Annotated in this window: 421 protein-coding genes, 6 tRNA genes and 2 pseudogenes (1 of these 429 only partly in view); 187 read left to right on the top strand and 242 right to left on the bottom strand. The window is 37.3% G+C overall.

The window, feature by feature from the left end; genetic code table 11:
* The 3 genes from IX38_RS02135 to IX38_RS02125 all read right to left on the bottom strand — a co-directional run.
* A protein-coding gene (locus IX38_RS02135; protein WP_034701189.1) for a GNAT family N-acetyltransferase crosses the window boundary here: on the bottom strand, nucleotides 1–400 show its 5' portion. The gene continues 41 nt to the left of window position 1, outside the view; only the first 400 of its 441 coding nucleotides appear in the window; it begins with the start codon at nucleotides 398–400; its stop codon lies off the left edge, out of view.
* A complete protein-coding gene (yihA, locus tag IX38_RS02130) occupies nucleotides 400–1,023 on the bottom strand; it encodes a ribosome biogenesis GTP-binding protein YihA/YsxC (RefSeq protein WP_034701188.1) in 624 nt (207 codons plus the stop codon). Before yihA ends, IX38_RS02135 begins: the two co-directional genes overlap by 1 nt.
* A 65-nt stretch (nucleotides 1,024–1,088) precedes the next feature.
* Nucleotides 1,089–1,850 carry an alpha/beta fold hydrolase gene (locus tag IX38_RS02125; RefSeq protein WP_034701187.1) on the bottom strand — a complete coding sequence of 254 codons (762 nt, stop codon included), beginning with the start codon at nucleotides 1,848–1,850 and terminating at the stop codon, nucleotides 1,089–1,091.
* Between the two features lie 272 nt (nucleotides 1,851–2,122).
* Here IX38_RS02125 and mraZ point away from each other — a divergent pair, with 272 nt between their 5' ends.
* The 16 genes from mraZ (at nucleotide 2,123) to IX38_RS02045 (ending at nucleotide 21,630) form a co-directional block, all read left to right on the top strand.
* On the top strand, nucleotides 2,123–2,581 hold the full coding sequence (gene mraZ, locus IX38_RS02120; RefSeq protein ID WP_034701186.1) for a division/cell wall cluster transcriptional repressor MraZ: 459 nt from the start codon (nucleotides 2,123–2,125) through the stop codon (nucleotides 2,579–2,581).
* Between the two features lie 42 nt (nucleotides 2,582–2,623).
* The gene (gene rsmH / locus IX38_RS02115) at nucleotides 2,624–3,517 is read left to right on the top strand and encodes a 16S rRNA (cytosine(1402)-N(4))-methyltransferase RsmH (protein ID WP_034701185.1); all 894 of its coding nucleotides are present in this window, start codon (nucleotides 2,624–2,626) and stop codon (nucleotides 3,515–3,517) included.
* A 107-nt stretch (nucleotides 3,518–3,624) separates the two neighbouring features.
* Complete coding sequence (locus IX38_RS02110; RefSeq protein WP_034701184.1) at nucleotides 3,625–3,990, top strand: FtsL-like putative cell division protein; 366 nt, start codon at nucleotides 3,625–3,627, stop codon at nucleotides 3,988–3,990.
* Nucleotides 3,974–5,965 (top strand): penicillin-binding transpeptidase domain-containing protein, encoded by a 1,992-nt coding sequence (locus IX38_RS02105; protein WP_034701183.1) that lies wholly within the window; start codon nucleotides 3,974–3,976, stop codon nucleotides 5,963–5,965. Before IX38_RS02110 ends, IX38_RS02105 begins: the two co-directional genes overlap by 17 nt.
* A 66-nt stretch (nucleotides 5,966–6,031) precedes the next feature.
* A complete protein-coding gene (locus IX38_RS02100) occupies nucleotides 6,032–7,492 on the top strand; it encodes a UDP-N-acetylmuramoyl-L-alanyl-D-glutamate--2,6-diaminopimelate ligase (protein WP_034701182.1) in 1,461 nt (486 codons plus the stop codon).
* A 76-nt stretch (nucleotides 7,493–7,568) separates the two neighbouring features.
* On the top strand, nucleotides 7,569–8,810 hold the full coding sequence (gene mraY, locus IX38_RS02095) for a phospho-N-acetylmuramoyl-pentapeptide-transferase (RefSeq protein WP_034701181.1): 1,242 nt from the start codon (nucleotides 7,569–7,571) through the stop codon (nucleotides 8,808–8,810).
* A gap of 84 nt (nucleotides 8,811–8,894) precedes the next feature.
* Nucleotides 8,895–10,220 carry a UDP-N-acetylmuramoyl-L-alanine--D-glutamate ligase gene (gene murD / locus IX38_RS02090; protein WP_034701180.1) on the top strand — a complete coding sequence of 442 codons (1,326 nt, stop codon included), beginning with the start codon at nucleotides 8,895–8,897 and terminating at the stop codon, nucleotides 10,218–10,220.
* A gap of 69 nt (nucleotides 10,221–10,289) precedes the next feature.
* Entirely contained in the window at nucleotides 10,290–11,528 is a 1,239-nt protein-coding gene (locus tag IX38_RS02085; RefSeq protein WP_034701179.1) for an FtsW/RodA/SpoVE family cell cycle protein, read from the top strand.
* Between the two features lie 32 nt (nucleotides 11,529–11,560).
* Nucleotides 11,561–12,664, top strand: coding sequence for an undecaprenyldiphospho-muramoylpentapeptide beta-N-acetylglucosaminyltransferase (gene murG / locus IX38_RS02080; RefSeq protein ID WP_034701178.1), 1,104 nt, complete (start codon nucleotides 11,561–11,563; stop codon nucleotides 12,662–12,664).
* Between the two features lie 54 nt (nucleotides 12,665–12,718).
* On the top strand, nucleotides 12,719–14,092 hold the full coding sequence (gene murC / locus IX38_RS02075) for a UDP-N-acetylmuramate--L-alanine ligase (RefSeq protein ID WP_034701177.1): 1,374 nt from the start codon (nucleotides 12,719–12,721) through the stop codon (nucleotides 14,090–14,092).
* 86 nt (nucleotides 14,093–14,178) lie between these two features.
* Entirely contained in the window at nucleotides 14,179–15,138 is a 960-nt protein-coding gene (locus IX38_RS02070; protein ID WP_034701176.1) for a cell division protein FtsQ/DivIB, read from the top strand.
* 93 nt (nucleotides 15,139–15,231) lie between these two features.
* Complete coding sequence (gene ftsA, locus IX38_RS02065) at nucleotides 15,232–16,614, top strand: cell division protein FtsA (protein ID WP_034701175.1); 1,383 nt, start codon at nucleotides 15,232–15,234, stop codon at nucleotides 16,612–16,614.
* A 119-nt stretch (nucleotides 16,615–16,733) separates the two neighbouring features.
* Nucleotides 16,734–18,644 carry a cell division protein FtsZ gene (ftsZ, locus tag IX38_RS02060; RefSeq protein WP_034701174.1) on the top strand — a complete coding sequence of 637 codons (1,911 nt, stop codon included), beginning with the start codon at nucleotides 16,734–16,736 and terminating at the stop codon, nucleotides 18,642–18,644.
* A 104-nt stretch (nucleotides 18,645–18,748) separates the two neighbouring features.
* Nucleotides 18,749–19,195, top strand: a complete 447-nt coding sequence (locus IX38_RS02055) for a GatB/YqeY domain-containing protein (protein WP_034701173.1) — start codon at nucleotides 18,749–18,751, stop codon at nucleotides 19,193–19,195.
* Nucleotides 19,196–19,596: 401 nt separating this feature from the next.
* Nucleotides 19,597–20,007 carry a BrxA/BrxB family bacilliredoxin gene (locus tag IX38_RS02050; protein ID WP_034701172.1) on the top strand — a complete coding sequence of 137 codons (411 nt, stop codon included), beginning with the start codon at nucleotides 19,597–19,599 and terminating at the stop codon, nucleotides 20,005–20,007.
* A gap of 105 nt (nucleotides 20,008–20,112) precedes the next feature.
* Nucleotides 20,113–21,630, top strand: a complete 1,518-nt coding sequence (locus tag IX38_RS02045; protein ID WP_034701171.1) for a GH3 auxin-responsive promoter family protein — start codon at nucleotides 20,113–20,115, stop codon at nucleotides 21,628–21,630.
* Nucleotides 21,631–21,669: 39 nt separating this feature from the next.
* Here the strand turns inward: IX38_RS02045 and IX38_RS02040 are convergent, their stop codons facing one another.
* Nucleotides 21,670–22,395, bottom strand: a complete 726-nt coding sequence (locus IX38_RS02040) for a LytR/AlgR family response regulator transcription factor (protein ID WP_084680159.1) — start codon at nucleotides 22,393–22,395, stop codon at nucleotides 21,670–21,672.
* Nucleotides 22,396–22,399: 4 nt separating this feature from the next.
* A complete protein-coding gene (locus tag IX38_RS21815; RefSeq protein ID WP_051884390.1) occupies nucleotides 22,400–23,449 on the bottom strand; it encodes a sensor histidine kinase in 1,050 nt (349 codons plus the stop codon).
* A 197-nt stretch (nucleotides 23,450–23,646) separates the two neighbouring features.
* Here IX38_RS21815 and IX38_RS02030 point away from each other — a divergent pair, with 197 nt between their 5' ends.
* The gene (locus IX38_RS02030; RefSeq protein WP_051884388.1) at nucleotides 23,647–24,993 is read left to right on the top strand and encodes a serine hydrolase domain-containing protein; all 1,347 of its coding nucleotides are present in this window, start codon (nucleotides 23,647–23,649) and stop codon (nucleotides 24,991–24,993) included.
* Nucleotides 24,994–25,056: 63 nt separating this feature from the next.
* Here IX38_RS02030 and IX38_RS02025 read toward each other — a convergent pair whose 3' ends face one another.
* From IX38_RS02025 to IX38_RS01960, 14 genes are all read right to left on the bottom strand, one after another.
* Nucleotides 25,057–25,437 (bottom strand): hypothetical protein, encoded by a 381-nt coding sequence (locus IX38_RS02025; RefSeq protein ID WP_034701170.1) that lies wholly within the window; start codon nucleotides 25,435–25,437, stop codon nucleotides 25,057–25,059.
* A gap of 37 nt (nucleotides 25,438–25,474) precedes the next feature.
* Nucleotides 25,475–25,837 (bottom strand): hypothetical protein, encoded by a 363-nt coding sequence (locus IX38_RS02020; RefSeq protein ID WP_034701169.1) that lies wholly within the window; start codon nucleotides 25,835–25,837, stop codon nucleotides 25,475–25,477.
* Nucleotides 25,838–25,841: 4 nt separating this feature from the next.
* On the bottom strand, nucleotides 25,842–26,816 hold the full coding sequence (locus IX38_RS02015) for an endonuclease/exonuclease/phosphatase family protein (protein WP_034701168.1): 975 nt from the start codon (nucleotides 26,814–26,816) through the stop codon (nucleotides 25,842–25,844).
* Nucleotides 26,817–26,893: 77 nt separating this feature from the next.
* Nucleotides 26,894–27,883 carry an endonuclease/exonuclease/phosphatase family protein gene (locus tag IX38_RS02010; protein ID WP_034701167.1) on the bottom strand — a complete coding sequence of 330 codons (990 nt, stop codon included), beginning with the start codon at nucleotides 27,881–27,883 and terminating at the stop codon, nucleotides 26,894–26,896.
* 4 nt (nucleotides 27,884–27,887) lie between these two features.
* Nucleotides 27,888–28,616 (bottom strand): rhomboid family intramembrane serine protease, encoded by a 729-nt coding sequence (locus tag IX38_RS02005; RefSeq protein ID WP_034701166.1) that lies wholly within the window; start codon nucleotides 28,614–28,616, stop codon nucleotides 27,888–27,890.
* A 3-nt stretch (nucleotides 28,617–28,619) separates the two neighbouring features.
* Complete coding sequence (gene mutL / locus IX38_RS02000; protein WP_034701165.1) at nucleotides 28,620–30,416, bottom strand: DNA mismatch repair endonuclease MutL; 1,797 nt, start codon at nucleotides 30,414–30,416, stop codon at nucleotides 28,620–28,622.
* 406 nt (nucleotides 30,417–30,822) lie between these two features.
* Complete coding sequence (locus tag IX38_RS01995) at nucleotides 30,823–31,650, bottom strand: YoaK family protein (protein WP_034701164.1); 828 nt, start codon at nucleotides 31,648–31,650, stop codon at nucleotides 30,823–30,825.
* Nucleotides 31,651–31,686: 36 nt separating this feature from the next.
* Nucleotides 31,687–32,208, bottom strand: a complete 522-nt coding sequence (locus IX38_RS01990; protein WP_228377896.1) for a hypothetical protein — start codon at nucleotides 32,206–32,208, stop codon at nucleotides 31,687–31,689.
* A gap of 219 nt (nucleotides 32,209–32,427) precedes the next feature.
* Nucleotides 32,428–33,831, bottom strand: coding sequence for a sensor histidine kinase (locus tag IX38_RS01985; RefSeq protein WP_034701163.1), 1,404 nt, complete (start codon nucleotides 33,829–33,831; stop codon nucleotides 32,428–32,430).
* A 3-nt stretch (nucleotides 33,832–33,834) separates the two neighbouring features.
* Nucleotides 33,835–34,542 carry a response regulator transcription factor gene (locus IX38_RS01980; protein WP_034701162.1) on the bottom strand — a complete coding sequence of 236 codons (708 nt, stop codon included), beginning with the start codon at nucleotides 34,540–34,542 and terminating at the stop codon, nucleotides 33,835–33,837.
* A 267-nt stretch (nucleotides 34,543–34,809) separates the two neighbouring features.
* Nucleotides 34,810–34,894, bottom strand: a tRNA-Leu gene (locus IX38_RS01975).
* A gap of 178 nt (nucleotides 34,895–35,072) precedes the next feature.
* Nucleotides 35,073–35,156, bottom strand: a tRNA-Leu gene (locus IX38_RS01970).
* A gap of 5 nt (nucleotides 35,157–35,161) precedes the next feature.
* Nucleotides 35,162–35,237, bottom strand: a tRNA-Gly gene (locus IX38_RS01965).
* 1 nt (nucleotide 35,238) lies between these two features.
* Nucleotides 35,239–35,323 (bottom strand) — tRNA-Leu (locus IX38_RS01960).
* Nucleotides 35,324–35,493: 170 nt separating this feature from the next.
* Here IX38_RS01960 and IX38_RS01955 point away from each other — a divergent pair.
* From IX38_RS01955 to IX38_RS01945, 3 genes are all read left to right on the top strand, one after another.
* Nucleotides 35,494–35,871 carry a DUF3127 domain-containing protein gene (locus tag IX38_RS01955; protein WP_034701161.1) on the top strand — a complete coding sequence of 126 codons (378 nt, stop codon included), beginning with the start codon at nucleotides 35,494–35,496 and terminating at the stop codon, nucleotides 35,869–35,871.
* Nucleotides 35,872–35,932: 61 nt separating this feature from the next.
* Nucleotides 35,933–36,586 carry a leucyl/phenylalanyl-tRNA--protein transferase gene (aat, locus tag IX38_RS01950; RefSeq protein WP_034701160.1) on the top strand — a complete coding sequence of 218 codons (654 nt, stop codon included), beginning with the start codon at nucleotides 35,933–35,935 and terminating at the stop codon, nucleotides 36,584–36,586.
* Nucleotides 36,573–37,463 carry a DMT family transporter gene (locus tag IX38_RS01945; protein WP_034701159.1) on the top strand — a complete coding sequence of 297 codons (891 nt, stop codon included), beginning with the start codon at nucleotides 36,573–36,575 and terminating at the stop codon, nucleotides 37,461–37,463. Before aat ends, IX38_RS01945 begins: the two co-directional genes overlap by 14 nt.
* 416 nt (nucleotides 37,464–37,879) lie before the next feature.
* Here the strand turns inward: IX38_RS01945 and IX38_RS01940 are convergent, their stop codons facing one another.
* The 6 genes from IX38_RS01940 to IX38_RS01915 all read right to left on the bottom strand — a co-directional run bounded on the left by IX38_RS01940 (nucleotide 37,880) and on the right by IX38_RS01915 (nucleotide 45,631).
* A complete protein-coding gene (locus tag IX38_RS01940) occupies nucleotides 37,880–39,262 on the bottom strand; it encodes a tetratricopeptide repeat protein (protein WP_034701158.1) in 1,383 nt (460 codons plus the stop codon).
* A gap of 345 nt (nucleotides 39,263–39,607) precedes the next feature.
* Nucleotides 39,608–40,990 (bottom strand): phosphoglucosamine mutase, encoded by a 1,383-nt coding sequence (gene glmM, locus IX38_RS01935; protein ID WP_034701157.1) that lies wholly within the window; start codon nucleotides 40,988–40,990, stop codon nucleotides 39,608–39,610.
* 62 nt (nucleotides 40,991–41,052) lie between these two features.
* Nucleotides 41,053–42,078 (bottom strand): DUF4421 family protein, encoded by a 1,026-nt coding sequence (locus IX38_RS01930; protein WP_034701156.1) that lies wholly within the window; start codon nucleotides 42,076–42,078, stop codon nucleotides 41,053–41,055.
* Between the two features lie 221 nt (nucleotides 42,079–42,299).
* Complete coding sequence (gene feoB / locus IX38_RS01925) at nucleotides 42,300–44,333, bottom strand: ferrous iron transport protein B (RefSeq protein WP_034701155.1); 2,034 nt, start codon at nucleotides 44,331–44,333, stop codon at nucleotides 42,300–42,302.
* Nucleotides 44,333–44,587: a FeoA family protein gene (locus IX38_RS01920; RefSeq protein ID WP_084680157.1), complete on the bottom strand. Its 255-nt coding sequence runs from the start codon at nucleotides 44,585–44,587 to the stop codon at nucleotides 44,333–44,335. Before IX38_RS01920 ends, feoB begins: the two co-directional genes overlap by 1 nt.
* 135 nt (nucleotides 44,588–44,722) lie before the next feature.
* A complete protein-coding gene (locus IX38_RS01915) occupies nucleotides 44,723–45,631 on the bottom strand; it encodes a GLPGLI family protein (protein ID WP_034701154.1) in 909 nt (302 codons plus the stop codon).
* A gap of 251 nt (nucleotides 45,632–45,882) precedes the next feature.
* Between IX38_RS01915 and IX38_RS01910 the strand changes: the two genes are divergently transcribed.
* Nucleotides 45,883–46,380 (top strand): DinB family protein, encoded by a 498-nt coding sequence (locus IX38_RS01910; RefSeq protein WP_034701153.1) that lies wholly within the window; start codon nucleotides 45,883–45,885, stop codon nucleotides 46,378–46,380.
* A gap of 57 nt (nucleotides 46,381–46,437) precedes the next feature.
* On the opposite strand, the gene IX38_RS01905 is transcribed toward IX38_RS01910, so the two are convergent.
* Nucleotides 46,438–49,113 (bottom strand): carboxypeptidase-like regulatory domain-containing protein, encoded by a 2,676-nt coding sequence (locus IX38_RS01905; RefSeq protein WP_034701152.1) that lies wholly within the window; start codon nucleotides 49,111–49,113, stop codon nucleotides 46,438–46,440.
* A gap of 438 nt (nucleotides 49,114–49,551) precedes the next feature.
* Here IX38_RS01905 and IX38_RS01900 point away from each other — a divergent pair, with 438 nt between their 5' ends.
* A complete protein-coding gene (locus tag IX38_RS01900; protein WP_034701151.1) occupies nucleotides 49,552–50,433 on the top strand; it encodes a cupin-like domain-containing protein in 882 nt (293 codons plus the stop codon).
* A gap of 33 nt (nucleotides 50,434–50,466) precedes the next feature.
* Here IX38_RS01900 and IX38_RS01895 read toward each other — a convergent pair whose 3' ends face one another.
* The 17 genes from IX38_RS01895 to IX38_RS01815 all read right to left on the bottom strand — a co-directional run bounded on the left by IX38_RS01895 (nucleotide 50,467) and on the right by IX38_RS01815 (nucleotide 62,714).
* A complete protein-coding gene (locus tag IX38_RS01895; RefSeq protein ID WP_034701150.1) occupies nucleotides 50,467–50,877 on the bottom strand; it encodes a hypothetical protein in 411 nt (136 codons plus the stop codon).
* Nucleotides 50,867–51,148, bottom strand: coding sequence for a hypothetical protein (locus IX38_RS01890; RefSeq protein WP_034701149.1), 282 nt, complete (start codon nucleotides 51,146–51,148; stop codon nucleotides 50,867–50,869). The genes IX38_RS01895 and IX38_RS01890 overlap by 11 nt, the downstream gene beginning before the upstream one ends.
* 141 nt (nucleotides 51,149–51,289) lie before the next feature.
* Complete coding sequence (locus tag IX38_RS01885; RefSeq protein WP_034701148.1) at nucleotides 51,290–53,014, bottom strand: M14 family metallopeptidase; 1,725 nt, start codon at nucleotides 53,012–53,014, stop codon at nucleotides 51,290–51,292.
* Between the two features lie 203 nt (nucleotides 53,015–53,217).
* Nucleotides 53,218–53,973 carry a metallophosphoesterase family protein gene (locus IX38_RS01880; RefSeq protein WP_034701147.1) on the bottom strand — a complete coding sequence of 252 codons (756 nt, stop codon included), beginning with the start codon at nucleotides 53,971–53,973 and terminating at the stop codon, nucleotides 53,218–53,220.
* Nucleotides 53,974–54,519 (bottom strand): RNA 2'-phosphotransferase, encoded by a 546-nt coding sequence (locus tag IX38_RS01875; protein ID WP_034701146.1) that lies wholly within the window; start codon nucleotides 54,517–54,519, stop codon nucleotides 53,974–53,976.
* Nucleotides 54,520–54,529: 10 nt separating this feature from the next.
* Nucleotides 54,530–55,471: an ADP-ribosylglycohydrolase family protein gene (locus IX38_RS01870; protein WP_034701145.1), complete on the bottom strand. Its 942-nt coding sequence runs from the start codon at nucleotides 55,469–55,471 to the stop codon at nucleotides 54,530–54,532.
* Nucleotides 55,471–56,157 carry an SIR2 family NAD-dependent protein deacylase gene (locus IX38_RS01865; protein ID WP_034701144.1) on the bottom strand — a complete coding sequence of 229 codons (687 nt, stop codon included), beginning with the start codon at nucleotides 56,155–56,157 and terminating at the stop codon, nucleotides 55,471–55,473. Before IX38_RS01865 ends, IX38_RS01870 begins: the two co-directional genes overlap by 1 nt.
* Before the next feature lie 5 nt (nucleotides 56,158–56,162).
* On the bottom strand, nucleotides 56,163–56,669 hold the full coding sequence (locus tag IX38_RS01860; protein WP_034701143.1) for an O-acetyl-ADP-ribose deacetylase: 507 nt from the start codon (nucleotides 56,667–56,669) through the stop codon (nucleotides 56,163–56,165).
* A 5-nt stretch (nucleotides 56,670–56,674) separates the two neighbouring features.
* On the bottom strand, nucleotides 56,675–57,322 hold the full coding sequence (locus IX38_RS01855; RefSeq protein WP_034701142.1) for a DUF4291 domain-containing protein: 648 nt from the start codon (nucleotides 57,320–57,322) through the stop codon (nucleotides 56,675–56,677).
* Between the two features lie 62 nt (nucleotides 57,323–57,384).
* Nucleotides 57,385–57,858 (bottom strand): macro domain-containing protein, encoded by a 474-nt coding sequence (locus IX38_RS01850; protein ID WP_034701141.1) that lies wholly within the window; start codon nucleotides 57,856–57,858, stop codon nucleotides 57,385–57,387.
* The gene (locus IX38_RS01845; RefSeq protein WP_034701140.1) at nucleotides 57,858–58,271 is read right to left on the bottom strand and encodes a hypothetical protein; all 414 of its coding nucleotides are present in this window, start codon (nucleotides 58,269–58,271) and stop codon (nucleotides 57,858–57,860) included. Before IX38_RS01845 ends, IX38_RS01850 begins: the two co-directional genes overlap by 1 nt.
* A gap of 56 nt (nucleotides 58,272–58,327) precedes the next feature.
* Nucleotides 58,328–59,398, bottom strand: coding sequence for an adenylosuccinate synthetase (locus IX38_RS01840; RefSeq protein ID WP_034701139.1), 1,071 nt, complete (start codon nucleotides 59,396–59,398; stop codon nucleotides 58,328–58,330).
* Nucleotides 59,399–59,401: 3 nt separating this feature from the next.
* Complete coding sequence (locus tag IX38_RS01835) at nucleotides 59,402–60,256, bottom strand: hypothetical protein (RefSeq protein ID WP_034701138.1); 855 nt, start codon at nucleotides 60,254–60,256, stop codon at nucleotides 59,402–59,404.
* 2 nt (nucleotides 60,257–60,258) lie between these two features.
* Nucleotides 60,259–60,594, bottom strand: a complete 336-nt coding sequence (locus IX38_RS01830; RefSeq protein ID WP_034701137.1) for a hypothetical protein — start codon at nucleotides 60,592–60,594, stop codon at nucleotides 60,259–60,261.
* Nucleotides 60,595–60,666: 72 nt separating this feature from the next.
* The gene (locus tag IX38_RS01825) at nucleotides 60,667–61,215 is read right to left on the bottom strand and encodes a prolyl hydroxylase family protein (protein WP_034701136.1); all 549 of its coding nucleotides are present in this window, start codon (nucleotides 61,213–61,215) and stop codon (nucleotides 60,667–60,669) included.
* A gap of 28 nt (nucleotides 61,216–61,243) precedes the next feature.
* On the bottom strand, nucleotides 61,244–61,786 hold the full coding sequence (locus IX38_RS01820) for an NADAR family protein (protein ID WP_034701135.1): 543 nt from the start codon (nucleotides 61,784–61,786) through the stop codon (nucleotides 61,244–61,246).
* A gap of 250 nt (nucleotides 61,787–62,036) precedes the next feature.
* Complete coding sequence (locus IX38_RS01815) at nucleotides 62,037–62,714, bottom strand: NUDIX hydrolase (protein WP_034701665.1); 678 nt, start codon at nucleotides 62,712–62,714, stop codon at nucleotides 62,037–62,039.
* Between the two features lie 139 nt (nucleotides 62,715–62,853).
* Here IX38_RS01815 and IX38_RS01810 point away from each other — a divergent pair, with 139 nt between their 5' ends.
* Nucleotides 62,854–63,486 carry a DUF1579 domain-containing protein gene (locus IX38_RS01810; protein ID WP_034701662.1) on the top strand — a complete coding sequence of 211 codons (633 nt, stop codon included), beginning with the start codon at nucleotides 62,854–62,856 and terminating at the stop codon, nucleotides 63,484–63,486.
* A 97-nt stretch (nucleotides 63,487–63,583) separates the two neighbouring features.
* Nucleotides 63,584–63,793: a hypothetical protein gene (locus tag IX38_RS01805; protein ID WP_034701134.1), complete on the top strand. Its 210-nt coding sequence runs from the start codon at nucleotides 63,584–63,586 to the stop codon at nucleotides 63,791–63,793.
* 38 nt (nucleotides 63,794–63,831) lie between these two features.
* On the opposite strand, the gene lepA is transcribed toward IX38_RS01805, so the two are convergent.
* The 4 genes from lepA to IX38_RS01785 form a co-directional block, all read right to left on the bottom strand.
* Complete coding sequence (lepA, locus tag IX38_RS01800) at nucleotides 63,832–65,628, bottom strand: translation elongation factor 4 (RefSeq protein WP_034701133.1); 1,797 nt, start codon at nucleotides 65,626–65,628, stop codon at nucleotides 63,832–63,834.
* Between the two features lie 232 nt (nucleotides 65,629–65,860).
* On the bottom strand, nucleotides 65,861–66,376 hold the full coding sequence (locus IX38_RS01795; protein WP_034701132.1) for a hypothetical protein: 516 nt from the start codon (nucleotides 66,374–66,376) through the stop codon (nucleotides 65,861–65,863).
* Between the two features lie 5 nt (nucleotides 66,377–66,381).
* Complete coding sequence (locus tag IX38_RS01790; protein WP_034701131.1) at nucleotides 66,382–66,915, bottom strand: hypothetical protein; 534 nt, start codon at nucleotides 66,913–66,915, stop codon at nucleotides 66,382–66,384.
* Nucleotides 66,916–66,932: 17 nt separating this feature from the next.
* Nucleotides 66,933–67,484: an RNA polymerase sigma factor gene (locus IX38_RS01785; RefSeq protein ID WP_034701130.1), complete on the bottom strand. Its 552-nt coding sequence runs from the start codon at nucleotides 67,482–67,484 to the stop codon at nucleotides 66,933–66,935.
* Nucleotides 67,485–67,660: 176 nt separating this feature from the next.
* Here IX38_RS01785 and IX38_RS01780 point away from each other — a divergent pair, with 176 nt between their 5' ends.
* The 4 genes from IX38_RS01780 (at nucleotide 67,661) to porW (ending at nucleotide 72,138) form a co-directional block, all read left to right on the top strand.
* Nucleotides 67,661–68,410 carry a Rossmann-like and DUF2520 domain-containing protein gene (locus IX38_RS01780; protein ID WP_034701129.1) on the top strand — a complete coding sequence of 250 codons (750 nt, stop codon included), beginning with the start codon at nucleotides 67,661–67,663 and terminating at the stop codon, nucleotides 68,408–68,410.
* Nucleotides 68,400–68,918: a KdsC family phosphatase gene (locus IX38_RS01775; RefSeq protein ID WP_034701128.1), complete on the top strand. Its 519-nt coding sequence runs from the start codon at nucleotides 68,400–68,402 to the stop codon at nucleotides 68,916–68,918. Before IX38_RS01780 ends, IX38_RS01775 begins: the two co-directional genes overlap by 11 nt.
* A gap of 3 nt (nucleotides 68,919–68,921) precedes the next feature.
* Nucleotides 68,922–69,476: a Maf family protein gene (locus tag IX38_RS01770; RefSeq protein WP_034701127.1), complete on the top strand. Its 555-nt coding sequence runs from the start codon at nucleotides 68,922–68,924 to the stop codon at nucleotides 69,474–69,476.
* A gap of 85 nt (nucleotides 69,477–69,561) precedes the next feature.
* On the top strand, nucleotides 69,562–72,138 hold the full coding sequence (gene porW, locus IX38_RS01765) for a type IX secretion system periplasmic lipoprotein PorW/SprE (RefSeq protein WP_228377895.1): 2,577 nt from the start codon (nucleotides 69,562–69,564) through the stop codon (nucleotides 72,136–72,138).
* A gap of 59 nt (nucleotides 72,139–72,197) precedes the next feature.
* Here porW and tsaB read toward each other — a convergent pair whose 3' ends face one another.
* The 9 genes and pseudogenes from tsaB to rpiB all read right to left on the bottom strand — a co-directional run bounded on the left by tsaB (nucleotide 72,198) and on the right by rpiB (nucleotide 80,046).
* A complete protein-coding gene (tsaB, locus tag IX38_RS01760; RefSeq protein WP_034701126.1) occupies nucleotides 72,198–72,884 on the bottom strand; it encodes a tRNA (adenosine(37)-N6)-threonylcarbamoyltransferase complex dimerization subunit type 1 TsaB in 687 nt (228 codons plus the stop codon).
* A gap of 82 nt (nucleotides 72,885–72,966) precedes the next feature.
* The gene (locus IX38_RS01755; protein WP_034701125.1) at nucleotides 72,967–73,716 is read right to left on the bottom strand and encodes an SDR family NAD(P)-dependent oxidoreductase; all 750 of its coding nucleotides are present in this window, start codon (nucleotides 73,714–73,716) and stop codon (nucleotides 72,967–72,969) included.
* A gap of 56 nt (nucleotides 73,717–73,772) precedes the next feature.
* The gene (locus IX38_RS01750; protein ID WP_034701124.1) at nucleotides 73,773–74,144 is read right to left on the bottom strand and encodes a YraN family protein; all 372 of its coding nucleotides are present in this window, start codon (nucleotides 74,142–74,144) and stop codon (nucleotides 73,773–73,775) included.
* A gap of 48 nt (nucleotides 74,145–74,192) precedes the next feature.
* Entirely contained in the window at nucleotides 74,193–75,122 is a 930-nt protein-coding gene (locus IX38_RS01745) for a S66 peptidase family protein (RefSeq protein ID WP_034701123.1), read from the bottom strand.
* Entirely contained in the window at nucleotides 75,119–75,805 is a 687-nt protein-coding gene (locus tag IX38_RS01740) for a LysE family translocator (protein WP_034701122.1), read from the bottom strand. Before IX38_RS01740 ends, IX38_RS01745 begins: the two co-directional genes overlap by 4 nt.
* Nucleotide 75,806: 1 nt before the next feature.
* Nucleotides 75,807–76,070, bottom strand: coding sequence for a hypothetical protein (locus IX38_RS01735; protein ID WP_131368629.1), 264 nt, complete (start codon nucleotides 76,068–76,070; stop codon nucleotides 75,807–75,809).
* A 244-nt stretch (nucleotides 76,071–76,314) separates the two neighbouring features.
* Nucleotides 76,315–78,468: a ribonuclease R gene (gene rnr, locus IX38_RS01730; RefSeq protein ID WP_034701120.1), complete on the bottom strand. Its 2,154-nt coding sequence runs from the start codon at nucleotides 78,466–78,468 to the stop codon at nucleotides 76,315–76,317.
* Nucleotides 78,469–79,130: 662 nt separating this feature from the next.
* Nucleotides 79,131–79,307, bottom strand: a pseudogene (locus IX38_RS22265) (thrombospondin type 3 repeat-containing protein); the annotation flags it as partial.
* A 304-nt stretch (nucleotides 79,308–79,611) separates the two neighbouring features.
* A complete protein-coding gene (rpiB, locus tag IX38_RS01720) occupies nucleotides 79,612–80,046 on the bottom strand; it encodes a ribose 5-phosphate isomerase B (protein WP_034701118.1) in 435 nt (144 codons plus the stop codon).
* Between the two features lie 554 nt (nucleotides 80,047–80,600).
* On the opposite strand from rpiB, the gene IX38_RS01715 reads away from it, so the two are divergent.
* Nucleotides 80,601–81,791 carry a phosphoglycerate kinase gene (locus IX38_RS01715; RefSeq protein WP_034701117.1) on the top strand — a complete coding sequence of 397 codons (1,191 nt, stop codon included), beginning with the start codon at nucleotides 80,601–80,603 and terminating at the stop codon, nucleotides 81,789–81,791.
* Nucleotides 81,792–82,281: 490 nt separating this feature from the next.
* On the opposite strand, the gene IX38_RS01710 is transcribed toward IX38_RS01715, so the two are convergent.
* The 6 genes from IX38_RS01710 to IX38_RS01685 all read right to left on the bottom strand — a co-directional run bounded on the left by IX38_RS01710 (nucleotide 82,282) and on the right by IX38_RS01685 (nucleotide 91,050).
* Nucleotides 82,282–83,103, bottom strand: a complete 822-nt coding sequence (locus IX38_RS01710; RefSeq protein ID WP_034701116.1) for a class I SAM-dependent methyltransferase — start codon at nucleotides 83,101–83,103, stop codon at nucleotides 82,282–82,284.
* 116 nt (nucleotides 83,104–83,219) lie between these two features.
* Nucleotides 83,220–85,082: a tRNA uridine-5-carboxymethylaminomethyl(34) synthesis enzyme MnmG gene (gene mnmG, locus IX38_RS01705; RefSeq protein WP_034701115.1), complete on the bottom strand. Its 1,863-nt coding sequence runs from the start codon at nucleotides 85,080–85,082 to the stop codon at nucleotides 83,220–83,222.
* Between the two features lie 150 nt (nucleotides 85,083–85,232).
* Nucleotides 85,233–85,652, bottom strand: a complete 420-nt coding sequence (gene ybeY, locus IX38_RS01700; protein WP_034701114.1) for an rRNA maturation RNase YbeY — start codon at nucleotides 85,650–85,652, stop codon at nucleotides 85,233–85,235.
* A 4-nt stretch (nucleotides 85,653–85,656) separates the two neighbouring features.
* Nucleotides 85,657–87,813: a patatin-like phospholipase family protein gene (locus tag IX38_RS01695; RefSeq protein WP_034701113.1), complete on the bottom strand. Its 2,157-nt coding sequence runs from the start codon at nucleotides 87,811–87,813 to the stop codon at nucleotides 85,657–85,659.
* Between the two features lie 2 nt (nucleotides 87,814–87,815).
* Complete coding sequence (locus tag IX38_RS01690; protein ID WP_034701112.1) at nucleotides 87,816–90,263, bottom strand: bifunctional UDP-N-acetylmuramoyl-tripeptide:D-alanyl-D-alanine ligase/alanine racemase; 2,448 nt, start codon at nucleotides 90,261–90,263, stop codon at nucleotides 87,816–87,818.
* Between the two features lie 196 nt (nucleotides 90,264–90,459).
* On the bottom strand, nucleotides 90,460–91,050 hold the full coding sequence (locus IX38_RS01685) for a thymidine kinase (protein WP_034701111.1): 591 nt from the start codon (nucleotides 91,048–91,050) through the stop codon (nucleotides 90,460–90,462).
* 61 nt (nucleotides 91,051–91,111) lie between these two features.
* On the opposite strand from IX38_RS01685, the gene IX38_RS01680 reads away from it, so the two are divergent.
* The 3 genes from IX38_RS01680 (at nucleotide 91,112) to fabG (ending at nucleotide 94,440) form a co-directional block, all read left to right on the top strand.
* Nucleotides 91,112–92,611, top strand: a complete 1,500-nt coding sequence (locus tag IX38_RS01680; RefSeq protein ID WP_034701110.1) for a hypothetical protein — start codon at nucleotides 91,112–91,114, stop codon at nucleotides 92,609–92,611.
* Between the two features lie 2 nt (nucleotides 92,612–92,613).
* Complete coding sequence (gene rsmI, locus IX38_RS01675; protein ID WP_034701109.1) at nucleotides 92,614–93,288, top strand: 16S rRNA (cytidine(1402)-2'-O)-methyltransferase; 675 nt, start codon at nucleotides 92,614–92,616, stop codon at nucleotides 93,286–93,288.
* Between the two features lie 408 nt (nucleotides 93,289–93,696).
* Nucleotides 93,697–94,440 (top strand): 3-oxoacyl-[acyl-carrier-protein] reductase, encoded by a 744-nt coding sequence (gene fabG, locus IX38_RS01670; RefSeq protein WP_034701657.1) that lies wholly within the window; start codon nucleotides 93,697–93,699, stop codon nucleotides 94,438–94,440.
* 95 nt (nucleotides 94,441–94,535) lie between these two features.
* Here fabG and IX38_RS01665 read toward each other — a convergent pair whose 3' ends face one another.
* Complete coding sequence (locus IX38_RS01665; RefSeq protein WP_034701108.1) at nucleotides 94,536–95,576, bottom strand: GMP reductase; 1,041 nt, start codon at nucleotides 95,574–95,576, stop codon at nucleotides 94,536–94,538.
* A 71-nt stretch (nucleotides 95,577–95,647) separates the two neighbouring features.
* On the opposite strand from IX38_RS01665, the gene IX38_RS01660 reads away from it, so the two are divergent.
* The 3 genes from IX38_RS01660 to IX38_RS01650 are packed head-to-tail and all read left to right on the top strand — an operon-like array spanning nucleotide 95,648 to nucleotide 98,037.
* Nucleotides 95,648–96,391, top strand: coding sequence for a prolipoprotein diacylglyceryl transferase (locus IX38_RS01660; RefSeq protein WP_034701107.1), 744 nt, complete (start codon nucleotides 95,648–95,650; stop codon nucleotides 96,389–96,391).
* On the top strand, nucleotides 96,388–96,621 hold the full coding sequence (locus IX38_RS01655) for a hypothetical protein (protein ID WP_034701106.1): 234 nt from the start codon (nucleotides 96,388–96,390) through the stop codon (nucleotides 96,619–96,621). Before IX38_RS01660 ends, IX38_RS01655 begins: the two co-directional genes overlap by 4 nt.
* A gap of 12 nt (nucleotides 96,622–96,633) precedes the next feature.
* Nucleotides 96,634–98,037 (top strand): radical SAM protein, encoded by a 1,404-nt coding sequence (locus tag IX38_RS01650; protein ID WP_034701105.1) that lies wholly within the window; start codon nucleotides 96,634–96,636, stop codon nucleotides 98,035–98,037.
* 74 nt (nucleotides 98,038–98,111) lie between these two features.
* Here the strand turns inward: IX38_RS01650 and IX38_RS01645 are convergent, their stop codons facing one another.
* Entirely contained in the window at nucleotides 98,112–98,777 is a 666-nt protein-coding gene (locus tag IX38_RS01645) for a GNAT family N-acetyltransferase (RefSeq protein WP_034701104.1), read from the bottom strand.
* Entirely contained in the window at nucleotides 98,777–99,547 is a 771-nt protein-coding gene (gene surE, locus IX38_RS01640) for a 5'/3'-nucleotidase SurE (protein WP_034701103.1), read from the bottom strand. The genes IX38_RS01645 and surE overlap by 1 nt, the downstream gene beginning before the upstream one ends.
* A 146-nt stretch (nucleotides 99,548–99,693) precedes the next feature.
* Between surE and IX38_RS01635 the strand changes: the two genes are divergently transcribed.
* The 3 genes from IX38_RS01635 to IX38_RS01625 all read left to right on the top strand — a co-directional run bounded on the left by IX38_RS01635 (nucleotide 99,694) and on the right by IX38_RS01625 (nucleotide 102,597).
* Nucleotides 99,694–101,823 (top strand): carboxy terminal-processing peptidase, encoded by a 2,130-nt coding sequence (locus tag IX38_RS01635; RefSeq protein ID WP_034701102.1) that lies wholly within the window; start codon nucleotides 99,694–99,696, stop codon nucleotides 101,821–101,823.
* A 112-nt stretch (nucleotides 101,824–101,935) separates the two neighbouring features.
* Entirely contained in the window at nucleotides 101,936–102,262 is a 327-nt protein-coding gene (locus tag IX38_RS01630; protein WP_034701101.1) for a type II toxin-antitoxin system RelE/ParE family toxin, read from the top strand.
* A gap of 2 nt (nucleotides 102,263–102,264) precedes the next feature.
* On the top strand, nucleotides 102,265–102,597 hold the full coding sequence (locus IX38_RS01625; RefSeq protein WP_185097666.1) for a helix-turn-helix domain-containing protein: 333 nt from the start codon (nucleotides 102,265–102,267) through the stop codon (nucleotides 102,595–102,597).
* Nucleotides 102,598–102,658: 61 nt separating this feature from the next.
* Here the strand turns inward: IX38_RS01625 and IX38_RS01620 are convergent, their stop codons facing one another.
* A complete protein-coding gene (locus IX38_RS01620) occupies nucleotides 102,659–103,162 on the bottom strand; it encodes a superoxide dismutase family protein (protein ID WP_034701100.1) in 504 nt (167 codons plus the stop codon).
* A 149-nt stretch (nucleotides 103,163–103,311) separates the two neighbouring features.
* On the opposite strand from IX38_RS01620, the gene IX38_RS01615 reads away from it, so the two are divergent.
* The 9 genes from IX38_RS01615 to IX38_RS01575 all read left to right on the top strand — a co-directional run bounded on the left by IX38_RS01615 (nucleotide 103,312) and on the right by IX38_RS01575 (nucleotide 111,279).
* On the top strand, nucleotides 103,312–104,214 hold the full coding sequence (locus IX38_RS01615; protein WP_034701099.1) for an AraC family transcriptional regulator: 903 nt from the start codon (nucleotides 103,312–103,314) through the stop codon (nucleotides 104,212–104,214).
* A 92-nt stretch (nucleotides 104,215–104,306) separates the two neighbouring features.
* Nucleotides 104,307–106,550 carry a TonB-dependent receptor gene (locus IX38_RS01610; RefSeq protein ID WP_034701651.1) on the top strand — a complete coding sequence of 748 codons (2,244 nt, stop codon included), beginning with the start codon at nucleotides 104,307–104,309 and terminating at the stop codon, nucleotides 106,548–106,550.
* A gap of 80 nt (nucleotides 106,551–106,630) precedes the next feature.
* On the top strand, nucleotides 106,631–107,281 hold the full coding sequence (locus IX38_RS01605; protein WP_034701098.1) for a hypothetical protein: 651 nt from the start codon (nucleotides 106,631–106,633) through the stop codon (nucleotides 107,279–107,281).
* Nucleotides 107,282–107,409: 128 nt separating this feature from the next.
* Complete coding sequence (locus IX38_RS01600; protein WP_034701097.1) at nucleotides 107,410–108,744, top strand: 2TM domain-containing protein; 1,335 nt, start codon at nucleotides 107,410–107,412, stop codon at nucleotides 108,742–108,744.
* The gene (locus IX38_RS01595; RefSeq protein ID WP_034701096.1) at nucleotides 108,728–109,030 is read left to right on the top strand and encodes a 2TM domain-containing protein; all 303 of its coding nucleotides are present in this window, start codon (nucleotides 108,728–108,730) and stop codon (nucleotides 109,028–109,030) included. The genes IX38_RS01600 and IX38_RS01595 overlap by 17 nt, the downstream gene beginning before the upstream one ends.
* A 68-nt stretch (nucleotides 109,031–109,098) precedes the next feature.
* Complete coding sequence (locus IX38_RS01590; protein ID WP_034701095.1) at nucleotides 109,099–109,668, top strand: methyltransferase family protein; 570 nt, start codon at nucleotides 109,099–109,101, stop codon at nucleotides 109,666–109,668.
* Between the two features lie 218 nt (nucleotides 109,669–109,886).
* Nucleotides 109,887–110,183 (top strand): 2TM domain-containing protein, encoded by a 297-nt coding sequence (locus IX38_RS01585; RefSeq protein ID WP_034701094.1) that lies wholly within the window; start codon nucleotides 109,887–109,889, stop codon nucleotides 110,181–110,183.
* Entirely contained in the window at nucleotides 110,167–110,481 is a 315-nt protein-coding gene (locus IX38_RS01580; protein WP_034701093.1) for a 2TM domain-containing protein, read from the top strand. The genes IX38_RS01585 and IX38_RS01580 overlap by 17 nt, the downstream gene beginning before the upstream one ends.
* Before the next feature lie 54 nt (nucleotides 110,482–110,535).
* Nucleotides 110,536–111,279: a LytR/AlgR family response regulator transcription factor gene (locus IX38_RS01575; protein ID WP_084680155.1), complete on the top strand. Its 744-nt coding sequence runs from the start codon at nucleotides 110,536–110,538 to the stop codon at nucleotides 111,277–111,279.
* 53 nt (nucleotides 111,280–111,332) lie between these two features.
* Here the strand turns inward: IX38_RS01575 and IX38_RS01570 are convergent, their stop codons facing one another.
* Nucleotides 111,333–112,229 carry a hypothetical protein gene (locus tag IX38_RS01570; protein WP_034701092.1) on the bottom strand — a complete coding sequence of 299 codons (897 nt, stop codon included), beginning with the start codon at nucleotides 112,227–112,229 and terminating at the stop codon, nucleotides 111,333–111,335.
* Nucleotides 112,230–112,343: 114 nt separating this feature from the next.
* Between IX38_RS01570 and IX38_RS22550 the strand changes: the two genes are divergently transcribed.
* The gene (locus tag IX38_RS22550) at nucleotides 112,344–113,102 is read left to right on the top strand and encodes a glycine-rich domain-containing protein (RefSeq protein ID WP_034701091.1); all 759 of its coding nucleotides are present in this window, start codon (nucleotides 112,344–112,346) and stop codon (nucleotides 113,100–113,102) included.
* Between the two features lie 15 nt (nucleotides 113,103–113,117).
* Nucleotides 113,118–113,471 (top strand): hypothetical protein, encoded by a 354-nt coding sequence (locus IX38_RS01560; protein ID WP_034701090.1) that lies wholly within the window; start codon nucleotides 113,118–113,120, stop codon nucleotides 113,469–113,471.
* Between the two features lie 72 nt (nucleotides 113,472–113,543).
* Here IX38_RS01560 and IX38_RS01555 read toward each other — a convergent pair whose 3' ends face one another.
* Both IX38_RS01555 and mnmA read right to left on the bottom strand, forming a co-directional pair.
* Nucleotides 113,544–113,750 (bottom strand): hypothetical protein, encoded by a 207-nt coding sequence (locus tag IX38_RS01555; RefSeq protein ID WP_034701089.1) that lies wholly within the window; start codon nucleotides 113,748–113,750, stop codon nucleotides 113,544–113,546.
* Between the two features lie 78 nt (nucleotides 113,751–113,828).
* A complete protein-coding gene (mnmA, locus tag IX38_RS01550) occupies nucleotides 113,829–115,016 on the bottom strand; it encodes a tRNA 2-thiouridine(34) synthase MnmA (protein WP_034701088.1) in 1,188 nt (395 codons plus the stop codon).
* A gap of 117 nt (nucleotides 115,017–115,133) precedes the next feature.
* Here mnmA and IX38_RS01545 point away from each other — a divergent pair, with 117 nt between their 5' ends.
* Nucleotides 115,134–115,661: a hypothetical protein gene (locus IX38_RS01545; RefSeq protein WP_034701087.1), complete on the top strand. Its 528-nt coding sequence runs from the start codon at nucleotides 115,134–115,136 to the stop codon at nucleotides 115,659–115,661.
* A 258-nt stretch (nucleotides 115,662–115,919) separates the two neighbouring features.
* Here IX38_RS01545 and IX38_RS01540 read toward each other — a convergent pair whose 3' ends face one another.
* Nucleotides 115,920–118,454, bottom strand: coding sequence for an ATP-dependent Clp protease ATP-binding subunit (locus tag IX38_RS01540; protein ID WP_034701645.1), 2,535 nt, complete (start codon nucleotides 118,452–118,454; stop codon nucleotides 115,920–115,922).
* Between the two features lie 152 nt (nucleotides 118,455–118,606).
* Here IX38_RS01540 and IX38_RS22250 point away from each other — a divergent pair, with 152 nt between their 5' ends.
* From IX38_RS22250 to IX38_RS01525, 4 genes are read left to right on the top strand one after another with little or no spacing between them, the layout of a single operon-like run.
* Complete coding sequence (locus IX38_RS22250) at nucleotides 118,607–118,831, top strand: uroporphyrinogen decarboxylase (protein WP_084680149.1); 225 nt, start codon at nucleotides 118,607–118,609, stop codon at nucleotides 118,829–118,831.
* Nucleotides 118,831–119,925: a glycosyltransferase gene (locus IX38_RS01535; RefSeq protein WP_034701086.1), complete on the top strand. Its 1,095-nt coding sequence runs from the start codon at nucleotides 118,831–118,833 to the stop codon at nucleotides 119,923–119,925. The genes IX38_RS22250 and IX38_RS01535 overlap by 1 nt, the downstream gene beginning before the upstream one ends.
* 47 nt (nucleotides 119,926–119,972) lie before the next feature.
* Nucleotides 119,973–120,392 (top strand): SufE family protein, encoded by a 420-nt coding sequence (locus tag IX38_RS01530; RefSeq protein WP_034701085.1) that lies wholly within the window; start codon nucleotides 119,973–119,975, stop codon nucleotides 120,390–120,392.
* 2 nt (nucleotides 120,393–120,394) lie between these two features.
* Nucleotides 120,395–121,366 carry a glycosyltransferase family 9 protein gene (locus tag IX38_RS01525; protein ID WP_034701084.1) on the top strand — a complete coding sequence of 324 codons (972 nt, stop codon included), beginning with the start codon at nucleotides 120,395–120,397 and terminating at the stop codon, nucleotides 121,364–121,366.
* On the opposite strand, the gene IX38_RS01520 is transcribed toward IX38_RS01525, so the two are convergent.
* The 4 genes from IX38_RS01520 to IX38_RS01505 all read right to left on the bottom strand — a co-directional run bounded on the left by IX38_RS01520 (nucleotide 121,329) and on the right by IX38_RS01505 (nucleotide 124,041).
* Nucleotides 121,329–122,477: a hypothetical protein gene (locus IX38_RS01520; RefSeq protein WP_034701083.1), complete on the bottom strand. Its 1,149-nt coding sequence runs from the start codon at nucleotides 122,475–122,477 to the stop codon at nucleotides 121,329–121,331. The genes IX38_RS01525 and IX38_RS01520 overlap by 38 nt on opposite strands.
* A gap of 92 nt (nucleotides 122,478–122,569) precedes the next feature.
* A tRNA-Val gene (locus IX38_RS01515) sits at nucleotides 122,570–122,644 on the bottom strand.
* Nucleotides 122,645–122,679: 35 nt separating this feature from the next.
* A tRNA-Val gene (locus IX38_RS01510) sits at nucleotides 122,680–122,754 on the bottom strand.
* A 42-nt stretch (nucleotides 122,755–122,796) separates the two neighbouring features.
* The gene (locus IX38_RS01505) at nucleotides 122,797–124,041 is read right to left on the bottom strand and encodes a bifunctional folylpolyglutamate synthase/dihydrofolate synthase (RefSeq protein WP_034701082.1); all 1,245 of its coding nucleotides are present in this window, start codon (nucleotides 124,039–124,041) and stop codon (nucleotides 122,797–122,799) included.
* Between the two features lie 98 nt (nucleotides 124,042–124,139).
* On the opposite strand from IX38_RS01505, the gene IX38_RS01500 reads away from it, so the two are divergent.
* Genes IX38_RS01500 through IX38_RS01480 form a run of 5 tightly spaced genes read left to right on the top strand, consistent with a single transcriptional unit; the run spans nucleotide 124,140 to nucleotide 128,357 of the window.
* Nucleotides 124,140–125,477 carry a TolC family protein gene (locus IX38_RS01500; protein WP_034701081.1) on the top strand — a complete coding sequence of 446 codons (1,338 nt, stop codon included), beginning with the start codon at nucleotides 124,140–124,142 and terminating at the stop codon, nucleotides 125,475–125,477.
* A gap of 1 nt (nucleotide 125,478) precedes the next feature.
* Entirely contained in the window at nucleotides 125,479–126,078 is a 600-nt protein-coding gene (locus IX38_RS01495) for a SprT-like domain-containing protein (RefSeq protein WP_034701080.1), read from the top strand.
* Nucleotides 126,072–127,154, top strand: coding sequence for a mannose-1-phosphate guanylyltransferase (locus IX38_RS01490; protein WP_034701079.1), 1,083 nt, complete (start codon nucleotides 126,072–126,074; stop codon nucleotides 127,152–127,154). Before IX38_RS01495 ends, IX38_RS01490 begins: the two co-directional genes overlap by 7 nt.
* A gap of 32 nt (nucleotides 127,155–127,186) precedes the next feature.
* On the top strand, nucleotides 127,187–127,855 hold the full coding sequence (locus IX38_RS01485) for a hypothetical protein (RefSeq protein ID WP_034701078.1): 669 nt from the start codon (nucleotides 127,187–127,189) through the stop codon (nucleotides 127,853–127,855).
* The gene (locus tag IX38_RS01480) at nucleotides 127,815–128,357 is read left to right on the top strand and encodes a GNAT family N-acetyltransferase (RefSeq protein ID WP_051884385.1); all 543 of its coding nucleotides are present in this window, start codon (nucleotides 127,815–127,817) and stop codon (nucleotides 128,355–128,357) included. The genes IX38_RS01485 and IX38_RS01480 overlap by 41 nt, the downstream gene beginning before the upstream one ends.
* A gap of 87 nt (nucleotides 128,358–128,444) precedes the next feature.
* Here IX38_RS01480 and bcp read toward each other — a convergent pair whose 3' ends face one another.
* Nucleotides 128,445–128,894, bottom strand: a complete 450-nt coding sequence (bcp, locus tag IX38_RS01475) for a thioredoxin-dependent thiol peroxidase (protein WP_034701077.1) — start codon at nucleotides 128,892–128,894, stop codon at nucleotides 128,445–128,447.
* Nucleotides 128,895–128,927: 33 nt separating this feature from the next.
* Between bcp and IX38_RS01470 the strand changes: the two genes are divergently transcribed.
* Entirely contained in the window at nucleotides 128,928–129,548 is a 621-nt protein-coding gene (locus IX38_RS01470) for an endonuclease III domain-containing protein (protein ID WP_034701076.1), read from the top strand.
* An 87-nt stretch (nucleotides 129,549–129,635) separates the two neighbouring features.
* Here IX38_RS01470 and IX38_RS01465 read toward each other — a convergent pair whose 3' ends face one another.
* The gene (locus IX38_RS01465; protein WP_034701075.1) at nucleotides 129,636–130,085 is read right to left on the bottom strand and encodes a DinB family protein; all 450 of its coding nucleotides are present in this window, start codon (nucleotides 130,083–130,085) and stop codon (nucleotides 129,636–129,638) included.
* 103 nt (nucleotides 130,086–130,188) lie between these two features.
* The gene (locus tag IX38_RS01460) at nucleotides 130,189–131,985 is read right to left on the bottom strand and encodes a DUF885 domain-containing protein (RefSeq protein ID WP_034701074.1); all 1,797 of its coding nucleotides are present in this window, start codon (nucleotides 131,983–131,985) and stop codon (nucleotides 130,189–130,191) included.
* Nucleotides 131,986–132,151: 166 nt separating this feature from the next.
* Between IX38_RS01460 and IX38_RS01455 the strand changes: the two genes are divergently transcribed.
* The 4 genes from IX38_RS01455 (at nucleotide 132,152) to IX38_RS01440 (ending at nucleotide 134,816) form a co-directional block, all read left to right on the top strand.
* Nucleotides 132,152–132,613: a hypothetical protein gene (locus IX38_RS01455; protein WP_034701073.1), complete on the top strand. Its 462-nt coding sequence runs from the start codon at nucleotides 132,152–132,154 to the stop codon at nucleotides 132,611–132,613.
* 171 nt (nucleotides 132,614–132,784) lie between these two features.
* Nucleotides 132,785–133,489 carry a MotA/TolQ/ExbB proton channel family protein gene (locus IX38_RS01450; RefSeq protein ID WP_034701072.1) on the top strand — a complete coding sequence of 235 codons (705 nt, stop codon included), beginning with the start codon at nucleotides 132,785–132,787 and terminating at the stop codon, nucleotides 133,487–133,489.
* Between the two features lie 9 nt (nucleotides 133,490–133,498).
* A complete protein-coding gene (locus IX38_RS01445) occupies nucleotides 133,499–133,897 on the top strand; it encodes an ExbD/TolR family protein (protein ID WP_034701071.1) in 399 nt (132 codons plus the stop codon).
* Nucleotides 133,898–133,931: 34 nt separating this feature from the next.
* The gene (locus IX38_RS01440) at nucleotides 133,932–134,816 is read left to right on the top strand and encodes a hypothetical protein (RefSeq protein WP_034701070.1); all 885 of its coding nucleotides are present in this window, start codon (nucleotides 133,932–133,934) and stop codon (nucleotides 134,814–134,816) included.
* A 14-nt stretch (nucleotides 134,817–134,830) separates the two neighbouring features.
* Here the strand turns inward: IX38_RS01440 and IX38_RS01435 are convergent, their stop codons facing one another.
* The 7 genes from IX38_RS01435 to IX38_RS01405 all read right to left on the bottom strand — a co-directional run bounded on the left by IX38_RS01435 (nucleotide 134,831) and on the right by IX38_RS01405 (nucleotide 144,084).
* Nucleotides 134,831–135,223 (bottom strand): hypothetical protein, encoded by a 393-nt coding sequence (locus IX38_RS01435; protein ID WP_034701069.1) that lies wholly within the window; start codon nucleotides 135,221–135,223, stop codon nucleotides 134,831–134,833.
* Nucleotides 135,224–135,433: 210 nt separating this feature from the next.
* Nucleotides 135,434–136,837 carry a nucleoside recognition domain-containing protein gene (locus IX38_RS01430; protein ID WP_034701068.1) on the bottom strand — a complete coding sequence of 468 codons (1,404 nt, stop codon included), beginning with the start codon at nucleotides 136,835–136,837 and terminating at the stop codon, nucleotides 135,434–135,436.
* A 253-nt stretch (nucleotides 136,838–137,090) separates the two neighbouring features.
* Complete coding sequence (locus IX38_RS01425) at nucleotides 137,091–139,265, bottom strand: peptidase domain-containing ABC transporter (RefSeq protein ID WP_034701067.1); 2,175 nt, start codon at nucleotides 139,263–139,265, stop codon at nucleotides 137,091–137,093.
* Complete coding sequence (locus IX38_RS01420; RefSeq protein WP_084680147.1) at nucleotides 139,258–140,490, bottom strand: radical SAM protein; 1,233 nt, start codon at nucleotides 140,488–140,490, stop codon at nucleotides 139,258–139,260. The genes IX38_RS01425 and IX38_RS01420 overlap by 8 nt, the downstream gene beginning before the upstream one ends.
* Nucleotides 140,491–140,634: 144 nt before the next feature.
* On the bottom strand, nucleotides 140,635–140,859 hold the full coding sequence (locus IX38_RS01415; protein WP_034701065.1) for a hypothetical protein: 225 nt from the start codon (nucleotides 140,857–140,859) through the stop codon (nucleotides 140,635–140,637).
* A gap of 144 nt (nucleotides 140,860–141,003) precedes the next feature.
* On the bottom strand, nucleotides 141,004–143,382 hold the full coding sequence (locus IX38_RS01410; RefSeq protein WP_051884383.1) for a TonB-dependent receptor: 2,379 nt from the start codon (nucleotides 143,380–143,382) through the stop codon (nucleotides 141,004–141,006).
* Between the two features lie 36 nt (nucleotides 143,383–143,418).
* Nucleotides 143,419–144,084: an N-acyl amino acid synthase FeeM domain-containing protein gene (locus IX38_RS01405; RefSeq protein WP_034701064.1), complete on the bottom strand. Its 666-nt coding sequence runs from the start codon at nucleotides 144,082–144,084 to the stop codon at nucleotides 143,419–143,421.
* A 123-nt stretch (nucleotides 144,085–144,207) separates the two neighbouring features.
* Here IX38_RS01405 and IX38_RS01400 point away from each other — a divergent pair, with 123 nt between their 5' ends.
* On the top strand, nucleotides 144,208–144,966 hold the full coding sequence (locus tag IX38_RS01400) for a response regulator transcription factor (RefSeq protein WP_034701063.1): 759 nt from the start codon (nucleotides 144,208–144,210) through the stop codon (nucleotides 144,964–144,966).
* Nucleotide 144,967: 1 nt separating this feature from the next.
* On the opposite strand, the gene IX38_RS01395 is transcribed toward IX38_RS01400, so the two are convergent.
* The 8 genes from IX38_RS01395 to IX38_RS01360 form a co-directional block, all read right to left on the bottom strand.
* A complete protein-coding gene (locus IX38_RS01395) occupies nucleotides 144,968–145,717 on the bottom strand; it encodes a ThiF family adenylyltransferase (RefSeq protein ID WP_034701062.1) in 750 nt (249 codons plus the stop codon).
* 84 nt (nucleotides 145,718–145,801) lie between these two features.
* Nucleotides 145,802–146,308, bottom strand: a complete 507-nt coding sequence (locus IX38_RS01390; RefSeq protein WP_034701061.1) for a DUF6973 domain-containing protein — start codon at nucleotides 146,306–146,308, stop codon at nucleotides 145,802–145,804.
* Between the two features lie 54 nt (nucleotides 146,309–146,362).
* Entirely contained in the window at nucleotides 146,363–147,217 is an 855-nt protein-coding gene (accD, locus tag IX38_RS01385; protein WP_034701060.1) for an acetyl-CoA carboxylase, carboxyltransferase subunit beta, read from the bottom strand.
* A 91-nt stretch (nucleotides 147,218–147,308) separates the two neighbouring features.
* A complete protein-coding gene (fbaA, locus tag IX38_RS01380; protein ID WP_034701059.1) occupies nucleotides 147,309–148,379 on the bottom strand; it encodes a class II fructose-bisphosphate aldolase in 1,071 nt (356 codons plus the stop codon).
* A 71-nt stretch (nucleotides 148,380–148,450) separates the two neighbouring features.
* Nucleotides 148,451–149,317 (bottom strand): NAD kinase, encoded by an 867-nt coding sequence (locus IX38_RS01375; protein WP_034701058.1) that lies wholly within the window; start codon nucleotides 149,315–149,317, stop codon nucleotides 148,451–148,453.
* A 1-nt stretch (nucleotide 149,318) separates the two neighbouring features.
* Entirely contained in the window at nucleotides 149,319–149,969 is a 651-nt protein-coding gene (locus IX38_RS01370; RefSeq protein WP_034701057.1) for a CBS domain-containing protein, read from the bottom strand.
* A 187-nt stretch (nucleotides 149,970–150,156) separates the two neighbouring features.
* The gene (locus tag IX38_RS01365; RefSeq protein ID WP_034701056.1) at nucleotides 150,157–150,687 is read right to left on the bottom strand and encodes an RNA methyltransferase; all 531 of its coding nucleotides are present in this window, start codon (nucleotides 150,685–150,687) and stop codon (nucleotides 150,157–150,159) included.
* Between the two features lie 5 nt (nucleotides 150,688–150,692).
* Nucleotides 150,693–151,313, bottom strand: a complete 621-nt coding sequence (locus tag IX38_RS01360) for a toxin-antitoxin system YwqK family antitoxin (RefSeq protein WP_051884381.1) — start codon at nucleotides 151,311–151,313, stop codon at nucleotides 150,693–150,695.
* Nucleotides 151,314–151,368: 55 nt separating this feature from the next.
* On the opposite strand from IX38_RS01360, the gene IX38_RS01355 reads away from it, so the two are divergent.
* Nucleotides 151,369–151,968, top strand: coding sequence for a hypothetical protein (locus tag IX38_RS01355; RefSeq protein WP_034701055.1), 600 nt, complete (start codon nucleotides 151,369–151,371; stop codon nucleotides 151,966–151,968).
* Between the two features lie 8 nt (nucleotides 151,969–151,976).
* Here the strand turns inward: IX38_RS01355 and IX38_RS01350 are convergent, their stop codons facing one another.
* The gene (locus IX38_RS01350) at nucleotides 151,977–152,858 is read right to left on the bottom strand and encodes a bestrophin family protein (protein WP_034701054.1); all 882 of its coding nucleotides are present in this window, start codon (nucleotides 152,856–152,858) and stop codon (nucleotides 151,977–151,979) included.
* A gap of 107 nt (nucleotides 152,859–152,965) precedes the next feature.
* On the opposite strand from IX38_RS01350, the gene IX38_RS22820 reads away from it, so the two are divergent.
* From IX38_RS22820 to mutS, 3 genes are all read left to right on the top strand, one after another.
* Nucleotides 152,966–153,130, top strand: a complete 165-nt coding sequence (locus IX38_RS22820; protein ID WP_165570686.1) for a hypothetical protein — start codon at nucleotides 152,966–152,968, stop codon at nucleotides 153,128–153,130.
* A gap of 87 nt (nucleotides 153,131–153,217) precedes the next feature.
* The gene (locus tag IX38_RS01340) at nucleotides 153,218–154,096 is read left to right on the top strand and encodes a cupin-like domain-containing protein (protein WP_034701052.1); all 879 of its coding nucleotides are present in this window, start codon (nucleotides 153,218–153,220) and stop codon (nucleotides 154,094–154,096) included.
* A gap of 167 nt (nucleotides 154,097–154,263) precedes the next feature.
* The gene (gene mutS / locus IX38_RS01335; RefSeq protein ID WP_034701051.1) at nucleotides 154,264–156,852 is read left to right on the top strand and encodes a DNA mismatch repair protein MutS; all 2,589 of its coding nucleotides are present in this window, start codon (nucleotides 154,264–154,266) and stop codon (nucleotides 156,850–156,852) included.
* Between the two features lie 26 nt (nucleotides 156,853–156,878).
* Here mutS and IX38_RS22545 read toward each other — a convergent pair whose 3' ends face one another.
* Genes IX38_RS22545 through IX38_RS22535 form a run of 3 tightly spaced genes read right to left on the bottom strand, consistent with a single transcriptional unit; the run spans nucleotide 156,879 to nucleotide 157,437 of the window.
* Nucleotides 156,879–157,031, bottom strand: a complete 153-nt coding sequence (locus tag IX38_RS22545) for a bacteriocin (protein WP_117585872.1) — start codon at nucleotides 157,029–157,031, stop codon at nucleotides 156,879–156,881.
* Nucleotides 157,032–157,084: 53 nt separating this feature from the next.
* The gene (locus IX38_RS22540; RefSeq protein WP_117585871.1) at nucleotides 157,085–157,243 is read right to left on the bottom strand and encodes a bacteriocin; all 159 of its coding nucleotides are present in this window, start codon (nucleotides 157,241–157,243) and stop codon (nucleotides 157,085–157,087) included.
* Between the two features lie 29 nt (nucleotides 157,244–157,272).
* Nucleotides 157,273–157,437 carry a bacteriocin gene (locus tag IX38_RS22535; protein ID WP_117585870.1) on the bottom strand — a complete coding sequence of 55 codons (165 nt, stop codon included), beginning with the start codon at nucleotides 157,435–157,437 and terminating at the stop codon, nucleotides 157,273–157,275.
* A gap of 149 nt (nucleotides 157,438–157,586) precedes the next feature.
* Here IX38_RS22535 and IX38_RS01330 point away from each other — a divergent pair, with 149 nt between their 5' ends.
* The 3 genes from IX38_RS01330 (at nucleotide 157,587) to IX38_RS01320 (ending at nucleotide 159,296) form a co-directional block, all read left to right on the top strand.
* Nucleotides 157,587–158,075, top strand: a complete 489-nt coding sequence (locus tag IX38_RS01330) for a TlpA family protein disulfide reductase (RefSeq protein WP_034701050.1) — start codon at nucleotides 157,587–157,589, stop codon at nucleotides 158,073–158,075.
* A 9-nt stretch (nucleotides 158,076–158,084) separates the two neighbouring features.
* Nucleotides 158,085–158,744, top strand: a complete 660-nt coding sequence (locus IX38_RS01325; protein ID WP_034701049.1) for a thioredoxin family protein — start codon at nucleotides 158,085–158,087, stop codon at nucleotides 158,742–158,744.
* Between the two features lie 150 nt (nucleotides 158,745–158,894).
* Nucleotides 158,895–159,296, top strand: a complete 402-nt coding sequence (locus IX38_RS01320; RefSeq protein ID WP_084680145.1) for a ribosomal maturation YjgA family protein — start codon at nucleotides 158,895–158,897, stop codon at nucleotides 159,294–159,296.
* Here the strand turns inward: IX38_RS01320 and IX38_RS01315 are convergent.
* The 4 genes from IX38_RS01315 to IX38_RS01300 are packed head-to-tail and all read right to left on the bottom strand — an operon-like array spanning nucleotide 159,283 to nucleotide 162,495.
* On the bottom strand, nucleotides 159,283–159,696 hold the full coding sequence (locus IX38_RS01315; protein WP_034701047.1) for an energy transducer TonB: 414 nt from the start codon (nucleotides 159,694–159,696) through the stop codon (nucleotides 159,283–159,285). The two genes, IX38_RS01320 and IX38_RS01315, sit on opposite strands and share 14 nt — an antisense overlap.
* 10 nt (nucleotides 159,697–159,706) lie before the next feature.
* Nucleotides 159,707–160,624: a YARHG domain-containing protein gene (locus IX38_RS01310; RefSeq protein WP_034701046.1), complete on the bottom strand. Its 918-nt coding sequence runs from the start codon at nucleotides 160,622–160,624 to the stop codon at nucleotides 159,707–159,709.
* Nucleotides 160,621–161,259, bottom strand: coding sequence for a DUF2306 domain-containing protein (locus IX38_RS01305; RefSeq protein WP_034701045.1), 639 nt, complete (start codon nucleotides 161,257–161,259; stop codon nucleotides 160,621–160,623). Before IX38_RS01305 ends, IX38_RS01310 begins: the two co-directional genes overlap by 4 nt.
* A 30-nt stretch (nucleotides 161,260–161,289) precedes the next feature.
* Nucleotides 161,290–162,495 carry a BaiN/RdsA family NAD(P)/FAD-dependent oxidoreductase gene (locus tag IX38_RS01300; protein ID WP_034701044.1) on the bottom strand — a complete coding sequence of 402 codons (1,206 nt, stop codon included), beginning with the start codon at nucleotides 162,493–162,495 and terminating at the stop codon, nucleotides 161,290–161,292.
* Between the two features lie 113 nt (nucleotides 162,496–162,608).
* On the opposite strand from IX38_RS01300, the gene IX38_RS01295 reads away from it, so the two are divergent.
* From IX38_RS01295 to IX38_RS01260, 8 genes are all read left to right on the top strand, one after another.
* Nucleotides 162,609–163,103: an acyl-CoA thioesterase gene (locus IX38_RS01295; RefSeq protein ID WP_034701043.1), complete on the top strand. Its 495-nt coding sequence runs from the start codon at nucleotides 162,609–162,611 to the stop codon at nucleotides 163,101–163,103.
* A 76-nt stretch (nucleotides 163,104–163,179) separates the two neighbouring features.
* Nucleotides 163,180–164,244: a thiamine-phosphate kinase gene (gene thiL / locus IX38_RS01290; RefSeq protein ID WP_034701042.1), complete on the top strand. Its 1,065-nt coding sequence runs from the start codon at nucleotides 163,180–163,182 to the stop codon at nucleotides 164,242–164,244.
* A gap of 461 nt (nucleotides 164,245–164,705) precedes the next feature.
* Nucleotides 164,706–165,524 (top strand): hypothetical protein, encoded by an 819-nt coding sequence (locus tag IX38_RS21810; protein ID WP_051884380.1) that lies wholly within the window; start codon nucleotides 164,706–164,708, stop codon nucleotides 165,522–165,524.
* Nucleotides 165,525–165,543: 19 nt separating this feature from the next.
* Nucleotides 165,544–166,362 carry a hypothetical protein gene (locus IX38_RS23105; RefSeq protein ID WP_051884379.1) on the top strand — a complete coding sequence of 273 codons (819 nt, stop codon included), beginning with the start codon at nucleotides 165,544–165,546 and terminating at the stop codon, nucleotides 166,360–166,362.
* A 92-nt stretch (nucleotides 166,363–166,454) separates the two neighbouring features.
* On the top strand, nucleotides 166,455–168,698 hold the full coding sequence (locus tag IX38_RS01275) for a S8 family serine peptidase (RefSeq protein ID WP_034701041.1): 2,244 nt from the start codon (nucleotides 166,455–166,457) through the stop codon (nucleotides 168,696–168,698).
* Nucleotides 168,699–168,712: 14 nt separating this feature from the next.
* The gene (locus tag IX38_RS01270) at nucleotides 168,713–170,680 is read left to right on the top strand and encodes a T9SS type A sorting domain-containing protein (protein WP_034701040.1); all 1,968 of its coding nucleotides are present in this window, start codon (nucleotides 168,713–168,715) and stop codon (nucleotides 170,678–170,680) included.
* Between the two features lie 209 nt (nucleotides 170,681–170,889).
* Nucleotides 170,890–180,999 carry a SpvB/TcaC N-terminal domain-containing protein gene (locus IX38_RS23320; RefSeq protein WP_034701039.1) on the top strand — a complete coding sequence of 3,370 codons (10,110 nt, stop codon included), beginning with the start codon at nucleotides 170,890–170,892 and terminating at the stop codon, nucleotides 180,997–180,999.
* Nucleotides 180,993–181,487: a hypothetical protein gene (locus IX38_RS01260; RefSeq protein ID WP_034701038.1), complete on the top strand. Its 495-nt coding sequence runs from the start codon at nucleotides 180,993–180,995 to the stop codon at nucleotides 181,485–181,487. Before IX38_RS23320 ends, IX38_RS01260 begins: the two co-directional genes overlap by 7 nt.
* 446 nt (nucleotides 181,488–181,933) lie before the next feature.
* On the opposite strand, the gene IX38_RS01250 is transcribed toward IX38_RS01260, so the two are convergent.
* The 3 genes from IX38_RS01250 to pepT all read right to left on the bottom strand — a co-directional run bounded on the left by IX38_RS01250 (nucleotide 181,934) and on the right by pepT (nucleotide 184,259).
* Entirely contained in the window at nucleotides 181,934–182,179 is a 246-nt protein-coding gene (locus tag IX38_RS01250; RefSeq protein ID WP_034701036.1) for a hypothetical protein, read from the bottom strand.
* A 257-nt stretch (nucleotides 182,180–182,436) separates the two neighbouring features.
* The gene (locus tag IX38_RS01245) at nucleotides 182,437–183,006 is read right to left on the bottom strand and encodes an energy transducer TonB (protein ID WP_034701035.1); all 570 of its coding nucleotides are present in this window, start codon (nucleotides 183,004–183,006) and stop codon (nucleotides 182,437–182,439) included.
* Nucleotides 183,007–183,011: 5 nt separating this feature from the next.
* Entirely contained in the window at nucleotides 183,012–184,259 is a 1,248-nt protein-coding gene (gene pepT / locus IX38_RS01240; RefSeq protein ID WP_034701034.1) for a peptidase T, read from the bottom strand.
* Between the two features lie 156 nt (nucleotides 184,260–184,415).
* Between pepT and IX38_RS01235 the strand changes: the two genes are divergently transcribed.
* The 5 genes from IX38_RS01235 to IX38_RS01215 all read left to right on the top strand — a co-directional run bounded on the left by IX38_RS01235 (nucleotide 184,416) and on the right by IX38_RS01215 (nucleotide 189,040).
* Nucleotides 184,416–184,832, top strand: a complete 417-nt coding sequence (locus IX38_RS01235; protein WP_051884377.1) for an RrF2 family transcriptional regulator — start codon at nucleotides 184,416–184,418, stop codon at nucleotides 184,830–184,832.
* A gap of 84 nt (nucleotides 184,833–184,916) precedes the next feature.
* Nucleotides 184,917–185,630, top strand: coding sequence for a phosphoadenylyl-sulfate reductase (locus tag IX38_RS01230; RefSeq protein WP_034701033.1), 714 nt, complete (start codon nucleotides 184,917–184,919; stop codon nucleotides 185,628–185,630).
* Nucleotides 185,631–185,640: 10 nt separating this feature from the next.
* Complete coding sequence (gene cysD / locus IX38_RS01225) at nucleotides 185,641–186,549, top strand: sulfate adenylyltransferase subunit CysD (protein ID WP_034701032.1); 909 nt, start codon at nucleotides 185,641–185,643, stop codon at nucleotides 186,547–186,549.
* A 110-nt stretch (nucleotides 186,550–186,659) separates the two neighbouring features.
* Complete coding sequence (locus tag IX38_RS01220; RefSeq protein WP_034701031.1) at nucleotides 186,660–187,898, top strand: sulfate adenylyltransferase subunit 1; 1,239 nt, start codon at nucleotides 186,660–186,662, stop codon at nucleotides 187,896–187,898.
* 293 nt (nucleotides 187,899–188,191) lie between these two features.
* Nucleotides 188,192–189,040: a hydroxymethylglutaryl-CoA lyase gene (locus IX38_RS01215; RefSeq protein ID WP_034701030.1), complete on the top strand. Its 849-nt coding sequence runs from the start codon at nucleotides 188,192–188,194 to the stop codon at nucleotides 189,038–189,040.
* A gap of 21 nt (nucleotides 189,041–189,061) precedes the next feature.
* Here IX38_RS01215 and IX38_RS01210 read toward each other — a convergent pair whose 3' ends face one another.
* Entirely contained in the window at nucleotides 189,062–189,802 is a 741-nt protein-coding gene (locus tag IX38_RS01210; protein ID WP_051884375.1) for a hypothetical protein, read from the bottom strand.
* A gap of 82 nt (nucleotides 189,803–189,884) precedes the next feature.
* Here IX38_RS01210 and IX38_RS01205 point away from each other — a divergent pair, with 82 nt between their 5' ends.
* The gene (locus IX38_RS01205) at nucleotides 189,885–190,715 is read left to right on the top strand and encodes a sulfurtransferase (RefSeq protein ID WP_034701029.1); all 831 of its coding nucleotides are present in this window, start codon (nucleotides 189,885–189,887) and stop codon (nucleotides 190,713–190,715) included.
* Nucleotides 190,716–190,889: 174 nt separating this feature from the next.
* On the opposite strand, the gene IX38_RS01200 is transcribed toward IX38_RS01205, so the two are convergent.
* From IX38_RS01200 to IX38_RS01140, 11 genes are all read right to left on the bottom strand, one after another.
* Nucleotides 190,890–191,216, bottom strand: coding sequence for an SUF system Fe-S cluster assembly protein (locus tag IX38_RS01200; RefSeq protein ID WP_034701028.1), 327 nt, complete (start codon nucleotides 191,214–191,216; stop codon nucleotides 190,890–190,892).
* A 3-nt stretch (nucleotides 191,217–191,219) separates the two neighbouring features.
* Nucleotides 191,220–191,921 (bottom strand): 3'-5' exonuclease, encoded by a 702-nt coding sequence (locus IX38_RS01195; protein ID WP_034701027.1) that lies wholly within the window; start codon nucleotides 191,919–191,921, stop codon nucleotides 191,220–191,222.
* Between the two features lie 13 nt (nucleotides 191,922–191,934).
* Entirely contained in the window at nucleotides 191,935–192,282 is a 348-nt protein-coding gene (locus IX38_RS01190; RefSeq protein WP_034701026.1) for a tRNA-binding protein, read from the bottom strand.
* Nucleotides 192,279–192,788 carry a hypothetical protein gene (locus tag IX38_RS01185; protein ID WP_034701025.1) on the bottom strand — a complete coding sequence of 170 codons (510 nt, stop codon included), beginning with the start codon at nucleotides 192,786–192,788 and terminating at the stop codon, nucleotides 192,279–192,281. The genes IX38_RS01190 and IX38_RS01185 overlap by 4 nt, the downstream gene beginning before the upstream one ends.
* A gap of 403 nt (nucleotides 192,789–193,191) precedes the next feature.
* Entirely contained in the window at nucleotides 193,192–193,950 is a 759-nt protein-coding gene (locus tag IX38_RS01175; RefSeq protein ID WP_228377894.1) for a DUF2625 domain-containing protein, read from the bottom strand.
* Nucleotides 193,951–194,169: 219 nt separating this feature from the next.
* Nucleotides 194,170–195,180 (bottom strand): trypsin-like serine peptidase, encoded by a 1,011-nt coding sequence (locus tag IX38_RS01170; protein WP_051884373.1) that lies wholly within the window; start codon nucleotides 195,178–195,180, stop codon nucleotides 194,170–194,172.
* Nucleotides 195,181–195,253: 73 nt separating this feature from the next.
* Complete coding sequence (locus IX38_RS01165) at nucleotides 195,254–196,099, bottom strand: caspase family protein (RefSeq protein ID WP_034701022.1); 846 nt, start codon at nucleotides 196,097–196,099, stop codon at nucleotides 195,254–195,256.
* A gap of 591 nt (nucleotides 196,100–196,690) precedes the next feature.
* Nucleotides 196,691–197,335, bottom strand: a complete 645-nt coding sequence (locus tag IX38_RS01155) for a response regulator transcription factor (RefSeq protein ID WP_034701020.1) — start codon at nucleotides 197,333–197,335, stop codon at nucleotides 196,691–196,693.
* On the bottom strand, nucleotides 197,332–198,102 hold the full coding sequence (locus tag IX38_RS01150; protein ID WP_034701019.1) for a sensor histidine kinase: 771 nt from the start codon (nucleotides 198,100–198,102) through the stop codon (nucleotides 197,332–197,334). Before IX38_RS01150 ends, IX38_RS01155 begins: the two co-directional genes overlap by 4 nt.
* 14 nt (nucleotides 198,103–198,116) lie before the next feature.
* A complete protein-coding gene (locus tag IX38_RS01145; RefSeq protein WP_034701018.1) occupies nucleotides 198,117–198,761 on the bottom strand; it encodes a hypothetical protein in 645 nt (214 codons plus the stop codon).
* A 10-nt stretch (nucleotides 198,762–198,771) separates the two neighbouring features.
* Nucleotides 198,772–199,335, bottom strand: coding sequence for a hypothetical protein (locus IX38_RS01140; protein ID WP_034701017.1), 564 nt, complete (start codon nucleotides 199,333–199,335; stop codon nucleotides 198,772–198,774).
* A 912-nt stretch (nucleotides 199,336–200,247) separates the two neighbouring features.
* Between IX38_RS01140 and IX38_RS23145 the strand changes: the two genes are divergently transcribed.
* The 17 genes and pseudogenes from IX38_RS23145 to IX38_RS01055 form a co-directional block, all read left to right on the top strand.
* A complete protein-coding gene (locus tag IX38_RS23145) occupies nucleotides 200,248–203,895 on the top strand; it encodes a hypothetical protein (protein ID WP_228377893.1) in 3,648 nt (1,215 codons plus the stop codon).
* A 30-nt stretch (nucleotides 203,896–203,925) separates the two neighbouring features.
* Nucleotides 203,926–205,467: a hypothetical protein gene (locus IX38_RS01130; RefSeq protein ID WP_034701016.1), complete on the top strand. Its 1,542-nt coding sequence runs from the start codon at nucleotides 203,926–203,928 to the stop codon at nucleotides 205,465–205,467.
* A gap of 64 nt (nucleotides 205,468–205,531) precedes the next feature.
* Nucleotides 205,532–207,646 (top strand): CdiA C-terminal domain-containing protein, encoded by a 2,115-nt coding sequence (locus IX38_RS23140; protein ID WP_051884370.1) that lies wholly within the window; start codon nucleotides 205,532–205,534, stop codon nucleotides 207,644–207,646.
* 3 nt (nucleotides 207,647–207,649) lie between these two features.
* On the top strand, nucleotides 207,650–208,027 hold the full coding sequence (locus tag IX38_RS01120; protein WP_034701015.1) for a hypothetical protein: 378 nt from the start codon (nucleotides 207,650–207,652) through the stop codon (nucleotides 208,025–208,027).
* 20 nt (nucleotides 208,028–208,047) lie between these two features.
* The gene (locus IX38_RS01115) at nucleotides 208,048–208,254 is read left to right on the top strand and encodes a hypothetical protein (protein ID WP_034701014.1); all 207 of its coding nucleotides are present in this window, start codon (nucleotides 208,048–208,050) and stop codon (nucleotides 208,252–208,254) included.
* Nucleotides 208,255–208,792: 538 nt separating this feature from the next.
* Nucleotides 208,793–209,263 carry a hypothetical protein gene (locus IX38_RS01105; protein ID WP_131368628.1) on the top strand — a complete coding sequence of 157 codons (471 nt, stop codon included), beginning with the start codon at nucleotides 208,793–208,795 and terminating at the stop codon, nucleotides 209,261–209,263.
* A gap of 185 nt (nucleotides 209,264–209,448) precedes the next feature.
* Entirely contained in the window at nucleotides 209,449–209,880 is a 432-nt protein-coding gene (locus tag IX38_RS01100) for a hypothetical protein (protein ID WP_034701011.1), read from the top strand.
* 75 nt (nucleotides 209,881–209,955) lie between these two features.
* Nucleotides 209,956–210,141, top strand: a complete 186-nt coding sequence (locus IX38_RS23135) for a hypothetical protein (protein ID WP_228377892.1) — start codon at nucleotides 209,956–209,958, stop codon at nucleotides 210,139–210,141.
* Entirely contained in the window at nucleotides 210,104–210,421 is a 318-nt protein-coding gene (locus IX38_RS01095; RefSeq protein ID WP_228377891.1) for a hypothetical protein, read from the top strand. Before IX38_RS23135 ends, IX38_RS01095 begins: the two co-directional genes overlap by 38 nt.
* An 87-nt stretch (nucleotides 210,422–210,508) precedes the next feature.
* A complete protein-coding gene (locus IX38_RS01090) occupies nucleotides 210,509–210,799 on the top strand; it encodes a hypothetical protein (protein ID WP_034701009.1) in 291 nt (96 codons plus the stop codon).
* An 86-nt stretch (nucleotides 210,800–210,885) separates the two neighbouring features.
* Nucleotides 210,886–211,173 (top strand): hypothetical protein, encoded by a 288-nt coding sequence (locus IX38_RS01085; RefSeq protein ID WP_034701008.1) that lies wholly within the window; start codon nucleotides 210,886–210,888, stop codon nucleotides 211,171–211,173.
* 381 nt (nucleotides 211,174–211,554) lie between these two features.
* Nucleotides 211,555–211,761, top strand: coding sequence for a hypothetical protein (locus IX38_RS23130; protein WP_228377890.1), 207 nt, complete (start codon nucleotides 211,555–211,557; stop codon nucleotides 211,759–211,761).
* A 382-nt stretch (nucleotides 211,762–212,143) separates the two neighbouring features.
* Nucleotides 212,144–212,725 carry a DUF4840 domain-containing protein gene (locus IX38_RS01075; protein ID WP_034701614.1) on the top strand — a complete coding sequence of 194 codons (582 nt, stop codon included), beginning with the start codon at nucleotides 212,144–212,146 and terminating at the stop codon, nucleotides 212,723–212,725.
* A gap of 92 nt (nucleotides 212,726–212,817) precedes the next feature.
* A complete protein-coding gene (locus IX38_RS01070; RefSeq protein WP_034701006.1) occupies nucleotides 212,818–213,384 on the top strand; it encodes an RNA polymerase sigma factor in 567 nt (188 codons plus the stop codon).
* Complete coding sequence (locus tag IX38_RS01065; RefSeq protein WP_034701005.1) at nucleotides 213,377–214,768, top strand: outer membrane beta-barrel protein; 1,392 nt, start codon at nucleotides 213,377–213,379, stop codon at nucleotides 214,766–214,768. The genes IX38_RS01070 and IX38_RS01065 overlap by 8 nt, the downstream gene beginning before the upstream one ends.
* A 42-nt stretch (nucleotides 214,769–214,810) precedes the next feature.
* Entirely contained in the window at nucleotides 214,811–215,773 is a 963-nt protein-coding gene (locus IX38_RS01060; RefSeq protein WP_034701004.1) for a T9SS type A sorting domain-containing protein, read from the top strand.
* Nucleotides 215,774–215,956: 183 nt separating this feature from the next.
* Nucleotides 215,957–216,478, top strand: a pseudogene (locus IX38_RS01055) (magnesium chelatase domain-containing protein); the annotation flags it as partial.
* Nucleotides 216,479–216,594: 116 nt separating this feature from the next.
* Here IX38_RS01055 and IX38_RS01050 read toward each other — a convergent pair.
* The 11 genes from IX38_RS01050 to IX38_RS01005 all read right to left on the bottom strand — a co-directional run bounded on the left by IX38_RS01050 (nucleotide 216,595) and on the right by IX38_RS01005 (nucleotide 223,249).
* A complete protein-coding gene (locus tag IX38_RS01050) occupies nucleotides 216,595–217,113 on the bottom strand; it encodes a hypothetical protein (RefSeq protein ID WP_034701002.1) in 519 nt (172 codons plus the stop codon).
* A 46-nt stretch (nucleotides 217,114–217,159) separates the two neighbouring features.
* Nucleotides 217,160–217,696 (bottom strand): hypothetical protein, encoded by a 537-nt coding sequence (locus tag IX38_RS01045; RefSeq protein ID WP_034701001.1) that lies wholly within the window; start codon nucleotides 217,694–217,696, stop codon nucleotides 217,160–217,162.
* A 126-nt stretch (nucleotides 217,697–217,822) separates the two neighbouring features.
* Nucleotides 217,823–218,059, bottom strand: a complete 237-nt coding sequence (locus IX38_RS01040; protein ID WP_034701000.1) for a hypothetical protein — start codon at nucleotides 218,057–218,059, stop codon at nucleotides 217,823–217,825.
* A gap of 114 nt (nucleotides 218,060–218,173) precedes the next feature.
* Complete coding sequence (locus IX38_RS01035) at nucleotides 218,174–218,431, bottom strand: hypothetical protein (protein WP_034700999.1); 258 nt, start codon at nucleotides 218,429–218,431, stop codon at nucleotides 218,174–218,176.
* 106 nt (nucleotides 218,432–218,537) lie between these two features.
* Nucleotides 218,538–218,702 carry a hypothetical protein gene (locus IX38_RS22810; protein ID WP_165570684.1) on the bottom strand — a complete coding sequence of 55 codons (165 nt, stop codon included), beginning with the start codon at nucleotides 218,700–218,702 and terminating at the stop codon, nucleotides 218,538–218,540.
* A gap of 4 nt (nucleotides 218,703–218,706) precedes the next feature.
* Entirely contained in the window at nucleotides 218,707–219,393 is a 687-nt protein-coding gene (locus IX38_RS01030; protein ID WP_034700998.1) for a hypothetical protein, read from the bottom strand.
* 147 nt (nucleotides 219,394–219,540) lie between these two features.
* Complete coding sequence (locus IX38_RS01025; RefSeq protein ID WP_034700997.1) at nucleotides 219,541–220,734, bottom strand: putative phage abortive infection protein; 1,194 nt, start codon at nucleotides 220,732–220,734, stop codon at nucleotides 219,541–219,543.
* Nucleotides 220,735–220,786: 52 nt separating this feature from the next.
* Complete coding sequence (locus tag IX38_RS01020; protein ID WP_034700996.1) at nucleotides 220,787–221,122, bottom strand: hypothetical protein; 336 nt, start codon at nucleotides 221,120–221,122, stop codon at nucleotides 220,787–220,789.
* A gap of 54 nt (nucleotides 221,123–221,176) precedes the next feature.
* Entirely contained in the window at nucleotides 221,177–222,079 is a 903-nt protein-coding gene (locus IX38_RS01015; protein WP_131368627.1) for a hypothetical protein, read from the bottom strand.
* Nucleotides 222,076–222,636 (bottom strand): recombinase family protein, encoded by a 561-nt coding sequence (locus IX38_RS01010; protein ID WP_034700994.1) that lies wholly within the window; start codon nucleotides 222,634–222,636, stop codon nucleotides 222,076–222,078. The genes IX38_RS01015 and IX38_RS01010 overlap by 4 nt, the downstream gene beginning before the upstream one ends.
* Before the next feature lie 136 nt (nucleotides 222,637–222,772).
* Nucleotides 222,773–223,249, bottom strand: coding sequence for a thermonuclease family protein (locus tag IX38_RS01005; RefSeq protein ID WP_034700993.1), 477 nt, complete (start codon nucleotides 223,247–223,249; stop codon nucleotides 222,773–222,775).
* A gap of 31 nt (nucleotides 223,250–223,280) precedes the next feature.
* Here IX38_RS01005 and IX38_RS01000 point away from each other — a divergent pair, with 31 nt between their 5' ends.
* On the top strand, nucleotides 223,281–224,978 hold the full coding sequence (locus tag IX38_RS01000; RefSeq protein WP_034700992.1) for a hypothetical protein: 1,698 nt from the start codon (nucleotides 223,281–223,283) through the stop codon (nucleotides 224,976–224,978).
* On the opposite strand, the gene IX38_RS23425 is transcribed toward IX38_RS01000, so the two are convergent.
* From IX38_RS23425 to IX38_RS00980, 4 genes are read right to left on the bottom strand one after another with little or no spacing between them, the layout of a single operon-like run.
* Nucleotides 224,973–225,911 carry a TniQ family protein gene (locus tag IX38_RS23425; protein WP_394331174.1) on the bottom strand — a complete coding sequence of 313 codons (939 nt, stop codon included), beginning with the start codon at nucleotides 225,909–225,911 and terminating at the stop codon, nucleotides 224,973–224,975. The genes IX38_RS01000 and IX38_RS23425 overlap by 6 nt on opposite strands.
* A gap of 41 nt (nucleotides 225,912–225,952) precedes the next feature.
* A complete protein-coding gene (locus IX38_RS00990) occupies nucleotides 225,953–226,834 on the bottom strand; it encodes a TniB family NTP-binding protein (protein ID WP_034700990.1) in 882 nt (293 codons plus the stop codon).
* Nucleotides 226,815–228,650 (bottom strand): Mu transposase C-terminal domain-containing protein, encoded by a 1,836-nt coding sequence (locus tag IX38_RS00985; RefSeq protein ID WP_034700989.1) that lies wholly within the window; start codon nucleotides 228,648–228,650, stop codon nucleotides 226,815–226,817. Before IX38_RS00985 ends, IX38_RS00990 begins: the two co-directional genes overlap by 20 nt.
* A 2-nt stretch (nucleotides 228,651–228,652) precedes the next feature.
* Nucleotides 228,653–229,306, bottom strand: a complete 654-nt coding sequence (locus IX38_RS00980) for a heteromeric transposase endonuclease subunit TnsA (protein ID WP_034700988.1) — start codon at nucleotides 229,304–229,306, stop codon at nucleotides 228,653–228,655.
* A gap of 83 nt (nucleotides 229,307–229,389) precedes the next feature.
* On the opposite strand from IX38_RS00980, the gene IX38_RS00975 reads away from it, so the two are divergent.
* Nucleotides 229,390–230,094: an ATP-binding protein gene (locus IX38_RS00975; protein WP_117585869.1), complete on the top strand. Its 705-nt coding sequence runs from the start codon at nucleotides 229,390–229,392 to the stop codon at nucleotides 230,092–230,094.
* A 214-nt stretch (nucleotides 230,095–230,308) separates the two neighbouring features.
* Nucleotides 230,309–231,934 (top strand): hypothetical protein, encoded by a 1,626-nt coding sequence (locus IX38_RS00970; protein ID WP_131368626.1) that lies wholly within the window; start codon nucleotides 230,309–230,311, stop codon nucleotides 231,932–231,934.
* Between the two features lie 104 nt (nucleotides 231,935–232,038).
* Here IX38_RS00970 and IX38_RS00965 read toward each other — a convergent pair whose 3' ends face one another.
* Entirely contained in the window at nucleotides 232,039–234,249 is a 2,211-nt protein-coding gene (locus tag IX38_RS00965; RefSeq protein ID WP_051884368.1) for a S46 family peptidase, read from the bottom strand.
* Between the two features lie 86 nt (nucleotides 234,250–234,335).
* Between IX38_RS00965 and IX38_RS00960 the strand changes: the two genes are divergently transcribed.
* Nucleotides 234,336–234,770, top strand: a complete 435-nt coding sequence (locus tag IX38_RS00960; protein WP_034700986.1) for an META domain-containing protein — start codon at nucleotides 234,336–234,338, stop codon at nucleotides 234,768–234,770.
* Between the two features lie 107 nt (nucleotides 234,771–234,877).
* On the opposite strand, the gene IX38_RS00955 is transcribed toward IX38_RS00960, so the two are convergent.
* From IX38_RS00955 to IX38_RS00940, 4 genes are all read right to left on the bottom strand, one after another.
* Nucleotides 234,878–235,294, bottom strand: a complete 417-nt coding sequence (locus IX38_RS00955; RefSeq protein ID WP_034700985.1) for a hypothetical protein — start codon at nucleotides 235,292–235,294, stop codon at nucleotides 234,878–234,880.
* A gap of 6 nt (nucleotides 235,295–235,300) precedes the next feature.
* On the bottom strand, nucleotides 235,301–237,847 hold the full coding sequence (locus tag IX38_RS00950) for a beta strand repeat-containing protein (protein ID WP_034700984.1): 2,547 nt from the start codon (nucleotides 237,845–237,847) through the stop codon (nucleotides 235,301–235,303).
* Between the two features lie 4 nt (nucleotides 237,848–237,851).
* Complete coding sequence (locus tag IX38_RS00945; protein ID WP_034700983.1) at nucleotides 237,852–238,334, bottom strand: T9SS type A sorting domain-containing protein; 483 nt, start codon at nucleotides 238,332–238,334, stop codon at nucleotides 237,852–237,854.
* Between the two features lie 159 nt (nucleotides 238,335–238,493).
* Nucleotides 238,494–239,201 (bottom strand): LytR/AlgR family response regulator transcription factor, encoded by a 708-nt coding sequence (locus IX38_RS00940; RefSeq protein ID WP_034700982.1) that lies wholly within the window; start codon nucleotides 239,199–239,201, stop codon nucleotides 238,494–238,496.
* Nucleotides 239,202–239,382: 181 nt separating this feature from the next.
* On the opposite strand from IX38_RS00940, the gene hflX reads away from it, so the two are divergent.
* From hflX to IX38_RS00895, 9 genes are all read left to right on the top strand, one after another.
* A complete protein-coding gene (gene hflX / locus IX38_RS00935; protein ID WP_034700981.1) occupies nucleotides 239,383–240,609 on the top strand; it encodes a GTPase HflX in 1,227 nt (408 codons plus the stop codon).
* Nucleotides 240,609–241,238, top strand: a complete 630-nt coding sequence (locus IX38_RS00930) for a DUF4919 domain-containing protein (RefSeq protein ID WP_034700980.1) — start codon at nucleotides 240,609–240,611, stop codon at nucleotides 241,236–241,238. The genes hflX and IX38_RS00930 overlap by 1 nt, the downstream gene beginning before the upstream one ends.
* Before the next feature lie 20 nt (nucleotides 241,239–241,258).
* Nucleotides 241,259–242,542, top strand: coding sequence for a cation:proton antiporter (locus IX38_RS00925; protein WP_034700979.1), 1,284 nt, complete (start codon nucleotides 241,259–241,261; stop codon nucleotides 242,540–242,542).
* Nucleotides 242,543–242,584: 42 nt separating this feature from the next.
* Nucleotides 242,585–243,304, top strand: coding sequence for a DNA alkylation repair protein (locus tag IX38_RS00920; RefSeq protein ID WP_034700978.1), 720 nt, complete (start codon nucleotides 242,585–242,587; stop codon nucleotides 243,302–243,304).
* 83 nt (nucleotides 243,305–243,387) lie between these two features.
* Entirely contained in the window at nucleotides 243,388–244,056 is a 669-nt protein-coding gene (locus IX38_RS00915) for a hypothetical protein (RefSeq protein ID WP_034700977.1), read from the top strand.
* Between the two features lie 16 nt (nucleotides 244,057–244,072).
* Complete coding sequence (locus tag IX38_RS00910) at nucleotides 244,073–246,091, top strand: hypothetical protein (protein ID WP_034700976.1); 2,019 nt, start codon at nucleotides 244,073–244,075, stop codon at nucleotides 246,089–246,091.
* Nucleotides 246,092–247,330 carry a hypothetical protein gene (locus IX38_RS00905; protein ID WP_034700975.1) on the top strand — a complete coding sequence of 413 codons (1,239 nt, stop codon included), beginning with the start codon at nucleotides 246,092–246,094 and terminating at the stop codon, nucleotides 247,328–247,330.
* A gap of 13 nt (nucleotides 247,331–247,343) precedes the next feature.
* Complete coding sequence (locus IX38_RS00900; RefSeq protein ID WP_034700974.1) at nucleotides 247,344–247,682, top strand: DUF6122 family protein; 339 nt, start codon at nucleotides 247,344–247,346, stop codon at nucleotides 247,680–247,682.
* A gap of 252 nt (nucleotides 247,683–247,934) precedes the next feature.
* A complete protein-coding gene (locus tag IX38_RS00895; RefSeq protein WP_034700973.1) occupies nucleotides 247,935–249,005 on the top strand; it encodes a calcium:proton antiporter in 1,071 nt (356 codons plus the stop codon).
* A gap of 34 nt (nucleotides 249,006–249,039) precedes the next feature.
* On the opposite strand, the gene IX38_RS00890 is transcribed toward IX38_RS00895, so the two are convergent.
* The gene (locus tag IX38_RS00890; RefSeq protein WP_034700972.1) at nucleotides 249,040–249,420 is read right to left on the bottom strand and encodes a group III truncated hemoglobin; all 381 of its coding nucleotides are present in this window, start codon (nucleotides 249,418–249,420) and stop codon (nucleotides 249,040–249,042) included.
* Nucleotides 249,421–249,575: 155 nt separating this feature from the next.
* Here IX38_RS00890 and IX38_RS00885 point away from each other — a divergent pair, with 155 nt between their 5' ends.
* The 6 genes from IX38_RS00885 to IX38_RS00860 all read left to right on the top strand — a co-directional run bounded on the left by IX38_RS00885 (nucleotide 249,576) and on the right by IX38_RS00860 (nucleotide 254,432).
* Nucleotides 249,576–250,547 carry an ion channel gene (locus tag IX38_RS00885; RefSeq protein ID WP_034700971.1) on the top strand — a complete coding sequence of 324 codons (972 nt, stop codon included), beginning with the start codon at nucleotides 249,576–249,578 and terminating at the stop codon, nucleotides 250,545–250,547.
* Entirely contained in the window at nucleotides 250,548–251,036 is a 489-nt protein-coding gene (locus IX38_RS00880) for a YkgJ family cysteine cluster protein (protein WP_034700970.1), read from the top strand.
* 118 nt (nucleotides 251,037–251,154) lie between these two features.
* Entirely contained in the window at nucleotides 251,155–251,481 is a 327-nt protein-coding gene (locus IX38_RS00875; protein ID WP_034700969.1) for a hypothetical protein, read from the top strand.
* Between the two features lie 180 nt (nucleotides 251,482–251,661).
* Nucleotides 251,662–251,889 carry a hypothetical protein gene (locus IX38_RS00870; RefSeq protein WP_131368625.1) on the top strand — a complete coding sequence of 76 codons (228 nt, stop codon included), beginning with the start codon at nucleotides 251,662–251,664 and terminating at the stop codon, nucleotides 251,887–251,889.
* 178 nt (nucleotides 251,890–252,067) lie between these two features.
* Nucleotides 252,068–252,808 (top strand): LytTR family DNA-binding domain-containing protein, encoded by a 741-nt coding sequence (locus tag IX38_RS00865; RefSeq protein WP_034700967.1) that lies wholly within the window; start codon nucleotides 252,068–252,070, stop codon nucleotides 252,806–252,808.
* A gap of 103 nt (nucleotides 252,809–252,911) precedes the next feature.
* Nucleotides 252,912–254,432 carry an amidohydrolase family protein gene (locus IX38_RS00860; RefSeq protein ID WP_034700966.1) on the top strand — a complete coding sequence of 507 codons (1,521 nt, stop codon included), beginning with the start codon at nucleotides 252,912–252,914 and terminating at the stop codon, nucleotides 254,430–254,432.
* A gap of 150 nt (nucleotides 254,433–254,582) precedes the next feature.
* On the opposite strand, the gene gdhA is transcribed toward IX38_RS00860, so the two are convergent.
* The 3 genes from gdhA to IX38_RS00845 all read right to left on the bottom strand — a co-directional run bounded on the left by gdhA (nucleotide 254,583) and on the right by IX38_RS00845 (nucleotide 258,043).
* Nucleotides 254,583–255,941, bottom strand: a complete 1,359-nt coding sequence (gdhA, locus tag IX38_RS00855) for an NADP-specific glutamate dehydrogenase (RefSeq protein WP_034700965.1) — start codon at nucleotides 255,939–255,941, stop codon at nucleotides 254,583–254,585.
* Between the two features lie 190 nt (nucleotides 255,942–256,131).
* The gene (gene dprA / locus IX38_RS00850) at nucleotides 256,132–257,241 is read right to left on the bottom strand and encodes a DNA-processing protein DprA (RefSeq protein WP_034700964.1); all 1,110 of its coding nucleotides are present in this window, start codon (nucleotides 257,239–257,241) and stop codon (nucleotides 256,132–256,134) included.
* A gap of 34 nt (nucleotides 257,242–257,275) precedes the next feature.
* A complete protein-coding gene (locus IX38_RS00845) occupies nucleotides 257,276–258,043 on the bottom strand; it encodes a rhomboid family intramembrane serine protease (RefSeq protein ID WP_034700963.1) in 768 nt (255 codons plus the stop codon).
* Nucleotides 258,044–258,297: 254 nt separating this feature from the next.
* Between IX38_RS00845 and IX38_RS00840 the strand changes: the two genes are divergently transcribed.
* Nucleotides 258,298–259,224: a DUF3078 domain-containing protein gene (locus IX38_RS00840; protein WP_034700962.1), complete on the top strand. Its 927-nt coding sequence runs from the start codon at nucleotides 258,298–258,300 to the stop codon at nucleotides 259,222–259,224.
* A gap of 222 nt (nucleotides 259,225–259,446) precedes the next feature.
* The gene (locus tag IX38_RS00835; RefSeq protein ID WP_034700960.1) at nucleotides 259,447–260,367 is read left to right on the top strand and encodes a DUF3078 domain-containing protein; all 921 of its coding nucleotides are present in this window, start codon (nucleotides 259,447–259,449) and stop codon (nucleotides 260,365–260,367) included.
* 72 nt (nucleotides 260,368–260,439) lie between these two features.
* Here IX38_RS00835 and sufD read toward each other — a convergent pair whose 3' ends face one another.
* The 4 genes from sufD to IX38_RS00815 form a co-directional block, all read right to left on the bottom strand.
* Nucleotides 260,440–261,747: a Fe-S cluster assembly protein SufD gene (gene sufD / locus IX38_RS00830; protein ID WP_185097671.1), complete on the bottom strand. Its 1,308-nt coding sequence runs from the start codon at nucleotides 261,745–261,747 to the stop codon at nucleotides 260,440–260,442.
* A 119-nt stretch (nucleotides 261,748–261,866) separates the two neighbouring features.
* On the bottom strand, nucleotides 261,867–262,610 hold the full coding sequence (sufC, locus tag IX38_RS00825) for a Fe-S cluster assembly ATPase SufC (RefSeq protein ID WP_034700959.1): 744 nt from the start codon (nucleotides 262,608–262,610) through the stop codon (nucleotides 261,867–261,869).
* A gap of 228 nt (nucleotides 262,611–262,838) precedes the next feature.
* The gene (gene sufB, locus IX38_RS00820; RefSeq protein WP_034700958.1) at nucleotides 262,839–264,287 is read right to left on the bottom strand and encodes a Fe-S cluster assembly protein SufB; all 1,449 of its coding nucleotides are present in this window, start codon (nucleotides 264,285–264,287) and stop codon (nucleotides 262,839–262,841) included.
* Between the two features lie 72 nt (nucleotides 264,288–264,359).
* Nucleotides 264,360–264,689, bottom strand: coding sequence for a HesB/IscA family protein (locus tag IX38_RS00815; RefSeq protein WP_034700957.1), 330 nt, complete (start codon nucleotides 264,687–264,689; stop codon nucleotides 264,360–264,362).
* A 212-nt stretch (nucleotides 264,690–264,901) separates the two neighbouring features.
* Between IX38_RS00815 and IX38_RS21795 the strand changes: the two genes are divergently transcribed.
* Both IX38_RS21795 and IX38_RS00805 read left to right on the top strand, forming a co-directional pair.
* On the top strand, nucleotides 264,902–265,819 hold the full coding sequence (locus tag IX38_RS21795; protein ID WP_165570683.1) for a GLPGLI family protein: 918 nt from the start codon (nucleotides 264,902–264,904) through the stop codon (nucleotides 265,817–265,819).
* Between the two features lie 9 nt (nucleotides 265,820–265,828).
* On the top strand, nucleotides 265,829–266,659 hold the full coding sequence (locus tag IX38_RS00805; protein WP_034700955.1) for a GLPGLI family protein: 831 nt from the start codon (nucleotides 265,829–265,831) through the stop codon (nucleotides 266,657–266,659).
* Between the two features lie 57 nt (nucleotides 266,660–266,716).
* Here IX38_RS00805 and ypfJ read toward each other — a convergent pair whose 3' ends face one another.
* The 13 genes from ypfJ to IX38_RS00740 all read right to left on the bottom strand — a co-directional run bounded on the left by ypfJ (nucleotide 266,717) and on the right by IX38_RS00740 (nucleotide 283,122).
* A complete protein-coding gene (gene ypfJ / locus IX38_RS00800; RefSeq protein ID WP_034700953.1) occupies nucleotides 266,717–267,574 on the bottom strand; it encodes a KPN_02809 family neutral zinc metallopeptidase in 858 nt (285 codons plus the stop codon).
* Nucleotides 267,575–267,938: 364 nt separating this feature from the next.
* Nucleotides 267,939–270,017 (bottom strand): LTA synthase family protein, encoded by a 2,079-nt coding sequence (locus tag IX38_RS00795; RefSeq protein ID WP_034700951.1) that lies wholly within the window; start codon nucleotides 270,015–270,017, stop codon nucleotides 267,939–267,941.
* A 219-nt stretch (nucleotides 270,018–270,236) separates the two neighbouring features.
* Complete coding sequence (gene ribH, locus IX38_RS00790) at nucleotides 270,237–270,755, bottom strand: 6,7-dimethyl-8-ribityllumazine synthase (protein WP_034700949.1); 519 nt, start codon at nucleotides 270,753–270,755, stop codon at nucleotides 270,237–270,239.
* Between the two features lie 3 nt (nucleotides 270,756–270,758).
* The gene (locus IX38_RS00785) at nucleotides 270,759–271,466 is read right to left on the bottom strand and encodes a YfgM family protein (protein WP_034700947.1); all 708 of its coding nucleotides are present in this window, start codon (nucleotides 271,464–271,466) and stop codon (nucleotides 270,759–270,761) included.
* Between the two features lie 225 nt (nucleotides 271,467–271,691).
* Nucleotides 271,692–272,228 (bottom strand): adenine phosphoribosyltransferase, encoded by a 537-nt coding sequence (locus tag IX38_RS00780; protein ID WP_034700945.1) that lies wholly within the window; start codon nucleotides 272,226–272,228, stop codon nucleotides 271,692–271,694.
* Nucleotides 272,228–273,421, bottom strand: a complete 1,194-nt coding sequence (locus IX38_RS00775) for an NTF2-like transpeptidase (protein WP_034700943.1) — start codon at nucleotides 273,419–273,421, stop codon at nucleotides 272,228–272,230. The genes IX38_RS00780 and IX38_RS00775 overlap by 1 nt, the downstream gene beginning before the upstream one ends.
* Nucleotides 273,422–273,518: 97 nt before the next feature.
* Complete coding sequence (locus IX38_RS00770; protein WP_034700941.1) at nucleotides 273,519–274,538, bottom strand: hypothetical protein; 1,020 nt, start codon at nucleotides 274,536–274,538, stop codon at nucleotides 273,519–273,521.
* A gap of 159 nt (nucleotides 274,539–274,697) precedes the next feature.
* Nucleotides 274,698–276,029, bottom strand: coding sequence for a hypothetical protein (locus IX38_RS00765; RefSeq protein ID WP_034700939.1), 1,332 nt, complete (start codon nucleotides 276,027–276,029; stop codon nucleotides 274,698–274,700).
* Between the two features lie 8 nt (nucleotides 276,030–276,037).
* A complete protein-coding gene (locus IX38_RS00760; protein ID WP_034700937.1) occupies nucleotides 276,038–276,748 on the bottom strand; it encodes a c-type cytochrome in 711 nt (236 codons plus the stop codon).
* Complete coding sequence (locus IX38_RS00755) at nucleotides 276,741–277,262, bottom strand: DUF3341 domain-containing protein (protein WP_034700935.1); 522 nt, start codon at nucleotides 277,260–277,262, stop codon at nucleotides 276,741–276,743. The genes IX38_RS00760 and IX38_RS00755 overlap by 8 nt, the downstream gene beginning before the upstream one ends.
* Nucleotides 277,249–278,646: an NrfD/PsrC family molybdoenzyme membrane anchor subunit gene (nrfD, locus tag IX38_RS00750; protein WP_034700933.1), complete on the bottom strand. Its 1,398-nt coding sequence runs from the start codon at nucleotides 278,644–278,646 to the stop codon at nucleotides 277,249–277,251. The genes IX38_RS00755 and nrfD overlap by 14 nt, the downstream gene beginning before the upstream one ends.
* A gap of 25 nt (nucleotides 278,647–278,671) precedes the next feature.
* A complete protein-coding gene (locus IX38_RS00745; protein WP_034700931.1) occupies nucleotides 278,672–281,737 on the bottom strand; it encodes a TAT-variant-translocated molybdopterin oxidoreductase in 3,066 nt (1,021 codons plus the stop codon).
* A 23-nt stretch (nucleotides 281,738–281,760) separates the two neighbouring features.
* Nucleotides 281,761–283,122 (bottom strand): c-type cytochrome, encoded by a 1,362-nt coding sequence (locus tag IX38_RS00740; protein WP_034700930.1) that lies wholly within the window; start codon nucleotides 283,120–283,122, stop codon nucleotides 281,761–281,763.
* Between the two features lie 182 nt (nucleotides 283,123–283,304).
* On the opposite strand from IX38_RS00740, the gene IX38_RS00735 reads away from it, so the two are divergent.
* A complete protein-coding gene (locus tag IX38_RS00735) occupies nucleotides 283,305–283,853 on the top strand; it encodes an SPOR domain-containing protein (RefSeq protein ID WP_034700928.1) in 549 nt (182 codons plus the stop codon).
* A 45-nt stretch (nucleotides 283,854–283,898) separates the two neighbouring features.
* Here IX38_RS00735 and IX38_RS00730 read toward each other — a convergent pair whose 3' ends face one another.
* The 6 genes from IX38_RS00730 to IX38_RS00700 all read right to left on the bottom strand — a co-directional run bounded on the left by IX38_RS00730 (nucleotide 283,899) and on the right by IX38_RS00700 (nucleotide 292,063).
* The gene (locus tag IX38_RS00730) at nucleotides 283,899–285,176 is read right to left on the bottom strand and encodes a DUF6080 domain-containing protein (protein ID WP_228377889.1); all 1,278 of its coding nucleotides are present in this window, start codon (nucleotides 285,174–285,176) and stop codon (nucleotides 283,899–283,901) included.
* A gap of 76 nt (nucleotides 285,177–285,252) precedes the next feature.
* Nucleotides 285,253–286,098 carry a T9SS-dependent choice-of-anchor J family protein gene (locus IX38_RS22240; RefSeq protein ID WP_165570682.1) on the bottom strand — a complete coding sequence of 282 codons (846 nt, stop codon included), beginning with the start codon at nucleotides 286,096–286,098 and terminating at the stop codon, nucleotides 285,253–285,255.
* An 88-nt stretch (nucleotides 286,099–286,186) separates the two neighbouring features.
* Nucleotides 286,187–287,728, bottom strand: a complete 1,542-nt coding sequence (locus IX38_RS00715) for a protein adenylyltransferase SelO (RefSeq protein WP_034700922.1) — start codon at nucleotides 287,726–287,728, stop codon at nucleotides 286,187–286,189.
* 74 nt (nucleotides 287,729–287,802) lie between these two features.
* Nucleotides 287,803–290,181: a transglycosylase domain-containing protein gene (locus IX38_RS00710; RefSeq protein WP_034700920.1), complete on the bottom strand. Its 2,379-nt coding sequence runs from the start codon at nucleotides 290,179–290,181 to the stop codon at nucleotides 287,803–287,805.
* A 6-nt stretch (nucleotides 290,182–290,187) separates the two neighbouring features.
* On the bottom strand, nucleotides 290,188–290,652 hold the full coding sequence (locus IX38_RS00705) for a gliding motility lipoprotein GldH (protein ID WP_034700919.1): 465 nt from the start codon (nucleotides 290,650–290,652) through the stop codon (nucleotides 290,188–290,190).
* Complete coding sequence (locus IX38_RS00700; protein WP_034700918.1) at nucleotides 290,645–292,063, bottom strand: PSP1 domain-containing protein; 1,419 nt, start codon at nucleotides 292,061–292,063, stop codon at nucleotides 290,645–290,647. The genes IX38_RS00705 and IX38_RS00700 overlap by 8 nt, the downstream gene beginning before the upstream one ends.
* A 279-nt stretch (nucleotides 292,064–292,342) precedes the next feature.
* On the opposite strand from IX38_RS00700, the gene IX38_RS00695 reads away from it, so the two are divergent.
* The 5 genes from IX38_RS00695 to IX38_RS00675 all read left to right on the top strand — a co-directional run bounded on the left by IX38_RS00695 (nucleotide 292,343) and on the right by IX38_RS00675 (nucleotide 298,316).
* Nucleotides 292,343–293,587, top strand: a complete 1,245-nt coding sequence (locus IX38_RS00695) for an OmpP1/FadL family transporter (RefSeq protein ID WP_034700917.1) — start codon at nucleotides 292,343–292,345, stop codon at nucleotides 293,585–293,587.
* Nucleotides 293,588–293,597: 10 nt separating this feature from the next.
* Nucleotides 293,598–295,160 carry an SGNH/GDSL hydrolase family protein gene (locus IX38_RS00690; RefSeq protein ID WP_034700916.1) on the top strand — a complete coding sequence of 521 codons (1,563 nt, stop codon included), beginning with the start codon at nucleotides 293,598–293,600 and terminating at the stop codon, nucleotides 295,158–295,160.
* An 85-nt stretch (nucleotides 295,161–295,245) separates the two neighbouring features.
* Nucleotides 295,246–296,184 carry a ribose-phosphate pyrophosphokinase gene (locus tag IX38_RS00685; RefSeq protein ID WP_034700914.1) on the top strand — a complete coding sequence of 313 codons (939 nt, stop codon included), beginning with the start codon at nucleotides 295,246–295,248 and terminating at the stop codon, nucleotides 296,182–296,184.
* Between the two features lie 55 nt (nucleotides 296,185–296,239).
* A complete protein-coding gene (locus IX38_RS00680) occupies nucleotides 296,240–296,878 on the top strand; it encodes a 50S ribosomal protein L25/general stress protein Ctc (protein ID WP_034700912.1) in 639 nt (212 codons plus the stop codon).
* Between the two features lie 217 nt (nucleotides 296,879–297,095).
* Nucleotides 297,096–298,316, top strand: a complete 1,221-nt coding sequence (locus tag IX38_RS00675; protein ID WP_034700909.1) for a cysteine desulfurase — start codon at nucleotides 297,096–297,098, stop codon at nucleotides 298,314–298,316.
* A 327-nt stretch (nucleotides 298,317–298,643) separates the two neighbouring features.
* On the opposite strand, the gene hemE is transcribed toward IX38_RS00675, so the two are convergent.
* The 6 genes from hemE to hemA form a co-directional block, all read right to left on the bottom strand.
* Nucleotides 298,644–299,675, bottom strand: a complete 1,032-nt coding sequence (gene hemE, locus IX38_RS00670) for a uroporphyrinogen decarboxylase (protein ID WP_034700907.1) — start codon at nucleotides 299,673–299,675, stop codon at nucleotides 298,644–298,646.
* Nucleotides 299,676–299,741: 66 nt separating this feature from the next.
* Nucleotides 299,742–300,413: a uroporphyrinogen-III synthase gene (locus IX38_RS00665; protein ID WP_034700905.1), complete on the bottom strand. Its 672-nt coding sequence runs from the start codon at nucleotides 300,411–300,413 to the stop codon at nucleotides 299,742–299,744.
* Nucleotides 300,414–300,417: 4 nt separating this feature from the next.
* Nucleotides 300,418–301,074 (bottom strand): peptidoglycan recognition protein family protein, encoded by a 657-nt coding sequence (locus tag IX38_RS00660; protein WP_034700904.1) that lies wholly within the window; start codon nucleotides 301,072–301,074, stop codon nucleotides 300,418–300,420.
* A 9-nt stretch (nucleotides 301,075–301,083) separates the two neighbouring features.
* Nucleotides 301,084–301,665, bottom strand: a complete 582-nt coding sequence (locus IX38_RS00655; RefSeq protein ID WP_034700903.1) for a DUF1287 domain-containing protein — start codon at nucleotides 301,663–301,665, stop codon at nucleotides 301,084–301,086.
* Between the two features lie 47 nt (nucleotides 301,666–301,712).
* Nucleotides 301,713–302,621: a hydroxymethylbilane synthase gene (hemC, locus tag IX38_RS00650; RefSeq protein WP_034700902.1), complete on the bottom strand. Its 909-nt coding sequence runs from the start codon at nucleotides 302,619–302,621 to the stop codon at nucleotides 301,713–301,715.
* Nucleotides 302,608–303,882 (bottom strand): glutamyl-tRNA reductase, encoded by a 1,275-nt coding sequence (gene hemA / locus IX38_RS00645; RefSeq protein WP_034700901.1) that lies wholly within the window; start codon nucleotides 303,880–303,882, stop codon nucleotides 302,608–302,610. Before hemA ends, hemC begins: the two co-directional genes overlap by 14 nt.
* Nucleotides 303,883–304,257: 375 nt before the next feature.
* Here hemA and IX38_RS00640 point away from each other — a divergent pair, with 375 nt between their 5' ends.
* The 6 genes from IX38_RS00640 to IX38_RS00615 are packed head-to-tail and all read left to right on the top strand — an operon-like array spanning nucleotide 304,258 to nucleotide 310,525.
* Nucleotides 304,258–305,283 carry a rod shape-determining protein gene (locus tag IX38_RS00640; RefSeq protein WP_034700899.1) on the top strand — a complete coding sequence of 342 codons (1,026 nt, stop codon included), beginning with the start codon at nucleotides 304,258–304,260 and terminating at the stop codon, nucleotides 305,281–305,283.
* Nucleotides 305,284–305,311: 28 nt separating this feature from the next.
* Nucleotides 305,312–306,166: a rod shape-determining protein MreC gene (gene mreC / locus IX38_RS00635; protein WP_034700896.1), complete on the top strand. Its 855-nt coding sequence runs from the start codon at nucleotides 305,312–305,314 to the stop codon at nucleotides 306,164–306,166.
* Nucleotides 306,159–306,665: a hypothetical protein gene (locus IX38_RS00630; protein WP_034700894.1), complete on the top strand. Its 507-nt coding sequence runs from the start codon at nucleotides 306,159–306,161 to the stop codon at nucleotides 306,663–306,665. The genes mreC and IX38_RS00630 overlap by 8 nt, the downstream gene beginning before the upstream one ends.
* Nucleotides 306,662–308,665 carry a penicillin-binding transpeptidase domain-containing protein gene (locus IX38_RS00625; RefSeq protein WP_034700892.1) on the top strand — a complete coding sequence of 668 codons (2,004 nt, stop codon included), beginning with the start codon at nucleotides 306,662–306,664 and terminating at the stop codon, nucleotides 308,663–308,665. Before IX38_RS00630 ends, IX38_RS00625 begins: the two co-directional genes overlap by 4 nt.
* A complete protein-coding gene (gene rodA / locus IX38_RS00620; RefSeq protein ID WP_034700891.1) occupies nucleotides 308,662–309,891 on the top strand; it encodes a rod shape-determining protein RodA in 1,230 nt (409 codons plus the stop codon). The genes IX38_RS00625 and rodA overlap by 4 nt, the downstream gene beginning before the upstream one ends.
* Nucleotides 309,892–309,949: 58 nt before the next feature.
* Nucleotides 309,950–310,525: a pentapeptide repeat-containing protein gene (locus tag IX38_RS00615; RefSeq protein ID WP_034700890.1), complete on the top strand. Its 576-nt coding sequence runs from the start codon at nucleotides 309,950–309,952 to the stop codon at nucleotides 310,523–310,525.
* A 335-nt stretch (nucleotides 310,526–310,860) separates the two neighbouring features.
* Here the strand turns inward: IX38_RS00615 and IX38_RS00610 are convergent, their stop codons facing one another.
* The 5 genes from IX38_RS00610 to IX38_RS00590 form a co-directional block, all read right to left on the bottom strand.
* Nucleotides 310,861–311,571: a C40 family peptidase gene (locus IX38_RS00610; RefSeq protein WP_034700889.1), complete on the bottom strand. Its 711-nt coding sequence runs from the start codon at nucleotides 311,569–311,571 to the stop codon at nucleotides 310,861–310,863.
* 336 nt (nucleotides 311,572–311,907) lie between these two features.
* Nucleotides 311,908–314,103, bottom strand: coding sequence for a glutamine synthetase III family protein (locus IX38_RS00605; protein ID WP_034700888.1), 2,196 nt, complete (start codon nucleotides 314,101–314,103; stop codon nucleotides 311,908–311,910).
* Nucleotides 314,104–314,274: 171 nt separating this feature from the next.
* Nucleotides 314,275–314,853: a beta-propeller domain-containing protein gene (locus IX38_RS00600; RefSeq protein WP_034700886.1), complete on the bottom strand. Its 579-nt coding sequence runs from the start codon at nucleotides 314,851–314,853 to the stop codon at nucleotides 314,275–314,277.
* A gap of 47 nt (nucleotides 314,854–314,900) precedes the next feature.
* A complete protein-coding gene (locus IX38_RS00595; protein ID WP_034700884.1) occupies nucleotides 314,901–315,335 on the bottom strand; it encodes a hypothetical protein in 435 nt (144 codons plus the stop codon).
* A complete protein-coding gene (locus IX38_RS00590; RefSeq protein ID WP_034700882.1) occupies nucleotides 315,322–316,686 on the bottom strand; it encodes a hypothetical protein in 1,365 nt (454 codons plus the stop codon). Before IX38_RS00590 ends, IX38_RS00595 begins: the two co-directional genes overlap by 14 nt.
* Before the next feature lie 160 nt (nucleotides 316,687–316,846).
* On the opposite strand from IX38_RS00590, the gene IX38_RS00585 reads away from it, so the two are divergent.
* From IX38_RS00585 to IX38_RS00570, 4 genes are all read left to right on the top strand, one after another.
* The gene (locus IX38_RS00585; protein WP_034700880.1) at nucleotides 316,847–318,538 is read left to right on the top strand and encodes a DUF6909 family protein; all 1,692 of its coding nucleotides are present in this window, start codon (nucleotides 316,847–316,849) and stop codon (nucleotides 318,536–318,538) included.
* Nucleotides 318,539–318,749: 211 nt separating this feature from the next.
* Nucleotides 318,750–319,217, top strand: a complete 468-nt coding sequence (locus IX38_RS00580; RefSeq protein WP_034700878.1) for a DinB family protein — start codon at nucleotides 318,750–318,752, stop codon at nucleotides 319,215–319,217.
* A 13-nt stretch (nucleotides 319,218–319,230) separates the two neighbouring features.
* On the top strand, nucleotides 319,231–319,866 hold the full coding sequence (locus IX38_RS00575) for a hypothetical protein (protein WP_034700876.1): 636 nt from the start codon (nucleotides 319,231–319,233) through the stop codon (nucleotides 319,864–319,866).
* A 136-nt stretch (nucleotides 319,867–320,002) separates the two neighbouring features.
* Nucleotides 320,003–321,844, top strand: a complete 1,842-nt coding sequence (locus tag IX38_RS00570) for a M1 family metallopeptidase (RefSeq protein WP_034700874.1) — start codon at nucleotides 320,003–320,005, stop codon at nucleotides 321,842–321,844.
* 124 nt (nucleotides 321,845–321,968) lie between these two features.
* On the opposite strand, the gene IX38_RS00565 is transcribed toward IX38_RS00570, so the two are convergent.
* Nucleotides 321,969–322,571 carry a hypothetical protein gene (locus IX38_RS00565; RefSeq protein ID WP_034700872.1) on the bottom strand — a complete coding sequence of 201 codons (603 nt, stop codon included), beginning with the start codon at nucleotides 322,569–322,571 and terminating at the stop codon, nucleotides 321,969–321,971.
* Between the two features lie 256 nt (nucleotides 322,572–322,827).
* Here IX38_RS00565 and IX38_RS00560 point away from each other — a divergent pair, with 256 nt between their 5' ends.
* From IX38_RS00560 to IX38_RS00545, 4 genes are read left to right on the top strand one after another with little or no spacing between them, the layout of a single operon-like run.
* Nucleotides 322,828–323,586 carry a type III pantothenate kinase gene (locus IX38_RS00560; protein ID WP_034700870.1) on the top strand — a complete coding sequence of 253 codons (759 nt, stop codon included), beginning with the start codon at nucleotides 322,828–322,830 and terminating at the stop codon, nucleotides 323,584–323,586.
* A 28-nt stretch (nucleotides 323,587–323,614) separates the two neighbouring features.
* Nucleotides 323,615–324,154, top strand: coding sequence for a GNAT family N-acetyltransferase (locus tag IX38_RS00555; RefSeq protein WP_034700868.1), 540 nt, complete (start codon nucleotides 323,615–323,617; stop codon nucleotides 324,152–324,154).
* Between the two features lie 47 nt (nucleotides 324,155–324,201).
* On the top strand, nucleotides 324,202–324,774 hold the full coding sequence (locus IX38_RS00550; protein ID WP_131368624.1) for a hypothetical protein: 573 nt from the start codon (nucleotides 324,202–324,204) through the stop codon (nucleotides 324,772–324,774).
* Nucleotides 324,764–325,915, top strand: a complete 1,152-nt coding sequence (locus IX38_RS00545; protein WP_034700864.1) for a hypothetical protein — start codon at nucleotides 324,764–324,766, stop codon at nucleotides 325,913–325,915. Before IX38_RS00550 ends, IX38_RS00545 begins: the two co-directional genes overlap by 11 nt.
* 2 nt (nucleotides 325,916–325,917) lie before the next feature.
* Here IX38_RS00545 and IX38_RS00540 read toward each other — a convergent pair whose 3' ends face one another.
* The 17 genes from IX38_RS00540 to IX38_RS00465 form a co-directional block, all read right to left on the bottom strand.
* The gene (locus tag IX38_RS00540; protein WP_034700863.1) at nucleotides 325,918–326,349 is read right to left on the bottom strand and encodes a nucleoside deaminase; all 432 of its coding nucleotides are present in this window, start codon (nucleotides 326,347–326,349) and stop codon (nucleotides 325,918–325,920) included.
* A gap of 1 nt (nucleotide 326,350) precedes the next feature.
* Nucleotides 326,351–326,977: an energy transducer TonB gene (locus IX38_RS00535; RefSeq protein ID WP_228377888.1), complete on the bottom strand. Its 627-nt coding sequence runs from the start codon at nucleotides 326,975–326,977 to the stop codon at nucleotides 326,351–326,353.
* Nucleotides 326,978–327,032: 55 nt separating this feature from the next.
* Entirely contained in the window at nucleotides 327,033–327,953 is a 921-nt protein-coding gene (locus IX38_RS00530) for a helix-turn-helix transcriptional regulator (RefSeq protein WP_034700860.1), read from the bottom strand.
* Nucleotides 327,954–328,110: 157 nt separating this feature from the next.
* Entirely contained in the window at nucleotides 328,111–329,010 is a 900-nt protein-coding gene (locus tag IX38_RS00525) for a hypothetical protein (protein WP_034700858.1), read from the bottom strand.
* Between the two features lie 436 nt (nucleotides 329,011–329,446).
* Complete coding sequence (locus IX38_RS00520; RefSeq protein WP_034700856.1) at nucleotides 329,447–330,106, bottom strand: hypothetical protein; 660 nt, start codon at nucleotides 330,104–330,106, stop codon at nucleotides 329,447–329,449.
* Nucleotides 330,107–330,252: 146 nt separating this feature from the next.
* On the bottom strand, nucleotides 330,253–330,552 hold the full coding sequence (locus IX38_RS00515; protein ID WP_165570681.1) for a hypothetical protein: 300 nt from the start codon (nucleotides 330,550–330,552) through the stop codon (nucleotides 330,253–330,255).
* A complete protein-coding gene (locus IX38_RS00510) occupies nucleotides 330,542–331,423 on the bottom strand; it encodes a hypothetical protein (protein WP_034700853.1) in 882 nt (293 codons plus the stop codon). Before IX38_RS00510 ends, IX38_RS00515 begins: the two co-directional genes overlap by 11 nt.
* The gene (locus tag IX38_RS00505; protein WP_034700851.1) at nucleotides 331,420–333,384 is read right to left on the bottom strand and encodes a hypothetical protein; all 1,965 of its coding nucleotides are present in this window, start codon (nucleotides 333,382–333,384) and stop codon (nucleotides 331,420–331,422) included. The genes IX38_RS00510 and IX38_RS00505 overlap by 4 nt, the downstream gene beginning before the upstream one ends.
* Nucleotides 333,385–333,449: 65 nt before the next feature.
* Nucleotides 333,450–337,259: a hypothetical protein gene (locus tag IX38_RS23125; protein WP_228377887.1), complete on the bottom strand. Its 3,810-nt coding sequence runs from the start codon at nucleotides 337,257–337,259 to the stop codon at nucleotides 333,450–333,452.
* Between the two features lie 22 nt (nucleotides 337,260–337,281).
* Nucleotides 337,282–339,639, bottom strand: a complete 2,358-nt coding sequence (locus IX38_RS00495; RefSeq protein WP_034700850.1) for an autotransporter outer membrane beta-barrel domain-containing protein — start codon at nucleotides 339,637–339,639, stop codon at nucleotides 337,282–337,284.
* Between the two features lie 12 nt (nucleotides 339,640–339,651).
* Complete coding sequence (locus IX38_RS00490) at nucleotides 339,652–340,293, bottom strand: leucine-rich repeat domain-containing protein (protein WP_034700848.1); 642 nt, start codon at nucleotides 340,291–340,293, stop codon at nucleotides 339,652–339,654.
* A 161-nt stretch (nucleotides 340,294–340,454) separates the two neighbouring features.
* On the bottom strand, nucleotides 340,455–342,686 hold the full coding sequence (locus tag IX38_RS00485; protein ID WP_034700847.1) for a M14 family metallopeptidase: 2,232 nt from the start codon (nucleotides 342,684–342,686) through the stop codon (nucleotides 340,455–340,457).
* 296 nt (nucleotides 342,687–342,982) lie between these two features.
* The gene (locus IX38_RS22805) at nucleotides 342,983–343,153 is read right to left on the bottom strand and encodes a hypothetical protein (protein ID WP_165570680.1); all 171 of its coding nucleotides are present in this window, start codon (nucleotides 343,151–343,153) and stop codon (nucleotides 342,983–342,985) included.
* 232 nt (nucleotides 343,154–343,385) lie between these two features.
* A complete protein-coding gene (locus IX38_RS00480) occupies nucleotides 343,386–344,423 on the bottom strand; it encodes a patatin-like phospholipase family protein (protein WP_034700845.1) in 1,038 nt (345 codons plus the stop codon).
* A 201-nt stretch (nucleotides 344,424–344,624) separates the two neighbouring features.
* Nucleotides 344,625–345,089 carry a hypothetical protein gene (locus IX38_RS00475; protein WP_034700843.1) on the bottom strand — a complete coding sequence of 155 codons (465 nt, stop codon included), beginning with the start codon at nucleotides 345,087–345,089 and terminating at the stop codon, nucleotides 344,625–344,627.
* The gene (locus tag IX38_RS00470) at nucleotides 345,089–347,557 is read right to left on the bottom strand and encodes a hypothetical protein (protein WP_034700841.1); all 2,469 of its coding nucleotides are present in this window, start codon (nucleotides 347,555–347,557) and stop codon (nucleotides 345,089–345,091) included. Before IX38_RS00470 ends, IX38_RS00475 begins: the two co-directional genes overlap by 1 nt.
* A gap of 75 nt (nucleotides 347,558–347,632) precedes the next feature.
* Nucleotides 347,633–348,133, bottom strand: a complete 501-nt coding sequence (locus IX38_RS00465) for a M15 family metallopeptidase (RefSeq protein ID WP_034700839.1) — start codon at nucleotides 348,131–348,133, stop codon at nucleotides 347,633–347,635.
* A 347-nt stretch (nucleotides 348,134–348,480) separates the two neighbouring features.
* Here IX38_RS00465 and IX38_RS00460 point away from each other — a divergent pair, with 347 nt between their 5' ends.
* Entirely contained in the window at nucleotides 348,481–349,752 is a 1,272-nt protein-coding gene (locus IX38_RS00460) for a Y-family DNA polymerase (RefSeq protein WP_034700837.1), read from the top strand.
* A 245-nt stretch (nucleotides 349,753–349,997) separates the two neighbouring features.
* Here the strand turns inward: IX38_RS00460 and IX38_RS00455 are convergent, their stop codons facing one another.
* From IX38_RS00455 to IX38_RS00435, 5 genes are all read right to left on the bottom strand, one after another.
* On the bottom strand, nucleotides 349,998–350,801 hold the full coding sequence (locus IX38_RS00455) for a hypothetical protein (RefSeq protein WP_034700835.1): 804 nt from the start codon (nucleotides 350,799–350,801) through the stop codon (nucleotides 349,998–350,000).
* A complete protein-coding gene (locus tag IX38_RS00450; protein ID WP_034700833.1) occupies nucleotides 350,798–352,738 on the bottom strand; it encodes a hypothetical protein in 1,941 nt (646 codons plus the stop codon). The genes IX38_RS00455 and IX38_RS00450 overlap by 4 nt, the downstream gene beginning before the upstream one ends.
* A 97-nt stretch (nucleotides 352,739–352,835) precedes the next feature.
* Nucleotides 352,836–356,516 carry a hypothetical protein gene (locus IX38_RS21790; protein WP_051884364.1) on the bottom strand — a complete coding sequence of 1,227 codons (3,681 nt, stop codon included), beginning with the start codon at nucleotides 356,514–356,516 and terminating at the stop codon, nucleotides 352,836–352,838.
* A 530-nt stretch (nucleotides 356,517–357,046) separates the two neighbouring features.
* A complete protein-coding gene (locus IX38_RS00440) occupies nucleotides 357,047–357,688 on the bottom strand; it encodes a YdeI/OmpD-associated family protein (RefSeq protein WP_228377886.1) in 642 nt (213 codons plus the stop codon).
* Nucleotides 357,663–358,796 carry a serine hydrolase domain-containing protein gene (locus tag IX38_RS00435; protein ID WP_034700832.1) on the bottom strand — a complete coding sequence of 378 codons (1,134 nt, stop codon included), beginning with the start codon at nucleotides 358,794–358,796 and terminating at the stop codon, nucleotides 357,663–357,665. Before IX38_RS00435 ends, IX38_RS00440 begins: the two co-directional genes overlap by 26 nt.
* 101 nt (nucleotides 358,797–358,897) lie before the next feature.
* On the opposite strand from IX38_RS00435, the gene IX38_RS00430 reads away from it, so the two are divergent.
* Nucleotides 358,898–360,223 carry a M48 family metalloprotease gene (locus IX38_RS00430; protein ID WP_228377885.1) on the top strand — a complete coding sequence of 442 codons (1,326 nt, stop codon included), beginning with the start codon at nucleotides 358,898–358,900 and terminating at the stop codon, nucleotides 360,221–360,223.
* 24 nt (nucleotides 360,224–360,247) lie between these two features.
* Here IX38_RS00430 and IX38_RS00425 read toward each other — a convergent pair whose 3' ends face one another.
* The 3 genes from IX38_RS00425 to IX38_RS00415 all read right to left on the bottom strand — a co-directional run bounded on the left by IX38_RS00425 (nucleotide 360,248) and on the right by IX38_RS00415 (nucleotide 364,948).
* The gene (locus tag IX38_RS00425) at nucleotides 360,248–361,780 is read right to left on the bottom strand and encodes a hypothetical protein (protein WP_034700830.1); all 1,533 of its coding nucleotides are present in this window, start codon (nucleotides 361,778–361,780) and stop codon (nucleotides 360,248–360,250) included.
* A 46-nt stretch (nucleotides 361,781–361,826) separates the two neighbouring features.
* Nucleotides 361,827–363,323 carry a hypothetical protein gene (locus IX38_RS00420; protein ID WP_034700828.1) on the bottom strand — a complete coding sequence of 499 codons (1,497 nt, stop codon included), beginning with the start codon at nucleotides 363,321–363,323 and terminating at the stop codon, nucleotides 361,827–361,829.
* 83 nt (nucleotides 363,324–363,406) lie between these two features.
* The gene (locus IX38_RS00415) at nucleotides 363,407–364,948 is read right to left on the bottom strand and encodes a glycine--tRNA ligase (protein WP_034700826.1); all 1,542 of its coding nucleotides are present in this window, start codon (nucleotides 364,946–364,948) and stop codon (nucleotides 363,407–363,409) included.
* Between the two features lie 356 nt (nucleotides 364,949–365,304).
* Between IX38_RS00415 and IX38_RS00410 the strand changes: the two genes are divergently transcribed.
* Both IX38_RS00410 and IX38_RS00405 read left to right on the top strand, forming a co-directional pair.
* A complete protein-coding gene (locus tag IX38_RS00410; RefSeq protein ID WP_034700824.1) occupies nucleotides 365,305–367,872 on the top strand; it encodes a hypothetical protein in 2,568 nt (855 codons plus the stop codon).
* A gap of 6 nt (nucleotides 367,873–367,878) precedes the next feature.
* Entirely contained in the window at nucleotides 367,879–368,298 is a 420-nt protein-coding gene (locus IX38_RS00405) for a hypothetical protein (RefSeq protein WP_034700822.1), read from the top strand.
* 50 nt (nucleotides 368,299–368,348) lie between these two features.
* Here IX38_RS00405 and IX38_RS00400 read toward each other — a convergent pair whose 3' ends face one another.
* Nucleotides 368,349–368,789 (bottom strand): hypothetical protein, encoded by a 441-nt coding sequence (locus tag IX38_RS00400; RefSeq protein WP_034700820.1) that lies wholly within the window; start codon nucleotides 368,787–368,789, stop codon nucleotides 368,349–368,351.
* 121 nt (nucleotides 368,790–368,910) lie between these two features.
* On the opposite strand from IX38_RS00400, the gene IX38_RS00395 reads away from it, so the two are divergent.
* Both IX38_RS00395 and IX38_RS00390 read left to right on the top strand, forming a co-directional pair.
* Nucleotides 368,911–369,606, top strand: a complete 696-nt coding sequence (locus tag IX38_RS00395; RefSeq protein WP_034700818.1) for a pseudouridine synthase — start codon at nucleotides 368,911–368,913, stop codon at nucleotides 369,604–369,606.
* Nucleotides 369,607–369,909: 303 nt separating this feature from the next.
* Complete coding sequence (locus IX38_RS00390) at nucleotides 369,910–370,947, top strand: quinone-dependent dihydroorotate dehydrogenase (protein ID WP_034700816.1); 1,038 nt, start codon at nucleotides 369,910–369,912, stop codon at nucleotides 370,945–370,947.
* Between the two features lie 41 nt (nucleotides 370,948–370,988).
* Here the strand turns inward: IX38_RS00390 and IX38_RS00385 are convergent, their stop codons facing one another.
* Nucleotides 370,989–371,873, bottom strand: a complete 885-nt coding sequence (locus IX38_RS00385) for a hypothetical protein (RefSeq protein ID WP_034700814.1) — start codon at nucleotides 371,871–371,873, stop codon at nucleotides 370,989–370,991.
* A gap of 17 nt (nucleotides 371,874–371,890) precedes the next feature.
* A complete protein-coding gene (locus IX38_RS00380) occupies nucleotides 371,891–373,135 on the bottom strand; it encodes a DUF445 domain-containing protein (RefSeq protein ID WP_034700813.1) in 1,245 nt (414 codons plus the stop codon).
* Between the two features lie 250 nt (nucleotides 373,136–373,385).
* Here IX38_RS00380 and msrB point away from each other — a divergent pair, with 250 nt between their 5' ends.
* From msrB to IX38_RS00365, 3 genes are all read left to right on the top strand, one after another.
* Nucleotides 373,386–373,832: a peptide-methionine (R)-S-oxide reductase MsrB gene (gene msrB, locus IX38_RS00375; protein WP_034700811.1), complete on the top strand. Its 447-nt coding sequence runs from the start codon at nucleotides 373,386–373,388 to the stop codon at nucleotides 373,830–373,832.
* Nucleotides 373,833–373,959: 127 nt separating this feature from the next.
* The gene (locus tag IX38_RS00370) at nucleotides 373,960–374,715 is read left to right on the top strand and encodes a murein L,D-transpeptidase catalytic domain family protein (protein WP_034700809.1); all 756 of its coding nucleotides are present in this window, start codon (nucleotides 373,960–373,962) and stop codon (nucleotides 374,713–374,715) included.
* Between the two features lie 40 nt (nucleotides 374,716–374,755).
* Nucleotides 374,756–375,136, top strand: coding sequence for a cupin domain-containing protein (locus IX38_RS00365; protein WP_228377884.1), 381 nt, complete (start codon nucleotides 374,756–374,758; stop codon nucleotides 375,134–375,136).
* Nucleotides 375,137–375,245: 109 nt separating this feature from the next.
* On the opposite strand, the gene fabF is transcribed toward IX38_RS00365, so the two are convergent.
* The 5 genes from fabF to IX38_RS00340 all read right to left on the bottom strand — a co-directional run bounded on the left by fabF (nucleotide 375,246) and on the right by IX38_RS00340 (nucleotide 379,502).
* A complete protein-coding gene (gene fabF, locus IX38_RS00360) occupies nucleotides 375,246–376,490 on the bottom strand; it encodes a beta-ketoacyl-ACP synthase II (protein WP_034700805.1) in 1,245 nt (414 codons plus the stop codon).
* Between the two features lie 2 nt (nucleotides 376,491–376,492).
* Entirely contained in the window at nucleotides 376,493–376,918 is a 426-nt protein-coding gene (locus IX38_RS00355; protein WP_034700803.1) for a PaaI family thioesterase, read from the bottom strand.
* 10 nt (nucleotides 376,919–376,928) lie between these two features.
* Nucleotides 376,929–378,197 (bottom strand): acetyl-CoA C-acetyltransferase, encoded by a 1,269-nt coding sequence (locus tag IX38_RS00350; protein ID WP_034700801.1) that lies wholly within the window; start codon nucleotides 378,195–378,197, stop codon nucleotides 376,929–376,931.
* 10 nt (nucleotides 378,198–378,207) lie between these two features.
* Nucleotides 378,208–378,813 carry a TetR/AcrR family transcriptional regulator gene (locus IX38_RS00345; protein ID WP_034700799.1) on the bottom strand — a complete coding sequence of 202 codons (606 nt, stop codon included), beginning with the start codon at nucleotides 378,811–378,813 and terminating at the stop codon, nucleotides 378,208–378,210.
* Between the two features lie 272 nt (nucleotides 378,814–379,085).
* Entirely contained in the window at nucleotides 379,086–379,502 is a 417-nt protein-coding gene (locus IX38_RS00340; RefSeq protein ID WP_034700798.1) for an OsmC family protein, read from the bottom strand.
* Nucleotides 379,503–379,975: 473 nt separating this feature from the next.
* Here IX38_RS00340 and IX38_RS00335 point away from each other — a divergent pair, with 473 nt between their 5' ends.
* From IX38_RS00335 to IX38_RS00285, 11 genes are all read left to right on the top strand, one after another.
* A complete protein-coding gene (locus IX38_RS00335) occupies nucleotides 379,976–380,854 on the top strand; it encodes an AraC family transcriptional regulator (RefSeq protein ID WP_034700796.1) in 879 nt (292 codons plus the stop codon).
* Between the two features lie 408 nt (nucleotides 380,855–381,262).
* Nucleotides 381,263–384,205, top strand: coding sequence for a SusC/RagA family TonB-linked outer membrane protein (locus IX38_RS00330; protein ID WP_185097665.1), 2,943 nt, complete (start codon nucleotides 381,263–381,265; stop codon nucleotides 384,203–384,205).
* Between the two features lie 10 nt (nucleotides 384,206–384,215).
* Nucleotides 384,216–385,841 carry a SusD/RagB family nutrient-binding outer membrane lipoprotein gene (locus IX38_RS00325; protein ID WP_034700794.1) on the top strand — a complete coding sequence of 542 codons (1,626 nt, stop codon included), beginning with the start codon at nucleotides 384,216–384,218 and terminating at the stop codon, nucleotides 385,839–385,841.
* 189 nt (nucleotides 385,842–386,030) lie between these two features.
* Complete coding sequence (locus tag IX38_RS00320; RefSeq protein WP_034700792.1) at nucleotides 386,031–387,317, top strand: MFS transporter; 1,287 nt, start codon at nucleotides 386,031–386,033, stop codon at nucleotides 387,315–387,317.
* Nucleotides 387,318–387,357: 40 nt separating this feature from the next.
* Entirely contained in the window at nucleotides 387,358–388,329 is a 972-nt protein-coding gene (locus tag IX38_RS00315) for a glycoside hydrolase family 130 protein (RefSeq protein ID WP_034700790.1), read from the top strand.
* 128 nt (nucleotides 388,330–388,457) lie between these two features.
* Entirely contained in the window at nucleotides 388,458–390,692 is a 2,235-nt protein-coding gene (locus IX38_RS00310; protein WP_034700788.1) for a GH92 family glycosyl hydrolase, read from the top strand.
* A 33-nt stretch (nucleotides 390,693–390,725) separates the two neighbouring features.
* Nucleotides 390,726–392,153 carry a glycoside hydrolase family 125 protein gene (locus tag IX38_RS00305; RefSeq protein ID WP_034700786.1) on the top strand — a complete coding sequence of 476 codons (1,428 nt, stop codon included), beginning with the start codon at nucleotides 390,726–390,728 and terminating at the stop codon, nucleotides 392,151–392,153.
* A gap of 67 nt (nucleotides 392,154–392,220) precedes the next feature.
* Nucleotides 392,221–394,635 (top strand): endo-beta-N-acetylglucosaminidase H, encoded by a 2,415-nt coding sequence (locus tag IX38_RS22235; RefSeq protein ID WP_084680135.1) that lies wholly within the window; start codon nucleotides 392,221–392,223, stop codon nucleotides 394,633–394,635.
* 141 nt (nucleotides 394,636–394,776) lie between these two features.
* Nucleotides 394,777–395,640, top strand: a complete 864-nt coding sequence (locus IX38_RS00295; RefSeq protein WP_034700783.1) for an ROK family protein — start codon at nucleotides 394,777–394,779, stop codon at nucleotides 395,638–395,640.
* Nucleotides 395,641–395,657: 17 nt separating this feature from the next.
* Entirely contained in the window at nucleotides 395,658–397,928 is a 2,271-nt protein-coding gene (locus IX38_RS00290; protein WP_034700781.1) for a GH92 family glycosyl hydrolase, read from the top strand.
* Nucleotides 397,929–397,974: 46 nt separating this feature from the next.
* The gene (locus IX38_RS00285; RefSeq protein ID WP_034700779.1) at nucleotides 397,975–398,472 is read left to right on the top strand and encodes a cupin domain-containing protein; all 498 of its coding nucleotides are present in this window, start codon (nucleotides 397,975–397,977) and stop codon (nucleotides 398,470–398,472) included.
* A 463-nt stretch (nucleotides 398,473–398,935) separates the two neighbouring features.
* Here the strand turns inward: IX38_RS00285 and IX38_RS00280 are convergent, their stop codons facing one another.
* From IX38_RS00280 to IX38_RS00260, 5 genes are all read right to left on the bottom strand, one after another.
* Complete coding sequence (locus tag IX38_RS00280; RefSeq protein WP_034700777.1) at nucleotides 398,936–401,623, bottom strand: TonB-dependent receptor domain-containing protein; 2,688 nt, start codon at nucleotides 401,621–401,623, stop codon at nucleotides 398,936–398,938.
* A gap of 68 nt (nucleotides 401,624–401,691) precedes the next feature.
* Entirely contained in the window at nucleotides 401,692–402,051 is a 360-nt protein-coding gene (locus IX38_RS00275; RefSeq protein WP_051884362.1) for a hypothetical protein, read from the bottom strand.
* A 19-nt stretch (nucleotides 402,052–402,070) separates the two neighbouring features.
* A complete protein-coding gene (locus IX38_RS00270; protein WP_034700774.1) occupies nucleotides 402,071–402,691 on the bottom strand; it encodes a hypothetical protein in 621 nt (206 codons plus the stop codon).
* Between the two features lie 79 nt (nucleotides 402,692–402,770).
* Complete coding sequence (locus IX38_RS00265; RefSeq protein WP_034700772.1) at nucleotides 402,771–403,457, bottom strand: response regulator transcription factor; 687 nt, start codon at nucleotides 403,455–403,457, stop codon at nucleotides 402,771–402,773.
* 147 nt (nucleotides 403,458–403,604) lie between these two features.
* Nucleotides 403,605–405,152, bottom strand: coding sequence for a sensor histidine kinase (locus tag IX38_RS00260; protein ID WP_034700770.1), 1,548 nt, complete (start codon nucleotides 405,150–405,152; stop codon nucleotides 403,605–403,607).
* A gap of 199 nt (nucleotides 405,153–405,351) precedes the next feature.
* On the opposite strand from IX38_RS00260, the gene IX38_RS00255 reads away from it, so the two are divergent.
* A complete protein-coding gene (locus tag IX38_RS00255; protein ID WP_034700768.1) occupies nucleotides 405,352–405,837 on the top strand; it encodes an SRPBCC family protein in 486 nt (161 codons plus the stop codon).
* A 204-nt stretch (nucleotides 405,838–406,041) separates the two neighbouring features.
* Here IX38_RS00255 and IX38_RS00250 read toward each other — a convergent pair whose 3' ends face one another.
* From IX38_RS00250 to IX38_RS00230, 5 genes are all read right to left on the bottom strand, one after another.
* Nucleotides 406,042–406,383, bottom strand: coding sequence for a hypothetical protein (locus tag IX38_RS00250; protein WP_034700767.1), 342 nt, complete (start codon nucleotides 406,381–406,383; stop codon nucleotides 406,042–406,044).
* Nucleotides 406,384–406,423: 40 nt separating this feature from the next.
* A complete protein-coding gene (locus tag IX38_RS00245; RefSeq protein WP_034701584.1) occupies nucleotides 406,424–406,774 on the bottom strand; it encodes a four helix bundle protein in 351 nt (116 codons plus the stop codon).
* A 22-nt stretch (nucleotides 406,775–406,796) separates the two neighbouring features.
* Entirely contained in the window at nucleotides 406,797–408,839 is a 2,043-nt protein-coding gene (locus IX38_RS00240) for a S9 family peptidase (protein ID WP_034700765.1), read from the bottom strand.
* A gap of 171 nt (nucleotides 408,840–409,010) precedes the next feature.
* Entirely contained in the window at nucleotides 409,011–409,751 is a 741-nt protein-coding gene (locus IX38_RS00235; RefSeq protein WP_034701582.1) for a uroporphyrinogen-III synthase, read from the bottom strand.
* Between the two features lie 12 nt (nucleotides 409,752–409,763).
* Nucleotides 409,764–410,432 (bottom strand): DUF4271 domain-containing protein, encoded by a 669-nt coding sequence (locus IX38_RS00230; RefSeq protein ID WP_084680133.1) that lies wholly within the window; start codon nucleotides 410,430–410,432, stop codon nucleotides 409,764–409,766.
* A gap of 75 nt (nucleotides 410,433–410,507) precedes the next feature.
* Between IX38_RS00230 and IX38_RS00225 the strand changes: the two genes are divergently transcribed.
* From IX38_RS00225 to IX38_RS00210, 4 genes are all read left to right on the top strand, one after another.
* Nucleotides 410,508–411,224, top strand: coding sequence for a polyprenol monophosphomannose synthase (locus IX38_RS00225; RefSeq protein ID WP_034700764.1), 717 nt, complete (start codon nucleotides 410,508–410,510; stop codon nucleotides 411,222–411,224).
* Nucleotides 411,221–411,589 (top strand): DUF4296 domain-containing protein, encoded by a 369-nt coding sequence (locus IX38_RS00220; RefSeq protein ID WP_034701578.1) that lies wholly within the window; start codon nucleotides 411,221–411,223, stop codon nucleotides 411,587–411,589. Before IX38_RS00225 ends, IX38_RS00220 begins: the two co-directional genes overlap by 4 nt.
* Nucleotides 411,590–411,655: 66 nt before the next feature.
* Nucleotides 411,656–412,786 (top strand): tRNA guanosine(34) transglycosylase Tgt, encoded by a 1,131-nt coding sequence (tgt, locus tag IX38_RS00215; RefSeq protein ID WP_034701576.1) that lies wholly within the window; start codon nucleotides 411,656–411,658, stop codon nucleotides 412,784–412,786.
* Nucleotides 412,787–412,802: 16 nt separating this feature from the next.
* Nucleotides 412,803–413,912 (top strand): LptF/LptG family permease, encoded by a 1,110-nt coding sequence (locus IX38_RS00210; protein WP_034701574.1) that lies wholly within the window; start codon nucleotides 412,803–412,805, stop codon nucleotides 413,910–413,912.
* Here IX38_RS00210 and IX38_RS00205 read toward each other — a convergent pair.
* Nucleotides 413,906–414,622 (bottom strand): biotin--[acetyl-CoA-carboxylase] ligase, encoded by a 717-nt coding sequence (locus IX38_RS00205; RefSeq protein ID WP_034700762.1) that lies wholly within the window; start codon nucleotides 414,620–414,622, stop codon nucleotides 413,906–413,908. The two genes, IX38_RS00210 and IX38_RS00205, sit on opposite strands and share 7 nt — an antisense overlap.
* 85 nt (nucleotides 414,623–414,707) lie before the next feature.
* Here IX38_RS00205 and rsfS point away from each other — a divergent pair, with 85 nt between their 5' ends.
* From rsfS to IX38_RS00160, 9 genes are all read left to right on the top strand, one after another.
* Nucleotides 414,708–415,070: a ribosome silencing factor gene (gene rsfS, locus IX38_RS00200; RefSeq protein ID WP_034700760.1), complete on the top strand. Its 363-nt coding sequence runs from the start codon at nucleotides 414,708–414,710 to the stop codon at nucleotides 415,068–415,070.
* A gap of 21 nt (nucleotides 415,071–415,091) precedes the next feature.
* The gene (gene ftsH, locus IX38_RS00195) at nucleotides 415,092–417,107 is read left to right on the top strand and encodes an ATP-dependent zinc metalloprotease FtsH (protein WP_034700758.1); all 2,016 of its coding nucleotides are present in this window, start codon (nucleotides 415,092–415,094) and stop codon (nucleotides 417,105–417,107) included.
* A 134-nt stretch (nucleotides 417,108–417,241) separates the two neighbouring features.
* Nucleotides 417,242–417,823, top strand: coding sequence for an LUD domain-containing protein (locus tag IX38_RS00190; RefSeq protein WP_034700756.1), 582 nt, complete (start codon nucleotides 417,242–417,244; stop codon nucleotides 417,821–417,823).
* A gap of 24 nt (nucleotides 417,824–417,847) precedes the next feature.
* Nucleotides 417,848–418,720, top strand: coding sequence for a phosphatidate cytidylyltransferase (locus tag IX38_RS00185; protein ID WP_034700755.1), 873 nt, complete (start codon nucleotides 417,848–417,850; stop codon nucleotides 418,718–418,720).
* Nucleotides 418,721–418,724: 4 nt separating this feature from the next.
* Complete coding sequence (locus IX38_RS00180) at nucleotides 418,725–419,378, top strand: phosphatidylserine decarboxylase family protein (RefSeq protein WP_034700753.1); 654 nt, start codon at nucleotides 418,725–418,727, stop codon at nucleotides 419,376–419,378.
* 558 nt (nucleotides 419,379–419,936) lie between these two features.
* Nucleotides 419,937–420,929, top strand: a complete 993-nt coding sequence (locus IX38_RS00175; protein WP_034700750.1) for a helix-turn-helix transcriptional regulator — start codon at nucleotides 419,937–419,939, stop codon at nucleotides 420,927–420,929.
* A 70-nt stretch (nucleotides 420,930–420,999) separates the two neighbouring features.
* Nucleotides 421,000–421,413 carry a transposase gene (locus tag IX38_RS00170; protein WP_034700748.1) on the top strand — a complete coding sequence of 138 codons (414 nt, stop codon included), beginning with the start codon at nucleotides 421,000–421,002 and terminating at the stop codon, nucleotides 421,411–421,413.
* Between the two features lie 2 nt (nucleotides 421,414–421,415).
* On the top strand, nucleotides 421,416–421,736 hold the full coding sequence (locus tag IX38_RS00165; protein ID WP_034700743.1) for a hypothetical protein: 321 nt from the start codon (nucleotides 421,416–421,418) through the stop codon (nucleotides 421,734–421,736).
* Between the two features lie 170 nt (nucleotides 421,737–421,906).
* The gene (locus IX38_RS00160; protein WP_034700742.1) at nucleotides 421,907–423,694 is read left to right on the top strand and encodes a hypothetical protein; all 1,788 of its coding nucleotides are present in this window, start codon (nucleotides 421,907–421,909) and stop codon (nucleotides 423,692–423,694) included.
* Between the two features lie 53 nt (nucleotides 423,695–423,747).
* Here IX38_RS00160 and IX38_RS00155 read toward each other — a convergent pair whose 3' ends face one another.
* From IX38_RS00155 to IX38_RS00140, 4 genes are all read right to left on the bottom strand, one after another.
* Nucleotides 423,748–424,095: a DUF1801 domain-containing protein gene (locus IX38_RS00155; RefSeq protein ID WP_034700741.1), complete on the bottom strand. Its 348-nt coding sequence runs from the start codon at nucleotides 424,093–424,095 to the stop codon at nucleotides 423,748–423,750.
* 32 nt (nucleotides 424,096–424,127) lie between these two features.
* Nucleotides 424,128–425,960 carry an ABC transporter ATP-binding protein gene (locus tag IX38_RS00150; RefSeq protein ID WP_034700740.1) on the bottom strand — a complete coding sequence of 611 codons (1,833 nt, stop codon included), beginning with the start codon at nucleotides 425,958–425,960 and terminating at the stop codon, nucleotides 424,128–424,130.
* Between the two features lie 191 nt (nucleotides 425,961–426,151).
* Entirely contained in the window at nucleotides 426,152–427,072 is a 921-nt protein-coding gene (locus IX38_RS00145) for a M28 family peptidase (RefSeq protein WP_034700739.1), read from the bottom strand.
* A 408-nt stretch (nucleotides 427,073–427,480) separates the two neighbouring features.
* On the bottom strand, nucleotides 427,481–427,870 hold the full coding sequence (locus IX38_RS00140) for a DUF4293 domain-containing protein (RefSeq protein WP_034700736.1): 390 nt from the start codon (nucleotides 427,868–427,870) through the stop codon (nucleotides 427,481–427,483).
* 145 nt (nucleotides 427,871–428,015) lie between these two features.
* Here IX38_RS00140 and rho point away from each other — a divergent pair, with 145 nt between their 5' ends.
* Together rho and IX38_RS00130 are read left to right on the top strand one after the other, a co-directional pair.
* Complete coding sequence (gene rho, locus IX38_RS00135) at nucleotides 428,016–429,884, top strand: transcription termination factor Rho (protein WP_034700734.1); 1,869 nt, start codon at nucleotides 428,016–428,018, stop codon at nucleotides 429,882–429,884.
* A 299-nt stretch (nucleotides 429,885–430,183) separates the two neighbouring features.
* Nucleotides 430,184–430,780: a superoxide dismutase gene (locus tag IX38_RS00130; protein ID WP_034700732.1), complete on the top strand. Its 597-nt coding sequence runs from the start codon at nucleotides 430,184–430,186 to the stop codon at nucleotides 430,778–430,780.
* A gap of 268 nt (nucleotides 430,781–431,048) precedes the next feature.
* On the opposite strand, the gene IX38_RS00125 is transcribed toward IX38_RS00130, so the two are convergent.
* Together IX38_RS00125 and IX38_RS00120 are read right to left on the bottom strand one after the other, a co-directional pair.
* Entirely contained in the window at nucleotides 431,049–431,468 is a 420-nt protein-coding gene (locus IX38_RS00125) for a DUF6146 family protein (RefSeq protein ID WP_034701573.1), read from the bottom strand.
* 53 nt (nucleotides 431,469–431,521) lie between these two features.
* The gene (locus IX38_RS00120) at nucleotides 431,522–432,709 is read right to left on the bottom strand and encodes an endonuclease/exonuclease/phosphatase family protein (RefSeq protein ID WP_034700730.1); all 1,188 of its coding nucleotides are present in this window, start codon (nucleotides 432,707–432,709) and stop codon (nucleotides 431,522–431,524) included.
* 245 nt (nucleotides 432,710–432,954) lie between these two features.
* Between IX38_RS00120 and IX38_RS00115 the strand changes: the two genes are divergently transcribed.
* Nucleotides 432,955–435,837: a carboxypeptidase-like regulatory domain-containing protein gene (locus tag IX38_RS00115; protein ID WP_034700728.1), complete on the top strand. Its 2,883-nt coding sequence runs from the start codon at nucleotides 432,955–432,957 to the stop codon at nucleotides 435,835–435,837.
* A gap of 26 nt (nucleotides 435,838–435,863) precedes the next feature.
* Complete coding sequence (locus IX38_RS00110; protein ID WP_034700723.1) at nucleotides 435,864–437,291, top strand: DUF5689 domain-containing protein; 1,428 nt, start codon at nucleotides 435,864–435,866, stop codon at nucleotides 437,289–437,291.
* Nucleotides 437,292–437,633: 342 nt separating this feature from the next.
* Here the strand turns inward: IX38_RS00110 and IX38_RS00105 are convergent, their stop codons facing one another.
* From IX38_RS00105 to IX38_RS00080, 6 genes are all read right to left on the bottom strand, one after another.
* The gene (locus IX38_RS00105; protein ID WP_228377882.1) at nucleotides 437,634–438,104 is read right to left on the bottom strand and encodes a DUF6702 family protein; all 471 of its coding nucleotides are present in this window, start codon (nucleotides 438,102–438,104) and stop codon (nucleotides 437,634–437,636) included.
* Between the two features lie 59 nt (nucleotides 438,105–438,163).
* Nucleotides 438,164–438,916, bottom strand: coding sequence for an LOG family protein (locus IX38_RS00100; RefSeq protein ID WP_084680129.1), 753 nt, complete (start codon nucleotides 438,914–438,916; stop codon nucleotides 438,164–438,166).
* A gap of 6 nt (nucleotides 438,917–438,922) precedes the next feature.
* Nucleotides 438,923–439,636, bottom strand: coding sequence for a nucleotidyltransferase family protein (locus IX38_RS00095; RefSeq protein ID WP_034700720.1), 714 nt, complete (start codon nucleotides 439,634–439,636; stop codon nucleotides 438,923–438,925).
* Nucleotides 439,637–439,713: 77 nt separating this feature from the next.
* The gene (locus IX38_RS00090) at nucleotides 439,714–440,130 is read right to left on the bottom strand and encodes a RapZ C-terminal domain-containing protein (protein WP_034700719.1); all 417 of its coding nucleotides are present in this window, start codon (nucleotides 440,128–440,130) and stop codon (nucleotides 439,714–439,716) included.
* Between the two features lie 74 nt (nucleotides 440,131–440,204).
* Nucleotides 440,205–440,609 (bottom strand): GxxExxY protein, encoded by a 405-nt coding sequence (locus IX38_RS00085; protein WP_034700717.1) that lies wholly within the window; start codon nucleotides 440,607–440,609, stop codon nucleotides 440,205–440,207.
* A 32-nt stretch (nucleotides 440,610–440,641) separates the two neighbouring features.
* Nucleotides 440,642–441,661 (bottom strand): aminoglycoside phosphotransferase family protein, encoded by a 1,020-nt coding sequence (locus IX38_RS00080; protein ID WP_034700715.1) that lies wholly within the window; start codon nucleotides 441,659–441,661, stop codon nucleotides 440,642–440,644.
* Nucleotides 441,662–441,968: 307 nt separating this feature from the next.
* On the opposite strand from IX38_RS00080, the gene xrtF reads away from it, so the two are divergent.
* Both xrtF and IX38_RS00070 read left to right on the top strand, forming a co-directional pair.
* Complete coding sequence (gene xrtF, locus IX38_RS00075) at nucleotides 441,969–442,499, top strand: exosortase family protein XrtF (protein WP_034700713.1); 531 nt, start codon at nucleotides 441,969–441,971, stop codon at nucleotides 442,497–442,499.
* Nucleotides 442,486–442,917, top strand: a complete 432-nt coding sequence (locus IX38_RS00070) for an exosortase F system-associated membrane protein (protein ID WP_034700711.1) — start codon at nucleotides 442,486–442,488, stop codon at nucleotides 442,915–442,917. Before xrtF ends, IX38_RS00070 begins: the two co-directional genes overlap by 14 nt.
* A 24-nt stretch (nucleotides 442,918–442,941) precedes the next feature.
* Here IX38_RS00070 and IX38_RS00065 read toward each other — a convergent pair whose 3' ends face one another.
* The 6 genes from IX38_RS00065 to nadB form a co-directional block, all read right to left on the bottom strand.
* The gene (locus IX38_RS00065; RefSeq protein WP_034700707.1) at nucleotides 442,942–443,943 is read right to left on the bottom strand and encodes a cation diffusion facilitator family transporter; all 1,002 of its coding nucleotides are present in this window, start codon (nucleotides 443,941–443,943) and stop codon (nucleotides 442,942–442,944) included.
* Between the two features lie 52 nt (nucleotides 443,944–443,995).
* Nucleotides 443,996–444,988 (bottom strand): aspartate-semialdehyde dehydrogenase, encoded by a 993-nt coding sequence (locus IX38_RS00060; RefSeq protein ID WP_034700706.1) that lies wholly within the window; start codon nucleotides 444,986–444,988, stop codon nucleotides 443,996–443,998.
* A gap of 73 nt (nucleotides 444,989–445,061) precedes the next feature.
* Nucleotides 445,062–445,502, bottom strand: a complete 441-nt coding sequence (locus tag IX38_RS00055; RefSeq protein ID WP_034700705.1) for a hypothetical protein — start codon at nucleotides 445,500–445,502, stop codon at nucleotides 445,062–445,064.
* 85 nt (nucleotides 445,503–445,587) lie between these two features.
* Complete coding sequence (locus IX38_RS00050) at nucleotides 445,588–448,188, bottom strand: TonB-dependent receptor (protein ID WP_034700704.1); 2,601 nt, start codon at nucleotides 448,186–448,188, stop codon at nucleotides 445,588–445,590.
* Nucleotides 448,189–448,397: 209 nt separating this feature from the next.
* The gene (nadC, locus tag IX38_RS00045) at nucleotides 448,398–449,258 is read right to left on the bottom strand and encodes a carboxylating nicotinate-nucleotide diphosphorylase (RefSeq protein ID WP_034700703.1); all 861 of its coding nucleotides are present in this window, start codon (nucleotides 449,256–449,258) and stop codon (nucleotides 448,398–448,400) included.
* Between the two features lie 10 nt (nucleotides 449,259–449,268).
* Entirely contained in the window at nucleotides 449,269–450,840 is a 1,572-nt protein-coding gene (gene nadB / locus IX38_RS00040) for an L-aspartate oxidase (RefSeq protein WP_034701570.1), read from the bottom strand.
* A 166-nt stretch (nucleotides 450,841–451,006) separates the two neighbouring features.
* Between nadB and IX38_RS00035 the strand changes: the two genes are divergently transcribed.
* Complete coding sequence (locus IX38_RS00035; protein WP_034700702.1) at nucleotides 451,007–451,750, top strand: nucleotidyltransferase domain-containing protein; 744 nt, start codon at nucleotides 451,007–451,009, stop codon at nucleotides 451,748–451,750.
* Nucleotides 451,751–451,755: 5 nt separating this feature from the next.
* Here the strand turns inward: IX38_RS00035 and IX38_RS00030 are convergent, their stop codons facing one another.
* The 6 genes from IX38_RS00030 to IX38_RS00005 all read right to left on the bottom strand — a co-directional run.
* Nucleotides 451,756–454,839 (bottom strand): lantibiotic dehydratase, encoded by a 3,084-nt coding sequence (locus IX38_RS00030; protein ID WP_034700701.1) that lies wholly within the window; start codon nucleotides 454,837–454,839, stop codon nucleotides 451,756–451,758.
* Nucleotides 454,840–454,849: 10 nt separating this feature from the next.
* Complete coding sequence (locus IX38_RS00025) at nucleotides 454,850–456,037, bottom strand: lanthionine synthetase C family protein (protein WP_034700699.1); 1,188 nt, start codon at nucleotides 456,035–456,037, stop codon at nucleotides 454,850–454,852.
* 87 nt (nucleotides 456,038–456,124) lie between these two features.
* Nucleotides 456,125–456,403, bottom strand: coding sequence for a class I lanthipeptide (locus IX38_RS00020; RefSeq protein WP_034700697.1), 279 nt, complete (start codon nucleotides 456,401–456,403; stop codon nucleotides 456,125–456,127).
* Between the two features lie 69 nt (nucleotides 456,404–456,472).
* A complete protein-coding gene (locus IX38_RS00015) occupies nucleotides 456,473–457,099 on the bottom strand; it encodes an NAD(P)H-dependent oxidoreductase (RefSeq protein ID WP_034700695.1) in 627 nt (208 codons plus the stop codon).
* 128 nt (nucleotides 457,100–457,227) lie between these two features.
* A complete protein-coding gene (locus tag IX38_RS21785) occupies nucleotides 457,228–459,489 on the bottom strand; it encodes a T9SS type B sorting domain-containing protein (protein WP_051884359.1) in 2,262 nt (753 codons plus the stop codon).
* A 245-nt stretch (nucleotides 459,490–459,734) separates the two neighbouring features.
* A partial coding sequence (locus IX38_RS00005; protein WP_051884357.1) for a T9SS type B sorting domain-containing protein occupies nucleotides 459,735–461,373 on the bottom strand: 1,639 nt, incomplete at its 5' end.

Raw genomic sequence — 461,373 nt, 5'->3', positions numbered from 1 at the left:
GGTATTTTTTTCCCGTATCTGCAAATCCGAATTCAGAATAAAATCTTAATAAATAATCCTGTGCTGAAATCCTGATCTCCGAAGTATGAAAACGGTTTTCTATAGTTTCTACAGCATATCTGATCAGTTGTTTGCCCAGACTTTTTCCTCTCGCCTGTTCCGTGGTAAGAACCCTTCCGAGAGAAGCCTCTTCATATTTTATTCCTTTGTCAAAAACACGGCAATACGCAAGAATTTGTCCATTTTCTTCAGCCCAGATGTGAATTCCCTTCTGGTCGTAATTATCCAGGTCAGGATAAGGACAGTTCTGTTCAATCACAAAAACATCAATACGCGATTTTAATACCGAATACAGCTCAGGAACCGTAAACTCATCAAAGGTTTTAATTTTCCAGATCATTACTCCTCAAAACTTACACTGTTATTTTTCAAAAACTCATTCGTTTTCTGAATAAAATCCAGGATCTCATCCCCTCCCGTTTTCTTTTCCGCAGAAGTCACATATATTTCAGGCAGGTCTGCCCAAGTTTTATGCAGTTCATTTTTATAATTTTCTACATTCTGAATGGTAACATTCGGTTTCAGCTTATCCGCTTTTGTAAAAACAATCGAAAAAGGAATCCCGCTTTCCCCGCACCACTGGATAAATTCCAGATCAATCTTTTGTGGAGTATGTCTTGCATCTACCAAAACAAAAAGATTCACCAGGTTTCTTCTGTTCAGAATATAATTCGTGATCAGTTTCTCAAAGTCCTTTCGCAAAGATTTTGAGACCTTTGCATATCCATAACCCGGCAAATCCGTCAGATACCAGTTCTCATTCACCAAAAAATGATTGATCAGCTGGGTTTTCCCCGGAGTTCCGGAAGTTTTGGCCAGGTCCTTGTGATTCATCATTGCGTTGATCAATGAGGATTTTCCGACATTAGACCTTCCGATAAAAGCATATTCAGGCATAGTAGGTTCAGGGCATTCCTGCCATTTCCCGCTACTCTTTACAAATTCTGCTGTTTTAATAACCATCTTTCGAATATTTTTTAGAAAAACAAACCATTAAGAAAAGATCTTAATGGTTTATAATATTTTGTTTAAACTTTGTCTTTTAACCAGCTGTAGAGAATTTCATTGAATTCATCCGGCTTTTCCATCATGGCGGCATGCCCGCATTTCTCGATCCAGAAAAGATCTGAATTTGGAATAAACTTATGCATATCCTCAGCCACTTCAGGAGGTGTTACATTATCCTGTCTTCCCCAGATCAGACACGTTGGTGTTAAAATCTTGGGAAGATCGTTCAGCATATTATGTTTGATAGCACTTCTGGCCAGCATTACCGTTTTTATTCCTTTCATTCTGTCGTTGACTACAGAAAAAACCTCGTCCACAAGATCTTCTGTGGCAATTGCAGGATCATAAAAAACCTCTTCCGTTTTCTTTCTTATATAAGAACGGTCATTTTTTCTCGGGAAACTGTCCCCGAAAGTTCTTTCATACAATCCGGAGCTTCCTGTTAAAACAAGATTTTTTATCAGGTCCGGTCTTGCTAAAGTCATGATAAGCCCCACGTGGCCACCCATGGAATTTCCTACAATAGTAACAGGCCCGGAGATATGACTTTCTATAAACCTGATAATATATTTTGCAAGAGTGGTAAGATTAGTATTGAGTACCGGCAGATCGTAAATCGGCAGCTGAGGAACATATACCTTGAACCCTCTTTCCGAAAAAAAATCTACCATCTTATCGAAATTACTCAAACCACCCATTAAACCGTGCAACAGCACCAATGGATGTCCTTCTCCCGCCTCTACAAAAGTATATTTCTTTTCTTTTTTTGTACTAAATATCATAAAATGCCTTAATAAAGCTCTGCAAAAATACAAATTAAACCTCAAAAAAATTTTGATTACCCTAATTTAAAGTAAAAATAATATAATATCATCCTTTTTCTTTACTTTTTTCAGAACCTCTTTACTATGGCCTAAATAATACTTTTCACAATACACATCATATCAAATACTTACCCCCATGAAATTAAATCTTTAATAAAACTTATTAACATTAAGTCAAAAAGTGGGAAAAAGTGGGAAATTTTGGAAATTATTATATAAATTTGTCCCAAATGAAAAGTTTCATTGGAACATATGAGTGTAAAATTGACGACAAAGGCCGGTTAAAAGTTCCTTCGTCTTTAATTAAACAGATGGAAAACTTCGACGATAACGCGTTTGTAGTCAAGAGATCTGTGTTCCAACCATGCCTCGAAGTTTACCCCATGAATGCCTGGGACAAACTGATGGGCAAAATTAATAAGCTAAACCGATTCATTAAAAAGAATGCTGATTTCATTCGGATGTTTACGGCAGGGGTAAAAACAGTAGAACTGGACAACGCGGGAAGACTTCAGATCTCAAAAGATCTGGTTCATTTTGCAAACCTTCAGAAAGATATTGTAATTACCAGCGCAGGAGAGCTTTTTGAAATTTGGGATAAAGATGCCTATGAAAAGGTGATCTCTACCAACGAAGCTGATTTTGCAAGCCTGGCTGAAGATGTAATGGGATCTTTCGATGAAGAATAAACTACACTTGCCGTAAAAAGTAAGGTAAAAACACAATTAAGTATGTACCACAACCCCGTTTTATTGAAGCAGAGCGTTGATGATTTGGTGACGAATCCCGACGGAATATACGTGGACTGCACTTTTGGAGGAGGAGGCCACTCAAGAGAGATTTTGAGCAGGCTTTCTGAAAAAGGAAAACTTTTCAGTTTTGATCAGGATCTGGATGCCCTTAAAAATACGATTGATGATCCCCGATTTACGCTGGTGAATCAGAATTTCAGATTTTTAGAAAATTCCATGCTGATGTATGGCGCTTCCCATGTAGACGGCGTATTGGCAGACCTTGGCGTTTCATCCCATCAGTTTGATGAAGCAGAAAGAGGGTTTTCTACAAGAAATAATGCCCCTCTGGATATGAGAATGAATGTCATGCAGAGCCTTGATGCAAAAAGGGTGATCAATGAATATGAAGAGGCAGAGCTTGCCGATATCTTTTATCACTACGGTGAACTGAGAGAGGCAAGAAAGCTGGCAAGAGACATCGTTCATCACAGGAAAACAAAAACCATCAGAACCACCGAAGATCTGAAAAAGCTTTTCAGCTACCTTCCGCCCCATAAGGTTAATAAATTCTATGCACAGCTTTTTCAGGCAATAAGAATAGAAGTGAACCAGGAGCTTGAAGCCCTCAAAGAAATGCTTGTTCAGGCCCTGAATGTTTTAAGGCCGGGAGGAAGACTTGTTGTGATTTCTTACCATTCACTGGAAGACCGTCTGGTAAAAAGATTCCTGAAAAACGGAATGTTTGAAGGAGAGCAGCAGAGAGATATCTATGGAAACTATAAAAAGGTCTTTGAATTGCTTAAGAGTAAAGCGATCATCCCCGATGATAAGGAGATCGAGGAAAACTCCAGAGCAAGAAGCGCAAAAATGAGAACAGGAATTAAAGTTTAAACGTGAATGGTGAATGGTCAATTGTGAAATTGAATGGAGATTTCTAAAAAACTGACTATTAACAAGCAAAACGAATTCACTGCAAAGCAAATTGACATAAAGAAATTTTGGCAAAAAGAACAACAAACCGCCCTCAGAAGAAGCTCACTTTTATAGACATTATAAAAGGAAACTTTCTGAACCGTGATGAGATCAAAACTCATTACAAGTATTTTTTATTGTTGTTCATTCTGATGATGGCCATGATTTACAGCAATCACCTCGTCAACAAGAAGATCAAGATTGTCAATGCTTTAAAAGAAGAAACAGAAGAATATAAATCGAGAAACGCTTACGCCCAGAGTAAGCTGATCAAAGTAAAAATGGAATCACAACTGGGGAAGGAAGTAGCAAAGGACTCATTGATGACTTTGGAAAACCATCCTCATAAACTGTTAATAAAACTGGACAGTACAGATGCAAAAACAAAATGAATACGATAACAAACGTAAAAAAACGTTAAGGTGGGGCTACCTCTTCGCTGTAGGAGCTCTGTGCGTATTTGTGATGTTTCTTGCAAGGATTGTAGTCCTGCAAAACACTAACGTTCAGGAAATTAAAGACGATTACATTAATAAAAACTACCGCGAAGCCACCTTGAAGGCTGCCCGTGGAAACCTGTTCGCGTCAGACGGATCTATCCTGGCAACAACCGTGATGCGCTATGACATCTATCTTGATTTCAAAACCATGAAAGATACGATCTACAGCAACAATATTGGTGCACTGACGGATTCTTTAAGCAAAATGTTCGGAAAGCCAAGGGCAGAATTCAGAAAGAAGTTTGACGAACAGAAAAAGAAGAAAAACCAATACTATACATTAGTTAAAGGGCTTGATTTTGACGAATACGACAGAGTCAGAAACTTTCCGATCTTTAAAAAAGGAAAAAACAAAGGCGGTTTTATAGTAGACAGGAATTATAAAAGAGAACTGGCTACCTCAGAGATTGGAGCAGGAACCATCGGTATGGATAACGGCGAAATGAAAGCCGGCCTGGAAGGTGCTTTTTCAAAATATCTTACAGGAACCGACGGAAAAAGATTGGAGCAAAGAATCAATTCATCCCAATGGAAACCGATCGACTACTGGAAAGTAAAAGAACCTGTAGATGGCGAGGATGTTTACACTACCTTAGACCTTAGAATTCAGGACATTGCACACTCCGCTCTGGAAAAGCAGATGATCACTTATGAAGCTAAACACGGAACAGTGATCGTAATGGAAACAGAAACCGGAAAAGTACGGGCCCTGGTCAATCTGAGAAGAATGGAGTCTGGAGAATACGAAGATTCTTATAACTATGCCTTAAAAGATAACATCGAACCCGGTTCTACCTTTAAAACCATTTCACTTTTAGCAGCAATGGATGACGGGTTCATTGATGAAAATACAACCGTAGATGTAGGAGGCGGAGTCTGGACCTATGCCAAGCAGAGAATTTCAGACGGCCACGGCGGGGGAACTTACGATATAAGCGATGTTTTGGCCAAATCCAGTAATGTGGGGACGGCAAAACTGATTACAAAATATTATGCTGAAAAGCCACAGATTTTCCTTGACCACCTGAGAAGATGGAAATTATTCGATAAAATGGATATCGAGCTTCCGGGAATCACAAAACCGAAAATCGTAACGCCACAAAACAAGAGATGGAATGCCGCAACACTGGCCTCTATTTCTTACGGATATTCATCAAATATCAACTTATTACAGCTAACAACCTTCTATAACGGGGTTGCTAATGGCGGTAAAATGCTTAAACCCCTGTTCATCGACAAGATCATGAAAGAAGGGAAAGTAGTGTACAATGCAAAGCCCGAAATCATGGTCAACAAAATGGCATCGGAAAAGGCCATTAAAATGATGACCAGCGCACTGACGAAAGCCGTAGAAAAAGGAACCGGACGAAGCATCTTTACGCCTAACCTTAAAATGGCAGGAAAAACAGGGACTGCAAGATTTGAATACTGGTTACCCGGTCCTATGAAATACCGTGCATCATTTGCCGGATTCTATCCTGCAGATCACCCGAAATATACCTGCTATGTGATGATTAGTGAACCTAATACAGCAAAAGGCTTTTATGGAGCAACCGTTTCAGCACCGGTATTTAAGGAAATTGCAGGGAAAACATTCCTGAAAACACCGCAGAATATTGAAAAAGAAATGTTGGTAGACAGAAAGGTAAATCTTAATAAAATGGTAGAGCCTAATGTCAAGGTAGCGGTTAATAATAAACAGATGCCCAATGTAGTAGGACTCATTGGTAAAAATGTGATCCCTCAATTGGAAAACTTAGGGTACAGGATTGATTACAAGGGCGTTGGAAGGATCAAAGAGCAGTTCCCGCTGGAAGGCACCATAATCAGCAAAAACCAGAGAATTTATTTGTCTCTGCAGAATTAAAATAAAAAACAAGGTCCAAAAAAGGACAATTAATAAAGGACAGGAAAAATTCCTGCCAGATATAAAATGATAATAACAGAATTATTAAAAAGGATTCCAGTTTTAGAAATTCACGGCGATGATACCCGTGAGATCTCAGAATTGGTTTTCGACAGCAGAAAGATTACGGAAGGATCACTCTATGTAGCAGTGAGAGGAACCGTTGCAGACGGACATTCATACATTGCATCATCTGTTGAAAAAGGTGCAAAAGCAGTAGTGTGCGAAGAGCTTCCTGAAACACTGGATGAAAACGTGACCTATATCAAAGTGAAAGATTCATCTAAAGCTTTGGGACACCTGGCATCCAACTTTTACGGAAATCCATCACAAAAGCTTAAACTGATAGGAGTTACCGGGACCAACGGAAAAACATCGGTGTCTACCCTTCTTTTTGATGTATTCAAAAACTTAGGCTACGATTCGGCGCTGCTTTCTACGGTGGAAATCAGAATCGGCGAAAAAATTATTCCGGCAACGCATACCACTCCGGACGTGATTACCATCAATAAAATTTTAGCCCAGGCTGTTGAAGAAGGCTGTGAGTTTGCTTTCATGGAGGTAAGTTCCCACGGAATCGCCCAAAACAGAATCGAAGGCCTGCATTTTAAAGTGGCAGGCTTCACCAACCTTACCCACGATCATTTAGATTATCATAAAACGTTCGACGAATATCTGAAAACAAAGAAAAGATTTTTCGACGGACTTGAAGATACTGCCGTAGCCATCACGAATGCAGATGACAAAAACGGCATGGTGATGCTTCAGAACACAAAGGCAAAGAAAAAGTCTTACGCTCTGAAAACAATGGCAGATTACCATGGGAAGTCTTTAGAAATTGACTTCAACGGAATGCTGCTGAACTTCAACGGAAAAGAGTTCTGGACCACACTGACAGGAAGGTTCAATGTCTATAATTTACTGCTGGTTTTCGGAATTGCCTCAGAGCTTGGTTTTGAGCAGGATGAAATTTTGCAGGCAGTCAGTAAGCTGAAAAGAGTTTCCGGAAGATTTGAAACATTCAAATCAGATGGCGGAATTTTCTTTATCGTCGATTATGCACATACACCGGATGCTTTAGAAAACATTCTGGACAGCATCAACGATATCAGAACCAAAAACGAAAGACTGATCACCGTTTTCGGATGCGGGGGCGACAGAGATCACTCCAAAAGACCAGAAATGGGAAATATTGCCACCAGAAAATCAACGCTGGCCATCATCACTTCAGACAATCCGAGAACAGAAGATCCAGCACAGATCATCAAAGAAATTGAAGCAGGTGTTGAATCTCAAAACTTCAGCAAATACACTTCAATTCCGGACAGAAGAGAAGCGATTAAAATGGCGATCAAGTTTGCAGAGCCAAAAGATATTGTATTAGTAGCCGGAAAAGGCCACGAAAACTACCAGGAAATAAATGGTGTGAAACATCATTTTGACGATAAAGAAACGATTAACGAGCTTTGGAAGTTAATGAGTAAATAAATTTATAAACGATTATTGGAAGCCACTAATTTATCATTCATCAATAATCACTTATCATTTATTAATAATTGAAAATATGCTATACTATCTATACGAATATTTAACCAGTCAGGGAATCCACATACCGGGATTGGGAATGCTGAAATACATTTCCTTTCGTGCAGGTATCGCTGTCCTGTTTTCTCTCATCATTGCTCTGGTTTACGGAAAGAGGATCATCAACTATCTGAGATCAAAACAGATGGGCGAGTTGGTACGTGATCTTGGACTGGACGGACAAAAGCAGAAAGAAGGGACTCCTACCATGGGAGGACTTATCATTATTATTGCAACCATTATTCCGGTGCTGCTTTTTACCAGGATCACCAATGTATATATCGTTCTGCTTCTGGTTTCCATGCTATGGATGGGTGCTATAGGTTTTGTAGATGATTATTTAAAGAAAATAAAGAAAAATAAAGACGGCCTGAGCGGAAAATTCAAAATTGTAGGCCAGGTCGGATTAGGGCTAATTGTCGGAATTACAATGTATTTCCATCCGGATATCACCGTTAAAAGAAAATATGCGGATGCAAAGGTCGTGAACCGGAATAATGTAGAGCAGAATTTTATGCCTACAGAAAAGATCACCGTTTCCACCGTTCCGTTTGCTAAAAACAACGAGTTCGATTACAGCGGAATTCTGTTCTGGATGAATGATAAAGATGCCCATGAGTGGGCATGGATTGTCTTTATCCCGATCGTTATTTTCATCGTGACTGCCGTATCAAACGGAGCCAATATCACCGATGGAATAGACGGACTCGCAGCAGGAACTAGTGCCATCATACTGCTTACCCTCGCCTTGTTCGCCTATCTTTCCGGGAACATTATTTTTGCAGACTACCTCAATATCATGTTCCTCCCCAATATGGGCGAAACCACCATTTTTGCGGTAGCTATGGTAGGTGCCGTAATCGGTTTCTTCTGGTACAATACCTATCCTGCGCAGGTTTTTATGGGTGACACAGGAAGTCTTATGCTTGGAGGTGTAATTGCCGTTTTAGCCATCATTTTGAGAAAAGAACTTCTGATTCCGGTTTTATGCGGGATCTTCCTGATTGAAAACGTGTCTGTTATGCTACAGGTTGTTGTTTTCAAATACAGAAAAAGAAAATACGGGCTGGAATATGCCCAAAATAATAGATTTTTCAGAATGTCACCATTACACCACCATTATCAGAAAGGAGGGTTCCATGAAAGCAAGATCGTGAACAGAATGATCATCATCGGTGTAGTGCTGGCTATTGTATGCCTGATCACATTAAAAATGAGATAACCAAATCATTTAAAATATTGAAAAATTTAAATATTTAAAAATTTTTGAATCATTAAATCTTTCAATCATTAAATCAAAATAGATATGAAAATAGTTGTTTTAGGAGGTGGAGAGAGCGGATGCGGAGCTGCTTATTTAGCGAAAAAACAGGGTCTGGAGGTTTTTCTTTCAGACAAAGGAGCTATTAAAGATAACTATAAGCAGTTTTTAGCAGAAAATGAAATTGAATTTGAAGAAGGAAACCACAACGAAGAAAGGATTTTAAATGCCGACTGGATCGTGAAAAGCCCGGGGATTCCCAAAAAGGCAGAGATTGTTCACAAAATTCACGAAAAAGGAATAAGACTTTCCTCTGAAATTGAATTTGCTTCAGAATTTACCGATGCCAAGATCATCGCCATTACAGGAAGCAACGGAAAAACAACAACAACTTCCCTGATCTATTACATCCTGAAAAATGACGGACTGAATGTAGGACTCGGAGGAAACATAGGATACAGCTTTGCAAAACAGGTGGCCGATGAAAATCATGAGTATTATGTTCTGGAAGTAAGTTCTTTCCAATTGGATGATATTCAGAACTTCAGACCTTATATTTCCCTGTTGCTGAATCTGTCCCAGGATCACCTGGATCAGTACAACTACAATTATGAAGAATATGCTTTAGCTAAATTCAGAATTGCAGAAAACCAGGAAAATGATAACTTCTTCATCTACAACAAAGATGATGAAATGAGTAAAAATATCCTTGAAAAGCTGGAAATAAAGGCAAAAATGATTCCTTTCTCCACAAAAGAAAAATTGCCTGAAGGGGGATTCATTGATGACGGTCAGATCGTGATAAAAATGGAGGATGATTTCTCAATGAAAATTGATAAGCTGTCTCTTCTCGGAAACCACAATGTTGCCAACAGCCTAGCCGCTTCCATTGCCGGTAAAATATTGAAAATCAATAATGAAAGCATCAGAAATTCATTAATGACTTTCCAGGCAGTAGAGCACAGACTTGAATTCGTGACAGAGACCAATGGAGTAAAATACATCAACGACAGTAAGGCAACGAATGTAAACGCCACCTATTACGCCTTGGAAAGCATGAAAACGCCAACAGTCTGGATCGTTGGAGGATTAGATAAAGGAAATGATTACTCGGAAATTGAGGACCTCGTTAAAAGAAAAGTAAAAGCCATTGTCTGCTTAGGAATAGACAATACGAAGATCATAGACTTCTTTAAAGACAAAAAAGAATTCATTTATGATACTTCAAGCATGGAAGAAGCCGTGAAAATATCAAAATCACTGGCAAAAAGCGGAGATACCGTTCTGCTTTCCCCATGCTGCGCAAGTTTTGACCTGTTCAAAAGCTATGAAGACAGAGGAAAACAGTTTAAAGAGCAGGTATTAAAGTAAATGTAAAAAGTAAAATGTCGGATGTAAAAGTACATTGTACCATATACATTTTACATCAATACAAAAAATATGGACGAACAGAACACAGAAAGCAGAATCGAATTGCTAAAGGGCGATAAAGTACTTTGGATGGTCATCCTTGTGATCTCCATTTTCTCTATTTTCCCCGTATACTCTGCGAGTTCAAATCTGGAATATATCGTTAATAACGGAACCACTACAGGCCACGTCATCAAGCATATGTTCTTTGTGGTTCTGGGTCTGGTGATCATGAGAGTCGTTGGAATGGTGAAATACGAGTACATCGGAAAGCTCAGCAGTATCCTGCTCGGTCTAATGATTGTTCTTCTCGTTGTCACCATGTTTACCGGGCAAACCATCGACGGAGCAAGTGCTTCAAGATGGCTGAAAATTCCGGGAACGCCCATCTCATTTCAGCCGTCGTCATTTGCATTTTTAATGCTCATCATCTATCTCTGCAGATATCTGACCAAGAAAATAACACGGGAAAGGCTTCCGATTGAGAACATTATGTACATCTTCGGCCCCATCTTGCTGGTATTTGTGTTAGTAGCAAAAGACAACGGTTCCACGGCATTGATGATCCTTATGGTTTCCGTGATTGTTCTGATTATAGGGCAGCTTCACTGGAAATACATTGCAGGCTTCATCTCCTCCTCATTTGTAGCGATTGTCCTGTTTCTGATTATTGCATTAAATACCAACCTCATCGGTGGAAACCGGGTGCATACATGGATGAGCCGTATCGAAACATTTACCTCCAGCAAAGCAAAAACAGCTGATGTAGATGACGAAAGCGTAAAAGCGAAGAACTATCAGGTAATGCAGGCTAAAGCAGCTATCGTTCACGGTGGAATTACCGGAATGGGACCTGGAAAAAGTGCATTGAAGCAGATGCTCCCACAGTCTGCCTCCGACTTTATTTTTGCCGTGATTGTAGAAGAATATGGGCTTATTGGTGCCGCTTTCCTGATCTGTCTCTATCTTATTATGATGATCAGAATCGTGATGATTGCCAGCAAAATGCCCGCGTTTTTCGGGTCGCTGCTTGTGCTCAGTCTCGGGGTGATGATCTTCATACAGCTTTCTGTAAATATTGCAGTAGCCATCAATCTGATCCCGGTAACAGGTCAGCCATTGCCCCTGATAAGTTATGGAGGAACCTCCATGCTGGTTACCTACCTCCAGCTTGGAATTATCTTAAATATAAGCTCAAGAATCCAGATATACGATGAAGAAGGAATGGGCAAAAAACAGAGTGTAGCAGAAATTAATGATATTGCTTAGTTCAAACAACCGGTATCAATAAGAAAATAAAAATGAACAAAAAACTAAAAGTAGTATTATCCGGCGGCGGAACAGGAGGACACATCTTCCCGGCTATCGCTATTGCAGATGAAATCAGAAGAAGATTTCCTGATACGGAATTTTTGTTCATCGGTGCCAACGGAAAAATGGAAATGGAAAAAGTTCCGCAGGCAGGTTATAAAATTGAAGGAATTGATATCGCCGGAATCGACAGGGGAAATATATTATCGAATTTAGGGCTGCCTTTCAAAATTTTGAAAAGCTTATTTAAATCAAAAAGGATCATTAAAAGTTTTGCTCCCGATTTTGCGGTAGGAACAGGCGGTTTTGCAAGCGGGCCGGCTTTATACGAAGCTAGTAAAATGGGAATCCCAATCTTCATCCAGGAGCAGAATGCCCATGCCGGTGTAACGAATAAAATATTAAGCAAGAAAGCCAAAGCAGTTTTCACGGCTTATCCGAAAGTGGAAGGCTTCCCTGCTGAAAAAATAAAGTTCCTGGGGAATCCTATTCGTGAGAATATCATTACAGGAATGGCAGAGACAGCTCTGGCAAAAGAAAAAATGGGATTAAATAAAGATAAGCTTACCATTCTATCCGTAGGAGGTTCCTTAGGTTCCAGAACATTAAACAATGCCTGGAGATCTCATTTAAATGAACTGGTAAAAAAAGATTATCAGCTGATCTGGCAGACAGGAAAGCTTGATTATAAAGATATTGTAGAAGAAACAAAAGGCATCAACAGTAGAAACATCCAGATCCTGGAATTCATCAAAGATATGGAGCTGGCTTATTCCGCAGCCGACATTATTGTTTCAAGGGCCGGAGCCATTGCCATTTCAGAGCTGGCAGTAGCAAAAAAACCGGTTCTTCTGGTACCCTTCCCGTTCGCGGCAGAAGACCATCAGACCAAAAATGCCATGAACCTGGTTGAAAAAAATGCAGCAAGAATGGTAAAAGATTCTGAAATGCAGGACAAATTCTGGGATACGCTGAATGAGATCTGCAGCAGTGAAAGTATAAGAAATGAAATGTCTCACAATCTGGAATATTTTGCCAAGCCCAATGCCGCAAAAGAGATTGTAGATGAGATATTTAGTACGTTAATGAGATAATTTGATAATGAATTAATTCTTCAATCATTTAATCTTTAAATTTTTTAATAAATTATGAAAGTTCTTGAAACATATCAAAATTATTACTTCGTCGGAATCGGAGGTATCGGAATGAGTGCTTTGGCGCGTTATTTCAATGCTTCAGGTAAGAAAGTTTTGGGCTACGATAAAACCAACACCAAACTCACTCAGCAATTGATGAGCGAAGGAATTGATATTGTTTTTGAAGATGTCATAGATGATAAAATCACTTCTTTACAGGCAGAAAACACATTGGTCATTTATACTCCGGCAATAAAAAAGCTTGGGATTTTAGATTATTTAAATCAAAATCAGTTTGAAGTTTTAAAAAGAGCCAAAGTTTTAGGCCTGATTACAGAAAATACAGACTGTATTGCAGTCGCGGGAACGCACGGAAAAACAACAACCTCTACTTTGGTTGCTCATTTATGCAAGGAAGCAGATCTACCTTTTTCCTGTTTTTTAGGTGGAATTTCTGAAAATTTTAAATCAAATTTCCTTTACAACGGAGCACAATATTCCGTAGTGGAGGCAGATGAATATGACAGAAGCTTCCTGACCCTTTCCCCGGACTGGGCCGTGGTAACCTCCACCGATGCAGACCACCTGGATATTTATGGTGATAAAAACACGATTGAAGAAGGCTTCAAACAGTTTGCAGCGCTCGTTCCAAACGACAGACAGCTATTTGTAAGAAAAGGACTGGATATCGGCAGAGAACACCAAACGTATGCTGTAAATGAAAAAGCAGATTACTATTCGGACAACCTGCGTATGGATCATGATAAAATTTATTTTGATTTCCATACCCCTTCTGAAACCGTAAAAGATTTCGTGTGGGATATTCCGGGAATCCATAATGTGGAAAATGCAACCGCAGCATTGGCTATTCTTCACAATTTAGGCGTAAATTTTGAAACCCTGAAAAAGGCCATTGCCAATTTTAAAGGAATTAAAAGAAGATATACCAAACATATTTATCCGAACGGTAAAATATATATTGACGATTATGCCCACCACCCGACAGAAATCAATGCCGTCGTGAGCTCTGTCAAAACCTTTTATCCTGATAAAAAACTGTTAATCGTTTTCCAGCCCCATCTTTTCAGCAGAACAAGAGATTTTGCGGACGGATTTGCAGAAAGCCTGAGCAAAGCAGACGAACTGATCCTTCTCGACATCTATCCTGCAAGAGAACTTCAGGAAAATTTTGAAGGAATAACATCCGGCTGGCTACTGGAAAAAGTGAATTTAGATAAAAAAGAGAAATCGGACCTATCCGGTGCTTTTGAAAAAATAAAAGAAAAAGATTTTGACATCCTCCTCACCGTAGGCGCAGGAAATATTGATACCCTGTACGACCCCATTTGTGAGTGGATAAATTCTTCTGTACAAAGTAAAATGTAAAAAAGTATTAACGTACAGAGACCATTTAATAAAGTAACTAATTAGAATACGATAGTACACTGTACTTTTTACATTGTATAAAATATATGAAAAATAAATACAGAATATTAAAAATTGCTGTCACAGTGATCATCCTGGGATTACTGCTGAGTTTCTCATTGAAGAGATTCAGCGGCCAGAAAATCACGGACAATAAGATTTCTGTAAAAATGAATGAAAAAACACCCGTATACTTCATTGACGAAAAAGATATCCGGGAAATTGTAAAAAAAGAAAACCCTACCGGAAAAGTAGGAGATTTAAATATTCCCGCGCTTGAAAAGAAGATCAATTCACTTCCGGCTGTAGACAGCGCCAATGTCTACTTAAACCTGAACGGAAAACTCTATCTCGATATCAGGCAGAGAGTTCCTGTTTTCAGATTGAATAAAGACGGAAGAGACTTCTATGTAGATGAAAAAGGAACCGAATTTCCTATTTCCAAAACCTATTCGCACCCATGCATGCTGGTGACAGGAAATGTTAAACCGGATGAATATCAGAAGCTGGCAGAACTGGTAGAAAAGATTGATAAAGACGATTTCAGCAAAAAATTTTTTATCGGAATATCAAAAAGCAAAGACGATTATAACCTTCTGACCAGCGACGGAAATTATAAAGTGGAAATAGGAGATCTTGACAATATTGAATTTAAAGTAAAAGGCTTAAAAACCTTCGTGGAAAAATATCTTGTATTCCAGGATCCCGAGAAGTACAGCAGGGTTTCCGTAAAATACCAGAACCAGATTGTAACCACTTTAAATCCCTATTTCAAAGAAAACGACAGTATTCTGAAAGCAGGAAACCTTGAACTGGCAAAGACCCCGCTGCTTTCGGCAGCAAAAAAACCGGAAGCTATGCCTAAAGTTGCAGAAACTAAAAAAGCAAAAACACCTTCAGTAAAACCGAAGGAAAAAATAAAAACGGCAGCCAAAGCTAAGGAAACCAAAAAAACAGAGAAAAAGCCCGCGGCCACAAAGCCTAAAGCAAAAGTGAAAATAGAATAAAAAAAGAGTCCGAATGGACAATTCGGCGTACAATTGGAATAAAGCCCAGTTTAAAAATAAGGAAAAAGTAGAAAAAAATCAAATCGACATAAAATGGAAAATCAAGAGTATTCAGTAGGTCTGGACATCGGGACAACGAAGATTGTCGCGATTGTCGGAAGGAGGAATGCACACGGGAAGATAGAAGTTCTCGGGGTTGGAAAGGCCAAAAGTCTTGGAGTTCATAAAGGGATTGTGAATAATATCTCACAGACCATTAATTCAATCAAGGCCGCCGTTTCCGAAGCACAGTCCAGCGCAGGAGTTCCTATCCGCAAAGTCACGGTAGGTATCGCAGGAAAGCACATCCGTTCCCTGCAGCATTCCGACTATATCATGCGTGAGCATCCGGACAAATTTATTACAGACGACGACATCGAAGCCCTGAAAGATCAGGTAAAAAAGCTGGTGATGCTTCCCGGAGAAGAAATTATCCATGTCCTTCCACAGGAATATAAAGTGGATTCCGAAGGTGAAATTCAGGAACCGGTAGGAATGCACGGAAAGCGTTTGGAAGCTAACTTCCACGTGGTAGTAGGACAGATGGGCAGCATCAGAAACATCGCAAGATGTGTAAGAGAGGCCGGCCTGGAAATGGAAGCTCTTACCCTGGAACCTCTGGCATCTTCAGAAGCTGTATTAACTAAAGAAGAAAAAGAAGCCGGCGTTGCCATTGTTGACATCGGAGGCGGTACTACAGATATTGCGATCTTCAAAGACAATATCATCCGTCATACCTGCGTAATTCCTTACGGAGGCGGGATTATTACGGAAGATATCAAAGAAGGCTGCTCCATTATAGAAAAACATGCTGAACAATTGAAAGTAAAATTCGGTTCTGCAGTTCCCGAATTAGAAAAAGACAGTACATTTGTTACTATTCCCGGCCTTCACGGAAGACCGGATAAGGAAATCTCTCTTAAAACCCTGGCACAGATCATCAATGCCAGAGTAGAAGAAATCCTGGAAATGGTTAACACGGAATTAAAAGCGTACGGAGCATTTGAGCAAAAGAAAAAGCTGATCGCAGGGATTGTCCTTACAGGGGGCGGATCCAACTTAAAACACCTTCGTCAGCTTGCCAACTATACAACAGGTTTTGACAGCAGAATCGGTTTTGCCAACGAATATATTGCGAACGATAAAAATCAGTACCTGAAAGGCCCGGAATTTGCTACATCAATCGGCTTGCTGATGGAGAGTTTGAAGATCCGCGACAAAAAGCAGGGTGCCGAAACAGAAGAGCTCATGGAAGAAGAAATGGCTAAGGCGGAAACAGCTGCTGCACAGACAGAAACAGTTCAGCACGTTCAGCCCGCAGCTATCGTTCAGGAGCAATCCGTTGTTAATGAGCAGCAGGAAAACAGAAGAGCGAAACTTACCTTCGGGCAGTCGCTTATGGAAAAAGTTAAAAAATTCTTTGAAGAAGTAGAGTAAAATATAAATGATAGAAGATCATTGATAATTGATAAATAAAAGGCATACAGTTTATTGCCGGCGCCATTTATCACTCATCAGTTATCATTCGTCAATCATCAATTATAAAAAGCATAGTTATGGAAAATATAGGTACACAAGGATTTTCATTTGATTTGCCAAAAGGAAATTCATCCATCATAAAAGTAATCGGTGTAGGAGGTGGCGGAAACAATGCCCTGAAGCACATGTACGAGAAAGGTATTTACGGAGTAGATTTCGTAGTCTGTAATACCGATGCCCAGACTTTAGACAATAACCCGGTTGCCAACAAAGTACAGCTGGGCACCACCATCACAGAAGGTCTTGGTGCCGGAGCAGATCCTGAAGTTGGGGAAAAATCCGCTATTGAAAGCATTGAAGAGATCAAAGCATCCATGGGGCAGAATACCAAAATGGTGTTCATTACTGCCGGAATGGGTGGCGGTACAGGTACCGGAGCAGCTCCCGTTATTGCCAAAGTAGCCAAAGATATGGGAATTCTTACGGTAGGTATCGTTACCGTTCCCTTCAGCTTTGAAGGTAAAAGAAGACTTGAACAGGCCGAAATCGGTCTTGAAAAGCTAAGAAATAATGTTGACTCACTTATTGTGATCAATAATGATAAACTGAGACAGCAATTCGGAAACCTTGGCTTCAAGCAGGGATTCTCAAAAGCCGATGAAGTTTTAACCAATGCCGCAAAAGGAATGGCAGAAGTTATTACCGGTTACTTTGATGTAAACATTGACTTTAGAGATGCCAAATCTGTCCTTCAGAACTCCGGTACAGCATTGATGTCTACAGGAATTGCTTCAGGAGAGAACAAAGCCGAAGAAGCTGTTAAAAAAGCCCTGGACTCCCCGTTGTTGAACGACAACAAGATCACAGGTGCCAAAAATGTTCTTCTATTGATCAGAAGCGGTGCCGAAGAAGTTACCATGGATGAGATCGGGGTAATTATGGATCATATCCAGAAAGAAGCAGGAAACACAGCCGATATTATCTTCGGGGTGGGTGCTGACGAGGAATTGGGAGATTCTGTAAGCGTTCTCGTTATCGCTACAGGTTTTTCTAATGACAGCAAAAGATTTGCAGGCCCTACGGAAAAGATCAGAATCAGCCTTAACGACAGTCTTGAGACACCAAAAGCCTCTCCTTTTAAGACAAGAGAAGAAAGAGAAACAACTGCTGAAACAACACGTGATTTCGGAGGAAAACACACCTTCAGACTGGATGACGAAGACAATGACACTCCGCAGTTCCGTATGACTTCTTCGGAAAAAAAAATGGTCATTGAGGAAGAAGAAATTAAAACAGAAGTAAAATTCTTTGATAAAGAGGAAGATACACAGAACAACTGGAAAAATGAAAAAGAATCGGCGGAAGAAGAATCTTACAGCCTATTCTCTTACGATGATGAAGGAGAAGATCCTAATGATCTGGAAATTGAGTCTTTCAAATTTGATTTTGATGCCAGAAAAGATGAAACTCCGTCTACACCGGCAACCCATGCTTTCTCAGATGAAAAACCTGTTGAATTCAGTTTCTTTGTAAACAACCAGCCTTCATCCAATGAGCCTAAGACAGATTTCGGACAGCCAAAAGCAGAGTTTACGGCTCCTGTAAGCGCAGTTGAAATTCCGGTTCAGGCGGCTGAAGCCATCTTCCACACAAGACAGGAAGAGCCAAAAGCTGAAACCAAACCTTCTTTTGAAGAAAAAATAGAAATTGAAACTCCAAAACCTGCAGAATCAGAGTTCACTTTTGTGAATAAAGCAGTTGACCAGGAAAGAATTTTGGAGAGAAGAAATAAATTAAAAGAATTCAATTCCCGCTATCAGAGCTTTGACAGTACAAGTGAATTCGAATCTGTACCGGCTTTCAAAAGAAAGAATATCGTTATCGACGGGACCAATGCCTCAGATCAGAATATCAATACGTATCTGTCTGACAACAACGGATCCATGCAGGTAAGAGAGAACAGATTTTTAAATAAAGATGTTGATTAAATTAATATAAAAATGTAACAATGTAACAATACAATCGTCATGCTGAGTTTGCAAAGCTTCTAATTGGTAAACTGTTACATTGATACATTATTAAATTTAAAACCATGAGTTTAGAAAATACTATAAGTGAAGCTATTAAAACAGCTATGAGAGAGAAAGACAGAGTGGCTCTGGATTCTCTGAGAGCTGTAAAAGCTCAGATTTTAAATCTACAAACTGAAGCCAGAGGCGTTGAAGTTTCTGAAGAACAGGAAATTGCCATTCTTCAGAGAATGATCAAGCAGCGTAAAGATTCTTTCGAGCAGTTTTCGGCACAGGGAAGAAATGACCTTGCAGAAGTGGAAGAGGCACAGATGAAAGTGATTGAGAAGTTCCTGCCTAAACAGCTTAGCCCGGAAGAACTGGAGGCAGAAATCAAGAATATTATCTCACAAACCGGAGCTGAGTCTGCCAAAGACCTAGGGAAGGTAATGGGAGCCGCTTCAAAGGCATTAGCCGGAAAGTCTGACGGAAAAAGCATTTCCGAAATGGCCAAGAAGCTTCTTTCGTAAAAGAGGACCGCGTTTGGATTAAGATTTTTTTGCATGCTTAAAAACTTACATCCCGAACACACATCCCAAACCAAAACAGGATATCCAACCTTTGCATATCGATTTGATTAAAGAATCCCGGAACGCTTCGCGTTCCGGGATTCATTTTGGATAATGACAAATCTTTACTTAAAATTGGTTGCTTAAGAATAGGCATAAAAATTTTCATCCCTTTTTGTTTTCAGAATCATTTCAAATTTCACAGGCATTTAGCGTTATTCACATTTTTATGTCATGCATTTTATACAATAATTGAAATATAATATTAACTTTAATTTTATCTGCCTAAAGCATTGATAGTTTTTATATATTGAACAAAAGCGGAGAATTGTTTAACTTTGTAGTGATAAAAAACAAATTATATGTATCCAACAGATTTAGTAATGCCTATGAAGGCAGAACTTACAGATAAAGGTTTCGAAGATTTAACATCTCCGGCACAGGTAGAAGAGGCTTTAAAGCAGCCGGGAACTACTTTATTGGTTATTAATTCAGTATGTGGATGTGCAGCAGGGGCGGCAAGACCCGGCGTTGTATATTCTTTGACAGGAGACAAAAAGCCTGATCATTTAACAACTGTTTTTGCAGGATTCGATACAGAAGCTGTAGCAGAGGCAAGAAAGCACCTTGCTCCATTCCCTCCAAGCTCTCCGTGTGTAGCTCTTTTCAAAGATGGTGAACTTGTTCATATGCTGGAAAGACATCACATCGAAGGAAACCCTGCAGGGGCTATTGCAGCGAATCTCCAGGCTGCTTTCGATGAGTATTGCTAGAAATAATAAACCCAGATACAGAACCGTTACATAATTTGTAGCGGTTTTTTTTATTTAACACCATAAAAATTCTTTAAAAATCCAAATATTATTATATTTGTTGGAATGGCAACAAAGGCACTTTTCAACACTGTCGTCAACTGGTTTATCCGCCAAAGGATAGATCAGATTCAGAATTTCATGGATCATCCCATTGAAACACAGAAAGGCATACTCTTTTCACAGTTGTTTCATGCTGAAGACACGGAATACGGCAAAGCATACGGCTTCAATTCTATTTCTAGCTATCAGGACTTTAAAAACAAGGTTCCGGTCGTTACTTACGAAGATTTTGAGCCTTTTATTGAAAGAGCCAGACAGGGACACAAAGATGTAAGCTGGCCTGGCTACATCAAACATTTCGCAAAGTCATCGGGAACAACAAATGCAAAGAGCAAGTTCATTCCGATTTCTACGGAAAGTCTTGAATATTGCCACATGAAAGCGGGAAAAGATATGGTTTCCATCTATGCCAACAACCATCCGGAAAACCAGCTTTTCACCAATAAAAACCTGCGCCTGGGAGGAAGTTCCGAGCTCCATGCAGATTTCAACACCAAATTCGGGGATCTTTCCGCTATTTTAATTGATAATCTGCCTTTTTGGGTAGAGATCACCACAACACCAAGCAAAAAGGTTTCCCTGATGTCTGAATGGGAAAGCAAGCTAAAAGCCATTACTTCGGAAGTAAAAAATGAAGATGTGGGAAGTATTCTCGGGGTTCCTAGCTGGATGATGGTACTTCTTCAGAGGGTTTTAAAAGAAACCGGCAGCGGGAACATTTCCGAGCTATGGCCTAATTTAGAGGTCTTTTTTCATGGCGGAATCAGTTTCAAGCCCTATAAGGACCAGTACAGGCAGATCATCGGAAAAAAGATCAATTACTACGAAATTTACAATGCTTCTGAAGGCTTCTTCGGGATACAGGACAGGTCGGACAGCGACGAAATGCTTCTGATGCTGGATTATGGTATTTTTTATGAGTTCATTCCAATGGATCAGTTTCATTTTTCCAATCCGAAAGTGGTTAACCTGGAAGACGTTGAAGCAGGGAAAAACTACGCAATGGTGATCACGACCAACGGAGGGCTCTGGAGATACCTGATCGGGGATACGGTTATATTTACTTCAACCAACCCTTTCAGAATAAAAATTACGGGAAGAACCAAACATTATATCAATGCATTCGGGGAAGAGCTTATGATTACCAATGTGGAATCTGCCCTTTCCAAAGCCTGCGAAGTGACCGGGGCAAGCATCACAGATTTTACGGGAGCTCCCGTTTTCATGAAAGAGAACGAAAGCGGTGCCCATGAATGGATCTTTGAATTCAGCCATCATCCGGATGACCTTGACCGTTTTACAGATGCTTTTGATCATCATTTAAAAATGATCAATTCCGATTATGAAGCCAAAAGATACAACAATCTGACACTGAAAAGACCGATCGTGCACATCGCGAAACCTCATCTGTTCTACCATTGGCTGGAATCCAAGGGCAAACTCGGCGGCCAGAATAAGGTTCCGAGACTGAGCAACGACAGAGAGTATATAGATCCTTTGCTGGAATTGAATAAGGCATAAAGTTTATATTTTCCGCGATGTATTGCATGGAATATTCATTTATTTTGCCTGCATTATTTTCAATTTTTCATAAACCTGACTGCGGTAGCTTAATCCGACAGGAATACTTTTTTTATTGGTCAGTACAATTACATTTTGTTCCAAATAGTTGATTTTATTCAGATTAATAAAAAAAGATTTATGAACCCTGCAAATGTAGTCCAGATGTTTTAAGCTTTCTTCAACAGAAGCTAATGTCCCGAGAACCATTATTTTGTCGGTTTCGGTGTATAAACGGATGTAGTTGCGCATTCCTTCTATATAAACCAGTTCGGCAGGATTAATTTTCACCAGACGCTTGTCGCTTTTTACATAAAAACAGTCGTTGCTTTTTTCAGTTATTGAAGCTGGATGCTGTGCTGCTCTTAAAATTTGAGTTGCTTTTTGTATACTTTTAGAAAAACGGTCCAGGGATATGGGCTTTAACAAATAATCTACCGCACTTTGGTTAAAAGCATTTAAAGCATATTGATTGTAGGCGGTGGTATAGATAATTGCAGGAGGATTGTTAAACATATCAACAAAATCAGTCCCGTTTATTTCAGGCATTTTTATATCTAAAAAAATTAAATCAATATTTTTATTCTGGTTTAAAAATGTTATCAATTCAAAAACGTTATTGCAGATTCCTTCTAACTGCAGAATATCAAATTTTGAAATATGATGAATTAAAACATCCTGAGCCAGTTTTTCATCATCTACCACTAAACATCTTATTTTCATCATTTTTTTAGAATTTTATTTCAAGGGTAACATTAAAAACGTCTTTGCTTTTTTCAATTTCAAACAGGTGTTTTGAAGGGTACAGCAATTGCAGACGCTTACGTATATTTTCTATGCCGATTCCTCCAAAATCTTTCTTTGCCGATTCTTTAAAACTGTTTTTGCAGGCAAATATAAGGCTATTATCATTGCAGCTTAATGATGCGGTGATGTAAGAAACACCAATGGTAGAATCGGTACCGTGTTTAAAAGCATTTTCTATCAAAGGCAATAAAAGCATAGGCGCAATTTTAACCGAATCTTTTACCTGATGATGATGGAAAGAAATGCTTGCATTTTCGGGCAACCTTAATCGCTCAATATCAATGTATGTATTGAGAATATGTATTTCGTTGCCAACAGAAATTTCTTTTTCCTGCGATTCATATAAAGAATACCGTAAGATATCGGACAGCTTTAAAATAACATCGGGCGTTTCTTCCGACATTTTAAGGGATAAAGCATACAAACTATTCAATACGTTGAAGAGAAAATGAGGACTTATTTGCGATTTTAACAGGCTGAGCTCTGCAATAGTCTGTTGAGCATGGATATATTCTTCTTTTTTAATTTTTAATAAAAATTCCTGTACAGAATAGCCGATTACCATAGCAACCATTACAATAATAATTCCCGGATAAACATCAAAATAATATTGATAGTTTTCCAATATACCGGGAGCAGAAGATGTGGCTGCTAATGATGTAAAATGATCCAGTTCCCTGGTGTTAAATTGATCGTAGAGCCATTGTAAATATTGGCCCAATATAATTACCGAAACAAAGAAAAGCACCATTACTGAAATTAAATAATGCTTTATCTTCCTGTTACGCCGGAGGTTTGGAAAAAGCCAAAAATTATTGATCCACGCAGGAACAAAAAGCAGGATGTTATACAGTAAAATAAAACCTGAAGGCAAACTTTTATCATTACTATTGACCGCAGCAAATAGTATAACTCCCGTAAATACAATATTTAGCAGCAGCCTGATTAAAAGATATCCTTTAGGTATTTTCATTGTTTGTCTGAATAAAATCGTAAAGTTAAATATTTTCAATAGCGGTGTACTGCTTTTTTACATCAACAGGTGTTATTCACGGACAAATAATAATCAGGGAACACACAAACTGTATGTCCGGGTTTTAGCCCTGTTGGTCAAAAAAACAAAAATTCAGCATAGAGTATTTCTTTATTTGCATCAAATAAAAATTAACTATGAAAAAAATCTGGTTCATATTTGTCTTCACTATTTTTAGTTTGGTTTCTGCACAAAATGCGGATTACAAAAAACCGATTGACAGCCTGATGAATTACTTTCAGGAAAACAATGCATTTTCCGGCAGTGTTTTGCTTCAAAAAAATGGTGAAACCATTTATAAAGGTGAATTCAACAAATTTCCGGACAGCACAGATAAGTACAGGATTGGCTCCATTACTAAAATTTTTACATCAATTATTATTTTTCAGCTTATAGAAGAAGGCAAGCTTACACTCGACACAAAACTCAACCAGTTTTATCCGGCTATTAAATATGCGGATAAAATCACAATCGGAAATCTGCTCAACCACACAAGTGGTATTTATAATTATCTGGAATGGGAAGATTATTACATTTCAAAAAGAAAAAATTACTCAAAGGAAGAGATGCTGAAATTGATTCTGCAAGGCAAACCGGACTTCAAACCGGGTGACGATTGTGGTTACAGCAATTCAAATTATACGCTTCTCGGTTACATTATAGAAGACATTACGAAAAAATCCTACGCAGATCATGTGAAAATAAGAATCGCTGATAAAACCGGGCTAAAAAACACCTATTGTGAAACATCTGAAACCGAATACTCTAAAAGAAACACCTCCTATCTCTTTGACGGAGAAAAATGGTCTAAAGAACCTGAAACAAACCCGGGTTTCACTTTTGCCGCAGGAGCAATAGTATCTACAACCGAAGACTTATCAAAATTGATGAACGAATTGTTTAACGGGAAATTAGTCTCCAGAAATTCATTGATACAAATGCAGAAAACAAATGCCAAAGGTTACGGATATGGGCTTTTTAAAACTCCTTTTTATGAAAAATCTGGCTACGGACACTCTGGAAGAATAGATGAATTTCATTCATTCACAGGATATTTCCCGGATGAGAAAGTTAGCATTTCGGTTCTTTCCAACGGAACAAACATGAAACTAAATGAGATCGTATTGGGAGTAATTTCGAAGTATTATCAGAAAAGGTACACATATCCTGATTTTACAACCTATAAGAAAGAAACTGCACCACCAACAGAAATTTATCACGGTGTCTATAAAGCACAATTGGCGGGGATCATCACTCTCGGAAAAATTCAAATAACTCAGGCAGGGAAAAATCACTTGTTTCTCAGCATGTATGAGAACGGAAATGATGGTGAAAAAATGCTGTTAGAACGAAAATCAGATAATACTTTCTATGCCAGAAAAAATAATGCAGAACTTCAGTTTTTGCTCGATAAAAAAGGAAAAGTAACGGGAATACAAATGAAACAGGGCAAACAGTCTATAAAATGTAAAAAAATAGCATAAGAGACAATAAAAAAAACCGCAGTTTTTACTGCGGTTTTTAAATTCTGATTAATTTCAGATAAATTATTTTTTAAGATCTTCTTTTAATTTTTTCGCACCTTCTTCTACTTTGGCTGCTCCTTTTGCCGCCGCATCTTTTACGTCATGTCCTACCTCTTTTGCCCCGGCTTTGATATCTTTTCCGGCTTTATTAAGATCTTCTTTAGCTTTCTGAGCAGCGTCATCTATTTTGTTTCCGGCTGCATCAACTTTAGTTTTTACATTTTCTTTAGCCTTGTCTATTTTAGCGGTATCTATATTAACAGAAGGATTTTCTGAAACGGTAGTCGTAGTTGTGGTTACTGATCCGTCAGTATTTTCAACCTGCTCTGTTTTAGTTGATGACTTTGTACATGATACAGCAAGTACTGCTATTGCAGCGGCGGCTAAAATTTGTTTTTTCATATTGTATATTTTTTTAAATGTTTTCTAATTGTGAATCTTATTCTGTTTTCGCCCCGGCAGAAGATTGATTGTCAGAAATTTTCGGTTTCTTTTCCGTCTCGGTTTTTTTCTTTTCTTCTTCCAGCTTCTTTTTATTTTCTTTCTCAAGCTCTGCTTTCAGCTTCTGCTCTTCTTTCTGAAGTTTTTCAGCCTGTTTTATAGAGTCCTGATATTTCTGTGACGACATTCTGATCTGGCGGACAATATCTACCGATGTGGCGCCTGTTGAAAATGAGTCTACAGCAACTGTATCGTATTGCACCTTCACCGGCTGTTCAGTTGTAAAACCCGGGGTTTCCTTCTTTGAACAGGCCATTAATAACAGTGATACAATAAAAACGGCAGACAGTAAATTTTTCATGGAACTAATTTAGCAGAAATTCTGCAATTACAGGATAGTGATCCGATAATTTTACAGAGTGATCCACTTTATAGCTTAAGGGAATAATGGATTTTGAAGTGAAAATATAGTCAATCCTCAGCGGCACCTTGTAATCATGAAAACTCGTGGAAGCCCCATTTCCTACCGTAAGGAAAGCATCCTGAAGATCTTTTCCGAGGTTATAATATTCATATGAATTGGGTACGGAATTGAAATCTCCCGCCAGAATCACCGGGTAAGGTGAAAAATCAATTACTTTCCGGATCTTACGAATCTGGTCTTCATGTGCTTTGAAGGTAGGGGTCATATGAGATAGAAGAGTCGCAATTTTCCCTCCTTCTTTCGCCAAACCTTCAAACTTAAACATGGCTTTTTGCAGTCTGAAAGGCTCCAGATACACATTCACTACACGTATGATTTTTCCGTTGATATCTATATCTGCATAGAAAGAGTTTCCTCTTGCTTTTTCTTCGATCAGGGGTTCCTGTCTTAAAATCTTATGCTTTGTTTTTAAGATCACCGAAGGATATTTTATCATATCACGGCTTATCGCCCTGTTGGTATCTTTTTCCTGAACAAGGATAATATCAGCATCCTGATCTGCGATATATTTTTTTACTTTGTCCCAGCCAAAATCTCCATATTTTACGTTAAAGGTCAGGACCTTAATATCTCTGATCGACTTTAAACTTTCTGTTTTTGGGGAAAAATTCACCCACCGTCTTACCGGATTGTAAAAAAGAAGGGCTCCAAGTGCAAAAGCAATGGCCACTTTTTTTCTTTTAAAAACCCATATCAGCGTCAGCAGAACATATACTAAAATCAGATAAGGGAATCCAAGGGAAAGCAGGTTAAGGACACCTAAAAAATTAGGCGGGATCCACGCGTTCCCCAGTGTGCATAGCAGCAACACGGCAACAACGATATGTATAAACAGGAGTAATTGGCTCGGCTTCATGAAATAACATTCTGGGTACGGTTTCTTTTAATCAAAAACCCTACCAAGACTGTCAGCTTTAACTAATTTTATGATTATTAGTTATTTAGTGAAAATGTTGCGGTAACCGGATAATGGTCTGAAAACTTTACAGTCCGGTCAACTTTATAGGTAATTGGCCGTATGGTTTTTGATGTAAAAATATAGTCGATCCTGATTGGAAATTTGTAGTCGTGGAAGCTTGTTGCACTTCCTTTTCCCGCTTTTACAAAAGCATCCTGAAGCCCGTCAGACAAATGGTAATATTCATAAGAATTGGGAACAGAATTAAGGTCTCCCATAACAATCACAGGATAAGGTGAATTTTCAATTCCTTCTTTAATACTCTCTATCTGATCCTGGTGTTTTTTAAAAACCGGAATAAGTCTTTTTACAATATTTTTCAGCTTTCTCTCGTCTTCCTCTTTGAGCCCATCCACTTTGACCATGCTTTTTTCAAACTTAAACGGTTCCAGATAAATATTGATGAAACGGTATACTTTTCCCCGGATTTCAATATCAGCCTGAGAAGCATAGGCATTATTATTCTCATAATCACTCTTGATAAGCTCTTTGGAGTCTATAATTTTATGTTTTGAAAAGACTTTGAGGATTCCATTCTTATCAACTACATTCATATCTCTGACAGAAACTTTTTTGCCCGCCTCCTGCAACATAATGACATCAGCGTTGGCATTATTCAGATATTTCTCGATGTCAGAAGCTCCCATCAAGCCCGCTTTGATATTAAAAGTAATCACTTTCAGATCTGCTGTTTCTTTTTTACCGGAAGAAAAATTCACCCATCTTTGTACAGGACTGATAAAAATAAGTCCGGCCAGCATGAATACAAATGTTCTCTTTTTCCAGCTGAAAAGCCAGAAAAGCGTAAACACGGCATAGGTGACAATAAGAACAGGAAACCCTAAAGAAAGCAGATTAAACCACGGAAATATTTTCGGTGGTACATAGGCGTTCAAAAGAGTGCAAAGCAGCAGGAACAAAATGCCTACATGCAGAATCAATATGATAAGACGGAAGATTTTCACAGTTCTAATTGAATCTATACAGATGTTTTCTCCAGATCCTTGCAAGAATCCAGCCCACTAATGCTCCTCCAACGTGAGCGAGATGGGCAATGCCTCCTCCGTTTCCGGAAACTCCAAGATATATGGAAACTACAATGACGATCGGCATCAGGTATTTTACCTTGATTGGAATCGGAATAAACATCATCATAATCTTGGAATCGGGATACAGGGTAGCAAAAGCTGCCACAACTCCGAAAATAGCTCCGGAAGCACCGACCATAGGGGTTGCTACAATCCCTTTAAAGCTTTCCAATAACTCTTTTTGCTTAAGAACGGATGCCGCGTCTCCACTAAAACCTACGCTTGCTCCGGATAGATAGGCATTGACATTGAACCCAAGCTGCTGCAATTCATTTGTAAGCTGCTGGGCTTCAACAAAATTCCATAAATTGAAAAGGAAGAAAGCTCCCAATCCGCTCAGAAAATAAAGGATAAGATACTTTTTCTCACCCAAAGCCTGCTCCAGGATAGGCCCGAAACTGTACAGTGTCAGCATATTAAACAAAATATGCATAATGCTTCCATGCATAAACATGTGGGTAATGATCTGCCACGAATGGAAAAAAGGAGAAAACGGGTAAAAGCCGGCAAGATAACCGATTACCTGGTTTCCAAGAAAGTAAGTACCAATGAATACGATTATGTTGATAATAATAATATTCCTTGTGATAGGCGGTATATTGTTAAACATTTTTTAAAATTTGTTTTTAAAATCATTAAACGGAACTTCATAAAAGCATCTTTTGCCATCCGGTAAAAATTCCGGGAAGCCTAGCGCTGTAAAATCTTTGATCACCTGTTCCGCATCTTTTTTATAGATAAAGTCAAATCTTGATTTTGAATGCATTTTGCTCCACTGATTGAGATAAAACTGCATGAATTCTTCTTCTGTCTTATACTCCAGGATCTCAAAAAGATTCTCCAGGAACTTCATGGCCTGGGTTTCTTTCAGTCCTTCGGGAAGCGCATCTATCCTCAGCACGCTTTCATGTGCAATTTTCATGTCAAACCCGAGTTCAGGAAGAAATTTTTTGAAAGAATTATATTTATTCTTTTCTATTTCATTCATATGGTACTCCAGGGAAAACAGAAGTGAATGGCTGTTTGGGTTGATATTGAGATTGCTCTTCCTTGATGTTTTGTTGTTTTCAGCAACAACCAGCCTGTGCATTCTTCCCAAATCCAGCATCAGGGTTACATCTCCTTTATTGAAAAGCCAGTAGCCGTTCGGCAATCTCATCAGATCCTCATCAAAATCTTCGTCTTCAAATAAATTGATCTTTGAAGGTTCTGCTGTAATATTCTGGTGGTACATTTCCGTAAGATTCTGGATCTCTTCGGGACGTACATTCCTTTCTTCAATAAACGGATTATAGTCCTTGTCTACTGTGATTTCCGGCATTTTGAGCATCCCTCCACCGCTGTTCCCCTTACTTGGGAACGGTTTGTTCATCATCGCATCCATTTCAGGATCTTTATCAAAATCAAGGCTCGGAGAAACGTTATAAATCCCTAAAGATCTTTTAATAGTGGAACGGAGCAATGCAAAGATGAGATGTTCATCTTCAAATTTCACCTCGGTTTTCTGAGGATGGATATTCACATCTATTTTTTCCGGATCCATTTCCAGATAAAGAAAAAAAGTAGGAACATAGCTTGGTTGAAGCAGACCTTCAAAAGCTTCCTGAACCGCTTTATTAAAATATGGACTTCTGAAATATCTTCCGTTGACGAAAAGAAACTGCTCTCCTCTCGATTTTTTGGCACCTTCAGGTTTTGCAACAAATCCATGAAGTTTACACCAGATAATATCTTCTTTGATAGGAATCAGCTGTGGCTGCAGTTTGCGCCCGAAAACATCTACAATACGCTGCATCTGGCTTCCTTTTCTCAGCCTGAAAACAGCCTCATCATCATGAAAAAGGGAAAACTCCAGGTTTTCGTGAGCTAATGCAACACGCTGGAACTCGTCAATGACATGCCTGAACTCAACATTATTATTTTTCAGGAATTTTCTTCTGGCAGGAACATTGTAGAAGAGGTTTTTCACCAGAAAATTTGATCCGTCGGCAGTCTGTATCGGGTCCTGAAACTGAAACACGCCACCTTCAATATAGATATTTGTGCCTATTTTAGCGTCATTCTGCTTCGTTCTCAGTTCAACCTGTGAAACCGCAGCGATAGAAGCCAATGCTTCACCCCTGAATCCTTTCGTAGCAATTTTGAAAATATCTTCTGTTGCTCTGATCTTTGACGTAGCATGTCTTTCAAAAGCCATTCTGGCATCGGTTTCAGACATTCCCTTTCCGTCGTCCACCACCTGGATCAGGTTTTTTCCGGCATCCCTGATAATCAATTCTATCTTGGACGCACCTGCATCAATAGCATTTTCCAAAAGTTCCTTCACAATGGATGCGGGTCTCTGCACCACTTCTCCTGCTGCAATCTGGTTAGCTACATGATCCGGTAAAAGCTGAATAATATCTGACATAAAACGTATAATCAACTTACAAAAATAGACAATGGAAACGGGAATTAAAACAATAAAACCGGGAATTAAAATTTAATTATCAACATTTTAATCACAATTTGCTGTCCGGTTCTATTTTTATCTATGGCTGGAAAAAATATTGAAAAAATAAGCTTGTGTTTTTAACGCAAAGTTTAATGATGAATTGCTTTAGTTTTCAGTTGGGCAAAGAGATGTGCTTCGCCAATGGATAATACATCTGTCTGGATGATTCCATCCTTTCAGGCTTAAATATGAATAGGATTGGTCAACCTTTGTGTTAAATAATTTTGTGTTTTAGCAAACAAAAAACCACCCCTTTTCTACCATCGAAAAGGAGTGATTCACAGCTAGTTTACACAAAAAATAATACTGATATTTATTTTCCTTACTTATCAAAAACAAGTGTTCTTTTTTCTTTTCTTTTTGGAATTCCATGGACCTTATCGTACAGATAAGCTAACAGGGTGGGCTTTTTATAAATCCTGCTGTAACGGTACCTGGTATTGAAGTGTCTTATATGGATTTTATAAGCATCATACCCGATTACAGTCAAAAGACACAAACTGATCACATAAAACACCCTGAATTCAAGATAGTAATACGTAAGCCCGGAGAAAACAGCTCCTAAAACATAGGCGGCCATGATGCTCATAAGCAGCTTTGCTCTTCCGATCAGCTCCCCGTTTTTCCTGTATTTTTTCTGGGTAAACATGGAAAGCAGGATTCCAAGGTCGGTAGTGGTACCCGTAAGGTGGGTCGTTTTCACCGAGAAATTGGAGATACTTGCCGTAAGACCATTCTGAAGTCCGGTTGCAAAAAGCATCAGCGCAACCAGATATTCTGTTTCTTCCAGTGTTTTCTGATAATAAAACTGCCCGTATATTCCCACAAACAGCAGACATATGATTTCCAGAACAAGAGGCATGGAATGGGCAAAATATTTACTCTTTTTATTAAAGTTGATCACTATAAAGTTGGACAGAAAGCTTCCGAAGAAGAACAGGAAGATCCACACTCCTACCACAGCTACCTGCGTCCAGTTTCCTTTACTGATTTCCGCCGCCAATATGGCGTAGTGCCCTGTTACATTTGATGTAAAAGAGAGAAAAATCAACAGGGAGGCAATATTTATAGTCCCTGCAGTAAATGCAGTCAGCGTTCCCAATCTGATATTGTCTCCCAACGTTCGGCTGTTACTATAATTTCTTAACATTTTTTATTCTTTTAATAATTGTGCTTTATTCATTTTTCAAACCTCAACAAAGATTTCGGCCAGTCTTCCTCTTTCCGGAAGCCTTTCGGCGGTCTGCACCTTAATTTCATGAACCTGAAGTTCCCTGCATTTTTTGATATACGGAGCAATATCAAATTTTCCTTTGCCCTTACTTTTAATGGATGGAGAATAGTAAGCTTCCTGGATATTTTCCGCTTTCACATAATTGTTGAATGCCCTCTGAAAGCTTCCTGTGAAAATATCGCAGATGATTTTATTAACCAGGTGAGGATATTTATTCCTGATGATTCCGTATGCATCACAGAATTCCTGCGGCCTGATCTTGTTAAAAATGATGCTTTTTGTGTTAAACAGAAGGTCTCTTATGGAATCCCCGGGATCGTATCCTGAAACCAAAAGAATATTATACTGGTCCTGGTCTTCCGATGCTTCTTTCTCTTTCAGTACTTTTTTCAATATGTTCAGTGACTCAAGAGAGTAATCCGTGGCGATTAAGATGGTTTTGGTCATATCTTTTAGATTTAGGTTTGTTGTCATATTTTGATGATACAAAACTAAAGCGGCAAGATTAAAAGCCCTTTGGAACGGAATTAAAATGTGATTAAAGAGATTAAAATGAGATTAGAATATTGTTAACTGCCGTTAATACGAACGTTTTGAGAGATTAGTGATGAGAATAAAGTATATAGATTTCTCCCAGATTTAAGAGATTGGGCAGATTTTACATTCTGCTTACTTTGAATTTGATTTTTGCCACTAAACCCCTTCCGGCCTTGTGCTATAGAAATTAGGAAAACGCATTTGAACGGTAGTTCCCTGGTTTTCATGGGAGCTTACAATCAGTTCACCCTGGTGCATTCTTACGATATTTCTCGCCAGTGGAAGCCCGATTCCGTAGCCTTCGTAGTTTTTGGTGTTGGAAGCCCTGAAGAAAGGATCATAGATCTTGTTCATCTCAACTTCCGGAATTCCTATCCCGAAATCTTTTACAATGATATAAACATCCGTATCTGTGGCTCCCAGAGAAACCTTTACCTGCTGGAAATTAGAATATTTACAGCCGTTGCTGATGATATTAGCCACTGCGAGATGCAGCAGCTGCTCATTGCCCTGTACTTTTAATTTTTTAGGATTATCAGGAAGCATACTGATATCCAGATAGATATTATTTCTGGAATCAATTTTCCGGAGGGTTTCAATCACGTCCCAAAGCAGCTGATCAATCCTTACTTTATCCATTTTCTGGATCTTGCCGTCGAAACCGGTCTGAGCGATCATAAGTAAGGCTTTGATCTTTTTATCCAGTTTTTCCGCTTCATCAAGGATGATCTCCAATGTATCCTTATATTCGTCTGCTGTCCTGCTGATGGAAAGTGCTACGTCTGCCTCTCCCATGATGGAGGTGAGGGGGGTTCTCAGTTCGTGGGAAACATTTCCGATCAGGTGGTTTTGGGTTTCAAATGAAGTTTCTATACGGTTCAGCATTCCGTTGAAAGTGTCTACCAGCTCATTCAGCTCCTTGTTATCCGGTTGCGGCTCCAATCTGAGGTGAAGATTTTCAGAGCTGATCTCTTTTACTTTTCCGGTAATTTTAAGAATAGGCCTGAATAAAGTTTTAGACAGATAAAAAGAAAAAATCATGCTGAAAAACAGGGAAAGTACAATACAGGTGATCAGTGTCCTCTTTAAAAATCCGAGATAATAGATCACATAATGATTCTTGGCAGAAGCAATGGCGATATAGTCTTTATCATCATATTTAAAGGTCTGCCCGATGTAATAGAATTCTTTGTCATTATAATTGGCCTCTCCTTTTCTGACAATACTTTTGAAAAAATAATCGGGAATGTGGACTTCCTGTGAAATTTTCCTGAAATTGGAATCCGAAGGAACCGCAAAAACATAATCCCTCTCCATAGGAAGCTCTTCATCATTCAGGCTGCTAAGGATATGATTTTCGGGAAGATCTAAATGGTCTTTGCTTTTTTCGATCTGAACAATTGTTGCTGTACGGATCTTCAGCAGCTCATAAAATCTCTGGTGTGAAAAGTTGACAATCGAAAAGTAAACCAACCCACTGAACAGCAGAATGATGGCAGTGAACACCAGCATAAGGAGCACCATTGTTTTGGTCTGATTTGTAACCACTTTATTAAACATTCATTAAGATTTTTTCAGCACATACCCCATCCCTATCACCGTATGAATCAGCTTATTATCATCCTGACTGTCCAGCTTTTTTCTTAAATAATTCACATAGACATCTACCACATTCGTTCCCAGATCATAATTGACACCCCAAACTGCGTCCAGGATTTCAGCTCTTGAAATTACTTTTTCAGGATTATTGAGAAAGTATAGCAGCAGTTTATATTCTGTAGAGGTCAAAGAAATTTCTTCCCCGGCACGGGTCACTTTCTTCGTATAATCATTAACGACCAGGTCTGAAAACTGGAATACATGTTCATTGTCCGGTTCCGGTTCAGCAATTTCCTGCACACTGATACTGTGGCTTCTTCTTAATAGTGATTTCACGCGGGCAACTAATTCAATAAACTTGAAAGGCTTTACCAGGTAGTCATCTCCTCCGCTTTCAAGCCCCAGAACAATATTTTCGGAGGTTCCCAATGCTGTTAAAAACAGGATCGGAACATGCAGGTTGGTTTTCCTGATCTCTTTGCAGACATCCAGCCCGTTCATTTCCGGCAGCATAATATCCAAAACCACCAGATCGAAATCGTTGGCCTGCACCAGCTGTACACCTGTACGCCCGTCAAAAGCAACGGAAACTTCGTACCCGTTCTCCTGAAGTCCTTTTTTTATAAAAGATACAACGCTGGTTTCGTCTTCGATGAGGATAATCTTTTTCATTGAATAAGGAATTTCACAAAAATAGGGAAAAAGAGCGAATAGGAATGAAGACAGAGAAAGCAAAACTCTATGATCGTAAAAATCTTAGATAATGAAAAGCAAAGTTTTCTTATTTAAAAACTGAATTCGGTATAAGAAAATGCCTGAAAACAATTTTATTTTTACCGCAAAGGCAGAATTAATCAGGATAAGCAGTGCTTTCAATAACAGTTTATGCTAAGTCATAAAACAAAAAACTCTCTGTAAACAATACAGAGAGTTTTTGTGTGGTGCGGATGAAGGGACTCGAACCCCCACGCCTCACGGCACCAGATCCTAAGTCTGGCGTGGCTACCAATTACACCACATCCGCTGGTTTTTCTTTATTTAAAGAACTTAATTCCTTTTGAGACCACAAATATAAAACATTTGTCTTAAAATAAGAACTAAAAAAAACATAAATACTCACAAAAAGCGAATACAGAAGCATTATCTTTTACAAACCTTCTTAAAACAAAAAACTCTCTGTCGAAATTCTACAGAGAGTTTTGTACCCCGGGCGGGACTTGAACCCGCACGTTCTTACGAACACAGGATTTTAAGTCCTGCGTGTCTACCAGTTCCACCACCAGGGCAGGTGTGGAGCGAAAAACGGGACTCGAACCCGCGACCCCAACCTTGGCAAGGTTGTGCTCTACCAGCTGAGCTATTTTCGCATGGTGCGGATGAAGGGACTCGAACCCCCACGCCTCACGGCACCAGATCCTAAGTCTGGCGTGGCTACCAATTACACCACATCCGCTGGTTTGTTTATTTTAAAGAGCTTGCTTCGTTTTTGTGAGTGCAAATATAGGACATTTTCTTTTCCCTCCAAACTTTTCAGAAAAAAAAATTAAAATTCATAGATTTTTTTCCCACTCGTTCTATTATTACATTTCATTTTCTTACTTTTACAACGTTAATAATTACAATATGGAATTACAAGGAACGGTAAAGAAACTTTTTGATGCTCAGACATTTGCAAGTGGTTTTCAAAAAAGAGAAATGGTTATTTTAACCCAGGAACAGTACCCACAGCCGATAAACATAGAATTTTTGTCTGATAAGATCAGTTTATTAGATCATCTTAAGGAAGGTGAGAATGTAAAAGTGGGAATCAACATCAGAGGAAGAGAATGGGTTTCTCCTCAGGGTGAAACTAAATATTTCAATTCTATTACAGGATGGAAAATTGAAAAAGTGATGGACAGCGGATCTGAGCCTACTCAGGCCTCTCCTTCTCAGTCTGCATCTCCGGTTTCCAACGAAAACCCTTTCGCTGGCGACGATGACGATGATTTACCTTTTTAATTAAAAGAATAAGATCCAATATAAATCCTGCTTGCTCAAGTAGGATTTTTTTTCCCAAAAAATGGTCCGACTAGACGAAAACGAGATTTCTTTCCCCGACCCTGAACTTTATGACGGTCATAAAGGCCTGATTGCCTTCGGCGGTGATCTGTCCATTGAACGTATTTGGTTCGCCTACCAGCTGGGAATCTTTCCGTGGTACAATCCCGGTGAAGAAATCCTGTGGTGGAGCCCGGATCCCAGGTTTGTCCTGTATCCGGATGAGCTGAAAGTGTCTAAATCCATGAGAAAGATAATGAACAGGGGAACTTTTACATTTTCGGAGAACAAAAATTTCAGGGAAGTGATCCGAAACTGCCAGCAAACCAGCCGGAAAGAGCAGACGGGAACCTGGCTTTCGGACGAACTGATGGAGTCTTTCATCAAACTTCACGACTACGGCCTGGCCAAAAGTATTGAAGTATGGCTGGATGGAGAACTCGTCGGCGGATTTTATGGTCTTCAGATCGGCAATGTCTTCTGCGGGGAAAGTATGTTTGCGAAAGTAAGCAATGCCTCTAAAGCCGGCTTTATTCACTTTGTGGAAAGCAACAAAGACACCCTGGACCTAATTGACTGCCAGTCTCATACCGAGCACCTGGAAAGTTTGGGCGCAAAAATGATTCCCAAAAAAGAATTTTTAAAAATCTTACACAAAAACAATGAACGCGGATAAAGAAAAATGGATTCTTCTTATCATACTGACTCTTATCTGGGGATCTTCTTTTATCCTGATCAAAAAGTCTCTGGAGCATTTTAATCCGTACCAGGTGGGAGCACTCAGGGTTTTAATTGCAGGAATCATTTTAATGCCGGTTGCCATTTCGAAATACAGGCTTTTCCCTAAAAAGCATCTGAAATGGCTTATTCTGGCTGCATTTACAGGAAATTTTATTCCTATGTTCCTGTTTCCGATCGCAGAAACGGAAGTGAGCAGCAGCATTGCGGGAATTATCAATTCCATGATGCCGATATTCGTGATTATTGTGGGAGCACTGATCTGGAAATTTGAAACAACCAAAAGACAGATGGTAGGAACGCTGATCAGTTTTGCGGGAGTCTGTTTACTGGCATTCGGAGGGGATGGAGAAGGCGGAAAGTTTAAGCTTATTCCGATATTGCTGTTATTAGTGGCTACATTATGCTATGCCTTAAGCACTACCACCGTGAAATCTAAACTTATGGATGTTTCTTCCACCATTTTATCAGCTTTTGTTTTTTCATTTGTTTTATTTTTCCCTTCCCTTATTTCTTTAATGTTCACAGGATTCTTTTCTACCTTCAGCTTTAATGAAGATAATATGCTGGGACTGATGTTTGTAGGTCTTTTATCCGTCTTTGGGACCGGGCTGGCCATGACTTTGAATTACCGTTTACTGAAAGTATCTACCCCATTATTTGCCTCAACAGTAACGCTGCTGATGCCTATTGTTGCTATTATCTGGGGATTTCTAGATGGTGAAAAACTGAGTGTATTACAGTTTGTGGGAGCAGGAGTTATTATTGGGGGCCTGATCTTTTTAAGGGCTAAATCCGTTGCTGTAAAAAAGTAAGTTCCACTCTTTATATGGTGAGTGGCTGGAAAAAACATTTTTGCTTTTAATTCATGTTCACGCAAGGGTTTATGAAAAATGCTTTTTACTTGGAGGAAAGCAAAACCGCTGATTAAGTTCGTGGATAAACGTTCGCTTTAAATCAATGCAATTGAATCCTCTTTGTATCAATTTATAATATCAGAACTAGGTTTCGTGTTAAAAGCAGGTTAATTTTTCTTCAAGTTTTACATTTCACTCCTAATTGAGCTGTTGAACGTACTATATTATTTACTCAAAACTTGGATTAAAATAAAAATCCTGCATTGCTACAGGATTTATTATTATTGATTTTAATTTAAACCATTAAGAATTTTAAGCTGCTAAAGAGAATTAAGGCAGATCTTTCGATCTTAAATTCCCTCTCTTCCAACTTCCTAAGAATTTTTCTTTTTCACTTTGGCTTTGACTTTCTTCACCTCATCTTTAATAAAGGGATATTTCTTCTGCATATCCGTAGCCAGAGATGAATCTATGCTTAAAGCTTTCTGAAGGGATTCTGTCCCTTTTTCCGGATTTCTCAGATTGAAATAACAGTTGCTGAGCTGATAATAAAGTTCAGCTCTGTCATGTACCTTGATGGCGTTGTTCAGAATAGTTACTGCTTCTTCATATTCTCCAAGAAGCATCAGTACTTCTGAATAGGCATACCAGTTGTAAAATCTTGAAGGTTCGGCATCCACCAGCTTTTTCAGGCAGGAAAGGCTTTCTTCAAATTTTCCGGAATCAATTAACAGAAACGCCAGCCTTTTCTGATAGTCAAGGTTACTGTCATTGAGCTGGGTGGCTTCTATTGCAAAATGCAGCGCTTCTTTCATACCTCCCATTTCTTCATACAGATAAGACTGCTCCATCATCGCAAGATAAAACTGCGGGTCTTCTCTCAACGATCTCTGGAATGCATTAAGTGCCATTATGGACTGTTTCTGTGCTTTATAACACAATCCTATCTTGTAAAATGTAAATGCTTTGGTATATTCAAGCTCAAGCATTTCCTCATATACTTCTACTGCCTTCTGATATTGTCCTAAGGCTTCGTAGCATGCTGCTTTGTTAGCATATACTCCTACAGAACTTGAATTAATGGCCAGCAGATAATCATATCCTTTTATGGCTTCTTCATAATTCTTTCTGTTGAAGTAGAACTGTCCGTATTCGAACCATGCGGTTTCGGAATAGGCAAATTCATCTAAATATTCATTAAGAAAGGCAATAGCCTCCTCGCTCTTATTCAGGTCGCTGAAACAGATCATACAGTTTTCAAGTGAATATTCATCCGTAGGATCTTCTTTCAGAGCTTTTCTGTAATGTTTAAGAGCGTTAAAGGGGTCTCCCAAATTTACATATTCGTCTGCAATAAAGTTGTGAAGGAAGTTCTCTTCTTCCTGCAGTTCTAAAGCTTTTTTGCAGATGTCAATGGCTTTTCTGGGGTTTCCCAGGTTCGAATAATACTTCGCGTAGCAGACCATAAAGTCTGTATTTTCCATTGATGAGCCTTTTAGTTCGTCAATGAGTTCTTTTGCGGTATTATAATCTTCCCATTCCAAAAGAATCTCAAGTCTTTTGATCTTGATATCCAATGAATTGGGATGAAGCTTCAGGCCATAGTTAACGGCATTGTCTGCGTAGTTAAAATCACCCAGCTCCAAATAATAAACAATAATGTCTTCTAACTCTTCGGTATCGAAGTAGAATTCATCATTATTTTCCATCATTTCCTCGAACTTTTTTACAAGTTCATTTCCAAAATACTCTTCCAATAGTGTTGTCTTTGTCGGCCCGATGTCTGAATATACTTACAAACCTCGGCAAACTTTATTAATTAATAATAACCTCTGAAACTGAAATTCAAATGTTTATGCAAAGTTGCAACTTTTTTTTGAATTAATTTTTCATAAATTTCTATATTAAAGATAGTAAAAAAAGAAAAGAGATAAAAGGATTGTGGATAAAAAACGGAAATTGTGGTTAAATAATCACAGCGAGTCTTTTGCCACTCATAATTCCGACACTCCAGGCCTGTTTTTTATCAAATTTTCAGAGAATTTTTGAAAGTAAATTTCTGTAAAAAAAGAACGGAGCATTTCTGTTCCGTTCTGTTCTGTTTAAATTAAAGATTTGATTTTAGCAATAATATCATCTCCAAGCTTATCGGCTTCTTCCTGTGAGTGGGCCTCGGTGTAGATTCTGATGATGGGTTCCGTATTGGATTTTCTCAGATGCACCCAGTTCTTTTCAAAGTCGATCTTAACGCCATCTACCGTGGAAACTTCTTCATTCTGATATTCTTTTTCCATTTTGGCTAAAATATCATCTACATTAATCTCCGGGGTAAGCTCTATCTTCTTTTTACCCATGAAATATTCCGGATATCCGGCTCTCAGCTGGGAAACTGTTTTGTTTTCTTTTGCTAGATGGGTTAAGAACAATGCAGCACCTACCAAAGAATCTCTTCCATAATGAAGGTCAGGATAGATAATTCCTCCGTTTCCTTCTCCTCCGATCACAGCATTTTTCTCTTTCATAAGGTTTACTACGTTCACTTCTCCTACAGCACTGGCAAAGTATTCTGAATCGTGGCTTCTGGCAACATCTCTCAATGCACGGCTTGAAGAAAGGTTTGACACAGCAACGCCTTTTTTATGTTTCAGTAAATAATCTGCTACGGCAACCAGGGTATATTCTTCCCCGAACATTTCGCCTTTTTCATCAATTAAGGCCAATCTGTCTACATCCGGATCTACAACAATTCCTACATCTGCACTTTCTTTTTTTACAAGCTCACAGATATCTCCCAAATGCTCTTTCAAAGGTTCAGGGTTGTGTGGGAACTGTCCGTTCGGTTCGCAGTATAATTTTATAGTCTCGCAGCCCAATTTGTCCAGCAGCATTGGAATTGCAATTCCTCCTGTAGAATTTACGGCATCGAGAACGATTTTGAATTTTTTAGCTTTAATGGCTTCAACATCTACCATCGGTAATTCTAAAATCTGCTGAATATGAATATCAAAAGCATCATCTCTTGTTTCATATTTTCCAAGGTCATCCACTTCTGCGTAATTGAAATCTTCACTTTCAGCCAGAGCAAGGACTTTTGCCCCGTCATCTCCGCTGATGAATTCTCCTTTGCCGTTCAGCAGCTTAAGAGCATTCCACTGTTTTGGATTGTGGGAAGCGGTAAGAATGATTCCTCCGTCTGCTTTCAGTTCCGGAACCATTATTTCGACAGTCGGAGTGGTGGAAAGTCCTAAATCAACAACATTGATCCCAAGACCCTGTAAAGTTGCACTAACCAGAGAGGAAACCATTTCCCCGGAAATTCTGGCGTCTCTTCCTATGACCAGGGTTAAATTCTTTTTATTCTGTGTATTCTGAAGCCAGGTTCCGAACGCAGATGCAAATTTCACTACATCCAGAGGCGTCAAGTTATCATTTACTTTTCCGCCGATTGTCCCTCTGATCCCTGAAATAGATTTTATTAATGACATTCTGTTCTTATTTTATTTAATTGGTTTTTATTCTTGGCAAAGATACTTAAAAGACTTATAAGTTATAAAACAGGTATCTTTTCCCGGATCTTGTCGTAATTTCTTTGTACAGCCTTCGGTGGTGGAAAACGGTAACCTATATAAAGCAAGCCGTACACGTTATTGTTTTGTACATTCTGGTTATCCTCATTGTAAGCATATGCGTTTACATTAAATTTTCCTCCGAACAGAAACCGGTCTGTATTGTATCCTATATGAAGGCCTGCCGCAAATCTCAGGGTCAGGTATTGGGTATTTTCTTTATTGAATTTTGTCCCGTCATCACGAATATCCCAGCTGTTGGAAAACATTCCACCCAGTCCCAGTGAGATATTGGGCGCAATATTTACTCTTTTTCCGGCACCCAGTACCCAATTGTAAAAATAGCCCATATTGGCTCCGAAGCTGTACTGGGTCTCTTTACTTTTCTGCCTGTTTAAAATATCTCTGAATACAGAAAGGTCATAATCCACGAAAGGAACCCAGCTCCCGCGGCTTTCTTTCTGCCATTCGCCCTGTGTATAAATGCTTTTGAGGGAAAAATTATCTTTGAGTACATAGGCAGTAGATCCCCCGAAGCTCTGAACTCTAAGATCAGGAAACTGGAGGTACGGATCCGTTCCTTCTTTCCATTCCGGGAAAAAGTCACTCATGTTTTCCATGTAAAATCCTTTTACATTTTTGTAGTAAACGGTCTGAATAAACTTTTTGGGAAAAAACCTGAATCTCAGGTCTGTATAAGAGCTATTGCCCTTGAGTGCATCGTCATTATTTCCCGGAAGAAAACCGGGGGTAAATGAAATAGTTGCACTTATAATTCTGTAATCAACAGAAAAAGAAGCTCTTGTTTTGTTATTGATCGAAAAAATGGTTTCTAAGGGGTTATCCTCCGGGCCTTCCGTAAAAATGTAATTTTCAACATTGGTATCAAGATTTATGCGGACCATTATCTGATCTGCATAGGACTTGATTCTGGCAGTATCAACCTGGGCTTTTGCCAAAACGGCCAGAAGAGAGAGTAAAAAGACAGCTGCTGATTTCGGGCTCAAATCGAAATGGTTTTAGTATTAAAAAATGAAATTACTACAATTTTTTCAATTATAAGCTTAAAAACAGGATTATGAGCATCCGCAGTCTTTGTCGCACTTGGTCCTTTTGGAGCTGAATTTTTTCGGTGCAAAGTTCTTTCTGAGTACTTTAAACAGGGAGTAACAGGCAAATGCAACGACCAATATGATAATGATGTACTGAAAAATTAACGAGGTATCCATTATTTTAAAATCTGATAGGCTATTAACGACACAAAATAGGCCAAACCGGTCATCATCACAACCTGGAAGCCGGTCCATTTCCAGCTTTTGGTTTCTCTGTAGACTACTGCAAGTGTGGAAACACACTGCATTGCAAATGCATAAAATAAAAGTACGGAAATTCCTGTTGCAAAGCTGAAAACTTTTTCTCCATCAGGTTTTACGTCTCTTCTCATTTTATCGATCACTTTTACTTCGGGAGCATCGTCTTCAAGGCTGTACAGCGTGGACATGGTTCCCACGAAAACTTCTCTTGCAACAAAACTTGTCAGAATTCCCACTCCCATTTTCCAGTCGTAACCAAGAGGTGCGATAAGGGGTTCAATTCCCTTACCCATTTTGGCAAGATAGGAATGGTCTAGCTTTACATTTGTTGCTACAAATTGACCGGGGTTCTGTTTAGGTCCGAAATAGCTTAAAAACCACACAATGATGCTCACAATAAAAATAATCTTCCCTGCTCCTGTAACGAAATCCCAAACTTTACCCAGAACCATTTTAAGATCGTATCCAAAAAGCGGTTTTTTATAGGTAGGCAGATCCATTACAAGGTAGGTCTTGTCTTTATTTTTGATAAATCTTTTCAAAACTGCTGCTGAAAACAGTGCCACAAGGAAACCTAAAAGGTACATCCCCATCAGCACCAGTGCTTTATACTTGATTCCCAGGACGGATCCGTCTGAAATAATGAGCCCTATAATAATACTGTAGACCGGAAGTCTTGCAGAACAGGTCATAAACGGGGTAACAAGGATGGTGAGCAGCCTTTCTTTTACATTTTCGATATTTCTTGTAGAAATCACAGCGGGAATGGCGCAGGCCGTTCCCGACACAAGCGGTACAATACTTTTCCCATTCAGTCCAAAAGGTCGGAGCAGCCTGTCCATGAGGAATACCACCCTGGCCATATATCCTGAATCTTCCAGCAGGTAAAGGAAGTATAGTAAAATCCCGATCTGTGGTGCAAATACCACAATTCCTCCGATTCCGGGAATAATTCCGCTTGAAATCAATGAATTGACGGGGCCTTCCGGCAGGTGTTCTCTTGTAAAGGCAGCCAGCCATGAAAAGGAATCATCTATCCAGTTCATCGGATATTCTGCAAGGAAGAAAACGCTTTGGAAAATAATCAGCAGGATAAGCATGAAAACGACATAACCCCAGAATTTATGAACCAGGACTTTATCTAATTTTTCTGTTAAAAGCTCTTTGAACTGGGCTTTTTTAGAGATTACATCTGCTAATATTTTATCTACGGCCTGATACCTTCTTACGGTTTCCTGAACCTGAAGCCGTTTCGGAACCAGGCTTTTGGCATCCCGCTCATTCAGCAGGTCTTTTATTGATTCTATTCTTCCGGGATCAGAGCCCAGGGAAAGGCTCATCCAGGCTTTATATTCATTGTCCAGACCTTTGTGGGCCGCTATTTTCTGAATAAAATCTTTGTGTTCGTTCGGTGTTTCAAAGGAGATGCTGTCTGCTTTTTTAAATCCATTTTTCAGGACAGCTTCTTTGATCTCCTCTATTCCAATTTGTTCTTTGGCATTGGTCTGAATAATTTTAATGCCTAAAGCATCTGAAAATTTCTGAATATCAATGGTAATTCCTCTTCTTTCTGCCTGATCGATCTGGTTGACCACCAAGATCATGGGTATACCCAGGTCCTGTATCTGCTGGAAGAGAAGCAATCCTCTTTTTAAGCTTAGTGCTTCAAGGATATAGATAACGCCTTCATAGTTTTTCTGCTCGTCAATAAGAAATTTGGAAAAAATAGCTTCGTCTTCTGAGCTTGGATAGACGCTGTACGAGCCCGGCAGGTCGATCACCTCAACCTCTTCATTTTTATAGGTATAATTCCCGGAATGGCTCGCAACGGTAACCCCTGCGTAGTTTCCTGTCTTCTGCTTTTTGTTGCACAGTGCATTGAAAACCGTAGACTTCCCTACATTAGGATTCCCGACTAAAAGGACCTGTTTTTTCTTATTTTCCTGCATTAATTCAATTCTTCAACAATGATATAGTCTCCCTCTTCTTCACGAAGGGCGATACGGCTTTTTTCCTCTCCAAATTCTACATACATGGGGCCATTGAAAGGCGCCTGGTACAATATCCTGAAAACGGTTTCCGGCAGAAGTCCCATTTCTATGATCTTGTTGGGCATTCTCAGGTGATCGTTATCATAACCCAAAATCTTCCCCATTTTGTTTTTAGGGAAACCGCTTAATTTATGTAAGTTAATCTCTTTCAAAGCCGGATTTTTTGTAGGGGCAAATATACGCTATTTAAATTTAATCTAAATAACGACAGGGTATGAAAGAAATCAACCCAAATGCATTGCTGCATCCGGGTTGATTTTAAAAATATAATTTAGTTGATATGAAGCTTATTTTTTCTTTTTATCCTGCTGTACCGGTGATATTTCTATGGGATTGTCATTGGCGTTATAAAAATCTTTATACTGCTTCTCCTGTTTTTTCACCATATCGCCAACTGTGCCATCCATTCCCGGAACTGTTTTAGACAGCATTTCCTGTGTCATCATAGGTCTTATGGATGCAAAAGGGTCTTTTTTGAAATCGCTGAAGGTCTTTTCAAATTTTTCTCTTGTCAATTCATTCACTTTTCCTCCTTTTGCCTGCATGAGGTTTTCAATATAGGAGTATTCCGTATAATCTTTAATCTTCTTATTTCCCTGAAGCACCCAGGAGTAATTTTTCTGGTCATCTTCAATTTTAACGATCAAACCCGGAAGTCCAAAGAATTTGTAAGGTCCGTCCTGAAATGGTAAATCTGTACTGAACCAGGCAATCCATTTTCTTCCGCCAAATTCAGTGGTTGCTTTCTGAGCATTATACTCACCGATTTTTTGTTTGTCGTTAAGGATATTCCAGTTGAATTTGATGTCTTCGCTATAGCCTATATTGCTTGGTGTAAATCCATTGGCAATCTTGTCCACGTACTGAACTTTCATGCCCGGATATGACTTGTATATTCTGGCTGAAATTTTAGGAGTTTTAATGGTTTTTGACAGGTCTTTCATGACTCCCGCTTTCTGCATGGCTTCAATTTCAATTTTCATAATAGAATCCTGTGCAATCACTGTATAATCCTGATAAACTGATCTGTTTTTGTCTGTAATATCCAGAATGGTAATTACTTTATCCATCTTGGTAGAATCTTTCTTCGGCTTAAACGTCAGTTCGTAGAAGAAACGGTTGGCCGATTCTTTGGAATCCTGAGCCCACGTAAATGCGAAAAGAGCAATAAAGAATACAGAAAATAGCTTTTTCATTGTAATAACTGTTTACTAATTAGTTATCAATTGTTGAAATATGTTACAGTTTTTTTTCAAAATTTTATTCAGTCCGGTGTATACTTCTGATCATCAACGATGTACTGTACAGACTGTAGACCATTAAACACAGCCGGATTTTCTGAAAATTAAATTGATCATCCGGATCCGTTGGAGAATAAATTATAATTCCGTTAAAACATTTTCCGTTTCAAAAGTGTTATCTTTAAGTAATTTAAAAACAAAATGTTATGGATACTTTATCACAATTCAAAGATGAGCTTAAAACTGAGTACGACACGACCAGGAAATTTTTTGAAGTCTATCCTGAAGGAAAAAATGACTATGCCCCTCATGAGAAAAGCATGAAAATGATGCCTCTTGCCACTCATATTTCGGAAATTTTCGGATGGCCGGATGTGATGCTGAAAACTTCGGATCTGGATTTTGCCAAAGGTGATTTCCAGCCTAAGCATCTTTCCACAAAAGAAGATCTTATACAGACTCTTGATGAGAATTTTAAATCTGCACAGAAGGCCCTTGACCAAGCTAAAGAAGAGGACCTCAACGAAACATGGGCTTTGAAAAATAACGGTGAGGAAATGGCAAAATGGTCCAAGTACGGATCGATCCGTCACAGCCTGAACCAGATTACCCACCACAGGGCACAACTCGGGGTTTATTACAGGATGAACGGTATTCCGCTGCCGGGAAGCTATGGACCGTCTGCGGATAATCCTGGGTTTTAGATACGAATAGGTATTGTAAACAAAAAACCAACCTCAGTGAGATTGGTTTTTATTTTTCTATTTAAAGTTAAATTTTACTGTAAACATAACCTGGCTTGGACGGAGCTGATATCTTGTAAAAGTAATATTTGTGGTATTGATATCATATGTTTCGAATACTTTTTTGTTGGCAATGTTCATCCATTTAAGTTCAAAATCAATTTTCTTTTTTGCCCAGGTAAACTGATATGAAACGTCATAGAATCCGTTGTGGTATTTTTGGTTGGCTGCATTTGTATTTACCTGATCCCAGTTGAACCCGACAGTATGGTTTTCTACCGGATAGAAGAACGCTCCAAGATTATGAGTGAATCCAGTTCTGGTAGCACTGGTGTTTATCTTTCCGGTACTGGTTTGTTTTGTTCTGGACATATTTGCGTTATAATCTATGCTCATCCAGCTGAAATAAGTGTTATTGAATTTGATTCCGTATGACTGGCTGTTGTTGTTGTTGGTAAAGGCATTGTTATTCAGGAATGCATCAGATTTTGCGGTATTGTTGCTGTAGCTAAGAGAGGCATTTGTTTTAAACTTTGGAAAGTATTTTCCTACTTCTAAGCTGTAGGTATTATTTAATATATTATTATCCTGTTCTATATATTGCATTACGGTATAACCTGCTCCGTTAATCAACGGGTTTGAAATCAGGTTTCTTTTAGCATCAGAAAATCTGTAACTGATGTTGAAGAATAAATTGTTCAGAGGGTTTCTGTATTCCAGTCTTGTTCCTGCAGATTTATTATTATTCTGAGGGATAGGATTATTGATATCCATTGCATTGATTCCGCTTGGGGAGGTCATTAAGAATCCTGAATAAGCAGTATTTATTTCCCCAAAATTGTTATTGATATTGGCATTTACCGAAGCTTTCCAAAAAGAGGCAAAGGTATACTGTGCAAAAACGCTTGGCTCAAAAGTCACTTTATTTATATCTTTAGCCACATTTCTTAATGGATCTTCCGCTTTAATGTTATTAGAGTTTACAGGAAAATTGGCATACAACATCCATGAATCATTTTTATAGTTTACTCCCAGGCTTCCGTAAGGTGTTGCTGTAGTATAGGTAAGATCATTACTATATGCTGTGGGAAGTGCTCCCGGTGTTATAACATTTGATAAATCTGAAACCAGATCCGTTGTTTTAAAGTTAAATCCGACTTCCGGAGTGAATGTCCATCCTTTTTTAGAGAATCCGATATTGGCAGAATGGTTTGCTTCGATTGTTTTAAGTCTAAGGTTTTGTTTGGCAAAATTCATAGGTTCAGGAGTAAATCCTGGAATATCCAGATAAGAGGCCGGAAAAACTTTCAAGGTCTGCCTGTCTGTCTGATAACTTACAAAAGATAAAATATTCACCATTTTTTCTTTCCACGGAATAATGGTACTCAGGGAGTTCTGGAAAGATGTTGTCGGCGACTCTATTGCCTGATCGCCGTGTCTTTTCACTCCGTTTGCGGCATCCGTTCTGTCAACGATTCCCCTGTCTGCATTCCAGAACTGAGAAAAGCTTGTGGTGTTTTTGAAGAATCCTTTTTTCGCATTTTTTGTAAATATCAATTCTCCTTTTGCCTTATCCGTATAAAAATTATTCAGAATGTTTACAATATTAGAGCTTCCCCCGAAATAATCTGTCTGGCTGTAAGATTCTCTTTCAACGGCATTATTGGTATAGTTGGCATTGGCTTTAAGTTCCCATTCTTTCTTTTTGTCGATATTGGTAAGATAGTTGGCCGACAGATAATGCACATTGTTCATCAAATATCTTTTTACCGGAAGATTGGGTGTGCTTGCATTTTCTACATTCAGCCAGTCGTTCTGAGAAGTATTGGTTCTTCTTCCTTCAAACCTGTTCCCGAAAGCCAGGATGTTTCCTTCATTTTCCACCTGCTCACCCATATTGTTGGTTTTGTAGTTAACTACCCACTGACTTTTCTGCCCGAAAAACATGGGAGTCAGCTTCACGTTCCACAGCCACGGATCTCCAAAACCGGTTCCCACTTCTCCTCTTCCGGTCATGGTAACCGAGTTTTTTAACTTGATGTTGATCGCGGCCTGATCAGAAGGCACTTTATCCTGAAGAATCTTTACGGGCTGGTGGTTTTCAAGAACTTCCACTTTCTGCACGGCATCTTTGGGAAGCGAGTTGTTGATCGTTCCGTAACCGCCTTCCATAAGGTCTTTTCCGTTGACATAAAATTTATTGATGGCATTTCCCTGGTAAAGGATAGTTCCGTCTTTATTGACTTCAATTCCCGGAATTTTTCTCATTACATCAGCAAGTGTCCTGTCGCTTTTACTGTCAAACGCTTTAAGATCATAGGCAATGGTGTCTCCTCTTGCGGTGATCATCTTGGTTTTTAACTGGACTTCTTTTATTTCTGTCGCTTCAGACTGCATTTTGAACGTCAGTGTCTGATCGCTGTTACTGATTTGTTTAGTCAGAGGTTTTTGGTTGAATGCTTTCACTTTCAGATCCACATTGGGTTCTGCAGATGTAAACGTTACTTTGTATTCCCCTTTGGAATTGGTAATCCCGTATGCCAAAATAGCATCTTTGCCAGGCTCTTCTATGGTAACGCTGGCGCTGGGTACAGCAGATCCGTCTTCATCTGTAATTTTCCCTGACACTGTTTTCTGTGCAAAGGTGAGCACGGTAAAAAAGAGCATCAGAAATAAAGAAATCTTTCCTTTCATAGTTTATTATTTGCTTAATTAGTTTGCAGCTTCTGTTTTTTGTTACACTTTTATAAAGATGTATTTTAATGATAAAGGTTAAATGTTTTAAAACTATAAACTTAGTGATATTTTTTATATGTTCAATGTTTTAGCAGATTATTTGAGATAATAAATATGTAAATTTCATTTCGATAATTTATTTGGTATATAAAATCTTCAAAATCTGTTTATAAAATTTGGAAATAAATCAATAATTATTCTCTTAAAGTTTGACACTTTTGGTTAGAAAAATGCCTGATAATAAAGGAAAAGTCCGGCGAAATCTAAAAAAGAATAGCATTTCAATTTTTTATTTAGACTAAATAGTTAAAAATGATTTGAATCATAGATTAAAATCAACTTAAACACTGATTCATATATATTTATTTAATAATTTTGTAATATAAAATTTATAGAATGGGAATTATTTTAAAGCCTATAGATGTTGTAGATAATATTACTCGGGAAGAGTTTTTAGAAAAATATCTAAAGCCGAGAAGGCCCGTTGTCATGAAAAATATGGCAAGAAACTGGCCTGCCTACCAGAAGTGGACGATGGACTATGTGAAAGAAGTGGTGGGTGATGTAGAGGTTCCTCTTTATGATTCCAAAAAAGCTGATCCGGGTGCCCCCATCAATACGCCTACCACAAAAATGAAGTTTGGCGATTATATAGATCTCATCCAGAGAGAGCCTACGGATCTTAGAATTTTCTTTTTTGACCCGATAAAACACGCCAATAAATTAATGGATGATTTTATTGCACCCAAAGAACTCATGGGAGGATTTTTAGATAAATATCCATCTATGTTTTTTGGCGGAAAAAGCTCTGTCACATTTCTTCATTTCGATATTGATATGGCGCATATTTTCCATACCCACTTCAATGGAAGAAAGCATGTAAAGCTGTTTGAATACAAGTGGAAGGAAAGGCTGTATAAGCTTCCGTATGCAACCTATGCACTGGAAGATTATGATATCGATAATCCTGATTTCGAAAAATATCCCGCTCTTGACGGCGTAGAGGGAATTGAATGCTTCCTGGAGCACGGCGATACACTTTTTATGCCTACCGGATGGTGGCACTGGATGAAATACCTGGACGGAAGTTTCTCCATTTCTCTCAGAGCATGGGACAAATCCTGGGCAGTGAAGGCTCACTCCATATGGAATCTTACTGTACAGCGTAAGTTTGACGATATTATGAAGTCCAATTTTAAAAATACATATATGGACTGGAAAGAAAAAGCAGCCGTTAAAACCGCAGAAATGGCCTTAAAAAGATGCTTACCCAAATAAAACAAAAAGACGTTTCAAATTGAAGCGTCTTTTTTATTGTTGAGTACTGACCAGAAGTTCCTCCATATTTCTCGTGACCTCATTGCACGAAAAGCAGGCTTCTTTTCCATCCTGGGAAAACCATCTGCACTGGGTTCTGATTGGGCAAAAGAAAAGTTCGGTTTCTTTATTTATCTCTAAATTCTGTACTTTTTGGGAAAGAGAGCATTTAGATTCTTCTTTATCCCATTGTGCGCAGCCTTTTTCGACACATTTTCCGGTAAAACGGAATCTCTGCTCCAGGCTGTTTTTATCCTTATTCTGTTGAAGAAAGTCTTCTGTAACGGTGAGCGGTGTGATAAACTGCACCTTACCGTCTTTGCCTACTACACCAAAAAGCTGTGCCCCAACTTTTCCTAAATAACTGGGACACATCTTTTTTGAAGCATTGGAATTAGCCTCCATAGTTTTTTATTTGAGACTGGATATCTTTCATCTGGGTCTGAATATCAATTCCCGGCTTGAAAATAACGATTCCCCAGGGAAACCAGTCTTTAATTTTCAGGGGCCTTACCAATCCTTTGAAGTCCCTGTGAGCTCCGAATGCCTGGGTATTATCAATTTTGGAAAGCTCAGAAAGAACAACGTTCTGAATTCCTCTGTCAATGTTTTTCAACTGTTCGTCCGAGATGTCTACCCCATCCAGTGAAACGAAAAAATGCTTTTTAGTTGCCATAACTATAGTTTTTATTGGTTTTATAAAGCAAATTTCGCCTGAATACGGTGAAAAATAACAGGAAAAACACCCTAATTCCGTGCGTGTAAAACCTGTAAATTAAATACTGATTGTCAATATTTTAAGTTAAATTTAAAAAATCTATAATATTCTGTAAACAGGATATTGTCTGAATGTTTTTTCTTCAAAGTACGGAGAATTCCTGTAGATCCAGTCGAGTTGTGCTGTTCCGTCTTCTGCCAACTTTTTATCCGCTGATTTTTTTGTTTCAAACGCATCTTTCAGCTTTTTATCTGTCTTTAATAGTTCTGAGGCTGTGTCTTCAAAAATGTAGGCGGAATAATATTCTTTCTGTGCGAGGATTCCATCAAAGAAATTCCAGTTGAAAAATGAGTCTAAAGCTTCAGGTTCAAGTGTTTCAATGAGATATTTTACACCAGGCTGATCTGTTGGGATCAAATAATCTCCGGCTGTAAAATTCATGCTCCTATTCGCGGTTTCCACACTTGTGTCATAGTGAAGATAATGTCCTTCGTAAGGGTTTTTCACCGTTTTAAAGTCTTTAATCTTATAAGCTTCAACCATTGCAGTGCTGTCTTTTTTAAGAGCAGTCATAAGGATCTTATTCCTTTTCATCTCTTCTATGACACGGTATTGGGATTGCGGAACCACATAGTATTTCGGGATCCTGATATATCCGGTAGGAACTGCGGTGGTAAAAAGCTTGATTTTCTTTGTAAAAGGCTTGTTTCTGTCGTAATAGAGTCTTGGCTTTCCGGAAATGTCACTTGGCTTGTATTTTCCTTCATATCCTTTGAAATCCATTGTAGAAAACCGTGTGGAATCTATCTTCCAGCGGATCCCGTACTGCATTCCGGCTTTGTATTGTTTTAAATTTTCGAGGCGAAGCTGTTTTATTTTTTTGTAGTCTTTATCTAAATTCTGAAGATTCACCAGCATATATTTATACGTTGCATCCACTCTTTTGTCGTAAGGCTTTAGCATATGGGTTTCGGGAACGGTTCCCAGAGAGTTGAACAACGATGTATAACCCGTGGAATATCTTGGAGAGTCCTCAAAAGCAGCAAATCCTTCATCCGGAATATCCCCGTGAATATTGACATAAGGAGTACTTTCATAACCCAGTTTCTTCATATCCTCAAGGTTTTTAGCCTGATAATCATTGTAAAAATAATTACCCAAAGTATTTCCAAGGCGTTCCTTGAAGGTTGAAATATAGGTAAAAGTATACTGATAATCAGCCCCGTTGCTTACATGATTATCAATAAAAACATCGGGTTGAAACCACTGGTAAATTTCCTGGAAGCTTCTGGCATTTTTTGAATCTGCTTTAATGAAATCCCTGTTCAGATCATAATTCCTGGCATTTCCCCTGAATCCGTACTGCTCAGGACCATTCTGATTGGCCCTGGAATGGGAACCTCTGTTCAGCATTCCGCTGACATTATAGGCAGAAACAGCTGCGATGATAAAGTTGCGGGGTGTTTTTATTTTTCCGGTTGCGAGATCACGCATGAGCATCATGGTGGCATCTATTCCGTCCGGCTCGCCCGGGTGAATTCCGTTGTTGACGAAAAGAACAGCTTTATCTTTTCTCAGTTGTTCCAAATCTTTTCCGGGAAAAGGGTTGTAAATGACCACATAAATGGGTTTTCCGTTATCATCCTGTCCTTTTTTAAGGTATTGAATGGTATTAAAGTTTTTAGCAAGGTCCTGATAATACGTATTCATTTCGTCATAGGTAACCGTTTGGTTTCTGTTTCCTTTTTCAAAGGGCGTCTGAAATGAATTTTGGGCTAAAAACAAGGATGTGCTGAGGAAAATCAAGAAGTATTTCAGTTTCATTGAAGCAGTTTTGAGCTTCAAAATTACTTAATATGATTTGGGTGCGGAAGAGAAAAAGGGAAAATTGTTATTGTATATAATAAAGCCGGATCAACGCTAAGGCGCAATGATCCTGATGCTAATGCTGTTTTATTACACATAGAAACCTTATAGGTTTTAAAAACCTATAAGGTTTGGGTGTTTTAAAGATCCTGGATATATTCTCACAGGGTTTCTGTCTTTATGAAGTCAGTATTTCTTCCTTTTTCTTCGGGGTATAAGGACGGAAGCGGATCGCTCTGCCAGAATTCTTTGGTCTCAATATCCATTACTGACAAAGCACCCGCAAAAGCGGCTCCGGTATCCATATTCCAGACGTTGGCTTTATTGACCGGATGCTTTATTCCTATATCCAATGTCGGAGTATGTCCTATAAATATCTCATTATATAAAAGCAGTCTTTTCGGATAGAATGCCGAATTTTTCGACAATTTCTGGTCCATTGCAACAGCAGTTTCCCACAAGGTTCTGTCCCAACGGTAATTACTGGAATAAACTTCTTTTTCAGGACCGTGCATTGAGGAATAGCCAGCATGAATAAACAGCCTGTTCTTGTCATCTACGTGGTAATGCTTCATTCTCTGAAAGAATTCAAGGTGCAAAGCCAGATCTTCCAATGAGTAGTCATTATAACTTTCAACAGTGCTTTTTCCCCCGTTGAAGAGCCATACATCCGGAGCTTCTCCAAGAGACATCCAATCCTCACACCAGGCATCGTGATTTCCTTTGATGAAAATACATTCCTGTTTTCCGGAAAGTTCTATTAAAAATTGGATGATTTGGGAAGATTCACTCCAGCCATCAACATAATCTCCGAGGAAAATTAATTTGTCTCTTTCAGTAATATTAGCTCTTTCAAAAACCTGTTGCAAAGCTTTGAATCCGCCGTGAATGTCACCGATTACTAATATTCTTTTCATTTAATTTGAAATGTATTTTGCATCTACAAAATCTGTCAGCCAAACTTCATTATCTGAAAGATAAAATTCGATTCCATCTTCGAACATTTTTTGTGTTCTGACCGTTAGAATAACCGGCTTTCCGTGGCGCATCCCTACTTTGGTAGCGGTTTCTTTATCCTGACTCAAATGAACGTGTTGTCGGCCTCTTTTCTCAATTCCTTTTTCTAAAATGGATTCGATATTACTTTGGGCCGTTCCGTGATAGAGAAATTCCGGCGGTTGTTGTGGAATTAAAGCTAAATTGATCTCAATCGAATGTCCCTGACTGGCTCTGATCCTCGTTTTATCTTCATTAAAAGCAAAACGCTTTTTTTCGTTGGTTTGTACGATTTCATCCAATTCTTCAAAGGTAAGACCTTGATGAGATTCTCTTTTTGATTTTGTGATTAATTCATCAACATTTGCCCATCCGTTTTCATCCAGGTTCAAACCGATAAGTTCTGGATGATGCCTGAGAACGTAGCTCAGGAATTTGCTTATTTTTTTCTTTTGTTGTTCGTTCATGGTTGGTATTTTATTTCATTAATTTGTTTTCTAATTTACTACATAAGATTTCGATATCTTCTTTCCTCACTAACTCAGAAATCCATTCTTCAGGAATGTTTTCAAAACCGTAATAAATTCCTGCAATTCCTCCTGTGATAGCTCCGGTTGTATCGGTATCTTCTCCTAAATTTACAGCTTTCAATACAGCTTCGGCATAGGTTTCAGAGTTGAGAAAACACCAGAGGGAAGCTTCTAAACTGTGGAGGACGTAACCGCTGCTTTTAATCTGGTCTTCAGGATAAGCTGAAATATCATTTTTCAAAACCCTTTGGAAAAGTTCAATCTCTTTAGGATTAAAACCTTGATTTGATGAATATTCCAATGCAATCTTCTGCATATAAACATAAGCTTCTTTTTTGTTTTTCCTTTTTATTAACTCTATAGCAAAAACAACATAGATGAAGCATGCGAAAACAGAACGGAAATGGCCATGCGTAATTGCAGAAACTTCTTTAACAGTTTGGTATAGTTTCTCAATATTCTTTTCATCTTTAAGATAAAATGCCAAAGGAAGAATCCTCATTAAAGAACCATTCCCATTATCTTCCTCAAAAATATTTCCTGAAAACTTTGCACTTTCCCCTTTGATCAATCTTGCAATGGAATGTCTTGTGGTTCCACCAATATCAAAAAGTCTTCCATGAGCTGTCCAGTGTCCATATTTGTTCCATTTTACAAAGCTTTGTCCGATCTTTTCTAAATTATAACCCTTTGTGAGTTCTTCTGCAAGACAAAGAGTTAACGAACTGTCATCACTCCATGTTCCTTTGGGCTGGTTCCATGACATAAATTCCATATAACCTTTAACAGGAATTTTTTTTAAATCTTCTCTTTTCTTAAATTCAACCGGAACACCCAGAGCATCCCCAATGCACACTCCAAAAATTCCGGCTTTTACAATATGTTCCATTAAGCAAGATTTACCAGTTTATCAAACAGTAACTGCATTCCTCTTGTTGCAGATTCTTTCATCACTATGGCTCTTTGCCCGTATCCGAATCCTGTTTCGTTGGGATTGATGACAATGAGCAGACAGTCGCCTTTGATGTCATGAAGCAATCCCGCAGCCGGATACACCTGTAAAGACGTTCCGATTACTAAGAAAATATCTGCTTCTTTTGCTTTTTTAGTCGCTTCTTTCATCAAAGGAACATCTTCCCCGAACCAAACGATGAATGGCCTTAACTGAGCTCCATCTTCTGCTTTATCTCCAATGCGGATATCTCCTTTCTGTTCATAGATGAGTTTTTTATTGCTGCACGAGCAAGACTTGAACAATTCTCCATGAATGTGCAGAATATTTGTTGACCCGGCTCTTTCATGCAGATCGTCTATATTTTGGGTAATGATCTGAACGTCAAAATATTTTTCCAGTTCTGCCAGCAATTGATGGGCTTCATTGGGCTGTACTTCATGAAGCTGTCTTCTTCTCTGGTTGTAAAATTCCAGAACCAATTCCCTGTTTTTTCTCCATCCTTCTGGACTTGCCACATCTGTTATACTATGATTTTCCCAGAGACCATCTCCGTCTCTGAATGTTTTTATTCCGCTTTCGGCACTGATTCCCGCGCCGCTTAATATGGTTAGTTTTTTCATTTGTCTTAATCTAATAATTTTTTGTAAATCATTTCATTTTCTTCATCAAAGCATACAAAAATAACTTTCTCAATGTTATCTGACTGAAAATTCCGTACTGTTTCCACAGCGATTCTTCCGGCCAGCTCTTTAGGAAACTTATAAATTCCTGTGCTGATATTTGGAAAAGCAATCGTTTTAACACCCAGGCTTTCTGCCAATTGTAAAGAATTTTTATAACAGTCTTCCAAAAGTTTTGAGCTTTTATCTTCGTCTCCATTCCAAACAGGTCCAACGGTATGAATCACATACTTTGCCGGAAGATTTCCCGCTGCCGTTACCACAGCTTCTCCGGTATTACATTTTCCCTGACGGTTTCTGATCTGGATACATTCTTCCAGAATCTGTTTTCCTCCTGCACGATGGATGGCTCCATCCACTCCACCACCGCCAAGCAAAGAGGAATTGGCTGCATTGACGATAGCGTCTGCGGGGATTTTTGTGATGTCTGCTTTTATTACTTCAATGTTCATAGCAATTAGTTCTGATCTAACCTTAGCTTTTTATTTAAACTTTCATCATTGAACAACAAAGGTTTCTCTTCAGGAATAAGCAAATTACCCAAATCATCATTTAAAACAAACTTATACTGTTCTTTCACAAAATCTGAAATATTCTCAATTAAAAGAATGTCCTCCTGAGCAAAAGAACGGGTAAATTCATTTCTCAAGCCAATTTGTATTGCTCTTCTTTCCAACTTATTTCCGAAAGGATCATGATCTGGATCCCATTGTAACCTCACAGAAGATTCTTTCACCTGCTCTTGCCATTCTTCCTGAGAAAGCCCTAAACGGTCATTATAAGAAGAATATACTGCATTTTCCAGATATCTTTTAAAGGCAGACATTTTTAAATGAATCGCTAAAACACATTCCTGACCTTCTTTTGCACCCCATCCATTTCTATACATCATCCAAAGAAAATTGGGTTTTATCCAGGTCATTCTTTCCAGGCTGAATTCTCCTCCAAAATATTGATTTTTAAAAGCAAATTCACCAATTTCCTTTCGATAAGACTGATAAACAATGATTTTTTCATCATCGTATTGTGCCATGATCATGATATGATGCCCTTTTTGAGGCCAATCCTGTAGTTGTTCTTTATATTTTTTTAATTTGAGTTTCATGATATTCTTCAAATGGCTTTATTTTTTCTTCTTTCTTAAACTGTAACCCATTTATTTTTCTATTATTCAAAATCATAAACATACACCGATACATCATATCTGAGTAATGTTTTTTCAATAATCGGTTCAATCTCTTCCCACTTACCTCCTGCCAGACCACACCCTATTCTCGGCATATGCACTTCTGCATTAAGTTTTAATGCCTTATGAGTTAGTTTTTCCAGACATTCTTCTAAAGCATCATATCGTATTGGCGGAACTCCGTTTGAACTCGTCATAATTTTATGCTGCGCAATCATATTACAAACCCAGATATCTGTTTCAACCTGAACTATTTGGATTTCTCCAAGTTTAAAATTTTCATTGCTTTTAAACCATTCCCTATATTCTTTTTCAGGCTGCTTCCATTTTTTAGAAATTGCTACTACAAATCCTTTTCCCCAGCCTCCGATATCGTTGCAGATATGAGTGATGATCTTATTTCCTTTTGTCGGAGGGTTTGTTGCATCTCCTTTTAAATAATTTATCTTTTTCATCAGTTCTGCAGCTTTGTGATCAGGGTATTAATTTCTTCATTTTCAGATCTTTCAAAATCATTTCCTACAAAAACATTGATTACTTCAATATCTCCAATAATCGCATCATTAAAACTTTCCAGCTCTTCAGAAGGAATCCACAATTCATTATGGTTTCCGGCACCAACATTCTGTTCCGGATATTGATTAACAGCATCTTCCTGTGCTTCAAAACGGGTAACAAAACCCAGATAATTTCCAGCTTCATCCCTTGTATTCCATTTTTCAGCAATTTCCGAAGCATAGCTTTCATTCAGAACCGGATAAAAAACGGGCTGCCACTCCAGCCTTGGCGGAAATTTTTTATATCCGCTCTCTGCAATCAGGATCATTTCTTTTTCTCCGACCGGTCTGTATAATATTTTTGTTTTCATCAGTTTAAATTGTGTTTACCTTTATTCTGTCACTAAATATAAAACCATTATCTGGTTTAAAAAATTTGTTTAAAGTCTTTTGAAAATGGGGAATATGATCCGTAGACTGTATCAAATTTCACTTTTAAATTTTCTGTTTTAAATTGTTCATCTGTTTGATCAAGACACGTTACAATCAGGTTCTTTTTGGTTGCTGCAACATAAGCTCCATCCAGAAGAAGGGCATAATTCAATAAATCATAGTCTAAATCCCCAAACCGGAGTTCTTTCTGATAATCATTGAAGACACAGGTTTCCTCTTCATTATTTTTCAGCATCAATTCTTTTTCATTGCTCATCCAGCCGTTTCCATGACGTGTGGAATAAATCCTTGTCACGTAATACATTTCAATATCCTCAATTTTCAACAGCCTGCAGATCCCGTAAGCATTTTTTGAAGTGGTATTGGCATACGTTACATTGGGAAATACACCGTGATCCATATCCAGAAGAATTCCCTGGCTGCCCTCAAAAATGAGGTTTTCAAATGAATTCAGATAAGTATAATCATCTATTTTCCAGTCGATCTGATCTACCGCATTTAAAAAAATATGAAGCGTTTCCTCCAGCTGATCATCATCCATAAAACCATAGTAATAGGCAATTCCTTTTAATTTTTCAATCAGCATTTCTCTTGGAGCTATTAAATCGGCAGCAAATAGTTTATAAGGACTTTCGTGTCTTTTCATCGTTGCTCCAACACCTTTTCCGCAGGTTCCGTGTTCCAGGTTTTTCGCATTGGTTCTGTTTTGCCAGACATCAAACGGAGTGGTCACTTTTGCCAGTGGGTGGATATGCAGTTCAATGTTTCCATTTTTCTCTATCAATTCCTTTCTTTCATTCAGTAAAAATACCGGATGAATGGTACAGTGTTCTGTAAAATAGGAAGGCAGTCCCCGAAGTGCTCCGCTTGCAAAACTGGAATGGATATGCTTTTTATCCTCAATCATCACTGTATGAGCCGCCTGCTGGCCTCCGGAAAACCTGATGACAACAGACTCTGGGTTTTGCTGCGCCAGGAAATCCGTAGTGATTCCCTTTCCTTCATCACCAAAACCCAGGCCTATTACTATTTGTGCCTTTTTCATGATTTAAAACATTTGAATATGATCAAATTCTCCCCCGTCCGTTGATCCGGAGGTTTTATTTTTAAATGTATTGCAGATCACTCTTTTAATTACATCCGGAATTTCTCTGTGGTCAGTTATTGATAAACAGTTTTGACCTAATAATTCTTTCCAGCCCTTATCTGCCCTCATAGCCTGATCGGAATGCAGAACGTTGATATGATAGATTTCGTATCGCTTTTTCGCTTCTTCCAGTAACTCAAAGTGAGTATAGGTCTGTTGTCCGGATCCCATAATCTCCCTGATGGCCGATGCCGGGAGTTTTTTTAAGCAGGGCTCATCACCTACTGTAAACAAGATCCCTTTCTGGTTTCTTTTCTCAAAAGCATCCGTTCTCGTATGGAAAGCGGCAAAATACCATGCTAACAGGTAACTTTCTCCGGCATTTCCACCACCTCCGGATTCAATATAAGTGCGGGTAAGCCACATATCCAGTTCTTCGTCTCCGGATTCAAACTGCCCGACCTGTAAAGGATACGAATCACATTCATGATCCCCTATTCCCAGAAATAATAATGCAGGATCCGGAACTCCTCCCTGGATAATTCCGCCCATTAATTTTGGAAGTCCTTCTTTGATGAGCTCGTGGGGGATATGTCCCATACTGCCCGTTACATCCAGTCCCAGAATGATGGGAACAGAGTTCGGGTGTACTTCGGAATCTCTTGATTCCCTGAAAGAAATTCCTTTAGGATTCATAGATTCATGTGCCATTCTTTTTGCATTCTGAGTGAAAATTTCACCTGCGGATTTGGATCCGTAACCTGCTTTTCTTGCTCTGTCGAAACGAGCGTCCATGTCATATCTTGTACTTCCCATAATTAAAATGTTTTACCAAATAAATATTCAAATCTCTTCACTGCGATTTCTAACTGAATATTTAAATTTCTGATTGTTAATGAATATTCGATGTCTTTCTGAACAAATGCTTCCGGCTGGAAATCAGCAAATGTCAGGCTGTTTCTGTCTAAAGGACTGATATCGATAAGCCCTTCCTGCTCGCGCTCCAGTCTCTTTATTTTCAGTTCAATATCTTCAACCCTGCGTCTGTAGATCAATTCGGAATCTGCTCCGATGGTTCGTGCACGGTCTTCTCTGATCTGATCATTATTTCTCTGTAATGACTCGATGAATCTTGGCTTCAGTTCGTCTTCCATCTTTTTTATTTATTTTGTGTTGTTTTTACGCTAATCAAAATAGACATAGTAATGCATATCCTTTACAGATTATTACTTATTGGAATACATTACATCCGTTCTCAAAACATATTTCTGTCCACTGATGAGGGTTTTTCCTTCGTGTCTCAGCGGATGGTAAAAAACCAGTGCAGATCCCTTTTTTGGAGCAATTGTAAATAAGTTTTCAAATTCCGTTTCTCCTCCTTCAAAATCATCATTCAGATAGATCAGAAAAGTGTGGAAACTTTTTTCATATTCATTGCGGATATAGCTTCCGTCCCTATGCATTTTAAACCGCTGTCCAGGAGAATATTTATAAATTCTAAACATTTCATTGAAATTCTGAAGCTTATAATTTTCATGTTCCTGAGGTAGAAATTGTTCTGCTTTTCTGAAAAGATTTTCTGCTAAATCATGATCAAAAACCATCAGCCTGTCGTTATTCCTGATGCCTTTGCTCATCATCTGTCGTCCATTCATATTGATTTTCGCTTCTTCAAATACTTTTCCCTGTGCCATCGCAATATATTCATCACATTCATCGGAGGTCAGGAAATCTTCAATCAGAAATATCTGCGGATGAAGTTCTGTCTTTTCCATGATACTATTTTATGTTTGGTGATTGTGTTTATTTTCTTAACTCGTCTCTTACTTCCATCAAAGCAAAACCCAGCAGGTTTTCTCCATCCCAAAGAAGCGGATCCTTGGCTCTGGGATCAGTTTCCAGCATTCCTATTCCCCAGATCCTGTCATAAGGGCTGGCCTCTACCAGAATCTTATCATCGGTTGATAATAAGAAATCTTTAAATTTTGAATTTTGGGAGAATTTCAAAAGATTAGCTCTTTTTACTATTTCATATTTATGCTCATCCCAAAGTTTCGGATCAAAATTTTTGACTTTTCTTCCTAAGCTTTTGACCTGGTCAGGTGTTTCAGATCTTAAAATCTTTTCTAAAATCTCCCGATCATCAAATAATTTTGCTTTTCCGGACATCATATAATGTTCAGCTGTTTTATACACGGTTCCATTTTCCTCAAACTGTATTGGAAACCACTGACTGAAACAAGATTTAGTGATCTCATCTTTTACTGTATGACCCCAGAAGAACAGAATTTCAGGTCTTTCTTTTCTCTGATATCTTTCAATACTATTTTGTAAGGTGTATTTCATAATTGTGTTATTATTACACAAATGTAAAACAATATAATTTTATGAACAAAATTTATTTGTGTTATTTTAACGCTAAATATTTAATTAACTGATTATCAATGTTAAAAATTAAATATTTTAAAATACAAGTAACATTAATGTTTTCACCAATAGCACAAACACTTATTAAACTAAAGTTTTAGTTTGTTTGTTTTGAAATGTAAAATAAGAGGTTTTTGATATAAATGTGGACTGGATAATTTTGAATAAATTATTTGATTTCGAAATAAAAGCCTTCTTTTTCAAGTTCTTCGTACTTCTCTTTATTGAAAGTAAAAAGTTTTCCGGGTCTGCCGCTGCCTTCTTTTTTGACATTATTGGTTTCATTAAGCAGGCCATAGCTCATGATTTTTTTGCGGAAATTTCTGCGGTCTATTTCACGTCCTACAATGGTTCTGTAAAGATTTTCAAGGTCAGAAAAAGGAAACTCTTCATTCAGAAGATTAAAGCCGATGGGCTGGTACTGAAGCTTGGTACGAAGTCTGTTTAACGCAATATCAATAATAGATTTATGGTCGAAGGCAAGCGACGGAAGTTTATGTACGCTGAACCATTGAGCATCTTCTGCGTCAGAGTCTGCGAAGAGTTCATGATAGGATGGGTTTACAAGGCCTAAATAAGCCACAGAAACTACTCTGTTCCGGGGATCGCGCCCTACGTTACCAAAGGTATAGAGTTGTTCCAAAAAATCGGGTTTTATGCCGGCTTCTTCATACAGTTCTCTTTTCACCGCATCATCCAGGTTTTCATCATCCAGAACGAGACCTCCGGGAAGTGCCCAGCCTCCTTTGAAAGGATCAATCTTTCTTTTGATCAGGAGAAGCTGAAGGTCCTGTTTGTCAAAGTAACCAAAAATAACGGCATCGACAGCCACTTTAATATCCTGAATTTTTTTTGGAGACCCCATAATTTTAGTTTGCGTTATGAATACACAAAGGTAAGATTTATAAATGATATCAAAAAAAGAATTGCAGAATAATAGAATTAACTAACTTTATTTCCAATAACCTACTTAAAATTAAATGATTATGAAAAATCTATTATTCTTATTCTCAATTACTTTTCTTTTGACAGCTTGTGAAAAAGGAAAGTCTGTAACTGAAAAAAACTCAGCTAAAACGGATTCTGCAGAATGGAAACCCGTAGACTCTACTGTTGCGACGAAAGCCTGGATGGAATATGCCACACCCGGTGAGATGCACAAAACATTAGCATCATATGACGGAAACTGGACAGGAGTAACTTCCACATGGATGGAGAACGGTGCAAAACCGGAAATAAGCCAGTCCGAATGTACTAATAAAATGATTTTCGATGGCAGATATCAGCACAGCACTTATAAAGGCAGCTTTATGGGAATGCCGTTTGAAGGAATGAGTATCATGGGCTATGATAACGCTAAGAAAAAATTTGTAAGTACATGGATCGACAACATGGGAACCGGCATTATGCATGCGGAAGGAGACTGGAACCCTGCTCAGAAATCTATTGAACTGAAAGGTAAAATGACAGATCCCGCAAGACCCGGAAAAGACTGTGATTTCAGAGAGGTTTATACTTTTACCGATGCCAACAATCACGTGATGGAAATGTACGGACCTGATTCTAAAACAGGGAAGGAATATAAAACCATGGAAATAAAATTCACCAGAAAGAACTAAAAACCGGAAAAACCACTTCCATGAAACAGTGCTTTTCCTTATTATTTCATGACAGATATGCTCAACTTTGGTATAGAAAATAAAAATTTATACCATCATGAAAACATTATTAAGAGTCTTTATCGTGGTCATTATCATCTTAGGAGGAGTATTGATCATTGTTGTGGGGAAAAAGCCTTTCCCGAAACCTGAATGTATTGTATGCGGAGTTAACCTTATACGAACATTAGGCATCGCGGAAGTAATCCTTGGCCTCGGAGCTTTGGTAATACAGGCTAATCTGACTGAGAAACAGCGAAATTTGTGAAAAATAAAAGACCGGTAAAAATTACCGGTCTTTTTATATTAATCGTTTAGTTTTAATACTGCCATGAACGCTGACTGCGGTACTTCTACTCTACCAATCTGCTTCATTTTCTTTTTACCTTCTTTCTGTTTTTCAAGAAGTTTTCTCTTTCTGGAAATATCTCCTCCGTAACATTTTGCGGTAACGTCTTTTCTTAATGCCTTAATGGTTTCTCTGGCGATAACTTTCGCTCCCAACGCTGCCTGAACTGCAATATCAAACTGCTGTCTGGGGATCAGTTCACGAAGTTTTTCACACATCTTTTTACCGATATAATAAGCATTACTGTCGTGAATCAATGATGATAAAGCATCTACCATATCTCCGTTGATCAGAATATCCATTTTAACCAATTTGGAAGAACGCATTCCGATTGGTGAATAATCAAATGACGCATATCCCTTAGAAATGGATTTCAGACGGTCGTAAAAGTCGAAAACAACTTCTGCCAAAGGCATATTGAATGTCAATTCTACCCTGTCTGCCGTTAAATAACTTTGGTTGACAATCTCCCCTCTTTTTTCGATACAAAGGGTCATTACAGCACCTACGAAATCGGATTTAGTAATAATGGAAGCCTTTATATACGGTTCTTCAACCCTATCCAAAAGATTGGGATCAATCATTTCTGATGGGTTGTTGATTAAAATTGCGGTTTCAGGATCTTTCTTAGAAAATCCGTGATATGAAACGTTGGGAACCGTAGTAATTACGTTCATATCAAATTCTCTCTCAAGACGTTCCTGTACGATTTCCATGTGAAGCATTCCCAAGAATCCGCAACGGAAACCGAAACCAAGTGCTGCAGAACTCTCAGGTTCGAAAACCAGAGAAGCATCATTCAGTCTTAATTTTTCAAGTGAGAATCTTAATTCTTCAAAATCTTCAGATTCAATAGGATAAATTCCGGCAAAAACCATTGGCTTTACTTCTTCAAAACCGTCAATCGCAGCATCGGCAGGATTCACAAAAGAGGTAATGGTATCACCCACTTTCACTTCTCTTGCATCTTTAATCCCGGAAATAATGTAACCTACATCACCACATTCAATTATCTTTTTCGGAACCTGTTTCAGTTTTAAAGTTCCTACTTCATCTGCACCGTATTCTTTTCCTGTAGCGAAAAATTTGATTTTCTCGTTTTTAGAAATACTTCCGTTTACTACTTTGAAATACGCTTCAATCCCTCTGAACGGGTTGTAAACAGAATCAAATATCAATGCCTGAAGAGGCGCTTTCGGATCTCCAACGGGAGCAGGAATTCTGTTGACAATCTGCTCAAGCAGATCATGAACCCCTTCACCTGTTTTTCCGGAAACTCTAAGAACATCTTCATATTTACAGCCCAAAAGTCCCATAATTTCATCGGTAACTTCTTCGGGGTTTGCAGATGGAAGGTCTATCTTATTCAGAATCGGAATAATTTCCAAATCATTTTCTAATGCCAGGTAAAGATTACTGATGGTCTGTGCCTGGATACTCTGTGCAGCATCTACAATAAGAAGTGCGCCTTCACAGGCAGCAATAGAACGGGAAACCTCGTAAGAAAAGTCTACGTGTCCCGGTGTATCAATAAGATTTAAGATATATTTTTCTCCTTTATACTCATAATCCATCTGGATCGCGTGAGACTTGATGGTGATCCCGCGTTCTTTCTCCAAATCCATATCATCCAGGGTCTGAGACTGCAGCTCTCTCTGAGTAACTGTGTTGGTATACTCCAAAAGACGGTCTGCCAAAGTACTTTTACCGTGGTCAATATGAGCGATTATGCAAAAATTTCGTATGTTTTTCATTTAAGAACGTTGTAATTTGCAAAGATAAAAAAAAGCGAGAGATTATCCTGGTTTAATTTACAGTGTAAAATTTATTTTTCAAAGACATAAGCGCCTGTTAAAGAATCTATATAAACCTTTTATATCGGCGATATTTTTATCATCAATATTGTTATTGTTAAGTTTTTTAAAACCAAACGGCTCCCACAAACAATTGTCTGTAAGAGCCGTCCAACATTAAAAAAATAAACTATTATGGGTTTTGTTTGGGCTTTGCCATATTATTATTGTGCCCGGTATGAGGTTTTCTCTCATTCATTTTATCTCTCATCATCCCTTCGGACTGAAATAATTTTAATACTTTCTGGCAGGGAATCACCTGCTGCATCTTGTCAGCATATTTTTTTCTGTTATCCAGCAGCTTCTGTCCTACTTCGAAACTCTGCTGAAGTTTAGCCTTCGCCTCATCATCAGATAATGTTTCCGGATTAAAATTAGGATTAAACTGGCTTTTTATCTGCTTCTGATTATCCAGATACTCGTTATAAAGCTGAGTAAATTCTGTTTTATCACCTGCATCAATTTCAAGATTTTCCACCACCATATTATTCCTAAACTTCTTAAGGAGTTCTTTTCTCTCTTCAGGAGAAAGATTGTTTATTACCTCTTTTCGTTGTTTAGGGTCCATTTTTTTCCAGTCATAATCTGAATTCTGAGCATTCAGACCAAAACCATAAATAATAAAAAGTGTAAATAATATCTTTTTCATCTTTCTTAATTATATAAATCTAAATAAACGTCCTGAGTTGAATTGCTTGCCAGTTCTGATATTTCAGAGTTGGAAAACGAATCCAGATATTCATTCATTTTAATTTCTTCTTTTTTAGCCGGAGCTTTTACCGTTTTCGGGTCCGTAATACTTTCAGTTTCTTTTTTGGGAACATATGAAACAGAATTACCTCCCTGATTACTAATTGTTTGATTATTGTTTTCAACAGAAGTTAAATCTTCCTTAAGAGTTTCATAAGCACGTTCGCTTTCTGTTTTAGCCTTCTGATCATTGACAGCTAATGTTTTTGAATTCAACACATCTTTCGCAGGATCGTTGCCAGAATTAAAAACATACGTTACTCCGAATATCAAAGCCAGCGATGCAGCAGCAGCATACATCCAGTTCAGTTTGAAAACCGGTGCCTTTTTATTCGCTTTCACTTCGTTCATTACATTATTCTGGATATTTTCAAATAAATGATCCGGAACTTTGTAAATATTCTTGCGTTCTAGTTTTTCTATGTCGAACTCTTTCATCTTGTTGGGTCAAAAAATTATCTCTCGTAATTTTCTTTAATATATTCTTCTATTTTCTGTTTGGCATAATGATAATTGGTCTTTAAAGTCCCTACTGACATATCTACAATTTTTGATATCTCTTCATAGGGCAGATCATCATAATACCGCATCATAAATACCAGTTTCTGCTTTTCGGGCAGGCTTTGTATGGCATTCTGGAGCAGCAGCTGTATTTCTTCCGCATCTCCTTCCGTATTGTCGGCCACCAGGTTCTGCATATAATACTCAGGATCTTCATCCGTTTTCTGCATTTTCTTCAACTTATTCACCTGCTGTAATGCTTCGTTGGTAGCAATCCTGTAAAGCCAGGTATACAGCTGACTGTCATTTTTGAACTGGTGGAAATTCTGATAGGCTTTAATAAAAGTCTCCTGCAGCGTATCCTGGGCAAGATCTCCATCCACAATAATCCTTCTGATGTGCCAGTACAGTCTGCTTTGATAAGCATCCATCAAGGCACGGACACCTTTTTCCTGGGTCCGTGGATTCTGCATCAACGAAATAATTTCCGCGTCCTTAATCTTCATAAGATGCTTTCACTGTTTTGGATTACAAAAATAGCCGAAAGTTAAATTACTTATTCAATTTTCAGTCCAAATATTTAAAATAATAGGATAACGTTATGATCTGACCTTTAGGCAACGGGCAATAATAACTTCCGTTCTTCTGCTTTCATCTTCCTTTAAAATCTTATCTTTGTTAGATGCAAATTGTAATTATAGGTTCCGGAAATGTGGCCTACCACATGGCAAAAGCTTTTAGTCTGAAAAAAATTCCATTACTGCAGATATTTGGAAGAAACGGGGAAGAACTGAAGAAAATTTCTAACGAACTGGATATCCCTTATTCTACTGAAAATTTGGAGAATGCAAACCTCTACATCATTTGCGTAAGTGACAATTCGGTTGAAAGTGTTTCTCAGCTTATCACTAAAAAAGACTGTCTGGTTGCCCATACTTCAGGATCACTTCCCAAAGAGATTCTGAAAGGGGAGTACAGAAAATCAAGCTTTTATCCTTTGCAGACATTTTCAAAATCGAAAGAGCTAGATTACGAAAAGATTCCTTTCTTTGTTGAAACTGAAAATCAACAGGACAAGCATCTCCTTTTTGAAATTGCTTCCAAAATTTCGGAGAATGTAATGGAAAGCAGCTACGAAAAGAGAAAATACATCCACCTGACTGCAGTTTTTGCCTGCAATTTTGTGAATCATCTTTTCGCCAGGGCAAAAGAAATTTCAGATTCACAGGAAATTCCGTTTGATTATTTTCTTCCCCTTATTGACGAAACAGTTCAGAAAATTCACGAAATCGAGCCTAAAGCAGCACAAACGGGACCGGCCGTAAGAAATGATGTAAGGGTGCTGGAATTACATGAGCAGCTATTAAAAGACGAAAGTATTGAGATTTATAAAACAATGAATCATTCTATTCAAAAAATGTATGAGCTATAAAGAGAAATTAAAAGATATTAAGGCGTTTGTATTTGATGTAGACGGAGTTTTTACAGATGGAAGCGTTTACCTGATGCCCGGAGGAAATATGTGCAGGGTAATGAATGTCCTGGATGGATATGCAGTAGTTAAAGCATTAAAAAACAACTATTTAATAGGAGTAATTACCGGTGGAAACGATGAAATGGTAAAGCACAGGATCAATTATCTTGGAATAGAGGATTATTATCCAAAATCGCATGATAAAATGGCTGATTTTGAAGATTTTAAAAAGAAATACAATCTTAAAAACGAAGAAATCCTCACGATGGGAGATGACCTTCCCGATATCCACATCATGGAAAATTCCGCTATTTCAGCATGTCCCGAAAATGCCGTTCCTGAAGTAAAGGGAATATCGGACTATATTTCAGAAAAAAAAGGAGGGAGCGGGGCAGTACGTGATGTAATAGAGCAGGTAATGAAAGTTCAGGGGAACTGGCATGATGATAATACGCAATCTGTATAACTTATGAAATTACTTTTAGCATCCCAGTCACCGAGAAGAAAAGAACTGCTTTCAAGCTTAGGGTTCGATTTTGAGGTGGTAAAAATAGACTGTGAAGAAATTCTTCCCGAAGACATCCAAATAGGAGAGGCCGCAGCTTATCTGTCAGAATTAAAGGCAGAGGCATTCAGAGAGTTAGCCGGTGATGAAGTACTGCTCACTGCCGATACCGTAGTTGCAATAGATAATAAGATCCTTGGAAAACCGAAAGATGAGGATGAAGCCAGAAATATGCTGCGCCTGCTTTCAGGAAAAACGCATCAGGTTTATACGGGAATTACCATAAAATCCGTTAGTAAAACATGGACTGAAACCGATGTTGCGGATGTAGAATTTGATGAAATTACCGATGATGAAATAGAATATTACGTTCAAAATTACAAACCGTTCGATAAAGCAGGCAGCTATGGCATCCAGGAATGGCTGGGTATGGCAAAGATCAGCAGGATGAACGGAAGCTTTTATACGATCATGGGACTTCCTACCCATTTGGTTTATAAAATTTTGAAAGAAATATAAATATTATTCATTACAAAATTTTGTTATTTTTACAAAATCATCAGCTGCTTATAATAAAAAGCAGATAAGAGAGTTATATTGAATAATGAAAAAGAATATTTTATTCCTTTTAATCATGTGCATCGTTGCTTCCTGTGCGACCAAGACTAAAAAACCGGAACAGCGATCTAAATTCATGAAAGGATTCAACACCTATTATAATACCCTTTTTAATGCAAAAGATGCGTTAAACAGTGAATTTACGAGCAGAGACAAGGGACATAAGGACAATTTTTATGCTCCTTATATTCCTATTCTTACCATTGAAGATCAGCCTTTGGGAAGTGATCTGGGACAATCTGCCGCATTCGCTGAAAATTCCATGAAAATGGCTGAAGTGAACAGACCTTCTTCCGGAAGAGGAGCTCCGGGAGTACCACCCGGAATGCCCGGTGCTCAGGGATCTGCAACTCCGGGAATGCCGGATGAACTTCAGAATAAAGGAGCAACTACATTAGAAATTGCCGAGGCAAAGGCTCAAAAAGCCATCAACAAATATTCCGTTATCAGAAACGGTGAAGAAAAGAATAAGAAGATCTTTGATGCCTACATGATCCTTGTGCAGTCCAGAATTTACCAGAATAAAGCTGTGCAGGCTCTGGATGCCCTGAACTATGTTTTCACACACATGAAGGATGATAAAAGGCTCCCTTTGGCTAGAATTTATCAGGGGGTAGCATATGCGCAGATTAAAGATTATCATAAAGCCAACGAAACTTTTGCCAAACTGAAAGGGGAGGATATTAATAAAAGTTATGCTAAACTGCTGAGTATCTATCATTCTGAAGCTCTTCTGGACGCAGGAAAACTGGAGGAAGCCGGAGCTGAGCTGGACAGGGCTTTTGAGCTGAACTCTGACAGAAAACTGAAAAGCAGGATCTCTTATCTGAGAGGACAGGTTTCTGAAAATCTTGGTCAAAATGATAAAGCACGTGAAAGTTTTACCCAGGCTTATAAATATGCCAACGATTTTGAATTTGAAGTGAAATCCCAAATTGCAATTGCTAAAACATTCAATGGAAAAGGGGATTATAACGGCGCTAAAAACTATCTGGAAGGCATCAGCAAGAAGGGAACTTACGGTTCAAGAAAGAACGAATTTTATTATGCTTTAGGTTTAATGGCCAACAAAGCCGGAAAAAAGGATGAAGCTCAGGAATTCTTCAAAAAATCCCTGTTTGAGAAGGTATCCGATCCGCAGGTTAGAGGCCTTACCTATTACGAAATAGGGAAGAGCTATCTCGAAAAAAACGATTATATCGGTGCAGGGACGTATTATGATTCTGCTCTTACGGTGATGACCTACGAACCTTCAAAGATTCTTTTAAAAGACCAGTCTGAATACATTAAGAAGATCTCCAAAAATTATTATCTGATCAAGAAGAATGACAGCATTCTTTCTTTAGCGAAGATGAGCGATGCTCAGAAAACTGATTTTTTCTCAAAATATATCGCAAAACTGAAAGCGAAGGAAGAAAAAGAAGAGCAGGAGAGAAGACGTGCAGAAAGAAGCAAAGGTTTTGATTCCGGAGATTACAACGCGAATTCAATATTTGCCAATAATACCAATTCGTTTGAAGATTTCGGGGTAACTACCAAAGGATTTTATTTCAGCAATACAGGAACGATAAGCAAAGGTTCCTCTTCATTTAAGCAGATCTGGGGAGACCGGGCATTAGCCGATAACTGGCGTTATTCCAAAAAAATGGCGACCATTGAAGATATGAAGAATGAAGCACTTGGCGTTACTTCAGCACCTAATCCAAGACGTTTTGAACCCACCTTTTACATTGAACAGATTCCTACAGATCAGGAAAAACTGGGTCAGCTGAAGAAAGACAGGGACACTGCTTCTCTAGGTTTGGGAGTGATGTACCAGAATTATTTCACCAATACACCTTTGGCAACAAAGACTTTATATGATCTTGTTGATGTAAAGCCTGAGGAAAAAGTAATGCTCCAGGCACTTTATGAAATCTTTGCAATGAATTACCAAAAGAATCCCCAGGCTTCCGAAAGAGCAAAACAGATCCTTTTGGCCGATTATCCTTATACTTCTTATGCTGAATTCGCGAGAAATCCTAAGAATAATTCATTCGTAAAGTCATCAGAAGATGTTGAAAACGAATATAAAAAAGCATACGCTCTTTATGAATCTGAAAAGTTTGCAGAAAGCCGGGACATTATACAACAGACGATACAGAAATATCCCAAAGATGCCCTTATTCCTAAATTCCATCTGCTGAATGCTTTTAATACAGGAAAAAGCAGCGGGAAAGAGGTCATGATCCTGCAGCTTGAGCAGATTGCCCTGAATTATTCTAAAACTCCGGAAGGCATCAGGGCAAAGGAAATGCTGAATTATCTGAAAAGTGAGCTTTCTTTCCAGGCCACTGATAATAAAGGAAATTCCCTTTCACAGCAGCCACAAGTGCCGGCACAGCCTGTACAGGATATAAATAACGGTATCCCTCAGAATCCTGCCGGAAATGATAAAAACGGTCAGCTTCAGCAATTAATACAGCAGACAGATACCGAACCTAAAAAACCTAAGAAATTGAAAAAGGATAAAGACCAGGACAAAGAAAAAAATCCTGATGCGATTCCTGCAATGCCTAAATAAAATAAAAAAGCGAAGAGTTATTCTTCGCTTTTTGTATGTAATTGTTTATTTTTTTATGGTCATATAGAATCTGAAGATTTCTTTTTCTTTACTCCATGGAAATCTTTGAGATAAAAGGGTTCAAAGTAGGCGATGTCTTCAAACTCTTTCTGATCTATCTTTTCCATAGTCCTTTTGATCAGGTATTGTGCGGAAGGGTAGACGTCATCCTTAAAATCAGCATCCGGAAGATTCAGGATTTCCTTTGCTTTTTTTGCACCGTCTCCTACAAAAATTACTTTTTTATCTTTAAATTCTTCAAACGAAGTTTCGTCCAAAATTTTAGCTTCGGTTGGTGAAAGTTCTTTTCCTGTCCCGCCGTCATAAACGGCCGTATAAACCTCCATTCTCCTTGCGTCGATCAATGGCACTATATAATCGTAGTTTTTGCCTAAAAAAGGCTCTGTCATGCTTTCTAAAGAATTCACTGCGATTAACGGAACCTTAAGTCCATAGCAGAAGCCTTTTGCAGAAGCGGCCCCAATCCTTAATCCGGTATAGGAACCGGGCCCTTTACCTAATGAAACAGCCCCGATATCTTTCATGGTGAGTCCGGCTCCTTCCAACGCCCATTCTACATAAGTGTGAAGACTTTCGGACTGTTTATAGTTTTCAGAAACTTCTTCGCACAGGCATAGCAGCTTTTCATCGTCTGAAATAGCTACCGAACAGTTTTTGGAAGAGGTTTCCAGATATAGAATTTTCATCTCTTTTATTTTAAGCTGATGGCAAAATTACGAAAGGCAATACTGCTTCCGGATATTCTGCAAATTTATGTCTTTATTTTAACTATTTTCTGTAGATCGTTCTCGGCTCACTCTGCGCACTTGGATAAATGGTCATATCTGAAACCATAACGTGTTTGGGAGCATTGATACAGTAAGCGATAGCATCAGCAATATCTCCGGCCTTCAAAGCTTCATAACCTGCATATACTGTAGCCGCTCTCTCACTGTCTCCTTTGAATCTTACCATGGAGAAGTCTGTTTCCACAGCACCCGGCTGAATATTGGTCACTTTGATACCGAATTCAGTAAGTTCCAGACGCATTCCTTCAGAAATTACATCAACTGCTTTTTTAGTTGCACAATACACGGTTCCGTTGGCATAAGTCTGCCTTGCCGCCACTGAACTAATGTTTACAATATGCCCTGAATTACGCTCTTTCATAGAGGGTATGATCATTTTGGACACGTATAACAGTCCTTTTACATTACCATCGATCATAGAATCCCAATCATCTGTCTTTCCGGCAGAAAGAGGATCTAAACCGTGTGCATTTCCTGCATTATTAATCAGAACATCAATAGTTTTCCATTCTTCAGGCAGGGAATGTATTGCTTTTTCAACTTCTTCGAGATTCCTCACATCAAAGTTTAAACTAAATATTTCGGTAAATTGAGAAAGCTGGGTTTTTAATGATTCTAAAACTTCGTTTCTCCTTCCACAGATAATGATTTTGTTTCCCTGTCCTGCAAGAAGTTCTGTAGTGGATTTTCCTATTCCGGAAGTAGCTCCGGTGATGAGTATTGTTTTCATTTTATTGTAAAATGTATAATTGTACATCATAGAAAGTAACTAATACTTTCTACTTTTTAGTTGGCGTCAAATGCTTCAAAAGCATCGGTGATATGTTCAACAATCAATTTCTTTTTTTCGTCAGGAAGCACAGAAATAATATCAAACCTTACTTCACTGTTTTTGTCAAATTCTTCAAGATAATGATTGGCTGCGGTAACGATGGATTTGATTTTTGTCTTGGTAACCGCTTCCTGAGGCAGCATAAAAGCATCTGTAGAACGGGCTTTTACTTCTACAATAATGATCAAATTTTCTTTTTCAGCAATAATATCGATCTCAGCTTTCTGAAACCGGAAATTCCTGGTAACGATCTTGTAGCCGTTTTTCTGCAGATATTCTGCTGCAAGGTCTTCCGCTATTTTCCCGAAATCGTTGTGAGTTGCCATCTTTTGAGTTTGAGAGTTTGAGGATGGGAGTGTGTGACATTGATCAATTTAAAACTCAATCTTAACCTTAGTTTCAACCTTCATTTTAACCGTTCCGCCAATAATTAAAGGTCTGTTATCTTTAATATGGCCATTTGGAAATCCGAAAACAGCGGGGAATTTATATTTTGAAATTCTGTCCGAGATCAGTTTATAGGCAAATTCATCGAAGCTTTCTTCATAGCTTTTATTTTCTTTTTCATCCCCCATATTGGTCATTCCGCCAATGATCAATCCTTTTATTTTATTAAAAACTCCAGCTAATTCAAGGGTCATGATCATTCTGTCCAGGGCATAAAAGTTCTCCCCGATATCTTCAATGAATAAAATCTTATCCTTAAAATCGAAGGAATATTTAGTTCCCAAAAGAGCATAGATCAGGGCTAAATTACCCCCAACCAGTTCACCTTCAATATTCCCTGTTTTATTAAATTGATGTGGTTTTAAGGCATATTCAGGACTTTTCCCTTTTAAAATATCAAAAACCAGATCATAGCTTTCATCCGTCACTCCAAAACTCGAAGTCTTAATGGTTTGTCCATGAATAGAAGCAAAACCTTTTTTCAATAAATAACTTTGAATAACCGTATTATCTGAGTAACCAATGTACCATTTCGGGTTTTCTGTAAAGTTTTTAAGTTTTAAATGCTGCACCAGATGCTGACATCCGTAGCCTCCCCGTGAGGCCCAGATTGCTGAAATATCTTTATCATTTAAAGCCCAGTTGATGTCTTTAATTCTTTCTTCTTCCGTACCGGCGTAATTATACCCGTTTGAATATTTAGTATAAAGGTGTTCGCCCAGCACAGGCTCAAAACCTATGTTTTTAATCATTTCTATGCCTTTTTCCAGCTGGGTAATATCTACAGCTCCGGCAGGGGAAATAACAGCTATTTTGGAACCTTTTTTAAGGGGTTTTGGAAATATTATTTTTTTCATTCTGTTTTTTGATACTTGATTTCTTTTTTCTCAGCTTCTTCTAAACGCCTGTCGAACTGGTTGAATTTCTTAAAGCTCTGCAGAAAGATAAAGAAACTGAAAACAATAAGAATCCCGCCAACGATTCTTCTGATCTGGTTGGCAAGTTTCTGGGTAAGTTTATCGTGAAATTGTTTTGCAAGGAATATTTTGGCCAGATCAATGAAGAGATAGGTGCCAATAACAATACTTATGTAAAAAATAAAGCTGCTGGTATCCGGGTACTGGTTTCTTACGGAGATCACCGTAACGAGCCAGAAAAGAATAACCCCGACATTTAAAAGATTAAAGAAAAAACCATTGAAAAACGTTTTAAAATAGTTCTGGCCAATGATTTTTTCTTCACCGGGCAAATGCATTTTAGTCTTGGTGACCATCATAACAATCCCGTACACAAAAATAAGTATAGAGGTGATCCTGTAAAAACCGGGATGCTTATCTATTAAGGTAACAATATCTGCACTTGCATAATACGCAGCAACAATGCATAATAAATCTGCTGTAATAACTCCGAGATCCAATGCCAGAGCGTGTCTTGGGCCCCTGCTGAAGCTGGTTTCAATTAAAAGGAAAAAAATAGGTCCTATAAAAACCAGGCTCAGCATAAATCCTAAGACAACGGCAGAAAGTACAAGTTCAAACATTCTATTCTAAACAATTTTCATTATAAAAAAACTGGAAATCTTTCCTGATTTTTAGCCCAAAGATACCTCTTTCAAATGTATAAGTAATCTGGTTTTTATACATCATCCTTTTATAATCGATGAAAAAACTCCTTATCATATACTCGTATTCATAGGCATTTCCACTTAAATATATATAGGTAGTCTTTCCTACCTGACGGCTATGAACGCCTCCAACATAAGATGATTGTGCTTTATAACAATAGGTTTCTTTTGTGGGATTCATCCCTGTAATAAAATTGATCAGAAAAAACAAATTAATTACAAGCGGAAATTTAATCAAAAAAAAATATTTTTTCCCCTCATTTCCAATATTAATCCTGTTTTTATTGATTAAGAAATTACTTACTACAATAAGAAACAGGATAACCCCTATAAATACATAAAATTGAGGACAGTCTTAAAAATAACTGTCACAAGCAAAATCGTATTCAGAAGACTGAACACGATCGCTTTATCAATTTTTGTCATTAATCAACAATCTTAAAATCCAACTGTTTTTGAATAAGGTTGGCTTTTACTACTTTGATCTGGACCTGATCCCCTAACTGATGCCTTTTTCCGGTTTTATGACCATAAACTGCATGGGTCTTCGCATCATAAGAATAGGAATCATCCACAAGGTCTCTTAATTTGATCAAGCCTTCAGCACCGTTTTCAGGGATTTCAACCCAGAAACCGAATTCTGCAACCCCTGAAATAACTCCTGTGAATGTTTCTCCAAGATGTTTTTCCATAAATTTCACCTGCATAAACTTGATGGAATCTCTTTCTGCATCGGCAGCCAGTCTTTCCATAGAACTGCAGTGTTTGGCTTTATCTTCCAGCTCCTGCTTGCTTGGAGATTTTCCTCCATCAAGATAATGCTGTAAAAGACGGTGGGCAAGAAGGTCAGGATAACGACGGATAGGAGAGGTAAAGTGACTGTAATATTCGAATCCTAAACCGTAGTGGCCGATAGGTTCTGTAGAATACACGGCTTTGCTCATACTTCTCATGGCAAGCGTTTCGATCATATTTTCTTCTCCTTTTCCTTTGACATCAGAAAGAAGCTTGTTCAAAGATTCTGCAACTTTTTTGGTATTGTCAAGGTTCATTTTGTATCCGAAAGTGGAAACGAAGTCTCTTAATGCTTCCAGTTTAGCTGGATTCGGATCGTCATGGACCCTGTAAATAAAGGTATTGTTGCTCACTCCGCCTTTACCGTTCAGCGAAACAAATTCAGACACTTTTTTATTGGCTAAAAGCATGAATTCTTCGATCAGGTGATTGGAATCTTTACTTATTTTAAAGTACACCCCGATCGGCGAGTTATTTTCATCCAGATTGAATCTTACTTCACTTCTGTCAAATGTAATTGCTCCGTTTCTTACACGTTCGTCACGCATAATTTTGGCTAACCTGTCAAGGGTATTGATTTCCTCAGCAAGATCTCCCTGCCCTGTTTCTATACGTTCCTGAGCTTCTTCGTAAGTAAATCTTCTGTCTGAATGAATCACTGTCCTTCCGAACCATTGTTTCTGGATCTCCGCTTTATCATTTAGTTGGAAAACTGCAGAGAACGTATATTTATCTTCGTTAGGGCGAAGTGAGCACACATCGTTACTCAAAACTTCCGGAAGCATCGGAACCACACGGTCTACAAGGTATACCGAAGTTGCTCTTTTGTAAGCTTCATCATCCAGGATAGTTCCGGGAACTACATAATGAGAAACATCTGCGATGTGGACACCGATCTCCCAGTTTCCGTTTTCCAATTTTCTTATTGAAAGCGCATCATCAAAATCTTTTGCATCCTTGGGGTCAATGGTGAATGTACAGATATCACGCATATCCCAACGCCTGGCAGCTTCTTCATCGGTGATTCTTCTGTCAATTTTATCTGCATCCAGCTCAACTTCCTGCGGGAATTCGTAAGGAAGGCCGTATTCTGCAAGGATAGAGTGGATCTCGGTTTCATGCTCACCAGGAGCTCCCAATACCTTAGTGATTTCTCCCTGAGGATTTTTGTCTCCCGGTCTCCATTCTGTCATTTTTACCACGACTTTATCGCCGTTTTCGGCACCTCCGAATTTAGATCTTGGGATAAAGATATCCGTGTGAATGGATTTTTTATCGCAAACCACAAATCCAAAGTCTTTATGGGCAACTACCTGGAATGTTCCTACAAATTCAGTTCTGGTTCTTTCCAGAACTTCCAGTACAGAGCCTTCCAGTTTTTTCCCTTTGAAATGGTAGGTCACAATCAGGACTTTATCGCCCTGTAATGCATCTTTCACGTTTTTGGAATGAATAAAGACATCATCTTCCACACCTTCTACACTCACGTAGGCATTTCCGGACTGGTTAAAATCAATGACTCCCGTCAAAGTTCCTGCAATCTTCAGGTTAACGATAAATTTTCCTTTTTCTACTTCTTTGATCTTCTCAGAACCCTGAAGTTTGTGAAGAGCCTGGATCACCAGCTCTCTCTGGCGTGGATTTTTATATTCTATTCCGTCTGCAATCTGCTTATAATTGTAGATCTTGGACGAATTGGTATTCATGAAACGCAGGATCAGTCTTCCGATCTCTATGAGTTTCTGTTCGTTTTTATGGCTTATATATTTACCTTTTCTTGGCATTTTTAATGTTATTTAATTGTTGTTATCTGACTTTTATCTGATGTTAAAAGCCAATTTTTTTTATCAAAATCATACTTAAAAATATAAGCATGAAATTCTATTTTTGTGCTAATTGTTAATTCAATTTCTGTTTGAAATGATCCATTAACAATTGTTCTATCCTGACGAAAGATAATTTGATTAAAATCTTTAGACAGTCCTTCCAGCTTTTTATTTTTAACCCTAATATATCTGATTCTTCCGTGTTTCACATCAGAAAATAATGGTAAGTTATTGATATAATTTATCTGACTTTTGGATAAAAATCTAAACTCTTTACTATTTTCTGTGTAAAATCCTCCATTTCCCCACCACCAGGAATTATATGACACTGGAAAAATAGTTTTATCTAATGTTTTGGATAAAGCATTCAGCATACTTTCATTCCATACTAAATTGCTTGTAGAATATTCCTGATATTCTGGAAAATCTAAACCCGGACACTTTGAAGGACCTTCACCTTCCAACACATTTGAATTTAAAAATAATAGTATTTCTGAATTAAAATTTATCTTTTTTAAAATCTGTAAAAAATGTTTCTGCAACGCCTGATAATTGATTTCCTTTTGTTGTAAAACAAAATCTTCAACATTTCTTTTTTGAAGCTTAATATTGTCTGTGCAATCATCTTTTGGACATCCGTTCAACTCAGGTTTCCCTGCAACAGTTGGACATGCATCATCTTTATCCAAAATTCCATCACCATCTGTATCCGGCCAGGGGCAACCGTTATTTTCTAAAGGTCCTGCTATTTCAAAACACTGATCATCCTTGTCAGTAATTCCATCATTATCTGTATCCTTTATTTCCTGAGCATGGAAATAACTTATTATAAAAAATAATACGGCAGATACTTTGATCTTCATTCAGTTTTATATGACTCTTTTTAATTCAACAGCATCAATTTTCCTTCCAATTTATTTATAATGGAAACTTTAGTTGTATAAAAATACTACAAATATGGAGAAGAGGGGAGAAAAACCTTTGAATAAATATCCAGGTTCTGTACGGAAATAATAGTCTGGTAATTTCTATTAACTGCTGCAAAGATACAAAATAAATAATAAATAAGGCCTGTAATTTGATTTACAGGCCTTTATATGTTTAGCAAACAGCAATTTTGTCTACTCTGGTCTGGTGTCTTCCTCCTTCAAAGTCTGTGGAAAGAAATTTTTCAGCAATTTCTATGGCTAGTTCCTTAGAGATAAATCTTGCCGGTATTGATATCATGTTCGCATCATTATGCTGTCTTGCCAGTACAGCAATCTCAGGCATCCAGCAAAGGGCGCATCTGATCTTCTGATGTTTGTTTGCAGTGATCTGAACCCCGTTTCCACTTCCGCAAATTAATATTCCAAGTTCATTTTCACCGTTTTCCACGGATGTTGCAGCTGGGTGAACAAAGTCCGGATAATCCACACTGTCTGTGGAAAACGTTCCAAAATCCTGAACATCAAAACGTTCTGACAGATAGTTCTTAACAATCTCTTTGTACTCATAGCCTGCATGGTCTGCAGCAATAGCTATTTTTCTTTTCATAATACTTGTATTAAGTCTTTTTAGATTTTATTTCATGACAAAGGTAAGAATAATAACAAAGTCTGTTAGTTAATCCCTAGTAATTTGTGAAGAGGTATGTGAATAACTGTGGAAAACTTTTTCCAACTTTCTATTTTTAAAGATGAATTTATTTCGTAATGGGAAATGTATTTGAAAATTTTAACCACAACTTTCAAAATGTTCTCTCCACTTAATCCAAAGTTTTTCCATAATTAAATAACTAATAATCGCTTTATGGCAAAGTTACCCACATCTGTTGATAAGTCTGTGAAAAGGCAGATTTACAAGATATTACAATGTGAATTAAATATGAATTGAATAAAAATTATTTGTTACCAATTATTTTGATAAAACTTATCCCCGAAACTAACAATACTCAACAACAACTACATTATTCTTTTCTTATAAAGAGAAAAAATTGTTGATTAGTGGGTGATTGGGTTGGGGGAAAGTTTTCAAAAAGTTTTGTTTTATTGGTTCCTTTGAAAATGTTTAAAAGCTTACATTTGTGAAACGAAAATTCAAAGATATTTATGAAAACAATCAATGATTTCAATTTTAAAGACAAGAAAGCTCTGGTAAGAGTGGACTTCAATGTTCCGCAGGATGATCAGCTTAAAGTGACAGATAATACAAGAATATCGGCTGTAAAACCTACGGTTGAAAAAATTCTTAATGACGGAGGTTCTGTAATTTTAATGACCCATCTTGGGAGACCGAAAGGCGAGGTAAAAGATGAATTCTCTCTTAAGCATATTGTAAATGAAGTTTCCGCTGTTTTAGGAAAAGAAGTTAAGTTTGTAGATGAGTGTATCGGAGAAAAGGCTGAAAAAGCTGCTTCTGAACTTCAGCCTGGTGAAATCTTATTGTTGGAAAATCTTCGTTTTCACAATGAAGAGGAAAAGGGTGACGCAGGATTTGCTGAAAAGCTTTCAAAACTTGGAGATGCTTTTGTGAATGATGCATTCGGTACAGCTCACAGAGCACACGCTTCTACAGCAGTTATAGCTCAGTATTTTGAATCAACTAAATTTTTCGGTTTACTGATGGCTAAAGAACTTCAGGCGATTGATAGAGTTTTGAGGAAAGGAGAAAAGCCTGTGACTGCGATACTTGGGGGTTCTAAAGTTTCAACTAAAATTACCATTATAGAAAATATACTTCCGGCCATAGATAATCTGATCATTGGTGGAGGTATGGCATTTACTTTTATTAAAGCTTTAGGCGGAAAAATCGGGAACTCACTGGTAGAAGAGGATAAGCTTCCTTTGGCCCTTGAGATCTTAGGTAAGGCTAAAGAAAATAATGTTAAAGTATATCTTCCTTCAGATGTTATCATTGCGGAAGCTTTCAATAACGATGCTGAAAGAAAAGAGTCGGATATCTATTCTATCCCTGAAGGATGGATGGGACTTGATGCAGGTCATAAATCGAGAGACCAGTTCAATGATGTGCTTCTTAATTCAAGAACAATTCTTTGGAACGGACCGATCGGAGTTTTTGAAATGTCAAACTTTTCAGGCGGAACAGTTGCTTTGGGAGACAGCATTGCTGAAGCAACAAAACTAGGAGCTTTCTCTTTAGTAGGAGGTGGTGACAGTGTTGCTTTTGTAAAGCAGTTCGGTTATGATGAAAAAGTAAGTTATGTTTCTACAGGAGGAGGAGCGATGCTTGAAAGTCTGGAAGGTTTGGAACTTCCGGGAATTGCTGCTATCAATAAATAATATTTAAATCTTTTATATAAGAGACCGTCACTACTGACGGTCTTTTTTTATTTTAATTATCAAGAGACTTTTTATATTTTAAAATAACTCATGTTTTAAAAAATCATTATCAGTTTCTGGTTTTTTAAAGTTATGAATATTTGTAGTTTTTTGTGAATCTTAGTTTTATACTAAAATATCCAGATTAGATATTTTGAAATTTCTTGATAGGATTTTTCAAGTGACTTTTTTTAGATTAATATTTGAGTTTTGAAATTGTATGATCATACAATTTCAATTTTATAATTTGAGGTTCTTTTTAGGAAATGCTCAATTATGAAAATCATTTTGATTTATATGGAATGGAGCAGAGGAAGTCAATTCTTAACAGTTTCTAATTTTTATTTTGCATAAATGAAAACAAAAACCCGGGAAAATTTTCCCGGGTTTTTGTTTTTTATCTCGAAATTGATGAAAATTGACCTTCAGAAATAGCTTAAAAATCCATTTTCTATCTTTTTTCGATAATATATATCAAACTTGAAAATTCGTTCGAAAAAAGCGCCTTTATGTTCGAAATCGTTCCGTAGATCATTGCTTTTAGCCAAAAAATGGGTGATTTTTTGTATTTTTCGCTCAACATAGAGATATAGAAGGAATCAAGGACTAAAGGTTTTATTTTTCTCATTTTCCAATCCGGTTTCTTTGAAATTAAATTTTCCATACCATTTTTAGAGAAATGATAAATATGTCTCGGTACATCGTAAGCTGCCCAATATTCTTTGTAATGTTTTGCATCATAGGAAGTAGGATTGGGAACAGCAATTATAAGAAGTCCTTTATTTTTTAATTTTCTGTGAAAAATTTCCAGCATTTCATCCTGGTTTTCTACATGCTCAAAAACATGCCATAAAGTTATAGCATCCAGACTTTGGTCCTCAATAATCTGGATATTATCAATTACTGTTGCTTTGGATATTTTGTTAAGTGCTGCTTTTCTAGCATCGGCATCAGGCTCAAAACCGAAAGTTTCAAAATCGTTTTCTATATATTTTACAAATTCTCCGGCTCCGCAGCCATAGTCAAGAACCTTAGATCCTTTTTTAATTCTGTCTGCCAGGATATTTTTTTTGTATTGCAGATTAAATGACTGTAAGAATTTATAAAGTTTTTCTTTAAAACTTCCTGAATCCTGATGATGGGAAATATAATCTTCGCTTTCATAATATTTGGAAATATTGGATGGAATAGGGGAGGTCTTGAAAACTCCTTTGGTTTCCGTTTCCTTAATTTCAAATATTTCCTGCGAAAGAAAATGATCCTTTATTCTCATTGAATTAATAACTTGATATTTTAAAATTAAGGCATTTACTGTTTAAAATTCAACGCTTATAAATACCTTAATTTCTGCTTTTAATTTACAAATGTTTCACGTGAAACATTTTTGATTTAACGTCCTATATACACCAGTAAAACGTTTATATCGGCAGGAGAAACACCACTGATCCTGCCTGCCTGTGCAATAGTTTTCGGTCTTACATTGGACATTTTCTGTTTTGCCTCTGAAGAAAGACTGGAAAGACTTTTATAATCAAAATCTTCCGGAATTTTTATATTTTCCAGACGGTTAAGTTTTGCTACGTTTTCTTTTTCCTTTTCAATATAGCCTTTGTATTTGATATTGATTTCTGCCTGTTCTCTTACTTCATCATCATATTTTGAAGAAAATTCTCTGATGGCATCAATAGTATCAAGTTTTTCCAATGTAATATTCGGTCTGGTAAGGAACTGTGCCGCTCTGTAAGCCTGATCTACAGGGTTACTTTCAATGGTTTCCAATATCGGATTGATAATACCCGGTTTTAAAGAAGTTTCTCTTAAAAACTCTTCAAGTTCCTGACTCTTAGCTATTTTCGTTTCAACTTTCCTTAATCTGTCTTCTGTGGCAAGACCTAAATGGTACGCTTTCTCGGTTAGTCTGATATCTGCATTGTCCTGTCTTAATAAAAGCCTGTATTCTGCACGGGAAGTGAACATTCTATAAGGCTCTTCAGTTCCTTTTGTAATCAAATCGTCGATTAATACTCCGATATAAGCTTCATCTCTGTTCAGAATAAAATCTTCTTTTCCGTGTACTTTATTGTGGGCATTGATTCCGGCGATTAATCCTTGCCCTGCAGCTTCTTCATATCCTGTAGTTCCGTTGATCTGTCCTGCAAAATATAAATTACCGATCAGTTTTGTTTCAAGGGTATGCTTTAACTGGGTAGGAGGGAAGTAATCATACTCAATAGCGTAGCCTGGACGGAATACTTTTACATTTTCAAAACCGGGAATATGCTTCATGGCTTTGAGCTGTACGTCTTCCGGAAGAGAAGAGCTGAATCCGTTTACGTAGATCTCAACAGTTTTCCATCCTTCCGGTTCTACAAAAAGCTGGTGTCTTGTTCTTTCTGCAAAACGGTTGATCTTATCTTCAATACTTGGACAGTATCTTGGTCCTAAGCTCTGGATCGTACCATTGAACATTGGGCTTCTGTCGAAACCTTCACGTAAAATATCATGTACCGTTTCATTGGTATAAACGATATGACAACTTAGTTGTTTTACTAATTTCGGAGTATCCGTATAGCTGAACTTTTGAGGATTTTCATCTCCTTTCTGTTCTTCCATTTTAGAATAATCAAGACTTCTTCCGTCTACACGGGGAGGGGTTCCTGTTTTCATTCTTCCGGCTTCAAAACCTAAACCTACCAATTGTTCAGTAATTCCGAATGCTCTGGGTTCGCCCATTCTTCCACCGCCTAGTTGTTTATCTCCAACATGAATTAATCCATTAAGAAATGTTCCGTTGGTCAAAACAACCGATTTACTTTTAATCTCAATTCCTAAAGAAGTAATAACTCCGGTTACCTGATTATTTTCTACAATAAGCTGTTTCACCATATCCTGAAAGAAATCAAGATTGGGTGTATTTTCTAAAGCGAGTCTCCATTCTTCTGCAAAAAGCATTCTGTCGTTTTGGGTTCTTGGAGACCACATCGCGGGGCCTTTGGAAAGGTTCAGCATTTTGAACTGGATGGCGGATTTATCTGCTACAATTCCGGAGTATCCTCCCATAGCATCAATCTCTCTTACGATCTGTCCTTTTGCGATTCCTCCCATTGCCGGGTTGCAGCTCATCTGTCCGATGGTCTGCATATTCATTGTAAGAAGCAGGGTCTTTGAACCAAGGTTCGCAGCGGCAGCAGCGGCTTCACAACCTGCATGTCCGGCACCTACTACAATTACATCATATATATCTGAAATCATTTTTATATTGCTTATTTAAAGCCTTTAATTATACTGTTTTCTATAAATGTTTCACGTGAAACATTTATAGAGAATACGCTCCACATGAGCGTTTATTGTTGCTATAATTGAATACTTTACATATTATTCTTTAAGTGATTCTTCAATTTATTAAGGATTCAATTCCTTAAACTTAGCTAAATAAAGATCTTCCATTCTCCGCATCTCTTTCTCTTCCTCTTCCGTCTTGTCTTTGTACCCTGCAAGGTGAAGGATACCATGGGCAAGAACCCTTTTTAATTCTTCTTCATAATCCTTGGCCAGAGTAGAGGAGTTGTCCGAAATTCGTTGCAAAGATACGAAAATCTCCCCGCTTATTGTTTTCCCTTTTACATAATCGAAAGTGATGATATCGGTATAATAATCATGCTGCAGATAATCCTGGTTGATCTTCAGCAGATACTCGTCATCACAGAAAATATAATTGATTTCGCCTAGTTTTTTTTCTTCTGAAAGAATAATATCTTCCAGCCATTTCTGATAATCTGTACTCACAGATTCCTGTAAATTTTCGTAAAAGAATTGTATCATTGTATTAAAACCAGTGTCCTAAAATAACACTGAATATGCCTTTTTGATTGTTTTTAAGTGAGTGGCTAAAATTGATCTTAATCTGCCCGAACGGAGATTTGTATCCCGCAGTAAGTCCTACTGAACTATAATTTACTTTAACTGCATCTTCAAAATTAATATCATCCGAAAGATTGGCAAAGCTAAAATTCCCGCTTAGGAAATAGTTTTTATTGAATTTAAACTGAATATCATTGGAAATAAGAACGACGTTATTGGCATTAAGCTGGGCAAAATAGAATCCTCCAAAACCTTTGAAGTTGATTATATTCTGCTCAAAAACGCCACCCAGCCTATACTGGTAAAATTCCGGAAGGTCGTCACCAATTGTAACACCGCCATACAGATTAAGGCGATAGGAAAATTGTTTTGAAAGAGGAACATTAATCCTGATATCTGCTTTTACCTGTATGATTCTTTTTTCAATCTCAGATTTCAAAAGATCGATTACTTTACCTTCTGCATTGATATAAATACCACGGGAAGGGAAGTCTTTGTCATTTTGGGTATCACTTTTTAAGAATACATAAGGATTTAAAAAGCGCATATAGCGTTCATGCTGGCCATTTATTTCCGCTCCGAAATAATCATGACTTATTCCGCCGCCAACGGCAAATTTATCTTTCCAGACAGATTGTATAAAGGCTTCATTCCGGAACCATTCCCATTTATCCGCAATATTATTGTCTACATTTTTCAGATCGAAGCTCATTCCGGAAGAATAAATACCAAAGCCCGGAATATATCCGTTATCGATAAAATAATTCAGATAATATCTTGGTTTATCACCTATGACAACGTCCAGTGAAAGGTTTGAATTTTTAAATAAAAGACGTTTTCCGGAATAATTAAGAAGAAGACCTGTCTTGAATACTTCATCATAGTGCAGTCCGACTTTTAAGAAATGGCGTGCTTCATCTTCTGTAACGTAAAGTTTAAGGTAGCTGGCATCATTTTCCGGAATGATGTCATAATTAATGAAGCGGTAATTATTGGTTGCAACCAGCTTGTCAATTTTTTTGTTGATAGAGCCGTAGGTTTGCATAGAAGGGAGCCGTAGTCCCATTTTCCCTAAGACGTAGTTTTTACCGTAAATTCTGCCTCCGTCCAATGAAATGCTGTCTATTTTGTAAACATTGGAATATATTGGGTTTACACGCTCTCTGAGACGGTCAAACTGCCGTTTTGGAAGCTGATCGAGTATTCCTGTATATTTCATACCTTCTACATAACCGCTGTCGAGAATTTTTTTCTTGTCATCGTAGCTGGTGGCAGTCATCCCTTTAAGATTAGGCTTGATGTTGATATCCGTGTATTTGTACTGTTTCCTGGTGTCTCGCTTAATACCAAAATCGATGACCTGGTTAAGGATCGAAATAATATTGTTTAAATCCTCTCTTTTTGATAAATCCTGGTTAAGGTCCACGCCGATCACGATATCAATTCCTTTGTCCTTTAAAGGCTTTGAGGGGTAGTTTACCGTCATCGCTCCGTCTATATAAATACTATCGCCTATTTTTACAGGATCCATAAGGGAAGGAAATGCAGAGCTTGCCATAATTGACTGTACGAGGTCTCCCTTTTCAAAGATTTGCATGTTGCCGCTTTCCAGATTGGTGGCTACACACATAAAAGGGATCGGTAATTTGGAGAAATCATTAATATTGGAAACATTTTTAAAAAGTTCCTTCAGGAGATATACATTTCTCTGTCCTGAGCTTATAGAGGAGGGTAGGGATATTTTTCCGTTTTTCAGAGGAATGGATAAAAGATATTTATCCACGGATTTATTAAAGAAAGAAGATTCCTGTCTGGATTTGGGATCCATGATCAGGGAATAGAAATCGGTATCCATTACGATCTTCTCTATTTCTTTTCCGGAATATCCTGAGGCATACAGGCCGCCTACAATAGCTCCCATACTCGTTCCGGAAATATAATCAATTTTTACTCCCAATGAATCCAATACCTTCAGTACTCCAACGTGTGAAAAACCTTTGGCACCGCCCCCGGCAAGCGAAAGACCGATTCTTGGATTTTTTGGTATGACCAGATCCTTTTTCACTTGAGAATGGATCATCAGGAGTTGGAATGCGAAGAGAAGGATCAGGAGTTTTCTCATAACTAGTCTTTTATATAAATCCGTTTCACCCGGGGCGAAATGGAGGTTAACACTTCATAGGTTATCGTTTTGCAGTAGCCTGCGAATTCTTTTAAACTTGGTTTTGCATTAAAAACGGTGACCGTATCACCTTCCTTTACATAGGGAATCTGATCTACATTGATCATCATCATGTCCATACAGATATTTCCTACAATAGGAGCCAGTATTTTGTTGACTCCTACATTTCCAACCTGATTTCCTATCAGTCTGGGGATCCCGTCTGCATAACCTACGGGAATTGTAGCAATCCTTGCAGCATGATCAGGTTTATATTTTCTGCTGTAGCCTACAGACTCTCCGGTATCAACAGTTGATATCTGTGAAATTACGGTTTTAAAGCTTACCACAGACTGAAGCTGTTTTTGTATTTCACTGCATGGTGATTCACCGATCATTCCGATTCCTATTCTTACCATATCATACTGATGTTCAGTATAACTTGTTATTCCGGAAGAATTCAGAACATGCCGGATAGGGGTGTAGCCCAGCTTTTCGATAAGATAATTGGAATTCTTTTCAAAAACCTCCAGTTGCCTGAATGTAAATTCCCTTTCTTCAGGCATATCGGAAGAGGATAAGTGACTGAACAGGCTCTGAACCTTTACATTTTTATGATTTAAAGCTTCACTTAGCTCATCCAATTCAAAATCTTTAAAACCAAGACGGTGCATCCCTGTCTCAATTTTGATATGAATAGGGTATTTTTTATCATACCCGGATTTCTGAACGGCCTCATAAAATAAATCTAAAACCCTGAAACTGTAAATTTCAGGTTCCAGGTTATATTCAATGATGGCTTCATAGCTGTGCTGTTCAGGATTCATGACCACAATAGGAGTGGTAATTCCTTTTTTACGGAGTTCTATACCTTCATCTGCATAGGCAACACCCAGATAATCAATGTGATGATGCTGTAAAAATTCGGAAATTTCGTAGCTGCCCAATCCGTAAGCATTGGCTTTTACCATCGCCATCATTTTCGTTCCCGGCTTCAGCAGGGATTTGTGATAGTTGATGTTATGAAGGATCGCATTCAGATTAATCTCCAGAACGGTATCGTGCTTTCTGAGTTCAAGAATATCTTTAAGCTTTTCGATCTCGAATTTTCTTGCTCCTTTAAGCAGGATGATCTGGTTTTCAATTTCTGTAAGATGTTTACTTTCAATTAATTCCTGGGTATTGACGAAAGTGGAAGTTTTAGATTTAAATAAATCACTAAAATTTGATATTTCATCGCCGATAAGGAATACTGAATCGAAATTCTGGTCATTCACCAGTTCGGAAACTTCTTCGTAGAGTTCTTCAGAATTGGAATTAACGCCTACGATATCCGTTAAAACCAAAGATTTTTTAGATTTTTTATATTCATTCAGGAACTGAAGGGCTGTTTTCAGGGAATCCAGATCCAGATTAAAGGAATCGTTGATAACGATATTGTTTTTAATTCCTTCAATAGATTCCAGCCGCATTTCAACAGCTTTTAAGGAATTGATCTTTTCTACGATCTTCTGATTATCAATATTCAGCTCCTTTAAAACCGTTATCAAAGCCAAAGCATTCGTCAGAGTAGCTTCATCTCTCTGGTGAACAGGGAAGGAGATCTCTTCTTCAAAATAGATCACCGTGATATTTTCATCTTTAGAAACACCTTCTTTGATGCAAACCTGGTTATTGTTTTTAATGCCGTAGGAAATTAATTTTTTGCCTGAATATATTTCTTTTATCTTATTGTCAACCAGTACATTGTCGCCATTGTAAATAATGACCTCAGAATGTTTAAACAGCAGAATCTTTTCATCGATCAGCTCTTCCTCAGATTCAAAATTGGCTGCATGGGCAGTTCCGATGTGAGTAAGCAGGCCGATCCGGGGATGGAATATATTTTCCAGTTTTTCCATCTCATTCGGCTTTGAAATTCCTACTTCAAAAATCCCAAGCTCATAAGAAGTGTTGATCTGGAGGAGGGAAAGCGGAAGGCCGATCTGAGAATTAAAACTCTTCGGACTTTTTATCGTTGGGAATTCACTCCAAAGGCATTGATAAAGCCATTCTTTCAAAATAGTTTTACCATTACTTCCTGTGATTCCGATTGATTTCAGATGGGAGTTTTCAAAATGATATTTCGCCAGCTTCTGAAGAAATTCTACCGAATTTTCAACAATGATCCATGTTACATTTTCAAACTGCGGATACTGATGCTCAGAAATAATCACAACAATACCGCGATCTATGGCAGATTCAATGAATTTTTCACCGGAATTTTTATGCGTATTGATCGCAATAAATGCCGTATTCTTCGTTGAATAAATAATTCTGCTGTCGAACGCTATATTTCTGATCCATAAATCTTTATCTCCAATAACCTGTGCATTGGTGATTTCTGCAATTTGTTTTACTGTATAGTTCATTGGTGCCCCTTCTGCTTTATTTTGAGCTCAGTAATGGTAAATTGGAAAAAGCGGTTGTTGTTTTAAACCATATTCCTTTTTGCCCTTTACCTTTACAAGTTAACTTATTTTTTCGGACAATCTAAAAGTACAGAATTACTTTGTCCCTTTGTATCATCCACCGCTGTACGGTTTTATTTTTGCCTTTCCGGATATTTTATTTTTTCTTCTTTAAAAGGACTTCATCTATAAAAACACGCCGGCTTACTGCTTCGTAGCTTTCCGTTTCACCAAGCTCTACCAGATTATTTCCCTGGGAAATTCTCATGGAGTAATTGGCCAGATTTCCCGTTCTCTTGCAAATAGCATGCACTTTCGTTACGTATTCTGCGGTAGCCATTAAATTGGGCATCGGGCCGAACGGACGTCCAAGGAAATCCATATCAAGGCCTGCCACAACCACTCTTACGCCGCTGTTGGCAAGCTGGTTGGCAATATCAACAATGCTTTCATCAAAAAACTGCGCTTCATCTATTCCCACCACATCACAGTTAGAAGCCAGCAGAAGAATTTCATTGGGATTATCTACTGCTGTACTGCGGATTTTATTCTGATTATGAGAAACAACGTCCTCTTCAGAATATCGTGTATCCAGTCTCGGTTTAAAAATTTCCACGTTCTGACCCGCCATTTCTGCTCTTCGCAATCTTCGGATCAGCTCTTCGGTTTTTCCCGAAAACATAGAGCCACAAATAACTTCCATCCAACCACTTTGTTTGGAATGATTAATTGTATTTTCTAAAAACATTTGTTAAATTAGCCGTATATTTTTAAGATCAAAAGTAAGCAATTTTAATAAGATTCTTATTATGCAGAACATCCAAGATTTAAAGGAAAAAATTTTTTTTGAATCCAAGAATATCATTGATATTCTGGAGAAAATAAACAACGTAGACGAATTACTTTCCAAGCAGGATCTTGTAGATGAGCTTGCGAACAGGATCTCTTTTCTGAGGCTTCTGGAAAAAAATATGGAGTATTTTATTACAGATAACTCACAGCAGAATTCAGAGAATCAGTATGTTTCGTTAAATCCGGATGATGTGCATGAATCTCATCATGAGGTGACGGAAGAAGAGGCGATTTTCAATAATGAGTTCAATGAGATTGATGAAAATGAAGGCGGAGATTATACCGTAACATCAAAGGATGAAGAGGAAAAGTTTAACCATCAGCTTGATGATATTGTAGAAAATGAATTCCATGAAAGTATTGTAAATTTTTCTGAAGAAAATTACGGACAGGACCAGGCAGGAAACGTTCAGGAAAATACTTCTCAGAATGAAATTACAGAAGAAGAGGCGGTTTTCAATAACCAGCTGAACGAAATTGATGAAAATGAAGCGTTCAATGTTAACGAAAAAGTCTTCAGTTTTGTAGATGAAGAAAGAATCCTTGCTGGTGCTGAACCGGATAATGATGAAGGTCTCAACGAAGATTTATTCATCAGTGAAATTACAGAAGAGGAGGCGGTTTTTAACAATCAACTTAATGAAATTGATGAAGATGGAGAGAATGTTTCACATGAAACGGATGCTTCAGATGATCTTGAAAAAGCAGACACAGACAATAATACTGCAGATAAATTCAGGGAAAAGACAGAAATAATTCCAAGCATCTTTGATACTGAAATGCTGGAAGACGAAATACTGATCGAGGAAAATGAAGAGCAGTTCAGTACATCTCATATAAACATTGAGCAGGGAGAAATGCTGACAGAAACATCTAATGTAGAAGGTATCCTGAGCGAAATAAAAAATGATTTTCCTTTGGATGAAAAAGAAACCATCCTTGCTGAAGTGTATGACAGAAGAAAAATTGTTGAAATCGACAAGCCTCTCCCGGAAACAGGAAAAGAAAAGCCGGCTTCTGACGAAAGCTTCGAAGATCTGGATGCATATCAGCAGGAGAAAAAAATAAAACTGGCCAATATCAAAGGACTAAAGGCTGTACAGTCCCTTTTTGATGATGATCCTCTTGAAAGGGATATACCGAAAGAAAAACCGGTTTCTGAATCAAAAGAAAATCAGGGAAGCATTCTGAAAACAAACATTCCTACCAACTTTATGGAAGCCGATAAGGTAAAACCTGAATTCAGGCTGGATCTGAATGACCGAATTGCCTTTTCAAAAATGCTGTTCGGCGGAAGCCAGACGGATCTGAACGAAACGGTTGCCCAATTGAACAGTTTCAGAAACCTGGAAGAAGCAAAAGAATATCTAAGCGATCTTTATTACGAAAGAAAGTGGAGTAAAGTAGATGAATATGCCCAGAGACTCTGGATATTGGTAGAAAATAAATTCTTATAATTTTGAGCGGAATCTTATATTTTGTTCCCACACCCGTCGGGAACTTAGAAGATATGACCTTCAGGGCTGTAAAAGTCCTCAAGGAAGTTGACTATATTTTATGTGAAGACACAAGGACTTCAGGAATACTTTTAAAGCATTACGAGATCTCCAAACCTTTAAAATCGTATCACCTTCATAACGAACATCAGGCCACCGAAAAAGTGATCGCTGATCTTAAAAGCGGGCAGGATATTGCCATTATTACCGACGCGGGAACTCCAGGAATTTCAGATCCGGGTTACCTTTTAGCAAAAGCAGGTTCAGACAATGATATTGAAATGATATGCCTCCCGGGAGCTACAGCTTTAATTCCGGCACTTGTGGTGTCCGGGCTTCCGAATAATGAATTTTTGTTTGCAGGGTTTCTGCCTCAGAAAAAAGGCAGGCAGACGAAGCTTAAACAGCTTGCAGAAGAGAAAAAAACCATCGTTTTATACGAAAGTCCACATAAGATCAATACAACCCTGGAGCAGATCAAAGAATTCTTCGGTGAAGAAACCAAAGCAAGTCTGAGCAGGGAAATTTCTAAAAAGTTTGAAGAAACCAAACGCGGGACTATCAATGAATTAATTGAATTTTCCAAAAGCAAAACTTTAAAAGGAGAGATTGTTCTTATCGTAAATAATTCTATTTAATTTCAATAAAAACAGTGTTGTTTGTGGCCCAGTCCGAATCACTAATTCTTTATCAAAAAAACAGAGGAAATATACACCATCCTGCAGTGAAACAATCACCAGAGGTATTTCGGATATTTTTTAGAACAAGCTTTTGAGAATAGTATTGGCAGAAGAAAGTTTTAAAACGGGATAAGATATAAAAAACGTGTATTTTATTTTAAAAGCCTTTAAAATAAAGGTGGCTGTCTTTAAAATATGATAAAAAACAGAGAAAAAATTTAAGTAATTTAATGATTTGAAATGCATTGAATAACAATTTATAATATCTTTGCGGACTGTATAATTCGTATAAAATTAAATATGCTAAATTGCCGTTTTTTTGAAAGACGGAAGTATTTACCAAGAATATAATTATCAAGAGATATGATGAAACTATTAGAAGGAAAGGTAGCGCTAATTACCGGAGCTACAAGAGGAATCGGAAAGAAAATCGCTGAAATGTACGCTGAACAGGGTGCAAAAGTAGCATTTACCTATGCCGGTTCTGTAGACAAAGCTCAGGCATTAGAGGCAGCTTTAAGTTCTGTAACCCAGATCAAAGGATATCAGTCTGACGCATCAGATTACGATGCAGCTCAAAAATTAATCGACGATGTAATGGAAGAGTTCGGAAAGATCGATATTCTGATCAACAATGCAGGAATCACCAGAGATAACCTGCTGTTGAGAATGTCCAGAGAAGACTGGGATCAGGTAATGAGAATCAATTTGGATTCTGTATTTAACCTTACAAAAGCGGTGATTAAACCTATGATGAAAGCTAAATCAGGATCTATTATCAATATGACTTCAGTAGTTGGAATCAGCGGAAATCCGGGACAGTCCAATTATGCAGCTTCTAAAGCCGGAGTGATAGGGTTTACAAAATCTATTGCACTGGAACTGGGATCAAGAAATATAAGATGTAACGCAGTGGCTCCGGGATTCACAGAAACTGAAATGACGGCAGATCTGGATGAAAAGACGCTTCAGGCATGGAGAGACAGGATTCCGATGAAAAGGGCAGGGCAGACAAAAGATGTTGCCAATGCCTGCATATTCTTAGGAAGCGAAATGGCTTCTTACATCACAGGACAAACCCTGAACGTAGACGGCGGAATGCTGACTTAAAAATAATCAAAAACAGGCTGTACACAATATGTACAGCCTGTTTTATTAGAAGAATTAGAAATCTGCTCTATCTGCAAAATCTGCGAGAGCCTATTTTAATCTTTAAAAACCTGATTTTCCTGTTCCTGAACCCTTATAAAAGTAGTTCTCTTAGACAATTCTTTAAGTTTGGAAGCTCCTACATAAGTACACGTAGAACGAACACCTCCCAAAATATCCTTCACCGTTTCCGAAACAGGACCTTTGTAAGCCGCCTTCACGGTTTTCCCTTCCGAAGCACGGTATTCTGCCACACCTCCTGAATGCTTATCCATAGCAGTCTTGGAACTCATCCCGTAAAACAGGCGGAATTTTTTTCCGTTCTCTTCAATGATCTCACCGCCGCTTTCATCATGGCCGGCAAACATACCGCCCAGCATCACAAAATCTGCACCCCCTCCGAAAGCCTTAGCCACATCTCCCGGAACTTTACATCCTCCGTCGGCAATAATATGCCCTCCTAAACCGTGTGCAGCATCAGAACATTCGATAATCGCCGAAAGCTGAGGATAACCGACACCCGTTTTTACCCTTGTTGTACACACAGAACCGGGTCCGATACCTACTTTAATGATATCTGCACCCACAAGAAGAAGCTCTTCCACCATTTCTCCGGTTACTACGTTTCCTGCCATGATGATCTTATCAGGAAAATTAGCCCTTGCCTTCTTCACAAATTCAACGAAATGCTCAGAATAGCCATTGGCTACATCTATACACAGAAACTCGATTTTTGGGTGCTTTTCGAGGATCAGTCTTAGTTTTTCCTCATCAGCTTTTCCGGTACCGGTACTTAAGGCAATATATTGGTGGATGCTTTCAGGCTGGCTGTCCAGAAACCTGCTCCATTCCTCGGGAGTATAATGCTTGTGAACTGCTGTAATGATTTTATCTTTGGCCAGCTCTACCGCCATTTCAAAAGTTCCTACCGTATCCATATTGGCTGCGATAATCGGAACACCTCTCCATTTCTTTTTTGTATGCTTGAAGGTGAATTCCCTTTCGAGATCCACTTCTGAGCGGGATTTTAAGGTAGAACGTTTGGGTCTGAACATAACGTCTTTAAAACCTAGCTTTATATCATTTTCTATACGCATTTTGGTGAATTTATTTATTGTTTTAAAAATTAAAATTAGTAATTTACCTTAAATATACTACTTTTGACAGGATGGATTTTCCTGTTACTTTTCAGATTTTCGGCAAAACAGTTCTTGCACATCCTGTATTTGAAACACTGGGTATTTTTCTCGGGATGCGTTTTTATTTTTATTTAAAAAGAAAATCAACCGAAAAATTGTCTTTCAATACTTCCGCCGCGGTTCTTATCGGGGCAACGGCAGGCGCTTTAATGGGTTCAAAGCTCATCGGAAATCTTGAAAATCCCTATGTTTTATTTGAAAATTTTAACTTTAAAAGGTTTTGGACCAATAACACAATTGTTGGCGGTTTAGCTTTCGGATTGATCGGGGTTGAACTGGCAAAAAAGATAGCCGGCCACAAAGAAAGTACCGGTGATCTGATTGTTTACCCTTTGATTTTAGCAATAATAATCGGAAGAATAGGCTGTTTTCTAACAGGAATTCACGAAGAAACTTACGGTTTGCCCACCACCTCAATCTTCGGAATGCATCTTGGTGATGAATATTTAAGACATCCTGTTGCGCTGTATGAGATTGGTTTCATGATTGTTCTGTGGATTTGTTTAAAAATCGTTGAGAAAAAAAGAAAATATCCTTCAGGCTTTATTTTTCAGTTATTTATGCTCAGTTATTTTACCTTCAGATTCTTTTTAGATTTCATTAAACCTAAAATTGAAATCGCCGGAAATTTAGGAGCCATTCAACTGGTCTGTCTTTTGGTGATTATTTATTACATTTATAAGATTAAAAACACCAATAAAATAAAATTATGAAAACACTGACACTTCTTGAAGCCGGCGGATTAGGAGGCCTGGTTGCAATGATTATTCTGGTCATTGTCGTTATCGCTTCTGTCGTATCATTAGTCATTACAGTTTTTGTAAAGCTGATTTATGAAAGCAAAGACGGAAGAAAATTTTCCGGAAAGCAGTTTTGGCAGACCATGCTGATCTCCCTGTTAATTTGTGGACTGATCAGTGGTTTTGTTTGTGGAGGAATGTAAAAAATTGAAATTATGCCGGTAAGAAATTATACGTATTACGATTATACAATCAGTCTTTGCCCCGAATGCCTGAAAAGGGTAGGAGCCAAGATCATTATTGAAGATGAAGCGGTTTTTATGACCAAAAGATGCCCGGATCACGGTTTTTTCAAGACCATGATTGCTTCGGATGTTCAGTATTATAAAAATATCAGAAATTACAATAAAGCCTCTGAAATGCCCGTTCATTTCGGAACCGATGTGGAATATGGCTGTCCGTACGATTGCGGTTTGTGTGTAGATCATGAGCAGCACAGCTGTCTTTCCATTGTGGAAGTTACCGACCGGTGTAATCTGACGTGTCCCACCTGTTATGCGATGTCGTCACCACATTATGGCAGTCACAGGAGTTTGGAACAGATTGAAGCCATGTTTGATACCATTGTTAAAAACGAAGGAGAACCCGATGTCGTACAGATCAGTGGCGGCGAGCCGACCATTCATCCCGAGTTTTTTAAAATCATGGATATCGCCAAATCGAAACCGATTAAACATTTGATGCTCAACACCAACGGAATCCGCATTGCGAATGATCCCGGTTTTGCAGAAAAACTGGCAGCTTACGCTCCGGAATTTGAAATTTATCTGCAGTTTGATTCCTTTAAACCTGAAGTTTTGGAAGATTTCAGAGGAAAAGATTTGACGAATGTCCGCATGAAAGCTTTGGAAAAATTAAATGAATTAAATCTTTCCACCACCTTGGTTATCGTACTTCAGAAAGGGAAAAACATCGACGAGATCGGAAAATTGATTGATTTTGCTTTAAAACAGAAATGCGTCCGCGGGATTACCTTTCAGCCTGTAGAAGTGGCCGGAAGAAATCGCGAAGATTCTGCACACGAAAAAATTACTTTAACCGAAGTAAGACAGGAAATTTTAAATCAGTTTCCGCTTCTCAATGGCGATGATATTATTCCCGTTCCGTGTAACCCTGATGCTTTGGCGATGGGGTATATTCTTAAACTCGAAGGAGAAATCATTCCTCTTACACGGTATATCAATCCTGCCGATCTGCTGAATAATGAAACGAAAAACACCATCGTTTACGAACAGGATGCGGGATTGCAGATGCAGCTTTTGGATATTTTCAGCACCGGAATTTCTGTAGATAAAGTTCAGCCTAAAGTAAACCAGTTATTATGCTGTCTTCCGGAAGTTTCGGCTCCCAATTTAGACTATGACAATCTCTTCAGGATTATCATTATGAATTTTATGGATGCCCATGATTTTGATGTGCGCGCCATTAAAAAATCCTGTGTTCACATTGTCAATAAAGATTTGAAAATGATTCCTTTCGAGACGATGAATTTATTTTACAGAGATGATAAAATTAAATACCTTGAGGAATTGAGAAAAGAGGATAAGGTTTTATTTTAAAAATGATTTTCACAGATTTTTATACTCAAACGCCTGTGAAATTCGTAACCTGTGGGAAAGCAAAGGGCGGAAAACTATCTTTTCACGCCCCATAAGTTTATAGTTCCTCTATGCATAAAGCCGAGCTTTTCATACAGCATTTTGGCTCCTGTATTGCTTTCCGCAACATGCAGGAAGGGTGTTTTTCCATCTTCAAAGATCTTCCCGGAAACAAAAGCTACCAGTTGTTTGGCCAACCCTTTTCCCATATGATCTGTACCTGTGATCACAGCACTTACCTCCGTCATATCATTCATCTGCATTCTTTCACCCGTCACAGCCACTAATTTTCCTTCCTTAAAGATCCCGAAATAGCGGCCTAATTCAGGAGTTCTTGTTTTAAAGTAATAAGGATAGAACTTCATGACAAATGCCAGAAGCTCTTCCCGGTTTTCCTCTTTCAGTTCAATAACTTCTTCGGTCATATCAATCTGAACCGGGTTTTCCAGAACATATTGGTCACACACAAGTTTGGAAAATTTCGTCTTTAAATTTCCCGGATTAGGACGGGCTCCGAAAATCAGAAAATCATCACAGACCTTTGCATATTCAGTGATGTCTTTTTCTTTTGAAACCTTTGCTGCTCCACCAAAAGAAGCTACTTCAGGGTTATAGAATTTCGTATCCCCAAAATTGAAGCAGAACTTTTCATGGTATTCATTAAGTGAATGATAAACAGGATTGTCTAGCTTGCTGTACATTATTCAAAATTCATTACTTCTTCTAAAGTTTTCATGTATTCATAAGCTGTAAGATCGAACTTTACGGGAACGATTGAAATATATCCGTTAGCCAGTGCTGTTTCATCAGCATCTTCGGATTCGTCCATATTGTTGAAATATCCGGTCAGCCAGTAATATTTTTTTCCGTGAGGATTTACCCTTTCATCAAAGCTCTCTTCCCATTTGGCATTGGCCTGTTTGCAGACCTTTACCCCTTTTATTTCTCCTGCAGTGAGTTTCGGGATATTCACATTCAATACAATTCCTTTCGGCATTGGATTTTCAAGGGTTCTTCTTACAATATTCTGAATATATTCTTTTGCCTGCGTAAAATCGGCTTCCCAGCTGAAATCAAGAAGTGAAAATCCGATAGCGGGAATTCCCTCCACACCTGCTTCCACAGCGGCAGACATCGTTCCGGAATAGATCACATTGATGGAAGAATTGGCACCATGATTGATCCCTGAAACTACGATATCCGGTCTTCTTTTCAGGATTTTGTCAAGAGCCATTTTTACACAGTCCACAGGCGTTCCGCTGCATGAAAAATCGGTCTGCGGCCCATCCAGGGTTACCTCTTCGTAGCTTAAAGTGGAATTGATTGTAATGGCGTGGCCCTTTCCACTTTGGGGAGAGTTAGGCGCAACAACAATAACCTCTCCTATTTCGTTCATGAATTGTATAAGGTTTCTGATACCGGGTGCTGTGATTCCATCATCATTAGTTACCAGAATAAGCGGTCTTTCCATAAAAAAATTAAATTTTAACAAAAATACTTAAAACTATCCGATAATTATAAATAAGGTATTAAATTTGATAGTTTGTAACAACGAATTAATTAATGCTACAAATTGTAGTACATATTTTAAAAAAAATTAATAAATAAAGACAGTTTATGTGGAAAAATTTCAAACTGAATAAATTCTTACTCCTAATTCCATTGACAAGTCTAATGTTTTGTTTCAACTCGCCAAAGAATGACGATGAAAAGATGCAGACGATTATGGTGAGCGTAAAGAATACACTTTCTTATTTACATTACAGCCCAAAGCCAATCAATGATGCCTATTCTAAGGACGTTTATAAACATTATTTTGAACTGGTAGATCCTGCAAAAAGATATTTTCTGCAGTCTGATATGGACGAATTCGGCAAGCATGAAACAAAGCTTGACGACTACATCAGCCAGGGAGATCTGATATTCTACAAACTTACTATCGACAGACTTTACCAGAGAGTGGACGAAATAGACAAGATCACTCAGGATATCTTCAGCAAGCCGATCAATCTTCAGGAAGACGAAACGCTGACTCTTGAGCCGAAGCTTAAAAAAGTACCTGTCAATAAGCAGGAACAGTATAATGAGTGGAGAAAGTATATCAAATACAATATTCTCCAGGAGATTGAATCTATGAACAGCAAAGAAGAAGCTCAGAAAGAGAAGAAAGATTCTGTTCAGAAATATAAGTTGAAAGATACAATCAAGTATCAGCCGCTTAGCCCGGATCAGAAGATCAAAAAAGCAACGGATGAAGTGAAAGACCTTGTAAAAGATACCTTTACAAGATTCAAGAAAAGAAAGAAAATGGATTGGTTTACTGTGTATATGAATGCGTATACTGAAGTATTCGATCCGCATACCAATTACTATTCTCCAAAAGATAAAGAAGATTTTGACACCCAGTTCACCGGAAAAGTGATAGGAATCGGAGCAATTATTCAGGAGAAGAAAGGAAATCTCTTCCTGGGAGCTTTAACGATCGGAGCGCCTGCCTGGAAGTCCAAACAGCTTTCTGAAGGCGATAAGATCCTAAAAGTGAGATCCAAACCGAAAGAAGATGCTGTAAATGTTGTAGGAATGCTTTCTGATGAAGCCGTAAGACTGATCAGAGGTGAAAAAGGAACTCCGGTGACGTTAACGGTTCAGAAAAAGGACGGAACCATTAAGGATGTAACAATGATCCGTGAGGAAGTTGCTATCGAAGATACATTCGCAAGAAGTATTGTAGTGAATTCTCCAAACGGAAAGAAATACGGATTTATCAACCTTCCAAGCTTTAATGCTGATTTTGAGGATTCTAAAGGAAGAAATGCTTCTGATGACATCAAAAATGAGATCATTAAACTTAAAGGGCAGAATATTGAAGGAATCGTTCTTGACCTTAGAAATAACGGTGGTGGATCATTAACGGAAGTGGGGGATATCATGGGACTTTTCATGGAGGCAGGACCTTATGTACAGGTGAAAGACGGAAACGGAAAGATCCAGACCTTAAAGAATAAAAATGAAACTCCGATCTGGACAGGTCCACTAGTGATCATGCAGAACGAGCTTTCAGCTTCGGCTTCAGAGATCCTTGCAGGAGTCATGCAGGATTACGGAAGAGCAATGATCATCGGTTCTCCGCAGTCTTTCGGGAAAGGAACCGTACAGACTTTCGTAGACCTGAACAGATTCTTGAATACGGAAGATGATTTCGGATCTTTAAAACTGACGATCCAGAAATTCTACAGAATCACCGGAGAGTCTACACAGAGAAAAGGAATTGTTTCTGACATTCAGATGAAAGATTTCTTTACTTACGCTGAAGTAGGAGAACGATATGATGATTATGCTTTAGCATGGGATAAAATTCCGGGAACTAATTTTCAGAAGCTGAACTATTTCAATACCCAGGCTCTTGAAAAAGCAAGTGCCGACAGAATGGCTAAAAACAGCAATTATCAGTTATTGCTTGAATCCGCCCAATGGAGAGAGAAGCTGGATAAGGAAGAAAACATTACACTTAACATCAATAAGTTCAATGAACTGATGAAGCAGAGAAAAGCTCAGATCGAGAAATTCAAGGCTTTAACCAAATTTGAGAACGGTCTTAAGTTCATGATGTATCCTAATGAAGTTGAAAGAGAGAAAAAAGATGAAGCTTTCAAGAAAAAATCTGAAATGTGGATCAAAAATCTTAAAAAAGATCCATACTTGCAGGAAGCAATGAATATCGTTTCCGATATGGGAACCAAATCATAAAACAAAAAGGCGCTGATCGGAGATCAGCGCTTTTTTTAGCTTTTAAAGAATTTTTATATTTAAATAAGTTTCCATATTTGGAAACTTATTTGTATTTTTGAGTAAAAACACAATGAGATATTTTGAAACGGTATTTTTAGAAGAAGCCGTGGATTTTTTGTCTGGTCTGGATAAGAAATCAGCCGCTAAAATAATTTATAATATCGACCTCGCTGAACAGACCAATGATCCAAGACTTTTAAAAAAATTAAGTGGAGAGATATGGGAGTTCAGAGTAAGATATTCAGGTAAGCAATATCGGTTATTGGCATTTTGGGATAAAAGAGATAAAGAAAATACCCTTGTAGTCGCTGGCCACGGATTTATTAAAAAAGATAAGAAAGCTCCCAAAAAAGAAATAGAAAGAGCAGAAAAAATCAGAGAGAATTATTTCAAATAGTTATGGCAAAGAAAGAAATAAAAAAGTACACTCTTGCAGATGTTAAAGATCGTTACATCGGAAAAGAAGGAAGTGAAGAAAGGCATCAATACGAGTATGAACTTAGAATGGATGTATTGGGACATCTGATTAAGGCTGCCCGTAAAGAAAGAAAGCTCACGCAATTAGAGCTGGGGAAATTAGTAGGTGTACAAAAAGCCCAGATCTCTAAAATTGAGAACAATATCACAAATGCTACGATAGCAACTGTATTAAAAGTATTTGATGCACTGGATGCTGATGTGAAATTTAATGTAAGGCTGGAAGGAAAGAACTTAGAAGCAGAATTAATTTAATAGAAATAAAAAGCAGGAGACCCTCATGAGGGTCTCCTGCTTTTTATTTAATTTTTTAAAATTACTTAATTTCTACACATCCCACTCTTCCCCCGGCATTTCCCGTAGGCTGGGTATGGAAATCATCTGCGGCAGCGTGTACAATAAGCCCTTTCCCGATGATGTTTTTCGTTTCATCCGTACAGCCAAGACACCACTTATTTGTTTTGAAGGTCAGGACTGCTTTTCCGGTCTGGTCAGCCGTTAAATTGCCGATATCTCCCATGTGGAAATGTTCAGCGCCCCATTTTCCGTGGTCGTCTTTGGCCGGGTTCCAGTGTCCGCCTGTAGAAGTTCCGTCAGCAGCAGAACAGTCACCTTTTTCGTGAATATGTACCGCATGGATACCGGGAGTAAGATTGGTAACTTCAAGTTTCATGGTTACTTCTTCTCCTTTCTGGGTGAATTTTGCCGTTCCGCCCGTCTGTGTTCCGCTTTTGGCGTTAACGCTATACGTTTTTGTCGTGCAGCACGAAGCCGCTAAAAATGCACAACCCGCCAGTAATGCTAATGTTTGTCCTTTCATTTTTTTAATGATTTAAAGTGATTTTACGATAAATTTATAAAACATTTTCCGAAAGACTTTATGATTTCAATCCTTTTTTCGAAAACAGCAATATATGACAAGTGAAATATTACCTATCTTGATACTTTTACTGACCCGTATTTTTTAAAATGGAAGAACATAAAAAAAGAATCATAAAAGCAATAAAATACATTGATAGCAACCTCGATGCTGATCTTTCTCTTGAAAAAATTGCAGAAACAGCCATGTATTCTTCCTTTCATTTTCACAGGATATTTAAGCTTATTACCGGCGAAACCCTCCGGAACTATATTACAAGAAAGAAAATAGAAAAAAGTGCCTTTTATCTGGCTGTAAAGAAAGAAACAGGTATCAAAGAGATCTATCTTGATTTAGGATTCTCTAATCATGCCGTGTTCAGCAAAACTTTTAAAAAATACTATGGAATAGCACCTTCAGCGTTTAGGAGCTCAGCACCCGAAACTTTTCACAAGATTGTACAGATACAGAGCAAGAACGGACAAACGGATACGGTTTTCAGCCAATACATTTGCAACGTAGAAAACCTCTTAAACTGGACAGAAATGAATTTAAAAATTGAAGTAAAAGAATTGCCGGAAATGAATCTTGCAGCAGTAATGAGCCTGGGAATAGCCAATGTGGAACCTTCTTACACTATACTCATAGATTGGGCGAAGCAGCAGCAGTTATTTCCCCGGGAGAACCTCAGGATGATCTCCGTTTATCATGACAGTTTTAAAGTCACTCCGTCTGAAAAAGTCAGAATCCATGCATGTATGCTTCTGGGCAAAAAGCTGGAGAAGCAGGAAGGACTGGTGTTTTCAGAAACCATAGATGCCGGAAAGTTTATTACAGGAAGCGGGGAAGTTACTCTACAGGAATTTGAACAATGCTGGGTATCCCTGTTTTTATGGATGAATGAACATCATTATTCTATGAGAAAAGCATTACCGTTTGAAATTTACCATTCCAATTTTAAAGAACATCCGGAAGGCAAAATGATCGTGGATTTCTGCATCCCGGTCCATTGATTTCCCATTCGGAAGCCAAAGTATGCCTTTCAGTAAAATTTATTTTAAAGAAGGGCATATTCCGTATTATTTTTGATCCGAAAATTAACTCCATGAAAACGCAAGGAAAAAAACTTTTACTGCTGATTACCTTTCTATTCTTTATTGCAGGATATTCACAGATCAGGATCTCAGGAAAGGTTACTTTTAAAAGTAAAGGCATTAATGAAATCAATGTCACATTAAAGGACACTTATGATGGTGCCACGACTGATGCCCAGGGGAACTTTTCCTTTGAAACGTCAGAAAAAGGAAACCGTATTTTAACCTTTACCCACCCGAAGTATCAGGATGTAGAAAAAGCTGTTGTGATTGATAACCAGGATATTTCCGTCAATGCAGAACTTAAAGAACAGATCAGTGAAATTGATGCCGTGGTCGTGTCCGCAGGTTCCATAGAAGCCAGCGATAAAAAGAGAGCTACCGCACTGCTGACGCCTATTGATATTTATACTACCGCAGGGGCGGATGGGCAGATCTCTTCTGCTTTAAACTATCTTCCCGGTGTCCAGAAAGTAGGAGAAACAGAAGGACTTTTTATCCGTGGAGGAACAGGAACAGAATCTAAGATCTTTATGGATGGAAGCCTGATCAACAATTATTTCTCCAATTCAGTTCCGGGAATAGCAGGGAGGGATCGTTTCAATACATCACTTTTTAAAGGGAATGTTTTTTCAAGCGGTGGATATTCAGCATTGTACGGGCAGGCTCTTTCCGGAGCGCTGATGTTGGAAAGTGTTGATCTTCCGGATCAAAGCTCTTATGATTTTGGAGTTTCACCCATCTTTTTGAGTGCGGGATTTCAGAAGCTGGGAGCAGATAAGAACCATTCTTTCGGAGCCACTTTAGGGTACTCATTACTGAGCGTTATGCAGAAGGTCTTCAATTTTAATACAGATTTTATTGATGCTCCACAAGGCTTAAACGGTGATTTTAATTTCAGAATCAAAACAAAATCAGGCGGATTCCTCAAATATTACGGAATGTATGATTCCAACAAGATGGGCGTAAGAACCGAAAGCCTGGAACCGGAATATGATTTTGCCCTCGTAAGGCTTAAAGGGAAAAATACCTATCATAATCTTTCTTTTAAACAGAAATTCGGGAAATATCTTTTGAATGCAGGAGCTTCTTACTCCTACAACAGATCCGATCTTAATTTTTCCACGGAAACCCATGATACAGAATCAGGCAGGTCTGAACTTTTAACAGATGGAAATTACATCAATTTCAAAGCAGTTCTTGAGCGTAAAATCAATAAAATAAGTGCCGTAAGAGCCGGTTTTGAATTGAATAATACAAGTGAAAAACTGAATTTTGGAGAAGTAGAGAAGAACTATAAAGACCTTATATCCGCTGTGTTTGCAGAAACAGATCTTGGATTCAGCAATGCATTATCAGCAAAGATAGGAGTCAGGGCAGAAAACTCTTCTTTTTTAGGGAAAAGCAATATTGCACCACGTTTCGCACTGGCTTACCGCCTGGCAAAAGACTGGACCACTTCCTTTGCCTACGGACTGTTTTATCAGAATCCTGAAAGCAAATACATCCACGTACCGGCAGATCTTGATTTTCAGAAATCTCAGCATTATATTTTCCAGGTTCAGAGATCATCGGAAGGAAGAAGCCTTCGTCTTGAGGCATTTTATAAAAAGTATGACCAGCTAATCAAGACATTCAACATTACACCGGATAAAGAGCAGAATCAGCAGGTACAGACGGCCCTGAACAATAATGGTTACGGATATGCAAAAGGTCTTGAGCTGTTCTGGAGAGACAAAAAAACATTTGAAAATATAGATTACTGGATCAGCTATTCATTCCTTGATTCAAAAAGAGACTTTATCAATTATCCCGTGAGCCTGAAGCCGAATTTCGCTTCCGCACATACCCTTTCCGCTGTGGCCAAGAGATTCATCCCGGAATGGAAATTAGGGGTCAATTTATCTTACACCTATTCTAAAGGCCGTCCTTATTATGACATTGCAACCAAAGCTGAAAACAGCAATGCAGTTAATTATATCAGGAACGAAGGCAGATTGAAAGATTATAATGCCCTTAACATCAGCTTTAATTACCTTCCGAACCTGGGAAAAAAGGATGCCAAAGCTTTTACCGTTTTAGTATTAAGTATTTCCAATGTTTTAGGGTCTAAAAATGTTTATGGATACAATTTCTCTCTTGACGGATCAAGAACTTCATCAGTAGTGCCGCCGGTAAACACCTTTGTATTTATAGGAGCTTTCATCAGCTTTGGAGTGGACAGGACGCAGGATGCGATCAATAATAATTTATAAAATAACAGCAGCAGATCAATATATCGCTGCAAAAACATAACTTCGGATAGACAATTAATTAACTTTAAAAAATTAGTATAATGAGAAAATACCTATTAAGTTTTGCTTTAGCTTTTATGAGTTTAACGGCTTTTGCACAGGCAGATTACGAAAAAATAATGGCTGAAAAGATAGCGAAAACGGAAACCTCCAAAACCGCGGAAGAATTTCAGACCCTGACCAATGATTTCCAGAGGATAGGCAGTAAAGAAAGTTCAAAATGGCTTCCCCCGTACTATGCCGCATTTTCCCAGATCCAGAAAGGAAGACTCTTGATGAGAAAAGGGAATATGCAGGAGCTGGATGAAATAGCAGGCCAGGCTGATAAATACCTGTCAAGCGCTCAAAATCTTGCCGGAGCGGACAATGCAGAGATCCATTTGTTAAGAAAAATGGCAGCTTCTTTAAGAATGATGGTCAATCCTGCACAGCGCTATATGACGGATGGAGCTAAAGCAACGGAAGAGCTTGATATTGCGGAAAAACTGGACCCATCCAACCCAAGGGTAGCCCTTATCAAAGCAGAGGATATCTATTTTACACCCGAACAGTACGGAGGAAGTAAAACCAAAGGAATGGAAATGTCTAAAGAAGCACTGGCAAAATTTAATGCCTATAAGCCAAAAACAACCTTAGACCCGAACTGGGGCAGGACAGAACTGGAATATTTTATCAGTATGTCTTCAAAATAACAGAAAACGAAACCTTCCTTAGCCGGAAGGTTTTTTTTATTCCATTCGGAAAGTAAAATCTGCCCTTCAGTAAAAATAATTTTTTGATACCTTTATTAAAGACTAATTTTGAGCCAAGAAAACGGATAATGAAACGTAAAGGATTTATAATATTGCTGTGGGTAACGTTGGGAACAGCGCTATTTTTCTTCTTATTTTTCACAAAAGAAAAAAGCTTCCACAATTTTTTAATTACGCTGCTTATTTCTACAATGTATTCCTTTATTCTTGGGTTGGGAAATGCATTTATCAATGATTTTCTCAACAAAAAGTTTCCGTGGTCTGAAACAACAGGAATGAGGACTGTCCTAAGTGTGGTTTCCATCATCATAGGTAATTTTATCCTGGTGTATTTCTGCAACTATATCAGCTATGTAGAGATCCAGAAAGTGGCAACAGCAGAAGTTTTTTTTTCCAAAGAATATACCACCAGGAACTGGTTCATGATCAATATAGCACTTCTGATCTCCGCTTTTCTTCATGCAAAAGGATTTATGGAAGAGCTGAAGAAAACGTCCAGGAAGGAAGTCGTGGAGCAGAAGCTCATTGCAAAGTCCGCCAACGCACAGTTTGAAAGCCTTAAAAACCAGCTGGACCCGCATTTTCTTTTCAATTCTTTGAATGTGCTGAGCTCCCTGATCGATGAAAATCCAATTCAGGCTCAGAAGTTTACAGCCTCAATGTCAAAGATTTACCGGTATGTACTCGAGCAGAAAGACAAGGAGCTTGTGACGGTAGAAAATGAGATTGAATTTGCAAAAACCTACTGTGATCTTTTAAAAACAAGATTCGAGGACAGTGTAGATTTTACTTTTGAAGTTAAAAAAGAAGATTACAGAAGATATGTGGTGCCACTGTCCCTTCAGCTTTTGCTGGAAAACTGCATCAAGCATAATTTTGCAACCTCTTCAAGACCTCTGGTCATTAAAATATTCTCGGATAACGATACGCTGTGCATAGAGAACAACCTCCAGGCAAGAGAACAGATGAAAGAAAGTGCCGGAATCGGGTTGGCGAATATTGTGCAGCGCTATGCCCTGCTTACTAAGAAGAATGTTTTCATTGAAAAATCCGAAGATTATTTTAAAGTAAAAGTTCCGATACTGTCAGATAAGCCAAACAGCAACAGTGTAAAAACAGATAACGAAAACGGATCGTACGAAAAAGCCAGAAAACGGGTAAAAGAATTAAAAAGTTTCTACGCCAATCTTATTTGCTACTTTACGGTGATCCCGTTTTTAATTGTCATCAATCTGATGACTTCACCCCAAAACCTCTGGTTTTATTTTCCTATGCTGGGATGGGGTATTGGAGTAGCCTCTCATGCATTTCAGATTTTTGGTGTTGGAGAATCCTGGAAAGAAAAGAAGATCCGGGAAATTATGGATAAACAAAAAAACAGAAACAATGGAAACCTACGATGAAAACGATATCCGGTACCAGCACGCTAAAAGGCAGGTTGAACGGTTAAAAGGATTTTACGGGCATCTGTTCTCGTATATAGCCGTCAATGCTATGATTGTCATTTATAATTATAGCCATTTGGAGCCGGGAGAAAGCTATTTTCAGTTCAAAAATTTCTTTACAGCAATATTTTGGGGAGTTGGCTTGGCTGCTCATGCTGTACTTGTTATTTTACCCAATTTTGGCTTTGTGAGAAATTGGGAAGAAAAGCAAATCAGGAAGCTGATGGAAAAAAACAAAAATTGAAAGTGAACAAATAATAAATTCTGAATCAAATTGAAATAATAATTATTCTTTAACTATAAACAAAAATTATGCATCCACTACAGCTCTTATTTTACATTTCAATGGCCGCATGGCTCCTTACTGAGATCCTCTATAAAAATATGCTGAAATCCGGCAAAGAAGACAAAAAAGACAAAGACAGGTCTACGCTGAATATTTTGTGGATGGCCATTCCTTTTTCCATTGCAGCCTCAGTAACAGTATCCAATATGACGAAATTTCCTATTGCTGAAGGAATATGGATCCTGTATACAGGTGAAGCTTTGATCCTTCTCGGGATTATTATCAGGTTTATAATCATCAGATCGTTAGGTAAATATTTTACGGTAGATGTTACGATAAAAGAAGATCATCAGATTAAAAAAGAGGGCTTTTATAAATATCTGAGACATCCTTCCTATGCATTTGCCCTGCTGACTTCTTTAGGATTGGGACTTTATCTCAATAACTGGGCTTCATTGATTCTCGCTTTTCTGCCGCCGTTTTTAGCTTTCATCTACAGGATTAAAGTGGAAGAACAGGCTTTGGTCGAAAAATTTGGAGACGAATACGTGGGATACAGAAAAAAGACTAAAAAACTCATTCCTTTCATTTACTGATTCTTCATTTTCAAAAAAACCTATCATTCCAACGCAATCATTGGTGTAATATACACGGTCTGCGGGAAATTAAAAAGCATAAACCCAAAGTCAAACCAACCTTTTTACCATTCAGAAAGTGTATTCTACGGTTCGGTCATATAAAGTTGATAGAAGGCTCATTTCTGGCCTACCTTTGATTCAACAAAATGACAAACTAACTTTTAAAAATCAGAATTATGGAAACAATGGGATACACAAAAGAAACAAGGGCTTACGAGAAAGCAGCAAAAAGAGTAAAAGAATTAAAAGGATTTTACGGAAACCTCACTTCATACTGTCTGGTGATCCCTTTCCTGGCAGCACTCAATCTTCTTACATCACCGGATCACCTATGGTTTTACTGGCCGATGTTAGGATGGGGAATCGGAATCTTAGCCCATGCTGTCAATGTTTTTGGGATAGGAAAAGAATGGGAAGATAGGAAAATCAAAGAACTGATGGATCAGGAACAAAAAAATGCAAAAACATTATAATAACTTAAAAACTTTAATGATCATGGATTACAATAATGCCTGCGAAAGAGTCAGCCAGCTGAAAAAATTTTATAAAAGCCTTCTGTGGTTTGGAATAGTGGCTGGAATTCTGTTTTTTAACGATGTTTTTGAAAACGGGAAAATTAATTTCTCTTTATTTGACGGATCTGTTATCCTTTTGATATGGGGAATTATTCTGATAGTGAAAGCGGTGAAGCTGTTCCTTTTAGATACAGAATGGGAAAAAGATGCTATAGAAAGAGAAATGAGAAAAGGCAAAAAGAACATAGATTTTTAAGCTGTTCATTTTTTATCTAATTTTATTCCGGATTAAAACTAAAACCGAAACTCAATGATCAAGACTGTCATTATTGAAGATGAAAAACCCGCTTCAAGGAAACTGGAAAGAATGCTTAACATTTTTCCTGAAATAGAGGTGGTTGCCAAAATAGAATCTGTAGAAGAAGGAATTGCCTGGTTTTCTGAAAATGAGCATCCGCAGCTTATCTTTTCCGACATAGTACTGGGAGACGGCCTGTCCTTCGATATTTTCGAAAAAGTACCAACCAAAGGATTTATCATTTATACGACAGCTTTTGACCAATATACTTTGAAAGCATTTAAGCTGAACAGCATTGATTATCTTTTGAAACCTATCCTGGAAGAAGACCTTTCCGGGGCAGTGGAAAAGTTCAAATCATTTATCCCATCCGGCAGCACATCCGGCTCTGAAGACATCAAACAGCTCATCAGAAAAGAAAAATCTACCCTTTCCCGGGTTTTGGTCAAGATCGGATATAATCTGAAGATCGTACAGACCCATGAAATAAGCTGTTTTTTTAGTGAAAATAAGATCGTCTATCTACAGACTGATGAGAGGGTCTACCCATCAGATTTCACACTGGACGAGCTTGAAGACATTCTGGAGGATAAGAAATTTTTCCGTGTAAACAGGCAGTTTATCATTAATTCAGACTATATAAAGAACATCCATACCTCTCCATACTACAAAGTCGATTTGGAATTTCAGCCGCAGGAAGAAATTACGGTCAGCCGCGACCGGGTGAAAGATTTTAAAGAATGGCTGGTGGGGTAAAATAAGATTGCAGACACGCCATAACTCAAACAACTGCATCACAAACCCCGTACCTACCTGTAATCTATCCTGTTGGATTCAGTATCTTCAAGCTGTTTGATAATAGATTGAGGAATTTCATCGCTGTTGATCGGGAAGCTGATAGAATCGGAAATAAAAGTCTTCCTGTCCGCTTTCTGAAATATCTCGAACAGGGCAATAGGCTCCTGGTTAAAACTGATACATGTACTTATAAAATGCAACTCATGGAGCTTATATTCTGGATTTTTAAGCTTTTCCTTGATATCTTTTATCCTTGAGATAAAATGTCTCTGGCGGATGAACGTATTGCTGTTCATAATGATAAATACGTAATCCGAATAAGCCGTCACCTTTCCGAAATATTTATGATGATCGCCGCCGCTTCGTTCGATGAAATATTCGCCGGTGGTCTCAGACTTGTAGATTTCCATTGCAGAACGCCATATCCGGTCGTCTTTGGCCTGCAGGATATTTTCCGGAAGATTTCTGTTGTAAGAATACCAGCAGCCGGTTAGACAGTCCAGAAGCAACGTGTTCTGCTTTGCATTGTTCATATCAATTCTCAGATCATTAAAATTGAATGCTTCCGTATTTGAATTAATAAAATCAATGTAATTTGAATATCCTAAAACCTTTACGATCGAACTCAGTTTTGCCAGATTGGGTTTGCTTAAAACCGCATTTTCGTTCTGGTAATATTTCTTTAGTTTATTGATTATCAAATGTTCATACAGGTAATGGGAGCCTAGGAGTTCCGGCTCTTTTTTTATGCCTTTGTCTGCACCGTCAGCGATGATTAAATCATTAAGTTCCGCAACGATATACGACCATTCGGTTTTCGTAACATCTTCCCAATGATTTTTCTTTAAAAAATGCAGACTCAGGAAGTTCATTAATTTTTCAAGATGAACGATATCTTCTTTTTTCATCAGTTATTATTTACAAGACTAATTTAAGGTTTATTTACGATATAAAAAGACCGTTGAAAGACTTTTATATTTTACAATCAATTCATATTTGAGTAGAAAATAAAAGTTAAAACAATGGAAACAAAAATCTCATTACAGAACGATGCTCTCTGGAACAGACTTCAGAAGTTTTCGCCGGACGCTCCCAATGTGGATTTTCCTTTTTCAAAAAAACTGGCCAAAGAAGAAAACTGGACCTTAGAATTCACTAAAAAAGCAATAGAAGAATATAAGAAGTTCGTTTATCTCTGCTGTATTCTTCCAAACGGTGCTTCACCAAGCGAAACCGTGGATAAAGTCTGGCATATGCATCTTATTTACACCGAGAATTACTGGGAAGAATTCTGTCCCCGGATTTTACAAAGGAAGCTGCATCACCATCTTTCAAAAGGAGGCTTTGTAGAAAAAGAAAAACACAGGAAATGGTTCTCGGATACCTTGAAAAGTTATCAGGAGATCTTTCAGCAGGAAGCCCCAAGGGATATCTGGTACGGGAAAGAGAAAGCCGGCAGCAGGACAATTTGGCTGAAAAGATTGAGAATCATTCCTTTATTGATTACTCTTTTTATGCTGTCATCCTGTTTGGGCGAAGTTTTAGGATCATTAACATTAGCGGCATTACCGATCATTGGCTTTTTCATTTTCTTTCATATTGTCGGCGCATTTCAGGGGAACAGCGAAAATATCGCCGGTAAAAAGAAGGATGACCGAAGTATAGAAGGAGGTGGCGATGGTGGTAGTGCTTCCAGCTGTGGTGGTGATGGAGGAGGTGGTGGATGTAGCGGAGGCTGCGGCGGAGGTTGTGGTGGTTGCGGAGGAGGATGTGGAGGATAAACAAAATACAGGGCTATGAAAAAGATAATCATTCACTCAATACCGTTATTGGTAAGCTTTACAGGACTTGCCGTATTCTGTCATACATTGAATCCCATTATTTTAAGAGGACCGGAATTTTTGCAATTCTATTTCACCCTGACCATAGGGTTTTATCTCTCTGCTTTCTGTTTAAGATTTTTCAGAGAGAATGTTTCAAAGATTTCTTTTTACTTTATGATCTTTATTTTTCTCCTGGGGGTTGTTAAATTATTCCGTGGACTGAGTTTAGACCGACCGGTGGGAATTTTATTCAGCATCCTTGTGGCGGAAATCATTATTAATATGATTTTTATATCCACTGAATTCAAGCATAAAATCAGGCAATAAAATTTCAATACATCAATAAAAAGAAACCCGAAACAAAAATGCTTCGGGATTTATAAGTATCATTAAGATCATTTAATTGTCTTGTTTTTCTTTTGCCGGTTTGTAACCGTATCTGCGCACCATTACAGAAGTGATCACTGCTAAAATAAGTGTGGCAGCAATATTTGAAGCTTCCGTATGTACAATCATCTGATAAAGATTATACCCAAAAACGGCACTTACAACAGGGATTAAAAGAAGATTGACAAAAGCATACCGGTTTTTTGAAGTCGTTTTCATAGTGATATTTTTTATTGTTATTTACTCAGTAAGTCTAACAATTCAAAATTCGTTACAGAAAATTTAAGAAAAATTCTTTTATGCAATAACTCCGCTTCCAATCAGCTCTTCACCCATATACCATGCTGCAAACTGGCCTTCCGCAATTGCTGACTGAGGCTCTTCAAATTCAATATAAGCTGCATTCTCAAACTGATAAAGTACTGCTTTCTGCAAAGACTGTCTGTATCTGAATCTTGCCATTACTTCCATAGATCCTCCTGTTTCCAGCTTCATATCCTCACGAACCCAGTGTACTTCAGAATTATCAATTTTTAATGCTTTTTTGTGCAGTCCCGGAGAGCTGTGGCCTTCACCTACAAAAATAATGTTGTTTTCCATGTCTCTGGAGATGATAAAACAGCTTTCTTTATGGCCGCCGATGCCAAGGCCTTTGCTTTGCCCGATCGTGAAAAACTGGGCGCCCTGATGCTTTCCGATCACTTTTCCGTCGGATTTTTTATAATTGATTTTCCGGGATAAAAATTCCAGTTCTTCCTCTTTCGAAGAAAATTCTGGCTTTTCTTCTGAAAATAAAGGTGAATCTTTGAAAATTTCTACAATTTCGCCTTCTTTAGGAACCAGCTGCTGCTGCAAAAACTGGGGAAGACTTACTTTTCCGATAAAGCACAGCCCCTGCGAATCCTTTTTGTCGGCAGTTACAAGTCCGATCTCTTTAGCAATTTCCCTTACCTGGGGCTTGGTAAGCTCACCGATAGGGAACAATGCTTTGGACAACTGGTTCTGGCTCAGCTGGCACAGAAAATAAGACTGGTCTTTATTGTTATCTTTTCCAGCTAAAAGATGGAATATTTCCTTTCCGTTTTCATCAAAAGTCGAAGTAACCTGGGCATAATGTCCCGTAGCTACTTTATCAGCCCCTAAAGACATCGCTGTCTTCATGAAAACATCAAATTTAACCTCTCTGTTGCATAAAACATCAGGATTCGGAGTTCTTCCTTTCTGATATTCATCAAACATATAATCTACGATACGCTCTTTGTAAAGCTCGCTCATATCAATGACCTGAAAAGGAATTCCCAGCTTCTGGGCTACCATCAGGGCATCATTACTGTCTTCAATCCACGGGCATTCATCCTCAAGCGTTACCGAAGCATCATTCCAGTTTCTCATAAACAAAGCGACCACTTCATGACCCTGTTGTTGCAATAAATACGCTGTAACACTGGAATCTACACCTCCAGATAATCCTACTACTACTTTCATTTTATTTCAATTTTACGAAACTCTTAACGGGAGTTCTTAGTTTGACCCGGCAAAAATACGACTAAAAAAATTCGAAAAAAAACCATAATTTTAAACATTGATAAAAACGATATTACTATGAAAAATTTTATTATTCCTTTATTTATAATGATTTCGGGATCCATGTTTTCTCAGGTTTCAATCGGTGCTTCACCGGAAAATAACAATCGCTGGACTTTCGGTGGCGGAATCGGAGTAGGTTTCGGAAGCCAGAGTTCGTTTTATTTACAGGCCTCTCCGAGAGTCGGTTACAAACTTACAGAAGATTTGGAAGGTGGGGTAGTTGGAAGTGTTTCCTGGCAGACTTCAGATTATTACCGTTCAACAATGTTTGGAGTGGGTCCTTTCGCCAATTATTATTTTGCAAGATCCTTTTATGTAGGGGCCAATCTTCAGCATTATTTCATCAATTATAAAGACAAATTTTATAACTATAAAGTGAATGATCAGGAAACTGCTTTATATCTGGGCGGCGGCTATATGCAGAGGATAGGGAGCAACTCTTTTATGCAGCTGGGGGTAATGTATAATGTACTGTGGAAAGAGAATTCGAGTATATTTTCAAGCGGTCTTGTGCCGAATATCGGCTTTGTAGTGGGGCTTTAATTTTTTATCTCTAATAAATCAACGGAAAATCATTAATGCTTATCTGTATTAGGGTTGTGTAACCTGTTTATATATAATGTTTTAAGTTAAATTTTAAATAAAGTAAAATAGCATCAACGCATGTTGTAAACCTGAGAGACTTAAAAAATAAAACCATCATAATTTAATATCAATAGAAACGGGCTTTAGCCAAAACATACCTAAAAACAAAAAGCACCGGATTTTTCCGGTGCTTTTCAGTATAATTACATTACTCGATTAAGATTGAGAAGACTTTTCAGTCGTTTTCTTTGTTTTAGAAGCTTTCCCGATAAGTGCATCCTTTGCATCATTAAGATCCAGGATCACCGTTTCTCCTTCATTCAATTGCTTGTTTACCAGCATTTCTGCCAATAAATCTTCAATATATTTCTGGATCGCACGTTTCAACGGTCTTGCTCCAAAGTCTTTATCCCATCCTTTTTCAGAAATAAAGTCTTTCGCTTCATCAGTTAATTCCACTTTATAGCCTAATTTTTCAAGTCTGCCATAAAGCTTGTTCAGTTCGATATCGATAATTCTTTTAATATCATCCTGTACAAGAGAGTTGAAGATCACAATGTCATCAATTCTGTTTAAGAATTCCGGAGCAAATGCTTTCTTAAGAGCATTTTCAATCGTGCTTCTCGCTCTTGTGTCTGAACCTGTCTTTTTAGCTGAAGTTCCGAATCCTACACCGTCTCCGAAATCTTTAAGATCTCTTGTACCGATATTTGAAGTCAGGATAATGATCGTATTTCTAAAGTCGATTTTTCTTCCTAAACTATCTGTAACATGGCCTTCATCCAGGATCTGCAACAGAATATTGAATACATCCGGGTGAGCTTTTTCAATCTCATCCAGGAGAACCACAGCATAAGGCTTTCTTCTTACCGCTTCAGTTAACTGTCCGCCCTCTTCGTATCCTACGTATCCCGGAGGCGCTCCAACCAATCTTGAAACCGCAAATTTTTCCATGTATTCACTCATGTCGATCCGGATCAGAGATTCATCAGATTCAAAAAGTTCTCTTGCCATTACTTTGGCAAGCTCGGTTTTACCAACCCCGGTAGTACCAAGGAAGATAAACGTACCGATAGGACGGTTAGGGTCTTTAAGCCCGGCTCTGTTTCTCTGAATTGCCTTTACAACTTTCTTCACAGCATCCTCCTGACCGATTACTTTTCCGTTCAGTTTCTCATCCATCTGAGCTAATTTATCAAGCTCATTTTTACCTACTTTCGTTACCGGAACACCACTCATCATAGAAACCACTTCTGCTACATTTTCCTCGGTTACGGTTTCTTTTTTCTCTTTTACATCTTTGTCCCATTTTTCCTGAGCCACGTTCAGTTCCATCTGAAGACGTTCCTCTTCATCTTTAAGCTTTCTGGCTTCAAGGTAATCCTGGGCTTTTACGGCTTTCTGCTTCATTTCCTTAATATCCTCGATTTTCTTTTCAAAATCAATGATCTCAGTAGGAACTTTCATGTTTTTGATATAAACACGGGAACCTGCTTCATCCATGGCATCAATAGCCTTATCGGGTAAGAAACGGTCTGTAATATATCTTGATGTCAGATTGACACACGCCAGAATTGCTTCCGGAGTATATACTACATTATGATGTTCCTCGTACTTATCTTTAATCTGATTCAGGATCTGAATGGTTTCCTCAATATTGGTAGGTTCCACCATTACTTTCTGGAATCTTCTTTCCAAAGCGCCGTCTTTTTCAATATATTGACGGTACTCATCCAGGGTGGTTGCCCCGATGCATTGAATTTCGCCCCTCGCCAAAGCTGGTTTAAACATATTGGATGCATCTAAACTTCCTGTAGAACTTCCAGCACCAACAATGGTGTGAAGCTCATCAATGAATAAGATGACATCCCTGTTTTTTTCCAGTTCTGTCATGATCGCCTTCATTCTTTCCTCAAACTGGCCACGGTATTTCGTTCCGGCAACTAAACTCGCCAGATCCAAAGTAATGACACGTTTTCCGTAAAGAACTCTGGAAACTTTCTTCTGCTGAATTCTTAATGCCAGTCCTTCTGCAATCGCAGATTTACCAACTCCAGGCTCACCGATAAGAAGAGGGTTGTTTTTCTTTCTTCGTGACAAAATCTGAGAAACTCTTTCAATTTCCTTCTCACGGCCGATTACAGGGTCTAATTTCCCGTCTCTTGCCAAAGAAGTCAAATCTCTACCAAAGTTATCCAGTGTAGGTGTTTTACTTTTTGCAGAGCCTAAATTTCCCGAAGGCTTTCTCATCTGCTCAAATTCCTCTCTGTCATCGTCATCGTCATACGCACTCATTTGCGGAGCCTGGCCGGAATTTTTAAGCATTGTCTGATATTCTTTTGAAACTCCTTCATAATCGATGTCGTAAGCTCCCAGGATATTCGAAGTAGGGTCCTCATATTTATAAAGAATGCCTAAAAGCAGATGAACGGTATTAATTTCATTGCTTTTATACTGTCTGCATTCCAGCTCAGCACGTTTGATCGCATGATCTGCCATCTTAGTGAAAGAAATATTAGTAACCTCCTCAGAAATAGGATTAAGACTTGCTGTATTTAAAGTTTCAATTTTTCTTCTGATTTGTGTTAAATCCGCATTAAGGTTTTGAAGGATTTCTTTTGCAGAGTTTTCTGTTTTTATAATACCTAAAAGTAGATGTTCTGTATTAAGAAATTCACTTTTCAGCCGTTTAGCTTCGCTTTTGCTTTGTTTGAACACCTGGCTCAAACCTTGTGAAAACTTATAATCCATAATATATCTCATTAGAATAATAGCAACATTGCCATTTATTCATTATCTAAATTACAAATATTTTACCAAAAACCAATTAATGACTTTATGGCAGAAAAAATTTTAATATCTTATTGAAAATGATTAAGTTTGTTATCCCTTAAAAACGCTCCATGAATCCCGAAATTACTACTTATATCGGTTATTCTGCATCAATTTTCATAGTACTGAGCTTCATATTGAAAGATGTAAGAAAAATTAGAATAGTCAATATGATAGGCTGTATCTGCTTTGTCATTTATGGTATCTTTAATGGAATGCTCTGGCCTGTTATTATTCCAAATGGGCTGATCTGCTTTATCCAGGTGTATCATTTGTTGGCCGGAAAGAAAAAGTAATGAAGAAAAAAATAATTACTTCTGCCTTCAGTAACCTGTATACAGACCAGCGTATAGAAAAGGTATGCCGGACTCTGCATGAAAACGGATACCAGATAGAGCTGATAGGGAATGACTGGAATGGGGCGGAAGATATGGAAAGGCCTTATCCGTTTTCCAGGATACATCTGAATTCCGGAAGTTTAAAAACGGCTTATTTTGAATTTAACTGGAAACTGTACCATCAATTAAAGAAAAAAGCAGATCATCATACTATTCTTCATGCCAATGATGTTGACTCCTTGTTGCCCAATTACCTTGTTGCTAAAAAATTAAATATTCCTCTGGTTTTTGACAGTCATGAAATTTTTTCAGAAATGCCTGCAATTCAGGGCAAAATGTCACAAAAAATTTGGAGATATCTTGAAAAACAGGTCATTCCCCAACTTACATTCATGATTACCGCCAGCGGAAGCTATGCGAAATGGTTCCAAAAAAAATACGGAGTTGATCCCGTCGTCATTCAGAATGCGCCCAGAAGAATGGATTTCACAATGGAAATTCCTGAGAATAATCCTAAAATATTTTTATATCAGGGATCGATTAATCCTTTTCGAGGTATTGACAAAGCTATTCTGGCTATGCATCATCTGGAGGGTGTGATTTTTAAAATCGCAGGAGACGGCCCGAGAAAAAAAGAATATGAAGATCTCGTTACCAAAGAGAAACTGGAACATAAAGTCCGGTTTTTAGGAAAATTAAAACCTGACGATTTAAGGAAGATAACGGTAACTGCGGATGTGGGCATGAGCATCGAAGAAAATGGGGGAGAAAGTTATTTTTACTCACTTCCGAACAAAGTTTTAGACTGTATTCAGTCCCGTGTCCCTTTAGTGCTGGCCAATCTTCCCGAAATGCAGAATATCAGAAAACAGTTTGATGTGGGAGAGATTATTGAAGACCACCAGCCTCAAAGTATCGCATCTGCAGTACGTAAAATTCTCGATAAAGGAAGAGAAAGCTATCAGAATGAACTTGAAAAGGCTTCTAAAGTATTCTGTTGGGAAAATGAAGAAATAAAACTGCTGAACGTTTTTGAAAAAGCATCAGAATAAATAATCTTTATAAAAATGATATCTTTGCATTAAAATTTGTTTAAAAAATGACCATTAAAGAAAAACAGCAGGAAATAATCGACGAGTTTGCGTTTCTTGATGACTGGGAACAGAAATATGAATATATTATTGATCTTGGAAAAGAACTGAAAGGACTCCCTGAAGACCGCAAAACGGATGATAATTTAATCAAAGGCTGTCAGAGTAAGGTGTGGATCGATGCCGAATTCAGAGATGGTAAACTTTTTTTCGATGCAGACTCAGACGGAATTCTTCCAAAAGGGATTGTTTCTCTTTTGGTAAGTATTTACAGCGGTCATTCTACCCAGGAAATCTTAGATTCTGATTTTGAGTTTATTTCAGAAATCGGACTTCAGGAATTTCTTTCGCCTTCCAGGGCAAACGGTTTAATGGCAATGACCAAACAGATCAAATTTTACGCAGTTGCCTATCAGCTAAAATCGTAGCCGTGACCAGAATTCTAGCATATCGTTTTTCTGCTTTTGGCGATGTCGCGATGACGGCGCCTGTATTTCGGGAGTTTCTGGAACAGAACCCTGATGTGGAAATCATCATGGTTTCCAGAAAAAACTTTGAAAGCTTATTTTCTGATATTCCGAATGTTACGTTTAAAGGAATTAATCTTGATGAATATAAAGGCATCTTTGGGCTAAGAAGACTGGCGAACGAACTGGCGGGAGAATTTAATCCTGATTTTATAGCCAACCTTCATGATGTGATAAGAACCAAAATCCTGGACAGGATTTATAGAAGGAAAGGATTTAAGGTTTTTAAAATAAATAAGGGAAAAGAAGAGAAGGAGGAGCTTACGGATGTATGGAATCTGAATAAAGTTCAGTTAAGAAAAACCGTTGAGCGGTATGCAGATGTTTTCCGTGAGATGGGCTTTAATGTAGAGCTTTCTCATAAGCTCAGGCCGGCGGTGGGACAAAAATCAGGAATAGGGCTGGCTCCTTTTGCTCAGCATAAAGGGAAAATGCTTCCTCTGGAAAAGTCCTACGAACTGGCTAAAATTTTGGCCCAAAGGAATACTGTGTATTTCTTTGGCGGCGGGAAAAAAGAAACGGAAACCCTTGAAAAATGGGAAAATGAGATCCCGAATACAAAAAGTCTTTCAGGAAAATTAACCCTTTCAGAAGAGCTTGAGAAAATCTCTGAACTGGAACTGATGATTTCTATGGATTCAGCCAATATGCACCTTGCAAGCCTTATGGGGACCAGATGTATCTCCATTTGGGGTTCAACACATCCTTATGCGGGATTTCTGGGCTTCGGACAGAGCGAAAATGATGTGGTTCAGGTTACTGATCTTACCTGCAGACCCTGCTCTGTTTTTGGAGATAAAGAATGTTACCGTGGCGACTGGGCATGTCTTGAAGAGCTTAATATCCAGAAAATAGTAAAAGCGGCCAACTCTTAAAAATGACCTTACTCATCTCTTCAGCTTTAGCATCATCAGAATAGTTCTCTTCCAGCACTTTACTTCTGATCTCGTTTTCATTATAATCTTCAGCTGCTGTTTCAATGATCCTTTGGCGGATTTCATCCGAAGTAAATCCCAAACGGCATAAACCCGTCAGAGCAGAATCGTCTGTGATATTTTCATTAATAATAACAAACCTGCTGTTATACAGCGCATTAAACAGTTTCACCTTCGTGCCGGAATTCTGATAAGAGAGAAGGATATTAGCGTGGGCATTTTCAAAAAGCTGGCGAAGATTCTTGTCTGTTTCAATGGGAACAAGGCTTATGTTTCTGATATTGTTAATTTTCTTTTTTAAATCGTCACCGGCGCGGTCGGAAGCCACTACAAGCCTGTGGCTGGGAAGAGTTTTAAACATACTGATGGTTTCTTCCAGGGCTTTTTTATTGTCAGAAATACTCAAATCACCATGGAAAAGAAAATAATCACCCTTTCCGTTCAAATGCTTTACAGACTCATTGCCATGAAAAATATGGATAAGCCGGGCATTTTTTGAATATGAATTCACATCATTCAGTTCTTTTTCAGAAAGACAGAATACACTTTCAAATTCCTTTAAAAGCTTTTTCTGATAGCCTGCAAATTTTACAGATTCTATCCTGTAAATGATCTTTTTGAAGATATTTTTTTCTGAAGAAGAAAGACCTTTATAATATTCTGCTTCGTTGTTGTGAAATCTGAGATAGAGTTTGTAGTCTTTGTTTTTTAATCTGCGGATAATTTCAGTCGTTTGCAGGCCTTCAAACAGTATTGGAGCTTCTATGCTCATCAGATTTTCAAAGAGTACATCAGAAGTTCTTATAGCGGCTGCAAAAGGAACGGCTGAAAAATAGTAGAACGGGTTTTTCTTCTTTTTGTAGAAGAAAATGTTTGCCGTAATGCTTTTAATCTCATGATCAACTGTTTCCGGAATGCTGTCTACAAAACAATGGAGATGGATCTTTATACCAATGTCTGACAAGGCTTTAATCTTATAATAAACATCAATAATACCGCCATAAGAGGGAGGATAAGGATAATTGAACGATATAAGATGAAGTTCCTTCAAAAACAGTGTATTTAAGGCTGTGAGATCACAAAGGTAAGAATATCCCGAATGTTTTTAACAAAAAAAATCTCCCAATACATTGAGAGATTTTGTGGGCCCTGAGGGATTCGAACCCCCGACCCTCTGGGTGTAAACCAGATGCTCTGAACCAACTGAGCTAAGAGCCCTGAATTTTTTTTGAAAGGCTTCAGTTACCTTTGTGTGGGCCCTGAGGGATTCGAACCCCCGACCCTCTGGGTGTAAACCAGATGCTCTGAACCAACTGAGCTAAGAGCCCCTATACTTGTTTTCCTCGTTTAGAGTGGTGCAAATATACGACTTATTCAGAAATCTCCAAATTTTTTTCTAAAAATTCTCCCACAACAAAATTACTTCCGCCGATGAAAATCATTTCTTCTTTTGTACATTGCTCTTTTGCAGAAAGATACGCTTCCTGTACCGAATCGAAAATTTTATAAGAAATTTTTGCCTCCAGCAGAAGATTTTCATAGTCTTCGGGATGTCTTCCCCTGTTGATGGATGGTTTGGCAAAATAAAATTCTGAATTTTCAGGAAGAAGAGCCATTACTTCATCTATGTTTTTATCATTCACGAACCCCAAAATGACGTGTTTATGTTTATCAATGGAGTTCAACTGAGAAAATACATACTCCAGTCCTGCCTGGTTGTGTCCCGTATCGCAGATCGTGAGGGGATCTTTTGAAAATTCAAACCAGCGGCCTATAAAACCTGTGTTTTGGTGTACATGCAACAGCCCTTTCTCAATATTTTCTTTAGAAACAGAAATGTTTAATTTTTTTAATTCTTCTATCAAAGCAAGAACAACACGGATGTTTTTCTTCTGATAATTTCCTTTAAGATCAGAGACCCGGTCTGTCTGTACCATCGTAGCATCAATAAACGGCGCTTTTTCCCGGTCAGCTTTTTCTCTGATGATATTTTTCACTGTATCGGTTTCCTCTCCTGAAATAACCGGTGTATTTGGCTTGATGATTCCCGCTTTTTCTGCAGCAATTTCTTCAATGGTGTTTCCTAAAATATTCTGGTGATCCAGCTGTACATTTGTAATAGCAGCTGCCAGGGGTTTGATAATATTTGTGGAATCCAGCCTTCCGCCAAGCCCCACTTCAATAATGGCAAAATCTACCTGTTGCCGGTAAAAATACTCAAAAGCCATGATCGTTGTGAATTCAAAAAAAGAAGGGAGGATATCTTCGGGAAGGGTTTTAAGTTTTTGGATAAAATGATAAACAAATTCTTTATTGCAGTTTTTGCCGTTTACTTTAATGCGTTCCGTGAAGTCGATAAGGTGTGGAGAATTGTATAAACCCACTTTATATCCCGCTTCCTGCAGAACAGAAGCCAGCATATTGCTGGAAGATCCTTTGCCGTTCGTACCTCCGATATGGATGCACCGTATCTTTTCCTGCGGATTTCCAAAAAAAGCACAAAGCTTTGTAATGTTGTCTAATCCGGGTTTATAGGCTTTCAGTCCGTCGGTCTGGTAGTTGGGAGCCTGTACGAAAAGCCAGTCGACAGATTCCTGATATTGTTCGGTTGTCATGATACAAAATTCTCAAAAGTTTTATTAAAATGAAACAATAATTTTTTTAAACTGTAACTTTTTTATATTTGGCTCGTCTAATATTGAAAATTATTAATATGAAAAAAGTTTGGATTATCGTCTTTGGATTAAGTTGTCTGGGACTAAGCGCCCAGAAGAAATGGTCCTTAAGAGAATGTGTAGACTATGCTGTGGAGCATAATCTTCAGGTTATCCAAAATCAATATTCTAAGCAGATCCAGGATTCTAACCTTAAAATGGCTAAAAAAGAATACCTGCCTTCTGTATCCGCAGGAATGTCCAATTCAGTGGGTTTCGGGCAGCTTCCATTGGGTACGGGAAGTATCAGGAATGACAGGTTCAACAACAGCGCAAACCTGGGAGCGGATGTTCTGCTTTACAATAATGGCAGATTAGAGAAAAATATCAGAAAAATACAGTTTGATGTAGAAGCCAGCCAATACGATATAGAAACCATTAAAAATGATATTTCTCTACAGATTGCACAGCAGTATCTTACTGTTCTCCTGAACAAGGAAATTGTTAAAATCTCCCAGAGTGCGGTAGAAAATGCCCAAAAACAATATGACAGAGCCAAAATAACAACCCAGGTAGGAACAACTGCACAAACTATCCTGGCAGAGGCAGAAGCAGCCTTAGCAAGAGAAAAGCAGAATCTTAAAACTGCGGAAATAAATGTAGGAAGAGCTTTGTTTGCCATCGTTCAGCTTTTACAGCTTCCCGAATATAAAGGCTTTGATGTGGAAGAGGTAACTGTTTCTGATACACTGCCGTCCCAGCTTAAGTCTGTGGATGACGTGCTTACTACCGCCTATGAAAACCAACCACAGATAAAAGCTGCCGAAAGCAGAATCCGGTCTGCTGAAGCACAGACGGAGATAACCAAGACTGGGTTTTGGCCAACACTCACTGCGAATGCCGGTGTTTCTTCGTTCTATAATAATATGTTAAGTAAAAACTACGACCAGTTTGGGAACCCTGTTATTGATCCTTCTTTTTTCCAGCAGTATAAGGATAATTTCGGACAGAATATAGGACTTTCCCTGAATGTTCCTATTTTCAACAAGGGAATTACAAGACTTCAGGTGGAACAGTCTAAAATTAATCAGAGTATTGCTAAAAATACGCTTGAGCAGCAGAAAAACACTGTAAGACAAAATGTACAGAAGGCCCAGTTTGATGTAGATGCCAATTACGAAACTTTCCTTTCGGCGGTAGAAACTGAGAAAAGCACTAAGCTGGCTTTAGAATTTGCGGATAAAAGCTATGCGGCCGGAAGATCTACGATTTATGACGTCAACGTGGCCAGAAATAATTATGCAAATGCACAGGGATCAGTTGCACAGGCAAAATATAATTACCTTTTCAGCCTTAAGCTGCTGAATTTCTACTCCGGAATTCCATTAAGTTTGTAAAATGTCCATCAAGTCATTAGAAAAATATTTACCCCAAAATACCCATAAATACTTAAGGATTTGGTTTGCGGATTATTTTATTCATATAAAAGTCACACGCAGCAGAAATTCTAAGCTGGGAGATTATAGAAAACTTCTGGATAATTCACATGAAATAACCGTCAATTCAACGTTGACGCCGCCGCTTTTTTTCTTTGTCCTTACCCATGAGCTGGCTCATTTGATCGCTTTTGAAAAATATGGACGGAGAATATCACCTCATGGCAATGAATGGAAAGAAACCTTTAGAAACATGCTTCTTGAAAGCCTTGAAGTGTATGAAGAAGATCTGAGGCCCATTATCGTGAGATTTTCAAAATCCCCAAAAGCCAATTTTATGGCCAGCCCGGATCTGGTAAGATATTTTCATACTGAAAAACAGGATGATAGGCTGCTTTTCATTGAAGAGCTTCAAAAAGGAGAACTTTTTATATACCGGAACGAAAAGTATTTATTAGAAGGTCTGATTAAAAAAAACTATCTTTGTAAGAATCTGGCTACAGGAAGGAAGTATTCTTTCAAGCCTCTGGCCAGGGTTGAAAAATGTAGTCAAGAATGTTAAAATCAGATAGATACTGTGTCATCATGGCGGGAGGAATCGGCAGCCGGTTCTGGCCAATGAGTACACAGAAATTTCCAAAACAGTTTCAGGATATTTTGGGAACCGGGCGCACCATGATTCAGCAGACTTATGACAGAATCAGCCGCATCATTCCTAAAGAACAGATATTCGTGATCACGAATAAAGAATATGTTGCGCTTTCCCATCAGCAGCTTCCGGAAATTCCTGAAGACAATATTGTGGGTGAACCACTGATGAAAAATACGGCGGCCTGTAATCTGTACATGGCCAACAAAATTGCTGAAATTAATCCTGATGCAACGATGGTCGTGCTTCCGGCAGATCATTTGATCTTAAAAGAAGATGTATTTCTGGAAAAAGTAGAGCTTGCTTTTGACCTTGCTGCAAAACATGAATATCTGGTAACTCTTGGCATTACACCTACAAGGCCTGATACAGGGTACGGATACATACAGTTTGTAGAAAAGAAGGGCTCGGATTATTTTAAAGTAAAAACATTTACAGAAAAACCTATTCTTGAAATCGCCCAAAGCTTTTTAGAAAGCGGGGATTTCCTGTGGAATGCCGGAATATTCATCTGGAATGTGAAAAGCATTCATCATGCATTTGAACTGTATCTTCCCGAGATGATGCAGCATTTCATGGCCTGTGAGTATAATTCTGATAGAGAGGACGGCTGTATAGAGACCATTTACCCGAAGGTTCAGAAGATTTCTATTGACAACGGGATCCTGGAAAAAGCAAAAAATGTATATGTTATTCCCTCGGATCTTGGATGGAGTGACCTGGGAACATGGACCTCCGTATACGAAAATACAGATAAGGATAAGGACGGAAACGCAGTAAAGCTAAAGCATTTCCTGAATTATAATTCCAAAGGAAACATTATTCGCCTGAAAAACAACAATAAAGCTGTGATCATCGACGGTCTTGAAAATTTTATTGTGGTGGATACGGATAAAGCACTGCTGATATGTCTCAGAGACAATGATCAGCTGATCAAAGACTACGTTCTTGACCTGAAAAGTTTTAAGAAAGGAGATAAATTCATGTAAAATTTGGGTATCTTTCTGCTGATTTTTGAATTATGATAAAAACTGCAATACGATCAACAGCTCTTATATTTCTTTTTTTGGGATTTTTAGGATATTCTCAGAATAAGAAAAACTTTTCCAATATCCCGAATATTTTGCAGCAGATTATTCCGAATGACAGGATAGATTCCTGGGTGCTGGTTTATAACAGCTACGGAAAAAACCAGGAGATCAAAACATCTGGAAAAACAGACTATACACCACAGTTTTCCGGATTTAATCTCTTTCCTGAAGAAGACAGCTTTTACTATATCGCTTATGCAGCAGGCGGGAAAATAAATTATATTACAGATCTTGAAGGCCTGAAAAAGTTCGTTGGTAAAATTGACAATGCGGAAGAAGCGGCTATTTCCCTGACGGCTGACGGATATATGGTAGATGAGGAGTTTAAAGATGTTGCGGGCAATTACTATGAAGATTCGCGCAATTATTACCTGGATATAGGCAAACTTACCTCAAAAGCATGTCCTTACCAGAAAACCCACTACACCCTGACGGTAAGCAAGGGTACAGGAACGGTTTCTAACGTCAAGGATAATGGAACTTACATTGAACTTTACAATAAGAAATGTGCCAATAACCCGAGGCTTTTAAAAATCGAGAAAAAAGAAGAACCTAAAGATGAGCCTAAAAAATCAACAAAACCTACAAAAAGAAAATAGTTTCTACGAAACGGAACGATTGATCCTTCGTCCGGTATCTTTGGACGATGGAGCATTTATACTTGACCTTTACAACAGACCAAAATTTATTCAGTTTATTGGAGACCGTAACCTGAAAACGGGTGCTGATGCAGAAAACTATATTAAAAACCGTTTTTTTCCTCAAATGGAAAAGCTTGGTTTTGGAAATTATCTGATGGTCACAAAAGAAGGAAATCAAAAAATCGGTGCGGTGGGAATCTTCGAAAGAGAAGGTCTTGATGTTGTGGATATAGGTTTTTCCTTATTGGATGAATTTGAAGGAAAAGGGTACGCATACGAAGCTGCTTTCAAAATAAAATCTATCGGAATGGATGATTTCGGCTTAAAAAAGATTTCCGCAATTACCACAAAAGATAATTTCTCATCCCAAAAATTAATTGAAAAATTAGGGTTAAAATTCCAAAGAATCGTAACAATTCCCGGTGATACGGAAGAATTGATGTATTACGAATCAGAATAAATCCTTTTTTGAAAAGATATTTTCACAAACAGCACAATAATTAATACTGTGAAATTTGTGAAAATATTCATGCTGTTTTTGTTTAGATTATCCTTCCAGAATCTGTTCAGCAGCAGTTTTTGAAGTTACTTTCTCAATGACTCTTGTACAGATTCTGCTTTCGTCGAAAATAAAAGTGGTTCTTACAATTCCCATATATGTTTTTCCGAAAGTTTTTTTCTCCTGCCAGACTCCGAATTTCTCAATGATGTCATGATTCTCATCGGCAATCAGATCATAAGGAAAAGCAAATTTGCTGTGGAAATTTTTCTGTTTTTTAATAGAATCTCCACTTATTCCCAGCAATTGGAATCCTGCTTTTTCCAGTTTGGAATAATTATCACTCAAATTACACGCTTCAACAGTACATGTGGGAGTGTTGGCTTGAGGATAAAAGAAAATCACTAATTTTTTCCCAGTCAATTTTGATGAGGTTACCGTTTCCCCGTCCTGATTGGTTCCTTCAAATTCCGGTAATTTATCTCCAACTTTAAGCATAATAATTTATTTTTGCTCAAATTTAATGGTTAAATGACAAAAAAACAAAGAGCAGCTCTCGTTCAGCTCGAATTAGAGAAACTTTATCCCGAAGTTCCCATTCCTTTGGAGCACACAGATGCCTATACTTTAATGGTTGCTGTGGCGCTTTCTGCACAGACCACCGATAAAAAAGTGAATCAGGTTACACCAAATCTTTTTAAAGTTGCAGGAACGCCTGAAAAAATGGCAAAACTTGAAGTCGCAGAGATCAAAGAACTGATCAAAGAAATCGGACTCTCCAATACAAAAGCCAAAAACCTGAAAAGAATGGCAGAGCTTCTTTTGGAAAAACATAATGGAGTAGTGCCTCAAACCTATGAAGAACTGGAAGCGCTTCCTGGCGTAGGTCACAAAACCGCTTCTGTGGTAATGAGTCAGGGCTTTGGATTTCCTGCTTTTCCCGTCGATACACACATTCACAGATTAATGACGCAATGGAAGCTTACTTCCGGAAAAAATGTAGTAGAAACCGAAAGAGATGCAAAAAATCTCTGGAAGGAAGATGTATGGAATAAACTGCATCTGCAGATTATTTTCTACGGAAGAGAATATTCTCCCGCAAGAGGGAAAGGGGAGAAGGATTTCATTACGAAAATGCTGTTTGAAAAATAAGAGTCGCAAAATTCCCCTCCCGTGGAGGGATAGCGAAAATTCAGAGAATTTTTGACGGGGTGGTTAAACAAATAATAATTAAAAAAATCACTTTACATCCAGCAATCTTCTATGATAATTAATCTGTCCCAGATGATAGTTCAGATGAGAAAGCAGATGTATCAGGAAATATCCGGTTGTCATTTTATAGCCTAAGGCTTCGGTAGGATAATCTTTTTCTAATTCTGCCTCAGACAGTCTGTCAAGCGTTGAATCAACGATTTCAATGACTGATTTAACCTTGTCAATAAGCTCTATTTTAGAAATATCCTTTAGTGAAAATTCCAGATCACGCTGTCTGACATATCCGGTGTTTCCAAGCTGTGCGCCGATGTAAGTATTAAGATTTCCTACCAAATGAAGACAAAGGTTTCCGGCAGAATTTGAAATATTCTTATCAATTTTCCACATGGCTTCTTCATTTTGGTAAGCCTCAATTTCTGTTTTTAACTTATTTAAATCTCTGTTGTAGAGAGATCTCAGGTTTTCTGTGATCATCCTTTGAAAATTAATTTGATCTAAATTTAAGAATATCTAAAACAAAAAAGCCACAAAATTAATTTGTGGCTTACATATTTTATAAAGAATCTCTTCCATTAAATTACTTCTGCTTCTTGGCCCAAAGTTCCATCTTCCTGTTCATAACATCAAGAGGCAGGCATCCCTGGCTTAAAATCTCATCATGGAAGCTCGCCAGATTAAACTTCTTTCCAAGCTCTTTCTGATACAGATCTCTCAGCTCACGGATTCTTAAAGATCCAATTTTATACCCCAGTGCCTGTCCCGGCATTGCCATATATCTTTCCACTTCTGCAGTTGCGCTGGCTTCATCATAGGAAATATTGCTCAGGAAATATTTAATGGCTTCTTCTCTGCTCATCGTTCCGGTATGAATTCCTGTATCAACGACCAGTCTTACGGCTCTCAGCATCTGATCGCTCAGGTAGCCCATTTTCTGGTAAGGATCCGTGTACAGCCCGAATTCAGGACCTAGTGTTTCGCAATAATGTGCCCATCCTTCACCATACGCACCAAACCATCCGAATCTCATAAACTTAGGCAACTTTGTATTCTCCTGCTGCAGAGAGACCTGATAATGATGCCCCGGAATAGCTTCGTGCAGGAAAAGAGACTCCATCCCTGAAGTTATATTGAATTTTGCAGGATCAGGAAGAGGCATATAAAATATTCCCGGTCTTTTTCCATCCGGAGTTCCCTGGATATATTCTGCACTGGCACTTGCTTCCCTGAACTTTTCCGTCTGTCTGATCTCAAACTTCGTTTTAGGGGTTACACTGAACATTGTTTTCAGTTTTGGGGTGATCTTCGCTAAAATATTGTTGAACCCATTCAGAACCTCTTTAGATGTTTTATACGGCATCGCTTTAGGATCTGTTTTCACAAAGTTGATAAACTCTTCCAGTGTTCCTGAAAAGCCTACCTGCTGCTTTACTTTTTCCATTTCTGCACGGAGCATGGCCACCTGCTGTAATCCTGTTTTGTTAATCTCTTCAGGGGTTTTCCTTGTTGTTGTCCAGCTTTTAACGTAATATCTGTAAATTTCATTTCCGTTCGGAAGGCTGTTATAGCCATCTGTATCCCTGGCTTTCGGAAGATATTCCTTCTCAAGGAATGCGCCCATTTTAGTATATGCCGGAATGATCTTTTTGGCAATGGCATCCGCATAAAGAGCCGAATATTTGTCTTTCTGGGCTTTGGTAAAATCTTTCGGGAAATTTTTGACAGGTCCGTAGAAAATATTTTTTTCCATATCAGTTGTCGTGATCTCTTCAGCTTTCATTTGAGGGATCATTTTGACAACCAGTTTTTTAGGAAGAACCACTTTATTATTAATGCCTTCACGGAAGTTTTCTGTAGCCGCATTCATCCAGTCCGGGAATTTTTCCATTCTTTTCAGCCAGTCGCTGTAGTCCTTTTCGGTTTTGAAAGGCTGGCTTCCCTCTCCGCTTCCATACAGCGGGAAATTCAGCGGAAGGCCTCCAAACTGGGTAAACGGAATATATTCAGGGTGATAGGCATATCCTTCAATTTTATCCTTTAAAGTATAGTCCAGAACATCATACACCACCTTTTCGTCATCTGAAAGAGCTTTATAATCAACATTTTCCAGCTGTTTCTGTACAGAATTGTAAAAAGCGATCTCCCCGGAAATAAAATCTTTGTCAATATTGATGGGAAGCTGGTCATTATACCTCGTATCTCCCTGAGAAGTAGCCTCTAAAGGATATAATTTAAGATACTGCTCATAATAGTTGGATGCAATAGAATCCATATTCGTAGGAGTTACCTTCGTAAGCGGAGAATCAGATTTTTTGCAGGAAGCAAGGCTGATTATCAGTCCCAGTCCTAAAATACCTTTTGATAAAATGTTTTTCATTTTCAGAATCTTTATGCAGCAAAAGTAAGTATTATTGACGTACGGAAAAATCAGGCATAATGATTTAAAAAAATAATTTTCAAAATATTTTCAACTTTGAATCAATTTTTTATCTTTGTCTAAAGCATTTAACAATCATATTATTACAGCTCTTTTTTAAGAAATAATGAAAGGGATTTTAAAAATTTACCATCCGGAGGAAACCCTAAAATACAATATTAGAAACACTTATTGTAAAGCGGTCTACAGCAACCAACAGCATTTATTAGAGGTTGAAATTATAACGGATGACAGTTTGGATCATGTAGATGATGATTCATTACAGTACAACTTTCCGCAGCTTTCACTTGAAGTTTTTGATTTTCCTATCGAATCAAAGGAGATTGAAGGGAAAACAATCACCATTAATGATTCTGATGAAGAAACCTACACGGAAGTGGATTTATTCGACGACGAAGATGCCTTTATCTATGATAATGAGCTCCAGTTTGAGAAAAATGAAGAGGGAGAACTTCAGGTAATCTGGAAAGGGACTATTGACGACTTCTATACAGGATCCGCTACGCCAATCCCATTCCGGTTGAAATGCGAATTTAAGCAGGATACTATTGACATAGACGAGGAATAAACATTTCCCCGTCATTTTTATATCAGATTTCTTTTCAAAATTTCTTTTTGGAAAGAAATTTGCTGTCTCTCAATCATAACAAATTTTAAGTTGTTTTTAAGCAATTTTTAAGAGAGCAATTCATAATATTCCACTACATTTGTCGTTAAATTTTTATAAAAATTCACATTAATGCTGTTAACGGAACTTACTCAGATTTTATTTGCACAGATCACTGCTCCTGCAGTTGCAACAGACGATTTAGAATTTTCATTTTGGAAGATCATGTTCCACGGAGGGGCTTTTGCTAAAATTGTAATGTTTATCGTTTTGGCCTTGGGTGTATTTTCACTGTACCTGTTTTTTGAACGTTTTTTCTTTATTAAAAGGCTTACTTCAAAAACAGATGCCAATTTCATGGACAATATTGAAGATTTTATCAAAGAAGGAAAGATAGAATCAGCGGCAGATTACTGCAAAAGACAAAATTCTCCGGAAGGAAGAATTCTGGAAAAAGGAATTTCCAGATTGGGACGCCCTGTTTCGGACATTGTAAGTGCCATGGAATCACAGGCTCAGGTAGAAGTAGCCAATATGGAGAAGAATCTTAACCTTTTGGCAGTGGTGCCGAGTATTGCGCCGATGCTGGGACTTTTAGGAACGGTTATCGGGATGATTATCGCTTTCTTCAACCTTTCCCATGCAACAGGATCTTTCTCTCCGAAAACACTATCTGAAGGTATTTATACTGCATTGGGACAAACGGCGGTAGGTTTGGCTGTAGCTATTCCTGCTAACTTTTTCTACAATATTCTTTTAACCAGAATTGATAAGTTTGTATTGAAAACGCAGAATATGTCGGGAGAATTTTTGGACCTTATCAACAAACCTTTATAAATCTTTCTTATGAAAATTCAGAGAAGAAATAAAGCCAACCCGGAATTCAGTTTAGCAGCGATGACAGATGTTATCTTGCTGATGCTGATATTCTTTATGATAACTTCATCAGCAGCCAATCAGAGCGCTATTGATGTAAAGTTACCGAAAGCGGGAGCCGTAGAAGATAATATTCCGAATCCTTTAACGGTAAGTATTAAGCCGGACGGGTCTTATTTTGTTGATGATACCCCCGTTACAAGAGAACAATTGGAATCAACCATTGTCAGTAAATTAACAGGTCAGGCGAATAAATCATTTACTATTCGTGCAGATGAAAATACCATGCATAAAGATGTTGTTTTTGTCATGGAAATCGCTGAAAAAAATAAATTTAATCTCGCTATTGCAACAGTTAAAGATAAATAAACGTTTCCGGAATAGCCGGAAAGAATCATTTAAAATGAGAAGCTATTTAATAAATAAAAATGAGGAAACCCGCGATAGAATAAAGAGTGTATTGCTTTCTATTCTCATTTGGGCTGCGGTCCTTCTTTTTGTTTTTTTATATAAACTAAAGCCTGAACTGGATAAGGAACCGGAAGTGGTGACGACAATGCTGGTCAATTTCGGGGACAACAGAAACGGAAACGGTATTGAAGAACCTGCTGATCAGCCGGGAAGTTTAGCTGCCGCTACAGAAGAAGTAACTCCTGAACCGGCTGAAACACCTGTGCCGGAAACGAAAACAGTGGTAAAGCCTGAACCGGCAACCGAACCGAAGAAAACTGAGGTAAAAGAAAGGGTGATTACAGGAAATAATCCGAAGGTAAGTGTTCCTAAGAAAGAAGAATCCAAAAAAGAAGATAAGAAGGCAGCAACCAGTGCAAGTGCTTCAAAAAACACAAAGAAATCCGGGGCAGCAACCTCCAATTCTAAAACCGGAAACGGTGACGGAAAGGGAACTGCAGCCATCGGAAACCTGATCAGAGGAAGAGGAACAAAAGCCGGAAGCCAGGGAACGGGTACCGGAATAGGTAATGCGGGAGATCCTCTGGGTGGAGATGGAAACGGTGACAGCAAAGTAGGAATCGACAGAAAACTGGTAGGATATATCCCCGGAACAATGGGAAGAGGCGGTTCACAACCATCTCACAGCTGTACGGCAGGAGGATCTATTACTATTGCTTACACAGTAGATAAAGCAGGAAATGTAGTCTCTGCAAGAAGAGCAGGAGGCGTTTCGGATCCCTGTGTAGCTTCCACCTCGGTAGCCTGGGTGAAAAAGTATGTTAAAGCCGAGAAAGCAAGCACATCCTCTACCGGAACTTATAAAATTACATTCTAAAATACAAAAGCACTTTATTCAAGTGCTTTTTTCATTTCATTGATTCTGTTGATCACAGGAAGCGCAAAAATTCCGCTGGTCTGGAGATAAAGCTCATAAAACGTTTTTGCTTTGTCTAAAAAGTCTTTATTATCCCCTTGCTTACCTTTGAAGTAGAAAAGATTGCCCAGCATTTCATAATAATCTTTATGGTCTCTCTCCTGTCTTTCATTGACCATTGCGATGATCTCTTCTTTTGTTTTCGAAGAAATTTCTGTGAAATCTATTTTGAAGATATCTTTCATTAAAGAATCAAAGTCCAGTTCTTTCTGCATTAAACTTTCTTCAGGCTTGTCTAAGATCAGTTTTTCCAATGCTTGAGTTAACTGACGTATTAATCTTAATGTGAATTCTTTATCTGTAATCATAGTAGTTTTAATTTTGTTGCTGGTTTTTTAGTTGCCAGCTATTTGTTTTATGTTCGCCAGCTTAACTGTACGTATTTTATAAAGCTATTTATTTTTTCTCCCAAGAGTTGATATTGTTCTGTTTTTCATTTAAATCTGAATATTAATCAGGGTAAAGTCTTACTATTTTTGAAAAACGTAGGAACTAGAAACCCAGCAAGTGACACCAAATTATGCAAAAAACAAATATGCCAGTGCAATTGCAGTGATAACCCCGACTAAATCTGCCAGGAGCATGGCAATTACCGTATATCTCGTATTCTTTACAGCTACTGCTCCAAAGTAAACGGCAATGACGTAGAACGTGGTATCTGAACTTCCCTGAAGAACCGCTGCCAGTTTTCCCTGGAAGCTGTCTGCCCCGAATGTAGCCATGGTATCGACCATCATTCCTCTGGCTCCGGAACCTGAAAGAGGTTTGATCAGTGCAGTCGGAAGTCCGTCCACAAATCTTGGATCAAATCCGGCGGTGTTGGCTACCCATTTCATTCCGTCTATTATGACATCAAAAACGCCTGAAGTTCTTAAAAGAGAGATTGCGATTAGCATTCCCACCAAATAAGGAATGATCTTGACGCAGGTCGTGAAGCCTTCCTTCGCGCCATCAATAAATGCATCAAAAACGTTGATCTTTTTATAAACAGCCCCAAGAACAATTGCAAGGAAAATAAAGAGAATCAGTCCGTTACTTAATACTTTGCTGAACGTATCCAATTCGTCTTTGCTTAATTGAACCAAATAAACAACCAGAAGCGCAATAAGAGCTGAAATTCCCCCTACATAAGCGATTACTACCGGACGAAGCAGATTGATCTTCTGGTAGAGAGATACAATGATCATTGCTGCCAATGTTGCTGCAAAAGTGGCAATCATGCAGGGAAGGAAAATATCGGTTGGGGTTTTCGATCCCATTGACGCCCTGATCGCAATGATAGAAACCGGTATAAGTGTCATTCCGCCTGCGTGGAGACACAGAAACATGATCTGTGAATTGCTGGCGGTATCTTTATTAGGATTTAAGGTCTGAAGGCTTTCCATTGCTTTTAAACCAAATGGGGTAGCGGCATTGTCCAGTCCCAGGAGGTTGGCGCTGAAATTCATCAGCATATGTCCGAAAGCCGGATGGTTTTTAGGAATGTCAGGAAATAATTTTGAGAAAAATGGTTGTATAAAACGGCTTAAAAGATTGATCCCGCCTGCTTTTTCCGCAATACTCATGAATCCCATAAACAGCGTCATGATCCCAATCAGGCCGATACAGATTTTTACTGCAGTTTCGGAAGTTCCGATCACCCCGTCTGATTCCTGAACTCTGTAAACGTTTACGTTCTGTTTTAAGGAATCTGTTTTATAATGAATCCTGCTGTCTGCAAAATCATTTTTTTTCATCAGACTGTCTCTGACAACGGGTGTAAGCGTATTCATCGGCTGTGAAGCGATCTGAACTGTGTCACCGCCTTTTCCTACCACCATATCATTGAAGATGGTTTTGTAGTGGCCGGATGAAACGTATTTTATACTGGCTATGGCAATGGCAATGATAATGAAAGCCGACCAAATTCTGCTGAGGACCATTTTAGTTTATTTTGGTCTTAAATGTAGCGAAAATTTAAGAAAAAATGAATAAATCCAATGTGAAGCGGTGAGTTCACACTGATATAAAGGTCTGTAACGATATATGTGAAACTACAGAAAGCAATTCCCTTAAAAGAATAATATATATACGGAATACAGTATTGATAATAAGCCCAGTAAGCAAATTATAAACCCCACGTATGTTAAGATTTTGGGAATATTACCCAGTGTTTCACTTTTTTGCTTTTCCATTTTATTCTCCTAGTTCTAACTGATTTTTGATTAAAGAAAAATATTTTCCTTTTAAATTGATTAATTCATCGTGAGAACCTGCTTCAATGATAGTACCATTATCCAGCACTATTATTTGATCTGCATTTATAACGGTAGACAACCGGTGGGCAACGACTATCATTGTTCTGTTCCTGAAGAAACTGTTTATATTATCTACAATTATTCTTTCGTTTTCCGAGTCAAGGGAATTGGTGGCTTCATCAAAAAAAATATAATCGGGATTTTTATAAATCGTTCTTGCAATTAATAAGCGCTGGCGTTGTCCGTGGCTGATGCCGATCCCTTCAGCTCCAATAATTGTGTTTTCTTTTAGTAATAAAGAGTTGACAAAGGTTTTTATATTGGCAAGTTCTAAGGCTTTATCCAGCATTTCAATATCCGGGTTATCCTCCAATGACACATTGTATTTAATGGTGTCTGAAAAAATTACACTGTCCTGTAATATAACGCCACATTTATTTCTCCATAGCTGATTGTTAATAGTATCAATCTGATGATTCCCCACCTCAATAGTTCCCATTTGAGGAGTGTAAAATTTTAAAATCAATTTTAATAAAGATGTTTTACCGCTTCCGCTTACTCCTACAATTGCGGTGGTCTTATTTTTAGGGATAAGCAAATCAATATTTTTCAGAACAAAATTTTTATGATCATAAGAAAAACTTACGTTGCTGAATTTGATATTCTCCGTTTCATGAAGGCTATTAACGGTGCTTATATTATCCTCGTCTTTTTTATTATGAATTTCGTTTAATCTTTCAAAACTGATTTTAACCAATTGGTATTGCATTACAAAAGTGATCAGTTGATTGATAGGTGCACTGATGCCGCCCAGAATGAACATTACGGATAACATTCCCCCAATTGTCATTTTAGCATCTATAACCGCCATAGATGCAAAAAATATAACTAATATTGTCTGAAAGAAGCTTACAAAACGGTAACTCTGATATTTCTGATCTATTTTCAGTTTTTCCAGCCTGTTATAATATATGTTTTTCTGGATAGACTGCCATTGTCTTGTTTTTGATTCTTCAAGGTTATTTAATTTTATTTCCTGAATGGAATTGATCATCTCGTACATTTTGTTCTGATCCTTTGAAAGAAGGGAAAAATCCTTGTGATCATTTACTCTTATTTTTTCCAGAAAGCTAAAGATCCAGAGGAGTTCAACGATGGAACATATCAGCACAGTTAAGAAAATATTAAGACTGAAATAAAGCAGTATTGCCGAGTATACAACAACACTGAAAATGGCAAATACAGTTTGGATCAATTGCTGGGAGAGGAATCCCTCGACTCTTTTATGATCGTTAATCCGCTGTGTAAGGTCTCCGATGTTCTTGGAATTAAAATACTGAAAAGGCAACCTTGTCAGTTTTATCAGAAAATCAGAAATGATGGAAAAGCTGATCCGGCTGCTTATATGCATGAACAACCAGGAGCGGTAATATTCCAGCGATATTTTGCTTAAGAAAAGAATGATCTGTGCACTCAGTACAAGGTATATAAAATTAATATTTTTATGGATAATTCCTTTATCAACCACTTTTTGGGTGAAAAAGGGAAAAATAAGCTCTATAAAGGATGATAATAAAAGGGTTAAAGCAATAAGGAAAAACTGTATTTTATGTTTTTTGAGGTATTGGGTAACATAATTCAGGTTAATCATTTTTGCCTTAACGGTATTTTTTTTAACTGACATTAATGATTCTGTCGGTTCCAAAACAAGTATAATTCCATCATCCCCATTTTGGGTCCATCCTTTTATGAATTCTTCTTTTTTATACACCGTTTTTCCGAATCCGGGATCTGCAACAAAAATTTTGGATTTTGTGATTTTGTATACAACGACATAATGATTCTGGTTCCAAAAAAAAATAGAAGGCAGCTGAACATTTTTCACCATTTTTTGGAAATCCAATTTTACGGGAATAGGGTTGAACCCCACTTCCTTAGAGATGGTTTTAAGGTCAGAAATGGATAAGCCCTGTCTTGAAATATTGGAGCCGGTAATGATTTCATTTTCAATATGAAAATTGTCATTGTAATATTTGCCGATCATTCTCAAACAAGCGAAACCACAATCCTGACTGTCTAATTGCTTGATAAATGGAAAGTTTTTTTTAAGCATATTCAGTTTTTCGGAAGCTTTCTAAAAAGTCTGTGTATTCAGGTTCCTGAATGGTAGGCAGGGTTTCATTGATGATTTCCAAGGCATGCTCATAAGTGAGTTTCTGAACCTGAGATCTTTCCCTTATTTCCGGAATCATGGCATCAACCACTTTATTCTGAAGGTGTGTAATGAGCTTTAGCATGTCATTACAATATATGGTAGGATTATTAAATCCGTTTTCTGCACTATATCTGTGAGGAATATATCCGCCTCCGCATATATCCTGAACCGGACATGCAAGACATTTTTTGGGAAGGAAAAAATTAGAATGATAATAGAGCCTGATCAGTTCTGAATCAAAAATATCATCAAGATCATTATCTATGATATTAAGGTTGTTTTTAGTGAAGCTTTCTCCACAGATTTTTAGTACATCCAGTGTTTCAATACTTCCATTTGTTTCAATAATAATAGTCTTGTTATACCCTTTTCCATAAGCATCGGATTTTATATCTAACCCATAAATCCCATTAAGCATATTTACGAAGTAATTGATTGCGATTCCCTCCTTATGGGGATACCATTCGTCAAAAATCTTGATCAGCCAGTCGGCGGTTTCGAATTCTGCGGAATCATGAGCATCATGGTTTTTATCCAATAACAATAAATCGTATCCCAGGATACCAAGACTACAGAAATGTCTATAAGAATCTATTGGATTGAGTTTTGAATTGACAACAGAAAGAATACCAAAATCCACAGAATGCTCGAGACATTTATTAACGCCACGAATTACTTTGTCATAAGTTCCTTTTCCTTTAAAATCTATTCTGTTTTGGTCATTGATTTCTTTTACTCCATCAAGGCTTATTCCAATTCCCATTTTATATTTATTAAAAATCTCGCACCATTCATCATCTATTAATAGGGCATTGGTCTGCAGGCCTAAAACGATCTTAAGGTTGTCATTCTCTATGGATTTTAGAATTTCTATGATCGTGATCATTTTAGTTTTCCCATAAAGTAAAGGTTCTCCTCCATGAAAAGTAATACTGAATTTTCTCAGATCATGCTGAACACAGTGCTTTTTTATTCTCTCCGCCAGAATTTGTACATTTTCAATACTTATAAACTTGGGCTGATGAATATATGAACTGTCTCCCATGTTATACATGTAACAGTAGGTACAGTTGATATTACATCTGCTGCAAATTTTTAATACTATTTGATCGATATTTCTCATGCTTTAATGGTTTTAATGGTTATTTATTACAAATGAAGCAGAACTGTTTTAAGCATCAGTTAAAAGCCTATATAAGATTGTTTAAAAGTCTGATGATAATTTTATAAGAGACTGTCTTTTTAAAGACAGTCTCTTAATGAGATTTTACAATTGTGTTAAGGTAACATCAATTTGTCTGGAGTATGACTGTCCGTAGTGTTCGGTATAGGATTGCGAATAAGACTGAGCATAGCCTATTATACCTGTTCCACCAACAACATCCTCGTTTAAGATGTTCTCTAATAAAACTGCTTTTGAAGATAATTCTTCGTTCTCAGATGATTTGCAGATGTCTAGCAATTCGTCTTTTTTTAGAAAAAACTTTTCCATTGTTTTTAGTTTTTAAAATATTAAACAAGTAAATCATAGTTTAGAGAGATTAATTTTTTATTTGCTCTTTGCTTGCAAGCGTTTATCTAAAAACTTTTCCTGCTGATAATTGCTAAAATTATAAACATGGAAAGTTGTTAAATCTTAATTTATTCTTTGTTTTTCCTCGGTGTTTACCTCCTTTTTTCTGTATAGATCCAGTTTCTGACCGAAGCCATAAACCAAAGTGAGGTTTATTCGTCTAATGTCTGCATAGTCATAATTACTCTGTCTGATATTGTTGACGGTTTGAGTAAAAGTTTGTTTGTTGGTTTTTAAAATATCAACAGCTTCAATAGTTACATTGAGTTTCTGTTTAAATAAACTTGTTTTAAATCCAAGATTTAATTGGCTAAAACTTGATAGCTCATAACTTCCTGCCAAAGAAGGTAATCTATATAAGAAAGAAACTTCTGCCCGGTATTTTTTATCCTTATCCAGAATCACAGAATTAACTGTTTTAAAACTGCCGGAGAAAGCACTGCTGCTCTTCAATTCCGGGATATTGGAACGGGATCTTGTATAGTACACCGAAAGATTATTATTGCTTTCCCACCGGTTCAGGCTAAAACTATAACCCTGGTAAATCCCTACATTATACTGGTTATAGGCGTTGGTAGGAATCACACGCTGGATGGGAGACTCCGGACTTACAAAGGTAACCTGATCAATCGCATCATTAATAAAACTTGCATAAAGCATGGTATATGAATTCTTATATAAATAAGAGAGTTCTATATTATCGGTTGTATAGGCACTTAGAAACGGATTACCTTCAGCATAATTAAAAGATGTACTATAAAATCTGAAGGGATTCAGGTTATTATATGTAGGTCTGTTAATTCTCCTGTTATAGTTGAGGCCAAGAGACTTATTCTCTTTAAAAGAATAGCTTATGTTGAATGTAGGAAACAGCATAAAATATTCATTTTTATTTTTTTGAGAAAGAGTAACCGAATTTCCCTCCGTTTGCGTATTCTCTCCTCGGAATCCCAGCTGAACCTCTATTTTGTCACTGAGCTTTTTTGAGCCGGAAATGTATAATGCCTGTGTGTTTTCTTTGTATTCAAAACTATTGGACTTTGAAGGATCAGGTTCAGAAATGCCAAGTGTGGTATTGAAAAAAGAAACATTACTTTCGTTATTAATAAAAGTGAGTTTTGCTCCAAAATTCAGCTTGGCCCATTGTGTTGGGTAGTCAAAATCCAATCTGGATGTAATTATATTTACATCAAGGTTACTGCTGTTCCTGGCTGAAAAATAGTTTTCCGGCTTCAATGTATGATCTGAAAAGTAAGAATTGCTATTAAAATTATTCAATGCACTTGTGCTAAAATTCAGGTAATCAAAATCATAACTTATTTTACGACCTATTGTATCTAATTTGATAACAGAATATAAATTAAATGCATTTGAATGTCGATTAATCTCAATTCTTGAGTTATTTTGGATCAGAGAGTCCAATATTTGAGAAGTATTAAATATGGAAGAACTGTTTTGTGATTTGATCAGCGGATTGCTCACAGAACCTGAGTATTCGCCCCCGATTCTTACTTTATCATTGATTTTGTAATCAATAGTGAACCGGCCTCCAAAATTGTTTATATAGCTTCTTTTAACGTTTTCTTCTTTCCATGTATAGTTCGGATATTCAAGTGTATACTTTTGATAAGGCTCCTGACTGCCGTTTCCATAGTTTACACTTGATGTGAATGTAAGCTTGCCTCTGTTATAATTAAATCCTGTTCCTGTATTTGAGCTTAATCTTTTAGATTGTGTTAATGTGAGCCTTACATTCCCATTATAAGAATCTGTCTTTGCGTTTTTTGTAATGATATTAATAAGTCCGCTGTTTCCCTGTGCGTCATACTTAGAAGGGGGGCTCGTTATCACTTCTATTGATTTGATATCTTCGGTTCGGATATTTTTCAGAAAATTGGCAAGATCATCACCCGAAAGATTGAGTATCCGGTCATTAACCATTATAGCCATACTGCTTTTTCCTATCATTGAAATCTTATTATTTTGAACAAATAGGCCTGGTGTTATGTTTAAAGCATCCATTGCATCCCCACCTGTGGCTGAAATTGAATTTTCAACATTGAAAACAAGTCTGTCAACTTTTCTTTCAATCAGTTTTTTCTTTCTTGAAACGTTAATTTCCTGAATCGAAACCTCTTTATTGTCAATTGTTATCTTTTCCTTAATATCATTTATAATTTCCAGATCTTTTTCATAGATTAATTTTCCATCTTTCAATACTGATAACTTATAATTTCCATTTTGAGGAACCCTAATGAAGAAATTTCCTTTCTCATCACTAATGCCGGAGAATCGCGCTTTTTCCTGGCTTAAAGAAACTTCTGCATAATCAATTCCTGACTGTTGAGAACTTATCAGCTTCCCGGTTACACTTTGTCCGTTTATGATTATTCCTGTAAAAAGAATAATAATTTTGAAAAGAATTAATATATTTTTCTTCATTGAAATCAAAGTTAGAAACTCAGTTTTTTTTTGATGCTACACAAAAGTGTAGTATTGTTGGTGATTAGGTAAAACTACACCTTGGTGTAGTTGTTCACTGCTGCTGCACAGAAGGTGCCTGTGCTTATCAAGGAAATTTTTCAATCCCGGATAGGTAAGAATTACCGGCACTGTTTCAGAACCCAAATAGTGAATGGAAGTAGTAATGGCAATGGCTTCAATACCAAGTACTTTAAGGGTTCTTAATAGTTTTACGTCACATTCTGCAATTGCAATGGCCTTATTGTTTTTGCAAACATCACTAATGGCGTGGGCCATCAGCATTTTGAACAGACGGATACCCATTTCATCGGGATCTTTTTTTATAGCAAATCTTCCAATATGCCAGATCTCATAATGGTTAGTATTAATAAGATCTTTGAGGTTAATGGAAAACATTTTTTCGATAGGAAGGATGTCACTATGGTTCCATCTTAGAGTTCTGATGGATCCAATAATTTCGTTGTCATAATTTTTAGCAATCAGAACCTTTGAATTGGAAAAGCGTAATTCTTCATCATGAATGTACTTTATTTCTTTGTTCATAATGCTTTGAATATCAGATGTTTTTTCATCATGGTGTGAAAAATTCTCTTCAACAACAAATCTCGCAAGCTGTTCTAAATCAGATTGATTCAAAACAGATAGTTTAATATTTTTCATGGTTTTAGTTATTTTAAATAAATTTATTCCGTTTTGAATAGGTTTCTGCTACACTTTTGTGTAGATTTGTTATTGAATTTTTAAAACTACACTTTTGTGTAGTGGGACATTTTTTACTAAAAAATGAGTGATATTGATAAATTCTTTTCGGAAAAAAACACAGTGCATAACTTATCACAAAATGAACTGTTGCAGACTTTTGATTATCTGGAGTCTGTAAAGGCATTTTCCAGAATAACCTATAAAAGCGTTTACATTATAGATTATCAGAAAAAAACATTTGAATATGTTTCAGATAATCCATTGTTCTTGTGCGGGCATTCTCCGGGTGAAGTTCAACAGCTGGGTTACGCTTTTTACTTTAAGCACGTGAAACCGGACGATCTGGAGTTGTTACTCAGAATAAATGAAGTAGGATTTAATTTTTATGAAAACATTCCTGTTGAAGAAAGAAAAAAGCACATTATTTCTTATGATTTTCATTTGGTAAAAGACAGCAAAAAAAACATTTTGATCAATCATAAGCTTACTCCCCTTTTTTTAACCAATGAAGGGAAAATCTGGAAAGCTATGTGTATTGTATCCCTTTCTCAAAATAATAAATCTGGCAATATTGAGATATTGAAGGATGGAAGTGATGAGATATGGAAATTCAACCTTTCACAAAATGAATGGGTAAAGAGTACTAAAATAAAGCTTACAGAAAGAGAAACAGAAATTTTATTCCTGTATGCCCAGGGTTTAACGATCAACGAAATAGCTGAAAAAATATATCTGACACCGGATACTGTTAAATTCCACAGGAGGAAGCTTTTTGACAAAATCAATGTTCAGAATATTACAGAGGCACTGTCATATGCCACCAATAACAAATTGTTGTAAACTATTCCATAATAGAGGTGAAATAAAATTCCGGAAATTGTCTGAAGCTTTTCCCTGTAGCAATTTTATATAGAAGAGTAGTACATATTCCGGCGACAAGCCATGACCCGACAGCGAGCTGTGGAGGGGGCAGTAACTCTTCTTCTTCCTTGTAATTCATTATTATTGTATCAAGCCAGTCCATATTTTTACCGGATTTTTTTAAGTATTGAGAGGCTGATATCACAACATTTAATTCGTTAATATTGTTTTCGTCTCCCAGGGTTTCTAAATTCTGACTATCCGGTGTTATAGTGGTAACCAGGCCGCCCCATCCTAGGTTGTAAGGGTGTAAAACAGTAATCTTTTTTTCCTGGCAGGCCCTATCAAACAGAATAGGGATATTGGAAGTAAAATCCAGTGCATTAAAAGCAATGGAAATATTGTCAAGAACCTGGTCTAAGTTTTCTTCAGTTATAAAATCATTAATGTATCGAATATTAGCTTCCGGATTAATACTCTTAAGACGATTATATAAAGACTCAGCCTTGTACAAGGAAACATCTTCATTAGTATAATTTTGTCGGTTCAGGTTTGAAACCTCTATGATATCGCCATCTATAAGCGTGATATTTTCAAAACCGAAACGTAAAGCACATTCAGCAATGTTGCTTCCGATTCCACTTCCTGCTAATAATATGGGGTAGTTTTTGATAATGCGTTGTTCTTCCGGGCTTATATAAAGCCTGTTTCTTGAGTATCTTTCGTTCATGGTATATTAGTTTTGCGTCATCATCATCCAACTGGCGAATTTTTTTACCGCTGAATTATGAAAATACATTACAATATACTCATATCAATCCAGATAAACCAGATACCCTTCAAAATCATCATCCAGATTTTTCAAAACTTTTGCATCATCCATTTTTTTAGCCAGGCTGTCGATAAAAAAGCCTTTCTCAAAAAACTGGCGGTGGATTCCCGGAAGCAGTTCCATGAAATAATCCATGCCGATCTTATTGTTGTGAAGATCCATTTTGGTTTCCAAAGGCTTGTTGGGAAACAGTTCTTCATGCATATCCGTAAGTCTTTTGCAGAAATCCAAAGCTTTTTCCGGAGAAGATACCTTGCAGCAGTACATCATGATGAAGCAGCACCACAAAGCATGTCTGAAAGCATTTCCAATACCGTTGTTGGAAGCTGTTTCGGGAAACATTTTCTGGGCAATGGCGAAAGCCTGAGCCGTTGCATAAAAGCTTAATAAAGCAAAAAGAGGATGGGGAAGAAGGAGTGATAAAAGACGCATGATCTTTTTCAGGCTCATGCTTCGGATGGTGTTAAAAAATATCTTAAAAGTCCTCATAAATAAAAATCTCTCCCTAATTAGAGAGAGACCGTATAGTTTTTGTTACAGATCTTAAGGGTTTACAGCCAATAAATTGACTGTTTTGGCTACTGTATCTTTAATGTCAGTTCTTTTTACGATGAAATCTACAAATCCTTTTTCCTGTAGGAATTCAGAGGTCTGGAAACCTTCCGGAAGATCTCTTCCGATCGTCTCACGGATTACTCTTGGACCTGCAAAACCGATTAGTGCTCCCGGTTCAGCCATGATAATATCTGCTGTCATAGCGAAAGAAGCTGTAATGCCTCCAAAAGTAGGGTCACAAAGGTAAGCGATGTACAAAAGTCCCGCTTCAGAAAGCTGGGCAAGCTTAGCCTGAACTTTGGCAAGCTGCATCAGGGAGTAAGTTGCTTCCTGCATTCTTGCTCCTCCGGACTGGCAGATGATCATGTACGGAAGCTTGTTGGCGATACAGTAATCTACCGCTCTCCTGATCTTTTCTCCCATTACAGAACCTAAAGATCCGCCGATGAAGGCAAAATCCATACATGAAACAACCATTTCAGTTCCTTTTACGGTTCCTACTGCATTTCTGATGGAGTCTGTAAGTTTTGTTTTGGCTCTTACCTCTTTTAAACGGTCTTTATAAGGCTTTGTATCCTTGAAATTTAAGATGTCAATACTTTCAACATTGGCATCCATTTCAGTGAACTTACCCTCATCGAAAAGGATCTCAAAAAATTCAGCACTTCCTATTCTTACGTGAAATCCGTCTTCAGGAGAAACATAGCTGTTTCTTCTCAATTCATCATGCTCCACTATTTTTCCTGATGGAGTCTGATGCCAAAGACCTTTGGGCACATCCTTTTTTTCATCAGTGGAGGTGGTAATGTTTTTTGCTTTTCTTTTAAACCAGTCGAATGCCATATCTATATAATTGATGTATGATAAAAGATAAAAGATGAATGATAAGTGATTTTTAAACCGCTTTCATACATCTTTTATCTTTTATTTAAATTTATTTAAGCGTATTTACGTTATTTAAGTCTTCAAACGCTTTAACCAGTCTTGCAGAGAACGTTTCCTCACCTTTTCTTACCCAAACTCTCGGGTCATAGAATTTCTTGTTAGGTTTTTCTTCTCCTTCAGGGTTTCCGATTTGAGCTCTTAAATAATCAATATTGTTAACCATATAATCTCTAATACCTTCCGTGTAAGCGAACTGAAGGTCAGTGTCAATATTCATTTTGATAACTCCGTACTCGATAGCCTCTCTGATCTCCTCTAAAGTAGATCCGGAACCTCCGTGGAATACAAAGTTAACCGGCTTGTCAGCTGTTCCGAATTTCTCCTGAACATATTTCTGGGAATTGTCAAGGATTTTCGGGGTAAGAACCACGTTTCCTGGCTTGTAAACTCCGTGTACGTTACCGAAAGCAGCAGCAATGGTAAAGTTTTCAGAAATAGCCTTTAATTTTTCATAAGTATAAGCTACGTCTTCCGGCTGGGTATATAATTTTGAGTTGTCAACGTCTGAATTGTCTACACCGTCTTCTTCACCGCCTGTAACCCCGATTTCCACTTCAAGAGTCATCTTAAGCTTAGCCATTCTTTCGAAATACTGAGAAGAAATTTCGATGTTTTCTTCCAAAGGCTCTTCAGAAAGATCAAGCATATGAGAAGAATAAAGAGACTTTCCGGTTTGCTTGAAGAATTCTTCGTTAGCATCCATCAGTCCGTCGATCCATGGCAATAATTTCTTAGCGCAGTGGTCTGTGTGTAAAATAACAGTTGCTCCATAAGCTTCTGCCAGTGTGTGGATATGTTTTGCTCCGGCGATAGCTCCTAAAATAGCTGATTTCTGTCCGTCATTGCTTAATCCTTTCCCTGCGTTGAATGCAGCTCCGCCATTTGAAAACTGGACAATTACAGGAGAGTTTAATTTCGCTGCAGTTTCCATAACAGCATTTACATTGCTTGAACCAATTACGTTTACTGCAGGCAGTGCAAATTTGTTTTCTTTGGCATACTGAAAAATATCAGTAACTAATTGACCTGTGGCAACTCCTGCCGGAAAAATTCTGCTCATGTTTTACTTTTTATTTTAAATTATTAGGCGTTTTTAAAATTCCTGTAAAGGTAATCATTTTTGAGGAATTACTAATTTCTTTTGTCCCTTCCCCAAAGCAGCTTCTGACGGATTGTTTCGTAGAAACTTAAATGGTTAGGCTGTACCAGAAGAATTTGAAAACTGGCCTTTTTGATGATAATTTCTTTGTCGGTTTCTATATGGACCAGCCTGGAGTCCAGAGAAAGAGAATACTGTGGTACTCTGCTTTCTACTTTAAATTTTATTTCTACTTTGTCATTTACCACCAAAGGTCTCACATTCAGATTGTGGGGAGCAATAGGAGTAATGACAAAATTTTCGTTGTTCGGAGAGATAATCGGTCCGCCACAGCTTAAAGAATAAGCGGTAGATCCAGTAGGCGTGGAAACAATAACACCATCACCCCAGAATACATTGAGAAATTCGTCATTGATATACGAATCTACCGTGATCATTGAGGTTGTTTCTTTTCTTGATATGGTGACGTCATTCAGTGCATATGGGAAAAAATCACCAGATTTCGGAGACACAACCTCAATAACGGCACGGCGGCTTGTTTTGACATCGCCTTTTAAAATCGCGTCAAGTTCTTTGAATGCTTCTTCTTTGGTAAAGCTGGCCAAAAACCCTAATCTTCCGGTATTTACGCCTACAATCGGGATTTCAAGATCTTCAATGAAGGTTAATGAATTCACGATCGTTCCGTCGCCCCCGAAAGTAAAGAAAAGGTCTACTTCTTTATCCAGAAGGTCCTGCTTGCTGTTGAATGTTTCAAATATCTTTGAGAACTGAAGCGCTTCAGCCATTTCATCATACAGAACAGATTTTACGCCTCTGGTTTCAAGTTCTGAAATAAACTTGCTTAAATATAAAAAAGTATCGAGGTCTTTTTTCTGAGAATATATGGCTGCCTTCATGTTATATTTCTATGAATTTTTGGAAAAACCCGAACCGGTCATTAAACAGATCTGATTTTTCATCCGAATAGTATTTTTGAACAATTCTGTAATCATACCGGTCAAAAGTGGCATCTATCGAGGATAGGTTTTCATTGCTGATCTTGATGGTTATTTGGATCATTTCATCAGACATGGATGTGATGAATCCTCCATAGAATTTCGAATTGTTGCTTTCCACGATATTGGCGATTTCCGTCATCGAATATTTCCTGGCCGGTGTTTCTATCGTAAGGATGGCTCCGGTTTCTGAAAACAGTGGATAGCGGGAGAAATTCTGGAAAATATCTTCACAGGTGATATACCCAAGATACTTTTCATTTTTATTGATCACCGGAATCACATTGGCATTGAACGTATAGAAAAGACGGATGCTGTCCATGATATTATTATCTTCCAGGATGGCAAACCGCTCGATCTGGTGTTCAAGATCCTTTAATATCCCGTCGCCTTCGTAAAGAAAATCCTTTGCAATAGCTCCGTAAAAGTGATGGGATTTTTTAATGAAAATATGAGAATAGCCAAAATCCTCTAATGTATCCCTCGCTGATTCTATTGAGTCAGTCAGGCTAAAACACGGAAAGTCTTTTGAGATATAATCCTTGATAAACATTGTGCTAATTTATAAAAAATTAAATGAAACTTTTTCTCAAACCATCACTTTTTTTAGAAGAAAATAAAAAAAGCGATGTTAAAATTTGTCCGTAAAGAAAAAAAAGGTATCTTTGTCGCCTTTCATTTTTACTTTTTATTAGATTTATTTCAAACTGCACTGTCTTTTAAGGACATATGCAGTTTTTTTATTTTAGGGCTTTTGCGAATTCCCACATCACAATTCCGCCGCATACACTTACGTTCAGGGAGTGTTTTGTTCCGAGCTGTGGGATTTCAAGAAATGTGTCAATATTCGGAAGAGCCTCGTCACTGATTCCTTCCACTTCATTTCCTAAGATCAACGCATATTTTTTTGAATTATCAATACTGAAATCAGTGATCATTTGGCTGTCTGTGGTCTGTTCGATTCCGATAATCTCATATCCACGGCCTTTATAATCGCTAATAGCCACATTGATGTCGCTTTCGTGGCTCCAATCCACACTTTCCGTAGCTCCGAGTGCTGCTTTGTGGATCTCGCGGTGTGGCGGCTGTGGTGTAATACCGCAAAGGATGATCTTTTCAATAAGAAAAGCGTCGGCTGTCCTGAAAGATGCCCCCACATTGTGCATGCTCCTTAAATTATCTAAAATAATGACCAATGGAATTTTCTCAACCTTTTTAAATGTTTCCACATCTATTCTGTTAAGCTCTTCCAGTTTTAGTTTCTGTACCAATTTTTTTATTTTGTTGAGATTAATTTTCCGTCTCTGTAGATCTCTGTCTTTTCAACGCTTCCGTCTTCGCGGTAATGCACGCGGGTTCCGTTCCATTTATCGTTGGCAAATTCTGTTTCGCGCTGTACTTTTCCTGACGGATAAAATACTTTCCATTTTCCGACAGCAAGCCCGTTTTCATATTGCCCGATCTGCTTTACCGATTTCCCGTTTTCGTAGAAAGTTTTGCTTTCACCTTGTAATTTAGCAAATTTATAATTGGAAATTTCCGCCACTGCTCCGGAAGGGGTGTAGAAAGTAGCCGTAAAGCTGTTGTCATAGATATTTTTGTCCCCGTTTCTGAAGACCTCTTTTGAAGTAAGGACACCATTTTTGTCATAATAAGACCATTCTTTTACCTTAAAGTCCTTTTTGTATTCACCCTTGGCCTGGATTTTCCCGTTTTCATAATAATAAACAGCATCCCCGTCAACTTTCCCTTTTCTCCATTCGAGAGTCTGTTTTAGCTGCCCGTTATCATAGAAAGCTTTGCAGGTTCCTTCCTGCAGCCCGTCTTTGAATCCGCATGGTTTTTGTGCGATGGCCCACGATGACGCGGTCATTAACAGCAGAAAAAAGTATTTCATAGATTTTTTTATTTCAAAAATAGTAAAATACTTATATTTGACTTAAAATATTAACATGAAAAAAACATCTGCTTTACTGCTGTTGGTATTTGCTTTTATATTTTTACAGGCACAGAATACCTATTACCCGCAAGCTTTCTTTGATAAAAAGCTGGCTCAGGACATGATCGGTTACGGAAAATCTACCATTGAAGGCATTGCTTCTACCAAACAGAAAAATAATTGGGGAATAAAGCCTCTTCTTGGTGAAAAGCATTACGCACCGAAAGGAACTGTTGTGCTGCTTTTTCCTGTAACACCTTATTTTGATGAATTTTACAAAATGAGGAAAAAGTACGAGAATAAGAAAACAACGGTTTATATGTCTGAGGAAGCGTTCAAATACAGAATCGAAGTTTTGACGGACGACCACGGACGATTTAAATTTGAGAAATTAAAGCCGGGAAAATATTATCTCGAAACGATCGTTAACTTCACGGCAACAGCAAGTTATCAGAAACAAACCGGGCAGTCGGATGCTTACAATGCTTACGGAGGATATCTGTATTCCACGCCAATATATCAGACATTTTTCTATGGCTATTCTGCCGGAAACCGGGAAAGTAAGTTTGTAGAAATAAAACAGGACGGAGAACTGAAAGAAATCAACCTTTAGGGTTGATTTTACTTTTTTAAACCCATAATTTGATGAACACTTTTCTCAATATTCTGAGCCAGTGCTTCCATCGGAATATCGTTTTCATCATTATTAAAAGGATCTTCAATTTCCTCGGCAATGAGTTCCAGGCTCATCAGGACATAATAGACAAATACAGTAAGAGGAATCATCAGAAGTCCGATCGTAATCACATAGGCAACCGGAAGTGCCAGTACATATAAGATGATAAATTTCTTAACAAACGAAGAATAGGAATAGGGAATAGGTGTATTTTTAATTCTCTCGCAGCCACCGCACACATCCAGAAACCCGGAAAGCTGAGTGTCAAGATACAGCATCTCGAGATCTGATATCTTACCTTCTTTTTTCAGCTGATTGAGTTTATGGGTCAAAAGAATTACAATTTCACTTGGGCCGTGATGTTTCAGTGATTTTTCAATTTCGGAATAGTCTTCATCCAAAGCCAGTCTTGTGGATTCCTGTGAAAGATGCTTGGCTAAGAAATGCGGAAAATACTTCAGATACCTTGCAATCTGTTCTGCATCCTGCCGGTTGTCACCCAAAATAGCATTGATCTTTACGGCAAAATTTCTGGTATCATTCACCAGCTTCCCCCAAAGCTTTCTGCCTTCCCACCATCTGTCGTAGGCTGTATTCGTTCTGAAAACCAACAGCAGTGAAAGAACAAAGCCTAAAAGGGAATGGATCATTCCAACATTACTTACCCTGGATTTTGTGGTAAGATGAAGGTATTCCACTTCCAGATACTGGATTCCCCAGGAATAAAACCCCACCAGCAGCATCGTCGGAAAAAGGATCTTCATGGTATCGCTTTTGTGCATACTGAAAAGGATCTTCAGGAAATGTTTGGTATTGTAGGCTCTCATTATATTCACTTGGTCTTACAAATATAATTTTTTCATTTGAGCTCTGCTTTATGGGAACCCATAAAATTGATTCCAGCCCATACTGTTTCTTTGTAATAAAAAATAAAATGGGATATTATAGAAAAGGACATTTTAAAAAGAATGGAAAATGGGTGAGTGGGCATTATGTAAATACTTTTGGAAGAGGTAAAAGAAGATCTAAAAACCCACAGGGATGTGTGGTTTTTATTGTAGGAGGGGTACTTTCTTTTTTGTTTTATGCCTTAAGCTGAATAGGCTAATGATAAACTGTATCTATTTTTAATTTTCACAGATTTCAAAAAAACACTATTTTTATTTCGCATTAAATAACAAAGAAGATGATCCTCGAAAACGTAGATGTAGTTAACGATATCAGTAAAGAAGATTTTCAGAAGAAGTATTTTAAAAAACATAAGCCGCTTCTGATCAAAAACTTTGCGGGCAGGTGGGAGGCTTTTGATAAATGGAATCTTGCCTATATCCGTGAGAAAGCAGGTGATCAGGATGTGCCGCTGTATGATAATAAACCGGCTGATGCTTCCAAAAGTTCAGACGCTCCTGTGGCGAATATGAAGATGAGGGATTATATAGACCGGATCAAAAGTGGACCTTCGGATCTGCGTATTTTTTTCTACATCATCACAGACCGGCTTCCGGAACTTCTGAAAAATTTTACATATCCTGACCTTGGGATCAGGTTTTTTAAGCGGCTTCCAACTCTTTTCTTTGGCGGAAGTGAGGCCCATGTGCTGATGCATTACGATGTGGATCTCGGAGATTTTCTTCATATTCATTTTGAAGGAAAAAAGAGAATCCTGCTATTTGATCAAAAACAATCTGCCTTTTTATATAAAGTGCCGCTTTCCGTACATACGGTTTACGATATAGATTATGAAAATCCTGATTATGAGAAGTTTCCCGCCTTACAATATGCAAAAGGCTATGAAATTTTTATGGAACATGGTGATGCCCTTTTCATTCCGGGGGCATTCTGGCACTTCAACAGGTACCTGGAACCTGGATTTTCTATGTCGCTCAGAGCTCTGCCCAATAAACCAAATGTTTTTGCCAATATGATGTACCATGTTTTTATCATGAGATACACAGATAAGTTTCTTCGTAAGCTGTTTAAAGCTAAATGGGTGAATTACAAGCAGAAATGGGCTTATGAGAAAGGGATGGAGGCTTTTGGAAAAAAGATGAAATCGGGAAGATAGATCTGGAAGCCTGAATACAAAGCTGTAAGTTTATACTTCCTGTTCTCGATTCTTAAAACTTAATGAACTTCCGTATAAACTCCATTTGCTCACCATAACAAGATTAATTTCATCACAATTTCAAACCCTGAATTTATTTTATTTAAATTTGGGGCTCATTTTTTATTATGGCAAAAACCAAGAAGGAAACCCCGTTAATGACACAGTACAATACCATCAAGGCTAAATACCCTGATGCACTGCTGTTGTTCAGGGTTGGAGACTTTTATGAAACATTCGGTCAGGATGCCGTGAGAACATCTCAGATTCTGGGTATTGTTCTTACCAAAAGAGCTAATGGAGAGGGGCATATAGAGCTGGCAGGATTTCCACACCATTCAGTGGATTCTTACCTTCCAAAGCTGGTAAGAGCCGGAATGAGAGTAGCCATCTGCGATCAGCTGGAAGATCCGAAAACGGTCAAAGGGATTGTAAAAAGAGGGGTTACAGAGCTTGTGACACCGGGAGTTACATTCAACGACCAAGTATTAAATTCAAAAAAGAATAACTTCCTTCTTTCTCTGCACAAGGAAAAAGAAAAGTATGGAATCGCGATGGTGGATGTCTCTACCGGTGAGTTTTTAGTGAGCGAAGGAAGCCTGGAAAAGATACTTCATATCATCAATACTTTTGATCCAAGCGAAATTGTTTATCAGAGAAGTGTTCAGTTGCCGGAACAGCTTAAAAATAAAAGTGCCTTTAAGCTTGAAGACTGGGCTTTCCAGTATAATTTTGCCTACGAAAAACTGACTTCCCATTTTAAAACGAATTCTTTAAAAGGTTTCGGTATTGAAAATCTTCCGCTGGCCATTACGGCTGCCGGAGCCATTTTTGCTTACCTGGTGGAAGATACCCATCACAATCTGCTGGCCCATATCACAAAACTTCAGATCATTCCACAGGAAGATTATCTGATGATGGACAATTTTACCTTAAGAAACCTCGAAATTGTTTATCCTAGCAATCCACAGGGAAAATCGCTGCTGGATATTATTGATAAAACCTCTACCCCGATGGGTGGTAGGCTATTGAGGAGAAGGATTATTCTCCCTTTGAAATCAGTGGACGAGATCATGAGAAGACTTTCGCTGATTGATTTCCTGAATGAAAATGACCAGCTGAAATATGAAATCTGCCAGCTGCTGAAATCCATCTCTGATCTGGACAGGTTGATGGGCAAACTGGCTGCGGAAAAGATTTCACCAAAAGAATTGGGATATCTGCGTCAGAGTCTTATCAATATTCATCAGATAAAAGCTTTGCTCCATCCACATGCCGATGTTCTGGCCTGGCTGGAACCATTGTTTGATATGGATGAGCTGATCAAATTCTTGCAGAATCACCTCAATGAAGAGCTTCCGGTAAATATTTCCAAAGGGAATATAATTAAGGAAAATATTTCGGAAGAGCTCGACCGATTGAGGAATCTTCAGAGCAAAGGCCGTGGTTTCCTGGATGAAATGTGCCAGAGAGAAATAGAAAGAACGGGAATTTCAAGTCTTAAAATTGATTTTAATAATGTTTTCGGATATTATATAGAAGTAAGGAATGCCCATAAAGATAAAGTCCCAGCCGATTGGTTAAGAAAACAGACGCTTGTGAATGCGGAACGTTATATTACCGAAGAGCTGAAAGAATATGAAAGTCAGATCCTTGGAGCCGAGGAAAAGATAGGCGTGCTGGAAAACGAGCTGTATAGGAATGTATGTGCTGAAGCAATGGTTTATATGGATCAGATCCAGGGGAATTCCAATATCATAGCACAGCTTGATGTGGCTGCAGGGCTGTCTGAACTTGCCGTTTCAGAGAGCTATACAAAGCCCGTTCTTAATCAGGGGTATGCCATTGATCTTAGAGAAGCAAGGCATCCGATCATTGAAAATGCACTTCCTTTAGGGGAAAAATATATCCCGAACGATATCTTTTTAGACAAAGATTCCCAACAGATCATCATGGTGACAGGACCCAACATGGCCGGTAAATCGGCAATCCTTCGCCAGACAGCTATTGTGTGTCTTTTGGCTCAAATTGGAAGCTTTGTTCCTGCAAAACATGCTGAAATCGGGATTTTGGATAAAATTTTCACAAGGGTAGGAGCGACCGACAATATTTCTGCCGGTGAATCTACTTTTATGGTAGAGATGAATGAAGCTGCGAATATCCTGAACAATATATCGGAGCGCAGCCTGATTCTTCTTGATGAGATAGGAAGAGGAACGTCTACCTATGACGGGGTTTCCATTGCCTGGGCTATTGCAGAATACCTTCACCAACATCCTACACAGGCTAAAACGCTATTTGCAACGCACTATCATGAGTTGAACGAAATGACGGTTAATTTTGAAAGAGTGAAAAACTTCCACGTTTCCATTCAGGAAAATAAGGGAAATATTATCTTCTTGAGGAAGCTGATTCCGGGAGGAAGCGAACACAGTTTTGGTATTCATGTGGCAAAACTGGCAGGAATGCCCGCAAAAGTAGTCAACAGGGCGAATGAGATCCTGAAAACCCTTGAAGCCAGCCGTACACAGAGTACAGGTACTTCTGAAAGCATCAAAAGGGTAACGGAAGAAAATATGCAGCTCTCTTTTTTCCAGCTGGATGATCCTGTCCTTGAAAATATCCGTGAAGAGCTTACTAAAATAGATATCAATACTTTGACACCTATTGAAGCTTTGATGAAGCTTAATTCGATAAAAAAAATGATTGGAGGTTAATCCAATCATTTTTTTCATTTATACTGTTAGCAACAAACTCCCTTTGCGGTACAAGCTCCTATGTACAGCTCTCCGTCGTTGTTACAAAAACAAGTTGTAACACAGGTTGGTCCGTTACCGCCATTAATTTCTTTTAATTCTTTTTTTGTCAATTTTCTTTTTTGAAGATTTGTTTTCATGTTAAATATTTTTAATTAGGTTTTAAAATGATCTTTGTACAAAGTTTTCTCTGTTAACAGCAGTATCCGTCACTGCCTCTCGGTCCGATGATCATGAAATGGCTGGGTACCCCTCTGAGTTTGCACAGACCTTCAGCGCATGAAGCACCTCCGTTGATCTCTTTTAACTCCTTTTTAGTGAGTTTTCTGCTTTGGAAGTTTGAATTTTTCATACCTATTATTTGTAAGTTAACTTAAATTCTTAACAGCAGTATCCATCCTGAATGCCATAAACGCCGTACAATTCTACTCCGGTTTCCGGATCAATACAGCTTACAACCCTGGGACATACAGGTCTGAAGCCTCCACTGATCTCTTTCAATTCTTTCTTTGAAAGTTTTCTTGGTTGAAGATTTGATTTTTTCATAATAATTTTAGTTTGGTTATAGCTAATTTACATTTTATTTTTATATAATTCTATTGTTGGTGATAAAAAATTTTAAAAAAATGAAAACCATTAACAAAGTTTAACAGATTGATACTTAAAGAAAAGGAAAGCATTTACTAATTTTAAGCATGAAGAATTTATTAAATATATTCATCCTTCTTGTGTCCTTTTCAGCCTTGTGTGCTCAGGAGACAAAAGTTCCCGTTATGAAATATGAAGACCTTGAAAAACATATTCAGAAGGATCGTGATAAGCTGCTGGTGGTCAACTTCTGGGCTACAACCTGCGCACCTTGTGTGAAAGAGCTGCCGCATTTTATGGAGGTCAATAATAAATATAAGGATGATCCAAAATTTAAAATGATTTTGGTTTCACTGGACAGGCTGGTGGATAAAGAAAGGGTAATTAAATTTATCAAAAATAAAAATCTGACCGCCGAAGTGATCCTGCTGGACGACATCAAAAGAATGAATACATGGATCCCGAGATTTGAAAAGAATTGGGACGGAAATATTCCTGTAACCATTTTTTATAAAAACGGCGGAAAAGTACATTTCAACGATGGCGAAATGAGCAAACAAGACCTGGAAAAGACCATCAACAACGAATTAAAATAAAAATATCATATGAAAAATCTAAAAATTTTAATAGCAGTGCTCATTGCCGGGCTCGGACTTTTAAGCTTTACAACAACACATCATACATCATACGGTTCTCAGAAAATAAATGGGTCTGCTGCTGTAAAAGGTTATAAAGTGGGAGATGAAGCCGCTGATTTTAAGCTGAAGAATATTGACGGTAAAATGGTTTCTTTAAGCGATTTTAAGAGCGCTAAAGGATTTATAGTCGTATTTACCTGCAATCATTGTCCCTATGCAAAAAAATACGAAGACAGGATTGTAGAGCTGGATAAGAAATTCAAAGATCAGGGCTATCCGGTTATTGCCGTTAATCCGAATGATCCGAACGTACAGCCCGAAGACGGCTACAAACAGATGATCGAAAGAGCAAAGGAGAAAGGCTTTACCTTTCCCTATCTTGTAGATGAAGGGCAGAAGGTCTATCCGCTTTACGGAGCTACTAAGACACCCCATGTTTTTGTCCTGCAGAAAGAAAACGGAAAGAATATCGTGAAATATATCGGTGCCATCGACAACAATTACGAAGATCCGAATGATGTATCCGAATATTACGCTCAGGATGCTATAAATGCTCTGATTAAAGGAGAACCTGTAAAAACAACAAAAACAGTGGCCATAGGATGCACAATAAAAGTAAAGAAATAATATATTTGCCTTAGAATTTATACAGGATCGGTGTTCATTGAATGCCGATTTTTTATAGCTTAAAATAATGCTGTATCAGATCAAAGGGAGCGGGCTTTAGCCCGCGTACATAATGAATCATAAAAGGGCTTTAGCCAAAACACTATAGAAATGAAATTACAATTCAACCTTAAATATTTTCTTCTTACCATTGTCATTTTTCTTGTAGAAGTCCTGATCGCAACAAAACTGGCACATATTTTCTTTGTCAGGGCCTATCTTGGCGATGTTATAGTCGTTATGCTTCTATATACCTTTGTCAAAAGCTTTGTAAAGATGGATGATAAAAAGCTTATCCTCGGAATTTTAGTTTTTTCCTGTCTTGTAGAATTTGCTCAATATTTTACTGTCGCAGAAAAACTAGGCTTCCGTCCTGGAAGCCTGATGTATATTGTTATTGGAAACTCTTTTTCTTGGATAGATATTCTGTGCTACGCTGCAGGATGTCTGCTGCTTTTCCTTTGGCTGAAGTTGACCCATTCGGAAAAAAAGGAACAGACTATTGTAGACTGAATGTAAGAGGCTGTCTCATTAAGCTTCTGATTTTTTTGCCATTGTTTTCTGCGGGAATCCATTTGGTTTTGATCATTTTCAGAGTTCTCAGAAATTCATCTTTCACCATTTTATATTCATAGGATTCTATTTTGATATCTACCATACTTCCGTCTGTATCTACGATAAAAGTGGCAACAGCTTTGGCCTTCATAATGTCAGCTTTTACCAGTGCTGAGGTATGAAAATACTTTAGTATTTCCTTTACAAAAGCCTGATGTCCGTCGGGGAACTCAGCAATTTTAGTTGGCATAGCTTCAGTGCGTACTGTAGGATCTACAGCAGGAACAGCAGTTGAATCCTTCTGGGCAGCAACAGACACAGCCCAGAATAATGGGATAAATAACAGGTTTTTTTTCATAGCTTAAAAATTACCTTCCGAAACTGTCGTATTTGTCCTCTGCATATTTGATAAAGCGGTTCAGCAGGGCAGCGTTATCCTTTTCCATCGGTGAAAGCTCCTTATCTACATTATTTGAAACAGGAATATACCAGTCAGTCTGCTCAAAGAAATACCTGTAAGTTTCCTTTTTAAAAGAATAGCCGTGTCTTGCAAAAACAGAATTTTTGATGATCTCAAGATCTATTTTCCGTAAATTTTTAAGCTCCTTTTCCGTAAGTTTCTGCTTGGAAGCGTTTATTTTAAAAATGGCTTCAGAAGCCACTCTGTTTTTAGATGTAGTATAGCTTTCAGTTTTTCCCGTTTCTTCATCTGTATATTTTTCCACAAAATCCTTTGGATTCGACCAGTCTACCAGATCAGAATCTTTATCCAGCATAAAATTCGGATTATATACAAACTCTTTTTTTGAAAGTTTAATCGTTTTTAAAGGTGACTTTACTGCGGTTTTATTAAAAGCATTCCATTTTCCAGTGATGCTGTCACCGCTTAATTTTATTTCAAACCTGCCGTCTGTTTTATCATTTCCGGGTTCATCCAATACTAAAGATTTCGTACTTTCATTAAAAACTCCTCTGAAAGGGCGCTGATTTCCACTGACAATACTTTGTCCGTAAACGCTGTCTTTTGTTATTCTATTGATCTTCAGAGAAATTTTCTTATTCACGAAATCCTCATATTGCTCACCATCTTCCGAAGTGATCATTTCTTTTCCGGCGAAATCTCCGGTATAAATTCCGTAATATTCTTTATAAATCTCCGGAACGGCTGCGGAATCTTTTTTAGCAACCACAGAATCCTTTTCCGTTTCATTCATTTTTCCGTCCTTCTTACAGCTCAGCAGCGAAACAGCCAGTAAAGAAGCAATAGTGTAATTTAGAATTTTCATATATGTTTTTTTGCAATTAAATATTCAATCAAAAGGATATTGGGAATCCAGCCCAGCCATGCGATGATCTGGTACACATCCATAGGATTTGGGTGGAATAAATATACGATAATAACTTTCCAGATCCGTAAGGTGAGGGCAGATAAAGTAAGCGCAAAACTTCGCCACATCCACTGCTTGTGGTCTTTAAACCTTTTTTGTCTTGCAGATTGGTAAGCTTTGTAGGTAGTAAACCACCATAAAGAACCTAAAATAACGAACGAAATCCTGGATAAAAAGCCTCCGTTAGCAAAAAATCCCATGTAGATCCCTGACGGTGCGGCAAGAACTAGAATTAAAAAAATATAGACCTTACCAATATTCCTGTGAAAGTTTTTCAAACCGAAATCTTTTCTGAGAATAGCCAGAAATCCTGAAAACAGCACAAAAATACTGGTATACACATGCGTGTAAAAAAAAGAAAGATATTCCGGCCTGTGCTGAACTTCTGTCTGTTTGATCATCAGAAAACTAACATTCGGATTGAAAGGAATGTATTCAAGGGTAATCTTAAGCATCAGCCAAAAGAAATATCCAAACCCTAAAATCAAAAGGGTTTTTAGAAAAAAGGGGATATGTTTTTTAGCTGTAAGCATTTTATTTATTCAAATCGGCTGACATTTTCCTCATGATAAACTGTTTAAATGTTGTGCAATAAGCCACGCTTCACTCCAGCACGCCTGGAAATTAAAGCCTCCCGTTACAGCATCAATGTTCAGAACTTCACCTGCAATGTGGAAATTCGGAAGAAGCTTGGAAGACATGTTTTTGAAGTTAATTTCCTTTAAATCAATCCCTCCGGCGGTTACAAACTCATCTTTAAAAGTGGATTTTCCTGTAACTTTCAGTTTCTTTCTGCACAGATTTTCCAGGATCTTCTGCATTTCTTTGGATGAAATATTGGAGATCTGTTTATTAAGATCAACCTGTGAAACATCCAATATTTTCTGCCAGAATCGGTTGGTAATGTCAAAGATCTTCGCCTGTCCGATCGTTTTCTTGGGATTTGACTGTTTAAAATTATGGAAAATTTCTTCAGCCTCATCCATAGATTTTGAAATAAAATTTACTTCAATTTCAAAATTATATTTTGATTTTGCCAGACTTATCGCTTCCCACGCTGAAATCTTCAGAACGGCAGGTCCGGAAAGGCCCCAGTGTGTGATCAGCAAAGGTCCGTTTTCTTCTGTTTTTAAGGCAGGAATAGAGATTTCTGCATTTTCAAAGCTGGTTCCGGGAATATCCTGCAACAGTTCATCTTTAATATTGAATGTAAAAAGAGAGGGAACAAGATCCACGATCTTATGGCCCAGGTTTTCAACGATCTTCAGTGATTTCGGGGAACTTCCGGTCGTATAAACGATATAATCTGCCTCAAAGTCACCTAAACTTGTTTTTACCAGGTATTTTTCGGCCTGCTTCTCAATTTCTTTAACGGAACATTTTGTTTTGACCTCTACCTTTTTATTTTGAATTTCATTCAGTAAAGTATTGATAATCGTCTGTGAAGAATTGCTTTCCGGAAAAACACGGTTGTCATTTTCTATTTTCAGGGGCACATTGCGCTGATCAAACCATTCCATGGTGTCGCCCGGCTGAAATTTAGTGAAAACACTGACTAATTCTTTGTTGCCTCTTGGGTAAAACTGAACCAGTTCCCTCGGGTCAAAGCATGCATGTGTTACATTGCAACGGCCTCCTCCGGAAATTTTCACCTTCTGAAGCACATCCGAGTTCTGCTCCAGGATGGTGATACTGTATTTTTTTTCGTCAAGATTCGATGCGCAGAAAAAGCCTGCCGCACCGCCTCCGATAATGATGATCTGTTTCATGTATTGGTAATCCTATGCTGAAGATTATTTTTTCAAAAGTACAATTTTTATAAACCATCTTATTTGAGTAATTTTGAAGAATATAATTTAATCATACTAAAAACAACTTTTACATGATTTTTTACCATAAATTCGAAGTACGCTGGAGTGATCTTGATGCCAACAAGCACTTAGCCAATTCATCATATGTACAGTACTGTGCGCAGTCCAGAATGGCCTTTATGACCAAAGAAAAAATGGGAGTTACCCAGTTAAGCCGATGGGGAATCGGACCGGTGATCATGCATGAAAGGTACTCTTTCTTCAAAGAAATCTATGCAGACCAAACGGTTATTGTAAGCCTGGAGATCGATGGATGTTCAGAAGATTCTTCCATCTACAGATTTCTCCATAAATTCTATACCCCGGATGGAGTACACTGTGCTACAGCAGAAGCTACAGGAGTATGGATTGATATGATGCTGAGAAAAATGACCACTCCACCGGATGATGTGGTAGAAGCAATGAATAAATATAAAAGCCCTGAAACCATCGTGATGACCAGAGAAGATTTCAAAAAACTTCCTTTCCGTCCGGATAATGTGGATCCGGCAGAATTCACTAAATAGTTCAACGTTTGATGTTTTAGATATGATTTTAAAATCATAAATACATTTTAAACTGGACATTAATACAAAAGAAATTATGTTTGAAGATAAATCAGAGGAATTGACCCCCATCTCCAAATTAGGAGAATTCGGGCTTATAAAGCATTTGACAGAACACTTTCCACTTTCCAACGAGTCTTCGGAACTTGGAGTGGGAGATGATGCGGCAGTTATCAACCCAGGAAATAAAAAAGTTGTTCTTACAACGGATGTCCTTGCAGAAGGTGTTCACTTTAATTTGGGCTATGTTCCTTTAAAACATTTAGGATACAAAGCGGTAGTGGTGAACCTGAGCGATGTTGCGGCCATGAACGCTGTACCTACCCAGATCTTAGTTTCCCTGGCTGTTTCCAGCCGTTTTCCGGTGGAAGCTTTGGAAGAAATTTATTCCGGAATTCAAGCTGCGTGTGCAAGGTACAAGGTTGATCTTATTGGTGGAGATACCACGAGCTCAAATTCCGGACTGGTGATGAGCATTACCGCAATAGGAATAGAAGATGAAGAAAATATTGTAAAAAGAAGCGGAGCAAAACCGAATGACCTTCTGGTAGTAAGCGGAGATCTCGGTGGTGCTTACATGGGACTTCAGATCCTTGAAAGAGAACATGCTGTTTTCCTTGCAAATCCTGATATGCAGCCTGAAATGGAAGGTTATGATTATATTTTGGAAAGACAGCTTAAGCCGGAAGCGAGAACAGACGTGAAAACAATCCTGGAAGAATTGGATATCAAGCCAACTTCCATGATCGATATTTCTGACGGTCTTGCGTCTGAAATCCTTCACCTTTCTGATCAGTCAAAAACCGGATTCAGGCTGTATGAAGAGAAGATCCCAATGGACAGCCTTACGATCTCCACAGCAGATGAAATGAACCTTAATCCTGTAATGACGGCCCTGAGCGGTGGTGAAGATTATGAACTTCTGTTCACCATTTCACCGAATGATTTTGATAAAATTAAAAATCATCCGGATTTTACGATCATTGGCCATGCCGTAGAAAATGAAGAGAGCAATTATATGGTTGCAAGAGGATCCAATCAGTTGGTTCCCCTTACTGCACAGGGGTGGGATGCTTTTTTAAGCAATCAACAAAATGGATAGAGACTTATAGTTAATTATGAATATAGTAAAAAACCACTGCAAAAAATGCGGTGGTTTTTGTTTTACTTTTTTAATTTTGTTAACATAATAATATTTTTAATGAAATTTATTATGCATTGAATATTAATTTTTGAAATTATTTTTCTCTGGACGGAGAAGTTTTATATATTTGTATCGACTTCAAAGAAAAAAACACAAACAAAAAACACACAACTATGAAAAAAAATATACTCATTTCTGTTGAGAAATCTTTCTATTCCTTTTTTCTATTTCAGGAAATATAAACTACCAAGAATTAACAGCTTTTAGTAACTACTGACAGTTCATTTTTATTTATTCAAAGATTATTTGAATGAGCATGTTGGGTTCATAAATAGTCAATATTCACAGAAACAGGTCTTTTTCTATGAATTGAGAATTCACGCATTCTTTGAAGAATAAACGCATATACATTATCATTTATGAAAAAAATTCTATTATTTACTTTAGCATCATTTTCCCATTTTTATTTTTCTCAATCCTGGGATGTGCAGGGGAATCTGGGAACCAATTCTGCAACGAACTTTCTGGGAACAAAAGATGCTCAGGATTTGGTTTTTAAAACTAATAATACTGAACGTATTAGAGTTAATTCTGTTGGGAATGTTGAAATTTTGGCGGCACCAGATCCGAGTTTGACTTTAAAAACATTTGGAAGGATACAATTTAACACCAATACTGTTTCTGACGGATTTCAGATATTTAATCAGGCACAAATGGATGCCGGTTCTGATCTAGTATGGATAAGCTCTGCATATCAGCCTAATGATACAGGCTTGTTTTCTATTTCTACGCCCCCATCAGCAGGAGACTGGTCTAAACCAGTTATGTCAGTAAGATCCAATGGAAAAATATTTATGGGACTTAGATTTAATTTTACACTTAATAACTGCAGTGACTGTAGTGGTTATAGATTGTTTGTCCAAGAAGGGATTAGAACGGAAAAAATAAAAGTGGATATTGCCTCAGCGAATGGATGGGCAGATTATGTTTTCAATAAAAACTATAAACTTCTGCCATTGTCTGAAGTTGAAAAGCATATTGAAGAAAAAGGGCATTTACCTAATATTCCGTCAGCACAGGAGGTTGTGAAAAACGGAATCAATTTAGGAGAAATGGATGCAAAACTTCTTGAAAAAATAGAGGAACTCACATTATATGTGATTAAACTCAATAAAGATGTTAAAAAGCTGGAGGAAGAAAATAATGAACTTAGAGAAAAAGGTATCCTGACCCAATAAAATTAAAAACAGATATACTATGAAAAAAATACTATTATTTACCTTAGTGTCATTGTCCCATTTTTGTTTTTCCCAATCTTGGAATATTCAGGGAAATACAGGAACCAATCCAGTAACAGATTTTATAGGGACAACAGATAATAAAGACTTAGTTATGAAAACCAATAATACTGAAAGAATTAGAATTAATTCTAACGGTAATATTGGAGTTGGCATGAGTCCTGATCCCAATATTGCTTTCAGGGCGCAAGGACGAAGTCAGTTTTTATCCAGCATTGATAGTGACACTTTTCAAGTTAGAAATACGGGGACTAATATTGGCAGTGGTGCTTCTTTAGTTTGGCTAAATTATACCCAATATCAGCCAAATAATCCGGGAGTTTTAGATATTACTGGACCCACTGCACCAGGAGTTTGGGAAGGTATGTTCTCGTTAAAAGCAAACGGGAAATTGCTTATTGGAAATTATAGTCAATACCCTAGTTGTTCAGATTGCAATGATTATCGGGTTTTTATCCAAAATGGTATCAGAACTGAGAAAGTAAAAGTAGACATTGCCTCTGCAAACGGATGGGCAGATTATGTATTCAAGAAAGATTATAAACTTAATAGTTTAGAATCAGTTGAAAAACATATTGAAGAAAAGGGTCATTTACCTAATATTCCATCCGCCCAGGAGGTTATGAAAAATGGAATCAATTTAGGTGAAATGGATGCAAAACTTCTTGAAAAAATAGAAGAACTAACCTTATATGTTATCCAGCTTAATAAAGATTTTAAGCAGCTGGGAGAAGAAAACAAGGAACTCAAGAAAACAATAGAATTACTCAAGAAATAGAATGATAAATTGATGACATTAATCTGGGAATACAGATTAATGTCATCGTAATATATCTCTGTAAAACACAAACATACATTAAATTTTTCCGGATGCAGAAAATCTACCATAAATCTATATTAGGTATTGCTGTGATGTTCTTTTTTTCATCTTACGGTCAGGCCAAGGATGAATTAAAAACAGACCCGCAGGAACGAGAGATCCAGGCTTTTCGAAATAAAGTACAGGAGCAGGCACAAAAGCAAAAAAGTGAGATTCAAAGGCTTAAAAGCTTAGGTCATAAGGAATTTATTTCTGAAAACGGCAATGAAAAGCAACTTATTGGAGCTGATGAAAATGGTCGCCCCATGTATTATACTACTCTTAATGCCGGAGCGGCAAAAATGACAAAAGCTGATAATTTATATTCCGGAGGAGGGTTGGGACTTAATATAACCGGAAATAATATGATCATTGGTCAGTGGGATTATTCAAAACCCAGAACGACCCACGAGTTATTAACCGGAAAAATAAACAGCTATGATAATTTACAAAATCAAACGATTTCAAGGCATAGTACCAATATCGCGGGAACACTGGCAGGAAATAATGGTGAAGCCGAGGCCAGAGGAATTGCTTACGAAGCAAAAATCAATGCTTATGACTGGGTAGATGATGTTCCGGAAATGCTTTCACAGGCATATAATGGGACAAACGGAATATTAGTAGCGAATAACAGCTATGGTTTCGATCCTATGTATCTGCAAAATTATCAGTTTGGAAAATATAATGTAACGGCACAATCATGGGATAATCTGATGTATTTAAAACCATATCTGCAAATTGTAAAAGCAGCCGGAAATGCAAGAGAGATTGATCCTGGTATCGTTCCGCAGGTTTCTGCCAAAAACGGATATGATTTACTGGAAGGGGCGGGGATCGCCAAAAACGTTCTGGTAGTGGCTTCAGCGAAGAAAAATGTAAATATGAACTCTGATGAAGCATTTGATGTTTCAGCATTCAGCAGTTATGGCCCTACAGATGACGGAAGAATAAAACCGGATATCTGTGCTCCAGGCGAAAATATGTATTCATCCATTGAAACTTACGATGCTGCTTACGGTACTTACAGAGGAACTTCTTCGGCAGCAGCCGTTGTTTCTGGTATTATTACCTTACTTCAGCAGTATTATAAATCTGTAAGTCCTACACAAAGTTATATGCTTTCATCTACGGTACGTGCATTGTTGGCTCACACAGCCAATGATAAAGGGACTGAAGGACCGGATTATATATATGGTTGGGGATTGGCAGATGCAAAAAGAGCTTCTGAAGCCATTTACAACAATATTGAAGGCATTATTAATAATGAAAAAAAATCAACATTAATAAAAGAGGTTACGCTAAATCAAGGGAATAAATATACTTTATATGTGGTTCCTTACGAAGAGAGCCAGCCATTGTCAGCCACTATTTCGTGGACAGATCCTCAGGGAAATCTGGTTAATAATGTGGTAGACCTTAGTAATCCAAACGTAGTTAATGATTTGGATTTAAAAATTGTAAAAATAAATTCTAACGGAACAGAAAGCACATACTATCCATGGAAATTGGGTGGAATGAGCAATTTAACAGGAGCGGCAACAAAAACCTCAACAAATGATGTAGATACCATAGAAAGAGTAGATGTTAAAAATCCTGAAATAGCAACCTATAAAATCATTGTTTCCCCAAAAACAAATGCAACCCCTTTATTACCTGGGGGCAGTCAAACATTTTCAATCGTTGTTTCCAATGTAGACTTCTGCTATAAAGAAGATCTGAAAACACTGGTAAGCCCGGCAGATGATATTACGACAAGCCAGACCATTTTGGCTAAACAGATCGTTGCAGGCAATAAAATTATAGCTCCTGTGCAGGGTGTTGAATACATTGCATCCAGAAATATTGCTTTACTTCCAGGTTTTCAGGTTGAGCCTGGTGCGAGATTCCATGCTTTTATCACCCCATGTTTTGACCTCATTTCTGCTATGAGATATAGAGCCCAGGAAAGAGTAGGTTCGGAGGTTCTGTCTGTGTCTAACACCAGCAGTTCGGTATCTGAACATTTTACATTATTCCCAAATCCGGCTAAAGAAGAGGTAAACATAAGATTTTTCTTACAGAGCCAATCTTCCATTAAAATTTCTGTTTATGATGCTTCAGGTAAGCTGATATCATCAGAACAAAGTTCAACCAAATTTCCAAAAGGGGAATTTATAAAAACCATAGACACAAGATCCTATTCTCAGGGAATCTATATGGTTTCTATAGAGACTGCCGAATATAAGGAAACCAAAAAGCTTATCATAAAATAAAGACGCTTACACCCATGAAAAAAACATTTACAATTCTCAGCGTTTTACTTGCCTGTGCTTCGAATGCACAGTCCCCTGGAGGAGTGGGAGGCACAAGTGTGTGGTATAAGACCAATTCACTTCAAATGCCTTCACTTTTGTACCAGGATTATAGTGGCAATCAGCATCAGATACAAGCTTTAACGGGAGCTAATCAACCGACTTACTCATTATTGAATTATAATGAATGCTTGAATTTTGATGGTACAGATGATTTTTTAAAGTTTCCTTTTGTCATAGAAACGATAGATAAACTGAACTTTTTTACCGCTTATCAGAATAAAAATTCAACATTGGAATCTGCGTTATTTACAACAGATAATACCGATGAGAAAGAGCTGTTTTACAGTACTAAAAATGTTTTCAGATACAATAACGAACAGATTAATTATATCAATACAAGCATAATAGATACTCTGGCTTCTTTCAGTTTGTATTCCAAGTTTGGAACTCCTTCCACTAAAATTACTAAAGTAATTGGTAAGACAGGGCTTTCATCGATGTATATCGGGAAAGATGAAGGGAATCATCAATGGAAAAATTTCACAGGAAAACTGCCTGAATTTTTTGCATACAGAAAAATCCTTACACTTAACGAACGCAATAGGGTGAATTCTTATCTGGCTGTAAAATATGCGATTACAATGCCTTATACAGAATATCTAAGCTCCAAAAATAAAAAAATATGGAAGCAGGATGATTTTAATGACTATCCTGCCAATATAACGGGTATTGCCAGAGACGGATATTCAGATCTTTATCAGAAACAGGCTACCAGCTCGTCAGAACAAAAGAGACTTGTCATTGCAGCCAAAAAACTTGCGATAGACAATAAGTCAAACGATGCACAATTTCCAGATCAGAGTTTTTTGATTTGGGGCGATAATAAAAAACCGTTAGAACTTGATGTAGATACTTTCGGGTACAGATTATTAAAGAGAAAATGGAAAGCGAGATTTACAACAGAAAACTCACAGACCATTCCAACTGAGGTGGTTTTCTCTATTAAAGATATTATAGCTCAGATTCCGGCTGATAAAAAACTTTGGCTTCTTGTAGACAGAACAGGGCAGGGAAATTTTAATTCTGCCAATATTGAAGCTTACGCAATGGATCATGTTGATAATAACCAGGGGGTACATTTTAAAGATGTTGTTTTTGATCAGGATCTGTCCGGGACAGATGTTTTCTCATTTGCTTTAGGAAATAAAATTTTATCTACTTATCAGATTACCCAACCTACCTGTACTACAACGAGCGGAACTCTTAACTTAAATATTAAAGGAGGAAAAGCGCCGTTTAATGTTGCCCTTACAGGTAATGGAACATCACAAAATATAACCGTTCAGATCTCACAGGTGTCATTTCCTAATTTAACAATTGGAAATTATCATCTGAATATTACGGATGCTGATAATAATGTTACCGGATATGATTTCACGGTTAATGATTTCAGCACTATTAATTTAGATCTTGGTCCGGATGTCGCACTTTCTTCAGGGAATTCTGCACAGTTTGATGCATCAACACAAATTGCAGACCCGAATGCGGTCTATACATGGACTTCTGATAACGGATTTACAAGCAGTTCTGCTACAATCAATGTTTACGAGCCGGGAGAATACACGGTAACAGTAAAAACATCAGATAACTGTACTAAAAAAGATACAGTAAAAGTGACGAGAAAAAAAGAAAACGGAATTGTCATTTATCCTAATCCGGTACCTAAAGGACAGCCATTTACCATTAGAATTATTTCAGATAAAATAGAAACGGTAGATATAAAAATACATGACGGGTCCGGAAGATTGGTAAAAACCATCCAGGACAAAGGCAAAGATTACTATGAAATAAAAGATACCCTGCCAGCTGAAGGTGTGTATCTAATCATTGTAAAAACTTCGTCTGAAATAAAAGTATTCAAACTTATTGTAAAAAATTAATATCCATATCCAAGACACTCTACAGGTAAAAAAGCAGAGTGTCTTAGGTGTGAAAAAACACATATAAACGAATGAACAGATCTTTATTAAGCGTCTTAAGAAAGAACACAAAACTTCTTAATTCAATTATATTTTTCACTTGTTGGTCTCAGGTTCATGCTTACGCTAATTCAACTTATCTGAATAGGCATGAAAACGTGACCCCCATAATGGAAATTAATGATGCATCAAAAAACAACATAAAGAAAGAAGTTTCTGAACGTATCACGGGTGAAGAGAAAAAAAATAACTCTAAGAAGCCTGATGATATTTCCGGAAATACTATTGACGGAAGCAAAGAGAAATCAGGCCATAATATTTTGGTTTCTCCTGCTAAAGCAATCAAGTATAATGCTTCTGTTCCTTTATCATTAAATGAGAAGCGATATTATATTTCTGATATTAAAGAAGGTATTATAGGAACAAGCTCTGAACATCCTATTGATCATATCTATGATAATATCTTTAATATTTCAGTCGATGAAAAAATTAATTCTGCGTATCAGTATACATTAGAATATGATTTGTACGGAATTGACAGCTATAAAGAAGTTAGCAAAGTCATCAATGATGATCTGGCCGTTGGCGGGAAAAATATCCAAAAAAATACCACCTGGATCCACCAGTCGGAACCCATTGCAGATCAATCTGTCAGACATGGAAAGAATACGGTAATTTTTACATTGCCTTATCTTGCAGACTATAGCTATAAGGTAAAAAACCTTAGGATAGGAATTTCCAATAAAAAACAGAATTTTGAAAATAGTATCGGCGTAAAATACAATGCTTTGTCTGTTTCAAAATTTGTTGGAAGTATCAATAATTCTGAAAAACTTAATCTGGGTTCCGCTGAATTAAACATCCCAAAAGGAGTACTTAAAAGTTCAGAAAACTTTTCAATCACAGCGCTTAGAGACATAGATATGCCTGCGATTACTCCTGAAATGGTAAACGTAACATCTGAAAATGCAGGGTATCGTTTCCTTCCTCATGGAGAACATTTTTCAGCTCCGGCACAAGTATCTTTAGGATATGATAAAAGTAAAATACCAACCGGATATACGGAGCAGGATATCAAAACTTTTTATTTTGACAGAACAGAGAAAAAATGGATTGCTTTAGATAAAGACAGTGTCAATCTGCAGCAGAATGTTTTGGTGTCAAAAACTACCCACTTTACAGACATGGTCAATGGGGTTTTAAAAGTTCCCGAATCTCCGGAAACAGGAAGCTATGCTCCTAACTCTATTAAAGATATTAAAGCTGCAAACGCTTCTGAGGGAATTGTAAGCATTGCTCCACCATCTCCTAACAGTATGGGAAGTGTTACCACCAATTTCCCAATTAAACTTCCTGCAGGTAGAGCAGGAATGCAGCCTTCTTTAGGTGTAAGCTATAGCAGTGAAGGTGGAAACGGCTGGATGGGACTTGGCTGGGATATGTCTGTTCCATCAGTAAATATTGATACGAGATGGGGCGTTCCTACATACAATCAGGGAACTGAAACAGAATTGTATTCAATAGGAGGGGAACAGTTGACATTTGAGACAAGCCCGGGTATATTTGCTATGCCTAACAGAAATGAAGGGTTTGAAAAAGGAAGAATACCGCACAGAAAATTTTATCCTAGAATTGAAGGTGCTTATAATAATATTGTAAGAAGAGGGACAAGTCCTAAAAATTATTTTTGGATTGTAACATCTAAAGACGGGACAAAATCTTTTTTTGGCGGTGAGGCCGGCGTAATTGATAATGCCGTTCTTAAAGATGCCAATGGAAATATAGGACATTGGGCTTTGTATAAAACGATTGATACCAATGGAAATTATGTGCTGTATACGTATGATAAATCAACCTATACCGGAAATCCGGGAAATGGAGGACAGGAGTTGCATATTTCTCAAATTGATTACACTTTACACAATGCACAAAATCCGGCAAAAAAATATACAGTTCTATTTACCACAACTCCTGGTAGAGAAGATGTTCAGATTAATGGAAGACTAGGTTTTCTTCAGATAGAATCAAAGAGGCTAAGCAAAGTTGAAATTAAATATGGTAATGAAAACGTAAGAAGTTATGAGTTCGGGTATAAAAATGATGATAAAACTTTCAGGAAATCCTTATTAAAAAACATAACGGAGAAAGATGCGGCAGGTGCTGTTTTTTATACTAATGAAATAGAATATAATGAGGCTCCCGATGGAGCCAATATGTTTGGGGCCCCTCAGCCTTGGGAGGCACCGGATCATGCCAGTTTTCCCGGCTTACTTTCTTCAGGACAATTATTCCAGGGATATACAATGCTTTCAGGAAGTCAGGGTAAATCTACAGGAACCAATTTTGGAATTAGTGTAGGAGTATATAATTTATCCTCTCCACCAACAAGTGATACTAGCTTATTCAGTTTCAGAAAAGGAACTGTTGGAGCACATGGTTCCATCAGCAATTCTTCTTCAGAAAGTAAAATTACTTTAATAGATATAGATGGGGATAATCTGGCAGACAGAGTATATCAGAATAATGGAGTTATTTCTTATTCTAAAAACTTGTCAACCGCAACAAATGGAATTCAGGCATTTGGACCTCAGGTGAATGTTGGGAATTTGCAGGATATCGGGAAGTCCAAAAATTCATCTTGGGGAGTGGGTATTGATGCTAATTTCGGTGGAGGAAGTCTTGGGTTTGATTATTCTAACAGTACCAATACAACGTCATCGTATTTTATGGATTTCAATAACGACGGATTGGTAGATTTTGTGAAAAATGGAAAAGTCTACTTTAACAGTCTTGTTGGAAATGTTCCTTCATTTGACCCTAATAGCGGTTTGACACCATATCCTATTAATGTTACTTCTAGTGGTGCACAGCCTTCTATTTCATTATTTGATGATCAGGATAAAGCAGAGAAAAAAATGATGCTGGAACAGAATCCATTACATGATGTTGTTCGGGTATGGGTAGCTCCAAAGTCTGGTTCTATTACAGTTAAAAATGCTTTTAATCTGAATCAGATATCATGTAATCCGGAAGAGGATTGTAGCAAAGCAGACGGTGTTGCAGTATCTTTTCAATATAAAAATAATGATCCGTTAGTCAATAACATTAATGCTGGAGACTATAACTTACATTCTTTTGCAGATCAGAGCATTAATATCAGTAAAGGAGAAAAGCTTTATTTCAGAGTATCTTCCAAATATGATGGGACACTGGATCAGCTTACATGGAATCCTGAAATTACTTATTCAACCCCAAATATACCAGCTGTTGATAGTGATAATCGAAATCTGTCGGTATATAGCTCTCAGGAGGATTTTGTGAACTCTGGTACCAGTTCTTTCGTTGTTGGAAATGCAGGAACTTTAAATTTATATTTAAACAAGACGATTCCATTGTCAGATGATGCTAAAGTATTTCTGACCATCAATGATGTGGATTACGCTCAGTTTCCAATGACAATAACATCTGCTTCTACTTATAATAACAGTGTTATTGGTTCACAGGTAAATTTAAGTCCAAATGATAAAGTTTCTGTAAAAGTGTATACAGATACCCAAATAGATTGGGCGAAATTTAAGTTAATTCCTGAATTTACTGAAACTTCAACGGGTGAAAAAACATATTTGCAGGTAGAGTACAGCATGTATAATGACAGAGGAAGTTTTGCAACTTACACTGCTCAATCAGCAGATATCGGAAAGAATATTTCTGTAAAGGCATCTTCTCTTCCCAATTTTAATGGGAAAAGTGGAAAAGTTGTTATCTCCGCAAAAATTAAAAATAAATTATTAACTAAAACAGTGTATAATGTAGTTAATGGTGTTGCAACTGCGGCTTTTGGAACGCCATATACTATAGCATCTCAGGATTTAAACGAGAACATATATTTAGAAACAACAGTAAACAGTGACGATAGAGACTTTATAAATAATATAACCAGTATTACCGGGACTTTAATACATAATGCTCTTAATTATATAGACAATCCGAACAATTTAATTGTACAATTATCAGGTTCAAATACAGTACAGCAAACAGGAACAATTGTAATTAGTCAGGCTACAAAGCTGAAGTTTGAACTAGGAAATTATGTTGCAGGAACATCGGCAACACTCGGTATCAATACATTTTTCCCTAACGGAACCTTATCTGGACAATCGGGAATGCCGGTGTACTCGGAAACAATGCTAAATCCAGGTACCTATACATACGTTTTAACATTTTCTCCAGGTGGAGCTCCTTCAGCTTTTACAAAATTATATATTGAAAATGGAGGTAGCGAAAGTGTGATAACAAGCTTTACAAATTCACCGCCACATAAGCCTGTATTGGGGCCACAAACCCCTACATCTGCATTAAACTCAAATGAATATGACAGCAGATTTGGAATGTTATATCGTGGTTGGGGAGGATTTATCGTCAATGGAAATAATTTAGCTAAAAATACCATTGTAGAAGCATACGACATTAACAATAACTTTGCTAATGGAGGGACTGTTGCTGAAATGAAAGTGGATGAAACGCGTTTGAAATTAAGTAATGCGTACGGTACAGATCCAGGTACGAACCCGACAATTAATAATCCAACAATTGATCCTGACGGAAATGTTACCATCGTAGATAATGATGGATCATTAGCGAAAAATTATTTCTTGATGACTAATTCCAATGTTAATAATACAGACAAAGGAAGACTGATGGATGTTGATCCAAGCATATATATATATCAAAATGTAATCAATGCATCACGTTTGGGAATACATAATATAGATTCTAATTTCAATAATAATTCGTTAAGTCAGGCTGCCGGGTCCGAATTGAATGCACCAAATATCCAGTTGAAAAATCAAAGCGTGAGCGTTGGTGGTGGAGTGAGTATCGGCTTTGCAGGAGTGAACGTGTCACAAACACTTTTTTCTGAAGCAAAATCTATTCGAAATGTATTAGATTATAATGGAGACGGATTCCCGGATGACTTCAATAAAACCAATGTGAAAATCACGTATCCGGTAGGGTTTTTATCCGGAAGTTCTTTAGACGTGGGAAGCCAGTCGATTTCAAAAGCCAGCTCATCCGGACTTTCATCAAGCTATTCATTTGTGCATGGTGAATCCAGAAGAATGGCATTTATACAAACAACGGGAGAAAAATCTGAGAGTAGAGCATTTAATGATAATTTAATTAGTAGTTCAGTGGACAGTAAAGTAGCTGCCACAAAGCTGTCTGTAGGGGCAAATGGAGAAACTTCTTCTGAGCATTCAAAGCAGACATTCTTAGATATTAATGGAGACGGCCTTCCTGATAAATTCAATACAAATAGTTTTGAACTGAATGTTGGAAAAGGGTTTGCCGGAAATGATTCTTGGGGATCAGATATCAAACCGGAAGGTGTAGGAAGTGGATTTGGACTGGGAGGAGGAATCAGTTTATTCAGAGGAAGCTTTGAATTTGGAGTTAATTTCAACTCGAATACAAGTACAACAACAAAAGAACTGGTTGACATTAATGGAGATGGATTGACAGATAAGGTTGTATATGCAGGAAATAGCGTAACGGCTTATCTTAACTTAGGAGATAGAATGTCCACCACGCCACTAAATTTAAATTTTCAAAATGGAAATGACATTCATAAAGATGTATCTATTAGTGTTGGAGGAAATGCAGCAGGAACTATTTTAATTCCTATTCCAATTGTTGCAGGAGTAAGCGGACTGAAACTGAACGTTACTTTAGGCGTTTCAAAAGGGGCTTCAACTTCAAGATCCCATGCCACATTCAAAGACATGAATGGAGATGGATATCCTGATCTTGTAACTTCTGATGATACAGATAATATTAAAGTACAGCTTAACCAGATAGGGACTACTAACCTTCTTAAAAAAGTAACCACACCAATGGGTGGATCCTGGGAGGTTGCCTACGAAAGAATGGGAAATACCTATAATATGCCTCAAAGCAAATATGTATTAAAAAGTGTAACTACCAATGATGGATTTACAGGAGATAATGCATACAGTCCGGATGTATCTAAAGTGACGGTAGATTATGAAGGTCCTTATTACAGCCGAAGAGAAAGATCATTCTACGGCTTCAGACAAGTTACGACCAATCAAATTGATACAAAACAGGGCGGTGCTTCTTCTAATGTAGTATATAGAAAAACATTACAAAGGTTTCACAATAACAACTATTATTTAAAAGGATTATTAAACACAGAAAGACTTATAGACGCGAATGATAAAACATGGACTGTAAATGTTAGCAATTATTCTTTAAAACAATTAAAAGACACTAATTCTGATTTTACGATTAAATATGGAGAGGATGAAAAGACCTACCAGAATTTTGCATGCTTTGTTGCTGTATACAATACAAACTCTAATTTTGCTGAAGGAGATACCGGTTGGAAAACGATAAGCACTAACTTCAAAAAATATGATGAGTGGGGGAATGTTGTAGAAGTGGAAGACTCAGGAGATACAGATATAGGAGCTTCAGAAATATTAACGAGTAAAGTTGCCTATACATTAGTTAATCCATCTTTATATATTGTCATGCCGACTTCAGTAAAAAATACGGCACAAGGGGTTACCAGAGAGAAAAAAGCAGAATATAACACTGAGGGGAATCTTTCAAAAATGACCATCCTTAATCAGGGAACCAATTATTCAGTTTACGATTTTGAATATGACATTTATGGAAATATAACCAAATCTATAGGGCCTGAAAATGCTCAGAACCAAAGATTCTTCCAGCAATATACATATGATGATAATGTAAAAACCTATCCGGTAAAAATTCAGGACGCTTTTGGATATAGCAGTAAAACTAAATATGATTTCCGTTTTGGAGTACCGACATATACTGAAGATATGAACCTTCAGCCAATGAAATATGTATATGATGCTAAAGCAAGAACTACAGAAATCGCGGGACCATATGAGCTGTTTAACAACATTCCATGGACGATTAAGTTTGAGTACAGCCCAATTACCAATGCACCGCTTAATGCGACCAATGCACAGTCTTTCGCAACAACAAAGCACTATGATCCGGAATATGCTGACAATACGATCAATACGATCGCCATTGCAGACGGATTCGGAGGAGCCGTTCAGGTGAAGAAAACCGGAGATATTCATAACCAGGGATTAAAGTATATTGTAGCAGGTAAAGTAGAAACAGATGCATTTGGAAGAGCATTAAAAACATACTATCCTACATTGGAAGATATCAGTTCTTCTAATACTCAGTATAATGCTGCAGTAGACAATATAGAACCAACGATGAACCAATATGATGTATTGGACAGAGCTGTTTATACAAAACTTCCTGGAGAAAACCTGTTCTCAACCATCACTTATGGTTTTGGTACGGATGTTCAGGGAAGAAATATGTTTGAGACCATCTTCAAAGATGAATTGGGAAGTATTAAGAAAACATATACCGACATCAAAGGAAGAACAACTTCAGTTCATGAGGTTTCAAATACCGGAGATATCAAAACCCAGTTTACCCATGATGCCATTGGTGAAATTCTTCAGGCAAAAGATGTAAACGGTAATATTACCACATCGGTTTATGATGACTTGGGAAGAAGAACTTCTTACACACATCCCGATAGCGGAACGAGCAGCTATAAGTATGATAGAGCAAGCAATATGGTAGCAAAAGGTAATTCTGCTGGTGAAGTAGTAGAATACAACTACGATTATACAAGACTAAAAGAAGTTAAATATCCGGTATACCCTGAAAACAATGTAAAATACTACTATGGAAATGCATTAGATGCTTCAGCAATGGATAATAATGCAGTAGGAAGATTGTGGTACCAAACAGATGCTACGGGAACACAATATTTGAAATATGGAAGATTAGGGGAGCTTACTTATCAGAGACGTTCGGTTGCAGTGCCGGGAGCACAGGTTTATTGGTTCGGAACAGAATGGCAGTATGACACCTGGAACCGTGTAAAGACCATTACTTATCCTGATGGCGAAAAATTAACATACAAATACGATAAAGCAGGGAATTTAAATAATGTTGCCTCTGTAAAAGATGGGACTTCATATCCGATGATAAATCTTATTGGGTATGACAAATTTGAACAAAGAATTTACCTTAAAAATGGAAACGGAACGGAAACGACTTACGAGTACGAAACCAACCGTAGAAGGCTGTTGAAAATGTATGCTAAAAATACCAGCAGATCTTTCATGCAGAACGTATATCAGTATGATGTGGTTTCTAATGTAATGCAGGTCCACAACAATGCCCCTGTTGTAAACGGTCTTTTAGGTGGAGGAACCAATTATGCATACGGATATGATGACTTATATCGTCTGACTTCTGCTTCAGGAAACTGGAGAGGAATCAATACCCAAGCAGAAGAAGAACGCCACCGTTATACTGTTGCCATGTCTTATGATAATATGCATAACATCATGAGCAAAACCCAGAAGCATGAATGGACCACCGGAGCGACCAATAATAACTGGACGGCAATGGAGCCAACTTCTTACAGACTGAACTATAAGTATGATAACCCTTCACATCCACATGCTCCGACAACAATTATAGATGAACCTAACTTAGTACCGTCTTCTACATGTTGTAATCCAGATGATCCGGGAGTGAAGTTCCAACATTATAAATATGATGCAAAAGGAAATCCTACGACTATCGAACAGGAAACATGTACCTATACTGAAGCAAAAGTGGTATATCAGTGGGATGAAGAAAACCGTCTACGCTTTGTGGATACCAATCCTTCTACCCCAGAAGTTGACGGTGCTGCAATCTATACTTACGATGCGGGTAGTGAAAGAATCATTAAAGATGTAATGTATTCAGGGATGTTATTCAGAACAAGAGGAGAACAGACCAATACATGGCCTCAGGCGCTTCTGACTTCTCATTCAGCAACTATTTACCCGAATGGATTGTTAACGATGAATGTGTCTTTTGATAGTTTTGGAGCGGTATCAATGCCTCGCTATACAAAAAATTACTATGCAGGAAACCAGAGAATAGTAACTAAAAACGGAACAAGCGATAATATAGGAGTTTTTGATTGTAATTGGCTGATTATCCCATTTGCGGGAAGTACACCGCCTATCAATCCGGCTAATGTATCGAATACTATTCAACAAACTGCAACCCAAAGAAGTTTGGCTGTAATGCAGCAGAACAATATCACGCCACCACCTAACTACGGACAGAATGCAGGATATAATGGAAGCTGTGTCAACAATTATGCAGGAGATAGAGAAAAAGAAATCTATTGGTTCCATCCTGATCATTTAGGTTCCAGCAGCTTTATTACAGGTGCGGACGGAGAAGTAACGCAGAATATAGAATACTTCCCAAGTGGTGAGACATTTGTGGAAAACCACAGGAATAGTAATTACAGTCCATATAAGTTTAATGGCAAGGAACTTGATGCTGAAACTGGGTATTACTATTATGGAGCGAGATACTACAATCCTAGAGTTTCTCTTTGGTTGAATGTAGACCCACTAGCTGAAAAGTATCCTAGTCTTTCACCTTATATTTACGTTGCAAACAACCCAATCAACGCTATTGATCCTGATGGTAGAGACATAATAATTCTTTCTCATGGTTCTAGAGGCAAAACGAGTAGAGATGGTGGTAAAACTCATGGCCATAGGCATATTGTCGGCCATATGGCAGTTTTAATAGGGAATGATAAAACGGGTTGGAGATATATGTCTTATGATTACGATAAAGGAACAAACAAAGGAAGAGGAAAAAGTGGTAAAAATGATGTTTATACTGAAAAAGTATTTAAAACATTAAATGAATTTAAAAACTCTGAACATAATACTTTTAAAGATGACTATGACGACGGGCAAGGATTGAGAACATCTCATTTGGATTCTAATGGAAATATTATTCAAAGATACCAAAATGCCTATCAGATGAAAACCGATGGAAATGCGGATAAAAAAATGATAAAAGCGGCAAGTCAGGTCTTTGATGAATATTGGAATCAATTAGATTATGAAAACTTTTTTAGTTCATTTGGGCAAGCTAATCAATGTACCACGGTTGCTGAGAAAGCATTAAACGCCGGAGGCTTGCAAAACGGTGAAAGTAATTATACAGGACAATATGATTGGAAAACAGGTGAAGAGTATAAAGAAACTAATTATCTTCCTGCGGCCAAGCAACGAGCAATAGAAATGAATAATCCTAAAGGAAAAGATGTGGATTATAAAATAAAAAGAACCTCACAAGGAATGACTGGGAAATGGTAAAGAGAAAACGAACAAAGCTAATATTGGCATTGATAATAGTATTAATTTTTTACTATTTTTTAAGTATAATAATTTTTAAAGGTAATTTTATTGTAGAACACCCCTATTCTTTTAATTCAATGGGAAAAAGCAAAAAAGAAGGGGTATTTATTTCTAATAAACTCAATATAAAAATTGATGGAGATTCTTTGAAAAATATATATCATTTGAACGAAAAGTTTTATTCGTGTAAGTTAATGTATCAAAAATTCTATGGATTTTTAATCTCAACAGATAATGAAGATGAAAAGTATAGAAGAATTATTTGGGAGGAACCAATTGAAATGTCTGGAAATAGAAATTGGATAGTTACAAATGATGGAGAGTATAAAGGTGAAGCTTTTTATACAGGTAATTGTGATGCTAAAATAGGAGACACCCTGATATTGGTTGTTAAAAATGCTAAAACAGATACTAAAATAGGAACGATAAAAATAAAAATTGAATGATTCCCGCTGTGCAAAGTCTGTGACTTTGGGTAATAATAAAAGAATCTGTCTCACAACTGAGACAGATTCTTTTTTCATAAAGCAAATAAATTTTCTACACTTATAAAAACAATCAAACAGCTGATTAGCAGGCGTCTCAGTATTTATTTGTTGAGGTTTTCAGTTTCAGCTGATGACTTTTGATACAGGACATCCGGAAAATTTTAATGATGTTCACAGGCATAATTTCTTTGAGATCATCTGGTTCAGCCATGTCAGTGGAAATAGCAGTTTAGAACTGATTTTGAAAGTCACTCCCTTAAAAATAACCAGATTTGTATCATTGCACCCGGACAGAAATTCACTGTGGTTATTTGCTAATGAATGGCAGGGCTGCTTGACAAAACATCTTTCTTAGCCGAAAAAGAATAAAAAAATCGGAAGTAGTGTCTTCCGATGAGTGCCCGTTAAAAAGGCTGTTCTTCACAAATGTTTGGTGGAACACATCCGCCACCGCCGCCGCCCGGATTTCCGCCTCCTGCCGAAACGCATCTTCCGGGATTTCCATCATCATCCATTTCACAAGCTCTCCCGAAAGCACATTCACAGTCTGTCCAGCAGTACGCAGAATCACCGTTCGTGTGGCATCCGTTTACTCCGGAACCAAGAATGGTTGACAGGTCCTTTCTCAAAAGTTTTTTCATTTTTCTCATAATAAATTGATTTTAAAGTTAAAAGTCTGGTATTTACGTAAATATAATAAAAAAAAGATTCATTTCACTGTCCGGAGAAGATCTTAGGAAAAGCTCAGACTAAAAATCATTAATAATGCATTTGCTTAATAAAGTCAATAGATCAACTGTTTTTCCTTCGATGCCTAAGATTTGCAGAATTGAATTAAGCTTTGCATGAAAAAAATCTATAAACTTTTTTTTACAAAAAAACCGCTGCTTTCACAACGGTTTAATTATTATTTACTGAAATTTAGCTGCAAAGGAAGGTTGACCACAGATAATACAGGTCGCCCGTTCGATTCTGCAGGTTTCCATTTTCCCTTATCCTTGATCCGGTAAAAAGCCGCTTCTATAAATGCATTTACATTTTCATTGTTGCCCTTTACTTTCACATTGTATACATTTCCTTTAGAGTCTAAAGTGAACTTTAAATTTATTTTATAAGGATTGACTGCAAAATTTAGAAAAGTAAGATCCGTCGCATCATTCAAAAGCTTTTGAAAAGCCGCCTTTCCGGTTTCATATTCAGCTTCCTTCGCAATCTTAGGAGCCATAGGAGGCGGAACATCCTTTACCATTTTCTTTTCCTCTTCAGAAATTTTCTCTAAAGCATTTTTATAGGCCGATATTTTTTCCTCTGTAAGAAGCCATTCCTGCTTGGTCCTTTCATCATTAGGCTTCGGATATTTCTTGTATAAAGATTTCATTTTTCTTTCATACCGTGAATCTGCCTTCTGAAATTCAGATACCTGGGCACTGCTGAAAACAAAAAACAGCAAGAATGCCAATGCTGAAAGTTTTTTCATAGGTATTAAGCTTTTACAATATTAATGATCACTTCAGTCGCTTTTTCCATACTTTCCAGGGCTACATATTCGTAAGGCCCGTGGAAGTTCATCCCTCCTGCGAAAATATTCGGACATGGAAGTCCCATATAAGATAACTGAGCTCCGTCTGTTCCTCCTCTGATCGCTTTGATCTTAGGTTCAATACCGGCTTCTTTCATGGCTTTTGCAGCAAGGTCTATGATGTGCATTTTTCCTTCAAACTGCTGCTTCATGTTTCTGTACTGTTCTTTAATCTCCACTTCAGCGGTTCCTTCACCATATTTCTGATTGAATTCAGAAACTTTTTCCTCCATGAATTTTTTTCGGGCTTCATACTTTTCTTCATCATGATCACGAATGATGTATTGAAGCTTAGCCTCAGAAATGTCAGCCGTAATATCCATTAAATGATAAAACCCGTCAAAGCCTTTAGTGGTAGCCGGAGTTTCATCCGCTGGAAGCATCTGTATAAATTCAGCTGCTAAAAGTCCTGCATTAACCATTTTTCCGTAAGCATAACCTGGGTGAACGCTCAATCCGTGGATCTTTACCACAGCTCCCGCAGCATTGAAGTTTTCATACTCCAGTTCTCCCACTTCACTGCCATCCATTGTATATGCCCATTCTGCCCCGAATTTTGCTACATCAAATTTATGTGCGCCTCTTCCGATCTCTTCATCGGGAGTAAAGCCTACCGCAATTCTTCCGTGCTTAATTTCCGGGTGGGCAATAAGGTATTCTGCAGCCGTCACAATTTCTGCACAGCCTGCCTTATCATCCGCTCCCAGAAGCGTATTTCCGTCAGTTGTGATCAGCGTTTGCCCGATATAGTTTTTTAAGCTTTCAAATTTTGAAGATGACAGTGTAAATCCTGTGGTCTGGTTCAGAACAAGATCACTTCCGTCATAGTTTTCCCAGATCTGTGGTTTTACATTTTCACCACTGAAATCCGGTGACGTGTCATAATGCGAGATAAAACCGATTGCAGGCCTGTCGTTATTCTCCAGGTTAGAAGGAACATAACCCATAATATAGCCGTTATCGTCAAGGGAAACATCTTCCAGGCCAATGGTCTTCAGTTCCTCGGCAATATATTTTGCAATGTCCCACTGCCGTGGAGTGGAAGGGGTTGTTTCGCTTTCTGCATCACTGGTTGAATATATCTTTACATAAGCGAGAAAACGGTTCAGTAATTTTTCTTTCCACAATGGGTTGAATTCTATTATACTCATCGATCATAAATTTCCAGCAAATATACAATGTAAATTTTTCAAATGTAAAATTTAGACCATCTTTCTGACCTCTTTCAAACCACAGGAATGTTTCATTTTTTCAATTCCGGAAAGTGATTTCGATAATTAAATAAAATGTTATAACTTGCATCAACTATGATGTCCAAACGTTGTAAATATGCTTTAAAAGCAATGGTCAGATTGGCAAGAAACTACAATCAGGGGTTTTTGTCAACAGCTATTATTGCAAGGGATGAGAATATTTCCAAAAAATTTTTAGAACAGATTCTTCTTGAGCTCAAAAGGGCCAGGTTGGTCAACAGCAGGCAGGGAACAGCAGGCGGTTATTATCTCCTGAAATCTCCTGACGATATTTCATTGGCAGATGTCTACCGTATTTTTGAAGGTCCCATTGCTTTAACTCCCTGTATTTCATTAAATTTCTATGAGGCTTGTGACGACTGTGTTGATGAGGCAACATGCTATCTTAGAAATGAGCTGATCATTGTGAGAGAAAAAACAAGGAAAAGCATGATGGAAGCTACCCTTACTTCCTTTATAAAAAATAGCTGAAATTTTTTTTAATTTTTATATCCCACTAGTTTGGTGGGATAAGTAGGGTTTGTATATATTTGCAGAAGTTAATTTCAATTTAAAATGGGAAATACTCTGGAAATAGAATTTAATAAACTACTTGAAAATGCCTCTACAGGTATTTTGAATGCTGATTTTTTGCCGGTTCTGGCGGAAAAATTTCCGGGAGAAGTGATATTTTCTACCAGCTTCAGCTATGAAGATCAGGTCGTGAATCATCTGATAAAAAATCTTGATATTGATGTTTTCACTCTCGATACGGGAAGACTTTTTGAACAGACCTATGAAACCTGGGCTTCATCCCTGGCTTTTTTCAAAAAGAACATCAAAGCTTATTACCCGGATCCGGAAGCCCTGCAGAAATTCGTCTCGGAAAACGGTCCGGATTCCTTTTATCAGTCCGTGGAAAAAAGAGAAGCGTGTTGTAATATCAGAAAGGTGCAGCCCCTGAAAAAGGCTCTTCAGGGATATAAAGTCTGGATAACAGGATTGCGTTCAGAACATTCCGCGGGCAGGGGACAGATGCCGCAACTGGAATGGGATCCGGATCATCAGGTCATTAAATTTCATCCGATTCTTCACTGGAACACACAGCAGGTCTCAGACTATGTTCTGGCCCATCAGCTGCCTTATAATTATCTCCATAAAAAAGGATTTGTAAGCATCGGATGCGAACCTTGCACAAGAGCGATTAAAGAAGGGGAAGATTTCAGGGCGGGCCGCTGGTGGTGGGAAAATGCAGATAAGAAAGAATGCGGTTTACATGTTCATCAATAAAAAATAAGCTATGTCATTATATCAGTTAAATTACTTAGATCAGTTAGAATCCGAGTCCATTTATATCCTTAGAGAGGTTGCGGGACAGTTTGAACGTCCTGCTTTACTGTTCAGTGGCGGAAAAGACAGTATTGTACTGGCTCATCTGGCGGCAAAAGCATTTCCTCACGGAAAGATCCCTTTTACATTCGTTCATATTGATACCGGGCATAATTTTCCGGAGGTTTTAAACTTCAGGGACCAGCTTGCAGCAGAAATGAATGTAGATCTGGTCGTACGGAAAGTGGAGGACACCATTCAAAAAAGAAAGCTCACGGAACCGAAAGGCAAGTTTCCAAGCCGTAACTGGCTGCAGACCTTTACACTGCTTGATGTAATTGAAGAATTTGAATTCGATGCATGCATCGGGGGAGCAAGGAGGGATGAAGAAAAAGCCCGCGCAAAAGAAAGAATATTTTCTGTAAGAGATGAATTCGGACAGTGGGATCCGAAGCTTCAGAGACCTGAGTTGTGGAATATTTTCAACGGAAAAATTCACAAAGGTGAAAATGTGAGAGTTTTCCCGATAAGCAACTGGACCGAACTTGATGTCTGGAACTATATCCGCAGAGAAAGTATAGAGCTGCCGTCCATTTACTTTTCGCACGAAAGAGAAGTGGTAGACCTGAATGGACAATGGATCGCTAATTCTGAGTTTGCCGTATTGGAAGAAAGTGACACCGTAACAACAAAACGGATCCGTTACCGCACAGTAGGCGATATGACCTGTACCGCCGCCGTAGAATCGGAAGCGGCAACCGTTGACAGGGTAATTGAAGAAATTGTAGCTACAAGAATTTCAGAAAGAGGCGAAACAAGGATTGATGACCGTGTTACAGAAGCAGCTATGGAAGACCGGAAAAAAGGAGGTTATTTTTAAATGGGTAATGAGCAATGAGTAATAAGCAATCAAGCCGTACGGAAAATACTCAATAGTAAATATATTACTCATTACCAATTACCCATTAATGATCATTTATAATTAAAAGCATGGATATATTAAGATTAATTACAGCGGGAAGCGTAGATGACGGAAAAAGCACCCTTATTGGAAGGCTGCTTTATGATAGTAAGAGTATTTTGCAGGATCAGCTGGAAGTACTTGAAAAACATTCCAAAAACAAAAATGAGGATGGAGTAGATCTGGCTCTTTTAACCGACGGTCTGCGTGCGGAAAGAGAACAGGGAATTACCATTGATGTTGCTTACCGTTATTTTTCCACCTCAAAAAGAAAATTTATCATCGCAGATGCTCCCGGGCACGTCCAGTACACCCGGAATATGATTACCGGAGCTTCTAATTCTGAACTGATGATCATTCTCATTGATGCCCGTAAAGGAGTCATTGAGCAGACCAGAAGACACTCCATTATTGCTTCGCTGCTGAAACTGAAAAAAGTAGCCGTTGCGATCAATAAAATGGATATGGTAGGTTATTCAGAAGAGATTTTTGAAAGTATAAAAGCAGATTATTCCAAAATTGCTGAAGGTTTGGGCCTGCATGACGTTACCTATTTCCCGATTTCTGCACTGAAAGGGGATAATATTGTTTCCTTATCTTCTGCTACAGACTGGTATAATGGAAGTTCCCTTCTTGACTATCTGGAAAAAGTTCAGCTTGATCAGGAACAGAACAATGGCAGCCGTTTTCAGGTGCAGTATGTTATCCGTCCACAAACCGAGGAATTACACGATTACCGGGGTTATGCCGGGCAAATCGTAAGCGGAAACTTTCAGAAAGGGGATAAAATAGCCATACTTCCGGCTGGCATAATTACTGAAATTAAAGCAATAGAAGTGAATGGTGCTGAGGTTCAGGAGGCTTTTGAAGGACAGCCTGTTGTCATTCAGATTAAAGATGATATTGATGTCAGCAGAGGAGATTTCTTTACCTCGGCAGAAGAACTTCCCAATGTTGAAAAAGAAGTTGAAGTAGTACTGTGCTGGCTTGATCATAAATCTCTGCAGCCTGGCAACAGGTATCTTTTGCAGCATCACAGCAGACAGTTAAAGGCGGTCGTTAAACATGTAGATTACAAGATCAACGTCAATACGCTGGAAAAAGAAGATAGACAAGAAGATATAAAGCTCAATGAAATTGCTAAAGTAACAATACGGACAGCACAGCCTTTGGTATTTGATGATTTTATAAACAATAAGAAAACAGGATCTGCTATTCTGGTAGATGAAACGTCCAATGCTACCGTTGCAGCCTGTATAATTCAATAGAAAATTGAAAGATCAGATTTCAGGCATTTTCTTATCCCAAATTCAGGTTCTGTTAAGAATATTCCTGAAAAAAAAGACCTATTCTAAGGTACTTTACTTGAGGTCAGGATGAAAAACCGATTAGTATAAAACGTCATATTTGATTTCCTGAATAGATTATCAGGAGATGCATATCAGTTATCGAAATTTTGTATTGAATATAAATATTTGAAAATCAAAATAATGTTAGATTTGTAGACCTCATCTGTAAACTTGTTTAGTTTTATTATATTTGAGAAAATCAAAAAGTAAAAATGTTTCTTACTGAATGTCCTAGAGATGCCATGCAGGGTTGGGGAGAATTTATTCCTACCGGCAAAAAAATAGATTATATCAACTCTCTGATGGAGGTTGGCTTCGATGTACTGGATTGTCTGAGTTTTGTTTCTCCCAAAGCAATTCCCCAGATGGCTGATTCTGATGAGGTTGCCGAAAATATCGACAAATCTTTATCCAATACAAAAGTTTCCGCCATCATCGCGAATTACAGAGGTGCCGAAAAAGCGCTCAAACACGGGAGTGTAGATATTTTAGGTTTTCCGTTCTCTATTTCGGAAACATTCCAGCACAGAAATACCAACAAAAACCAGGAAGAGGCTTTTAAGGAAGTTATCAGGATGCTTGAACTTGTTAAAAGAGAAGGCAAACAGCTGAATATCTATTTTTCTATGGCCTTCGGAAATCCTTATGGAGAAATGTGGAAATGGGAAGATGTGGACTTTTGGGCCAAAAGGTTTTCGGAGATAGGCATTAAAGATGTTCTGCTATCCGACACAACGGGCGTGGCAACTCCGGAAACGATTGCTCTTTTATTCGAAAAAATTCCGTCTAAATACCCTGAGATCAATTTCGGGGGACATTTTCACAACCGTTACGAAGATTCATATTCAAAACTGAAGGCAGCTTATGACCAGGGCTGCAGAAGATTTGACAGTGCAATCAAAGGAATCGGAGGATGTCCCATGGCAAAAGACGATCTCGTAGGAAATATGCCCACAGAACAGGTGATCAATTTTATGAGCGTAGAAAAAGCAGATCACAAATTAAATCTGCTGAATTTTGAAAGCTCATATAACAAGGCTAAGGATATTTTTCATTTTTAAGACGGAAAAACTTTTTGATCTTTACTGTATGGAATCATTATCCGTACCGGAAGCGGGTTCCTCCTCTTCATAATCGGGATTTTTCATGTCATTAAGCTCTTCTGAAGAATATTGGTGGAATTCTTCAAAATTTTTGATTGTTGCATCATAAACAATTGAGCTTTTCTGGTATTTAAATTTGAGAATAAGTCCGTCTTCCGGAGAGGCCTGTAATTCAGGAGAATTCATGAAAATTTTGCTGCCTTTTATAAAAGAATTGATAACAGGCAGATCTCCTTCATACCTTTTCTTTAAAAGAAGATCTCCGCTACTGGATATAATAAATAAAATGCTGCTGCTGGAATCTTCATTCTCTACCAGGAATGCAAGATCAGGCTTATTTTCTTCACTTTTTCCGGTAAAGTTTCCAAAAGCAAATACTTTTTTTGCCCTGTCTTTAATATTGGTGAGGTGAAATTTATCCGAATCGTTTTCCGGTTCATAAAAATCATTATTGATGAAGGTTTGAACTATTCCTTTTTTGTATTCATCAGGAATTTCACCATACTCACTCACTTTAAAAGTTATTGTTTTCAGGTACTCAAGATTCTCTATGGCGATGACTGGAGTCGTGTATTCGTCGGCTTGAACAGGTACCTCCTTTACAAAATACCGTTTCCAGTTATATAAAAATAATAATGAGATTAAGATAAATACTGTGATTACAGATATAATAATCCATTTTTTCTTTGATTTTTTGGGTAGTTCAGGGCTGGAATTCATTTTTGTATTTTTAAATGTCTAAATTTATATAAAAATAGTTCCCGGAAAAATAATTATTTTAAAATTCATTTAATTGTCCACTATGAAAATCAGCCCAATCACAAAGAATATTGAAATTTCGGAAGACCTTGTTATTTTAGACGCAAGAGCAGGTAAGGATGCAAGGCAGAACTACCTGGAAAAGCATATCAAGGGAGCAAGATTCATTGATCTGGATACGGATTTGGCCGAAATAGGCCAGGATGCAGCTTTTGGGGGAAGGCATCCGCTTCCTGATATTGCAAAATTTGCAGAAACACTTTCCGGACTTGGAATTTCTGAAAGTTCACATATCGTTGTTTATGATGACAAGAACGGAGCGAATGCAGCAGCAAGAGCCTGGTGGATGCTGAAGTCTTTCGGAATACAAAATGTACAGGTTTTAGACGGTGGAATTCAGGCTGCAGAGAAAAAAAATGCAGAGTTTTCATCAGGTGAGGAAACTTTTGAAAGATTTCCCATTATTAAAAAAGATAGCTGGCTTCTTCCCGTTAAAGGACTGGAAGATGTTGAAAATGAATTATTAAACCGTTTTTCAACCGTTGTTGACGTAAGAGATGCTTACCGTTATAAAGGTGAATCCGAGCCTATTGATCTGGTAGCCGGACATATTCCCGGAGCGATCAATATCCCTTTTTCGGAAAACCTGGACGAGAACGGAGACTTCCTGGAACCGGAAGTTTTAAAAGAAAAATATACGGAACTTTTAAAAGATAAACCTCAGCATCTGATCATTCATTGCGGATCCGGTGTTACGGCCTGTCATACGATTTTAGCTTTGAACTATGCCGGTTTCCCGATCCCTGATCTTTATGTAGGTTCATGGAGCGAATGGAGCAGGAGAGAAGGAAAAGAGATCGCAAAAGATATTTGATGAATTTTTTAAACCATTAAGAGCAGTCTAGGTTTTAAGTTTAATTAAGTAAATCTTTGATTCTTAGGATGAAATTATCCTTAATGTTCTTAATAACTTATTTAATCTTAATGATTTAATTGAAAAAATAAAAGGCTGCCAATCCTGACAGCCTGATTTATTGTAGTGGCAATTCTAAAGCATTCCTAATTCAAACTTCGCTTCTTCACTCATCATATCCTTGTTCCAGCTTGGTTCAAAGGTAAGTTCCAAATCTACGCTTTTCACACCTTCCACTTCACCTACCTTGTCTTTTACTTCCTGCGGCAGGCTTTCTGCAACCGGACAGTTCGGGGTAGTAAGGGTCATGATAATTTTTACATCGCCATCTTCGGAGATCTGTACATCATATATAAGGCCTAATTCGTAAATGTCTACCGGGATTTCCGGGTCGTATACGGATTTCAGGACCTTGATGATTTCCTCACCAATGTCAGCAATTTGATCGTCTGTAAATTTCATTTTTTAATCTAGATTGATATTCCTTTTCAACAAATCTTCCTGACGCATCCGCCGGAAAACATTTGCCAAAGTTAAGACATCTTTTTCACAATAGTCAACTATTCGCTGCAAGTCTTTTTCTATGTAGTAGATTGATGAAACCATTGAGCCGTCTATATCATCTTTGGGGGTAGGAATCCCGAAGACATGTGCCAGTAATTCCAGAGAAACAAAACTTTTATAATCCCCGAATTTCCAAAGTTCCATGGTGTCAATATGCGGAATTTCCCAGGGCTTTTTTCCAAACATCTGGAACGGAACCGGAGGCTGCATACCGTTGATAAGGTACCGCCTGGCAATCCATGGAAAATCAAATTCCTTTCCGTTGTGGGCGCACAGGACTACGTTATTCAGTCTCGGACTGTTAAAGATCTCTCCGAATTCCTGAAGAAGTTTTTTCTCTTCGTGACCTGAGAAGCTTTTAATTTTTAAGGTGTCATTCTTTTCAACCATTCCGATCGTAATGCAGATGATCTTTCCGAACTCCGCCATAATACCCGCACGGTCATAGAACTCCGCAGCGGAAACGTCTTCTTTTCTCTGAAATTTTGTTTTCTTTTCCCAAAGCTTCTGTTCGGTTTCGGATAGGTCTTCCCATGATGCTGATCCCGGAACGGTCTCAATATCAATAAATAAAACTTTTTCTAAAGGTATGTGTTGTATCATATGTGTTTGTGTTTTATCCTACCTGCATTCCGTTTTTTACGGGTAGTGAAGGGCTTAGAAGAGTGACCTCTTTTTTGTCTTCACCATAAACTCCCATGACAAGACATTCGCTGAAGAAACTGGCGATCTGTTTTCTGGGAAAGTTCACTACGGCCATCACCTGCTTTCCTATCAATTCTTCTTTTTGATAAAGGGACGTGATCTGTGCCGAAGACTTTTTTATTCCAAGATCCCCGAAATCAATTTCCAGTTGGTAAGAAGGGTTTCTTGCTTTCTCAAAATCGTTAACTGAAACTATCGTTCCGCACCGCATATCTATTTTTTCAAAGTCTGCCCAGGATATTTCGGGTTTTATGGTCATGGTAATGAATTGATTAAATATTCTACTTCTGTTTTCTCTGCCTGGTATTTTTTCTGAAGTCCGGATCCTTCGCCCATCCGCCTGTAATATTCCAGTGCCTGGCCTCCAAAGAATTTTTTATAATGATCAGAGACTTCCGGGATCTGTGGAAAAACTTTATGAAAAAGCATCTCATAATAGGCCTGAAACTCCCGTTCATTTTTGTCTTCAATGATCTGGCCGGGGGCTTTTTGCCGTACATGAAGCATTTCATGGGCGATCATATTCAGAACAAGATTGAGATCAAAATCAAATAAATTCTTCGGAATCATAACGGTTTGAGGGCCGCCCAATATTCCTTCTGCTGTCAAAAGCATGGAAGTAGGCGAGAGTTCTTCCCGGAATCCAAAACCTGCCAAGTTTTCATGCTCCAGATCGAAAGAACGGATTAAAAACCTGGCGGCATCCAGGATCTGGCCGTGTTCTTTGTAAGCCTCAAGGTGTAAGTTGATCTGCTCGAAATTCATTCAAAATATGTTTTGAACAAATGTATTAAAATATTGAAAATTTTGGTAGTGTTTTGGTGTCAATTACAAAAGAAGCTGATAATTTGCAATACAAATAACAGACAGAAGAAATCTAATGTAGTATCGTTTTTGAGATTGTATTAATCGTTAGGATTAATTTTTATCAGAATCCAAAGTTCCATCGCCAGTTAATCGATCTATTCATTCCCCAGGTTCCTACTTCCACTCCTTTTTCATACTTAGAAAAAAAAGCCAGAAATAAGATTATTGCCGCTACTACTGCGAAAATATAGAGCTTCTTTTTTTCATAAATTATTATTTTGTATAATGCTGGAGAGATGTTGTTGTTAATTGTATTCAATACTGCAGTTCCGGAGCTTTGTGTTATAAAGTTGAATTTTACCTAGCTCCCCTGTTTCTGTATATCAAGTCCAAGTTGTTTTCTAAATTCAAGAGTTAATCTGTAATGTTCTTCAATTGGAACTTCTTTTTTTGATACTTTATTTATATCCTTACCTTGTTCTGTCCATAAATAAGGAAAAAAGTTAAAGACTTGGTCGTTTTTGAGTTTTGCCAGATCTCTTTTCCAATTTGTCCACCTGTAATCTTTGTAAAATTCATCAAGATTGTTGTTAAAGCAAAAATTCAAAAATTCAGTGTAAGTAATGTCAAGAGGTTCATATTCCAAATTATTAGGGGCCAAATAATAAACTTTTCCTAAGTCGCTACCAAGTCCACCTCCATTAAGGATAAAAATACCACCTATTGCATCGTCAGCGATTAAAAGATAAGGTGCCGGCTGTCCAAAATCCTTAAATCCTTTTCCTTTATTCCATTCTGGCAATGATCTGTTTAACTTGTCACTACCTGAGCCAAGAATTCTTATCCATCCATTGTCAACTAAAAGTCCACCTGTCATATATACAATTGCGCCCATTGGAGAACGGGTTGTAACTTGAGTTTTATATAAGGCATCATTTGCTTTGTTTGTGTCAACAGGCAAGATTTCCACTTTGTTTTTGGCAGAATCTATCCACTCTTTTACAAGAACCCAACCTGGGTCTGTATTGTTTATTAATTCATCAATAGAACGCATTTTTGTTTGTCCATAAGTTGCTGATGAAAATAAGGATAATATTATAATTGTCAAAAATTTTTTCATATTGTGAGGTCATCTAAAATTGCCACTAAATGCATAAATTTAGGTATTACGTTGATATACTTCGTGAATTTATGAAACTTTGATTAATGATATGGGATTTGAGACAATGGATTAAAAATATAAGGTTGTGAATTTTCGAACCTTGTAAAATCTCAAATACCACCATTAAAAAAGAGCCCAACTACAAGTCAGGCTCTTCATATAAAGAAAAAAAATTGGTTAAGGATGTTCGTTTCGGGCTCTAATCACGAGATTGACGAGATCTGAACCGCCACTCGCAAAGTTTTCACTTGGGTTGTGAGCACTTTGAGTAGCTACGGCGTAAGGAATTCCATCCCAGTATCCCCAGAACGGGCCGCCGCTTTGTCCCGGCCAGATATCGGCTTTATGGCTCATGCTTTCATTGTCATCGGCACTCCAGAAATCACCATCTAAGGCAATGTCTGTTTGATAAGTAGGTCTCTGTCCGCCTGTTAAGTCTCCTGGATAACCCGCATGAGTCCAATAAGGTTTCCCGTCCCATGCATCGGTGTAGGATTTTGCGCCCATCCAGCCTGTGCTGTTTCCGATAGGTCTATCCAAGACAATCACTACATAATCATATTGAATTTCCGTGGAATCGATGGTAGGTCCGGCTACTTTGTATTTGTAATAAGTTAATGTTCCCCATGCACTTCCGTATGGAGCACTTCCGTTATAATACATTGGTGTAAATTTTAACCAGCCAGTGCTGTTGTTAGGCTGCCAGTCTACAATATGGGCACAGGTGAGAAGATGTCTCGGACCGATCATCACCCCACTTCCTGAGCCTAATGCGCTTTCTACTTTCCCTACGCATCGCCACGGATACGCAGTAGAATTATATACTTTTCTCTGATCGGGACCGAATATAGTTTTTACCCCTTCCGCTGTTAAGAAAGATTCTCTGTCAATGAATTTTGGTTTACGGTCCTTTTTAGCTTCCAGTTTAGGCTGATACTCAAAGTCCGAATGAGTAGGGTAGAAGTGATCGGTTTCCAGGACTTTTCCTTCTGCTGCTTTTTCATTGGCGGGCATTCCGATCGATTTCATTCCTTTTGGGAAAGACCTTCCGTCAATAGTTTCCATGGCAGGTCCCTGGTTAGTCAGTTTTTCGTCACCTGTCAATTTTTCGGTTGATTTTGCTTTAACGGTTTTAAGTCTTGACACTTCTTCCGCTGTCATTGGTTTGTTGTTTTCAGTTTTAGACATGATTGTTGGTTTTTAAATCAGTTTTTTTCCTACTCTTTGGATGGCTTTTCGGATTCCGCCAGTGGTTTGATTTTTATGAGAATATTTTTTGAGAGAATTCTGTTGTAATACTTTCTGTCTGGTTGACCTGTGCGGCTCCCATCCCGGCCAATGCAATGGCAATCTGCTTATCGAGTGTTTTTCTGACAATATTGCCATTGGTCGCCCTTAATATTTTACAGAAGTGATAAGTGAAATAACCTCTTATCTGGCCACTCATATTTCCTTCCATGGATACCTGATTGTCTTTTGATGCGGCCCATAAAGTATGATTCATTCCGGCAACGGGAACCAATGCTTTAGTCATGGAGGCCGTTTTTTTAGAACTTCTTGACGACTGCATTTCACTTGCGTAGGTTATATAAAATTCATCTTCAAGCATAGGTGGGATGAATCGTGGTGCTTCATAAGAGAGCTCTAAATCCAATCCGAGATCCATTTTTCTGGTTCCTGTTCCTGAATGACAGCAGTCGAAAATAACTTCCAGATTAACACCTGCTTTCAGTTTGCTGAGAACAGCTTTGAAATCATCATCACGGATCACGCCGGCACTCGCATAGTCATGTGGGCAAATCGCTTCGTCCAGACCGTCTATTTCCAGATCCGCTCCTATATTGGCCACTCTGGTTCCGTGTCCGGAATAATAGAAGACGAGCGAGTCTCCTTTTACGCTGCTGTTTACCAGTGTTTTAAGGTAATTTAGTATATTGGCTCTTGTGGCATTCTGATTGGTGAGAATTTTAATCTTTGCCGGATCAAAGCCACAAATGACCAACGTGTTTGCCATATCCCTGGCATCGTTCACACAGCCGTTTAAGTCCGGTCCGCCGGATCCTATGGGTGCATAGTCATTGATTCCTACTACTAGTGCTTTTTTCATTTCTATTAGTTTTTAAAATTTCCCTACTCTGTTTCGGCTTTTCGGGTTCGGCCTTCATGAGTTATTTTTACAGGACAAAATTCCATTATTTAGAACAACCAAAACAGAGGGAAAGACCTGATTATGTGGTAGGTAAAACACCTTTTTTGAGATATTGGTCTTTTTGTTGTGTGATAATTCTATTTTTAAATGAGTTTTTTAACCACGGATTGCACAGATTGACACAGATGATTGCGTTGATGCTCCTAGATATTTGTTGGATAAAAATTCATCTTAACGCAAAGGTTTATTTTATGGATGCAGAGTTTTTAGGAGAGCAAAGAGGAGCGACGGAGCCACTGATGAAGCTGCCGGATATGATGCTCACTTAGTCGAATCAATTTTATTGATTTCCTTCTTTGCTCCTCTTATATTATACGGTATTAGAATTGATCTTTGCGTAAAAAAATGCTGTTTTTAGAACTGAATTCTTTTAAAAGTGACAACCAATGAAGGGAAAATGAAAAATCCGGTAAATTGTGAAAATCTACCGGATGAATGATTGAGTTATAAATGGTCTTAAGCTATGTTGATTTAAAAAGAAAAATCAGATTAGCATAAATCATGCTTTAAGGCAAAAAGGACAAGACCAACCCTGTTCTTTATTTCCAGTTTTGTGAAAACGGAATCCCTGTAGCCATCAATGGTTTTGGGACTGAGGAACATTTTATCAGCTATTTCTTTATAGGTAAGCTCACTACAGGCCCATTTTATAAATTCTTTTTCCCTGTCCTTTAATTCGGAAAGAAGGGATGCATTCTTGATGTCTTCCGATTTTACCTTCAACAGTTTCTGGGCAACAAAATCGGTATAAAAGCTGCCCTTATCAAATACAGTATCTATGGCCTGAAAAAGAATGGAGGGCTGCATATCTTTCAGCAGATATCCCTTCGCTCCGGCCTTCAGCATTTTAATGAGTACTTTTTCGTCATCTTCCATGGTGAGGGCGATCACTTTTATGTTCGGATGATTCCCGGAAAGCCATTCTGTAGTTTCTATACCGTTTTTATAAGGCATATTGATGTCCATAAGTACTACAGCGGGTAATTCCGACGCTTTTTCTATCGCTGCAATAAAATCTTCACCGTTGGGATGATTCATGATGACCCTGTACTGAGGGTTTTCCATGATCATGTTTTCCAATGCCTTAGACATCAGCGTATGATCGTCAACGATAGCTATGGGTATAGTTTTCATGTTAAATGTTTGTAATAGGTTATTGAGGTTTGTGTTCCTTGATCGAGTTCCGACTTTATGGAAAATTCTGCATGGATCAGTTTTGCTCTCAGTTGCATATTCTTCAGTCCCGAACCGTCTTGTATTTTGTTGGTATTAAATCCTTTTCCGTTATCTGAAATGTGGATTCGTAAAGTTTCATGGTCATCTTCCAACCGGATAGATACATTTTTGGCCCTGGAATGTTTTAAGATATTATTGATGCTTTCCTGGATGATCCGGAAGAGGATCAAGCCATGTTTGGGAGAAATATCAATATCCTGTTTCTGGGTGATGAATTCTATTTTTAATAATTTTAATTTCTGTATCCTTTTCACTTCTCTTTCAATGGATTCTGTCAATCCGAAATGAATAATCTGCTCGGTGATCAGTGTTTTGGATAAATTTCTTATATCCTGGATACATTCGCCCAAAAGTTCACTTAATTCGTTCAGCTCTTCTTTTTCTGCATTTTTCAGTTTGGAAATAAGCTGATTTTGCCTCAGGCGGACTACAGAGAGTTTCTGCCCCACATCATCATGCAGTTCCTGCCCGATGTAATTCAACGTTTGTTCCTTTATTTCCACCTGGGAGGTCGCCAGTTCTTTTTCAAACCGCATATCTTTTTCTTTCTGCTCGATCAGGAGCGTTGTTTTCTTTTTGATAAAGACCACATAGATGAAGATCATCGTCAGGACGACAATAAGTAAGGTAATCGTAAAGGTAATGACCAAATTATTTTCTTCCATACTTAAGAGGAAATTTATCTAATTCTGTCCTGTTTGTTTAAAAATATTCCTAATATAAGTATTCCGTTACTGATAAGATTAAGCATAAATAAAATGAAAAAGTAAATATGCTCTGAAACTGTTGTCCTGAAATATAGAATCGGAATACTGCCAATGAATAAGATCAGTAATGAGACCGAAATCCAGAATGGCAGATAATTGTTGAGTTCCAGTATTTTATCCGAATTAAAGGTCTGGTATAAAAATAAAATAATGGAAAACAGTAATAAAAGGATATCCGTATACAGCATGTTAAATGAAAAATGATGCAGGAGATCATCCTCTACATAAAACATCACCACAATATTGACCGCAAAAGCAACTAAAAGGATAAACTGCATTTTTTTTAGAAGCGGCCAGTACAGTAATTGAAAATAATACAGCAAATACAGGAAAAATACAATCATTAAAAAGCCAATTACGAAAAAAATTTCAGTAGACCGGTTCGTTGATTTGAAATAGAAATAGCAAAAAATATCAATCACGGAAAACAATACATATCCTACGATAAAAAATAGATTCTCTTTCCAGATTTTCCTGCATTTGATGAGCATTAAAGCCATTACCACAACGTATATGGCCATGGTTATTTGCTTCCCTGTTTCTATATTCCAGTTCATGGTTCTGGTTTTACTGCATACCTGCGGTGGACACTTTGGGTGGAGGAGCGAGGTTGGTCATATTCAGAACTTCCATTTCCCTTACATTCATGTTTTCATCTGTGGACCTCATGGCTTTGGACATTGTTCCTGTGTTATCTTTTTTCATATTCTGAGCAGTAGGAACTAAGAATATGGTTTGATAGCCGGCGTATTCCGGTTTTGCCATTTTGTTTTTAGGATGGTTCGCAGGATATTTTCCCATATAAATTCTGATTCCCGGGTTTTTCAGGTGTTGTTTTTTGGCGGTTTCTTTTACATAATTAAGATAACCTTCCATATCTTCTACAGAAAACCAATACCAGCGTGAATCGGGTTCTCCGTTTCTGTAGCTGGTAAGAATAGCATTGTTCGTTTTGGAATATTCATCATAAAGTATCCGGCCTTCGCGGTAGCTGATCAGTTTCTTTTTATAGCTGTCACTCACGGGCTCTTTAGGCGGCTCGGAGCAGCGCGTGCAGCTTAGCGTACAAAAACTTAAAATAAGCACGGCAAGAAGCGCGCTTAGATTCTTGAATAAAAGAGGAGTTTTCATTTTTATGGTTTTTAATTTTATAAAACAAAATTAGGTAACTGGCCAACTCTATAAAAGGGGGAAAACACTGTTTTTGTGAATAATAAATTTACAACATTTTGTTTTGAATTTCAGGAAGATGTGAATTATTTATTGGATAATGCTTTTTTTCTAAAACAGAGATATTTTCTACACAGGTAAAGAGATTACCGTTATTGACATGTCAGGAAAGTGGTTTTGAAAAAAAATGATCACAAACAATTATCCCTGGTTAGTTTTTTTAATCATCATCAACCGGTATATAGATGGTCTGTATCGGCTTGTCTTTTTAAGGATATTTTTTCAAAAATATGTGTCGAATCGGTAAACTGTTCATATAAGAGCCAGTTTTTCAAAATAATATATTATTTATTTTTACAAAAAAACACCTATTATGTTAATAAAAAACACAAATTACAAAAGAAAATGCAACAAAAGGTGTTGTTTAGTGTGAAAAACGCACGTGCTGGTATAGGTTAATTAAGTCATATCTGAAGTTTAGATCACCTGATTACACCAAAATTTAAGAAGCGTTTTTGGTATTTGTCAATTACAAACGGAGATGATAATTACACTTGAATATGATAAAACCATAAATAATACTTTGTAGGAATCATTTTGAAAGATAAAAATACAAAATAATAAAAAACGGATTCAATCCAGGACAAAATTTCATAGTAGGATTTTAAAGAGAAAATTCATACGACGAGTTCTGACGTTTTGGTGATGAATCTTTGCTTCAATAAAAAACACAGAAATGAAGAATGATATTAAAAACTGAGGTGGACATCCTTTAGCCGACACCACCTTAAAAAATAAGGCTAAAATAGAAAGTTATGAAAATATGACTTGAATCTATCATTAATTCTATTACAAATTATCAAAATCACAAAAATGAACAACATTGAAAACAATGCTGCCGAATTGGCGGCAGAAAACACACCAACACAAACGCTTTTTAGGTTTGTAAGCTTAAGAAGCCCGCAGCTGTCAGATGAAAATGAGCAGGATAAAAGATTTATTCTGGTTCCTCAGCAATTAAAAGATGATGACACTTTTTACAGACCGGTAGTAAATGCTTCAGGCTCAAAACACCGAAAACTTCTTGAATGTGCAGCCGCTTTTGCAAATGACCCGAAATGTATTTCATCTGGTCCTAATAGCACATATAGTCTCGAAAAATTTAAAAAAGTTTATCCTCTGGATCATCAATTTTCTGTTTGGCTGGCTAGGAATAAAGAAACGTGTACATATGAGGAATTTTCAGCAAAAAGAACTGAAATATATGAGGGACAGATTTATGCAGTTCCCGAGCTGGTAGATCTTTGGAATAATTTAATCTATCAGGTAGCCGTACAAAAAGATTTTTATGTAAAAGAACTTGCTATGCAGTTTCTTGTGTTGAAACATGTTTTCTCTGTTTCCAATGAAGAAGAACTGAAACTGTTATTGAATGCTAAAGTTGTACTTCCTAAAGAACTAATGCTGGATGAAGCTGTTTCGGGATCTCAAATGCTCTCAAAGGTGTCGGAGAATGAAATTAAAGAAACCCTTCCCACTGAGGAAATGAGAAAACAGCAGCTAATTTCTGAAGGAAAGGTAAAACTTGGGAGATATGAAAGTCTGAAAAAGAATTTTTCTCTTTTGGAGAAAAAGTACAGAGATGAATACCAAAAAGAATACGAAATCCGCTACGAGGAACACCAGTTAAGAATTGCACCTATTATAGAAAAATATAATGATGATGTAGCAGCAAACAGAGAGAAATACTGCCCCGTAAGAACACCGGGAGAAGCTTATGATCCGAAAGACCCCTGCCAGCAGATTCCAAAAGTTCCTGAACCGGTATTACCCAAGATAGACTTTCAGTTTCGTCCTGAAATTGAGGCTGAATATCTGACAACCGTATTAAAACCTGAAAATTTGGACACCTTACTGGATATTTTAGGCTATGAATTTCAAAATGTACCCTCTGATAAAGAAAGTCTGGCAGCAGGAGAAATTTCTGATCTTCACGAATTGTTAGAAGGAATAAATACATTTTCAGAGATCCATTCTTTAATCACGGAAGTAACAGAAAAAACCAACAGCGTTATTGCAGACAATACCGAAACTAATACTGAAGTCTATACAAGTATCGGGGGAGTTATTGTTCCAATGGCAAAAGGGACTGCTGTGCCGTTTACCTATCAGCTGTGTCCAAAAGATTTGTATAGGTTGTATGGTCTCGATCTGGCTTTAAATGTTCCTGATGCTTCATGGGATGTTTCTGGTGTGTATCATGAGTTGGTGTCCAATATTGGAACCAAAACGGGAAATAATTTTGTAAAATCCAGAAACGGAGATACTGTTTTCTTAAATAATCTTTTAGGGCAGGGAGCCGATTTTTCAGAATTCGAAGGGGCATCTTTTTATATTGAGCTGTATTTTACAAATGGGCAGGTCGCTAAATTTACAACACCGGGAATCACCATAAAAAGTTGTATCTCTTCTAAATTTGAACTTGAGGTTAAAGAAACTGAAAACCCTCCTGTCATCATTGATGAAGAACAGAATTTTATTCCTTCAGGTTTCGGATTCAAGCAGATAGGAATTGCTGATTATTTAAAAGTTGAGCAGAGTACGCATGCGTATGTAGAGGGGGAAGTTGCTCACATTGAAAATGTTATGGCAAGAGAGTATCGTGAAAAATCTACCCGAAAGCTAAGAAGAAGCGAAAATACCACAACTTCATCTTCCGATACGGAAAGAGAACAGCTTTCTGATACTACAACAGCCAACCGTTTTGAAATGCAGTCCGAGGTTTCCAAGATCTTACAGGAATCCAATGATTTTGCAGGATCTGTTAATGCAAGTTATGGAGGAGAATTATTCTCAATGAGTATAGGAGCAAATTATGCCAATCACCGTTCCAAAGAAGAAAGTACAAGACAGGCTGTTACCCAGGCTCAGGATGTTACAGCAAGAGCCATGGACAGAATTGTGACAAAAGTTCATGAAGAAAGAATCGAAAAGATTATTGATGAGTTCGAGGAAAACAATTCTCACGGATTTGACAACAGGAAAGGAGATAAAAATGTAGTGGGTGTTTACCGGTGGGTAGATAAACTGATGAAAAACCAGATCTACAACTATGGTAAACGTATGATGTTTGAGTTCATGGTTCCTGAGCCTGCCAAACTGCATTTATTAGGAATGGTTTCTCAGAAAAATCCGGATCAGGTTAATTTAATTAAACCGGAGGACCCAAGAACGTCATCAGTAATGCCGATGAAAAATTACGGAGATCTTAGCATGGATGCTGTTTTAAAATACTGGGTATCAAAATACAATGTGGAAGTACCTGAAAAACCGGTGGAAAATTACAGCATAGGAAAATCATTAAGCGGTCAGTTTACAGGTGAGCAAAGTGCGATTCAGCATGCAGCTTTTAAAGATGAAATTCAAATTCCGGACAATTATGTGGCGGTAAGCTGTTTGGCGGGGTATAGTGCGGCTGGAGACAGCAGTGAGTCTGCGATGTGTATCATGGTGGGGGATGAGGATTTCTATCATCATGGATTCTGGTCTCAGCTAAAATTTTATCCAAGAAAAACTTTCGCTAACCCTTATTCAAAATCAGTCCCTATTTCCGCTACTTTTTATGAGATTTTCTCCGGAACTGCGAATTGTGTTGTGGATCTTCAGTTAACACAGGAAGCTAAAGATGCGTGGTATCAAAAAGTATTTAAGGCAATTATGGATGCTTATGAAGATGCAGTGGTGGAATATAATAATAAGCTTGCTGAGGAAAAGAGTAAGGCTGTAGAGATCAAAGGATCCAACCCGATGTTCTACCGTCAGATTGAAAATACAATCTTACGTAAAAACTGTATTTCTTACATGGCAGACAGGGCATCCGGATCTACACACGGATATGGTCTGGAAGGCTTGACCAGCGGTTCGTCTTTCAGTAATTATGAAACAGTTTTAAATAGCAGCCTGGATAAATATACGGCTTTTGTAAAGTTTATGGAGCAGGCTTTTGAGTGGGAAAACATTTCATACAATCTATACCCTTATTATTGGGGCAACAGGCAAAACTGGGTAAATCTTTATCAGTCGGAAGATACTGATCCATTGTTCAGATCCTTTATGCAGAGTGGGATGGCAAGAGTAGTAGTAACGGTTCGTCCCGGATTTGAAGAAGTTGTACAGTTTTATCTGGCAACCGGAAAGATCTGGAATGGGGGAGAAGTTCCTGTCATTGGAGATGAACTTTACTTATCAATTGTTGATGAAATGAAAGAACCTAAAGGTCTAAAACAAGGAAAAGCATGGATTACAAGACTTCCTACGGCTCTGAATATCCTTCAGGCAGAAAGCATCGGGCTAAAAGTAAAGCATGCACTGCCTTTCAGCACTGAGAATCCGAAAGATTTTGAAGTGCCTTCAGAAGTGATCACAGAGGATAAATTTAATTTTGAACCCAATGATAATCTTCTGGGTGTTCAGGAACCTGTAATATCTTCTGAGAAAGTGATTACCGGAGACTGGAAATAAACTGATAATCATTAAGTAAAAAACAACAATATGTCTACTATAGGAAAAATTATTAGGGTAAATGCATTACCACCAGTTGAAGAACGGGAAATCAATGTCATTTACCAAGTAGCTGCACCTGGTGCAGCTACTTACACAGACTATGCTATTGATGCCAGTGGAGATTTAAAAACCCATGCTGTCGTTGACGGATCAATCCCAATTGAACTATCAGATGATCATGTAAGCATTTCAGATCTCGATTTGATTGCAGAAGGAATTACAAGCCAAGCCGAATACAATTCAGCTACGATTGAAAAACTTTATCAAAAGCTAGATAAACCTACAAATGATGGCAACGTTTTAGATTATCCTAAAATTGTTGGTTTAGATGATAATGGAAATGTTGCAAAACTTCCTGCGGGAGATTTAGGAAAAAATATTGCTAATTCTTCGCTAACATCAGTTACTGGTGCTGGTCTTACATTAGGCGCGGATTGGTCTATGAATACATCCGGTAAAAATTATACCATTTCAGGTTTATCTGATGTTTCTAATGACGCTGCATTTAATACATTTTTATCACAAAATACAGCGGGTAAAGTTGGAAAGGCCAATGGTAAACAGCTTTTTTTAAGTTTGCCTTCTTCTCTTACGGAAGCTGAAAGAACGGCATGGAAAACACAAATGAATGGAGGTTGGACTACAAATACGATGAGTGTTAATTCAATATCTCCATTGTTGATTAAGCTGGAAAATGGAGTGTCATACATTACTTTAAGAGGAGCCAACCTCAATTTGAACCCCGCTAACTTTAAAATTGAAATAATGAATGCGGCAGGTTCCAGCGTATTGGCAACGGTGGCTAATTCTCAAGTTCAATTAGATACAAGTGGCTTAAGTTTAACTTTTTATTTTAACTTCTTTTCATTAGGAGTAAATGAATATAAAATAAGACTGTGGAATGGAGTCGCTTCTTATGTAACGCCTGTCACATTTGAAGTTGTCAATAATGTAAATGAAATTGATCTTAGTACTTTAACGTGGAATACAAAAGTCTACAATAATAATACGACATCAAAAGCTTATGCAACCAATAGCATAATTTATTTTAATCCTGATAATTCAATAAAACCGCCTGCTGTTGAATTGGTCTATGTTTTTAATGCAAAAACACAAATGCCACTATTTTCTGCAGGAGAAAACTGGTATTTAGAAGCTGGGATCTCAATCAATATGAGAATATCACCCAATCAAACATTAGGGTTTGCAATGACTCAATCAACAAATTTGACAAATGATTTTTTTGGAAACGTTGATTTTTCAGGTTTCGGTTCACTAATAGCGCTCAATACAAATTGGAATTATTCACAGAATCTTAAACTTATTTTCATAAAGAAAGGTCCGATATTAACCAAAGTTTTATCCGGAATAAACCCCGATGGACAGCTAATTACTGCAATTTCTTCAGAAACTATTAGCAATAATGATGATCTGTACTTAGGTGCTGTTTTTAATAATACATCAGAAACAGGAGACACTTCGTTCGAAACATATATGAATATAAATCTAATTAAAGCATACACGTTTTAATTTTTAATCCCAAGCTTTGGCAGAGCCTAAAAACTCTGCCTTTTTTAACCTTAAAAATCACAAAATGAGTTTAGAAATATTAAATAATAAAGGAAGTAGTAGCCTATCTAATTCTAAACTACTTTCAGCAAATGACATTCAAAGTGGTTTACTAAGCAAACAGAATTTTTTTAATAAAAATACTTTTGATGAAATAAGTGCATTTAAAGACAGTCCGTTTGGACAATATTGGCAAAAACAACTACCATCTTATGCTATAGCTGATTATGGACCATCTAGAGTTTTCCGGGAAAGTAATTTTAGTATTGTGGATCTTTCAAAAAGATTTAGTTCAGCACTTGCTTTACTTTATAACAAGTCTATAGACGAAAATTGGGATGATATTAAATTTGTTGTATATGCCAATCCTGATGGAAGCGAAGTTTTAAAACAATATGCTGATCCTAATTTTAAGCCTGAAGACAATCAGGTAATGTTCCTTATAGAAACAAATGACGGAAAATTTGATTTTGGTAAAATTGTAAGAGTAAAATTGGGTAAAAATGCAATTGAAAAGCTAAAATTTCAATATCCTTTTTTGGGACAAACAGATGAAGAAGATCTGGCAATAGAATTTTTAAATAGATCTTTTGAAATAAAAAATAACTCCAGCCTTGAATTTTCTGAAGCCAACAAGGAAAGAAAACTTAATACCAAAGAATTAAAAGATCTTTTAGTCAAAGCTATAAAATATGACTATAAGCAAAAAAAGTTTGATGATATGTCTTTATTTTTAATTCTGTTGCAAGGAGAAGAATTTTTAGGATTGAATACTCCAAAAAAGATTTTGGAACTTTCACAATGGATGAGAACGAAAAAGTATGATGAAGAAAAATTTTGGAATGCGTTATTAGAAAAAGATTTCACACCTGCTTTTCTTCCAAATGTTATTGTCCCTCAAAATAGAAAAGATATAAAAGAAGCTATAAAAAATAAATTTAAACAACAGATTGATAGTATTTCAAAGTCTAATAACAATGATGTCATCATTGAGAAGATTTTCAAAGAAATTTTAAATAATGTTTTATTATATTTGTTTGATAAGTTTTCTTCTTTACTGGATGAAGGTTTAAAAATATTAGATGAACTTTTACCGGAAAGTGAAATGCTTAATGAGATTTATAATCTCAATGCTTTTTTAGTAGGTCTTTGGAACGGATGTATAGAATTTGTTGCTGGAATTGTAGATTTAGTCTCTTTAGTAATGATTATCGCAAGAGATGGGATTGGCTTTGCACTTACAGATTCATTAGAAGAAGCTTTTGAAAGTCTTTTAAATGAAATTGTTTATAATTTTGAAGATTTTATAAAAAAACTTTGGGAAAAGTTTCGTATTACAATAAAAGAATTTCCTGATTGGTATTTAAAGTATGGCAGTAATCAATATTACCAATATAAGGAGCTTGGCGAACTGACTCCAGATATTATTACTCTTTTAGTTCCAGCAGCAAAGGCAGGAAAAGCAAGCAAGGTTGCAGAGGAAATTTCTTTATTAAAAAATCTATCCAAGACAGAAAAGGAATTAGCAATAGAAAAGCGAACTCAAGAATATTTAGAAAGTTATTATGAGGCTTTTAGAAAAGAGTCTAAAAATTTTTCGAAGAAACTGGAAGAGAAAACGGCAGATAGTGAGGCAAAAGAATTTTTTGATAGTGTTGAAAAAGAATTGGATGAACTAATAGAAGTAAAAAGGAAAACAACTCCTAGTAAAAAGGAGAATCTGTCTGCAAAACCACGAGGTAGGTTAACAAAAATACCTGATAACTTAGATGACGCTACCAAAACATCTTTAATTTTAGAAAATGATGCAGCCCAAATATTAGCTAAAAAAGGATTTGATATAGAGCAAAATCCTTCTATAAAGACAACACTTAAAAATCCTGATTATATTATAGAAGGAGAAGTCTTTGATTGCTATTCTCCATTTAATAGCAATAAATCTGTAAGAGGTATTTGGTCTGAAATTGCCGACAAAATAGAAAAAGATCAAACTAATAGAATTATTTTAAATTTGAAAAATTGGAATGGAGATATTCCTAAACTTCAAAAACAATTTTTAGACTGGGAAATAAGCGGATTAAAAGAAGTTATTTATATAACAAAACAAGGAGAAGTTAAATATTTAATGCTAAAAAAATAATTTATGTCACTAACTTATCATTTAAAATTTCGAAAAAAATTAGAAAACAAAAAACAACTTACAGAATTATTGGAGAAATATAAAAATAACTTTTTCTCAGTTTCAAACTTGTACTCTACAAAGTACAGTTACGAAGAAGGCAAATTCCAAGATCAATATTTAAATATTGATCTTGGAGATTCATCTAAAATCTCATTTGATATTTTAAGAAAAGAGGCTGAACCAATATTATGGAAAGAACTAATGCAAGAAGTTATTTACAAAATCACAACAGAAATATATCCTAATGAAGACTATTTTTTTGATTTTCAAGGTGATATAGTATATGAATTAAGAGAAGATGGAGTTGTTAAGAAAAATAATATTGATTTATTTTTCTAATTAATCTCTTAATATTAAAAATGAAAAATTCATTTACAGAATATCTAATAAAAAATGGTTGGAAAGAAATTAATATTATGACCTTTCAACAAGAAATAAAATCGCAAAAAGTAGAAGTTTTTTTTTCTAGCTCAAATCAAATTGAAGTATATGCAGACTCTCAATTTAAATTTGAGAAATATCTCTTGAGCTTAGCAGATTTAAAAGAAATATTAGATAATATTTGATGTAATACAGATTGAAGCTGTCTTAAAACAGTTGCAAGTTCAAACCGCCTTCATAAGAGGCGGTTTTCTATATTTTATAAAAATAACTGGAGAAAAATAGAAGGAAGCTTAGGAAGCATGAGATAATGCTAATGTGATAGATGGAATAGGTAATTCCAAGCACAGAGTTCTTTTCAAAAACTTCGGAATGTGATGCTTTGATGGAGAATGGTGCTTTTTTTATAGATCTAAATAAAAATTTTACAATAAATAGTAATGAATTTATATTGTTTTAAAAAAAACACTACACCTTTTGTCGCATTAAGCTCCTATATTTATCTTATAAAATTCATCCATGAAAAAAGACTTTTACCTGACAAGATATGCCCTAATTATAAAGAAAAATTAAATTTGAATCTTGGAGAAAAAAGTATTTTCCAGAGTATGAACCTTTTGATTTTAAAAATTTTGATTATTAATTATGCAGCAATTCAAGTTTAACAATTGGCGATTGAATTTTATTTTCGGAAATAATTTAGATAAATTATATTCTAAAAATATGTTGAAAATAAAGTTGTATGAAGATAGTTCTTTGATTTTCATACCTCATTATGACACGAATAAATATCCATTTCCTCCATTTGAGAATAACCCATATTACAATGGCCCAAAAATAGAAGATAATGGAACTAAGAGAAGAATAAATGCCTTTTTAGAAGAACCTCTGATATTTTTTGAAGATAATGAAAGATCGGGGCAAACTTTTAAAATTTTATTAGATTATAAAATCGATAATTTCGACATTAAAAAATTCCATTTAATCCATTGTATTGATACTGAAACTTATACTTGGATTTATAAAACTCTCCGAAAAGATTTTCTTTATTATGAAACAGGACAATCATTTAATAGAGAAAATACTATTCATAATGAAGCATTACGATATATAGAAAAAAAACTAATTGATTTAAAAGATGATTTACCAAATGGGTTAAGTAAAAAAATATTTTCCCCGGAGGGTCTTCTTTAGGATACAAACAGTTTTGGAAAGCCTATGAAGTATTAGGAAATAAAAATAAAGCCTTAGAAACAACCACTTTTTATAAAACAATGAGTAAAAAAGGGATTTCGAAGATGACAGAAGAAAGTGTAGTTATAGGTGAATATGATGAAATAGATGTTATAATATATAAGAAAAATTTTAAATAATAAAATATGAGTAATATAATCATTTATAAAAACGGAAAAAGAAAAATTGATGCGGGTACAGATTGGGATTATGAAAAATTTAAAGATCAGCATGGTTATTATTCAATAATTAATTTAATGCTAAAACTTCTAGAAGATGTACACGAGTTATTACAAAAAATCAAAAAAGAAGAGGATTTCGTTTTAAATGTAGAAGAAAAAAATATTCTTGCAAGAAAATTAGAAGCCTACATAGATAAGGACATCAAAAATTTCAAAAATGAAGATGAACTAGAAAATCATAACAAAATACCATATAAAGGTATTGTTTATAGATGTCCAATAAAAGCAAATGATTCTACATTAGAAAAGAAATTAGCAAAAGCAATTTCCCTATATAATCAATTCAATGATCCAGATGGCTCTAATATCGTGGAATTTAAATTTACCAAAACCTAAATACAAATTCGCCCCTATTTAGGGGCGTTTTAATTTATTCAATAAAATGCAGCTAATGTAATAGAATAGGTAACTTTGATAGGAGAATTAGAAGGTCTTAAAAATGCAGAAAAAGATTATGGTGAAGTTTTGCCTAGTTATCCTAAAGAAAGAATTAAATTTGAATCTTGGAGAAAAAAGTATTTTCCAGAATATAAATCTTTTCATTTTAAAAATTTTAATAATGAAATATTGGCAACTACAGGTTTGCTTAGCAAATGAATTAAATATTTTTGAAAAGTACATTGGAGAATTTGATATAATTAAAAGAGGGCAGGAAATTGTACCAGAGAATATTGTGCTACAAGCTTTATCAGATAGCAAAGAAAATTTAATAATTCTGTCAAATAATTATTTAAGATCTTCTACAACAAGTGATCTTTTTTTTAAAGAAAGTAACAATAAAATCATAAAAACAATAAAAATACTAGAGGCATATAAAAGATATGGTGAAATAATTACGGAAGTTTTTGACTATGGTTCAGTAGAATTAAAACAATAAACTTCCCCATAAAAAATAAAACATGAATGAATATCCCAGATAGAATACTTAACCTTAATTGATTATTATGAAAATAATTAAGGAAATATGGATTTTAAAACAATAAAAATAGAAAGCATTGTAAATTCAAATGAGAAAACTCTTTATGGTTTTTTAGTTGAAAGTTATGATGAAAATTTAGGCGTAAAAAGCATTATTTCTTATTTAGAAAATAAGAAGATTGAAATTTTATCAAATAAAAAAACATATAAAACAAATATTCAAAAAGTAGATGGCTATAGATCCAAAACCAACTTCACTGTTTTAAATATTTTTATAACTTTTAATGATGATTTTAAAGGTTTGATAAAAATTGGAGATACTATAAATATAATTTAGAGATTTTTTTTCAACTCATTTAACTTATTATTTTTTAGATTAGAAATGGCTAAAACATAGTATTCATCAGCTTTAAAACTAAGATTATGAATAAAGAGAAGCTAATTGAAAAAGCAAAAAAAATCTTAGAAACATTAAAAATAGAGTATGACCAAAATGAAGAACCTCTTTTCTCTGATTCTTATCCGCAATCTTTAATTGATATTGAACCAGAGTTAGTAAATCAGATTTCAGTTTATTTTAGATCCGTTCCTTTAGCAGGCAGAGCATTTGGCGAAAGTATCACTGTAATTGGAGATTTAAAAACTAAGAAATTAATATCTGTGGTTACAAAAGGTGGTGGAAGATATAATGTTCCAACAGATTTGCAGTAATTAATTTATCAAGAAATACCCCATCCCACTGCCGCACGATTGTATCGTGTGGCTTTTTCTTTTAAAACTTCATTCTCTCAGAATTGTATTATCTTTTATCTTTATAAGAACATACAATGATGAATCGCAATTACAAATTTCATAATCCTGAAAAATTATATTTCATAGTTTTGCTGTAGCCGGTTGGCTGGGTGTATTTATCCGAAATGAATACAAAGACATCCTTTTACAAAGTTTAAGATTCTGCCAAAAGAATTAAAAAACACACATTTATTTGATGGTCAGACAGGAGAGTATGTTATATTCGGTCAAACAAGAGAATATGCTAATAAAAGTTTATGTACATAAAAGCAAGTAAGGTAATAAATTAAAGAGATTTTTATGTTAACAGACAAAGAAATGTTGCAAATAGCAGAGCGTTATTTGAAAAAAATAGGAGAAGGCAGTATTGAGGCAATGATATATTCAGACGATACTATTAAAAAACCGTATGGCAATATTTATTTTTTTAATTCTAAAAAATTCATTTTAACAGGAGAATTTAAATATGAACTGGGAGGCAATGCTCCTTTTTTAGTAGAAAAATAAAAAGGCAGAGTGGTTAGTTTTAGTACCTCAGCTAGATTAGAAGATGATATAGAATCTTATGAAAACGGGACGATGACTCCTAGTTTAGATCTCTATTGGTATCCAGATGAAGATAGATTTGATTATAAATAAAAAGCAGTAATTCCCCCACAAAAAAATAAAACCGACACCTTTTACCCCATTAACCCCATATATATCCAGCGTAAAACTCACGCTGGTTTTTTATTTCCCAAAAATAAATTATAACATTTTATTTTCAGTAAATCAACGTATTACAATAAAATTTTATTCTTTTTTCGAAATTCCACGCAAGATTTTCTAAAAAACGGATTTTATACATGAGTACTCAATACAATTAATGTTTAATGTAAAAAATAATGAAATGAAGAATTCAATAGTACTTAAGATCATTACCACCGTTTTGATTGTATCCATCATCTTCTCCCTGTTCTCGTGCATGAACGGGGACAGGATAGAAGTGCCACCCGTAAAGCTGGAAGACGTTAACGGCAATTATAAAGGAAGGCTGATCACCGTGCAGGGGGAGTTCAGAGCCGAGAAAGTTGTAGACTTTAAAATAAAAAAAGACACTCTGACATTTCCGGAATTTCCTTTAAAAGAAATCGTAATGGCAGTAGTAAAGGATCCGGTAAAAACACGGGATGCCTTGGCCGCGATGGGAAAAGTGAAATACAATCTGAATTATACAACAGTATTGAATGCTGATAAAAACTGGATAGAACTCACTTTTAGCCCTAAAGAGCTTGAGCTTCAGATCCCGGTAGACGGAGTAAATAAAAAGACAGTGGTAACAGTCGCGGCAAAGCAGAAAGGATACTTTATAGGATTGGATCATACGCTGAGATTTGCTTTGGCGGCCGAAAAAATAACTGTAAATGGAACGGAATTAAGTCCTTTTGAGGCCATCAACTATAATTTCCCATACTGTATAAAAACTAATTGATAAGTAATATAAACAATAGATTGTGGTTTGCCGGATGCAGTTTATTTTTGTTTTAAAATTTTAATCGGTGTTAAACCGGACCCAAGTCGTACATGGAAGAAAACAAGGAGCAGATTTTGATCAGACGCCTTCTCACGAAGGAAGAAGCTGCCTGGAAAGAGCTTTTCGGAAACTATTCCGGAAACCTTGCCGGGGTCTGTTCCCGTTATCTTTCAGAAAAGGATGACGTTCATGACGTTCTTCAGAACAGCTTTATCAAAATGTTCCGCTCCATAGCAGCATTTGAATACAGAGGCAGCGGTTCTTTGAAAGCATGGATGATCCGGATCACCGTAAACGAAGCTTTAAAACATATAAAGCAGCATTCCGGCATTACAACAAAAGATGATCTTACAGAACTTCCGGACATCCCCAATGAGGAGGAACCTGATCTTGAGGAAATTCCCCAGGCGGCCATTATGAAAATGATCCGGTCGCTTCCTGATGGGTACAGAACCGTTTTTAACCTGTTTGTATTTGAGAAAAAAAGCCATAAAGAGATTGCCGGGCTTTTGGGAATAGCAGAAAATTCTTCCGCCTCACAGCTTCATAGGGCAAAAGGACTGCTTATTCAGAAAATTAAAGAATTTAAAATGTCAAAAAAAGCACAATATGAATAATCGGTGGCTGAATGATCTGCACAGGAAAATGGAAGACCACGAAGAAGATATTCCGGATGGGCTGTGGGAAGATATTAAAGATGAACTTTTTTCCGGAGAAAAGGAAAACGGAATGGCTGGAGCCATGATGCCTGAAGCTGATGCCAGAAAAGAAAATGAAACGGCTTCTTCCGGTAAAAAAAGCTCTCTGCTGTACCGTATCGGTGGAATTGCAGCAGCCATTGCTATGCTGTTTTTTACAGGAAAACTCCTGCTGGATATGAATGAAGAAAACAAGACATCTAAAATAACTAAAAATACAGGCAGCATTAAAGAATCAGGCAGCAGAACTACAGAATCCGTAAAAACAAATACAGCAGATCAGACCAATACCGAATTGGACGAGAAATATGGCAGTCAGGGAGATATATCGACAGAGAAAACCGGCATCAGTGCTGTTTTAGAAAATGTATTCAGTAAAGAAACTATTGATAATAATAAGATAACATCAGCGTCTTCAGAAAAAGAAAATAATCCAATCCTTTTAACAGAAAAAAAGTCACCTGCTGATGTCCCGCCTTCTTCGGTTAATGAAAATCCTGTACTGAAAAAAGAACAAGACGGAGGTGTAATTTTTAATAATAATGAAAATAAGCTTCCGGAAAAATATGCCAGTCATGATAAACCTAAAGTTTTCGGTCGTCAGTCCGGAAAATGGATGCTGAGTATGCTTACGGGAAATGTGTCTTCAAATTCCGCCGACCAGAAATTTCCGGGCTATGCCTCCATCAGTGGAAACCCCATGGTTTTTAGTGAGATGTGGGTCTCCGGAACAGAAACCGATCCGCTCACAGAAGTTCTGCTGGCTAACCAAAGCAAAGAAGTTGAAGCAAGGATAAGGCATAAAATTCCCGTTACTTTTGGAGTTTCTGTGTATTATAGCCTTGGAAAAAAATGGGGAATAGGGACCGGTATCAATTATACAAAACTGACTTCAGAACTTCACTCCGGAAGCAATTCAAACTATATAAAAGGGGATCAGAGCATTCATTATATAGGTATTCCGGTGCAGGTCAACTATAATATCATTCAGAAAGGACGTTTTACAGCCTATGTTACTGGAGGAGTGCTTGCCGAAAAAGCAATAGCAGGAAAGCTTAAGACAAAATATATAGTAAATGATGAGGTGCAGGACGAGCAGGATGAGCGTCTTGATATTAAGCCTGTACAGTTTTCTGTGAATTCCGCCGTAGGACTCCAGATGAAAGTTATTGATAAGATCGGAATATATGCAGAGCCCGGAATCGGGTACCATTTTAAAAACGACAGTCAGCTCAATACCATTTACAAAGAACAACCTTTAAACTTTAATATGAAATTCGGGATCAGGCTTTTACTGGACTGATACCGCTGAGTAAGACTAAACACAACCATTAAATATTGAAATATGAAACCAAAACTGATTTTTTTGGCTTTTCTGTTCATGACCCTTATGAATATAAAAGCACAGTGTAATCCAACCATCACAAGCCCCAGGCTGGGCGTAAAGTTTCCGGATAAAATTCTGTTCTGCAATACCGAAGTAGAGATACTTTCTACACAGACATTCGGAAGCTACCAGTGGTACAAACAGGAATGGACCTGGCAGACACCTAATACCAACCCCTGGACCGCTATTCCCGGGGCAACTTCACAAACACTGACCATCAATGGAACTGATGACCAGCTTTATTATTTTAAAGTGGCCGTTACACAGGGCGACTGTGTGGCAGAAAGTCCGGCTGTTATGGCAGACGGATTTGTCTATGCGCTTCCTTCCATGCTCAGCACGTTTACACCCGGAACTTTTTCCGAAGTGGGACCGGGAGAATATAATATCTGTGCCGGAGCCTCCGTAAAATTTGATGATGTCTTTCCGGACCTCTATGGCAGCCATATCTGGTATAAATGTATTCCGGGCAGCCCGCCACCTTCCCCCGGAGATCCCTGTGTAATCAATGGTGCGGCCGGAGATTCTTATACCGCTACAGAATCTGGAGAATACGGATTCTATGCCTGTACAGAGTATTGCCCGGATCAGTGTGAATTTTTAGGTTCAGGAAATTTTATAAAGCTGAATTTTGGCAACTGGGAAATTTGCAGCCTGGGAACAGATGAAGCAAAGCGCAAAGAAAACAGCCTGAAAATATATCCAAACCCGGCCGCGCAGTTTCTTTATATCGGAAAAGAATCCGACAAAACCTACAAAGAGATCTCCATTATTGACATGTCAGGAAAAGTAGTTCTGAAAAAAAATGATCACCGCTTTAATGATGCCATTGATGTGAGCAGACTTGTACCCGGAAACTATATTATTCTTTCCAAAAACTCAGACGGTAATACCTATAAGAATAAATTCATCAAAAAATAATAGCATAAATCATCCTTAGTTAGTTTTTTTTAATCATGATAAGCCGGTATAGAGATGGTCTGTATCGGCTTGTCTTTTTTAAGAATAATTTTTTTTAAATGCATTTTGAATCCAAAAACTATTCATGAAAACGCTGATTTTTTGAAATATTATATTATTTATTTTTACAAAAAAACACCAATCATGTTAGTTAAAATTTATGGAAGCGCCATCTTCGGAGTAGCTGCGCAAACCATTACTATTGAAGTAAATGTGGACACGGGAGGAGTGGGGTATCATCTTGTCGGACTTCCCGATAATGCCATCAAAGAAAGCAGTTACAGAATCTCCGCTGCCCTGAAGAACGTGGGGTACAAAATCCCTGGTAAAAAAATTACGATTAATATGGCTCCTGCAGATCTTAGGAAAGAAGGGGCCGCTTACGACCTTTCCATTGCGATAGGGATTCTTGCTGCTTCAGATCAGATCCTTGCTGAAAATATCAATGATTATATTATTATGGGTGAACTTTCCCTTGATGGAAGCCTGCAGCCCATAAAAGGAGTGTTGCCCATAGCGATCCAGGCACGGGAAGAAGGCTTCAAAGGAATTATACTTCCTGTGCAAAACACCCGTGAAGCAGCAATTGTAGATAACCTTGAGGTTTACGGCGTCGAAAATATTAAAGAAGTAATTGATTTTTTTAACGAAGGATGTCAGTTACAAAAGAAAATGATAATTTACAATACGAAATGATAAAGTAACAAATATAGATTCTATAATTTATTCATATATAGTAAAAATGTCGTTTTTTGAGATTCAGTTTTATCTACTATCAATTGTTAAGCTGAGAGAGAATCTAATTCTAGTAAAAGCAATTGGTAAATTTTTTCTACTTCTGAGCTTCCTAATTTAAATGTATTCTCAATTAATATAAACGAGAGTAATTCTAAATCTTTAAGCTTGGAAGTTTTGTTGAAATTATTATGAATTACAGCCTGCCTTATTTTATTTAGCTCGTAAAACAATTCATTTTTAATATCATTTTTTTCAACACCTTTTTCTTCTGCAATCTTCTTTCTATATTTATCCTCCCATATATTATAAAATGTTGCAATGGTACTCCCAGCTAAAATTCTTTGATACAGTCCCTCTTCTTCTGTCTCAGATATTTCAGCTTCATTGAACCTTATGGTAATATTAAAATCTTGATCTTCTATTACGAAGTTTTTAAGCTCAGGATGATTAGATTTCCAGTCTTTATAAACATCACCTAAATTGTGCAAAGCGTAATGAGAAAACCTAAAAGCTTTATAATGGTTAATTAGCTCATTTCTAAATTCTTCAATAATATTTTTCATTATTTGTAGTTTTGAGATTCGAGTAATTTAGTAGAGTTTCAAAGGTTTATTTATATAGTTCTTCATTACGTTTTTCCCAATAATCTCGTAATTCATCTCGAGTTGTAATGATTAAGTCAATAATTTCTTTCAGAGAATCTTCAGAGAATTGAATATATTCTTGTTCCATTCCATTTTTTGAAATCTTTAAATTCACATAGGTATAACCATCGTCATCGGTATTTTCCCAATCAGCATGTACTACAAGGTTTCGTAATCTTCCACTCTCTCTGAGATCTCCTATTAACTTTTGATAACCTTCAATCTCAACATCACAAGCAAAATGGAAATCCTCACTAAATCTTTTAAATAACTCTACCTTAGTGGCATATGACATTTTATGTAATACGATTAATCCTGTTGAGTCGGATCTGTCAGTAAAAATTTCGCATATTATACTATCTAAGGATTTTTCCAGACCATTAAAATACATTACTACTAAGCCAATAAGTGGAAGAGAGCTGTCAAGATATTCTTCTGTCTTTTCCTCGTCTTCTATATTATGATATAGATGTTGTTCAAAGATTTTCTTCTTTTGTTTCATAGTATTTATAGATATTTATCAAAGGTGTGTTGTTAATACGTAATCTATTGGCGCATTTCATCGTTTTTTGAGATTTAATGTCAATTAATTTTTTTACAAGCCGATGCTATGTGAAGGTGTTTTTGCTTATAGTGTTGTTTGTTCAAAATCAAGTTTGAATTCTATGTTACCTTCTTCATTTTTGCCAAATACAGCTTCGCAAATTAATTCTGGAAAATCGGAAGTCCAAAATCCAAAACTGAGTTTTTCTCCTTCTTTAATCTCAAGTGTTTTGGCAATTTTTTCAGCCTCTTTTTGACTTAAAATTTGAAGATCTTCGAAGGAATCAGTAGTTTTTCCAATTGAAACGTTGTTAGTACTCATTATAATTATGTTTTTAATGTGAAAATTTTGTTTAATTAGTTAGAATTTTTATAGTTTTCTGAAATTATCTCTATTTATTTTATAATTAGCTGATTTTTTAAGTTGATGATTTAATTAAACGTCATAAAACATGTCTATTTCACGTTTAGCTATTGAAAGCCTATCATTAATTTCAGTCTGTAAGTCTGCTAGTAATTTTCCAACACTTTCTTGTTCACCATCAACCAATAGATTATTATATTGACTGTTAACTTCAGAAGAAAATTCTTTAGCTCTCTGTTTTAGCAAAATAATATCTTTTCTTATGTTACTAGCAAATTCAATAATTGGAATTATAGCGGGATCAAAATATATGCTACCTCGTAATTTCAATGCTTCTTCAATAAAATTCTTTAGTAATTTCTCATCGATTTCTTGCCAATCAGTTTCGGAAACAGGATTACCAAATTCATCATAACTAGACTCTATTATTTCATAATTAATCCAAATAAGCCTTAAACTTTTCCCTACGGTCAGTCAATATCCAATTACAAATAAAAGTAATCGTTTCACGAGTTGGACAAATGTCTTTTTCAAAAATATCAATTAAATTTTGTGAAATATTCACTTTCTGAATATCGGTTAACCTGTAATAATCTTTCATCGAATCATTTTTTGAGACTTAGTCTATCGGGTTTATAAATTGAAAGAATATAATCAAAAAATAATTGCATAAGTCCTCCTTCTAATCTTAAAACAAGATTATTTGTATGATTTAAAGAATTAGCTTTATCTACGCAAGAAAATACAAGATCCGAAAATAACTTTACATTAATATGAGTTGTAAACTTTTCGGGGTTAGTATCTAGTGTTTCATAAGAACCATCCCAAGTTTCTTCAGCTTCTTTGTAAATACTTGTAATTTGAGAATTATATCTAAATTTATAAAACTTTTCATTTTTTTTATCAAAAGATGTTAAACTTACATTATGAAGTAAGCCATTTCGTAATGAATAAATAATATTTATTAAATCATCATCTTCATCAACCTCTCCAAATTGTATTAAAGCTCTTTTTAATCCATTTCCAGATCTAGGTAAAGGTTGGTCATTTCTATCATAACAAATACCTATTTGATCCAAAATTGCACAAAGTGTCATGTATGGCATTAGTTGTTTGCTATATTCTAGATTTAAAGCTTGTTTTACATTTTGAATAGCAAATGATAGAGTCGATCTTACAAGATTTTTTTTTAATGTAAAATGAGAATTACTATCGCTAAGGTGAATATATGCTAATTCATTTAAATTTAACTCGTGAGTATGTTTCTCAAGAAGTTGATGTGGTGTTGTCATATTGTTGGAAATTATTTATAATTTATTTAATCCAAAAATAAGTTCATACTACGCAGTCTATTTGCGTAAATGTTATTTTTTAACTGCCATCTTCTTATTTCTTCGTTTGTATCGTTTTTTGAGACTTTATTTACATATGATCGAACGTTACCCCTGAAATTCGAAAAGAAAATCATCATTTCTACCAATTTCTGTTCTTATTTCTTTACTCAAATTAAAAATCTTTTCTAATTTAAAATCATTATGAAGAATCTCATTGTAAACATTATGAATCATACGATATTCGGTGAAAAATTTATTACCACTTGTCAATTTCTCTTCCCACTTTTCTCCAAATCCAGAATACCAATTATAAAAAAGCATTACTTGTTCATGATTTGATAATTGGGCTCTTAAAATTCTAAGATAAGTTCTTTTTTGTTCGTAACTAATTAATGACTCAGGTTGGGTAGCAATAAATTTAACAGTCAAGAATAAATGGCGATAAATATGAGATAATTCGGGAGCATGACCTATCCCAAATGAAGGAGCTGAATTAGCGATATAATTATTTAATTCAATGTATACAGACTCATGAAAACTGTCAGGAAATATTCTCTTAAGCATATTCATTTTATATAATCCATTTTGCTCATTCCATAGTCCGTAAAAGAAGATTTTATAAGCCATTGATAGCTTTTGCTTTTGTGTATAATTATTAGAATAACTTGAATGTAATAAGATTTTTTTATAAATCACTATTAACTCAATATTGAAGTTTTCAAATGTACGACGTCCTTTAATATTTATCGAATTAGTATCTATCGAACCATAATCTTTATATTCTAGTTCATTTATATTGGATTTATGCAATTTTAGCATCTCATAAAATTGTGTCTCAATTTGTTCGACTTGATTTTTTTTTCTTTGATTTAACTGATCGATATTAAATTGTTCCTTTGCTTCGTCTAATTGTTTTTTAAAAATTGAAACTTGCAATTTATTGGCCTTGTATTGCATATAGAAAGCCAATCCGGTAACAACTACCGCTGCTGAATTAATAAATGGATTAGTTATTCCTCCAATAGTATCACCTATATAGCCTGTTTCTTTCGGATCAAAAAAAGTCATAAATCCGGGTCTGGTAAATAATGGTATTGCTATTATAGATAACATTAAAAAGATAATGGCGACCAATATTAAAAAAATTACCTTTTGTGATAAATTTGTCTCATATTCATTATCCTCATTTATGAAAAATCGATTAAAGATTTCTCCACTAATTTGATAAATAAATCTAATAAAAAACAGTATAGCGAATAACAGAAAAAGTAATATACCTACATAAGTTGGCTCAAGCATAAATTAATATTTTATAATTTTTGAATATATTATTTTTAATCATTTTTTGAGATTAATTATTTGATATCATATCATCAATATATTCTGTTAACATTTGTTCTAAATCTACAATTTGAGAAGCTATTTTACTGCACGTCTTTAGATGCTTATTAGCTAAAGAATTTTTGTAGGTATTATCATATTCATCTTTTGGTATGCAGCTCACAGCTGTATCAATCTTATCTGCAAATTCTCTAATCTTTTCAGGTAGATCATCTGCTGAAATCCAATAATAAGTTAGTGCTTCAACTAATCTTTTTTTTATATCTCCTTCGTTTACTGTTAATTCATAAGTTAATTTATTAAGTCTTTCGAGAGTATAATGATAACCTGGTAAATCTTCTTTCATATCATTTTTTAAGAGTAATTTATTATTTTACTAATGAATTTTAAAGTATCAAAATTAATTGTTATTAGGTAGTTGACGACTTACTACTCTGAATACAGAGTAATTTGCTTGATCTTGAAAATATAATAAAGCTACCTCAAAATGAGTTTTTAGCAATTTCCCATTTAAGTTTTTATATTGAAATTTTAAAGAGAGCGATGGAAAATCTGTTCTTATTTTAAAACCTTGATCTTGAATATAATTATGAATCTCAAATGCTTTCATTAGCAATGATGGTACATGAAGTTCAGTTTTCTCTCCTTTATCAACAACACCTAGACCTAAAGTTTCTGATTCAAAAATCAAGAAAGATGTATTTAACCTTACATGTCGTAAATTCACGTTTATACATTTCCTACCATCAGGGCGGTCAATAATATCACTAGTTGTAATTTCTATTTCTTTATTTTTAAATTCTAATAAATGTCTTAATTCATTAAGATCAACTTTGAAAGTTACCTGATGTTCTGTAGCAAGCCCTAACCCTCTATTTTCGACTTGAAGAAAAAAGGGTTGTTCAATATGCTCATAAGGTTTAGCAGGACTTAACGGTGGACTATAAGTATAAAAATTATTTCCAACCGTAAAAGCAAATTTACTTACATCTGCAGAAAAAAAATATAAACTATTTATGATAAAAAATGGTTTGATTGGGTTATGTACTGATTCATCATGATTTCTTTTTTCTAAACCGCTAATGTTCACTGCAATAATGACAGTTATTATCAATGTTAAAAATGAAATAATAGGATTTAAAACACCACCAATATAATCGCCAAAAACTCCCCAATCAGAAGGATCTGTTGAGCGATTATATTCATAAAAATTTACTACATAGAATATTACAGGCAATATTATTGCAATCAGTGCTATTATACTTCCAATTAGAATAATCCGGGAAGATTTCATCGTTTTCAAGATTTAATTATTTTATAAAATGTAGCTTTACTTCCAATATCAAAAGCTTTCATAATTTTTTCTATTGGAAGGTTTTTACTCTCATATGAGGCTTTTACTAAAGGTGCAATGTCTTTATATTTTTCTGTCATTCCTTTTGGCCTTCCTCCATTTTTACCTCTTGCCCTTGCAGACTTCAATCCCGCATTGGTTCTCTCTATCAATACATTTCTTTCGTGCTCGGCCAGAACACAAAAAATCTGGAAAATTAATTTTCCACTAGCTGAACTTGTGTCGATGTTTTCCGAAATTGATTTAAAATGTATTCCTTTTTCGTTCAGCTCTGTTACAAACTGAATTAATCCGACTGTAGTTCTACCAATTCGATCTAATCTCCAAACAGTCAAAGTATCTCCTTTTCGTATAAAATTTATAAGTTGGTTGAGCTGTGGCTTTTCAGATTTTACACCACTAACTTTATCAACATAAATTTTTTCTATTCCAATATTTTTTAAAGCATCAGTTTGTAAATCTAAATTTTGCTCAAACTTGCTTACTCTTGCATATCCAATTAACATAAGTTCACTTTACTCATTTATAACAAATATAATGTAATTTGATTTTGTGTACAACGAAAATGTACTGAAAAAGAAATACAAAAGAGTTGTAAAGTAATTTTCAAAGAAAGTACATGAAACCGACCGTTTTACGAAACTACCTTTCTCGTGATATTTTTCTCCACTCCCAAGGACTAATCGGTTTTGCATCTATCCAAAGTCCTAATTTTTTATTTTCGGCTTCTTTTTGCATAGTTCCAAGGCTCTCACTTTTAGAAAAATAAAAATACCACCAACCCAAACCATTTTTAATTATTTCTTCAGATAAGTACTTCTCATTGTCATAATATATTTTAGCAATAGTTCTTCCATATCTATCAATATCAGTTGGAAAGTAAGTAATAAATTTTCCAAAGACTTCATTGCTTGTAAATTGTTTGGAGTTCTTTCCAAAAGGTTGTCCGCTTTCTGGACAATCAACTTCAGCCAATCTTAACGTTTTTTGTTGGTCTCCATCAAGTAGAACAACAATTGTATCACCATCCTTTATTCCAATAACCTTTGCCTTGATTTGCGAAAAAAGAAAAGTTGGAAAAGAAAGAATTATTAGAAAAACAATTCTATTTAATATCATCTTCTTTTGTATTTTTATTAAAAATACATAAATGTTACCAGAGTTTAAAAACTTTCATAGAAAAATAAAGATTCCAAAAGAAATTTCTGATCAAGTTGATAATCCTGACACTTATTGGGTGGTGACATGGCTAGGTCATAGCTACTGGAAAGATGATAGAATTCAAAGAGAGGTAATTATTACGAATATAGATAATGTACATTATTATTTTAGTGGTAAAGAAAGGCAATTCAAAGTATTCGTTCTAGAAGAACAAACATTTACTATCCAATTGGGAACATACTTTAAATACAATGGGAGATTTTTAAAAAATCCCCAATACTTGGAAAATAGTAAAGCGATAGAAAAATTTGAAAATGTTGTTTTCAATCCAAAAACAGATTACCAGACTAATTGGGTGTATAAACATTTGCAAAATACTTATATGCCTCCTTATTATAGCGAAGATGACAGAATATACTCAGGAGCACCTTACTACAGTACTGTTCACAACGGTACAACGATTATTGTACCGGGACATGTCATTTTATCTTACTTTTATTATTTATCTACTCTTACAATTTATAACATTATTTACGGTGTTTATTTTGCGGGACTACAACCAATATCAAGTTTTGACGAAAACGGGATACCTATTATTAAATACGATTCCGAATATTTACGATATGAGGAAGCCAAGAATATAGCCAAGTTTATGTTGATTAAAGAGGGGTTTAATTCTTTAGCTCATATTAAGGCTGATTTTTATATTGCATTGGAAAAATGTAAACCGGATAATCGAAAGGCTTACTTAGCTTCTAGAATTCCACATAGTGATGAAGTAAGCTTAACATTGATTGGAAAAAAAATATCTGCAAATAAGTTTTTAGCTTTTTCTATCGAGGACTTTAGCTTGAAATCTGGGGACGGCATTTTCAAATATGATAATTTTTTATTAAAAGATATTTCGGACAAATCATCATTAAATGAAGAATCTGAAGACAAGAATCCAACAACCGGTCAGGTTGATAATTTTGACGAGAATGTTGATTCAACTACAAATCCGACAAATCATAACCTGAATCCTCTGAATATTTCCGTTAATGACTCTAGAAAAAGATTCTATCAATCACCCAATGTGAAAAAGCTTGAAAAGGAGAGTCAATTAAATCATTTTCAAATGACTCAATTGCAAATTAACGAAATTGCAGAAGTTTCAGAATTAATAAAAGAACATAGTAGTAAAGATAAAGTTTCTAGAGTTAATTTTATCAGTCAAAATACGGTAGACTATATACAGGTTGTTTTTGATGCTATTAATATTTTAAAAAGTGAAGGAGCTGAAACTGAATATTTAATGATTGAGCGTTCAGACTTTGAAAATGTGAGCTATCCGCCAGTTAAAATTAAGCAAGTTGGAACACTCATTTTAGCATCTATTCTTATTAATGATTATAATTACTGTTTGATTTCAACAGTCGGCAACTATGGAAGAATGGGGCTTGTCAGACATTCTGTTAAAGGACTAAGATTTTTGTCAGATAGAGATCCTATACTTGAAATATGTTTAATAAAGATGATAAATGAATACCAATTAAATTGGTCTGAAATAAAAACAGCGCAGCAACTAACGAATATTTTTCAAGGTATGGGAGTTATTCTAGTTCATTCATTTAATCATAAAATTATCGAAAATGACCACAACAAAAGTGTTAAAAATCTTGTTGAGAGACTTAAAGAACATCTATAGATTAAACTTTTGATATACCCAAAAGGGCAATCTATTTTCGGGGTCGATATAACTTTTTGTGATTTGATAAAATTTTAGTTCTTCGTAGGTCGGATTGGATTGAAGAAATTGATTTACAACAGGCAAAATTTTTCTTCGATACTCTACCGACCAATAATGAATATGTGTTTTGTTTGGTTCTATTTCCAATTTGTATATATCAAGAATATAATTTCTAAAAGTGTTTTTTTGACGTGAAGAGCCAAGTAATAATGAGAAATGAAGTAGAGCCTCAATATAATGAAATGAGTAATTGCAAAAGGTGTTAAACCCGTTTTTTATACTACCATTAATAAACTTTTGATAGATAATTTCGCTGGAGGTAGCTTTTACTAAATCACTATCAACTGAAAGATTTTGCTTGCATTTGAAGCATTGATTTAGGAATAGTTTCTCAACAGTAGATGTATTACTCGAAGTATAAATTTTGAGAAAGTTTATTGGGGATTTGCAATGTGGACATTGATCTTTAAGCTGGGTATAACATCTTAAACAAATGACTGAGGTGACCAACCTCCATTTGGTTTTATAATAAAGTTGGTACTTTAAGCATGAAGAACAATATTGAATTCCGGTATTAATCCCAATTTTTCGATTTGAAACACCCAAAGGAAGTACGTTTGAAATATAGCTCTTTTTTTCTTGAAAGTCTTTAAATGCAAACAGATTCAATTCGTTTAAAAATAGTCTTCTAACCTTATTTTTTGGAAATAAGGTATGGTTAATTATAAAATTCATTAGATGATTGTTTTCGAACAAGTCTAAATCTCTTCTTAGTGGTGGTGCTTTATCTTCGAGATAATTCTGCAAAAAGGTATGTGGTTTTAATCCATATTCAACCGACATTCTACACAGCCATGACGTGAACAATTCATCATGCTTGGGCTTAAGCATTATGGGAAGAACATTCTTTTTCAGAGATGAAATATAAACCATTAAGAAATGAATTTTTTCTTTCTGTCTTCAGGAGAAATATAATCAATGCTATTTAAGATCTCTTTTGTTATTTTTTCCTTACCGCTTTTAATTGCTTCAATACTACTTAATTCAAGTATTTTGGCAATTTCTCCGATGAGTCCATCACTCAGTGAGAGTATTTTATTTGACATGGAAGGCTCTATCAAAAGAGATTCTTCTTTTAGTGGAAGTAAGGCTTCGAAACTCACGAGTAGTCTTTTTAGCTCAATATCATTATTCCATCGAGGTAAAATTCTTGGATCAAATCTATTGGCGAGTTGTTGGTCAGATTGAATAGCATTGAAAGCCAATTTTGTTCCCGCACAAACCAAACAAATCTGTAGATCATTTGACAAATGCTTAATCACATTCAAAAACTTTCTTTGCTTAGATGGAGAGCCTGCTAAGACGTGATGTATTTCATCAATTATTAAGACTTTAGTTTTAAGGTTAAGTAATAGTTTCTTAACTCTTAAATATCTACTATCAAGCTTTTCTGAAGTTCGATATGGGGCGTAGAGCACTTCCAAAATGGCATTGTAAAACCGCCGTTCATCAGGTTCGGGAGGAGCTTGTACTAGAACGACAGGACTAATAACCCTTATATCTTCGTCAACATAGGATAAATTTTTTTGTTTAAACTTATCGAGAATTGCAGTTTTGCCATTGTTTGAATCTCCTACAAGTAAAATGTTGGGCATCCGAACAGTTTTTGGATAGACCAATAGTTCTTCCAATTTATTCATAATTTTAGAAGCTTGAGTATAGCCAATCCATTTGCTGTTTCTACAAGAATGAATTCTGTCTTCAATTGTAGCGGACTCTACAAATTCTTTTGTTTTATCTGTTAAATGTTTCATCGTCCAAGTCTTCAAAAGGTAAAATAATTTCATCATTTCCACTCTGAGAATCAATCACCATATCAGGAATTTCAGAAAATGAACCACTTAATAAGCTTTTGTCTTTTTTAATGTTTCTTCTTTTTATGGCAGTTTGTTTCACATTTTTTTGTTCAAGATAATTTAATTCCCGGTAAGCTTCAAAGATTTTTTCTTCAGATACATAAACATTTGCATCTTTAATTTTTTTGATGATATCACGATACTCCCAAATTGACATTGGGGGATAAGAAGAGTTCCGATAAGGAATATCGAAATAGGTATTTGTTTTGGGATCAAGAAAATAAACAACACTTATATCTCGAGGGTCTCGTTTAAAAATGTATTTTTTACTTTCATTATTGTTAGCTGTATGAATATATTGTCTTAATACATCATCATAATAATAAATGTGATCGATAACGATTCCATATTCTTGTACTGATCTTTCAAAGAAAGGCATGAAGTCAAGTTTTGTTCTGCGGTAATCATTTATTCTTGGAGAAATGCCCCTTCCTATTACATTATTATTTCCTAAAATGCCTTCCTTGTATTTTTCCAGAGGAGACATTCCCAATGAGCTGTGTTTCCGTTGATGATAGATTTTCGTTATAAAAATTAATAGCCACTTCTCAAACTCATCAAGAGTAAATGAAGAGTTCTTTTCGGATTGATATTGTTTTCTTTCAGCTTCTGAAGAAAAAGTTGTCCCAGGAAGATTGTGTATTTCTTTTGCAAATGTTCCTAGTATTCGCTCAATATGACCTCCCCAATGTGGAGTAGCAACGGGTCTGAATTGCAGAGATATGCCATAGTTATGGCATGCTTTTTTTAGCATGTTTCCGTGAAATTCCTTTGCATTATCAACATGTATTGTGTCCATAATACCCCAGCAAGGCCAATCCGAACTAATACCATGTTTTTCGAGCCACAATTCTTTCGGTAATATAGAATTGGCAATACACATTCCAGTTCCTAATGCCCCCGGTGGTTCGAAAGACAAATAAAATCCAACGACCATTCTGCTATACACATCTAAAGCAACAGTTATCCAAGGTCTTTTATATGGTTTACGGTCAAATCCGTCAACTAAAATAATATCCACTCTTGTATGGTCAATTTGGACAACAGAAAGAGGGTGGGTTGCTCCGTTGTAATGTCCCTTTAGTGGTTCAAACTTGTACCTTGCTTCTTTAACGCCTAATCTCTTTCTTAATTTTTCTTCCTCAGATATTGATTTTACCCTTGACCGAATAGTATTAGGATGTGGGCATATAATTCCCAACTTACTACACTCTAACTGAATTTCTCTGATTAGTTTAGTAACCGATTTACGTGATTGGTTAAGATAAACGGAATTAATTTTATTGTTAATGATTTCTTCTTGTGCGTTAGTTAATCTACTTTTTCCTGCTCCTCCGGTTTTCTTTTTTCCAGCTAACGATGAAACTAAACCAGATTCATCAAAAAGTTTTAACCATCGGTAAATTGTAGGAATGCTGATTTTATTGTTTGTTGCAACTACGTTAATTACATCTAAATTTCCTCTATTAGACAGAATCGGAACAATAATTTCGTAACGTTTTTTCGCTTTTTCCCATTCGGCATCAGTAAGTATCTCCAATAAATCAGTTTTTATCGAAGTTTTTGCTTGTAACTCATGTACAGATACTGTATGGGGAATATTAGAATATACTTCTTCTATACTAACTGTATTTATATCTACAATTTTAGTAATAATACATTCTACCTCATTGTAGTAAACCTTTTCTCCTTTGGTGATATAAACTCTCTCCATAATTATTTCCAAATTAGCGTGTTCATAGAAAGTTTTTCCTCTTCATTAAAATTAATCAAATAATTACTAATTAAATACCATACATGGAATAATAATTCTGCTTTACGCTGATCATCTTTTGAGCATTCATCCAAAAGATCATTAACCTTCATTTTTTCGAATCTAGCCAGCGTTTCTAGGATATACTCAATATCACCAAGGTTTGTTTTTATTGGAGATCTCCTATAATTACTAAGAAATTTAGAGTTAAAAACGACATTGGAATTTATATCTTCTTCAGTCATAACTCGAAAAGAGATATTATTTCCGTTGCAAAATTCTTTTGCTGCCCGAAATTTGCCTTCTAAAGCTTCTTTTTTTTCTAACAAATCCTTTTGGTATTTTACTTCGATAAGCTCTTCAGATCCACTAAAATACTTGACATAAAAATCCGGGGTGTAATGTCTTTTTACATTTCCCTCAAAATACTCAATTGTAATTGGCTGTTCGCAATACATTTCAACATCTAATCGACGTTCTAAAATGTAAGTTAAATTTCCCTCTAGTTGGGATTCAAACTCAACAATATCATTATTTTTAATGCTTGTTATTTGCCCTGTCAGGCTTAAAGAGTTTCTCCCAATTTTTCTTGACTTTTTAAAACTGATTATCACCATCTTTTGTTATTTTTTGATGTAGTTGAATCAGAATTGCCTTTTATTATCATTTCCTTATGTGAAAATATCGATATTGTAAGCAAATTTTATCATCTACTCTGCTAAGTTACAGCGGAAGCTATCCCCAGCCTGGAGAAATCTCGCTTGCTCACAACGGTGTCTTATTCCTTGATGAGATGCCGGAGTTTAAAAGAACCGTTTTGGAAGTCATGAGACAGCCTCTTGAAGACCGTGAAGTAACGATCTCCAGAGCCAGGTTTACCGTAAACTACCCTGCAAGCTTCATGCTGGTGGCCTCTATGAATCCCAGTCCCAGCGGCTTTTTTCCTGACGATCCGGGCAATACCTCATCCGTCTACGAAATGCAGCGGTATATGAATAAGCTTTCAGGGCCATTATTGGATAGAATTGATATTCATATTGAAGTTCAGAAAGTTGAATTTGAACAGCTGGCAGAAAAAAGAAAAGGTGAAAAAAGCTCAGACATCAGAGAACGTGTTCTGAAAGCACGCAGTATTCAGAACGAGAGATATAAAGATCTCAACATCAGCTATAATGCTCAGATGGGTCCTAAAGAAATTGAAGCATTTTGCAGTTTGGATGAAACTTCTCTGCAACTCATAAAACTGGCAATGGAAAAACTGAATCTGTCAGCAAGAGCCTACGACCGTATTCTGAAAGTAGCCAGAACTGCAGCCGATCTGGAAGGCTCCGGAAATATATTGTCCCATCATATTTCAGAAGCCATACAGTACAGAAGCTTAGACCGGGAATTTTGGAATGTGTAGTGTTGAAATTCTCAATATAGTTTTGGCACTTTTAGAATTGTTATGTTAAATTGATTTCAGAATTTTAAAAAAATATAATACGTCGAGTTTTGTCGTAGTGCTGGGTGATATTTGCATTATAGATAGACAAATAGCGAATCTGAATCAATATTTGTTTGCCATATAACAAAATCAAAAAATATTAAAAATGAGTACAACAGACGAAATTATTTTATTGACAGACGAATTTACCGGATTGGAATATTCGTGGAGACAAGTAGGAGCTGCAAATAGTGCGGCAAACAATGTATTAACCAAAAACATAGGCAACTATATGTATGAAAGGATATTTGAAGTTGCAGATGTAAGATGGTGGGGAGTAGCAGGTGACGGAACTGATGAAAGTTCTAAATTAAACCAAATGCTTTCAGATATTAAGTACAATAAAAAAGTAAATGAAGTTGCTTTTTACGGGCTGGAAAAAGTTATTGTAGAATCTTCGTTAAATATTTCAAGAGGGGATCTTATTATCGACGGAAAAAACTGTGAGCTTTCTGCTCGTTATGAAAAAGATATTGTGGTTTTCAATATTTTAGAGCCAACATTTATAAGAGATGAGATTCAACTTGACGAAAATGAACATGAGGTAACTGTAAAAATATATGAATATCATAATAATATCAATATTAAAAACTTTATTTCTGGAAACAACGTTCAATCTCAAACATTTGTTAAGGCAAAATCCAGTCATTACTTAAGAATTACAGACTGTCGTTTTGAAGGGATGAAATTGGGATTTAATTTAAATGATTGCTATTTTACAAAACTTAATTCAGTTTATTTCCAGGGAACTTATCAGGCATTTAAATTTGAAAATGCAACAAATGCTTTTAATGTAACTAATTTAAAAATTCTTGGAGAGGGAATTCCTTCGGAAATTAGAGATACAACTACAGGTGGAAATATCTCCGGATGCAGTTTTGAATATTCTGCCGGACGTTTAGTTCTTAGCGATAGTTTTGGAATTAATATTTCAGGAAATTATTTTGAAGGATATGATGAAGACCTTGTTGATTCTTATATTACATTAGGACTAAGTGGAAATGATGAATCAGTAAGAGGAATCAATATTTCAGGAAACATGTTTCATACAGGAGCATATCAGGCAATTTTTTTAAGAAAAGTTGCAGGAATTTCTATTACAGGAAATAACATAAATTCTTTACATGCGGTTAAAATTTTTGCAGATGGAACAGAAACAACAAAATCTACACAACGAAATATTAACTACGCTGGGAATGCCTGGAGATATATACCTTCGAAAGAAAATGCAATTCCTGCGATAGAATCTTCTGAATTTATTACCGACTTCGACTATCTTCTTGAGACTGCAAATATTTCTCCTGAATGGAATGTGCCAATTATTTTTACACCGCAGGTTCTTCATGCAAGATTTTTGGAAGACGGAGATCATCAATTGGCGGCAAGTGCGGTTGATTCTATAACAACAGCCAACTATATGACACATACATGGCAAACTAATGGAAAAAAATCTAAAGCTTACTTAAATGGTTCTATTGATTTACTAAGCAAGAACTTCACAGCTAATGAAAGTTTAGTTGTAGACATTGAACCATATGGATTTGGAAGTACGTTGGGAACTTTAATGATTCAAAATAAGAATAATCAATTTGCTCAATTTTTATGGCAGAGAAATATTGATTCAACTAATACAGATAAAACAGGATATTTCAAAGAAATTGTAAACGAACTGGGAGTAACTCTTGATCATTATGATGGATATTTCACTGTTACAAATGGAGGGGTAGGACAATACCTTAAAGCAGAATTAAAAGTTTAATCAAAGAAGAGATATTTTATTAAGAATTTATTTTAGATTTCAATTATCAAAATAAAACCCCGTGAAAGGAACTTTCACGGGGTTTAAAAATATATCAATAAAGATTATTTTACCTTTTTTGTTTTCTTAGGCATCTGAGTGGTTCCTGAATTTTTAGACTTGGTATCAGGAGGCGTATTTTCTCCTCTTACAAGCTTTAATTCATCGATCAGTCTTCTTGCTCCTGCATATTTGTCAATCGTCCAAAGAACAAAACGTACATCTACGTTGATCGTTTTCTGCCAGTCCTGTTCAAATACAATATCACCGCTTAATGCTTCACTGTTTCCATCGAATGCAATACCGATAAGGTTTCCGTCTCCGTCAATTACCGGAGAACCGGAGTTACCACCTGTAATGTCGTTGTTAGAAAGGAAGTTGACAGGCATATATCCTGCAGCATCAGCATACTGTCCGAAATCTTTAAGGTTATAAAGATCGATCACCCTTTGAGGAAGGTCGAATTCTTCGTCACCTTTCTTGTATTTTCCTACAAGACCGGTCATATCAGTATAATAGTTGTCAGTAACCCCGAAGTAGTTTCTGTCATTTCTCACAGGAAGTTTATCTACCGTTCCATAAGTTAATCTCATCGTAGAGTTAGCGTCCGGATAGAATTTTTTTTCTGGCATAGCCTTCATTAATCCGGCTAAGAATAGACGGTTGTTTTTGCTGAAATTATCATCAACCTTCGCATATCTTTCCATGCTCATTTTTTGATCGGCAACTATTCCGTTTGCAATTTTCCAAAGCGGATCAGCATCAAGCTTTAATGGATCAGGATTCAGTACGAAATTCGTAGCAGCAGTCTTGTTGGCAAAAATTGAAGAATAGGCTACATTAGAAAGAGTCTTGGAATCCAGTCCTAAAATAGTAGCAGATGCCACTTCTTTATTCGTCACCCTCGACTGGTAAAGGCCAGCCATAGAAGCAAGCATTTCCCCTTCCAGAGATGGATTAAAGTTTTCATAAGCTTCTTTGATTGCAGTTTCAGTTTTAGCTTTCATCGCTAATCTTCCCTGCATATCCTGTGCGGCATAAGCCTTAAGAACAGATCCTACCTGTAGAGCAAGAGTAATGTATTTTGCATTTCTTGAGAACTGAGAAGTATAGTTTCTTTCAACATTTCTGTCGGAAACCTGCTTGTAATAAGCTCCAATGTCTTCTAAAACACCATCGTACTCTGTATTCCCCGGCAATGCAGACCATTTTCTGTACGTATCCTCGATCTTCTGTTTGTCACCGATTGTTCCGTTTTTATCTACCGCATCAATAGTTCCCTGTCTGTTTTTCCAGTAGTTGGCTACAGAAGCATATTGAGAAGCATAGTTAAGCTGAGTCGCTTTATCCTTGTCCATATACTTTTTCATAACATCCATAGCCAGTTTGGAAGCTTCTACCCAAGCCGGATAGTCTTTATTTACCATCTGCTGGATTCCGTAAGAAGTAAGGTAACGGTTTGTTCTTCCGGGATATCCCAGGATCATAGAGAAATCCCCTGGCTTAATTCCTTTAAGAGAAACCGGAAGGAAGTGCTTAGGCTTCAGTGGAACATTGCTTGGAGCATATTCTGCAGGATTTCCTGCCGCATCTCCATATACTCTGAATACCGTGAAGTCAGCAGTATGTCTTGGCCATTCCCAGTTATCAGTATCACCTCCGAATTTACCTAATGATGAAGGTGGTGCACCTACCAGTCTTATATCTTTATAATCCTGGTATACGAAATAGTAGAATTCATTCCCGTTGAAGAAATCTCTTACCACTACTGTATATTTTCCGTTTTCAGAGTTTTCAGTCTGGATTGCTTTTGTTTCAGCATCAATAACTGCTTTTCTCTCTGCACCGGTCATATTCTTGTTTAGTTTAGAATTGATTCTCTGCGTAGCATCATCCATTCTAACTAAAAATCTTACGTAAAGGTCTTTTGCATTAAATTCATCCTTCTGCTTCATAGCCCAGAATCCGTTCTTCAGATAATCTTTTTCCGGAGTGGAAGCGGCAGCAACAGCACCATAACCACAGTGGTGGTTCGTGAAGATAAGCCCTTTGTCAGAAACAATTTCTCCCGTACAGAAACCTCCGAAACTTACGATGGCATCCTTTAAACTTGAATTGTTTACCGAATAAATTTCTTCAGGTGTCAGATGCAGTCCTTCTTTTTGCATGTCGACCCCGTTAAGTCTTTTGATGAGCATTAACAGCCACATCCCCTCATCCGCCCTCATCTGGGCAAAGCCCAACAAGAAAGTGAACAGTAGAAATAGTCTTTTCATTTTATAAAATAATTTTTGTGTCGCTAATTTACTAATTTTTACGATATTCTGTTCCCGAATGGTATGAAAATGGAGGGTTAATCCGCATGAAAAAAATACTTGTATCATTTTTTGCCGTTTTATTTTTAGGAATTGCGGCTGGCTGCTCTTCACTTCCGGAAAAAAATCCAGGCCTTCAGAGACAGTGGATGCTCGTTTCTTTTGATCAGTTTTCCAAAGAGGAACTGGTTAAAAATAAAGCAGAGATTAACCTCACAGGTATTATGGAGAAAGGAAAAATTAAAGGTGGAGCCGGTATGGGGTGCAACAGCATATTCTTTACTTCCGAATTTAAAAGCAATGGAAAAGTTACGATTTCAGGAGTTGGAAGCACATTAAAGGCCTGCCGGAATATGGAGCTGGAAAATGCTTTTCTCCAAAAATTTGATAAAATGACCAATTATTCCATCGAAGGGCATTTCCTTACTTTATCGGATGGCAGCGGAAATTCTATGAAATTTATAGCATCGGACTGGGATTAATATATTTTGATTGTAGTAAAACAATGAGGGCTTAAGAGTCTTGTTATTCCTGAAAACATAAAAAGCCCGCTAAAAAGCGGACTTTCTTTTGAAATCTGTTTGGGTTATCAGTTTTTTGGAATTGTTCTTTTTATTTCTTCCAGCGTAGCCGTATTGGGTAAGCCCTGAACACTTTTATTGATGTTTTTAGAAGCTGTATTGGATGCCTGCCTGTTGGGAATAGAGGCTTTTATCTCGGCTAAAGTTGCCGTGTTGGGCAGTAATTTTCCCGAATTGTTATTTGAATTGGAGGGCTGAGCTTTTGCCTCCTTCTTTTTTACTTCAAGGCCTTGCTCTGAAGCCAGAGTGACTGCAGTCTGTTTTTCAGGAGCATTTTCCTGTATCGTTTTTGCCATCCGGGCTTCCCGTTCTCTGAGCTGTTTCACGACCTGGGCCTGATCCTCAGCTTCCGGAACCTGCTTGTTTTCCTGAGCATAAATGCTTATGCCTAATGTTAAAAATGCAATGATATATAGTGATTTCATGATAGTTTATTTAATGTTTACCAATACTTTAATTTTACCAACTGAGTCCTGGTCATAATCCTGTAGTGCTTTTCCGATCACCTGTCCTATTTTTACCTTTTTAGGGTTGGCTTTCATAGCCGTTCCGGATTTTGATGAGGTTACCAGAAGATCTCCTCTTCTAATTTTTCCGCCTTCAAGACAAACCTTTGTAGGAATCACACCAATTACACCCATAGGCACTTTTCCTATGAGTTCAGAATCAATATTTTCCTCTGTTAAAAGAACTCCCGGCTTTGTTGCATAAACTCCGGCCACAAGAGTAGAATATGGTTTTGATGATTTTTCTACCGTACGGTCAGAATCTGTTGAGATGATTAAAATGTCTCCGGGTTCATATTCCGAAGTATTACCCTCCACATCGAATGCTTCCGCAACGTCAGCTCCACTGTTTTGAGTTCCTCCGTTGAAGAATCCTTTGCCGGTTCTGTCTACACGTACAACATTCGCGCTGTTCGTTTGCAGTACAGCAATATTTCCACTTGGTCCCTGATGATTCAGCAATAATACATTTCCTGTTCCCACATTACTTACATGTACAGTAGGATTACCGTTGGCTGCATTGAAATTGGCAAACCTCCCGGCTCTTCCGATTCCGAAATTTGGCGTCCATCCATACACTGCATTTCCTGTTCCGTCTGCTGTTGCTTCAATACCGTCTCCGTTTTTACCCGCATTGGCAGTGATTCCATTTCCATTTCCTTCTGTTAAAGCTATCAGAGCCGGACCATTTCCGGTGGTGTTGCTTGCATAAAATAAACCTCCGAAACCTCCTGTTCCCGATGACAGACCATACACACCTGCCGTACCGAAATTAGCAAATTGTGAAGTTACCTCTCCTTTTACAGCAGGAGAGGTGCCTGTTACCCGGTCAACTTTAAAGTTTCCGGCAGTACCGTTACCTACAGTGGTTACTGTTATTACATCGCTGGTATTGGTGTCATTAAATATATTGAACTTTCCTGCCCGCCCCGTTGCAAAAGTAGGAACCCATGCATACAGAGCATTTCCCGCCCCGTCGATATTGGTTTCAACACCGTTTCCATCTTTGCCTGCATTGGCAGTAATGGCATTTCCGTTTCCATCAGTTAGAGAAATTAATGCAGCTCCGTTTCCGGAAGGGTTCGATGCGTAGAATAATCCTGCACGACCACCTGTTCCCGACGAAACTCCAAAAATACCTGCAGCCCCGAAGTTTCCGAAAATAGTATTCACTTCACCTCTTACCGCTGCTCCCACACTATTGGTATTATCAACCAGGAAAGAAGCGGCATTACCCAGGGTATTATCCGGAATATTTCCGTTGCTGTTGGATTCTACTTCGAAAGTATTAAAATCATTTGCTGCGTTAACGTTTTCAAATCTTCCTGCACGTCCTTTTCCTGTATTGAGCCCAACCTGTCCAAAAACACCTATTGAAGTTCCGGTAGTATTACCGGTTACAAAACCTCTTACCCCGTATCCTCCGCCATCATTACGCCCTACAACTGCTCCGGCAATATCACTGGTCGTTCTGCCGACTACCGCTTCACCGGCTCCGTTATTATCTCCTATAATCCCTGCTGAAGTCTGTGCTGAGGTAATACCATGTACTGCGAACCCGTTTCCTGTTGAACTGAGAACCCCCACACCGCTTCCGGAAGAAGTAACATTGATAACTGTCCCGTTTCCAAGGGTATTCGCGTTTAGGACATTGTTGTTATTGGCATTGTTGGAAATAGCCAGACTTGCCGCAATGCCATTAGTACTGGTTGCAGTAAGACCTGTTCCGGTATTACTGTTGGCATAAACCCCGGTTCCGGCTCCCGATGAATTACCGTAAACACCAAGACCGCTAGGGGTAACTCCATAGACTCCCCATCCGCTTCCGGCCTGGCTTCCCCAGATTCCTATTCCGAGTCCGCCGGTTCCGTTATTGATACCGCGGACAGCACTTGAGAATCCTCCGGGTGCTACATTATTTACGATTCCGCGTACAGCGGCTATACTCGAGGTGGTTGTATTATTAGTACCTTCCAAAGAAGTTCCGTCTCCATCATTGATGAGGGAGAAGAGAGTGGATGCATTGTTTACGGTATTGGTGTAAGGTATGGCGAAAGTTCCCCCGGTTCCTCCCGCAGATTTGGCATACATAGCGTATGGCACACTTAATAGCTGGCTGGTTCCTGCAATGGTATAGTTAGTGCCGCCTGCAGGATCTGTTTCGGTTTTTAAATAATAGCTGCCTGAAGGCCAGTTGATCGTAGAAAAGGTTCCGGAAAGAACCGTTCCTGTTCCTATTTCCATGCTGATCAATCCGTTGGCATTCGTGCTCCCGGTCAGTCTTTCGGAGTAGACCAGTGTTCCGGCAGGAGAGCCTTGTAATACACTTACTTTAACAGCAATACTCTGATTGGTTAAAAGCTGTCCGGATCCGCTCCTCATGACGGCCTGGTAGCTCATTTTTTCGGGAGCCTGTGCGTGTCCCATAAAGAGGCACAGCATGATTCCCAGCGTTAGTAATATTTTTTTCATGGTGTTATTTTTTGATGACTTTAAATGTTTTCAGGTTTTCTCCATTACGGTTGATCCTTATGAGGTAAACCGCAGAAGGAAGAGAAGAAAGATCGAGTTCAGACTTTTGCTCTGAAATCATGTCTTTTTTGATTAGCTTGCCCTGGGCATCGAACAGTTGGTATCCCGATCCTTTGTACGGAACAGAAGAAAAATCTATGTACAGATAATCTTTTGCCGGATTAGGATAAAGTAAAATGCCTTCTTGCTCTGATGTGGCTTCATTGGCAGAGAGTGTCGTGATTTCGTAAGCCTGCTGTACCCCTTCCAATACCTGGGAATTGGCGCCCTTGTACAGATAGGTGGTCTGGCCGACACTGTAAGAAACCGAGCCGTTGCTTCCTGATGCATTGGTTCCCGATGCCAGAACTGCCGACTGGGCATTCAGAAGGCTGACGGAAAAGGTGAACACAATGAGAAAGAAGCAGTGAATAGATGTTCTTTTCATGTAAAATAGTTTTGTGGTTATTAATAGGTTATTCAAATTCTCAAGAGAAATTGATGAATACTAAATTACCACATATCGCAACCGGATTGAAGGAAAATAGACTAACGGTAAAAAAAATCGACCAACGGCATTTTATTGTAAAAATATGATAATCAGTAATTAAGGATTAAGAAAGGACAGGCTCTGCTTGTAGGTTCGGCCTATGGGAAGCCTGATCTGGTGGATAAGCTCTATCTCATTGCTGCTTTTTCTGCGGATAAAATGTCGGGGAACGGCATAGCTGCGGTGTATTCTTATAAAAGAACTGAAGAAGCTTTTATGAAGAAGGTTTCCAAGTGAGTCCAAAACACAGTGCTTCTTCTCGTGGGTGACAAGCATGGTATAATCTTTTAAAGCTTCAAGGTAGAGGATATCGGTAAGCCTGATTTGAGAAACATTACCGTTTTCTTTTATTTTAATACAGTTTTCACCGAGAAGGGCATCAAAGCATTCACTTTTTTCTTTCATCTCGAAAAAGCTGAATACTTTCTCCATAGAATAATGGAATCGTTCTGCTTTAAAGGGCTTTATGACAAAATCCAGCGCATCAATTTCGAAGGCTTCGGCTGCCAGTTCAGGATGGGAGCTTAGAAAGACGCAAGCCGGGATCTTGTGGCCCAATTTCCCGAATTCCAGTCCGCTCATGCCGTGAAGACTGGTCTCACAGATCAACAGGTCGATCGGGAATTCAAGGTAAGGAACAGCCTTTTCCGCCGAATCAAATGACGCAATAATCTCTATTTTATCATATTGCCTGATGTGATGCTGAATAACCAGCCTGTCCAGTTCATCACCATCAATAATGATACATTTAATAAGGGAACTCATGATATTTGTGTTTAGATGCTTATTAATTATAAATCAGCCTTATAAAGGTATTGATTTTTTGCAAAGTAAGGGTGTCATGAACTTAAATTAACATTAAAAAATGGGCGAAATGAAAAAATGATTTTGTTTTTTTTCCTGAAAATTGGTATCTTGTGAAAATCACAAACATAGACAGAAATTAATGCTAGATAAGAAAGAACATAATTACGAGAAAGCCATTTTGGTAGGGGTTATTACCCAAAACCAGGATGAAGATAAGCTTACGGAATATATGGATGAACTGGAGTTTTTGGCGTTCACAGCAGGTGCAACGGTTCAGAAACGTTTTACACAAAAATTAACTCAGCCGGATTCCAAAACTTTTATAGGAAGTGGGAAAGCACAGGAAATAAAAGAATATGTAAAGGAAAATGAAATCGGGACCGTTATTTTTGATGATGAATTATCTCCTTCCCAGCTTAAAAATCTTGAAAAAGAAATAGAAGTAAAAATTCTGGACAGAACCAATCTTATCCTTGATATTTTTGCACAGAGAGCCCAGACTTCCTACGCAAGAACTCAGGTGGAATTGGCGCAGTATCAATACCTTTTGCCACGTCTGACAAGAATGTGGACCCACCTCGAGCGTCAGAAAGGGGGAATCGGGATGAGAGGTCCCGGAGAAACGGAAATTGAAACGGACCGTCGTATCATCCGTGACAGAATTTCCCTGTTAAAGGAAAAACTGAAAACCATCGACAGGCAAATGGCTACCCAGCGTAACAACCGCGGAAAAGTGGTGCGTGCTGCTTTGGTGGGTTATACCAATGTAGGAAAATCTACGCTGATGAATGCGCTTTCCAAGTCTGACGTTTTTGCAGAAAACAAATTATTTGCAACGCTGGATACTACGGTAAGAAAAGTGGTTATCGGGAATTTGCCGTTCCTGCTTACTGATACGGTAGGATTCATCAGAAAACTTCCTACACAGCTTGTAGAATCTTTTAAATCTACTCTGGATGAGGTGCGCGAGGCGGATCTGCTTATTCATGTAGTGGATATTTCTCATGAAAGCTTTGAAGATCAGGTAGAATCTGTGAATAATATTTTAATGGAGATCAATGCCCATCAGAAGCCGATGATCATGGTTTTTAATAAAATTGATGATTTCAGCTACGACAAGAAAGATGAAGATGATCTTACTCCTTCTACAAAAAAGAATATTTCATTAGATGAATGGACAAAAACATGGATGGGTAAATCTAAATATCCTACCGTTTTCATCTCTGCTTTAACGAAAGAAAATTTCCCGGAAATGAAGAAAATGATCTACGATGAGGTGATGAAAATCCATATTTCAAGATTCCCGTACAATGATTTCCTTTTCGAATATTTCGACAACGACAAGGAAGAAGAAAATAACGATTAATGAAATATCGATTTTTCCTGTTATTGGTTTTGTTTTCGGTTTTTGGATTCAGCCAGAAGTCAAAGATCGATTTGAAAAACATCGAAAAAAGTCTTAAAAATCCGGATTCTCCGTATAATTATGAGAAGCTGATTTTTAAATACAAAGGGTATCCAAAATCCCTGGACAGTATTGAAGCCCAGTATCTTTACTATGGAAGGAATTTCAGAGAGGATAAGGTTTCGACGCTTGACGACAGCTTTAAAAATCTTGCAGACGCTTTTAAGGAGAGTAATTTTGAAGAGTGCATCAAACAGGGGAAAATTCTTTATGACAAGGATCCTACCAATCTGGATGTCCTGCTTATACTTCTCAGGGCATATGATGCCCGGAAAGACGGAACCAATTTTATACATCACCTGAACCAGTTCCGTTCTCTTACTGAAGGGATAAAAAATTCGGGAGACGGAGCTTCGGAAAAAACAGCCTATCTCGTAAACTCTGTAGGGGATGAATACATTCTTCTGAATATGCTGAATGTTGGGAAAGACTATACCCGGAGTTCAAAGCCTGCTAAAGACGGAATGTTCGATGTCTGGGAAAAAGAAGGGCGTAAGCTATATATTAAAATACTTTATTTAAACTTATAATTAATTAAAAAAACACTTTAGTGGAGTTATATTATTCATTTTCAGCCTTAATAGTACTAGCCTCAATTTTTGCATATCTTAATTACAGATTTCTGAAACTTCCGAGCACCATCGGGATTATGGTAATTGCCATTGTAGTTTCCATTTTTCTGGTCATGTTTGGAGAAACAGTGCTTCCACGTACTTTTGGGCATCTTAACAAGTTAATGAACGGTATAGACTTCACAGAAGTTCTGATGGGCGCAATGCTTAATTTTCTTCTCTTTGCGGGAGGAATACACATCAATATCAACGATCTTAAAGAACAGTTCCGCCCGGTGCTGATATTTTCAACGGCGGGAGTGGTGATTTCTACGTTCGTGGTAGGATTCGGGATGTTTTATCTGCTGCCGTTTTTAGGAATTCACCTGCCATTTATTTACTGTCTGGTTTTTGGAGCGCTTATTTCGCCTACCGATCCGGTGGCCGTTCTGAGTATCCTGAAACAGGCCAATGTATCCAAATCACTGGAAACAAAAGTAGCCGGAGAATCTCTGTTCAACGATGGTATGGCTGTAGTGGTATTTACGGTAGTGTTGCAGCTGGCGATCGGAAAAGAAGTGGATCTCGGTGTTGAGAGCATAGGATTGCTTCTGATGAAAGAGGCGGGTGGAGGAATCCTGCTTGGTGTGGTATTGGGCTGGATCACTTCCAGGCTCATGCGTGAAGTGGACGATTATATTATTTCTGTCCTGGTCACCCTTTCTGTGGTGATGGGCGGATATCTTATCGCAAGACAGATGCATATTTCCGGACCGCTGACGATGGTTGCAGCCGGTTTATTCATGGGGAATTTTAATGTTAAATTTAAAATGAAGTCTGTTACACAGGATTATCTTATCAAATTCTGGGAACTGATTGACGAAATTCTGAATGCCGTACTATTCCTGTTTATCGGCTTTGAACTGTTAATGATCAAAGATTTAAAGCATTTTATGGTTCCCGGCTTATTGGCGATTGCAGTCGTTTTAATTGCCCGTTTCATTTCGATCTGGGTGCCTACGAAATTTATGTCTATAAGGACGAGGTTTAGCCCGCAGACGATAAAAGTTCTGGTTTGGGGAGGAATCCGCGGCGGAGTTTCTATTGCCCTGGCGATGTCTATTCCCAAAAGTGAATACAGTGAAATCATTTTAAGCATTACTTATTGCGTTGTGGTGTTTTCTATTATCGTTCAGGGGCTTACCATTGCCAAAGTAGCCAATCCGAAAGCCATTGCAAAAGAAGAGGTGCAGGAGCCGGCGGTTGTAGATGAGCATGCGTAAAGTATGGGATGATTTATTTGCTTAAAATTAAACAACACCTGTATGGGTAATATAGTCAAAGAGATTGAAGAAGCACTTGCTGTACTGTCCATTCCTGAAAAAGCAGAATTCTTTCCGAGATTCTTCAAAACAGGAAAGGGAGAATACGGTGAAGGTGATCTGTTTCTAGGAGTCAAAGTTCCCGACCAGAGATCTGTGGCCAAAGCATATTATACAAAAACAAGCTTACAGGATGTAAGTATTCTGCTGTCTTCAAAATACCACGAACACAGACTTACCGCACTTTTCATGCTGATCTCCAAATTTGAAAAAACAAAGGATAAAATAGAGAAAGAGGAAATCGTTCAGTTTTATCTCGGTCATCTTCCGTATGTCAATAACTGGGATCTGGTGGATTCAAGCTGTTATAAGATTTTGGGGCGGTATGCCTTCGAAAACGGAAAAGATGAGCTGTTGAGGAACCTTTCGGATTCGGAAGAAATGTGGCATAAGAGGATTGCTGTAGTCGGGACCATGCATTATGTGAAAAAAGGATCTTTTGAACTGACTAAAGAATTCGTAACCAGAAACCTGAAGCATACCCACGATCTGATGCATAAAGCAAACGGATGGCTGCTTAGGGAAATGGGGCAGAAAAGTGAAACGGAACTGATCGCTTTTTTAAATAAGCATTACCGGGAGATGCCCAGAACCTGCCTGAGATATGCCATCGAAAAGCTTGATGAGGAAGTAAGACAGGATTATCTGAAAGGAAGGGTTTAAAAAATGTTTCTTTGCTAAATATCTCACTATATTGAGCTTTTTAAGGCTGGAATTGAGTAATTTTGTCTTTTTAAAATTCAGGTATGAAAAATCTTCTGAAGCTGTTCGTGCTGCTTTTCCCGTTATTATTGCTTACAAGCTGTTTTGATATTTTAGATAAGGTGAATGTCAAAGCTGACGGAACAGGAGAGTATACCATTATCCTTAATGCCAGTAAAAGTAAAACGCGGCTGGCTTCCATCTCTAAAATGGAAACCATTAACGGGAAAAAAGTTCCCAAAAAAGCTGAAATTGAAAATAAAATCAATGAAGCTGCCAGGATTTTTAAAGGCACGCCGGGAATCAGCAATGTAAAGACTTCAATGGATTTCGATAATTATATCATCAAACTGAGCTGTAATTTCAAAAAAATTGAAAATATCAACGCCGGGCTGGAGCAGCTGAAAGCTAAAAATATCCTCGGCAAAATGATCCCGACACAAATTTACAGCCAGAACCTTCAGAAGAAATTGCTGACCAGAAATAAGGTCAATACCTTTAAGGCAGATTACGACAAAATGGGGAAGGCAGACAGGGAAGTCTTTAATGGGGCCAGATATACATCCGTTATGCAGTTTGAAAACGCGGTGAAATCTCAAACCAACAGTGCTTACGCATTGGCTCCGAATAAAAAGGCAGTCAAGTTGGAAGCGGATATTTTAGACCTTATCTTTCAAAAGAAACAATTACAAAACACCATATTATTTCAATAAATTCTAATATTCGACCATGAAATCTATATTCTTAAAAACACAAACGATTACTTTCGTACTTTTTGGTTTTATGCTTGTTTTTGCACAGAAAAGCATGACGCTTCCCACTGATGCCGTATTTTATATGGAAATCAACGGGAAACAGCTCAATCAGAAAATCAACTGGCAGAAACTTAACCCTTTATTGCATGAATTAAGCAAGAAAGACAAAGAAAAATCCTCGTGGAACGACTATTCCAAAACGGGAATTAAATATGACGGTACACAATACCATTATGCCAGTTTTAATGACTCAATACAAACCTACACCACTCATTTTATTGTAGACAACAAGGAAAAATTCCAGGAATTCATCAATTCTGTCAAGAAAAAAGGATTGGAAATTTCCAGGAAAAAGAATTACTCTTACGTTGATATCGACGATAATATCTTCGTTGCGTGGAATAGCGACCGTGCGGTTTTGAGCATGGTAAATTATACCAAACCTTATAAAGATATTTGGTCTGAAGCCGTAACAGACAGCGTTGCAGCCGTCACAGACAGTACTGCTGTTGTTGTGGACAGTGCTTATGCCATAGAACCGGAAAAGCCTTTCAATTATAAGGAAGAAATAATCAGCCTGAAGGAAGAGGTCAAGTATTTAAAAGATAACATCAGGGAGAATAACAAGGAGATCACCAGAATTCAGAAAGATATCAAGTATCTGGAAAAAAATCATAAATATCCGAAAGAGAATGTGGATACCCAGCATTCTGACGGTGAGGAAGAAGTGTATCCGAAGGAAGAGGAGTATGTAGAAACTGAAACAGATACCGCTTACCAGAAAGAACAGGACTCTATGCGTATTGAAAACTTCAGGATCGTAAAGAAAATTGCAGAAAACCGTTTCGACCGGTATTTCAGTTCAAATTTAGAAATTGAAGTGCCGAAAGATATGCTGAAGTTCAGAGATCCTGATTCTGATGCTTACATCTATACAGATTACGGACGAATGGTAAACGACGGTATTTACGGCAAAATGATGAAACATTTTCAGTTTGGACAGTTTTTAAGAAATGCATATGATTCAAATTCATATTACAATTTATATTTTGACAAAGACAAAGTAAAGCTGGTTAATAATTATCAGCATAAAAATCCGGGAATCCAGAAAACGATCTCATCCGTTTATAAGGGTAAGAAAAACAAAAAACTAGCAGAGCTTATCAACGAAAAAAGCATTGGTTATTATGTAGTTAATGTCAACGGGGCAAAAACATTTGATATGATGTACGACCTGCTTCAGGACACAGGAGACGGCGAATATAAAAAGGAAATGGAACTGATGATGGAAACCATGAAAATTGTTCTGGATGAAGAAGCCATCACCAAAATAGCTCCCGGAAACGGAATTTTTGTTCTGAACGAACTGAAATCCAAAAAAGTAGAGTATACGGACTACGAATATGATGATGACTACAATGAAAAAGAAGTGAAGAAAACCAAAGATGTAGCCGTTCCCAACTTTACATTTGCTTTTGCGACGGAAAATGAAGGCTACTGGAACCGTGTTTTCAATGTGCTGACCACCAATAAGCATTTAGCAAAGAAATTCACAAAAACCGGAAATGTATATTCATTCAAGGATGAAAAAGGAGATGGCTATATGGATCAGCTGTATTTCCTTGTAAAGGACGGTATTGTTTATCTTACGAGTGCCACAGAAAACCTTAGTCCTCAAAACCAGTCCGATACTTCCAAACAGTGGGCAAAAGATTCATCCAGATATCCTTTATCCGGAAGACTGGATGTACAGAAGCTTTTAATAGGTCTGGAAAAAGAATTTAAAACACCTTCTGAAAGAAAAACACTGGATCTGTTCAGAAAAAATGTAGGAGAAATGTACTATAAAACAGAAGTGAAGGGAGAAAGCGTAGAAACAGAAATAGATTATAAAATTAGAAATTCTTCAGAAAACAGCCTCATGTATTTCTTTGATCTGTTTGATGAAATTTTTAAAATTAAAGAAGGAGAAAAAAAGCCCCAGATACTTTAAATGAATAAAAAGAAACTTCTTGTCTTAGTTGTTGTTCTGTTTGCAGCGGTTATTTATTTTGTTTTTTATCATAAAAAAAATACGTTAACAATGGTTGCTGCAAATGCAGATGCGATCATTTTAGTCGATACGAAAAAATTAACGAGACAATATGTTTACAGTCTTGCAACCCACCCTTCGCAATGGTTTGGAAGCAAAAATAAAGATGAAAATTCAATTTCTATACTAAAATCGGGAGTGAAAATTCCCGATTTTTTTCAGGTTTTCCATTTGAAGAATTCTAAAATTTCAGATTGGTACAGCGTCTTTGAATTTAAAGACAAACAAAAATTTATCGCATTTTTAAAACAGCAAAAATTTACAGACCAGGGAAATAATATCTTCAGAAAAGATCAGATTTACATTAAAATGTCAGATAAAAACTGCATTGTGGGAACTTCTGATCAGGGTTTTGAAAGTATCGGTTATCAAATGCTGCTATCTTCTAAAAATAATGTTCTTGATGCCGGAAAGTTTATCAATCGGGGTGTGGGAGGTATCTTATTTACTTCTGATCATAGCATCCCAAATCTTTCTATTGAAATTAATGAGGATCATATTGAAATTAAAAATGATTCAAATTCATACGACCCTGCCCCAATTATTTCAAAATTACAGCAGACAAAATCTTTTCTCGAAACAGAATTGAACGCTGCGAATCTCAATAACTTCAGCTCACTTTTCGATAAAGCATTTGCAGAATCTTCACAGATCAGTCACCTTAAAGCAACTGCGAATCTCGAACAGGTAAATGATACAATCATCACTTACGGTTACGATGATAATTTCAATGAAGTTGAAAAAGAGAGTATTCAAAAAATCATTCAGCCGAATTATGTGATTGATCTTCAAAGTTCAGATCCGGAAAAAACAGAGTCCTATTTTCAGAATAAAAAATGGATTAACGCCCAGAAACAATTCACGGCAATTCCTTTTCAGCCTAACACTATTGAAAAAAATAAAACAGGTTTTGAAATAAAATCAACCAGAAAATCCATCCAACTATCGCCTAAGTTAAACGAAAATTATATTTTTGTCAGAAATAATGCCTTATTGCTGTCTTCTTTCAAATCTTTAACAAAACCTGAAAAGAAACTAATTTCTGATATTGATTATATTTTCTACGGAAATAATGAGCAGGATTATTATTTGAAACTAAAATTTAAAAAAGGAAAACTCCCTTTAATTTTAAGATGGTAAAAAATAAATACTGATGGATTCTTCACAAATTGCCTTACTTAAAACTTTCACACATTATTTCTTACATTTCATATTTCCTGTTTTTATCGCATTCATTTTCTACCGCGAAAACTGGAAAAAAGCATATCTTATTATGCTGGCTACCATGCTGGTAGATCTGGATCATATTTTTGCCAATCCTGTTTTTGATCCGTCAAGAAATAGTATAGGTTTTCATATTTTACATTCCTATTATGCCATTGCGGTGTATTTTTTGCTGTTATTTTTTAAAGGAAATATAAGAATAGCAGCCATCGGTCTTTTGTTTCACATGCTGACAGATTTTCTTGATTTTAATCTTTGGATTCATTAGGATAAATAGGGCAGCAGGCGGAAAGTTAATATTCGGTTTCAAATCTGTTATAGTTATGATAATTAATGAAGTTAGACTTTAAAAGACAAAAGATTGTTGTAGTTGTCCTTGGTGACCTCGATAAATTCATTCTTCCAGCTTCCGGCTTCTTACTTTTAAAGACAGAAACAGCTTGATTGATATTAAAATGTTATTAATATTTTCTTTTGATATTTCAAATTTCATAGATTTTTTGTATTTTGTGGACGCTTTATGAAATTAAAAGAATTTTTACATTATACGTATATTTTTCCTGTTCTGGCTGTGGGGTACTACTTTTCGGGGCTGATGGGAAGCGGAGTTGTTTATGACGTTATTGCGGGGCTTCTTCTTACGGGAAGTGTACTGTCCGCAGTGCATCACGCAGAAGTGGTGGCCCATAAAGTCGGGGAGCCTTTCGGAACCATTATCCTTGCACTCTGTATCACCATCATTGAAGTTGCGCTTATCATCTCGCTCATGGTGGCCGGCGGAGATCAGGCGATCACGCTGGCAAGAGATACCGTTTTCGCTGCTGTAATGATTATTCTTAACGGAATCCTGGGGATCTGTATCCTGGTGGGTGGTGTAAAATACCATGAACAGTTCTTTGCAAGAACTTCCGCCACTACTTATCTGGTAAGTATTGTTTCTATTCTTGTCCTTACCCTTGTCCTTCCGAATTTTACTTCAAGCATCAACGGGCCTTTTTATAATGAAGCCCAGCTTATTTTTGTTTCTATAGCATGTCTTGTCATCTACGGTGTCTTCCTGATGGTTCAAACGGTACGTCACAGAAGCTACTTTATTGTTCCTGATGAACATCCCGAAGAGCATTATATGCCCTCAGTGAAGAAAACGTTCATCAGCTTTGGCTTTCTGGTGGTCTGCCTGATCATCGTTGTACTAATGGCCAAAGGACTGTCCGGAACCATAGAAGAGATGGTCCAGAGTATAGGAGCTCCAAAATCTTTGGTAGGGGTAATTATTGCTGCGGTTGTGCTTCTTCCTGAAGGAGTGGCAGCCATACGTGCCGCAAGAAGCAACCAGATACAGTCCAGCTTAAACCTGGCGCTGGGATCTGCCTTGGCAAGTATAGGTCTTACGATTCCGGCAGTATCCACTGTCTGTATTCTTTATGATATCCCGCTGGGACTTGGACTTGATAAGAAAGATATTATACTGCTTTCGCTGTCCGTATTTATTGTCATGCTTTCCTTAAGCCGGGGGAAAACGAATATCCTGTACGGAACTGTATTACTGGTCAACCTTGCAGCTTATATCTTTACCGTTATCGTTCCGTAATAAGAAACCCAAAATCCGAATCACATGGTACCCACTAAAGTCTCCGTGCAAGATCCATTTTAAAAGCCATCAGCTTGGCAATATTTTCTGACTTGTAAATCGCCATATCTGCATTTTCGCCGGCAAAATTTTCCTCAATTGTTTCTCTCCAAAGTTTTAGCCAGCGGTCAAAGTGTTTCTGTTCCATAGCCTGGATCTCGTTGATCGGAAAATGGACAGCCATAGGATTTCCCTTATAGCTCATCTGTCCGAAAATAATAGATTCCCAGAACGAATACATTTTCGGAAGGTGCTTGTTCCAGTCCACTTTGGCAACATCACTAAAGAAAAAACCAATCTGCTCATCCTTAATGACTTTTGCGTAGAATGAATTCACAAGATGTTCAATATCCTCTCTTGATTCTAATTTTTTCATATTTCAAATGTACTGCAAAATCAAATTAAAAATTCAATCGGCAGCTTGATAAATTTCATGAAAACAATATTTTATCTTTGCATTGTAAGAAGAGGAATATTGATGAAAATAAATCCGCTTATTTACAGTTAGTTCAACAAAAATATAAATGATATATGGCTAGAGGCTTCAGGCAGAAGATCCGTCAGAAAAATACTGAAAACAGTGGTTTCGGGGACAATGCTTCCGGAAGGTTTATCAATAAAGACGGACTTCCGAATGTCAACAAAAAAGGAGTAAATATCCTCAACAGGTTCAGTTGGTATCACACCATGCTGGATTTGTCTACCTTTCAGTTTCTTTCCTATTTGGTTATTGCTTATATCCTGGTCAATCTTTTCTTTGCTTTCATATATTATATAATCGGGGTAGAGCACCTTACCGGAATTGATAAAAGTGATCCCATTAATGAATTTATTGATGTGTTTTTCTTCAGTTCACAAACCTTTACAACTGTCGGGTACGGAAGAATTGCTCCGGTTGGCTTTATGGCAAGTTTGGTGGCCACTTTTGAGGCTTTTCTGGGATTGCTTACCTTTGCCATTGCAACAGGACTTTTTTACGGAAGATTTTCGAGACCGAGAGCATATTTAAAATTTTCAGATATTGCTGTTATTGCCCCGTTTAAGGAAGGTTCGGCTTTAATGTTCAGGCTGGCTCCTTACAAAAACAATTCTTTAACAGATGCGGATGTCATTGTTTCAACAGCCATTGAAATTATTGAAGAAAGTGTTCCGAAGACGAATTTTTATACACTGAAAACTCAGTTAAGCAAAATCAATACGCTGGCCCTGAATTGGACAATCGTTCATAAAATAGATGAAGAATCACCTTTTTATGGCTTTTCGGAAGACGATTTTAAGAATACGAATATTGAAATTATTGTTCATGTCCGGGCTTTTGACGAAGTGTTTTCCAATACGGTCGTTCAAAGATCTTCTTATATTTCAAAAGAGATCATGTACGGAGCGAAATTTATCCCGATGTATTATCCTGATAAAGAGAATCTTTCAACGGTTCTGGATCTGGATAAAATTAATGATTATCAAAAAGCAGAGCTTCCGGCTTTTCAGGAAGAACAACGATAAATGAATGTAGAATTTTACAAAAAACAGGCTTTACAGAAACAGAAAGAGCACAAAAAATTTCTGGATGGACTGAAGAAGAAGCCACCCAAGAATCTCGATTATGTGGTTCAGGAAACCCATGATGAAGTTTTCGAGGCAATAGATTGTCTTCAGTGCGCCAATTGCTGCAAAACAACCGGACCGCTTTATACGGAAAAAGACATCGAAAGAATCTCAAAACATCTCCGCATGAAACCTGCAGATTTTGAGGCGAAATTTTTAAGAGTTGATGAAGATAATGACAAAGTCCTTCAAAATCTACCCTGCTTTTTCCTAAACAGCGATAACACCTGTTCGATCTATGAAGTCCGCCCAAAAGCATGCAGAGAATATCCGCATACCGACAGAAAAAAGATCTACCAGATCAATGATCTGATGATTAAAAACACGGTGATCTGCCCTGCAGCCTATGAATTTGTGGAAAGAATTATGAAAAATTTGGGAAAGTAAGGGATAATCCAAAATCCATCTTAAATAATTATAAAGTCCGTTAAATAAACACTTTGGGTATAATATTCAATAATAGAATGGCGTTAAATTTAAACAACCATTTAAAATATTATTTATTATGAAAAAGTTAGTTTTAACTGCAGCGTTTACATTAGTCGGAGTAATCGCAGTATCGGCTCAGACGACAACAACAACACAACAGAATCCGTCACAAAATTCTAATAACCAAACGACCACTCAAACCCAACAAACAGATTCACAGACGGCGACAGCTTCAGGAACAGCTGCTCAGGATCAAAATACAGCTGCAACAGCAACAGTGGATGTAAGTCCGGCAGCAGCAACTACCGCTACGGAAAGTGTGAGTTCAGATACAGCCGTTGAAGCAAAACCTGCAGATGCTACGAAAGAAGAAAAGAAGTCCAGAAAGAAAAAATCGAAATAAGTATTTTAAGTCTAAGCAAAGTAGAAGGTAAATCCTGGAACATAAAGTTTCAGGATTTTTAGTTTATATCAGTCTAAATAATCTTAAACTTTTATAAAATACGTTAAAACAGGCAGTTGCATTAATTCTAGTATGAAAATTGCTGTTTCTTATTTACCAAAACCCTTTAAATATTATATTATGAAAAAGTTATTTTTAGCAACAGCATTTGCAGTAGCCGGTGTGACAACAGTATCTGCACAAACAACACCTCAGCAGAAAATAGATACAGTAAAAACTGATAGCGTAAAGGATCAGGGAGACATGAAGCACGATCATAATAATATGAACAGCAATGCGACCACAGACACTACAGGAACCTGGAAGTCGAAGGATGCAACAAAGAAAAATAAGAAGAAAAATAAATAAGTCTTGTAAAAGAAAAGAGAAATCCTGGAATGTATATTTCAGGATTTTTTTGTAAATATGTGTAAGTAATTAGTCAATATGTAATATTTTAGAGCTCGTAAAATATAACGAAAAGAATCAGCTACTGTTTTGTTCAAAAATCAAGTATCTCAATGTTTAAACAGCCATTTCGTATTGCATGAAAAAATTAAATCCCTCGATTAAACATCATTTACTAATAGGGATCTTCCTCAGTATCTGGCTTTTTATCTTTGCTTTTTTTATAAGGCCGTTTGATGATGGAACGATAAGTTTTAAAGTATGGATTCTTATCAGTGTCGGATTTAGCTTCATTGCATTTCTATGTTATGGCGTACTTGCTTTACTTCAAAAAAAGATTTATCATAAACTCTCAAAATGGAACATTGGATTTGAGATAGGCAGCCTTATTTTTTTTCAACTTCTTTTTTGGATATTTACTTTTTGTTTTTACAAAAGTCCTGTCTTGCATGGAGGATATGATTTTTTTACATTTTTAAGGAAAATAATTCTTAAGTCAGCTTTAATCTCAACTCCCATAATAGTTTTGGCAAGAATATATGCTGTTACATTAATTCCCGCAAAAAACGATAACATCATTATAAGAGGAGAGAATAAGCTGGATATCTTAAAAATAAGAAAAGAAGATTTGATCTGTGTTTCAAATTCACAAAATTATGTCGAGATCTTTTTTATAGATGGCAGCGAGCTAAAAACAAAACTTATCCGGAGTACGCTTAAAAAAATTCAGAATGATTTTGATTTTTTAGTTCAAATTCATCGTTCACACTTAATAAATCCATCCCATTTTAAGGCCTGGAAAAATCAGGAAACCATTTCTCTTACCCAAATTGAACTTCCTGTTTCTAAAAATTATAGGGAACATTTATTGACTTTGTAATTTCCGTACCTAAAACGGCGTATTTCATACCTAATCCCCATTTTCACATAGTTTTGGGATATATTTGTATTTATTTTGTTTTTCAAATTAAATGAGATAATTTATGAAAAAACGATGGGTCAGGAGAATTTTGTATTCTGTTATGGCATTATCAGGTGTTCTTATCTGTGCTTTCATTTGGGCCGATAATGAATTAAATAAAGTCATGGGAAAGTCTACGAAGGGTATTGATATTTCTTCGGTTATTAAACCCTCTAAAATGCTTCAGATAAGAAATGTCAACGTTCTTTCAGAAGATTGCAGCCATTTTATTAAAAATCAAAATGTACTCATTAAAGATGGTATGATTCTGCAATTAGGCGAAAATCAAGTTATAAATCAAGACGCGGCTATTATTGACGGTACAGATCAGTATCTGATTCCGGGTCTTGTAGACAGCCATGTTCATTTAAAAGAAAGTAAGAATGATTTGTTTTTATATTTGGCGAATGGGGTTACTTATATTAGAGAAATGGCAGGGCAGCCTGTTGTCTTAGAATGGAGAAAGTCAATACAAAAAAATGGTCTTGGTCCACGAATGTTTATTGCATCCCCGCCAATATATAGTGAGAGCGGATTGATGGGTTATTATTATGGCTGGACAAGAAAATCTATCAACTATTCAAATAAAAAGGATGCCCAAAAAGCGATTGACAAAATACGCGAACAAGGCTATGATGCCATTAAAATGTATGGTTTTGTGAATCCGGAAATGGTTAAAACAACCAATGAGATTGCTAAAGAAAATAATCTTCCGGTGATCGGTCATATACCTTTAGTTAATTTAGAAACCTTTTATCAATCAGGGCAAAAAGAAGTGGCTCATATTGAGGAGCTTACCGTTAAAACGATTGATGAGTTTGGACAGCCAATTTCTAAAAATCGCGAAGAGTATTTTGAATTTTTAAAAGTTCGTTCAGTTCAGATTGCTGAAAAATTAAAAGAAAATAATATAAGTGTTACTTCAACGGTTTGGTTGTGTGAAAGTTTTGTAGGGCAAAGATTCAATTTAAAATCTAAACTTAAAGAAGTCGAATTAAAATATGTCAATCCCAAAATTATTGAAGGAACTCCCCTCTATAAAATGGGTTGGTTACCCGGCAAAAACGGATATGAATATGATGGAAAAGATGAACCAGGTGCAAGAAAATTATCCTTAACTTTTTGGAAAACCTATGTAGAAGCTATACATATCATGACAAAAGCATTGGCAGATCACAAAGTTCCGATTATGGCTGGAACAGATGCTAACGTACCTGCTTCTGTTCCCGGGTTTTCTCTTCATAATGAGTTGGAATCTTTATCTAAATCAGGAATGACCAATTCACAAGCTATTTATTCGGCAACTGTTGAGCCTGGCAATTGGATGAAAACTAAAACCGGAAAAATAAAAGTGGGATATCATTCAGATCTGATACTGCTTAGAAAAAATCCGTTAGAAAATATTAAAAATACAAAGTCTATTGAATATGTGTTTTTTAATAAATATACGATTAACAAAAGCCAGATCAAAACTATTTTGAAAGCTGTAGAAGATGTTAATAATAAAAACAGGAGTATAAAAATTGATGAATATTTACACTGAAAAAAGATCGTATTTTCCATTTTCAGCAAATAAAAAAAGCGTTGAAACAAATCAACGCTTTCTCCTTTCACTTTTACTTTTATCCCATTTATAAATCCCGGGAACAGGCTATATTAAAAAAGGCCGGGAAATTTTCCCGGCCTTTATATTTTATACCACTCCCTGAGCTAACATTGCTTCCGCAACTTTCACGAAGCCGGCAATATTGGCTCCTTTCACGTAGTTTACGTAGCCATCCTCGTCTTTTCCATAATCTCTGCAAGCTTTGTGGATTCCGATCATGATCTCCTTCAGTCTTGCATCAACCTCTTCAGAGGTCCAGTTTAGACGGATAGAGTTCTGCGTCATCTCAAGACCTGAAGTAGCAACACCTCCTGCATTGGAAGCCTTACCAGGCGAGAACAATACTTTATTGTCTAGGAAATAGTTGATGGCATCTAATGTAGAAGGCATATTGGCCGCCTCAGTAACACAAAGACATCCGTTTTCTACCAGAATTTTAGCATCCTCAAGATCTAATTCGTTTTGAGTTGCAGATGGGAATGCTACATCACATTTTATACCCCACGGACGTTGCCCTGCGTAGAATTCTGCAGAAGGATATTTCTTAGCATAATCTTCAGCTCTGTTATTTCCTGAAGATCTCAATTCCAATAAATAATCGATCTTTTCTCCGCTGATACCGTCTTTATCATAGATATAGCCGTCCGGTCCGGAAATCGTTACTACTGTAGCACCAAGCTCAGTCGCTTTTTTAATAACTCCCCAGGCCACATTTCCGAAACCTGATACCGTTACCGTTTTACCTTTGAAGTCCTGTCCGATCGTTTTAAGCATCTGTTCTGCAAAGTATACTACACCGTATCCCGTAGCTTCAGGACGGATCAGTGAACCTCCGTATGCAAGACCTTTTCCTGTAAGTACCCCTGTAAATTCGTTTCTGATTTTTTTGTATTGTCCGAAAAGATACCCGATTTCTCTTGCTCCTACGCCAATATCTCCCGCAGGTACATCTGTTTCAGGACCGATATGCTTGCATAATTCAGTCATGAAAGCCTGGCAGAAACGCATTACTTCCATATCAGATTTACCTTGTGGATCAAAATCCGAACCTCCTTTACCTCCGCCCATCGGAAGAGTGGTCAATGAGTTTTTAAATACCTGCTCGAAAGCCAGGAATTTAAGAACAGAAAGGTTTACCGTAGGATGGAAACGGATTCCTCCTTTGTATGGTCCGATCGCAGAGTTCATCTGGATTCTGAATCCTCTGTTTACCTGGATCTCTCCTTTGTCATCAACCCATGGAACTCTGAAGATAATGATTCTTTCAGCTTCAGCCATTCTTTCCAGCAGCTTCATTCCGGTATATTCCTTTTTGGTCATAATAAACGGAATTACAGTCACAGCTACTTCTTTTACGGCTTGTAAAAATTCTGGCTCGTTAGGATTTTTTGCTTCAATCTTGGCAATAAATTCCTGGATTTTCTGGTCAATATTATATTGTTCCATATATTAGGGTTGAATATTATTGTCAACAAATTTAATTTTTTTTTCAAGATTCACAATACTCTATTTCAACATTGCTGAAAATTAAATAATAATGTTTCGAAATATTATTAAATTGACAATTTGTGATCAAATTTTATTAAAAATTAAAAGTTAAGTCTTAAATAATGCAGTATTAAGAAATCGTTAATTCTCAGATTGCCATGAATTGCCTCCCGGAAAATGATTTTACTTTCCCCAAAAGCTCCAATTCCAAAATTACAGGAAGAATTTTATAAGACGACACTGAAATCATCTGTGCAAGATCGTCAAGAGATACCTGAGGATGGGCTTTAATCGACTCATATACGGTTTGCTGAACGCCAGTAAGTTGTATATCTGTTTCACTATACGGAAACAGCTCTGCTGTTTTTTCTTTCGAATGGTTGAATCCAAGCGAATCTGTAAGATCCTTAATCGTGGAAATAGCCGCCGCCTTATTTTGGAAAATCAGTTTGTTGCATCCCTGGCTATGTGGATCTGTAATCTTGCCGGGAAGGGCAAATACTTCACGGTTGTAATCGTTGGCGAAAGATGCTGTACTTATTGAACCTCCTCCAAATCCGGTTTCTACCACGATGGTCGATGGAGAAATCCCGGCGATGATTCTGTTTCGCTGAATAAAATTTTCACGGTCAGGCTTCCGGGAAGAATTGAATTCTGTGAGCAATGTGCCGCCTTCCTGCAGGATTTTTTCGGACAGCTTTTTATTTTTGGAAGGATACAGTGTATGGAATCCGTGGGCAAGTACAGCTATGGTTGGGATCTTATGCTGAATGGACTGCTCATGGACCTCCTTGTCGACACCAAGAGCTAATCCGCTGACAGAAACATATCTCGAAGACTTTGACGCTTCAAAGAAATCTCCGATGAACTCTTTGCCATAAGAAGTCATATTCCGGGTTCCTACAATACTTACTTTCTTTAAAGAATCCTCAAGATTCCCTTTCTGATAAAGAATTGCAGGAGCATCATCACATTCATTGAGCAGATGCGGAAGCTCATTAAGATGCCGCAGCCTCATCATGACACCGTTCTTTTCGCAGAATTTTATTTCCTTTTCTGCAAATTTCAGATACTCTTCATTGCCGATATCAGCCACTGTCTTTTGTCCAATACCGTCAGTTTTGCTGTATTCTTTTTTTGCTTTTTTCCAGGCTTCTTCAGCACTTCCGAAAGTCCGTACAAGTTTGTGGAAATTAATATCGCCAATGAGGCTGCATTCACGTAAAGCAATTGCATAGAGATATTCTTCAGTGATCATGTGTGTTTTTATATCAAATGTAATAAAATAAGCTTTATCTTTTTCTTAATTCATCCAAATGATCCCAGATATCATCCCTTTTTTTGTAAGGCAGCTCCAGAAAGTCATCAGGGTGATTCTCCTTGTATTCCTGCCACAGTTTATCGTCTTTTTCACTGTAATAGTTTGGAAATTCCCAGATGTATTTCTTTTTCCTGTCCCCCACATTTTTAAAAGCAAAAGCAATGATACTTCCTACAACAGCTCCCGAAAGATGGGCCTGCCATGAAATTTTGCTGGGTTCCTGGAGATTGTAGAAAAGCTCCTCCGGAAACATCCCCCAGATTAAGCTGCCATAGTATAAAACAACAAGCAGCGATATAGTAAGCAGCTTCATATTCCATTTGAAAACCCCACTGAAGAACAGGAAGAATGCAAGGACATAGACCACTCCGCTGGCACCAATGGTGCAGGTATACATATAATCGCCGGTGAGAATGTCTACCGGAGGTAAAAGCCAGACCAGCAGTCCTGTCGCCAGCCAGCCGGTAATAAAGACTTTATTGGCAACTAACGGATAAAACTGGTACAAAAGAAACAGAAGAACAGCTATCGGGATAGAATTACTTATGATATGATCAATATTTCCATGCAAAAGAGGAGACGTAATGATCCCCAGCAGGCCTTCCGGTAATAGAGGGATTATAGCCCCAAAACAGCTTTGAAAAAAGCCCTGCATCTGCAGAAAGTAGCCGAACCACATCGCTGAAAGCATCAGCAAAGGGGTTATAACAGCTCTTTTGGAAATTATATTTTTAAACATGTGGATGTTACGTCAAATCAAAAGCCAATGATAAATTTCGGAAAATTTGTCGATGTATTTAAAAATCCTGGGTTTATTTTAAGACAAAAGGATCGGTTTTAAAATTTAAAACTTAATATTTTGAGATTGAATATGTTAAAGTGGCTTATTTTTGGCTGCACTAAAGAATTTAAGTTATTTGAAGCTTTTTATAGGCTGATATTCACTTTAAAAAAATTATATTAATATTTTTGTAATGAAAATCATGTAAAATAATGAAGAAGTTTTTATTGATTCTTTCCTTTTCTATGGGGATCTATGCAAGTGCACAAGAAGAATTGAAAAAAGATTCAGTAGTCGCAGATACGGTGAAATACTGGGCGGTATTAGGAAAAAACAGTTTAATGATTAATCAGGCTGCTTTTTCCAACTGGGTCGGCGGGGGAGCCAATAACGTAGGATGGCTTGCCGGCATCAATTACAATATTACGTATGAAAAAGACAATGACCTGTGGGAAAATATTATTGGCCTGGATTACGGGCAGAATGATACCAAAGGGCTTGGCGTAAGGAAAACGCAGGACGTAATGAATATTTCCACCAATTACGGAAGAAAATTCTCCAAAAGCTGGTATTTCTCCGCTGGAGCAGGATTGCAGTCCCAGTTTTACAGAGGATATGAGGATGGAAATAACCCGGACGCAAAAAAGATCTCAAATTTTATGGCTCCCGGTTACCTCAACCTTGGTATAGGTATCACATACAGGCCAAATGACAATCTGACGGTAACGATGCGTCCTACCAATGCCAGGTGGACTTTCGTCCTTGATAAGGAGCTGCAATTTGCCGGAAGTTACGGTTTAAAGAATGACGGTGATACTTCGCTCTTACAGTTTGGTTTTCTTGGAACGGCTTTATACAAAGTAAAGCTGATGGAGAACGTTAATATTACGAACACGGCTTCCGTATTCTCCAATTATCTGGACCATCCGGAAAGATTGGCTCTTGCCTACGGAGCTGTCATAAACTTTAAGGTAAATAAATTTATATCATCCAATATTACGGTAGATCTTCTTTATGATCATAACCAGATTCAGAAAACACAGCTGAAGCAGACTCTCGGGATAGGATTTGCCTACACTTTAAATAACGGCGTAAAGCGTTCTGAGCGTAAAGACAGCCAGTGGTGGATTAAAAAATAGGTTTACGAAATCATTTCAGTAAGAAAACACCTTAATATGAGGTGTTTTTTAGAATGAGGAGTAGAATTTAAGTCAGTATAAGTTCATCTTGAATTTTGGCTGTTTCCCGGATGGATATTGCAGTTTTTTAATGCATTAAATGATGGTTTAATTATTTCAAATAGGAGTGATTATTTTTTAACAAAAATTATATTTATACTTTTGTAGCGAAAATACTTACTTATGAAAAAACTTTTATTGGCCGCTTCCATTTCTTTTGGAATTAGCATAATGGCCCAGGAAGTCAAAACTGATGCTGCCACAGCTGATACGGTAAAAGCGTGGTCTGTTCAGGGACAGAATACATTGATGCTCAACCAGGCTGCGTTCTCAAACTGGGTGGGCGGAGGCGCAAACAATGTTGGATGGCTTGCCGGGGTTAATTACAACCTTACTTATGAAAAAGACAAGGACCTCTGGGAAAATATCATCATTCTGGGCTACGGGCAGAATAATACCAAAGGCATCGGAACCAGAAAAACACAGGACGTTATTAATCTGTCAACCAATTACGGGCATGAATTTGCTAAAAACTGGTATCTCTCAGGAGGTATAGGCCTTCAGACACAATTTGCAGGCGGTTATGAAGACGGGAATAATCCTGATGCTAAAAAGATTTCCAATTTTATGGCTCCCGGATACCTTAATATCGGTGCCGGTGTTACCTACCGTCCCAATGACAATTTTACTATGACGCTTCGCCCTGCCAATGCAAGATGGACATTCGTTCTGGATGAAGATCTCCAGACAGCAGGAACTTATGGCCTTAAAAATGACGGAGATTCTTCTCTGTTCCAGTTCGGTTTCCTGGGTACGGCTATCTATAAAATCAAAATCATGGAAAATATCAACCTGACCAATACTGCGTCCGTATTTTCCAATTATCTCGATCATCCTGACCGCTTGGTACTTGGGTACAGCGGAATACTTAATATGAAGATCAATAAGTTTATTTCAACCAATATTACACTGGATCTGCTCTATGACCATAACCAGATTCAAAAAACACAGCTCAAACAGACTCTGGGAGTAGGTTTTGCCTATACTATTGATAACGGAAAAAAACGTTCTGACAGGAAAGATAACCAGTCCTGGATGAAATAATTCATAAGACTGGATTTCAACATAAAAAGCACTTCAATTTGAAGTGCTTTTTGGGTATCAATTTATATAAGTCTAAAATTCTAAATCCACCTGAAGCTTTTCAGCTAAAAGTTTCGAAATTTTTTCTTTAAGCGGTTCTATATCAATATTCTGCATTGCATCATTGGCAAAAGCATATAAAAGCAGTGCCTGGGCTTCTTTTTTGGAAATTCCCCTTGCTCTTAAATAAAACAGTGCATCTTTATTCAGCTGGCCTACCGTACAGCCGTGAGAACATTTTACATCATCAGCAAAGATTTCTAACTGAGGTTTGGTGTCAATAATGGCACCTTCACTTAAAAGTACATTGTTGTTCTGTTGGTAAGCATTCGTTTTCTGGGCAACCTTATCTACAAAAACCTTTCCGTTGAAAACACCGTGAGCATTTCCGTCAAAAATGCCTTTGTAGTTCTGGTAGCTTTCACAGTTCGGGAAATTGTGATGAACAGCCGTATGGTGATCCACCAGCTGATCTTTTCCAATGATCGTAATCCCGTTCATAAAAGAATTGATGTTGCTTCCGTTATGAATAAAATCCAGGTTGTTTCTTACCAGTTTTCCTCCAAAAGAAAAGGTATTTACAGTGGTTAAACTGTCTTTTTCCTGTCTTGCGAAAGTACTGTCGATAAGATACGACGTGTTGTTGTCATTCTGAAGCTTGTGCCAGTCTGCTTTTGCGTTGGGATAAGTAAAGATTTCCGTTACAGAATTGGTTAGCACATAAGTACTGTCGAAATTATGGTGACTTTCTATTACCTCTACTTTTGCCCCTTCTTCTACAATCAGCAAATTTCTGGTATTGTAAAATGTATTTTCTTCCTGATTTTGAGAAATGTAGAAAATGTGGATCGGTTTTTCGATCACTACATTTTTAGGAACTTTCAAAAAGAAACCGTATTTGCAGTACGCAAGATTTAAGTTCGTGAAAGCAGTGTCTTTAGAAGCAATGGTATTGAAATACTTTTCAAATACTTCTTTATGTTTCTCATCATTCAAAGCATAGTTGAATGAAAGAAATTCTACGTTCTCAATAGAAACTTTTGAAAGCTCCTTATGAAGTTTACCGTTCACAAAAACAATCCAGTCAAAATTTTCTTCACCCAGGTGCAGCTGATCCAGCTGTTCTTTGGTAATATTATGACTTTCTTTAGGGAAAAAATTGTAATTTTTCTCTGTGATTTCTTTTATGCTGGTATATTTATATTCTTCGTCCTTTTTTGTCGGAAAACCTAGGTTTTCGAAATTCTGAAGAGCCGTTTTTCTATCTCCATCCAGAAATCTGTGACGAAGGCTCTCCAAAAATTCACCGTGATTGTCAATAATCTGATCGTATAAAGCCATTACTGATATTTCGGCCATCACACCTTATTTTATTATATATTTAAAAATAATACTATTTACTGCGGGTTTTCCGCATATTCAGAAAGGATTGATAAAATCCCGTCTGAAAGTGTTTCTTCTTAGTTAAGAAGCCAGTCGTAGCCCTTTTCCTCAAGTTCCAAAGCAAGGGATTTATCACCCGTTTTGATGATTTTTCCGTTGGCAAGAACGTGAACGAAGTCAGGCTGGATATAATTAAGCAATCTCTGATAGTGGGTAATCAAAAGAACTGCATTTCCTTCATTTTTAAAGTGGTTCACACCGTCTGCAACAATTCTTAAAGCATCAATGTCTAATCCTGAATCCGTTTCATCAAGAATAGCCAGTTTAGGATTAAGCATCATCATCTGGAAGATCTCGTTTCTTTTCTTTTCACCACCGGAAAAACCTTCGTTCAGTGATCTTGAAAGGAAATCTTTTTTTATACCCAATTGCTCAGATTTTTCACGGATAAGGGCAAGCATTTCTTTTGCAGGCATATCTTCGAGCCCGTTTGCTTTTCTTGTCTCGTTTAAAGCGGCCTTAATAAAGTTGGTTACAGAAACTCCCGGAATTTCCACAGGATACTGAAAAGAAAGGAAGATCCCTTTATGGGCTCTGTCTTCAGGAGCATCTTCGCTGATATTTTCCCCCTGAAAAAGGATTTCTCCTTCCGTAACTTCGTAATCTTCTTTTCCTGCAATGATAGAAGAAAGAGTAGATTTTCCAGCTCCGTTAGGTCCCATGATCGCATGAACTTCGCCCGGCTTTATTTGAAGATTAATACCTTTTAAAATTTCTGCGCCGTCTTCAATTTTGGCGTGCAAGTTTTTTATCTCTAACATATATTTTAATTTATCGCAAGGTCAGACTAAGATTTTTGTCTTTTTGTAATCCTAAACCATTAATCACAAATGTACCGAAGCCCGCGAATGAAATATTATTTTTAATTTATTTTAAACATTAAGAAGCTAAGTTTTCTTACATGTATTATTCTTTTCAAGCAAACCAATGAAATGATTTAAATTAAGATTTAAGAAAATAAACTTCTTAACTTCTTAATATTGATATCGTTATCCAACTGAGCCTTCAAGTGAAATTTCCAGTAGTTTCTGAGCTTCAATGGCAAATTCCATAGGAAGTTTATTCAGTACTTCTTTACTGAAACCGTTTACAATCAGAGCAATAGCTTTTTCTGTATTAATACCTCTCTGGTTACAGTAGAAGATCTGATCTTCCCCGATCTTAGAAGTGGTAGCTTCGTGCTCCAATTGGGCAGTAGGATCTTTAATTTCAATGTAAGGGAAGGTATGAGCTCCACATTCATTACCCATCAACAGGGAATCACACTGAGAAAAGTTTCTTGCTCCCTTTGCAGAAGGCATTACTTTTACCAGTCCTCTGTAAGAATTCTGGGATTTTCCTGCAGAAATACCCTTTGAAATGATTGTAGACCTGGTGTTTTTCCCGATATGGATCATTTTTGTTCCGGTATCTGCGTATTGGTGATTGTTGGTCACTGCAATAGAGTAGAACTCACCAATAGAATTATCTCCTTTCAGTATACAAGACGGATATTTCCATGTTATGGCAGATCCGGTTTCAACCTGTGTCCAGGAAATCTTTGCACTTCTTTCGCAAAGACCTCTTTTGGTTACAAAATTGAAAACACCTCCTTTTCCTTCTTCATTCCCCGGATACCAGTTTTGAACGGTTGAATATTTAATTTCGGCATGATCCAGTGCAATCAATTCAACAACAGCAGCGTGCAGCTGGTTTTCATCTCTGGATGGTGCGGTACAACCTTCAAGGTAAGACACATAACTCCCTTCATCAGCAATGACAAGCGTTCTTTCAAACTGCCCTGTTCCTGCCTGATTGATACGGAAATACGTTGATAATTCCATAGGGCATCTTACGCCTTTTGGAATATAGCAGAAACTTCCGTCAGAAAATACTGCGGAATTCAATGCTGCGTAAAAATTATCTCCTCTGGGAACGACTTTTCCAAGATATTTTCTCACTAAATCCGGATGGTTTTTAATAGCCTCCGAAATGGAACAGAAAATAATTCCTTTTTCCATCAGGGTATCCTGGAAAGTGGTTTTTACGGAAACTGAATCTATTACGATATCTACAGCAACTCCTGAAAGTCTTTTCTGTTCTTCGATATTGATTCCTAATTTCGCAAAAGTGGCCAGCAATTCAGGGTCTACTTCATCTAAGCTATCCAATTCAGGTTTCGCTTTCGGTGCAGCATAATATTTGATCGCCTGAAAATCAGGTTTTTCATACTTGATATTCGCCCAGGTGGGTTCTGTCATTTTCAGCCAGATCTTAAAAGACTCCAGACGCCATTCCGTCATCCATTCCGGCTCCTCTTTTTTCGCAGAGATGGCACGGACGATATCTTCATTTAGCCCGATTGGAAAGTCTTCATAATCTATCTTCGTTTCCCAGCCGAATTCATATTTTTTATTTTCTAGATCGACTCTTAAATCGTCTTCAGTATATTTACTCATTGTTTTTTTAATTTCAGATATTAGACTTCGGATATCAGAACAAGGTCTGACATCCAGTATCTAATGTCTTTTCTATAAAGAAAAACTCTCTCCACAACCACACGTTCTGGATGCATTAGGATTGTTGAAAACAAACCCCTTTCCGTTTAATCCTCCTGAGTATTCAAGAGTTGTTCCTGCTAAATAAAGGATAGATTTTTTATCTATAACAATTTTGATTTCATTATCTTCAAAAACCTGATCTGCATCTGTTTTTTTATTGTCGAAACCTAAAACATATTCTAAACCGGAACATCCTCCACTTTTTACCCCTACTCTTATATAATCTTCAGCAGCGTTGAAACCATCCTCTGTCATCAGTTGGATAGCTTTTGCTTTTGCGTGATCTGATACTTTTATCATTGTATTTATTTAGAATGATTTAATTATGCAAAAATACGAACTAATTTCCGCAATCTCAAATTGATGGTGTCTATTTTCATGATTTTATATATCAGCCGGAATTTGGGTGTTAAAAATTAGCCAATATATCTTTTATAAATGGGAAGATTCTGTTTTTGATTTAACTTTGAATGATATTTTTTATCCTAATGAAACAACCACAAGGAATGATAATGAAGAAAAAACTGATTGTCTTTTTTTCGCTGCTTTTAGTAACAGTTACTTACGGGCAGACCGTAAGATACATCTACGAAACGTCAGTGAATCCCGATTCCATTAATCTGGTGAAGATGAAACATGAAAGAACGTTTTTGAATATAAAAGGAGACCGGTCTTTATTTATCAGTGAAAATAAACTGATCAAAGATTCTTTAGCAACAGCTTTAGGACCGGAAGATAAAGAAGATCGTAAAAAAAGAGACAAGGATACAAAAGAACTCAGCATAAAGAAAGAGCCTGAACCTGCTTTTTTCGAAAATTATATCATTAAAAGTATTTCTCAGCAAAAAGTTTATTATTACGATAAAGTGTTTGGTAAGGAGATTTACTATCAGGAAGACAGACCTCTGAAATGGGAGATAACAGATGTTAAAGAAAGTCAGAATGGATATCCTGCACAAAAAGCAGTTGCAAATTTTGGCGGCAGAGTCTGGACAGCATGGTTCACTAAAGATATTAATATTTCCGATGGTCCATACAAATTCTCCGGACTTCCCGGACTGATTGTGAAGCTGGAAGATGAAAACGGGGATTATAAATTCGATCTTGTTAAAAAAATCAAAGTTCAGAATGCTTTCGAAAAGCCGGATGATCCTAATGCAAGACTAAGTACAAGGGTTGGTTTCAACGGAGATAAAGCGGCATTGGCACTTGAGGCAGGTAAAAACAGAAGACTGCCGACAGAAGGCGGAAGAAATGGGATGCCCGGTGGTAACGGACATGACGGAATGCGGGGGGGCAGAATGGGTGGCGACAGAGGAATGCCTCCGGGCGGAAGTAATGATAACGGAACTTTCCCCATGCAGGATGTCGGTTTCAAAAACAGTCCTTTAAAAAATAATGAAAGTCAGAATCCAATTGAATTAAAATAAAAATCCAAAATGAAAAAAATAGGCATCATTGCTTTAGCGCTGTTTATGCAACATATTTCTGCACAGAACAACCGGTTTGTGTATCAGGTAACCATGAAACCGGATGCAGAAAATAAAAGTGATATTAAAACTGAAAATGCATATTTAGATATTTCCGCTGAAAAGTCTCTTTTTTATTCTGAAAACAGGTATAAGAGGGATTCTATTCTGCAGAAAGCTTTCCAGGGTGGAGGAGGCAGAGGCTCTGTAAGCCGGGAGCAGATGGAAGGAGTGAGAACCAATATCAATTATTCTGTTGAAAAAGATAAAGCCAGCCAAAAGACATACTTTAAAGACAGGATAGGAAGAGATTTGTATGTTTATGAAGAAGACCGCACCCTGAACTGGAAAATGTCTTCCGAAACCACGAAGATAGGAGACTATAAAGTTCAAAAAGCAACAACGGATTTTGCCGGTAGAAAATGGACGGCCTGGTTTACTACGGATCTGCCTTATCAGGATGGGCCGTATAAATTTGGAGGGCTTCCGGGACTCATTGTGAAGGCAGAAGACGATAAGGGTGATTATTCTTTTGATTTAATGAAGAACTATAAAATTGCTGAAATCGCGGCGTTGAACCAGTTTGGGAATACTTTAAAAGTAAAAAGATCCGATTATGTAAAGCAACAGGAAAAATTTAAAGCAGATCCGGTGTCATTCATGCAGGGAGGCGGAGGCGGAGCTTTTCCACCACCACCAAGACCCGGTGGCGGAAACCAGAATCCCGCTGATATGAGAAAAAGAATGGAAGAGAGGGCAAAAGAAGAGGCTAAGAAAAACAGCAACCCGATTGAGCTGTAATAAAAAAATAACCCCTGGAGAATTTCTCCAGGGGTTATTGATTGTATATAAAAGGATTTATTTTAAAAGCTGGTTAAAAGTATCTCCCTGTTTAATGTCTCCGGTATTATACCCTTTCATAAACCATTCCTTACGCTGGGCAGATGAGCCATGCGTGAAGCTTTCCTGGTTCACATAGCCCTGGGACCGTTTTTGAATGTTATCATCACCAACAGCCTGAGCAGCATCTATGGCAGATTGTATATCACCAGGCTCTAAAATACCTTTTGTATCATCTGTTCTTTTTGCCCAAACTCCGGCATAAAAATCAGCCTGAAGTTCAGTGGCGACAGAAACTTTATTCATATCAGCTTCAGAATATCTTCCGCTCCTTCTTAGCTGATCTACCTTTTGTGTAGTTCCAAGAAGAGTCTGCACGTGATGTCCTATTTCATGGGCCAAAACATAAGCAACCGTAAATTCGGTTACCTTAGCTCCAAACCGCTGCTGCAGTTCGTTGAAAAACCTCATGTCCATATAGACCTTCTGGTCGGCAGGGCAATAGAATGGTCCCATCGCAGATTGGGCTGTTCCGCATCCGGACTGTGTTGTATCTTCAAAAAGAACAATCTTTGGTTGCGTGTATGTCATTCCGTTTTCTTTAAAGATCTGGTCCCAGGTGATGATGTTCCATTTGCCCATCATATCAACCATTTCTCCAATCTTTTTCTCATCGGCAGTAAGTTCTCTTTGCTGAGTATTTCCGGAAGACTGTACACTGCCGGAGTTCAAAATACCGGAAGGATCACCACCCAAAAAGAAAATAATTGCAGCTATAACCAAGGTTCCGAGCCCGCCTCCTACAACCATTCCTCCGCTGCCACCAGAACCACGGCGGTCATCAACATTTCCGCCTCTATCGTCTGTCCATTTCATAATAAATTTTTTTTGCTTTGTAAATTTAAAATAATATCATTACTAAATAACTACTTTTATGAAAAATTACTGCTTGCGTAAAAAAAATTAAATTTTGCCTTTTTATCAGCTGGAATTAAGGCATTAAACCAATTTACTCCAGTGATGAACGAAACGTGATCCTTCACAAAAGTAATTCCGGTGGAGGAGAACGGTGGGATTTATGGAAAGGAAGGTTTTGTCTATAAGAAGTTATCCGATCTTGCCGTTTGAAGAGAATTATACGGTAATTGGCAGCTGGATAATAGAGCAGGAGCCTGCAGGCATGGGACCAGGGAGAATGTTCACCTGATCACCAATAACCAAAGCTGTTTTATACCTTACCTTATCGGTTAAGTTTCTTTTCTTTCAACCAGAATGAAGTGGACTGATAAGCAGAAATAGCGTCATTAACCAGCTTCTGTTCTGGATTCTTCACCAGCTTTTCGTCATAATACAGTTTGAATTCAGGAGCAAGGGGGCTGGATTCTAGTTGTAAAGAATACTGTTTTACCTTTTTAACAGGTGAAATAATCGTTAAATGACCGTCTTTTACCAGGCCAAGATCCTGGTAAGTGGCGATATAAGCTTTTGGCTGGAATTCTTTCCTGAATACATCCTGCCCAAGGAATTTGGATTTATAATTGAAATTCAGCAGTCCGAACAACGTAGGCATCAGGTCTATCTGAGACATCAGCTTGTCAAATTTTTGAGGCTGGATAAAGCCTTCTGAGAAGATCATCGCCGGAATTCTGTATTTGTCCATAGGAAGTTCTGTTTTCCCGGCACTGGATGCGCAGTGATCGGCAATAATGACAAAGACTGTATTTTTGTACCAATCCTGTTTCTTAGCCATTTCAAAAAACATTTTCAGTGAATAGTCGGTATATTTTACCCCTCCGTCACGCGATTTTGCCGTTCCCGGAATATCAATCCTTCCATCAGGGTAGGTAAAAGGCCTGTGGTTGGAAACAGTCATCCAGTGGTTGAAGAACGGTTTGCCGGATTTAGCTTCGGCATTCATGGTCTGGATCGCTTTTTTAGCCATATCTTCATCGGCAACACCCCAAACATTGGCAAAAGTGATTTCTTCAGGTTTGAAATTGTTTCTGTCTACAATATCATAGCCGTTACCAGCGAAAAAGTCCTGCATATTATCAAAATAACTATACCCTCCATACAGGAATTTAACATCATATCCTTTGGATTTGAATACACTTCCTGTCGTGAATTTATTTTTATTGTCGTCCCTCTTAATAATACTTTCACCTGCGGTAGGGGGAATACAAAGCGTAAGTGCTTCAAGCCCTCTCACGGTTCTGTTCCCGGTAGCATATAGATTGGTGAACATCATTGAACGGTCCGCAAGACTGTCCAGGAAAGGCGTGATCTTTAGTGTGCCGCCATAATGTGCCATAAAGTCGGCAGATAGGCTTTCAATAGAGATCAGAACCACGTTTTTCTTAAGTTCCGGCTGTTCGGAAACGACATTTCTTGATAATGCGGGTTCGGAATACTGGCTCAGAAAGTTCTTTTCTGCCTGCTGCTGGTTGATCTGTGGATAGAACTGAAAATAATCCAGTTCGTTATGGGTAAATGCCCAGTAGAATTTTGGAAGCCCGTTATCTTCAATTTCATCGGCAAAAACATTTTCTGATCTGATCTGCATTAACGAAGATATTCCAAAAAGACTAATTCCGGCAAGAATAACAAAAGTACCGAGAAGGATCATCTTTTGTTTGAAATCCGGAAGCTCTAGCAGCTCATCTTTTGTTTTTTTATAAATGAACCATGTAATTGCTAAAGTGATGATAAGGATGGCAGAAAACAAGGGCACAACAGGATAACTTTCCATGATGTTTCCGATAACCTCATTGGTATATATCAGATAATCTACCGCAATGAAATTATAGCGGACCCCGAATTCATTGTAGAAGAAATATTCACTTACGGCATTAAAGATGATGAGAAGAACATACAGCAACAGTGTAATGAAATATAGCACATTGCGTATTCTGATCCTTTTTGAAGGAATAAAAAGCATCAGACCGAAGAAAACGGTCTTGATTCCTACAAAAGTTAAAGCGACTTCTGATATAGAGCCTCCGTACTGATTGAAAATATTATTTGGAATGAGTAAAATATAAAGAAAAAACAGCACCAGGGCTCCAAAAATAATATATCCGTACGGCTTTTTATATTTGGAATTGGATAGGAATAAAAAATAAACGGCCAATAATGTACTGGCTAAAGTAAAAACAAAAATATCATTCAGCAGACCGATCGACAGGACTTTTATGACTTCAAAAAATCCAAAACCGGCTGTTGTGATCGGATGGAAAATAAATACGATCCGTACGATCAGTGAGATGATAAGATAGAAAATCCCTAAATAAAGGAACGGTTTTATTTTACTTGGAAACATGTACGTTATGTAATTAATTTCCGCAAAGATAGTTTTTGTATATAACTTTTAATAGGAAAAAACAGAAACATGGTGTTTCTTATCACTTTTTTGAATTATTAAGAAATATTTAACGTATTATGTAATGATTAACGGGATGAAAAGAGAATGGGCAGGCTGAATGGCAATAAAAAAAGGACTATTTAAAAATAGTCCTGTATACTGTTAAGATGTATTAAATTAAGAGTGCCCGAAACCGATGTTTCCTTTTTTGTCTGAAAGATTCTTTTTGAAGTCAATCATTCTTAAAGCGGTTACGGCTGCTTCTACGCCTTTGTTTCCTAAATCTCCACCGCTTCTTGCAATGGATTGTTCTTTGGTGTCGTCTGTCAGCACACAGAAAACAGTAGGGGTATCCGTTAAAATATTACAGTCCTTAATTCCCTGTGCCACGGCTGAGCATACAAAATCAAAGTGAGGGGTCTCTCCGCGGATCACACATCCGATAGCAATGACGGCATCATATTTCCTTTCTTTGCAAAGCTGCATGCTTGCATAGTTCAGCTCAAAAGCGCCAGGAACCGGGAATAGTCTTATGTTTTCTGGTTTTACGCCTTCTTTTTCAAGGATTTCAAGGGCTGCATCACGAAGATTGTACGTTACAAAATCATTCCACTCAGAAAAAACAATGCCGATAGAAAAATCTTCGGCATTTGTTATATGAAGTGGCTTGTAATCGGAAAGATTAACTGTTGCCATTTTTTAAAAGTATTTAGTCATTTCAATATAAGAATCAGACATTCCGTTGTCATAGTCTTGATATTTCTCGCTAATTGCAGAGAAGTATTTTTTAGCTTCTGCATTTTTCTTTAATCCTAATGACAGAATACCTGCTTTTCTTGTGAAATAATAAGTGGTATAAGGATCGTCAGAAGCAGATGATGCTTTGTCCAGTAAAGAAAGAGCTTCATCATTTTTGTTAAGACCTGATTTTGCATCTGCCATAGCACCATATTTCAATGCCATTAATGTTTTGTTATCAGATGAAAATTTATCTAAAAGATCGTAAGCTTCCTGGAATTTCCCTTCTTTGAATTTTAATAAACCTGCATTGTAAGCAGAAAGTTCACCAATCTTCGTGTTTGAATATTCGTTATATGTTCCTACAAAGCCCGGATTGGCTGCAGATTTGCCGCCTAAAGCTTCTTTGTCTTTACCTTCGGTCTGTTTTTTCTGAGCAGCTAGGAAACTTTTTACAGCTTCAACGTTCTTAGGAGCCACTACAAACTGTTTGTAAGCAAAGAACCCTAAAACACCCAAAATCAATACCCCGAATACAATACCTAATTGCTTTGAATATTTCTCAATGAATCTTTCAGTGTTTAAAGCCTCTCTGTCAAGGTCTTTAAAGAACTCAACCGTTTCTTTACCTTCTTGCTCGTTTTGAGCATTCTTTCCCAATTTTGCCATAAATTTTTAAAAATTGAAATGCAAATTTAATTGTTTCTGAATGATTTACAAAATACTTTGACAGTATTATTGTGAAAATGTTGTGAGCTGTCAAATATCAATGACAAAAACGCTTCAACTTCATTCAGAATGATATCTCTAATGCTCTCTTCCTTTACCTGAATTGATAAAACGGAATTTTAAACCTGTTGCATTAAGCCAGGTCGAGCATTTTTATAATAAATCCTAATATTCAAGAATACTGTATACTTCTGCTCCGAATTTTTTCAGCCTTTCGGTACCATTGAGGTCTTTCAGGCCAATAAGGAAACTGAACTGCGCTACTGCTGCCCCCTGTTTTTCTACAAGTTTAGCTGCAGCTTCTGTGGTTCCGCCGGTTGCAAGAAGGTCATCATGGATCAGGATTCGCTGTCCTTTTTTGATCTGTCCTTCCCTGGTTTCTATTTCAGCGCTTCCGTATTCAAGGTCATATTTTTCTGAAATGACCGGAGGAGGAAGTTTTCCTTTTTTACGGATCAGAATGAAAGGAACTTCCAGCGCTACTGCGATGGCAATTCCAAAGAGATAGCCCCGGCTTTCAATTCCGCATACGGCATCTACTTTTCCTTTGCTGAAGGCGGCCATATCTGCAATGACATCTTCGTAAAGCTTCGGATCCAGAAAAATGGGTGAAATATCTTTAAACTGGATTCCCGGAATAGGGAAATCAGGAAAGTTTTCAATTGTTTCTTCCAGTCTTTTGATCAGTTCTTGTGAAGCCATTATGGGTTTATTTTATAGCTGGAAATTTTCCAGTCTCCATTTACATTTTTAAGTCCGAAGGTCACTTTTAAAGAAGTTGTTTTTCCGTTCTTATCCGTTACGTCATATGTTGCGTTTACGCTGGCACCGCCAGGGTTGGCAGCATTGGTGGTGATGTTCTTCACACTTACGTTTTTCACCGATCCAAAACCTGAAGTAGGATTGGAGAACGATTCATAGCTCCCCCAGCTAGGATTGCTGGAAGTATCATAGGCTGCCTTAAGATTTTGAGAGCTTACGTTGTTCAGGAACTTGCTTACTGTATTTTTAGGATCTGCTGCCGGCTGTTTAGGTGCAGCTGGCGTAGCTGAAGACGGATCTGCAGGTGTTGGCGGTGTAGCTGTAGGATTGTTTGGATCGATTACAGCGTTAGGATCTTGTATTACAGAAGTTGAATCGGTTTTAGGTACAGCAGGAACTTTTAAAGCCAGTGGGTTAACGTCAAGCCCGATCTTGGACATTTTGAATGTCTTTGCCGTAGTTTTTACTGAAACGGTAATGTCGATCTTGCTGTCTGCCACTTTTGCGGCAGGAATTGAAGCGAATTTTAAATTGAATCCTTTAAAATTATTATCCTGCATCAGGTTTTTAGCTGTAGAAAGTTTTACCCCGTTACTGAAGACTTCCAAAGTAGCTTCCAGACCGGCACCGGTAAATGAAACCGGGTTTCCAGCGGCATCTACAAGTCTTGGAATAACCTGAATGGCTGTAGGTGCTCCTGAACCGTCGTCGCCTGTAGGTCTGGTGACAATGCTTAGTGAGCTTGCTTTCACGTCGTTGGCATCGGTCTCTTTGGCTTTATCATCCCCGAAGATATTCATTTCTCCAAGAGAAGGCGGAGTGGTACTGGCCCATTCAATTCCGTTTTTCTGCGCAACCTGGTCTGCCAATGCAAGAATTTCAGGAACTTTTTTTCCGTCAATGAGCTTTCCGAGGGCTTTAAGTTCTTCCACATCACCGTCTGCCTCTACCCCGAATGTCTTTAAAATATAAAGGGCTTCATTGAATTTGATCTGTTTAATTGTTGAAAGGCTTGAAGTCATGTCATTGATACTTGACTGCAGCGTTTTAGTATTCGTAGCATCTACATGATCTTTCCTGCATGCCGTAAATAGCAACAGACTGAGAACAAGTAGAAAAGAAAACTTTTTCATTTTATTTTGTTTATTGCAAATTTAATAAAACCTTTATTAATAGTGAGTTTTTATTTTTCTTTTGTTCGCTTTCAGATCGCGGATCGATATTGCAAATTTAATTTTCAACCTTATTTTGCTGTTCTTTCAAATCATCTTTGAAAAATGAACTGAAGATAGTCTGCATATTCGGGAAGGATGGTTCCTGCCAATACTTGGTTTTGTAGCTACTGTTTTTCTTATCAAATTTCACTTTTTCTATATCGTCGTCATTGCTGAAATTAAGTTCTGTGGGATAAAAGTTATTGTAAAGGATGATCTGGTTGTAATTCGGTTCGCTTTTGTGTTTAAGTTTTATAAAAGTAACTTCATTATATTCAAGGAAATCTTTCAGACTTTTTTCTGACCCTTTTTCAAAAGACATATTGAGTATTGTTCTGATATCAAAGAACCTGAATCCAAATAAAGAAAATTCTTTCTCCTGAAGGGCAGCACCCGTCACTTCTATCTGATCTTTCCGGTCGCCTTTTAATTCTTTGATGGTATTTCTTTTGGTTTTGTATTCTTCAGGATTTCCCACGTTTTTGAGTCTTGGAAGCTGTAAAGAGCCACCGTAATCCCATGCTGAAGTTTCTTTCTTTTCATTTTTGACTTCCAATCTGAAGACTCTATACTGCTCAACATTCGTGCTTTTCAGTTTTTTGGTCTTATTATCGAAAATATAAGTTACGATTCCATCTGCGTAGCCGTTCAGCTTATTGTTCACCGTTACGTAGGCATTAAAATTTCCTTTGATAAGAATATATTTTGCAGGCTTAGTGTTCCTGATGACTACTGTTTCTATTTCTTTAACCTGATCATTGATTTTAATGACATCCTGATTGAGTTCTGAATAGGAGAGAAGGGCAACAGGAAAGTTATTGTAAACCAATTGAAACTTTTCCTGAGCAGGTGATAGGGACTGTTTATCAATTTTACCATCAATATCAGAAAAAGCAAGGATACTCCCGTCTTTTCCGAAGACTGAAACTTTAGGCAGGGGTCTGTTCGTTTGTTCGGAAACGAAAGTTATGGTTTGCGCCTGAATGAGGCTAAACAGGAAAATGAACACAGCGAAGAGCAGATAATGTCTTTTCATGAGATATTTTGTTTATGGTTTACTGAATAATTATGAATCTTTATTATAAGACATACAAAATCTAAAATGGTTGCCTGGAATTTGAAAATATTCACTTTTCTGCATAAAAAAAGACTGATCATTACAATCAGTCTTTAATATTATTTCTGTTACAAGTCCTTAGAAAGGATACTCATAAATTTCAGATTCGTGTAAGAATGGGTTTCCTGTAGGAATCAACTTTAATTTAGATAAAGCGCTTAATACAGTAAACATAAACAATCCTGCTACAAATAGAACAGCTCCTGCTATTAATAGGAATACTTCAGGATTTTTCCAGTAAGGTCCTACCGTTCCCGGCATTACCATATTGAAGTAGTCTAAAAGGTGGCCTAGAATAACCACTACAGCCATTGTTGTTACTACTTTATAGTTTCTCTTGATGCTACTGCTTACTAATACCAATAAAGGTAATAGGAAGTTGATGATCAGCATTGGTAAGAACGTAGGTCCATAGTGCTGGAATCTTCCAAAGAAATAGTTAACTTCTTCCGGAACGTTAGCATACCAGTAAAGCATGAACTGGGCAAACCATGTATATGTCCAAAGCATACTTGTAGCGAAAAGGAATACTCCTAAATCGTGTAGGTGGTTGTCATTGAACTGAGGTAAGAATCCGTTCTTCTTCAGGTAAACACTTAGAAGGATAATCATAGCGATTCCACTTGAAAGGCAGCTTACCATTGAATACCAGATATACATTGTAGAATACCAGTGAGGGTCAATAGACATTAACCAGTCCCATGCCCAAGCAGCAGAAGCAAATCCGAAGAATGCAATATATCCTACTGCCCATCTGTAAAGCATCTGATAATCCACTTTAGATTTAGTTTCATCTACTTTCTTAGACTGAGCTTTCAGTTTCCATGCAAAGAAAGAAGCACCTACTACATAAATGATCGTTCTGATAGCATAGAAAGGAATATTTAAGAATCTTTTCTTCTCGAACAGGATCACATCGAAATGTGCAGAATTAGGATCTGTCAATTCGGGATCCATCCAGTGGAACAAGTGGCCATTGTGAGTGATATTCAATATCATCATAATAACCAGAATAGCACCACCATATGGGATATAAGAAGCAATAGCTTCCATTACTCTTGTAATAATAATAGGCCAACCTGCGTGTGCAGCATGCTGAATACAGTAGAAAAACAATACAGCACAACTCACTCCAAAGAAAAAGACAGCTACAAAATGCAGCGATGCCAGAGGCTGGTTGTGAACCTGAAGCTCTGCGTGCTCTAAATGAGACGCATGGTCCTGAGGCCCTACCATTTCACTTGAGTGTGTAGGGGCAGTATGACCGGCAGAATGAACCGCTTCCATCATATGCTCTATTTTCTCAGTAGTCATTCCTTTATTCATAAAGAAACCGATAGCAAATAGAACTAGACCTACAACAAGAAGGATTATAGAAGTTGATTTTAATTTTGGTGAAAAACTATACATTTCTTTTCTTATTTTTTAGTTGCGGTAGTAGTCTCTGTTGTTGCTGCGGCTGGTGTAGCTGCAGCCGTTGTCGCTGCTGCAGGTGCTGCTGCTCCTTTTTTGAAGGCACTCATCACGTACATTGCTACTCTCCATCTGTCACCGGCATTAAGCTGGCCGGCATAAGATCCCATTGCATTTCTACCGTTAGTTAATACATAATGAACAGATCCTACAGTAATCTCTCTGTCGGCATAGTTGGGTACACCGGAGAAAGCTCCGCTTTGCACGATTGGTCCCTGTCCATCACCTCCTACACCATGACATGCTGCACAAGTATGATCAAATAACATTTTTCCTCTTTCAATATCCTTTGCAGCATTTGCCGGATTTAAAGGTGAAGTTGTCATTGTTTTTGATGCATCATAACCAGCATTATATTCGTCTACGTTTTTTGGAAGTAAACTTTCTTCAAAAATGCCATCTTTATTCTGAGCAACACTTCCTTCTACAGGAGAAAGACCGGTTGCACCGTTATTTTTAACAAATGCAGGAATTTCATTTTCATGATCCGAATAGGCATCCTGAGCTTTCATCAATGGATCGTAAGCTACGGGGAAGTACATATCAGGAAAATATACTAATGGTGTATTTTCTTTTGGTCCGCAAGAATTAAGTAAAACCGTTGTTAAACCTAAAACAGCTGTAATTTTTAATACATTCTTTTTCATTTTAAGCATCTTTAACAGTTATTTCTTCAACCCCGGTTTCAATCAGCAACTGTTTTACAGACTCTACGTCATCAGTTACAAATTCCATCAAGAATTTATCATCAGTAGTTCTTGGATCAGGATTCTGAGCCGGAGCTCCCGGATACATTTTGTTTCTGACAAGGAATGTTAGAGACATCATGTGAGCTGCACAGAATACCATTAATTCAAACATTGGAACTACGAATGCAGGCATGTTGTGTGCCCAGTCAAAAGCAGGTTTACCACCAATGTTTTGAGGCCAGTCATGATTCATCACATACCAGGTTACAGTACTCCCGATGGTAACACCATAAAGAGCATAGAAAAAGGCAGCATCAGAAATTCTTGTTTTCTTTAATCCTAAAGCTTTATCAAGTCCGTGAACCGGGAATGGAGTATAAACTTCGTTTATCGCAATTCCTTTATCGTTGAATGCTTTAACGCCGTTCATTAGATCGTCGTCGTCAGCATAAAGTCCGTATACAATTTTAGTGGTGCTCATCTCCTTCTTTTGCTTTATAAGTTTCACCTGAAATTTTCAGAATCGATTTTAATTCAGCCTGTGCAATTACAGGGAACGTTCTTGCGTATAGTAAGAATAATACAGAGAAGAATCCGATCGTTCCTAAGTATACACCCACATCAATGATCGTTGGCTTAAACATAGTCCATGATCCTGGAAGGTAATCTCTCGAAAGGTTGATAACGATGATATCAAAACGCTCGAACCACATACCGATGTTGATGATCAATGCAACGATGAAAGTCCAGATAATATTTGTTCTTAGTCTCTTGAACCAGAATGAAGCCGGAATAATAAGGTTACAAGTAATCAATGCCCAGAAAGCCCACCAGTAAGGTCCAACAGCTGCACCCGGAGAAAGATATGTAAAGTCTTCAAATCTTGATCCTGAGTACCATCCGATGAAATATTCAGTGGCATAAGCTACAGTTACCATACCACCTGTTAAGATAATTACGATGTTCATAATTTCAATATGATACATTGTAATATAATCTTCTAAGTGACAAACTTTTCTTGCAATTAACAATAGTGTCTGTACCATTGCGAATCCTGAGAAGATCGCACCCGCAACGAAGTAAGGAGGATAGATTGTAGAGTGCCATCCTTTAATAACCGAAGTTGCGAAGTCAAAAGATACCGTAGTGTGTACTGAGAATACAAGTGGAGTTGCCAAACCTGCAAGAACCAAAGAAAGCTCTTCGAATCTCTGCCAGTGTTTTGCTTTACCACCCCAACCGAAAGCAAGGAATGTATAAATTTTCTTAGTCCAAGGAGTTTTAGCTCTATCTCTGATCATTGCAAAGTCAGGGATTAGCCCCATGAACCAGAATACAGTTGATACTGAGAAATACGTAGAGATTGCAAATACGTCCCAAAGTAGAGGCGAGTTAAAGTTCCCCCAAAGAGAACCGAACTGGTTAGGTAATGGGAATACCCAATATCCTACCCAAACTCTACCCATGTGGATTACAGGGAAGATGGCTGCCTGTACAACTGCGAAGATCGTCATCGCTTCCGCTGAACGGTTTACAGACATTCTCCAACGCTGTCTAAATAATAATAATACTGCGGAGATTAGGGTCCCGGCGTGACCGATACCTACCCACCATACGAAGTTGGTAATATCCCAACCCCAGTTAATAGTTCTGTTAAGCCCCCATGCTCCAATACCTGTCCCGATAGTATAAGCGATACAGCCAAATCCGTAGATGAATAGAACTAAGGCTGCATACAGTGAAATCCACCATAGTTTACCTGCTCTTTCTTCGATAGGTCGTGCAATATCTTCTGTGATATCGTGATAAGTTTTGTGACCAATAATTAGAGGTTCCCTTATCGGAGCTTCGTAATGTCCTGACATTTTTTACCTATTTATTATTTAAACTTTATTTTTCTACTCTGTTTCTTACTTTAGTGTGATAGAACACGTTTGGTTTTGTGCCGATCTCCTCAAGTAAATAATATCTTCTGTTGCTGGAATATAATTCTCTCACTTCAGATTCTTTGTCATTCATGTCTCCGAACGTCATTGCTCCGGTAGAACAAGCAGCAGCACAAGCACAAGAATTTTTAAATTCGTTGTCTGTTACTTTTCTGTTCTCTCTCTTAGCTGCTAAAATAGTAGCCTGAGTTTCCTGGATACACATTGAACATTTCTCCATTACCCCTCTGGTTCTTACCACTACATCCGGGTTAAGTACCATTCTTCCAAGATCGTTGTTCATGTTGAAATCGAACTTGTCATTCAGGTTATACGTAAACCAGTTGAAACGTCTTACTTTGTACGGACAGTTGTTTGCACAATATCTGGTACCGATACATCTGTTGTAAGCCATGTGATTCTGACCCTGCTTACCGTGTGAAGTAGCCGCTACCGGACATACCGTTTCACAAGGAGCGTGGTTACAGTGCTGGCACATTACCGGCTGGAAGATTACATCAGGATTATCTGCAGGGTGGTTTAATGCACCTCCGTCTCCGAATGCTGTACCGTACAATTCCGGTACTGCCATTCCTTCTTTCAATCCTTCGTATACTTCTACTTTCTGTCTTGAAGAATAGTAACGGTCAATTCTTAACCAATACATATCTCTGGACATTCTGATCTCTTCTTTACCTACTACAGGAACGTTGTTTTCTGCCTGACAAGCAATGATACATGCTCCACAGCCAGTACAAGAGTTCAGGTCGATTGATAAGTTGAAGTGAGGTCCGTCCGTGTCATCGAAAGCATCCCAAAGGTCAATCTTTCTTGCCGGAAGAGCTCCACTGATCGTGTGATATTCCAAAGGCTTGTTCCATCCTTTATGCTCATCATCAAATGCTACGTTTAAGAATTCAGCCAAAGGAACTTCCTTAGCAATTTCGTAACGTCCCATCAATGTATTCTGAAGCTGGATACCTGCAAATTCGTGGTCTTCTCCTGTTTTTTCGATTTTAACTCCTGAAACAGTTAAGTTAGAACCGTCAAATAACGGATAAGCGTTTACTCCGGTATCAGCAGTAGTCCCTGAATTTTTCTTACCGTATCCAAGCGCAAGACCAACTGATCCTTCTGCCTGTCCCGGTTGAATGAAGACAGGAACATCTTTTATTGTTACTCCGTTTACAGTAAGGTTTACGATAGAACCATCCAGCTGCATTCTTGCATTAAGATCGTTGTCAATCGCAAATTTTTCTGCGTCTTTTGGAGAAATAGTCAGATAGTTATCCCAAGACATTCTTGTGATAGGATCCGGTAATTCCTGAAGCCAAGGGTTGTTGGCCTGAGTACCGTCACCCATTGAAGGCTTGGTGTATAATACCAATTCTAGTTCAGAAGCTTTGAAGTTTCCTAATTCAGCAATAGCCTGAGCAGCATTTCCTCCTGAGTAAGATAATGCAGTTGCATTATTTGAAGTAGTGATACCGTTGTATAAAGCTTTGTTGAAAGAAGTAGCCCCTAAGATAGAAGCAGCGCTTCCTTTTAGATAGTCGTAGTAATTATTAGCAGCATTGTTCTTACCGTTTTTCCAAACCAATAGAGATTCTTCAATCTGTCTTGATTTGTAGATCTTCTGGATCGTAGGCTGCATTAATGAATATACTCCGGTCTGAGGTTCGATATCACCCCAAGACTCTAACCAGTTAGCTACTGGAATTACAGCTTTCGCTGCTTTGTACATTTCATTTTTCTTATCAGCCACCGCTACTACACAAGCAACTTTAGCTAAAGATTTTTTGAAATCTTCTCCTTTTGGATGAGAGTAGATAGGGTCTACGTTGTTCGCGATCAATACGCCAACCTGACCTGCATTTACCCATCCTAAGAATTCCTGGTATCTTGCTTTATCAAATTCTTTCAGGAAGTTAGCTTTACCAGTGAAAGCTACTGAACCTAATTTTTGGTTGATTAAGTGTGCTAAAACCTGTGCTCCTTTAGAACCGTCAGCTAAAACAACAGCTTTGCTGCCTTTCGCTTTAAGTTCGTTGGCAATTTCAGTAGCAGTCTTGTCAGAAGTACCACCACCTACGATTGCATTGTAAACTTCAACTAAAGTCTTGTTTACTGCACTTGGCTTTAATCTGTATCTTGAGTCAGAGTTAGCACCAGTTAATGACATGTTGGATTCCACCTGAATGTGTCTCAACATGTTTGGTCCTGGCTTTCTGGCTGCTGCGTAAGATGTTTCTAAGCTTGCTCCGTTGTAATCTCCTAAGAAATCAGCCTGGAAAGAAACTACCAATTCTGAACCTTTAAGATCATAAACAGGTAATGCTCTCTGTCCGAATACTTCCTGAGCTGCATCTAAAGCCGCAGAGTGAGGATAAGCATCATACGTTACAAGTTCAGCGGTAGGATATTTAGTTTTGAATTCAGCAAATAACTTTTTGAAAGTGGGAGAAGGGAAAGAGTGTGACAAAAGCACAATCTTTTTACCTGCTGTATTTGCATCTGCCAAACCTTTAAGAACAAAACTGTCTACTTTGTCGAAAGTTTCGTCTTTGCCATCCAGTTTAGGCTGTTTTACTTTATCGTTATCATAAAGAGAAAGTACACTTGCCTGAGCTCTTGCATTGGTTTTTCCTAAATCGCCCGCTGCCGGGTTCGGATCTATTTTGATAGGTCTTCCTTCACGGGTTTTTACTAAAACGCTGGCGAAGTCGAATCCGTCAAAATAAGTTGAAGCGTAATAATTTGGAACCCCCGGAATAATGTCATGCGGTTTTACCACATAAGGAATCGTTTTGATTACCGGTGCTTCACAGGCAGCCAGTGTTACAGCTGCTGTAGAGAATCCTAATATTTTTAAGAAATCTCTTCTTGAAGTACCGGATCCGTTCTGTTCAGCATCTCCAAGGAAATCCTCTACCGGAATTTCTTCCTGAAACTCTTTCTGAGCCAGCTTGTTGTTCAAAGCCGGGTCTCTAAGTTCATGAATACTTCTAAATTGTATTTTGTTTGAAGCCATTTATACTTCTAATTTTTTAGTTATTAATAATGACATTTACCACACTCAAGACCTCCAATTGCATCTACAGTGATCTTACCGCCATCCTGAGGATATTGTTTTTTCAACTTGTCATGTAGATTCTTGAAGTATTCTTTATTATAACCGTTGTTCATATCAACCTCAGTAGTTCTGTGGCACTCGATACACCATCCCATAGTGAAGTCATTGGCCATCTGAACAACATTCATTGTATCAATTTTTCCGTGACAAGCTTTACATACAACATCAATTTTGTTGTTTGGATTCTTTTTGTTGAAAGAATTGATGATTGCCTGCTCACCCGCTACTACGTGCTGAGAGTGGTTGAAGTACACAAAGTCTGGCATGTTGTGAATTCTTGTCCATTCAACCGGCTGTGTTTTTCCGGTATACTGCTGTTTCGCAGGATCCCAGCCTGTTGCTGCATAGATCTTCTGGATCTCACCGTCGTAGAATGCTTTATCTTTTCCTGGCTCCATGTAATGATCTGCGTTATACTCAGAAATTGTTCTGTGGCAGTTCATACAAACGTTCATGGAAGGAATTTCAGATACTTTTCCGTATTTGGCACTGGAGTGACATAACTGACAGTCAATTTTCTGTTCCCCGGCGTGAATTTTGTGAGAGAAGTAGATAGGCTGTTCCGGCTTATATCCTTTGTAAACACCGATCCACATGATCCAGTTCCAAACTCCATAAGCGGCCAGTAGGGCAAGGATACCCAATGCTGCTTTACCTATGTAGTGGTACTTCTCATAAATTTCGCTGAAAGATTTAACTCTTGTTTCGTTAAGCCCTGCTAAGTCTTCGGATTGACCTAATTTAACCAATTGTCTCAGTTTAATTAAGATCCAAACCAATAGAGCCGCAATAGCCAGAAGTGAAATAATAACTACGCTTGTTGTAGTATTATTTGCCGGAGCTGCCGCCGCACCGTCTGTTGCCGCCGCCTTGTCGTCAGTTTTAGCTGGCTCAGGAGCCGGAGGATTAGTTGTAAAAGCTAAAATATCGTCTATATCCTTGTCTGTAAGATTCGGAAACTGCAACATTTCAGTTTTATTGTACTTTTCGAAAATCTCATTGGCGTATTTATCCCCGGAAGCTCTCAGAGCTTTGTTGTCTTTGATCCACTTGTGAAGCCAATCCTTGTCTACACCGCCTTCTGTCTTTACTCGTTCTACAACCCCTTTCAAAGGTGGCCCTATAACTTGTTTGTCCAGCGCGTGACATGCAGTACAATTCGCTTTGAAAAGTTTCTCTCCGTTTTTAGGATCGCCGTCTTGCCCGTAAATTGAAGCACTGGTTGATAGCAATAAGCCTATCGCGATCAACGTTTGTTTATAATGCTTTCTCCAACTAATCATTTAAATTATCTTATGTTAGTAAAATATTGAACCAATCAATTCCGCAAAAATAATATTTTTAACAGGAATTTAACGGTATATGGAAAAGGGAAAATATCATTTACGTTTAATTTGTATTGATTCTAAATAGCGTTGTTTGGTATAATTTTTTAATTTGTATAAATTTGCGGAAACAAGTTTAAATGAGAAATTTAATCAAAATATTTTCAATAGTATCTTTATTTGGGTTTTATAGTGTTGAAGCCCAGCAGGTTGTTCAGAAAGACACTCTTTCAGGAAATGAGCTAATAATGACTATGGATCCTAAAGTAAAAGCTGCTTTGGAAGGAATCGAAGACAAATGTTCCAGGACAAGTGCTGGTAATCCGGTAAGAGAAAATAATCCGGACAGTGGAATTGTGAGCACTCCTAAGCCTCCGAAGGTCTATGTTCCGAGCAGAGAACTGAGTAATGCGGAAATCTGCCGTAAAAATCCAAGGATTTTAGGATTTAAAATTCAGATCACAACGGTGAAAAGTAACGAAGAGGCCAACGAGGTGAAATCTTATTTCAGAAAAAGATTCCCAAACCTGAAAGTGGAAACGGATGCTTCTTTAAGGCCTAATTATAAAATTTTGGCGGGAAGTTATTTCACAAAACAGAGTGCAGCTGCTGATCTTTCAAAAATAAGAGAATATTTCAAATCAGCGATCGCTGTACAGTATAGAATTTTCTGTGCTGAAGCGAGATAATAAGTATAAAATATTAAAGTAAGGCTGAGAATTCCTCAGCTTTTTTTATTGGTAATAAGCCTCTAAAAACTGGAAGAAATCTACCATTCTGAATAAATTATTTGCGAGTAGAAAGACAAGCAAAATGCCTGTTGTCACTATCAAAAATGATAAGGTTTTAGGCTTTGATCTGTATGTGTAAAATAGCCATCCCAAAAGCAGCGGGTAGACAAAAATAAAGTGACCTCCGTAGATATATGAGGTATGAAGGCCAAACCTCATCATGCAGTGAATCAAAATGTCAATCAAGAATGAACCAGCAATAATCTGTACCAGCTTATTGTTGAAATTTTTAAAATAACTCCACAAAATAAGACTCAATAATATCGTGATAAAGGCATAACAAAACGGTGATGAATAAGGTTCCATTAAAAGACCTTTAAAGTTAAAACCTTTCATATTATGCTTGTCCGTTGTCATAAAACTCGGGAACAAAATACTGCCTCCGAAAAAATACGAAAGCATCATATCCCAATCCGGAATGGATTCTACATTGGAGAATTTTTCATACTGCTGGCTGGTTTTTGAGAATATATTTTCATATTTAAAATCAATTCGCATTAAGTAAAGAAATACAAAACATGCTGTAGTAAGTACCACGCGAAAAACTGTATTCCCCAATTTTTTCCAGCTTCTGAAAAGATCTTTTTCAAATAAAACGGGAATAAAAACTTTAACAAGATTGGTAATTGTAAGGCCGCCAATGGTAATTCCGGCAAGTGTTAAGGCTGATCCGGGTATTTTTTCTTCTTTTTTGAGTTTTACAGCTGCATAATAATTATAAATACTTAGCAAAAGAAGGGTATAGGTGAAATTCTCCGGAGTAAAAGAAAGAAGAATATTGGTAGAGAAAGCCCCGAAAAACAAAATGAGCAGTAAAGAGATCTTTAATGGAAGTCTGATAATGTTATTGAGATATTTGAAAATCTGAACGATACATAAGCTTACTGTTATATTGCTAAGCCATGAGAGGGTAAGCCTAAATGTTGCATCCATTTTTCCGCCTGAAACGAAAAGTGAAAATTCTCTGATCCAGTTGAAAAAGTAATAAGCCAGGGGATGTCTTTCAAAACTGCCGCCGGTCATTACAATTGCTTTATTGTCAAAGCTGAAATACGCATCCCAGGGAATTCTGCTGTCAAAGATAATCCGGTAGTGAAGCGCAATATAGGTGCCTAAGGTTCCGTAACAAATCAGAAAGAACAGAAAGACTGCTGTTTCTGCATAAGAAGCGGGGAATACCTGTTTTAAAATGGCTATGAGTTTTGTTTTAATAAAAGACACGTGTCAATTTTTTACAAAAATAAAATAAAAAAACTCACCGTACCCGGTGAGTTTTAAAATTTATACAGACAATAAATTATTCTTTAATTACTTTTTCTGTAGTTGCTGATCCATCTGCAAATTCAACCTTAACCAAATACATTCCTTTTGGAAGAGAAGAGATATCTATTTTCTCAGATGTTGATCTCATTACTGATTTTCCAGAAAGATCTGATACTGTAGAAGATTTGATCTTTTTATCAGTTTTGATACTGATCTCTCCTTTTGTAGGGTTAGGGTAGATACTTGTTGATTTTGCTTTTGAAGAAGCTTCACTTGTTCCTAACGTACCCGCTAAAACTTTAACATCATCTATTGAAACCCCATCTGCATCAGTTCCTATATAGCGGAATCTAATTTTAACATTTGCCTGTCCAATATATGGTGTTAAACTTACCTGTACAGGGACAATGTTTTGATTATAAAGATCAGTGTCTTCATCTCCATCTCCGTCATCTATAAATCCCGTTTCATCATCTTCAGTCCATAATGTTGTCCACGATGTTCCGCCGTCAGTTGAAATTTGGGCAAGCAAATCTCCAGCATCACTAGCTATCATATAAGAATATCCTACAACTGCTTTAAAAGTTAAAGTTGGAGATGTTGCTCCAACTAAGCTAAAGGAAGGACTAACTAAATTGGCAGTATTTGCTTGAGTAATATAATTAATGCCGGCTGACTTAGTTCCGGAAATCACAAATTCACTGGCCCCAGCTCCAAAAACTACAGGAGTAAAATCCCAAGGTCTTGAAGAGCTTGTGTTTGATCTGGTCCATCCTGTTGGTGGAAATGTTGCACCCTCAAAATTCTCAGATAGTAATGTTTGGGCATCTAAAGAGGCGCCAATGCTACATAAACTTAAAAATAGTAGAAGTTTTTTCATAATCTTTTTATTTTTGTAAATATAACAAAAAAACATTAATGATAAAAAAAATTACCTTAAAACACGTATCAATGATTTATTAATAATTCTAAGAGCTACATGAAAGCATTGAACATCCTGAAGTATCATCATAGTTTGAAGGCCTTTTCACGGAAAACTCAGGGTATAATTCTTCATAAGGATTTTCTAAAGCCCGGATAAGTTTTTCGAATATTTCTGTTTTTCCAATGTTAATTTCTTCAATGCATTGGTAAAGGAGATAATTTCTCAGGGTAAATTTAGGATTTGAATGTCTCATCAGGGATAGTGATTCTTCTTTTGAAATCACATTGGATGATATCCTTTTATCATATTTCTTTATAAAATCTTCCAGCTTTTTTATGTTCTCATCATTTAATACAGAGTAAGAAATATTTTCAAAAAGAGATTTAATATCAGTTTCAGTGCTTAATTTTTCCAGCTGGTTGAAAAATAGAGTGTAATCCAAATGGAGTTCCTGCATAAGTCCCTGCCAGTTGGTGAAAAATTCTTCATCACCGTCCCTTAGTTCATCAAATCCAAATTTTCTGCACAGCATTCTATCATGGGCTTCCCAAAAATAAGTTCCATAATGGTTTAAAGTTTCTTCTAAAAATTTTTCATCCTTGATCAATGGGTGGAGAGCATTGGCAAGCTGCCAAAGATTCCATTGTGAGATCTGCCCCTGTTTTCCAAAGGCATATCTTCTTCCCGGAAGATCCGTTGTATTCGGGGTAAAATTCAGATCATATTCGTCCATCATTGAATAAGGTCCATAGTCTATAGTCAAACCTAAAACAGACATATTATCGGTATTCATTACACCATGAACAAATCCTACCCTGAACCATTCGGTCATAAGATCTGCTGTTCGGGTACATATGCTTTTAAAGAAGTCTCTGTATTTCTGAATACCTTCTGAAGTAACTTCCGGGTAGTAATTTTCAATGGTAAAATCAACAAGATCCTGCAGGGTTTTATATTCTCTCTGGGCAGACATCAGTTCAAAATGTCCGAAGCGTAAAAAACTTTCAGCAGTCCTTATCACTACAGCGCCTTTTTCCAGCTGGGGATTTCCGTTATACATCATATCTCTTACCACATCTTCACCGGTAAAAGCAAGACTTAAAGCTCTGGTTGTAGGAACTCCAAGGTGATACATGGCTTCACTCATCAGATATTCACGTACCGAAGATCTCAACACAGCTCTCCCGTCTGCATGTCTGGAGTAGGGTGTTGCACCTGCGCCTTTCCATTGGATTTCTGTCTTTTTCCCGTCTTTATTGATGATTTCTCCCGCAAGTATGGCTCTTCCGTCTCCAAGCTGTCCTGCCCAGTTCCCAAACTGATGTCCCGCATAAGCCGTTGCGTATGTTTTTACATTTTCCGGCAGGTTGGTTCCTACGAGAAAATCCAGATCTTTTTCTTCATGTTTTCCCAATCCTATCTCTGCGGAAAGTGTTTCATTAAAAGAAATCAGCTTTGGTCCGTCAAAGCCTGCAGGTTTTACGGTGGCAAATAAAACTTTTGGAGTATTTCTCTGCATCGGATTATCGGAAAGGTCTCCTGGAAATATATCGGTAAAAGGCTGTCTGATCTGTTCAATATTCATATATCAAAGGTATTAATTATAAAGAAAAGACCTTCCAAATTATTGAAAGGTCCTGTGTATTTCTAAAAGAGAATTTATTTATTGAAATCTACCTCATCGGTGGAGTGAAGATTGTCATTGATATTTTCTTCTTTCTTTTCTGTATTGTTTTTAGGTGTTGGATCAGCCTGTCTTGGATTTTTGATCTCATCAATGGTCTGAAGCCCTCCGTCATCTCCATATCCTTCACCAAGACCTTTGAGGTTTGAGCATCCGTCTTTCCAGTCTGATGGTCTGGTAAATTTATCGTCAGGGGTAATTCCCAGCGATTTGTCTGCCCATACTTTCTTCATGAAGATAGCCCAGATCGGTAATGCCATTTTTGCTCCCTGGCCTTCGCCGGTTCCCAGAAAGTGGGTTGCTCTGTCTTCCCATCCTACCCAGGCTCCTGTTGCCAGTTTTGGAGTGATTCCCATAAACCAACCGTCAGAGTTGTTCTGTGTAGTACCTGTTTTGGCAGCAATTTCCACTCCTTTTGAGATTCCTCTTCTTCCTAATTCTCCGGAAGCGGTACCGTATTGTGCAACACCTTTCATCAGTTCGATCATGGTGTAGGCATACATTGGGTTCATTACTTCTTTCGGTTCTACATTTACTTCTTTTATAACCCTTCCGTTGGCATCTTCAATCCTCCAGATCATTTCAGGTTTATTGTAGTTTCCGTAGTTGGCGAAAGTACTGTAGGCACCAAGCATCTCATAAATTGTAATATCTGATGAACCTAAAGCAATGGTATTGTTTCTTGGGATATCTTCTGTCACTCCCAGATCTCTTGCCGTCTGGATAACAGCATCTACACCCGTCATTTCAATCAATCTGGCTGCAATCGGGTTCTGAGAGTGTGCAAGACCGTCTTTTAATGTCAGCATTCCTCCTCTTCCCGGAACATTCCATCCGTTATGACTGTAAGAAGCGTTAGAAACAGTTGAACAAGGTGTCATTCCCAGTTTCATAATAGCGGTAGCATATACGAAAGGCTTAAAGGTAGATCCTACCTGTCTTTTACCTTGTTTGATATGGTCATACTGGAAGTGCTGCCAGTCTATACCGCCTACCCATGCTTTGATCTCACCACTTCCCGGAACCATTGACATCAAGCCTGCCTGAGCGATCTGCTTGTGATATCTGATGGAATCCCATGGAGACATTTCCACTTCTTCTTCACCGGCCCATGTGAACCTTGAAGTTTTAATAGGTTTTTTAAACTCCATAATAATGGAATCTTCAGGCATATTGTCTGCCTTTAACAGCTTGTAACGGCCTGTTCTTCTTACGGCCTGCATCATTACATCATTAGCCTGCTTTTTGGTCAGGTAATAGAACGGTCTGTCTTTTCTTCCTCTCTGTTCTGCATCAAATCTTTTCTGTAGATCCGTAAGGTGCTCCTTGATAGACTCTTCTGCGTATTTCTGCATTTTAGAATCCAGGGTTACGTATATCTTTAATCCGTCTTTGTAGAGGTTAAGCTTCTTGCCGGTTTCCTTTTCATAGCCTTCAAGATACCTGTCTATTTCTTTTCTTAAATAAAACTTATAATAGGCGGAATATCCGTCTGTAATATTTTTTATAGGGTGGAAGTCCACTTCAATAGGGGTATTGATGGCTTTTTCATAAGTAGCCTGGTCAATATAACCTGTTTTCTGCATTTGATCCAGCACCACATTTCTCCTTTCCTTCGCTTTTTCAGGATATCTGTAAGGATTATTTTTTCTTGGATTTTCCAGCATTGCTACAAACGTTGCCGCTTCAGGAAGAGTAAGTTCCGAAGTCTTTTTGTTGAAATAAACCTTAGAGGCCATTTCTACACCGTTAGCATTAAAAAGGAAGTCAAACTTATTGAAATACAGGGTAATAATCTCTTCTTTGGTGTATCTTTTTTCAAGGCTCACAGCAACAACCCATTCTTTCAGTTTCTGAAATGCTCTTTCAATTTTATTCTGGGAAGCAGATCCTGTGAACAGAAGCTTGGCAAGCTGTTGGGTAATGGTGGAACCCCCGCCTCGTCCGCCGCCATACACTACGGCTCTGGCAATAGACTGAAGATCGATCCCCGAATGTTCTTTGAAACGTTCATCCTCTTTAGCCTGAAGCGCATAAATAAGGTAGGGCGGAAGATCCTTGTAAACGATAGGTTGTGTTTTTTCTTTTTCAAACTTGCCTAACGTAACACCATCCGATGAAATGATTTCAGAGGCGACATAGATATCAGGGTTTTCAAGCTCCTTTACATCCGGCATTTCTCCAAGAAATCCCTGGGAAACAGCAAAGAAAAGTCCTGAAATACCTAAAACTACAGCAATGAGTGCGATCCAAATGAATCTAACCCATTTTTTCCAAGAGGTATCTTTCTTTTTTTTGGGAGGAAGAGGGAAGGTTTTTCCCGTGTTTCCTGCATTTTGTCTGTTGTCTTCCATTTATGGTTACGGTTTAGCCGTTTCTACTTTTACTCCAACGTCTTCAATTCCCGGAAGGTTGTCATTCCTCATCGCCTGGATCAGGCTGATTTCATACTTTCCCTTTCCCGGAAATTTATAGTTCATTTTATATTGAAATAATGCTTCCTTCGTATCACCAAAACCTGTACCAAGCCATTCTCCGTTTGGTTTTGCCAGTACATAGTTCAGGGTGTCTGTTTCCTTCTTTTTGTTCTGGAGATTGGTGAAATTTACAATAAATCTTATATTGCTGTAAGGGTATGTATTGTTATTTCTTACGACAAATATAATATTTTTAGGATTCTGCGGATCTGAAACTTCAAGATTAAATTTTTGTTCACTTTTCTTATTCCATTTGTTGTTAACGGAATTCATAATGACATTTTCTTCTGAGGAAGAATGACAGCTAAAGAAAAGGATAAGAGGTAATAATCCTGAAATTTTACGCATTTTTATCTTTTTTTGGAGGATATTTCTTTTTAAAATTTTTCTTGTTCGGGTTTTGCTGTTTTTTCTCAGGATCAGAAGTTGCATCGGGTTTTTCCGTTTGCGCTTTTGGCTGCGGTTTAGGCTGTGGCTTTTGCTGCTGTCTTGGCTGATTTCCGGTGTTAGCATTAGGGTTTTCTGATCTCTCGGGCCTGTCAGGTCTCTCAGATCTTTCAGTTCTTTCCGGTCTGTTTTTCTTTGGTGCCTGTCCTTGCCCTTGTTGTCCCTGGGGCTGTCCGCCGTTGTTTGGCCTGTTCTGGTTTCTGTTCCTGTTGTTGCCTCTGTTTTTCTTTTCGAATCTGTCCATATTGTTTTCCTGGATCAGGTCGATAGTATGGATAGGGGTGTCAGGCTGTTTAAGGTCTTCTAAAGGAAGGGTTTTTTCGCCTTTTTTATTTTTGGCTATTAATTTCTTAACGAGTTCAATATCAAAATCATACCATGCCATAGAACTGTCTACATAAGCAAACCACATTTTCTTTTTGAAAACGTCTATTTTGATACAGAATGCTCTTCCTTTTTCTGTGTCCAGGGTGGTTGAAGAGGAAGGGAAGTTGCTCAATGCATCAAGATAGCTGTCAAGTTCGTAATTAAGACAGCATTTTAATTTACCGCATTGTCCTGCAAGCTTTTGAGGATTAATGCTTAGCTGCTGGTATCTGGCTACATTCGTATTGACCGATCTGAAATCGGTAAGCCATGTTGAACAGCAGAGTTCTCTTCCGCATGATCCGATACCTCCGACTTTTGCCGCTTCCTGTCTGAAGCCGATCTGTTTCATGTCGATCTTCGTTCTGAAAGCGCCTGCGTATTCCTTTATCAGTTGTCTGAAATCCACACGGTTATCAGCGGTGTAATAAAAGGTGATCTTTGAAGCGTCTCCCTGATATTCTACATCAGTTACCTTCATTTCAAGCCCTATTCTATGGGCAATTTTTCTTGCTTCAAGCTTTACACTGTCTTCTTTTTTTCTTGCTTCCTGCCAAACCTCAAGGTCTTTCTGGTTAGCCTGTCTGTATATTTTAAGTATAGATTCTTCAGGAAATTTTTTCTTTTTCATCTGAATCTTTACTAATTCTCCGGTGAGGCTTACAACGCCTACATCGTGTCCGGGGCTTGATTCTACTGTTACTACGCTACCTATATGTAAAGGAATATTGTTTACATTTTTATAAAACGATTTTCTGTCATTTTTAAATCTAACTTCCACAAGATCGCACCTGTTTGATGCGGGGTTGTTGATGTTAGAAAGCCAGTCGAAAACACTTAATTTATAACTATTACCACAGGTATTTACACTTTCACAACCATTCGCGGTTTTTTTTGGTCCGCAAGAATGGGCAGAATCGCCGGATGTTTTGCATCCACAACTCATATAACTATTTTTTATAATCTTGCAAATTTATGTAAATTTATCTTTATGCAATTCTAAAATACCTAAATATTCAATATCGCTGTTGTTTAACATTAAACGTGAAAAATATACCCTTAGTTAAAACTTAGTAAGTGGCTATGGGATATGGGTTTAAGTAAATATATTTTTAAAGTACTATTTTAAACATAATTTTCTTTTGGGATATTGTTTAAAATATTAAGAAATATTAACAGGAGTATTCAAAATAATTTTATATTTGGGTTATATAATAAACAGTCTATGAAAAAAATATTAGTATCAACTGCTTTATTGGCGGGTGTTTTATCTTACGCGGGGGGCTTCAGGGTATCTCTGCAGGGAGTGAAACAATTGGCAATGGCGCATACTAGTGCTCATGCCGAAGATGCAAGTGTGGCATTCTTTAACCCAGCGGGTATGTCATTCATTCCTTCAAAACTGAGTATAGTGGCAGGAGGGTTTGGTGCAAGTAATAAAGTTACTTTTCAAAACTTGAATACTTTACAGAGTACAGAAACAGATAATCCTATGGGTACTCCGTTATATGCTGCGGTTGCTTACAGACCGATAGAGAACCTATCTGTCGGTTTCAGTTTTACGACACCTTTTGGAAGCACGATCCAGTGGCCAAGCGATTGGGAAGGAAAAGAAATGGTGCAGAAGCTGGAGCTTAAGAGCTTCTATTTTCAGCCTATGGTTTCTGTGAAGCTGGCTCCCTGGGTATCATTCGGAGCAAGTTATATTTATGCAAAAGGTAAAGTAGACTGGGATAAAGCTGTGACTCAGTTTGGCGGTGAATTAAACATTAAAGACGAAAAAGCAAGTGGAAGCGGTTACGGATTCGGGTTCTATTTCAGACCTGATCCGAAATTAGATATCAGTATTGCCTACCGTTCGCCTATAGATATGAAGGCTAAAAAAGGAACTGCAACATTCAAGTTCCCTTCAGCATCTATTTATCCATTATTAGGGCTGGATCCAAGTACTGGACAGGATAAATTTACAGCAACACTTCCTTTGGTAGAAGAATATACAATAGGTTTAACATACAAGGTTACTCCGAAATGGCTGGTTTCAGCAGACTTTAACTATCACGGATGGGAAAGATACAGCAAGCTGACTCTGGATTTTGCTACGGCTCCGGTTGCAACAAACAATCCGGCAGATCCTACAGTTCTTGTATCTCCTAAAAACTTCAGAAATTCAAAAACATTCAGATTGGGAACGCAGTATGCATTTACTGATATGATTTTTGGACGTTTGGGGGCTTACTATGACGAATCTCCGTACACTGACGAAAACTTTATTCCGGAAACACCTTCATTTAATACTTACGTAATTACCGGAGGTCTTGGCTTTAAACTAAAGCAATTTGGAGTTGATATAGCAGGAGGATATGCAATTCCTCAGGCCAGAGATGTGAAAAATGCCACCCTTGGCTTTAACGGACAGGCAAAAGCTAAAGCGTTCTACTTAGGTTTAGGTTTATCATACAACCCTTTTTAATTGATCGACTATGAAAAAAATTATAATATCAACACTTGCCGTTTCTGCACTTCTTTTTACAACAAGTTGTGAGAATGATTTCGACACTGATGTAAAAGATATCCAGGTGACAAGCGGGGAGGCTAACTTTTCTAATTATGTTTCTTTAGGAAACTCTCTGACTTCCGGTTACAGGGATGGAGCTCTTTACAGCAGCGGACAAAACGAATCATACCCAAGTATTATTGCAATGCAGATGAAGCTTGCAGGTGGTGGTGCATTTAAACAACCTTTGATGCCCAATGATGTGGGAGGATTTATAGGATTGCCCGGCTTTCCTGGGAAATTAACTCTTCAACTGGCTTCAAGCGGGAGTTTAGGACCGGTTGCCAGTAGCCCTGCTGCAGCATTGGATAATGTAACTGCCGGTGGACCTTACCAGAATATGGGAGTTCCGGGAGCGAAGTCTTTCCATCTGGTTGCGCCGGGTTACGGAAGTGCTGCTAACCTTGCGTTAGGAGCTGCCAATCCTTATTTTGTGCGATTTGCTACTTCTGCAACAACTTCTGTTTTACAGGATGCAATGGCTCAGAAACCTACTTTCTTCTCTCTTTGGATTGGAAATAATGATGTATTATCTTATGCCACCAATGGGGGAACGAATTCTCAGACTGTAGGAGGGATTACTACTTATACTCCGGCAACGGTTCAGAGTAATAATGTAAATCCATTAACTTATAAATCAAATGATATTTCTGATCCTAATCTTGTAGCAGGATCTATTAAAGGGGTACTGGATGGGCTTAAAAGTGTAGGGACAACAAAAGGAGTTATTGGAAATATTCCTTATGTTACATCCATTCCTTTCTTTACGACAGTTCCTTACAACCCTTTAACTCCAACAACTTTAGGAGCGAATTTAACAACACTTAATACAAATTTATACGGGCCGCTAAAACAAGCACTTACTGCTTTTGGAGCAGGAGACAGAATTAATTTGCTCTCTTCCACTTCTTCGAATCCTGTTTTGATTAAAGATGTTGCTCTTACAGATCTGTCTGCACAGCTTACTGCTGCCCTGACTCCTTCTTTAGGAGCGCTTACAGCAGCTGCATTCGGACAAATCTTTGGACAGGCAAGACAAGCTACATCAGAAGATTATATCCTTCTTACAACAAGTTCTCTAATAGGAACTGTTGCATCTGGAGTACCGACTCCTGTAAATGTTTACGGAATTTCTTATCCGCTGCAAAACCAGCATGTATTAACAAAAACAGAAGCTTCTTATGTGAAAACCGCAGTAGATGCCTATAATAATTCTATAAAATCACTTGCGGATTCTTATGGATTGGCTTTTGTAGATGGTAATGCCAAAATGGTTGAGCTTAATGGGAAGTCGGGTATTACTTACGATGGGGTGAAGTATACTGCCAAATTCGTGACCGGAGGAGCTTTCTCTCTTGATGGGGTTCACCTTACCGGAAGAGGTTATGCAATTATTGCCAACGAGTTTATTAAATCTATCAACCAAAAGTATAAATCCACCTTACCACAGGTAGATCCTAACAAATATTCAGGAGTAAAATTCCCGTAATCATACAGGAAAATAAAAACTTAGAAACCACAAGAGTAATTCTTGTGGTTTTTTTTTAAATTTGCAAAATCTTTAAAAAGTAAAAATGGCCGATCAGTTAAGTTATCTATTTTGTACAAGAACCAGTAAGGACTTGGCAGAAAAAATTGCCCAATATTATGGGAAAGAGTTAGGAAAAATCAACTTTCAGGAGTTCAGCGACGGGGAATTTGAGCCTGTTTTGGATGAGTCTGTAAGAGGAGGACGAGTTTTCCTGATAGGATCTACCTTCCCGCCAGCAGACAATCTTCTAGAACTTCTATTGATGATTGATGCAGCGAAAAGAGCTTCCGCAAAAAGTATTACTGTTGTGATCCCTTATTTCGGACTTGCAAGACAGGACAGAAAGGACAAGCCAAGAGCTCCGATAGGGGCAAAGCTGGTTGCTAATTTATTAACAGCCGCAGGAGCAACGAGAATCATGACTATGGATCTTCACGCAGACCAGATTCAGGGATTCTTCGAAATTCCAGTAGATCACCTATATGCTTCTACTATTTTTGTAGATCATATCAAATCTCTGAATTTAGATAATCTTACCATTGCTTCTCCAGACATGGGAGGTGCAAAAAGAGCGAAAAACTATGCAGGACACTTAGGTGCAGAAGTAGTAATTGCTTACAAAGAAAGAAAAAAAGCAAACGTTGTAGAAGAAATGTTCCTTATCGGGGATGTAGCAGGCAAAAACGTAATCCTTATTGATGATATGATTGATACGGCAGGGACGCTTTGCAAAGCTGCAGAGATCCTGATCGACAAAGGGGCAAAATCAGTAAGAGCTATGGCAACTCACGGAGTACTTTCCGGAAAAGCTTATGATAATATTGAGAACTCTAAATTGTTGGAAGTTATTGTAACTGACTCAATTCCTGTTAAAAATAATTTGTCAACTAAAATAAAAGTGCTATCTTGCGCCCCATTATTTGCAGACGTTATGAAGATGGTTCACGAGCATCAGTCAATCAGTAATAAGTTTATTATTTAATTGATTTTCAGCGGATTGCAGAGTTAAACAGAAACAATTTTTTAAATTTTTATAAATGAAATCTATTACAATTCAAGGTACAAAAAGAGAAAGCGTGGGCAAAAAGTCGACAAAAGCTTTACGTGATGCTGAATTAGTTCCTTGTGTTGTTTATGGAGGTGAAGCACCTTTAAACTTCTCTGCTGAAGAGAAAGCTTTCAAAGGTTTAGTATACACTCCTGAAGCACACACGGTATCTATTGAACTAGACGGGAAAACAATTCCAGCAGTTCTTCAGGATATTCAGTTCCATCCGATTACGGACAAAATTTTACACGCAGACTTCTACCAGTTATCTGACGATAAGCCAGTGGTTATGGAAGTTCCTGTAAGACTTACCGGACGTTCTAAAGGTGTTGTGGCTGGTGGTGTACTACGTCAGTCTTTCAGAAAATTAAAAGTGAAAGCTATTCCTGCAAACTTACCGGATGAGGTAGTTGTAGACATTACTTCATTAAAAATCGGTAACAAGATTTATGTTGGAGGTATCAAAGCTGAAGGATATTCTTTCGTACACCCGGACAATGCAGTTGTAGTAGCTGTTAAGATGTCTAGAAATGCAATGAAGGGAGCAGTAGTAGAAGATGATGAAGAGGAAGAAGTTGTAGCTGAAGAAGGCGCAGCTCCGGCAGCAGAAGAAACTGCAGCAGAATAATATTTGCTTATTCAACAAACAATATAGAACCTGTCAATTTTGGCAGGTTTTTTTATTTGATGCCAAAAAGAAAAATTATCTTTCTTTACCATCTTATTTATCGAATATTTCTATCAGCTGATAAGTATCACCCATTGAAGCGATATGTTCTTTCAGAAAAAAAGCCGTAAATTTGAAGTGTTCTAAATAAGAGCAATCTAATTTAAAATTTTAATAAATGTTTGACATTCAGGAAATAAGAAGTCAGTTTACTATATTAAACCGCGAAGTGAATGGTAAGCCATTGGTTTACTTAGATAATGCAGCAACATCCCAGAAGCCGGACTCTGTTTTAAAGGTCTGGAATGATTATTATACAGAACTTAATGCAAATGTTCACAGAGGAATTCATACATTAAGTCAGCTGGCAACAGAGGAAATGGAGCTTTCGAGAAGAAAGATCCAGAAATTCATCAATGCCGAGCACGATTTTGAAGTCATTTTTACAAAAGGAACCACGGAAGGTCTCAACCTCATCGCCTACATTTTAACACAAAAGCTTAAAAAAGACGATGAGATCATCATTTCCTACCTGGAACACCACTCCAACATCGTTCCATGGCAGCTGCTTTGCGAAAGAACCGGAGCAAAGCTCAGAGTGATTCCGATTGATGAAAACGGGATCCTTCAATTAAATTATTTAGATGAATTTTTAAGTGAAAAAACAAAGGTTGTTTCTGTAAACCAGGTTTCCAATGCATTGGGAATTGTAAATCCTATAGAAGAAATTATTGCTAGAACAAGGAAAAATTCAGACGCTTATATTGTGATCGACGGGGCGCAGTCTGCTCCTCACTTTGAGATCGATGTACAGAAGATGGACTGTGATTTCTTCGTGTTTTCGGGTCATAAAATGTATGCACCAATGGGCACAGGGATTCTCTACGGAAAGCAGAAAATCCTGGAAGAACTTCCGCCGTTTCACGGAGGAGGGGAGATGATTGCAGTATGCTCTTTCGACGGAACTAGCTACGCAGGACTTCCCTTTAAATATGAAGCAGGAACACCCAATGTGGGCGGAAATATAGCGCTGGGTGCCGCGGTTGACTTTATTGAAAGAACCGGCAGGCAGAATATTCAGAATCACGAAAATGCATTACTGGAATATGCACAGAGAAAACTTCTGGAACTGGACAATATAAAGATATATGGTGAAAAAGCCAAAAGAACAGGTGTGGTTTCCTTTAATCTGGAAGGGGTGGGAATATCTTCCGATGTAGGAATGATTCTCGATAAAATGGGAATTGCTGTCAGAACCGGACATCACTGTACGCAGCCTATCATGGACTTTTTCAATATAGCCGGAACCGTAAGAGCTAGTTTTGCTGTTTATAATACTTTTGAAGAAATTGACAAGCTTATAGAAGGAGTAAAGAAAGCTCAGAAAATGCTCGGATAAAAAATTAAAAAGCAGTTGTTAACTGCTTTTTTTAATGAATGCCTATTCCCGTGAGATACAGTAGCATTTTCCATCAATAATGACCTGGTAATATACAATGTATTGATAGTCAGTATAAATTTAAAAAGAAAATAGAAAATCCCTTTCAAAACAATTGAAAGGGATTTTTTTGATTAATATCTTTAACCATATTTTTTATGTAAACCTCATAGGTTTTTAAAACCTATGAGGTTTAAAAATATTTTTAAAATGAAATTTTATAATACTTTAAAGTACATTCTTAGAAAGACTAAAGTCTCAAAAACTGCCACTTTTTTAGCTTGAAAATTAATTATTCGGTTTCCAGTCAACGACTGCTCTGATAAACGCTTCTGCATTTTCCACAGGAATATTAGGTAAAATTCCGTGTCCGAGATTCGCAATATACCTGTCTTTTCCAAAACGGTTGATCATCTCAGTTACCATTTTTTTGATCGTTTCAGGAGTAGAATGCAATCTTGCAGGATCAAAATTTCCCTGAAGCGTCATCGTATGGTTCGTTAATGTTCTTGCAAACTCAGGAGTAATCGTCCAGTCAACACCCAAAGCAGATGCCTTAGACATCGTCATATCTTCAAGGGCGAACCAGCATCCTTTTCCAAATACAACAACATGGGTAAGAGGACTTAAAGCTTCAACAATCTGATTGATATACTGCCATGAGAATTCCTGATAATCCGTAGGAGAAAGCATTCCACCCCATGAGTCAAAAACCTGAACCGCAGAAACCCCTTTTTCAACCTTTCTTTTTAAATAGGCAATCGTAGTATCTGTGATCTTCTGAAGCAGTAAATGGGCCGCTTCAGGCTGCTGAAAACAGAAAGACTTCGCAATATCAAAAGCTTTACTTCCTTTTCCCTCAATACAGTAGCACAGGATCGTCCATGGAGAACCTGCAAAACCGATCAATGGAATTTCATTATTTAATTTAATTAATGTAAGTTCAATGGCATCAAAAACGTATCCTAAAGTATCATCCACATCAGGAACCACAACATTCTGAACCTGCTCCATCGTTCTGATTGGATTGTCCAGCCATGGACCCACGTTTTCCTTCATTTTAAAATCAATTCCCATCGCTTGGGGAACTACCAAAATATCAGAAAACAAAATGGCTGCATCCAAAGGAAATCTACGGATAGGCTGTACAGTAATTTCAGAAGCTAGTTCCGGCGTCTGGCATCTCGTAAAGAAATCATATTTATCCCGGAGGGCAATGAATTCCGGCAGATATCTTCCGGCCTGTCTCATCATCCATACCGGCGGTCTTTCTACAGTTTCTCCGCGGAGTGCTTTTAAATATAAGTCGTTTTTAATCATAATTTATTTAAACTAATATGGCCGTTCTCGGCGCTCATTATTTTTACCAGCCAGGCTTGCAGCTGCTTAAAATTCCTTTTTGATCAATCTGAAAATAGAAGGCAGATTGTTTTCTTCTGATGTAAAGATCTCTTCTGTGGTGTACTTTCTGAGCTCACCTGAGGTAGTTTCCCCAATGGAAAAAATCTTCATTCCTTCTAAAGAATTGAGTTTTGCAAAACTACGAACTCCGCTTGGACTAAAAAAAACTGCAGCATGATATTTTTCAGGTACGGAAGGGTAAAGCTCTTCCGTTTTGTAAACCGTGATCTTTTTGTAACTGATATTCTGCAAAGGAAGATCCTTATCCAGGACATCAATGGCAAGGTTACCGCAGAAATGAAGAAACTTTTCGTGCTGGCAGTTTCCGATGATAAACCTCGAAAGAGTTTCGGCATTTTTCAGAACCTTGAATGTTCCGAAGCCGTATTTTCTCAGTTCACGTTTCGTTTTCTCGCCGACGCAGTATATTTTATTGTAGTTTTTTGCTGTGAAATCCTCGTTGGGCTTAAATTGATTTTTGAAGAACGAACCAACTCCATTGACACTTGTGAAGATCAGTGAGTAATTTTTTAAGTCAAATGCAGCCGTTTTTATAGGTTCCGTTCTGATTACCTCAATACATTCAGCCGAAATATCCGATCCTAATTCTTTGGATAATAATGTGGCATCTATAATTTTGCTAAACAGAATTTTCATTGAACTAAGGTTTCTCTTTTAAATGTAAATCAGTCACTAGCAGCCTTACTTTTTTCATAAAATCTTTTCCCGGATCTTCTTTTGCTGTAAAATAATTCGGATCCGTCTCTTTCCAAAGCTTGGAACCTCTGAATACGCCATATTCCGAATGGCCTATAAGATATTCTATATTGTATTTTTTAGTTAAATACCGAACCAGCTGAGCATTTGCCAAAGCCTGTTTTTCCGTGAGCGGCTGATTTTTGCTGCCTATATTTTCAATGCCGATTGCACAGTAATTCAGGCCTATAGTATGTCTTGCAAACATATCAGGCTCCATAAGCTGATAGATCGTGCCGTCCCGGTCTACAATAAACTGTGAAGAAACATTTAAAGTGCTCTGCTTCTTTAAAACATTTCTGGCAGATTCCAGATGGGTCTTATTAAAATATTTGTAATTCGTTTCAACAGTTCCGCCTGCGGTATAATGCAGTACGATTATTTTAGGCGAAATCGTTGGCGAATTTTGTACAATATTATAATGACTTTTAAGATATTCTAAGCTTAAACGAACCCTCTCCCGAGAATAATCAATGGGTTTACTGACTGTTTTAAATCCGGTGGTCTGAGCTTTCGTATAAGATGATATCAATACAAATAAAGCATAGATAAGATTTTTCATAGAAGCAGCTTATTTCGGGTATTGATAATGTCCTGTAACGGTATATTTAAAGAGGCAGTCTTCCAAAACCTGTCCGCCTCCTATATTATGTACAATCAGAAACCTTTTTCCGTCAGCAGATTTTTTATTGACAACAATTCCGATATGGGTGAGGTTTCCGGGTAAGATCCAGGTAACAATATCGCCCGGAACATAAAGTGAGGGATTGGTTTCAGTAGACTTTACTTTTCCGAATCTGGAAAAAAAGACGGCAAGATTGGGAACTCTCCTGTGATCAATATTGGTATCCGGTTTTTTCAGTCCCCAGGATTTCGGATATTTTGAAAAATTTTTAGCCATATCCTCGTGTACTTCTTTTTGCAGATCAATGCCAAGTTTTCTGTATGCTCTTATAATGACATCTGTACAGACGCCTTTATCAGCCGGGACATCCCCGTTGGGATATTTGATCACAAAATAAGCAGGATCATACCTGATGGTATTATCTACCAGGCTTAAAGCTGAGTTGGACAGCTGAAGCGCAGGTTTATTCTGTGCATTGGCGGCAAACACACAAAATGTAAATACGAATAAAAAAAAGGACTTTTTCATTGTTCTGCACTTGAAAATATAAAAGTATTGATCAGTTTGAGAATTTCTTAATACGAATTCTTGATTTCAGCCATCAGCTCTTTTCCTCCGTTTTCAAGAACGATTCTGGCGAACTTCTCTCCAAAATTTTCAGTTTCGTTGTACTCAAAGTTCTCGTCGGTAGCAATATAATTTTTCCCGTCCAGAGAGCAGAGGGCAGCTTTAAAACGGACCTGGTTTTCGATGAGCTCTGCAAAAGCTCCGATTGGGGCCGTGCATCCGCCTTCCAGTGTGCTCAGGAAATTTCTTTCGATTTCTACACAGATCTGGGTTTTTTTATGATTAATCTGGCTCAGGATTTCATTGATCTCTGTTTTGTCAGAATGTCCGGCAACAGCAATTACTCCCTGCGAAGCAGCCGGGATCATCAGCGGAAGCATTTCATAATCAATGTCCATTTTCATTCTCTTGATTCCTGCCAGAGACAGAATAGTGGCATCAAAATCTCCTTCCTCCAATTTCTGAAGGCGTGTCTGGATGTTTCCGCGGATATCGGAAAATTCAGCATGAGGATAATTTTTTAGCCAGAATGCTCTTCTTCTCAGGCTGCTGGTAGCCAGTTTAAGTTCATGGAATTCTTTATTTCGTGCAGATTCCTTTCTTATCAATACATCCTGGGGGAAATCTCTTTCCAGATAAGCGATGATCTCAATATTTTGAGGAAGCTGGGTAGGAACATCTTTTAAAGAGTGTACGGCAATATCAATCTCGTCATTCAATAGAGCAATATCGAGGTCTCTTGTAAAAACCCCGGTGATTCCTAAAGAATAAAGCGGCTGATTTAAGTTCTTATCACCCGAAGATACGATAGGAACGATGTCCGTTAAATAATTACTGTTTTGAAGGTGCCTCGCAACCTCTCTTGCCTGCCAAAGTGCAAGTGCGGAATTTCTTGTTCCGATTCTAATGCTTTTCATTGAATTCGTTGTTTGGTTGTTCAACTAATATTTCGTGCATTAATTTACTAATTTCTTCGGCTTTTAAAGGATTGTCGATGATAAATTTTGCAAAACGGTTGGTGATTTTCTGGATCATTTTATCAGAAAGCTCCATGTCCGTGATGTTTATGTATTTATTTTTTTTGTAAAAATTATGCATTTCATTACGTTCCATATTCTTCAGGACCGCTTTGAAATGGTGAATATTGGGGGCCAGCTTTCTCTTTTTCTCCCATTCCAGAAACTCTTTCGTCAGTTCTTTGATGATTTTTTCAGCTTTTGGAATTTCTTTTTCCCGCTGCTGAATGGTTTCCTGGATCTGCTTTGAAAGCTCATCCACATCAATCAGGGTTACATTTTCATTCTCGGTAACATCCTTTTCAACGTTGTGAGGAATAGAAAGGTCAATCACAAGTGTTTCCTTTCCGTTCGGGAAATGAGACTTGTTGATGATAGGATGCTTTGCGCCTGTTGCAACGATCAGGATGTCCGTGTTTTTTAATTCCTGATCAAAATCAGAATAATCAACATGAGGAATGTTGTATTTCTGGGAAATCTTTTCAGCTTTCTCCTGGGTTCTGTTTGCAATTTTAATTTTTGGCTGGTAAACGTGCTTTACAAGATTTTCAACCGTATTCTGGCCAATTTCACCCACACCTAAAAGAAGAATATTCTTTTCAGTAATTTTCTTTTGGTTATTCAGGATATAATGAACAGCAGCATAGGATACAGAAGCTGCTCCGTTGGAAATTCCGGTTTCATTCTTAATTCTTTTTGAAATCTGAATGGCGGCATTAATAGCTCTTTCCAGGTATGGATTGGAATTCTGTCTCTCTTTTTTAAAACGGCTGTATGCTTTTTTGATCTGTCCGATGATTTCAAAGTCCCCGATAATCTGGCTTTCAAGTCCCGCTGCCACCCTGAACAGGTGGGTAAGGGCTTCTTCCTTGGTAAGGATATTGGCAAACTGAAGGAAATCCGTAAGATGTACCCCGATTGTTTTACAGTATTCTTCCGCTACCAGAAGATAATTCGGTGAGGTGGTATAGATCTCGGTTCTGTTACATGTGGAAACCACAAATGCATCTCCTAAATCCACATTGTGGATCCTGGTAACAAAGTTTTTAATGTTGTCATCAAAGAAAGCAAATTTCCCTCTCGTTTCTACATCGGCCTTTTCATAGCTGATGGAAAGTACAGCAAAATTCGATGTCTGATGGATGTTGGAATACTGTAACATAAGCAGTCGCAAATTTACGGTTTTTTTAATTAATCCTCCTCTGATAATGTATATGATAATTATCGTGAAAAACTATGGTTAAAAGCAAGGCAGAAGCTGGAGAAGAGGGCTGGAGAACTTTTCAGAGAGGTGGAAAATATTTTATAATCAGACATTTTAACGTTTTTGGTGATGCCTTTTCTGTTGTTTGAATTGAAAATACTGTATGCTTACATCCTGTTAATTTTAGTTTAAATCAGGCTCCGTAAATGGTTAAATCAAAAGTTAATAAACAATTGTGAATTTTAATAAAATTTTAACCAAATTATATACTCGTTAAATTTCTTTAGTGGTGTTAAATTTATATCTTTGTAAACTTAAAATCAGAAGAAAAATATGAGTTTATTCGATATGTTTACGCAAGAAATTGCGATAGACCTTGGTACTGCCAATACCCTAATCATCCATAATAATAAAATTGTTATAGATCAGCCGTCAATTGTTGCAATTGAACGTTCTACGGGTAGACCGATTGCGGTCGGTGAGCAGGCTAAGCATATGCAGGGTAAAACTCATGAGGATATCAAGACAATCCGTCCACTGAAAGACGGGGTTATCGCAGATTTCCACGCTTCTGAACACATGATTAAAGAATTTATTAAAAAAATTCCTGGAATTAAAGGTAGATTCATACAGCCGGCACTAAGAATCGTGATCTGTATCCCTTCCGGTATTACCGAAGTTGAAAAAAGAGCGGTAAGAGATTCTGCTCAGAAAGTGAACGCAAAAGAAGTGAGACTGATTTATGAGCCAATGGCTGCTGCAATAGGAGTTGGAATAGACGTACAGAAACCTGAAGGAAACATGATCATCGATATCGGTGGCGGTACTACGGAAATTGCGGTTGTTGCCTTAGGAGGTATCGTTTGCGACAAATCTGTGAAAATTGCAGGTGATGTATTTACGAATGATATTGCATACTATCTTAGAACACACCACAATCTTTACATCGGGGAGAGAACGGCTGAAAGAATCAAGATTGAAGTTGGTTCTGCCGTAGAAGATCTTGATGTTGATATTGAAGATATCCCGGTACAGGGTAGAGACCTTATCACAGGGAAGCCGAAAGAGATCATGGTGGGATACAAAGAAATTGCACGTGCACTGGACAAGTCCATCATTAGAATTGAAGATGCCGTAATGGAAACGCTTTCTCTTACTCCGCCGGAACTGGCTGCTGATATCTATAAAACAGGGATCTATCTTGCCGGAGGAGGCGCTTTACTGAGAGGTCTTGCGGACAGACTGCACAAAAAGACCGGTCTTCCTGTATTTGTTGCAGAAGATCCGTTGAGAGCTGTAGTTCGCGGAACCGGAATTGCCCTTAAGAACATGGATAAATTCAATTTCTTAATTAAATAATTTTAACCTTTTACGACAATATATCTGAATGGGATTTTTGCTGAGACTATTTTCGAAGAATGCTCTTTTTGTCTTCTTTATATTCCTGCAGATTATTGCTCTGGTTCTCATATTCTCCAAAAACGCCATGCAGCAATCATGGATAGCCGGCCAGTCGGCTGCGATGAATTCATGGGTTTCGGGCTATATTGATGAAGGAGTTTCTTATCTGAAGCTGAAACAGATCAATGAAGATCTCGTTGCCCAGAACAAAGCCCTAATGATTCAGCTGTATGGTAAAGAAGGAGGGAAAAATCCTGTATTCAGAAAAGTTCATGATACATTAGGCGGCGGCCAGATCTATACTTTTGTAGATGGCGAAATCGTATTTAACAGTATCAACCGACGAAATAATTACTTTACCATCAACCGTGGCCGCAGAGACGGTGTGCTTCCTCAGATGGGCGTAATGGCTCCTAAAGGAATTGCCGGAATTGTCATCAATTCTACAGACAGCTACGCTTTGGTGCAGTCTGTTCTGAGTGTGAATAAAATCAGAATCAACGCTTCGCTGAAAAATTCAGGATATTTTGGAACACTGACCTGGAGCGGGGATAACTCCAGGGTGATGCATCTTGCGGACATTCCTAAATATGTTGCTTTAAAAGTAGGAGATACCGTTGTTACAGACGGCAAATCAGCTATTTTTCCGAAAGGGGTAATGATCGGTACCATTGCCGGATATTCCGTAGACAATAAAACGGGCTTTTGGGATATCTCGGTGGAGCTGAGCGAAAAAATGGGTGCCTTAAGCAAGGTATTTGTTGTGAAAAACCTTAAAAAAGCCGAAGTACAGAGAATTCAGGATACATTGCAGACCGTAATAAAAAAAGAAAATGATTAGCAGGACTCTATTTACCGATATATTGATCATGATCTTCCTGGTTGCATTACAGATTTTTGTACTGAACAGGATCACCATTTTCGGAAAATATACCCCGGTTCTTTATCCGGTGTTCGTCATGTTTTATCCTTTCTTCAGAAATAAATATCAGTTTTTAGCTTTAAGTTTTTTAATCGGGCTTTCTGTAGATGCCTTTCTCTACTCGTGGGGAATCAATGCTTTTGCGACAACGCTGATCGCTTATTTCAGAACCTTGATCTTCAGAACTTCCACAGATACTTCCACAGACTTTTTCTCTTTTCAGTCCCTCCAGTGGGCGCAGTTTTTGCTGTTTCTGTTTTCGAGTATCTTCCTGCACCAGCTTTTAGTGCAGTACATAGAATTTTTTAAATTTAGCCGTTTTTTTGAAATATTATTTAATGTAGTGGTCACAAGTGTAATTTCCTTTATATTTATAGTGGTTTACGCATTAATATTTAAAATCAAACAAAAAGTTTGAACACACGTTATTTAAAAATCTTTTCTGCTCTCGTAGTTATCGCTATTATTTTTGTGGCGAGGCTTGCCTATTTGCAGATGTTTACGGACCGTTATGCTTTAAATGCAGCGAATACCTCTATTAAAATTGAATATGTAATCCCACAGAGAGGTGTCATTTTTGACAGAAACGGAAAAATCCTTGTAGGAAACCAGCCTGCCTATGAAGTATCCTTTACGCAGGCCTTGATGAAACCGGATTTTGACACCCTTGGGTTCTGTAACCTGATGCAGATCAGTAAAGCGGATTTTATTAAAAGAATTGATATCATTAAGAACGAAAAATACTATTCAAAGCTGACTCCTATGACCTTTCTGAAGGACCTCAGCAGGGAAGATATTGCCAGAGTTCAGGAAATTATTTTCAAATACCCGGCGTTCAGTATTGTTTCAAGACCTCAGCGTCAGTATGAAGTGGCCACTTCCGGAAACCTTTTAGGGTATACCAGTGAAGTTAATGAAAGAGAAATTAAAAAAGATTCCATCTATTATCTTCCCGGAGACTTTATCGGAAAAACCGGAGTCGAAAAATCTTACGAAAAAGATCTTCGCGGTATAAAAGGGATGAAATATATTCAGAAAGATATTAAACTTCGGAATATTGGTTCTTACAAAGACGGGGCACTAGATAAAGATGTTGTTACCGGAAAAGATATTACCTTAACGATTGACTACGATCTTCAAAGGATGGCGGAAGAAATGCTGGTTAACAAACATGGGGCGATCGTGGCAATAGATCCTAATAATGGTGAAATCCTGACCCTGGCGACAGGTCCGGATATTGATCCGAATTTATTTACAGGACCTTACAAGTCAAAAAACCTTTACGCATTATCAAAAGACACCTTATACGAAAACAAGCCTACATTTGACAGGTCTGTTCAGGCTGCCTATCCTCCGGGTTCCACCTTCAAGCTGCTGACTGCCCTGGCAGGAATGCAGATGGGAGTAATGGATGAAAATACAATTTTTCCTTGTGGTGGCGGATTTTATTACAGGGGTTTAAGAATTAAGGGACATGGGGGAGCTGATCCTCTGATTCCGTCTATTCAGGTTTCCAGTAACTGTTATTTCTCACATGCGTTTATTGCCATCATGAATAAATATCCGGGCGATCCTTCCAGAGGCGTTGATGAATGGAAAAAGATCATGAGCAGCTTCGGCGTGGGAGAGTACCTGAACAATGATATTGCCGTAGGTTCGCCGGGGAGAATTCCTACCGGGAAGTTTTACGAAAAAAGAAGCGGAAAGAAAAACTGGACCTCCGACTATACCATGAACGGTTCCATCTTTAATGGAATGGGGCAAGGGGATGTTTTGGTAACTCCTCTTCAACTGGCAAACTATGTTGCTGCCATTGCGAATAAAGGATGGTTTTATACCCCTCATATTGTTAAATCCATTGATGGTAAACCTAATCCTGATAAAAGATTTAAAACAAAACATAAAACCCTTGTAGATCCTAAGCATTTTGAGCCTGTACTGAAAGGAATGGAGGCCGTAGTCTTAAGAGGGACTGCAAGAAGTTTGAAATCCAACGACTTTACCCAGCTCGCAAAAACAGGTACCGCACAGGTTCCTCAGGGAAAAGACAATTCTATCTTTGTATTGATTGCTCCTGCAGACAAGCCAAGGATTGTAGTAGTGGCAGTAATGGAACATGCCGGATTTGGAGCAACATGGGCGGGTCCTGCCAGTACTGTGATCGCTGAAAAATATATAACCGGTGATCTTAAAAGAGAAAACCTCTACAAGAAAATGACCGGTGCCAGCTTTATGCCTGAGTACAAAAGACAGTGGGTTGCAGATCTGAAACGTAAAGGACTGTACAAAGATCCTAAAGAAGATTCTGTTAAGTTAAAAAGAAAACAGGACAGCCTGAACTTCATTAAAGAGCAGAAAGTCAAGCTGCAGAAAAAAATAGAAGAAGAAACAAAGAACACTAAAAACATAAAGCAATGAAGTGGGCAGAAGGAATAGATAAACTAGGACTCGGGCTGTATTTCCTGCTTTGTATTTTTGCGATTGCAAATATTTACAGTGTTGATCAGAAATTGGGAGAAAAGCAATTGGTTTTCTTCTGTATATCCCTGTTTGTAGGGCTTGTTATATTCGTAGGAAGAAGCAAGTTTTTCGAGAATATGTCTGGTATCATTTATATCGGCGGTGTTTTACTGCTGATCGGACTTTTCCCGTTTGGAAAGGAGATCCTTGGCCAGAAAAACTGGTATAAATTCGGAAGCTTTACCATGCAGCCGGTGGAATTTGCAAAGATAGGAACAGCGCTTATGCTTGCCAACTATGTCTCCGGACCGGACTTCAATCTAAAAGTTAAAAAATCACTTTGGACTGTTTTAGCCATTATCGGGATTCCGGCAGTGGTTGTCCTGGCTATTCCGGATGTCGGTTCCATGCTGGTGTTTATCGCCTTCTTTATTGCTTTATACAGGGAGGGACTTAATGGTCTTTTATTCGGTGTAGGATTTGTTTTTGCCGGAGTCTTTTTAGTTTCTCTAGCCGTGCCTCCTGTTTATGTGGCATTGACGGTTGTTATAATCGCAGGGGTTTTTATTGCTATGAATTATCACAAAATGTCCTGGGATGTAATTTCTATTTCAGGAATTGCAGGTTCAATCCTTTTGCTGTGCGGACTGGCTTTCGGCTCACCCTATATTTTGGAAAAGCTTCCAAAGCACCAGAGAGAAAGAATTGAGGTTCTTTACAAAGGAGAAAAAGCATTCAGAGACACTTCAGGATACAACTTATTATATTCAAAAACAGCTATAGGATCCGGTGGACTTTTAGGAAAAGGATACCGGGAAGGATCAGTAACTCAAGGGAAATTCGTTCCCGAACAGGAAACAGATTATATCTTCTGTACGGTGGGCGAAGAATGGGGTTTTTTAGGCAGTGCAATGCTGGTTTTATGCTATATGATCTACATCGGTCGGATCTACTATCTCGCAGAACAGCAGAAGTCCGCCTTTAACCGGGTATTTGGATACTGCTTTGCTTCCATCCTGATGATGCACTTTACGATCAATTTAGGGATGGTTATGGGGCTTTTCCCCACAGTAGGGATTCCACTTCCTTATTTCAGTTATGGAGGAAGCTCGCTGCTTGCCTTTTCTATGATGACTTTTATCTTCTTTAAACTGAATTATTCGGATAAGAACAGTTTGGTGTAAACCGATATTTTGATATTTCCAAATAGGAAATAGAACTTTCACTAAAAAACAAACCCCTATGCAGGCATATATTCTGGATCAGAATTATCAGAACATAAATTTTGCGGAACAGCCTTTTTCAGCAGGCGAATATGAAAACTGTACCTTTAGAAACTGCAGCTTTGAGTATGCAAATCTTTCCGGTTTCAGCTTCACTGACTGTGAATTTGTGGAATGTAATCTAAGTGTGATAAAGCTCATCAAAACAGCTTTCCGGAATGTTTCTTTTAAAAAATGTAAAATGTTCGGACTCCAGTTTAATGACTGCAACGGCTTCGGCCTTGCATTTACTTTTGACGGATGCGCGCTTAATAATTCTGTTTTCTATAATACATCAATTAAAAAGACTCTATTCAGGAATTCAAAATTAATTGAAACCGATTTTACTGAATGCGATCTGTCCGGTTCAGTATTTGCTGCCTGTGATCTGTCCGGTGCCATTTTCGATAATACCAACCTCGAAAAAGCAGATTTCAGGACTTCTTTCAATTATTGTATAGATCCTTCCGTAAACCGTCTGAAAAAGGCTAAGTTTTCGCTTTCTGAAGTTCATGGGCTTCTCTATAAACTGGATATTGAAATTGATCGGAATTAGAAGTTGAAAATCAGGATTAGAAGTTAAAGATGAAGGTCTATAAGATATCTTCTACACTGTAATCAAAAATTCAATAGAGGTGGGTTTTAACCCACCTTTGTATTTTATAAATTCAAAAGGCTTTAGCCAAAACCTATTATCCTTAACCACTGAACTGAGAACTTGTGCTTGTGATGTTTTTATATGGAATTACCAGAATTCATTTCCCAGAACATCATTCTCTTTCTTTGAAGGAGGGTAAATCAAAAATCCGGGGTAGTAAAAGGCAGAGTAATAAAAAATAAAAAAGCCATCAGATGTCTGATGGCTTCATTATTTAAATCAATTATTTAAAATTAAAAACCTGTCGCTGTGGATGGAGTAGAAGAGGCTAAATTGTTATAAGCTTCTCCGTTCTCGTTGATCACTCTTTTAGCGAACCTGAATTTTGGTCCCCAGTAAGAATCATTCAGCGATGAGATCATTACTCCTTTAGAAGTGGCTGCATGGATGAATTTAATTTCACCTTCTTCAGTAACACTTTCTACGATACCTACGTGAGAGATTCTTCTTCCGTGAGAAAAGAAAATCAAATCTCCTTTCTGAAGCTCACTTTTATCAATGCTTTCACCTTCCTGAGCCTGAGAAGCTGCCACTCTTGGTAAGCTAAGCCCTGCTGCTGCCCCGAATACGGAAAGAACGAAAGCTGAACAATCTATACCTCTTCTTGTCATTCCTCCGTATCTGTATGGAGTTCCAAGGTATGTTTCAGCTTCTGTAAGGATATTGTCGATCGTTTTATTGTATTTGACTGCTTTTGCAATCTCGGAATTCTTAATAGATTTTTTCGCGTTTGCGATAGATGCCGCCTTTTCAGCCAGAAAAGAATCGATAAGTCTTTGCTTATCCTGCTCCATTTTCTTATTGTCAATAGTAGCTAGTTTGGCATCTGTTTTGTATTCTTTAGCATAAGTTGCTGGTTGTGAAACTACATAATTTGTAGCACATGATTGAACCGAAACTGTAGACACTAAAGCAACTAAATAAAACAAAACTCTTTTCTTCATATATATTTGATTATCCGTGTTAAAAAGGAATATTTATTTTCAAAAGCACTACAAAAGTAAAGATTCCGGGCAAAAGACCCCTGATATGATTATTGTCAGGTTCTTTATTTAACACATTTTAACATATTATTTGAGTATGTTAAAGAAAAACAAACCGTAAGCGCCCATTTTTGGTCAGTATGCGGTTTTTTTTATTATGATTCTTTAACAAAATAATGGCTTTTCCTTTATTAATCGGAGATCAGGATTTAAAACTCTAATTTTTGCATCTGTTAATAAAACAAAAAAACTCCCCGGAAAACCGGGGAGTGTAACTAATATGGAACTTTAAAGATGTTATTTTGTAAATAACATTTCTCTATATTTAGTCATTGGCCAAAGTTCATCATCCACCATCATTTCAAGATCATCAGAAGCTTCTCTGATCACATCAAATAAAGGAATTACTTTGCTGCAGTAAGTTTCTGCCTGCTTCTGACTATTTGATACGGCTTTTGCCGCCTCTCTCGCTTTAATAAGGTCTTCAACACCTAATTTGATCTTGGAAACATTTTCAGAGATATTAGTGATTAAGCTCATTTGCTCTTTCGCTAATGTTTTGAATTCTTTATCCGGGAATATTTCTTTAAGACCTTTTACGTTCTCAATTAATCTGTTCTGATAATTTAAAGCAGAAGGAATGATGTGGTTTCTTGCGATATCACTTAAAACTCTTGCCTCAATATCAATTACAGTAGAATATTTTTCTAATTTGATTTCGTTTCTTGCCTCAACCTCCCTATGAGTGAATACTCCGATCTCTTCATAAAGGGCAACGAATTTTTTATCCATTTCCTGCTTAAGCGCTTCCGGAGTGGTTTTCAGGTTATTTAAGCCTCTCTTTTTAGCTTCTTTTGCCCAGTCATCAGAATATCCGTCACCTTCAAACATAATGCTCTTGCACTGCTTGATGTATTCTCTTAATACATTGAAGATTGCTTCATCTTTCTTCAGTCCTGTTTCGATAAGAGCATCAACTTCTTTTTTGAAATCAATCAGCTGTTTTGCAGCAATAGTATTCATTACCGTCATAGACTCTGCACAGTTGGCAGAAGATCCTACCGCTCTGATCTCGAATTTATTTCCTGTAAATGCAAACGGAGAAGTTCTGTTTCTGTCAGTGTTATCTAAAAGAATTTCTGGAATTTTCCCGACAACATTCAGTTTAAGGTCTGTTTTTTCGTCCGGAGAAAGTTTTCCTTCCGTTACTTTTTCAAGCTCTTCCAGTACTCTGAACAGCTGACTTCCGATGAATACGGAAATAATGGCCGGTGGAGCTTCGTTAGCGCCTAATCTGTGGTCGTTGCTTGCAGATGCGATACTTGCTCTTAAAAGGTCGGCATATTCATATACCGCTTTAATGGTATTTACGAAGAACGTTAAGAACTGTAAGTTTTTCTTAGGGTTTTTTCCCGGGCTTAAAAGGTTTTCACCTGTATCGGTCGCTAAAGACCAGTTATTGTGCTTTCCGCTTCCGTTTACTCCTGCAAATGGTTTTTCGTGGAATAAAATATGGAAATGGTGTTTGTGAGCAATTCTTGCCATGATGTCCATCAGCAAAGAGTTGTGGTCTACGGCAACGTTTACTTCTTCAAACATCGGGGCAAGCTCAAACTGGTTCGGAGCAACTTCGTTATGTCTTGTTGTTACAGGGATTCCCAGCTTCATACATTCAATTTCCAGCTCTTTCATGAAGTTCATTACCCTTGTAGGAATAGAACCGAAATAGTGGTCGTCCAATTGCTGTCCTTTAGCAGGAGAGTGTCCCAATAAAGTCTTTCCTGTTAAAACAAGGTCCGGACGGGATTGGTATAATGCGGAGTCAACTAAGAAATATTCCTGCTCCCAGCCTAAAGTGGGAGTTACTTTTGTTACGTTTTTGTCAAAATACTGCATCACGTTGGTTGCAGCTTCATCCACGGCATTCAAAGCTCTTAAAAGAGGGGCTTTATAATCTAAAGTTTCTCCTGTATAAGAAATGAAGATCGAAGGAATACATAAAGTAGTTCCCATGATGAATGCAGGAGACGTAGGGTCCCATGCTGTATAACCTCTTGCTTCGAAAGTATTTCTGATCCCTCCGTTCGGGAAAGAAGAAGCATCAGGTTCCTGCTGGATCAATAAGTTCCCGCTGAATCTTTCGATGGCTCTGCCTCCTTCAATTGGTGTAAAGAAAGAATCGTGCTTTTCTGCAGTAGTTCCTGTCAAAGGCTGAAACCAGTGAGTGTAGTGAGTCGCTCCTTTGCTCATTGCCCAGTCTTTCATAGCTACTGCTACCTGGTCTGCAATGTGTCTCTGGATCTTTGTTCCTTTTTTAATAGCATCCATAATAGACTGGAATGCTTCTTTAGTTAAATATTCTCTCATAGTTTCTTCTGAGAAAACATTCTGACAGAATAATTCTGACAGTTTTCCGGGAACCTCAACAGAGTTATCTCTTCTGAAGTCCTTAAATGGTAAAGTTTCTAACGCTTTGAATCTTAAAGTTGACATAATAAGGTTAATTTTTACAGGGCAAATTTACAAAAAAAATGAATTGAAAATAATTTTGCCCTGAAAAATATAGGGGTATGTTTGAAATTTAACTAAATCTTAAACTGTGATATGACTTTTGATAAGGGTGGTCTGGTTTAAAGTTTGAAGTTTTTGGATTGTGCAATTATTCTAATGTTTATATATAAAGAAAATTGAAGCATATTCTTCGGTTGGAATGTGTGTATCCGATACTTTATAAACATTAAAATTAATAAAAGCTTCTTCGGCTGAATGATTTTCCTGATATAATATTAAACAAAGTTCATTGTTTCTGAAGTATATGGGCTTTGAAAAAGTATAGATCATGGAACACATTTTTATTTGTTCCTCGTTTTTTAAATTATTTGTAATATGAAATACTTTATTGAAATCTTTTATTTGAACAGCCTTAGATTTATTAAATAAATTGTCATCCCATTCAAAGTGGTTTAATTTTTCTAATTCTGATATAAGATATTTCTTTTCGTTTTGTGTTATTTTCAAGTACCCATTGCCTTTTTTTAGCTTAAATCTACTATATTTATTCAACGCTTTTATTGTTTCATTAATGGTGTTTTCATCAATGTTTTTTAAGTAATATAATGTGTCGCATTTTACATCTCCATGATTCTCTCTTCCCTTTATTTCCAATTCCATATCAAAATAATCAAATTTATTTTGAGAAAATAAATTAGTAAATAAAAAAATAAAAATTATGATAGCTTTCATGGTTGTACGGAGTTTACAAAGATTGAGATAAAAGAGGCTTTTACAGCTTATTGATTATTAAAAATTTCTTTTTTGAAAATAAGCATCTGAATAATAATTGTAATTATTAAACTTGGAATTATATAGAAAAAAATACCGCCTTTATAAGGGTGAATAAAATAAACTATAAGGTATGAAACAATTAAACTAAATATATAATTTATAAAAATTTTATTTTTACTAAACCGATTAAAAATTATATTTATTCCCAAAGCCATAAAAATAAAAAAGGGAAATTTTTCCCAAAAGCCCCAAAGAGCATTTATCGGTGAAAATAAAGATGTCTTCCAAAATTCTGGGTCAATATGGGATTTAAAATCTAAAGTGTTAACCTCTAAATTATCTTCCAAAAAACTACAAATAGGATAAAATATTAATAAATGAAGACCCCAAATTTTTAATAATTTAGGGTCAATTATCTTAGATGTTTTATTTAACAACATAATCTTTAATTATTTTTTTGCACTCATCATTTACATGTCCATCCAAAGTTAAATAATTTTTTAACGATGCTGACACCTTAGTTTTATTAATTTTGTGCTTATCTAAATATAGCATAAGTAATGGTAAATCTGTTCTAAATAAATCATCTGTAACTTTTGCAGGAGGGTTGAAATTATCAAAAGCAGGCAGGATGTCATTAAATTGGCTTATTATTTGAGATCCTGCTCCCATCATACTTTTAGGATCTTTATCTGCCATATCTTGATATTTTTTGATAGTACTACTAGTAGTTTTTTTATAGATTGGTGGAGCTACTACTTGTTGTTCATGTATTATAAAAGTTACATCCCAATTATAAGCATCATCTCCTTTTAATGGTTTTTTTGAATATTTCCCATACATTAATTCATGAAATTTTGTAATAGCATAGTCACAAATCCCTAAATTCAATTCATTTAATATTGTTTCCACATCATTGTCAATTACATTGGAGCCCCCTTCTAAACTTCCTGTATTTCCCCAAAACACACTTTCTGAAAAAGCTAATACTAGTCTTTTTGCACCTTTACACCATCTTACTTCATGTTTGTAAACATTTGTGATATACCAGTCAACAGCATTATAGAAGTCATAAATTTGCTTAAAAGGAGCCATTCTCCCTTGTATTTTGTTTTGAATAATATAGGAGTAGCCCCTTCTCCATCGATCTGAATTAGTATCCCTGTCTTTTGTTAGCCACGATACGTCTTGCCCTTTCCAATCATCAAGTTTGATTGCTTTATTTCTAAGAGCTAATTTATAAGTATCATAATCATGAAATTCTCCTCCAATATATTTATCTATAGAGTTCTTATTGGTCAGAAAATCAAACATAAGTTGGGGGAAATTTATACTTCCATAATTTTTAGGCAGCAGTATGCGGATTTTTCCTCCATCTATACCTATAAATTTCGAATTATGAATGTTGGAATCATAATATTTAACTTTTGATGCACCTTCAACCATCTCAATAATTGTTGGATTTATATTTTCTTCTACACTTCTTACATCAGCATATTTAAATAGAATATTGATAACAGGAAAAATTTTCCCGGCAATAAAAACACGCTCTTTCGGAAATATGTCTGTCGAGTAATCTGATAGTTGAACTGGTTTTATTAATTTTCTGTAATAAATTGCATTTCTAATCTGGAAAAGAGTTTTTACAGTATTCAGTTCCGTTTTATTGAGAAAAAAACCAACATTACCTTCGTCTCTTTCTCTTTTTAGTAATGCATCTTGATTGGCAAGATTTGAAACTTTCATTGAAGGATATTGGGTGTTTAATCCTAATCTTATTGGGTAGCTCATTTGTGAAAAGTTATTTGTTAATGTTTAAAACAAAACTAACCCTTGATCACGTCAAAACTTGACGTATAAAAAATAATTAAACGTATCGTCAAACAACTTGTTAAAAGATACTTAAAATAAGTTGAGCGAAGATTTTGTATATTTGTGTGAAATTTATTTTATGACAAATTCTAGAGCTAGAGAAACAACGGAAGCAATCGAAAGATTGTATATTTCTATGAGACACCTCTTTTACAGAGGTTTTTTTAAACCTGCCGGTGTTTCTGGAGAAAGTATCAGAAGTTTGTTAAAGACGATCAATCCGGAGATTTATGGAACCATGAATATTCCTAACAAAATGGAGCTGGATGGTTTGATGTACGTTTTAGACAGACTTCCGGAAGGAATTGAAGAATGTGCTTTTATTCATCTTACATCGGATGAAGGTTTTGATAAAGGAAGTTTCGAACCCATTGTACCTAAAAAGAGAAGAAGAAACTGTTACCGGATAGATGAACACCAGATGAATATTGAAGTTCTTTTGGGCCGTTCTGAAATTTATGATATTCTTACCCACTTAACATTTTTATTTATAGAAGCGGATAAAGTGAGAAACCTGGCTTTCATTCAGGATGAAAACTGGAAACCGACGCGTGCTTTTAAAATTATCGAAGAAGTAGTAAAAGGGGAGAAGAAATTCAGCAGAAAAGAAAAAGAGGTTGCTCTTATTCATTTGTCTTCTTTAATAGGAAGAACTTTTGAAGAAACCCTTAACGCTTACAATGCTTTCGGGGACGATGATAATCCTGACCGTTTATTTAAAATCATCTACAACTTAGGAAAAGTAAGTCTGGAAGATGCAAAACAGACGAGAGAAAGAGAAATTCATTTCAGTGCTATATTAAAGGAAAGAGTAGGGCATCACTATTTTGGTGAAAAATGGGCCAACAAAGTGAAAGAAGTTTTATTTGAAAACGACCTTCACATGCGTCCACTGCACATTATTTCTGCCAATATGCACTCCGTGAAAAATATGCTGTATGGAAATGATGCTTTAAAGAAAAAAGACAATAAAGAAGTAGACTATAAGCTTTACGGTGATATTTCTGATAAAAAAGAACTTCGCGACAAAGTTTCCAAATATGCTTTGGAGGAAGGGTTGATCTATATTAATGATAAGAGCGGAAGTAATATAGATGTTCAGATCATTGATTTAAGCAAAACAAATCTTAAAAATACTCCGTTCAACGGTATAAAATACAGCGGAGACGATGTGATCATGGTTTTCGACTATGCTTTCGGAGAGCAGGCCTTTGAGGTAATGGATGAACTACTGAGACCTTTCGAACACACAGGAGAGGTTTATATGATGAAAGTGAAATCCGTTTCCATCATGGGTAAAGCAGGAATTCTTGCCGGAGGAAAAGGAGATATCATGATTCCTACTGCCCATATTTTTGAAGGGACAGCAGATAACTATCCTTTTGAAAATGCCTTAAAACTGGATGACTTTAAAGATGATGAATTAAAGGCATTTGAAGGCCCGATGATTACCGTTTTAGGAACTTCGCTTCAAAACAGGGATATTCTTTCTTACTTCATGAACACTTCATGGAAAGCAATCGGTCTTGAAATGGAAGGAGCGCATTACCAGAAAGCCATTCAGGTAGCTTCTAAAATCAGGCATCATATTGCCCCGGATCTGTTTGTATGTTATGCGTATTATGCTTCAGATAATCCATTGGAAACAGGAAGTACACTTTCTTCAGGAGGCTTGGGTCTTACAGGAGTGAAGCCTACCTATCTGATCACTTTAAGAATCCTTGAAAAGATTTTAAGCAGCGGAAAAAAAGAAATTCCGGCTAAAAAATAATTTGATTTTAAATCATATGGAAACCTCAGGTGTATTTTACATTTGAGGTTTTTTGTTTTGAAACACGAATACCATATTTTCACAAATACCACGAATTGGTTAGTGTTTAAAATTGTGCTTTTATTTATGCATTTGTGGTTCAATAAATCTGCAGCATCCGCCAATCGACCGTGGTAAAAAATAATTATCTTTAGAAACATAAATTAACACAATGAGCTCAGCTTCACAATTAGCCAAAAGATTCAGAGAAGTCCTGCTTGACGGGCTTTGGATTGCCAATACCAATTTTAAAGATCAACTTAAAGACGTCACCTGGGAACAGGCAGTCACAAAAGTTGGCCCTTTAAACACAATCGCTATGCTTACCTATCACATCGATTATTACATCGCGGGATTGGTCAATGTTTTTGAAGGCGGCGATTTGGAAATAAGAGATAAGTACAGCTTCGACCTCCCGCCAATTGAGTCTCAGGAACAGTGGGAGGCGCTTTTAAATAAACTCTGGAAGGATTCTGAAAAATTGGCATCATTATTAGAACAACTGCCCGATCCTAAAATGGATGAAGTTTTTGTTGATGAAAAATACGGAACTTACAGAAGGAATATCGACGGAATGATCGAACATGCCTATTACCACTTGGGACAGGTTACTTTGATCAAAAAACTTCTGGCCAATTAATAATTTAAAATAAATGATGAAAATATATTTTCTCTTCATATTACTGCTGCCTTGTTACTGCTTTTCCCAGTTCAAAATTCCAAAGGGCTTTTCGGAGTTTAAAGAAAGCCCGTCTAACGGAAAAGAAATGAAAAGAATTGTTGCAGATTTTGATAAGGATAAAAAAGAGGATATCATAACTGTAATTTATCAATCCGATTACGAATTACATGCTGCCAAAAAGTTTTTAATCATCTATCTTTCTTCAAAGAAGAAGACCTTCTATATTGATTTTGATGTATTTAATGGTGTTTTTGTTATCCCGTTAAAATATAAAAATGATGTCCTTGAATTTCTTGTTTATCAGGAAGGAACCGGCGTTTACGGACATGGCTTAAAATTAAGATTTAATCAGAAAGTGAAAGATATTCAACTGATTGGTTATGAATATAGTTACAGAACTCCCGGTGGACACTGTAATAAAACATATAATTTGCTGACAGGAGATTATACGGTAAATAATGATTTCTACAGTATGAAAACTAATAGAGCCGAATTCGAAAGTTTCAAAGGAAATAAAAAAACAGCAAAAAGTATTTTTATTAAAGATTTCTCAAGCGATTTGTTTGCGGATCTAAGCTCAATAGGAGAAAAATACGAAAGAGAATAAAGATATCCTGCAAAATCTGAGAGGAAACTTAACAATCAGAATCAGAATCAATCTAAAAAATCGTAGAGCCTGTAAAATAGTTCCCTATTTGAGGCTTTTACATAAATTACCTACCTTTAAAAAAAATAAATTATAAATGAAAAAATCGGTTGCAATCCTGTTTGCATTTATCATTTCTCAATTTCATGCACAGCAGGGAGCTTATTACCAGCAGAGTGCAAAATATAAGATGGATATTGATGTTAATGCGGAAAAATTTACTTATCAGGGAAATCAGACTTTAGAATACACCAACAACTCGCCGGACGAACTCAATGTCGTGTATTTTCATCTTTACTGGAATGCCTTCAAACCCAATTCCATGATGGATCAGAGAGTGGCAGGGCAAGGTAAAAACGGAGACTCAAGATTGCAAAAAGACGGTATTTCAAGATTAGCTTCCATTCCTAAAAATGAGGAAGGAGCACAAAATATTCACTGGCTTAAACAAAACGGGAAAGATCTGAAATTTGAAATTCAGGAAACCATTATGAAAGTCTATCTTGCGGAGCCTGTTCAGCCTAATTCTACAACCACCTTTACAATGGAATGGGATGCGGTGATTCCTCAGCAGATCAGAAGAAGCGGAAGAAACAACAGGGAAGGGGTTGATATGACCATGACCCAATGGTATCCGAAAATGGCAGAGTACGATTATGATGGCTGGGCTACATTTGACTATATCGGAAGAGAATTTCATGCGCCATTCTCGGATTTTGATGTTACAATCAGGATCAACAAAGATTATGTAATCGGGGCTGGCGGTGTTCTTGAAAATCCGGCAGAAGTTAAAGGCTATGACACCAATGCAAAAATCAAAGCCGAAAAAGATAAGAAAGCAACATGGAGATGGACCGCGAAAAACATATTGGATTTCGCATGGAGTGCCGACAGAAACTATGTTGTAAAAAGTTTTGATGTTCCGGAAGGGCCCAAAGTGTTTTTAGTTTACCAGCAGAATGACAAAACAAAAGTTTGGGAAGAAGCCCAGTCTTATGTTACCAGATATTTCCAGCTGATGAACAGCCATTTCGGGAAATATGTATATCCTGCCTATGCATTTATCCAGGGTGGCGATGGCGGTATGGAATACGGAATGTGTACCATGATCCTGGGTGAAGCCAAAGATATTAAAGGATTAATGGGCTTAATGGCTCATGAAGGCGCCCACTCATGGTATCAGCAGATGCTGGCAACCAATGAATCGGTACGTCCGTGGATGGATGAAGGATTTACAAGCTACGCAGAAGGCTATGTGATGTATCAGCTGTTTCCGGAAGAGCTCCCGAATCCCTTTGCCAATACGGTGAATGCTTACAGGAATTTCATTAAAAAAGGAATTGAAGAACCGGCTGTATGGCTGGGTGATCACCACGATAACGGAACGGCTTATACCTATGCTTCCTATGTAAAAGGTGAATTATACCTTGTTCAGCTAGGCTACATCATGGGTGAGCAAAAGCTTGCCGAAACCTTAAAGCAATATTATGACCAGTGGCACATGAAACACCCGTCTGACAGGGATTGTCTTCATATTGCGCAGAAAGTTTCAGGGATGGACCTGAAATGGTTCCATAACTACTGGATCAACACAACAAAAACCATTGATTACGGAATTAAAGACGTAAAATACGAAGCAAAATCCACAACCATTACTTTAGTCAATAACGGGCAGGTTCCTATGCCTGTTGATTTCAGTGTGCTGACAAACGATAAAAAGATCGTTACTTATCAGATTCCTTTAAATATGACCCATACATGGAAGGAGAAAGATATTTACGGTGATTTTAAGACCATGCCTTACTGGCCCTGGACCCAGAAAGAATATACGCTCACCATCCCTTATACAAAAAACCAGCTATCCGTTTTAGGAATAGATTTCAGCCAGAGAATCGCAGATGTCAATATGGATGATAATATAGTGGAAGTAAAGCAATAGATCATATAAAAATAAAAAAGATAATCCCGCAGAAAAATCTCTGTGGGATTTTTATTTGCATTGAAGTTCCTTTTGAAATATTCACCATTCGCTTGTGAAGTAAAATTCACGATTGACTATATGACTATTTTATCCCAAACTGCAGGACCATCCAGTGATTAGGATGATTCTTGACAAGATCATTTTTTAAAACCTCATCTTTCGTGTTGAGATAGCTGTATACTTTTAAAGGAACGGAATCCGGATATTCTTTTAATCCCTGATCTACAGCGGCTTTAGCTTCTTCCTTCTTTCTGCTCCCGTCCAGAGCTTCGGCTTTATAGATGTAGATAATAGCGGGTACTTTTCCGTAAATATCGCGGGTTTCGTTCTCCAGCAGCTTCATAGCTTCTATCTGAAATTCCGTGTCGGGTGTTTTTCCAGCCACGGAAGTCCGGCTGAGATGCTGCTGATACATTAGGAAAAGAAGCAGGATATGAAGATTTTTCGTCTCAGGATTGGAGGCCGTTTTCTCAATTCTCTGAATAGTTTCCGGGGTCATTTCATCATTTTCCGACTGCAGGTTTTTAGTATAAAATTCATCCAAAATATCATAAACAACCCTGTCGTTCCGGTCGATTTTTGATTCCTGCTTTATTTTCAGGAATATATCTTTTACCTGTTTTCCGGTCTGGGCAAAAGTATTGAGGCTAATGCAAAGGAATAAAGCTAAGATTAATTTTTTCATGGAAGCAGGATAAAATATTTTCAGTTTTAAAGATAATTAAATGTTTCCAATCTTCTAAATCCAGGCTCAGGTTTCTATTACAGAGATAAAATAATCTGCCGGTAGATGCTTATAATCAGCACTTTAATACCTGTCATCGGAACAGTAATAAATATAGGATTATGAATTGCCTTAAATAATATAGATATTGCTTATTTTTGGGGATAAAGCTTTATTTTTACACCTGTTTTTTAACCCAGATTAGCTTAAAAAATAAATGAATTCAATCGTAATCAACGTAGGGAACAGCAACATCAGATTCGGACTTTTCAATGGAGACAACTGTGATATTTCATGGGTGATCAATACAAAACCATACAGAACGGTAGATGAACTGTATGTACAGATCCTCATGCTTTATCAGACCTATAAAGTAGAACCGGAGGATATCAGCAAAGTCATCATAGGGTCTGTAGTACCGCAGCTTACGAAGGTCATCAGTTCAGCGATCAAAAAGATCCACGGCATCCAGCCTGTGATTGTGGACAGGTCTACGCCTTCAGGGGTTCAGGCAAAATCCAAACAGATGGGAACTGATATTTATGCCAATCTTGTGGCCGCCCATAATCTCTATCCAAACCGCAAGAAAATCGTCATTGATTTTGGAACGGCTCTTACGGCAAGCTGTGTCACGGAAACCGGGGAAACATTGGGAGTGATCATTGCACCCGGCATTGTAACCTCTTTAAATTCATTGATCAGCCAGACTGCGCAGCTTCCTGATATTGAACTGAAAAAACCTAAATCCGTACTGGGCCTGGACACGGTAACCTGCATGCAGAGCGGTATGGTATATGGATTTCTGGGAATGGTAGAAGGTTTTATAGACCGCATCAATGATGAGGTGAATGATGACTGTTTCGTGGTGGCAACGGGTGGCGTTTCTCATGTTTATAAACCTCTGACAGACAAAATCCATGTGATGGACAGGCTGCATACGCTGAAAGGACTTTATTTTTTAGGAAAAGATGTATAGGGATAAGTTTACAATAAGCTAAAAACATATGAGAGAATTAAAAAAATTCCCCGGAATAGAAACAGAAAGACTGATCCTCTCGCAGCTGAAAGAGGAAGATGTTCCTTTTGTGACCGAATATCTTCAGAATAAAATTTTCTCAGACCTCACGTCCAATATTCCTTATCCTTATACCAAAGAACATGCAGAACTCTGGGTGAGAATGTCCCGGGAGTCCTTTGAAAGCAATACAGGTTATACCTTTGCAGTTCGTAACAAGGAAGGACGGATTATAGGAGCTATTGGACTTCACGACAGGGAAGATGACAAAGCCGAGCTTGGCTACTGGATGGGGAAGCCTTTCTGGAATAAGGGGTATATCACCGAAGCTGCTGTAGCACTCATTGATTTTGGATTCCGGGAGCTGAAGTTCAATAAAATCTACGCGACTTATTTTCTACACAATCCGGCTTCCGGAAGAATCATGGAAAAAATCGGAATGCAAAAAGAAGCACTGTTAAAACAACATCTCAAAAAAGAGGGTGAATACTTTGATATCATGATGTATTCTGTTTTTAAAAGCAGGTGATGATTTAACCTTTCATGGAAACGGATATCCAAATTCAAAATACTTCCATGAAAACAACCTGTACATTTTTAGCTTTACTCATAAGCGTTTCCATTTTTTCACAAACGAAACTGATCGCTTTCAAAAGCCATAGCGGCCATTCGGAAAACTTTAATACAGCCGTTTCAGAACATCTTTTTGACACGAATTTTTCAAATCTCGGAATTGTTCCGCAAAAATATGTAAGAGATGCCAGGCTGGATTCTGTGATCATTCTTAATGATGAAGAAAGTGTTCTGGTAACAAGCTCTGCAAAGAAACGAGTACCGGCCGGAGTAAAACGCTTCTGGGAGCCGGGAAGAGAGACTGTACGTAATCATGGGCTTTTTTCAAAGAAGAATATTGACAGTGTAAAAACAGTTCTGAAAAGAGACTATAATTTCGTCAATGACATGGACAGTGTCATTTTTGTAGAGTATGATCAAGAAAATAAATCTTATAAAGAAATTAAACCCACCGAAAAACCAAAGAAAGAAAAACCGGAAAAAATGCCAAGAGGACTTCTGCTGGGTATATTGATGCTTTCAGGTGCTTCAGGATTTTACGGATGGAAAAGAAATAAGAGGAATAATGAGAAATAGATTTCTGCTGGCTTCAGGAATCTTCTTTCTGCTTTTTATGCTGTTTTTTCCGCTAGATTTTTTGGGAAATTTTCAGGAAAAGATGTCACTTTTTTTATTTGGTGATCTTTCAGAATGGATTTCAAAAAATATTTTTAAAACAGATCAGGCAAGAATAGATTTCTCTTCTGACAGTCTTTCTATGCTCGTTTTGATAATAATTCTTCTGGCTGTATCCATTTTAACTGTAATAGCATTAGGAAAGAAATTCTGGCGGCAGGTTCTCTTTTTCTCTAAGGAAGCAGTGATGGTATATCTGGCTGTGGTCCTGATGAAATATGGTTTTGATAAGATTTTTAAAGCCCAGTTCTATCTTCCCGAACCTAATATCCTGTATTCCCGTTTTGGAAATCTGGACAAAGACATCCTGTTTTGGAGTACAATGGGAACTTCCCGTTTTTATTCAATATCCGCCGGTATTCTGGAGCTTTTAGCTGCCTGGATGATCCTTTTTCATAAGACGAGGACTTTAGGACTACTGCTTTCTATTGGAATTTTAACCCATATTCTTTTAATCAATCTGGGATTTGATATTTCTGTTAAGTTCTTTTCTCTGATCCTTTTATGTATGGCTGTTTTTACATTGAAAGATGAATGGATTCCGCTGTACCGGATTTTAATTTTAAAACAGACCATAAAATTAGAGGAAAAAGCAAAAGCAGATGTAAAGTTTCTTCCTTTCCGGGTCTTTTTTAAAACTGCTTTTGTAGGGATTTCGCTGGCGGTTATACTTTTTCCGTATGTCAGCTCTGGGAATTATAATGATGACCTTGCCAATCGACCTTTCCTTCACGGAGCCTTTAAAAATACGGATGGAAACTCAGAGATTCAGTATGTTTTCTTTCACCGGAACAGCTATATGATATTGATGGATAAAGATGAGAAGATGACAGATTTCCATTACAGTTCAGGTTTAAAGAATCAACTTATTCTGGAAGATTACCATGGAAGAAAGACTGATGTCCGTTTTTTATATCAGAAAAAAGACAGTCTTCTTACCCTCAGTTTTGGAAAGTATATGATAACGGGCAAAGAATTGAACTGGAAAAAGATGAACGCATTGCGTCCTCTTTTCCATACTACAATAGAAGGCTCAAAATGAAATTATCTTTTGCTTTTGAAAAATTCTTTAACGATCGTTGAACATTCATGTTCCATCACTCCGGTTACCATTTCAGTTTTTGGGTGTAAGGAAAGGTGTTTGTTGATAAAGCCCCTCTGCTCATCTCTGGCTCCAATTACAACTTTGGAGATCTGTGACCAGGCTAAGGCGCCGGAACACATCACACATGGTTCCAGGGTGACATAGAGGGTGCAGTTGATCAGGTATTTTCCTCCCAGAAAATTGGCAGCGGAAGTGATGGCCTGCATTTCTGCGTGGGCAGTCACATCGTTTAAGGTTTCCATGAGGTTATGGGCTCTTGCAATGATTCGGTTGTTGGAAACGATGATGCATCCGATGGGAACCTCATCTTTTTCCAGTGCGGCTTCTGCTTCCTGCAGGGCCATTTTCATGTAATATTCGTCGGTAAACATTTTAGTCTTCGATAGTTAAGGTTAAAGGAAGTCTGAGCTGATGTCTTACCGGATTTCCATTGATAACTGCAGGAGAAAATTTCCCCGAAACTGAATACAGTGCAATTTCGGCCTGCCTGTTGAAGGTAAAATTATCTCCCTGTGCGTGTACGTTACTGATACTGCCATCTTTTTCAACAATAAAAGCCACGTGTGTTTTTACTGTTTTTGCTTCAGTGTAAACGCCTCCGGTATAAAAAAGACTGGCAACTTCCTGTCTCAATGTATTAAATCCGCCAGGATAATCAGCAGATTTTTCAAAAACCAATGATTTCTCAGCGCTGTTTTCGAATATGCTTTCGGGACTCTTCAGGGACTGTAGATCTTCTATATTTCTTACTTTTAGCAAAGCTCCTATCATAGCTACATTTTCAATGCTGTCCATCTTTTTCATGAAAAGCCTAAAATCAAGCTTTATATTGGCTTTTTTGAAAGAATCCGGCTCTGCATCAAATTTCTTTTTAAACTCTGTATTCAGCATGCTCCGGTGCTGGTTGTAATAGTTTTTCACCTGCCGGAATTCTTCTTTCTGCTGCGAAAAGCAAAAAGAGAAAATAAGACAGAATAAGAAAAGGAATAAAGCTTTCAAAAGAGTATATTTATGTAAATATAATTAAAAAATATGAGCTTTTTATTCTTTGATATCAGCTTTCAAAATAGCGGTTCAGGGACTCCTGTAGATGCGTTCGGATGTCATCAACTAAACATTTCGGTTCCAGAACCGTGACTTCTTTGCCATAGGAAAGAATTTCCTGCATAAAATCATAAGTAGGGTGGAGGAAGAATTCAAAATAGATCTCTTCCGGTGTTTCTTTGGTCTCTTTCTGGGACTGGTGCAGCGGAAAACTTCTGATGTATTCTCCCTGATGCCTGCTGCATTTCATAATGATCTTCTGAGGGTTTTGTTCTGCAAGATTCATGACACCGAATGCATTTTTGAAATGTTCTCTGAAATTGTAACTGTACTTTTCACGGAATTTATTGTCGCTTACATCCAGATAGTTGACTCTATCTAATCCGAATGATTTTAAGGTTTTATCTTTAGTGTCAATTGCGATGAGGTACCATCTGTCTTTGGATTCTTTTAAAGCCAGTGGATGTACTTTCCGTGAAGTCATGACTTTATTTTTGTAGTTATAATGTTCAAAACTAACCACTCTTTTATTACGGATCGCAAAGAAAAGATCATAAAAATGTTCTATTCCTGTAGGTTTCCTGCTTTCAAAAAAGATAAAATCTGAAAAGTCCGGATGAAGATTCAGGGCGTTGCTTACCTGGAAGGATTCCAGTAGTTTTTGATTGTACTCATCCACTTCCATGATCGGCCGGCTCTCAATATAATACCTGTTATCACCTTTCTTTTTATTATGAATAGAGAGGTTAAAAAGATCGGAAATTTCACGGATATCCCTTTGCAGGGTACGGATAGAATAGCTCTTGATCCCTGCATCCTGAAATTCGAAAGAGTTTAAAAGATAGTCCTCCAGCTGGGAGTAGGTGGCGGGAGAGCTTTCCAGTCTTTTTATAATTAAGGCATATCTTGTCAGATAAAAATCTTTTTTCATTCGTCTGTATTTTTTATGGCAGCACTGCTGCGTTTCATGGTAAATTTTTATAAGACAAATATATATGCTTAATGCGACAAAACGTGTCGTGTTTTATTTTTTTGTGGGAAGTTTTAGCAGAAAAATAGTAAGCCACAGAAATGCTGTGGCTTACTGATTATTGGTCAAAATATTCTATTCCTTTTCTATCTACCCAGCCTTTTTTGCCATCTGGAGTTTCAAATCTGGCGAAAGCACAGATATAGGGTTCTAATTTTTTATATTTTGGTTCTGTGCCTATGTTTGGATAGAATGTAGATAAGCCGTTTTTTTCCAGATAGAAATAATTTTGGTGAGAGACAATTTTTTGATATTCAAAAGGAATAATTATTTTTTGCTCTTTAAAATCCCAAACTCCATATTTACTCTTTAACTTTGAAATAATATAGGATATTTTTAATGGGATAAATAGCGTTTCTTCACTATATCCATACTCTATAATTTTTTCATTTGATTTATTTTTTCTTTTTAAAGCATATTCAATTTCTAAACTTTTTTTATTATTTAAAAACTTGGGATTTTGGCCATAAATAGGATATTTAATATTTAAGAGTTCATCTTCCGGTTCAACAAAAATATGATGTGATTTTTCCTGAATTTTATTTTTTTCAATTGTATAGGTTTGAGATCCACTGTTACCACTTTCTTTATAGGATTTATCTGATTCTTTTTGTAGGATTAATTGAGAATGGTCATTCAGTAATCCATTTTGCGTATAAGTTAACAAGGCCCCATTCTTTAAAATAATTTGTAAAATATCCGGATTCTCAGAGTAATGATAATTAAGAATTTCTTGATCTTTATATAGAATGGATAGGTTTTGATCATAAATATTTGTCTCATCAGATTTGTGCGTTATAATCAAAATATGAGTAGATATCCGATTATAAATGGCAGGAAGTAAGATGTTATTTTGATCTTTTAGTCCAAATTTACCATTTTCTTCAAATTTTGTTGGAAACTCTTGCGCTCTAAAAAAGTTTACTAAAAATATAAGTGAGAAAATAATATACTTCATGGTAAATTTTTATAAGACAAATATATATGCTTAATGCAATAAAACGTGTCGTGTTTTATTTTTTTGTGGGAAGCTTTAACAGAAAAATAATAAGAGGCTTGTCTCAAAATCTTTGGTTTTCCTACTATTTTCAAATTGATTAATTTGCTGTGTGTTAAGTAAATCAAAATCTTCTTTTTCAAATATATTTCTAATATAATAAACCGAAGATTTTATTTTTTTAAAGAGTTTTTTAATTGCTGGAGATTATTTTCCCGTCTTTATATATAATAGTTTTTCCATCCTCATTCCAGATACCATCTTTTATATTATGTTGATAATTAAAAAACCATATGTAATACCAGAATAATCCATGATATTATCTGCTGTTCCTTGTTTGAAAGTTATTTATTTAGATAATATTAAAAAGCTGCAATGATTAGTTGCAGCTTTGGTGTTAATTTTTCTTTTGATTTGGAAGAATATCTTTTTTTAACATATCGAGTATCACATTCTCTTTTTCCTCTGACCAGTCAAAATTTTGATACTCTTCATCGGTAAGATTATATCTATTCCAACCATCATCTGGAAAAGCAATATATTTTTTAAATTGTCCAGCTTTCTTAAATAATAAAATAATTTTTGGATATTTTAATTGTATGCAATCACAACCAATTGTACTTCTTTCACCTATACGGTATAAGTCATATGTTTTATGATAATTAAATAAAATATCTGAAAGTTTTATTTTTTCATCTTCAGTTAGTATTCTTACTGAGTTATGATATTTTTCTTGTAAGTAATTTCTAGGTTCTTCTATATCCTTTATGAATGTGGGTTTTGCAATATAAATAGAATCATATTCATTAAAAGGATAAATATTCATTCTGACTTTTGAAGAAATTGAAAACATTTTCAAATATTTTGGAGTTCCTAACATAAATGAAGGAGTAGCAGAATTATTGTTTTTTTTATCCAATAGTTCTTTTGTAAATGTTTTACATTTTTTCTTACAAACACTAACTCTTACAGAATCTAAAACTATTTTATTCTGAGAATAACATAGCTGTATTGCTGTAAATAATATTATATTAATTATTTTAAGGTAAGGTTTCATTCTTTATTTACTATTGTTATCTCTGGATTATCTTTCAATATTTGTTTCATTAAAAGATTCTGCTGCCCATTAACAAGAATTTCAAACTTATTTTCTTCCCACTACAAGTACTTTTTCTTTTTGAAAGAAAGCCCTAAACAATAAAATTATTTTAGTATTTCCATACTTGTTGCAGTAGCAAATATTATTTCTTCAAATTCATTTTTATTATTGTTACTAAGGCTTTTAATTGTATCATACTCTTTTTTTCCACTTACACCTGAAAAACTAACAATTGTAATTTTATTGTTTTTTTTATCTAAAAAATAGACAAACCCACTTCCTTTAGAGTAATTAAATAGAATATTTGATAGTCTTTCTTTTTCTAATGGAGAAACTACTCTAACAACTTGATTATGAAATTTTGTATCCAAATAATTTTGAGGCTTATCTATATTATTGGTCAAAATATTCTATTCCTTTTCTATCCACCCATCCTTTTTTGCCATCTGGAGTTTCAAATCTGGCGAAATATTCTATGTAGGGTTCTAACTTTTTATATTTGGTTTTTTTTCCAATATTAGGAAAGAAAGTGTAAAGATCGTTTCTTTTTAAAATTAGATTTTGATCAAAAACCTGTATATCTTCGTAATGAGCAGGTAGCTCAAACTTTTTTGTTTTTAAATTCCATATTCCAAATTTTTTATTTTTTTCAACAAGAACCTGATACTGATTAAATATACAACTCATGTAGGCAATTAGATAGCACTTATAATCTTTAGGAAAAGAAATACTGGTATCGTTTGTTAATAAAAATTTTATAAAGTTTGAATTTTCTGGTGATATGATCTTATGTGATTCAATATCTTTGTTTTTGATTTTCTTTGTATCGAGGAGACTAAAACTGATTTGAAAGGGGGATTTTATTTCATATGTTTCAACAGCATTATAACTTAATTCCTCATCCAATAACGGTGTTCTTGTAAAATTACTTTTGATTTCATCAGGATTCAATTTGTTTCCAACTGAATCAATAAAATATGTATTCCCGGATAAATCAATTATTTGAACATTATTAAAAAAGAAATTATCTAAAAATTGGACAGTATGCAGATCATGATATAATTGATTGCCGCTTTTATCATATAAATCACAATGGTTGCGTAAATATCCAATATAGAAATTGTCTTTTATAGTTATAGAGTCATATTTTGCAGGGATAATCAATTTCTTATCTTTTGATACACCATATTTTTTTTCACTTGATAAAAATTCAATTTTTGAATTTTGTGCTAAAAGAAAATTTGTAATTAATAAAAAAAAAAGTAATGTTCTCATGATTGCTTAACTTCTTTAAAATGTTTATTTTGTATTCCAAAGTTAATTATTTTTTGCCATTGCCACTGATAAAATGATTTATATTCAAAACTTGTATTGAATGATCCGCTGGATTTCTGTCGGTAATCCATAAAGTTTTCTTCCGTTTCTGAAATTCTAACTCTTTCAGTTGTTAACTGTTTTTCCATTACTTTAATTTCCTCAACAAGTGCTTCAATTTCTTTCTGAATTTTTTCAATAGGATTTTCAACAGGAAGAGGTAATGTTTTTTCTTCAATTTTTATGATGTCATTCATTTCAGTATAGTCTATTTTTACTCCCAGGTTATAATTAGTATATGTCCCTGTAAAATATGCTATAAAATAATTTTCAAAATATTCCTGGCTAATATTGCTGATTTTGGCATTAACAACTGTATTAATATCTCTATAAACGCGGTCAATACCGATATAGTTTTTTAAATCTAGAGCATAAGACAAGATTTTCTTTTCCAAATCTTTTTTCTTTTCCTTTTTTTTATTTAATTGCTCTTTGCTTGAAGTTATATTTTTTTCTAGCTGTGATGGAAAAGTATGTTCTAGACTTAAGGAATGCCCAAGTTCATGAACAATAAGCCCTGTACTCGCTTTATCATTTAGAGCATTATTAAAAATATGGCATGTTGCAGACCCAAGTTTGGAAAATGCTTGGGCAATACCTGCTATTTCATCTTCGGTATCATCTATTTTTAATGTACCTTCTATATCTTTTGTATAGAATAAATGCAATTTATCTTTTTTGTTCAGAAAAATATCACCTGTATAATTTTTCTTAATGGACTCATATTCTTTAAATGCAGTTTGGACTTCCGCTTTTTTCCAAATTGATGTTGCTGTTTGATTTGAAAAAAACTCTTTTGCTTTTTGTAAATTAACTTCTTCATCATATTTAAAACCGAGTTTAAAATGTGACAATATTTTTTGAATGCATAGCATTAGTTTTTCTTTTGTTTTCTGCCTTTTCTCATTTTCGGGATCTACAAGTCTGCAGTATCTTTTTTCAATTAAACTATTATATTGTTCCTTATCAATAATATAATATCCATTTTTGGCGGAAGGGAGGGATTTTTTTTCGTCACTTGTTATTGTTCGCGAAACAATTATTTTTTTTTCTATGAAATCATTTAATGAAAAAATTACAGTATGAGTTTCTGAAGCTAATGTGCCATGCAAATAAGCTTGATTAAAAGATTTAGTATTGAAAAAATTTAAAAAGTCTTCTTTTATAAAAGCATCATGTGTTTTGCTTGAAGACATTTCAGAATTGGAAATAGTGCCAAATTTTATAAGAACAGGTTGTATTTCTGCTTCATATATTTTAGAATTGGCTTTCACAATTACTCTACCTACCGTTTCATTATTGTATTTTGCAACAATACTGATGTCATTTTCAAAAGCTGCTGTACAATTAATGCTTATATTAAAATGTTTTTTATTTTTATCTTTTTTATCTTCTTCAGGTTTTTCTTTGGTAATTGTTATTGCAGATGATGCTTTGCTAAACGTATTAGTATTCTTATTCCATTCCGTACATTCGTATTCTAAAAGTTCTTCTGCACCTGGATTTTTTTCTGCTTTGACATACAGCATAATTTTAGTTTTAGGCCAGATACTTACATAAGGACAAATATATTCTTCATATTTTTCATCATTTATTTTTTCTAAAGAGTTACCTTCTATATTGTAATAATGAATAAAGCCTTTTTTCGGGCAGCTTTTTTTATTGTATAAATCAAAACCAAATTCTCCTTTATAAAGATTATCTTGAATGCCAAGTTTATCTTCGCTATGTGTTTTGGAGCGATAAAATTTTATTTTTCCTTCAATTACATATTTTTCATATTTTTTTCTGCTATTGGTTTTGTAGACATCAATATCAGCCACACCAATACCCGCCAGATTTCTAATATCTATATTTTTCATTTTTTTGAGATTAAAATTTTAAAAAAACAGCGATGGTATTTCACACCGCTGATTAAGATTAATTGTTATCCAACAATTGTAGTCGGTAATGTTGTCGGTTCATCACTATGTGATAACTGTGCATTTTCATCCAGTCTAAAACTTGTTGTAAATTCAAGTTCCGAAGGATTCTCACAGTTTTTCGGATCAGTTTCCGGGAAAATCGGCAATGGCTGATCCACCGGAAGTCCTGTAGACTTATCCTGAAGAATGGTAAGCGTTGTAGGCAGTCTGGTAATCCAGTATTTACCCTGGGCTTCTCCGGTAGGCTGTCTCATTTCGTCCACAATACTCATGTACATTGGGTCTCCGATTACCGGAACTTCACCGCCATTCCAGATAAGGCCTGTTTCCAGGAAGAACTGTACGGCATTTTCAAAGCCTGGTTTTACGGTAACGATAATTCTTGCCATACCTGCCTGCAAGAAGCTTCTGAATAAAGGATCCATACTTTCGCTCAGGTAGAATTCCTGCCAGCTCTTACGGTTTGCCCAATAGTACGGATAGAAAGTATAATCCATGATTTCCCATTCAAAGGCCTGTTCCATAAACTTGGCAAGGGCGGTATATTTATCCAGGTTTTCATTCAGATATACCTGGAAGTTATCCATGGTTGTCTTATCCTCAGCTCCGTTTGTTGTTGCTTGCCCTAATGTATTAAGGTAATCCTGCAGTAAATAGGCAATACAGTTGTGCTTTAAGACATCATGCTCCATATAACGGTAGAAACTGTCTTGTCTTTCTTTAGCCTGTGCCTCTTTTTCTTTCTGTTCTGCATCTAATCTTGCCTGCTCCTCCTGGAATTTTGTGTAAGCATCTTCATAAGCTTTGATGATTGCACTGAAACTTTCCGTTTTCCATTTGCTGATGAATTCATCACTTAGTTCACAATTTACTGTTGCTTTAATGGTATAATGTCTAATATTATGTCCTTTCACCTGGAAACTTACATTACCTGTTAGATTGAGACCGGACGATGCTCTGTCAAAAATAATATCTCCACGATCATTGAGACCAACCATATCTCCTTTTAAATTGGAACAGTATACTTCTGCATAACGGGATCCCTGCAATCCGCCACCTCTGTTTCGACCTGCCTCACAATGAAAGCTTGCATTTTTCGCAGCATAGTTGTCAGGAATTGTAAACTGGGTATAATCTATTCCAAAATCGTCATTGGTTTGAGGAACACTCGCAGCAGTATGAATAACTTGTTTAGTGGGAGCCGGGAAAGCGTCTAGCTGTACTCCGTAAATCTGTGCCCAATGCTGGATCTGCTCTATAATTGCAGGTTTCGGATCCGGCATATACCATGGTTCAGGAGCTTTTCTAGGGTCTACAGGAGCGGTAAGCACCTGGGCTTTGGCAACAGTAAGAGCCAGACGGTGTAATCTTGAAGGTTCAGGAACCATAAATTCAAACATGGTACGTTTACCATAGTTATAGATCTGGTTTTTCATCTTTTTATCAACCCATCTGTAAACTCCAGTGATGTGCTGTGGCGGTTGGTTGGTTGTAAGAGCTTTTCCTCTGTTGTCAAACTCATGAACATTGGTTTCCGTATATTCTTTGATGATTTTCTGAACTCTTTCTTCTGAAATTTTGGTAAGAACTCTTTCCATTGCCCTTTCCGTGATCTCCTGGGATTTCATCATGGCCTGTCTTGTGCTGTCATGCTGAGCGGTATTATTGGCATAGTCTGCTCCGATTTCAAATTTCATAGCGCTATCATTTCCATAGCTGAATCTTGTATAGGCAGTAATACTTTGCTGCTTGTCAATTTCTTTGGCAACCTCGGTCTGCATATCTGTTCTGGAGGTTTTTGAAGTGTCGGAAATTTTTTCGGTTTCTTCAGATTTAGAAGTGGTATCTGTAATTTCGGAATAATCTCTGGCAACCGAAGATTTATGCCTCAATTCGCTGGCCATAACATTTTCAATATTGGAAACTTCTCCCGGAACGTAGGCATGAAGACTTTGGACTACTTTCAGATAATCTGCAACTCCGAGTCTTTTTATCCCGAAATTTTTACGTTTCTGGATTGTCACCGGTTCTGGTTCACCCGGATTTTCAACTACAGCACGTTTCAGAGTAAGCATTCCTGTGAGGTTTAAGTCTTCTTTCGGGTATTGTGTGGTAATATCTCCGTATGCCTGGCTTCCGTTATCAAAAATGATTTCTATTCTGAAGCTGAAACTGTTTCGGAACTTATCGACTAAACATGTCGGTAGCGTGATTTTATTATCAATGACCTGGAGATTGCTGTAGTTTTCTTCAAAAGTTCCGACAGCGTCTGTAGTGGCAATGATCTTGGCATTGGCAACACTCCACGAAACATCTTCAACTTCAAAAGAAAAATTGACAAATCCTCTGCTACCGGACAACCTGAAAGAATTGTGGGCATATAAGCTGTATGCCATCGGAGTTCTGGCCGTATTCCGGATAACAGGAACTGAAGCTCCGCCGATGTTTGCATACTGCTGCTCAAGAAGAGGGCTGTTTTGCAGAGCGGTCTCCATTGATGAAGAAATATTGTTTTGGATAACAATCAAAGCATCAGCATAGCTTTGTATTTCATCATCCAGAATAATGGTCTGAGTTCCAATTTTCAAGGTGTCATCTGAAAGAAACTGAATATTTTCTGTAGCTGCAACTTTAGAAACCTCTCCGGCATTAAATTCACCGAAAAGTTCAACAAAAAGGTCGAAAGATTCCGGAGAAAGTTTTGCCTGCAAATCTTCTAAATTGATTTCATTTCTGTATGAAAATACAAAAGACGGAACTTCATATTCCTTTAAACTATTGTAAAGACGTTCTTTTTCTTCTTCCGAAGTTTCCGGAGTGATCCTGCTTTCTACTTCGGCCAGCTTTCTGTCATAGAGATCCAGACGTTCCCTGTTTTCATCCATGTACCTGGAATAATCGTCTTGATATGCCTGATAACGCGCTTTGTGGTATTTTTTCTGAAGTTTTCCCAATTCGGTATTTAACTTATCCAAAGCTTCTTTTCTGTGGATTGCTTTGTTGGCAACCAACGAGGTTCTTGCTTCAGATTCTAATCTTTGAAGGGTTTTTGCGCCCAGAACCGGAGCGGAATCTTCAGATCCTCTGGAAGAAACTGAAAAAGATGTTTCCGTATCCTCTGAAAATAATGATGTTGGTAATATTACTTTTCCATTCATCGCTTTTTCTAAAGGTTTATCGCCGTTTACCTTAATGATTTCTTCATCTGTAAGGTCCAGATTGCCCGCAAAACCCAGCTGGATTGCCATCAGAATATGGCTGATTGCCTCTTTAATGTAGAAATCTCCCGGGGTAACGATCTGATAAATAAAATTATTCCAGAGAAGACTAAATGTTTTAATTCCTTCCGGATTAAGCTCTTTGTTAGTGTCAATAAGACTTTTGTAATAATCTTTTACGTAAGTCCAGTCGTCATTGGCTAATGTTTCTTTTTTAGAGAGCTTTCGTCCGATGATAAGAAGGTCTCCAAATACTCCTTCTTCAATTTTCTTTTCTGTTTCAAACCCCTGAGTATTGAATCCGCGGGCGGCTTTTGCCATTTCTCCAAATTTGGAAGATTTGGCAGGTCTTCCGGCAACTGCAGTATCAAAAATACCGGTGGCTCCTTTTGGCCTGTGGATAAACCCTAAATTTTTATCTTTAGTTTCCGTTAATTGTGGGTTTCTTAAACTCACGAATCTGAAAAGCGTCTGTGACGCATTGTTTGTTGTATTCATATTATTGTTTGCTTTATAGTTAATAATGCCTTCTCCTATTAAGGATTCTCCCACGGTAAAGGCGGACATTACTGGTGGTGTATTGTTTGTTGTCATTTTAATATTTTATTTTTATGATTTATTTTTTAGTGTATTCGAGGGTCAGGGTAAATGAGTCAATGACGGAATAATTATAGTCAGGTTCACCCAACAGTTCAATTGTAGCCTTCTCTTTTTCTACGGTGATGTAAACTTTTGTTCGCCATTGATTTCCTGCAAATGCCGTATCCAGAGCATACCATTCTGTAAACATCTGGTTGGAGACAATGGTTTCAAGATCGGGGAAGAACTGTGTAATGTCTATCTCGCCGGTTCTTGGAATTTGGTCTAAAAACAGAGTTTTTTTGTAAACCGGCTTGCCGTTGATCCATGTTCCGCCTGTTAATTCCTCATGATGAGTATAAGAGTGTTGTTTGTCTGCGTATTTCTTCTGGATAAATGACTGATCAGCATAATTTTCTCCGTAATAGCTTGAACCGACCAATCCCGGCCCATCATATTCGGCTCCTATATCTATATAATTAATAAAATTTGATATAGAAATATGTTTTCCCGGACTCCCTGAATTTTGCTTACCTAAATAGATTTCATTTTGATTGACAATCAATGATGATCTATCTATTGCTGAAACTGAAGTGCCTGATGAAACATCAAAAGTTCCATTATTGATTGCCACCCAGGTGTTTCCACTTTTTAATAAAGCGGGTGTTGCAGTTGAGAATTCAATATCACCTGTTATAGGCTGGCCTGTAACGGTTCCTGTTCTTGGTATATAACCCGAAGCGTCAACCATTCCGGAGAGCTTATCCCAGCCGGGAATGCCGGTATTATTCAGGTTGTCAACCCAAACATAGTTTTCACCTGTATCAAGTAAATTCCATACATCACCTGTTGTTTGACCTGTTGCAGGTAAAGTTCCAAAATTGGCAACGGAACCCATTGCACGATAAGTCCTGCTCAGCAGTGAATTAATTTGGGTCTGGTTATAGTAATTGTTAAATATCCAGCCACGTTGCACATAATCGTTATTACTGGCAGGGGTATATAATTTTGCTGCCGTTATTCCTGCTGTGGGAGTTATAGTTATATCATCAGCATTTGAAGCAGGCGATCCAATTTGTAGAAATCCAGTATTCATTCTAACCCAGCGATCTACAAAATCACCTGTGATTAAAGCTCTGTTTAACTGACCTTGCTGGAAACTTCCAAAATTTCCTTCAGCAGTATTTGAATATCCTGCTAATGTCTGATTACCATGGATGATTAATTTATTACTGATTGTTGCATCATTCATTCCTGCCCCTGTACCAATCAAAATATTATTATTGCCTGTCACACCAGAACCGGCTGAAACGCCAATCATAATATTTTTATCGCCTAAGTTTGATTGATTGTTGGCTTTCCAGCCTATCAATGTATTGAGGTTACCCGTAGTATTGAAGTAACCTGCTCCCACACCTAAAAAAGTATTTTTAAATCCTGTGGTAGTCCGATTTCCTGATTCATCACCAACCATTGTGTTTTGGCTGCTTGTCGTTACGTTTTCACCTGATGCCGTACCAATAAATACGTTGTAGTCACCTGTGGTTAATTTGGAACCACTTAATACACCGACTGCTGTATTCCATTTACCTGTCGTTAATTCAGAAAAAGAATAAGACCCAAATGCCAGATTACTTCCACCAGTAGTTACTTTTGGCAAAGCATTGTAACCAATAGACATATTGTAGTAACCGGTCTGTGATGGGTTAATATTACCAAAATAATGGGAGTAAAGAGTTTTATTAAAATTCAATTCTCCGGCTCTGCCTTGATCAGCATTAAAAACAATAGCTTTTGTAGACGAATTACCTCGGTCTGTAACTGATTGTAATGTATCATTTTCGGTAAAAGCAGGCTTATCACTCAGGTCATTATAGCTGCCTGAAATACCGGCTTTATGTATTTTTACTTTTTCGGCACCTTCCTGAACCAAAGAAACACTTCCGTCTGCATTGGTAGTAGGAATAATACTAAATTCAGAAAGATTGATCGGAAACGAAGATCCGTCATTCTGCGTAATTGTAATGATATTTTGAGAGGCATCATATTCTGCATTCTCAATACGGATATTATTGGTTGCCAGACTGCTTAAGTCCACCGTTTTACTCTGTTGGATGCCGTTTTCTCCTGTATAAAATACCGTTAAAATATTTCCATTCAATTCCGGATTCTGAATTGATGTTTGTGTTTCTATTTTATCTTTCCAAAGCTGAGTATTTTGTGGATTTAAATTGGAAGCATTTACATCTGCTTTTTGAGAAAAATCATATTCTAATCTATCTGACGGAATTTTCTCATCCTTGTGCCAGTAAGATTCCTGCCACTCCCAGAACTGTTCCTGGATAGGAATATCCCCGTTCTCGAAGTATTGTTTTAGTTCTTGTTTTGTTTTCATTTTGTGATTTATTTAAGATTCGCTGATAAGGGTTCCTCCAATGATCCTGGTATTAGGATCAAATGAATTGGAGTAGTACTGTGTATTGTTGTCAAGTATTACAGTATTTATACCCGGATTGTAATTGAAGGCATTGGGTCCGATCTTTGAAACCCCGGCCACAATGTATATTGAGCTAAGCTTATTGTAGGCAAAAGCATACTCTTTAATTTCTTTTACATTCGCTGGAATCGTTATTGTTTCCAGCAGATTAGATGAAAAAGCCCGTCCATTGATGGTGGTAACACTTCCTGAAATGGTCAGGGATTGGAGTTGATTACTGCTGAAAGCCTCTTCCCCGATGGTTAGAACACTGTCGGCAAGGAATACATTTGATATTCCACTTCCTGAGGCAAATCCTGCAGGAATGTGCAGAGTACCTTGCTTTATAAATATATTCATAACCCGGAGAGGCGCTAATGTGGCATTTCCGTTTTCATCTATTTCCGCATGAAAATCATTCCATCGCGGGAAGCCGTTTTCCAGACCTGCAATTTTAGTTATGTCTATTTTTTCATCCTTGTGCCAGTAAGAATCCTGCCATGTCCAGAAATCTTCCTGTGTAGGCCTGTCTCCGTTCTCGAAGTACAGCCTGAGTTCTTCTTTTGTTTTCATATTAAATTGTTGTTATAAATCGAAATAGCGCATTATTGTTGCTGTTTCCGGAATGCCAGCATGAGTCCAGTCCAGTCCATCGGGTGCAGAAACATTTTTAAGAGATGGGATATTGAATGCGTTTTATCCTAAAAACAGACATAATGAGCATTAATAGATTTTTATGGTTTTATTCTGTTATATTCATCTAAATGTTCAGCTAGAAAAACTCTTAGATAGTTGGTAAATGTTTCAAGTCCAAAAGTTATAGCATCACTATCATGGCTTTTAAAAGCAGAATTGAATCGGAAGTTCTGACAAACCTCAAACGTTGAAGCATATAAGGCACCCAGAGATTTCATTGCAGAACCACTAAAGCCAGGGCCGTTATAGTTATTCGATTGTCCAATGTAATAATCATCGGATTGTGGAATTAGTAAGGATTTAGCCTTGTATTTTGCTGACAGTTCCTTCATTAAAACATTAGCCGAACTTTGACCTAATTCGGAGCCAAGATTCACAACCCACGCCATATTGTAATTTTTCGGATCTGCCTGAGGTGTGCCGTGAAAATTGTGGAAATCCACACCCATTATAGTGTTTGATGTGATTTTTTCCTGCATGAATGTATATATTGCCTGGGATTCAATTTCTGATAATGCCGCTTGACCAGGATATGTAGAGTCAGCAGAAGTGCCACCGCCTGCCCAGAATGTCGGAAAATTTCTATTTAGATCAACCAAATTAAAATTCTTGCGGGTTCCTGCGCCGGATCCTACGTTCCATCCATGTGGGTTTGCGAACGGTATAATCACGAATTCAACGTTAAATCGCAAATACTCTAAAAAAGGATGAGATTTCCAATTTGTCAGAACTTGTTTCATGAACTCATAAGCAACAAATGAAGGAGTCTTTTCGAAGCCATGAATTGAACAATTTAAAACAATTCGTGGTAGTGTCTGAGCATTGTTTCCGGTAGGGTCTCCGGCGGTTAACTTGTTAGGTGAAAAAGTATAACCGTAAATTGGCAGTTTCCCCTCAGTATTTGTGTCTGTAGGAACATCAGTTGTAAGTGTCTCCTTAGTAATTGAATATCCTGGCGGGGTATTGGTGACAAGCTCATCCCATTTTAATGCCCATTCTCTACAATCCTGATAGGGCATTTTTGGAATTCCAGATCCATCCGTGCCGGCATAACTTTCTAATTTTGGCGCAGAATAATAATCATTGAAACTATGGGACCGTGCAAACTTTACAAACCCCAAAGGATTATTAAAAACTTCTGACTTTTGATATGATGTCCTGCTTAAATGACTATTATTGATTACTCCTGAATTACTTTCAACTACTCTTTTCTGATTAGGTACTTGAGACCAGTCAATCGTTACTTTTCCATATATTGTTGTATTGGATTCCCTTTTAGTGCCTGATCTGAGATAATACGTTTTTACCCCAGAATGCAATAGAGGATCATAAGGCATAGAGAATGCATTATTAAATTCATCTGCGTACAGGAACAGTGCGGGCTTACCTGTTTCTGCATAAATAAAACCGAGGTATGAATTAGTAGTTGTAACATTTTTTCCCAGTCCATATAATGTAACAACCGTATTATCTTTTACATTATAGAATTCAGCATCCAAAATTGCTTTACTAAGCCAAAATTTTTCATCTGAAGTTCTTGATTCCTGCCAGGTTGAAAATATTTTATTATATAAAACATCAGCAACTGATACAGGCTTTATTGGGTAAGCGATTGTTCCTGTTGTATTGATTAAAGTGTACCCTTTAGCTCCAAAAACATCCTGTAGTGTTGAATTTAGATTTAATACATAAAATAAAACATAATCATTAATCTCCAAAGGTGTTGCAGCATTATTATAAATTGTAACTGCTCTTGCATTGGTACTTAAGGTATTATAAACAATCGCATAATATGTTGGATTAGCCGAAGTATCAACAGACTGTGCCCGAATATTAAATACACCTTGATTTGTGATAATTTTATTTGTTGAAGTACCAATTAAAGTAACGGTATTAGTAACAACATTAATCGTCAAAGTAGTTGAATGTGATGTAAAAATACCTGGGGACTTAAGAAATGGGAAATAGACCTCCCAGTTAGCATTATTACCTGGAACTGCACTTGTAATATCTATTTTAGCTTTCCATAAAACACCAAGATGTCTGACAACTTCACCAGCTTTGTAGGAACCCAGAACCCAATCCCGAACCCCTCCTGATTTTATATTCCCTAATAGACCTTCAACGCTTAAGGCATCAATGTTTGCAATTTGGTGTAACGGGATCATCTCGCTTTTATGCCAATAAGAGTCCTGCCAGTCCCAGAATTGTTCCTGTGTAGGCTTATCTCCGTTTTCGAAGTAGAGTTTTAAATCTTCTTTTGTTTTCATAATAAATTGTGTGATTTTTTGGTTGATTAATAGGTTATGTTTGGAAAAATCTTTTTAGTAGATCTTTCGGTTTTTTCAGTCTTAGTTTTTTTAGTGATTGCCGGATGTCTTTCCTCCTTATGGTTACATTTTCATATTTTTTATAGATTTTTAGACATAGTTCTGGCTGTCCGGCATTTTGTGAATGATAGATTCAAAGGTGTGTTTGAATGATTATGAGATGTTGTCGGGTGTCTTGATTGGGTGTTTCAAAGATAATTCCGGACAGCGTCAGAACTTGTCGTGTTAAAATTTATTTAGTATGTATTTTCTTCAGGAATAGCATCTTCGAAATCTTTCCTGAAAAAACTTTCAATGTCATTGAGATAGTTTTCATAGTCCATCTCAGCATGTTCGATATCGCTCCATTCAATAGTATAGAGATCTTCATCGAAAAGGATATCTGGATTGTGATCTGGTGTTTCCATGTGTTGTGTCTTAAGGTTGAGGTGATGTTGTGAACATATTTCCGGCTGTCCAGCATTGATAAATGTTGAATTCAAAGGCTTTTTAAAATTTTAATGATTGTTTTTTTGTGTCTTTGTTTATACTCCAAAAGTAGTGGGAGAGGACGACAAAACTTGACGTGTTTAAAAAACTTTTTATCAATTTTAAATATTATCTTTTAAGCTTATATTAGGTAGTTATAAGCTAAAAAGCTTATATTTTATTTTTGATCAGTTTCTGTACGATTTGGTTCAGAATTTCTCTGTTATCATCAATATAGCTCAGTCCTGCCTGGATGAGGTTTTCAATATTTGATCTTCTTACATTATCCATTGCCGGAGAGGCATTTTTTAATGAAGGATTCAGCCTGTAATAATTTTTCTGATTTCGCTGGCCTAAAGTCTGAAACATCTGGCAAAGCTGATAATCTACTGTTTCCGCGTTGGCAGACATTAATATATCAATAATGGGATTTACCCAGCCTATCTTCCCTGACTTTTGCAGTTTTCTGAAAGAATAAGGCTTGGCCTCAATACCTGTTCCGATAGAAACCATGATCATATCATTCACGCCGGGATGATTGGCTTTCTGATGATTCTTCAATACTTCCGCAAAAGGAATTTTTCTAGCTTCCGCATAAGCGCAGAGAGCCGGATTGTTGGCAAACATACCGCCATCGATCAGGCTGAAGATTTGTCCGTACATAGATTTGATCTGCACCGGACTGAAATAGGTAGGAGCTGCTGATGTTGCTCTGCAAATATCTTTTACATAAAAGTTATCCGTACTCAGATTCGCTTCCCAGGAATTAAAAAGTTTTGCTCTTCTGTTTTCAATATCATAACTGGTTATTAAACATGGTTTTATAAATTCTTTAAGTTCCAGAATTCCAAAAAAGTCATTCAGATTTTTTTCAAGTGCTTCCTGGGAAATTTTTTCATTAAGCAGGCCAAACGGATTGACCAGCTTTTCCCAAAAAGAAACCTGAAAGATGTCGCCTCCCTTTTCAGCATATAATTCCAGCCCTTTCTGGATAGAATATTTTGCCTTCCGGTGTTCATCGGGACATAGAATAATAGAAGCAATCAGTCCTCCTGTACTGCTTCCCGCAACCAGATCAAAATAATCACCGAGTTTGGCGCCCGGATTATCATGATACTGAAGCTGTTCTTCTATGTAGCGCAGAATAATACAGGTGATAATTCCCCTGATTCCGCCCCCGTCCAAAGAAAGAATGGTTGTCTTTTTCATGTGATGTTTTGTTGGTTTTTAAAAGAAAAATTAAGGTCCTGAGACAATTAAAACCAACTCTCTGCTTTAAAAAGCGGATGTTGGGTCCAGTATTTGAGATCTCAGTTAACCGACGTTTTCTTACAAAACAAAGGTAGAACGGGAAAGCGACAGAACTTGTCGTATTATAATTAAAAACCGCCCTAAAAGAGCGGTTGAGTTTTAAGCCAGATCATTTAAACTTTTAGGCGGATTTTTATCTAAAACTGCATAATAATCTGTTCCTGGATTATTATCGAAAAATTGTTTGTTATATACATAACAATCTATTCCTTTAGGAGTTTCTTCATCATAGACTAATAATTCCGGCATTTCTTTTAAGATCTCACGTAAAAATGGAACAATAAGATTTTCGTTTTTGTTGTAATCTATTTCTACAAGAATACCGTAATTATTGATCCCATATAGATTGTTAAACGATGTGTTGTAGCCTTCTAGATCTCTGATATAAATATCGAGGTATTCACTATTATTATACCCTTCTCCTTTTTTGATTTGAACGTTAGCCAGTCGTATACTTCTTTGTGGGAGATATTCACTTTCTATCGTTAGAGCTACATTTTCTAATTTGTTAAGTAAAATACTTGTGTTAATATATTGTTTACTTATTAAATGTATTGCATCCATTATTTTAAATTTTTTATTTGGTTTATGTCTGTTATCATTATTACGCCTTTGTTTTTTAGTTGCTGTAATACAGGATGAGACAAATTTAGAGCATTATCTTTAAATGATTTTATAGCAAGTACTATTTTTCTTTTTCCAATATTGATATATTTTTCATTTTTTGGATCTAAATATTTATCAAATTGTTCAAGAAATTTACTATTAATATTTTTAGAAACGCTTTCTTTGCATTCTATAAGATACTTCTCCGTAAGTACATCATAATCTCCTGCCAGTTCAAACTTATTCATTCCGCTGTTACGGTATTCTACTTTTGTTCCTATCTGTTTTACTTCATCTATTTCAGAAAAAGCTTTTGCTACTTCGCCTTCCCATTGTACAGATGTTTTAGTATTATTAATGGCAGATTCAATATTTTTCTCAATTTCCTTAGTAGATAATTTTCCCCATTTGAGCTCCGCTCCGGCCTCATTAAAACACGTCCAGAATCTTTTGGTTTTGTCTAATTTTGGGATCAGTTTATACAGGTTTTCAAGCAAAGCTTCCAAAGTTGCTTTACTGTATCTTGCAGTGTAAAGCTTCATCAGCTGCGGTCTCATTTCTTTTATACTTCCTTCCAAAACAATAACACCGTTATAAAGTAAGCCAACTTCTTTTTCTACCTTGTTACTAATCCGTACTTCTCCATACACCAACTGGCAACCCTGTTCCCAAAATGTCTTGAAGCTGTATCGGTCAAAGAAAAATTCGGATACTTTTGCTATAGTTTCCTCATTGGCAATCTTTAAAGTGTTTTTAGTAAAATTAGAAATTTCACCTTCCAGAATCATCTTCATCATACAACTCCGAACAAAATTTTTCATTTCTGCTTTTGCAGATGAAGCCAGAATCTTCCCGCCTAATTTGTATAAAGAAGAGACCACCAACGGTGAAGCCGTAGCAATACCGCCAATGAGGTAAATCTTTTCCCATGTTTTTAAAAATTCCTCAGAAAGTTTATCCTTATTAGTCATTACTGCAATATCGGTTACCGCAATGCCAATTTCCAGTGCTCCAGCAACTGCCAGCAAAGGAGAAGCGCCTCCCAAAGTAGCAATGGTTAAACCAATTGCCAACATATCTACACCAATTCTTACGGCTGTCAGCAGGTTTTGTATATCTTTCTGATGATCAATATCTTTTAAAAATAATACCGGTACGCATAATAAACTGTCGGTATCTTTCTGTAAAAGTGTTACAACATCTAAGGGATGCAATTTTACTTTGCTAATCAGAACCATATCTCCACCCATTTCTATGAGAGCTGTTCCGCTGTCCACATAGTAAGTTTCGTTTTTATGACGTTGTTCTGCCCAGTATTTACTTTGCTCTTTGTCGTCGCTTTTAACATCCGTTACGTTTACATAATAATCTTTTCCTACATAGAAAATTTCATTTGTAAAATTGAGAGATGAGATGTCTGCGAAGCAAAAACCTGTAATAATACTGGCGAAAATGGTTTGGCATTTTTGTTCTTTTCCACCGAAAGTCATCGTGCCATCCAGAGCATCATAAATTTTCTTTACAAAACTTTGGTTCTTATGGAACTGTTCCATAAGATATTTTATCTTTTCTGATGTGTCAAAAGCAAATAAAGCACGCATTAATGATAAACTTGCATCTTTCACAAAGCTGAAAGTTCCTAGGGTATCGTAGCTGTAGAATGTACAGATATGTTTCCATAACAATTCTTGTGATAGAGCAGACAAAGTAAAATCTGCAGCATTTTCGTATAGCCATATCAACTCTTCGGCTGTGCTAGTGTTTTTTACAAGATTAATGTAATGCTCATTAACAAGGTCTTTATACCATTCGGCATTGTCTTTCCCTTGTATCTCTGCAACCAGATGATACATATCGGAAATGTTTTCAGAAAAAAGTTTAATAGCTTTATATTTATCATTAATTGTAAAATCTTTGTCAGTAGCTGTAATTGGAATAGATTTTCTGTATTTTTCCGTATTAATATAGAAGTAATTTAATCCACAATTGATGGTTTTATTTTTGTAATTCACATTCAGTGAAAAATAGGGAATATCCTCTATATGATCTTCTCTTTTATTAATTCCGCAATTAATGGTTGTTTCAATTTTCTGTTTGTATTCATTAATGTATGTGAAAGGGATGGTTTTGTTGAAAAGTTTTCCGGTTTCTACAACACCATATCTGCTTACAGCTTTCCTTTCTGCGATTCTTGCGCCTCTGAAATATCCATAATAGAGTTTGGATTTTTGATTACTCTTCAGATATTGCAACAGTTTTGGAAAGCTAACTCCCTGCCCAGGTTCAAGTCCATAAAAGTCTGCACTATATTCTCCAGAACTTTCTTTTAAGTACAAACCTAACGCTTTTACAGACTGAATCATCGGAGTTTTTAAACGTCCAACTCCTTCAACTATAGGAACTCCTAAAGGTTTTATTATATTCATTGTGTTTTAATATTAAATTTTTCTAAAACAAAGCTATACTGTCATGGCGTCAAAACATGACGTATAAAATTTGATTTAAAAAATAACATAATTGTCATTGCCCTTAACCAGCTTTGACAGCGTTCGCCAGCTTGTTTTCACCAGTCCTTTTTTGGTCCGGATATTCTTTTTTTCGAAGTGGGGAAGGTCCTTGAAGGTCTTCCAGTTTCCGCCCCAGTCCCAGCCGTGTCTTGCAAAAATTTTTACACATTCGTACCAGTCGGCTACCCTGTCATTGTCCCAGTCTTTCACAGTGTCCCAGCTTGCCACTTTTCCGTCGATCATCAGGCAGATATCAACAGCTAGTCCGTAATTGTGGATGCTCTGGCCGGCTTTGGCATTTGTTACTTTTTTTCCGGACGTAATCCTCCCGATGGCATACAGCTTTTCCTGTTCTTCAAAAGATCTCAGGCCCTGGGTAATTCTTACTTTAGCTCTTCCGGTAAGGGCTTCATCGCATTCTTTTATGATCTGTTTTACTTCATCCCTTACAGAAGGGTGAAGCTTGTCTATTCTTTCTGACGTTACTTTATCCATGATTCATTATTACTTATTTATGAAACAAAAGTATAGGTTAAAGGCGACGGAACTTGACGTGTTTAATTAAAATATTAAATAAAAGTATAAAATTTCATGTCACCTTACATTTTAATAATATACATCATCTTAAAAATTTTATGCACAAAATCAGCGATCAGCAGGCCTTTATCATCTGAAAACGGCAGAATGAGGGCGTATAAATTATAGCTTTAATGCGACAGAACCTGACGTGTTTAAAATAAATCAACTATTTCATATTCAGATTATTAAATATGATTATGATTTTAAAGTAAACGGGAATAATTGCTTTTTTAAATGTAATTTTGCATTAAAATTATTCTGTCATGTATGCTTTAGTAGACTGCAACAACTTTTTTGTTTCCTGCGAGAGAGCTTTGGATCCTGCTCTTGAGGGGAAAGCCGTTGTGGTACTTTCCAATAATGACGGATGTGTTGTGTCCAGAAGCAAAGAGGCTAAAGATCTGGGTATTCCTATGGCAGCTCCTGCGTTCAAATATAAAGATCTTTTCAAGGAGCATGATGTAAAAAGCTTCTCTGCGAAATTTGAACTCTATAATTACAAAAGCCAGCGGGTTATTGATATTTCAAGATCATACGTTCTGGAATATGAAGTTTACAGTATTGATGAGCTGTTTCTGGAGCTTTCAGGCTTTAAATATATAGATATCCGTGAATATTGCCTGAAGATCAAAAATGAAATTATAAAGCAGGAAAATATTCCCGTAAGCATAGGAATTGCTCCCACCAAAACACTCTGTAAAGTAGCCAACAGAATCGTAAAAGAGTATCCTGATCAATTTGACGGTGTTTATATCCTCGACACCCCTGAAAAAATTGAAAAAGCTCTAAAATGGCTCAATATAGGCGACGTGTGGGGAATAGGGCGTAAGCTTGCCGCAAAAATGCATGACAGCGGCGTTTACAAAGCCTGGGATCTTCTCCAGAAACCCGAAATGTGGGTCCGGAAGATCATGGGAATCCACGGGGTGAGAATGATGAATGAACTGAAAGGAATCCGCCAGCTGGAATTGGATGCCCCATCTCCTAAAAAATCAATTGCAGTTACCAGAAGCTTTATGGAAATGCTTACCCGGAAAGAGGAAGTCCGGGAACGTGTAGAAACCTTTGGAATGTACTGTTCCGAAAAACTCCGTAGGCAAAATACCTGCTGCAGGATGGTTACTGTTTTTGTGCAGACCAACCGCTTCAGAAAAGACCTTCCGGAATATAGAAATGCAATAACGCAGATCCTTCCTAACCCAACCAATTCCTCTATTCTGATAGGCAGGGTGGTAAACGAACTTTTTGAAGCGATTTACCGGGACGGATTCCATTACAAAAAAGCAGGAGTTATCGTCAATGATTTTGTTCCTGAAGATGAAAGACTCATCAGCCTTTTTGAAGAAGATACCCAAAACCAGCATCTTCCGGTTATGAAGGCAATGGATGCAATGAATAAAAAATTTGGAAAAGATAAAGTACGTCTCGGAAGTATGAGCGGGAAAAATACATTTGAACGGGCCATACTTTCTCCGGAATACGAAGCCTTTTTAAAAAATAATACACTTCCCGAGGCCAATTTTAGATTTCATTAATATTTGAGTGAAAACAAAGGTGAGTACCCAAAAACAAAAAATCCTCACTTTTGGAAGTAAGGATAATATTGAATAAATGACAAATATTTTTACGACCAAACTGTCAGATTAAGTTGTGGCTGTTAATATGAATCTATCTGGTTTTTCTTTTACAATCTAGCTCTTTATTTTTCTTTAGAAAGTCTGGTGCTTCATTTTTATCTCCTTAGAAGTTAAAAAACGCCTGTTTTAGACGTTTTTCTTTTTTATTCTAATGGTTTAAAATCTTCTTCTTTGAATTTTTCTCCCCAATTTTCAAGATAATCAACATAGTCTATATCGTTTTTCTTCAAATATTTTATGGCTCCTTCATTATTACCTTTTATAAGGGTTTTTCTCATGCGAAGGGTATTATCATTATCTGATACTTCATAAATAGTAATGTCAAATCTTTCGTTGTCATTTTTTTTATCCCATGAACGGGAAGAAATAGATAAAGTAGTAAAATAAAAGATATTATATATTCTAAAATCTGCAGCTGTATTTATATATCCATTGGAATTTACCTTTGTTTTACAAAAGAAATTTTTAGATAATCCAGTATTATTTTCATCATTATCAAAATTGAAACTAATTCCAAAAGCATCTAAATAAGTATAAACATGTGTATTATATTTATCTTTCTCAAATTTAATCAACAATTTATTAGTATCTATACTCATAGAGTTGTTATAAACTCCCTCTTTGTTATCATTCAAATCAATACGAACATTAAAATGGTCATCGCTTTTATATCTGTATATCTCATATTTATTGTGTAATTCTTGTTTTTTACTATGCGTATTATCGACATTTTTATTATTCCAAAGAGCAAAACTAAGCGGAATTATCCCTAATTCTATATTTTTTGTCTTTCCATAAGAATTATTCATTATATCTTCAAAAGCTACATATAAAACATCTTGAAAAACATGATTTACTCGCTTTTTAAAATCATACTTAATAATATTCTGAGCCGAAAAACTTACTGAAGTCATAATAATTAAGAATGCACTAAGTGATTTTTTCATATTTTATTTAGCGTTTTTGTTATTTCATTCGTAAAAATAGTTAAAATTTTGTCACTTGAATTTTTAATTTCACCCAAATCTCCACTGTATTTATTTGCCAATGCCTTCATTAAAAAGTAGATTAAATTTTGACTAAAATCCCATAGAAAACCTTTTTCTTTTGTGTAATCTACAAGACCAACATATTGATAATACTCCTGCTTTACAAAATTAAGCTCAGATATGGTATTTACGTTGGAATCTGTTTTTTCTCTCATTTTCTCCCATTGATACCGGATGAAATTCCGTCTATCTGCATCACCATTTTTAGGGTAGTCCATAATGTTTTCCAATGTTTGCTTTTGTGCCAATTTAATATCTCCTATTTGTGGTTCTGTTCCCGGAATATCAAAAGTGTGTCTTACTCCGAAATTGTGTGCAATTTCATGAGCTAATGTCATCGTTTTTCCAATAGCATTATTAGGGATAATTAATTCTTTAGCATCTAAAAAAGCCATCGCTTCATCTCTTGAGGTTGTGGTAGTTGTTCCGGATGTACTTGAAGTAACCGTAGTTTCAATATTATGACAGATAAATGCAAAAATATAATTAATGTTAAACTCATGATGCAGATAATTATACAATGTTTGAATAATGAAATTGTACCTTTTTATTATAGTACCATCATCTAGTTTAAAATCTTTTATTGCATCTAAAGAATTTAATTCATCTTTTATTGAAGAACTTACATCTATAAGTTTTCTGGTAACAGCCCCATCGTTTACATCTAATTTTTTCAGTTCGATCTCTATGTTCGCTAAAATTTCGTTTACCATGCTTTCATAGAATTTGGATGTAATAATCCTTAAACCCTTACCTAGATCACTTAGCTCATAAGGCTTTCCTGTTCCTTTGTTTGTCAAAACACCAGAGATAGGCTGCCCATCATAAACACCATTTTTTAATGCTTCATCAGTAGGTTTAATTATAAAAGATTTATTTACTCCTCCGGATATGAGTTCAACAGAAGCCTGGTTCATAGCTTTCTGATTGAGATTTGTAATCATAGTTGTTCCATTAAATGGAGTTGACGCTGTTGTAGTATTATAAAAAACATCAATAAAAAAAAGTTTTGCTTGCAGGAGTTTATTAGGAAGCAGGGCTAGCTTTCCTATCTCGACTTCTTTTCCAGTACTATCTTTCACATGAGCCGTTATTATAGTTTTAAACTCAATAGGCTCACTTAGCTTTGTTTTTATTTTGAATTCCAATACTTCTTCACTTTTATTAAATGTTAATTTATCAGTAAGAAATTCTATTCCTTTATTGGAAGAAGGTTTTAAAAATATGTCCATACCCAGTCTCGATGCGCTATCAGTATCAAAAAATTTAGCATACAGCTTCACCTCTTTTCCAGGCTTTATAAGAATATTTGGAATATAATAACTCAAATCTGTCATTTTTTTATTTCTTTTTGATAATGTATATTCATTATCTATAAAAAATGATGTTCCTGAATCTTTTAGTTCAGTCAATAAAGAACTTTCTTTATCATAAAAAGTTTCAAGCTTCCCTATTTTTTTTTCTATTTTATTTCCTGCAGCATCAGTTTTGTCTTCTAATTGTGGAGTCGTTCCATCAGCTTCATAAATAATAGTTCCATCGGCTCTTTTCTTCGGTTGTTTCTCATAGTATCCATTTTTGTAAACATCTGTATTATTTCCGTATAATCTTTCATTAAACAGATCAAAACCAAAAGACTGATCATATTTAGAATCTCCTTTTACATTTCCTGAAGAATCTAGTTTCGGTAAGCCTTTTGCCTGATCCTCTGATCTAAAGAACATAATTAATTTTGGAGTAGTTGAGGATGTTCCTCTTCTTCCCGTTCCATACACATCTATATCTGCAACGCCAATATCTGCAAGGTTTCTTATACCTATATTTCCTGTTTTCATATTCGTTTTTTTGTTTAGCAATAAGCCGTTAATATTTTATCAAAAAAAGAAAGTGATGGTTTTACGCACCACTTTCAAATCTATATTTTTAAGTATATTATATTGGCTTTATAATGGTACTTGGTAATGTTGTAGGTTCTGTACTATGCGATAACTGCACGTTTCTCTGCTCAAAACTGGTTTCGGTTTCCAGTTCAAGAGGGTTTTCACAATTATCAGGATTCGTTTCCTGGAAGATTGGCAGCGGCTGCTCCACTGGAAGTCCTGTAGACTTATCCTGAAGAATAGTAAGGGTAGTAGGGATTCTGGTAATCCAGTATTTACCTTGTGCTACACCTGTAGGCTGTCTCATTTCATCCACAATACTCATGTACATAGGATCTCCGATGACAGGAACTTCACCTCCGTTCCAGATTTTCCCTGTTGTCATAAAGAACTGTACTGCATCTTCAAAACCAGGTTTTACGGTAACAATTACTCTCGCCATACCTGCCTGCAGGAAGCTTCTGAACAAAGGATCTACGCTTTCGGAGATATACATTTCCTGCCACATTTTACGGTTGGCCCAATAATATGGATAGAACGTATAGTCCATAATTTCCCATTCAAAAGCCTGTTCCATGAACTTCGCCAGTGCAGTATATTTATCAAGATTTTCGTTTAAGAAAACCTGGAAATTTTCCATTTTGTCTCCATCGGTAAAGCTTTGCCCCAAAACATTCAAATAATCCTGTAAGAGGTAAGCAATACAGTTGTGTTTCAGTACATCATGTTCCATGTATCGGTAGAACGTTCCCTGTTTTTCTTTCGCTTCGGCTTCTTTTTCTTTTTGTTCAGCATCCAGTCTTGCCTGTTCTTCCTGGAATTTTTTGTAGGCTTCTTCATATGCCTGAATGATAGCGTTGAAGTTTTCGGTTTGCCACTGAAGCATAAAAGCATCAGAAAGTTTGCAATACAAAGTAACATTAAGCGTTACATCTTCAATATTTCGGCCTCTATAAAGGTAATTGAAAGTTCCTGCAAGGTTTAATCCGCCTTCAGTAAAGGTTCCCTGATTAATCTTGCCGCCAAAACTTAAATCCCTTTCTCCACCTTTACCATTACTGCAATAAAAATTACTGTTGTGCCATAAAGAATTTCTGTCCATATAATATTGAACCTTCATGCTCTTTGCAGCATAGTTTTGAGTAATATTAATAGGTGTTCCTACAGCACCAAAAGAGCCAGTTGAATTGGGAGCTCCTTTAATTTCCTGATACACCTCTACATCTTCTTTCGGAAGCTCTGTTAACTGTACCCCGTAAATCTGAGCCCAATGTAAAAGCATTTCTTTCGTTGCTGCTTTCGGGGTTGCCATATTCCAGGGCTCCGGAGCTTTCCTGGGATCTACAGGAGCAGTAAGCACCTGAGCATTGGATACTGCTAATGCTAAACGGTGAAGTTTTGCAGGTTCAGGAACCATAAATTCAAACATGGTACGTTTGCCATAGTTGTAAATCTGGTTTTTCATCTTTTTGTCAATCCAACGGTAAACCCCTGTAATGTGTTGTGGCGGTTCATTGGTTGTAAGAGCTTTTCCTCTGTTGTCGAATTCATGAACATTAGTTTCCGTATATTCTTTGATGATTTTCTGAATTCTCTCCTCGTTAATCTTCGTAAGGACTCTTTCCATTGCTCTTTCCGTAATCTCCTGAGACTTGGCAACTGCTTGCCTTGTACTGTCATGTTGAGCTGTATTATTGGCGTAGTCAGCCCCGATGTCTAACTTATAACCACCACTGTAGCTAAAATGTGCATAAGCGGTAATGCTCTGCTGCTTATCCAATTCTTTGGCAACTTCCGTCTGCATATCTGTTCTGGAAGTTTTGGAAGTATCGGATACCTTTTCTGTTTCTACTGATTTGGAAGTGGTATCCGTAATTTCAGAATATTCTCTGGCTACGGAAGACTTATGTCTCAGCTCACTAGCCATTACGTTTTCTATATTCGATACTTCTCCCGGAACATACGCATGAACACTTTGTACGACCTTCAGATAATCAGCAATACCTAATCTTTTGATTCCGAAATTTTTTCTTTTAAGAGATCCCTTCACAGGCTCCTCTTCTCTAGGTCCTCCTTTTACGGGTTTTAGTGTGAGCATTCCTGTATGAATCTGCCCGTTGGCTATTTTCGATACATCTGCATAAGCTTCTCTTCCGTTGCTGAAAATAATTTCTATTCTGAAATTGTAAATGCTTCTGAACTTGTTTACTAAACTGGCAGGCAAAGTAATTTTATTGTTTACTACCGAAATATTGGTGTAGTTTTCTTCAAAATGCCCTGAATTGGTATCGGCGATGATTTTTGCATTGGCAACATTCCATGATATATCCTCAACTTCAAAAGAAAAGTTTAAAAACCCTCTGCTTGATAAAAATAATACCCCGTAATTATTGGCAATAAGGGAATATGCAAGAGGGGTTCTTGAGGTATTTTGCGTAACCGGAATAGAAGCTCCGGCTAAATTTACATACTGCTGTTGTGGCAATGCAGAGCTTTCCATTGCAGTTTGTGATGATGATGAAATTTCCTGCTGTACACCGGATATCACATCATTAAAGGTTTCCAGAGAACTGTCAATTTGCAACAGGCTTTTTCCGATACGCATTTCCCTGTCAGAGATCATTTCTGCTGTTCCTTCAATTCTTTTTCCTGATAGACTTTCTGCATTCACATCTGAGAATACTTCTATAAATAAGTCAAATGATTCCGGTGAAAGTTTAGCCTGAAGTTCCGAAATATCAATTTCGTTTTTATAAAAGAACTCAAATTGTGGAACTTCAAACTCTTTCTGTCTTTCGTGAAGTTTTTGTAATTCTTCTTCCGGAACTTTTAATTCTATCAGACGATCTATTTCTTCTGCAATTTTCTCATATTCTTCCAGACGATACTTGTTTTCTTCCATATATCTTGTATGCGTATCCTGATATGCTTTGTACGTGGATTTATGATATGATTTTTGCAGTTTTTCTAATTCTGAATTCAGTTTCTGCAAACCTTCTTTTCTATGAAGCGTTTGGCTTAGAGCTAAACCACTTTCGGTTTCAGATTTTAATCTTTGTTCTGTAATGGCCGATAAATTTGTTTCTGATGATACTTTAGAAGCAATTGAAGCTCCGGATTCTAAATCATCTTCCACAAAAAGTGATTTTGGCATCACTAATTTTCCGTTCAATGCATTCTCTAAAGGTTTTTCACCATTGACTTTTAGTACATTTTCATCAATATCGGTATTCTGTGCAAATCCTAAATGAATGGCTTTAAGAATATGGCTAATAGCTTCTTTCACATAGAAATTTTCTTGAGAAACGATCTGGTAGATTAAGTTGTTCCAAAGAAGCTCAAATACTTTAAGACCATCTCCATTCAATTCTTTGTTAGAATCAATAAGTCCTGAATAATAGCCTTTAGTATATGCCCAGTCATGATCATTGATTTTCTCTTTTTTTGAAATTTTTCTCCCGATAATCAGCAATTGACCGAATATGCCGGCTTCCAGTTCTTTCTCTGTTTTAAAAGCGGTACTTGCAAAAATGCTGGATTTGATGAAGCTTTCCATAGCATTTATCTTAGCTGTAGAAGAGGCTCTTTCGGATACTGCAGTGTCAAAAACTCCCACTATTCCTGCTGGTCTGTGGATAAATCCAAAATTTCTTCTTTTGGTTTCTGTAAGTTGTGGGTTTCTTAAACTCACGAATCTAAATAACGTCTGTGACGCATTGTTGTTTGTTGACATTTATGTAAATTTGTTTGATTTTATTATAGGTTAAGATTTGAAGGCTCTTTTTAGTAGAGTTTCTTCAAGTTTTAGCCTTATTTTTTTAGGTGGTTTCGGGCAAAGATGTCCACCTCATATTTTAATATCGAGTTTCATTTTGTTTAGTTTTCATAATGCAAATATCCATGCAGGAAGCGACAAAACTCGTCGTATTATTTTATTAAAATTGTCTAGCCCTAACGCAGTGTTATACGTAAAAGTCATGTTATTGGACAATTTCAGAATCAGTATGTAAAGTGGAGTAAAAAGGTGACAGCTTATCCTTTGAATTAGCTGTACAGAAAGTAGAAAGTGGTTCGATTGGTAATCGGGAAGCGATGCGCAAATATAACACCCAAGGTCAGGGTACTGTTACCGAATGGCGCAGAAAGTATGGCAACTTTGATATAGATAACCGTTCACAAAGTAAAACTAGGCAAACCCCGGAACAATATGAAACCTGAAAGGGAGCGAAAGAATATAATTTTCTCTATATCTGTCTATTGTGTTTATTTTTTTTCGTATTTCCAGTTTCTGGATTTTCCTTCGGCTATCCATTCCAGAGATTGTACTATTCTTTTATTTCTGGTGGTTTCAGTTTTAGCTTCAGTGATCCAGCTGATGTATTCTTTTCTGAATGAAGGAGATTTCTTTTCAAAAATTTCTAAAGCCTTTTTATTCTGATTTAAAGCTTCCTGAAAATAATCGGGGATTGCAGTTTCTGTTTTTGAAGGTGCGGCTCTCTTCATGGTAGTGCCCATCTCTGTAAGTTCCATAGCTTCCTTAACCGCTTTTTTTAGTTGAAGTTTTGGAGGAAGATCTTCCATTTTGGTGAGCTTGCCCAAACTGAACATTGAACTTCCTTCGGCCGGGGTTTCTATTTCCTTTAAAGTGTTCATTTCCTGGTGCAGCCAGAATCCGAGGCTGCAATACTGCTTAAAAGAAGTAATTGAGCAAAGAATTTTCCCTCTGTACATGAAGGTGGGAAATTTCCACTTAATGGCTTCTTCCACATCGGGACAAACTTCATGGATCATTTCACGAAGATAATTTAGGATAGGTTTTGCAAAATCCGGGGATTTTTCAATGTATTCATCGACTTTTGTATTGTGTTTTTCCATAGTGTTACCGGAATAATGATACGGTTTCATTGACAAGGAATTTTACCTGATCCGGTCTTCCCCTGTCATTTTTAGGATTATTGCTGTAGCTTCCGGTTCTTACAATCACCATATTGTGCTCGGGAACCATAATGATATATTGTCCCTGAAGTCCCAGAAAATAATAGTGTTTAACAGGATTGTCATGATTGATCCAAAGCCCCATTCCATAGATTTCTTCAGATTTTTCCGTAGGTGTTCTCATCTGCTCGATAAAATACGGATTGAGGATCTGCTTTTCGCCCACTTTTCCGTTATCTAAAAACAGCTGTCCCAGTTTTGCATAATCTCTTGCATTGGAGTGGATGCAGCAGTATGTTTTTTCCATCCCGTAATGGTCGGTACTCCATGAGGCGTTCTGTTCCATTCCCATCGGGATCCAGAATTTTTCGGATAAATAGCTTGCCAATGTCTGGTTCAGAGCTTTTTTTAAAGCAAATCCGAGGAGTTGCGTAGATCCGCTCTGGTATTGGTACCGGGTGCCGGGTTCTTCTTTAAACCTCCGTGAAAACACCGCTTTAATAAGATTCCGTCCATAGTAAGCTTTTGCATTTGGCAGAAAAGGATTATTGTAATCCTCATCCCAGTCAAGTCCGGCTTCCATCTGTGCCAGGTTTCTAAGCGTAACATTACTCCCGAATTCTCTTTCTTTAAATTCAGGATAAAAATCAGAAAGCTTTTCATCAATATTCCCGATAAGACCTTCTTCCAAAGCTTTTCCCAACAGCATAACAGTAACCGCTTTTGCCATGGAAAAAGAATTGGTGCTGGAAAGCTGGTTATAACCGTCCCAATACTGTTCATGAAGAATTTTCCCGCTTTTTATAACGACAAAGGCTGCGGTCCTGGAATGTTTTAAATTTTCAATCACATTTTCAGGCAGTTCCTTATGGTTGTATTCAGCATCTTCTGTCCATAATTCCGGCTCGTCAGTAGCGATGAGGTTTCCCGGAAAGAGCTTCCCGTCGTCGATATAAGCGCTTGATTTTCCTTTGAGATAGGTTTTGGAGATTCCGCTGAATAAATAATCGTATCCCAAAAGATAAACTGCGGCTACACCTACGGCTGCTCCGCCTATTACGTATTTTAATGCCTTCATATGATCGTGAGTATCAGTCTCAAACAAATTTAGAATAATTTTGACAAGAAAATAAAAAAGAAACGGTAAATAAACTATTTTTGCGATTCATGATGAAAAATATGACCAGAAAATTTATTGTATTCGTGTTTTTCATTTTTTCAGTGATGGGAACTGCCCAGAACTATAAAATGATCGACACCGCAGACTATTTGCAGAGAAAAGAATTTTTGAAAAGTTTTGCCGGAAATAACGAGGTTTTTATTAAAAAATTAAGATCGCAGTATTCCGGGAAGACAGGTTCGGAATTATCTAAAATTTATAAGGAATTCGGAACTGATTTTGAAAAGCAGGTAAAAAACAAAGATTTTATTTTCAAGTCTGAATTTGAAACTGAAATAAAAAGCCTGATCCAGCGCCTCAGAAAAAATAACCCTGGCATTCCCCAGGATCTGAAAATTTTGGTGGCAAGAGATAATACTCCCAATGCTTACTGCCTTGCAGACGGTACTTTTGTGATTAATATGGGACTGTACAACTGGCTTAACAGTGAAGACCAGATCGGAGCAGTGATCACCCATGAATTGGGACATAAAATAGACGAGCATTCGCTTAAAACATTTTTAAGCATTATTGAACAGGACCAGCTGGATAAAATGACTGTGCAGAATCTGAAGGAAACAACGGTAAAACGCAGTCAGAACCAAAATCAGAAAGCCTTTGACATCCTTAAAAACCGTGCTTATAAAAAAGGCGTGGAAAGAAGAAAGCAGGAGATGAAGGCCGATTCGCTGGGCTATGTGATCTTTAAGAACAGTGATTTTAAAAAGATTGAATATGTAAATGCACTTCAGCGGCTGCAGGATTTTGATACCATCTCACCGCGTGAACTGAAGATGGAAACGTACAGAAAACTTTTTGATCTCCCAAAGCAGGTTTTCAATGAAAAATGGATGAAGAAAGAGGATTTTTCACTGTACAATTACAACTTTTACAAAGAAAAGCTGGATAAAGATTCCCTGGCCTCACATCCCGAAATGTCCCGGAGGATCGAGAAACTCAAAAAAACATTCACTGAGCTGAAAACAACTGCAGAACCGGAAAAATCTTCCGGTACTTTTACAGAATTAAAGAAAATGGCCAGAATGGAGATTCTTCCCAATTATTTTCACTCCGAAGATTACGGGCTGGGAATTTATGTATCCATGCAGTTTCTGCAGGACGGCGAAGAGGAAAAATATTATAAGGGCTGGCTGGGGAAATGCTTTTCTAAAATATATGAAGCCCGGAAAAATTATAACCTGAACCGTTATCTGGACAGGATAGAACCTAAAAATCAAAGCGAAAGCTATCAGCAGTTCCTGAGTTTTATGTGGAATCTGAGCCTTGATGATATTAAAAATATAGCAGACTTTTACCAGAGCAACTACCAAATAAAAGAATCCTGACGCATTGTCAGGATTCTTGTTTTTTTAATAGTTCAGTTTTTCTAAACGGATTTTATTGAATTTTTCTTTTTCGTTGTACTCACGGAGAAGTATATAGCCTTCTTTTCCAATATAAGGCGTAACGGCGTAATTGTCTTTCTCGGAAATAGGGATGATTTCCTGCTTGAACTTCCCGTCTATAATCGTGTTGATGAAAAGGTTCCATTTTTTCTGCCTGGTGACTTCGTCTTTCTGATAGTCACGGTAGAAGAACACCACATCTTTCCCGCCGTTGAGGTATTGGGAGAAAAGATAATCACTGTTTACCCATTTCGTTTTTTCTTTTTCAAAAACCTTGACATTTTTGATCTTGAAATCTTTATCCGTATAAATATAAACTAAATCTGTAGTTTTAGGGGCGTTGTACTGTCCGGCTGGTTTGTATTTTTCAGTGAGGATCCCAACGCTTCCGTCGTTCATAAAATACATATCCTTAGTCTGAAGCATATAACCGCTTTCTACCATTCCGTTGGCATTGATCTTCGGAAGGAATGAAGTAAAATCCGGCTTGAAATTGATCTCTTTCGTATCTACGGTAAAATCGGATTTATTGACCATCATCCTGGCGTAGCCTACAAAATCATACTTAGCAAAATTTCTTCCCAGCAAAACAATTTTGTCATCAAATGTCTTATCATTATCAAGGCTGCTGCCGTAGTCCAGGAAGAAACTGTCGATGAGGTCGATAGTCGTATCGGAAAGCCCTGTGATAGGCTTATTGGCGGCTTCTTTTCCTGTTTTCATATCAATCACCACGAGGCTGAAAGATTTCTTATCATCGTCTGCCTTTTTCATGATACAGTACATATATTTCTCATCCCTTTCCAGAACGGATAAGGTGGAGAATACCTTTTTGTTACCGTCAGTATTGTATTTGTACCTCCAAAGTTCCTTTTTGCTATCGTCAAATTTAATGATGTTATTGCTGTTCACATATTTTCCGTAGTCTTTGTATTCTATGGCAAAATAGCCTCCCTCCTTTACTTCCCCTACAGAGGAAACATAATTATAACCTTTTTCTTTTTTCTCTTCACGGTTTTCCTTGCGCTGTGCTTTCCAGTTTTTGGGCTCATTGATCTCTTTGAACGTACCATCTTCTAAATAATCGTAGTAAACTTTCCTTTTAATGGTATTGGTTTTCGGATCTATCACCATAGAAACAGGAGTGAAAATCTCTCTGCTTTTTACCAGGGAATAATCCATCATTGAAGGTTTTAAAATGATCTGTCCTTTAAAGTCAACATAGCCAAGGTAGGAGCCTGCTGTAATATCTCCTTCAAATTCTTTATTGGCAACAGGATTAAGGTTTTTATCCAGGATCACATATTCGAATTTCTTGGTTTTGTCACCTGCTTTCCCGTAAGAATAAAGTGATACGTAGCCGTAAAGATTATCTTTATCATCAAACAGCGCATTCATTCCTACATGATCACCGGAAGCAAGTGCTGTAAGGTCCTGGGTCTGGGAGTAGGATAAAGTCTGGAACAATCCGAAGATCAGAAAATATATTTTTTTCATGAGTTAATTTTTTTTTGCTGAAAATAATAAATTAATTCGAACAATATTAATAATTCAGTTTTTCTAAGCGTATTTTGTTAAATTTTTCTTTTTCATTGAATTCTTGAAGGAGAACATAGCCCTCTTTTGCTATATAAGGAATTGTAATATTGCTTTCCGAAGATATTGGTAATACTTCTTGTTTCCATTGTCCGTTTATAAATGTATTGATAAAAAGGTTCCACTTTTTCTGTTTATTTTTTCTTTCGGTATCGGCATAGAAAAATGCCATATCGTTTTTATCATTAAGATGCTGTGAAAAAAGATAGGTGCTGTTTTTTTGAGTAGGATAAACTTTAAGGTTTTTCAGTTTCATCATGGGATCAAGGTTCATCATTATGATATCTGAAACTGTATTGTTTTTCCTGCTTATTTTCTGAAAAACAATAATAATGTCATTATTTTTCAGAAAATTAACTGATTTTATATCAAGATCTTTGGAATCAAAAGGTTCTTTGAGCTCTTCAATATCTTTATGTTTGCTGTAAACGTCATCATAAAAATGAACTTCATTAAATGAGAGTTGATTGGTATTTTTATCATAAATAAGCTTTACAAGCCCTTCATTATAAAAATTGAGCGGATTTCCGGAATATCTTAATAAGGATGTTAATTTATCATCTGTATTATATTTGTTGTTTATGGCTCCGTCTACAGAATTTAAAGTAATATAAAGGTTTCTCCCATAAGGAAAAGGTAATATAGAGAGAACTTTTCCTGTTTTCAGATCAAATACCATAAAATTATATTCAGGCGAATCTTTTTGGTATTTTATTACTTTAGTAATCAGGATATCATTATCGTAGTTTACAATTTTAAAATGAATGAAATTATTTTTATGATCTTCGTTAAAAAATTTATAATCCCAAAGTTTTTGATATTTTTCGTTGAAAAGCTTCAAAGAAATATCCTTATGAAAAGGCCTCTCATGTTTATATTCAAAAATAAGTGTTTGATTGTTGTTAAGTTCAACAATTTGAGACGTTAATTTATATCCTGAGGTTTTCTTTAAATTTCTATTATCATCTTTAATTTCTCCATTAGTTTTGTAAGCAGATGCTTGGGTGAGATTGGTACCATCATATTCAAAGCTGTCTTTCTTTTTAATCTTGTAATCATTGAGATTAATAATAAAATCTGCTGGAGTATAAAACGATGCATCATAAGCAAAATCGTACGCATTATAAGAAGGAGTGATAACTAACTCTTTTTCTGAATTGATATAAGGGTAGTACTGAATAGCTGTTTCATCACTTTCGAAATTTCCGGTGGAGAGAGAATTGAGGTTTTTATCAAAGATGATGTATTCTAATTTATTTTTCTTCTTATTGTTTTCTGTTTTTCCAAGATCATAAAGCGCAAAATAACCGAACACATTTTTATTATCATCAGAAATAGATTTTAGACCCAGATATTTTCCTGTAGCTAAAGCAGCAAGATCCAGGGTTTGGGAAAAGAGTAAAGTTTGGAATAGCCCAAACAGTAATAAGGATAGTTTTTTCATTATGTGTGTTTTGGCAAAAATAATGAATTCAATCCTATTTTAGAAAAAAATAGAAAAGCCTTGAAAAAATCAAGGCTTTCAGTCTATAGTTTAGAAAGTAAATTTCTGAAGTTCGTTTTCTCGTCGATAATCCTTCTGAGTTCAGAAACAGGAACTCTTTCCTGCTGCATTGTATCCCTGTCTCTTATCGTTACCGTGTGGTCCGTTAAAGAGTCATGGTCGATGGTGATACAGTAAGGAGTACCGATGGCGTCCTGTCTTCTGTAACGTTTTCCTATGGCATCCTTTTCTTCGTAGAATAGGTTGAAATCATATTTCAGGTCATTGAAGATCTTTTCTGCATATTCAGCAAGACCGTCTTTTTTCATCAGTGGAAGAATTGCCGCTTTGATTGGTGCAATTGCAGGAGGAAGAGATAAAACTGTTCTTTCCGAACCGTCTTCCAATACTTCATCTTTAAGACAGTGAGAGAAGATGGAAAGGAATAACCTGTCCAAACCTACTGATGTTTCTACCACATAAGGGACATAGTTTTCATTTCTTTCAGGATCGAAGAACTGAAGTTTTCTTCCCGAAAATTCCTCATGCGCTTTCAAATCGAAATCCGTTCTTGAGTGAATACCTTCCAGTTCCTTAAATCCGAATGGGAAATTAAATTCAATATCAGCCGCAGCATTGGCATAATGGGCCAATTTTTCGTGATCGTGGAATCTGTAGTTTTCGCTACCTAAGCCAAGAGCTAAGTGCCAGTTCAGACGTTTTTGTTTCCAGGTTTCATAGAATTCCAGTTCCGTTCCCGGAGCTACAAAAAACTGCATTTCCATTTGTTCAAACTCACGCATTCTGAAGATAAACTGTCTTGCAACAATCTCGTTTCTGAATGCCTTACCAATCTGAGCAATACCGAAAGGAAGCTTATGACGTGAAGTTTTCTGAACATTCAAGAAGTTAACGAATATCCCCTGAGCCGTTTCCGGTCTTAAATAAAGATCCATCGCAGAATCTGCGGAAGCCCCTAGTTTAGTACCAAACATAAGGTTGAACTGTCTTACCTCCGTCCAGTTTCTGGAACCTGTATCAGGATCAGCAATTTCTAGTTCCTCAATTAAAGCTTTTACATCAGCAAGGTCCTCGTTTTCCAGGGATTTTGCCAATCTTGAAAGAATAGCCTCTCTTTTTGCTCTGTATTCCAGGATCTTTGGATTCGTAGCTTCAAACTGAGCCTTGTCAAAAGAATCCCCGAATCTTTTCGCCGCCTTCTCGATTTCTTTATTCTCTTTATCTTCAATTTTAGCGCAGTAGTCTTCTACCAGAACGTCTGCTCTGAAACGTTTCTTAGAATCTTTATTGTCAATCAATGGATCGTTGAAAGCGTCTACGTGGCCCGATGCCTTCCACGTTGTAGGATGCATAAGGATCGCCGAATCAATGCCGACAATATTTTCGTTAAGCTGTACCATAGCTTTCCACCAATACTGTTTGATATTGTTTTTTAGTTCGGCACCATTCTGTCCATAGTCATAAACAGCGGATAAACCGTCATAGATCTCACTGGAAGGGAAAATAAAACCATATTCTTTAGCGTGAGAAATCACTTTCTTGAAAACATCTTCTTGCTTTGCCATAATTTTTTTAACGTCTGAAGTGCAAAAATAGTGAAAATGTAGGAAGATGGAAGCGGGAAGGTGGAAGTTTTTATAATGTAGAAAATTAGAAGCCAGGAACCTGCTTTCTCTACTCGCTATTTTTTTGGATTTGGCGCGGCGGCTCGCCGCCGCGCCAAATCCAAAAAAATGAGCTCAAACATGCCGTTCAATCAGGGCTAAAAATAAAATCTATGAGGTTTTAGTGAAAAGTGAAAATGAATTATAATACGACGACTTTTGTCGTTTTTCAACATTTATATTTGCCTTAAGAAACTAAAGAAAACTAAATAAAATATAATGAATAAATAAAGCCAGTAATTAATTAAAAAACATAAATGAACAACAAAAAATATTTGACAGACTATGATGACTTTGACAAAGAAAGTCAGAAAATACTGTTGGCACTTCAAAAGAAAGTATTGACAGAAACTTTAACACAAAGCAATTTATCCGTACAAAGGGTACAGTCAGTAAATAAAGTAGCCGATATTTCCGAGGCTATGTCAGACATTACAGACTGGCTAACAGATGAATATATTGATTTAGAAAGGTTAATCATTAAAATAAAAGCTGCGAATAGCGGAATGAATGATTATCAATTTGCTTATAATCCAAAAGATTTAAATGCGAATATTCAGAATAAAAGTATTCAAAATAAGAGTGACGGATTTATTCAATTAAAAGTATACAGAAATCCTAAAGTTGGAAACGTAAGTGTAAAATGGAAAGATTCACGGATAATTCAAAAAATAGATTTACGGAGTAAGAAAATTTATTATCGGTTACATTTCTATTATGCAAACAGTACTGAAACAGCTTTTATTCTTGAAACATCTTGGTATAGGGATTTCAGAGATTTGAATATATTACTGAATTATGGTGATATTGATAAGTACGAAGCAGATTACAATTATTTTCTTCAAAATTTTGCGAGCGCTTTACGTAATACAAAAGAAGCAGACAGATTGAAATTTATTTATGAAAACATTCCAGAATTTATTTTAAAAAATCTTTCTAATAATGTAGACAATGAAATATTTTTCAATCATTTGGAAAATCTTTCGAAAGATGATGATTCTAGTACGTTCAGGGATAGTAGTGCAGCGGTGATACAAATTTTCAAAGCATTTGGAAGCCCTATTCCTATACTAAATTATTTTAGGGAAAATCCGGCAAAGCTAAACAGGATTTATTACAGTCTGGATAAAAGTGGTGAATATAATGGGAAGCCTTTAAGTAATCGTATAATTCTTGCCAATATTATGATGATTTTTTCCATGTTCGCAAAGAATACCAAACAAAAGAAAACTGCCAAAACTTTTACAATTGGAAAAGGATATAAAGTAAACGGTAACATTTTAGAAGGCGGAATTTTTCAAAAAGACGGAGATAATTATAGAGATACTTTTTTTCTGCAGCAGCAGAAAGAAGAAACGGTAGCTTATAATATCCAAAGCAGTCAGACAATGGGGACTTCAGGTAGTGGAGAAAGGACAATAACTACAGATATAGATGAGGGAGCACAATATTATCCTTTAGATATGGTGTATATTAAAGATATAAGCGGAGAAAAAGAGACTCTCTATTTTGTACCTGCTATTTACATGAAAGCATTGGCTGATGCACAAGAATGGGAGGTTGTCTTACAAAATATTCGTATGGCAGCAGATATTGTAGCTGTAATTATTGGAGTATTGACCTTGCCAACAGGTAATCCTTATTTTCTTTTACTTGCTATTGCAGATATTTCTTTGGCGGGAGCAGATTTTACGATCCAGGCTTTTAAAGAAGAAATTTTAAAATATGAAGGCGGAAAAGAGTTTCTTGAGGCTTGGGAGAAAATATATATAATAGGAGGAGCTTTAACGGCAGGTGCTTTAGTGGTGTCTTCTTTCTATAAAATCGGTTTAAAGCTTCTTACAATTCCTGAAGTTATTAAGAGTGTAAAGTTGAAGCAAACAATTGCTGTGCATATTATAAGTGTCTTATTGGATGTTAATCTAGTTAATTTTGAAAGAAACTCAGTGAAAATTCTTACCCAAAATACAGAAATTGTTGCAGCAACAAATGGTTCTCTTAATGATTTTAGAATGAAGAGGCTTTTCGAAAGAGAATGTTTTTTAGTCTCTGGAAATATTGAAAAAAATGAAAAATTGGTGGAAGAATTTGCGTTGGTTTACAAAGGCGAAGTGATTGCACAAGGTAATAAGGTAGATTTTTACAAGCAGATTAAGGAACTAGGAAAAAATATTTATAATGACAAAAAACTAGAATCTTATTTGGAATCTGTCTTCAATAGAAGAAAAACGATATCTTTAGAAGAGGAATCTCTATTAGGACAGCCTCCAAAATCTGGAACAAAAATGTTATTTTCGCTTGTGGATGAACTTGGAAATAGGATGGGGCAATTGTCTCGCTCTCCCAATAGAAATGAACTGTATTATAAGCTGATACAAAATGGTAAAGAAATAGATCTTAAATGTTATATGAAATTGCTGGATGATAAATACAAACTAAATGGTTTACCTATAAAAGATGGAGAACATTTGTTATATGGAGATTTTAATATCCCGAAGGAAATTACAGATAAGATGTCCGGATTAGGACAAATTATGTATGAAGACGGATTAAAATATTTTCTGAACGCTAAAAAATATGGAAAAGTAGATGGGACAGTAAGTGTTTGGATAAAAGCAGATATTTATAATGATTACGGAGGACAATCTGTCAACTTGGATCAATTTTGGATAGCCAAAGATGCGGGATTAAGTACAGAAAAAGCCGCCTTTGAAACTTTTGCAGGCAAACAGGCCAAAAAGTTTGGATTTTCTAAAGTAAGAAGCGATATGAAGGATAAGAATTTTATAGAAAGAGATCAAGTAATAATTAATTTTTTAAAATAATACATTATGATACAGATTATAACTAACGCAAAAGGGTTTAATCAGTCCTTTGAAGATTTTACTAGAGATCGCAAAACCAGATATACAGCATTCAATGATGAGATACAAGTGATTCCAAAATCAATACTAAATAAATTTGATAGATTGATTTTTGATGATGAGTCATTATCAAAAAATGAAATATTTGATTTAAAACAGAACATAGAAAATAAAATAAAAGAACTATTGTCTACAAGAATTCCTGAGCCTGATATTAGAACAAAAATTGAATTTTTAGGACAAATTATTGGACTTAACTACACTCCTTTTGGCAAGAATATACAAGATTTGAGAATTGATAAATTATTCAGAGCTTACAAAATTTGTGAAGAATGTTTGGAAGAAAATAAACCTGTTTATTTAAGTATATCTGAAAACGAGAATTAATATAAAGAGCCTGTCTCACAGTTAGTGAAACACTACTTTTCTTTAAATTCTTATAAAGAAATTATCTTCATTGAATTGTTATCATAATCAAAAATAAATTTCAATTTGCAATAGCTTCGAACAAATTGACCATTTACACTGGCAGGATAAAAGTTGTGATGAGATAGCATTCTCTTTAGTTCAGCAGTTATATCTTGATTCTTGCCTGTTTCTATTTTTATATTTGATATTTTCCTGTGAACTTCTGAGACGAAAGAGACGACAAAAGTGTTTTCATTTGGTTTATGGTCGGGGTCTATAATAGAATAATCAAAGGATTGAGATAAGTTTTTTTCATTAAATTTTATTTTTTCATCAACTTTAGAAAAAATTTTATCTTTTACGGGTTGTTGATTAACATCTCTAGGTGGAGGAGTAACCCCAACTTTATTACTCTGTCCATACAGTGAAACACTGCAGAATATAATAAAAATAAGTAATAATTTTCTCATAATAGATACTGTTAATACAAACCTAATCATTTTTTTAAGTAAAAAATAATTTAATATCAAATATTTATTATGAGAAAATTATGAAATGCTAAAATCGTCTGAAAATCTCTACTTTTGCCCCATGTTAGAAATTCTTTATCGCGACGAGCATCTTATTGTCATCAATAAACCAAGCGGATTACTGGTTCATAAATCTTTTTATTCCGGGGAGGCCGATACCTATGCTATTCAGGAATTGAGAAACCAGATTGGGCAAAAAGTGTTTCCTGTACATCGGTTAGACCGAAAAACTTCAGGGGTCTTGTTGTTCACTTTGGATAAAGAAACGCTTAGAATTATGAGCGAACAGTTTGCATCACGCGAAGTGGAGAAGAAATATCTGGCAATTCTTCGTGGTTGGACAAAAGAAGAAGAAACGATTGATTATGATTTGATTAATGAAAACGAAATAAAGCAGAATGCCATTACCTATTATCAACGTTTGCAGACATCAGAAATAGACTTACCATTTTTAAAACATCAGACTTCCAGATATTGTTTGGTAGAAGCCATTCCGGAAACGGGCAGATTTCATCAGTTGAGAAAGCATTTTAAACATATTCTGCATCCTATTTTAGGCTGCCGTAAACACGGTTGCAATAAACAGAATAAATTGTGGCTTCAAACATTTGGCATTAACAAAATGACACTTCACGCCCATCAATTAGTTTTTAGTCACCCAATTTCTAATGAAAGAATTACGGTAAATGCGACTATAGATGATGAGTTTAAAAAAGTAGGAGATATTTTAAATTTCGATTTGAGTTCGTATTTGTAATAATTTCACGCAAAGGATTTATATGATGTTGCGTTTATTTTAGGAAAACAAAGGAAAGAATCAATTTAATTGATTCGATGAAGCTTGTGGATAAAGTATCCGCTTATTCAGTGGCGTAGCCATACACACCTCTTTGCTCACCTTGAAGCTAGGAGATATAGTATGAAACTTTGCGTGAAAAACACTCACAGATTAGCAGTTTATGCTATTCGTGAAAAGCATTAGTGAAATTTGTGTTTAAAACTATCTCACATCAAGGTTTCATTTATTTTAAATTAAGTATTTTTGTAAAACTTTTTTTCAATGTACAAAAGTATCATCAGACCCATTCTCTTCAAATTTGATCCCGAGGAAGTTCATCATTTTACATTTTCAATGCTTAAAAATTTTGGATTTCTTACCAGATTGTTCTTACCCAAACCTATTGAAGACAAGCGTCTGGAAAGACAAGTTTTCGGATTAAAATTTAAAAATCCTGTAGGACTGGCTGCCGGTTTTGATAAAAATGCAGTTTTGTTCAACGAATTGGGGGATCTTGGTTTCGGATTTGTAGAAATCGGAACTGTAACACCACGAGCCCAGACGGGAAATCCTAAGAAAAGATTGTTCCGGTTAATTGAAGATGGCGGAATCATCAATCGAATGGGTTTCAACAACGATGGTTTGGAAGCAGCGATTGAAAAACTGAAAGGAAATAAAGGAAAAATAATCATCGGTGGAAACATCGGAAAAAATACAAATACAAGCCCGGAAAATTACACTCAGGATTATCTTGATTGTTTTGAAGGTCTTCATCCTCATGTAGATTATTTTGTACTGAACGTTAGCTGCCCGAATGTGGGAAGCCACGCCAAGCTGGAAGATGTAGAATATCTGCGTGAATTGATTACAGAAGTAAAGAAAATCAATCAGTCAAAATCTGTACGGAAACCCATATTACTGAAAATTGCTCCGGATTTGAACAATCAGCAATTGGACGAAATTATTGAACTAATTGCAGAAACAAAAATCGACGGAATTGTAGTTTCCAATACATCAGTAAACAGAGAAGGCCTGAAAACCTCTCCTGAAGTTTTGGAACAGATAGGAAATGGCGGGTTGAGCGGAAAACCTATCCGTGAAAGAAGTACAAAAATGATCAAATACCTTTCCGATAAAAGCAACAGAGCTTTCCCGATTATTGGTGTAGGAGGAATCCATAGTGCAAAAGATGCTATTGAGAAAATGGATGCAGGAGCAAGCCTGGTACAGCTTTACACGGGATTTATCTACGAAGGTCCGGAGCTGATCAATGAGATCAATCGGGAACTTCTGAAAAGAGCAAGCAGATTACCAAGATAAATATATAGGAGAGTTGTAAGAGCTCTCTTTTTTATTTTCCGCTACTTTGATTTGGAAACCGAAGCATTTTTTATATCCACTGTCAGAGTATAGGCGGGGGTAGTATACGATTTTTTAATATTAAAATTTAGTATATTGGCGTTTTTGGTTTTTTTCTTTTGTGTCTCAGATATTCCTTCCAGGCAGCTGTCAGTAAGAAATTCTTCATAGTTTTTATAATTCCAGTTCTTGGTAAAATACAAAACCCGGTATCCTTTTTCACCATCACTGGCTCCGCACATTCCGCAAAAATTAAAATTGGACAGGTTTTCAAAATAAAGCAATATCCTGTTTCCGGTACTGTAAGTGGCTGTTGATAGCAGCGTATTTCCTCCCAGCCGGTTCATGAAATCAAAAGTATTGAGTTTCTTATTGCCCGGAAGAAGTAAATAATTGTTATATCGGTAGATTATTGGATTGCTGGTATATAATTTGGCAGGTTGTGACTGCTTTTCCATATAGAAAGTCCCGGCAACATCCTGTTTCCCGTCACTTCTTTCAAATAACAATACTTCTTTAGGCTTTAAAGCGTGGGCAATGCTGTCTGTTTTTTCTACTTTACGCGGAGAAGTGATAGCTTCCCTTAATTCCTTTGCATCACGTTTATGCCTGTTTCCAAAATTATAGAGATAAAGAGCCCCCAGATCATAAATTCCGGTTAGTGGAATTTTCTTTTGATATTTGTCGTAATAGTACCATCCGTCTACAAAATGCTGGTACTGGTTACAGTCAACAATTCCCGTATAATTAAGCTGCATGGTAACAGGAACTCCCGAAATTTCTCCTTTGAAAATCTGTGAAGAATCCGTTACTGCTTTTAATTCAACTTTCTGACAGAAACAGAAAGCAAAAAGAGGAATAAGCAAAGTGATCAATAGTTTTTTCATGGTTGGTTTGAATAGTTTCAGAGGAAAAAATTGGTGATAGTGTAGATGATCAGTCCTACCAGTCCTCCAACGAGTGTTCCGTTGACCCGGATGAACTGCAGATCTTTTCCTACTTCCAGTTCAAGTTTTTCACTTAACTCTTTGCCCTGCCAGTTTCCTACCGTAGAGCTGATGAGGTTGCCGAACTGATGGGTGTTTTTGAGGATATACTTATAAGCCGTTACCCTTACCCAATGGTCAATTTTATTCTGGAGATTTTCATCTGTTTTTAAATTTTCAGAAAATTCATTCAGATTTTTAGAGAGGTAACCCTTTAAAGAAGATTCTTCATCCTGCAATTCCTTCATTAATGTTTTCTTAATGGAGATCCAGATATCACTTGAATATTCATCCAGCTTATCATTTTTCAGAAGACCGTTTTTAATGGTTTTAAATTCTTCATCCCATTTTGGATCTTCCTTCAGGTCCGTAGAAAATTCGTGGATCTTTTGGGTAATCAGATTCCGGATTTCGTGCTCCGGATCTTCTTCAATTTCCTTGAAAAAATCTGAAAGACCGCTGGCAATCTTATCAGCAATCTTGTTGTCAACAAAAGCAGGAACAAATGAATAACTTCCTTTCTGTACGCGTTCTTTAATCATCTCATCATTTTCGATAATATAATCTTTGATCTGTCTGGAAAGATTGGTAACGATTCTCTGGTGGTCATTTTTTTCAAGAATATAGCTGATCCCACTGCCCACCACTTTATTAAGCTTGATATCATCCGTCATTTCAGAGACCTTTTTGCTGATAAAACGGCTCACAGAAGTATCATCAAGCTTATTGAGAATATCCAGGACAATATCCGAGAGATTCCTGATCAGAGCCTCCTGGTTTTTTTCTTTTGAGAGCCATTCCCCGACAAAATTTGAAATTTTAATCTTCTGGATATAAGGGCGTATATTCTGAGGGGAAAGAAAATTACTCACTACAAAACTGCCGAGATTATCACCCAGCCTTTGCTTGCTGTTTTCAATAAGGTTTGTATGCGGGATGGGAATTCCAAGCGGATGCCGGAAAAGGGCTGTTACCGCAAACCAGTCTGCCAGAGCCCCAACCATTGCAGCTTCGGAAAAAGCCCTCACATAACCGATCCAGTGAGAAGGGTTCGATTTCTGAAGTAGGGTGGTTGCAACAAAAATAATAGCCATGAGGACAAATAATCCGGTGGCAAACATTTTATATTTTCTCAGTTGTTTTCTTTTTGCTTCGTCATTCATATGCTCAAATTTACTAAATTTGGTCGTGAGATCTGTTTAAAAATTAAACAACAGAAAGAGATAAGGAGATTAAGGATGGGTTGAAGATCAATTTATACTGTTAAACCTATATCAACTTAAATGTTTAAAACTTTTGTCCCTTTTTTGTTTAATTAAAATAAAACTCACCATTGAATTTTTAATTTTCATTATATTATTAACCTTTTTAAAGGAATGCCAACAGAATCCTTAGTCTATTAAACCGTTTCCTATGGAAAATAAAGAAGCAAAAAACAATCCATACTATTCCAGAACCGATACTGCAAAACTTAATATTTCCAATGAAGAATGGAAAAAGATCCTCCCTCCGGATCTGTATGCTGTCGCCAGGGAAGCTGCTACAGAAAGAGCATTTACCGGAAAGTATAATGAATTCGATGAAACTGGAGATTACTATTGTGCAGTCTGCGGCAACCATCTTTTCCGCTCCACCTCAAAATTTGCCAGCAGCTGCGGATGGCCAAGTTTTTTTGAAGCAGACAAAGAGGGCGTTTATTACAAAAAAGATGTCACCTACGGAATGGAAAGGGTAGAAGTCCTTTGCAAGCGATGCGATTCCCATCTGGGGCATGTTTTTGATGACGGTCCAAAGCCTGCGGGACTGCGGTATTGTATGAATTCTGTCAGCCTGGAATTTGTTGCCGATTCAGAAAAATAACCCTTTTAATTCACAGAATCAGGACGTTAAAGTTTCTTAAATTCAGTTAAACTTTGTGGAGTTATAAGTGTCTGGTAATTATGTTTTTATAATTTTGCCTCACTAATTTGGAATTTAATATTATTGAATGAGAGGAATTTATAGTGTATTAGGCCTGGTTTACATGGTCACGACTTCATTCTATCTTTCGCCAGGTAAGGCAGCAAAGAATGAGAATGTCAATACGGCAAAAATTGAAAAAGTAGCAGACACGAAATCTGAGAAAACAGCTGGTAAAGCGTATTCATCAGAAGAATTGTACAAATCAATTCCATTTGATCCCGGGCATGAAATGAATTACGAGGTTTTCTCAAAAGCATTAACGGGATTTGAAAATCTAAAAAAAGCAGGATTGCTGAATCAGGATTCCCATTTATTGACCATTTGCGATTTTTCTATGTCTTCCAATACAAAAAGACTTTGGGTAATCGATACCAATGAGAAAAAAGTACTGTTCAATTCACTGGTAGCACACGGAAAAAATACAGGCGAAGAATTTGCGACGAATTTTTCTAACACGGAAAGTTCGCTGCAGAGCAGCTTAGGATTTTATATCACGGATGCCACTTACCAGGGAGACAACGGATATTCTTTGAAACTTCTGGGAATGGACAAAGGGTTTAATGATGCCGCCTACAGAAGGGCTATTGTGATGCACGGAGCAGATTATGTAAGTGATGAATTTGCATCAGTGCACAAAAGAATCGGGAGAAGCTGGGGATGCCCCGCGGTTCCCAGAGAACTGACACAGTCGATAATTAATACCATAAAAGGACGAAACTGCCTTTTTATTTATTATCCGGACCAGAATTACCTTTCTTCTTCGGAATGGCTGAGATCTTAATTTTGACTGAATTAAATAAGAAAGATAAAATTACATTAATTTGAAAAGTACGGATGAGTTTATTTCTGCCATAAGGCTGGTTAATAATGCTGATGGGACAAGCACCTTTGAAACAGGAAAGATTCCTACTTTGAAGCCTATGAATACAACGGCTTTTTGGATAAGTAATACGACGGAAGAATGGGAGAAAAAAATGCACACAGCCCCGAGAAGGCAATATGTGGTAACCCTGAAAGGAAATATCCGGTTTAAAGTAAGCAATGGTTCCACATTCGATATCCAACCGGGAATTATTCTTTTAGCGGAAGATGTGGAAGGAGAAGGACACTCCTGGGAAATAGAAGAAGGAGAAAAATGGGAGAGATTATATATTCCAATTGCAGGAGATGCTGAGAGTTTTTTTATACAGGATCCCGAGTAGAGAACCTGGATTTTAAAGAAAACAACTTAAATATTATAAAAGCAGTCACAATTGACTGCTTTTTTGTTATTTAAACGACTATTACCGTTTCGTTGATATTGTGAGGCTTTTAATGACTGAACTTCTTGAAAACCAAAGTAGCATTATGTCCCCCGAATCCGAAAGCATTGCTTAACGCGAAATTAATCTCCTTTTCTTTAGCTTCTCCAAAAACAATATTCACATCCTTCGGGATGTTTTCATCAATATGGTGAAGATTGATCGTAGGTGGAATAATTCCTTTTTCTATAGCTTTGATACAAAGGATTGCTTCTGCAGCACCTGCAGCACCCAATAAATGCCCGGTCATGGATTTCGTTGCGCTGATGTCAAGATTTTTATTTCCTCCGAATACTTTACTGATTGCTTTCAATTCTACCAGGTCTCCAAGCGGGGTAGAGGTAGCATGCGGATTAACATAATCAATATCTTCCATATTGGCTCCTGCTTCTTGCATAGCCAGTTGCATCGCTTTAATAGCGCTTATTCCATCCGGATGAGGTGCCGTCATATGATAAGCATCTGCGGTCATGGCAGCACCTGCCAGTTCAGCATAAATTTTTGCCCCTCTTGCCTTAGCATGCTCATATTCTTCAAGGACTAAAGCTCCGGCACCTTCACCCATTACAAAACCGTCCCTGTCTGCATCGTAAGGCCGGCTTGCGGTTGTCATATCATCATTTCTCGTAGACATTGCTTTCATAACCGAGAATCCACCTACAGAAGCAGGAGTGATGGCCGCTTCGGAACCGCCGCTGATGATCACTTTAGCTTTTCCGAGACGGATATAATTGAAGGCATCCATCAAAGCGGTATTTCCCGTTGCACACGCTGAAATGGTTGTGTAATTGATTCCCTGCAAACCGAATTTCATAGAAATCATCCCTGAAGCCATGTTGGCAATAAATTTAGGAACAAAGAACGGATTGAATTTTGGCGTTCCGTCTCCGTCTGCAAAGTTCATCACTTCAGTTTCAAAGGTGACCATGCCGCCCTGTCCGGTTCCCCAGATCACGCCCGTATCAAACGGATTCATTTTTTCCAGTTCCAGTCCTGAATCCTGAATAGCTTCAGTGGAAGCATACATGGCATATTGTGAAAATAAGTCGCTTCTTTTTATTTCATTGTGGGTAAGATGAACTTTCGGATCAAAGTTTTTCACTTCACAGGCGAAGTGTACTTTAAATTTTTCTGAATCAAAATGGGTAATTAAACCTGCTCCGCTGACACCGTTGATGCTGTTTTGCCAAAAATCTTCGACATTGTTCCCCAAAGGCGTCACCGCGCCCAGTCCTGTAATGACAACTCTTTTCATATCTAGTTATTAATTTTGAATAGATTAGAGGTTCCTCTGGCAATCAGTCTTGTTTTGTCTGCGTTCCATATTTCGCATTGCGCATTAACAAACTGCCGGCCTCTTTTTATAATTTTCGTTTCGGCTACAATATTATCATTTTCTTTTGCAGTTGAAAAATAATCAATCACATTATTGACGGTTGTTATGAAAGAATCTTCGTTCAAAGAGAACATAGTAGCTCCGATAATATCATCAATGATAGCTGCTGTTACGCAGCCATGAAGGTTTCCGACAGGGTTCAGCCACTCCGGTCTCACGGTATACCTGAACTGGAGGCATCCTTCTTCTGCAGAAACTACAATAGGATTGAGCCATTTCATAAACGGTGAAGGGGACTGGTCAAATTCCTTTCCGATAAACTGCTGCAGCTGTACTAATCTGTCCATATCTTCTGTTTTACTTTTCTAAAATCATGGTTACACCCTGTCCGCGTGCGGCACAAATAGAGATAAACCCTTTTCCGCTTCCTTTTTCGTGAAGCAGTTTTGCCAGGGTACCGATAATTCTTCCGCCTGTTGCCGCAAAAGGATGGGCTGCGGCAAGGCTTCCGCCTTTCACATTCAGTTGATCCCTGTCAATTTTTCCCAGTGCTTTTTCCAGACCGAACTTTTTGGCCAGATCATCATTTTCCCAGATCTTAATCGTGGCAAGAACCTGTGCGGCAAATGCTTCATGAATTTCATAATAATCAAAATCCTCCAGGCTCATTCCTGCTTTTTTAAGCATTCTGTCTGCTGCGAAAACAGGCGCGAGAAGTAGATTCTGCTTGTTTTCTACATATTCAATTCCTGCAACTTCTGAAAAAGTAATATAGGCCAGAACAGGAAGACCATTGGCAATGGCCCATTCTTCACTGGCCAGAAGCACCGCAGAAGCACCGTCTGTAAAAGGTGTTGAATTTCCGGCAGTCAGAGTTCCGTTCTCCTTGTCAAAAGCTGGTTTCAGCTGGGATAGTTTTTCGAGGCTGGTGTCGCGGCGGAGATTATTATCCTTATCCAATCCGAAAGCGGGAATGATCATATCATCAAAGAATCCTTCATCATATGCTTTAGCCATATTCTGGTGGCTTTTTAAAGCTAATTGATCCTGGTCTTCGCGGGAAATCTGATAGTATTTTGCTGTAATTTCTGTATGTCCGCCCATCACCAGGCCGGTTTTGGGTTCCTGACCTTTGTAGGGAATCGGCATCCAGTCTTTCAGTTTGGGAGTGAGCAGCTGTTTTAGTTTTTTAAATACTGATTTTTCTTTATTTGCTTTCAGTAAGGCTTTTCTTAGCCTTGGCGCAGATTCAAACGGAATATTGCTCATGGCTTCAACGCCACAGGCAATACCACTTTCTATCTGTCCCAATGCAATCTTATTTCCAATATAAACTGCTGCCTCAATTCCCGTGTCACATGCCTGCTGGAGATCACATGCAGGAGTAGCGGGATCAAGAGAGGTGTTCATTACAGTTTCCCTGATGAGGTTGCTTTCGGAAATGTGTTTGATAACAGCACCACCGGCCACTTCACCCAGAAGCTTTCCCTGTAAATGGTATTTGTTGATCAGCCCGCTAAGGGTTGCTTCCAGAAGTTCCTGGTTATCCAGATCTGCATAGGCTGTATTGACTCTGGCAAAAGGAATTCTGCTGTATCCTACAATGGCCACTTTTTTTGTTCCCATATTGAATATTTTATGAAGGAAGTATTTTTAATTCTTTATCGATCATGAATGATACCCGGTCTAAAGCCAGATGCAGGTATTTTTCTTCTTCTGTTGTTTTGGCCAGTAATATTCCGCCTTCGACGACCATGATGAACAGGGCTCCGTATTCGTCAGCATTGATATCCGGGTCTATTTCTCCGTTTTTCTGCCCGTCTGCAATCACGTCTGTTATTTTTTTTATCCATCCTTCAAAGGATTGGGTAACCTGTTTTTTCAGTGTGGGGAAGGTGTCATCTGCTTCAGTGGCTGCATTCATCAAAGGACAGCCTCCGCTTTCAAATACGGCTTTCCAGCTTTTACGGTAAAAATTGACAAAGGCGTTTAATTTATCAATCGTGGTTGGAAATTCATCTCCTAGAGACCTGGCCATACTCTTTGACAAAAGGCTGGAGTTGTATTTGTAAACCTCAAGTGCCACTTCATCTTTATTACCAAAGTTTCCGTAAATGCTTCCTTTGGTCAGTCCGGTTGCTTCCGTGATGTCAGATAAAGACGTAGACATATAGCCTTTGGTATTGAACAAAGAAGCTGTCTTTTCAATAATGAATTGTTTGGTCTTTTCTGCTTTTGACATTTAAGTATTTAATTTCAATGCAAATATACAAAAATATACCGAATGGTATATTTTATTTTAGAATCATTCGCTTTTTATGTCAGGTAAAAAACTGCGTAATCCGTGTGATCTGCAAAAAAATAAACCATTAAGATTTTTTAAGCAGTGAAGAATAATTAAGAATCCGGCGGCGGATGTAAGACATTGTCTTTAAAAATATCATTCCGATATTCTCTTAACTTCGTTAAAAACTTAAACAACCTTAATGGTTTAGCAAATAAATTTGAATATTATTAAGCTAAAGTAGCATTCAAAGTAATTTCAAAATTGAAAGCAGCACTTACCGGGCAACCTTCTTCTGCTATTTTAGCATATTTCTGGAATTCTTCTTCTGAAAGCCCGGGAACTTTTGCCGTTAAAGTCAGTTCGGATTTTGTGATTTTTCCAATGCTTGGATCAAGGGTGATCACAGAGGTTGTTTTTAACTCTTCAGGAGTAAAGCCTGCCTGGGAAAGCTCTGCACTCAGTTTCATTGTGAAACATCCCGCATGTGCTGCTGCCAGCAATTCTTCAGGGTTTGTCCCAACTCCGTCTGCAAAACGGCTGTTGAAAGAATACTGGGTTTCGTTTAAAGTAGTGCTTTGAGTAGTTAAATGTCCTTTACCTTCTTTGATGTTACCGTTCCAAACGGCTGTTGCGTTACGTTTCATAATGTTTGTTTTATTGTTTTAATATGTTGTTTTTTAATGATACAAAGATAAAGTGGCTGCCAGCCGGAATCAATGGATAAAAAGACTTAAATATTGTACTTTTTTCCCAATAAGTAATCTGGATGAAATTCCGTTGATGGTCTCCAGGTTTTCTTCGGAGAATATTTCAAGCCCATATTTTTATGGTGGTCTTCAAAAATAAGCTGTTGCTGCATACAATTACTTTAGTTTAAAGATACAAAAAAGAAGGTTTTAACAGTATAAATAAATATAAGTCCGTTCCCTGCTGGCTTGATTTTATAGAATCCCATTGGCTGTTATTATCCATTTTAGACTTCATTTTCGGTTTTCATTTCATTTTTTTTAATGAAAAACACAGAAAAAATAAAAATTATACATTAGTTAAGTGGTTTTTTATCAATTTTGCAAAAATTACCGTACAGAATGATAACTTTAATTTCTTCAAAAATTCGATGAGCAAGCTGGAAAATATTTTGAGAGAAATAACTCCATTATCTCCCGAGGACAGCTTTCTTGTTTTTGACCGTATAAAGGCATCTTTTGACTTTCCGTATCATTACCATCCGGAAGTGGAGATCAATTTTATCAGTAAAGGAAAGGGATACCGGCGCATGATCGGCGATCACACCGGAGAAATCAGCGATATCGAACTGGTTTTAGTAGGACCCAATCTTCCGCACTGCTGGGCCAACCATAAGTGTAAAAATAAGAAGACCCATGAGATCACGGTACAGTTCAACCAGGATTTTTTTAATCAGTCTATGATGGATAAAAATATTCTGAAACCGATCAGCAACCTGATGAAGGATTCGATCAAAGGGATTTTATTTTCACAGGAAACCGCTGAAAAACTAAAAGATTCATTCCTCAATTTATCCAAGATGAACAGTTTTGAGTCCTTCATTGAGATCATGAAAATTCTTAATGAGCTGGCAATTGCTGAAGACAAAACACTTTTATCCTCTTACAGCATAGAACTTGAAACTTTTGCAGACAATGACAAAATGAAGATCGTTCATGATTTTATGCACAAGAATTTTGAAAGTAAAATAACACTTCATGATGCTGCCTCGCTGATCAATATGAGCAGTGTAACTTTCAACAGGTTCATCAAGAAAAGAACGGGCAAAACTTTTGTGAATTATCTGAATGAAATAAGAATAAGCTATGCGGCAAGGTGGCTTATGGAGAAAAATCTGACCGTTTTTGAGACTGCATTTGAGGCTGGCTTTAATAATATTGCCAATTTCAACAAAGTTTTTAAATCCATCAAAAAAACAACACCTACTGAATTTAAAGAACTTTTTAAAGGAGTGAAAAAAATTGAGTAATATATTTTAAATGAAGGAGATACATTTTATATTCTCATGATCCGGATAGCTTTATCCGGATTTTTTTTGATGAATATATGACACGCGCAGTCCAGGCAATATTGAAAAAAATATGACATCAAATCTATAAGTCGGAAATCGTGGTAGTATGCTGGATATCAGTACATAAATACAGGTTTTAAAAAACAGCTGAAAAAATAATATCGTTTTATGATAAAATAGTATTATATCTGACTGTGAACAAAATTTAGATTTGCTAATATGAATTAAATCTTAACAAAACTTTAATTATTTGGTGTGTATAGGACAAAATGTTGCAGAAATGGAAGGTAAATATTGTTTTTATACCATAAATAATATTAAGGTAATGTAGTTGATTCTCCATAAATCTTAATAAAACTAAACCTTATGAGAAAAACTGTTATACCGGTTTTATTAGCTATTTCATTATCGGCCTACGCACAGGAAGCAAAAAAGGCAGATACTGCTAAAACAACCAAAATAGAAGAGGTGGTTGTTACTTCTTTGGGGATAAAGAGGCAGGCCCGGTCGCTAACGTATTCGAGCCAGCAAATTGGAGGGGACGAGCTTACTGAAGTAAAAACGCCCAATCTTTTGAATTCCATCAATGGAAAGGTTTCCAATGTACAGATCAATAAGACCAATGGTGGTGCCGGAGGATCGGTGAGGGTTATCATGAGGGGAGATAAATCTACAAGAAACAGCCAGCCGTTATATGTCATTGACGGTATTCCGATCATTAACAATACCGGAACTCAAGGAACAACGGGCCCAAATGTTGATTATTTTGCATCTATGCCTGATACGGGAGATGTGTTAAGTACCATCAATCCTGAAGATATTGAAAGTATCAATTTCCTGAAAGGAGCTTCTGCAGCAGCTTTATACGGAGCTGCGGGAGGAAATGGAGCTGTCCTGATTGTTACGAAAACCGGAGCAAAAGGTAAAGGCCTTCTCTCGTTTACTTCGAGTCTTACTTTTGATAAGGTGTATAATTTACCGGAATTACAATATAGCTATCTTCAGACAACGCCTTATGATGCATCTACCGGAACTACCGGATCGCAAGACAGCTGGGGTGAAAAAGGAGCCTCTAAGGATCATGTGAAAGACTTTTTTGATACAGGGATAACCTGGACCAACGGATTCACTTTCCAGGCGGGAAATGATAAATCTTCAAGCTTTTTTTCTCTGGGAAACACCACAAACAAAGGGGTAATTCCGACTTCTACATTTGACCAGTACAATCTTAACTTCAGAAATACCAGTAAGTTTTTAGAGGACAGGCTGGTTTTGGATGCGAATGTAATGGCATCTTTGCAGGAATCCAGAAATAGACTTACCCCAGGAACTTATTTTTCACCACTTAATAATATCTATTGGTTTCCGAGAGGAATTAATTTTGATAATTACAGTGGGGATCATTATACTTATTTTGACCAGACACGCTATCTTCCCGCACAGAACTGGTGGGCAATAAAGCCGGATGGAGGCTTCAACGGCGAGAACTCTCAAAACCCGTATTGGATACTTAATAAAAATCCTGTTAATACGAAGAACAAAACATTTTATGGATCAGCTGCTCTTAGCTATACTATAAATGATTGGCTGGTAGCGAAGGTAAGGGGTAATTATAATTATTTTAATTCTGACAGTCAGCGTAATGTTGCGGTCTTCTCTTTACCTATTGTTCTTGGGGGAACCAATAATGGTAAAATTTATAAGAATACCATTGAAAGGACATCATCTTACGGCGACTTCATTTTGGTAGGTAATCCTAAGATCAGCGAAAATCTCAGTTTGGATTTTACTGTTGGGGGAAGTGTTTCGGACTCTAAGACAACAGTTACCAACATAGAAAACAATAAGCTGTTTATTGCCAATCTTTTTGCATTGAATAACCTGGATTGGGGAAACAGCTCAGGAGAAGGAACCGTTGGAAATGGATTGAATTATACCATTACCAATTATAACAGAAGAGATCAGTCTTTTTTTGCCAGCGCTAATTTCGGTTACAAAAAAATGCTTTATCTGGACCTTACTTTTAGAAATGACTGGTCTTCTACACTGGCAGGCGCACCTAACAGATCTTTTGATTATGAATCGATTGGGGTTAATGGTATTATGAATGAAATATTTCAGCTTCCAGGCTTTATTAATTTCTGGAAACTGAGAACTTCATATGCAACTGTTGGAAATGCATTGGATCCTAATTCTACTTTACCCCAGCCTATCTTTAATGCCGGTGTTGTTACCGGGACTTATACTTCATCCCCTGTAGATATCAGCCTTTATCCTGAGCTTACCTCTCTTTTTCCAAGACCGGAAAAAAATAAAAGTTTTGAAGCCGGAACAGAATTTAGATTGTTCAGCAACAAGCTGAGTTTTGATATTACCTACTATAATTCTTTAACAACAGATCAATATCTGAAAGGAGTAGATGCCACAGGATATTATACCACTACCATAGGGAAATGGGATATCAATGCCGGTAAAATTCAAAATACAGGTTTCGAATCCAGTTTGTCCTATAAAGTATTTAATAACGAGAAATTTGGATGGACGGCTACAGTCAATGCTTCTGCCAATAAAAATAAAATCAAAGAAGTATTTCCTTCCGGGTTTTATCCTGATTCCGAAAAATTATTTACACTGAACGGAGGAGGATTCAATGTGATAAAAAAAGGAGGTTCGTTTGGAGATCTTTACGGAACTGTATTTTTAAGAGACGGACAGGGAAGAATCGTTGTTGATGAGAATGGATTGCCGTCAAAAGATCCTAATCAAAGACAATATCTGGGTAATCCCAATCCTAAATTTATGCTTGGCTTCAGTAATTCATTCAACATCGGGAAATTCAATTTAAATTTTCTTATTGATGGTAAATTCGGAGGAAAAGTACTTGGAATGACCCAGACATTAAATGATAAATATGGAGTAAGCCAGGCCACAGCTGATGCCAGAGACGCAGGTGGTGTCCTTATTTCTAATGCTGTTTATGCAAACGGGCAAGCTTACACAGGACGCACGGACGCACATGCTTATTATAATTTAGTAGGCGGGAGTGATGGAATTAATGAGGCCTATATTTACAATGCAACTACAATAAGACTAAGACAGGCATCTGCATCTTATACTTTCAATATTAATGCAAAATATTTTAAAGATATCACGATGAGTGTAATCGGAACCAATCTTTTCTTTTTATACAAGAAAGCTCCATTCGATCCGGAACAGGTATCTGGCGTGAATCCGGGAGGTGTAGGTGTTGATATGTTTGGAATGCCTGTTACACGTTCGCTTGGTTTTTCATTAAAAGCTAACTTTTAAAACTTAGAAAATGAATATTAAAATACTACTTGCAGCATCTGCCTTATTTCTTTCCGTAGCAAGCTGCACCGGTGACTTTGCAGAAATAGATTCAAAAAGCTCTGAAGGTCTGGGAACAGAACAGCTTAATGCCGATTTCTTATTGCTTACAAACCCAATGAAGCAAATGCAAAGAAATCTTCAAAGCCAGACCAACTGGATCTATCAGCTGCAGACGAACCTTAATGCTGATATGTACAGCGGATTATTCAGTACCGCAACACCTTACAATGGAGGACGAAACAATACCACCTACTTCATGATGGACGGTTGGAACGAAAGAGTGATGATGAACCAGCTTGAGGATGTGAATCAACAGTATAAAAACTTTAAAACCATAGCGGTAAAAAACTATGCCGGTGTTAATTTCTCGCACTCTTTGGCAGTACTTTCCATATTAAGAATTATGGCTGCTCAAAAAGTATCAGATGCGCACGGTCCCGTTATTTATAGTAAATTCGAGCATCCGAATACCACTACAGGAATCACAGATTTTGATTCTCAGCAGGAGGCTTACAATTCTTTTGTGACTGATCTGGATCTGGCAATATCTGCGCTTCAGACAAGTATCGGGATAGAAGATAATGCAGTCCTTAAGAAATCCGATCTGGTTTTTGGAGGAAGTTCTGCCAATTGGGCAAAATTAGCCAATTCTCTTAAACTGCGCTATGCTTTACGGATCAGCTATGCAGATCCGGGGAAATCCAGAGTGTATGCTGAACAGGCTTTAGCTTCCCCGGTAGGCTTTATTGATGACAATTCTTCAAATGCTTTGGTCAATTACGGAGCAGCTTCTCCCCTCAGTGATATTATCTATTCCTGGGGAGACTGTAAGATAGGAGCACCATTAATGGCATTTATGAACGGTTTTAATGATCCCAGAAGATCTGCTTATGCTAAACCTGCCACCGATCCTTCTGTAGCAGGACAATATATCGGAGTGAGGCAGGGCGTTGATATGGGGGGAAGTAAAGACCGTTATGGAGACTTTTCACAACCTATCGCTGCGGCTGCAAGTGGAGATTATTTTTCTGTAAGTAATGGAAAAAATAAAATATTTACCGCTGCTGAAGTATGGTTTTTGAAAGCTGAAGCCGCCATCAGGGGTTATGCCGGAGCCGGAGATGCAGGAACAGATTACAATAAAGGCATTGAAATATCATTTGCAGAATGGGGCAAAAGCTCAGCCTATGCCACTTATGCGGATGATGCAGTCTCCAAAGAAGCTCCTTATATTGACACTAAAAATTCTTCAAACAGTATTCTGGCAGGAAGCCCGATGTTGAGTACCATTACCATCAAATGGAACGAAGGTGATTCTTTTGAAAGAAAATTAGAAAGGATCATGACCCAGAAATGGATCGCTATTTATCCTGACGGCTCCGAAGCATGGGCAGAACAAAGAAGAACAGGCTATCCTGTTATTTTTAAAAATGTTCTGAATGACAGTCAGGGAACCATCAGCACCGATGCCATGATCAGAAGAATTCCTATCCCGACCAAATACAGAAATAATACGCTGAATTATGCTCAGGCTTTACAATATATCGGAGGTCCTGATACAGGCGGAACCAAATTATGGTGGGATAAAAAGTAATAATTTTAAGCAGATCAATTATAAAGATAAAGAGGCCGTCTCAAAAGTTAGATTTAATTTGGTTTTTTTTCATTCCGGAAGGAGAAATTTCTTAAAACGTTTGTTTCAGAATTCTTCAATTTTAGTTTCGTTTCAATCCGGAATGATCCTTTTGGGAGGCTCTCTTTTCTTTACTATTTTAGTTTAAACATGGGAAACAACAGCTCTGAAATTCGTTCGGTAAAACCGATTTTCTGGATCTCTACATTATATTTTGCAATGGGAATTCCCTTTGTAACCATTAATGCGGTCTCCGGGATTATGTACAAAGACATGGGTATTTCAGATTCTAAGATCACATTCTGGACGGCTCTTATCATGTTTTCCTGGACCTTAAAACCTCTCTGGAGCCCTTTTCTGGAAATCTATAAAACAAAAAAATTCTTTGTGGTAGCCACTCAGTTTGCCATAGGAATTCTGTTCGCCCTGATTGCGCTAAGCTTACCGATGCCTGATTTTTTCAAATACAGCATTGCCCTTTTTGCCGTTGTGGCCTTTTGTGGAGCAACACATGATATAGCAGCAGATGGTACCTACATCAATTTTTTGACCAACAAAGAACAGGCAAAATATATAGGATGGCAGGGAGCGTTCTACAATCTGGCCAAGATCATCAGCAGTGGGGTTCTGGTATATTTCGCGGGAGTTTTGGAGAAAACCAAGGGAGTTACCAATGCCTGGATGATCATCATGGGAATTTACGGCCTTCTGTTTTTTGCCTTAGCGGTTTACCATTACGCTGTTTTGCCGAAAGAAAATAAACAGGGAAAAGAAACCGGAAAAGCAGGGAATGTCCGCAAAGAGCTATTGGAAGTCATCACTTCTTTCTTCAAAAAGAAAAATATCATGTGGGCGGTACTGTTCATTATTCTCTACCGTTTTGCGGAAGGATTTGCTATAAAGATTGCCCCCTTGTTTTTCAAAGCGCCAAGAACTTCAGGAGGATTAGGATTATCGACCTCAGATATTGGACTTATTTACGGGACTTACGGTTCAGCCGCATTTATTTTGGGATCCGTTCTTGCTGGTTACTTCATTGCAGCCAGAGGACTGAAAAAATCTCTGATCTGGCTTTGTTCGGCCTTTAATATTCCATTTGCAGTCTATGCATTATTGGCATATTTTCAGCCGGCAGAACTGCTTCCGGTAGGTATTGCCGTTGTAGTCGAATATTTTGGCTACGGATTCGGTTTTGTAGGGCTGATGCTTTACATCATGCAGCAGATAGCACCCGGAGAGCACAAAACTGCCCATTATGCTTTCGCAACCGGTATCATGAACCTCGGTGTAATGATTCCGGGAATGTTCAGCGGGATGATCAGCGATTGGATAGGATACAAAATGTTCTTCATCTGGGTCCTGATTGCCACCATACCGGCTTTTATTGTCACCCTGTTTGTTCCGTTTTCATATTCTGAAAAACCAAAGGAACACTAATCATTTATTAAATAATTAAAATAAAAAGTAAAAATACTTTATGACATTTCAACCAGCAAAGATCCCTTGGCAGGATCGTCCGGAAAACAGCAGTGATATCATGTGGCGTTACGCTGCAAACCCGATCATCAGCAGATATGCGATACCTACATCCAACAGCATTTTCAACAGTGCGGTGGTGCCTTTTGAAGATGGGTTCGCGGGAGTTTTCCGTTGCGATAACAAAGCCGTGCAGATGAACATTTTTGCAGGTTTCAGTAAAGATGGAATCAATTGGGAGATCAACCACGATCCTATTGACATGCAAGCCGGAAATACCGAAATGATAGAATCAGATTATAAATACGACCCCCGCGTTGCTTTTATAGAAGACCGCTACTGGATCACCTGGTGCAACGGATATAATGGCCCTACGATCGGAATTGCGTATACTTTTGATTTTAAAGAATTCTTTCAATGTGAAAATGCATTCCTTCCCTTTAACAGGAACGGTGTTCTTTTTCCTGAAAAAATAGATGGTAAATATGCTATGTTGAGCAGACCGAGTGATAATGGACATACACCTTTCGGGGATATTTATATCAGCTACAGTCCGGATATGAAATACTGGGGTGAACACCGCTGCGTAATGAAAGTTGCTCCGTTTGAAGACAGTGCGTGGCAGTGTACAAAAATAGGTGCCGGTCCTGTTCCTATTAAGACAGAAGAAGGATGGCTGCTTTTTTATCATGGCGTGATCAATACCTGCAGAGGATTCCGGTATTCTATGGGGGCGTCACTGCTGGACCTTGAAGATCCGTCAAAAGTATTGTACAGGACAAAACCCTATCTGTTGGCTCCGGCTGAACTATATGAACTTACCGGAGATATTCCCAATGTGGTTTTCCCGTGCGCTGCACTTTCAGAAGGAGATAAGGTGACGGTGTATTATGGAGCAGCCGATACAGTGGTCGCTATTGCATTTGGATATATTTCAGAAATTATTGACTTTATGAAAAACAATTCGCTTTAAAACGGATTAAATATGAGAAATGTGCAGGTTAACCTTGTTTTCCCGCTTGTTGAAATCGGTATGATGGCTTTTATATTGTTAAATAAACCCCTATCTTGAGAAATTTTTAAGATTTTCCTATTATGATTATGAAAAAAGAACTGCTTATATTTTTATCAATAATCCTGTTTTCTCATGCCGGAAATGCCCAGCAGCGGAAGGATGATGTTCTTTCATGGGTAGATCCGTTCATAGGAACAGGAGGGCACGGTCATACATTTCCCGGAGCGACTACACCCTTTGGAATGATCCAGCTCAGTCCGGATCAGAATACCAAAAGCGGTGACTGGGATTGGTGTTCCGGGTATCATTACAGCAGTAAAACCATCATGGGATTCAGTCATAATCACCTTAGTGGAACAGGCTGGGCAGATCTTGGAGATATTTTAGTGATGCCAACCGTCGGAAAAATAAAAATGCTTCCGGGCTCCGAGGACAAACCGGAAAACGGTTACCGTTCAACATTCAGCCACGAAAAAGAAACCGCTTCACCGGGATATTATTCAGTAATGCTGGACAGCTACGGAATTAAGGCTGAGCTGACGGCTTCTCCGAGAATAGGTTTTCATAAATATACCTTTCCAAAGAGTGAAGAATCCAACATCATTATTGATCCTACCAATAAGATCTTCGGGAATATTTATCACACCCTTGTAAGTATAGAAGACAACAATAAGATCAAAGGATACTGTTACAGCAACGGCTGGGGCGGAAAACGATTTGCTTATTTCGTGATGGAATTTTCAAAGCCGTTTAAATCTTATGGAACTTATTCCGAAGGAAAAATAAAGGAAAACGAAAAAATAGCTCTTGCCAAAGATGCTAAAGCTTTTGTGAGATTTTCAACGCAGGAAAATGAAAGCATTGAAGTAAAAGTTTCCTTATCTCCTGTAAGTACGGAAGGAGCTCAGGAAAACTTTGATGCCGAAGCCAGGAACATAGATTTTGCAAAAGCTAAGGAAACCGCCCAGAACACTTGGAGAGATCTGATCAACAGATTCCAGGTAACGGGCGGAACAGACGATCAGAGAAAAATTTTCTATACAGGTGTGTATCACACGTTTATTGCTCCCAACCTTTATATGGATACCAACGGAGATTATGTAGCCGCTCAGGAAAATATGAATACCAAATGGTTTACCAATTACAGCACTTATTCTTACTGGGACGGTTTCAGGGCGACACATCCATTGCTTACCATTATGGATCAGAAGCATACAAAAGAATTTGCCAACTCTCTCATCAGCAGGTATACAGACCGTAAAGACCATATGCCGATATGGGAACTTTGTGGTTACGATAACTTCTGTATGCTTGGTTACCACAGTGTATCGGTAATCTGGGATGCCATTTCCAAAGGCGTACCGGGAATCGATCAGGAGAAAGCATTTGCAGCAATGAAAGATGCATCCTTAACAGACAAGATGAGCAGCAGTGATGGAGGCGGAGGCCTTAATGATTATATAAAATTAGGATATACACCATCAGAAAACGGAGCTTCAGTTTCTGCTACGCTGGAATATGCGTATGATGACTGGTGCATTCAGCAGCTTGCCGAAAAATTAGGAAAAAAAGACGAGGCGGAAATGTATAAAAAACGGTCGATGAGCTTTCTGAATACCTTCAACAAAGAAAATAATCATTTCTGGCCTAAACAGAAAAACGGAGAATTCTTACCGGATTTTGTTTTAAACGATTGGAAAAAACTTCAGCCGCATTGGGTTTCAGGAAATATATGGGCTTATGATTTCTTTGTTCCCCATCAGATCGATGAAATGATGAATTTATATGGAGGGAAAAAAGGATTTGAAGAAAAACTGGACAAAACCTTTACCGAAGAGCTTAAGATGATCGGTGAGCAGCATGTGGATATTTCAGGATTTATCGGCTCTCTGGGATTCGGTGACGAGCCGGGGCACCATGTTCCTTATCTGTACAACTATGCAGGAGCTCCTTACAAAACCCAGAAAATGGTCAAATTCATCCGCGATCATATGTATGCGGCAAAACCTGACGGAATTGTCAATAATGAAGACTGCGGCCAGATGTCTGCCTGGTATATCTTCTCATCATTAGGATTCTACCCGGTAACTCCAGGAAAACCTGTATACGCTATTGGTGCGCCACAGTTTCCTGAAGTATCCTTAAAACTGGAGAATGGAAAAACCTTCACTGTAATAGCTGACAAAATATCTGATAAGAATATCTATGTTCAGAAAATATTCCTGAACGGGAAAGAATTCAAAAGCTGGGAAATCAACCACAGTGATATCATGAATGGAGGTGAGCTGAAATTTGTAATGGGAAATAAGCCTGTAAAATAAATCAATAAAAAAGTAACGAAAACAAAAACTATAATGGAAAGGAGAAAGTTTATCAGGACAAGTGCAATTGCAGGAGCAGGATTACTGTTTACTCAGAATATTTTTGCTAAAACACTGAACGTAGAAGATTTTCCTGTGGTGCGTGTTCCAAAAGATAAAAGACATTTTACCAGTGAAGCGGTAGAAAGTGCCATTGCAGCCTTTAAAAAGAAAGTGAAGAATAAAGAACTTGTCTGGCTATTCGAAAACTGCTTTCCCAATACTTTGGATACCACCGTTTTTTATAAAGAAATCAATGGAACTCCGGATACCTACGTTATTACGGGAGATATTGATGCCATGTGGCTCCGCGACAGTTCTGCACAGGTTTTTCCGTACCTACAGTTCTCAAAGAAAGACGAAAAACTTCACAAGCTGATCTCCGGAGTGATTCACAAACAGACGGAATTCATCCTGAAAGATCCTTATGCCAATGCTTTTTATAACGATAACAACAAAATAAGCAAGTGGAAAGAATACGATCATACGGACATGAAGCCCGGCACCCACGAAAGAAAATGGGAGATTGATTCACTTTGCTATCCTATCCGTCTGGCTTATCACTTCTGGAAGACGACGGGAGATACAAAACCATTTGACACCAGCTGGTTACAGGGAATTAAACTGACTTTACAGACTTTCATTGAACAGCAGAGAAAAACAAATTTAGGCCCATATAAATTCGAGCGTACAACAGCCTGGGCAACAGACGGAATCCCGATGGGCGGTTATGGTTATCCGACGAATCCAGTAGGGCTTATCAATTCCATGTTCCGTCCAAGTGATGATGCTACCATCTACGCTTTCCTGATCCCTTCCAATTTATTTGCAGTGGTAAGCTTACGTCAGGCGGCAGAAATGGTTTCAAAGATAAAAAATGAAAAAGCACTGGCCCAGCAGTTAAACAGCCTTGCCGATGAGGTAGACGCAGCCATCAAAAAATATGGGATCTATGAGCATCCGGAATACGGAAAGATCTATGCTTTTGAAACCAACGGATTCGGAAGCTATAATTTAATGGATGATGCCAACTGCCCGAGCCTTCTTGGGCTGCCATATCTGGATGCAGTAAAGGAAGATGATCCTGTTTACCTTAATACCAGAAAATATGTTTGTTCAAAAGATAATCCCTTCTTCTTCAAAGGAAAGCTGGCAGAGGGAATAGGAGGCCCGCACATCGGTCTTGATATGATCTGGCCAATGAGTATCATTATGAAAGCCCTTACTTCCAATGACAAAAAGGAGATCCGATGGTGCATAGAAACTTTACAGAAAACCCACGGAGGAACCGGCTTTATGCATGAATCCTTCCATAAGGACAACGACAGGAAATTCACAAGAGAATGGTTTGCATGGGCCAATACATTATTCGGCGAACTGCTGTGGAAAACGTTCAATGAAAACCAGGACCTGTTGACATAGGCTAACGGTTCAGCCCGGATTGGCTGCATGAGATTCTCAAATTAAAAACATCAAAACAAACTATACTATGAAAAAAAAATCCATTCTTACTGCCCTGACCGCATTGGTCATTCAGGCGGCATCAGTCCTCCATGCACAACAGCTTAATCCTGTGGGAATATGCTATGTAGAGGTGAATAACAACAATATGCTGAATGTGGGATCCTACACCCTACAGAACACGAACAGGCAGCTTTTTGAAGTGGCTATTATTTTCGCAGCCAACATTAATTATGATGTTTCCAAAAGCAGAGCTTATATTTCCAATAATAACAATGTAACCAAGGTATTGAATGATGTAAATACATATGTAAGACCATTACAGCAAAAAGGCATTAAAGTATTGCTGGATATTTTAGGAAACCATCAGGGAGCCGGAATCTCCAATTTTCCGAACCGTGAAGCTGCCCGCGATTTTGCCCGGCAGCTTGCCCATACCGTTTATACCTATGGCCTAGATGGGATTGATCTCGATGATGAATATGCAGGCTATGGAAATAACGGAACAGGACAGCCCAACAGCAGTTCTTTTGTAATGCTTTTGCAGGAACTTAAAGCTGCAATGCCGGATAAGCTGATTACATTTTATTATTTAGGCCCGGCAACAACAAGACAGAGTTACAACGGCGATGCAGCCGGAAATTATATCAATTACAGCTGGAATCCCTATTATGGAACTTACAGCGCACCCGTAGTGCCGCCACTTAACAATAGCAAGCTTTCTGCGGCAGCTGCCTGGATACAGAATAGCAACCCTCAATCTACTTCCGCTGCTACACTTTCTGCCCTTGCTACCAGTACAATGAACGATGGTTATGGAGTATTTATGTGGTATGATCTTAATGGAGCTGATAATGCCGGCTATCTGAGCACAGGATCAAATATTCTTTATAACGAAAATACCCTGCTTACCGGACCTCTTTATTCCTGGACCCAGGGAAATGCGTGTGATCCGCCTTTAGGACTGGAAGTGACAAATGTCACAGGTGTTTCAGCTAAATTAAACTGGACCGCCAATACTTCCCAGACCTATAATATTGATTATAAACCTGCCGGTTCTGCTATCTGGACAAACGTTGCAAGCAATTATTCAGGAAGCAATATTATGGTGAATAACCTGACCCTGAATACGGATTATGACTGGAGAATACAGTCTAACTGTTCAGCAACCATAAAAAGCACCTATCTGTTTGCCCCAAGATTCAATTCGGGAAACGGATGCGGAACTCCGTCCGGCTTACAATCTGAAAGCTTTTTGGGAACTACCACCAAAGTATCATGGGATGCCGTAGGAAGTGCTTCATCCTATAATTTACAGTACAAAACAGCTGCAGCAACAGCCTGGACGGATGTTCAGAATATTTCTGCCAACTCTTATACTCTGCCGGGATTAACGGAAAATACAAATTATGTATGGAAAGTACAGGCCGTATGCGGAGGAACCAATATAAGCACATATTCCGCTGAAACAACTTTTAACAGCGGGTTTGCACCGGTACAAAGCCCCGGACCCAGATCACTTTCTTTCAATGGAAGCACCCAATACCTGAACGCAGGACAGTTTAATCTTAGCGGAAATGCCGTGACATTTGAAGGCTGGGTAAAAGTAAACGCCTTCAAACCCAATTTTCCCTATATCTCATCAGTAATCGGGATTGAAGTTGGGGATAATAATTCTGCGATCCTGAGATTCGGAGATGGAAATTTAGCCAGTAACAAGCTTCAGTTCATATTAAGTTTCGGATCTGCTCAGATAAAACTCAACAGTATTACAGGACTGTCCACCAATACATGGAATCACATCGCAGCGACTTACGACGGATCAGCTATGAAGATCTATATTAACGGTGTTCTTGATGCCAGCGTAGCAGCTTCAGGGAATTTCACGGCCAACGGGATTCTTTATCTGGGCAGAAATTATGAAAATGCCCGTACTCTTAATGGATTCCTGGATGAATTCAGGGTATGGAAAAGAGCTTTGACAGCCTCAGAAATTCTTCCCGATAACTGTAATGTTCCTGCCAGCTCACCGGGTCTTGAAGCCAACTGGAAAATGAATGAAGGTAGCGGAACCGGAGCTTTGGATGCTACGGCAAACACTCATTTTGCAACCCTGATCAATATGTCAGCCACAAATTGGAAAACAGATGTAGCCTGCGCTGCTGCGTTATCTGCCAAAGATGTTGATTCACAAAAAAACAGCGTGAATGATGTATATCCGAATCCTGTTAAAAAAGGAAATGATCTTCATTTTAGCATCAAAGACAGCTCGGCTAATGAAATAGTATTGTATGACATGGCGGGAAAATTAATAATGAGCCAAAAAATTGATAAAAATGATATGGTGATCAATACCAGGAACTTACCTGTAGGAACTTATCTCTACAAAATAAATTCAAAAGACAGTAAGGTAAAATCTTCAGGAAAACTGATCATAGAATAAAAGATTAATCCTCAGTGGAAATATAAAAAGTAAAAATAAAATTAGAGGATTTTATGATGGGCAGGCAGGGAGTGGAATCAGCTTTTTTGTCTGTCTGTTTTAAGAAAAAACTGTTTTTCAGGAAAATAATATAATAGTATAATGCAGAATATAATAGGAATAGACATTGGCGGCTCACATATCACCATGGCCCAGGTTGATCCTGAGAAACGGGAAATCATCAGCTCTACCTATGTAAGGGAGCATGTAGACTCTTTCGGATCACGCGAAGCCATTTTTTCTGCATGGATCTCTGCCATCGGGAAAGTGACAAATAATCTTGTCAAAAATGATCTTCTGATCGGTATAGCCATGCCCGGTCCCTTCGATTATGAAAACGGGATTTCGCTGATGAAGCAGGGTAAATTTATTGATATTTATCAGGTCAATATCAAAAAAGAACTGGCTGAAAGACTTTTTGTTTCCTCCCATCAGATTCATTTTATAAATGATGCCGGCGCTTTCCTGGAAGGAGAAGTGTTCGGAGGCTGTGTTCAGAATTACGGTAAAGTTTTTGGAGTGACCCTGGGTACAGGCTTGGGTACAGCTTTTTATAATGGAAAAGAAGCTACGGATGAAGATCTTTGGGATTCACCTTTCAAAGACTCTATCTGCGAAGATTACCTGGCAACACGCTGGTTTGTGAATCATTATAAGGCTTTAACGGGCGGGGAAATATCAGGCACCAAAGATCTGTTGGATCAGCCGGAAGACATACAGACCAGAATATTTAATGATTATGCAGCTTCCTTTGCTGAATTCCTTGTGATATATGTCAAAAACTATGACCCGGAAGTTTTGGTCATTGGCGGAAATATTGCAAAAGTTTATCCTTATTTTAAAAAGAGACTGGATCAACATTTAGCAGAGCATAAAATCAATCTTCCTATTAAAATTTCAGCTATTTTTGAAGATGCAGCCATTCTGGGTGCTGCAGGTTATGCTTTTAAAAAAAGCAACAGATAAATTAACAAAACGATATCATGAAGTTTTTATTTTCAACTTTCTTTATTGTACTTAATATCTTTGCGCTGGGGCAGGGGATCTCTCCTGCTGATTATGTAAATCCTTTGATGGGAACCCAGTCCAAGCCTTCGCTATCCAATGGGAACACTTATCCCGCCATAGGACTTCCGTGGGGAATGAACCTCTGGACTCCGCAAACCGGAAAAATGGGTGACGGATGGGCCTACACTTACGATGCAGACAAGATAAAAGGTTTTAAACAGACTCACCAGCCATCTCCCTGGATGAATGATTATGGTGCTTTTGCCCTCATGCCGGGAGTCGGTAAACTAAAATTTAAGGAGGAAGAGCGGGCAAGCTGGTTCAGTCATAAGGCTGAGAATGCAAAACCTTACAGCTACAGCGTTTATCTAGCTGATATCAATGTAACTACGGAACTTACGCCAACAGAAAGAGCTGCTTTTTTCAAATTTGATTTTCCCAAAACAGACAGCGCTTATGTAGTCATTGATGCTTTAAACAAAGGTTCCTATATTAAGATCCTTCCCAAAGAAAGAAAAATCCTCGGCTACACTACGAAGTATTCCAGAGGTAAATATGATCATTTCAAAAACTATTTTGTCATTCAGTTTGATAAAGATTTTGACTTAACAACGACTTGGAAGGACAGCATTTTTGTCAAAAACCAGTTGGAAATTACAAGCGATCATGCCGGGGCAGTTGTTGGGTTTAAATTGAAAAATAAAGAAAGTGTTTATGCAAGAACCGCTTCTTCATTCATCAGTTTCGAGCAGGCAGAATTAAATCTGAACAGGGAAATTGGCAGCAGGAATTTTGAACAGGTAAAAACAGAGGCTAAAAATATATGGAATAAAACCTTAGGAAGAATTGAAGTAAAAGGCGGAACCGACCAGCAGATAAGAACATTTTATTCCTCTCTGTACAGAACATTATTTTTCCCTCAAAAGCTATACGAAATTGATGCACAGAACAAAGTAAAGCACTGGAGCCCTTACAACGGAAAAATTCTGGATGGAAAAATGTTCGCAGGAACAGGCTTCTGGGATACTTTCCGCGCTCTGTACCCTTTCCTAAACCTGGTGTACCCAAGCATCAATGTAGAAATGCAGGAAGGTCTGGTCAATTCCTTCAAGGAAGGAGGATTTCTTCCGGAGTGGAGCAGTCCAGGATATTCCAATATTATGATCGGGAACAATTCAGCTTCGGTAGTGGCAGATGCTTATATCAAGGGACTTCGCGGATATGATGTGGAAACCCTTTGGCAGGCCGTTAAACATGGAGCCAATAACGAAGGCCCCATCGATGCAGTAGGCCGTAGAGGAGTGGAATATTACAATACTTTGGGCTACGTCCCTTACGATGTGAAAATCAATGAAAATGCCGCCAGAACTGTGGAATATGCTTATGATGATTTTGCAATTTACCAGTTAGGAAAAGCATTGGGTAAACCTGCTTCTGAAATTGATATTTACAAAAAAAGAGCTTATAACTATAAAAATGTTTTTGATCCGGAAACAGGCCTGATACGTGGTAAAAATAAAGACGGAAAATTCCAGTCGCCATTCAATCCGTTCAAATGGGGCGATGCCTTTACAGAAGGGAATAGCTGGCATTATACCTGGTCTGTTTTCCAGGATATTGATGGTTTGTCTAAATTAATGGGAGGCAAAAAGAAATTTGAAGCCAAACTGGATGAGGTATTCTCACTTCCCCCGGTTTTTGACGACAGCTATTACGGAAGCGTGATTCACGAGATCCGTGAAATGCAGATCATGAATATGGGACAGTATGCCCATGGAAACCAGCCGATCCAGCATATGATCTATTTATACAACTATGCCGGAGCGCCTTACAAAACACAGTACTGGACAAGACAGGTGATGGATAAGCTGTATTATGCAGCACCCGACGGCTATTGCGGTGATGAAGATAACGGGCAGACTTCTGCATGGTATGTATTTTCAGCCTTAGGATTTTATCCTGTGACACCGGCCACAGATCAATATGTTTTAGGCGCACCATTATTCAGAGAAGCGGTTATCCATCTGGAAAACGGGAAAAATATTGAAATAAAAGCACCGGAAAACAGTGCTGAAAATCTATACGTCAAATCATTAAACGTAAACTTTCGGTCTTATTCAAAAAACTGGCTCAGTCACCAAGAACTGATGAAGGGAGCTGTTCTGGAATTCGAGATGGACAGCAAGCCTGATAAAGAAAGAGGCTCACAGGAAAAAGATTTTCCCTACTCAATGTCGAAGGAATAATCAACAAACTTTATATTTGAAAATAATTTTAAAACAGGAATAAATTATGAGTGCAGAGAAAACACAAATATTTGATAAAGTAGAAAAAATGCTGGAAGCTCAGGGATTTACTATTGCGGCAAAAGACGACGCAAGACCCTGGGGCGGCTTTTTCGTGATCGATGAAAATCAGGCTCAGGATTTTGCCAATCAGTATTTTGACGGAATTAATGTAGAAAGCCTGAAAATAGGCGGAAAGCTGAGCCCCAAGATCCTTCTTGTTGCTCCTAATGCCCGCCTAAGCTGGCAGTATCATCACCGCAGAGCAGAAATCTGGCAGGTAGTGGAAGGAACAGTTGGAATCAAAACAAGCAATACCGATGAAGAAGGGGAATTGAAGGAATACCAGCCAAAAGATCAGATCAAACTTCAGCAGGGCGAAAGACACAGGCTGATAGGTTTAGACGGCTGGGGTGTGGTAGCTGAGATCTGGCAGCATACCGATGCTTCCAATCCTTCAGATGAGGATGATATTGTGAGAGTACAGGATGATTTCGGAAGATAAATAGCTGGAAAAAATAAAAAAAGACTGTTTGAAAAACAGTCTTTTTTATTGGTGTCAAATAACCTCTGAATCAAGATAATTTCTTTATGTGTTTGTGTTTTTAAGTCTTTAAGAAGTTTTTGAGGTTATCTGTACATCAAAATTTTATTTCATCATTTTTGTTTCTTGTAAAATTTCCCGCTTGGAATCAATAAATTCTTATTTGGTTAATTTTACTGGTACAAAGTAACGCCTTTCTAAAATAAAATTCCCTATAAACAGAGTCGATATATATCGATGAATCATAGATGTTTATCTATAGAGTAGTTGTGTGAAATATAAACCTTATAGGTTTCCGAAACCTATAAGGTTTGCTTGTAGAATTTATACAGTTCACTTCATCAAATCAACTTGTTGCTTCCCCTTTTGCTTCCCACAATTCTACAGTACAAAAGATCAGCTTTGCATTAAAAAACATCATTAATTAGAAAGTCACATCCAGTCCCACATAAAAATTAGCCTTCATAACAGGTGCATACACCATCCCGCCATCAAAATAATTTCCAAAAGGATTTCTGAAATCAACAATGGCATTTTTCTGGTAGTAAGACGTAAGGTTCTCGCCTCCCAAATAAGCCCGGATCTTTTTATTAAAATTCCTTGAGATCTGTGCATTTAATACAGCGTAAGAATTGGAATATACCGGCAGCTGGAATTCTGCCGGGTTCGTTGAAGTGTCAGGAAGTCTTTGTTTTCCTACCCAGTTCAGTGTTGTATCAAAACTCCAGAATCCTCCTTTATTATTTTTATTCGTTGCATAGGCGAAATTTACAAAACCTCTGTGCCTGGCCATGAAAGGAACTTCTCTTCTGCCATCAATATAATCCGCCTGAACATCATAATATTTATAAGCCAGTCTTACATCAAAATTCCTGAAAGGCGTAAAATCCCACTGAGTCTGGAAAGAGTTCGCAAATGATTTTCCTTCTAAATTATAAAAAGTAAGCTGTTGTGGAGACCGGTCAAGATCAACCAGAACCTGATCCTGGAAATCCGTTCTGAAAAAATCAGCAACAACTGAAGATTTTCTTCCGAAAAGCCTGAATTCCTGCTGTAAGCTGGCTCCGTAGTTCCATGCGATCTCAGGTCTTAAGCCATAAATATTACCTCCGTTTTGCAGAATCTGAACACTTCTGCCGGATGCAAAATACTGTTGGTTTTCCGCAAAAACATTAGCCGTTCTAAATCCCCGGCCCGCAGAAAGCCTTAAGATTGTCTGGGGAGTGAAATCATACTTAAAATTAACCCTTGGCGTAAACTGGGTTCCTGCAAGATTATGAAAATCCGCTCTGGCTCCTGCCACTAAAGTATATTTTAACCCGGTCAGGGTATATTCAGCGAAAATTCCCGGAACCATCTCATTTCTCTTCATGTCGTTCTTTAAATACGTTTCCTCATAGCCATCATACAAAAAGCTGGCTCCGGCCTTATACTTATGATTCGTATTTCCGATGATGCTTTCAAAGATCAGATTTGAATAATAGGTATGCTGTTTCCCTGCATAATTTCTCAGTCCGAAAAAGCTGTCCTGCTGATGATACACATACTGGTTCATCCATCCTAAGCTCTGGTAAGGTTTTCCTTTAAAGACATATCCTGTTTTATTCCAAACCTGGAATCTCGAAATATCAATGCCTACACCATACGCATTCTGCTTATCCTGAGGCAGTTTTTTATCAAACCCGATCTGTCCGGCTGTTCTCTCATCCCTGATAAAATTGATCCCGAAATGTGACCCTAATCCCGATTTTTCAAGATCATTATAATTAAGGAGATAAGCTGCATTGATTTGGGTTCCTTTCGGCCTGTCCAGGAAAGTATCATCATTCATATCCGTATCTCCAAACGTTCCGTTTCCGTGAAGTAAAAAGGTTTGTGACCATTTTTCATTGATAGAAGATACACTTGTAATGTTCGCTTCCGCTCTTCCGTTGAAATCAGCGAAAATATTTAATGAAGTTTCAGGTTCCTTGGCATTTTTCAGAAGTTCGGTATTGATCTGTCCCGTAATACTTTCATAACCATTCGTTACCGTACTCCCGCCTTTTGTCAGCTGAATGCTTTCGATCCATCTTCCGGGAATGAAATTCAGTCCATATGCAGAAGCAAGACCTCTGATCTCCGGAAGAAGTTCTTTCGTTAAACTTGTATATTTCTGGTCAAGACCAAGCATTTTCAATTGCTTTGTGCCAGTAACGGCGTTGCTGAAGGAAACATCTACAGTTGCATTGGTTTCAAAACTTTCCGAAAGATTACAGCAGGCCGCTTTTAACAATTCCTTCTTATCAATATTAAAAACAAGACCAGCTTCTTTCTTACTTAATGCTGTTGCTGCTTTTGAACCGGTAACGGTTACCCCTTCAATATGTTTCTCATGCTGTTCATGATGATCATTCATGCCTGCAGCCTCTTGGTCATGATGATCTTCATGTTTTGTTTCTTCCTCAAAATGAACCTTCGGATTAGCTTCGCCAAAAGGAATATCCCTGTCGTACAGACAACATGCCGGAAGGTTCCTGTAAACGGCATCAGAGGTTTTATATTTTTCGTTGTCATGCCCTGAATCGGCAATAGCTTTCAATACCTTATCCGATGAGGTTTTTGAAGGATCAAAATTTAAAGTTACCGTTTGCTTTTCTGCACTCCATTCAGCTGAGTCTGCACCGGCAGTTTTTGCTGCTTTTTCTATTCTGGCTTTGCATGAGCCACAGTTTCCTTTTACGTAAAACTCATTTTCTTTTTTGACGTGATTCTCATGAGCTTCTGCGGGGGAAGGGTTGAGATCTCTTTCATAATGACAGCATCCCGGAAGGCCTTCATAAACATGGTCTGGTGACTTGAATTTTTCATTGTCGTGGCCGGCATCCGCTATTTTTTTCAAAATTTCGTCTGTAGAAATTTTGTTGTCAGTTTCCAGAGTTAAAGTTTGGAGATCGATAGAATAAACAGCGGTTTTAGCGCCTGCTTTTTTGGCAGCAGCTTCTATCCTGGATTGACACATTTCGCAGTTCCCTTTGACTTTAAACTGGTTTTTTGAAAGGTTTTGTGCTGATATAAACTGTATGGACAGGATCATTAGGCCAAGAATGAACCTGGAAATATATAATTTCATTTTGTTTAAAAGTTTTGATTAATTAAAAACGATCCATTAAAATATTTAACGGATTCACTGTGTAATAATTAACCTATTTTAGGCGGCTGCCAGATCTCTTTTAAACGGTCTGATAAATGAGGAGGTGAATATTGGAACTGCGGATTCTTATTAGCTTTGTAATAAGACAGTTCAAAGTGTAAACCTTTTGAAAATGGTGTTTCTATATAAGTATAGCAGGCAACACAAGTTGAGCAGCAGTCGTCATTACATGAAGACTGATTTTTGTTGTCTTTACCGTCTTTTGAAGTGTGACTTTTGCAGCAGTCGTTCTTTTCAGGCTTGACTTTGCAGCAGGTTTCCTGCATGGATTGAGAGTAGAAGCTGTCTTTAGGAACTAAAAAAATTCCCAGACAAAAAATAACTGCAAGAATGTGAAACAGCTTCATCTCCGCAAAAATACAAAAATTATGACAAAGGATCACCAACTTTTAAAGCACAGTTGTGCCATGGTTCTCCGTGTGCCGGATTTAGTTTAGGTTTTTCACCCGTTGGAGGAGCCTGTGTTACAGGGATATTCTGCGCTGCACTTTGAACAGGCTGTGGTGTGGATGCGGGTTTACTGTTTAGAGGCTGTCCTACCGGAATATCACATCTGTGGCCCGGCTGCCCGTGTGGAGGATTCATTCCGGGGGCTGTTTTTACCTGCTTTCCGTTATTGTCAATCGCTACTTTGCCCGGTGACATTGAATTGGGATCTATTTTAATAGCATTGTTGGGGTTTTGACCGGGAGCAGTCTGTATAGCGGCCGGATTTACATTGAGCGGCTGTCCTACCGGAATATCACATCTGTGACCTGGCTGTCCGTGTGGAGGATTTTTTATTCCCGGAACTTCAGTAATGGAAGCCGGGTTTGGATTGGACTGTACGCCTGCCTGGTCCATCAGTGAAACTTTAGGAGCTGAGTTAACTGCCACGCTGGGCTGCTGAACACCTGCCTCTTCTTTTAAATAAGTAGGCCTTTCGTCCTTCTTGCATGAAACGGCTAGCACGGAAACGGCGATCACGCCCAAAAATGTATTTTTCATATCCAATCGGTATGAAACAAAATTAGCAAAACATTTTTAATTGTTTTGCTAATTTTATATTTATAATATGTTTTTGGACTTAATTTTTAACTAAAAGTCTAAATCCTTCCCCATGAACGTTGATAATTTCCAATCCTTCATCATCCTTTAAAAGCTTACGGAGTTTGGCAATATACACGTCCATACTTCTTGCTGTAAAATAGTTTTCCTTTTTCCAGATTTTTCTCAAAGCCAGATCCCTCGGCATAAAATCGTTTCTGTGAATGCAGAGAAGTTTCAGTAATTCATTTTCTTTTGGAGAAAGTTTATATTCTTTATCGCCTACCTTCAGCTGTCTCAGCATAGAATCAAAGAAAATATTGCTGATCTTGAACTGCTCCTGTTCCTCATTTTCTAAAGTAGAGCTTCTCTGCAGGATCGCTTTGATCTTGTATAAAAGAAGTTCCGTATCAAACGGTTTTGTAATATAGTCGTCTGCCCCCAGTTGATACCCTTTCAGGATATCTTCTCTCATATTTCTAGCTGTAAGGAAGATGATAGGCGTATTTTTATCTATTTTTTTTACGTCTTCAGCCAGTGAAAACCCGTCTTTTTTGGGCATCATCACGTCAAAAATACAGATGTCAAACTCATTTTCTGTAAATTCCTTCAGACCCTGTTCTCCATCTGTAGCAAGGTTTACCTCAAAGTTATTGATTGTCAAATAATCCTTCAGCACGGCCCCGAAACTCTGATCATCTTCTACTAATAATATTCTGTTGCTCATGATTTTAATAATTAAAATTAATAATTAAGAATGAACGTTATCACTCTATCTTCCTATATTTTGTTATTTGGTTTCTATTTTTATAATTGATCAATGATTTTTTGTTGTAATCTGATCATTCATCATTGATCTCTCATCACTTATGATTTAGCTCATTGGCAGCTTTATCGTAAACGTGCTTCCCTTGTCTTTGTGGGAATCTACGAGAATCTGTCCTTTGTGCAGTTCTACTATTTTCTTTACATAAGAAAGTCCCAGTCCCTGGCCTTTTACATTATGGATGTTTCCGGTTTCTTCCCTGAAGAATTTTTCAAAGATTTTTGTTTTATTCTCGGTTTCCATTCCCATTCCCTTATCGGAAATTTCTATGACGTACCAGTTGCCTTCGTTTCTTGTTTTAACATTGATCTCAGGTGCTTCGGGCGAATATTTGTTGGCATTGTCCAGTAAATTCACCAGCATATTGGAGATATGGAATTCATCTATTTTAAAAGTATAGTTTGTGGCATTGAATTCTTGTGTCAATGTGCCGTTTCTCTGCTGTACAATAAGGTTGAAAGACTCTGTCGTTCTTTTGATCAGTTCCCGCACATTGGCTGCCCTTAAGAAGAGCTCTACCTCGTTTCTTTCAAGTTTAGACATATTCAGCACGTTTTCCACCTGCTTTTTCATTCTTAAATTTTCCTGCTTGATCAGCTCAGAATAGTATTTTACTTTGTCAGGATTTGTAGCAATCTTGTCATTAGCTAAAGAATCTGTTGCAACAGAAATTGTTGCCAGCGGTGTTTTAAACTCGTGGGACATATTATTGATGAAATCCGTCTTCACTTCTGCCAGCTTCTTCTGCCTCATCATATAATTAATGGAAATAATATAAATTCCCAGAATTGTCAATAGCGAGAGGAAAGTTCCCAGGAGCATCGGCCAGTTGTTCATGGCCAGAGAGTATTCTTTTTTAGGGAAAACCAATGCCAGACTGTATAAAGTCCGGTCTTTTTTATCTGTAAAAAGAGGATAACTATAGGTATTGCTGTCTTTTTTCTCTTTATAAACCTTGTTGACAACACTTGTAAGTTTGTTGTTCTTGTCGATCACTCCATATCCGAATTTTGCAGTGATCCCTTTTATTTTCAGCTCTTTGGCGATTACTGAATCAAGGGTTTTAGGATCCACTCTTTTATCGATAGGCAGATTGGTTCCAACTACTTTTACGAATTCTTTGATTGCATAATCTCCGTTTTCAATATCGTTATTAAGGTCTGTGGTAAGAAGTTCACGGTTGGTAGTGTCTTTCTTTATTTTATAAGTTGCATCATCAGTGTACAAAGTTGTCAACTTTACCGAATCACCTTTCTTAGAGATCGGAAGCTGTGTTTTTGATATGATATTTTTGGAATAAATAATCTGCCGCTGAGTACCGGAGTCTTCCACCTGCTGGATTGTCGTTAGTGAAGGTTGATCTTTGTTGGCAAGAATATTGTTTCTTAAACTGGTATAATCCTGATTCAGATATTTATCAGCTTCAATTTCTTCGATATTTTTTGAAGTGTTTTCTAAAGCAGCATATACTTTATTGGAAAATTCCTGCTCCAGAGCACCGTAATAACCTTTCAGCCAATAAAATTGGAGCGTAACAAAAACAATCAGTGAGATTGTCATAAACACTGAAATTATTGGGATGAATTTATTATTCATTATTTGATTTTATATATTGGGAAAAATGAATGTTAAAATTAATTATTTTAAGACTTGATAAACAAAAAACGAGCCAAAAAATTGTTTAATTTCTCTTAAAAGAATGTTTTTTAACAATTATTTATGAATTTTAAATAACTTGTCCTATGGAAAGTCCTGTAAACGGATAAAGAAGTAGCTTTAATTAAAATAATTATTTATGGAATCGAATATCATTTTTAACAAAGATTTTGAATCAAACACTGTCTATGTCATGAAAATATATGATGCCGACGTTTCAAAAGTATGGGATTATTTTACCAAATCCGAATTATTGGATCAATGGTGGGCTCCCAAGCTCTGGAAATGTGAAACAGTGAAACAGGATTTTAAACAGGGTGGAATCTGGCACTATGCCATGGCAGGACCGGAGGGAGAGAAAATGTATGCCCAGGTGAAATACGGTGAGATCACGGAGCATAGAAGTTTCGACGGGGTAGATTCTTTCTGCGACGAAAATGGAAATATCAATGAAAATTTTGGACAGTCAAATTGGCTGTTCGGATTTACAGGAGTAGAGGAAGGAACAAAAGTGACGGTCAATATTCACTTTCCATCTACGGAAGCAATGAAGCAAATGCTGGAAATGGGCTTTGAAGAAGGCTTTAAAATGGGATTGACGCAGCTTGCGGAAATTCTCAAATAATGTAAAAATTTGTTGGTTTGAAAATAAGTAAAACAAGACATCTGAAAGTTTTCTTTCAATTGAAATATTTCATTGAATGTTAAATGCATTGTTTAAATTCAATAGGGGCGGGCTTTAGCCCGCCTTCTCTTTACAAACAGCTCATGACTTTAGCCAAAACATAAAAACCACATTCTCCTGATATTCTGAAATTTTCAAATTATATTAAATCAGTTCCTCTTCCTGGAAATATTGTATAATCGCTTTTTTCATCAGAAGCGACTGTTCGTTGGGCCTTAATTCCGGAAGTTCTTCCAGCTTATCATACTGAGGCCACCCATCTTCATAGTGGGTAAACTTGTAGTAACCGAAAGGCTCAAGAAGTCTGCACACTGCAATATGGATCAGGTTTACTTTGTCTTCTTTTGTGTATTTCTGCTGGCCGCTTCCAAGCTCCTGTAGCCCGATCAGAAACAAAAGTGTTTCAATCGGAGGATTTTTCTCAGTATCAAAATTGTCTATAAAAAACTGTTCTATTTTTTGCCAGTGTTCAGATTCGTTAACCATAGTTTTATAAATGATAAATAATAATTGATTAATGATAAAGTTAGCTCTTTAACATTTTCCTATATGAAGAAGTTACTTTTAAAATTTCTTCGGTTCTATTTTTCATGTCTTCTAAAATCTCTTTTTGAACATACTCTAATTCTTCTAACATTTCGAGCCAAAACAATGTTTCGTCTGTTTCTTCTATAACAATAGAAATTTTAGAAAATCTTTCTGCCTTTGATCTTGCTCTACACATCGCCCGATAATTCGCAGCCATAGATGTGGAGGATCGGTATATCTGCTTTCTGATTACTGCAAAAGCTTCATTATATGGCAGTTTTGATAATTCCTTAATGATTGTGATGGACAACTGCTTAGTTTTGTCAGCAAAAATTGTATTGTAGTCCATATTATCCATCATTAATCATTGATCAATTATCATCTATTTTCAACAGGAACGCATATTCCAGCGCGTCTTCCTTTAAAGATTCAAATCTTCCGCTGGCCCCGCCGTGGCCCGAGCTCATGTCGGTTTTGAATAATAAAAGATGGTCATCTGTTTTCAGTTCCCTCAGTTTTGCCGTCCATTTTGCAGGTTCCCAGTATTGCACCTGAGAATCGTGAAGTCCTGTTGTGATCAGCATATGAGGATAGTCTTTCGCTTCAATATTATCGTAAGGCGAATATTCCTTCATGTACTGATAATATTCTTTATCATTCGGATTTCCCCATTCATCGTATTCTCCGGTTGTCAATGGAATCGTTTCATCCAGCATTGTTGTCACTACATCTACAAATGGAACCTGCGCTACTATTCCGTTAAAAAGCTTAGGCTCATAATTCACAACCGCTCCTACAAGAAGGCCGCCGGCACTTCCACCCATTGCATACATATGATCTGATGAGGTATAGTTCTCCTTAATTAAATGTTTTCCCGCATCAATGAAATCGAAGAACGTATTTTTCTTGAAAAGCATTTTGCCGTCTTCATACCATTCTCTTCCCAGGTATTCTCCTCCGCGGATGTGGGCAATAGCATAAATGAATCCTCTGTCTAAAATGGAAAGTCTCACATTGGAAAAACTTGCGTCTACCGTGTGTCCGTAGCTTCCATAGCCATATAACAGTAAAGGTGTATCTGCAGTTTTTTTAGTGTCTTTATGATAAACCAATGAGATCGGGATTCTTGTTTCCCCATCTCTGGATTCAGCCCAGATTCTTTCGGAAATATAATTCCCGGGAGAAAATTTTCCTCCGAGAACTTCCTGCTGTTTCAAAAGCTGAGTGGTTTTGTCCTTCAGATTATATTCATATGTGGAACTTGGCTGCGTCAGTGAAGTATAGCCATAACGGAGAACTTCGGTATCAAATTCCATATTGATCCCGATGTAAGCCGTATAAGTTGGATCAGAAAAAGGGAGATAATAAGATTCTTTAGTTTTCTCATCAATAATCATGATCTGAAGTAGTCCTTCTTCTCTCTCTTCAAGAACCAGATAATCCCTGAAAATTTCAAAGCCTTCCAGCAGAACTTCGGGACGGTGTGGAATAACATCAACCCAGTTTTCCATCCCGCAGTTATTTATTTTGGTTTTCACGATTTTAAAATTGATCGCGTCCTCTGCATTTGTGATGATGTAAAATTCATCTTCAAAATGCTCTACCGAATATTCCAGATCATCTATTCTGGGCTGGATAATTTTCCATTCTGCAAAAACATTGTCAGAAGGAATGAACCGGTGTTCATCGGAAATTGTGCTTGAGCTGGCAATGAAAATATATTCCATTGATTTTGTTTTGAATACATTCACATCAAAAGTATCATCCTCTTCATGAAAAATCAGGACATCTTCTGAAGCATCCGTACCGAGCCTGTGTCTGTACACCTGAAAAGCACGTAAACTTTCATCCTTTCTGATGTAGAAAACGTGTTCATTATCATTCGCCCAAACCGCTTTTCCAGTTGTGTTCAGAATCTGGTCTGAAAAGATTTCTCCTGTTATAAGATTTTTGAAATTGATGGTATAAATCCTTCGGCTTACATTATCTGATGAAAAAGAAACCAGTTCATTATTCGGGGAAACCGCTACGCTGCCTACTTCAAAATAAGTCTCGCCTTCAGCTAAAACATTGACATCCGCGATAATTTCCTCCTCATTGTCCAGGCTTTTATGCTTTCTGCAGAAGATAGGATATTCTTTCCCTTCCTCATAACGTACAATGTACCAGTATCCGTTAAAGAAATAGGGAAGAGACTCATCGTCTTTTTTGTAGCGTGCCTTCATTTCTTCAAAAAGCTCTTCCTGAAAAGCTTCTGTATCTTTCATCATAAACTCTTCATAGGCATTTTCCTCTTCAAGGTATTTGATGACTTCAGGATTTTCCCTTTCATTAAGCCAAAAGTAATTGTCAATTCTTCTGTCGCCGTGTATTTCCAGTATTTTTTCTATTTTCTTTGCCTGTGGAGCTTTCATTTAAATATTTTAAGTTTTATTGGCCTGGTGGAAAATACGCTATCAGTTTTCTCTTTTTGAGAGGCATTGATATAGCATTTTATTCAAAATTAATTCTTGTTCAAATTTAGTTAAAAAAAAACCATCTTTCCTGTATCGAAAAGACGGCTGTTTTTATGTTAAATAGTAAGACTATTTATGAAGTGATTTAATATATTTTTCAAGGGCCATTGTCATAGATGGAGTTTCCTTTGTAGGAGCCATAAGATCCACCTTTAAGCCTGCTTCTTCTGCTGCTGCCAGAGTTGTGTTTCCGAAAACACCGATCTTTGTTTCATCCTGCTTAAAGCCCGGAAAATTCTGCTGAAGAGATTTGATTCCCTGCGGGCTGAAAAAGATCAGCATATCATAATCTTTAGCATTAATATCTGTAAGGTCACTGCATACCGTTCTGTACATGATCGCTCTTGTCCAGTCCACATTGGCAGTTTCCATCGTTTTTACTATATCCGGACTAAGGACATCTGAAGATGGCAGAAGATATTTTTCACTGGGGAATTTTTTGAATAGAGGCAGAAGATCTGAGAAGTTTTTCTCCCCAAAACTGATCTTTCTCTTTCTGTAAACAATATGTTTCTGAAGATAATTGGCAATCGCCTCAGACTGGCAGATGTATCTCATCGTATCCGGAACCGAAAAACGCAGTTCCTCGGCAAGTCTGAAGTAATGGTCTATCGCATTTTTGCTGGTGAAAATAATCCCCGTAAACTGCGTCAGATCTATCTTCTGAGTTCTGAGTTCTTTGTTGTCAACTCCTTCGACGTGGATGAAAGGACGGAAATCAATCTTTATTTTTTCCTTCTTTGCTATATCCAGATATGGAGAAGACTCACTAGGCGCTGGTTGAGAAACCAATATAGACTTTATTCTCATCATTGACTTTTATTAAAAAAATAACAACTTCCAAAGCAACAATAAAGGTGCGATTTGGAGGGTGCAAATATACAAAAATTTATAATACCATTTTTCGGGAAGTATGTTGTTTTTGTGAAACAAATAGAAGAAAATTTTGAAAACCGCGATAAATGCAAAGAAGCAGAAGTAATATAAAAATATTTTATTTCTGTCAATTGGGAAATAATAGTGGGTTACACACAGAATTATTAGTAAAAATGAAAGAATGAAGTAAAATTTTGTGGAGGTAAAATAAAAAACAGACCATTTTTTGCCATCCCCTATACTTTGATAAAATAAAAATCCGAGCGCACATTTTGACGCATAAAAAAATACAACTGCCAATAATGTATATCCGAATTTATTGAGCTGATAACCGAAAAGCTGCAGATCACTCATATATTTCGGGACTATTGGGATATACTGTGACAATAAAACAGATACTGTAAGCGCTGTTACACAGGAAGTGATGATCCAGCTCGGAAGGTTGTTGCTGGCATCAAAATATTTCTGAAGCAGAAAATCTTTCAGGCTGGCATCTCTCTCTATAATGTTCATCATGAAAACATACAGGAATATGCAGCCTGTTAATATAAAGATGACCCAGTCATTGTTCTCAGGTATCCTTACGTGATTGATAAAATTTTGTGATAACAGCAAAGGAATTTTTTTGCAAAATTATAGATTATTTTGTATAAAATAAAAAGGTTAAATAAACTATCTTTGCAAATTGAAATGAAAAAACTCGTCATCATCCCTACCTACAACGAAAAGGAAAATATTGAAAATATTATTTCCGCGGTTTTTGCGTTGGAAGATGACTTTCATATTTTGGTGGTGGATGATTCATCTCCCGATGGAACGGCAGAAATAGTCAGGGAGATGCAAAAAGACTTTCCGCATCATCTTCATATGTCAGTGAGACACGTAAAAGACGGTTTGGGGAAAGCATATATTCACGGATTCAGATGGGCTATCGAAAACAAATATGACTACATTTTTGAAATGGATGCCGATTTTTCACATAACCCCAATGATCTGCCCAAGCTTTTTGAAGCCTGCCTGAATGCGGACATGGCAATAGGATCGCGTTATTCAAAAGGAGTAAATGTAGTGAATTGGCCGATGGGGCGGGTGCTGCTTTCTTATTTTGCTTCCAAATACGTAAGATTTATTTTGGGGCTTCCCATTCACGATACAACGGCAGGATTTGTCTGTTTTTCCAGAAAAGTTCTCGAAGAGATCGGGTTGAACAATGTGAAACTTAAAGGATATGGCTTCCAGATCGAAATGAAGTTCAGAGCTTTTAAAAAAGATTTCAAAATTGTAGAAGTTCCTATTATATTTACCAACAGAATTTTAGGAGAAAGCAAAATGAACGGAGGCATCATTCATGAAGCCGTGTTTGGAGTTTTAAATTTAAAATGGAAATCAATAATCAACAGATTATGAAAAAGCTGGTCTTCATTTTCATCATGCTGTGCATGTTCTCATGCGGCGACTATATCGATAAGCCCAAAAACCTGATCGAGCCTGCAAAGATGGCTGAGATCCTGGCCGATCTTGCGATTACAGATCAGGCGGTCAATATATATGAAAACAAAAATTTAGAAGCAGGAACAAGGTTTGTACTTAAAACACACCAGGTGAAATCTGAAGATTTTTTAGAAAGCTTTAAATATTATGTCATTAAAGACAAAATGAAAGATATCGCGGAAGACGCACAGAAAATAGTATTAAAAAAAGATCCGAAAGCGGATAAATACATACAGGATAAGCTTAAAAAGAGCGGAAATGTACCCGTTTTAAACAGATAATGATGATGCGGAAACTTGTTCTGTCAGATACAGACTGTTAATAGCGGTGAATTAAAAGAATATAGAATGAAATTTTTTAATATAGAAAAAACCTCTGAAGGAAAAGCAAGAGCAGGAGAGATCACTACAGCACACGGAAAGATCCAGACACCTATCTTTATGCCTGTAGGAACTGTGGCAAGCGTGAAAACAGTTCATCAGAGAGAATTAAAAGAAGACATTAAAGCCCAGATTATCCTGGGAAATACATACCACCTGTATCTCCGTCCTACCATGGATATTATGCAGGAAGCAGGAGGACTGCACAAATTCATGAACTGGGATCTGCCGATCCTTACCGATTCAGGAGGCTTTCAGGTGTTTTCGCTTTCCAAAAGCAGAAAAATGTCTGAGGAAGGCGTGAAGTTCAAATCCCATATCGACGGAAGCTATCATATGTTTACCCCGGAAAAGTCTATGGAGATCCAGAGACAGATCGGAGCGGATATTTTCATGGCTTTTGACGAATGTGTCGCTTATCCTTGCGATTACAATCAAGTGAAATCTTCAATGGAAATGACACATCGCTGGTTAAAAAGATGTATTGATTGGAATGAAAAAAATCCTGAATTATATGGTCATAAGCAAACATTTTTCCCTATCGTTCAAGGCTCTACGTATTCAGATTTAAGAAAAATTTCTGCTGAGGTAATTTCTGAAGCCGGAGCTGAAGGAAACGCCATCGGCGGACTTTCCGTAGGAGAACCCGAAGAAGAAATGTACAGAATTACAGATGAAGTAACGGACATTCTTCCAAAAGACAAACCAAGATACCTTATGGGAGTGGGAACTCCGTGGAATATCCTTGAATCTATCGGTTTAGGAATTGATATGATGGATTGCGTAATGCCTACAAGAAATGCCAGAAATGCTATGCTTTTCACATGGCAGGGCGTCATGAATCTTAAAAATGAAAAATGGAAGCGTGACTTTTCTCCTTTGGATGAGTTTGGAACAAGTTATGTAGACAGAGAATATTCAAAAGCTTATCTGCGCCATTTATTTGTGTCCAAAGAATACCTTGCAAAACAGATCGCATCCATCCATAATCTGGCGTTCTATTTAGACCTTGTAAAAGTAGCCAGAGAACATATTGTGGCAGGTGATTTCTATGAATGGAAAAAATCTGTAATGCCTGCTCTCAGACAAAGACTTTAAACAGACAAAGATCATGATCAAAATTATAGACAGATATATCATTAAAAAATACCTTGGAACATTCAGTTTCATGCTGATATTGCTGTCTATAGTTGTATTGGTGATTGATGTGCAGCAGAAAATTCCAAGGATAGAAAATGCAAAAGCATTAGATCCCAAGCTGGATTTAATGTACTTCCTGATCAACTTCTATCCCTTCTGGATCGTTAACCTTGTGGTGACTTTCCTTTCTATTCTGGTATTTATTTCCGTGATTTATTTCACGTCCAGAATGGCAAATAATACCGAAATTGTTGCCGTGATCAGCAGTGGAGCCAGTTTCCACAGATTTGCAAAGCCTTATCTGTATACCTCACTTTTTATTGCCCTGATATCACTTGTGGTCAATCATATGGTGCTTCCGTGGGCTAATATCAAGAAAAACGAGCTGGAAGCCTATACCTATAATGCAGCGAACAAAGAAAAGATCCTGGGAACAGGTCCTGCATCCGCCCAGTTAAGCAAAACAGAATACATTTTCGTTAATTCCTGGAATAAAAGAGAAAAAAGAGGTTCGGGCTTTGTCTATCAAAAATTTGATAAAGTTAGAAAGATGACCTACGAACTTAAGGCATCCGAAGTATACTGGGATAATGTGAAAAAACAGTTTACCCTGAACAACTATCTCGAAAAGACCATCAATAAGGACAATACAGAAAAGCTGGGCAACGGTCCCGAAATAAAGAAAAGCTACGGACACTCCCCCGAAGAGCTTTTCCCGAACGAACTTCTTGGGCAGAATAAAACCACTCCCGAGCTTATAAAATTCATTGAAAGAGAAAAAGCAAAAGGAAACAGCAATCTGAATTCTTATCTTAATGAGTTTCATCAAAGGACCTCTATGCCTGTTTCTATTATTATTTTGACGTTCCTGGCCCTTTCACTGGCTTCCCAGAAGAAAAGAGGAGGTCTTGGAGTCAACCTGGCTTTAGGGATTTCCCTGGCCTTCGTTTTCGTTTTCTCTTTTGAAGCATTAAAAGTGGTTTCGGAGAACAAAAGTTTGTCACCGGCTGTGGCAATGTGGCTGCCTAATATGGTTTTCTTCCCGCTTACCCTGTATCTTTATCTGAAAAGAGCCAATCAGTAAAGAAGCTTGATCTCTTTATGGTAGAAAGGTTTTAAGCCGTCTCTTTCAAGTTCTATCCAGAGCTCACCCTTTTCGTCAGCATTCCGGATAATGCCATTTTGTCTCTCTTTTTCAATTTCAAAGACCGAGATCTCATCTTTACGGAATAAATTACCGTTGAATTGATTAATAATCTCTTTTTCAGACGGAATGTTTTTCAGTTTTTCACACAGATACTCATGAAGATTCAGAACAAAATCATCAAGGTCGTAAACCTGTCCGGTCTGCGTCAGAAGTGATCCTGCGTGTGATATTTCATCAAAATGATCCTGCAGCACATTGAAACCTGCCCCAATGATAAAATAATTATCCTGATTAAATTTTTTCTTTTCAATTAAAATTCCAACGATTTTTTTATTTCTAAGGATAATATCATTCGGCCATTTTATTTTAACGTCATTATCAGTCAAATTGGCAAGGAAGTCCCGGATAACAACTGCGGTATAGTAATTGAATATAAAATCTGGGAGCAGAGAGCTCTGAGCCTTAACAGCCAGCGTATACGCAACGTTTTTTCCGGCAGTCGAAGCCCAAGTATTTCCGTATTGTCCGCGGCCTTTGGTTTGATTGAATGTATGTAAAGCCGTAAAATCTGAATTCCCGTAAAGTAAAAACTTAGATATTTCGTCATTAGTAGAAGAACACTCTTTTAAATAAAATAATTGACCCATTTAAGAAAACTTTAAGACTTTAAAGAGCTAAAAGTAAGGCTAAAGTAAAAGAAAAACAATAAATTTGCAGATTATAGATATTTTAATGAATAAAACAGCAGAAAAGCAGGCACTAATAGATAAAATTGTTGAAGCCATCCAGGATGTAAAAGGAGAAGATATAATGATTTTTGATCTTTCGAAAATTGAAAATTCTGTAGCGGAAACTTTTATAATCTGCAGCGGAAACTCAAATACACAGGTTTCTGCATTGGCAGGAAGTGTAGAGAAAAAGGTAAGAAACGATCTTAAAGATAGGCCTTGGCATGTAGAGGGTACCGAAAACTCAATGTGGGTTTTGGTAGATTACGTAACAGTGGTAGTGCATATTTTCCAGAAAGAAGTACGTGAATATTACGATATTGAAGAGCTTTGGGGAGATGCAGCCATTACCAAAATTGAAAATTAATTTAAATTTTAAAAAGTATAAATGAACAATAAAGGATTCAACTGGTTTTTTCCAATTGCAATCGTGGCTCTTTTGTTATTTTTCGGTTCCAATTTTTTAGGGGGCGACGGTACAAAATCTATTGATGAGGATGCTTTCTTTAGGGAAATGCAGGCAGGAAAGGTCCAAAACGTTATCATATACAAAGACACAGAGAAAGCCGATGTTTTCCTGACAAAAGCAGCAAAGACAGCAATGGTTGATAAAACAGCCAGCCAAAGCAATAATCCTCTTTCTGCTTTTGAAATGTCTCCAAAAGCAGATTTTTCCGTAAAATACGGAGACCTTCAGCTTTTCCTTCAGAAATTCGATCAGATAAGAGCGGCAGATGCTAATATCAAGACCACAAAAGATTATGGAGTAGGCAAAAATCCGTTCACGGATATCCTGTTTTCAGCATTGATATGGATCGCCATCTTAGGTCTTTTCTACTTCCTTCTTTTCAGAAAGATGGGCGGAGGCGGAGGCCCTGGCGGACAGATCTTCTCAATCGGGAAATCTAAGGCCAAGCTCTTTGACGAAAAAGAAAGAATTCAGGTGACATTTAAAGATGTTGCAGGTCTGGAAGGTGCCAAAGAAGAAGTACAGGAAGTTGTAGATTTCCTTAAAAACTCTGAAAAATACACAAAACTTGGAGGTAAAATTCCTAAAGGAGTCCTGCTTGTAGGCCCTCCGGGAACCGGTAAAACATTATTGGCAAAAGCTGTTGCAGGTGAAGCCAAAGTGCCGTTCTTCTCACTTTCAGGTTCAGATTTCGTGGAAATGTTTGTGGGAGTGGGAGCTTCAAGAGTTAGAGACCTTTTTGCCCAGGCAAAAGCTAAATCTCCGGCTATTATCTTTATTGATGAGATCGACGCTATCGGACGTGCAAGAGGAAAAAATAATTTCTCAGGCGGAAACGACGAAAGAGAGAATACCCTGAACCAGCTTCTTACAGAAATGGACGGTTTTGGAACAGACGTTAACGTAATCGTAATGGCTGCTACCAACAGAGCTGATATATTGGATAAAGCTTTAATGAGAGCCGGACGTTTTGACCGTTCGATCTATGTAGACCTTCCTGAATTACACGAAAGAAGAGAAATATTTGATGTTCACCTGAAGAAAATCAAGCTGGATGATACTGTTGACAGGGATTTCCTTGCAAAACAAACTCCAGGATTCAGTGGTGCAGATATTGCAAACGTATGTAACGAAGCCGCGTTGATCGCAGCCAGAAACAGCCATACATCAGTTACAAAACAGGATTTCCTTGATGCGGTAGACAGAATCATCGGAGGTCTTGAGAAGAAAAATATGGCTATCAAACCTTCTGAGAAAAGAAGAGTTGCTTATCATGAGGCAGGTCACGCTACTATCTCGTGGCTGGTAGAACATGCAGCGCCACTTTTAAAGGTAACGATCGTTCCAAGAGGACGTTCATTAGGAGCAGCCTGGTATCTTCCGGAAGAAAGACAGCTTACCACTACTGAACAAATGCTGGACGAATTGTGTGCAACCTTAGGAGGTAGAGCAGCAGAGCAGGTTATATTTAATAATATTTCAACAGGAGCATTATCTGACCTTGAATCGGTAACGAAGAGAACACAGGCTATGGTTACTGTATACGGATTAAGCCCGAATATCGGAAATATTTCTTACTATGACAGCTCAGGCCAGTCTGAATATTCTTTTGGGAAGCCTTATTCTGAAGAAACGGCTACGAAGATTGATGCAGAGATCAAATCGATTATCGAAAACCAATACGAAAGAGCGGTAAGAATCCTTACTGAGAATAAAGATAAGCTTGATGCTTTAGCCAATAAACTTTTAGAAAAAGAAGTCATCTTCCGTGAAGATCTTGAAGATATCTTCGGTAAAAGAGCGTGGGATCCTGAGTTGACAGAAAGACCTGTTACCAGCACGATTTCCACAGCGAAAGAACCGGGTGAAGAAATCATTAAAGATAAAGAAGAAGAAAATGAAATTCAGGCCCCGGAAAGTCCGACTCAACTTTAAAATACTTCCAAAACCTATAAAAAAAACCTGACAGTCTTAGAATTGTCAGGTTTTTTCATATTTAAAGGCACATTTTTAGAATCTATTGTAATTATTTTCTATTTTTGTATAAAGTTGACTAAAAATAGATTAAGTTGAATTTATTCAAGAGGATTGTAAGCAAACTTACCAACCAGCCTGAGGAAGAAGAAAAACAGAGTCTGGAGAAGCTCGGGGATTCGCTGAAAAATGCGGATCTTGACTATAAGTTTGCGCAATTGTTTACGCATTCAGGAGGATTTTTTAATTACTGTGCAGATGAAGCGGAAGCCCTACAGACTTTAAATCAGATTGTCAAAATAGAGGGGATTAATAATATTTTCTGCTGGGACAAGGAGCTTCAGAGCTTTTTGAATGTGGTGAAAACACCTTTTACTTCTGAAATGGAGCATTCCAATGATGCCGCTTTCATTACCTGCGAGTATCTTATTGCTTACGACGGCAGAATCATGCTTTCGCATAACAATATCCTGCACTATCACTCTTCAAGACTCCCTGGAAAAATCATCATCATGGCGAATGTATCACAAATCGTGAACAACCTTAATGATGCTATGGGAAAAATAAAAAGAAACGGGAATATCAAGAACCTTACTTCCATCAGTGGAGGGCAGTCAAGCTTAGATACTTCTTCCCATACGAATACAAAACTGTTTTTATTGCTGCTTGAAGATTAAGCATCAACTTATAAATTTTACATTTTGGACAAAAACCTTATTCAAAGAACCATTTCCGGACTTGTTTACGTTGCCGTTATTATTCTTTGCACAACACCGCTGGGTGCCCAGCTGATCAACAAGATCCATCCGGACCTTATCAGGCAGGAATATCTGTACCACGGACTGATCACTCTTTTGCTGCTGGTAGGTACCTGGGAATGCTTTAAGATCATGAAATTCGGGAAAGGCTACGAAAAGTGGATTGTACTCCCGCTTGTGATTTTTATTTATTATATTTTTTCCAAAAGATATTTCCACCACGATTTCTTTTTCGATTTCAGGCTGAATGAGATACTGGCTATTTCCCTGGTTGCTATTGCTGTGGTTACCCTGTTTAAATATCCCAACGAATTATACTACGACAGCGGAAAGCTGATCTTTACGGTGATCTATGTGGCACTGCCTTTCAGCTTTGCATTAGGTCTGCCTAAATTTTCCAGTTTTGAGGGAACATTCTCGCTGGAGGTTCTTTTTCTGTTCATTCTGATATGGAGCAGTGATACCTTTGCCTATCTTACCGGGAAATTTTTCGGAAAACATAAGATGGCTCCTAAAATCTCTCCGAAGAAGACGTGGGAAGGATACGCCGGCGGAGTGGTCTTAACGTTGGTTTTATCCTACTTTATAGAGCATTATCAGCCTGAACTCCGGGGCAACTGGATGGTGGTAGGTTTCCTTGTAGCTGCATTTGCTCCGCTGGGGGATCTTGTAGAAAGCCAGCTTAAAAGAAATTTCGGGGTGAAAGACAGCGGAAACATCATTCCGGGGCATGGAGGGGTGCTGGACAGACTGGACAGTTTTTTAATCTGCGTTCCTGTCGTATATTTGTACTTTATTTTAGAAAAATTTATTTAATCTCATGAAATTACATAAGGAGTCAAAAGGGACGATTACCGTAGCAACGATACTGTTTATCATAATAAGTGTATTGGCTATTTATTTTCTTAAAATGTGGTCATTGCTGATCATTATGCCATTATTGGTTGTTTACAGTTTGGTATTTTGGTTCTTCAGAGTTCCGGAACGCGATATTCTGGAGCACAGAGAAAACGTTATTGCTCCTGTTGACGGGAAAGTGGTAATGATCAAGGAAGTTGAAGAAACTGAGTTTATGAAAGGAAAAGCTATTCAGGTTTCAATCTTCATGTCGCCGCTGAATGTTCATATCTGCAGATATCCGGTGTCCGGAAAAGTAATCTATAAAAAATACCATCCCGGAAAATATCTTGTAGCATGGCATGAAAAGTCGTCTACGGAGAACGAAAGAACAACTGTGGCAGTGGAAACAGCTACCAATCATCAGGTGGTATTCAGGCAGATTGCAGGTTACGTAGCAAGAAGGATTGTTTTCTACTGTAATGAAGGGGATCAGGCAAAAGCGGGACATGAGTTCGGTTTCATTAAATTCGGCTCCAGAATGGACGTGTTTCTGCCCTTAGACACAGAAATCATCTGTAAGATCGGAGATATTACAAAAGGTGGTGTGGATGTGATCGCTAAAATGAAAGATTAATACAAGTTTAAAATCAAGATACTGACAGGAGAAATTAAATTTTCTCCTTTTTTTTGTATTCATTTTACTACAGCTGCTTTGGATCTCAATTCATGTATTAATCTTCTGAATTCTCTTTTCTGAGTTTTTTTGTACGCATGCGTGTTATTGAGTATACATTTTATGCTGTATGCTTCTTGAAATCAATATTTTTGTGGGAATATTATTCTTATTCAGGTTTATCTTACTGATATTTTCCAGTGTGAGAATAAAATATTCTTTCATTTAATTCTATTTTTAGCATACTAGTTTTTTGCGTATTAATGAATTATAACTTAAAAAAATACCATTTTTTTACGTAAATATGCTGAAAATTATACGAATTTGTTAAGCTGATAACCTGTTTAACAGCTTAACAAAAACACCTCTTCACAATTTTTCACTTAGCAATATAAGCTGCAGGCAAATTTCATATGTTCTGCTGTTTCGTGTGCACTTGATGAGTATTAATAGTAATTCACGTTGCTTTGCCTGTGCGAAAAGCAACCTGGGCATTATGATTAAAAAAAACCGGACACCATGATTTTAAAAAACTTCTTTCGAATAATCAGCAACGAAGCAGAGGAATTATATGATGAGGACGAACGTAATTATCTTAACCTGATTAATAAATATCTACTTTTCCTTTTCCTGCTGTTCTTATTTTACTCGGTATTTATTATTATCTTTTTTGGAGATGCGATAATTTCTACATTTTTAACGGTTATTACTCTTTTCTGGTTCTTTTTAATGGCCGTTAAAGGAAAGACTAATCGCTACAGAAAATCATTAAAAACAAGTTTCATTTTTGTTTTTACCCTGCTTGTTTTCATTGTCAGTTTCTTTCATATTTATACTTTTAAAAATGCGGGAGTCGAGTATTTTTATTTCTCACTTTTATTTGCGATCCCGTTCTTTTTCAATTATAAGGAAGACTTTATTTCAGTCCTGATTCTTGCTTTTATAATCAGTGCCAATTGCATTGCCTGCTTATATTTTGACTTTGATTTTCTTCCCAAAAGCACTTTTTTTGAAGCGGGAGACTTCAAAACCATAAAACTGCTTAATATTTTATTTTCCATCGCATCATTTCTGATGGATATTTCCTTCATTACTCAAAAAGATGACCTGATCTTCGGGCTTATGGAAGATACAAGAATGAAGGATTCTACAATAGAAGATCTGCAGAAGACCAATACCGGGCTCCTGAAGCAGCAAATGCTCATCAATCATCTTACAGAAGAGAATATCCGGGAAATCTATAGCTTGGCACAAACTAACTCACCCCTGTTCTTTGATAAATTCCAGATCTTTTTTCCACATTTTATTCCGGCTGTTTTATCAAAAAATCCAAACCTTATTCACTCCGAACTTTATTTCTGTGCCTTAATGAAGATTGATTTTGATACTAAGAAGATTGCACAGTGTACAAACAGCAGTATCAGAGCGGTGGAAAGTAAAAAATACAGAATCAGGAAAAAGCTGAATATTCCTTCTGACATGAACATCAACAGTTTTATTCTCAAAATATAATTTAAGTGAGTAGTATTACGTAGAAGGAAAGGCTTTTAATTCGTTTTGTTGTTGATATTTTTGCTGTAAGATGAATTTAAAACAGATACATATTGGAAGTTTGGTGAAAACAAAAGTAGAAGAGCTCCGTATACCTTCCGGAAGAATTATGAATTATTTACATTGTACCGAAGATGAAATAGAAGGGATGTACCTGAAGGAAAGTATGGAAACCCAAAAGCTGCTGAAATGGAGTAAGCTTCTGCAATTTGATTTCTTTAGAATTTATACGGGGCATCTTATTCTCTATGCTCCTCCAACTCGTATGCAAAACAGCATTAAAGTGCAGGAATCTACTCTTACATTCAGAAAAAGTGTTTATACAGAGGAGGTTAAGATGTTTATGCTGGATAAAATAATGACTGGTGAAATGACTGTAAATGAAATCGTGAAAAAGTATAAGATTCCTAGAACGACCCTTTACAAGTGGGTGAAAAAAGTATAAGCATGCCGGATTTCAAACAAATATACACTGATATTATCATTGAGAAATTCCCTGAAAAAATTAGTGATCCGGTCGTAATAAATAAGCTGGATTCTCTAAGTACAGCAATAGATATTTTAAAATTCAACAAATTGATCTTTGGCCAGGCGGAGTATGCTGTCGAAATTAAAAGTCAGAGACTGCGTTCTTATGATGAATCGTCCATTCGCGAAATTCTTAATTACCAGAATAAGAATAAGCTGACCAATTCGGAAACAGCCAATCATTTCCAAACCAGCCGGAATACCATTGCCAAATGGAAGTCTATTTATAAGACAGGGTAATCTTCTCAGATAATTTTTTCGTTTTTCTCATAAAATGTTGATTGATTGTACGTCTTACTACTCACGAGTAGTATTGCGTAGGGTTTTTTTAGAGAATAAGCCATTATGGATGATACTTTTGCATTGGCTGAAATGTCAATTTAAAAAGTAACAAACATAATTATTTAGAAATGATGAAAACAAATTCTACAACAGCGAAAATCAAAATTCTGCTTCTGGCTATGCTTTTGGTTTTTGGACAGTTCTATTCTCAGACTCATAACGGTGCAGTAGGGATCAATACCTCTTCACCTAATGAAAATTCGGTTTTGGATGTGGTCTCTGGCGGAAACAATAAAGGAATACTTATTCCCCGTCTTACTGAAGTCCAAAGAGATGCAATAAGCATTAATAAGCTTAAGGATGATGGTCTTACCATTTATAATACAACGGAAGACTGCCTTAATTACTGGAGCCTTGCAGATGATGAATGGAAAAGTGTCTGTGGACAGCTGGGTAAAGCTGTATTTACAGTGGACTGTTCCAACACAAAGGCGATGGGGACCTATGTAAAAGGAAGAGAATTAACCACATCAAATTATCTGAGTATTTCTGTCAATGTGACCAAAGTAGGAAATTATACTGTTTCGGGAGCTACCCCCAACGGATATAACTTTTATGGAACGGGAACATTCCTCAATACAGGAGTGCAAACCATTCAGATTGCAGGGCAGGGAATTCCTGTGAATGTTCAGACTGATGAGGTATCGCTGAATGCCAACGGAAATGATGTGACCTGTACACCTGCTGTATCTATAAATGTCCTCAGCCCGGCCGGAACCTATACAATGAGTTGTGGTGGTGCTGTTGCCAATGGAGTTTATAAAGTAGGAACGGCTCTTACAGCTTCCAATACTATTACCTTACCTGTGAATGCTTCTTCATTGGGAAGTTACACCATTACGACAAATACGGTAGATGGGATTTCATTCAGGGGTTCCGGAACATTTACTGCCTCAGGAAACCAAAACGTGACCTTAAGCGGTACAGGAACACCATCTTCTACAGCGGTGAAAACAATGACCATTACTTCTGACAGTCAGGGAGGAGTTTCCACAACCTGTTCTGTGAATATCATTGTGGTTATTCCTGCCAAAACCATTGTACATCTTGGGGGAACCGGAGATCACGGTTACAGTGCGGAAGAGGACGCTTCCAAAAATTTAATGGATGCACCGGCGAATTTTGGAACTCTGGCAAATAGTGTAGTGAAGTTTGAAGGGTTTACGCATCTTACTCCTGCGGATGGAGCTCCTGCCATTGCGGCTATTAATGCTAAGCCGGATATTGTTATCACGGGTTATCCATATACTCCCAATGCGTCAGAAATAACGGCTCTTGTAGATTATCTTAATAAAGGAGGAGTAGTGATTGCTCAATTGGAAGGAACTGCTTCAATTCAAAGCTTTATGAGAAGTCTGTTTGCCAATCCTCAAATCAATGTGATCGGAAGAAACAGCGGAGGGGCGGTATATCCGATGATCAATATCAGTGATGAAATTCTTAACGGACCATTTGGAGATGTGAGAGGCAAAAACTGGGGTGAAGATGCAAGTGTAACCGCTTCAATAGAAGGTATTTCTGAAGCTTTCATCACTTCTTACAGTGGGTCCAGTGCAATTAACTCTACCAGTGTATTCGCAGGAACGACTATGTTCAAACATAAAAATCTAAATTTATTCTATGTTGGAGATGGTGGATTCCTGAGTAATTTTAATGCCAATGGAACTATTGCTAGTAATACGGCTTATCCGTTTGCTACCAATACCAGCAATTTCCCGGTAGCCAAAATAGCTTATGGCTTTTCAGGTAACGGAAATACGGCAGGAAGTATGGCTATACAGAACTCAATTATTTTTGCTAATGTAGTAGCCTGGGCTATCAAACAGGCAGAATTCAATGGAATAAATACACAGTAATAAAAAATTTCTTAAACAAGGCTGCGGCATGGTGAAACCATGCCGCAGCCTTGTTATTTTATATGCTTTTTAACTTCTTCCGTCAGGTTTAAAATAACTTCTACAGGCAAATCCTCTTCCATATTGATCAGAAGGATTTTAAACTTCTTTCTGCCGTCCTGGATCAGCAGAGGATGATCAAGTCTGTCACCATGATAAAAGCTTACATAATGCCGTTTATATTTTTTGCTGTAATACAGATAGCACAGCATTTTCTTTTTATACTTGAAAAAAGGCAGTCCGAAGCTGAAGGTCTCTGTAATATGATCGGGATCAGATTCCAGTATTGATTTTCTTAAAAACAAAAGAGTACTTCTTTCAGGCTCATCGATTCTGTAGAAGTACTCTTGTATAGGATTCATTAGCTGAAACTAATTAACTGATTCAACCAGGATTAATCGAAATTTTGGAGTTCCACCAGTCTGTGGTACATTCCTTTCTTGGCAATAAGGTCGTAATGTGTTCCCTGTTCCACTACAATTCCTTTCTCCATCACTACAATCCAGTCTGCTTTCTGGATCGTTGACAGTCTGTGGGCTATAACCAGAGATGTTCTGTTTTCCATCATTTTATCCAAAGCATCCTGTACAAATCTTTCAGATTCGGTATCCAGGGCAGAAGTGGCTTCATCAAGGATCATCACCGGCGGATTTTTCAATACCGCTCTGGCAATAGAAACTCTTTGTTTCTGACCGCCGGAAAGCTTATTCCCGTCATCCCCGATATTGGAATTATATCCTTCGGGAAGATTCGAAATAAAAGAATCAGCGTTTGCAATCTTTGCAGCCTCAATTACTTCTTCTTTCGTAGCATCAGGCTTACCCATCAGAATATTGTTGTACACCGAATCATTAAACAATACAGACTCCTGGGTTACCATTCCCAGAAGCTGGCGGTACTCTTTTAACCTTAAATGTTTGATATCAGTTCCGTCAATTAAGATCTGGCCCTCATTCACATCATAGAATCTTGCCAAAAGGTTGGCGATAGTGGTTTTTCCGCTTCCGCTCTGCCCGACAAGGGCTATGGTTTTTCCTTTCGGAATGATCAGTGAGAAATTTTTGAGGATAACATTGTCTTTATCATAATAAAACCCAATATTTTTGAATTCAATTTGATTTGTAAGAGTAGAAATGGAAACCGGCTCTGCAATTTCTTCTACCTTTAAATCATAATCAAGAACTTCTGCTACTCTCTCTAAACTTGCCATTCCTCCCTGTATAGATGAAATTGCACTGGAAAGCTTTTTCGCAGGGTCCAGGATTTGGAAGAACATTCCGATGAACACCAGGAAAGCCTGAGGCTTCATGTTCTGTTCCTGTAAAATTTGTGTTCCTGCATACCATGTGATGATAAGAATAGTGATAGAACCCAGGAATTCGCTCATAGGAGATGCGAGTTCTCTCTTTCTGCTCATATCTATGGCGTAATTCTGCCAGTTGTTCGTCGTTTCGTTGAATCTGTTTTTAAGGATCTTATCCGCGTTAAAGATCTTGATTACCTTAGACGATTTTAAAGTTTCGTCCACCAGTGAAAACAGATTTCCAAGTTCAGCCTGGGCAAAATGAGCCTGCTTTTTTAAGCTTTTTCCGGTCCATGAGATCAGCAGTCCCATAACCGGGAAAACAACCAGTGAAAACAGGGTCAGCTGAGGAGATAGTAAAAATAACGCGATCAGTGAAGAGACGATCATAAACGGTGCATTAATAATATCTACCAATACCCCCATAATTCCTCCTTCCACACCTCCGATGTCATTGGAAATTCTGGACATCATATCTCCCTTTCTCTGTTCTGTAAAGAAAGAAACAGGAAGCTGCAAAAATTTATTGTACATAGCTGTACGAAGATCCTTTGTAATACCAACACGGTAATTAACCAAAAGGAAAGACCCGATATATCTGAAAATATTCCTCAGTAAAAATGAAACCCCTGTGATAGCACACAAAACAGCAAGGACATGAACGGCACCATGCTGATCAATTTGCGTCTGTACAAAATAGTACGCCTTATCTTTTATATAATTGAAATAATCGCCGAAGGCTCCGCTCCATACAGGCTCTTTCCCCTGTTTTTCAATCGTACCGAACATCAGTCCCAAAATAGGAAGCATGGTTCCCACTGATAAGATATTGAGTAAGGAGTACAGAATATTGAAAAACATACTTCCGAAAAGGTATTTTTGGTGCGGTTTCGCGAAATAAAGTATTCTTTGTAATGGTTTCATTCAATGAAAAGTTGGATAGCAAAATTACGTAAAATTAAAGTAAAAGACGTTCTTAATCCTTTTTTACTTTAATTAATATGTTTCAATTTGATGACTTTTGTTACAAACGTGTGTTTAATTTTATAGGCATAAAAAATGCATAGAGTATGGAAAAAAAACACTGTTTCTGCGGTTTTTACTATTACAATTAATTAAAATTTTACTTTGTCATTATATTTTGGAGCAAAATTAGTTGGAGTTAATTGTTCTAAAGTCTTCCCTACGTTATTGATAATAGTCGTTAAATTATCAAAATCTACAACATTCACATCATCACTTTCATTATGGTAATGAGACGCTTTCGTCATATCTACCGTAGAGAATGAGTGAGCGATGATCTTTTTCTTTACAAAACTTACATTATCCGATCTGTAGAATAATTTTTGTGTGGCATAGGGATCAGGATTTATTTTTAAGCCGTTTGCAGCATACTTATTAAAAAGTTCATCAAAATCAGAAAACTCATCGCCTGTCATGAAAAGTGCATTTTTTCCGAACTGAGACTCCGTGGCCACCATTTCAAAATTGAAAAGCGCTGTCATATTATTATATACCTTATCTAAACCGGCATCTGTAGAAATAGCTCTTGAACCCAGCATTCCTTTTTCCTCACCATTGAAGGCCATGAAAACCATTGAAAAATCCGGGTTTTTATTTTTAAAATAATCGGCAATACCTGCTAAAGTGGTAATTCCGCTTGCATCATCATCTGCCCCGTTATAAATATTGTCTCCGGTTTTATCACTAGTTCCGATATGGTCGAAATGCCCTGAAAAACCTAAATATTTATCTGTTTTCCCTTTTTTAATACCGCATACATTATAAACCTTTTTTCCTTTATAATCGAAAGGGATCAGGTAAGAGTTTCCGGTACAGTATTCAAGGTTGTTTTCTTTGAAGAGCCTGGCGATGTATTCGGCAGCCTTATCATTTTCCGGAGTTCCGATCTCGCGGCCCTTCATTTCATCTGAGGCCAGTGTACTAAGTATTGTGGTTACTCTTTCTTTTGAAACTTCCTGGGCAAATGCAAATGCTGAGAAGAATGACAGGGCAAGGTAGGTCAGTTTTTTCATTTTTGATATATAATTTAATAGGATCAGTCGTATTTTTAACGGAAATGTTGCATAAAATGATATAAAATTATTTGGTGAGAATATATTTGAACCACTAAGGAGATTAATGGGATTAAGTATTGTTAAGAAAATCATCTGCCTTTAAGCGAAACTAAACTTCATATTCTTAAAAACTTATTCAATCTTAATGGTTAAAAAAATGCCACGACTATTATAATTTTTTAAAATTAACCTTTGATTGATTCGATAAAGTGCTGCTACGCCAACCAGCCAACGGTGAAGTCGGCATCTTTTCTCTACTTAAAATAAAAAGTAAATGTGAAACTTTGCATTTAAATAAAAAATTACAGGCTGTAATAAAAAACAGCTCCTTTCGGAACTGTTCTCACTCAAAAAATCGTTGTAAGGCTATCGAAGTCGGTCTACAGATTTTACGAGCCTCTCATCTCTGCGGATGTATATGTTTGCTATAAGCAGACAGATCACCGCAATTAATGGGAAAACCGGCTCAATACCCTTCTCAGGAATCTGAATTCCTCCGGATAAGTTTAGTAACCAGTACGCCAATACACCAATCAACAAAACGTTTATAATGATGCCGAACGTATTCAGCAAAATTTGTCTTTTTCTGTTTTTAAAGCTGAAAATACTCAGTGCTCCTGCCAAAACAAGCGCAATACAGCTTATATCAATCACCGGAATATTGCCGAAAACGTCAACATCCTGTCCTGTAACGAAAAGGGAAACTGCGGCTAAAACTGCCAGTAGAGTCCATATAGTCTGTATTCTCTGTAACATTGATTATTAAATACCTGGCAAAAATAACATAAATTTTGCACAATTCAAAAATAAGTGTAGATTTGCATTATACATATGTACTTGAAAACAAAAGTCACCGGACTTACTTTTCTTACTCACAATTAATTACATTTTTACATTAAGTATGTTTAACATAGAAACGTTAAGGTCAAAATCCGTAACGGAACTGACTAAAATCTTAAAAGATTTAGGCGTTAAAGTTGCTAGAAACAGCAATGATAATGATAAAATCTTTGCCGTTCTTGACTTTCAGGCTTCTAACCCTAAAGTTGCAAAAGATTATTTCAACGCCACAGAAACCAGTATGGATACTGAAGAAAAACCGGCAGAAAAACCTGCCAAGGCTCCTGTAAAAAAAGCAGCGCCCAAAAGACAACCTGCCAAACCCAAAGCAGAAGTAAAAGCACCCACTGAAGAAAGCCCCAAAGCTGAAGAGAAAGTAGAAGAAAAGGTGCCGGCTGCTGAAGAAGTAAAACAGGAAGAACCAAAAACTGAAACACCTGCCACTCCTGAAGAAAACAATTCAGCACAGGCTAAGAAAAAAAGAAAAAGAGTGACTGCCAATACCAATACCGGCAATACAGAAACTCCCCAGGAAAGAGCAGAAGCTCCCAAAATTGCAGAACCTCAGGAACCTGCTCCATCAGAAGAAAAGCCTGCTATTCCTCAAAATCAGGCCAGACCCCAGCAAAAAGGACACAATAATCCGCAGAACAGCGGAAACCAGCATAGGAATCCTAACCAGCATCAAAATCAAAATCAGGGTCAGAACCAAAATCCTAATCAACATCAGAATCAGAACCCCAACCAGAATCAGCACAGACAAAATGCTGACAGGAATGAGGAACATCATGCTGAACAGAGAAAAGAATTCAGTTTTGATGGGATGGTAAGTATTGAAGGGGTTTTAGAAATCCTTCCGGATAACTACGGATTCCTTCGTTCATCGGATTTCAGTTATATCTCTTCTCCTGATGATGTGTATGTGTCTACAGCACAGATCAGGAATTTCGGTCTGAAAACCGGAGATACCGTAAAAGGAATTGTAAGACTTCCGAAAGAAGGCGAAAAATACTTTTCTTTACTGAAACCAATAGAAGTAAACGGACGTGATCTTGCATTCATTAAAGATCGTGTTGCTTTTGAATATTTAACACCGCTTTTCCCTGAAGAGAAATTTAACCTGGCGGGAGATAATTCTACAATGTCTACAAGAATTGTTGATTTATTTGCACCTATCGGGAAAGGACAGAGAGCAATGATCGTTGCCCAGCCTAAAACGGGTAAAACAATGCTGCTTAAAGATATTGCCAACTCTATTGCTGCCAATCACCCTGAAGTATACATGATGGTCCTGCTGATCGACGAACGTCCTGAAGAAGTTACTGATATGGAAAGAAGCGTAAATGCAGAAGTTATTGCCTCTACATTTGATGAAGCAGCTGACAAACACGTAAAAGTGGCCAACCTTGTTTTAGCAAAAGCCCAGAGAATGGTTGAATGCGGACATGATGTAGTGATCCTGCTTGACTCTATTACGAGATTGGCAAGAGCCTATAATACCGTTACACCAGCATCAGGAAAAGTTCTTTCCGGTGGTGTGGATGCCAACGCTCTTCACAAGCCGAAAAGATTTTTCGGAGCAGCCAGAAAAATTGAAGGTGGTGGTTCATTAACCATTATTGCTACAGCACTAATCGATACTGGTTCTAAAATGGACGAAGTAATCTTTGAAGAATTTAAAGGAACGGGTAACATGGAGCTTCAGCTGGACAGAAAAATTGCCAACAGAAGAATTTATCCTGCGATTGATCTTGTATCTTCAAGCACGCGTAGAGATGACCTTCTTTTAGATGAGGTGACTTCCCAGAGAATGTGGATTTTCAGAAAATATCTTTCTGAAATGAACCCTGTAGAAGCTATGGAATTTGTAAATAAAAACATCAGAGGAACTTTAAATAATGAAGAATTCCTGATGTCTATGAATAAATAGATTAATTTAATTGTTAATAAAAAGCACGGGGATCATCTGATCTTCGTGCTTTTTTGTAGATATACTCCTGTTTTTGAGAGCCAGATAGTTTTAGTTTTTAAGAATTTGACAGAAGAAAGTATCGGAAGCTGTACTTCAGGCTATAATAACCTCACTCTTCCGGCTTTTATCTTCACTCTTAAAAATTTAATTCATTCTAAATCAATATATCAATGTTAAAGATTTATTAAAGTAATCCCAGTTTTTGATAATAGCTTAAATATTGGTTAAATTTGGGTATAACATTAAAAATAAAAATTATGTCATTTGAATTACCTAAATTAGGATATGCATACGATGCACTAGAGCCTACTATTGATGCAAGAACTATGGAGATCCACCATACGAAGCACCACCAGGCATATATCGACAATTTAAATAAAGCAATTGAAGGAACTGAATTGGCTGGAAAGACTATCGAAGAGATCTGCCAGACAGGAACTGACAAACCAGCCGTGAGAAATAACGGAGGAGGACACTTCAACCACTCTTTATTCTGGGAAATTTTAACTCCCGGAGGTAGTAAAGAGCCTGTAGGAAACGTAAAAGCAGCCATTGAAAATTATGGAGGTTTGGAAAAATTCAAAACTGATTTTTCTGATGCCGCTAAAACAAGATTCGGTTCTGGATGGGCTTGGCTGGTTAAGAATTCAGACGGTTCTGTATCTGTTTCTTCTACACCCAACCAGGATAACCCGTTAATGCCTGTTGCAGATGTTAAAGGAGCTCCTGTTCTGGGATTGGACGTTTGGGAGCACGCTTATTATTTGAACTACCAAAACAGAAGACCTGATTATGTTTCAGCATTCTTTGATGTTGTAAACTGGGATAAAGTGGAGGAATTATTCAACAAATAATTTTCAGCTATTATAAAAGTAAAGGTTCAGAAGAAATTCTGAACCTTTTTTTATTGAAGATTAAATATGTGAAACTATTATTTTTACCATTAAGATTTTTATGAGTAGTCAAAATAAGGCTGTTTAAATTTTTAAAATCTTGCAGATTTGGCAGGTTACGCAGATTTTTGACAGGTTCAATATTAAGAAAATAAAGATCGCTTAAAAAATGAATAATTAGCTTAATGTCCTTAATCCCTTCAATTTTCTTAATGGTTTAATGAAACATTTATCTCACGGCATCACTTCCGGAAAGCCCGTTCATTTTCAGTCCGTATTTCCAGCTTACATAAGCAAAAACCTGATACAGCTTATATTCAAATTTGATTCCGTAGTTTTCTCTTGGATTGTAATCTATCCCGGACTCTATAATATCCCGGTATTTTCCTGAGCTGTAGTAAGAATTCCATTCACTGGTAAGGAATGTGTTTTTCGTTTTCAGATAGGATTCTGAATACTGGCTCATCGGTTTGGCTACTGCATTCAAAAAGTAATCGAACTGGGTATCGATCACCGTAAGATCCCACTCGCCGTCTTCATTCTTAGAAGGTTTCATTTCAGATTTCTCTTCCTCTTTCTTGGGACTGTTTTGGGAAAAGCAGCTGAAAGGAATAAAGACGAAGAAAAATAGTATAATAAGATTTTTCATAATGAACATGGTATAAAAAATAAGCACTCAAAATGAGTGCCTAAGTTAATTTTTTATGGTTCTTTCTGAAGAATAACAAACGCCGGGAAGTGGTCACTGTATCCTCCAGTAAACTGGTCTCCGTTCCAGGACCTGAAAGGATAACCTTTATAATTACCTTCTTTATTCACTAAATAAGGCGGGGCAAAGATCTCTGCTTTATACACGGAATATTCTTTTGTCACCTGGTCGAATACCAGATTTTTAGAAACAATGATCTGGTCAAAAAGGTTAGGAGCATCCTGATAAGCCAGTGAGGCAATACCTTTTTTATATAAAGGATACATTAAATTAAGGTAAGGTGTGGTTTCACTCAGGTCTTTAGGACTGGCAACAGCTTTTAAATGGTTTTTTAAACTTGCGCTTACCGGATCATCATTAAAGTCACCCATTGCAAAAAGTTTAGTAGAAGGATCTGCGGCTCTTATGCTGTCCATCTGTTGTTTCAATAAAGCTGCGGCGGCATTCCTCTTAGGTAATGAAATGGCTTCACCTCCTCTTCTTGAAGGCCAGTGGTTCATAAAGAACGCTACCTTTTCGTTATCAAGAAAACCGGTTACAACCAGAATATCTCTGGTATATTCTCTTTTTCCATCGTCACCGAAAACTTTTAATTCTTTTTTCAATGAATTGGTCGGGGTAAACCTTCTTTTCTGATAAATTAAGGCAACATCAATTCCTCTGTAATCATAGGAATTATAATGAATGATTCCGTAGTCATATTTGGCAAGTACGGGCTGCTTTACCAGGTCTTCAATGACCTGTCTGTTTTCAACTTCAATAAGTCCGACTACAGCGGGTGCTGTTTTGGTATACTGTGCTCCCAATTCAGAAATTACTTTTGCTTCGTTGGCAAGCTTTGCTTTGTAAATTTTAGTATTGTAATTTTTGCCGCTGCTGGGTGTGAATTCGTCAGAGCCGCTTTGGTATCTTACTGCTTTTTTACCATTTAAAGCACCGTCACTCCAGGGACCGTCATATTTTTCTGCTTCTAAAAATTTGATAGAATCCATTGGAATACTTCTATGGAAAGCAGGATTGCGGATGTCTTTCGTACCATCAATATAATCTGCAGAACGGATGGTGTCCCAAAGGTTTTCCACATTTAAAAAACCAACGGCAGCCACTTTCCTAAGTTTCCCCTGTTGTGTAAAAGCCATTATTGAAAAAATAACAGCCATGAAACTCATCAATTTCTTCATCTTTAGAGTATTAATATTATTTAAACGACAAATTTACCTTTTTTTAATTCAACCCATTTTAAATATTTGTAAATTTAAAACAGTTAAATGAAATTCTTTTACATAATGAATCATAAAAGATTGCAATGTTAAGAAAAAATAATGTTAAAAAAGTTGTGAATTCCAATTTTTGACTAAATTTGTGCCCCCAACTTTTAAACTGTTGAAAACTAATAAGAAAAGTATTAAAAAAAATAAATATACTCATGATTAAAAAACTATCATTAGTCTCTTTATTTACTTTACTTCCTGCTTCATTCTATTTCGCGCAGACCACTGTGTTTGCGTATCTTAAGGATGCCGAAGGAAAGCCTGTTGAAAAGGCAGAAGTAGATCTTAAAGGGAGTGAAAATGATGTAACGGCTGACAAAATTGGATACTTCCAGTTTGTAGACCTGCAGCCGGGCCATTATCAAATTATGATTACGAAACCAAACTTCGAAACCAAAATGATGGAGTTTGACGTAGCCAGTGAGAAAAAAAAGGATCTAGGGGTAATAACCCTATATTCTGCACTTACAAACGCAGATCAGGGATTAGCCATTATTGATAATAGTGGTGATGGTGAAGATAGTAACAGTGGCCAAACCTCCACGGTAGGTTTACTGCAGTCATCTCAGGATGTTTTCAGTAGAATTGCTGCATTTGATTTAGGTTTTTACTGGTTCCGTCCGAGAGGAATTGACGGAAGGTCGGTAGAATCTATGATGAATGGTGTTTCTATGGTTGAATCTGATAATGGTAATGTTGATTTTGGAAACTGGGGTGGACTTAATGAGATCACAAGGTATCCGGAAATTTCAGCCAATCATGCACCATCAGAATATGCATTCGGTGGTAACAGCTCGGTTATTTATAAAAATACAAAAGCCAGTGAGTACAGAAAAGGAAGCCAATTAACGTATTCATTGACAAACAGAAACTACACCAACAGGCTGTCCTACAGGTTTTCTTCCGGAATGAGCAAGAAAGGATGGGCATTTACAGGGATGATTGCCAGAAGATGGGCTCAGGAAGGAATACAGGACGGAACGTCTTATGATGCATACAGCGGTTATCTTGGAATTGAAAAGAAATTCAGTGACAGCCATACTTTAACATTCAATGCCATTGGTTCCAAATATGCAAGAAGCTCTTCCAGTCCAAATACACAGGAAGTATACGATTTCAGAGGAATTCATTATAATTCTTACTGGGGATGGCAAGATGGAGAGAAAAGAAATGAGAGAGTAAGAAGAGGATTCCAACCATTGTTTCAATTGCAGGATTTCTGGAAGATCAATAAGAACTCTCAATTATGGACATCCGTTTCCTATCAGTTCGGTAAAGACTACAGTTCAAGACTGGATTGGTATAGAGCTAATAATCCATCTCCTACCTATTACCGTAATTTACCAAGTTACTGGCTGAATTTCAAAAATCCGGCTCCATCACAAGCTGAGAATATAGGACTTTGGAATGACAGATGGACCAATAATGATGAAGCTTATACACAGATCAACTGGGATAATCTTTATGCAGCAAATAGAGCTGATAATAAGGATCTCTATATTCCTGAACTGGGTGGGAAAAGGGCTGCTTATTTCCTGGTGGATGATGTAAAAGATGATAAAATATTCAATGCGTCTACCCACTATACTTATAACTTTAGTGATACTTCGCGTTTTATTTTAAACTTATCTTATCAAAATTATAAATCTGAGCAATACAGAGAAGTAAATGATTTATTAGGAGCTGATTTTGCACTGAATATGGATCCGTTCGGGTCCAATACAACCGGGGACAGATTTTATGCTAAGTATAACACAAGGGAAGACAACGCTTCCGTTGGTAAAAAAGAAGGTGATAAAATTACTTATGATTATATCCTCAGAAGACAGGAAGTAAAAATCAATCCTGCATTTAAATTTTCTACGGGTAAATTTGATGTTTTTGTTTCCGGGATGTTTGGTTACACCAACAACAACAGAGAAGGCTTATTTCAGCATTACTTATACCAGTCATCTTACGGAAAAGGTGAGGATAAGAACTTCTGGAATGTTGGCGTGAAAGGTCAGGCTACTTATAGAATCAATGGTAGAAACTTCCTTGTATATAACGGGGCTTATTTTTCACAGTCTCCTTTCCTGAATGATATTTATTTTAACACGAGAGTAAGTGGTGTTATAACTCCCAATATCAAAAATGTTGTTATTGATGCCAATGATTTGAGCTATGTGTTGTCCACTCCAGTTGTGAAGATTAGATTGACAGGATACCTTGTTAATACTCAAAATGAAACAAGTGTACAGAGATATTTTGCTCAGGGAGTTAAGTTAACGACGCTTACAGAAAGTGGAGATCAGGCTCCTGTTCAGGACGGTGCTTTTATTACTCAGGTGCTTGCAGGTGCTAATAAGAGAAATATGGGTATTGAGCTTGGCGCACAGGTGAAAATTACCCCTACACTAACGGCTAACGGATTATTAAGCTTAGGACAGTATACTTATACCAATAACCCAACCGTTTATTTTGCGTCTGATGCTGTTGGAACTTTCAGAGAACTTGATGGGAACGGAAATATTGTTGCCAGATCATATACGAATATGGGAGAAGCTACCCTGAAAAATTACAGACAGGGAGGAACACCTCAGGAAGCATATAATTTAGGTCTTAGATACAGCAGCCCTAAATACTGGTGGGTGGGTGCAAGCTGGAACTATTTCGGACATTCATTCTTGGATCCGTCTCCGGTAACCAGAACAGAAAGATTCTATTCTAATCCAAGTACACCGGGAGTACCTTATGATAATGTAAGTCCTGAAGAATTGGCAAGAGTTCTTACACCTACAAAATTACCAAGCGAATTCTTCCTTAATGCCAATGTCGGTAAATCATGGATGATCGGTAAATATTATGTATTGATATCTGCATCCGTTAATAATATTCTTAATAATAAAAATTATATTACGGGAGGGTTTGAGCAGACCAGAAATGTTAATTATACTGATTATTCAAATGATTATGACAGCGGAAACATGGTATTTGCTCCGAAATACTGGTACTCTCAGGGAAGATCTTATTTTGTTAATCTTCAATTTAGATTCTAATCAATAAATTTTAAAAATCGAAAACAATGAAAAACATATATTTTAAGGCAGCCGTATTTAGTGCCATTTCAATGTTGGCGTTATCGTCTTGTGTAAAATCCGATGATTATGATGTTCCGGAAATCAAATGTACGAACAGGTTTGGCGCACCAAATCACCCATTAACAGATCTTGCGACTCTTGCAAAACCTAAACCAGTAGAAGCTGATATTATTAAAGAAGATTATATCGTTGAAGCTTATGTAGGCTCAAGTGATGAATCCGGGAATATTTATAAAATGATGTTCCTTCAGGATAAGCCTGAAAATCCAACACAGGGGATAGAGGTGGATATTGACGGAGGAAACCAGTATCTGGCTTTTCCTACAGGATCTTTAGTTAGAATCAATTTAAAGGGACTGATTGTTCAAGGTTCCAATGGAAATATTAAAGTTGGATCTTATGATCCAAACTATTCTGTAGGGAGAATCAATCCAAACAGAATTTCGGATTATATGGCAAGAGTTTGTGACGGGCAAAAACCAGTGGTAGCTGTTATGAAGCCGTTGGAATTTAATTCCATTGCTGAAGCTCTTAAAAATGGAGCCCACATCAATCAGCTTGTAAAAATTAAAAATGTTCAGTTCGAAGATTCAGAACTTACAAAAAACTTTGCTGATGAGTCTGCAACAGGAGACCGTTATATTACAGATAAAAAAGCAGCAAGATTAGATCTTCGTTTCAGTAATTATGCAACGTTCGCTAAATCACCGATTTCTCCTAAATATGCAAAAAGTGGTGATATTGTGCTTCTTCTGAGCCGTTACACGAGCCCTGCTAATCCTTCTGCTCCGACATTTACAGAGCAGGCATATATAAGAAATCTGGATGATATCATTTTTAACGGTGAAAGATTTTCTCCTGGAGCCCCGGAGAACCCGTCAGCTTCTGCTGTTAATCTTTTTAACGGTTCTGATTTTGAAAACTGGACAACCTTCCTTGCAAGTGTGAACAGTTTCGGTATAAAGCCTTATGCAACTCAGGGTGTTGGTTTAGGATTTAACGGGACTAACTCACTTCAGATTAAAGGTATTCCTTCAGCAAATGATTATGTATTTACTGCAATAGCGGCTTCTGGATTACCGGCTGTTCCGAAAAGAATTACTTTTTATATCAAAGGTGTGTCAACCGGAAAATCACTTTCTTTCAACGTGTATAAGACGACAGGCAGCAGCCCGGCTTTCTATACATTCAACCTTGGAACATTCAGTACAGGAGCAATTCTGGATCCGGATTCAGGTAATGCCAACTCATATACAGGATCAATTAATACGAATGGTCAATGGAGATTGGTTGAACTTAATCTTACAGGTTTGGGAGATCTTAATCTAACAGCTGGAAAAGATATGTTTGCTGTAAAAACAGGTAGTAACGGAAATTATGATATTCAGATCGATAATATCAAAATTGAGTAATTAACCTGAACTCAGGATAAAAATATTATTCTCTTATATCTTAAGTAAACGAATCCGTCTCAGAAATGAGGCGGATTTTTTATTGTCAACAGAACTTCATATCAACTTTTATTAAAGTTCCACTATATGAAAATGTACACAATCTTTCTGATATAGCGAATCAGGAAAAAGTTGGTCTTGTATGTTTATTTTAAAATGAAAATAAACTCATTTAGCGCTTTTAATATAGGATGCAGGGATAACAGGTGTTGATTAAGCCGTCTTTAAATATTCAATTTTAAAATTTAAATCAAAAAAAACCACCGCATCTGCAGTGGCTTATATTTTAAAAATTATTCTTGTTTAGAAAGAAACTTCATTCACTTCCTTGCCTCGCTGGAAATTCATTGTTTTCTGACTTCCTTTATAAGCAATATTCACTAAGTTGATCTGCTTAGGAAAAGCACTTAAAAGAATCGTATTCTTAATCTTTAAGGTGCTGATATCTGAAACACCTCCGGTCTCAAAATACACCCATACAGTTTCTCCGCTTACCTGACTTCCGGTGAAGGTTATAGTTTTTGGAGAGCCATTGACGAACACATCAAAATTATTATTTACATATTTTTTTACTTCTGCTTCAAACCCTGCTGTACTGGGATTGATTTTAATAGCATCAGAAATATGGTTGGTATTCATTTTTGTGGTAAACTTCAATGTTTTGCTTCCATCTATATAATCAACTTTTGTCATTGAAGAGAAAAAGTCTGCATACATAAAACTCATTAACACAAAAAATGTTAAAATTCCCGATATATATAAAGTTTTTTTCATCTTAATTAATAGATTTACAATCATAGTTGCTTTTATAAAGGTCACAAATAATATGCCAATTAAAAATTTACATTCACAGAATATTTATCATAGAACGCCTTGATGTGTGCGACGGCCTCGTCAGCTGTATCTACCACACGATATAATTCCAAATCACCTTCGGCAATCATTCCTTCTTTTAACAAAGTTGTCTTGAACCAATCCAGCAATCCGCCCCAGAATTCGCTTCCTACAAGAACAATAGGGAATCTGCCTATTTTATTGGTCTGGATCAGAGTCATCGCCTCCGTAAGTTCGTCTAAGGTACCGAAACCTCCCGGCATTACAACAAATCCCTGGGAATATTTTACAAACATTACCTTTCTTACAAAAAAGTAATCGAAGTTCATAGAATAGGACCTATTAATGTACGGGTTGAAATGCTGTTCAAACGGCAGATCAATATTAAGCCCGATAGATCTTCCCTTAGCATTAAATGCTCCTTTATTTCCGGCTTCCATGATCCCCGGGCCGCCTCCGGTAATAATTCCGAAGCCCAGTTTAGTGATTTTTTCAGCAATTTCTACAGCCATTTCGTAATACCTGCTTTCAGGTTTCAGCCGTGCAGAACCAAATATAGAAACGCATGGTCCTATCTTGGCCAGTTTTTCATACCCATCCACAAATTCGGCCATTACTTTGAAAACCATCCAGCTGTCTTTGGTAATGGTTTCGTCCCAGTTTTTCTGTCTGAGACTGTTGTGAAGTTTTGTTTCGTTGATATCAAGGGCAGGATTTACTAAGCTTTCATCCCGGGTTCCGTCCATTTCCATTGCAAATTATTTAAAATGTTTTTCGGCTTCTATTACAGATTCGGGTCTTCCTACATCTATCAGAATGCTGTCGTGTACAAATCCGTGGATCTGCTCAGTCTGCATCAGGTCAAGATATTCCTCCATAACAGAAAACTTGCCGGTTCTCTTTATTTTTTCAAAGATAGCGGGGTTGATGCAGTGAACACCACTGAAAGCAAGAGCTTTAAAGCCTTTGTTGAATTCCGCAAGCCTCTGCTCCCCCGACTGTACATTAAGCCAGCCTCTCAGAATCATATCATCGTTGAAAAGCAATTTTCTCGAACTTTCTCTGTCAGAAACCGCTAAAGTAGCGAAATCTTTTATCTTTTTATGGTATTCAACGAGAGCGTTAATATTGATATCCGTTAAAATATCAGCGTTCAGGATCAGAAAATCTTCCCCGTGATCGAGGAATCTTCTGGCAAAAATCAAGCCGCCACCGGTTTCCAGCAACTCATCCGTCTCATCTGAGATTTCAATGCTGCATCCGAAATTACTGTTTTTATTTAAAAATTCAACAATCTGATTTCCGAAATGATGGATATTGATCACAAAATCTTTTATTCCGAAGCCTTTTAGGTAATTGATATTTCTTTCTAAAAGCGGTATGCCATTTACCTTGGCCAGGGCTTTTGGATGATGATCCGTAAACGGTTTGAGCCTTGTGCCTTTTCCGGCAGCGAAAATTAAAGCTTTCATATAGTATAAGTAATGAGTGATAAGTAATGAGTAATTTCAGGAGTTGATGAACAAGTAAGAATATTATTTATTGCTCATTACCCATTGCTCATATTGAGGTGGTGCTGTTCGTCGTGGTGAAGGCTTATTTCTATTCCCGAAGGATATTTTTCTTTAATGAATTCAGCGATCTTAATCGCAGAATACACCGATCTGTGCTGTCCTCCCGTACATCCGAAATTGATCTGAAGGTCTTCAAAACCTCTTTCCAGATAGTTGTCGATATTGATAGAGATGATAGATTTTACCAGTTCCAGAAACTTCGGCATTTCGGTTTTGGTTTCAAGATATTCCTGAACGCCTGTGTCATTTCCGGTCTGGGCTTTGTACTCCTCAATTCTTCCGGGATTCAAAATTCCTCTGCAGTCGAAAGTAAAACCTCCGCCGTTTCCTGAACTGTCCTTAGGAATTCCTCCTTTTTTATACGAAAAACTGTGTATGTCGATGTGTAGCATTTTTCTTTATTTTATTTAAACCATTAAGGCTTATTTAGTTTTTAAGATAAGTTAAGATTTTGATAAATCAAAATTTAGTCAGGGAGATCTTTAAAATATTCATTGATAAACGGTCTTAATGATTTTGTAATATTATTTGTGAAAAAATTAATTAAAAGACCTTGTGGCTTTTTGAGAACTTTCATATAGGTTAACAGTTGGGCCTCATGGATAGGAAGTATTTCTTCAACTGCTTTTAATTCCAATACGATAGAATCATTTACAAGTAAATCTACGATTAGTTTTGTTTCAATTTCTACCCCTTCATAATTGATTGGTACATAAAGCTGCTGTTTTACATCATAGCCATTTTTTATTAGTTCAATCTTTAAACATTCTTCATAAACACTTTCAAGAAGACCGGGACCAAGAGCCTTATGAACTTTAATAGCAAAGCCCGTAATTTCGTATGATAACTGGGTAACTTTTTTCTTTGTCATAAGCTTAATATTCTTAACAGCTTAAAAAAAACTTAATGGTTCAAAATAGCATTAATTTTTAATTTTGATTCATCCAAAGACAATTGTTCTATCACTTTTTTCAGTTCGGGATACTCCTGCATCTGTTCCCAGGATCCTGCAAACTGTGTGATGTTTTGAATTCCTTTTTCAAGGCTCGCTGTAAAATGTTGCTTCCTTTGAATCAGTCCCCTGAATCCATAAGCTCCAAGTACCTGCAGGAATCTCATCATCTGAATGGGCTTTACCGAATTTCTTAGTTGGATTTTAACTTCTTCATTTTCAAACTGTCCGATATAGAATTCAAGCATTTCATTTTTAAAATCTTCCGGGAAATCAGCTTTAGCCTGGAAAAGAAAAGAGATCACATCATACATTAATGGACCTTTCATGGCAGACTGATAGTCGATGAACGAAACTTTACGACCTTCATCAACCATAATATTTCTTGCCTGGAAATCACGGATCATGATTCCTTTGGGTTCAAGACTTTCTATAAGTTTGGCAATCTGTTTAAATTCTTTCAGCAAAGGAGATTTGCGGTATTCAAGTTCAAGAACATCTGCCACAAAATTTTTAAAATAATAGAGGTCATGGATCACGGGAAGCTCGTCGTAACACTCATATTCAAAAGTATTTGAGAAGTCAATTTTTCCCTGAGTCCGGACCTGGAGCTGAAAAAGTTTTTCCAATGTCTGTTTTACCAATGCTCTCACATGAGTGGAGAGACCTTCGGCCGTAATGATCTCTGAAAGGGTCTGCCCGCCCAGAAATTCCTGTATATAGATTTTTCTGTCTTCTGAAACAGCAAAAATTTCAGGTGTGTTGAGATCAAGCTCTGAAAAGATTCCGGAATAATAGAGGAAGCTTTCGTTTTCCGGGATATTTTCATTGGCGGTGACAATGTATTTTCCGGTGTTGGATTTTGCCAGAAAATTAATCCTTGCAGAACCGCTTTGAGCCAGTGTAACGAACTCAGAAGATGGTTCACCCAGATATTTTTCAAAAAATCGTTTTGCGTTTTCGGAAGTCATAATATGGAAACAAATATACTAATTTAATGGGAGTTTAGAGTTTGAGTGGAAGAGTTTTAGGGTTTTAGAGTTTGGGGGAGGAGATGTGTTGAGTTGATTGTTACTGGATGCTGGTTGAGAGTTATGCCAGCTCATTTATTTTTACAAAGGCTAAAAAATAATATTCTTGGAGATTTTATTATCTGACACTCAGCTATAAAGGGTAAAACAGCATTTTTATCATCTCTCATTGCTTTCCATTTCTTAAATCTTAATTTTCTTATCTCAATCTCGGCTTAAGTTTCAGTCTAATTTTTATCTTTGCATCATGTTAAAGGATTTTAAACCGGTTTTAAACATTTTGCTGAGGTTCATTGTCATCTATCTGGTGCTGCTTTTTGCGTACCAGTTTTATCTGAACAGCAGTAAAGGAGGAGGGCTGGATTCTTTTTCCAGAATGATTGCTGTTCAGGTTGCTTCTGTTCAGAATGCTACTGAATTTCCTACCTTGCTTTATGATGACGTAAAAAACGAGCAGATTTGGTTCTATGTAAAAAATAATTATGTGACAAGAATGGTGGAGGGGTGTAATGCTATTTCCGTTATGATCCTGTTTGTCGCATTTGTTTTTGCATTTTATAAAGGCACTAAAACTTATATTTTTGCTTTAGCCGGGCTTCTCCTGCTTTATATTATGAATCTTCTACGAATTGTGGGACTGAATATCATCATGGTAGACCATAAGGAATACGGGAAAATGTTTCATGATTTTATTTTTCCATCATCAATTTACGGAACTGTAGTTGTTCTTTGGCTGGTGTGGATCAAATTCTTTGCTTTAAAAAATGAAAATTCTTAACTGGCTTCTGGCAATAGCGGGAATCTGCGGTCTTATAAGTGTGCGGATGCTTGAAGACAAAATTTTTTACGACCCTTTTCTGGAATATTTTCATGAAGCGAATAAGAATATTGAGTTTCCACATTTTGAATGGGGGAAATTAATTATTGGACATCTTTTCAGGTTTATCCTCAATCTTATTTTTTCCTGCCTGATCATTCAGTGTCTTTTTAAAAACCGTCAGTGGACAGTACAGGGAGCTATGCTGATTACCATTATTTTTCTGATCACTTTCCCGATCTATCTTTACTGTATCAATGACAGGTTCGGGATCGGTTATCTTCTTTCCTTTTATATGAGAAGATTTGTGATCCAGCCGCTGGCTTTGCTTTTGATCGTTCCGATGTTTTATTACAGAAAGCAGTTGATGATAAAATAAGCAATGAGCTTATCTGGTTACGGGCTAATCAGCGGTATGTTTGTCTACACTTGTTACATTTTCCGGGGTCCATTTTACCCGTTTTACGAAATCTTTTTCGCGTACAGGACAGTCTTTAATCTGACAGACAGGGCATGATAATGTTTTGCAGTCATCCATATGGAAGTTGAATTCTACGCTTCTTTTGGTGTTTTTCGCTAAAACAATAATCATTTTTTCCATTTCGTCATGGGCTTCCCGAAGGCTGTAATACCAGGGTAAAGTAATATGGGCATCAATATGGAGATTGGCTCCGAACTGCTGGATTTTCATGTTGTGGACATCTATCCATTCTATTCTTCTGTTTTCTTCGAGTACGCGGATGATCTGGTTCAGAAGATCCGGATCCTGCTCATCCATAATACCGCTTAAAGATTTTCTGACAATTTTATAGCCTACAAAGATGATATAAAATCCAAAAATAAGCGCAACTACGGAATCCAGCCAGTAAATCTTAGTGAAATAAACGATGATTAAGCTTATGACAACGCCTAATGTTGTGATGGTGTCAGACTGGAGGTGTTTCCCGGATGAAATAAGGACCAGAGAGTTTTCAGCCTGTCCTTTTTTAATGGAAACGTAGCCGAGGAGATAATTAACAACAGCGGTGGCTGCAATGATCCAGATTCCCAGATCTATTTTGCTCAGTGTTTTTCCTACGATAAGGCTGTTGACCCCTTCATAGATGATCATGATGCCTGCTATGGCTATCAGAGCTCCTTCGATGCCGGAAGTTACAAATTCTACTTTTCCGTGGCCGTAAGGGTGGTCTTCGTCCTTCGGTTTTGCAGCCAGATGAAGGGAATAAAGTCCCATAAATGCGCTGATGACATTCACAATGCTTTCCATGGCATCGGAAAAAACAGCATCGGAATTGGTGAGTTTCCAGGCAATGATTTTTCCTATAAAAAGGATAAGTCCGAAAGCGGCAATCAACTTTTGGAATGCTATTTTATCTTTGTTGGTAATGGTTTTTTTATTTTCCATAGTTTGATAAAAAAAAGAATCTCAATTCTGAGACTCTTTTTATTTTGTTAGTTTAAACTAAGTTATTGGCTGCTAAGTATTCTGCAATCTGTACAGCGTTCGTTGCGGCTCCTTTTCGCAGATTGTCTGCTACGATCCAGAGGTTGAGCGTTTTGGGCTGTGAATGATCCCGTCTTATCCTGCCAACGAAGACTTCATCCCTGCCTTCGGAGTACAGCGGCATTGGGTATTCGTTTTTTTTCACGTTGTCTACTACCACGACGCCTGGTGTTTCAGATAAAATCTTTCTTACTTCATCAAGGTCGAACTCGTTTTCAAATTCAATATTTACACTTTCAGAGTGTCCTCCCTGAACGGGAACTCTCACTGCCGTTGCTGTAAGATTGAATGTATCGTCACCTAAAATTTTCTTAGGTTCTTTCATCAGTTTGATCTCTTCTTTCGTATAATCATCATCACTGAATACATCACAGTGAGGAAGAGCATTTTTGAAGATCTGATAAGGATATACTTTGGCAACACTGTCATCGCCTTTAATTTCGGCATTGAGCTGGTCCACGGCAGCTTTCCCTGTTCCTGTCACAGACTGATAGGTGGAAATAACGACTCTTTTCAGGGCGTATTTTTTATTCAATGGCCCTAAAACCATTACCAACTGAATGGTAGAGCAGTTCGGATTGGCAATGATCTTATCTTCTTTGGTCAGAACATCGGCATTTATTTCCGGAACAATCAATTTTTTGGTAGGGTCCATTCTCCATGCTGAAGAATTGTCGATCACTGTGGTTCCGGCTTCTGCAAAAAGAGGGGCAAATTCAAGAGAAGTATCTCCTCCGGCAGAGAAAATGGCAATATCCGGTTTGGCAGCTATAGCGTCTTTCATGCTTACAATGGTAAATTCTTCCTGTTTATACTTCACCTTCTTACCTACAGATCTTTCGGATGCCACCGGAATTAATTCTGTTACAGGGAAGTTCCTCTCCTCCAAAACTTTAAGCATAACTTGTCCAACCATTCCTGTTGAACCGACTACAGCTACTTTCATTGATTTAATTAAAAAAAATTAAGGTTAAATTATTATAAAGTTACAACTCATCATTGATAACTTATTTTATGTTTTAAGCCCCAAAGACTCTCATCCAAGGGAATGCGAATGCGAATAAACCTGCAGCGATAAGACCCATGATCACAATTCCTAAAGAAATCGTGTCGTTGGATTTCACTTTTTTATTGATGATGGTCATTAATATTGCTGCAACTAACATAGAAAACGGGTGTTCTACAAATGTTTGTCTGCTATATGGATCCTTCATTAATGTTCCGGCATCCAATGCAGCTTTGAAACCGGGAGAAAATATGAACAACAAACATATTCCTATCAGAAACTGAACATGGAAGAAAATCATCGTAAAGAGGGTAGTCTTCTTTAAAAATTTGTTCACTTTACCGCTGAAACCAAACATTGTGGCTAAAAGGGCAATAATAAATAATGAGACCAAAAGTAGTTCAAGATACCCGAACCCTTTGTGTGCACTAAGAAAAATCTTGTAAAAATCCATATTCAATTTTTTGTACACAAATATAGCAAAAATCCCGGCGAAAAGCCGGGATTGGTATTTATAAAATCTAATGTTTTATATATTATTAGAAGTTGAATGACAATGTTGCGGCCCATGTTCTTCCGAATCCGAAATATGTACGGTTACCTGTTGCTATTCCTTTGTACATCATACCAAGTTCTTCATAAGTTTTTTTAGCTGTATTGTTTGTTACCCCATCAGCTAATTTGGTAGGTGTGTCATTACCAAATACATTGGTAGCGGCATCAGAGATATAAGTTGTATCAAGCAAGTTATAAATGTTTACTCCTACAGTAAAGTATTGAGATTCATTTTTCAATCTTATTTTGTAAGAAGCCCCTACATCGAACAAGTTAAAATCAGGTAATTGTAGTACACCTCTATCTTGTGCAGATTGATTGGAGAAAGTTGCAATATCAATAGAAGAATATAATTTACCAACATATCTCCAGGTACCGTAGATGCTAAGATCTTTTACTGGTTTGATAGTTGCTCCCAATGAAGCTGTCATTTGTGGAATACTATTATTACTTGTTCCTCCAACTTTTACTTTATCTATGAATAATTCTGAAGTATTTGAAGTGCCAGATAGCGTAAGTGGGTTATTGTTATCGTCAAATGCTGTTCCTGTTGCATTTCCTTTATAATAATAATCTCCCCAAGAAAGCATACCATTGAATTCTAAGAAGCTAGTTGGTTTATAAGTTCCGTCAAATTCAATACCTTGGTGAATTTCAGTGATCCCATTAATTTCAGCATACCCCGTAGTAGTAGTGTTATCAGGCAATGTAAATGTTTGGTTAGTTTTTCTTAACCATCTATCTTTCCATTGTGTTCTGTATAGGTTAACATTAGCACTGAATTTTGCTGATCTAAATCCGTATCCAATTTCTGCTGAGAAAATTTTCTCATTGGTTAAAGATTGATTAATTAGCTGTTGGTTGTTTGGGTAAACCGTATTTAAGAATGGTTGCTTACTATAATAACCGATATTTGCAAAAACATTATTTTGCTCATTAATGTTATAGTTAGCTCCTCCTTTAATATTATATCCAAATAGATTTTTGAAACCTGTTTTCGTATTAACTGTCTGGCCTTTTAATTGGCTTCCATCTAATATGAAATTATCAATTCTTTGATATCCTTGATTAGATACTGATCCTTGTAAAAATGCAGATAAATCATTCTTGGTATATTCTACTTGAGCAAATCCACTGTACCAAATAACTTCTCCATCATTGCTGAATCCTACTTGATCTTGTAGAGGAGCTGTTTTACCTCCAAATGGATTCCAAGCAAGCTTTTTATAGTCATAACTGTTGCTAACAATGTTTGGTGCTACATTTTTATTGTTAGAATCTTTATATCCTGCAGCTCCATATAAATCTGAAACTAGTTGATAATGGTATCCATAATAATATCTATCATCAGTTCCAATTGAGAAGTTCCAGTTATCATTTATCTTATGTTGGAAGTTCGCTAAAATTCCGTACCAGTTGTGAGAGTTTACACTTGATCTGCGAATAAGTGTACTTCCTGCGCCAGCTGTGTTTAGATTAACTGCTTGGTTGGCTGCGAAAATAGCGTCATAGTTAAAGTGTCCAGAAGTGTCCACAAAAGATGCGTCAGTGATTGATTTTCCTCCAACTTTTCCTAAATCACCTGTTCCACCACCTCTACCATTAGACATGTATAAAACAGTACTTAATTTAGATTTTTCGTTCATAGTCCAATCCCAGTTCAGCATCATTACAGGCTTGGAATAATAGTTAGATCTGTTAGCTAGTGCAACTTTATTTCCTGAAGCGTCCGTATAATATCCATAGTCAGAATTATATTGTCTGTATGGTGATCCGTCGCGATCTGGATTGTAATTAATATAATTTTGAATTGTAGGAGCAAAAGTTCTTTGATCATGCCATTGAGGTGCAGATGTCAAAGTAAACTGGAAGTTATGTTTTTTGTTTGGCTCCCAACCTAAAGCAAAATAATATGCATAAGCTTCATAATCTGTATTCTCAATATAAGTTCCTCCAGATTGCCTGCTCATTAGAATTGATGAAGACCATCCGTCGTTGGATTTACCGGTATTATAAGCAAAAGATGTTTTTAAATAATCATTGTTACCAACACCTAATCTTACTACTCCACCTCTTTTCATATCAGCAGAACGGGTAATGAAGTTCATAGTACCTCCAACAGAAGCAATGGCTAATTTAGAAGATCCTAAACCTCTTTGTACTTGCAAAGTACTTGTAACGTCAGATAATCCAGTCCAGTTTGAGAAATAAACAGTACCACCTTCCATGTCATTAACAGGCATACCGTTTACCATTACTGCAATGTTTCTTGATTCAAAACCACGCATAGTAATTTGAGAGTCTCCAAAACCACCACCACCTTTTGTTGCATATACAGATGGGGTTGTATTTAGTAATTCAACAAGTTCTTGGTTTCCCTGTCTTTCAAGAATTTGCGCAGCTTTAATCGTTGAAACTGCTACCGGTGTTTTTCTATCTTTAGCGATATCCGTAACACCTCTTAAAATTACCTCATCAATGTCTTTCGACTTCGCTACAGTGTCCTGAACTTGTTGAGCGTAATAAACACTAGCCGTAGATAACGTAATAGCTACAGTAAGTATCGATTTGTTGATTAATTTCATAATCGTTAGTAATAGTTAGATTTAATTTTCTGCAAAATTCGCGAAATAAAATTTAACTAATATTAACTGTATGTTAATTTTTACTCAATCTTGATAAGATTTAATTTGTTGATTTTCAGTTTTATAAATAAAAATCGAATTTTAACATGAAAAAAATCATATTATTGAATTTTTAACAAACAGGGGGTGTTTTTATTAAAAATACAACGCTATTTCACGGCTTTGAGACTCAAATCTATATTTTCTGCTGAGTGGGTAAGGGCTCCGGCAGAGATATAAGTGACCCCGGTAGAAGCAATTTCTTTTAACATATCACGGGTAATTCCCCCTGAAGCTTCAGACTCGCATGACCCGTTGATCATTTCTACGGCCTGCTTCATCATGGGTACATTCATATTGTCAAGCATGATTCTGTCTACTTTTGCTTTAAGGGCTTCCTTAACTTCTTCCAGGTTTCTTGTCTCAACTTCTATCTTTAATTTTTTCTTAGTACTTTTAACATAATCTTTTGCCATTTTTACGGCATTGGTAATGCTCCCGTTATAGTCGATATGATTGTCTTTCAACATGATCATATCATAAAGCCCATATCTGTGATTGGTTCCACCGCCTATGGCAACGGCCCATTTTTCACATACTCTGAAATTAGGAGTTGTTTTTCGGGTATCTAAAAGTTTTGTTTTGGTTCCCACCAAACGGGAATCCCAGTCGTGGGTAAGCGTTGCTATTCCGCTCATTCTCTGCATACAGTTCAGAACAAGTCTTTCTGTGGAGAGAATTGACCTTGCGCTTCCGGTTACAATTAAAGCCACATCTCCTACTTTAGCTGCTTCTCCATCTTTAATGAAAATCTCCACTTTTAAATCTTTATCAAAAGTTTTAAAAATAATTTCCGCCATTTCGACCCCGGCCAAAATACAATCCTGCTTTACCAGAAGTCTGGCGCTTTGCTTAAGATCCTTTGGAATTGTGGAAAGGGTGGAGTGGTCGCCATCATGAATATCTTCTTCCAAAGCATTTTTGACGAATGTTTTTAATACTTTATCTGTAGCGTAAGCTGGTCTTTTCATTATATATGTTTTAAGCTAAGTCCTTATTGTAAAATGCACCTTTATTTTCAGTCATTTCCATAGATTGGGTGATGATGAGGTGGGCAACGGTTGTTAAATTTCTTAATTCAGATAGCTGAGGCGAAAGAATAGAGTAGTGATAGATTTCGTCTACGGCAGCTGCAATTTCCTGATGTTTCTGCAGGGCCATATTCAAACGTCTGTTGCTTCTTACGATACCTACCAGATCGCTCATCATTTCCTGAAGCTGCTTTCTGAGATAGCTTATGATAACCATTTCATCCATGATCTTCATTCCTTCTTCATTCCATTCAGGAACCGCTTTAAGATCATCAAAATTGAAGTTGTTTTCATTAAGAAGAGCAACGGTTTTTATGGCGGCATTATGTCCAAAGACCAAGCCTTCCAGTAAAGAGTTTGAGGCAAGCCTGTTTGCACCGTGCAGTCCTGAATTGGTACATTCGCCTACTGCGAAAAGATTACGGATGGAAGACTGTCCGTCCCTGTCGACCTCAATACCGCCCATCAGGTAATGACATGCTGGTACTATAGGAATCAATTGTATGAAAGGGTCAATTCCTTCTTCTTTACATTTTTTATAAATATTAGGGAAATGTTCCAGAAATCTTTCATGATCCATATCTCGGCAGTCGAGACCGGCAAATTCATCACCGGAAATTTTCATCTCATTATCAATGGCTCTGGCTACAATATCCCTTGAGGCTAGTTCTTCACGCTCATCATATTTATGCATGAACTTTTCACCGTTTTTAGTCCTTAACTTGGCACCGTCTCCCCGGACTGCTTCGGAAATAAGGAAAAGCATCCCATTAATCTTGCTGTACAGGGCCGTTGGGTGAAACTGGTAGTACTGCATATTGGAAACCTTACCTTTTGCACGGGCTACGAAAGCAATTCCGTCTCCGGTGGCAATGGTAGGATTGGTAGTGTTTTTATAAACATGTCCTGCGCCTCCGGTAGCAACCAATGCTATCTTGGATGTGATTTTTTTGATTGTTTTTGATTTTTCATCAAGGATATAGGCACCGTAACAGTTGATGTCACCTTCACTTACTTCTTTCCCCGGAACATGGTGCTGGGTGATGATATCAATGACATAATGATGGTCAAGAATCTCTATATTCGGGCTGCTATTGGCTGTTGCCAGAAGAGCTCTTTCAATCTCAAACCCGGTAATGTCCTTATGATGAACGATCCGGTTTTCAGTGTGGCCGCCTTCTCTTCCCAAAGCAAATTCTCCGTTCTTCATATCGAAATTGGCGCCCCATTCTACAATTTCGTTGAATCTTGTAGGAGCTTCTCTTACGACCATTTCTACAACATCGCGTTTGTTTTCCCCGTCTCCGGCACGCATGGTGTCTTCGATATGTTTTTCGAAATTGTCGTTTTTAAAGTCGGTGACCACGGCCAGTCCTCCCTGAGCATATTTGGTGTTGCTTTCGTCCTCGTCGGATTTCGTTACGATGATGATTCTGGCATCGGGGAGCTGTTCAGAAACTTTAATGGCATAGGAAAGTCCCGAGATGCCGGAACCAATTACTAATACATCCGCTTTTATCATTTTTACCTTAGATTTAAATCTTTTTTTATGAAGATTATAAGAGAAATCTTTAGACAAATATAAGCGAAAAGTAGAGGAATTGAGTAAAAGATGAAAGGTTATTATCATTTTTTAAAGATTATCAGAATAATTATATTGTTATATTTGTACTACATCATAACAAAAAATGCACAAAATATTTGAAACCATCATTGAAGAATGGAAAAGCAATGAGAGTGTAATCGGTATTCTTTTGACAGGAAGTTTTGCTATTGGCACTTATACTGAATCATCAGATATAGATATAAGGATTGTTTTTGATAATAGTATGAATACTACTATTAAAGGAGTTAAAAGGATAAAGGGATACAAAGTATCTTACTTTGGTGAAAGTGTAAATGGGATAAAAAAAAGAATTTCACAGGACTATTTCCGTAATCTTAAGTTTGAAGCAAGGGTATTCAGTATAGGAAAAATCCTTTATAAGCAGGATGAGCAAATAGATGAAATTGTTAGCCTGGCAAAAGAATACATGGTACAGGTTTTTAAGGATATAAAAAAGGATAATGATACTGTTTTGCTTAGACTTTATTCTCTAAATGTAGAGTATCATTATCTGTCAAATATTTCAGGAGACTCTGCTCTTTTTTTATATAATTACATGCTGTTTATGAGGTCTGCTATGAATTTTTACAGCTGGTACCTGAACTATGAGCATTTTATTGATATCAAGACTGATTCTGTATTGAATAATAATGAATACCGCAGATTGAATTTATGGGCAGATTTCCCTGATAATGAATTTGTAAAAATCTGGATTGAAGGTGTTTCACACCCTAATCATAACAGTCTTGACAAGCTGTACTGCTATATCGAATCCAAAACCCAGAAAATACAAGATAAGGATTTTGAGGTTTTGTGGAATTACTAATAGTATTATAAGGATGATGTTTTTTTTCGGGCTTCAGTCGATTCATATTGTTTGTAAAGGAAAAAATAAGTTTTAAATTCGTTCAATCTTGGGGTTTCTGTAAATATTCTATTGATACTCATATGAATGTAGCTGGATAAAATATTAATCAGTTGTATGTTGATTGAATCGTAAATGGTATTTAGTATTATATATATATTCTTTTCAAAAGTTTTATCTATAAAAAGTTTCAGATCAATATCAAGCCTCTCCTCGATATTAATATTTCTAAATATTCTGATTTCCTTATGAAAAGAGTCCCGCAGGCTTTTATTGTTGTTGAAATTAAATTCAGAAGCAAAGGATTCATACTGTCTTTTGACGAAGTTTCCAGAATGAATGCCGATATTCTCTAGTACAGCAATATATTTTTGAACAATGTAATATGAGGTATAAAATAAATCTGTATACTGAATATTTGGAAAGCGTGAATACAGAGAATATGAAATCAGGGAATCAAAGAAAAATATTTCTTCTGATTCCTCCATCTTATTGTGATAACGTTCGATTTCTCTGAAATAGGTATCAAAAGTAATATTAGAAACAATACCGTCTTTGATAAAGCGATTTAGAAGTCTATTCAGCTTTTGCTGTATTGGGTTTGATTCGGATTGATTAAGATTAATTCGTAATCTGATATGGAATTTTGGATCATTGTATCTTAAGAAAAACCATTTTTTCACAAGTTTTTTTTTCCTCCATCTTTCAATCTGTGATAAAAGTTTAACCAATACACCAGACGCAAATTTAGGGTTTATATAAATCTTCAAATAGATCCAATCTGTGCCTGATATAAAAAATCGGCTGTTTTCATTTTTTAAAGTTTGACTTACTTTTGTTGGTTTTACAAAAGAACGATTATTGTAATTGGTAAGAGGTATTATAATTTCCTTGTTGTACTTTTCTTCATCAGATAAAAAATCCTTAAACAGGCATTCGTAAAGGATGACTTTGTTGTTTTTTAAAATTTCTTTGTGAAGGATTTCTATTCCAACAGTACTGGAAATATCTAGACAAAGAAAGTTATCAGCTTGCTTAATTATTATTATATCATCAATTTTTAAGTCAATTTTTAAAGCCTGTAATGCTTTTGAAAAAGAATCTATACTTGAATGCTTTTTTAAAAGTTCGATGTTTTTATCCTTTAAAATCCATTTTGCAGGTTCGAGTACGATATTTTTGTAAGTCACCCGTGGCAGATATTGTTCCAGTTTTTCTACAATCCCCCAATTCCAGACGGCCTTTTGACTGCTGTTCTGATGTTGCATTTCACATAGGAATTCATATACAGGTAGGCTTTTTATCTTGTAATTATGAGCGTTAGAGAGCCTGGGCTTGATCGGCTTTTTATGATTTTTTGAAAATAGAAAAATTTCGTTGTTTATTACCTGAATATAGAGATCATCCACATTTATTTGCTGCTCTTTAGGAAGAAGAGAAGCAGATAGGTAAGGAATTTCATAAGTGCCAAAATGTGGCCTGGAGATTACATTCCCAATCCTTGACTGCGGAAGATGGGAGATTTCGGCATATATAAAGTTGGTATTTTGACTTTCCTCTCTTTTTATAAGATTATTAAGCTCATCATAAAGCTCATCATGAAACGAGCAGAAGCGGCCTAATAAATTTGAAAAAGAATTTGAATATGAATTCAACTGTACCAGACTGCCATCTTTTGCAGGAAACATTTTTAAGAAAAAAGAAATGTTATTTTCCGGAAGAGCGTTTTTTGAATATTTAAAAAAAATTTCAGTCTCTTCTAATGTAATAGTAATTTGTTTATGGTTTTCTTTTAGATAATTGTGATATTTCAATAACACGAATTCTTGAAGTGTATTGTTGTTGGGGCTCTGGTTAACAGTTGGTCTTTGTTCAGTTCTATACCCAATGCCTATTTCTTCGTCCAGGACTTCCAGTAGCTTTACCTTTCTGCTTTCGTATCTATCTGAGAATTCCTTTTTAAAAGATTCTAGATGATTGTACTCGTTGCTGCTGGCAGATGAAAACCCGGATAATATCTTTAATAAACTGTTCAGATCAGTAACGAGTTCAGGTGGTACTGAAGTATCGGGCTCCATATTGATGACATCCAACTGAATTAGGTTGGTTTCTTTTGTTTCAGGAAGTATTTTTTTTACATGATCATATATGCTCTTATACAGGTCAATGTTACAATCGGTAGTTACTTTGAGGAGGTCGGCTTTAATTTTATTGATGTTTTTTTTGAAATTTAAAAAATCTTGGCCAACTGATTGTTCCGGGATTTTTGAAGTAATGTCTGCTAAAACTTCAAAATATTCCTTTCCTGTAACATTTATATCCAAATTGGAAATAAGAATCTTACTTTTTATAAGATCATCAATATAATCCTTTATTTCATCTTCAGGGAAAGAATACATTTCCAATATTCTGTTTAATAGCTCATGATATGAAATTCCATTTTGGGAAATTTTTAAAATATCCTCTGTCACCGGATTCTTATCTATAGACATGAGATGGTGCTTACGAATGTTTTTAATAAGCCGGTACTCTATGTATCGATAATCGTTTTTTGTTTTATACAGACTGTTATTGGGAGAAAAGATTAAATGATCTTTTATGCCTTTAATGTTTAGAAGATGATTGGACAGCTCAAATAATATTTCCATATCCAGTCGGACATTATACTTGAAAGAATTTTTATTATTGGAAGGCCCGGTCTCCGAAACATTATTATGAGAGATCAGACCCTTTTGTAAGCTGGCAAAAGCACCGAAAGGAGTACAACGACTTGCTGCTCTTATGTAGTATTTAGAGAGGGAGAGGAGCGTTCTTTTTCTTTCTTTCGGCGTTAATTTATTTGGATTGAGAATGTATTTGTTGAGCTCATTGTATAGGGTATCCGAAGCAAGATATAAGGCCTCTTTTAGCTGATTATTTGTTGAAAATTCGCTGACAAGATATTCTAATGTTTTGCCTTCGGAATTATTCTTGGAAAACTTATAAAAGAGAAATAATTTATTAATAGGTAAAAGAGGTTTTCGGGCTGCGTAAAAGTCACTTTGGAACATAGTCATTAATTTAGATTAATAAGGCTCTTTGCCAATTGAATGAATTGTCATCTGCCAGAGACAGCAGGGCAAGCCCTATACCGCTAAGTCCCTGAAGTAGTCCAAAATCATTATAGTAGCCATTTTTTTCATTCCATGCACTAAATCCCGATGGAACTTCTTCTGTATTTGTATTGATCAATTCAGTAGTGACACCTTGCCAGTAAGGTATAATATTCTCTATACTTTTGTTGTTGGTTTTATTGGCGAAGCTGTTGAAAATTTGCAAAATACCAGCTGATCCATGGCATAGGCCAGCATCCTTAATAAGGTTTGCAGTAAGTGATTTTCTGTTTAAAGAATTATTTATGCATTCTAAAGCATTTTTTTTAAGGACTTTGTTGTTGAGAGCTTCTCCTGCATTCCATAGAGAGCAGGCGATTCCGGGATCACCGTAACACCATGCCATCCTGGATGTGTGATTTTTAGTGCCTTGTGAGATGATGAATCTGGGAGGGAATATAGAATAAGACCCGCTGGTGTTTTTGCAGAAGAGAACTGTTTGTACAGCATCTTCAAGTAGTTTTTTTAAGTTTTTCTGTGGAAATATTTTGTAAACAGAAGCAAGTATGGATACAATTGATGGTTGCCCATGAGAGAGTCCTAAATTTATAGTTTCTTCGTGAATGGTGTGATCTAAGATGTTATAAAATGGCCAAAAACTATATTTGTTATGTGCTTGGTGTTTTGTCTCATCTAATTTTGAACAAATTATTTGTATAGAAGGCAGGTTCGGAACATCTTCTAAGAAATAATGCAGCCCACCCATAGCTCCATGAAGAAAGTCATAATTTCCTTTTTCCAATTCTTTAATAGAATATTCTAATATGATTTCATCCAGATCACTGAAAATATCGCCGGATTCAAAGTCAATAAAATCTTCTTTTTTCAAATGCTTTAATAACCAACCAAGTCCGGCCGAACCGTTACTGTATTTGATGTTATGATAGGCTGATGCCTGAATATTATTGATGATAATATCAACAAGAGAATTAGCTACCGATATATCATCAGGATTATTTTTATATCTTCCGTAGTAAAATTTGAAAAGAGTAATCCCTCCAAGATCATCTAATAAGCCACCTTTTCTGTTTATGAGTTTTAAGTGGTTATTAATCCTTTCGTTAATATTCTCTAATTCTATTAACAGATTTTTCATATGTTTTTCGTGAACGTAAAGGTATATAAGTAAAAAGATAGTACATAATACTATCTTTTATAAGGTTTTTGCTCTTCAAATTTATGATTATGTTCTTGTGCATACCCACCAGTCTCCTGTGTGGCAAATATCATCAGCAGTGTATCCACAGGTTATTTCTCCCGCAGTAGGCCACGTTGGCCCCCCTCCTTCACAGTCATTGGTTTGATTGGGGTCGCAATTTGCCGGTACAGTTTGTGGGCAGGTAGCTCCAAAATCATAGGTCAGCGTACTGCCTCCGCCTAATACATTCTGCATATTTTCTCGGGACAGATCTAAAACTTCTTTCTTATGAAGTTCAAGTTTTTTAATTTTTTTCTTTTCCATAAAAAAATAATTTTGTAAAGTTGATAAAGCTAATTTAGTATTTTTTTAAGAAAAAAGGAAAAATTAATATTAAATAAATTTAAACAATTTTTCGTTTGGTTTTCTTACTTTTTTCAGGTGCTGAAAATGATCTTCCTCAGAACGGTAGCCCAAAGCCAGGGTTACGGTTACTTTTTCTGTGTCGGGATTGATGCTGAGAATCTCTTCTATCAAATCCTGCCGGAAGCCTTCCATAGGGCATGAGTCTACACTTTCAATAGCAGCGGCATACATCAGATTGGCCAATACTATATAGGACTGCTTTTCGGCCCAGTTGAAAATTTCATCCTTTGTTTTTTGGGTAATATGCTGGTTAATGCTTTTCCTGAAGAGGTCGAGTTTCTCAACGGGAGTTTCCCTTACCTCGGAAATATGATTAAAATAACCATGAATATAGCTTTCCTCAATAGTTTTCTTCGAAATGATAACTATAAGGTGTGAGCAGGTAGAAACCTGTGAAGGATTATAGAAAGCCGGAATTAATTTCTGTTTCATTTCCTCGCTTTCCACGACCAATACTTTGTAGGGCTGAAGTCCAAGCGAACTGGCAGACAACTTCCCCGACTCAAGAATATTGTGCAGGATATCCTGAGGAATGATCTCATGATTAAATTTCTTCACAGAATATCTTCTGCTTAAAGCTTCCAAATAATTCATAGGACAAATTTAAGAATTGAATATGAATAAAATGCGTTTATCATAAAATATCTCCTGCAGCAAAAACCAAAAAAAGATCACTCCAAATTTGGAGTGATCAGGGGTATAAAAATAATAATCAGTTTTAACTATTCTCTGTTTTTCACCATAATCCAGCCTGAGAATTTAATTGGGGTATTCTTGCTGTTGTTTTCATTCCAGGTGATGGAATACCAGTAGTTTCCTGTAGGAACTTTTTTACTTCCGTTGGTGGTACCATCCCAGACATATCTGTTAGACTTGTCAGCCTGGAAAAGCTTGTATCCATATCTGTCAAAGATTCCGATCTCCAGATTCTTTTTATTGGAAAGGGCTGAATAATCAATAGCATCATTTATTCCGTCTCCGTTTGGAGTGATAACGTTGATCAGATTAGGAACAGTGATGTCAATCTCAATAGGTTCACAGTCATAGCTGTCTTTTACATAAATTTTAGTTTCGCCTCTGGCAACATTGTTGAAGATATTGGAATCCTGCCACTGTATGTTATCCATAGAATATCGGTAAGGAGGAGTTCCTCCATTCACAAAAACAGTTACTGTACTTCCTGAAATATCAATGCTGGTAACCACAGGCTGTTCCGAAGCATATACCTTTACAGGCTGTAATGCGATACAGTCTCCGGTTTTTAATTTTACCCAATAAGTTCCTACACCTACATTCGTGATAGTCTGGGTCGTTGCTCCTGTGCTCCACTCATAACCGTTGAATCCCGGGCCTGCATCTAAGGTGGTTTTGTCTTCAATACAAATGATTTTGTCCTTTAATACACTCGATAGAACCGGTGCCAGAACGGTAAGGGTAACTTTTGCAATCGAATAACATCCCTGCGTACTAAATACTTTTACATAAATTACGCCGGATGGGGCGGTATAGGTTAAGAAATTTAAAATTTCATTGGTTCCGTTTACTGCATCCGTTAGAGATGGATAATATTTTTTTGTAGCATTTGTCAATGTAGTGACTGGCGCATTGCTTAGGTTGAATGTTCCCAGTGAAGGATTGGTTTCAAGGAAACATGATCTTAAGTTGGCATCGGTTACCGGGACGATCGGATTAAGATTCAATGTAACTTTTGCAACGCTTACACAGCCTTGAGGGGTGGTCACTTTTGCAAACAGTATTGCAGCTCCTGATGCATAGGCTGTAGGATTAGAAATCTGGTTAATTCCTGCATTAAGGTCAGACATTGTATTGTAGAATTCCATAGTACAGCCCGGAACAGTTGTTAAAGCCGCTGTGGTAAGGTCAAATGTCGCAGTCCCTGCATTGTTGTTGTTGCATCCTGTGAGTGAAGCGTCAGTTGCCGCAAATGGAGTGGGATTCAGCTGTATGACTCCGTCTCCATTGTCGCAGAGCGTAGAACTTGGATCTTTAATGACCACCTTAATTGTTGTGTTGCCTGAATACGGGAAACTTGAAGGATTGGAAATAGGCGTGGAGCTTCCTAAAACATAATAGGTAAATACATAATTTGACGGATTATTGACAAACTGTGCATTGAACGAAGTCAGATCCACACTTCCCGTACCCGTTGCCGGATTGGTACATACAAATGGTGTCACCGTAGCGTTCAGGATGGGAACTTTGTCTACGAAAACCTTTACATTTTTAATAGAATGTCTTGCGCTGGCACCTCCGGTCGCTGCCGAAAACCCAAAATATCCCTGTGACATTCCGATAGCGGCTCCTGAAGGAGCAAATGACTGGTCTGCAATAAGAGTACCGTCAATTTTTATTTTAATGATCCAGTTTGTAGGGTTGGTAAGATCCGTTTCCCCGTTCACTTCTACGTGTTTGTAGGTTGGCCCTACAAATGGCTGAGTAGAGATAAGGTCGGGAGAGTGAAACGTACTGCCGGGTGTTGTATTGAATTCAATATTGTTTCCCGTTGTGTTGTTGGTGCCGTAAAGAACGTGCACTTTACTCATCTGTCCTTCTGTGGTATTGTTGAAAATATCAAATCCCACCATAAGTCCGGATGCATTTCCGGGAATTCCAAGCCCGCCTCCAGATACAAATCCTGTCGGTGGATTGGCGAGATACCAGAATGTGAATCCGTCTCCTCTTCCGAACTGGGTTGTTCCGTTTCCGTCAATTCTGAAATCAAACTCTACCTTCCATTTGTCACAGTAACTTAAGGTGATGGGAGTGGCCAGCTTTATAGCGCCATACAGGTTTCCGTTGTCTGTGGTAAGCCTGATAAAATCATTGTCAACAGCTGCATCCGAAACAAGATCCCAGCCTGTGGTGTTCACGGGGTTTCCTGTAAGCTGATAGGTTTGAGAAAACAGGTTTCCTGAAAAGCATAGTAAAATCGTTAAATAATAAATAAGTAGTTTTCTTTTCATGTGGAGTGATTCGTTTTAGGTTATTCTTGTAAATTTATTTGTTTTATTGTCCGGTATATAATGTATAATTGTCAATTGATTAATAAAAATTGTCATTTTTACAATTCATTTTAAGTAGGTTTAAAATGGCTATAAAGGATTCGTTTTTTCTTATTTGAATTTAAAATCAGGTAAGTTGATTTTAAATTCCCGATAGTATTTAAAAAATCACTCCAGGTAAGGAGTGATTTTATATAAATAGACCGTTATTCTCTGTTTTTTACCAATACCCAGCCGGAATATTTTGTAGCTGTGCTGTTTTTATCATTTTCATTCCATGAGATAGAATACCAGTAAGTTCCCGTAAGAATCTTTTTACCGGAAGCTGTTCCGTCCCATTTGAAGTTTCTCATTTTATCAGCTTCATAAAGTTTATTGCCGTATCTGTCATATACTATGAAAACCAGGTTTTTCTTGTATGCCAGCGCGGAATAATCAATAACGTCATTTACGTTGTCGCCGTTAGGGGTAATTGCATTGATCAGATTTGGAACAGTGATCTGAACTTCCACAGGGGTGCAATTGTAAAAATCTTTAACAAAAACTCTTGCCTCTCCTCTGTGAAGCCCTGTAAAGGTATTAGAATCCTGCCAGTCGGTACCGTTTAAAGAATATTTATACGGTGGAGTGCCGCCTGATACATTCACGGTCACCGTTGTATTATTGATATCGATGCTTGTAATAACAGGATTTGCAGAAGCAATAACCCTTACAGTCTGCAGTGTAATACAGTTCCCTGTTTTCAGTTTTACCCAATAAAGCCCTACACCTACTCCCTGGATAGAAGGAGTGGTTGCCCCGGTGTTCCATTCATAGCCGTCAAAGCCCGGACCTGCATCCAGATCAGTTCTTCCGTCAATACAGATGATCTTGTCTTTTAAAACCGTGGATTTTACCGGAGGAAGTACAATAAGATTAACTTTTGCTATGGCAAAACAGGCATTGGAATCCGTTACCTTTACATAAACTGCAGTACTTGCGGACATATATTGAGACGGATTTACAATCTCATTAGTTCCGCTTAAAGCATCCGCCACACTTAAATAATATTTCTTTGTAAAACCGCTCGAAAGTGTCGTTACATTGGCGGAAGTAAGGTCAAATATGGCATTTGTCACATTTTCCTGCAGAAAACATGATTGCAGTGTAGCTTCTTTTACCGGAGTGTCAGCGTAAAATGTTAAGGTAATTTTTGCCGTACCGGTACATCCCTGTGGAGTGGTCACTTTTACATAGACAGTTCCTGCTGCGGAAGTGTAAGAGTTGGGGTTGGCAATTTCATTGGTGCCGTTATTCAGGTCATTAAGAGTTCTGTAATATTTTCTGGTTGCGCCAAGTATGTTCGTTACATCTGCTGTATTAAGATTGAACAATCCAGTTCCCGCTTTATTGTTGTTACATGCCGTTAAAGTTTTATCTGTAAGGGTAAGAGGAGCCAGCACCAGCTGTATTTTTCCGTCCGGGTTATCACATAATATTCCTGCATTGTCCTTTACGATCACTGTAACCGTAGTATTTGCATTGAATTGGAAATTGGTAGGATTGGTAATAGGCGTTGAGCCCTGTAGATATGTGAATGTATAATTGGAAGGATTACTTACGAATTGAGAATTAAAAGTGGTCAGATTTACAGACCCGAATCCCGTAGTCGGATTGGGGCAGAAAGACTGTGTTGCTGTACTTTGTAAAATAGGAACTTTATCCGTATAGATTTTTACATTTTTAATAGAATGTCTTGATCTTGCACCTCCTGTAGAAGCCGAAAAACCAAAATATCCAATCGTCATTGCAGCAGCGGTACCCGAAGGCGCAAATGACTGGTTGCAAATGACCGTCCCGTCAAGT

Origin of the sequence: Chryseobacterium luteum (assembly GCF_000737785.1) — a bacterium.
Taxonomy (GTDB): domain Bacteria; phylum Bacteroidota; class Bacteroidia; order Flavobacteriales; family Weeksellaceae; genus Chryseobacterium; species Chryseobacterium luteum.
Note: the sequence above shows the minus strand (reverse complement) of the source record. Positions and strands in the feature narration are given on the sequence as shown.

What these genes read in the sequence shown, in the direction of transcription:
- IX38_RS01825 (WP_034701136.1), bottom strand. Translation starts at nt 61,215, where the DNA reads ATGGAAAAGACAGAACTTCATCCGCAGATATTTCTGATTGAAGATTTC.
- IX38_RS00175 (WP_034700750.1), top strand. Translation starts at nt 419,937, where the DNA reads ATGATTTTAAAAAACTTCTTTCGAATAATCAGCAACGAAGCAGAGGAA.
- IX38_RS00280 (WP_034700777.1), bottom strand. Translation starts at nt 401,623, where the DNA reads ATGAAATTATATATTTCCAGGTTCATTCTTGGCCTAATGATCCTGTCC.
- IX38_RS01910 (WP_034701153.1), top strand. Translation starts at nt 45,883, where the DNA reads ATGGATACTTTATCACAATTCAAAGATGAGCTTAAAACTGAGTACGAC.
- IX38_RS00660 (WP_034700904.1), bottom strand. Translation starts at nt 301,074, where the DNA reads ATGAAAAATCTTATCTATGCTTTATTTGTATTGATATCATCTTATACG.
- IX38_RS01855 (WP_034701142.1), bottom strand. Translation starts at nt 57,322, where the DNA reads ATGAAACTCAAATTAAAAAAATATAAAGAACAACTACAGGATTGGCCT.
- IX38_RS01045 (WP_034701001.1), bottom strand. Translation starts at nt 217,696, where the DNA reads ATGAAACAAAAGAAGAAAATCTTTGAACAACATCTATATCATAATATA.
- IX38_RS01860 (WP_034701143.1), bottom strand. Translation starts at nt 56,669, where the DNA reads ATGAACATTGAAGTAATAAAAGCAGACATCACAAAAATCCCCGCAGAC.
- IX38_RS00345 (WP_034700799.1), bottom strand. Translation starts at nt 378,813, where the DNA reads ATGTCAAAAGCAGAAAAGACCAAACAATTCATTATTGAAAAGACAGCT.
- IX38_RS02025 (WP_034701170.1), bottom strand. Translation starts at nt 25,437, where the DNA reads ATGAAAAAACAAATTTTAGCCGCCGCTGCAATAGCAGTACTTGCTGTA.
- IX38_RS01645 (WP_034701104.1), bottom strand. Translation starts at nt 98,777, where the DNA reads ATGTACAGCAAGCTAGACAATCCTGTTTATCATTCACTTAATGAATAC.
- IX38_RS01945 (WP_034701159.1), top strand. Translation starts at nt 36,573, where the DNA reads ATGAACGCGGATAAAGAAAAATGGATTCTTCTTATCATACTGACTCTT.
- murC (WP_034701177.1), top strand. Translation starts at nt 12,719, where the DNA reads ATGAAAGTTCTTGAAACATATCAAAATTATTACTTCGTCGGAATCGGA.
- IX38_RS22235 (WP_084680135.1), top strand. Translation starts at nt 392,221, where the DNA reads ATGAAAAAAAAATCCATTCTTACTGCCCTGACCGCATTGGTCATTCAG.
- IX38_RS00130 (WP_034700732.1), top strand. Translation starts at nt 430,184, where the DNA reads ATGTCATTTGAATTACCTAAATTAGGATATGCATACGATGCACTAGAG.
- IX38_RS00690 (WP_034700916.1), top strand. Translation starts at nt 293,598, where the DNA reads ATGAAAAAAATTATAATATCAACACTTGCCGTTTCTGCACTTCTTTTT.
- IX38_RS00485 (WP_034700847.1), bottom strand. Translation starts at nt 342,686, where the DNA reads ATGAAAACAAAAGAAGATTTAAAACTCTACTTCGAAAACGGAGATAAG.
- gdhA (WP_034700965.1), bottom strand. Translation starts at nt 255,941, where the DNA reads ATGGAACAATATAATATTGACCAGAAAATCCAGGAATTTATTGCCAAG.
- IX38_RS01020 (WP_034700996.1), bottom strand. Translation starts at nt 221,122, where the DNA reads ATGAAAGAAGATTTACCAGGTTATCATTATACTCTCGAAAGACTTAAT.
- IX38_RS00080 (WP_034700715.1), bottom strand. Translation starts at nt 441,661, where the DNA reads ATGACTTCCGAAAACGCAAAACGATTTTTTGAAAAATATCTGGGTGAA.
- IX38_RS01715 (WP_034701117.1), top strand. Translation starts at nt 80,601, where the DNA reads ATGAAAACAATCAATGATTTCAATTTTAAAGACAAGAAAGCTCTGGTA.
- IX38_RS01250 (WP_034701036.1), bottom strand. Translation starts at nt 182,179, where the DNA reads ATGAGAAAAATGAAAAAACTTTTGAGAAAGGACCTGTCAACCATTCTT.
- xrtF (WP_034700713.1), top strand. Translation starts at nt 441,969, where the DNA reads ATGTTAAAGGATTTTAAACCGGTTTTAAACATTTTGCTGAGGTTCATT.
- IX38_RS01820 (WP_034701135.1), bottom strand. Translation starts at nt 61,786, where the DNA reads ATGAAATACACCTTACAAAATAGTATTGAAAGATATCAGAGAAAAGAA.
- IX38_RS01105 (WP_131368628.1), top strand. Translation starts at nt 208,793, where the DNA reads ATGTTGAAAATAAAGTTGTATGAAGATAGTTCTTTGATTTTCATACCT.
- IX38_RS01315 (WP_034701047.1), bottom strand. Translation starts at nt 159,696, where the DNA reads ATGAAAAAAAACCTGTTATTTATCCCATTATTCTGGGCTGTGTCTGTT.
- pepT (WP_034701034.1), bottom strand. Translation starts at nt 184,259, where the DNA reads ATGAGTATAATAGAATTCAACCCATTGTGGAAAGAAAAATTACTGAAC.
- IX38_RS01470 (WP_034701076.1), top strand. Translation starts at nt 128,928, where the DNA reads ATGACAAAAAAACAAAGAGCAGCTCTCGTTCAGCTCGAATTAGAGAAA.
- IX38_RS23105 (WP_051884379.1), top strand. Translation starts at nt 165,544, where the DNA reads ATGAAAAAAATACTATTATTTACCTTAGTGTCATTGTCCCATTTTTGT.
- IX38_RS00870 (WP_131368625.1), top strand. Translation starts at nt 251,662, where the DNA reads ATGAAAAAGTTATTTTTAGCAACAGCATTTGCAGTAGCCGGTGTGACA.
- IX38_RS00380 (WP_034700813.1), bottom strand. Translation starts at nt 373,135, where the DNA reads ATGAATGACGAAGCAAAAAGAAAACAACTGAGAAAATATAAAATGTTT.
- IX38_RS01955 (WP_034701161.1), top strand. Translation starts at nt 35,494, where the DNA reads ATGGAATTACAAGGAACGGTAAAGAAACTTTTTGATGCTCAGACATTT.
- IX38_RS01145 (WP_034701018.1), bottom strand. Translation starts at nt 198,761, where the DNA reads ATGAACTGGAATATAGAAACAGGGAAGCAAATAACCATGGCCATATAC.
- IX38_RS00860 (WP_034700966.1), top strand. Translation starts at nt 252,912, where the DNA reads ATGAAAAAACGATGGGTCAGGAGAATTTTGTATTCTGTTATGGCATTA.
- IX38_RS01745 (WP_034701123.1), bottom strand. Translation starts at nt 75,122, where the DNA reads ATGAAAAAAATAATATTTCCAAAACCCCTTAAAAAAGGTTCCAAAATA.
- IX38_RS01580 (WP_034701093.1), top strand. Translation starts at nt 110,167, where the DNA reads ATGCAAAAACATTATAATAACTTAAAAACTTTAATGATCATGGATTAC.
- IX38_RS01235 (WP_051884377.1), top strand. Translation starts at nt 184,416, where the DNA reads ATGATGTCCAAACGTTGTAAATATGCTTTAAAAGCAATGGTCAGATTG.
- IX38_RS00020 (WP_034700697.1), bottom strand. Translation starts at nt 456,403, where the DNA reads ATGGAAAAGAAAAAAATTAAAAAACTTGAACTTCATAAGAAAGAAGTT.
- IX38_RS00350 (WP_034700801.1), bottom strand. Translation starts at nt 378,197, where the DNA reads ATGGGAACAAAAAAAGTGGCCATTGTAGGATACAGCAGAATTCCTTTT.
- IX38_RS00170 (WP_034700748.1), top strand. Translation starts at nt 421,000, where the DNA reads ATGAATTTAAAACAGATACATATTGGAAGTTTGGTGAAAACAAAAGTA.
- IX38_RS00495 (WP_034700850.1), bottom strand. Translation starts at nt 339,639, where the DNA reads ATGAAAACAAAACAAGAACTAAAACAATACTTCGAGAACGGGGATATT.
- IX38_RS00220 (WP_034701578.1), top strand. Translation starts at nt 411,221, where the DNA reads ATGAAAAAGCTGGTCTTCATTTTCATCATGCTGTGCATGTTCTCATGC.
- IX38_RS01980 (WP_034701162.1), bottom strand. Translation starts at nt 34,542, where the DNA reads ATGAAAAAGATTATCCTCATCGAAGACGAAACCAGCGTTGTATCTTTT.
- IX38_RS00735 (WP_034700928.1), top strand. Translation starts at nt 283,305, where the DNA reads ATGAGAAATTTAATCAAAATATTTTCAATAGTATCTTTATTTGGGTTT.
- IX38_RS01785 (WP_034701130.1), bottom strand. Translation starts at nt 67,484, where the DNA reads ATGAAGATTAAGGACGCGGAAATTATTTCGTTGATGCAGAATCCACGG.
- IX38_RS00305 (WP_034700786.1), top strand. Translation starts at nt 390,726, where the DNA reads ATGGAAAGGAGAAAGTTTATCAGGACAAGTGCAATTGCAGGAGCAGGA.
- IX38_RS00560 (WP_034700870.1), top strand. Translation starts at nt 322,828, where the DNA reads ATGAATTCAATCGTAATCAACGTAGGGAACAGCAACATCAGATTCGGA.
- IX38_RS22535 (WP_117585870.1), bottom strand. Translation starts at nt 157,437, where the DNA reads ATGAAAAAATCAAATCTTCAACCAAGAAAACTTTCAAAGAAAGAATTG.
- ribH (WP_034700949.1), bottom strand. Translation starts at nt 270,755, where the DNA reads ATGGCAACAGTTAATCTTTCCGATTACAAGCCACTTCATATAACAAAT.
- IX38_RS00915 (WP_034700977.1), top strand. Translation starts at nt 243,388, where the DNA reads ATGAAAAATCTTCTGAAGCTGTTCGTGCTGCTTTTCCCGTTATTATTG.
- IX38_RS01320 (WP_084680145.1), top strand. Translation starts at nt 158,895, where the DNA reads ATGAAATTACAATTCAACCTTAAATATTTTCTTCTTACCATTGTCATT.
- IX38_RS00885 (WP_034700971.1), top strand. Translation starts at nt 249,576, where the DNA reads ATGGCTAGAGGCTTCAGGCAGAAGATCCGTCAGAAAAATACTGAAAAC.
- nadB (WP_034701570.1), bottom strand. Translation starts at nt 450,840, where the DNA reads ATGATAAAAGCGGATGTATTAGTAATTGGTTCCGGCATCTCGGGACTT.
- IX38_RS01100 (WP_034701011.1), top strand. Translation starts at nt 209,449, where the DNA reads ATGAGTAATATAATCATTTATAAAAACGGAAAAAGAAAAATTGATGCG.
- IX38_RS01490 (WP_034701079.1), top strand. Translation starts at nt 126,072, where the DNA reads ATGTTAAAATCAGATAGATACTGTGTCATCATGGCGGGAGGAATCGGC.
- IX38_RS01410 (WP_051884383.1), bottom strand. Translation starts at nt 143,382, where the DNA reads ATGAAGAAAAATATATTAATTCTTTTCAAAATTATTATTCTTTTTACA.
- ftsZ (WP_034701174.1), top strand. Translation starts at nt 16,734, where the DNA reads ATGGAAAATATAGGTACACAAGGATTTTCATTTGATTTGCCAAAAGGA.
- IX38_RS01115 (WP_034701014.1), top strand. Translation starts at nt 208,048, where the DNA reads ATGAAAAATTCATTTACAGAATATCTAATAAAAAATGGTTGGAAAGAA.
- IX38_RS01155 (WP_034701020.1), bottom strand. Translation starts at nt 197,335, where the DNA reads ATGAAAACTATACCCATAGCTATCGTTGACGATCATACGCTGATGTCT.
- IX38_RS01555 (WP_034701089.1), bottom strand. Translation starts at nt 113,750, where the DNA reads ATGAAAACGACTTCAAAAAACCGGTATGCTTTTGTCAATCTTCTTTTA.
- IX38_RS01030 (WP_034700998.1), bottom strand. Translation starts at nt 219,393, where the DNA reads ATGACAACACCACATCAACTTCTTGAGAAACATACTCACGAGTTAAAT.
- IX38_RS01330 (WP_034701050.1), top strand. Translation starts at nt 157,587, where the DNA reads ATGAAGAATTTATTAAATATATTCATCCTTCTTGTGTCCTTTTCAGCC.
- IX38_RS00115 (WP_034700728.1), top strand. Translation starts at nt 432,955, where the DNA reads ATGATTAAAAAACTATCATTAGTCTCTTTATTTACTTTACTTCCTGCT.
- IX38_RS00150 (WP_034700740.1), bottom strand. Translation starts at nt 425,960, where the DNA reads ATGAAACCATTACAAAGAATACTTTATTTCGCGAAACCGCACCAAAAA.
- IX38_RS01630 (WP_034701101.1), top strand. Translation starts at nt 101,936, where the DNA reads ATGAGATATTTTGAAACGGTATTTTTAGAAGAAGCCGTGGATTTTTTG.
- IX38_RS00095 (WP_034700720.1), bottom strand. Translation starts at nt 439,636, where the DNA reads ATGAAAGCTTTAATTTTCGCTGCCGGAAAAGGCACAAGGCTCAAACCG.
- IX38_RS01215 (WP_034701030.1), top strand. Translation starts at nt 188,192, where the DNA reads ATGTTTCTTACTGAATGTCCTAGAGATGCCATGCAGGGTTGGGGAGAA.
- dprA (WP_034700964.1), bottom strand. Translation starts at nt 257,241, where the DNA reads ATGATCACTGAAGAATATCTCTATGCAATTGCTTTACGTGAATGCAGC.
- IX38_RS00480 (WP_034700845.1), bottom strand. Translation starts at nt 344,423, where the DNA reads ATGAAAAAGACAACCATTCTTTCTTTGGACGGGGGCGGAATCAGGGGA.
- IX38_RS01130 (WP_034701016.1), top strand. Translation starts at nt 203,926, where the DNA reads ATGTCTACTATAGGAAAAATTATTAGGGTAAATGCATTACCACCAGTT.
- IX38_RS01480 (WP_051884385.1), top strand. Translation starts at nt 127,815, where the DNA reads ATGAGCCTAAAAAATCAACAAAACCTACAAAAAGAAAATAGTTTCTAC.
- nadC (WP_034700703.1), bottom strand. Translation starts at nt 449,258, where the DNA reads ATGAAAAGACCAGCTTACGCTACAGATAAAGTATTAAAAACATTCGTC.
- IX38_RS00675 (WP_034700909.1), top strand. Translation starts at nt 297,096, where the DNA reads ATGTTTGACATTCAGGAAATAAGAAGTCAGTTTACTATATTAAACCGC.
- IX38_RS01635 (WP_034701102.1), top strand. Translation starts at nt 99,694, where the DNA reads ATGTGGAAAAATTTCAAACTGAATAAATTCTTACTCCTAATTCCATTG.
- IX38_RS00900 (WP_034700974.1), top strand. Translation starts at nt 247,344, where the DNA reads ATGGATTCTTCACAAATTGCCTTACTTAAAACTTTCACACATTATTTC.
- IX38_RS01220 (WP_034701031.1), top strand. Translation starts at nt 186,660, where the DNA reads ATGGATATATTAAGATTAATTACAGCGGGAAGCGTAGATGACGGAAAA.
- lepA (WP_034701133.1), bottom strand. Translation starts at nt 65,628, where the DNA reads ATGAAAAACATACGAAATTTTTGCATAATCGCTCATATTGACCACGGT.
- IX38_RS01665 (WP_034701108.1), bottom strand. Translation starts at nt 95,576, where the DNA reads ATGCGTATAGAAAATGATATAAAGCTAGGTTTTAAAGACGTTATGTTC.
- IX38_RS00715 (WP_034700922.1), bottom strand. Translation starts at nt 287,728, where the DNA reads ATGAATATTGAACAGATCAGACAGCCTTTTACCGATATATTTCCAGGA.
- IX38_RS01985 (WP_034701163.1), bottom strand. Translation starts at nt 33,831, where the DNA reads ATGTTTAATAAAGTGGTTACAAATCAGACCAAAACAATGGTGCTCCTT.
- IX38_RS01780 (WP_034701129.1), top strand. Translation starts at nt 67,661, where the DNA reads ATGCAAATTGTAATTATAGGTTCCGGAAATGTGGCCTACCACATGGCA.
- IX38_RS00050 (WP_034700704.1), bottom strand. Translation starts at nt 448,188, where the DNA reads ATGAAATTAATCAACAAATCGATACTTACTGTAGCTATTACGTTATCT.
- IX38_RS00320 (WP_034700792.1), top strand. Translation starts at nt 386,031, where the DNA reads ATGGGAAACAACAGCTCTGAAATTCGTTCGGTAAAACCGATTTTCTGG.
- IX38_RS01395 (WP_034701062.1), bottom strand. Translation starts at nt 145,717, where the DNA reads ATGAACGAAAGATACTCAAGAAACAGGCTTTATATAAGCCCGGAAGAA.
- IX38_RS01095 (WP_228377891.1), top strand. Translation starts at nt 210,104, where the DNA reads ATGAAATATTGGCAACTACAGGTTTGCTTAGCAAATGAATTAAATATT.
- IX38_RS00895 (WP_034700973.1), top strand. Translation starts at nt 247,935, where the DNA reads ATGAAATTAAAAGAATTTTTACATTATACGTATATTTTTCCTGTTCTG.
- IX38_RS00570 (WP_034700874.1), top strand. Translation starts at nt 320,003, where the DNA reads ATGAAAAAATCGGTTGCAATCCTGTTTGCATTTATCATTTCTCAATTT.
- IX38_RS00245 (WP_034701584.1), bottom strand. Translation starts at nt 406,774, where the DNA reads ATGGACTACAATACAATTTTTGCTGACAAAACTAAGCAGTTGTCCATC.
- IX38_RS00775 (WP_034700943.1), bottom strand. Translation starts at nt 273,421, where the DNA reads ATGAAAAAGTTTTCTTTTCTACTTGTTCTCAGTCTGTTGCTATTTACG.
- IX38_RS00555 (WP_034700868.1), top strand. Translation starts at nt 323,615, where the DNA reads ATGAGAGAATTAAAAAAATTCCCCGGAATAGAAACAGAAAGACTGATC.
- feoB (WP_034701155.1), bottom strand. Translation starts at nt 44,333, where the DNA reads ATGCAGGAAAATAAGAAAAAACAGGTCCTTTTAGTCGGGAATCCTAAT.
- thiL (WP_034701042.1), top strand. Translation starts at nt 163,180, where the DNA reads ATGTTTGAAGATAAATCAGAGGAATTGACCCCCATCTCCAAATTAGGA.
- IX38_RS01090 (WP_034701009.1), top strand. Translation starts at nt 210,509, where the DNA reads ATGGATTTTAAAACAATAAAAATAGAAAGCATTGTAAATTCAAATGAG.
- IX38_RS02105 (WP_034701183.1), top strand. Translation starts at nt 3,974, where the DNA reads ATGCAAAAACAAAATGAATACGATAACAAACGTAAAAAAACGTTAAGG.
- IX38_RS00945 (WP_034700983.1), bottom strand. Translation starts at nt 238,334, where the DNA reads ATGAAAAGAACATCTATTCACTGCTTCTTTCTCATTGTGTTCACCTTT.
- IX38_RS00640 (WP_034700899.1), top strand. Translation starts at nt 304,258, where the DNA reads ATGAGTTTATTCGATATGTTTACGCAAGAAATTGCGATAGACCTTGGT.
- IX38_RS01205 (WP_034701029.1), top strand. Translation starts at nt 189,885, where the DNA reads ATGAAAATCAGCCCAATCACAAAGAATATTGAAATTTCGGAAGACCTT.
- IX38_RS00595 (WP_034700884.1), bottom strand. Translation starts at nt 315,335, where the DNA reads ATGTTGTTAAATAAAACATCTAAGATAATTGACCCTAAATTATTAAAA.
- IX38_RS00335 (WP_034700796.1), top strand. Translation starts at nt 379,976, where the DNA reads ATGAGCAAGCTGGAAAATATTTTGAGAGAAATAACTCCATTATCTCCC.
- IX38_RS00180 (WP_034700753.1), top strand. Translation starts at nt 418,725, where the DNA reads ATGAAATTACATAAGGAGTCAAAAGGGACGATTACCGTAGCAACGATA.
- IX38_RS02100 (WP_034701182.1), top strand. Translation starts at nt 6,032, where the DNA reads ATGATAATAACAGAATTATTAAAAAGGATTCCAGTTTTAGAAATTCAC.
- IX38_RS22250 (WP_084680149.1), top strand. Translation starts at nt 118,607, where the DNA reads ATGAATCCCGAAATTACTACTTATATCGGTTATTCTGCATCAATTTTC.
- IX38_RS01835 (WP_034701138.1), bottom strand. Translation starts at nt 60,256, where the DNA reads ATGGGAAGTACAAGATATGACATGGACGCTCGTTTCGACAGAGCAAGA.
- sufB (WP_034700958.1), bottom strand. Translation starts at nt 264,287, where the DNA reads ATGAGTAAATATACTGAAGACGATTTAAGAGTCGATCTAGAAAATAAA.
- IX38_RS01610 (WP_034701651.1), top strand. Translation starts at nt 104,307, where the DNA reads ATGAAAACGCAAGGAAAAAAACTTTTACTGCTGATTACCTTTCTATTC.
- IX38_RS01195 (WP_034701027.1), bottom strand. Translation starts at nt 191,921, where the DNA reads ATGATACAACACATACCTTTAGAAAAAGTTTTATTTATTGATATTGAG.
- IX38_RS00490 (WP_034700848.1), bottom strand. Translation starts at nt 340,293, where the DNA reads ATGAAAACAAAAGAAGAACTCAGGCTGTACTTCGAGAACGGAGACAGG.
- hemC (WP_034700902.1), bottom strand. Translation starts at nt 302,621, where the DNA reads ATGAAAAGCATTAGAATCGGAACAAGAAATTCCGCACTTGCACTTTGG.
- IX38_RS01445 (WP_034701071.1), top strand. Translation starts at nt 133,499, where the DNA reads ATGAAAATTCAGAGAAGAAATAAAGCCAACCCGGAATTCAGTTTAGCA.
- IX38_RS00930 (WP_034700980.1), top strand. Translation starts at nt 240,609, where the DNA reads ATGAAATATCGATTTTTCCTGTTATTGGTTTTGTTTTCGGTTTTTGGA.
- IX38_RS00250 (WP_034700767.1), bottom strand. Translation starts at nt 406,383, where the DNA reads ATGGTTAACGAATCTGAACACTGGCAAAAAATAGAACAGTTTTTTATA.
- IX38_RS02005 (WP_034701166.1), bottom strand. Translation starts at nt 28,616, where the DNA reads ATGTTTAACAATATACCGCCTATCACAAGGAATATTATTATTATCAAC.
- IX38_RS01185 (WP_034701025.1), bottom strand. Translation starts at nt 192,788, where the DNA reads ATGAATTTCGAGCAGATCAACTTACACCTTGAGGCTTACAAAGAACAC.
- IX38_RS00355 (WP_034700803.1), bottom strand. Translation starts at nt 376,918, where the DNA reads ATGGACAGATTAGTACAGCTGCAGCAGTTTATCGGAAAGGAATTTGAC.
- IX38_RS00980 (WP_034700988.1), bottom strand. Translation starts at nt 229,306, where the DNA reads ATGGTGATAATCAGTTTTAAAAAGTCAAGAAAAATTGGGAGAAACTCT.
- yihA (WP_034701188.1), bottom strand. Translation starts at nt 1,023, where the DNA reads ATGGTTATTAAAACAGCAGAATTTGTAAAGAGTAGCGGGAAATGGCAG.
- IX38_RS02015 (WP_034701168.1), bottom strand. Translation starts at nt 26,816, where the DNA reads ATGAAGCCGAGCCAATTACTCCTGTTTATACATATCGTTGTTGCCGTG.
- IX38_RS01430 (WP_034701068.1), bottom strand. Translation starts at nt 136,837, where the DNA reads ATGGTCCTCAGCAGAATTTGGTCGGCTTTCATTATCATTGCCATTGCC.
- IX38_RS01905 (WP_034701152.1), bottom strand. Translation starts at nt 49,113, where the DNA reads ATGAAAGGAAAGATTTCTTTATTTCTGATGCTCTTTTTTACCGTGCTC.
- murG (WP_034701178.1), top strand. Translation starts at nt 11,561, where the DNA reads ATGAACAAAAAACTAAAAGTAGTATTATCCGGCGGCGGAACAGGAGGA.
- IX38_RS00575 (WP_034700876.1), top strand. Translation starts at nt 319,231, where the DNA reads ATGATGAAAATATATTTTCTCTTCATATTACTGCTGCCTTGTTACTGC.
- IX38_RS00430 (WP_228377885.1), top strand. Translation starts at nt 358,898, where the DNA reads ATGACCAGAAAATTTATTGTATTCGTGTTTTTCATTTTTTCAGTGATG.
- IX38_RS01875 (WP_034701146.1), bottom strand. Translation starts at nt 54,519, where the DNA reads ATGAACGAACAACAAAAGAAAAAAATAAGCAAATTCCTGAGCTACGTT.
- IX38_RS02125 (WP_034701187.1), bottom strand. Translation starts at nt 1,850, where the DNA reads ATGATATTTAGTACAAAAAAAGAAAAGAAATATACTTTTGTAGAGGCG.
- IX38_RS00120 (WP_034700730.1), bottom strand. Translation starts at nt 432,709, where the DNA reads ATGAAGAAATTGATGAGTTTCATGGCTGTTATTTTTTCAATAATGGCT.
- IX38_RS02020 (WP_034701169.1), bottom strand. Translation starts at nt 25,837, where the DNA reads ATGAAAAATTTACTGTCTGCCGTTTTTATTGTATCACTGTTATTAATG.
- IX38_RS00550 (WP_131368624.1), top strand. Translation starts at nt 324,202, where the DNA reads ATGAAAACAACCTGTACATTTTTAGCTTTACTCATAAGCGTTTCCATT.
- fabG (WP_034701657.1), top strand. Translation starts at nt 93,697, where the DNA reads ATGAAACTATTAGAAGGAAAGGTAGCGCTAATTACCGGAGCTACAAGA.
- IX38_RS00330 (WP_185097665.1), top strand. Translation starts at nt 381,263, where the DNA reads ATGAGAAAAACTGTTATACCGGTTTTATTAGCTATTTCATTATCGGCC.
- IX38_RS22240 (WP_165570682.1), bottom strand. Translation starts at nt 286,098, where the DNA reads ATGAAAAAACTTCTACTATTTTTAAGTTTATGTAGCATTGGCGCCTCT.
- IX38_RS00145 (WP_034700739.1), bottom strand. Translation starts at nt 427,072, where the DNA reads ATGAAAAAACTGACCTACCTTGCCCTGTCATTCTTCTCAGCATTTGCA.
- IX38_RS01450 (WP_034701072.1), top strand. Translation starts at nt 132,785, where the DNA reads ATGCTGTTAACGGAACTTACTCAGATTTTATTTGCACAGATCACTGCT.
- hemE (WP_034700907.1), bottom strand. Translation starts at nt 299,675, where the DNA reads ATGATTAAAAACGACTTATATTTAAAAGCACTCCGCGGAGAAACTGTA.
- IX38_RS01415 (WP_034701065.1), bottom strand. Translation starts at nt 140,859, where the DNA reads ATGGAAAAGTTTTTTCTAAAAAAAGACGAATTGCTAGACATCTGCAAA.
- IX38_RS00440 (WP_228377886.1), bottom strand. Translation starts at nt 357,688, where the DNA reads ATGAAACCGTATCATTATTCCGGTAACACTATGGAAAAACACAATACA.
- IX38_RS01360 (WP_051884381.1), bottom strand. Translation starts at nt 151,313, where the DNA reads ATGAAATACTTTTTTCTGCTGTTAATGACCGCGTCATCGTGGGCCATC.
- hemA (WP_034700901.1), bottom strand. Translation starts at nt 303,882, where the DNA reads ATGTTACAGTATTCCAACATCCATCAGACATCGAATTTTGCTGTACTT.
- IX38_RS01650 (WP_034701105.1), top strand. Translation starts at nt 96,634, where the DNA reads ATGCCGGTAAGAAATTATACGTATTACGATTATACAATCAGTCTTTGC.
- IX38_RS01600 (WP_034701097.1), top strand. Translation starts at nt 107,410, where the DNA reads ATGAAACGTAAAGGATTTATAATATTGCTGTGGGTAACGTTGGGAACA.
- IX38_RS01165 (WP_034701022.1), bottom strand. Translation starts at nt 196,099, where the DNA reads ATGAAAAAAGCACTAGTAGTAGGAATCAATGACTATGCACCCATAGGA.
- IX38_RS00030 (WP_034700701.1), bottom strand. Translation starts at nt 454,839, where the DNA reads ATGTTCCAAAGTGACTTTTACGCAGCCCGAAAACCTCTTTTACCTATT.
- IX38_RS00565 (WP_034700872.1), bottom strand. Translation starts at nt 322,571, where the DNA reads ATGAAAAAATTAATCTTAGCTTTATTCCTTTGCATTAGCCTCAATACT.
- IX38_RS21785 (WP_051884359.1), bottom strand. Translation starts at nt 459,489, where the DNA reads ATGAAAAGAAAACTACTTATTTATTATTTAACGATTTTACTATGCTTT.
- IX38_RS21810 (WP_051884380.1), top strand. Translation starts at nt 164,706, where the DNA reads ATGAAAAAAATTCTATTATTTACTTTAGCATCATTTTCCCATTTTTAT.
- IX38_RS00450 (WP_034700833.1), bottom strand. Translation starts at nt 352,738, where the DNA reads ATGAAAACAGGAAATATAGGTATAAGAAACCTTGCAGATATTGGCGTT.
- IX38_RS01275 (WP_034701041.1), top strand. Translation starts at nt 166,455, where the DNA reads ATGCAGAAAATCTACCATAAATCTATATTAGGTATTGCTGTGATGTTC.
- ypfJ (WP_034700953.1), bottom strand. Translation starts at nt 267,574, where the DNA reads ATGAAATGGACAGACGATAGAGGCGGAAATGTTGATGACCGCCGTGGT.
- IX38_RS00455 (WP_034700835.1), bottom strand. Translation starts at nt 350,801, where the DNA reads ATGAAAAAATCACTTAGTGCATTCTTAATTATTATGACTTCAGTAAGT.
- IX38_RS01075 (WP_034701614.1), top strand. Translation starts at nt 212,144, where the DNA reads ATGAAGAATTCAATAGTACTTAAGATCATTACCACCGTTTTGATTGTA.
- IX38_RS01545 (WP_034701087.1), top strand. Translation starts at nt 115,134, where the DNA reads ATGAAAAATTTTATTATTCCTTTATTTATAATGATTTCGGGATCCATG.
- IX38_RS00710 (WP_034700920.1), bottom strand. Translation starts at nt 290,181, where the DNA reads ATGGAAGACAACAGACAAAATGCAGGAAACACGGGAAAAACCTTCCCT.
- IX38_RS01085 (WP_034701008.1), top strand. Translation starts at nt 210,886, where the DNA reads ATGAATAAAGAGAAGCTAATTGAAAAAGCAAAAAAAATCTTAGAAACA.
- IX38_RS00325 (WP_034700794.1), top strand. Translation starts at nt 384,216, where the DNA reads ATGAATATTAAAATACTACTTGCAGCATCTGCCTTATTTCTTTCCGTA.
- IX38_RS00655 (WP_034700903.1), bottom strand. Translation starts at nt 301,665, where the DNA reads ATGAAAAAGTCCTTTTTTTTATTCGTATTTACATTTTGTGTGTTTGCC.
- IX38_RS00295 (WP_034700783.1), top strand. Translation starts at nt 394,777, where the DNA reads ATGCAGAATATAATAGGAATAGACATTGGCGGCTCACATATCACCATG.
- IX38_RS00940 (WP_034700982.1), bottom strand. Translation starts at nt 239,201, where the DNA reads ATGAGTTCCCTTATTAAATGTATCATTATTGATGGTGATGAACTGGAC.
- IX38_RS01140 (WP_034701017.1), bottom strand. Translation starts at nt 199,335, where the DNA reads ATGAAAACTCCTCTTTTATTCAAGAATCTAAGCGCGCTTCTTGCCGTG.
- IX38_RS00580 (WP_034700878.1), top strand. Translation starts at nt 318,750, where the DNA reads ATGAGCTCAGCTTCACAATTAGCCAAAAGATTCAGAGAAGTCCTGCTT.
- IX38_RS01620 (WP_034701100.1), bottom strand. Translation starts at nt 103,162, where the DNA reads ATGAAAGGACAAACATTAGCATTACTGGCGGGTTGTGCATTTTTAGCG.
- mnmA (WP_034701088.1), bottom strand. Translation starts at nt 115,016, where the DNA reads ATGAAAGTAGTAGTAGGATTATCTGGAGGTGTAGATTCCAGTGTTACA.
- IX38_RS00165 (WP_034700743.1), top strand. Translation starts at nt 421,416, where the DNA reads ATGCCGGATTTCAAACAAATATACACTGATATTATCATTGAGAAATTC.
- IX38_RS01530 (WP_034701085.1), top strand. Translation starts at nt 119,973, where the DNA reads ATGACCATTAAAGAAAAACAGCAGGAAATAATCGACGAGTTTGCGTTT.
- mraZ (WP_034701186.1), top strand. Translation starts at nt 2,123, where the DNA reads ATGAAAAGTTTCATTGGAACATATGAGTGTAAAATTGACGACAAAGGC.
- IX38_RS23125 (WP_228377887.1), bottom strand. Translation starts at nt 337,259, where the DNA reads ATGACAACAAACAATACACCACCAGTAATGTCCGCCTTTACCGTGGGA.
- IX38_RS02085 (WP_034701179.1), top strand. Translation starts at nt 10,290, where the DNA reads ATGGACGAACAGAACACAGAAAGCAGAATCGAATTGCTAAAGGGCGAT.
- ybeY (WP_034701114.1), bottom strand. Translation starts at nt 85,652, where the DNA reads ATGATACAATTCTTTTACGAAAATTTACAGGAATCTGTGAGTACAGAT.
- IX38_RS00905 (WP_034700975.1), top strand. Translation starts at nt 246,092, where the DNA reads ATGAATAAAAAGAAACTTCTTGTCTTAGTTGTTGTTCTGTTTGCAGCG.
- IX38_RS00140 (WP_034700736.1), bottom strand. Translation starts at nt 427,870, where the DNA reads ATGTTACAGAGAATACAGACTATATGGACTCTACTGGCAGTTTTAGCC.
- IX38_RS00955 (WP_034700985.1), bottom strand. Translation starts at nt 235,294, where the DNA reads ATGAAATCACTATATATCATTGCATTTTTAACATTAGGCATAAGCATT.
- fabF (WP_034700805.1), bottom strand. Translation starts at nt 376,490, where the DNA reads ATGAAAAGAGTTGTCATTACAGGACTGGGCGCGGTGACGCCTTTGGGG.
- IX38_RS01660 (WP_034701107.1), top strand. Translation starts at nt 95,648, where the DNA reads ATGGATTTTCCTGTTACTTTTCAGATTTTCGGCAAAACAGTTCTTGCA.
- IX38_RS00465 (WP_034700839.1), bottom strand. Translation starts at nt 348,133, where the DNA reads ATGGATAAAGTAACGTCAGAAAGAATAGACAAGCTTCACCCTTCTGTA.
- IX38_RS00160 (WP_034700742.1), top strand. Translation starts at nt 421,907, where the DNA reads ATGATGAAAACAAATTCTACAACAGCGAAAATCAAAATTCTGCTTCTG.
- IX38_RS00405 (WP_034700822.1), top strand. Translation starts at nt 367,879, where the DNA reads ATGATACAGATTATAACTAACGCAAAAGGGTTTAATCAGTCCTTTGAA.
- glmM (WP_034701157.1), bottom strand. Translation starts at nt 40,990, where the DNA reads ATGTCATTAATAAAATCTATTTCAGGGATCAGAGGGACAATCGGCGGA.
- IX38_RS00520 (WP_034700856.1), bottom strand. Translation starts at nt 330,106, where the DNA reads ATGAAACCTTACCTTAAAATAATTAATATAATATTATTTACAGCAATA.
- IX38_RS01605 (WP_034701098.1), top strand. Translation starts at nt 106,631, where the DNA reads ATGAGAAAATACCTATTAAGTTTTGCTTTAGCTTTTATGAGTTTAACG.
- IX38_RS00070 (WP_034700711.1), top strand. Translation starts at nt 442,486, where the DNA reads ATGAAAATTCTTAACTGGCTTCTGGCAATAGCGGGAATCTGCGGTCTT.
- IX38_RS01005 (WP_034700993.1), bottom strand. Translation starts at nt 223,249, where the DNA reads ATGATATTAAATAGAATTGTTTTTCTAATAATTCTTTCTTTTCCAACT.
- nrfD (WP_034700933.1), bottom strand. Translation starts at nt 278,646, where the DNA reads ATGTCAGGACATTACGAAGCTCCGATAAGGGAACCTCTAATTATTGGT.
- IX38_RS01990 (WP_228377896.1), bottom strand. Translation starts at nt 32,208, where the DNA reads ATGACAACAAACCTAAATCTAAAAGATATGACCAAAACCATCTTAATC.
- IX38_RS00410 (WP_034700824.1), top strand. Translation starts at nt 365,305, where the DNA reads ATGAACAACAAAAAATATTTGACAGACTATGATGACTTTGACAAAGAA.
- IX38_RS01735 (WP_131368629.1), bottom strand. Translation starts at nt 76,070, where the DNA reads ATGAATCCCACAAAAGAAACCTATTGTTATAAAGCACAATCATCTTAT.
- IX38_RS01245 (WP_034701035.1), bottom strand. Translation starts at nt 183,006, where the DNA reads ATGAAAAAACTTTCAGCATTGGCATTCTTGCTGTTTTTTGTTTTCAGC.
- IX38_RS00805 (WP_034700955.1), top strand. Translation starts at nt 265,829, where the DNA reads ATGAAAAAAATAGGCATCATTGCTTTAGCGCTGTTTATGCAACATATT.
- IX38_RS22805 (WP_165570680.1), bottom strand. Translation starts at nt 343,153, where the DNA reads ATGGAAACACCAGATCACAATCCAGATATCCTTTTCGATGAAGATCTC.
- IX38_RS01405 (WP_034701064.1), bottom strand. Translation starts at nt 144,084, where the DNA reads ATGAAAAATATTAAACTATCTGTTTTGAATCAATCTGATTTAGAACAG.
- IX38_RS00590 (WP_034700882.1), bottom strand. Translation starts at nt 316,686, where the DNA reads ATGAGCTACCCAATAAGATTAGGATTAAACACCCAATATCCTTCAATG.
- IX38_RS00340 (WP_034700798.1), bottom strand. Translation starts at nt 379,502, where the DNA reads ATGAAACGTAACGCAACAGCCGTTTGGAACGGTAACATCAAAGAAGGT.
- IX38_RS00475 (WP_034700843.1), bottom strand. Translation starts at nt 345,089, where the DNA reads ATGGATGCAATACATTTAATAAGTAAACAATATATTAACACAAGTATT.
- IX38_RS01295 (WP_034701043.1), top strand. Translation starts at nt 162,609, where the DNA reads ATGATTTTTTACCATAAATTCGAAGTACGCTGGAGTGATCTTGATGCC.
- IX38_RS00205 (WP_034700762.1), bottom strand. Translation starts at nt 414,622, where the DNA reads ATGGGTCAATTATTTTATTTAAAAGAGTGTTCTTCTACTAATGACGAA.
- IX38_RS01440 (WP_034701070.1), top strand. Translation starts at nt 133,932, where the DNA reads ATGAGAAGCTATTTAATAAATAAAAATGAGGAAACCCGCGATAGAATA.
- porW (WP_228377895.1), top strand. Translation starts at nt 69,562, where the DNA reads ATGAAAAAGAATATTTTATTCCTTTTAATCATGTGCATCGTTGCTTCC.
- IX38_RS01455 (WP_034701073.1), top strand. Translation starts at nt 132,152, where the DNA reads ATGAAAGGGATTTTAAAAATTTACCATCCGGAGGAAACCCTAAAATAC.
- IX38_RS01740 (WP_034701122.1), bottom strand. Translation starts at nt 75,805, where the DNA reads ATGTTTGAACTTGTACTTTCTGCCGTTGTCTTAGGATTTATGCTGAGC.
- IX38_RS21815 (WP_051884390.1), bottom strand. Translation starts at nt 23,449, where the DNA reads ATGAAAATACCTAAAGGATATCTTTTAATCAGGCTGCTGCTAAATATT.
- IX38_RS23425 (WP_394331174.1), bottom strand. Translation starts at nt 225,911, where the DNA reads ATGCTTAAGCCCAAGCATGATGAATTGTTCACGTCATGGCTGTGTAGA.
- IX38_RS00260 (WP_034700770.1), bottom strand. Translation starts at nt 405,152, where the DNA reads ATGAATAATAAATTCATCCCAATAATTTCAGTGTTTATGACAATCTCA.
- IX38_RS00035 (WP_034700702.1), top strand. Translation starts at nt 451,007, where the DNA reads ATGCACAAAATATTTGAAACCATCATTGAAGAATGGAAAAGCAATGAG.
- IX38_RS00060 (WP_034700706.1), bottom strand. Translation starts at nt 444,988, where the DNA reads ATGAAAGTAGCTGTAGTCGGTTCAACAGGAATGGTTGGACAAGTTATG.
- IX38_RS00740 (WP_034700930.1), bottom strand. Translation starts at nt 283,122, where the DNA reads ATGATTAGTTGGAGAAAGCATTATAAACAAACGTTGATCGCGATAGGC.
- IX38_RS01000 (WP_034700992.1), top strand. Translation starts at nt 223,281, where the DNA reads ATGTTACCAGAGTTTAAAAACTTTCATAGAAAAATAAAGATTCCAAAA.
- IX38_RS00460 (WP_034700837.1), top strand. Translation starts at nt 348,481, where the DNA reads ATGTATGCTTTAGTAGACTGCAACAACTTTTTTGTTTCCTGCGAGAGA.
- IX38_RS01655 (WP_034701106.1), top strand. Translation starts at nt 96,388, where the DNA reads ATGAAAACACTGACACTTCTTGAAGCCGGCGGATTAGGAGGCCTGGTT.
- IX38_RS00155 (WP_034700741.1), bottom strand. Translation starts at nt 424,095, where the DNA reads ATGAATCCTATACAAGAGTACTTCTACAGAATCGATGAGCCTGAAAGA.
- msrB (WP_034700811.1), top strand. Translation starts at nt 373,386, where the DNA reads ATGGAAAATAAAGAAGCAAAAAACAATCCATACTATTCCAGAACCGAT.
- IX38_RS01880 (WP_034701147.1), bottom strand. Translation starts at nt 53,973, where the DNA reads ATGAAAAGAATATTAGTAATCGGTGACATTCACGGCGGATTCAAAGCT.
- IX38_RS00110 (WP_034700723.1), top strand. Translation starts at nt 435,864, where the DNA reads ATGAAAAACATATATTTTAAGGCAGCCGTATTTAGTGCCATTTCAATG.
- IX38_RS22550 (WP_034701091.1), top strand. Translation starts at nt 112,344, where the DNA reads ATGGAAACAAAAATCTCATTACAGAACGATGCTCTCTGGAACAGACTT.
- sufC (WP_034700959.1), bottom strand. Translation starts at nt 262,610, where the DNA reads ATGTTAGAGATAAAAAACTTGCACGCCAAAATTGAAGACGGCGCAGAA.
- IX38_RS00890 (WP_034700972.1), bottom strand. Translation starts at nt 249,420, where the DNA reads ATGAAAAAATTAGAATCAAGAGAGGATATTGAACATCTTGTGAATTCA.
- IX38_RS00755 (WP_034700935.1), bottom strand. Translation starts at nt 277,262, where the DNA reads ATGAGCACCACTAAAATTGTATACGGACTTTATGCTGACGACGACGAT.
- IX38_RS00315 (WP_034700790.1), top strand. Translation starts at nt 387,358, where the DNA reads ATGACATTTCAACCAGCAAAGATCCCTTGGCAGGATCGTCCGGAAAAC.
- IX38_RS01865 (WP_034701144.1), bottom strand. Translation starts at nt 56,157, where the DNA reads ATGAAAAAACTAACCATATTAAGCGGCGCGGGAATCAGTGCCGAAAGC.
- IX38_RS00815 (WP_034700957.1), bottom strand. Translation starts at nt 264,689, where the DNA reads ATGATAAAAGTATCAGATCACGCAAAAGCAAAAGCTATCCAACTGATG.
- IX38_RS00090 (WP_034700719.1), bottom strand. Translation starts at nt 440,130, where the DNA reads ATGCTACACATCGACATACACAGTTTTTCGTATAAAAAAGGAGGAATT.
- IX38_RS01870 (WP_034701145.1), bottom strand. Translation starts at nt 55,471, where the DNA reads ATGGAACATATTGTAAAAGCCGGAATTTTTGGAGTGTGCATTGGGGAT.
- IX38_RS00695 (WP_034700917.1), top strand. Translation starts at nt 292,343, where the DNA reads ATGAAAAAAATATTAGTATCAACTGCTTTATTGGCGGGTGTTTTATCT.
- IX38_RS01575 (WP_084680155.1), top strand. Translation starts at nt 110,536, where the DNA reads ATGATCAAGACTGTCATTATTGAAGATGAAAAACCCGCTTCAAGGAAA.
- IX38_RS01485 (WP_034701078.1), top strand. Translation starts at nt 127,187, where the DNA reads ATGATAAAAACTGCAATACGATCAACAGCTCTTATATTTCTTTTTTTG.
- IX38_RS01900 (WP_034701151.1), top strand. Translation starts at nt 49,552, where the DNA reads ATGGGAATTATTTTAAAGCCTATAGATGTTGTAGATAATATTACTCGG.
- IX38_RS02040 (WP_084680159.1), bottom strand. Translation starts at nt 22,395, where the DNA reads ATGATGAAAATAAGATGTTTAGTGGTAGATGATGAAAAACTGGCTCAG.
- sufD (WP_185097671.1), bottom strand. Translation starts at nt 261,747, where the DNA reads ATGGCTTTATACGATCAGATTATTGACAATCACGGTGAATTTTTGGAG.
- IX38_RS00105 (WP_228377882.1), bottom strand. Translation starts at nt 438,104, where the DNA reads ATGAAAAAAACTTTATATATATCGGGAATTTTAACATTTTTTGTGTTA.
- IX38_RS01915 (WP_034701154.1), bottom strand. Translation starts at nt 45,631, where the DNA reads ATGAAAAAGCTATTTTCTGTATTCTTTATTGCTCTTTTCGCATTTACG.
- IX38_RS00510 (WP_034700853.1), bottom strand. Translation starts at nt 331,423, where the DNA reads ATGAGAACATTACTTTTTTTTTTATTAATTACAAATTTTCTTTTAGCA.
- bcp (WP_034701077.1), bottom strand. Translation starts at nt 128,894, where the DNA reads ATGCTTAAAGTTGGAGATAAATTACCGGAATTTGAAGGAACCAATCAG.
- aat (WP_034701160.1), top strand. Translation starts at nt 35,933, where the DNA reads ATGGTCCGACTAGACGAAAACGAGATTTCTTTCCCCGACCCTGAACTT.
- IX38_RS01885 (WP_034701148.1), bottom strand. Translation starts at nt 53,014, where the DNA reads ATGAAACTGAAATACTTCTTGATTTTCCTCAGCACATCCTTGTTTTTA.
- IX38_RS01810 (WP_034701662.1), top strand. Translation starts at nt 62,854, where the DNA reads ATGAAAAATCTATTATTCTTATTCTCAATTACTTTTCTTTTGACAGCT.
- IX38_RS01420 (WP_084680147.1), bottom strand. Translation starts at nt 140,490, where the DNA reads ATGAGAAATATCGATCAAATAGTATTAAAAATTTGCAGCAGATGTAAT.
- IX38_RS01590 (WP_034701095.1), top strand. Translation starts at nt 109,099, where the DNA reads ATGCATCCACTACAGCTCTTATTTTACATTTCAATGGCCGCATGGCTC.
- IX38_RS01375 (WP_034701058.1), bottom strand. Translation starts at nt 149,317, where the DNA reads ATGAAGGCAGCCATATATTCTCAGAAAAAAGACCTCGATACTTTTTTA.
- rodA (WP_034700891.1), top strand. Translation starts at nt 308,662, where the DNA reads ATGAAGTGGGCAGAAGGAATAGATAAACTAGGACTCGGGCTGTATTTC.
- IX38_RS01350 (WP_034701054.1), bottom strand. Translation starts at nt 152,858, where the DNA reads ATGAGAGCCTACAATACCAAACATTTCCTGAAGATCCTTTTCAGTATG.
- IX38_RS01535 (WP_034701086.1), top strand. Translation starts at nt 118,831, where the DNA reads ATGAAGAAAAAAATAATTACTTCTGCCTTCAGTAACCTGTATACAGAC.
- IX38_RS00055 (WP_034700705.1), bottom strand. Translation starts at nt 445,502, where the DNA reads ATGGATTTTTACAAGATTTTTCTTAGTGCACACAAAGGGTTCGGGTAT.
- IX38_RS01465 (WP_034701075.1), bottom strand. Translation starts at nt 130,085, where the DNA reads ATGATCACAGAAAACCTGAGATCTCTCTACAACAGAGATTTAAATAAG.
- IX38_RS01500 (WP_034701081.1), top strand. Translation starts at nt 124,140, where the DNA reads ATGAAAAAAGTTTGGATTATCGTCTTTGGATTAAGTTGTCTGGGACTA.
- IX38_RS01680 (WP_034701110.1), top strand. Translation starts at nt 91,112, where the DNA reads ATGCAGAACATCCAAGATTTAAAGGAAAAAATTTTTTTTGAATCCAAG.
- IX38_RS00780 (WP_034700945.1), bottom strand. Translation starts at nt 272,228, where the DNA reads ATGGCTTCACAAGAACTGATCAAAAGACTGGAAGAAACAATTGAAAAC.
- IX38_RS01690 (WP_034701112.1), bottom strand. Translation starts at nt 90,263, where the DNA reads ATGAACTATACAGTAAAACAAATTGCAGAAATCACCAATGCACAGGTT.
- IX38_RS01070 (WP_034701006.1), top strand. Translation starts at nt 212,818, where the DNA reads ATGGAAGAAAACAAGGAGCAGATTTTGATCAGACGCCTTCTCACGAAG.
- IX38_RS01390 (WP_034701061.1), bottom strand. Translation starts at nt 146,308, where the DNA reads ATGAGGACTTTTAAGATATTTTTTAACACCATCCGAAGCATGAGCCTG.
- IX38_RS00240 (WP_034700765.1), bottom strand. Translation starts at nt 408,839, where the DNA reads ATGAAAGCTCCACAGGCAAAGAAAATAGAAAAAATACTGGAAATACAC.
- IX38_RS00125 (WP_034701573.1), bottom strand. Translation starts at nt 431,468, where the DNA reads ATGAAAAATCTTATTATACTATTTTTCTTCGTCTTTATTCCTTTCAGC.
- IX38_RS00425 (WP_034700830.1), bottom strand. Translation starts at nt 361,780, where the DNA reads ATGAAAAAAATATATTTTCTGATCTTCGGATTGTTCCAGACTTTATCC.
- IX38_RS00785 (WP_034700947.1), bottom strand. Translation starts at nt 271,466, where the DNA reads ATGGCAAAATTGGGAAAGAATGCTCAAAACGAGCAAGAAGGTAAAGAA.
- IX38_RS00370 (WP_034700809.1), top strand. Translation starts at nt 373,960, where the DNA reads ATGAGAGGAATTTATAGTGTATTAGGCCTGGTTTACATGGTCACGACT.
- IX38_RS01400 (WP_034701063.1), top strand. Translation starts at nt 144,208, where the DNA reads ATGAGTGATATTGATAAATTCTTTTCGGAAAAAAACACAGTGCATAAC.
- mutL (WP_034701165.1), bottom strand. Translation starts at nt 30,416, where the DNA reads ATGTCAGATATTATTCAGCTTTTACCGGATCATGTAGCTAACCAGATT.
- IX38_RS01615 (WP_034701099.1), top strand. Translation starts at nt 103,312, where the DNA reads ATGGAAGAACATAAAAAAAGAATCATAAAAGCAATAAAATACATTGAT.
- IX38_RS00965 (WP_051884368.1), bottom strand. Translation starts at nt 234,249, where the DNA reads ATGAAAAGACTATTTCTACTGTTCACTTTCTTGTTGGGCTTTGCCCAG.
- tsaB (WP_034701126.1), bottom strand. Translation starts at nt 72,884, where the DNA reads ATGAAAATTCTATATCTGGAAACCTCTTCCAAAAACTGTTCGGTAGCT.
- IX38_RS01305 (WP_034701045.1), bottom strand. Translation starts at nt 161,259, where the DNA reads ATGCTTACAGCTAAAAAACATATCCCCTTTTTTCTAAAAACCCTTTTG.
- IX38_RS01505 (WP_034701082.1), bottom strand. Translation starts at nt 124,041, where the DNA reads ATGACAACCGAACAATATCAGGAATCTGTCGACTGGCTTTTCGTACAG.
- IX38_RS00840 (WP_034700962.1), top strand. Translation starts at nt 258,298, where the DNA reads ATGAAGAAGTTTTTATTGATTCTTTCCTTTTCTATGGGGATCTATGCA.
- IX38_RS00530 (WP_034700860.1), bottom strand. Translation starts at nt 327,953, where the DNA reads ATGAAAAAAGATTTTTATCTGACAAGATATGCCTTAATTATAAAAAGA.
- IX38_RS00615 (WP_034700890.1), top strand. Translation starts at nt 309,950, where the DNA reads ATGCAGGCATATATTCTGGATCAGAATTATCAGAACATAAATTTTGCG.
- IX38_RS23145 (WP_228377893.1), top strand. Translation starts at nt 200,248, where the DNA reads ATGAACAACATTGAAAACAATGCTGCCGAATTGGCGGCAGAAAACACA.
- IX38_RS01200 (WP_034701028.1), bottom strand. Translation starts at nt 191,216, where the DNA reads ATGAAATTTACAGACGATCAAATTGCTGACATTGGTGAGGAAATCATC.
- IX38_RS01460 (WP_034701074.1), bottom strand. Translation starts at nt 131,985, where the DNA reads ATGAAAAACATTTTATCAAAAGGTATTTTAGGACTGGGACTGATAATC.
- mreC (WP_034700896.1), top strand. Translation starts at nt 305,312, where the DNA reads ATGGGATTTTTGCTGAGACTATTTTCGAAGAATGCTCTTTTTGTCTTC.
- IX38_RS01425 (WP_034701067.1), bottom strand. Translation starts at nt 139,265, where the DNA reads ATGCTTAAAAAAAACTTTCCATTTATCAAGCAATTAGACAGTCAGGAT.
- IX38_RS01710 (WP_034701116.1), bottom strand. Translation starts at nt 83,103, where the DNA reads ATGAGAATAAAGGATCATTTTCTTTCGCAGGAAATATTTGAAATTAAG.
- rnr (WP_034701120.1), bottom strand. Translation starts at nt 78,468, where the DNA reads ATGCCAAGAAAAGGTAAATATATAAGCCATAAAAACGAACAGAAACTC.
- IX38_RS01830 (WP_034701137.1), bottom strand. Translation starts at nt 60,594, where the DNA reads ATGGAAGACGAACTGAAGCCAAGATTCATCGAGTCATTACAGAGAAAT.
- IX38_RS02055 (WP_034701173.1), top strand. Translation starts at nt 18,749, where the DNA reads ATGAGTTTAGAAAATACTATAAGTGAAGCTATTAAAACAGCTATGAGA.
- IX38_RS00680 (WP_034700912.1), top strand. Translation starts at nt 296,240, where the DNA reads ATGAAATCTATTACAATTCAAGGTACAAAAAGAGAAAGCGTGGGCAAA.
- IX38_RS01585 (WP_034701094.1), top strand. Translation starts at nt 109,887, where the DNA reads ATGGAAACAATGGGATACACAAAAGAAACAAGGGCTTACGAGAAAGCA.
- IX38_RS00985 (WP_034700989.1), bottom strand. Translation starts at nt 228,650, where the DNA reads ATGGAGAGAGTTTATATCACCAAAGGAGAAAAGGTTTACTACAATGAG.
- IX38_RS00950 (WP_034700984.1), bottom strand. Translation starts at nt 237,847, where the DNA reads ATGAAAAAAATATTACTAACGCTGGGAATCATGCTGTGCCTCTTTATG.
- IX38_RS00290 (WP_034700781.1), top strand. Translation starts at nt 395,658, where the DNA reads ATGAAGTTTTTATTTTCAACTTTCTTTATTGTACTTAATATCTTTGCG.
- IX38_RS01190 (WP_034701026.1), bottom strand. Translation starts at nt 192,282, where the DNA reads ATGACCATAAAACCCGAAATATCCTGGGCAGACTTTGAAAAAATAGAT.
- IX38_RS01790 (WP_034701131.1), bottom strand. Translation starts at nt 66,915, where the DNA reads ATGAAAGAGTTCGACATAGAAAAACTAGAACGCAAGAATATTTACAAA.
- IX38_RS00435 (WP_034700832.1), bottom strand. Translation starts at nt 358,796, where the DNA reads ATGAAGGCATTAAAATACGTAATAGGCGGAGCAGCCGTAGGTGTAGCC.
- IX38_RS00990 (WP_034700990.1), bottom strand. Translation starts at nt 226,834, where the DNA reads ATGAAACATTTAACAGATAAAACAAAAGAATTTGTAGAGTCCGCTACA.
- IX38_RS00385 (WP_034700814.1), bottom strand. Translation starts at nt 371,873, where the DNA reads ATGAAAAAACTATTGATCACTTTGCTTATTCCTCTTTTTGCTTTCTGT.
- IX38_RS00920 (WP_034700978.1), top strand. Translation starts at nt 242,585, where the DNA reads ATGGGTAATATAGTCAAAGAGATTGAAGAAGCACTTGCTGTACTGTCC.
- IX38_RS00745 (WP_034700931.1), bottom strand. Translation starts at nt 281,737, where the DNA reads ATGGCTTCAAACAAAATACAATTTAGAAGTATTCATGAACTTAGAGAC.
- rpiB (WP_034701118.1), bottom strand. Translation starts at nt 80,046, where the DNA reads ATGAAAAGAAAAATAGCTATTGCTGCAGACCATGCAGGCTATGAGTAC.
- IX38_RS00845 (WP_034700963.1), bottom strand. Translation starts at nt 258,043, where the DNA reads ATGTTTAAAAATATAATTTCCAAAAGAGCTGTTATAACCCCTTTGCTG.
- IX38_RS22820 (WP_165570686.1), top strand. Translation starts at nt 152,966, where the DNA reads ATGGGATATTATAGAAAAGGACATTTTAAAAAGAATGGAAAATGGGTG.
- IX38_RS00865 (WP_034700967.1), top strand. Translation starts at nt 252,068, where the DNA reads ATGAAAAAATTAAATCCCTCGATTAAACATCATTTACTAATAGGGATC.
- IX38_RS00795 (WP_034700951.1), bottom strand. Translation starts at nt 270,017, where the DNA reads ATGTTTCCAAGTAAAATAAAACCGTTCCTTTATTTAGGGATTTTCTAT.
- IX38_RS00960 (WP_034700986.1), top strand. Translation starts at nt 234,336, where the DNA reads ATGAAAAAAATACTTGTATCATTTTTTGCCGTTTTATTTTTAGGAATT.
- IX38_RS00275 (WP_051884362.1), bottom strand. Translation starts at nt 402,051, where the DNA reads ATGAAGCTGTTTCACATTCTTGCAGTTATTTTTTGTCTGGGAATTTTT.
- IX38_RS01340 (WP_034701052.1), top strand. Translation starts at nt 153,218, where the DNA reads ATGATCCTCGAAAACGTAGATGTAGTTAACGATATCAGTAAAGAAGAT.
- IX38_RS01890 (WP_034701149.1), bottom strand. Translation starts at nt 51,148, where the DNA reads ATGGCAACTAAAAAGCATTTTTTCGTTTCACTGGATGGGGTAGACATC.
- IX38_RS23140 (WP_051884370.1), top strand. Translation starts at nt 205,532, where the DNA reads ATGAGTTTAGAAATATTAAATAATAAAGGAAGTAGTAGCCTATCTAAT.
- IX38_RS00685 (WP_034700914.1), top strand. Translation starts at nt 295,246, where the DNA reads ATGGCCGATCAGTTAAGTTATCTATTTTGTACAAGAACCAGTAAGGAC.
- IX38_RS00255 (WP_034700768.1), top strand. Translation starts at nt 405,352, where the DNA reads ATGGAATCGAATATCATTTTTAACAAAGATTTTGAATCAAACACTGTC.
- IX38_RS01695 (WP_034701113.1), bottom strand. Translation starts at nt 87,813, where the DNA reads ATGAGAAAACTCCTGATCCTTCTCTTCGCATTCCAACTCCTGATGATC.
- IX38_RS00265 (WP_034700772.1), bottom strand. Translation starts at nt 403,457, where the DNA reads ATGAGCAACAGAATATTATTAGTAGAAGATGATCAGAGTTTCGGGGCC.
- IX38_RS01625 (WP_185097666.1), top strand. Translation starts at nt 102,265, where the DNA reads ATGGCAAAGAAAGAAATAAAAAAGTACACTCTTGCAGATGTTAAAGAT.
- IX38_RS00415 (WP_034700826.1), bottom strand. Translation starts at nt 364,948, where the DNA reads ATGGCAAAGCAAGAAGATGTTTTCAAGAAAGTGATTTCTCACGCTAAA.
- IX38_RS00545 (WP_034700864.1), top strand. Translation starts at nt 324,764, where the DNA reads ATGAGAAATAGATTTCTGCTGGCTTCAGGAATCTTCTTTCTGCTTTTT.
- IX38_RS01845 (WP_034701140.1), bottom strand. Translation starts at nt 58,271, where the DNA reads ATGAAAACAAAAATATTATACAGACCGGTCGGAGAAAAAGAAATGATC.
- IX38_RS02030 (WP_051884388.1), top strand. Translation starts at nt 23,647, where the DNA reads ATGAAAAAAATCTGGTTCATATTTGTCTTCACTATTTTTAGTTTGGTT.
- IX38_RS22540 (WP_117585871.1), bottom strand. Translation starts at nt 157,243, where the DNA reads ATGAAAAATTCAAACTTCCAAAGCAGAAAACTCACTAAAAAGGAGTTA.
- IX38_RS01040 (WP_034701000.1), bottom strand. Translation starts at nt 218,059, where the DNA reads ATGAGTACTAACAACGTTTCAATTGGAAAAACTACTGATTCCTTCGAA.
- IX38_RS21790 (WP_051884364.1), bottom strand. Translation starts at nt 356,516, where the DNA reads ATGTCAACAAACAACAATGCGTCACAGACGTTATTTAGATTCGTGAGT.
- IX38_RS01120 (WP_034701015.1), top strand. Translation starts at nt 207,650, where the DNA reads ATGTCACTAACTTATCATTTAAAATTTCGAAAAAAATTAGAAAACAAA.
- mutS (WP_034701051.1), top strand. Translation starts at nt 154,264, where the DNA reads ATGGCAAAAACCAAGAAGGAAACCCCGTTAATGACACAGTACAATACC.
- rsmH (WP_034701185.1), top strand. Translation starts at nt 2,624, where the DNA reads ATGTACCACAACCCCGTTTTATTGAAGCAGAGCGTTGATGATTTGGTG.
- IX38_RS00400 (WP_034700820.1), bottom strand. Translation starts at nt 368,789, where the DNA reads ATGAGAAAATTATTACTTATTTTTATTATATTCTGCAGTGTTTCACTG.
- IX38_RS01750 (WP_034701124.1), bottom strand. Translation starts at nt 74,144, where the DNA reads ATGGCAACTCACAACGATTTCGGGAAAATAGCGGAAGACCTTGCAGCA.
- IX38_RS23320 (WP_034701039.1), top strand. Translation starts at nt 170,890, where the DNA reads ATGGAAATTAATGATGCATCAAAAAACAACATAAAGAAAGAAGTTTCT.
- IX38_RS01210 (WP_051884375.1), bottom strand. Translation starts at nt 189,802, where the DNA reads ATGAATTCCAGCCCTGAACTACCCAAAAAATCAAAGAAAAAATGGATT.
- IX38_RS00770 (WP_034700941.1), bottom strand. Translation starts at nt 274,538, where the DNA reads ATGAAAAGACATTATCTGCTCTTCGCTGTGTTCATTTTCCTGTTTAGC.
- IX38_RS00270 (WP_034700774.1), bottom strand. Translation starts at nt 402,691, where the DNA reads ATGAAAAATACATTTTTGGGCGTGATCGCCGTTTCCGTGCTAGCCGTT.
- IX38_RS22810 (WP_165570684.1), bottom strand. Translation starts at nt 218,702, where the DNA reads ATGAAAGATTATTACAGGTTAACCGATATTCAGAAAGTGAATATTTCA.
- IX38_RS00225 (WP_034700764.1), top strand. Translation starts at nt 410,508, where the DNA reads ATGAAAAAACTCGTCATCATCCCTACCTACAACGAAAAGGAAAATATT.
- IX38_RS01775 (WP_034701128.1), top strand. Translation starts at nt 68,400, where the DNA reads ATGAGCTATAAAGAGAAATTAAAAGATATTAAGGCGTTTGTATTTGAT.
- IX38_RS01840 (WP_034701139.1), bottom strand. Translation starts at nt 59,398, where the DNA reads ATGAAAAAGGCACAAATAGTAATAGGCCTGGGTTTTGGTGATGAAGGA.
- IX38_RS02070 (WP_034701176.1), top strand. Translation starts at nt 14,179, where the DNA reads ATGAAAAATAAATACAGAATATTAAAAATTGCTGTCACAGTGATCATC.
- IX38_RS00470 (WP_034700841.1), bottom strand. Translation starts at nt 347,557, where the DNA reads ATGAATATAATAAAACCTTTAGGAGTTCCTATAGTTGAAGGAGTTGGA.
- IX38_RS02050 (WP_034701172.1), top strand. Translation starts at nt 19,597, where the DNA reads ATGTATCCAACAGATTTAGTAATGCCTATGAAGGCAGAACTTACAGAT.
- rho (WP_034700734.1), top strand. Translation starts at nt 428,016, where the DNA reads ATGTTTAACATAGAAACGTTAAGGTCAAAATCCGTAACGGAACTGACT.
- IX38_RS01065 (WP_034701005.1), top strand. Translation starts at nt 213,377, where the DNA reads ATGAATAATCGGTGGCTGAATGATCTGCACAGGAAAATGGAAGACCAC.
- IX38_RS01770 (WP_034701127.1), top strand. Translation starts at nt 68,922, where the DNA reads ATGAAATTACTTTTAGCATCCCAGTCACCGAGAAGAAAAGAACTGCTT.
- IX38_RS00065 (WP_034700707.1), bottom strand. Translation starts at nt 443,943, where the DNA reads ATGGAAAATAAAAAAACCATTACCAACAAAGATAAAATAGCATTCCAA.
- IX38_RS01850 (WP_034701141.1), bottom strand. Translation starts at nt 57,858, where the DNA reads ATGAAAAAGATAAATTATTTAAAAGGAGATGCAACAAACCCTCCGACA.
- IX38_RS01025 (WP_034700997.1), bottom strand. Translation starts at nt 220,734, where the DNA reads ATGCTTGAGCCAACTTATGTAGGTATATTACTTTTTCTGTTATTCGCT.
- IX38_RS00880 (WP_034700970.1), top strand. Translation starts at nt 250,548, where the DNA reads ATGAATGTAGAATTTTACAAAAAACAGGCTTTACAGAAACAGAAAGAG.
- IX38_RS00025 (WP_034700699.1), bottom strand. Translation starts at nt 456,037, where the DNA reads ATGAAAAATCTGTTAATAGAATTAGAGAATATTAACGAAAGGATTAAT.
- mnmG (WP_034701115.1), bottom strand. Translation starts at nt 85,082, where the DNA reads ATGATTTCAGATATATATGATGTAATTGTAGTAGGTGCCGGACATGCA.
- IX38_RS00665 (WP_034700905.1), bottom strand. Translation starts at nt 300,413, where the DNA reads ATGAAAATTCTGTTTAGCAAAATTATAGATGCCACATTATTATCCAAA.
- IX38_RS01895 (WP_034701150.1), bottom strand. Translation starts at nt 50,877, where the DNA reads ATGGAGGCTAATTCCAATGCTTCAAAAAAGATGTGTCCCAGTTATTTA.
- IX38_RS01570 (WP_034701092.1), bottom strand. Translation starts at nt 112,229, where the DNA reads ATGAAAAAAGAAGATATCGTTCATCTTGAAAAATTAATGAACTTCCTG.
- IX38_RS00285 (WP_034700779.1), top strand. Translation starts at nt 397,975, where the DNA reads ATGAGTGCAGAGAAAACACAAATATTTGATAAAGTAGAAAAAATGCTG.
- IX38_RS00540 (WP_034700863.1), bottom strand. Translation starts at nt 326,349, where the DNA reads ATGTTTACCGACGAATATTACATGAAAATGGCCCTGCAGGAAGCAGAA.
- IX38_RS01995 (WP_034701164.1), bottom strand. Translation starts at nt 31,650, where the DNA reads ATGTTAAGAAATTATAGTAACAGCCGAACGTTGGGAGACAATATCAGA.
- IX38_RS00015 (WP_034700695.1), bottom strand. Translation starts at nt 457,099, where the DNA reads ATGAATTATTTGGAAGCTTTAAGCAGAAGATATTCTGTGAAGAAATTT.
- IX38_RS00630 (WP_034700894.1), top strand. Translation starts at nt 306,159, where the DNA reads ATGATTAGCAGGACTCTATTTACCGATATATTGATCATGATCTTCCTG.
- IX38_RS01010 (WP_034700994.1), bottom strand. Translation starts at nt 222,636, where the DNA reads ATGTTAATTGGATATGCAAGAGTAAGCAAGTTTGAGCAAAATTTAGAT.
- IX38_RS00760 (WP_034700937.1), bottom strand. Translation starts at nt 276,748, where the DNA reads ATGCTTAAAATGAAAAAGAATGTATTAAAAATTACAGCTGTTTTAGGT.
- mraY (WP_034701181.1), top strand. Translation starts at nt 7,569, where the DNA reads ATGCTATACTATCTATACGAATATTTAACCAGTCAGGGAATCCACATA.
- IX38_RS01540 (WP_034701645.1), bottom strand. Translation starts at nt 118,454, where the DNA reads ATGGATTATAAGTTTTCACAAGGTTTGAGCCAGGTGTTCAAACAAAGC.
- IX38_RS00600 (WP_034700886.1), bottom strand. Translation starts at nt 314,853, where the DNA reads ATGAAAGCTATCATAATTTTTATTTTTTTATTTACTAATTTATTTTCT.
- IX38_RS00875 (WP_034700969.1), top strand. Translation starts at nt 251,155, where the DNA reads ATGAAAAAGTTAGTTTTAACTGCAGCGTTTACATTAGTCGGAGTAATC.
- IX38_RS00235 (WP_034701582.1), bottom strand. Translation starts at nt 409,751, where the DNA reads ATGAGAATAAAGTCTATATTGGTTTCTCAACCAGCGCCTAGTGAGTCT.
- IX38_RS01150 (WP_034701019.1), bottom strand. Translation starts at nt 198,102, where the DNA reads ATGGAAGAAAATAATTTGGTCATTACCTTTACGATTACCTTACTTATT.
- IX38_RS01685 (WP_034701111.1), bottom strand. Translation starts at nt 91,050, where the DNA reads ATGTTTTTAGAAAATACAATTAATCATTCCAAACAAAGTGGTTGGATG.
- tgt (WP_034701576.1), top strand. Translation starts at nt 411,656, where the DNA reads ATGAAATTTTTTAATATAGAAAAAACCTCTGAAGGAAAAGCAAGAGCA.
- rsfS (WP_034700760.1), top strand. Translation starts at nt 414,708, where the DNA reads ATGAATAAAACAGCAGAAAAGCAGGCACTAATAGATAAAATTGTTGAA.
- IX38_RS00765 (WP_034700939.1), bottom strand. Translation starts at nt 276,029, where the DNA reads ATGTATAGTTTTTCACCAAAATTAAAATCAACTTCTATAATCCTTCTT.
- cysD (WP_034701032.1), top strand. Translation starts at nt 185,641, where the DNA reads ATGTCATTATATCAGTTAAATTACTTAGATCAGTTAGAATCCGAGTCC.
- IX38_RS01435 (WP_034701069.1), bottom strand. Translation starts at nt 135,223, where the DNA reads ATGATTACAGATAAAGAATTCACATTAAGATTAATACGTCAGTTAACT.
- IX38_RS00705 (WP_034700919.1), bottom strand. Translation starts at nt 290,652, where the DNA reads ATGCGTAAAATTTCAGGATTATTACCTCTTATCCTTTTCTTTAGCTGT.
- IX38_RS01310 (WP_034701046.1), bottom strand. Translation starts at nt 160,624, where the DNA reads ATGAAAATTCTAAATTACACTATTGCTTCTTTACTGGCTGTTTCGCTG.
- ftsH (WP_034700758.1), top strand. Translation starts at nt 415,092, where the DNA reads ATGAACAATAAAGGATTCAACTGGTTTTTTCCAATTGCAATCGTGGCT.
- IX38_RS00605 (WP_034700888.1), bottom strand. Translation starts at nt 314,103, where the DNA reads ATGTCAACTTTAAGATTCAAAGCGTTAGAAACTTTACCATTTAAGGAC.
- IX38_RS01805 (WP_034701134.1), top strand. Translation starts at nt 63,584, where the DNA reads ATGAAAACATTATTAAGAGTCTTTATCGTGGTCATTATCATCTTAGGA.
- IX38_RS00420 (WP_034700828.1), bottom strand. Translation starts at nt 363,323, where the DNA reads ATGAAAAAACTATCCTTATTACTGTTTGGGCTATTCCAAACTTTACTC.
- IX38_RS00610 (WP_034700889.1), bottom strand. Translation starts at nt 311,571, where the DNA reads ATGAAGAAAAGAGTTTTGTTTTATTTAGTTGCTTTAGTGTCTACAGTT.
- IX38_RS01270 (WP_034701040.1), top strand. Translation starts at nt 168,713, where the DNA reads ATGAAAAAAACATTTACAATTCTCAGCGTTTTACTTGCCTGTGCTTCG.
- IX38_RS01230 (WP_034701033.1), top strand. Translation starts at nt 184,917, where the DNA reads ATGGGAAATACTCTGGAAATAGAATTTAATAAACTACTTGAAAATGCC.
- IX38_RS00910 (WP_034700976.1), top strand. Translation starts at nt 244,073, where the DNA reads ATGAAATCTATATTCTTAAAAACACAAACGATTACTTTCGTACTTTTT.
- IX38_RS01175 (WP_228377894.1), bottom strand. Translation starts at nt 193,950, where the DNA reads ATGAAAAAATTTTTGACAATTATAATATTATCCTTATTTTCATCAGCA.
- IX38_RS01355 (WP_034701055.1), top strand. Translation starts at nt 151,369, where the DNA reads ATGAAAAAAACATCTGCTTTACTGCTGTTGGTATTTGCTTTTATATTT.
- IX38_RS00085 (WP_034700717.1), bottom strand. Translation starts at nt 440,609, where the DNA reads ATGACAAAGAAAAAAGTTACCCAGTTATCATACGAAATTACGGGCTTT.
- hflX (WP_034700981.1), top strand. Translation starts at nt 239,383, where the DNA reads ATGCTAGATAAGAAAGAACATAATTACGAGAAAGCCATTTTGGTAGGG.
- IX38_RS01300 (WP_034701044.1), bottom strand. Translation starts at nt 162,495, where the DNA reads ATGAAACAGATCATCATTATCGGAGGCGGTGCGGCAGGCTTTTTCTGC.
- surE (WP_034701103.1), bottom strand. Translation starts at nt 99,547, where the DNA reads ATGGAAAGACCGCTTATTCTGGTAACTAATGATGATGGAATCACAGCA.
- IX38_RS21795 (WP_165570683.1), top strand. Translation starts at nt 264,902, where the DNA reads ATGAAGAAAAAACTGATTGTCTTTTTTTCGCTGCTTTTAGTAACAGTT.
- IX38_RS00585 (WP_034700880.1), top strand. Translation starts at nt 316,847, where the DNA reads ATGACAAATTCTAGAGCTAGAGAAACAACGGAAGCAATCGAAAGATTG.
- IX38_RS00525 (WP_034700858.1), bottom strand. Translation starts at nt 329,010, where the DNA reads ATGAAGTATATTATTTTCTCACTTATATTTTTAGTAAACTTTTTTAGA.
- IX38_RS00505 (WP_034700851.1), bottom strand. Translation starts at nt 333,384, where the DNA reads ATGAAAAATATAGATATTAGAAATCTGGCGGGTATTGGTGTGGCTGAT.
- IX38_RS01560 (WP_034701090.1), top strand. Translation starts at nt 113,118, where the DNA reads ATGAAAAAGATAATCATTCACTCAATACCGTTATTGGTAAGCTTTACA.
- IX38_RS00100 (WP_084680129.1), bottom strand. Translation starts at nt 438,916, where the DNA reads ATGGAAATGGACGGAACCCGGGATGAAAGCTTAGTAAATCCTGCCCTT.
- IX38_RS01170 (WP_051884373.1), bottom strand. Translation starts at nt 195,180, where the DNA reads ATGTCTAAAACTGAAAACAACAAACCAATGACAGCGGAAGAAGTGTCA.
- IX38_RS01370 (WP_034701057.1), bottom strand. Translation starts at nt 149,969, where the DNA reads ATGTTTATCAAGGATTATATCTCAAAAGACTTTCCGTGTTTTAGCCTG.
- IX38_RS01795 (WP_034701132.1), bottom strand. Translation starts at nt 66,376, where the DNA reads ATGAAAAAGATATTATTTACACTTTTTATTATTTATGGTTTTGGTCTG.
- IX38_RS01595 (WP_034701096.1), top strand. Translation starts at nt 108,728, where the DNA reads ATGGAAACCTACGATGAAAACGATATCCGGTACCAGCACGCTAAAAGG.
- IX38_RS01325 (WP_034701049.1), top strand. Translation starts at nt 158,085, where the DNA reads ATGAAAAATCTAAAAATTTTAATAGCAGTGCTCATTGCCGGGCTCGGA.
- IX38_RS01495 (WP_034701080.1), top strand. Translation starts at nt 125,479, where the DNA reads ATGTCCATCAAGTCATTAGAAAAATATTTACCCCAAAATACCCATAAA.
- ftsA (WP_034701175.1), top strand. Translation starts at nt 15,232, where the DNA reads ATGGAAAATCAAGAGTATTCAGTAGGTCTGGACATCGGGACAACGAAG.
- IX38_RS02045 (WP_034701171.1), top strand. Translation starts at nt 20,113, where the DNA reads ATGGCAACAAAGGCACTTTTCAACACTGTCGTCAACTGGTTTATCCGC.
- murD (WP_034701180.1), top strand. Translation starts at nt 8,895, where the DNA reads ATGAAAATAGTTGTTTTAGGAGGTGGAGAGAGCGGATGCGGAGCTGCT.
- IX38_RS00700 (WP_034700918.1), bottom strand. Translation starts at nt 292,063, where the DNA reads ATGAGTTGTGGATGCAAAACATCCGGCGATTCTGCCCATTCTTGCGGA.
- IX38_RS00835 (WP_034700960.1), top strand. Translation starts at nt 259,447, where the DNA reads ATGAAAAAACTTTTATTGGCCGCTTCCATTTCTTTTGGAATTAGCATA.
- IX38_RS00395 (WP_034700818.1), top strand. Translation starts at nt 368,911, where the DNA reads ATGTTAGAAATTCTTTATCGCGACGAGCATCTTATTGTCATCAATAAA.
- IX38_RS01060 (WP_034701004.1), top strand. Translation starts at nt 214,811, where the DNA reads ATGAAACCAAAACTGATTTTTTTGGCTTTTCTGTTCATGACCCTTATG.
- IX38_RS01755 (WP_034701125.1), bottom strand. Translation starts at nt 73,716, where the DNA reads ATGAAAACAATACTCATCACCGGAGCTACTTCCGGAATAGGAAAATCC.
- IX38_RS00310 (WP_034700788.1), top strand. Translation starts at nt 388,458, where the DNA reads ATGAAAAAAGAACTGCTTATATTTTTATCAATAATCCTGTTTTCTCAT.
- fbaA (WP_034701059.1), bottom strand. Translation starts at nt 148,379, where the DNA reads ATGAGCAGAATTTTTCCGGCAGGAGTTGCCACAGGTCAATTAGTTACT.
- accD (WP_034701060.1), bottom strand. Translation starts at nt 147,217, where the DNA reads ATGGCATTCGACTGGTTTAAAAGAAAAGCAAAAAACATTACCACCTCC.
- IX38_RS22545 (WP_117585872.1), bottom strand. Translation starts at nt 157,031, where the DNA reads ATGAAAACAAATCTTCAAAAAAGAAAATTGACAAAAAAAGAATTAAAA.
- IX38_RS01050 (WP_034701002.1), bottom strand. Translation starts at nt 217,113, where the DNA reads ATGAAAAATATTATTGAAGAATTTAGAAATGAGCTAATTAACCATTAT.
- IX38_RS23130 (WP_228377890.1), top strand. Translation starts at nt 211,555, where the DNA reads ATGTTAACAGACAAAGAAATGTTGCAAATAGCAGAGCGTTATTTGAAA.
- IX38_RS00390 (WP_034700816.1), top strand. Translation starts at nt 369,910, where the DNA reads ATGTACAAAAGTATCATCAGACCCATTCTCTTCAAATTTGATCCCGAG.
- IX38_RS01260 (WP_034701038.1), top strand. Translation starts at nt 180,993, where the DNA reads ATGGTAAAGAGAAAACGAACAAAGCTAATATTGGCATTGATAATAGTA.